This window comes from Phenylobacterium sp. (assembly GCF_004297125.1).
In the GTDB taxonomy this organism is placed as follows: Bacteria; Pseudomonadota; Alphaproteobacteria; order Caulobacterales; family Caulobacteraceae; genus Phenylobacterium.
The window spans coordinates 1-446,762 of the sequence record NZ_SCVD01000001.1 but is presented as its reverse complement, the minus strand read 5'-3'; the positions used below and the strand labels follow the sequence as shown (position 1 = coordinate 446,762).

At 69.5% G+C, this 446,762-nt stretch carries 419 protein-coding genes, 1 tRNA gene, 1 other RNA gene and 1 pseudogene (1 of these 422 running past the window's edge); 215 read left to right on the top strand and 207 right to left on the bottom strand.

Annotation, left to right across the window (positions count from 1 at the left end; all coding sequences use genetic code 11):
* Positions 1-440 carry the end of a M1 family metallopeptidase gene (locus EPO51_RS02110; RefSeq protein WP_293345462.1) on the top strand. The gene continues 2,155 nt to the left of window position 1, outside the view, so 440 of the gene's 2,595 nt are visible here — the last part of the coding sequence; its start codon lies off the left edge, out of view; it ends in the stop codon at positions 438-440.
* Between the two features lie 98 nt (positions 441-538).
* On the opposite strand, the gene EPO51_RS02105 is transcribed toward EPO51_RS02110, so the two are convergent.
* From EPO51_RS02105 to EPO51_RS02075, 7 genes are all read right to left on the bottom strand, one after another.
* Complete coding sequence (locus EPO51_RS02105; RefSeq protein WP_293345460.1) at positions 539-778, bottom strand: DUF5961 family protein; 240 nt, start codon at positions 776-778, stop codon at positions 539-541.
* Positions 779-810: 32 nt separating this feature from the next.
* Positions 811-1,854 (bottom strand): sulfate/molybdate ABC transporter ATP-binding protein, encoded by a 1,044-nt coding sequence (locus tag EPO51_RS02100; protein WP_293345458.1) that lies wholly within the window; start codon positions 1,852-1,854, stop codon positions 811-813.
* A gap of 7 nt (positions 1,855-1,861) precedes the next feature.
* A complete protein-coding gene (gene cysW, locus EPO51_RS02095) occupies positions 1,862-2,659 on the bottom strand; it encodes a sulfate ABC transporter permease subunit CysW (protein ID WP_293345514.1) in 798 nt (265 codons plus the stop codon).
* A 35-nt stretch (positions 2,660-2,694) separates the two neighbouring features.
* Complete coding sequence (gene cysT, locus EPO51_RS02090) at positions 2,695-3,564, bottom strand: sulfate ABC transporter permease subunit CysT (protein WP_293345456.1); 870 nt, start codon at positions 3,562-3,564, stop codon at positions 2,695-2,697.
* A gap of 7 nt (positions 3,565-3,571) precedes the next feature.
* A complete protein-coding gene (locus tag EPO51_RS02085; protein WP_293345454.1) occupies positions 3,572-4,606 on the bottom strand; it encodes a sulfate ABC transporter substrate-binding protein in 1,035 nt (344 codons plus the stop codon).
* 160 nt (positions 4,607-4,766) lie between these two features.
* Complete coding sequence (locus EPO51_RS02080) at positions 4,767-7,238, bottom strand: TonB-dependent receptor (protein WP_363199935.1); 2,472 nt, start codon at positions 7,236-7,238, stop codon at positions 4,767-4,769.
* A 96-nt stretch (positions 7,239-7,334) separates the two neighbouring features.
* On the bottom strand, positions 7,335-8,339 hold the full coding sequence (locus EPO51_RS02075) for an NAD(P)H-dependent flavin oxidoreductase (protein ID WP_293345452.1): 1,005 nt from the start codon (positions 8,337-8,339) through the stop codon (positions 7,335-7,337).
* Between the two features lie 187 nt (positions 8,340-8,526).
* Between EPO51_RS02075 and EPO51_RS02070 the strand changes: the two genes are divergently transcribed.
* The 3 genes from EPO51_RS02070 to scpA are packed head-to-tail and all read left to right on the top strand — an operon-like array spanning position 8,527 to position 13,175.
* Positions 8,527-9,564: an alpha/beta fold hydrolase gene (locus tag EPO51_RS02070; RefSeq protein ID WP_293345450.1), complete on the top strand. Its 1,038-nt coding sequence runs from the start codon at positions 8,527-8,529 to the stop codon at positions 9,562-9,564.
* 60 nt (positions 9,565-9,624) lie between these two features.
* Positions 9,625-11,019, top strand: a complete 1,395-nt coding sequence (locus tag EPO51_RS02065; RefSeq protein WP_293345448.1) for a methylmalonyl-CoA mutase family protein — start codon at positions 9,625-9,627, stop codon at positions 11,017-11,019.
* Complete coding sequence (scpA, locus tag EPO51_RS02060; protein WP_293345446.1) at positions 11,016-13,175, top strand: methylmalonyl-CoA mutase; 2,160 nt, start codon at positions 11,016-11,018, stop codon at positions 13,173-13,175. Before EPO51_RS02065 ends, scpA begins: the two co-directional genes overlap by 4 nt.
* A gap of 32 nt (positions 13,176-13,207) precedes the next feature.
* Here the strand turns inward: scpA and EPO51_RS02055 are convergent, their stop codons facing one another.
* The 4 genes from EPO51_RS02055 to EPO51_RS02040 all read right to left on the bottom strand — a co-directional run bounded on the left by EPO51_RS02055 (position 13,208) and on the right by EPO51_RS02040 (position 18,339).
* Complete coding sequence (locus EPO51_RS02055) at positions 13,208-14,068, bottom strand: hypothetical protein (RefSeq protein WP_293345444.1); 861 nt, start codon at positions 14,066-14,068, stop codon at positions 13,208-13,210.
* Positions 14,069-14,433: 365 nt separating this feature from the next.
* On the bottom strand, positions 14,434-16,440 hold the full coding sequence (locus tag EPO51_RS02050; protein ID WP_293345442.1) for a redoxin domain-containing protein: 2,007 nt from the start codon (positions 16,438-16,440) through the stop codon (positions 14,434-14,436).
* Between the two features lie 162 nt (positions 16,441-16,602).
* The gene (locus EPO51_RS02045; RefSeq protein WP_293345440.1) at positions 16,603-17,409 is read right to left on the bottom strand and encodes a transglutaminase-like domain-containing protein; all 807 of its coding nucleotides are present in this window, start codon (positions 17,407-17,409) and stop codon (positions 16,603-16,605) included.
* 15 nt (positions 17,410-17,424) lie between these two features.
* Positions 17,425-18,339, bottom strand: coding sequence for a transglutaminase family protein (locus EPO51_RS02040; protein ID WP_293345438.1), 915 nt, complete (start codon positions 18,337-18,339; stop codon positions 17,425-17,427).
* On the opposite strand from EPO51_RS02040, the gene EPO51_RS02035 reads away from it, so the two are divergent.
* Entirely contained in the window at positions 18,339-19,139 is an 801-nt protein-coding gene (locus EPO51_RS02035; protein WP_293345436.1) for an N-formylglutamate amidohydrolase, read from the top strand. The two genes, EPO51_RS02040 and EPO51_RS02035, sit on opposite strands and share 1 nt — an antisense overlap.
* Here EPO51_RS02035 and EPO51_RS02030 read toward each other — a convergent pair.
* Positions 19,120-19,485, bottom strand: a complete 366-nt coding sequence (locus EPO51_RS02030) for a VOC family protein (protein ID WP_293345434.1) — start codon at positions 19,483-19,485, stop codon at positions 19,120-19,122. The genes EPO51_RS02035 and EPO51_RS02030 overlap by 20 nt on opposite strands.
* Before the next feature lie 47 nt (positions 19,486-19,532).
* Complete coding sequence (locus EPO51_RS02025) at positions 19,533-20,558, bottom strand: hypothetical protein (protein WP_293345432.1); 1,026 nt, start codon at positions 20,556-20,558, stop codon at positions 19,533-19,535.
* Between the two features lie 199 nt (positions 20,559-20,757).
* Between EPO51_RS02025 and EPO51_RS02020 the strand changes: the two genes are divergently transcribed.
* The 3 genes from EPO51_RS02020 to EPO51_RS02010 all read left to right on the top strand — a co-directional run bounded on the left by EPO51_RS02020 (position 20,758) and on the right by EPO51_RS02010 (position 25,261).
* Positions 20,758-22,011 (top strand): acetyl-CoA C-acetyltransferase, encoded by a 1,254-nt coding sequence (locus EPO51_RS02020; RefSeq protein WP_293345430.1) that lies wholly within the window; start codon positions 20,758-20,760, stop codon positions 22,009-22,011.
* Between the two features lie 232 nt (positions 22,012-22,243).
* Positions 22,244-24,340 (top strand): catalase, encoded by a 2,097-nt coding sequence (locus EPO51_RS02015; protein ID WP_293345428.1) that lies wholly within the window; start codon positions 22,244-22,246, stop codon positions 24,338-24,340.
* 219 nt (positions 24,341-24,559) lie between these two features.
* Positions 24,560-25,261: a sensor histidine kinase gene (locus tag EPO51_RS02010; RefSeq protein WP_293345426.1), complete on the top strand. Its 702-nt coding sequence runs from the start codon at positions 24,560-24,562 to the stop codon at positions 25,259-25,261.
* Between the two features lie 96 nt (positions 25,262-25,357).
* Here EPO51_RS02010 and EPO51_RS02005 read toward each other — a convergent pair whose 3' ends face one another.
* Together EPO51_RS02005 and EPO51_RS02000 are read right to left on the bottom strand one after the other, a co-directional pair.
* The gene (locus EPO51_RS02005) at positions 25,358-25,951 is read right to left on the bottom strand and encodes a hypothetical protein (protein ID WP_293345424.1); all 594 of its coding nucleotides are present in this window, start codon (positions 25,949-25,951) and stop codon (positions 25,358-25,360) included.
* A gap of 81 nt (positions 25,952-26,032) precedes the next feature.
* On the bottom strand, positions 26,033-27,400 hold the full coding sequence (locus tag EPO51_RS02000; protein ID WP_293345422.1) for a S8 family serine peptidase: 1,368 nt from the start codon (positions 27,398-27,400) through the stop codon (positions 26,033-26,035).
* A gap of 111 nt (positions 27,401-27,511) precedes the next feature.
* On the opposite strand from EPO51_RS02000, the gene EPO51_RS01995 reads away from it, so the two are divergent.
* Positions 27,512-28,006 carry a sigma-70 family RNA polymerase sigma factor gene (locus EPO51_RS01995; protein ID WP_293345420.1) on the top strand — a complete coding sequence of 165 codons (495 nt, stop codon included), beginning with the start codon at positions 27,512-27,514 and terminating at the stop codon, positions 28,004-28,006.
* Positions 28,003-28,671, top strand: a complete 669-nt coding sequence (locus tag EPO51_RS01990) for an anti-sigma factor family protein (protein WP_293345418.1) — start codon at positions 28,003-28,005, stop codon at positions 28,669-28,671. Before EPO51_RS01995 ends, EPO51_RS01990 begins: the two co-directional genes overlap by 4 nt.
* On the opposite strand, the gene EPO51_RS01985 is transcribed toward EPO51_RS01990, so the two are convergent.
* From EPO51_RS01985 to EPO51_RS01970, 4 genes are read right to left on the bottom strand one after another with little or no spacing between them, the layout of a single operon-like run.
* Positions 28,668-29,534: an oxygenase MpaB family protein gene (locus tag EPO51_RS01985; protein WP_293345416.1), complete on the bottom strand. Its 867-nt coding sequence runs from the start codon at positions 29,532-29,534 to the stop codon at positions 28,668-28,670. The two genes, EPO51_RS01990 and EPO51_RS01985, sit on opposite strands and share 4 nt — an antisense overlap.
* A gap of 4 nt (positions 29,535-29,538) precedes the next feature.
* Complete coding sequence (locus tag EPO51_RS01980) at positions 29,539-29,958, bottom strand: MerR family transcriptional regulator (protein WP_293345414.1); 420 nt, start codon at positions 29,956-29,958, stop codon at positions 29,539-29,541.
* 14 nt (positions 29,959-29,972) lie between these two features.
* On the bottom strand, positions 29,973-31,154 hold the full coding sequence (locus tag EPO51_RS01975; protein WP_293345412.1) for an acyl-CoA dehydrogenase family protein: 1,182 nt from the start codon (positions 31,152-31,154) through the stop codon (positions 29,973-29,975).
* 14 nt (positions 31,155-31,168) lie between these two features.
* Positions 31,169-33,541 carry a TonB-dependent receptor gene (locus EPO51_RS01970; RefSeq protein WP_293345410.1) on the bottom strand — a complete coding sequence of 791 codons (2,373 nt, stop codon included), beginning with the start codon at positions 33,539-33,541 and terminating at the stop codon, positions 31,169-31,171.
* A 125-nt stretch (positions 33,542-33,666) separates the two neighbouring features.
* Here EPO51_RS01970 and EPO51_RS01965 point away from each other — a divergent pair, with 125 nt between their 5' ends.
* From EPO51_RS01965 to EPO51_RS01955, 3 genes are all read left to right on the top strand, one after another.
* Positions 33,667-34,452 (top strand): helix-turn-helix transcriptional regulator, encoded by a 786-nt coding sequence (locus EPO51_RS01965; RefSeq protein ID WP_293345408.1) that lies wholly within the window; start codon positions 33,667-33,669, stop codon positions 34,450-34,452.
* Between the two features lie 36 nt (positions 34,453-34,488).
* Positions 34,489-37,551, top strand: coding sequence for a CHAT domain-containing tetratricopeptide repeat protein (locus EPO51_RS01960; RefSeq protein ID WP_293345406.1), 3,063 nt, complete (start codon positions 34,489-34,491; stop codon positions 37,549-37,551).
* Positions 37,552-37,640: 89 nt separating this feature from the next.
* On the top strand, positions 37,641-38,108 hold the full coding sequence (locus EPO51_RS01955) for a hypothetical protein (RefSeq protein ID WP_293345404.1): 468 nt from the start codon (positions 37,641-37,643) through the stop codon (positions 38,106-38,108).
* A gap of 2 nt (positions 38,109-38,110) precedes the next feature.
* Here the strand turns inward: EPO51_RS01955 and EPO51_RS01950 are convergent, their stop codons facing one another.
* The 8 genes from EPO51_RS01950 to EPO51_RS01915 form a co-directional block, all read right to left on the bottom strand.
* Positions 38,111-39,103, bottom strand: coding sequence for an FAD:protein FMN transferase (locus EPO51_RS01950; RefSeq protein ID WP_293345402.1), 993 nt, complete (start codon positions 39,101-39,103; stop codon positions 38,111-38,113).
* Position 39,104: 1 nt separating this feature from the next.
* Positions 39,105-39,908 (bottom strand): DUF4198 domain-containing protein, encoded by an 804-nt coding sequence (locus tag EPO51_RS01945; protein WP_293345400.1) that lies wholly within the window; start codon positions 39,906-39,908, stop codon positions 39,105-39,107.
* A gap of 20 nt (positions 39,909-39,928) precedes the next feature.
* A complete protein-coding gene (locus tag EPO51_RS01940; protein WP_293345398.1) occupies positions 39,929-40,456 on the bottom strand; it encodes a DUF2271 domain-containing protein in 528 nt (175 codons plus the stop codon).
* Between the two features lie 10 nt (positions 40,457-40,466).
* On the bottom strand, positions 40,467-41,153 hold the full coding sequence (locus EPO51_RS01935) for a PepSY-associated TM helix domain-containing protein (RefSeq protein ID WP_293345512.1): 687 nt from the start codon (positions 41,151-41,153) through the stop codon (positions 40,467-40,469).
* 119 nt (positions 41,154-41,272) lie between these two features.
* A complete protein-coding gene (locus EPO51_RS01930; RefSeq protein ID WP_293345396.1) occupies positions 41,273-42,055 on the bottom strand; it encodes an SDR family NAD(P)-dependent oxidoreductase in 783 nt (260 codons plus the stop codon).
* A gap of 59 nt (positions 42,056-42,114) precedes the next feature.
* The gene (locus EPO51_RS01925; protein WP_293345394.1) at positions 42,115-45,366 is read right to left on the bottom strand and encodes an acetyl-CoA carboxylase family protein; all 3,252 of its coding nucleotides are present in this window, start codon (positions 45,364-45,366) and stop codon (positions 42,115-42,117) included.
* A gap of 106 nt (positions 45,367-45,472) precedes the next feature.
* The gene (gene hutC, locus EPO51_RS01920) at positions 45,473-46,192 is read right to left on the bottom strand and encodes a histidine utilization repressor (protein WP_293345392.1); all 720 of its coding nucleotides are present in this window, start codon (positions 46,190-46,192) and stop codon (positions 45,473-45,475) included.
* Positions 46,189-47,538: a formimidoylglutamate deiminase gene (locus tag EPO51_RS01915; protein WP_293345390.1), complete on the bottom strand. Its 1,350-nt coding sequence runs from the start codon at positions 47,536-47,538 to the stop codon at positions 46,189-46,191. The genes hutC and EPO51_RS01915 overlap by 4 nt, the downstream gene beginning before the upstream one ends.
* A 103-nt stretch (positions 47,539-47,641) precedes the next feature.
* Between EPO51_RS01915 and hutI the strand changes: the two genes are divergently transcribed.
* The 5 genes from hutI to EPO51_RS01890 are packed head-to-tail and all read left to right on the top strand — an operon-like array spanning position 47,642 to position 53,397.
* Positions 47,642-48,853: an imidazolonepropionase gene (gene hutI / locus EPO51_RS01910; RefSeq protein ID WP_293345388.1), complete on the top strand. Its 1,212-nt coding sequence runs from the start codon at positions 47,642-47,644 to the stop codon at positions 48,851-48,853.
* Positions 48,841-50,364, top strand: a complete 1,524-nt coding sequence (gene hutH, locus EPO51_RS01905; protein ID WP_293345386.1) for a histidine ammonia-lyase — start codon at positions 48,841-48,843, stop codon at positions 50,362-50,364. The genes hutI and hutH overlap by 13 nt, the downstream gene beginning before the upstream one ends.
* Complete coding sequence (gene hutG, locus EPO51_RS01900; RefSeq protein ID WP_293345384.1) at positions 50,361-51,173, top strand: N-formylglutamate deformylase; 813 nt, start codon at positions 50,361-50,363, stop codon at positions 51,171-51,173. Before hutH ends, hutG begins: the two co-directional genes overlap by 4 nt.
* On the top strand, positions 51,170-52,837 hold the full coding sequence (hutU, locus tag EPO51_RS01895; RefSeq protein ID WP_293345382.1) for a urocanate hydratase: 1,668 nt from the start codon (positions 51,170-51,172) through the stop codon (positions 52,835-52,837). Before hutG ends, hutU begins: the two co-directional genes overlap by 4 nt.
* Complete coding sequence (locus EPO51_RS01890; RefSeq protein WP_293345380.1) at positions 52,834-53,397, top strand: HutD/Ves family protein; 564 nt, start codon at positions 52,834-52,836, stop codon at positions 53,395-53,397. Before hutU ends, EPO51_RS01890 begins: the two co-directional genes overlap by 4 nt.
* Positions 53,398-53,399: 2 nt before the next feature.
* Here the strand turns inward: EPO51_RS01890 and EPO51_RS01885 are convergent.
* Positions 53,400-53,484: transfer RNA gene (locus EPO51_RS01885), tRNA-Leu, on the bottom strand.
* Between the two features lie 113 nt (positions 53,485-53,597).
* Here EPO51_RS01885 and EPO51_RS01880 point away from each other — a divergent pair.
* Positions 53,598-54,374 carry an SH3 domain-containing protein gene (locus EPO51_RS01880; RefSeq protein ID WP_293345378.1) on the top strand — a complete coding sequence of 259 codons (777 nt, stop codon included), beginning with the start codon at positions 53,598-53,600 and terminating at the stop codon, positions 54,372-54,374.
* 10 nt (positions 54,375-54,384) lie between these two features.
* Here EPO51_RS01880 and EPO51_RS01875 read toward each other — a convergent pair whose 3' ends face one another.
* From EPO51_RS01875 to EPO51_RS01865, 3 genes are read right to left on the bottom strand one after another with little or no spacing between them, the layout of a single operon-like run.
* Positions 54,385-57,504, bottom strand: coding sequence for a CHAT domain-containing protein (locus EPO51_RS01875; protein WP_293345377.1), 3,120 nt, complete (start codon positions 57,502-57,504; stop codon positions 54,385-54,387).
* Positions 57,501-60,056: a two-partner secretion domain-containing protein gene (locus EPO51_RS01870; protein WP_293345375.1), complete on the bottom strand. Its 2,556-nt coding sequence runs from the start codon at positions 60,054-60,056 to the stop codon at positions 57,501-57,503. Before EPO51_RS01870 ends, EPO51_RS01875 begins: the two co-directional genes overlap by 4 nt.
* 16 nt (positions 60,057-60,072) lie before the next feature.
* Positions 60,073-61,620, bottom strand: coding sequence for a ShlB/FhaC/HecB family hemolysin secretion/activation protein (locus EPO51_RS01865; RefSeq protein WP_293345373.1), 1,548 nt, complete (start codon positions 61,618-61,620; stop codon positions 60,073-60,075).
* 347 nt (positions 61,621-61,967) lie between these two features.
* Here EPO51_RS01865 and EPO51_RS01860 point away from each other — a divergent pair, with 347 nt between their 5' ends.
* Positions 61,968-62,648, top strand: coding sequence for a superoxide dismutase (locus tag EPO51_RS01860; protein WP_293345371.1), 681 nt, complete (start codon positions 61,968-61,970; stop codon positions 62,646-62,648).
* A gap of 4 nt (positions 62,649-62,652) precedes the next feature.
* Here EPO51_RS01860 and EPO51_RS01855 read toward each other — a convergent pair whose 3' ends face one another.
* The gene (locus EPO51_RS01855; RefSeq protein ID WP_293345369.1) at positions 62,653-63,198 is read right to left on the bottom strand and encodes a hypothetical protein; all 546 of its coding nucleotides are present in this window, start codon (positions 63,196-63,198) and stop codon (positions 62,653-62,655) included.
* 72 nt (positions 63,199-63,270) lie between these two features.
* Between EPO51_RS01855 and purU the strand changes: the two genes are divergently transcribed.
* Together purU and EPO51_RS01845 are read left to right on the top strand one after the other, a co-directional pair.
* Positions 63,271-64,113 (top strand): formyltetrahydrofolate deformylase, encoded by an 843-nt coding sequence (gene purU, locus EPO51_RS01850; protein ID WP_293345367.1) that lies wholly within the window; start codon positions 63,271-63,273, stop codon positions 64,111-64,113.
* A gap of 23 nt (positions 64,114-64,136) precedes the next feature.
* Entirely contained in the window at positions 64,137-65,195 is a 1,059-nt protein-coding gene (locus EPO51_RS01845) for a glycosyltransferase (protein WP_293345365.1), read from the top strand.
* On the opposite strand, the gene EPO51_RS01840 is transcribed toward EPO51_RS01845, so the two are convergent.
* Both EPO51_RS01840 and EPO51_RS01835 read right to left on the bottom strand, forming a co-directional pair.
* Positions 65,192-67,600: a TonB-dependent receptor plug domain-containing protein gene (locus EPO51_RS01840; protein WP_293345363.1), complete on the bottom strand. Its 2,409-nt coding sequence runs from the start codon at positions 67,598-67,600 to the stop codon at positions 65,192-65,194. The two genes, EPO51_RS01845 and EPO51_RS01840, sit on opposite strands and share 4 nt — an antisense overlap.
* Before the next feature lie 97 nt (positions 67,601-67,697).
* Positions 67,698-68,135, bottom strand: a complete 438-nt coding sequence (locus EPO51_RS01835; RefSeq protein ID WP_293345361.1) for a DUF2214 family protein — start codon at positions 68,133-68,135, stop codon at positions 67,698-67,700.
* Positions 68,136-68,311: 176 nt separating this feature from the next.
* Here EPO51_RS01835 and EPO51_RS01830 point away from each other — a divergent pair, with 176 nt between their 5' ends.
* The gene (locus tag EPO51_RS01830; RefSeq protein ID WP_293345359.1) at positions 68,312-68,665 is read left to right on the top strand and encodes a nuclear transport factor 2 family protein; all 354 of its coding nucleotides are present in this window, start codon (positions 68,312-68,314) and stop codon (positions 68,663-68,665) included.
* Here the strand turns inward: EPO51_RS01830 and EPO51_RS01825 are convergent.
* Positions 68,662-69,456: an enoyl-CoA hydratase/isomerase family protein gene (locus tag EPO51_RS01825; protein ID WP_293345357.1), complete on the bottom strand. Its 795-nt coding sequence runs from the start codon at positions 69,454-69,456 to the stop codon at positions 68,662-68,664. The genes EPO51_RS01830 and EPO51_RS01825 overlap by 4 nt on opposite strands.
* Positions 69,457-69,466: 10 nt before the next feature.
* The gene (locus tag EPO51_RS01820; RefSeq protein ID WP_293345355.1) at positions 69,467-70,246 is read right to left on the bottom strand and encodes an SDR family NAD(P)-dependent oxidoreductase; all 780 of its coding nucleotides are present in this window, start codon (positions 70,244-70,246) and stop codon (positions 69,467-69,469) included.
* A 141-nt stretch (positions 70,247-70,387) separates the two neighbouring features.
* On the opposite strand from EPO51_RS01820, the gene EPO51_RS01815 reads away from it, so the two are divergent.
* Positions 70,388-70,663, top strand: a complete 276-nt coding sequence (locus tag EPO51_RS01815; RefSeq protein WP_293345353.1) for a hypothetical protein — start codon at positions 70,388-70,390, stop codon at positions 70,661-70,663.
* On the top strand, positions 70,660-71,589 hold the full coding sequence (locus EPO51_RS01810; RefSeq protein ID WP_293345351.1) for a phytanoyl-CoA dioxygenase family protein: 930 nt from the start codon (positions 70,660-70,662) through the stop codon (positions 71,587-71,589). Before EPO51_RS01815 ends, EPO51_RS01810 begins: the two co-directional genes overlap by 4 nt.
* Positions 71,590-71,591: 2 nt before the next feature.
* On the opposite strand, the gene EPO51_RS01805 is transcribed toward EPO51_RS01810, so the two are convergent.
* From EPO51_RS01805 to EPO51_RS01785, 5 genes are all read right to left on the bottom strand, one after another.
* Complete coding sequence (locus EPO51_RS01805; protein ID WP_293345349.1) at positions 71,592-74,777, bottom strand: efflux RND transporter permease subunit; 3,186 nt, start codon at positions 74,775-74,777, stop codon at positions 71,592-71,594.
* 4 nt (positions 74,778-74,781) lie between these two features.
* Entirely contained in the window at positions 74,782-76,047 is a 1,266-nt protein-coding gene (locus EPO51_RS01800; RefSeq protein ID WP_293345347.1) for an efflux RND transporter periplasmic adaptor subunit, read from the bottom strand.
* 227 nt (positions 76,048-76,274) lie between these two features.
* Positions 76,275-76,535 (bottom strand): hypothetical protein, encoded by a 261-nt coding sequence (locus EPO51_RS01795; RefSeq protein ID WP_293345345.1) that lies wholly within the window; start codon positions 76,533-76,535, stop codon positions 76,275-76,277.
* A 54-nt stretch (positions 76,536-76,589) separates the two neighbouring features.
* Positions 76,590-76,862 (bottom strand): hypothetical protein, encoded by a 273-nt coding sequence (locus EPO51_RS01790; protein ID WP_293345343.1) that lies wholly within the window; start codon positions 76,860-76,862, stop codon positions 76,590-76,592.
* Positions 76,863-76,907: 45 nt separating this feature from the next.
* Positions 76,908-77,675 (bottom strand): competence/damage-inducible protein A, encoded by a 768-nt coding sequence (locus EPO51_RS01785; protein ID WP_293345341.1) that lies wholly within the window; start codon positions 77,673-77,675, stop codon positions 76,908-76,910.
* Positions 77,676-77,729: 54 nt separating this feature from the next.
* Here EPO51_RS01785 and sfsA point away from each other — a divergent pair, with 54 nt between their 5' ends.
* The 7 genes from sfsA to EPO51_RS01750 all read left to right on the top strand — a co-directional run bounded on the left by sfsA (position 77,730) and on the right by EPO51_RS01750 (position 88,389).
* Positions 77,730-78,449 carry a DNA/RNA nuclease SfsA gene (gene sfsA / locus EPO51_RS01780; protein ID WP_293345339.1) on the top strand — a complete coding sequence of 240 codons (720 nt, stop codon included), beginning with the start codon at positions 77,730-77,732 and terminating at the stop codon, positions 78,447-78,449.
* Positions 78,450-78,498: 49 nt separating this feature from the next.
* Positions 78,499-79,674, top strand: a complete 1,176-nt coding sequence (locus tag EPO51_RS01775; protein WP_293345337.1) for a sensor histidine kinase — start codon at positions 78,499-78,501, stop codon at positions 79,672-79,674.
* Between the two features lie 156 nt (positions 79,675-79,830).
* Positions 79,831-80,649 (top strand): type I methionyl aminopeptidase, encoded by an 819-nt coding sequence (gene map / locus EPO51_RS01770; RefSeq protein ID WP_293345335.1) that lies wholly within the window; start codon positions 79,831-79,833, stop codon positions 80,647-80,649.
* A gap of 32 nt (positions 80,650-80,681) precedes the next feature.
* A complete protein-coding gene (locus EPO51_RS01765) occupies positions 80,682-82,322 on the top strand; it encodes a hypothetical protein (RefSeq protein WP_293345333.1) in 1,641 nt (546 codons plus the stop codon).
* 203 nt (positions 82,323-82,525) lie between these two features.
* Positions 82,526-83,404: an ABC transporter ATP-binding protein gene (locus EPO51_RS01760; RefSeq protein ID WP_293345331.1), complete on the top strand. Its 879-nt coding sequence runs from the start codon at positions 82,526-82,528 to the stop codon at positions 83,402-83,404.
* A gap of 19 nt (positions 83,405-83,423) precedes the next feature.
* Positions 83,424-86,999 (top strand): ABC transporter permease/M1 family aminopeptidase, encoded by a 3,576-nt coding sequence (locus tag EPO51_RS01755; protein WP_293345329.1) that lies wholly within the window; start codon positions 83,424-83,426, stop codon positions 86,997-86,999.
* 61 nt (positions 87,000-87,060) lie between these two features.
* Positions 87,061-88,389 (top strand): alpha/beta hydrolase family protein, encoded by a 1,329-nt coding sequence (locus tag EPO51_RS01750; protein ID WP_293345327.1) that lies wholly within the window; start codon positions 87,061-87,063, stop codon positions 88,387-88,389.
* On the opposite strand, the gene EPO51_RS01745 is transcribed toward EPO51_RS01750, so the two are convergent.
* The gene (locus EPO51_RS01745) at positions 88,367-88,498 is read right to left on the bottom strand and encodes a hypothetical protein (protein WP_293345325.1); all 132 of its coding nucleotides are present in this window, start codon (positions 88,496-88,498) and stop codon (positions 88,367-88,369) included. The two genes, EPO51_RS01750 and EPO51_RS01745, sit on opposite strands and share 23 nt — an antisense overlap.
* A 116-nt stretch (positions 88,499-88,614) precedes the next feature.
* Here EPO51_RS01745 and radC point away from each other — a divergent pair, with 116 nt between their 5' ends.
* From radC to EPO51_RS01730, 3 genes are all read left to right on the top strand, one after another.
* Positions 88,615-89,355, top strand: coding sequence for a RadC family protein (radC, locus tag EPO51_RS01740; RefSeq protein ID WP_293345323.1), 741 nt, complete (start codon positions 88,615-88,617; stop codon positions 89,353-89,355).
* 110 nt (positions 89,356-89,465) lie between these two features.
* Positions 89,466-90,593: a patatin-like phospholipase family protein gene (locus EPO51_RS01735; RefSeq protein WP_293345321.1), complete on the top strand. Its 1,128-nt coding sequence runs from the start codon at positions 89,466-89,468 to the stop codon at positions 90,591-90,593.
* 42 nt (positions 90,594-90,635) lie between these two features.
* A complete protein-coding gene (locus tag EPO51_RS01730) occupies positions 90,636-91,421 on the top strand; it encodes a 3-hydroxybutyrate dehydrogenase (RefSeq protein WP_293345319.1) in 786 nt (261 codons plus the stop codon).
* A 2-nt stretch (positions 91,422-91,423) separates the two neighbouring features.
* On the opposite strand, the gene EPO51_RS01725 is transcribed toward EPO51_RS01730, so the two are convergent.
* Positions 91,424-92,578: a saccharopine dehydrogenase family protein gene (locus EPO51_RS01725; protein WP_293345317.1), complete on the bottom strand. Its 1,155-nt coding sequence runs from the start codon at positions 92,576-92,578 to the stop codon at positions 91,424-91,426.
* Between the two features lie 79 nt (positions 92,579-92,657).
* Here EPO51_RS01725 and EPO51_RS01720 point away from each other — a divergent pair, with 79 nt between their 5' ends.
* From EPO51_RS01720 to EPO51_RS01705, 4 genes are all read left to right on the top strand, one after another.
* Positions 92,658-93,725 (top strand): beta-N-acetylglucosaminidase domain-containing protein, encoded by a 1,068-nt coding sequence (locus tag EPO51_RS01720; RefSeq protein ID WP_293345315.1) that lies wholly within the window; start codon positions 92,658-92,660, stop codon positions 93,723-93,725.
* A complete protein-coding gene (locus EPO51_RS01715) occupies positions 93,722-94,705 on the top strand; it encodes a pepsin/retropepsin-like aspartic protease family protein (RefSeq protein WP_293345313.1) in 984 nt (327 codons plus the stop codon). The genes EPO51_RS01720 and EPO51_RS01715 overlap by 4 nt, the downstream gene beginning before the upstream one ends.
* A 42-nt stretch (positions 94,706-94,747) precedes the next feature.
* The gene (locus tag EPO51_RS01710) at positions 94,748-95,371 is read left to right on the top strand and encodes a DUF4142 domain-containing protein (RefSeq protein ID WP_293345311.1); all 624 of its coding nucleotides are present in this window, start codon (positions 94,748-94,750) and stop codon (positions 95,369-95,371) included.
* An 89-nt stretch (positions 95,372-95,460) separates the two neighbouring features.
* A complete protein-coding gene (locus EPO51_RS01705) occupies positions 95,461-96,555 on the top strand; it encodes a hypothetical protein (protein ID WP_293345309.1) in 1,095 nt (364 codons plus the stop codon).
* A gap of 7 nt (positions 96,556-96,562) precedes the next feature.
* Here EPO51_RS01705 and EPO51_RS01700 read toward each other — a convergent pair whose 3' ends face one another.
* The gene (locus tag EPO51_RS01700; protein WP_293345307.1) at positions 96,563-98,872 is read right to left on the bottom strand and encodes a heavy metal translocating P-type ATPase; all 2,310 of its coding nucleotides are present in this window, start codon (positions 98,870-98,872) and stop codon (positions 96,563-96,565) included.
* A 120-nt stretch (positions 98,873-98,992) separates the two neighbouring features.
* Between EPO51_RS01700 and EPO51_RS01695 the strand changes: the two genes are divergently transcribed.
* Complete coding sequence (locus EPO51_RS01695) at positions 98,993-99,265, top strand: metal-sensitive transcriptional regulator (protein ID WP_293345305.1); 273 nt, start codon at positions 98,993-98,995, stop codon at positions 99,263-99,265.
* Positions 99,266-99,353: 88 nt separating this feature from the next.
* Here the strand turns inward: EPO51_RS01695 and EPO51_RS01690 are convergent, their stop codons facing one another.
* The 4 genes from EPO51_RS01690 to EPO51_RS01675 all read right to left on the bottom strand — a co-directional run bounded on the left by EPO51_RS01690 (position 99,354) and on the right by EPO51_RS01675 (position 101,646).
* A complete protein-coding gene (locus EPO51_RS01690; protein ID WP_293345303.1) occupies positions 99,354-100,193 on the bottom strand; it encodes a DUF3618 domain-containing protein in 840 nt (279 codons plus the stop codon).
* Positions 100,190-100,591 carry a phage holin family protein gene (locus EPO51_RS01685; protein WP_293345301.1) on the bottom strand — a complete coding sequence of 134 codons (402 nt, stop codon included), beginning with the start codon at positions 100,589-100,591 and terminating at the stop codon, positions 100,190-100,192. Before EPO51_RS01685 ends, EPO51_RS01690 begins: the two co-directional genes overlap by 4 nt.
* A 3-nt stretch (positions 100,592-100,594) precedes the next feature.
* On the bottom strand, positions 100,595-101,248 hold the full coding sequence (locus tag EPO51_RS01680) for a hypothetical protein (RefSeq protein ID WP_293345299.1): 654 nt from the start codon (positions 101,246-101,248) through the stop codon (positions 100,595-100,597).
* Positions 101,249-101,382: 134 nt separating this feature from the next.
* Complete coding sequence (locus tag EPO51_RS01675) at positions 101,383-101,646, bottom strand: hypothetical protein (RefSeq protein ID WP_293345297.1); 264 nt, start codon at positions 101,644-101,646, stop codon at positions 101,383-101,385.
* A gap of 113 nt (positions 101,647-101,759) precedes the next feature.
* Between EPO51_RS01675 and EPO51_RS01670 the strand changes: the two genes are divergently transcribed.
* Together EPO51_RS01670 and EPO51_RS01665 are read left to right on the top strand one after the other, a co-directional pair.
* On the top strand, positions 101,760-103,415 hold the full coding sequence (locus EPO51_RS01670) for a M20/M25/M40 family metallo-hydrolase (protein WP_293345295.1): 1,656 nt from the start codon (positions 101,760-101,762) through the stop codon (positions 103,413-103,415).
* Positions 103,416-103,483: 68 nt separating this feature from the next.
* Entirely contained in the window at positions 103,484-103,888 is a 405-nt protein-coding gene (locus EPO51_RS01665; RefSeq protein ID WP_293345293.1) for a hypothetical protein, read from the top strand.
* Here the strand turns inward: EPO51_RS01665 and EPO51_RS01660 are convergent.
* Complete coding sequence (locus tag EPO51_RS01660; RefSeq protein WP_293345291.1) at positions 103,885-104,253, bottom strand: EthD domain-containing protein; 369 nt, start codon at positions 104,251-104,253, stop codon at positions 103,885-103,887. The genes EPO51_RS01665 and EPO51_RS01660 overlap by 4 nt on opposite strands.
* Positions 104,254-104,365: 112 nt before the next feature.
* Here EPO51_RS01660 and EPO51_RS01655 point away from each other — a divergent pair, with 112 nt between their 5' ends.
* Together EPO51_RS01655 and EPO51_RS01650 are read left to right on the top strand one after the other, a co-directional pair.
* A complete protein-coding gene (locus EPO51_RS01655; RefSeq protein ID WP_293345289.1) occupies positions 104,366-105,814 on the top strand; it encodes a sensor histidine kinase in 1,449 nt (482 codons plus the stop codon).
* A 558-nt stretch (positions 105,815-106,372) separates the two neighbouring features.
* On the top strand, positions 106,373-106,807 hold the full coding sequence (locus EPO51_RS01650; protein ID WP_293345287.1) for a response regulator: 435 nt from the start codon (positions 106,373-106,375) through the stop codon (positions 106,805-106,807).
* Here the strand turns inward: EPO51_RS01650 and EPO51_RS01645 are convergent.
* Positions 106,804-108,135 carry a dicarboxylate/amino acid:cation symporter gene (locus tag EPO51_RS01645; RefSeq protein ID WP_293345285.1) on the bottom strand — a complete coding sequence of 444 codons (1,332 nt, stop codon included), beginning with the start codon at positions 108,133-108,135 and terminating at the stop codon, positions 106,804-106,806. The two genes, EPO51_RS01650 and EPO51_RS01645, sit on opposite strands and share 4 nt — an antisense overlap.
* A 57-nt stretch (positions 108,136-108,192) precedes the next feature.
* Positions 108,193-109,452, bottom strand: coding sequence for an NAD(P)/FAD-dependent oxidoreductase (locus EPO51_RS01640; RefSeq protein WP_293345283.1), 1,260 nt, complete (start codon positions 109,450-109,452; stop codon positions 108,193-108,195).
* Between the two features lie 163 nt (positions 109,453-109,615).
* On the opposite strand from EPO51_RS01640, the gene EPO51_RS01635 reads away from it, so the two are divergent.
* Both EPO51_RS01635 and EPO51_RS01630 read left to right on the top strand, forming a co-directional pair.
* Complete coding sequence (locus EPO51_RS01635) at positions 109,616-110,866, top strand: serine hydrolase domain-containing protein (RefSeq protein ID WP_293345281.1); 1,251 nt, start codon at positions 109,616-109,618, stop codon at positions 110,864-110,866.
* A gap of 2 nt (positions 110,867-110,868) precedes the next feature.
* Positions 110,869-111,903, top strand: a complete 1,035-nt coding sequence (locus EPO51_RS01630; RefSeq protein ID WP_293345279.1) for a hypothetical protein — start codon at positions 110,869-110,871, stop codon at positions 111,901-111,903.
* Here EPO51_RS01630 and EPO51_RS01625 read toward each other — a convergent pair.
* Genes EPO51_RS01625 through EPO51_RS01615 form a run of 3 tightly spaced genes read right to left on the bottom strand, consistent with a single transcriptional unit; the run spans position 111,889 to position 114,752 of the window.
* A complete protein-coding gene (locus tag EPO51_RS01625; RefSeq protein WP_293345277.1) occupies positions 111,889-112,470 on the bottom strand; it encodes a GDYXXLXY domain-containing protein in 582 nt (193 codons plus the stop codon). The two genes, EPO51_RS01630 and EPO51_RS01625, sit on opposite strands and share 15 nt — an antisense overlap.
* Positions 112,467-113,531 carry a DUF2157 domain-containing protein gene (locus tag EPO51_RS01620; RefSeq protein WP_293345275.1) on the bottom strand — a complete coding sequence of 355 codons (1,065 nt, stop codon included), beginning with the start codon at positions 113,529-113,531 and terminating at the stop codon, positions 112,467-112,469. The genes EPO51_RS01625 and EPO51_RS01620 overlap by 4 nt, the downstream gene beginning before the upstream one ends.
* Positions 113,532-113,564: 33 nt before the next feature.
* On the bottom strand, positions 113,565-114,752 hold the full coding sequence (locus EPO51_RS01615) for a hypothetical protein (protein WP_293345273.1): 1,188 nt from the start codon (positions 114,750-114,752) through the stop codon (positions 113,565-113,567).
* Positions 114,753-115,055: 303 nt separating this feature from the next.
* On the opposite strand from EPO51_RS01615, the gene EPO51_RS01610 reads away from it, so the two are divergent.
* Positions 115,056-117,557 (top strand): TonB-dependent receptor, encoded by a 2,502-nt coding sequence (locus EPO51_RS01610; protein ID WP_293345271.1) that lies wholly within the window; start codon positions 115,056-115,058, stop codon positions 117,555-117,557.
* 161 nt (positions 117,558-117,718) lie between these two features.
* Entirely contained in the window at positions 117,719-118,609 is an 891-nt protein-coding gene (locus tag EPO51_RS01605; protein WP_293345269.1) for a peptidase associated/transthyretin-like domain-containing protein, read from the top strand.
* On the opposite strand, the gene EPO51_RS01600 is transcribed toward EPO51_RS01605, so the two are convergent.
* Together EPO51_RS01600 and EPO51_RS01595 are read right to left on the bottom strand one after the other, a co-directional pair.
* Positions 118,606-118,956, bottom strand: coding sequence for a hypothetical protein (locus tag EPO51_RS01600; protein WP_293345267.1), 351 nt, complete (start codon positions 118,954-118,956; stop codon positions 118,606-118,608). The genes EPO51_RS01605 and EPO51_RS01600 overlap by 4 nt on opposite strands.
* Before the next feature lie 5 nt (positions 118,957-118,961).
* Positions 118,962-119,330: a hypothetical protein gene (locus EPO51_RS01595; protein WP_293345265.1), complete on the bottom strand. Its 369-nt coding sequence runs from the start codon at positions 119,328-119,330 to the stop codon at positions 118,962-118,964.
* A gap of 212 nt (positions 119,331-119,542) precedes the next feature.
* On the opposite strand from EPO51_RS01595, the gene EPO51_RS01590 reads away from it, so the two are divergent.
* Complete coding sequence (locus tag EPO51_RS01590; RefSeq protein ID WP_293345263.1) at positions 119,543-119,680, top strand: hypothetical protein; 138 nt, start codon at positions 119,543-119,545, stop codon at positions 119,678-119,680.
* Between the two features lie 46 nt (positions 119,681-119,726).
* Here EPO51_RS01590 and EPO51_RS01585 read toward each other — a convergent pair whose 3' ends face one another.
* Positions 119,727-120,521, bottom strand: coding sequence for an SPOR domain-containing protein (locus tag EPO51_RS01585; protein WP_293345261.1), 795 nt, complete (start codon positions 120,519-120,521; stop codon positions 119,727-119,729).
* 341 nt (positions 120,522-120,862) lie between these two features.
* Here EPO51_RS01585 and EPO51_RS01580 point away from each other — a divergent pair, with 341 nt between their 5' ends.
* Positions 120,863-121,987: a hypothetical protein gene (locus EPO51_RS01580; protein ID WP_293345259.1), complete on the top strand. Its 1,125-nt coding sequence runs from the start codon at positions 120,863-120,865 to the stop codon at positions 121,985-121,987.
* A gap of 1 nt (position 121,988) precedes the next feature.
* Here EPO51_RS01580 and EPO51_RS01575 read toward each other — a convergent pair whose 3' ends face one another.
* Complete coding sequence (locus tag EPO51_RS01575; protein WP_293345257.1) at positions 121,989-123,320, bottom strand: sensor histidine kinase; 1,332 nt, start codon at positions 123,318-123,320, stop codon at positions 121,989-121,991.
* 189 nt (positions 123,321-123,509) lie between these two features.
* Between EPO51_RS01575 and EPO51_RS01570 the strand changes: the two genes are divergently transcribed.
* Complete coding sequence (locus EPO51_RS01570) at positions 123,510-125,198, top strand: sensor histidine kinase (RefSeq protein WP_293345255.1); 1,689 nt, start codon at positions 123,510-123,512, stop codon at positions 125,196-125,198.
* Between the two features lie 41 nt (positions 125,199-125,239).
* On the opposite strand, the gene EPO51_RS01565 is transcribed toward EPO51_RS01570, so the two are convergent.
* The 7 genes from EPO51_RS01565 to EPO51_RS01535 all read right to left on the bottom strand — a co-directional run bounded on the left by EPO51_RS01565 (position 125,240) and on the right by EPO51_RS01535 (position 133,289).
* Complete coding sequence (locus EPO51_RS01565; RefSeq protein WP_293345253.1) at positions 125,240-127,564, bottom strand: PAS domain-containing hybrid sensor histidine kinase/response regulator; 2,325 nt, start codon at positions 127,562-127,564, stop codon at positions 125,240-125,242.
* Between the two features lie 341 nt (positions 127,565-127,905).
* A complete protein-coding gene (locus EPO51_RS01560) occupies positions 127,906-129,063 on the bottom strand; it encodes a hypothetical protein (protein ID WP_293345252.1) in 1,158 nt (385 codons plus the stop codon).
* A gap of 167 nt (positions 129,064-129,230) precedes the next feature.
* Entirely contained in the window at positions 129,231-130,487 is a 1,257-nt protein-coding gene (locus EPO51_RS01555) for an RNA polymerase sigma factor (protein ID WP_293345250.1), read from the bottom strand.
* Between the two features lie 15 nt (positions 130,488-130,502).
* Positions 130,503-130,886, bottom strand: a complete 384-nt coding sequence (locus tag EPO51_RS01550; RefSeq protein WP_293345248.1) for a YciI family protein — start codon at positions 130,884-130,886, stop codon at positions 130,503-130,505.
* 250 nt (positions 130,887-131,136) lie between these two features.
* Positions 131,137-132,006, bottom strand: coding sequence for a DUF2189 domain-containing protein (locus tag EPO51_RS01545; RefSeq protein ID WP_293345246.1), 870 nt, complete (start codon positions 132,004-132,006; stop codon positions 131,137-131,139).
* A 123-nt stretch (positions 132,007-132,129) separates the two neighbouring features.
* Positions 132,130-132,672: a DUF1697 domain-containing protein gene (locus tag EPO51_RS01540; RefSeq protein WP_293345244.1), complete on the bottom strand. Its 543-nt coding sequence runs from the start codon at positions 132,670-132,672 to the stop codon at positions 132,130-132,132.
* Positions 132,669-133,289 carry a glutathione S-transferase family protein gene (locus EPO51_RS01535; RefSeq protein ID WP_293345242.1) on the bottom strand — a complete coding sequence of 207 codons (621 nt, stop codon included), beginning with the start codon at positions 133,287-133,289 and terminating at the stop codon, positions 132,669-132,671. Before EPO51_RS01535 ends, EPO51_RS01540 begins: the two co-directional genes overlap by 4 nt.
* A 108-nt stretch (positions 133,290-133,397) precedes the next feature.
* Here EPO51_RS01535 and EPO51_RS01530 point away from each other — a divergent pair, with 108 nt between their 5' ends.
* Positions 133,398-134,783, top strand: a complete 1,386-nt coding sequence (locus EPO51_RS01530) for a spinster family MFS transporter (RefSeq protein ID WP_293345240.1) — start codon at positions 133,398-133,400, stop codon at positions 134,781-134,783.
* Here EPO51_RS01530 and EPO51_RS01525 read toward each other — a convergent pair.
* The 6 genes from EPO51_RS01525 to EPO51_RS01500 are packed head-to-tail and all read right to left on the bottom strand — an operon-like array spanning position 134,776 to position 139,518.
* Positions 134,776-135,804 carry a hypothetical protein gene (locus tag EPO51_RS01525; protein WP_293345238.1) on the bottom strand — a complete coding sequence of 343 codons (1,029 nt, stop codon included), beginning with the start codon at positions 135,802-135,804 and terminating at the stop codon, positions 134,776-134,778. The genes EPO51_RS01530 and EPO51_RS01525 overlap by 8 nt on opposite strands.
* Positions 135,805-135,806: 2 nt before the next feature.
* Positions 135,807-136,523, bottom strand: coding sequence for a DUF2306 domain-containing protein (locus EPO51_RS01520; RefSeq protein ID WP_293345236.1), 717 nt, complete (start codon positions 136,521-136,523; stop codon positions 135,807-135,809).
* Positions 136,524-136,535: 12 nt separating this feature from the next.
* Positions 136,536-137,363, bottom strand: coding sequence for a DUF2306 domain-containing protein (locus EPO51_RS01515; protein ID WP_293345234.1), 828 nt, complete (start codon positions 137,361-137,363; stop codon positions 136,536-136,538).
* A 43-nt stretch (positions 137,364-137,406) separates the two neighbouring features.
* Positions 137,407-138,270: an ABC-2 transporter permease gene (locus EPO51_RS01510; protein WP_293345232.1), complete on the bottom strand. Its 864-nt coding sequence runs from the start codon at positions 138,268-138,270 to the stop codon at positions 137,407-137,409.
* On the bottom strand, positions 138,267-139,139 hold the full coding sequence (locus tag EPO51_RS01505; RefSeq protein ID WP_293345230.1) for an ABC transporter ATP-binding protein: 873 nt from the start codon (positions 139,137-139,139) through the stop codon (positions 138,267-138,269). The genes EPO51_RS01510 and EPO51_RS01505 overlap by 4 nt, the downstream gene beginning before the upstream one ends.
* A 4-nt stretch (positions 139,140-139,143) precedes the next feature.
* Positions 139,144-139,518 (bottom strand): GntR family transcriptional regulator, encoded by a 375-nt coding sequence (locus EPO51_RS01500; protein WP_293345228.1) that lies wholly within the window; start codon positions 139,516-139,518, stop codon positions 139,144-139,146.
* A gap of 247 nt (positions 139,519-139,765) precedes the next feature.
* On the opposite strand from EPO51_RS01500, the gene EPO51_RS01495 reads away from it, so the two are divergent.
* The 7 genes from EPO51_RS01495 to EPO51_RS01465 all read left to right on the top strand — a co-directional run bounded on the left by EPO51_RS01495 (position 139,766) and on the right by EPO51_RS01465 (position 148,243).
* Positions 139,766-140,356 (top strand): OmpA family protein, encoded by a 591-nt coding sequence (locus tag EPO51_RS01495; RefSeq protein WP_293345226.1) that lies wholly within the window; start codon positions 139,766-139,768, stop codon positions 140,354-140,356.
* Between the two features lie 17 nt (positions 140,357-140,373).
* Positions 140,374-141,111 (top strand): hypothetical protein, encoded by a 738-nt coding sequence (locus EPO51_RS01490; protein WP_293345224.1) that lies wholly within the window; start codon positions 140,374-140,376, stop codon positions 141,109-141,111.
* 123 nt (positions 141,112-141,234) lie between these two features.
* The gene (locus EPO51_RS01485; protein WP_293345222.1) at positions 141,235-142,758 is read left to right on the top strand and encodes a spinster family MFS transporter; all 1,524 of its coding nucleotides are present in this window, start codon (positions 141,235-141,237) and stop codon (positions 142,756-142,758) included.
* A gap of 140 nt (positions 142,759-142,898) precedes the next feature.
* Positions 142,899-143,546, top strand: coding sequence for a PEPxxWA-CTERM sorting domain-containing protein (locus EPO51_RS01480; RefSeq protein ID WP_293345220.1), 648 nt, complete (start codon positions 142,899-142,901; stop codon positions 143,544-143,546).
* Between the two features lie 106 nt (positions 143,547-143,652).
* Positions 143,653-146,487, top strand: coding sequence for a TonB-dependent receptor domain-containing protein (locus EPO51_RS01475; RefSeq protein WP_293345218.1), 2,835 nt, complete (start codon positions 143,653-143,655; stop codon positions 146,485-146,487).
* A gap of 95 nt (positions 146,488-146,582) precedes the next feature.
* A complete protein-coding gene (gene purB, locus EPO51_RS01470) occupies positions 146,583-147,926 on the top strand; it encodes an adenylosuccinate lyase (protein WP_293345216.1) in 1,344 nt (447 codons plus the stop codon).
* A complete protein-coding gene (locus EPO51_RS01465) occupies positions 147,896-148,243 on the top strand; it encodes an MmcQ/YjbR family DNA-binding protein (protein ID WP_293345510.1) in 348 nt (115 codons plus the stop codon). The genes purB and EPO51_RS01465 overlap by 31 nt, the downstream gene beginning before the upstream one ends.
* On the opposite strand, the gene EPO51_RS01460 is transcribed toward EPO51_RS01465, so the two are convergent.
* The gene (locus EPO51_RS01460; protein WP_293345214.1) at positions 148,233-148,526 is read right to left on the bottom strand and encodes a hypothetical protein; all 294 of its coding nucleotides are present in this window, start codon (positions 148,524-148,526) and stop codon (positions 148,233-148,235) included. The two genes, EPO51_RS01465 and EPO51_RS01460, sit on opposite strands and share 11 nt — an antisense overlap.
* Positions 148,527-148,742: 216 nt before the next feature.
* On the opposite strand from EPO51_RS01460, the gene EPO51_RS01455 reads away from it, so the two are divergent.
* Positions 148,743-150,161, top strand: a complete 1,419-nt coding sequence (locus tag EPO51_RS01455) for a coniferyl aldehyde dehydrogenase (RefSeq protein WP_293345212.1) — start codon at positions 148,743-148,745, stop codon at positions 150,159-150,161.
* A 69-nt stretch (positions 150,162-150,230) separates the two neighbouring features.
* On the opposite strand, the gene EPO51_RS01450 is transcribed toward EPO51_RS01455, so the two are convergent.
* Positions 150,231-150,554 carry a DUF1476 domain-containing protein gene (locus EPO51_RS01450; RefSeq protein WP_293345210.1) on the bottom strand — a complete coding sequence of 108 codons (324 nt, stop codon included), beginning with the start codon at positions 150,552-150,554 and terminating at the stop codon, positions 150,231-150,233.
* A 233-nt stretch (positions 150,555-150,787) separates the two neighbouring features.
* Between EPO51_RS01450 and purC the strand changes: the two genes are divergently transcribed.
* From purC to EPO51_RS01395, 11 genes are all read left to right on the top strand, one after another.
* A complete protein-coding gene (purC, locus tag EPO51_RS01445; RefSeq protein ID WP_293345208.1) occupies positions 150,788-151,543 on the top strand; it encodes a phosphoribosylaminoimidazolesuccinocarboxamide synthase in 756 nt (251 codons plus the stop codon).
* Positions 151,543-151,782 carry a phosphoribosylformylglycinamidine synthase subunit PurS gene (purS, locus tag EPO51_RS01440; protein WP_293345206.1) on the top strand — a complete coding sequence of 80 codons (240 nt, stop codon included), beginning with the start codon at positions 151,543-151,545 and terminating at the stop codon, positions 151,780-151,782. The genes purC and purS overlap by 1 nt, the downstream gene beginning before the upstream one ends.
* Positions 151,779-152,153 carry a hypothetical protein gene (locus EPO51_RS01435; RefSeq protein ID WP_293345204.1) on the top strand — a complete coding sequence of 125 codons (375 nt, stop codon included), beginning with the start codon at positions 151,779-151,781 and terminating at the stop codon, positions 152,151-152,153. The genes purS and EPO51_RS01435 overlap by 4 nt, the downstream gene beginning before the upstream one ends.
* Positions 152,150-152,635, top strand: coding sequence for a DUF3291 domain-containing protein (locus EPO51_RS01430; protein ID WP_293345202.1), 486 nt, complete (start codon positions 152,150-152,152; stop codon positions 152,633-152,635). The genes EPO51_RS01435 and EPO51_RS01430 overlap by 4 nt, the downstream gene beginning before the upstream one ends.
* A 10-nt stretch (positions 152,636-152,645) precedes the next feature.
* Positions 152,646-153,308, top strand: a complete 663-nt coding sequence (purQ, locus tag EPO51_RS01425) for a phosphoribosylformylglycinamidine synthase subunit PurQ (protein WP_293345200.1) — start codon at positions 152,646-152,648, stop codon at positions 153,306-153,308.
* A gap of 78 nt (positions 153,309-153,386) precedes the next feature.
* A complete protein-coding gene (locus EPO51_RS01420) occupies positions 153,387-155,315 on the top strand; it encodes a CocE/NonD family hydrolase (RefSeq protein WP_293345198.1) in 1,929 nt (642 codons plus the stop codon).
* Between the two features lie 114 nt (positions 155,316-155,429).
* On the top strand, positions 155,430-156,260 hold the full coding sequence (locus EPO51_RS01415; RefSeq protein ID WP_293345196.1) for a flagellin: 831 nt from the start codon (positions 155,430-155,432) through the stop codon (positions 156,258-156,260).
* A 52-nt stretch (positions 156,261-156,312) separates the two neighbouring features.
* Entirely contained in the window at positions 156,313-157,359 is a 1,047-nt protein-coding gene (locus tag EPO51_RS01410; RefSeq protein ID WP_293345194.1) for a phosphotransferase family protein, read from the top strand.
* Positions 157,360-157,368: 9 nt separating this feature from the next.
* The gene (locus EPO51_RS01405) at positions 157,369-158,142 is read left to right on the top strand and encodes an SDR family NAD(P)-dependent oxidoreductase (protein WP_293345192.1); all 774 of its coding nucleotides are present in this window, start codon (positions 157,369-157,371) and stop codon (positions 158,140-158,142) included.
* A 47-nt stretch (positions 158,143-158,189) separates the two neighbouring features.
* On the top strand, positions 158,190-160,391 hold the full coding sequence (purL, locus tag EPO51_RS01400; RefSeq protein WP_293345190.1) for a phosphoribosylformylglycinamidine synthase subunit PurL: 2,202 nt from the start codon (positions 158,190-158,192) through the stop codon (positions 160,389-160,391).
* The gene (locus EPO51_RS01395; protein WP_293345188.1) at positions 160,388-161,572 is read left to right on the top strand and encodes an alanine racemase; all 1,185 of its coding nucleotides are present in this window, start codon (positions 160,388-160,390) and stop codon (positions 161,570-161,572) included. Before purL ends, EPO51_RS01395 begins: the two co-directional genes overlap by 4 nt.
* A gap of 114 nt (positions 161,573-161,686) precedes the next feature.
* On the opposite strand, the gene EPO51_RS01390 is transcribed toward EPO51_RS01395, so the two are convergent.
* The 4 genes from EPO51_RS01390 to EPO51_RS01375 form a co-directional block, all read right to left on the bottom strand.
* Positions 161,687-162,328, bottom strand: a complete 642-nt coding sequence (locus EPO51_RS01390) for a PEPxxWA-CTERM sorting domain-containing protein (protein WP_293345186.1) — start codon at positions 162,326-162,328, stop codon at positions 161,687-161,689.
* A gap of 382 nt (positions 162,329-162,710) precedes the next feature.
* Positions 162,711-163,301: a sigma-70 family RNA polymerase sigma factor gene (locus EPO51_RS01385; RefSeq protein ID WP_293345184.1), complete on the bottom strand. Its 591-nt coding sequence runs from the start codon at positions 163,299-163,301 to the stop codon at positions 162,711-162,713.
* Positions 163,302-163,434: 133 nt separating this feature from the next.
* Entirely contained in the window at positions 163,435-164,418 is a 984-nt protein-coding gene (locus EPO51_RS01380; RefSeq protein WP_293345182.1) for a glycine zipper 2TM domain-containing protein, read from the bottom strand.
* 226 nt (positions 164,419-164,644) lie between these two features.
* Positions 164,645-165,127: a CinA family protein gene (locus EPO51_RS01375; protein ID WP_293345180.1), complete on the bottom strand. Its 483-nt coding sequence runs from the start codon at positions 165,125-165,127 to the stop codon at positions 164,645-164,647.
* A gap of 141 nt (positions 165,128-165,268) precedes the next feature.
* Between EPO51_RS01375 and EPO51_RS01370 the strand changes: the two genes are divergently transcribed.
* The 6 genes from EPO51_RS01370 to EPO51_RS01345 all read left to right on the top strand — a co-directional run bounded on the left by EPO51_RS01370 (position 165,269) and on the right by EPO51_RS01345 (position 168,757).
* Complete coding sequence (locus tag EPO51_RS01370) at positions 165,269-166,501, top strand: serine hydrolase domain-containing protein (RefSeq protein WP_293345178.1); 1,233 nt, start codon at positions 165,269-165,271, stop codon at positions 166,499-166,501.
* A gap of 71 nt (positions 166,502-166,572) precedes the next feature.
* Positions 166,573-167,052 carry a DUF1579 domain-containing protein gene (locus tag EPO51_RS01365; RefSeq protein ID WP_293345176.1) on the top strand — a complete coding sequence of 160 codons (480 nt, stop codon included), beginning with the start codon at positions 166,573-166,575 and terminating at the stop codon, positions 167,050-167,052.
* A 5-nt stretch (positions 167,053-167,057) separates the two neighbouring features.
* Complete coding sequence (locus tag EPO51_RS01360) at positions 167,058-167,675, top strand: LysE family translocator (protein WP_293345174.1); 618 nt, start codon at positions 167,058-167,060, stop codon at positions 167,673-167,675.
* 20 nt (positions 167,676-167,695) lie between these two features.
* Entirely contained in the window at positions 167,696-167,929 is a 234-nt protein-coding gene (locus EPO51_RS01355) for a BolA family protein (RefSeq protein ID WP_293345172.1), read from the top strand.
* Between the two features lie 67 nt (positions 167,930-167,996).
* Positions 167,997-168,341: a Grx4 family monothiol glutaredoxin gene (gene grxD / locus EPO51_RS01350; RefSeq protein ID WP_293345170.1), complete on the top strand. Its 345-nt coding sequence runs from the start codon at positions 167,997-167,999 to the stop codon at positions 168,339-168,341.
* Positions 168,338-168,757, top strand: coding sequence for an acyl-CoA thioesterase (locus EPO51_RS01345; RefSeq protein WP_293345168.1), 420 nt, complete (start codon positions 168,338-168,340; stop codon positions 168,755-168,757). Before grxD ends, EPO51_RS01345 begins: the two co-directional genes overlap by 4 nt.
* Here EPO51_RS01345 and EPO51_RS01340 read toward each other — a convergent pair.
* The gene (locus EPO51_RS01340) at positions 168,750-170,306 is read right to left on the bottom strand and encodes a tetratricopeptide repeat protein (RefSeq protein ID WP_293345166.1); all 1,557 of its coding nucleotides are present in this window, start codon (positions 170,304-170,306) and stop codon (positions 168,750-168,752) included. The genes EPO51_RS01345 and EPO51_RS01340 overlap by 8 nt on opposite strands.
* Positions 170,307-170,405: 99 nt before the next feature.
* Here EPO51_RS01340 and EPO51_RS01335 point away from each other — a divergent pair, with 99 nt between their 5' ends.
* The gene (locus EPO51_RS01335; RefSeq protein WP_293345164.1) at positions 170,406-171,533 is read left to right on the top strand and encodes a mechanosensitive ion channel family protein; all 1,128 of its coding nucleotides are present in this window, start codon (positions 170,406-170,408) and stop codon (positions 171,531-171,533) included.
* On the opposite strand, the gene EPO51_RS01330 is transcribed toward EPO51_RS01335, so the two are convergent.
* Positions 171,492-171,866 (bottom strand): hypothetical protein, encoded by a 375-nt coding sequence (locus EPO51_RS01330; RefSeq protein ID WP_293345162.1) that lies wholly within the window; start codon positions 171,864-171,866, stop codon positions 171,492-171,494. The two genes, EPO51_RS01335 and EPO51_RS01330, sit on opposite strands and share 42 nt — an antisense overlap.
* A gap of 86 nt (positions 171,867-171,952) precedes the next feature.
* Positions 171,953-172,570: a 30S ribosomal protein S4 gene (gene rpsD, locus EPO51_RS01325; RefSeq protein WP_293345160.1), complete on the bottom strand. Its 618-nt coding sequence runs from the start codon at positions 172,568-172,570 to the stop codon at positions 171,953-171,955.
* A 430-nt stretch (positions 172,571-173,000) separates the two neighbouring features.
* On the opposite strand from rpsD, the gene EPO51_RS01320 reads away from it, so the two are divergent.
* Positions 173,001-173,750: a hypothetical protein gene (locus EPO51_RS01320; protein WP_293345158.1), complete on the top strand. Its 750-nt coding sequence runs from the start codon at positions 173,001-173,003 to the stop codon at positions 173,748-173,750.
* A gap of 19 nt (positions 173,751-173,769) precedes the next feature.
* Here the strand turns inward: EPO51_RS01320 and EPO51_RS01315 are convergent, their stop codons facing one another.
* Genes EPO51_RS01315 through EPO51_RS01300 form a run of 4 tightly spaced genes read right to left on the bottom strand, consistent with a single transcriptional unit; the run spans position 173,770 to position 178,254 of the window.
* Positions 173,770-175,095 (bottom strand): DUF1254 domain-containing protein, encoded by a 1,326-nt coding sequence (locus tag EPO51_RS01315; protein ID WP_293345156.1) that lies wholly within the window; start codon positions 175,093-175,095, stop codon positions 173,770-173,772.
* 47 nt (positions 175,096-175,142) lie between these two features.
* Positions 175,143-176,384, bottom strand: a complete 1,242-nt coding sequence (locus EPO51_RS01310) for a DUF1254 domain-containing protein (RefSeq protein WP_293345154.1) — start codon at positions 176,382-176,384, stop codon at positions 175,143-175,145.
* On the bottom strand, positions 176,381-177,469 hold the full coding sequence (locus EPO51_RS01305) for an NAD(P)H-dependent flavin oxidoreductase (protein WP_293345153.1): 1,089 nt from the start codon (positions 177,467-177,469) through the stop codon (positions 176,381-176,383). Before EPO51_RS01305 ends, EPO51_RS01310 begins: the two co-directional genes overlap by 4 nt.
* Positions 177,466-178,254 carry an RNA methyltransferase gene (locus EPO51_RS01300; protein WP_293345151.1) on the bottom strand — a complete coding sequence of 263 codons (789 nt, stop codon included), beginning with the start codon at positions 178,252-178,254 and terminating at the stop codon, positions 177,466-177,468. Before EPO51_RS01300 ends, EPO51_RS01305 begins: the two co-directional genes overlap by 4 nt.
* A 28-nt stretch (positions 178,255-178,282) precedes the next feature.
* On the opposite strand from EPO51_RS01300, the gene bla reads away from it, so the two are divergent.
* Together bla and EPO51_RS01290 are read left to right on the top strand one after the other, a co-directional pair.
* Entirely contained in the window at positions 178,283-179,311 is a 1,029-nt protein-coding gene (gene bla, locus EPO51_RS01295) for a class A beta-lactamase (protein ID WP_293345149.1), read from the top strand.
* A 78-nt stretch (positions 179,312-179,389) separates the two neighbouring features.
* A complete protein-coding gene (locus EPO51_RS01290; RefSeq protein WP_293345147.1) occupies positions 179,390-180,604 on the top strand; it encodes an NADP-dependent isocitrate dehydrogenase in 1,215 nt (404 codons plus the stop codon).
* A 67-nt stretch (positions 180,605-180,671) separates the two neighbouring features.
* On the opposite strand, the gene EPO51_RS01285 is transcribed toward EPO51_RS01290, so the two are convergent.
* On the bottom strand, positions 180,672-180,929 hold the full coding sequence (locus tag EPO51_RS01285; protein ID WP_293345145.1) for a hypothetical protein: 258 nt from the start codon (positions 180,927-180,929) through the stop codon (positions 180,672-180,674).
* A gap of 124 nt (positions 180,930-181,053) precedes the next feature.
* On the opposite strand from EPO51_RS01285, the gene EPO51_RS01280 reads away from it, so the two are divergent.
* Positions 181,054-181,431, top strand: a complete 378-nt coding sequence (locus tag EPO51_RS01280; RefSeq protein ID WP_293345143.1) for a VOC family protein — start codon at positions 181,054-181,056, stop codon at positions 181,429-181,431.
* 63 nt (positions 181,432-181,494) lie between these two features.
* On the opposite strand, the gene EPO51_RS01275 is transcribed toward EPO51_RS01280, so the two are convergent.
* From EPO51_RS01275 to EPO51_RS01225, 11 genes are all read right to left on the bottom strand, one after another.
* On the bottom strand, positions 181,495-182,163 hold the full coding sequence (locus EPO51_RS01275) for a PEPxxWA-CTERM sorting domain-containing protein (RefSeq protein WP_293345141.1): 669 nt from the start codon (positions 182,161-182,163) through the stop codon (positions 181,495-181,497).
* 97 nt (positions 182,164-182,260) lie between these two features.
* The gene (gene alaS / locus EPO51_RS01270; protein ID WP_293345139.1) at positions 182,261-184,924 is read right to left on the bottom strand and encodes an alanine--tRNA ligase; all 2,664 of its coding nucleotides are present in this window, start codon (positions 184,922-184,924) and stop codon (positions 182,261-182,263) included.
* A 260-nt stretch (positions 184,925-185,184) separates the two neighbouring features.
* Complete coding sequence (recA, locus tag EPO51_RS01265) at positions 185,185-186,267, bottom strand: recombinase RecA (protein ID WP_293345137.1); 1,083 nt, start codon at positions 186,265-186,267, stop codon at positions 185,185-185,187.
* A gap of 139 nt (positions 186,268-186,406) precedes the next feature.
* Positions 186,407-186,706, bottom strand: coding sequence for an antibiotic biosynthesis monooxygenase family protein (locus tag EPO51_RS01260; protein WP_293345135.1), 300 nt, complete (start codon positions 186,704-186,706; stop codon positions 186,407-186,409).
* Positions 186,703-188,232 carry a class I adenylate-forming enzyme family protein gene (locus tag EPO51_RS01255; protein ID WP_293345133.1) on the bottom strand — a complete coding sequence of 510 codons (1,530 nt, stop codon included), beginning with the start codon at positions 188,230-188,232 and terminating at the stop codon, positions 186,703-186,705. Before EPO51_RS01255 ends, EPO51_RS01260 begins: the two co-directional genes overlap by 4 nt.
* The gene (locus EPO51_RS01250) at positions 188,229-188,771 is read right to left on the bottom strand and encodes a cupin domain-containing protein (protein WP_293345131.1); all 543 of its coding nucleotides are present in this window, start codon (positions 188,769-188,771) and stop codon (positions 188,229-188,231) included. The genes EPO51_RS01255 and EPO51_RS01250 overlap by 4 nt, the downstream gene beginning before the upstream one ends.
* A gap of 4 nt (positions 188,772-188,775) precedes the next feature.
* Positions 188,776-190,038, bottom strand: a complete 1,263-nt coding sequence (locus EPO51_RS01245; protein WP_293345129.1) for an MFS transporter — start codon at positions 190,036-190,038, stop codon at positions 188,776-188,778.
* A gap of 18 nt (positions 190,039-190,056) precedes the next feature.
* Positions 190,057-192,204 carry a TonB-dependent receptor gene (locus EPO51_RS01240; protein ID WP_293345127.1) on the bottom strand — a complete coding sequence of 716 codons (2,148 nt, stop codon included), beginning with the start codon at positions 192,202-192,204 and terminating at the stop codon, positions 190,057-190,059.
* Positions 192,205-192,341: 137 nt separating this feature from the next.
* Entirely contained in the window at positions 192,342-193,271 is a 930-nt protein-coding gene (locus EPO51_RS01235) for a fumarylacetoacetate hydrolase family protein (RefSeq protein ID WP_293345125.1), read from the bottom strand.
* Positions 193,272-193,318: 47 nt separating this feature from the next.
* Positions 193,319-194,326, bottom strand: coding sequence for an MBL fold metallo-hydrolase (locus EPO51_RS01230; protein WP_293345123.1), 1,008 nt, complete (start codon positions 194,324-194,326; stop codon positions 193,319-193,321).
* Positions 194,327-194,459: 133 nt separating this feature from the next.
* Positions 194,460-195,128, bottom strand: coding sequence for a TetR/AcrR family transcriptional regulator (locus EPO51_RS01225; protein WP_293345121.1), 669 nt, complete (start codon positions 195,126-195,128; stop codon positions 194,460-194,462).
* A gap of 243 nt (positions 195,129-195,371) precedes the next feature.
* Here EPO51_RS01225 and EPO51_RS01220 point away from each other — a divergent pair, with 243 nt between their 5' ends.
* Positions 195,372-196,706, top strand: a complete 1,335-nt coding sequence (locus EPO51_RS01220) for a dicarboxylate/amino acid:cation symporter (protein ID WP_293345119.1) — start codon at positions 195,372-195,374, stop codon at positions 196,704-196,706.
* A 198-nt stretch (positions 196,707-196,904) separates the two neighbouring features.
* Entirely contained in the window at positions 196,905-198,656 is a 1,752-nt protein-coding gene (locus EPO51_RS01215) for an adenylate/guanylate cyclase domain-containing protein (RefSeq protein WP_293345117.1), read from the top strand.
* Here the strand turns inward: EPO51_RS01215 and EPO51_RS01210 are convergent.
* Together EPO51_RS01210 and EPO51_RS01205 are read right to left on the bottom strand one after the other, a co-directional pair.
* Positions 198,653-200,614 (bottom strand): tetratricopeptide repeat protein, encoded by a 1,962-nt coding sequence (locus EPO51_RS01210; RefSeq protein WP_293345115.1) that lies wholly within the window; start codon positions 200,612-200,614, stop codon positions 198,653-198,655. The genes EPO51_RS01215 and EPO51_RS01210 overlap by 4 nt on opposite strands.
* A gap of 3 nt (positions 200,615-200,617) precedes the next feature.
* Entirely contained in the window at positions 200,618-201,712 is a 1,095-nt protein-coding gene (locus EPO51_RS01205; RefSeq protein WP_293345113.1) for a PEPxxWA-CTERM sorting domain-containing protein, read from the bottom strand.
* Positions 201,713-202,120: 408 nt separating this feature from the next.
* On the opposite strand from EPO51_RS01205, the gene EPO51_RS01200 reads away from it, so the two are divergent.
* The 13 genes from EPO51_RS01200 to EPO51_RS01140 all read left to right on the top strand — a co-directional run bounded on the left by EPO51_RS01200 (position 202,121) and on the right by EPO51_RS01140 (position 212,700).
* Positions 202,121-202,696, top strand: a complete 576-nt coding sequence (locus EPO51_RS01200; protein ID WP_293345111.1) for a helix-turn-helix domain-containing protein — start codon at positions 202,121-202,123, stop codon at positions 202,694-202,696.
* Between the two features lie 410 nt (positions 202,697-203,106).
* On the top strand, positions 203,107-205,026 hold the full coding sequence (locus EPO51_RS01195; RefSeq protein WP_293345109.1) for a methyl-accepting chemotaxis protein: 1,920 nt from the start codon (positions 203,107-203,109) through the stop codon (positions 205,024-205,026).
* Between the two features lie 2 nt (positions 205,027-205,028).
* On the top strand, positions 205,029-205,319 hold the full coding sequence (locus tag EPO51_RS01190; RefSeq protein ID WP_293345107.1) for an STAS domain-containing protein: 291 nt from the start codon (positions 205,029-205,031) through the stop codon (positions 205,317-205,319).
* 4 nt (positions 205,320-205,323) lie between these two features.
* Positions 205,324-205,689 (top strand): response regulator, encoded by a 366-nt coding sequence (locus EPO51_RS01185; RefSeq protein WP_293345105.1) that lies wholly within the window; start codon positions 205,324-205,326, stop codon positions 205,687-205,689.
* Positions 205,690-205,730: 41 nt separating this feature from the next.
* On the top strand, positions 205,731-207,929 hold the full coding sequence (locus tag EPO51_RS01180) for a chemotaxis protein CheA (RefSeq protein ID WP_293345103.1): 2,199 nt from the start codon (positions 205,731-205,733) through the stop codon (positions 207,927-207,929).
* A 2-nt stretch (positions 207,930-207,931) separates the two neighbouring features.
* Positions 207,932-208,408 (top strand): chemotaxis protein CheW, encoded by a 477-nt coding sequence (locus EPO51_RS01175; RefSeq protein WP_293345101.1) that lies wholly within the window; start codon positions 207,932-207,934, stop codon positions 208,406-208,408.
* Between the two features lie 41 nt (positions 208,409-208,449).
* Positions 208,450-209,292: a CheR family methyltransferase gene (locus EPO51_RS01170; RefSeq protein WP_293345099.1), complete on the top strand. Its 843-nt coding sequence runs from the start codon at positions 208,450-208,452 to the stop codon at positions 209,290-209,292.
* Positions 209,289-210,308 carry a protein-glutamate methylesterase/protein-glutamine glutaminase gene (locus tag EPO51_RS01165; protein ID WP_293345097.1) on the top strand — a complete coding sequence of 340 codons (1,020 nt, stop codon included), beginning with the start codon at positions 209,289-209,291 and terminating at the stop codon, positions 210,306-210,308. Before EPO51_RS01170 ends, EPO51_RS01165 begins: the two co-directional genes overlap by 4 nt.
* A 1-nt stretch (position 210,309) precedes the next feature.
* Complete coding sequence (locus EPO51_RS01160) at positions 210,310-210,699, top strand: response regulator (protein WP_293345095.1); 390 nt, start codon at positions 210,310-210,312, stop codon at positions 210,697-210,699.
* A gap of 8 nt (positions 210,700-210,707) precedes the next feature.
* Complete coding sequence (locus EPO51_RS01155) at positions 210,708-211,259, top strand: chemotaxis protein CheD (RefSeq protein WP_293345508.1); 552 nt, start codon at positions 210,708-210,710, stop codon at positions 211,257-211,259.
* Positions 211,259-211,621, top strand: coding sequence for a hypothetical protein (locus EPO51_RS01150; RefSeq protein WP_293345093.1), 363 nt, complete (start codon positions 211,259-211,261; stop codon positions 211,619-211,621). The genes EPO51_RS01155 and EPO51_RS01150 overlap by 1 nt, the downstream gene beginning before the upstream one ends.
* Positions 211,622-211,624: 3 nt before the next feature.
* The gene (locus EPO51_RS01145) at positions 211,625-212,227 is read left to right on the top strand and encodes a response regulator (protein ID WP_293345091.1); all 603 of its coding nucleotides are present in this window, start codon (positions 211,625-211,627) and stop codon (positions 212,225-212,227) included.
* A complete protein-coding gene (locus EPO51_RS01140; protein WP_293345089.1) occupies positions 212,224-212,700 on the top strand; it encodes a hypothetical protein in 477 nt (158 codons plus the stop codon). The genes EPO51_RS01145 and EPO51_RS01140 overlap by 4 nt, the downstream gene beginning before the upstream one ends.
* A gap of 29 nt (positions 212,701-212,729) precedes the next feature.
* On the opposite strand, the gene EPO51_RS01135 is transcribed toward EPO51_RS01140, so the two are convergent.
* Positions 212,730-213,092: a hypothetical protein gene (locus EPO51_RS01135; protein ID WP_293345087.1), complete on the bottom strand. Its 363-nt coding sequence runs from the start codon at positions 213,090-213,092 to the stop codon at positions 212,730-212,732.
* A 399-nt stretch (positions 213,093-213,491) separates the two neighbouring features.
* Positions 213,492-215,303 carry a methyl-accepting chemotaxis protein gene (locus EPO51_RS01130; protein WP_293345085.1) on the bottom strand — a complete coding sequence of 604 codons (1,812 nt, stop codon included), beginning with the start codon at positions 215,301-215,303 and terminating at the stop codon, positions 213,492-213,494.
* A 304-nt stretch (positions 215,304-215,607) separates the two neighbouring features.
* Between EPO51_RS01130 and EPO51_RS01125 the strand changes: the two genes are divergently transcribed.
* Both EPO51_RS01125 and EPO51_RS01120 read left to right on the top strand, forming a co-directional pair.
* Positions 215,608-216,798, top strand: coding sequence for a carbohydrate porin (locus tag EPO51_RS01125; protein WP_293345083.1), 1,191 nt, complete (start codon positions 215,608-215,610; stop codon positions 216,796-216,798).
* Positions 216,799-216,812: 14 nt separating this feature from the next.
* Positions 216,813-219,032 (top strand): ATP-binding protein, encoded by a 2,220-nt coding sequence (locus EPO51_RS01120; RefSeq protein ID WP_293345081.1) that lies wholly within the window; start codon positions 216,813-216,815, stop codon positions 219,030-219,032.
* Here EPO51_RS01120 and EPO51_RS01115 read toward each other — a convergent pair.
* The gene (locus EPO51_RS01115) at positions 219,029-220,264 is read right to left on the bottom strand and encodes an acyl-CoA dehydrogenase family protein (RefSeq protein WP_293345079.1); all 1,236 of its coding nucleotides are present in this window, start codon (positions 220,262-220,264) and stop codon (positions 219,029-219,031) included. The two genes, EPO51_RS01120 and EPO51_RS01115, sit on opposite strands and share 4 nt — an antisense overlap.
* 129 nt (positions 220,265-220,393) lie before the next feature.
* Here EPO51_RS01115 and tauD point away from each other — a divergent pair, with 129 nt between their 5' ends.
* Complete coding sequence (gene tauD, locus EPO51_RS01110; RefSeq protein ID WP_293345077.1) at positions 220,394-221,263, top strand: taurine dioxygenase; 870 nt, start codon at positions 220,394-220,396, stop codon at positions 221,261-221,263.
* Positions 221,264-221,267: 4 nt separating this feature from the next.
* Here the strand turns inward: tauD and EPO51_RS01105 are convergent, their stop codons facing one another.
* From EPO51_RS01105 to EPO51_RS01090, 4 genes are all read right to left on the bottom strand, one after another.
* Positions 221,268-221,753: a cytochrome P460 family protein gene (locus EPO51_RS01105; protein WP_293345075.1), complete on the bottom strand. Its 486-nt coding sequence runs from the start codon at positions 221,751-221,753 to the stop codon at positions 221,268-221,270.
* A gap of 75 nt (positions 221,754-221,828) precedes the next feature.
* Entirely contained in the window at positions 221,829-222,047 is a 219-nt protein-coding gene (locus tag EPO51_RS01100; RefSeq protein ID WP_293345073.1) for a hypothetical protein, read from the bottom strand.
* Positions 222,048-222,111: 64 nt separating this feature from the next.
* On the bottom strand, positions 222,112-222,546 hold the full coding sequence (locus EPO51_RS01095) for an ester cyclase (protein ID WP_293345071.1): 435 nt from the start codon (positions 222,544-222,546) through the stop codon (positions 222,112-222,114).
* Positions 222,547-222,614: 68 nt separating this feature from the next.
* Complete coding sequence (locus tag EPO51_RS01090; protein WP_293345069.1) at positions 222,615-223,928, bottom strand: amino acid permease; 1,314 nt, start codon at positions 223,926-223,928, stop codon at positions 222,615-222,617.
* 124 nt (positions 223,929-224,052) lie between these two features.
* Between EPO51_RS01090 and EPO51_RS01085 the strand changes: the two genes are divergently transcribed.
* The 6 genes from EPO51_RS01085 (at position 224,053) to EPO51_RS01060 (ending at position 229,950) form a co-directional block, all read left to right on the top strand.
* On the top strand, positions 224,053-224,427 hold the full coding sequence (locus tag EPO51_RS01085; RefSeq protein WP_293345067.1) for a BlaI/MecI/CopY family transcriptional regulator: 375 nt from the start codon (positions 224,053-224,055) through the stop codon (positions 224,425-224,427).
* Entirely contained in the window at positions 224,420-225,226 is an 807-nt protein-coding gene (locus tag EPO51_RS01080) for a M56 family metallopeptidase (RefSeq protein WP_293345065.1), read from the top strand. The genes EPO51_RS01085 and EPO51_RS01080 overlap by 8 nt, the downstream gene beginning before the upstream one ends.
* Before the next feature lie 160 nt (positions 225,227-225,386).
* Positions 225,387-226,310, top strand: a complete 924-nt coding sequence (locus EPO51_RS01075) for a M56 family metallopeptidase (RefSeq protein WP_293345063.1) — start codon at positions 225,387-225,389, stop codon at positions 226,308-226,310.
* Between the two features lie 27 nt (positions 226,311-226,337).
* A complete protein-coding gene (locus EPO51_RS01070; protein WP_293345061.1) occupies positions 226,338-226,871 on the top strand; it encodes a hypothetical protein in 534 nt (177 codons plus the stop codon).
* Positions 226,868-228,865 carry a TonB-dependent receptor plug domain-containing protein gene (locus tag EPO51_RS01065; protein WP_293345059.1) on the top strand — a complete coding sequence of 666 codons (1,998 nt, stop codon included), beginning with the start codon at positions 226,868-226,870 and terminating at the stop codon, positions 228,863-228,865. Before EPO51_RS01070 ends, EPO51_RS01065 begins: the two co-directional genes overlap by 4 nt.
* A 56-nt stretch (positions 228,866-228,921) precedes the next feature.
* The gene (locus EPO51_RS01060; protein WP_293345057.1) at positions 228,922-229,950 is read left to right on the top strand and encodes an amidohydrolase family protein; all 1,029 of its coding nucleotides are present in this window, start codon (positions 228,922-228,924) and stop codon (positions 229,948-229,950) included.
* 7 nt (positions 229,951-229,957) lie between these two features.
* Here the strand turns inward: EPO51_RS01060 and EPO51_RS01055 are convergent, their stop codons facing one another.
* Positions 229,958-230,533, bottom strand: coding sequence for an LOG family protein (locus tag EPO51_RS01055; protein WP_293345055.1), 576 nt, complete (start codon positions 230,531-230,533; stop codon positions 229,958-229,960).
* A gap of 183 nt (positions 230,534-230,716) precedes the next feature.
* On the opposite strand from EPO51_RS01055, the pseudogene EPO51_RS01050 reads away from it, so the two are divergent.
* The 3 genes and pseudogenes from EPO51_RS01050 to EPO51_RS01040 all read left to right on the top strand — a co-directional run.
* Positions 230,717-230,914, top strand: a pseudogene (locus EPO51_RS01050) (cold-shock protein); the annotation flags it as partial.
* Positions 230,915-231,118: 204 nt separating this feature from the next.
* Positions 231,119-231,340: a cold-shock protein gene (locus EPO51_RS01045; protein WP_231733312.1), complete on the top strand. Its 222-nt coding sequence runs from the start codon at positions 231,119-231,121 to the stop codon at positions 231,338-231,340.
* Positions 231,341-231,467: 127 nt separating this feature from the next.
* Complete coding sequence (locus tag EPO51_RS01040) at positions 231,468-232,025, top strand: hypothetical protein (RefSeq protein ID WP_293345053.1); 558 nt, start codon at positions 231,468-231,470, stop codon at positions 232,023-232,025.
* Here the strand turns inward: EPO51_RS01040 and EPO51_RS01035 are convergent, their stop codons facing one another.
* Positions 232,026-233,123 carry a phosphatidylinositol-specific phospholipase C1-like protein gene (locus EPO51_RS01035; protein ID WP_293345051.1) on the bottom strand — a complete coding sequence of 366 codons (1,098 nt, stop codon included), beginning with the start codon at positions 233,121-233,123 and terminating at the stop codon, positions 232,026-232,028.
* A gap of 41 nt (positions 233,124-233,164) precedes the next feature.
* Positions 233,165-233,665 carry an NUDIX hydrolase gene (locus EPO51_RS01030; RefSeq protein WP_293345049.1) on the bottom strand — a complete coding sequence of 167 codons (501 nt, stop codon included), beginning with the start codon at positions 233,663-233,665 and terminating at the stop codon, positions 233,165-233,167.
* 89 nt (positions 233,666-233,754) lie between these two features.
* Between EPO51_RS01030 and EPO51_RS01025 the strand changes: the two genes are divergently transcribed.
* The 4 genes from EPO51_RS01025 to EPO51_RS01010 all read left to right on the top strand — a co-directional run bounded on the left by EPO51_RS01025 (position 233,755) and on the right by EPO51_RS01010 (position 238,291).
* Positions 233,755-234,015 (top strand): hypothetical protein, encoded by a 261-nt coding sequence (locus tag EPO51_RS01025; protein WP_293345047.1) that lies wholly within the window; start codon positions 233,755-233,757, stop codon positions 234,013-234,015.
* A 61-nt stretch (positions 234,016-234,076) separates the two neighbouring features.
* On the top strand, positions 234,077-235,672 hold the full coding sequence (locus EPO51_RS01020) for an EAL domain-containing protein (protein WP_293345045.1): 1,596 nt from the start codon (positions 234,077-234,079) through the stop codon (positions 235,670-235,672).
* Positions 235,673-235,856: 184 nt separating this feature from the next.
* A complete protein-coding gene (locus tag EPO51_RS01015) occupies positions 235,857-237,872 on the top strand; it encodes an elongation factor G (protein WP_293345043.1) in 2,016 nt (671 codons plus the stop codon).
* A 23-nt stretch (positions 237,873-237,895) separates the two neighbouring features.
* Positions 237,896-238,291: a VOC family protein gene (locus tag EPO51_RS01010; RefSeq protein WP_293345041.1), complete on the top strand. Its 396-nt coding sequence runs from the start codon at positions 237,896-237,898 to the stop codon at positions 238,289-238,291.
* On the opposite strand, the gene EPO51_RS01005 is transcribed toward EPO51_RS01010, so the two are convergent.
* Positions 238,260-238,895, bottom strand: a complete 636-nt coding sequence (locus EPO51_RS01005; protein ID WP_293345039.1) for a glutathione S-transferase family protein — start codon at positions 238,893-238,895, stop codon at positions 238,260-238,262. The genes EPO51_RS01010 and EPO51_RS01005 overlap by 32 nt on opposite strands.
* Before the next feature lie 69 nt (positions 238,896-238,964).
* A complete protein-coding gene (locus EPO51_RS01000; RefSeq protein WP_293345037.1) occupies positions 238,965-239,576 on the bottom strand; it encodes a DUF2306 domain-containing protein in 612 nt (203 codons plus the stop codon).
* A 158-nt stretch (positions 239,577-239,734) separates the two neighbouring features.
* Between EPO51_RS01000 and EPO51_RS00995 the strand changes: the two genes are divergently transcribed.
* Positions 239,735-240,493, top strand: a complete 759-nt coding sequence (locus EPO51_RS00995) for a LytTR family DNA-binding domain-containing protein (RefSeq protein WP_293345035.1) — start codon at positions 239,735-239,737, stop codon at positions 240,491-240,493.
* Here EPO51_RS00995 and EPO51_RS00990 read toward each other — a convergent pair.
* The gene (locus EPO51_RS00990; RefSeq protein ID WP_293345033.1) at positions 240,490-242,190 is read right to left on the bottom strand and encodes a tetratricopeptide repeat protein; all 1,701 of its coding nucleotides are present in this window, start codon (positions 242,188-242,190) and stop codon (positions 240,490-240,492) included. The genes EPO51_RS00995 and EPO51_RS00990 overlap by 4 nt on opposite strands.
* Positions 242,191-242,381: 191 nt before the next feature.
* Here EPO51_RS00990 and EPO51_RS00985 point away from each other — a divergent pair, with 191 nt between their 5' ends.
* Positions 242,382-242,969 (top strand): hypothetical protein, encoded by a 588-nt coding sequence (locus EPO51_RS00985; RefSeq protein WP_293345031.1) that lies wholly within the window; start codon positions 242,382-242,384, stop codon positions 242,967-242,969.
* A gap of 4 nt (positions 242,970-242,973) precedes the next feature.
* On the opposite strand, the gene EPO51_RS00980 is transcribed toward EPO51_RS00985, so the two are convergent.
* The 3 genes from EPO51_RS00980 to EPO51_RS00970 are packed head-to-tail and all read right to left on the bottom strand — an operon-like array spanning position 242,974 to position 248,392.
* On the bottom strand, positions 242,974-244,800 hold the full coding sequence (locus EPO51_RS00980) for a DUF885 domain-containing protein (RefSeq protein ID WP_293345029.1): 1,827 nt from the start codon (positions 244,798-244,800) through the stop codon (positions 242,974-242,976).
* A gap of 8 nt (positions 244,801-244,808) precedes the next feature.
* Positions 244,809-246,611, bottom strand: a complete 1,803-nt coding sequence (locus EPO51_RS00975) for a DUF885 domain-containing protein (protein WP_293345027.1) — start codon at positions 246,609-246,611, stop codon at positions 244,809-244,811.
* Positions 246,611-248,392 (bottom strand): DUF885 domain-containing protein, encoded by a 1,782-nt coding sequence (locus EPO51_RS00970; protein WP_293345505.1) that lies wholly within the window; start codon positions 248,390-248,392, stop codon positions 246,611-246,613. Before EPO51_RS00970 ends, EPO51_RS00975 begins: the two co-directional genes overlap by 1 nt.
* Positions 248,393-248,603: 211 nt before the next feature.
* Between EPO51_RS00970 and EPO51_RS00965 the strand changes: the two genes are divergently transcribed.
* Together EPO51_RS00965 and EPO51_RS00960 are read left to right on the top strand one after the other, a co-directional pair.
* Positions 248,604-249,905: a M20/M25/M40 family metallo-hydrolase gene (locus EPO51_RS00965; RefSeq protein ID WP_293345025.1), complete on the top strand. Its 1,302-nt coding sequence runs from the start codon at positions 248,604-248,606 to the stop codon at positions 249,903-249,905.
* A gap of 3 nt (positions 249,906-249,908) precedes the next feature.
* The gene (locus EPO51_RS00960; protein WP_293345023.1) at positions 249,909-251,108 is read left to right on the top strand and encodes a TIGR03862 family flavoprotein; all 1,200 of its coding nucleotides are present in this window, start codon (positions 249,909-249,911) and stop codon (positions 251,106-251,108) included.
* Here EPO51_RS00960 and EPO51_RS00955 read toward each other — a convergent pair.
* Positions 251,092-251,958, bottom strand: a complete 867-nt coding sequence (locus tag EPO51_RS00955; protein WP_293345021.1) for a TauD/TfdA dioxygenase family protein — start codon at positions 251,956-251,958, stop codon at positions 251,092-251,094. The two genes, EPO51_RS00960 and EPO51_RS00955, sit on opposite strands and share 17 nt — an antisense overlap.
* A 53-nt stretch (positions 251,959-252,011) precedes the next feature.
* Here EPO51_RS00955 and EPO51_RS00950 point away from each other — a divergent pair, with 53 nt between their 5' ends.
* Positions 252,012-252,881, top strand: coding sequence for a phytanoyl-CoA dioxygenase family protein (locus EPO51_RS00950; protein WP_293345019.1), 870 nt, complete (start codon positions 252,012-252,014; stop codon positions 252,879-252,881).
* On the opposite strand, the gene EPO51_RS00945 is transcribed toward EPO51_RS00950, so the two are convergent.
* From EPO51_RS00945 to EPO51_RS00890, 12 genes are all read right to left on the bottom strand, one after another.
* Positions 252,858-253,595 (bottom strand): dienelactone hydrolase family protein, encoded by a 738-nt coding sequence (locus tag EPO51_RS00945; RefSeq protein WP_293345018.1) that lies wholly within the window; start codon positions 253,593-253,595, stop codon positions 252,858-252,860. The genes EPO51_RS00950 and EPO51_RS00945 overlap by 24 nt on opposite strands.
* Positions 253,596-253,600: 5 nt before the next feature.
* Positions 253,601-254,413 carry an SDR family NAD(P)-dependent oxidoreductase gene (locus EPO51_RS00940; protein ID WP_293345016.1) on the bottom strand — a complete coding sequence of 271 codons (813 nt, stop codon included), beginning with the start codon at positions 254,411-254,413 and terminating at the stop codon, positions 253,601-253,603.
* Positions 254,414-254,488: 75 nt separating this feature from the next.
* Positions 254,489-254,746, bottom strand: coding sequence for a hypothetical protein (locus tag EPO51_RS00935; RefSeq protein ID WP_293345015.1), 258 nt, complete (start codon positions 254,744-254,746; stop codon positions 254,489-254,491).
* 60 nt (positions 254,747-254,806) lie between these two features.
* Complete coding sequence (locus tag EPO51_RS00930) at positions 254,807-255,136, bottom strand: ArsR/SmtB family transcription factor (RefSeq protein WP_293345014.1); 330 nt, start codon at positions 255,134-255,136, stop codon at positions 254,807-254,809.
* A complete protein-coding gene (locus EPO51_RS00925; RefSeq protein WP_293345013.1) occupies positions 255,136-255,765 on the bottom strand; it encodes an SRPBCC family protein in 630 nt (209 codons plus the stop codon). The genes EPO51_RS00930 and EPO51_RS00925 overlap by 1 nt, the downstream gene beginning before the upstream one ends.
* A 60-nt stretch (positions 255,766-255,825) precedes the next feature.
* Positions 255,826-257,946, bottom strand: a complete 2,121-nt coding sequence (cckA, locus tag EPO51_RS00920; RefSeq protein ID WP_465246583.1) for a cell cycle histidine kinase CckA — start codon at positions 257,944-257,946, stop codon at positions 255,826-255,828.
* A gap of 49 nt (positions 257,947-257,995) precedes the next feature.
* A complete protein-coding gene (gene flhB, locus EPO51_RS00915) occupies positions 257,996-259,075 on the bottom strand; it encodes a flagellar biosynthesis protein FlhB (RefSeq protein ID WP_293345012.1) in 1,080 nt (359 codons plus the stop codon).
* Positions 259,072-259,833 carry a flagellar biosynthetic protein FliR gene (gene fliR, locus EPO51_RS00910; protein WP_293345010.1) on the bottom strand — a complete coding sequence of 254 codons (762 nt, stop codon included), beginning with the start codon at positions 259,831-259,833 and terminating at the stop codon, positions 259,072-259,074. Before fliR ends, flhB begins: the two co-directional genes overlap by 4 nt.
* Positions 259,834-259,846: 13 nt before the next feature.
* Positions 259,847-260,110 carry a flagellar biosynthesis protein FliQ gene (fliQ, locus tag EPO51_RS00905; RefSeq protein WP_293345008.1) on the bottom strand — a complete coding sequence of 88 codons (264 nt, stop codon included), beginning with the start codon at positions 260,108-260,110 and terminating at the stop codon, positions 259,847-259,849.
* Positions 260,111-260,263: 153 nt separating this feature from the next.
* Positions 260,264-261,151: a PEPxxWA-CTERM sorting domain-containing protein gene (locus tag EPO51_RS00900; RefSeq protein WP_293345006.1), complete on the bottom strand. Its 888-nt coding sequence runs from the start codon at positions 261,149-261,151 to the stop codon at positions 260,264-260,266.
* A gap of 117 nt (positions 261,152-261,268) precedes the next feature.
* Entirely contained in the window at positions 261,269-262,822 is a 1,554-nt protein-coding gene (locus EPO51_RS00895) for a glycine betaine ABC transporter substrate-binding protein (RefSeq protein WP_293345004.1), read from the bottom strand.
* Positions 262,819-263,583 carry an ATP-binding cassette domain-containing protein gene (locus EPO51_RS00890; RefSeq protein ID WP_293345002.1) on the bottom strand — a complete coding sequence of 255 codons (765 nt, stop codon included), beginning with the start codon at positions 263,581-263,583 and terminating at the stop codon, positions 262,819-262,821. Before EPO51_RS00890 ends, EPO51_RS00895 begins: the two co-directional genes overlap by 4 nt.
* Positions 263,584-263,669: 86 nt before the next feature.
* Here EPO51_RS00890 and EPO51_RS00885 point away from each other — a divergent pair, with 86 nt between their 5' ends.
* Positions 263,670-264,173, top strand: a complete 504-nt coding sequence (locus tag EPO51_RS00885; RefSeq protein ID WP_293345000.1) for a superoxide dismutase family protein — start codon at positions 263,670-263,672, stop codon at positions 264,171-264,173.
* Positions 264,174-264,185: 12 nt separating this feature from the next.
* Here the strand turns inward: EPO51_RS00885 and fliE are convergent, their stop codons facing one another.
* From fliE to flgB, 3 genes are all read right to left on the bottom strand, one after another.
* Positions 264,186-264,455, bottom strand: a complete 270-nt coding sequence (fliE, locus tag EPO51_RS00880; RefSeq protein ID WP_465246585.1) for a flagellar hook-basal body complex protein FliE — start codon at positions 264,453-264,455, stop codon at positions 264,186-264,188.
* Positions 264,456-264,516: 61 nt separating this feature from the next.
* Entirely contained in the window at positions 264,517-264,936 is a 420-nt protein-coding gene (flgC, locus tag EPO51_RS00875; protein ID WP_293344996.1) for a flagellar basal body rod protein FlgC, read from the bottom strand.
* A 10-nt stretch (positions 264,937-264,946) separates the two neighbouring features.
* Entirely contained in the window at positions 264,947-265,378 is a 432-nt protein-coding gene (gene flgB, locus EPO51_RS00870) for a flagellar basal body rod protein FlgB (RefSeq protein ID WP_293344994.1), read from the bottom strand.
* 89 nt (positions 265,379-265,467) lie between these two features.
* Here flgB and EPO51_RS00865 point away from each other — a divergent pair, with 89 nt between their 5' ends.
* Positions 265,468-265,740 carry a flagellar biosynthetic protein FliO gene (locus EPO51_RS00865; protein WP_293344992.1) on the top strand — a complete coding sequence of 91 codons (273 nt, stop codon included), beginning with the start codon at positions 265,468-265,470 and terminating at the stop codon, positions 265,738-265,740.
* Positions 265,740-266,537: a flagellar type III secretion system pore protein FliP gene (fliP, locus tag EPO51_RS00860; protein WP_465246582.1), complete on the top strand. Its 798-nt coding sequence runs from the start codon at positions 265,740-265,742 to the stop codon at positions 266,535-266,537. Before EPO51_RS00865 ends, fliP begins: the two co-directional genes overlap by 1 nt.
* On the opposite strand, the gene EPO51_RS00855 is transcribed toward fliP, so the two are convergent.
* The 6 genes from EPO51_RS00855 to EPO51_RS00830 all read right to left on the bottom strand — a co-directional run bounded on the left by EPO51_RS00855 (position 266,534) and on the right by EPO51_RS00830 (position 273,633).
* Complete coding sequence (locus EPO51_RS00855) at positions 266,534-267,433, bottom strand: gliding motility protein GldB-related protein (protein ID WP_293344988.1); 900 nt, start codon at positions 267,431-267,433, stop codon at positions 266,534-266,536. The two genes, fliP and EPO51_RS00855, sit on opposite strands and share 4 nt — an antisense overlap.
* 47 nt (positions 267,434-267,480) lie before the next feature.
* Positions 267,481-270,390, bottom strand: coding sequence for a tetratricopeptide repeat protein (locus EPO51_RS00850; protein WP_293344986.1), 2,910 nt, complete (start codon positions 270,388-270,390; stop codon positions 267,481-267,483).
* A gap of 3 nt (positions 270,391-270,393) precedes the next feature.
* Positions 270,394-271,326, bottom strand: coding sequence for a MotE family protein (locus tag EPO51_RS00845; protein WP_363199858.1), 933 nt, complete (start codon positions 271,324-271,326; stop codon positions 270,394-270,396).
* A gap of 5 nt (positions 271,327-271,331) precedes the next feature.
* Positions 271,332-271,916, bottom strand: a complete 585-nt coding sequence (locus EPO51_RS00840; protein WP_293344982.1) for a DUF6468 domain-containing protein — start codon at positions 271,914-271,916, stop codon at positions 271,332-271,334.
* Complete coding sequence (gene fliM, locus EPO51_RS00835) at positions 271,913-272,950, bottom strand: flagellar motor switch protein FliM (protein ID WP_293345501.1); 1,038 nt, start codon at positions 272,948-272,950, stop codon at positions 271,913-271,915. The genes EPO51_RS00840 and fliM overlap by 4 nt, the downstream gene beginning before the upstream one ends.
* A gap of 62 nt (positions 272,951-273,012) precedes the next feature.
* Positions 273,013-273,633, bottom strand: a complete 621-nt coding sequence (locus tag EPO51_RS00830; RefSeq protein ID WP_293344980.1) for a flagellar basal body-associated FliL family protein — start codon at positions 273,631-273,633, stop codon at positions 273,013-273,015.
* Between the two features lie 232 nt (positions 273,634-273,865).
* Here EPO51_RS00830 and flgF point away from each other — a divergent pair, with 232 nt between their 5' ends.
* The 4 genes from flgF to flgH are packed head-to-tail and all read left to right on the top strand — an operon-like array spanning position 273,866 to position 276,888.
* Positions 273,866-274,603 (top strand): flagellar basal-body rod protein FlgF, encoded by a 738-nt coding sequence (gene flgF, locus EPO51_RS00825; RefSeq protein ID WP_293344978.1) that lies wholly within the window; start codon positions 273,866-273,868, stop codon positions 274,601-274,603.
* A 14-nt stretch (positions 274,604-274,617) separates the two neighbouring features.
* Positions 274,618-275,406, top strand: a complete 789-nt coding sequence (gene flgG, locus EPO51_RS00820) for a flagellar basal-body rod protein FlgG (RefSeq protein WP_293344976.1) — start codon at positions 274,618-274,620, stop codon at positions 275,404-275,406.
* A 4-nt stretch (positions 275,407-275,410) separates the two neighbouring features.
* Entirely contained in the window at positions 275,411-276,148 is a 738-nt protein-coding gene (gene flgA, locus EPO51_RS00815; RefSeq protein ID WP_293344974.1) for a flagellar basal body P-ring formation chaperone FlgA, read from the top strand.
* 11 nt (positions 276,149-276,159) lie between these two features.
* Entirely contained in the window at positions 276,160-276,888 is a 729-nt protein-coding gene (flgH, locus tag EPO51_RS00810) for a flagellar basal body L-ring protein FlgH (protein WP_293344972.1), read from the top strand.
* 3 nt (positions 276,889-276,891) lie between these two features.
* Here the strand turns inward: flgH and EPO51_RS00805 are convergent, their stop codons facing one another.
* The 6 genes from EPO51_RS00805 to EPO51_RS00780 all read right to left on the bottom strand — a co-directional run bounded on the left by EPO51_RS00805 (position 276,892) and on the right by EPO51_RS00780 (position 282,395).
* Positions 276,892-277,596: a PEPxxWA-CTERM sorting domain-containing protein gene (locus EPO51_RS00805; protein WP_293344971.1), complete on the bottom strand. Its 705-nt coding sequence runs from the start codon at positions 277,594-277,596 to the stop codon at positions 276,892-276,894.
* Between the two features lie 147 nt (positions 277,597-277,743).
* On the bottom strand, positions 277,744-279,663 hold the full coding sequence (gene dxs, locus EPO51_RS00800; RefSeq protein WP_293344970.1) for a 1-deoxy-D-xylulose-5-phosphate synthase: 1,920 nt from the start codon (positions 279,661-279,663) through the stop codon (positions 277,744-277,746).
* Between the two features lie 15 nt (positions 279,664-279,678).
* Positions 279,679-280,560, bottom strand: a complete 882-nt coding sequence (locus tag EPO51_RS00795) for a polyprenyl synthetase family protein (protein ID WP_293345499.1) — start codon at positions 280,558-280,560, stop codon at positions 279,679-279,681.
* Positions 280,557-280,799, bottom strand: coding sequence for an exodeoxyribonuclease VII small subunit (locus tag EPO51_RS00790; protein WP_293344969.1), 243 nt, complete (start codon positions 280,797-280,799; stop codon positions 280,557-280,559). The genes EPO51_RS00795 and EPO51_RS00790 overlap by 4 nt, the downstream gene beginning before the upstream one ends.
* 46 nt (positions 280,800-280,845) lie before the next feature.
* Positions 280,846-281,442, bottom strand: a complete 597-nt coding sequence (locus tag EPO51_RS00785) for a histidine phosphatase family protein (RefSeq protein ID WP_363199853.1) — start codon at positions 281,440-281,442, stop codon at positions 280,846-280,848.
* 29 nt (positions 281,443-281,471) lie between these two features.
* Complete coding sequence (locus tag EPO51_RS00780; protein WP_293344966.1) at positions 281,472-282,395, bottom strand: histone deacetylase family protein; 924 nt, start codon at positions 282,393-282,395, stop codon at positions 281,472-281,474.
* 33 nt (positions 282,396-282,428) lie between these two features.
* Here EPO51_RS00780 and EPO51_RS00775 point away from each other — a divergent pair, with 33 nt between their 5' ends.
* Together EPO51_RS00775 and EPO51_RS00770 are read left to right on the top strand one after the other, a co-directional pair.
* Entirely contained in the window at positions 282,429-283,001 is a 573-nt protein-coding gene (locus EPO51_RS00775; RefSeq protein ID WP_293344964.1) for a GNAT family N-acetyltransferase, read from the top strand.
* A 121-nt stretch (positions 283,002-283,122) separates the two neighbouring features.
* Complete coding sequence (locus EPO51_RS00770) at positions 283,123-283,617, top strand: recombinase family protein (protein ID WP_293344962.1); 495 nt, start codon at positions 283,123-283,125, stop codon at positions 283,615-283,617.
* 155 nt (positions 283,618-283,772) lie between these two features.
* Here EPO51_RS00770 and EPO51_RS00765 read toward each other — a convergent pair whose 3' ends face one another.
* A complete protein-coding gene (locus EPO51_RS00765; protein WP_293344960.1) occupies positions 283,773-284,666 on the bottom strand; it encodes a LysR family transcriptional regulator in 894 nt (297 codons plus the stop codon).
* A gap of 94 nt (positions 284,667-284,760) precedes the next feature.
* Between EPO51_RS00765 and EPO51_RS00760 the strand changes: the two genes are divergently transcribed.
* From EPO51_RS00760 to EPO51_RS00740, 5 genes are all read left to right on the top strand, one after another.
* Positions 284,761-285,753, top strand: a complete 993-nt coding sequence (locus tag EPO51_RS00760; RefSeq protein ID WP_293344958.1) for an aldo/keto reductase — start codon at positions 284,761-284,763, stop codon at positions 285,751-285,753.
* Positions 285,754-285,826: 73 nt separating this feature from the next.
* Positions 285,827-285,997: a hypothetical protein gene (locus tag EPO51_RS00755; RefSeq protein ID WP_293344956.1), complete on the top strand. Its 171-nt coding sequence runs from the start codon at positions 285,827-285,829 to the stop codon at positions 285,995-285,997.
* A 610-nt stretch (positions 285,998-286,607) separates the two neighbouring features.
* Entirely contained in the window at positions 286,608-287,786 is a 1,179-nt protein-coding gene (locus EPO51_RS00750; protein WP_293344954.1) for a vWA domain-containing protein, read from the top strand.
* Positions 287,787-287,911: 125 nt separating this feature from the next.
* Positions 287,912-288,571, top strand: a complete 660-nt coding sequence (locus tag EPO51_RS00745; protein ID WP_293344952.1) for a TetR/AcrR family transcriptional regulator — start codon at positions 287,912-287,914, stop codon at positions 288,569-288,571.
* Positions 288,572-289,723 (top strand): MFS transporter, encoded by a 1,152-nt coding sequence (locus EPO51_RS00740; RefSeq protein ID WP_293344950.1) that lies wholly within the window; start codon positions 288,572-288,574, stop codon positions 289,721-289,723.
* Between the two features lie 2 nt (positions 289,724-289,725).
* Here the strand turns inward: EPO51_RS00740 and EPO51_RS00735 are convergent, their stop codons facing one another.
* Both EPO51_RS00735 and EPO51_RS00730 read right to left on the bottom strand, forming a co-directional pair.
* Complete coding sequence (locus tag EPO51_RS00735) at positions 289,726-291,153, bottom strand: UdgX family uracil-DNA binding protein (protein ID WP_293344948.1); 1,428 nt, start codon at positions 291,151-291,153, stop codon at positions 289,726-289,728.
* The gene (locus tag EPO51_RS00730) at positions 291,153-292,376 is read right to left on the bottom strand and encodes a putative DNA modification/repair radical SAM protein (RefSeq protein ID WP_293344946.1); all 1,224 of its coding nucleotides are present in this window, start codon (positions 292,374-292,376) and stop codon (positions 291,153-291,155) included. Before EPO51_RS00730 ends, EPO51_RS00735 begins: the two co-directional genes overlap by 1 nt.
* 113 nt (positions 292,377-292,489) lie before the next feature.
* Here EPO51_RS00730 and EPO51_RS00725 point away from each other — a divergent pair, with 113 nt between their 5' ends.
* From EPO51_RS00725 to EPO51_RS00715, 3 genes are all read left to right on the top strand, one after another.
* Positions 292,490-292,996: a hypothetical protein gene (locus EPO51_RS00725; RefSeq protein WP_293344944.1), complete on the top strand. Its 507-nt coding sequence runs from the start codon at positions 292,490-292,492 to the stop codon at positions 292,994-292,996.
* A 516-nt stretch (positions 292,997-293,512) separates the two neighbouring features.
* Positions 293,513-295,042, top strand: a complete 1,530-nt coding sequence (locus EPO51_RS00720; protein WP_293344942.1) for a M20/M25/M40 family metallo-hydrolase — start codon at positions 293,513-293,515, stop codon at positions 295,040-295,042.
* Between the two features lie 64 nt (positions 295,043-295,106).
* On the top strand, positions 295,107-296,228 hold the full coding sequence (locus EPO51_RS00715) for a hypothetical protein (RefSeq protein WP_293344940.1): 1,122 nt from the start codon (positions 295,107-295,109) through the stop codon (positions 296,226-296,228).
* Positions 296,229-296,235: 7 nt separating this feature from the next.
* Here the strand turns inward: EPO51_RS00715 and EPO51_RS00710 are convergent, their stop codons facing one another.
* A complete protein-coding gene (locus EPO51_RS00710) occupies positions 296,236-297,831 on the bottom strand; it encodes a phytoene desaturase family protein (protein WP_293344938.1) in 1,596 nt (531 codons plus the stop codon).
* Positions 297,832-297,890: 59 nt separating this feature from the next.
* Here EPO51_RS00710 and EPO51_RS00705 point away from each other — a divergent pair, with 59 nt between their 5' ends.
* From EPO51_RS00705 to EPO51_RS00690, 4 genes are all read left to right on the top strand, one after another.
* Positions 297,891-298,769 (top strand): transglutaminase family protein, encoded by an 879-nt coding sequence (locus EPO51_RS00705; protein ID WP_293344936.1) that lies wholly within the window; start codon positions 297,891-297,893, stop codon positions 298,767-298,769.
* A gap of 32 nt (positions 298,770-298,801) precedes the next feature.
* Positions 298,802-298,948 (top strand): hypothetical protein, encoded by a 147-nt coding sequence (locus EPO51_RS00700; RefSeq protein WP_293344934.1) that lies wholly within the window; start codon positions 298,802-298,804, stop codon positions 298,946-298,948.
* Between the two features lie 58 nt (positions 298,949-299,006).
* A complete protein-coding gene (locus tag EPO51_RS00695; RefSeq protein ID WP_293344932.1) occupies positions 299,007-299,609 on the top strand; it encodes a DUF6134 family protein in 603 nt (200 codons plus the stop codon).
* Between the two features lie 149 nt (positions 299,610-299,758).
* The gene (locus EPO51_RS00690; protein ID WP_293344930.1) at positions 299,759-300,919 is read left to right on the top strand and encodes an MFS transporter; all 1,161 of its coding nucleotides are present in this window, start codon (positions 299,759-299,761) and stop codon (positions 300,917-300,919) included.
* Here EPO51_RS00690 and EPO51_RS00685 read toward each other — a convergent pair.
* Positions 300,880-301,338 carry a hypothetical protein gene (locus EPO51_RS00685; protein WP_293344928.1) on the bottom strand — a complete coding sequence of 153 codons (459 nt, stop codon included), beginning with the start codon at positions 301,336-301,338 and terminating at the stop codon, positions 300,880-300,882. The two genes, EPO51_RS00690 and EPO51_RS00685, sit on opposite strands and share 40 nt — an antisense overlap.
* Positions 301,339-301,593: 255 nt before the next feature.
* Between EPO51_RS00685 and EPO51_RS00680 the strand changes: the two genes are divergently transcribed.
* The 9 genes from EPO51_RS00680 (at position 301,594) to EPO51_RS00640 (ending at position 310,687) form a co-directional block, all read left to right on the top strand.
* Positions 301,594-302,913, top strand: coding sequence for an MFS transporter (locus tag EPO51_RS00680; protein WP_293344926.1), 1,320 nt, complete (start codon positions 301,594-301,596; stop codon positions 302,911-302,913).
* Positions 302,914-302,991: 78 nt separating this feature from the next.
* Positions 302,992-304,494: an ATPase domain-containing protein gene (locus EPO51_RS00675; protein ID WP_293344924.1), complete on the top strand. Its 1,503-nt coding sequence runs from the start codon at positions 302,992-302,994 to the stop codon at positions 304,492-304,494.
* Positions 304,491-305,657, top strand: a complete 1,167-nt coding sequence (locus EPO51_RS00670; protein ID WP_293344922.1) for a sensor histidine kinase — start codon at positions 304,491-304,493, stop codon at positions 305,655-305,657. Before EPO51_RS00675 ends, EPO51_RS00670 begins: the two co-directional genes overlap by 4 nt.
* A gap of 222 nt (positions 305,658-305,879) precedes the next feature.
* A complete protein-coding gene (locus EPO51_RS00665; protein ID WP_293344920.1) occupies positions 305,880-306,446 on the top strand; it encodes a GNAT family N-acetyltransferase in 567 nt (188 codons plus the stop codon).
* A 34-nt stretch (positions 306,447-306,480) separates the two neighbouring features.
* The gene (locus tag EPO51_RS00660) at positions 306,481-307,248 is read left to right on the top strand and encodes a prolipoprotein diacylglyceryl transferase (RefSeq protein ID WP_293344918.1); all 768 of its coding nucleotides are present in this window, start codon (positions 306,481-306,483) and stop codon (positions 307,246-307,248) included.
* Positions 307,196-308,593, top strand: coding sequence for a radical SAM protein (locus tag EPO51_RS00655; RefSeq protein ID WP_293344916.1), 1,398 nt, complete (start codon positions 307,196-307,198; stop codon positions 308,591-308,593). Before EPO51_RS00660 ends, EPO51_RS00655 begins: the two co-directional genes overlap by 53 nt.
* Complete coding sequence (locus EPO51_RS00650) at positions 308,590-308,883, top strand: hypothetical protein (protein WP_293344914.1); 294 nt, start codon at positions 308,590-308,592, stop codon at positions 308,881-308,883. Before EPO51_RS00655 ends, EPO51_RS00650 begins: the two co-directional genes overlap by 4 nt.
* Positions 308,880-309,137: a hypothetical protein gene (locus tag EPO51_RS00645; RefSeq protein WP_293344912.1), complete on the top strand. Its 258-nt coding sequence runs from the start codon at positions 308,880-308,882 to the stop codon at positions 309,135-309,137. Before EPO51_RS00650 ends, EPO51_RS00645 begins: the two co-directional genes overlap by 4 nt.
* Positions 309,138-309,193: 56 nt before the next feature.
* A complete protein-coding gene (locus EPO51_RS00640) occupies positions 309,194-310,687 on the top strand; it encodes an MFS transporter (RefSeq protein WP_293344910.1) in 1,494 nt (497 codons plus the stop codon).
* Here EPO51_RS00640 and EPO51_RS00635 read toward each other — a convergent pair.
* The 5 genes from EPO51_RS00635 to EPO51_RS00615 are packed head-to-tail and all read right to left on the bottom strand — an operon-like array spanning position 310,684 to position 314,971.
* Entirely contained in the window at positions 310,684-311,760 is a 1,077-nt protein-coding gene (locus tag EPO51_RS00635) for a Glu/Leu/Phe/Val dehydrogenase dimerization domain-containing protein (protein WP_293344908.1), read from the bottom strand. The genes EPO51_RS00640 and EPO51_RS00635 overlap by 4 nt on opposite strands.
* A gap of 60 nt (positions 311,761-311,820) precedes the next feature.
* Positions 311,821-312,852, bottom strand: a complete 1,032-nt coding sequence (locus EPO51_RS00630) for an alpha/beta fold hydrolase (RefSeq protein WP_293344906.1) — start codon at positions 312,850-312,852, stop codon at positions 311,821-311,823.
* Positions 312,853-312,908: 56 nt separating this feature from the next.
* Positions 312,909-313,166, bottom strand: coding sequence for a DUF3253 domain-containing protein (locus EPO51_RS00625; RefSeq protein ID WP_293344904.1), 258 nt, complete (start codon positions 313,164-313,166; stop codon positions 312,909-312,911).
* Between the two features lie 4 nt (positions 313,167-313,170).
* A complete protein-coding gene (locus EPO51_RS00620) occupies positions 313,171-314,319 on the bottom strand; it encodes an acyl-CoA dehydrogenase family protein (protein WP_293344902.1) in 1,149 nt (382 codons plus the stop codon).
* Positions 314,320-314,332: 13 nt separating this feature from the next.
* Complete coding sequence (locus tag EPO51_RS00615; protein ID WP_293344900.1) at positions 314,333-314,971, bottom strand: hypothetical protein; 639 nt, start codon at positions 314,969-314,971, stop codon at positions 314,333-314,335.
* Between the two features lie 151 nt (positions 314,972-315,122).
* On the opposite strand from EPO51_RS00615, the gene EPO51_RS00610 reads away from it, so the two are divergent.
* Positions 315,123-315,587, top strand: coding sequence for a PaaI family thioesterase (locus EPO51_RS00610; protein WP_293344898.1), 465 nt, complete (start codon positions 315,123-315,125; stop codon positions 315,585-315,587).
* A 45-nt stretch (positions 315,588-315,632) separates the two neighbouring features.
* Here the strand turns inward: EPO51_RS00610 and EPO51_RS00605 are convergent, their stop codons facing one another.
* The gene (locus EPO51_RS00605; RefSeq protein ID WP_293344896.1) at positions 315,633-316,397 is read right to left on the bottom strand and encodes a PEPxxWA-CTERM sorting domain-containing protein; all 765 of its coding nucleotides are present in this window, start codon (positions 316,395-316,397) and stop codon (positions 315,633-315,635) included.
* 323 nt (positions 316,398-316,720) lie between these two features.
* On the opposite strand from EPO51_RS00605, the gene EPO51_RS00600 reads away from it, so the two are divergent.
* A complete protein-coding gene (locus EPO51_RS00600) occupies positions 316,721-317,149 on the top strand; it encodes a DUF2147 domain-containing protein (RefSeq protein WP_363199840.1) in 429 nt (142 codons plus the stop codon).
* A gap of 49 nt (positions 317,150-317,198) precedes the next feature.
* On the top strand, positions 317,199-317,654 hold the full coding sequence (locus tag EPO51_RS00595) for a GNAT family N-acetyltransferase (protein ID WP_293344894.1): 456 nt from the start codon (positions 317,199-317,201) through the stop codon (positions 317,652-317,654).
* Between the two features lie 43 nt (positions 317,655-317,697).
* Here EPO51_RS00595 and EPO51_RS00590 read toward each other — a convergent pair whose 3' ends face one another.
* Entirely contained in the window at positions 317,698-318,333 is a 636-nt protein-coding gene (locus EPO51_RS00590; RefSeq protein ID WP_293344892.1) for a glutathione S-transferase family protein, read from the bottom strand.
* A gap of 128 nt (positions 318,334-318,461) precedes the next feature.
* Here EPO51_RS00590 and EPO51_RS00585 point away from each other — a divergent pair, with 128 nt between their 5' ends.
* Entirely contained in the window at positions 318,462-319,226 is a 765-nt protein-coding gene (locus EPO51_RS00585; protein WP_293344890.1) for a class I SAM-dependent methyltransferase, read from the top strand.
* Here EPO51_RS00585 and EPO51_RS00580 read toward each other — a convergent pair.
* Complete coding sequence (locus tag EPO51_RS00580; protein WP_293344888.1) at positions 319,223-320,503, bottom strand: NupC/NupG family nucleoside CNT transporter; 1,281 nt, start codon at positions 320,501-320,503, stop codon at positions 319,223-319,225. The two genes, EPO51_RS00585 and EPO51_RS00580, sit on opposite strands and share 4 nt — an antisense overlap.
* A gap of 99 nt (positions 320,504-320,602) precedes the next feature.
* Positions 320,603-321,595 carry an aldo/keto reductase gene (locus tag EPO51_RS00575; RefSeq protein ID WP_293344886.1) on the bottom strand — a complete coding sequence of 331 codons (993 nt, stop codon included), beginning with the start codon at positions 321,593-321,595 and terminating at the stop codon, positions 320,603-320,605.
* A gap of 99 nt (positions 321,596-321,694) precedes the next feature.
* Here EPO51_RS00575 and EPO51_RS00570 point away from each other — a divergent pair, with 99 nt between their 5' ends.
* The 9 genes from EPO51_RS00570 to EPO51_RS00530 all read left to right on the top strand — a co-directional run bounded on the left by EPO51_RS00570 (position 321,695) and on the right by EPO51_RS00530 (position 332,998).
* Positions 321,695-322,609 carry a LysR family transcriptional regulator gene (locus EPO51_RS00570; protein WP_293344884.1) on the top strand — a complete coding sequence of 305 codons (915 nt, stop codon included), beginning with the start codon at positions 321,695-321,697 and terminating at the stop codon, positions 322,607-322,609.
* A gap of 156 nt (positions 322,610-322,765) precedes the next feature.
* Positions 322,766-323,908 carry an ABC transporter permease gene (locus EPO51_RS00565; protein ID WP_293344882.1) on the top strand — a complete coding sequence of 381 codons (1,143 nt, stop codon included), beginning with the start codon at positions 322,766-322,768 and terminating at the stop codon, positions 323,906-323,908.
* Positions 323,905-324,660 (top strand): ABC transporter ATP-binding protein, encoded by a 756-nt coding sequence (locus tag EPO51_RS00560; RefSeq protein WP_293344880.1) that lies wholly within the window; start codon positions 323,905-323,907, stop codon positions 324,658-324,660. Before EPO51_RS00565 ends, EPO51_RS00560 begins: the two co-directional genes overlap by 4 nt.
* A gap of 6 nt (positions 324,661-324,666) precedes the next feature.
* Positions 324,667-325,602, top strand: a complete 936-nt coding sequence (locus EPO51_RS00555; RefSeq protein ID WP_293344878.1) for an efflux RND transporter periplasmic adaptor subunit — start codon at positions 324,667-324,669, stop codon at positions 325,600-325,602.
* A 188-nt stretch (positions 325,603-325,790) separates the two neighbouring features.
* Positions 325,791-327,506 (top strand): ATP-binding protein, encoded by a 1,716-nt coding sequence (locus EPO51_RS00550; protein WP_293344876.1) that lies wholly within the window; start codon positions 325,791-325,793, stop codon positions 327,504-327,506.
* A gap of 87 nt (positions 327,507-327,593) precedes the next feature.
* Complete coding sequence (locus EPO51_RS00545) at positions 327,594-328,496, top strand: SDR family oxidoreductase (RefSeq protein WP_293344874.1); 903 nt, start codon at positions 327,594-327,596, stop codon at positions 328,494-328,496.
* A 154-nt stretch (positions 328,497-328,650) separates the two neighbouring features.
* A complete protein-coding gene (locus EPO51_RS00540; RefSeq protein ID WP_293344872.1) occupies positions 328,651-330,066 on the top strand; it encodes an MFS transporter in 1,416 nt (471 codons plus the stop codon).
* Positions 330,067-330,128: 62 nt separating this feature from the next.
* On the top strand, positions 330,129-331,553 hold the full coding sequence (locus tag EPO51_RS00535) for an MFS transporter (RefSeq protein WP_293344870.1): 1,425 nt from the start codon (positions 330,129-330,131) through the stop codon (positions 331,551-331,553).
* Positions 331,550-332,998: an MFS transporter gene (locus EPO51_RS00530; protein ID WP_293344868.1), complete on the top strand. Its 1,449-nt coding sequence runs from the start codon at positions 331,550-331,552 to the stop codon at positions 332,996-332,998. The genes EPO51_RS00535 and EPO51_RS00530 overlap by 4 nt, the downstream gene beginning before the upstream one ends.
* Here EPO51_RS00530 and EPO51_RS00525 read toward each other — a convergent pair.
* Positions 332,995-334,155 (bottom strand): Mrp/NBP35 family ATP-binding protein, encoded by a 1,161-nt coding sequence (locus tag EPO51_RS00525; protein WP_293344866.1) that lies wholly within the window; start codon positions 334,153-334,155, stop codon positions 332,995-332,997. The genes EPO51_RS00530 and EPO51_RS00525 overlap by 4 nt on opposite strands.
* A gap of 139 nt (positions 334,156-334,294) precedes the next feature.
* On the opposite strand from EPO51_RS00525, the gene hflK reads away from it, so the two are divergent.
* The 3 genes from hflK (at position 334,295) to EPO51_RS00510 (ending at position 336,865) form a co-directional block, all read left to right on the top strand.
* Positions 334,295-335,449 (top strand): FtsH protease activity modulator HflK, encoded by a 1,155-nt coding sequence (gene hflK / locus EPO51_RS00520; protein ID WP_293344864.1) that lies wholly within the window; start codon positions 334,295-334,297, stop codon positions 335,447-335,449.
* Positions 335,446-336,336, top strand: a complete 891-nt coding sequence (gene hflC, locus EPO51_RS00515) for a protease modulator HflC (RefSeq protein WP_293344862.1) — start codon at positions 335,446-335,448, stop codon at positions 336,334-336,336. The genes hflK and hflC overlap by 4 nt, the downstream gene beginning before the upstream one ends.
* A gap of 178 nt (positions 336,337-336,514) precedes the next feature.
* On the top strand, positions 336,515-336,865 hold the full coding sequence (locus EPO51_RS00510) for a UrcA family protein (RefSeq protein WP_293344860.1): 351 nt from the start codon (positions 336,515-336,517) through the stop codon (positions 336,863-336,865).
* Positions 336,866-336,912: 47 nt separating this feature from the next.
* On the opposite strand, the gene EPO51_RS00505 is transcribed toward EPO51_RS00510, so the two are convergent.
* Positions 336,913-337,581, bottom strand: a complete 669-nt coding sequence (locus EPO51_RS00505) for an HAD family hydrolase (RefSeq protein WP_293344858.1) — start codon at positions 337,579-337,581, stop codon at positions 336,913-336,915.
* Entirely contained in the window at positions 337,581-338,468 is an 888-nt protein-coding gene (serB, locus tag EPO51_RS00500) for a phosphoserine phosphatase SerB (protein ID WP_465246581.1), read from the bottom strand. The genes EPO51_RS00505 and serB overlap by 1 nt, the downstream gene beginning before the upstream one ends.
* Between serB and miaA the strand changes: the two genes are divergently transcribed.
* The 4 genes from miaA to ybaK all read left to right on the top strand — a co-directional run bounded on the left by miaA (position 338,467) and on the right by ybaK (position 342,697).
* The gene (gene miaA, locus EPO51_RS00495; RefSeq protein WP_293344856.1) at positions 338,467-339,396 is read left to right on the top strand and encodes a tRNA (adenosine(37)-N6)-dimethylallyltransferase MiaA; all 930 of its coding nucleotides are present in this window, start codon (positions 338,467-338,469) and stop codon (positions 339,394-339,396) included. The two genes, serB and miaA, sit on opposite strands and share 2 nt — an antisense overlap.
* Before the next feature lie 168 nt (positions 339,397-339,564).
* Positions 339,565-341,355, top strand: a complete 1,791-nt coding sequence (locus tag EPO51_RS00490) for an acetolactate synthase 3 large subunit (protein ID WP_293344854.1) — start codon at positions 339,565-339,567, stop codon at positions 341,353-341,355.
* A 57-nt stretch (positions 341,356-341,412) separates the two neighbouring features.
* A complete protein-coding gene (locus EPO51_RS00485; RefSeq protein WP_293344852.1) occupies positions 341,413-342,183 on the top strand; it encodes a VOC family protein in 771 nt (256 codons plus the stop codon).
* A gap of 43 nt (positions 342,184-342,226) precedes the next feature.
* Positions 342,227-342,697 carry a Cys-tRNA(Pro) deacylase gene (gene ybaK, locus EPO51_RS00480; protein ID WP_293344850.1) on the top strand — a complete coding sequence of 157 codons (471 nt, stop codon included), beginning with the start codon at positions 342,227-342,229 and terminating at the stop codon, positions 342,695-342,697.
* Here the strand turns inward: ybaK and EPO51_RS00475 are convergent.
* From EPO51_RS00475 to EPO51_RS00455, 5 genes are all read right to left on the bottom strand, one after another.
* Entirely contained in the window at positions 342,694-343,023 is a 330-nt protein-coding gene (locus tag EPO51_RS00475; RefSeq protein ID WP_293344848.1) for a DUF6665 family protein, read from the bottom strand. The genes ybaK and EPO51_RS00475 overlap by 4 nt on opposite strands.
* Before the next feature lie 88 nt (positions 343,024-343,111).
* Positions 343,112-343,633 carry a DUF1993 domain-containing protein gene (locus EPO51_RS00470; RefSeq protein ID WP_293344846.1) on the bottom strand — a complete coding sequence of 174 codons (522 nt, stop codon included), beginning with the start codon at positions 343,631-343,633 and terminating at the stop codon, positions 343,112-343,114.
* Between the two features lie 71 nt (positions 343,634-343,704).
* Entirely contained in the window at positions 343,705-344,019 is a 315-nt protein-coding gene (locus EPO51_RS00465) for a DUF6665 family protein (protein ID WP_293344844.1), read from the bottom strand.
* Between the two features lie 67 nt (positions 344,020-344,086).
* Entirely contained in the window at positions 344,087-345,106 is a 1,020-nt protein-coding gene (locus tag EPO51_RS00460; RefSeq protein ID WP_293344842.1) for a hypothetical protein, read from the bottom strand.
* Between the two features lie 264 nt (positions 345,107-345,370).
* Complete coding sequence (locus EPO51_RS00455) at positions 345,371-345,730, bottom strand: SnoaL-like domain-containing protein (RefSeq protein WP_293344840.1); 360 nt, start codon at positions 345,728-345,730, stop codon at positions 345,371-345,373.
* A gap of 129 nt (positions 345,731-345,859) precedes the next feature.
* Between EPO51_RS00455 and ilvN the strand changes: the two genes are divergently transcribed.
* Both ilvN and EPO51_RS00445 read left to right on the top strand, forming a co-directional pair.
* Positions 345,860-346,408, top strand: coding sequence for an acetolactate synthase small subunit (gene ilvN / locus EPO51_RS00450; protein ID WP_293344838.1), 549 nt, complete (start codon positions 345,860-345,862; stop codon positions 346,406-346,408).
* A gap of 44 nt (positions 346,409-346,452) precedes the next feature.
* Complete coding sequence (locus tag EPO51_RS00445) at positions 346,453-347,478, top strand: hypothetical protein (RefSeq protein ID WP_293344836.1); 1,026 nt, start codon at positions 346,453-346,455, stop codon at positions 347,476-347,478.
* Here the strand turns inward: EPO51_RS00445 and EPO51_RS00440 are convergent.
* Positions 347,372-347,986 carry an inner membrane-spanning protein YciB gene (locus EPO51_RS00440; RefSeq protein WP_293344834.1) on the bottom strand — a complete coding sequence of 205 codons (615 nt, stop codon included), beginning with the start codon at positions 347,984-347,986 and terminating at the stop codon, positions 347,372-347,374. The genes EPO51_RS00445 and EPO51_RS00440 overlap by 107 nt on opposite strands.
* 177 nt (positions 347,987-348,163) lie before the next feature.
* Between EPO51_RS00440 and ssrA the strand changes: the two genes are divergently transcribed.
* The 12 genes from ssrA (at position 348,164) to EPO51_RS00380 (ending at position 360,672) form a co-directional block, all read left to right on the top strand.
* Positions 348,164-348,540, top strand: a transfer-messenger RNA (tmRNA) gene (gene ssrA / locus EPO51_RS00435).
* A 241-nt stretch (positions 348,541-348,781) separates the two neighbouring features.
* Positions 348,782-349,249: an SspB family protein gene (locus tag EPO51_RS00430; RefSeq protein WP_465246584.1), complete on the top strand. Its 468-nt coding sequence runs from the start codon at positions 348,782-348,784 to the stop codon at positions 349,247-349,249.
* A 4-nt stretch (positions 349,250-349,253) separates the two neighbouring features.
* Positions 349,254-349,736, top strand: a complete 483-nt coding sequence (locus tag EPO51_RS00425) for a PaaI family thioesterase (RefSeq protein WP_293344830.1) — start codon at positions 349,254-349,256, stop codon at positions 349,734-349,736.
* 9 nt (positions 349,737-349,745) lie between these two features.
* The gene (locus tag EPO51_RS00420; RefSeq protein WP_293344828.1) at positions 349,746-350,510 is read left to right on the top strand and encodes a C13 family peptidase; all 765 of its coding nucleotides are present in this window, start codon (positions 349,746-349,748) and stop codon (positions 350,508-350,510) included.
* Between the two features lie 140 nt (positions 350,511-350,650).
* Positions 350,651-352,753 (top strand): serine hydrolase domain-containing protein, encoded by a 2,103-nt coding sequence (locus EPO51_RS00415; protein WP_293345493.1) that lies wholly within the window; start codon positions 350,651-350,653, stop codon positions 352,751-352,753.
* A gap of 173 nt (positions 352,754-352,926) precedes the next feature.
* Positions 352,927-354,567, top strand: coding sequence for a flagellar basal-body MS-ring/collar protein FliF (gene fliF / locus EPO51_RS00410; RefSeq protein ID WP_293344826.1), 1,641 nt, complete (start codon positions 352,927-352,929; stop codon positions 354,565-354,567).
* Positions 354,567-355,601, top strand: a complete 1,035-nt coding sequence (gene fliG, locus EPO51_RS00405; RefSeq protein WP_293344824.1) for a flagellar motor switch protein FliG — start codon at positions 354,567-354,569, stop codon at positions 355,599-355,601. Before fliF ends, fliG begins: the two co-directional genes overlap by 1 nt.
* Complete coding sequence (locus tag EPO51_RS00400; RefSeq protein WP_293344822.1) at positions 355,601-356,245, top strand: FliH/SctL family protein; 645 nt, start codon at positions 355,601-355,603, stop codon at positions 356,243-356,245. The genes fliG and EPO51_RS00400 overlap by 1 nt, the downstream gene beginning before the upstream one ends.
* A gap of 4 nt (positions 356,246-356,249) precedes the next feature.
* Entirely contained in the window at positions 356,250-356,591 is a 342-nt protein-coding gene (fliN, locus tag EPO51_RS00395) for a flagellar motor switch protein FliN (RefSeq protein ID WP_293344820.1), read from the top strand.
* A 28-nt stretch (positions 356,592-356,619) separates the two neighbouring features.
* Positions 356,620-357,987 carry a sigma-54-dependent transcriptional regulator FlbD gene (flbD, locus tag EPO51_RS00390; protein WP_293344818.1) on the top strand — a complete coding sequence of 456 codons (1,368 nt, stop codon included), beginning with the start codon at positions 356,620-356,622 and terminating at the stop codon, positions 357,985-357,987.
* Between the two features lie 156 nt (positions 357,988-358,143).
* The gene (gene flhA / locus EPO51_RS00385; protein WP_293344816.1) at positions 358,144-360,231 is read left to right on the top strand and encodes a flagellar biosynthesis protein FlhA; all 2,088 of its coding nucleotides are present in this window, start codon (positions 358,144-358,146) and stop codon (positions 360,229-360,231) included.
* 81 nt (positions 360,232-360,312) lie between these two features.
* Complete coding sequence (locus tag EPO51_RS00380) at positions 360,313-360,672, top strand: DUF4282 domain-containing protein (RefSeq protein WP_293344814.1); 360 nt, start codon at positions 360,313-360,315, stop codon at positions 360,670-360,672.
* A gap of 2 nt (positions 360,673-360,674) precedes the next feature.
* On the opposite strand, the gene EPO51_RS00375 is transcribed toward EPO51_RS00380, so the two are convergent.
* Positions 360,675-361,613 (bottom strand): MBL fold metallo-hydrolase, encoded by a 939-nt coding sequence (locus EPO51_RS00375; protein WP_293344812.1) that lies wholly within the window; start codon positions 361,611-361,613, stop codon positions 360,675-360,677.
* An 81-nt stretch (positions 361,614-361,694) separates the two neighbouring features.
* Here EPO51_RS00375 and EPO51_RS00370 point away from each other — a divergent pair, with 81 nt between their 5' ends.
* Positions 361,695-362,558, top strand: a complete 864-nt coding sequence (locus EPO51_RS00370; RefSeq protein ID WP_293344810.1) for a LysR family transcriptional regulator — start codon at positions 361,695-361,697, stop codon at positions 362,556-362,558.
* Here the strand turns inward: EPO51_RS00370 and EPO51_RS00365 are convergent.
* The 3 genes from EPO51_RS00365 to EPO51_RS00355 form a co-directional block, all read right to left on the bottom strand.
* Positions 362,555-362,962: a flagellar export protein FliJ gene (locus tag EPO51_RS00365; RefSeq protein ID WP_293344808.1), complete on the bottom strand. Its 408-nt coding sequence runs from the start codon at positions 362,960-362,962 to the stop codon at positions 362,555-362,557. The genes EPO51_RS00370 and EPO51_RS00365 overlap by 4 nt on opposite strands.
* A complete protein-coding gene (fliI, locus tag EPO51_RS00360; RefSeq protein ID WP_293344806.1) occupies positions 362,959-364,296 on the bottom strand; it encodes a flagellar protein export ATPase FliI in 1,338 nt (445 codons plus the stop codon). Before fliI ends, EPO51_RS00365 begins: the two co-directional genes overlap by 4 nt.
* 65 nt (positions 364,297-364,361) lie before the next feature.
* A complete protein-coding gene (locus EPO51_RS00355; RefSeq protein ID WP_293344804.1) occupies positions 364,362-364,724 on the bottom strand; it encodes a hypothetical protein in 363 nt (120 codons plus the stop codon).
* A 285-nt stretch (positions 364,725-365,009) separates the two neighbouring features.
* Between EPO51_RS00355 and ctrA the strand changes: the two genes are divergently transcribed.
* The 5 genes from ctrA (at position 365,010) to EPO51_RS00330 (ending at position 370,928) form a co-directional block, all read left to right on the top strand.
* Complete coding sequence (ctrA, locus tag EPO51_RS00350) at positions 365,010-365,711, top strand: response regulator transcription factor CtrA (protein ID WP_293344802.1); 702 nt, start codon at positions 365,010-365,012, stop codon at positions 365,709-365,711.
* 108 nt (positions 365,712-365,819) lie between these two features.
* Entirely contained in the window at positions 365,820-368,204 is a 2,385-nt protein-coding gene (locus EPO51_RS00345; protein ID WP_293344800.1) for a M20/M25/M40 family metallo-hydrolase, read from the top strand.
* A 28-nt stretch (positions 368,205-368,232) separates the two neighbouring features.
* Positions 368,233-368,583, top strand: coding sequence for an arsenate reductase (glutaredoxin) (gene arsC / locus EPO51_RS00340; protein ID WP_293344798.1), 351 nt, complete (start codon positions 368,233-368,235; stop codon positions 368,581-368,583).
* Positions 368,584-368,716: 133 nt separating this feature from the next.
* Positions 368,717-370,060 carry a M23 family metallopeptidase gene (locus EPO51_RS00335; protein ID WP_293344796.1) on the top strand — a complete coding sequence of 448 codons (1,344 nt, stop codon included), beginning with the start codon at positions 368,717-368,719 and terminating at the stop codon, positions 370,058-370,060.
* 64 nt (positions 370,061-370,124) lie between these two features.
* Positions 370,125-370,928, top strand: a complete 804-nt coding sequence (locus EPO51_RS00330) for a class I SAM-dependent methyltransferase (RefSeq protein ID WP_293344794.1) — start codon at positions 370,125-370,127, stop codon at positions 370,926-370,928.
* Between the two features lie 46 nt (positions 370,929-370,974).
* Here EPO51_RS00330 and EPO51_RS00325 read toward each other — a convergent pair whose 3' ends face one another.
* Positions 370,975-372,060 (bottom strand): Zn-dependent alcohol dehydrogenase, encoded by a 1,086-nt coding sequence (locus EPO51_RS00325; RefSeq protein WP_293344792.1) that lies wholly within the window; start codon positions 372,058-372,060, stop codon positions 370,975-370,977.
* Between the two features lie 128 nt (positions 372,061-372,188).
* Here EPO51_RS00325 and chrA point away from each other — a divergent pair, with 128 nt between their 5' ends.
* Entirely contained in the window at positions 372,189-373,394 is a 1,206-nt protein-coding gene (gene chrA / locus EPO51_RS00320; protein ID WP_293344790.1) for a chromate efflux transporter, read from the top strand.
* On the opposite strand, the gene EPO51_RS00315 is transcribed toward chrA, so the two are convergent.
* From EPO51_RS00315 to ubiG, 4 genes are all read right to left on the bottom strand, one after another.
* Entirely contained in the window at positions 373,391-374,320 is a 930-nt protein-coding gene (locus EPO51_RS00315; protein ID WP_293344788.1) for an alpha/beta fold hydrolase, read from the bottom strand. The two genes, chrA and EPO51_RS00315, sit on opposite strands and share 4 nt — an antisense overlap.
* An 80-nt stretch (positions 374,321-374,400) precedes the next feature.
* Positions 374,401-376,023 carry a long-chain fatty acid--CoA ligase gene (locus tag EPO51_RS00310; protein ID WP_293344786.1) on the bottom strand — a complete coding sequence of 541 codons (1,623 nt, stop codon included), beginning with the start codon at positions 376,021-376,023 and terminating at the stop codon, positions 374,401-374,403.
* Positions 376,024-376,144: 121 nt separating this feature from the next.
* On the bottom strand, positions 376,145-376,948 hold the full coding sequence (locus EPO51_RS00305) for an FkbM family methyltransferase (protein ID WP_293344784.1): 804 nt from the start codon (positions 376,946-376,948) through the stop codon (positions 376,145-376,147).
* Between the two features lie 41 nt (positions 376,949-376,989).
* The gene (gene ubiG, locus EPO51_RS00300; RefSeq protein ID WP_293344782.1) at positions 376,990-377,748 is read right to left on the bottom strand and encodes a bifunctional 2-polyprenyl-6-hydroxyphenol methylase/3-demethylubiquinol 3-O-methyltransferase UbiG; all 759 of its coding nucleotides are present in this window, start codon (positions 377,746-377,748) and stop codon (positions 376,990-376,992) included.
* A gap of 123 nt (positions 377,749-377,871) precedes the next feature.
* Between ubiG and EPO51_RS00295 the strand changes: the two genes are divergently transcribed.
* Positions 377,872-379,119, top strand: coding sequence for an aspartate kinase (locus EPO51_RS00295; protein ID WP_293344780.1), 1,248 nt, complete (start codon positions 377,872-377,874; stop codon positions 379,117-379,119).
* On the opposite strand, the gene EPO51_RS00290 is transcribed toward EPO51_RS00295, so the two are convergent.
* A complete protein-coding gene (locus EPO51_RS00290; protein ID WP_293344778.1) occupies positions 379,116-380,000 on the bottom strand; it encodes a hypothetical protein in 885 nt (294 codons plus the stop codon). The genes EPO51_RS00295 and EPO51_RS00290 overlap by 4 nt on opposite strands.
* 67 nt (positions 380,001-380,067) lie before the next feature.
* Positions 380,068-381,468, bottom strand: coding sequence for an MFS transporter (locus EPO51_RS00285; RefSeq protein WP_293344776.1), 1,401 nt, complete (start codon positions 381,466-381,468; stop codon positions 380,068-380,070).
* A gap of 70 nt (positions 381,469-381,538) precedes the next feature.
* Between EPO51_RS00285 and EPO51_RS00280 the strand changes: the two genes are divergently transcribed.
* On the top strand, positions 381,539-382,159 hold the full coding sequence (locus EPO51_RS00280) for a helix-turn-helix transcriptional regulator (protein ID WP_293344774.1): 621 nt from the start codon (positions 381,539-381,541) through the stop codon (positions 382,157-382,159).
* Here EPO51_RS00280 and EPO51_RS00275 read toward each other — a convergent pair.
* Positions 382,149-383,873, bottom strand: coding sequence for an alpha/beta hydrolase (locus EPO51_RS00275; RefSeq protein WP_293344772.1), 1,725 nt, complete (start codon positions 383,871-383,873; stop codon positions 382,149-382,151). The two genes, EPO51_RS00280 and EPO51_RS00275, sit on opposite strands and share 11 nt — an antisense overlap.
* 143 nt (positions 383,874-384,016) lie before the next feature.
* On the opposite strand from EPO51_RS00275, the gene EPO51_RS00270 reads away from it, so the two are divergent.
* Entirely contained in the window at positions 384,017-384,712 is a 696-nt protein-coding gene (locus tag EPO51_RS00270; protein ID WP_293344770.1) for a M24 family metallopeptidase, read from the top strand.
* On the opposite strand, the gene EPO51_RS00265 is transcribed toward EPO51_RS00270, so the two are convergent.
* Positions 384,709-384,999 carry a c-type cytochrome gene (locus tag EPO51_RS00265; protein ID WP_293344768.1) on the bottom strand — a complete coding sequence of 97 codons (291 nt, stop codon included), beginning with the start codon at positions 384,997-384,999 and terminating at the stop codon, positions 384,709-384,711. The genes EPO51_RS00270 and EPO51_RS00265 overlap by 4 nt on opposite strands.
* A 97-nt stretch (positions 385,000-385,096) precedes the next feature.
* Between EPO51_RS00265 and EPO51_RS00260 the strand changes: the two genes are divergently transcribed.
* Positions 385,097-386,335 (top strand): PQQ-dependent sugar dehydrogenase, encoded by a 1,239-nt coding sequence (locus tag EPO51_RS00260; protein ID WP_293344766.1) that lies wholly within the window; start codon positions 385,097-385,099, stop codon positions 386,333-386,335.
* On the opposite strand, the gene EPO51_RS00255 is transcribed toward EPO51_RS00260, so the two are convergent.
* A complete protein-coding gene (locus EPO51_RS00255; RefSeq protein WP_293344764.1) occupies positions 386,332-387,708 on the bottom strand; it encodes a cytochrome P450 in 1,377 nt (458 codons plus the stop codon). The two genes, EPO51_RS00260 and EPO51_RS00255, sit on opposite strands and share 4 nt — an antisense overlap.
* 151 nt (positions 387,709-387,859) lie before the next feature.
* On the opposite strand from EPO51_RS00255, the gene ptsP reads away from it, so the two are divergent.
* The 4 genes from ptsP (at position 387,860) to EPO51_RS00235 (ending at position 392,913) form a co-directional block, all read left to right on the top strand.
* Positions 387,860-390,121, top strand: a complete 2,262-nt coding sequence (gene ptsP / locus EPO51_RS00250; protein ID WP_293344762.1) for a phosphoenolpyruvate--protein phosphotransferase — start codon at positions 387,860-387,862, stop codon at positions 390,119-390,121.
* A gap of 58 nt (positions 390,122-390,179) precedes the next feature.
* Positions 390,180-391,346 (top strand): helix-turn-helix domain-containing protein, encoded by a 1,167-nt coding sequence (locus EPO51_RS00245; RefSeq protein ID WP_293344760.1) that lies wholly within the window; start codon positions 390,180-390,182, stop codon positions 391,344-391,346.
* Positions 391,347-391,391: 45 nt separating this feature from the next.
* Positions 391,392-392,534, top strand: a complete 1,143-nt coding sequence (gene ispG / locus EPO51_RS00240) for a flavodoxin-dependent (E)-4-hydroxy-3-methylbut-2-enyl-diphosphate synthase (RefSeq protein WP_293344758.1) — start codon at positions 391,392-391,394, stop codon at positions 392,532-392,534.
* Between the two features lie 85 nt (positions 392,535-392,619).
* Positions 392,620-392,913, top strand: coding sequence for a hypothetical protein (locus EPO51_RS00235; protein ID WP_293344756.1), 294 nt, complete (start codon positions 392,620-392,622; stop codon positions 392,911-392,913).
* 60 nt (positions 392,914-392,973) lie between these two features.
* On the opposite strand, the gene EPO51_RS00230 is transcribed toward EPO51_RS00235, so the two are convergent.
* Together EPO51_RS00230 and EPO51_RS00225 are read right to left on the bottom strand one after the other, a co-directional pair.
* Positions 392,974-393,288, bottom strand: a complete 315-nt coding sequence (locus tag EPO51_RS00230; protein WP_293344755.1) for a hypothetical protein — start codon at positions 393,286-393,288, stop codon at positions 392,974-392,976.
* 57 nt (positions 393,289-393,345) lie between these two features.
* A complete protein-coding gene (locus tag EPO51_RS00225) occupies positions 393,346-393,924 on the bottom strand; it encodes a pyridoxamine 5'-phosphate oxidase family protein (protein WP_293344753.1) in 579 nt (192 codons plus the stop codon).
* Positions 393,925-394,010: 86 nt separating this feature from the next.
* Here EPO51_RS00225 and prfA point away from each other — a divergent pair, with 86 nt between their 5' ends.
* Entirely contained in the window at positions 394,011-395,087 is a 1,077-nt protein-coding gene (prfA, locus tag EPO51_RS00220; protein WP_293344751.1) for a peptide chain release factor 1, read from the top strand.
* Here prfA and EPO51_RS00215 read toward each other — a convergent pair.
* Positions 395,023-396,357 carry a YihY/virulence factor BrkB family protein gene (locus tag EPO51_RS00215; RefSeq protein WP_293344749.1) on the bottom strand — a complete coding sequence of 445 codons (1,335 nt, stop codon included), beginning with the start codon at positions 396,355-396,357 and terminating at the stop codon, positions 395,023-395,025. The two genes, prfA and EPO51_RS00215, sit on opposite strands and share 65 nt — an antisense overlap.
* 98 nt (positions 396,358-396,455) lie before the next feature.
* Between EPO51_RS00215 and EPO51_RS00210 the strand changes: the two genes are divergently transcribed.
* Positions 396,456-397,226 carry an MOSC domain-containing protein gene (locus tag EPO51_RS00210; protein ID WP_293344747.1) on the top strand — a complete coding sequence of 257 codons (771 nt, stop codon included), beginning with the start codon at positions 396,456-396,458 and terminating at the stop codon, positions 397,224-397,226.
* 24 nt (positions 397,227-397,250) lie between these two features.
* Here the strand turns inward: EPO51_RS00210 and EPO51_RS00205 are convergent, their stop codons facing one another.
* Positions 397,251-398,000: a 2OG-Fe(II) oxygenase gene (locus tag EPO51_RS00205; RefSeq protein WP_293344745.1), complete on the bottom strand. Its 750-nt coding sequence runs from the start codon at positions 397,998-398,000 to the stop codon at positions 397,251-397,253.
* 196 nt (positions 398,001-398,196) lie between these two features.
* Here EPO51_RS00205 and prmC point away from each other — a divergent pair, with 196 nt between their 5' ends.
* Both prmC and EPO51_RS00195 read left to right on the top strand, forming a co-directional pair.
* The gene (prmC, locus tag EPO51_RS00200; protein ID WP_293344743.1) at positions 398,197-399,066 is read left to right on the top strand and encodes a peptide chain release factor N(5)-glutamine methyltransferase; all 870 of its coding nucleotides are present in this window, start codon (positions 398,197-398,199) and stop codon (positions 399,064-399,066) included.
* 261 nt (positions 399,067-399,327) lie between these two features.
* Positions 399,328-400,377, top strand: a complete 1,050-nt coding sequence (locus tag EPO51_RS00195) for a DUF4167 domain-containing protein (RefSeq protein ID WP_465246580.1) — start codon at positions 399,328-399,330, stop codon at positions 400,375-400,377.
* Here the strand turns inward: EPO51_RS00195 and EPO51_RS00190 are convergent.
* Both EPO51_RS00190 and EPO51_RS00185 read right to left on the bottom strand, forming a co-directional pair.
* A complete protein-coding gene (locus tag EPO51_RS00190) occupies positions 400,374-401,468 on the bottom strand; it encodes an alpha/beta fold hydrolase (RefSeq protein WP_293344739.1) in 1,095 nt (364 codons plus the stop codon). The two genes, EPO51_RS00195 and EPO51_RS00190, sit on opposite strands and share 4 nt — an antisense overlap.
* A gap of 45 nt (positions 401,469-401,513) precedes the next feature.
* Positions 401,514-403,508, bottom strand: a complete 1,995-nt coding sequence (locus EPO51_RS00185) for a TonB-dependent receptor (RefSeq protein WP_293344738.1) — start codon at positions 403,506-403,508, stop codon at positions 401,514-401,516.
* A gap of 111 nt (positions 403,509-403,619) precedes the next feature.
* Between EPO51_RS00185 and EPO51_RS00180 the strand changes: the two genes are divergently transcribed.
* On the top strand, positions 403,620-404,102 hold the full coding sequence (locus EPO51_RS00180; protein ID WP_293344736.1) for a Fur family transcriptional regulator: 483 nt from the start codon (positions 403,620-403,622) through the stop codon (positions 404,100-404,102).
* A gap of 15 nt (positions 404,103-404,117) precedes the next feature.
* Here EPO51_RS00180 and EPO51_RS00175 read toward each other — a convergent pair whose 3' ends face one another.
* Positions 404,118-404,930, bottom strand: a complete 813-nt coding sequence (locus tag EPO51_RS00175; RefSeq protein WP_293344734.1) for an RcnB family protein — start codon at positions 404,928-404,930, stop codon at positions 404,118-404,120.
* Positions 404,931-405,065: 135 nt separating this feature from the next.
* Between EPO51_RS00175 and EPO51_RS00170 the strand changes: the two genes are divergently transcribed.
* Positions 405,066-405,608 carry a DUF924 family protein gene (locus tag EPO51_RS00170; protein ID WP_293344732.1) on the top strand — a complete coding sequence of 181 codons (543 nt, stop codon included), beginning with the start codon at positions 405,066-405,068 and terminating at the stop codon, positions 405,606-405,608.
* Between the two features lie 6 nt (positions 405,609-405,614).
* Here the strand turns inward: EPO51_RS00170 and EPO51_RS00165 are convergent, their stop codons facing one another.
* Entirely contained in the window at positions 405,615-405,848 is a 234-nt protein-coding gene (locus EPO51_RS00165) for a hypothetical protein (protein WP_293344730.1), read from the bottom strand.
* A 167-nt stretch (positions 405,849-406,015) separates the two neighbouring features.
* Here EPO51_RS00165 and EPO51_RS00160 point away from each other — a divergent pair, with 167 nt between their 5' ends.
* Positions 406,016-406,861, top strand: coding sequence for a thymidylate synthase (locus EPO51_RS00160; RefSeq protein ID WP_293344728.1), 846 nt, complete (start codon positions 406,016-406,018; stop codon positions 406,859-406,861).
* Positions 406,862-406,863: 2 nt separating this feature from the next.
* The gene (locus tag EPO51_RS00155; RefSeq protein ID WP_293344726.1) at positions 406,864-407,175 is read left to right on the top strand and encodes a nucleoside triphosphate pyrophosphohydrolase family protein; all 312 of its coding nucleotides are present in this window, start codon (positions 406,864-406,866) and stop codon (positions 407,173-407,175) included.
* 7 nt (positions 407,176-407,182) lie between these two features.
* On the opposite strand, the gene EPO51_RS00150 is transcribed toward EPO51_RS00155, so the two are convergent.
* On the bottom strand, positions 407,183-407,560 hold the full coding sequence (locus EPO51_RS00150) for a VOC family protein (protein WP_293344724.1): 378 nt from the start codon (positions 407,558-407,560) through the stop codon (positions 407,183-407,185).
* Between the two features lie 56 nt (positions 407,561-407,616).
* Positions 407,617-408,558, bottom strand: coding sequence for a cation diffusion facilitator family transporter (locus tag EPO51_RS00145; protein WP_293344722.1), 942 nt, complete (start codon positions 408,556-408,558; stop codon positions 407,617-407,619).
* Positions 408,559-408,630: 72 nt separating this feature from the next.
* Between EPO51_RS00145 and EPO51_RS00140 the strand changes: the two genes are divergently transcribed.
* Together EPO51_RS00140 and EPO51_RS00135 are read left to right on the top strand one after the other, a co-directional pair.
* Positions 408,631-409,149 (top strand): dihydrofolate reductase, encoded by a 519-nt coding sequence (locus EPO51_RS00140; RefSeq protein ID WP_293344720.1) that lies wholly within the window; start codon positions 408,631-408,633, stop codon positions 409,147-409,149.
* Between the two features lie 75 nt (positions 409,150-409,224).
* Positions 409,225-410,136: an SMP-30/gluconolactonase/LRE family protein gene (locus tag EPO51_RS00135; RefSeq protein ID WP_293344718.1), complete on the top strand. Its 912-nt coding sequence runs from the start codon at positions 409,225-409,227 to the stop codon at positions 410,134-410,136.
* A gap of 160 nt (positions 410,137-410,296) precedes the next feature.
* Here EPO51_RS00135 and EPO51_RS00130 read toward each other — a convergent pair whose 3' ends face one another.
* Positions 410,297-411,397 (bottom strand): NADH:flavin oxidoreductase, encoded by a 1,101-nt coding sequence (locus EPO51_RS00130; RefSeq protein ID WP_293344716.1) that lies wholly within the window; start codon positions 411,395-411,397, stop codon positions 410,297-410,299.
* Positions 411,398-411,495: 98 nt separating this feature from the next.
* Positions 411,496-411,969, bottom strand: a complete 474-nt coding sequence (locus EPO51_RS00125) for a GFA family protein (protein ID WP_293344714.1) — start codon at positions 411,967-411,969, stop codon at positions 411,496-411,498.
* Between the two features lie 144 nt (positions 411,970-412,113).
* On the opposite strand from EPO51_RS00125, the gene EPO51_RS00120 reads away from it, so the two are divergent.
* Positions 412,114-413,391, top strand: a complete 1,278-nt coding sequence (locus tag EPO51_RS00120) for a cytochrome P450 (protein WP_293344712.1) — start codon at positions 412,114-412,116, stop codon at positions 413,389-413,391.
* Between the two features lie 96 nt (positions 413,392-413,487).
* Positions 413,488-413,898, top strand: coding sequence for a CHRD domain-containing protein (locus EPO51_RS00115; protein WP_293344710.1), 411 nt, complete (start codon positions 413,488-413,490; stop codon positions 413,896-413,898).
* A gap of 3 nt (positions 413,899-413,901) precedes the next feature.
* Here the strand turns inward: EPO51_RS00115 and EPO51_RS00110 are convergent, their stop codons facing one another.
* From EPO51_RS00110 to EPO51_RS00075, 8 genes are all read right to left on the bottom strand, one after another.
* Positions 413,902-414,495, bottom strand: coding sequence for a hypothetical protein (locus EPO51_RS00110; RefSeq protein ID WP_293344708.1), 594 nt, complete (start codon positions 414,493-414,495; stop codon positions 413,902-413,904).
* Between the two features lie 833 nt (positions 414,496-415,328).
* On the bottom strand, positions 415,329-416,942 hold the full coding sequence (locus EPO51_RS00105) for a carboxylesterase/lipase family protein (RefSeq protein WP_293344706.1): 1,614 nt from the start codon (positions 416,940-416,942) through the stop codon (positions 415,329-415,331).
* Between the two features lie 20 nt (positions 416,943-416,962).
* Entirely contained in the window at positions 416,963-418,576 is a 1,614-nt protein-coding gene (locus EPO51_RS00100) for a carboxylesterase/lipase family protein (protein WP_293344704.1), read from the bottom strand.
* Between the two features lie 26 nt (positions 418,577-418,602).
* Positions 418,603-421,524 (bottom strand): TonB-dependent receptor domain-containing protein, encoded by a 2,922-nt coding sequence (locus EPO51_RS00095; RefSeq protein ID WP_293344702.1) that lies wholly within the window; start codon positions 421,522-421,524, stop codon positions 418,603-418,605.
* Positions 421,525-421,661: 137 nt separating this feature from the next.
* A complete protein-coding gene (locus EPO51_RS00090) occupies positions 421,662-422,408 on the bottom strand; it encodes an IclR family transcriptional regulator (RefSeq protein ID WP_293344700.1) in 747 nt (248 codons plus the stop codon).
* The gene (locus EPO51_RS00085) at positions 422,408-423,880 is read right to left on the bottom strand and encodes an MmgE/PrpD family protein (protein WP_293344698.1); all 1,473 of its coding nucleotides are present in this window, start codon (positions 423,878-423,880) and stop codon (positions 422,408-422,410) included. Before EPO51_RS00085 ends, EPO51_RS00090 begins: the two co-directional genes overlap by 1 nt.
* A 5-nt stretch (positions 423,881-423,885) precedes the next feature.
* Positions 423,886-426,798 carry a TonB-dependent receptor plug domain-containing protein gene (locus EPO51_RS00080; RefSeq protein ID WP_293344696.1) on the bottom strand — a complete coding sequence of 971 codons (2,913 nt, stop codon included), beginning with the start codon at positions 426,796-426,798 and terminating at the stop codon, positions 423,886-423,888.
* A gap of 139 nt (positions 426,799-426,937) precedes the next feature.
* A complete protein-coding gene (locus tag EPO51_RS00075; RefSeq protein ID WP_293344694.1) occupies positions 426,938-427,672 on the bottom strand; it encodes an IclR family transcriptional regulator in 735 nt (244 codons plus the stop codon).
* A gap of 144 nt (positions 427,673-427,816) precedes the next feature.
* Here EPO51_RS00075 and EPO51_RS00070 point away from each other — a divergent pair, with 144 nt between their 5' ends.
* Together EPO51_RS00070 and EPO51_RS00065 are read left to right on the top strand one after the other, a co-directional pair.
* Positions 427,817-429,415, top strand: coding sequence for a carboxylesterase/lipase family protein (locus EPO51_RS00070; protein WP_293344692.1), 1,599 nt, complete (start codon positions 427,817-427,819; stop codon positions 429,413-429,415).
* Positions 429,412-430,521 carry a serine hydrolase domain-containing protein gene (locus EPO51_RS00065; RefSeq protein ID WP_293344690.1) on the top strand — a complete coding sequence of 370 codons (1,110 nt, stop codon included), beginning with the start codon at positions 429,412-429,414 and terminating at the stop codon, positions 430,519-430,521. Before EPO51_RS00070 ends, EPO51_RS00065 begins: the two co-directional genes overlap by 4 nt.
* A gap of 76 nt (positions 430,522-430,597) precedes the next feature.
* Here EPO51_RS00065 and EPO51_RS00060 read toward each other — a convergent pair whose 3' ends face one another.
* Genes EPO51_RS00060 through EPO51_RS00045 form a run of 4 tightly spaced genes read right to left on the bottom strand, consistent with a single transcriptional unit; the run spans position 430,598 to position 433,338 of the window.
* Entirely contained in the window at positions 430,598-431,056 is a 459-nt protein-coding gene (locus EPO51_RS00060) for a VOC family protein (RefSeq protein ID WP_293344688.1), read from the bottom strand.
* Positions 431,056-431,514, bottom strand: coding sequence for a c-type cytochrome (locus tag EPO51_RS00055; RefSeq protein WP_293344686.1), 459 nt, complete (start codon positions 431,512-431,514; stop codon positions 431,056-431,058). The genes EPO51_RS00060 and EPO51_RS00055 overlap by 1 nt, the downstream gene beginning before the upstream one ends.
* Positions 431,515-431,555: 41 nt before the next feature.
* Positions 431,556-432,905: a spinster family MFS transporter gene (locus EPO51_RS00050; RefSeq protein ID WP_293344684.1), complete on the bottom strand. Its 1,350-nt coding sequence runs from the start codon at positions 432,903-432,905 to the stop codon at positions 431,556-431,558.
* A gap of 46 nt (positions 432,906-432,951) precedes the next feature.
* Entirely contained in the window at positions 432,952-433,338 is a 387-nt protein-coding gene (locus tag EPO51_RS00045; protein WP_293344682.1) for a cupredoxin domain-containing protein, read from the bottom strand.
* Positions 433,339-433,568: 230 nt separating this feature from the next.
* Here EPO51_RS00045 and EPO51_RS00040 point away from each other — a divergent pair, with 230 nt between their 5' ends.
* Genes EPO51_RS00040 through EPO51_RS00025 form a run of 4 tightly spaced genes read left to right on the top strand, consistent with a single transcriptional unit; the run spans position 433,569 to position 438,248 of the window.
* Positions 433,569-434,729, top strand: a complete 1,161-nt coding sequence (locus EPO51_RS00040) for a hypothetical protein (RefSeq protein WP_293344680.1) — start codon at positions 433,569-433,571, stop codon at positions 434,727-434,729.
* An 8-nt stretch (positions 434,730-434,737) separates the two neighbouring features.
* Complete coding sequence (locus EPO51_RS00035; protein ID WP_293344679.1) at positions 434,738-436,444, top strand: DUF1592 domain-containing protein; 1,707 nt, start codon at positions 434,738-434,740, stop codon at positions 436,442-436,444.
* Positions 436,441-437,787 (top strand): DUF1552 domain-containing protein, encoded by a 1,347-nt coding sequence (locus EPO51_RS00030; RefSeq protein WP_293344677.1) that lies wholly within the window; start codon positions 436,441-436,443, stop codon positions 437,785-437,787. Before EPO51_RS00035 ends, EPO51_RS00030 begins: the two co-directional genes overlap by 4 nt.
* Positions 437,784-438,248 (top strand): DUF2059 domain-containing protein, encoded by a 465-nt coding sequence (locus EPO51_RS00025; RefSeq protein WP_293344675.1) that lies wholly within the window; start codon positions 437,784-437,786, stop codon positions 438,246-438,248. The genes EPO51_RS00030 and EPO51_RS00025 overlap by 4 nt, the downstream gene beginning before the upstream one ends.
* 117 nt (positions 438,249-438,365) lie before the next feature.
* Here EPO51_RS00025 and EPO51_RS00020 read toward each other — a convergent pair whose 3' ends face one another.
* From EPO51_RS00020 to EPO51_RS00005, 4 genes are all read right to left on the bottom strand, one after another.
* Entirely contained in the window at positions 438,366-441,308 is a 2,943-nt protein-coding gene (locus tag EPO51_RS00020) for a TonB-dependent receptor domain-containing protein (RefSeq protein WP_293344673.1), read from the bottom strand.
* Positions 441,309-441,512: 204 nt separating this feature from the next.
* Positions 441,513-442,193, bottom strand: coding sequence for a TetR/AcrR family transcriptional regulator (locus EPO51_RS00015; RefSeq protein ID WP_293344671.1), 681 nt, complete (start codon positions 442,191-442,193; stop codon positions 441,513-441,515).
* A 176-nt stretch (positions 442,194-442,369) separates the two neighbouring features.
* A complete protein-coding gene (locus tag EPO51_RS00010; RefSeq protein ID WP_293344669.1) occupies positions 442,370-443,332 on the bottom strand; it encodes a hypothetical protein in 963 nt (320 codons plus the stop codon).
* A gap of 95 nt (positions 443,333-443,427) precedes the next feature.
* The gene (locus tag EPO51_RS00005; protein ID WP_293344667.1) at positions 443,428-446,433 is read right to left on the bottom strand and encodes a TonB-dependent receptor domain-containing protein; all 3,006 of its coding nucleotides are present in this window, start codon (positions 446,431-446,433) and stop codon (positions 443,428-443,430) included.
* Between the last annotated feature and the right edge of the window lie 329 nt (positions 446,434-446,762).

Here is a 446,762-nt window from a genome sequence, read left to right as displayed (position 1 = left end):
ACGCCCAGGCCAAGGCGTCCAAGGACCCGACCGACCGCGCCCGGCTCTACGGCTATCTCGGCGCCAGCGAGAACCCGGCGCTGGCCGACAAGACCCTGGCGCTGGCGCTGAGCGGCGAGCCCAAGCCCACCGAGGTCCCCGGCCTGGTGGCCGCCGTCGCCTCGTCATTCCCGGACAAGGCGTACGACTTCGCCATGGCGAACCGCGCGAAGCTGGAGGAATTCCTCGAGCCCACCAGCCGAACCAGCTATTTCGCCGACCTGGCCACGGCGTCGCGCGATCCCGCGATGCTGGACAAGCTGGCGAAGCTGAAAGCGACCGTCCCTGCCTCGAGCCGTGGCGAGGTGGAGAAGGCCGAGGCGGCGGTGCGCTATCGCCTGGGCGTGATCCAGACCCGCGTGCCCGAGATGGACCGCTGGCTGGCGACCAACGGCGGCTAGAGCGCCATTCGCTCCGATTGAATCGGAGCTGCGCTCCAGGTCGTTGCTTTGTCGCGCTTTCTGGCGGCGAACCGGCATCCACTTCGCCGGAAAGCGCTCTAGTCGCAGGGCGCCGCTTCGCCCGACTCCATGTCGATCCGGAAGCACTGGCGCTCGCCGGTCTCAAGGTCCTCGACGTAGAGGCTGACCTCGTCATCGGCGTCGGCCACCGGGTGGTGGTCGCCGATGAAGTGCAGCGCTGCGTCCTCGAAGCTGACGCCCTCGACGACGTGTGCGCGCGAGGCCCGTTCGGCGACCCCGTGGACGCAGAAGCGGCGCTGGAGAGTGGGCTCGGTCATGCCCCCTCAACGCACGACTCAGGCGTTTGGATTCAGCCCGCGGCGTAAACCTGTGGACGGAGCGGCTTGATCCGCACCGACAGGCCGGTCGTGACACCCGGCGGCAGGGTGGGCCCATGCGCCTGGAGCTCCACCGTCTCGCCCTCGATCAGGCAGTCGATACGCACGTCCGGGCCGCGCTGGGCCACGCCACGCACCTGGGCGGCCAGGCCCGCGCCGTCGGCGGGCGCGAAGGTCACTTCGTCGGGGCGGAAGTACACGTCGACCGCCCCGTCCGGCGCCCCCGTGGGCGCATCCGACTCCCAATCGGCGACGCGCAGGCGGCCGCGCTCGACCACGCCCGGCATGCGGCAGGCCTGGCCCAGGAAGTCGAACACGAACGGCGTGGCCGGATGCTCGTAGACCTCGTTCGGCGTGCCCAGCTGGATCAGTTCCCCGTCCTTGAGGATCGCCACCCGGTCGGCGAGGTCCAGGGCCTCTTCCTGGTCGTGGGTCACGAAGACCGTGGTGACCCCGGCGCGGTCGTGCAGCTCGCGCAGCCAGCGGCGCAGCTCGCGGCGGACCTGGGCGTCCAGGGCGCCGAACGGTTCGTCCAGCAGCAGCATCTTGGGCTCGATGGCCAGCGCCCGCGCCAGGGCCACCCGCTGGCGTTGCCCGCCGGAGAGCTGCGAGGGGAAGCGCTTCTCAAGCCCTTCGAGCTGCACCAGCTGCAGCAGGTGGGCGACACGGTCGGCGATCTCGGACCTGGCCGGTTTTTCGGATCGTTTCCGCACCGTGAGGCCGAAGGCGATGTTCTGGGCCACCGTCATGTGGCGGAACAGGGCGTAATGCTGGAACACCATCCCCACCTTCCGCCGCCGCACGGGCAGGGCCAGGAAGTCCTCGCCGGCGAAGCGCACCTCGCCGGTGTCGGGCTGCTCCAGGCCGGCCAGGACGCGCAGCAGCGTGGTCTTGCCCGAGCCGGACGGCCCGAGCAGCGCCAGGAACTCCTTGTCCCTGGCCTGCAACGAGACGTCCTTCAGGGCCGGGAAGCGGCCGAAGGCCTTGGAGACGCCCTTGATCTCCAGGGCGTTCACGGAAGGGCTAGTGTCGTCGACCTGCCGAAAGTTCACCGGAATGACGCCACTCGAGGAGGGTCTTGATGACCAGGGTGACGAGTCCGAGGCAGGCCAGGATTGAGGCCGCCGCGAAGGCGCCGACGAATTCGTAGTCATTGTAGAGCACCTCGACGTGGAGCGGCAAAGTGGTGGTCAAGCCCCGCACGCTTCCAGAAACGACGGAGACCGCGCCGAATTCACCCATGGCGCGGGCGTTGCACAGAAGGACGCCATACAGCAGCGCCCACTTGATGTTGGGCAGGGTCACCCGCCAGAAGGTGGTGAAGCCGCCCGCCCCGAGGGTCAGGGCCGCCGCCTCCTCGTCCGCACCCTGGTCCTGCATCAGCGGAATGAGCTCGCGGGCGACGAACGGCAGCGTCACCAGCACGGTGGCCAGCACCAGGCCGGACGTGGCGAAGATGATCTTGACGTCGTGCTCCTGCAGCCAGGGGCCGAACCAGCCCTGGGCGCCGAACAGCAGCACCCAGACCAGGCCGGAGACCACCGGCGACATCGAGAACGGCAGGTCGATGAAGGTCACCAGCAGGCTCTTGCCCTTGAACTCGAACCTGGCGACCGCCCAGGCGGCGGCCACGCCGAACACGGCGTTCAGCGGAACCGAGATCGCGGCCACCGTCAGCGTCAGCCGGATCGCCGACAGGGCGTCGGGCTGGGTCAGCGGCTCGAGATAGGCGGCGAAACCCTTGGCGAAGGCCTGCTGGAAGACCACCCCCAAAGGCAGGACGATGAGCACGCCCAGGATCGCCAGGGTGGCGGCCAGCATCAGGGGCGCAAGGCCCGGGAGGCGGATGATCGGGGTCATGCGCGGCCCCGCCTCGCCAGGAAGAGTTGGACGCCGTTCACGGCCAGAAGGGCGCCGAACGAGATGAACAGCATGGCCAGCCCCACGACCGCCGCGCCGGCATAGTCGTACTGCTCCAGCTTGATGACGATCAGCAGCGGCGCGATCTCGGACTTCAGCGGCATGTTGCCGGCGATGAAGATCACGCTGCCGTACTCGCCGACCGCCCGGGCGAAGGCCAGGCTGAACCCCGAGATCAAGGCCGGCGCCACGGCGGGAAGCACCACCAGCCGGAAGCGCTGGAGGTTGGTCGCCCCTAGGGTCTGGGCCGCCTCCTCAACCTCGCGGTCCAGGTCCTGCAGCACCGGCTGCACGGTCCGCACCACGAACGGCAGGCCGATGAACAGCAGGGCGATGTAGACGCCGATGGGGGTGTAGGCGGTCTTGATCCCGATCTGCGCGAACAGCGACCCCAGCGGGCCGTTGGGCGCGTAGATGGCGGTGAGCGCGATGCCCGCCACCGCCGTGGGCAGGGCGAACGGCAGGTCGACGAAGGCGTCGATGATCCGACGGCCCGGGAACTCGTATCGGGTCAAGGTCCAGGCCACGAGCAGGCCCATCGGCACATTGGTCAGCGCGGCCAGGAACGCGGCCCCGAAGCTGAGCCTGAGCGACGCCAGCACCCGCTCCTCGGTCAGGGTCGCCCAGACGCCGGAGAGCCCCAGCTCCCACGGCCGCACGATCAGCGCGGTCAGCGGCAGGACGACCACCAGGCCCAGGTAGGTCAGCGTCCAGCCCATGGCGAGTGGGAAGCCCGGCAGGATGCTGGCCTGCTTCCAGGGCGTTCGGCGCTTCCCCGCCAGGGGCGCCACGGCGGCGGCCGTCATCTGGGACCTAGCTCCTGTAGATGCGGTCGAAGACGCCGCCGTCGGCGAAGTGCGTCGCCTGGGCCTTGGCCCATCCGCCGAACTGGCCGTCGATGGTCACCAACGGGAGCTTTTTGAACTTCGCGCCGTACTTCGCGACCGACTTCGGATCACGCGGCCGATAGTGGTTCTTGCCGATCAGGTCCTGGGCCAGCGGACTGTAGAGGAAGTTGAGATAGCCGGTCGCCGCCAGGCGCGTGCCGTGCCGGTCGACGTTCTTGTCCACCAGCGCCACGGTGGGCTCGGCCAGGATCGACAGGCTGGGATAGACGATATCGAACTTCGGGCCGAATTCCTCGAGCGACAGATAGGCCTCGTTCTCCCAGGCCAGCAGCACGTCGCCCAGGCCGCGCTCGGCGAAGGTGGTGGTGGAGCCCCGGGCGCCGGTGTCCAGCACCGGCACGTTCTTGAACAGAGCCGACAGATAGGCCTCGGCCCTGGCGGGTGTGCCGCCGGGCTGCTTCAGCGCCCAGGCATAGGCGGCCAGGTAGTTCCAGCGCGCGCCCCCCGACGTCTTCGGATTGGGGGTGATCACCTGCACGCCCGGCCTGATCAGGTCCGACCAGTCCCGGATCGCCTTCGGATTGCCCTTTCGCACCAGGAACACGATCGTCGAGGTGTAGGGCGCCGAGTTGTTGCGCAGGCGCGTCTGCCAGTTGGCGGGCAGCAGCTTGGCCCGCGCGGCGATCTCGTCGATGTCGTGAGCCAGCGCCAGGGTGACGACGTCAGCCTCCAGGCCATCGATCACTGCGCGGGCCTGCTTGCCCGACCCGCCGTGGCTCTGGTTGACGGTCAGCGTCTGGCCCGTCCGCGCCTTCCAGAAGGCGGCGAAGGCGGCGTTGATGTCCTTGTAGAGCTCGCGCGTCGGGTCGTAGCTCACGTTGAGGAGCGTCAGCGGCTTGCGCGCCTGGGCGTTCGCAAGGGCTGGCAGCGCGGCCGCGCCGGCGACCGCAGCCCCCGCAGCGATCAGGCGGCGGCGGCTCAAGATCTCATCGATCGTCATGGCGGAGTTCCTGGGATGGGCGAACCTAGAACGCAGACGGAGGCCCGAGGCGCCGCAGCGCCGGCCGAGCCAAGCCCGAACTAGCCAGATAAATCCCATCGGTGAAATGGGATTAACGTGAAGGCGACCGCAGTTTTTCTGCGACCGCCCGCCGGGGCCGTCAGAAGGCGGTCCTGAGGGTCACGCCCCAGGTTCGCGGATCGCCGGGCTGGCCGGCGATCAGGCCGGTGTTGCTGGGGCCGACGGCGAGCAGTTCGAAGTAGTCCTCGTCGAAGGCGTTGCGCACCCAGGCATAGAGGTTCAGGCCGTCGGGAGTCCGGAATCCGGCCCGGAAGTTCGACAGCGAGTAGCCGTCCACCCAGGTGTAGATCGACGGCGAGGGGTTGGACGAGAAGTTGGAGCGGTAGCTGCCGTCGTAGCCCAGATAGGCTTCACCCTCGGCGCCCAGGAAGGTGGCCGGGACATTGGCCTCCGCGCCGAACGAGAAGGCCCACTTCGAGACCCCCGGCAGGCGCTGGCCGGAGATGTCGCAATTGGCCGGGCTCAGGCCGCCAGGCGTACCGGGCGCACTGGGCGTCTGGCCGGCGGCGACGGTCGTGCCGCCCGACAGCTCCGGCGGGCACGGCGCATCGACGAACTTGCGATAGGTCGCGTCGGTGTAGGCGCCGTTGGCGTAGGCGGTGAACCGCTCGTTCGGCCGGACCTGGAAGTCGAACTCGAAGCCCTGGCTGCGGACCTTGCCGGCGTTGGCGAGGTAGCCGCGCAGCACACCGAGCTGACCGTTGGTCACCGTCGCCTGGTAGTCCTTGATGTCGGTGCGGAAGGCCGAGAGGTTGAGAGTCGCGCGGCGGTCCCAGAACTGGGTCTTGAGGCCCGCCTCGAAGTGATCGACATCCTCGGGCTTGATGGCGCCCGCCGCCAGGATCGGATTGCCGGCCGCATCGGTCGGCAGGCCGTTCTGGTTGATCCCGCCGCTCTTGAAGCTCTTGGCGTAGGTCGCGTAGCCGAGGATATCGGGCGCGATCCTGTAGCTGGCCGTCAGGTCGTAGCTGAAGTTCCAGTCGTCGAAGCTGGGCTCGCTGAGCTGCGGGGTGAAGACGGCGAGTTGGGCGGCCCGCCGGGCGCCGGTCTGGCCGAGCAGGACCGGAACGCCCTGACCGTCGAAGACCAGGCGCTGATAGTAGCCTTCCTTCTTGTCGTAGTTGAGCCGGACGCCCGGCTGGATCGTGAAGTCCTCGGTTACCTTCCAGCTCAGCTGCCCGAACAGGGCGAAGCTGATGTTCTTGAGATACTGGGTGTTCTTGGCCACGAGGCCGTCGAGAACGGTCGGATCGTTCGACAGGACGTTGCTGGGCGCGATGTTCCAGCGGCTGGACGCCGGGCCCTGCTGCTCGGTCCCCTGGGTGTCGATCCGTTGCTTGAAGGCGAAAGCGCCGACCACGAGGTCATAGCGCTCGGTCCCGTAGTTGTAGCGCAGCTCTTGGCTGTACTGGTCCTGCTGCGACGGATTCTGCGACTTGGAGACGATCGAGAGCCCAAGGAAGTCGCGGTCGTTCTCCGGCTTCCAGTCCCAGAAGCGCCAGGCCGTAATGGACGTCAGCGTCCCCGGCCCGACGCTCCAGACCACGCGGGCCGAGGCGCCGCCGATCTTGTTGCCCGCGTTGAGATTGGCGTCGACGTCGGTCAGCCGGTCGAAGGGATTGGTGCTGACCACCGTGTAGCCCTGCGCGGCGGCCAGGGCGGCGTACTGGCGGTTCAGCGGGCGCTGGGTCGCGCCCGTGCGCACGAAGATCTGGGCGCAGCACTCCGCATCCTGCCTGCTGTAGTCCGCTGCGAAGGTCACCGCGAGGTCGTCGCTGGGCTTGTAGAGAATCTGGCCGCGGACGCCGAGGTTGTCCTGCGCATTGACGTGCTGGCGGCTGGTCACGTTGTAGATCGCGCCGCGCCGGGTGGTGGTCGAGATCGCGAGGCGCGCCGCGATCGTGTCGGTCAGCGGGCCCGAGATGGCGGCCTTGGCCTGCTTGAAGGCGAGGCTACCGACCGACACCTCGGCCTTGGCCTCGAAGTCGAAGGTCGGCTGATTGGTGGTGATGTTGACCGCGCCGGCGGTGGTGTTCTTGCCGTAGAGCGTGCCCTGCGGGCCGCGCAGCACCTCGATCCGCGAGACGTCGAGGAAGTCGAACGTCGCGGTGGCGACCCGGGCGTTGTAGACGTCGTCGATATAGAAGCCGACGCCCTGCTCGAAGCCGTCGCTGGTCAGGCCGAACGGAACGCCCAGGCCGCGGATGTTGACCGCCGTGTTGCGCGGGTTCGAGGAGTAATACTGCAGGGTCGGCGTGAGCTGCTGAAGCCGGCCGACGTTGAACGCGCCCGTCGCATCCACCTTGTCCCCACTGACGACCGAGACGGCGAGCGGCACCGACTGCACGGTTTCCTCGCGCCGACGGGCGGTGACGGTCACCTCGCCGACCGTGGCGCCGGCGTTCGTATCGGCCTCCCCCGCCTCGGCGGCCGCGTCCACACCCCGCCCCGTCACGGCCGCGGTTTGCGCGACGGCCGCAGGCGCAACGCCGCAGAGCAGAAAACCCAGCAGGGCGGCGGATGCGGCTGGACGAAGCGCAGGCGTAGTCATCTGAAGTCCCCTCGTTCTGGTTGAGGAGACTCTAGACCCTCTAATCCCATCGGCTAAATGGGATTAAGCTGGAGTGCGGCGTAGATTTTCTGAACGCTACTCCGCCGCCATCAACACCCGGCCGCGGGTGAATGACGTCTTGGTGGCCAGTTCGGCTTTCGCGGCTTCGTACTCGTCGGAGAGGCGGTCCACGAGTTCACGCACGCTGGGCACGCCCTTCACGGCGCCGATGCCCTGGCCGCAGCCCCAGATGTCGCGCCAGGCCTTGGACTTCTGGTTGCCGCCCGAACCGAAGTTCATGGCCGACGGGTCCGACTTCGGCAGGTCGTCGGGGTCCATGCCGGCCGCCAGGATGGAGGGCTTCAGATAGTTGCCGTGCACCCCGGTGAAGAGGTTGGTGTAGACGATGTCGTCGCCGCTCGAGGCCACGATCATGTCCTTGTAGCTCTGGTCGGCGGCGGCCTCCTGGGTCGCGATGAAGGCCGAGCCCATGTAGGCCAAGTCCGCGCCCATGGCCTGGGCGCCCAGGATCGCGTGGCCGTTGGCGATGGAGCCGGACAGCGCGATCGGTCCGTCGAACCACTCACGCAGTTCCTGGACGAGGGCAAAGGGCGAGAGCTGGCCGGCATGGCCGCCGGCGCCCGCGGCCACGGCGATCAGGCCGTCCGCCCCCTTTTCCACCGCCTTGCGGCCGAACCGGTCGTTGATGATGTCGTGCAGCACCACGCCGCCATAGCTGTGGACCGCCGCGTTGACGTCCTCCCGCGCGCCCAGGGAGGTGATGACGATGGGGGCCTTCCAGCGGGTCGAGGCCTCCAGGTCATGCTCCAGCCGGTCATTGGTCTTGTGGACGATGTGGTTCACCGCGAACGGCGCGGACGGCTGGTCCGGGTGGTCGCGGTCCCACTCCGCCAGTTCCTCGGTGATCCGGTGCAGCCACTCGTCCAGCAGCGAGGCCGGCCGGGCATTCAGGGCCGGGAACGAGCCCACGATGCCCGCCTTGCACTGGGCGATCACCAGGTCGGGCACCGAGATGATGAACAGCGGGCTGCCGATCACCGGCAAGCGGAGACGGTCGCGGAGAATGGGCGGAAGGGCCATGAGCGGGTCCTCGAACGATTGTTAGGTTTACGTTGTACGCAAATGGGAGCCTTCGGGCAACACCCTGCCCTCGCCGCGATGTTGACGACCTGACCCCACGGCGGCCAAGCGCGCTCCGATAGAACAACGTTGCCGGTTCGACTGTGAGTTGGCCAAGATGGCGGTGCTTCACCCCTGGAGGCTCCGCATGGCCGATATCAAGGTCTACTTCGCCACCAACCGGAACTATCAGCCGGAGAACAAGCTGGTGGTCTTCGGAAAGCACTTCAATCCGGACGGCGTGGCCGCCCTGCGCTTCGGCTACGCCGAGTTCACGCGCGGAGACCAGGGTCCCAGCCTGAAGGGCGTCACCGTCTACGACGACATCACCGGCCCGAAGGACGAGGCCGGCGGCTCTCGCAACCTGCTGGGCGACCTGCACAAGGCGATGGCCGGCAAACGCACCGACACCCTGGTTTTCGTCCACGGCTTCAACGTCAGCTTCATGGGCGCCCTCGACGCCGCCGCGCAGCTGGCCGATCAGGTCAAGGTCGGCGGCGGTGAGATGAACGTCGTGGTGTTCAGCTGGCCGTCGGACGGCGAGAAGGTGCCGTGGATGTCCTACTACAGCGACCGGGAGGACGCCCGCGCCTCCGGCCCGGCGCTGGCCCGCGCCTATCTCAAGATGCTGGAGTTCGTGGCCGAGCTGGGCGAGGAGGAGCATTGCCAGCGCTGCCTGCACCTCATGGCCCACAGCATGGGCGCCTACGTCCTGAGAAACGGCCTGCAGGCGATCCTGGCCAAGGACGCCAAGAAGCTGACGCGCCTGTTCGACCAGATCATCCTGGCGGCGCCCGACGAGGACGACGACACCTTCGAGACCGACCAGAAGCTGCGCCTGCTGCCGCGCATGGGCCGGCGGGTGACGGTCTATTTCAACCGCAACGACCGCGCGCTGATCGTCTCGGACAAGACCAAGTCCAACCCCGACCGCCTGGGCTCGGACGGCCCGCGCCTGATCGACCTGATCCCGAAGAAGGTGGAGCTGGTCGATTGCCGCAACGTGGCCATGAGCGCCGACAAGCTGGTGGGCCACAGCTATTACATCAACAGCCCCGCCATGGCCGCGGACATCGCGGCGGTCCTGCTGGGCGGAGACAGCGAGGCGATCCCCAACCGCGAGTACATCCCACCCAAGCGCGTGTGGCGGATCGTCCGCGACGCGCTGGCGGTCATCCCCTCGTAAGGCCCCTCGCTCCCCTTGCGTGAACTTGACGCCCGCGCGTGCGGGGGCGCAATTCCCCGCATGGCTGACGCTGCCCTTCTGGACCCCGGAATCCCGCCTGCCGGAGAGGGCGCCTGGCGCGCCCTCGTGGCCAAGACGCTGGGCGACAAGCCCTTCGAAAGCCTGACGAAGTCCACGGTCGAAGGCCTGCAGATCGCGCCCCTCTACGCGGCGGCCGACAACCCGGCGGCCTTCCCGGCGCGGGCGTTCGACGGCGAGCGTCCCTGGGACATCCGCGTCGTCTCGGCCCACCCCGACGCGGCCCGGGTCAACGCCGAGCTGCTGGCCGACCTCGAGGGCGGCGCGGCCTCGGTCATCGTGAAGGGTCATGCCGCCGCCGAGGCGCTCGGCCGGGCGCTGAAGGACGTCATCGTCGAGCTGGCGCCCGTGGGTCTCGACGCCGGTTTCCTGGGCCCCAAGGCGGCCGACGCGCTGCACGCGGTGGCCAAGTCGTCGCCGGGGGCGAAGCTGAACTTCAACCTCGATCCGCTGAGCGCCTTCGCCGAAGCAGGCGCCAGCCCCGGTCCGATCGAGAGCCATCTGTTCAGCGCCGCCACCGTGGCCACGCGCCTGGCCCAGACCTATCCCCAGGCGCAGCTCTTCCTGGCCTCCGGCCGCGTCGCCCACGAGGCGGGCGGCGGCGAGGCGCTGGAGGTGGCGGTGGCCGCCGCCTCGGCCATCGCCTACGCCAAGGCCCTGGTGCGCGCCGGCCTGCCCGTCGCCGAGGCCTTCGCCCGGATCACGCTGGGCCTGAGCGCCGACGCCGACTATTTCCTGACCCTGGCCAAGCTGCGCGCCGCCCGCGCCGTCTTCGCCCGCGTCGCCACCGCGTCGGGCGCGGCGGCCCAGGCCCGGATCGAGGCGCGCTCGTCGCGGCGGATGATCACGGCCCAGGACCCCTGGACCAACATGATCCGCCTGACCGCCGCCGGCTTCGGCGCCGCGGCCGGGGGAGCCGACGCCGTGGTGCTGGGGACCTTCACCGACGCCGTGGGCCTGCCCACCGCCTTCGGCCGCCGCCAGAGCCGCAATACCCAGCTCGTTCTGATGGAAGAGGCCGCCGTGGGCCGCGTCGCCGATCCCGCCGCCGGCTCGGGCTACCTCGAGACGCTGACCGACCAGATCGCGCGCGCAGCCTGGGACCGCCTGCAGGCCATCGAGGCGGCCGGCGGCATCATCGCGGCGCTGGAGAACGGCCTCGTCGCCCGCGACGTGGAGGCCGCCGTCGCCGCCCGGGGCGATCCGAAGATCCTGGGCGTCACCGTCTTCCCACCGACCGACGCCGCGCCGGCGGATGTCGAGACGGCTGCGCCCGCGGCGCTCGACCCGTCCACTGCGAGGCTGCCGGGACCGGACGGCAAATGCGCCGCCCTGCCCCCCGTGCGGCTCTCCGAGAAGCATGAGGCCGCCGCGTGAGCCCGTTCCCCGACTTCTCCACCCTGCCCTTCGATGGCGACATCGGCGCGATCGCGAAGCCCACGGGCGAGCCCTGGTCTACGCCCGAAGGCATCGCCATCCGGCCGGCCTATGACGCGGCCGACATCGAGGGCCTGACAGCCCTGGCCGGCTTCCCGGGCCTGGCGCCGTTCGTGCGCGGCCCCTACCCGACCATGTACGCCACCAACCCGTGGACGATTCGCCAGTACGCGGGCTTCTCCACGGCGGAGGACTCCAACGCCTTCTACCGCCGCAACCTGGCGGCCGGTCAGATGGGCCTCTCCATCGCCTTCGACCTGGCGACCCACCGCGGCTACGACAGCGACCATCCGCGGGTGACCGGCGACGTGGGCATGGCCGGCGTCGCCATCGATTCCATCTACGACATGCGGACCCTGTTCGACGGCATCCCGCTCGACAAGATGACCGTGTCGATGACGATGAACGGCGCGGTGCTGCCGATCCTGGCGCTCTACATCGTGGCGGCGGAAGAACAGGGCGTGCCGCACGAGAAGCTGGCCGGCACGATCCAGAACGACATCCTGAAGGAGTTCCTGACCCGGAACACCTACATCTATCCGCCCGGGCCCTCGATGCGGATCATCGCGGACATCTTTGCTTACACGAGCAAGGAGATGCCGCGGTTCAACTCGATCTCGATCAGCGGCTACCACATGCAGGAAGCCGGGGCGACGCTGGACCTGGAGCTGGCCTACACCTTGGCCGACGGGATCGAGTACGTGCGCGCCGGCGTCGCGGCCGGCATGACGGTGGACCAGTTCGCGCCGCGCCTGTCGTTCTTCTGGTGCGCCGGCATGAACATGTTCATGGAGGTCGCCAAGCAGCGCGCGTCGCGCCTGCTCTGGGCCAAGCTGATGAAGGCCGAGTTCGACCCGAAGGACGCCCGCTCGCTGGCCCTGCGCGCCCACACCCAGACCAGCGGCTGGTCGCTGGCGGCCCAGGACGTGTTCAACAATGTGCCGCGAACGGCGATCGAGGCCATGGGCGCCACGGGCGGCCAGACCCAGAGCCTGCACACCAACTCGCTGGACGAGGCCCTGGCCCTGCCGACCGATTTCTCGGCCCGGATCGCGCGCAACACCCAGCTCTTCCTGCAGATCGAGAGCGGCCAGACCCGCGTCGTGGACCCCTGGGGCGGCAGCTACTACGTCGAGCGGCTGACCGCCGACCTCGCCGAGCGGGCCCTGACCCACATCGCCGAGGTGGAAGCCCTGGGCGGCATGGCCAAGGCGATCGAGGAGGGCCTGCCCAAGCGCCGGATCGAGGAGGCCTCGGCCCGCATCCAGGCGCGCATCGACTCAGGCAAGCAGAGCGTGGTGGGCGTGAACCGCTACCGTCCCGACGTGCCCGACGTGATCCCGATGCTGAAGGTCGACAACAGCGCCGTGCGCGCGGCCCAGCTCGAGAAGCTGCGCCGCCTGAAAGCCGAGCGCGACCCGGAGGCGGTGGCCGCCGCCCTCGACGCGCTGACCGCCGGCGCGTCCGGCAAGGCCAACCTGCTGGCGCTCGCGGTCGACGCCGCCCGCGCCAAGGCCACCGTCGGCGAGATCAGCTTCGCGCTGGAAAAGGTGTTCAACCGCCACAAGGCCCACGCCGACGCCGTGAAGGGTGTCTACCTGCGCGAGGCCGGCAGCACGCCCGCCTCGGACCGCGCCCGGGCCATGACCGAGGCCTTCCTGCAGGCCGACGGCAAGAAGCCCCGGATCATGGTCGCCAAGATGGGCCAGGACGGCCACGACCGCGGCCAGAAGGTGATCGCCTCCGGCTTCGCCGACCTGGGCTTCGAGGTCGAGATCGGCGACCTGTTCCAGACGCCGGCCGAGGCCGCCGCCGAGGCCGTGGAGACCGGCGTCCATGCGGTGGGCGCGAGCTCGCTCGCCGCGGGCCACCTGACCCTGGTGCCCGAGCTGAAGGCCGAGCTGAAGAAGCTGGGCCGACCCGACATCCTGGTGTTCGTGGGCGGCGTGATCCCGCCCGAGGACTTCAAGGCGCTGGAGGAGATGGGCGTCGCCGCGGTCTTCGCGCCGGGCACGGTGATTCCCGAGGCGGCGATCACGGTCCTGGACCGCCTCAACGAACAGCTCGGCTACGCCCAGGAACAGGCGGCGCAGTAGAGGGCAGGCGCTACATTGCGGCCGTCTTGGCCCTAGAACTTGACCTCGATCAGCGGGCCGACCTCGAACGCAATGTAGTCCTTTCCAGACCGACTTGAATCGTTCCAGCCGACAGCGGCCTTTGCTCCGACCTTAACCGGAGCATTCAGCGCGGAGGCTGTGACCTCCCTGGCCAGGGTGAATTCCGTCTTCGAGAAGACATCTTCCCGCGTCCTGTTGTCACCAGCGCGGTAGTCAAAGAGCGCCAACGTCTCCTCGAGGCCGAGCATCCAACCGGCCCACGGCGTCGCCACGTCTTTAGACAAGTAGAGCTGAAAGCGGCTGCGTCGCGAGTTCGGGTCCGGCGACGTCTGATACTCGACGGTCACCATGTAGCTGGGACCACCTGAGATTTCCCCCTCATAGTTCACGCTTGTCCGCTTTACGTGGGCGGTTCGGTCGTCGAAATCGCGGCTATAAGTATCCAGCACGCGATGCTTGATGCTCAGAACGCCTCCGCGCACGGACCGAAACGCCGCGATATTCCAGTCGAAGCGGCTCTCGTCATAGCCGTCCTTGTCGTAGAGGTCTCCGTCGAGCCCAGCCGCCGCTGACAAGCCCCAGTCCGCAAGAAGGTTCGCCTGCTTGTACTTTATGGCCAGGCCGGGCGTGGCATATGGCGAAGCGACCTCGTCCTCGTCCGTGGCGCCGGCGTTACTTGTGTAGGCTGCGCTGAAAGAAAACGTCGCCGTCAGTGGGCCGGCCGCCTTGCCGTCGGACGCCTTGAACTGACTCTCCCGCCCGACCCCGCGATCAGGGCGCTCGCGAAGGTCTTGCCGTTCGCCCGCGTTGATCTTCTGCGCATACGCTTGGCCCGTCGGCGCCAGCTGGCCGACGCACACAACCAGCAGCACTCCCCGCTTCATTTCCCGCCCCCAAAGCAAAGCTTCGCGCAACACTGCTCTGCTTAGGTTGCGTTGGCAAGAAACTCCCCTTTAACGCGATGTCAGCGCCAGGGCGTGGTCTGAACGACGGGTTGGTCTCCTTTGCGACAAGCCGACTGTCGCGCATGTCGGACCGTCCCTCGCGATTCACGCGCTCGGCAGCAAGGCTACCGCTCGCCACCGCCCAGGCAAGAAGGACCGCAGGAAGAACTCCAGGACGCATCCTCCCACTAGGCCTTCCACGGGTGGCGGGATTGAGGCGCCGCCCGCCACCCGCCGCGGCGCTGCCGCAGGGCGGGCGCGGTGGGGCGCACGGCCCCTCCGTTCCGTCCGCGTTACCGTCCGCCGGTCAGTTGCCGGGAGGCGTTGCTGGCTTCGGCCGCGCGGCCGCGACGGCCAGGCAGAAGGGCCTGAGCCGCTGCCAGTTCGGCCTTGTCCAGCGAGCCGTCCTTATTGGCGTCGATGCGGTCGAAATAGCCGGCGATCATCGTGCCCATCTGGCCCTTGGCTTCGGCCTTCTGCAGCTTGCCGTCCAGGTTGTCGTCCATCATCCCCATCAGGCGGGTCTTGGCGAAGCGGGCGTCAGAGTCGACCTGCTTGGCCGCCGTCTCGTCCAGCCAGCGGAACGACAGCGAGGTGAACAGCATCTCCTCGTGGCTCTGCTCGCCCCAGGTGACCTTGATCGTCGGGTCGGGGTTCGACGGGTTTCGCTTGGAATTATCGTAGGTGTAGTTCGCGATGATCCGCGAACCCGCCGGGATCTTGATCGGCTTCTCGAAGGTGTAGGCCCGCTGCCAGTTGAAATCGTAGCGGGGCATGCTGAGCAGCAGCGTCTTCTTGCCGTCCGGTGTCTGCAGCCACAGGTCGTTGGCATAGGCCCGGTAGTGGGCGTGCGGGAAGGCCGAGTACAGCAGCGCGTCGTTCGGGAATTCGACGTAGGCCACTTCCTTGTGGCGCGCCGTATTCGGGGCGATGGTGATCGTGGGGTCGATGACCACCACGTTGCGCATCATCAGCTCCGGCGGCTTGTCGTAGAAATAGACGCCGATCTGCGAGTTATCGACCGCCTCCTTGCCGTAGGGCGTGTAGTGCATCTGGAAGCCGATGGCGCCGCCCTTGGGCAGGTAGCTGCCGACGTTCGGCGCGTAGACGTTCGACTCGGCGCCCACCGCATAGCCGCCCACCGAACCCCGCCAGCGGGTCTCGGACGACTGGCCGTTGGCCGGCATCTCCGACATCCAGCCGGTCAGGATATGGTGAACCGACTGGCGGTCGCCCGGCTTCACGGTCGTGGCGCGGATCCAGCGGCCCTCGGTGGCCGGATTGGCGATGGCCGGGCGCTGGTAATCGACGATGCCGGAAGCCGGCACCTTGAAAGACGGGATGGTGAGGATCAGGTCGGGCTTGCCCAGCGGCCATTCCGCGGCGACGTGCTTGACCGAGCCGAGCGGGTCCTTGCCCTCCCCGCGCGGCGCGCCGGCCTCGATCCAGTGGACCAGGGTCTTGATCTCGGCCGGCGACAGGTTCTTGTCGTCCGAGAATTTCCCGACGTGCGGGTCGGCGTTGTAGGGCGGCATCCGGTCGGTGCGGATCACCTCGCGTATCATCGGCGAGAAGCCCTTGACCATGTCGTAGTTGCTCATGGCGAAAGGACCGATGCCGCCTTCCTGGTGGCAGGCCACGCACTTGGCCTCCAGGATCGGGGCCACGTCCTTCACGTAGGTGAGCTTGGCGCCGGCGCCGCGTTCGGGGAAGGCGATCGCCGCCCCGTTCAGGGCCACGGTGGAGGCTGGGACCGGCTGGCCGGCGGCCAGCGCGTCCAGCGCCGCGCCCACGCCCACGACCGGGCCGCGGTAGGCGACCGTCCAGGTCTTCGGATTGATCACGAACGCCTCGGCCGAGCGCGTCACGCCCAGGCTCTCGCCGATCAGCTGGTTGGAATCCATCAGGATGGGCAATTCGAGGCCCGCCTTGGCCGCTTCGGCCAGGATCGCCTCGCGGCTGTCCTTCAGGCTGGAGTTCAGCAGCAGGAATTCGACGCCCTTGGCGCCATAGCTCGACGCTAGGGCCTTGAGCTGGGGCGCCGCGCCGCGGATCGCGGCGTCGCCATTGGCCTGGGTGACGATCACCACCGCCGGCGCGCCGGTCAGGCGGTACAGCTCGTGCGCCTCGAGATTGGCGTCCACCAGCATGAAGTTGTCGACGCTGGCCGGCGTGGTCGCCGAGGCGTTGACGGCCGAGCCCTGCGCCATCGCGCTGGGGGCCGTGGTGTCGGTGGCGCAACTCGAAAGCAGGGCGGTGGAGGCCAGGAGGGCCAGGACGCCAAGACGGGCGGTGCTCATGAAATCTCCCCCAGAGGAATGCGCAGTTTCGGGTACGCCGAAATAGTTGAACGCGCCGTCATCTTCGCTTCGCTACATTACGCCAATATTTCGAAAATCGGGTGTCCCCATGGCATGGGTATGCCGTGTGGCTATGGCCCCTAGGGAGCTCCGCCCGAGAGCTCAGCCCGGCAGCTCGTCGGTGACGACCTGGAAGTCGGCGAGAGTGGCGGGGCCGAAATGGGTGGTGATCGCGACGTCCGTGGCGTCGCGGCCGAGGGCCATCATGACCCGGCCGATGCGCGGCTTGTTGTGCCGAGCGTCCATCGTGCGCCAGGCGCCGCCGAGGTAGACCTCCATCCAGGCGCTGAAATCCATGGGCCCATTCGCCGGCACGCCGATGTCGCCGAGGTAACCGGTGCAGTAGCGCGCCGGTATGTTCATGCAGCGGCAGAGCGCGATGGCCAGGTGCGCGTAGTCCCGGCAGACGCCAAGCTGCTCGTCATGCGCCTGGGTGGCGGTGCGGGTCGGGCGGGCGTGCTCGTAGCCGAAGACGATCCGCTGGTGGGCGTACTGCACGATCGCCTGGGCCCGCGGCCAGCCCGGCGCGATGTCGCCGAACAGCTTCCAGGCCAGGTCCCCCAGTTCCTGCGTCTCGACGTAGCGCGACCCCAGCAGATAGACGATCACGTCGTCGGGCAACCGATCGACCGGCGTCTGCTCGGCGTCGGGGAAGACTTCGTCCGGCTGGCCGGTGTCGCGGATCACGAAGTCCGCCGACAGGGTAAGGCGGCCGGCCGGCGCCAGGATCCGGCTGCACAGATTGCCGAACTGGTCCCGGTACTGGCTGAGGTGGATCGGAGGGTTGCTGCGGATGACGTCCGGCGTTTCGAGATCGGCCAGTCGCTCGGGCCTGACGTTGAGCATCAGCAGCATCGGCGTCGGCGCGGGGCATTCGTAGGTGATCTCGTAACCGCACCGGATGCGCATTCGTTCTCCCGAGGACTATCGCCCGTGCGCAACCCTCAACTCGGCGGCAGGTTGCGCCGCCTCGCAAACCTTGACGTCGACATCCACGTCCATGCCGAGGAAATCGGACCTCAGGCCCGACCATGCGCCGTGCAGAGGCACGGCCGCGCGCGGATTGACCACCTCCGCCACTCGGACCAGGTCGTGGCCGCCCACGATGCCGTTCGTCGGGTCGAAGTCCGTCCAACCGCAGCCGGGGACGTAGACCCGGACCCAGGCGTGGGTGTGGCCGCCGCCCGTCCGCCCCGCCTTCTGCGATCCGCTATAGACGTAGCCGGAGGTGAAACGCGCCGCGAGGCCGAGGCTGCGGGTCGCCTCGGCCATGAGAACCGCGAAGTCGCGGCAGCTCCCGGCGCGGCGCGCCAGGGTTTCGGCCGGAGTCTGGGGGGCGCCTTCCAGGCGTGTGGCGTAGGTGAACTCACCGCGCAGGCCGTGGGTCATGTCCGACAGCAGGGTCGACAGGCGGGTCCGCCCGACCGGCCGCACGAATCGGCGGGCCCAGGCCTCGACCTCGCCGGCGTCGGCATGCTGGCGGACCATGGCCCGGGCCAGGTCGGCGGCCTCCTCGGGATCGTAGGCGAAGGCCGACACCCCGATGGTCGCCGCCTCGCCTTCAAGCTCGAAGGCCGTCTCGGGCGCGTGGTCCAGGGTCACCTGGCTTTCGAAGCTGAGGCGATCGGCGCGAGCGTCGAACCGGGCGACCGCCACCGTGGCGCCGCTGGCCTCCTGGACGTGGCGCAGCATCGCCGGTTCCGGCCCGACCTGCAGGGAGGCCTCGACGATCCGCTGGTCGAAGCTTTCCAGCGGCCGATACATCACCCGGTGCTCGCCGAACCCCACCGGGTTGCGGTAGCGATAGGTGGTCCGATGACGGATGGAGACCAACGGCATTGCAGTATAGCTCCGTCGATTCCGAAGCGCGGTCCACGCGGCTCCTCGACGTGTCGGATGGTGAAGCTGCCGTTGTTACCAATTCGGGCGCCAGATCGCCCTTTCTGCTGCTGGGCGACCATGCCGGCCGCGGCATCCCGACGCGGCTCGCCGACCTGGGACTATCGGAGGCGGACCTGGGCCGTCACATCGCCTGGGACATTGGCGTCGCCGGACTGGGCGAACGGCTGAGCGCCATGCTGGACGCCACCTTCATCGGCCAGCGCTATTCGCGCCTGGTGATCGACTGCAACCGCGACCCCGCGCGGGCGGACTCGATCCCCGCCGAAAGCGACGCCACGACGATCGCCGCCAACCGCGATCTCTCCGCCGCGGACCGCGCCGCACGGGTGTCCGAGGTGTTCGCGCCCTATCACGCCCGCATCGCCCGGGAGCTCGACGCCCGGGCGGCCCGCGGCCTGCCGACCGTCGTGGTCGCCCTGCACTCCTTCACCCCGGTGTTGCGGGCGTTCCAGCGGCCCTGGCGCTTCGGCGTGCTGCACCTGGGGGACAGCGCCTTTTCCGCGGCGGTCCTGGCGGCCCTGCGCGCCGGCGAGGACGCCGCGGCGGTCGGCGACAACGAGCCCTACCGCATGGACGAGGTGGACTTCACCGTGCCCCACCACGCCATCGGGCGCGGCCTGGACTACGTCGAGCTGGAGGTTCGCCAGGACCTGCTGGCCGACGCCGCCGGACAACAGGCCGTGGCCGAGCGCCTGGCCCGCATCCTGCCGGACGCGCTCAGGAACTGCCCAGCATGACGAGATTGCCCTCGCTGTCGCGGAACAGGGCGTAGCGCTCGCCCGGCCGCCAGGGCGCCGCCGTCGGCGCCTGGGTGAACGTCACGCCCCGGCCCTTCAACTCGGCGAAGCTCTCGTCGACGTCGTCGCAGATCAGGATCAGGTCCGGCTGTTCCGATGGCGTCTCGTCCGGCCGGCGCACGAACACGATCTTCGTGCGGGCGCCCGGCAACTCGAGCTCGATCCAGCGAAGGTCGCCATCCGGCTCGTCGGCGGCGACCGCGAGGCCCAGCCGGTCGCGCCAGAAGGCCAGCGCCCGAGCCTGATCGGTCACCGGCAGGTTGGCGAACTTCACGTGGCGCAGCATGGGGCGATGCTAGACCTCCCGCCCCCGCCGGCCTAGGTCCCGCCAGCCTAGGTCCCGCCGGACTGGGCCTTGCCGCCCGGAGCGGCGACGATCTTCTTGATCAGCGCCTCGGTGACGTTCGGCTCCAGCCCCTCGGTATGGCCCTTGTCCATCCGCACAACGTCGGCGACCACGCGGCCGTCCCGGCACTTCGGATAGTCGTAGACCTCGGCGGTCCCGGGCCGGGCCTTCATGCCCCAGACCTTATAGCCGGCGCGGGCGTAGTCCCAGACATGGCCGGGCTTGGCGTCGACGATGTCCTTCGCGCGGATGCGCGGACCGCAGCGGTACTTGTCGGCCCAGGTCGAGGTGGCCGGCAGGCTTTCGATCTCCCACTGGCCCACCTCGAAGATATGGGAGAAATCGCAGGCGGGCGGCGTGTCGGCGCTCAGCGGGGTCGCGCCGGCCGGACGCGGATCCGGCGGCGAACCGTCGGGCTTCGGCGGGCCGAACTGCTTCACGAACGGCGCCTGGCCGATGCGGCCGCCGGACAGGCTGAGCCAGCCGTCCACCTTGCCCCTGAAATAGTCGCTGCAGACGATCCGGCGCGAGGTGAACCCGCCCTGGCTATGACCGGCCAGCCACATCGACCGGATGTTGGCCTTGCCGAACGCGTCGAAGACGAAGTCGCTGATGTTCTGCAGATAGGCGTCGTCCGCCGTCCCGTCCCAGCGGCGCACCGGCGAGGTGGTCGCCGCCGTCGGCGTCGCCACCACCAGCCGGTACTTCTGCACGTAGTCCGAGGCCGGGAAGTAGTGGCGCTGCCAGTTCCCCACCGAACCCGCGCCGTGCAGGTTCAGGATGAAGGTCACCTTCTCACCGGGCTTCAGGTCGCACGGATAGTCCAGGAAGAACTTCCGGCCCGTCTTCGCGTCGGTGGCGTTGCCCAGGTCGGCCAGCGCCGCAATACAGGCTTCACCGTCGCAGCGCACCGGCTGTGGCGTGGCGCAGGCCACCCCGCCCACCTCACGGGCCAGCGCCGGCCCGGCGATCAGCGCCCCGAAGGCCGCCAGCGCGAACAGCTTTGTCTTCATGATCGTCTCCCCTTGGCGGCGTCTCCGCGCCCCGCCTTCCCATCAGCCTGCAGGCCGAACCTTGCAGGCCTATTTCATACCCTGATTTCGAAATCCGGGGAGTCGTGCGGCTACGCGCGTCGCGCGCGATTGCCCCTAGACTGACCTTACGGACGGGGAAGAACCTGCGGACAACGAACGAAGCTCGCGAGGAAAGACCATGCCCGAAGCCCTGATCATCGACTCCGCCCGCACCCCCCGGGGCATCGGCAAGGTCGGCAAGGGCGCGCTCGCCGACGAGCATCCGCAGCACCTGGCCGCCACGGTCCTGGCTGCGCTCGCCAAGCGCAACGACCTCAACACCGCCGACGTCGACGACATCATCTGGGGCACGTCCTCCCAGCGCGGCAAGCAGGGCAACGACATGGGCCGCATGGCCGCCCTCGACGCCGGCTACGACACCAAGGCCAGCGGCGTCACCCTCGACCGCTTCTGCGGCTCCGGCATCACCGCCGTGAACCTCGCCGCGGCGCAGATCATGTCCGGGATGGAAGACCTGGTCATCGCGGGCGGCTGCGAGATGATGTCCTACACCGCCGCCAGCGCGCCGCAGCACGCGGCGTTCTTCGAGGGCCCGGCCCTGATGGACGCCGGCAACGCCCACCTGCGCAAGCTGCACCCCCAGTCGCACCAGGGCATCTGCGCCGACGCCATCGCGACGATGGAGGGCATCAGCCGCGAGGCGCTGGACGATCTGGCCCTGCTCAGCCAGCAGCGCGCCGACCACGCCATCCGGAACGGCCACTTCGACCGCGCCCTGGTGCCGGTCTACCACGAGGACGGTTCGCTGGCCCTCGACCGCGAGGAGTTCCCGCGCCCGCAGACGACGCGTGAGGGCCTGGCCAGCCTGAAGCCCTCGTTCGAGGCGATGGCGAACGTACCGCTCGACGCCAGCGGCATGACCTTCGCGGGCCTGATCAACCAGGTCTATCCGGACCTCAAGATCCAGCATTTCCACCACGCCGGGAACTCCTCGGGCGTGGTCGACGGCTCGGGCGCCGTGCTGCTGGCCTCGCCGGAGTACGCCGCCAAGCACGGCCTGAAGGCCCGCGCCCGCGTGGTCGCCATGGCCAATGTGGGCGACAGCCCGACCCTGATGCTCAACGCCCCCGTCCCGGCGGCGCTGAAGGTGCTCAAGAAGGCCGGCCTCACCGTCGACGACATCGACCTGTGGGAGATCAACGAGGCCTTCGCCGTCGTCGCCGAGAAGTTCATCCGCGACCTCAAGCTGGACCGCGAGAAGGTCAATGTGAACGGCGGCGCCATGGCGCTCGGTCACCCGATCGGCGCCACCGGCGCGATCCTGATCGGCACCATCATCGACGAGCTGGAGCGCCGCGACCTCAAGCGCGGCCTGGTCACCATGTGCGCCGCTGGCGGCATGGCGCCGGCGATCATCGTCGAGCGGGTCTAGCCTCTCCTCCCGGCGCGGGTTCGCCCCGCCGGGGCCGACGAGACGGCGGAGGCGCCCGTCCTGCGGGCCCTCCCCGGCCAGCCCCCGAGACCTCGATCGACCGCGAGACGGGGCATGGCCGGCGTCTGACGGAGCCCACGAAAATCTGAGGCCCGGGCCTGCGACGATCCCGCGGGTGGGGCGTTAGCGATGCCAGCGATCATCGCCACGCCAACTTCAGGGACCTTTCGCCATGCCCACGTCCAAGGGCGCGCCTCCGCGCGCCAACGCCTCGACCGCCGGCTCCGGCGGCGAGACGCACCAGACGGCCTCCACGCCGGACGCCCGACTGACCACAAACCACGGCGTTCCCCTCAGCGACAACCAGAACTCCCTGAAGGCCGGGGCGCGGGGCCCGTCGCTGCTCGAGGACTTCATTCTCCGCGAGAAGATCCAGCATTTCGACCATGAGCGGATCCCCGAGCGGATCGTCCACGCCCGTGGCTCGGCCGCGCATGGCTTCTTCGAGCTGACCAAATCGCTGTCGAAATACACCCGCGCCAGGATCCTCACCGAGGTGGGCGAGCGGACCGAGGTGTTCGTGCGCTTCTCGACGGTGGCCGGCGGCGCGGGCTCCGTGGACACGCCGCGCGACGTGCGCGGCTTCGCCACCAAGTTCTACACCAAGGAAGGCAACTGGGACCTGGTCGGCAACAACATCCCGGTCTTCTTCATCCAGGACGCCATCAAGTTCCCGGACCTGATCCATGCCGTGAAGATGGAGGCCGACCGCGGCTATCCGCAGGCCGCCAGCGCCCACGACACGTTCTGGGACTTCATCGGCCTCATGCCCGAGAGCACCCACATGATCATGTGGGCCATGTCGGACCGGACCATCCCGCGATCGCTGCGGATGATGGAGGGCTTCGGGGTCAACACCTTCCGGCTGCTGAACGACAAGGACGAGCCGACCTTCGTCAAGTTCCACTGGCGGCCGAAGCTGGGCACGCAGTCCACCTGCTGGGACGAGGCGGTGAAGATCGCAGGCGCCGATCCGGACTATCACCGCCGCGACCTGTTCGAGGCCATCGACATGGGCGCCTTCCCCGAGTGGGAGTTCGGCGTGCAGCTGCTGAGCCAGGCCGAGGCCGACGCCCTGCCCTTCGACATCCTGGACGCCACCAAGGTGATCCCGGAGGAGCTGGTCCCGATCCAGTTCATCGGTCGCATGGTCCTAGACCGGAACCCGGACAACTTCTTCGCCGAGACCGAGCAGGCCGCGTTCCTGCCGACCAACATCCCGCCGGGCATCGACGTCTCCGAGGACCCGCTGCTGCAGGGGCGGCTCTTCTCGTACCAGGACACCCAGCTTTCGCGGCTGGGCACGGTCAACTTCCACCAGATCCCCATCAACCAGCCGAAGGGCTGCCCCTTCCAGAACCTGCAGCGCGACGGCCACATGCAGACCCAGGTGTTCAAGGGCCGCGCCAACTACGAGCCCAACAGCCTGGCCGAAGCCGGCGAGATCGGCGGCCCGCGCGAGGACCCCAAGGGCGGCTTCCGCAGCACCGCCTTCCCGGTCGAGGGGACCAAGGTGCGGCTGCGCGCGGAGACCTTCGCCGACCACTACAGCCACGCGCGGCTGTTCTACCGCTCCCAGACCGAGATCGAGCAGGCCCACCTGGCCAGCGCCCTGGTCTTCGAGCTGTCGAAGTGCAGCTTTGCGCATGTGCGCAGCCGTATCCTGGCCAACCTGCAGAACGTCGACGCCGAGCTCGCGGCCCGCGTGGCCGCCGGGCTGAACATGCCGCTGCCGAAGGCCAGCGCCGCCGCGGCCCCGCCCCAGGACATGGCCCCCTCGCCCGCGCTGCGTATCGTCGGCAAGTATCCCGAGACCCTGCAGGGCCGGGCGGTCGGCATCCTCGTGACGGACGGCGCCGACGGCGCGATGGTCGAGGCTGTCCGCGCCGCTGCCACGGGCGCGGGCGCGAGCGTAAAGATCATCGCCCCCAAGGTCGGCGGCGTGACGCTGAAGGGCGGCAAGGCCCTGACGCCCGATGGCCAGCTCGCCGGAACGCCGTCGGTGCTGTTCGACGCCGTGGCGCTGGTGTTGTCCGAAGAAGGCTGCGCCGAGCTGCTGGGCGAGAGCGCCGCGATCGACTTCGTGTCGAACGCCTTCGTCCACCTCAAGGCCATTGGCCATACGCCGCAAGCCCAGCCGTTGCTCGACAAGGCCAACGTCCAGGCTGACGCGGGGATTGTCGATCTGTCCGGCGGTGCGGACGGGTTCCTGGCCCCTGCGGCCAGCCGCCAGTGGGACCGGGAGCCGAAGGTGCGAATGCTGGCTTAGCGCCTAGTTTTCAAGCGGAATCCGTCGCTCAATATTTAACAAGAAGTTAACGCGGCAGCCCTTTACCGATGAAAGTGAAGTGGCTGCCGTTGTTTTGCCTAATTTAGTCTTCAACCATAGGAACCGACAACCGCAACCGGATGTTGAACAGCTACGCGGCGCAAAAAGCGACGTCCCGCACTGGAACAAGCTCTACCGTAGACTTTTGGGACTAAGCCCATGTTCGCTAGCGCCGCGACCCACGACAACGGACTGGCCCGAGAACTCTCCAGCGCCCGCGCCCAACTGGCCAGCCAGGAACGGCAGATCCAGGAACTCAACCACCGCATCGCCAACAGCCTGCAGCTGGCGGCCGACATGCTGGTCTTCGAGCAGTTGCGCTCACGCGACCCGCTGGCCTCGGCCGCGCTGGAGGCCAGCCGGGCCCGGCTCGTGGCGGTGGGCGAGCTTCACCGCTACCTCTACGACCACGCCGGCCGCGCGACGGTGGAGCTCAGCCCCTTCCTGGCCGGCCTCTGCCAGGCGATCGCCGCCACCACCGGGCTCAACTGTTCCATCCAGGCCGACCTGACCAGCGTGCCCGGCGACATGGCCCAGCAGCTCGCCATCGCCATCAACGAGTTCGCGATCAACGCCGCCAAGCACGCCTATGACGGCAAGCCGGGCGGCCGGCTGGTGGTCACCTGCCGCCGGGACGGCCGCGAGCTGGTGCTGACCGTCGCCGACCAGGGCAAGGGCCTGACCGACGGCCTGGGCCGCAAGGGCGGACTCGGCATGTCGATCGTCGCCGCCATCGTCCGCGACCTGAAGGGCGTGCTCACCGTCCAGGGCGACGCTGGCGCCGCCTTCACCATCCGCGCGCCGCTCCGCGCCCAGCCGCCGGTCATCGACCGCTCGTTCCAGGCCTGGGCCTGCGAATAGGGCCGCCGGATTGCTCCGGCGGCCCCTTCGCGCTGGACGGATCCGGCGCCCTTTCGGGCCTCTCCAGCGGCCGGACGGTGATCCCAGCGCCGCGGGCTAGCGCGGAGGAGGAACCGACGCCGAGCCCGAAGTCTGTCCGTTGACGTTCGCGCCGAGCGAGAGGCCGATCGGGCCACTCGTCCCCGCATTGCCCGCGCCCGCGCCGCTGACGGCCGCGCCGCCGGAACCGGCCGACGCCGAACCCGAGCCGGAGCCGGAACCGGTGACCGAAGGCGCGCTGGGCAGTCCGCCCGCCGCCTGACCGGCAAGCGCTCCGCCGGCCTGACCCGCGGCGCTCGCCGCGCCGATCGCCTGGCCGGCCGCGCCCGAAGCGGTGTCCCGCGCCTGGTCGGCGGCCGATTGCGCGGTCTGGACGCCCGTGCGCGCGGTGTTGCGAGCCCTTTGCTTGACGCGCCCGGCGGTATCGCCGGCCCGCGAGGTCAGGTCGCTCGGGTCGATCCCGAGCCGTCCGGCGCCATTGGCCCGGGCGGAGCCGGTCAGGCCACCGGTGATGCCGCCCAGGCCGCCAGCGCCCGTCAGGCCCCCGGAACCGGTGAGGCCGCCCCCGAGACCGCCGCCCAGCAGCTGGGCGTTCGTTGCGCCAGCCATCGCGGTCACGGCGGCGGCGAGCAGGAGGGTCTTGGTATTCATCGTCGATCTCCTCTGGAAAACGGGCTTCCGGAAGGTCCAACGAGGCGCCCCTCCGGTTTCATCCCGGCCGAGGCGAAAAAATCAGCGGGGCCGCGATCCGGGTCCCTGCGCCGCCAGGGCGGAGGGGCGCACGGCAAGGTCCGCCGCCACGAGGCCGCGGCCATAGACCGGGTCGCGCCCGGGCGCGCCCAGGTCGGCCGCCTCGCGCCCCAGGGCTTCGATCGCCCGCGCCGCGCCGACCGGATCAGGGGCCGGCGACAGCTCCGCCAGCCGCGCGGCGGCCAAGGGCGCGGCGAAGGACGTGCCACGCACGCCCGTGAACCCGCCGCTGGCGCTCGCCGCCACCATGTCCGCGCCTGGAGCAGCGAAGGCGACGTGAGCGCCCCGGCCGGCCTCGGGCAGCACGCGGCGGCGCGCATCGACGCCCGTCACCGCCACCACGCCGGGATAGGCCGCCGGATAGAGCGGCGCGGCGCCCGGGCCGTCATTGCCCACCGCCGCGACCAGGATATAGCCCCGGGCCACGAGGGCCTCGACCGCCGCCTCAAGCACGGCGTTGCGGGGGCCTACCAGGCTGACGTTAATCACCGGCGTCCGCACCCGGGCCAGCCAGCCCAGGCCGCGGGCCAGCGCCATGGCCGAGCCGCCGGCCGCTGTCGGACCGTAGACGTCGGCGATATAGAGCGCCGCGCCGGGCGCCGCCCCCTGGAACCCCGCTGTAGAGCCCGCCAGCAACGAGGCCACGGCCGTGGCGTGCGCGGTCACCTTCGCGCCGCCGGGGGCGAAGGCCTGCTGGGTGATCTGCAGTCCTGCCAGCGCGGGCTCGCGCGTCGCCGCGGAGCCGTCCACGAGGCCGATGCGCAGGCCCCGGCCGGAACGGCCGCCGGCCGCCGGCTCCGGTGTCGCCGCGCCGCCGCCCCCGCCGCTCTCGAAATAGATGTGGTTCAGGTCGTAACGGCCGGCCGGGTCCAGGGCCCGCAACCGTCGCAGGGCTTCGCGCGCCGACATCCCGCGCGGCGGGGCCAGGACGACCGTGGCCAGTCCCAGGCTCTCGATGGCCTCCTGCGTCTGCAGCTGGAACCCCGCCGCCCGGGCCCGCGCCAGCGCCGCGGCCGTGACGCCCAGGCCCGCAACCTCGCCGCGCACCACCGGCTGGCCCAGGTCGTCGGGCTCCACGGCGTCGGGGCTGCGCCGCAGCAGGTTCCGCGCCTGCCGCCGATAGGGTTCGACCCTGTCCGACACCGCGCCGAGCACCCGGCTCGCGTCCGCTGGACTCCGGACCGCCCGCGTCCTCACGTCCTCGACCGTGGTCTCCAGTCCCCTCAGGGGCAGCCCAACCGGCAGGCCGCCCACGCTCGGCAAGCCGCCGCCGACGAGCTGCGCCGCCGCCGGCTGCGCGGCCAGCAGGCCGGCCAGCAAGGTCAACAGCGCGACCGGCCGTCTTCGCATGGGTCCTCCAGCGCCGATGGGCGTTTGATGCTCGAGCTTCGGCTTTTCTATGACGCTCAACGGATGAAACGCCCCGTGCGGTTCGTTTCATCCTCGAAGAAGGTCTGATCCTTGAACCGCCTCGAGCGCGAGATCGTCGATCTGCTGCCGCGACTGCGCCGCCTCGCGCGAGTGCTGGCGCGCGACGTGGCGGACGCCGACGACCTCGTCCAACTGACTGTGGAGCGGGCGCTGGTCCACCGCGGGCAGTGGCGGCCGGGGACGCAACTGCATAGCTGGATGTTTCGCATCATGAAGAACGCCTGGATCGACGAGAGCCGCGCCCGCACCCGCCGCGCCGCCGTCCTGTCGCCTGAGGAGGACGCCCTCCACGTCGGCTCGGACGGCGCCGGCGCCATGGAGGCGCGCCTGGAAGTCCGCGCGGTGGAGGACGCCATGGCCCGCCTGCCGGATGAGCAGCGCGTGGCGGTGGCGCTCGTGCTGGTCGAGGGGCTTTCCTACAAGGAGGCCGCCGAGGTGCTGGAGGTGCCGCAGGGAACCCTGACCAGCCGGCTGGGGCGCGGTCGCGCCGCGCTTCTCGCCGAATTGCAGGCGACGCCGTCATGACCGACCGCCTCGACCGTGTGATGGCCTATGTGGACGGCGAGCTGGACGACGGCGCGCGGCGCGCGTTCGAGGCCGAAATGACCGCCGATCCCACCCTGGCCGCCGAGGTGGCGGCGCACCGGGAGCTCGCCGAGCGCCTGTCCGAGGCTTACGGCCCCGTGGTGCGCGAAGCCGTCCCGCTGCGCCTGGACCTGGCCGCCCGGACGGCGAACGACCAGGCGCGCCCTCGTATCGGAACCTGGGCGGCCGTGGCCGCCTCCCTCGTGGTCGGGGTGGTGGCCGGCCGGTTCGCCCTGGCGCCGGAGCCTGCGATCGCCGTGGGGATCGAGCTCCCCGCGCGGACGGAACTCGCTCGGGCGCTGGACCGGCAGCTCGCCGCCGAGCCCGGCGTCGTCCGGATCGGGATCACCTTCCGCGACGCGCAGGGCCGCTATTGCCGGACCTTCCAGAGCGCCGCCGACCGGCTGGCCGGCCTCGCCTGCCGCGGCGACGGCCGCTGGCGGGTCACCACGGCCACCGCATGGACCCCAGCCGCCGGGCCCGACTACCGCACGGCCGCGAGCGGCACGCCTCCCGAGGTGCTGGCCGCAGTCGACCGCGCGCTCGAGGGCGAGACGTTGGACGCCTCCCAGGAGAAGGCGGCCCGCGACGCCGGTTGGCGCTAAACCGGCAACGGCCGGCGCATCCTGGCGTGGGCGTCGCGCACCACGTCGCTGGGCGCGCGGCCTGCCGTCCGGGCCAGGGTCCGCAGGACGGTCTTCGCCACGGCCAGGCGCAATGGCCGTGTCCGCAGGCCGAGCCGGCGCTGGATGTCGGCCGGCAGCAGGTCGATGGCGGCCTGAACGACCAGCGGCTGCAAGGCCCGGCCGGCCAGGCCCAGCGGGGAGGTCGTCGAAACGATATCCAGGAACTCGCCGACGATCGGGTGCGGGACCAGCTTCGGCCGCATCCGGTCGAACCAAGCCTCGACGCCCGCGGCGCTGTCGGGAGGCTCGGGAACCCCGAACAGCCGGCCCAGTCGCCCGCCCTCGGCGAAATAGCGGTCCCGATCGGCCAGGCCCAGAGGCGCCACGTAGCGGTCGTAGGCCGTGAGGAAGCCCCAGCTCGCGGTGACATGCACCCAGGTCATCAGCTCGGGGTCGAGGGCGGTATAGGCCTGGCCCTCGGGCGTCCTGCCGCCCACCCGCTCATGCATCCGCGTGACCATCGCCACCCGCGCCTCGGCCGCCCTGGTCGGACCGTAGGTGGTGATCAGCGTCGCCTCGCCGGTGCGCTGCATGCGCGCCAGCGGATCGGTCCGGAAGGTGGAATGGTCCCAGACGCCGGAGCGCACCCGCGGCTCCGCCAGCTCCAGGATCACCGCGGCGACCCCGCCGATGGCCAGCGCGACCGGGTTGGCGTGAACCCGCCAGGCCATGGAATCCGGCCCGAACAGGCCCGGATCGCCGGCCGGCTGGCGATAGTCGACCTTGCCGCCGCCGAGGACGTTCAGCCGCGGGCGCGGCGCGAAGTCCTCAAGGGCGCTCACCTGTTCAGGAGTCCAGTCCGGTCGCGATGCTCGGGTACTTGACCTTCAGGTGCTCGGCCGCCTTTTTCAGCTCGTCGATGGCCTCGTCGACGTGGCGGCGCTGTTCCTGCAGCTGTTCGACCCGCCGGTGATGGATGCGCAGGGCCTCGGCGTCCTGAGCCGCAGTCCCCTCCTCGTCGTAGGTGTCCAGGATGTCGCGGATCTCCGCGATCGACAGGCCCACCCGGCGGCCGCGCAGGATGAGCTGCAGGCGCGCGCGGTCCTTGTAGGAATAGACGCGGGACGTGTCGCGCCGACCCGGCGAGAGCAGGCCCTGTTCCTCGTAGAAGCGCAGCGCGCGCGGCGTGGCCCCGAATTCCCGGCAGAGCTGGGTGATCGAATAGGTCCGATAGGGCGGACGGCGCAGGTTCAGGAACGTCGACATCGGTCTTTCCTCCTTCACAGCCCCAGCACGAGCCGGGCGATGATATCCCTCTGGATCTCGTTGGAGCCGCCGTAGATCGAGGCGGCCCGGTTGTTCAGATAGCGCGGCATGGCCACAAGACCATCGTCGGGGCCGATCGCCTCGATGTTCGAGCCCGCCTCCCGCGCCGCCGGCTGGTCGACGGCGGCATAGAGGCCGAGCGCCGCCACCGAGATCTCGTCGATACGCTGCATGGCCTCCGTGCCATTGATCTTCAGCATGGACGAGGCCGGACCAGGGTTCTTGCCGCCGGCCAGGGCCGCCAGGATCATCCGTTCAGTCATGTCGATGGCGGTGACGGCGATCTCGGATTCGGCCAGCCACCGGCGATGCGCGGGATCATCGCCATGCGCCGCGACGGCGATCCGCCGGGCGCGCTCCAGGCCGACCTTGAGACCCGGCGCCGAGCCCCCGCCCCGCTCGAACTCCAGCAGGTACTTTGCCACCGTCCAGCCCTGGTTCTCCGGCCCGACCCGCCCTGACTTGGGCACGCGGACGCCGTCGAAGAACACCTGGTTCACCTCATGCTCACCCGCCAGGGTGATGATCGGCTTCACCGAAATGCCCGGCGTCGCCATGTCCAGCAGCAGGAAGGTGATCCCCTGCTGCGGCTTGCCCTCGGCGGAGGTGCGCACGAGGCAGAACATCCGGTTTGCGAACTGGGCGTGCGTCGTCCAGATTTTCGAACCATCCAGAACGTAATGATCTCCGTCGCTTATGGCCCGAAGCTGAAGCGATGCGAGATCTGAGCCGGAGCCCGGCTCGGAATAGCCCTGGCACCAGTAGTCCTCGCCGGCCAGCAGGCGCGGCAGGTAGTGCGCCTTCTGCTCGGGCGTGCCGTAGCCCATGATCACGGGCCCGACCATCTTGAGGCCCATGGGCGAGAGGCTGGGCGCGCCGGCCCGCGCGCATTCGGCCGCGAAGATCGCCCGCTGGACCTCGGTCCAGCCCGGCCCGCCATATTCCTTGGGCCAACTCGGCGCCGCCCACCCCTTGGCGTGCAGGATCCGCTGCCAGGGAAGGCTGTAGCGCGGTTCGCAGAAGACGCTGGTGAGGCGCTCACCGGCGCGCCTGAGCTCGGGCGTGAGGTTGGCGTCGATGAAGGCGCGCACCTCGTCGCGGAAGGCCAGGTCGGCGTCGGTGAGCTCCAGGTCCACTTCGGCAGGCTCCTCTAGAACTTCGACCGGAGCGTGACGCCCCAGGTGCGGGGCGCGCCGAGGAACGCGGCGTAGGTCCCCGACTGCAGGGGCTGGTCCACGACGACCTGGAAGTAGTCCTCGTCGGTCAGGTTCTGGGCGAAGATCTCGACCGTCCACCGCTCGTCCGCCGACCCCACGCCGATCCGGCCGTTCCAGAGGGTGAGCTCCTTCTGGTTCTTCAGCGGATCGAGGTTGGAGCCGGTGTTGTAGGGCGAGGTGTAGCGGCCCGAGAGGCTGGCCCGCAGCCGCATCTCCGAACCCAGGTCGCGCTCGTAGGCTGCCGACCACGACGCCGACCACAGCGGGGCGTACGACAGGCGCGAGCCGGGCAGGCGCGGCCCGACCCCGGCGGTGGGGGTGAAGTTGCCGAACTGGGTGACCGCATAGGTGACGCCCCCGGTGGCCGTGAGGCCCCGGATCGGCGTGCGCCAGACCATGTCCAGGTCGACGCCCTTGGAGGTGACCTTCGGGATCGAGGCCACCACGAAGCTGATGCCCGTGAAGGTGTTGAGCTGGAAGTTCTCGAACGTCTGGTCGAAGGCCGCGGCGTTCAGGATCAGCCGGTTCTCGAACAGATTGCTCTTGAAGCCCGCCTCGTAGCTCTCGACCGTCTCGGCGGCGAAGCTGGTGTCGGGGTTGATGACGCCCGCGCTCAGACGGGCGCGGTCCAGGTTGAAGCCGCCGCTCTTGTGGCTGTTGGCGTAGGAGACATAGGTCATCAGCTGCGGGCTGAACCGGTAGCTGGCCTTCACCGTGCCGCCGATCCGGTCCTCGCTGCGCTTCTGGCGGGTGTCGACGTCGTTGAAGGCTGGGTCGGCGCCCGGCGCGCAGATCGCGGCGCGGGCGGCGGCCGGGATCGGCCGGGCGATGGCCGCGGCGCAGGCCAGGCCGGGCGCGGTGTTGTTGTACTGCGCAAAGACCTTCTTGGTCTCGTCGGTGTAGCGGAGGCCGACCGTGAGCTCGAGGGCGTCGGTCACGTGCCAGGTGTTGTTGGTGAAGACCGCGAAGCCTTTGGTCGAGTGGTCGAACGTGTCGAGCGAGCCCTGACCGGGGATGAAGTTCTGGCCGGCCGGGATCCCGGTCAGGGCCGAGACCGCGTTCGGGTTCGCGCCGCCGGACAGCAGCAGGCCGAAGTAGGTCTCGTAGGCCGTGCCGAAGGGCGTGAAGGCGCTGGTGTCGAGCTGCTCGTCCGAATAGTAGCCGCCGACCATCCAGTCGATCGGCCCGGACCGGCCCGCCAGGCGCATTTCCTGGGAGAAGGTCTCGAACTTTCCGAAGGTGCGACCGTCGGACGGCCGGTACCAGATGTCCGCCGAGGAGAAGTCGATATCGGCGCCCTGGAGGTTCTCCCAATCCCGCCAGGCGGTGATCGAGGTCAGGGTGACGTCGGGATTGATCTCCCAGTCCGCCTGAAGGGAGACGCCCTTATCTTTGATATCCTGATTAGATTCACGATTGGCATAGGTCAGCCGGGCGAACGGATTTCCGGGGCGAACGGTGCCGGCGTCGGCCGCCACGGCGTCGATCAGGGCGCCCGTCGGACCGACGACCGTGGTCATGGTCAGGCAGCAGTGCTCGTTGCGCTCGGTGTAGTCGGCCATCGCCCGGACCGTCAGGGTGTCGGTCGGCAGCCACAGGAGCTGGCCGCGGACGGTGAAGACGTCCTGGTCTTCGTTGTCCTTCTGGGTGCTGGGACCGGCGCCGTTCCGGACGTCGTTGAAGCCGTCCCGCTTGCGGACGGCCACGAACAGGCGCCCCGCCACGGTCTCTCCGATCGGGCCGGTGACGCTGCCGGCGGCGCCGCGGGCGTCATGGTTGCCATAGGTGAGCTCGGCGTTGGCCCCGAAGTCGAATTCAGGCGCCTTGGTGATGACGTTGATGACGCCCGCCGAGGTGTTCTTGCCGAACACCGTGCCCTGCGGGCCCTTCAGCACCTCGATCCGCTCAAGCTCGCCCAGGTCGCCGAAGGCCACGCCGCTGCGGGCCCGGTAGACGCCGTCGATCACCGTGCCGACCGAGGACTCGAGGCCAGGGTTGTCGCCGATCGTGCCGACGCCGCGGATGCGAATCGATGTCTGGGCGCTGCCCGTGGACGAGGTGACGCTGAGGCCGGGGGTCAGGACCTGCAGGTCCTTCACGTCGCGCACGCCGGCGTCCTGGAGCTGCTGGCCCGAGACCACGTTCACCACGATCGGAACGTCCTGGAGGTTCTGTTCCCGCTTCTGGGCGGTGACGATCACCGCCTCGACCTCGGCCGGATCCGCCTCTGCGGCCTGAATCTGACCCGCCGCCACACACGCCATCGACAGCACGGCAGCCGACGGCGCCCACTTACGCAACTTCATCATTCCTCCCCTGCGCCCTCATGGGCGTTATCAACGTCGCTTCTTATCCGAGCGAGGCTCGGACCTTGCGGCTCGCGGCGCAAGCGAACAAGCTATTGGAAGTGATAGGGGGCGCGCGGACGCTGATGGTCGCCGCATCGACCTTGCTTGCCGACGCCGAGGTCCTGGCCCGCGAAATCGTGGCAATCGGGACGCGCGTCGGCCTGCCATTCGTCGCCGCGGCCACCGACATCTCGTCCACCGTCCCGCCGGCGGGCGCGGACGGGCGGCCCTTCGCGGAGACCACCTTTCGCTGGGTGGATCCGGACCTGCGCTATTGGGAGGACCACGGCTTCGCACTGAAGGCGGCTTTCGTCCACGCCTCGCGCGCGTGTTCGGAGCCGTATTACTTCACCGGCGGTCGGTTCGAGTCCTGGCGGCCGAATCGCGCACTGGACGCCATCACGGCCGAGGGAACGATCGAAACCTATGGCGTGGGCGCCTCGATCGTGGCGCCGACCTATCTGCCGGGCGGGGTGATCGGCACGGTCATCTGGGCCACGGCCGATCCTGGGTTCGACGTCGCCCGCGCGTTCGCGGCGCATGCGGCCGAGATGCACATCCTGGCCCTGAAGTTCGTGGCCACCTACGAGGAGGCGATCGCCGGCTCCGACAAGACGCCGGCTCGGCTGACCCGACGCGAGATCCAGTGCCTGAAATGGGCCGCCGCCGGCAAAACTGACGCAGAGATCGGCGAGCTTGTGGCCATCTCGCTTCCCACGGTCCGGTTCCATGTCACCAACGCCGCCCGCAAGCTTCGCGCAGGGGGCCGCTCCCAGGCGATCCAGCGTGCCGCCATTTTGGGCTATATCGGCTCAGGGGGTCCCGGCGCGGCGTCAGGTCCCATGCGGATTCGCCCGACAGGCGAGTAAGGTCAACGCGTGGGAGATTCGTGAGAGGACGGGAGTATGCGTCCCCGAGTTCGGCGCGCGGGCCTGACGGCTGTCGCGCTGCTCTGCATTATTGCTTGTCCAGGAGCCTCGGCGTTCGCCGCCGGCGCCCCTGCGAGCCCGCGCGCGCTGACCGCCAAGGAAACCGCCGCGTGGCAGACGCTGGTGGTCGAGGCCGAGGCCGCGCGCGCAGCCAGCCAATGGCGCAGGCTCGAGCAGGTCACCCGCAAGCGCGTCGCGATCGAACTTCGCGCCTACGGGCCGGACGCTCCCGTCACCGCCGTCTCCTGGTCGTGGATCGGTCAGGCCCTGGTCCGCCAGGGCCGTGACGCCGACGCCGAGCCGTTCTATCGCCGCGCGCTCGGGGTCGATCGCAAGGCGCTGGGCGATCGCGACCCGCAGACCCTGCTGGCGATCTCGAACCTGGCCGGCGTGCTGGAGCGGCGCGGCCGCTTCGCCGAGGCCGAGCCCCTTCGCCGCGACCTGCTGACCGCCAGCCGGGCCCTGTTCGGGCCGCGGAGCGCCGAGGCCGCCGCCGCCATCGTCGCCCTTGCCGATGTGATGCGCGCCCAGTCGAAGCCCCGCGAGGCGGAACCGCTGTACCGTCTGGCCGCCGAAATCGACCTTCGCCTGCTCGGCGACAAGGATCCGGGCGTGGCGGCCGATATGGGCGCGCTGGCCGCCACGCTCGACGAACTGGGCCGCCATGTGGAGGCCGAACCCCTGCACCGCCGCTCGCTCGCGATCCGTCGCGAGGTGTTCGGCGAGCGCGACGCGGCCACGGCCCAGGCCTATGCCCGGATGGGCTCGAACCTGGACGCCCAGGGCCGCCACGGGGAGGCCGAACCCCTGCTGCGCCTTGCCCTGGCGACCGACGAGGACGTGCGTGGGAGCGGCCATCCCGCGACGGCCGCCGACGCCGCGGCGCTCGGGGCCAATCTGGACGCTCAACGCCGCACCGACGAGGCCGGGCCCCTGCTGCGCCGGGCCCTGGAGGTCCGCCGCAAGGCTCTGGGCGAGAAGCACGCCGATACCGGCGCCAGCTATGGCGCCCTAGGCGACAACCTCGCTGCCCGTGGAAAGCACGCCGAAGCCGAGCGATTGCACCGGCGCGCGCTCGCCATCGTCCGCGCCGCCAAGGGCGAGGACAACCTGGCGACCGCCCAGGCGTATGCCGGGCTCGCCGCCGATCTCAGCGCACGGGGGCGCTATGCCGAGGCGGAGCCCATGCTGCGCAAGGCCCTGGAGGTCCGCCGCACGGAACTGGGCGAGCGCCACCCGACCACCGCCGCCGCCTACGACGCCCTGGCCGAGAACCAGCACCACTTGGCGGCCAACACCGGCGCCGAGCAGCTGTCGTCGCGCGCCGTGGCCATCGTGCGCGCTCGCCGTTCCGCCGACCTCAGCGCCGCCGGCTCGGACCCCGAAGCCGCCATCCGTCGCGCGCGCGCCGACGGCGAGACCGGCCAGGCCGCCGAGCCGGTATTCCGCCGCTACCTGCGCCTGGCCTGGCTGGCGTCCCGCGAGCAGCCGGCCGAGCTGCCCCGCCTGCAGGACCAGGCCTTCACCGCCGCCCAGGACCTGGAGGTTTCGCCCGCCGCCCGCGCCCTGGCCCAGACCGCCGCGCGCGCCGCCTTCACCCGCAAGGCCGCGGCCGGCGACGCCAGGGTCCGGCAGGCCCTCGCCGGCGAGGTGCGTCAGATCGAGGGGCAGCTGGCGCGCGCCCTGCCCCAGGACGATCCCGCCAAGGCCGCGCGCGTCGGCGCCGCCCTGGACGCCGTGGGACGCGAACTGGCCGGCCTCGACGCCCGGCTGCAGAAGGACAATCCGAAGTACGCCGAGACCATCGCGCCCCCCGCCCTAACCGTCATCCAGGCCCAGAAGCGCCTGCGGCCCGGCGAGGGCATGCTGTTCATCGTGCCGACCGGGCAGGACGTCCACGTCTTCGCGCTGTCGCGCACCAGGGTGCTGTGGAACCGCATCGAAGGCGGTCAGCCGGAGCTGGAAGCCCGCATCCGCGCCCTGCGCTGCCAGGTCGACGACGGGGCCTGCGGCGGCAAGGGTCGGCCGATCCTCGACGGCCACGTGGCCCCCTTCGACCTGCAGATCGCCTACAGCCTGTACCGCGACCTGATCGGGCCGGTGGAGAGCGCGCTGGGCGGCGTCGACCGGCTGTTCGTGACCACCTCGGGCGCGTTCGGCAGCCTGCCCCTGGGGCTATTGCCCACCACGGCGCCGCAAGGCGGCGGAACCGGCGCCCAGTCGCTGGCCGCCACGAGCTGGCTCGCCGACCGTTACGCGCTCACCACCCTGCCCTCGGTCGCGAGCCTGCGCACCACCGCCCCGTCGAAACGGCCCGCCTCCCAGCGCTGGGCCTTCGTCGGCTATGGCGATCCGACCATCGGCGGCATCTCCGCCTGGACCGCCCGCTCGGGCGAGACGAAGCCGGTCTTCGCGCCCTTGCCCGGCACGGCCGACGAGTTGCGCGCCATGGCCCGCACCCTGGGCGCGCCGCAGACCACCGTGCGGCTGGGCGGCAGGGCGACCGAGGCGGCGATCAAGACCTCGCCCGACATCGCCAAGGCCGGCGTCGTGGCCATCGCCACCCACGGCCTGCTCTCCCACGAGCTGGCGGGCCTGGACGAGCCCGGCCTGGTGCTGACCCCGCCGGGCAAGGCCACCGCCGAGGATGACGGCGTGCTGACCGCTTCGGAAGCCGCCGCCCTCGATCTTTCCGCCGACTGGGTGATCCTGTCGGCCTGCAACACCGCGGGCAGCGACGGCGCGCCGGGGGCCGACAGCCTCTCGGGCCTGGCCCGCGCCTTCCTGTACGCCGGGGCCCGCGCCCTGCTGGTCAGCCACTGGCGGGTGTTCGACGACGCCACGGCGGCGCTCACCGTGCAGACCCTGGCCATCCAGAAGGCGAATCCCAGGCTCTCCAAGGCCCAGGCCCTGCAGCAGGCCATGCGGACCGTCCGCACCGGCCGCCGGCCCGACGGTTCGGCCCTGCCCGGCTGGCGGCCCGAATGGGCGCACCCCGCCTACTGGGCGCCTTTCGTGGTCATCACCGCGGACGGCTAAGTCCGCGGTTCGCCCGGAGACGTTGGGTGTTCGTGTTGCGAATGCATCGCAGTCGCATCATAGTCGCCCTTCCTCCCCGAGGCGATGGAGTGCGACTGAAACCTGCGTCCCCCGCCCCTCACGGCGCTGACCTCACGCCCGGCGAGAACCTGCTGATCTGCGGTCTGAGGGCATGGGCGGCGGCGCGCTGCGCGGGGGAGGCGCCGCACCGGCCGGTCTCGCAGGCCCTGATCCAGCGGACCAATCCGCGGGTGGCGGCGCTGTTCCTGGCCTGGATCCAGGCCGTCGAGGCCTCGAGACTGCGTCCCATCTGCGCGGAATGCTGCGAATGCGGCGGCGCGGCGCCCGACCTGCAACGCCTGGTGGTCGCCTGCGGAGTCGCACCGGTGGCTTTCGAACTGGGCGAGAAACTGATCGCGCCCCTGGTCTCGGATCCGCAGCAGGTGATGATCCTGGCCCGGTCGCTGAACGCCGCCCTGGCCCGCGCCGGCTGGCCCCTGCCCGCCCGCCTGGGCGCGCCGTCAGAGCCGGGCGAGGCGCACCGGACCATTCACTAGGTTCAATCGAGTAGGCGTCCCAGGGCGGGCGAGACCCACTCTCGCAGCCCATCGGCCCCGCGCGACACGATATGCGCCGCGATGTCGTGGCGATCGGCGAAGTCGGGCGCCGCCGGCCCCAGCACGGTCAGGGCCGTGCAGAGGGCGTCCGCCCGCATGCAGTCGGGATGCAGGACGCTGACCGCCGCGATGGCGTCCTCCACGGGCGCGCGGGTGGCCGGATCCAGGGTGTGGCTGTAGCGGCGCCCACCGGCCGACCAGGCGCGCCGCCAGTCGCCCGAGGTGGCGATCGAAAGGCCGTGCAGGGCGACCAGGATCGGCACTTCGGCCAGTTCCCCCTCCGGCGGCGCCTCGATCTCCACCCACCAGGGTTCGCCGTCGCCCTTGACGCCGCCGCCCCGCAGCTCGCCGCCGATCTCCAGCAGGTAGTCGCGCACGCCCAGCCCCTCCAGCGCCCGCGCCGCAAGGTCGACGCCGAAGCCCTTGGCGATGCCCGCCAGATCAAGGCGCAGGCCGCCGGGCTGGAAGATCCGCCCGTTCTCCGTGTCGATGCGCAGGTCGCGCCAGCCCACCCTGGCCGCCCGCAGGCTGGCGACCGCAGGCTCGACGGTCGTCGCCCCCGCCGCGCCGAAGCCCCAGAGGTCGACGAGCGGCCCCACCGTGGGATCGAACGCGCCGCCGCTCAGCTCGGCCGTCTCGAGCGCCGCGCCCAGCACCGTCAGCAGATGCGCGGGCGCGGGCGCCCAGGTCCCCGGCGCGGCGTCGTTGTAGCAGCTAAGGTCGCTGGCCGGCTCCCAGGTGCTCATCTGCGCCACCACCGTGTCGCAGGCCGCCTGGACGGCAGCCGACAGGACGGCGTCGCTCAGCGTCCTCGGCGCCCAGGCCCGCAGGCTCCAGGTCACGCCCATGGTCGGGCCGCCCAGGGCCACGGGCCGTCCGTCCCGCGGCCTCGCCGCCTCGGGTGTCAGCGACAGCGGGACAGCGACGCGGCGCATGCTAGTCCGGCAGGACCTCGAACGTGGCAGCATAGCCCGAGTTGCGGGCGAGGCCGGACGGGTCCTGGCCCCGCACCGAGGCCTCGATCCAGTACATGCCCGGCTCCGGCCATTTGACCTCGAACACACCGTCCGCGCCGGTCTTCACCTTGAACTCCTGGCCCTTGGCCCGGTAGCGCGTGGCCCCCAGGACAACCTCGACCTCGACGTCCGAGGCGGGCTTGCCATCCGCCAGCAGCTTGAACCTCGCCTTCTCGCTGGCCACCAGGTCGTTCGGATGGGTGATCGGCTCCAGCTCCAGCCCCTTGCCGGTGACCTTCAGGGCGCCGGTGCTGGGCGCGCCGGAGGTCACGAAGGTCTCCACGCGGCGGGCGCTGCTGGACGCCTGCACCTCGGTGGCGTCCTTCGGGATCGCCGTGGCGAAGTCGGCCGCCGAACCCCGCCAGCGCTTGGTCTCGCCGCCCAGCTTGTAGGAGGCGCTCATGCCCTCGGAGGCATTGGAGATCTTGTAGGTCCCCGGCGTCTTCAGCTGCAGGTCGAAGGTCGAGCGGTACTTGCCCGTCGAGCCGTTCTGGATCGGGACCGGCGCGCCGTCCGGCCCGATCGCCTTCAGCCCGTCCAGGCGCATGGCGACGTGGTCCGGGTAGAACAGGGTGTTGGAGACGGCCCCGTCCACCGTCACCCACGGCTCGGCTCCGGAGAGCACGGTCGCCGAGGGCGCCAGCCACGAGCGGTGAGCCTGCGCCGCGGGGGCGATGGCCAGGGCGATGACCGCGGCGACGGCGGTACGGATAGCGATCGACATGGTGCGGGGCTCCGGAGGGTTCAGGGCTTGGTGGCGACGGTGATCGCGCCGAGTTCGGTGGTCCCCGCCACGGTGGCGGGCTTGGCGCCGGCCTTGGGCGGCCAGGAGAAGGGCACGCGGATCACCTCGCGGCCGCCGACTTCGCGGGCCGCTTCGACGACCAGGCTGTACTGACCCGGCGCGACGCCGGCCATCTGCTGGGCGGTGACGACGATCTGGTGCTTGCCGGGCGCCTTGGTAGGGCCGCTGACGCCGTCGGCGGGCAGTGTCAGGCCGCGGCCCGCCTTGCGCCACCACTGGCGCATGTCCTTCAGCCAGCTTGCGCCTTCGTTCTTGGCCAGCTTGCCGTTGTACCAGACCGCCAAGGTCTTCACGGCGGCCTCGTCCGGCCCCTCGATCCAGAGGGCCACGTAGGGTCGATGATACTCGGCGACGGACAGGCGCGGGATCTCGACGCTCACCGCCAGTTCGGCGGCGTCGGCCGCCGCCGGCAGTGCGGCGACCCCGGTCAAGGCGGCGAACAGGGTCGGTGACTTCACCGCGCGCATCGCGATCTCCTCAATGGATCAGGAACAGGGCCAGGAGCACGGGGATCAGGAATCCGAGCCCCACCAGCGGCCAGGTGGAAGGCCGCGCCTTGGAATGCAGTTGCAGCAGCAGCAGGCCGGTGACGCAGAACACGACGCAGGCCAGGGCAAAGACGTCGATGAACCAGCTCCAGGCCGGCCCGGTGTTGCGGCCCTTGTGCAGGTCGTTGAGGTAGGCGATCCAGCCGCGCTCGGTCTGCTCGTAGGCGACCGCCCCGCTCTCGGTGTCGAGGGTGACCCAGCCGTCCGAGCCGGGGCCCGGCAGCGCCACATAGGCCTCGCCCGCGGACCATTCGACGGGTCCCGCCGGCGCCCTGATCTTCATCTCCTTGTCCAGCCAGGCGCGGGTGGCCGGCGGCAGGTCGCCCTTGGCGGTCTCGGCGGCCCGAAGCCCGGCGCGCAGCGGGGCCGGCAGCTCGCCTTCCCGCGCGATGGTCTGCGGCTTGGCCATGATCGCGCCGGCGTGGTTGAGCGTGATGCCGGTGATCGCGAACAGCAGCATGCCGACCAGGCAGACAGCGGCGCTGATCCAGTGCCAGCGCAGGGTCTGGCGCAGGAATCCGGCGCGCGCGACCGCCCGCTTCTTGGCCTTGGCGCGTTCGGCCGCGGCCAGGTCTGGCGCAGGCGCTTGGACGGCGGCTTCGGACGGCGGCGGCATGCTCACGACGGGACTGGCGCGCCCCGATGACGTGGCGCTAAATAAGAATGCCTCGCATTAGCACGCCACGGCCCCAAGGCAAGCACCCAAGCTGCGCAGGGCGGAGATTGCCGCCCTCGTCAGCGCGGCTGCATCCGGATCGCGCCGTCCAGGCGCACGTCCTCGCCGTTGAAATAGCCATTGGTGATCATGGTTTCGGCGAGCTGAGCGTACTCCTCGGCCATGCCCAGGCGCTTAGGGAATGGCACGGAGGCTGAAAGGCCGGCCTTTACGTGCTCGGCGGCCCGCGCCAGCAGCGGCGTGTCGAAGATGCCGGGAAGGATGGTGTTGATGCGGATGGCCTCGCTGGAGAGGTCGCGCGCGATCGTCAGGGTCATACCGACGATGCCGGCCTTTGAGGCCGTGTAGGCCACCTGCCCGATCTGGCCGTCCTCCGCCGCCACCGACGCCGTGTTGACGATGGCGCCGCGGTCGCCGTCCGGCAGCAGGTCGAGGGTCAGCATCCCGGCCGCGCTCTTGGTGATGCAGCGGAAGGTGCCGATCAGGTTGATCTGGACGATACGCTCGAAGTTCTCGAGCGGATATTCCTTCACCTCGCCGGTCTGCTTGTCGCGCGACACCGTCTTGGCGCCGCCGCCGACGCCGGCGCAGTTGACCAGGATGCGCTCCTGGCCGTGGGCCGCGCGGGCCTTGGCGAAGGCGGCGTCGATCTCCTCGCTGGAGGTGACGTTCGCCTGGCAGAACACCCCGCCGATCTCCTTGGCCAGGGCCTCACCGAGGTCGGCGTTGAGGTCGAACAGCGCTACCTTCACGCCATGGCTCGCCAGGCGTCGGGCGGTCGCCGCGCCGAGGCCCGAGGCGCCGCCGGTGATCACGGCGGAGATGGTGTTGTCGAGTTTCATGGTCGCTCCCAGGGTCGGCTTTGGCCGGACCCTCCCACGCCGCACGCAACGTCAGGCAATCACCAGACGTCGACGAACGACCTCGCCTTGGCGCCGGGCGCGCGGGGCGGGCACGACTTGATGCCGCGGACGATCCAGTCGCGGGTCTCGGCGGGGTCGATGACGGCGTCGATCTCGCCCACCTGGGCCACCGAAATGGCCTTGCCGGTCTGGTACATGCGCCCGACCAGCTTCTGGAACAGGGCGTCGCGGGCGGCGAGGTCGGTCTCGGCCTCCAGCTCCTTGCGGTAGCCCAAGCGCACGGCGCCCTCCAGGCCCATGGGCCCGAACTCGGCGGTGGGCCAGGCGACCGTGAAGGCCGAGGCCGAGAAGTCCCCGCCGGTCATCGCCTGGGCGCCCAGGCCGTAGCCCTTGCGCAGCACCACGGCGAACAGCGGCACGCTCATGCTGGCGGCCACCACGAACAGGCGCGAGCCCCGGCGGATCGCCGCGGTGGCCTCGCTGTCCGGCCCGACCATGAACCCCGGCGTGTCGCACAGCGACACGACCGGCACGCCGTAGGCGTCGCAGAGCTGCAGGAACCGGCCGCCCTTCTCGGCGCCCTCGCTGTCGATGGCGCCGCCCAAGTGCCGCGGATCGTTGGCGATAAGGCCCAGCGGCCGCCCCTCGATCCGCAGGAAGCCGGTGATCATCCCCTTGCCATAGCCGCCGCGCAGCTCGATCCACGACCCCGTGTCCGCCAGGGTCTCGATCACCCGGCGCACGTCATAGGCCCGCACCCGGTTCTCGGGGATCAGGTGACGCAGGGTCCGCTGGTCGGCGCAGGTCCATTCGCCGACCTCGCCCTGGAAGATCCCCAGCAGTTGTCGCGCCGCCGCCGTCGCCGCGGCCTCGTCGGCCACCAGCAGGTCCAGCGCGCCGTTGGCGTACTGCACGTCCGAGGGCCCGATCTCGTCCGGCGTGAAGACGCCCAGGCCGCCGCCCTCGATCATCGCCGGGCCGCCCAGGCCGATGTTCGAATATTCGGTGGCGATGGTGATGTCGGCGCAGCCGAAGAACACCGCATTGCCCGCAAAGCAGCGGCCGGAATTGATGGAGATCCGCGGCGCCACCCCGGACAGCCGTGCGAAGGTCGTGAAACTGGTCGTGTCGAGCGACGAGGCCGACAGACCGCCGACGTCCACGTCGCCCGGCCGTCCCCCACCGCCTTCGGTGTACCAGACCACCGGCAGCTTCCAGTGCTCCGCGAACTCCAGGATCCGGTCGGTCTTCTTGTGGCTGAAGTGGCCCTGCGTGCCCGCCAGCACGGTGAAGTCGTAGGCCAAGGCGACGCAGCGGGCGCCGCCCACCTCGCCCACCCCGGTGACGATGCCGTCGGCCGGCGTGTTGACCTGCAGGTCCTCGATGGAGCGCCGACGCTTCTGGGCGGCGATGGCCAGCGCGCCGAACTCCTTGAAGGTTCCGGCGTCGAACAGGTCGTCCAGGTTCTCGCGCGCGGTCCTCTGGTGGGTCCGCCGGCGTCGTGCGACCGCGTCGGGCCGGTTCTCGTCCAGGGTCAGGGCGGTCCGGGCTCGCACCTCGGCCAGGTCGGGGCGGATCAGCTCCAGGTCGATCTCTTCGGCGGCGAAGGCGTGGTCCGAGGCCTCGCCCGGCTGGATGAAGGCCAGCGGCGCGCCCTCGTCCAGGGTCTCGCCGACCGCCGCGGCGAAGCTGTGCAGCAGGCCTGCGACCGGCGCGGCCACCACGTGCTGCATCTTCATCGCTTCCAGCACCGCAACCGGCTGCCCGGCTGCGATGGCGACGCCCTCGGCGACCTCCAGACTCACGACGGTGCCTCGGAGGGGCGCGGCGGCGGACTGCGTGCCCGGCGGGGTCGCAATCCGCGCGCCAGGCGCTGCCGCCGCGGCTTCGACGACGGGCGCCGGCGCCAGTTCGCCGGCCCTCGCCAGCAGTTCCGGCAGGTTGGCCTCGAGGAAGTTGGTGTCGGCCCGCCCATCGACGAACTCCGGCCGTTCCAGCACCGCCTGCAGCAGGGGCAGGGTGCTGGGCGCGCCCTCGATGCGGAACTCGGCGGCGGCGCGGGCGGCGCGGGCGGCGGCGGCGGCCAGGGTCGGCCCTTGCACGATGAGCTTGGCGATCAGGGAGTCGAAGGCCGGATTGGTCCGATAGCCGCCGTAGCCGAAGCCATCGACGCGGACGCCGGGACCGCTGGGCGCCTCATAGCGGCTGAGCACGCCACCCGCGCCGCTGCTGACCTGCCCATCAGCGCCCAGGGTCTCGAGATTCACGCGAAGCTGGATCGCGGCCCCTGATACCGGCGGCGGCCCTTCGCCCAGCCCGCAGGCCGCCAGGCTGGCGCCGTCGGCGAGCCGAAGCTGGATCTGCACCAGATCGAGGCCGGTGACCGCCTCGGTGACCGTGTGCTCCACCTGCAGGCGCGGATTGGTCTCGATGAAGGCCGCGGTTCGGCCGTCCCCCGCGTCGAGCAGGTATTCGAACGTCGCCAGGCCGCGCAGCCTGGCCGCCCGCGCCATCCGCACCGAGGCGTCCTGCAAGGCCGCGCGGACCTCCGGCGCCAGGCCGGTCGCAGGGGCCACCTCGATCAGCTTCTGCCGGCGGCGCTGGATCGAGCACTCGCGGTCGTGGATGGCGACGGCGTCGATCCCGTCGCCCGCGATCTGCACCTCGATATGCCGTGCGCGCGGGATCACCGCTTCCGCGTAGAGCCGTGCGTCGCCGAACGCGGCCTCCGCCTCGCGCGCGCAGGCGTCGTAGGCGGCCGCCGGATCCTCGCCGGCCGCGACCACGCGCATCCCGCGCCCGCCGCCGCCGGCCAGGGCCTTGATCATGATGGCGCCGCCGACGTCAGCCTGCAGCGCCCGGACCTCGTCCAGGCTCGCCGACGCCTCTGTCCCCCGGGCCAGCGGCACGCCATGCTCGGCCGCGAAGCTCCGCGCCCGCGCCTTGTCCCCGAAGAGGTCCAGGGCCTCCGGGCTGCCGCCGACGAAGGTCAGCCCTGCAAGCGCGCACGCCCGCGAGAACCCGGCGTTCTCCGAGAGGAAGCCGTAGCCCGGGTGGACCGCGTCGCACCCTGCGGCAACCGCGGCTTCGACCAGCGCGTCCGCGTCCAGATAGGCCCGCGGCCCCACGCCGCTCAGCGCCACCGCCTGATCGGCCAGGCGGACGTGCAGCGACGTCGCATCGTCCTGGGAATAGACCGCGACCGTCTCGACCCCCAGGTCGGCAGCCGCGCGGGCGATCCGGATGGCGATCTCGCCCCGGTTGGCGATCAACAGACGTTTCAGGCGCACATCCTCTCGCGGCTCACGCCCGCCGTCTCATGGGGCGGGCTTCGAACGGCATCGGGGACATCATAGGGCGAGCGCCGAGGGGCTCGGAACCCCTCAATTTGCGGATCTAGGCCGGCGCACCCTGCGGCGAGAACCGCGCGACCAGGTCGTAGGCCTCCCCCGGGAAGACCAGCCGCACGTGGGTGATCCGATCCTCGCCGCGCCAGGTCTGCCGCTCCAGCACCAGGCACGCCGCGGTGGGTTCCACCCCCAGGACGGCGGCCGTCGCCTTCGGGACATTGGCGGCGCTGATCCGGTGCTCGGCCTCGGTCCAGGGCACGTGACTGAGCAGCCAGCCGCCGGGGGCCGCCTTGGCGAAGTCCACGCCTCGCGCCTGCGGCACGGCCGCGAGGTTGATCAGCCGCTCCTCCAGGGCGAACGGCCGGCCGCTGGCCCGGTGCAGGCATCGCAGGGCCAGCACCTCCACCGGCCGATCCAGGCCCAGCTCGGCGACGTCGCGCGCGTTGGCCGTGCGGGCCCGGCCGGACAGCAGCTCATAGCCATAGGGCTCGCCCCGCGCCGTCACCTCGGCGGCGATGTCGGGGATGTCCAGCACGACGGAGTGGATGCGGGGCCGCGAGACGAACGAGCCCGCCTTGCGCCGGCGCACGATCAGTCCGGTCTCGGCGAGCGGCGCCAGCGCCTTGTTCACCGTCATCCGCGAGCAGCCGTATTCGACCATCAGCTCGTGCTCGGCCGGGATCTTGTGGCCCGGCGGCCACGCGCCCGACCGGATGCGCTCCGAGATGTCGGCGCGGATCCGCTTGTGCAGGGCCCTGTCGCTCATCTGCGGAGCAGGCGCTCCAGCACCCACCGATAGCGCGTCGTGATCGCTTCACGGGCATGGTGCCGGCCGTCGGCGACGACCCGGCGCCCCCGGCGCCAGACATGCTGCACCGGCGCGGCGGCGAAGATCCAGCTGTCCAGCCAGGCGTCACCGGCGCGGGCGACGAGCGCTTCATGGTCGCTCGGGAAGCTGACGATGTCGGCCGCCGCGCCCACCGCGAGGCCCGCGGCCTGGGGCGTCCCCAGCGCCTGGGCTCCGCCGGTCAAGGCTCCACGGTAGAGGGCCGCCCCGGTCGCCTCGCCTTGGCGGTTCGCCAGCACGTTGCGGGAGCGCTTCGCCAGCCGCTGGCCGTATTCCAGCAGCCGCAGTTCCTCCGCCGCGCCGATGCGCACATTGGAGTCCGAGCCGACGCCGAACGCGCCGCCCTCCGGAAGGTATCGCGCCGCCGGGAAGACGCCGTCGCCCAGATTGGCCTCGGTGATCGGGCAGAGGCCCACCACCGCGCCGCGGGTCGCCAGCCGTCGGCGCTCGGCCTCGTTGATGTGGGTGGCATGGACCAGGCACCAGCGGTCGTCCACGGCGAAGCGGGCCTGCAACCACTCCACGGGCCGCGCGCCGCTCCAGGCCAGGCAGTCGTCCACTTCCTTCACCTGCTCGGCGACGTGGATGTGGATAGGCCCCTGGGCCTCGCTGACGATCCGCAGCTCGTCCTCGGTGACCGCGCGCAGGCTGTGGGGCGCGACCCCCACCACGGCGTCGGGCAGGCCGCGGACCGCCGTGCGTGAGGCCTCCTGCAATCGGCCATAGCCGTCGAGGCTGTTCACGAACCGCCGCTGATCCGTGAGCGGGGCCGCGCCGCCGAAGCCCGAGTGCGCGTAGAACACCGGCAGGAGCGTCAGGCCGATACCGGTCTCCGCCGCCGCCGCCGCGATCCGTCCGGCCATCTCGCCCAGATCGGCGTAGGCGCTCCCGTCCGGAGCGTGGTGCAGATAATGGAACTCGCCCACCCGCGTGAAGCCGGCCTCCAGCATTTCCAGGAAGGCCTGGGCGGCGATGGCCTCGACGTCTTCGGGACCCAGGTCGCCCACGAAGCGGTACATCAGCTCGCGCCATGTCCAGAAACTGTCGCCCGAGGGGCCGCGCACCTCTGTCAGGCCCGCCATGGCGCGCTGGAAGGCGTGGCTATGCAGGTTGGGCAGGCCCGGGACCGCGACGCCGCCCCGTTCGTCACCGGGCAGCGGTTCCGCGCCGGCGTGGACAGCGTGGATCACGCCGCCGCTCGCCTCGACGCGCACCCGATCGGCCCAGCCACCGGCCAGCAGCGCATGTTCGAACCAGAGTCCCATGAGCCTTCCTCGACCGCGCCGCCCAGGCCCGCAAGCGCTCATTATGTCTATACAATAAGAATCCCGGTCGCTAGGTTGCCCGCAGGATTCAAGGGAGAGCCGCGTGCGCTGCGACCGGGTCTGGCGGAACGCCCGCCTCGCCACGCTGAGCTCCGGGTTGGGCGTGATCGAGCGCGGCCAAGTCGCGTCGCTCGGCGACCGCATCGCCTGGGTCGGCGACGAGGCCGAAGCGCCGGCCTTCGAGGCGACCGAGGAGATCGACTGCGAGGGGCGCTGGGTCACCCCGGGCCTGATCGACCCGCACACCCACCTGATCCATGGGGGCGACCGGGCCCACGAGTTCGAGCTGCGGCTGGCAGGAGCCTCCTACGAGGAGATCGCCCGGGCCGGCGGCGGGATCGTCTCCACGATGCAGGCGACACGGGCGGCCTCGGAGGCCGAACTGGTCCGGGCCGCCCTGCCCCGCCTCGACGCCCTGCTGGCCGAGGGCGTGACCACCGTCGAGGTGAAGTCCGGCTACGGCCTCTCGACCGCCCACGAGCTGAAGGCCCTGCGCGCCGCCCGCGCCCTGGCGGCGAGGCGGCCGGTGACCATCCGCACCACCTTCCTGGGCGCCCACGCCCTGCCGCCCGAGTTCGCCGGCGACCCGGACGGCTACATCGACCTGGTCTGCAGCGAGATGATCCCCGCCGTGGCGGCCGAAGGACTCGCCGATGCGGTGGACGCCTTCTGCGAGGGCATCGGCTTCACCATCGCCCAGACCCGCCGGGTGTTCGAGGCCGCGGCCTCGCACGGCCTGCCGGTGAAACTCCACGCCGAACAGCTGTCCAACCTGCACGGCGCCGCCCTGGCCGCCGAGTTCAGGGCGCTCTCGGCCGATCACCTGGAACACCTGGATGACGCCGGGATCGCGGCCATGGCCAAGGCCGGGACTGTCGCGACCCTGCTGCCCGGCGCCTACTATTTCGTGCGCGAGACCAAGGTCCCGCCGATCGCGGCGCTGCGGGCGGCCGGCGTGCCCATCGCGCTCGCCACCGACTGCAACCCCGGCACCTCGCCGCTGACCTCGCCGCTGCTGGTCATGAACATGGCGGCGACCCTCTTCCGGCTGACGGTCGACGAGTGCCTGGCGGGCGTCACCCGCGAGGCCGCGCGCGCCGTGGGCCTGCTGGGTGAGGCCGGCACGATCGAAGCCGGCAAGCGCTGCGACCTGGCGATCTGGGACATCGAGCGGCCGGCCGAGCTGGTCTACCGCATGGGCTTCAACCCGCTCCACGCCCGCGTATTCGGAGGCAAGACAACATGGACACGGTGACCCTGCGCCCCGGCGACGTCACCCTGGCGGAATGGCGCGCGATCTACCGCGGCGTCGACGTGCGCCTGGACCCGGCCTCGGCGCCCGCCATCGCCGCAAGCGCCGCCTCGGTCGGCCGGATCGTGGCCAAGGGCGAGCCCGCCTACGGCATCAACACCGGCTTCGGAAAGCTGGCCTCCGTGCGGATCGAGGCAGGCGACCTGGCGACCCTCCAGCGCAACATCGTGCTGTCGCACGCCGCCGGGGTCGGCGAGCCCTCGCCCATTCCCGTCGCCCGCCTGATGCTGGCGCTGAAGCTGGCCAGTCTGGCCCAGGGCGCCTCGGGCGTCGCGCCGGCCACCATCGCGCTCCTGGAAGCGCTGCTGGCCAAGGGCCTGACGCCGGTGATCCCCTGCCAGGGCTCGGTCGGCGCCTCGGGCGACCTGGCTCCCCTGGCGCACATGGCGACCGTGCTCATCGGCGTGGGCGAGGTGTTCGTCGGCGGCGAACGACGACCCGCAGCCGAAGCCCTGGCGGCGGCCGGCCTGACGCCCCTCGAACTCGGCCCCAAGGAAGGGCTGGCTCTGCTGAACGGCACCCAGTTCTCCACCGCCAATGCGCTCGCCGCGCTGTTCGAGGCTGAGCGGGTGTTCCAGGCGGCGCTGGTCACCGGCGCGCTCTCGACGGAGGCGGCCAAGGGCTCGGACACCCCCTTCGACCACCGCATCCACGTCCTGCGCCGCCAGCCCGGCCAGATCGAGACCGGCGACGCGCTGCGCAGGCTGATGGCTGGTTCCGCGATCCGCGCCTCGCACCTGAAGGACGACGAGCGGGTCCAGGACCCCTACTGCCTGCGCTGCCAGCCGCAGGTGATGGGCGCGGCCCTGGACGTGCTGCGCCAGGCGGCCACGACGCTGGGCTACGAGGCCAACGGCGTCTCAGACAACCCGCTGATCTTCTCCGACACCGACGAGGCCCTCTCCGGCGGCAACTTCCATGCCGAACCCGTTGCTTTCGCTGCGGATATGATAGCCCTCGCCATCTGCGAGATCGGCTCTCTGGCCGAACGGCGCGTCGCCATGCTGGTCGACCCGGCGCTCAGCGGCCTGCCCGCCTTCCTGACTCCCAAGCCCGGCCTGAACTCCGGGTTCATGATCCCGCAGGTCACCGCCGCGGCCCTCGTCTCCGAGAACAAGCAGATGGCCTATCCGGCCAGCGTCGATTCCATCCCCACCTCGGCCAACCAGGAGGATCACGTCTCCATGGCCGCCCACGGCGCGCGGCGGCTGCACGCCATGGCGCAGAACGCAGCCTCGGTGGTCGGCATCGAGCTGCTGGCCGCGGCCCAGGGCTGCGACTTCCACGCCCCGCTCCGTTCCAGCAACCCGCTGGAGGCCGCCCGCGCCCGGGTCCGCGCCGAGGTCCCGCACCTGTCGGACGACCGCCATTTCCACCCGGACCTGGTGGCGGCCATCGCCCTCGTCCGCTCCGGCGCGCTCACCGAGAACCTGGACCTGCCGGGGGTCGCATGAGCGACTGGCTGGAGATCCATCGCGGCGACGCACCCCTGGTTGTCAGCTTCCCGCATACCGGGATCGAGCTGCCGACCCAGGTGGCCGCCCGCCTGATCTCGCCTTGGCTCGCGCGCAAGGACGCCGACTGGTGGATCGAAAAGCTCTACGACTTCGCCCCGTCGCTGGGGGCCACGACCATCCGCACGGCGATGAGCCGCACGGTCATCGACGTGAACCGAGACCCGTCCGGCGCCTCGCTCTACCCCGGCCAGGCGACCACCGGCCTTTGCCCGACCACGACGTTCGACGGCGAGCCGATGTACCGCGCCGGCGAGCCGGACCGGGCCGAGATCGACAAGCGGCGCGCGGGGTATTTCAACCCCTATCACGCGGCCCTGCAGGCTGAGCTGGATCGCCTGCGCGCGCGCCACGGCAAGGTGGTGCTGTACGAAGCCCACTCTATCCGCTCGGCTATCCCGCGCCTGTTCGACGGCCTGCTGCCGAACTTCAACATCGGGACGAACGACGGCGCGACCTGCGACCCCGCGCTGACCGCCGCCGTCGAGGCGGCCTGCGACGCCAGCGAGTTCAGCCGGGTCACCAACGGCCGGTTCAAGGGCGGCTGGACCACCCGCCACTACGGCCGCCCCGCCGAGGGCGTCCACGCCATCCAGATGGAGCTGGCCTGCCGGGGCTACATGGACGAGCCGCCCGGCCTGTTGACCTCGCTGATCTGGCCCACGCCGTACGTGGAAGCCCGCGCCGCCCCGATGCGCGCAACCCTCACGACCGTACTCACCGCCTGCCTGGACTTCGCCAAAGCATGACCCGCCTCGACAAGACCCGCGTGATCCGCCCCGCCACCGGCCCGGAGCTCACCTGCAAGAGCTGGCTGACCGAGGCGCCGCTCAGGATGCTGATGAACAACCTGCACCCCGATGTGGCCGAGCGGCCCGAGGAGTTGGTGGTCTATGGCGGCATCGGCCGCGCCGCCCGCGACTGGGAGAGCTTCGACAAGATCGTCGAGACCCTGCGCCGGCTGGAGGACGACGAGACCCTGCTGGTCCAGTCGGGCAAGCCGGTGGGGGTGTTCAAGACCCACGCCGACGCCCCGCGCGTGCTGATCGCCAACTCCAACCTGGTGCCTCGCTGGGCTACCTGGGACCACTTCAACGAGCTCGATCGCAAGGGTCTGGCGATGTACGGCCAGATGACCGCCGGCTCGTGGATCTACATCGGCGCCCAGGGAATCGTGCAGGGCACCTACGAGACCTTCGTCGAGATGGGGCGCCAGCACTATGCGGGCGACCTGTCGGGCCGCTGGCTGCTGACCGCGGGGCTGGGCGGGATGGGCGGAGCCCAGCCGCTGGCGGCGGTGATGGCCGGCGCCTCGTGCCTGGCGATCGAATGCCAGCAGTCCAGCATCGATATGCGCCTGCGCACCGGCTATCTCGACCGCTCGACGACCGACGTCGACGAGGCCCTGGGCTGGATCGAACAGTCGTGCCGCGACAAGGCGCCGATCTCGGTGGGCCTGCTGGGCAACGCCGCCGAGCTGCTGCCAGAGCTGTTCTTGCGCGGGGTGCGGCCGGACCTGCTGACCGACCAGACCTCGGCCCACGACCCGATCAACGGCTACCTGCCCAAGGGCTGGACGCTGGAGCGCTGGGCGGCCATGCGCGACCAGGATCCCAAGCAGGTCGAGGAGGCCGCCAAGGCCTCGATGGCCGAGCACGTCCAGGCCATGCTGGCGTTCCAGGCGGCAGGTGTGCCCACCGTCGATTACGGCAACAATATCCGCCAGATGGCCAAGGAAGCTGGCGTGGCCAACGCGTTCGATTTCCCGGGCTTCGTGCCGGCCTACATCCGCCCGCTGTTCTGCCGGGGCATCGGCCCGTTCCGCTGGGCCGCGCTGTCCGGCGACCCCGAGGACATCGCCCGCACCGACGCCAAGGTGAAGGCGCTGATCCCGGACAATCCGCACCTGCACAACTGGCTCGACATGGCGGCCAAGAAGATCAGGTTCCAGGGGCTGCCGGCGCGCATCTGCTGGGTGGGCCTGGGCGACCGGCACCGGCTGGGCCTGGCGTTCAACGAGATGGTCGCCTCGGGCGAGCTGAAGGCGCCCGTCGTCATCGGCCGCGACCACCTCGATAGCGGGTCGGTCGCCTCCCCCAACCGCGAGACCGAGTCCATGCGGGACGGCTCCGACGCCGTCTCGGACTGGCCGCTGCTGAACGCCCTCCTGAACACCGCCTCGGGCGCCACCTGGGTGTCGCTGCACCACGGCGGCGGGGTCGGCATGGGTTTCTCCCAGCACGCCGGCATGGTCATCGTCTGCGACGGCACCGAAGCGGCCGCCAGGCGGATCGCCCGCGTGCTCTGGAACGACCCGGCCACCGGGGTCATGCGCCACGCCGACGCCGGCTACGACATCGCGCTCAAGGTGGCGCGCGAGAAGCAGCTCGACCTGCCGGGCATCCTCGGGTGACGCTCCGCCTGCTCAGCGCCGCGGACCGGGTCGCCGTCCCGTGGAAGAACGGGGGCGGCATCACCTACGAGGTCGCCGCGTGGCCGCCGGGAGCGGACTTCGACACCTTCGACTGGCGGGTGAGCATGGCCGAGGTCCGCAGCGACGGGCCCTTCTCGGTGTTCCCCGACATAGACCGGATCCTGGCGGTGCTGCAGGGCCGGATGCGGCTCTGCGTGGTGGGCCAGGGCCCCGTGCTGCTGTCGCACCGGACGCCGCACGCGGCGTTCCCGGGCGACACGCCGACCAACGCAAAGGTCGAGGCCGGCCCCGTCCTCGACCTCAACGTCATGGCCCGCCGGGGCCGCATCCGCCCGACGCTGGACCGCCTGGACGCGCCGGCCCTGCTGGCCGCCACCCGGGCCGATCGCCTGGTGGTCGCCATCGGCGGCGTGGTGCGGGTCGGCGCGTTGAAGCTGGGTCCGCTCGACGCCGTCCACGTCCCGCCGAACTCCGGCCCGCTGCCGACCGCGCCCGCCCCCGGCGCCTTCGCTTACGCGATCACCTTCGACAGGGTCTGACGTGGTGCGGGCGGTCGGACTCGAACCGACACTCCATACGGAAGCGGATTTTAAGTCCGCCGCGTCTACCAATTCCGCCACGCCCGCCGCCCCAAATCGGTACGAGTTTGCCGCCGCGTCGTCCACCCCGCGCGCCTGAAGCGTGGCCTTGCCGACGTTGGCGCGGCAGTATGGGCAAAACGACTCCCGGAGAACCCCCGATGCCCAGACTGAGCCTTGCCGCCGCTACGATCCTTGCCCTGGCCGCGCCGGGCGCGGCGAGCGCTCAGGGGCTGGGGTCGCTGTTCTCCTGTGACGCGCAGGGGTCGGCCAACACCAGCGGCGCGGTCATCGGCGGCCTGGTGGGCGCGCTGGCGGGCAGCCAGGTGAGCAAGAACGAACGGGCCCTGGGCGCGGTGATCGGCGGCGGGCTGGGCGCCGCGATCGGCAACAACATCGGCTGCCGGATGGACCGCAAGGCCAGGCTGGACGCGCAGCAGGCCTTCGAGCGCGCCCTGGAGACCGGCAAGACGCAGAGCTGGTCCGATCCGGAGACCGGCTCCAGCGGCCGGATCTCGGTGCTCGGCCCCGTGGGGTCCGGCGGAGGCGGCGGAACCAGCTATGCCGGCCGCTGGCGCTATGCCCAGGGCGTGACGGTGGCGAGTCGCGTCAGCAGCGTGGGCGGGACCTATGCGAGCAACGGCCGCATCAACATCCGCTCGGCGCCCAACACCTCCGCGCCGGTCGTCGATCGACTGCAGGCCGACGAGACGATCGAGATCGCCGGCGCCGTGGCTGGCGGCTGGCTCGCCGTCGTCGAGGACGGCTTCATCCAGGGCTACGTCTCGCGCTCCGTCGTGCGCTCCGTCGGCGGCGGCGAGGACGGCGGGTGCCGGCTGGTCGAGCAGACCGTCAGCGAGCGCGGCCAGCCCAGCTATCGCGAGCGCTTCAACGCCTGCCGCGACAGCTCCGGCGCCTGGCGGCTGACCGCCGCCTGACCTGCCCGTCTCAGCGAGAGGCCTGCGCCACGCGCCGGGTCATCGCCGGCAGTGGACGGGCGCCATCGCCCACCAGGGTGAAGGGCGCCCAGAAGTAGGGATGCGCGTGGTTCGGGTCGTTCTGCAGGACGGCCTGCGACCGCTGCAGCGCCTGGGCCATGGTGGGCGCGCCCGAGGCGAACAGGCCGGTCATCAGGCGGACCGAGGCCTCAGAATCCACCGACCAGTGAGACACCACCAGGGCGCGGGAGCCTGCGTAGACCATCGCCCGCGTCAGCCCGCCCAGGGCCTCGCCGCCGCCGGTCAGGCCGGTCCGGTCGACCGAGGCGCCGCCCCCGCCGGTGTCGCAGGCCGCCAGGACCACCAGGTCGGCGTCGATCTTCAGGTTGAGGATCTCACTGGTGTCGAGCAGGGCGTCGGAATCCCCGCCGCCCAACGAAGTGACCAGGGCCGGCTCCGGCACACAGGCGTCGGGCTGCGGCAGCAGGCCGTGGGTGGCGAAGTAGAGAACCTGATAGTCGGCCAGATCGACGCGGCTTCGCACGGCCTCGTCGCTGAACGCGGCGCCGGTCAGCACCGAACCGGGCGTCCCCAGGCTCTGGCCCACCTGGCGCACCTCTGCCGCCGTTTCCGGTAGGGCCTCAATCCGCATCAAGGCGTTGCGCGTCTCGCCGCACACCCGCTCCAGCACGGCGCTGCGCCGCAGGAACGAGCGGGTCACCGAGGTGAAGGCCCGGTCGTCGTTGCGCGGCAGCGAGGGGTCGGCGAAGCCCAGGTAGGGCCGCTTGGCCGCCGACGGCGCAAAGGCGCGCGACTGCAGGAAGCTGGCGCCCGAGACCACCAGGGACGAGGCCACCGTCTTGCCCAGCCACGCGGTGTGGACGTAATCCGTCTCGCCCTTCCTGTCGGTCCTGATCGACGTGGCGTCGGTGACGAACAGCGCGGCCGGCAGCGACACGAGCGGACCGTCGGCCTCGTAGATCAGGTGCCTGGCGGCCAGGACGTCGCCCTTCACCGGCCCGAACAGCCGGTCGAACAGGGCCGCCGAGCCCGCGGCGTCGAACGGGATCAGCGACTCGGTGGGCTCCAGCGACAGCCGCAGCCGGGTGACGGCGGCCTGCACCTCGCCCCGGCCCATGTCGACGGCGTAGGGCTTCACGGCGCCGGCGGTCAGCAACACGCCGTACGTGCGGCCGGCCAGGGGCAGCAGCTTCACATAGGCCTCGTCGGCCTTCAGCGCCGCCTGCACCTCGGCGGCCGGAGCCCCGGGCGAGACGAGCTGGTTGTAGCGCGGGTTGGCGACCAGCATCCGGGCCTCCAGGGCGTCGGCGTCGGCCTGCTCGGCCTTGAGGATGGCCTCCATGTCGGCACGGACCGCGTCGGTGTAGGCGCCGTCGGCCTGAAGGGCGGCGATCTGGCTTTCGGTGGCGCGCAGGCGCCGCCGGCTATCCTCGAACGCCCGCGAAAAGCCGGAGATCTGGCCGTCGCCGGCGGCCACGCGGGCGGCCAGACGGTTGACCGTCTCGGCGGTCGCGCTGGAGACCACCGTCTCGGAGGCGTCGAAGAACAGGGCGCCGTACTCGGCGGCCTTGCCCGGTTCCTGAGCCGTCAGTTTCAGGAGCAGGTCGAAATAGGGCCCGGCCGCATCGGCCGACCCGCCCAGTCCGCCGCGCTGTGTCCGGAATATGATCATCGCCTTGCCGAAGGTAGCCAGGGCATCGGCGTCGCGGCCCGCGACGGCCTGGGCGCGGCCCAGGTCCAGCAGCAGCGCACCCTCGGCCGAACTGCCGGAATGGCGGGTGCGCAGCAGGTTCAGCGCCTGGCCATAGCGGGCGACGGCCGGCGCGGCGCGGCCTTCCCTAAGGTCCAGGCCCGCAAGGTCGGCCTCGACGCGCGCCTGCAGCCAGGCGGTGAGCCGGCCAAGCGCGGCGCTGCGCACCAGGACGTCGCGCGCCCGCTCCAGCGAGGCCCGGGCGGCGACGGTGTCGCCCAGCGCCGCCTGGGAGGTTCCGATCACGTGCCAGGCCTGGGCGTCCTGGATGGCCAGTTGCTCGGCCACCGTGACCTTGGAGGCCTCGATCTGGCCCTGGGCCACGGAGGGCGTGTTCAGTTTGCGCGCCACGGCCGGCTCGATGACCAGCTGGCCGCCTGGCGCGGCCCCGCCCACCGACGAGGCGGTCGTGATCCGGGCCCCGGACTGCGGGGCGCCGGCGCGCAGGGTGAGCGCCGCCTGGGCGGCCGTGATCGCCTGCTCGAAATGGCGCCGGTTGCGTTCGTGCAGGGCGCGGTAGTTGAGCGCCCGGGCGCGGGTGACCGCGTCGTCCGGCGCGATCATCGCCTCGGCCTCGGCGAAGAAGGCCTCGGCCTCCTCGAAGCGGCCGTTGTTCGAGATGTTCATGGCCAGGTTCAGCAGGGCGTCGGCGCGCTGGGCCGGCGGGGCGTTGCGGACCTCGCCCTCTGTGGCGAGGGCGCGGAACGCCGTCTCCGCGTCGTCGAAGCGCCACTCGTTGTTCTGGACGTAGCCTCGGGTGCGCAGGCGCTCGGGATCGGCGGCCGCCGCGGCCTCGGCGGCGGCCAGGCCCATCATGTTGGGGAAGTCGGCGGCGATCTCGGCCTGGGCGGCGGAGGTCTGGATGTCGGTCGCCTTGGGTGGGGCCGCGCCCAGCGCCACCTTCAATCCGGTCTCGATCACGTCGGACAGGGGGGCCAGCCCCTCGACGACCGTCAGAATCCCGCCCTTGTCGGAGAGGTAGACGATGTAGGGCGCGCCGCCCTGCCCGCCGACGGTGCAGGTCGCCAAGGTGGCTGGCACACCGCCCGGCGCGGTCTCCGGCGCGGCGCACTGGGCCCGCGCGGCCAGCGCCGCCTGCCAGGCCGCCTTCTGGCCCGATGGGAGCTGATAGACCCGTCCCAGAACGGTGTTGTAGCCGCGGCAGCGCAGCCGCCAGGCCCTGGCGTCGGCCCCCTGCCCCAACGGGTCCTGGTAGTCGCGCACGGCTTCGCAGACCGCGCCGCTGGCGCCGCTCTGCCCCAGCGGGAACAGCTCCGGCAGCGGCGCCGCGACGGCGGCGGTTGTCGACAGCGCGCCAAGGGCGGCGGCGGTGAGCAGGCTACGCGTGAGGCCGGTCATCGGTCCCTCCTCCAGATCTCTTCGTTGCCCGCGCCGGTGATGACCGACTCGGCCTCGCGCTCGTCCTCGTCCACGGGCGGCGGCGGGGTGAGGACAGGCGGGTCGATCGCCGCCCGCGGCGCGGCCGGCCGGAACTGCTGGATGCGGAACTGGCTGGCCGGCGTGGACAGGGTGCAGCCGATCCCCACGGCGCAGCCGTTGATCCGGATGGCGCCCGCGCTCGTGTCGCCGTCGATCCGCCCGATGCGCCGGGACGACGAGGCCGCGCTGCCTGAAAGGACGATCCCGTCGCCCTCCTGCAGCGCCCCGAACATGTCGGCGATCACCGCGCCGCCCACGGTCAGCAGGGGATCGGCCGGATCGACCCCGACGCCGGTGAGGTAGAATCCCGCCTGCGAACCCACCAGGCCGGTGTTCTGCTGAACGATGCGGTCCTCGGCGAAGAGGCTGGCGCTGCCGCTCACCAGGAACAGCTTGCCGACCTCGTCCTCCACCGGCGCCACGCCCAGCGGAAGGCTGCGGTTGATGTCGATGCCTGTCGCTGGCACGTCGGCGATCAGGTCGATGAAGCGCTGCGAGCCGATCAGGATGTCATTGGTCGCGACCATCTCGACCCGGTCGAAGGCCTTCACCTCCGTGAAGCCAGCCAGGGCGTCGCCCTCGGCCGATCCCAGGGCGCCGGTGACGATGATCTGGTCCGGCTTCCAGACGCTGTCGACGTCGATGGCGTCGCCGATCTTCAGCACCACGCCCTCGCCGCTCGGCAGCACATTGCCGCGGATGATCACGTCGTTGGTCGCCTTGGCGTAGAGGCGCAGCTCCGGGATCTTCGCCGCATCCACGTCCAGGTCGTCGACGATCAGGTCGTTGGTGACCGGGAACTGGCCCTCGATGCCACCGTAGATGCTGAGCGAGTTGCGGACGGTGAAGCGCTGGAACTCGGCGTTGGTGAGCCGCCGGTCCGCGCCGGTTCCGCCCACGATCGCCTGGCTGGGCGTCAGGATGCGGAGCACCGCGTCGGTCGCGGTCACGGCGCCCGTAAGCGTCAGGTCTTCGAACGTGAGCCGGGTCAGGGCGCCCGCCGTCACCGTGCCCAGGGTCAGGTGGGTGCTGGCCGCCACCAGCACGTTATTGCTGCCGGTAAGCGTTCCGGCGGCCGTGGCGCCGGCGGTCGAGCTCGCGATGTTGGTCGCCGTCATCGCGGTGACATTCAACGTCTCGGCGACGGAGTTGATGTCACCGCCGACGTTGACCGTCCCAAACTGCAGAACCGGCAGGACGTCGGTCGGACCGCCGGCCTGGAACTGCCCCGTCCCGATCGAGAGATTGGTTCGCACCGTCAGGCTGGGGATCGTCACCGCGCCCAGGGTGTCGATGGCCATCCCGCCGGCGTTGACGTTGGAATCGCCCACCACGACCCCGCCGGATCCGATGGTTACGTCGCGTGCGGCGATGGAGAGGCCCTGGCCGGCGCGGATCCGGTTGGCGGTCAGGTCCGAAGTTCCAAAGCGGCCGGTGACGAAGACGTTGACGTTGCCCGAGGCGTTGATCTCGCCCAGTTGTACGCTGCCGGCGCGTGCGCCCACGACATTGGTGGACGTCTGGCCGACCTGGCCGCTGATGATGTTGCGGCCCGTGGTGATGGTCACCTGGCCGTAGTTGTCGATCGACGAGCGGCCGGTGAGCAGGCCGGGCGCGTTGATCAGCAGGCCCGTCACCGCCTGCCGGCTGATCGCCATCAGGTAGATGTTGGCCGCCGTGGTCGTGCCCGCGACGTTCAGCGGCGTGGGATGCGGCGAGCCCGCCGCCCCGCCGCCCGGCACCAGGAAGGTGAAGAAGGTCAGGTCCTGCTGCGCCGGCAGGAAGGTGATCTCGTAGCTGTCCACCGCGGCGTAGGCGGCGGTGCCGACATCGCCCGCGGTCACGCTGGCGCCGGCCGCCGTCGAGACCTGTGGCGCGACGAGCGCCAGATAGCCCAGGCCCTGGAGCTGGGCGCCGCTCGCAACCGTGACGGGGCCGCCGCTGCCCGAGCCCGTGAAGCCGATCTGCAGGTTGCCGGCGTTGAGGAACTGCGCCTCGTTGACCGCCGCGCTGGTGGCCAGCATCCCGCCGACGTCCACGCGGGCGCCGCCGCCGAACGCCACGCCCTGGGGCGAATAGAACCAGACGTTGCCGCTGGTCTGCGCCGGCAGCGCCGAGTTCAGGTTGGCGGCCTGGTAGCCGACCACCTGGCCATCGATGTTGATGGCCGAGTTCTGGACGCGGTTGAGGACGATCCAGTTACGCTGGTCGAAGCGAAATTCCGCCCGCTCGCCGCCACTCAGGTTGAAGCTGGTCCAGTCGATGATGGTGCGCGGGGCGTTCAGATCGACCCGGACGTCGGTCGAGCCGACCTGGATGATCGGCTGGGAGGTCCCGCCGCCGAGCGTGGCCGGCGCCGAACCCGGCACGGGAAGCGCAGCGACCTGGCCCGCAGCGAACAGAGCCGCGACGGCGGCGCCGGCCACGAGCGCGGTCCGGCGGACGATGGGTTTCTGGGCGTGATGACGCATGGGGATTCCTCCCGGCTCAGAAGAAGCGAGCGGTGAGATTGAGCAGCAGGCGGCCGGGCGGCTTCTTCCGGTCGATGGCGCGCTTGTCGAGCGGGCGGGCGTAGCTGAGGTCCAGCACCCAGCGCTCGCGCACCGGGACCTGGAAGCCCGCGCCCACCGACTTCAGCGTCTGCTGGACGCCGCCCCGGTCCTTGTCCTTGGTCTGGGCGATATCGAAGAAGGCATAGGGGCTGACGGCCCAGCCCGAGCGCGGCTGGAACGGCCCGCCACGGATCTCGAAGGTCGCCGCCAGCGCCTGGTCGCCCGAGATGTAGCCGGGGTCGTATCCCCGACCGATGGTCAGCGAGCCGACCGCGAACTCCTCATAGGCCGCCAGCGGCTGGTTGGCGTACTGGCCCTGGACCTCGACATAGGCCGAGATGCGCGGGGTGATGACCGCCTGGGCCGAGGCCTCGGCCGTGAACGTCCAGGCCGCAGGCCTGGCCTCGAAGCGGGAGAGCAACCGGTCGCCTTCGTCGGTCGCGCCGAAGCCCTCGATGCCGCGCCGCAGGCTGGCGGAGGCCTGCAGGACGATCGGACGATAGCCGTAGTAGGCGGTCTGGTCGCCCTCGACCCGGGCGTAGAAGATCCGCAGGTCGTCGTTGATCAGCTTGCCGCCGCCGCCGAGGCGGGTGTCCTGATCGATGTACTCGAAGCCAGCCGCCACCCAGAGATTTTCGCGGCGCTTGCGGACCAGCGGATAGGCGACCTCCAGATTGCCCACGACGCTGACGCTCTTCAGCCCCAGGCCCTTCAGCGTGTCGCCCGGCCGGCTCTCGCCATAGGCCACGCCGCCGCGGAGCACCGTTCCCTCGCCGCCCAGCCGGACCTCTTCCAGGCCCTGGACCACCCACTGCTCGTTCTTGATCGTCCGGTAGAAGACCATCGAGGTCCGCTCGCCGTACCGGGTGCGGGCGTTGAGGTCGTAGCGGGCCAGGAAGCCGAACCGGCCAGTCGCCTTGCCCTGCAGGTTCTGGGCGTTGACGATCAGGTCCTCGTCGTCGCGGACGACCGCCAGGTCCAGGTCGACAGCCCCGCGCGCACCCGACAGGTTCGGCCGCACCGACGCCCGCACCTTCAGGCCCGGGACGTCGGAGGCCAGCAGGATGTAGCGCTGGACCTCCTTGATATCGAAGGGCGCCATGCCCCGCAGCTTCCGGGCGTAGCGCTCCAGCAGCGGCGCCGTCGGGCCGGGATCGCCGCGGACGCTGACGTTGACGATGTGCGCCTCGATGACCTCCAGGGTCACCGCCCCGCCGTCGATGGTCTGCGCCGGGATCTCCACCCGCGCCAGTAGGCCGCGGTCGAACAGGGCGTCGGCCACCCGGTCGCGGATCTTGCAGAGGTCGGACGCGTCGCCCGGCCTGTTGAGCAGATCGGCATAGATCGGCGCCAGCTCCTCGGCCTTCACGGACTGGAGCCCGCGGAAGGTCACCGAGGTGACGGTCAACGCGGCCGGGTTCTCGGCCAGCGGACATTCGCCCGCCCCTGGCTGGCTGAACAGATCGGCCGGCGGCGGAGCCACCTGAGCCCGCGCGGCAGGATTTAGTTCCTGTCGGGTCGGCGCCGGCGATTGGGCATGTGAAATTCCTGGCGCGACGGCGACGAAAATCGTCGCCGCAGCGCAACGCGCTACGGTAGGCCCCATAACAATCCCCATGGGGCGCCCCGTGTCGACGCCGTCGGCCCTTTTTCGGCCAAACCGCCGGGGATCACATCCTGTGTGCTTGTGCCCCCCAGCTTGGCCATATCACACCGCTATCGGCCACTCGCGCAATGGTTAAATCGAACGAGCGACGTTCTGGAACGCCTTATGCGCCCGGCGGTTGAGCGTGGGACAGACGCACATCCCCTGCCACGCGAGGTTCCCCCATGTATGCCCTCCCCGACCTGCCTTACGGCTACGATTCGCTCGGCCCGTTCATGTCCGCCGACACGCTGCGGACCCACCACGACAAGCACCACAAGACCTATGTGGCGAAGACCAACGACCTGGCCGCCAAGGCCGGGCTCGCGGGCCGGTCGCTCGAGGATGTCGTGCGTGAGGCCCATAGGAGCGGCGACAAGAAGCTGTTCAACAACGCCGCCCAGGCCTGGAACCACGCCTTCTTCTGGGAATGCATGCGCCCACCTGGCGGCGACGGTCCGTCCGGCGACCTGCTGCGCGCCGTCGGCGAGGGCTTCGACGACCTGGAGGCGCTACGCGAGGCCTTCGTCGAGGAGGGCGCGAACCACTTCGCCTCCGGCTGGGTCTGGATCGTCACCGGCTCGGAAGGCCTGAAGGTGATCTCCACCCATGACGCCGAGGACACCCTGGTGCGCGAGGGGCTGTTCCCCCTGCTGGTCTGCGACCTGTGGGAGCACGCCTACTACCTGGACTACAAGAACGACCGGAAGGCGTTCCTGGAGCGCTGGTTCGACAACATCGCCAACTGGGAGTTCGCCGCGGCGCAGCTCGCCGCGTCCGATGGCGCGGGCGACGGCTTCCGCTATCCGCCGCCCGAGGCCGACGCCCCGGCCGGCAAGGGCGAGGCGCCGCGCCCCACCGCCTGACGGATCAGCGATAGAAGATCCGCTGCGTCCACTTCTCGGAATAGCGGCCGTGCTTGTAGCAGGACCGCTCCCGGGCGACGCAGCGGACGCCGTCGGCCGGGCTCCACACCTCGTGGTGGTTCCAGTCGTCGTCCCGATCCTTGTCCCTTGACCCGGCGACCAGGGCGCCGACCACGATGGCGCCCAGGACCAGGCCGGCGATGGCGGCGCTGTTGTCCTTGTTCTTGGGCGCGAGGTCGCTGACGTCGAGGTTCGAGGTCCGGCCGCTGCGGTAGTTGTAGCTGCAGCCGTAGCTGAACTTCGACACGCCGCCGTTGCGGTCGTCGAACTCGCCCTTGCCGGTCACCCGGGCCTCGTTGCGGCCGTCGCTCACGTTGGTCGAAATGATCCGGACGCCGCGCGCCTGCGGATAGCGATCCTGAACCTCGTAGCTGATATCGCGGCTGCAGACCTCCTCGGGACCGCGCCCTTGAGCGACCGCCGCCGAGGGCGCGAGCGCGGGGGCCGGCGCCAGGACGGCGGCAATGGCCAGGTACGTCGCCGATCGCATGATCCGAACTCCTTCGCGTTCCCCACGGCAGCCTTGACCTTACAGCCTGCGGGCGGCAAGCCCACCCCCGCGATGATCCTTACCCTCTCCTGCGACGACCGCCCCGGCATCGTGGCCCGCGTGTCCGCCCTGCTGTTCGAGCGCGGGGCGAACATCCTCGACGCCCAGCAATACGACGACCAGGAGACCGGCCGCTTCTTCATGCGGGTGGTGTTCGACCCTGGCGAGACGGCGGCTGAGACCTGGCGCGGAGCGTTCGCTCCGTTGGCGGCCGAATACGCCATGACCTGGACGCTGCGCGGCGCCAAGGAGCGCCGCAAGGTGATGATCCTGGCGTCGCAGACCGATCACTGCCTCGCCGACCTGATCTGGCGCTGGCGGCAGGGCGAGCTGCCGATGGACATCACCGCGGTGGTTTCGAACCATCCCGCCACGACCTTCCCGCACACCGACCTGCAGGGCATCGCCTTCCGGCACCTGCCGGTGACGGCGGACACCAAGGCGAACCAGGAGGCGGCGCTCTGGTCCCTGGTCCAGGAGACCGGAACCGAGCTGGTCGTCCTAGCCCGCTACATGCAGGTGCTTTCGGACGACCTGTCGGCCAAGCTCGCCGGCCGCTGCATCAACATCCACCACTCGTTCCTGCCAGGCTTCAAGGGCGCCCGGCCCTATCACCAGGCCCACGCGCGCGGCGTGAAGGTGATCGGGGCCACCGCCCACTACGTCACCGCCGACCTCGACGAAGGCCCGATCATCGAGCAGGACGTCGAGCGTATCAGCCACCGCGACACCCCGGCCAACCTGATCCGCAAGGGCCGCGACATCGAGCGCCGCGTCCTGGCCCGCGCCGTCCGCTGGCACGTGGAGGATCGCGTGCTGCTGAACGGTCGCAAGACCGTGGTGTTCACCGACTAGCGGGCGGCGCTAGGCTCGCGGCCATGACTCGCCTGGCCCTCGTGATGATCGTCCGCGACGAAGCCCAGTCGATCGCCCGCGCCCTGCGCAGCGCGCGCCCTCATGTGGACCGCATGATCGTGCTGGACACCGGCTCGGCGGATGGCACCCAGGCGCTTGCCGCCGCCGAGGGCGCGGAGGTCGCCGCCTTCGAGTGGATCGACGACTTCGCGGCGGCCCGCAACGCGTCGTTGGCGCTGTCGGACGCGGCCTGGAACCTGGTCCTGGACGCCGATGAGTGGATCGAGGACGGGACGGAGTGCCTCGGCCCAGAGACTCTGTCGCCGGCCGGAGGCGACTTCATGGGCGAGGTCCGGCGTGACAACCAGCTGGACCAGCCCGGCGGCGAAGGCGCGGCAGTCACCTGGATCCCGCGCATCCTGCCGCGCGGCGTTCGCTACGAGGGCCGGATCCACGAGCAGCCGGTCGGGGTCGGCCGGGGCGTCCGCCTCCCGCTGCGCCTGGGCCATGACGGCTTCACGACCGCCAACCTGGCGCGCAAGGGGGACCGCAACGAGACCCTGCTGATGCTGGAGCTGCAGGGCGCGCCGGAGGACCCCTACCTCTGGTTCCAGCTCGCCAAGGAGCATCAGGTCCGCGGCCGCCCCCCGCACGCGGCGCTCTGCTTCACCGAGGCCCTGCGGCTGGTCCCTCCGGACGCTCCCTATCGCCACGCGCTGGTCGTCCGCGCCCTCACCGCGCTCAAGACCGCGGGGCGCACCGCCGACGCGCTCCAGCTCGCCGACGCGGAGGTCGCAAACTGGCCGGAGTCGCCCGACTTCTGGTTCGCGCTGGGCGACCTCTACCTGGAATGCGCCAGCCAGGAGCCGGAGCGCGCGCTGAGCGACTTCCTGCCCATCGTCGAGTCGGCCTGGCAGCGATGCCTGGAGATCGGCGAACGGCCGCAACTGGATGGCGCGGTGGCCGGCCGGGGCAGCCACATGGCCGCCCACAACCTGGCGATTTTCTACGAGACCCTCGGCCAGACCGAGCCGGCGGCCCGCTATCACGCCCTGGCCGCCGAGCTCCGCCGCAAGACCTAGAAGCGTACGTCGACCCGCGCGTAGTACTGGCCGCCGTTGGTGTCGTAGGGCGAGTTCCGCGAATAGACGAGCCCGCGGCTGGCCTGGAACACCGCCTCGTCCGGATACTTGTCGAAGACGTTCTCCGCCCCGACCCGCACCGAGAGGTTGTCGTTGACCCGGTAGGTCGCCGACACGTCGAAGAAGGTGAGTGCGCCGAAGTCCTGAAAGATCTCCCCGGTCGCATTGCCGGTGCTGTCGGTCCATTTGCCGTAGTAGCGGATGCGGCCCAGCAGCTCGACCGGACCCCATTTATAGGTCGCGGAACCGGTCAGGTTGTTCTTCGGCCGCGACTGTTCGAACAGCAGTTGCTGGGTGGCGCTGCGGCCCAGGGCGCCCGAGGTGACCTCGGTCTTGTTGTAGTTGTAGGCGCCCGTGAGGTTGAGCCGGCCCGGCCCCACGTCCCGCGCATAGGTGACCACCACATCGACGCCGCGGGTGCGGGTGTCGAAATCGTTGGTGAACCAGCTGATCGAGGTGAAGGCCGAGGCGCCCTGGACGCCAAGGGCGATGAGCTGCGCCCGGATCGCCGGTGTCACCGTGACGGTGGGCGAGGTGCTGAACCGCTTGTCGACATCGATCTGGTAGGCGTCGATCGAGCCGGAGAAGCCGATGTCCGTGCGCCAGATCACCCCCGCCGTCAGGGTCTTGGACTCTTCGGGCTCCAGCGGCTTGGCGCCCAGGAACACCGCCACGGGATTGGTGGGCGACAGACGGCCCGACTGGAAGAGCTGCAGCGTCACGGTGTCCAACCCCTGGGAGGTGCTGGTGGAATTGAGCTGGCCAGGCGTCGGCGCGCGGAACCCCGTGGAATAGGACGCCCGCACCGCGATGCCGGTCGTCACCTCGAAGCGGCTGGCGAGCTTGAAGTTCAGGGTGTCGCCAAACTCCGAGAAGTCCTCATAGCGCAGCGCCCCGCCGACGCTCCAGCGGTCGGTGACCTGGGCCTCCAGGTCGACATAGCCGGCGTAGCTCTTCTGGTCCCAGTCGCCGGCCTGCTGCGGGCTGAAGCCCGGGAAGCCGTTGGAATTGGGCGCCAGGCCGAAGTTCGCGCCCGGCCCGACGGCGTAGGACGCCGGATCTCCGGTTTCGATCTTGTAGGTCTCGGTCCGTTGCTCGACCCCGAAGGCGATGTTCAGCGGCTGGGCCAGCCCCGTGATCGGCAGGCGGTAGACCCCGTCGGCGTTGAAGTTCACCTCCTCCTGGACCAGCCGGCCCAGGTCAAAGTCGAACGGGCTTTGCGGGCCCAGTGAGGCGTTGATCGAGTTGTTCAGGAAGAACCGGCTGGCGTTGCGGCCGTACGAGACGCTGAGGTCCCAGGTGAACCGCTCGTCCTCGGCGTGGCGCACGCCGCCGACCGCCTGGATGTCGCGCGCGTGGATGCCTTCGCGGGGCGTGAAGCCGCCCGGATAGATCGAGCGGAGATTGAAGCCCGGGAAGGCGGCCGTCACGTTGTAGATCGCCGGGTTCGCCGCCGGGTTGCGCCAGTTGATGTCGTTGATCCCGTCCGACTTCGTGTAGGTCGCGAAGGCGTAGGCCTCGGCCACCTCGCCCAGCGGGACGGCGGCGTTGGCCGCGCCCTGGTAGGTCTCCAGGTCCGGGTTTCCCCAGCGCTGGACGGGATTGTCCACCACGACCCCCGGGTTCGCCTGCTGGAAGGCGATGGCGTCGGGGCGCTGGCGGCTGCGCGAGGTGAGCTCGGCGTCGGACCACTCGAAGGTCGCATTGAGGTGGCCGCCGTCGCCGATGGCCACGCCGCCCTTCGCCCCCAGGCGATAGGTCGTCCCGTCGCCCTCGTAGAACTGCCCGGCCTGGCCGAAGCCCGCGAAGCCCGGCTTGTCGTCCAGCAGGATGTTGATCACCCCGGCGATGGCGTCGGAACCGTACTGGGCCGAGGCGCCGTCGCGCAGCACCTCCATCCGGCCGACCGCGAAGCTGGGGATCTGGGCCAGGTCCGGCCCCTGCGCGCCGCGCGAGCCCAGGAAGGCCGAGCGGTGGAAGCGCTTGCCGTTGACCAGCACCAGGGTCTGGTCGGGCGACAGGTTGCGGAGCGTCGCCGGCCGGATGAACTGCAAACCGTCCGAGGTCGGCAGCTTCTGCACGATGAACGAGGGAATCTGCTGGGCTAGGTTCTCGCCGAGCTGGCTGGTGGCCGAGGCCTGGATCGATTCCGCCGTCAGCACGTCCACCGGAACCAAGGTGGTGAAGGCGGTGCGGCCCACGTCGCGGGTGCCGGTGACCACCACCTCATCGACGGCGCTTTCGGCCTCGGCCGCCTCGGCGCTGCGCGCCGACCCGCCCGCCGCCGTCATCAGGCAAAACGCCGCCGTGGCGCAAAGCTGCGCCTTCAACCCGAACCGATGCATTGCTTATCCCCGCTTTTGGTTGGGGAGGGCTGTGGCGGAGTTCGGTGACGCGTTTCTGACGGTGACGTTAAATATTTCAGGCGCGCGGCGCGCCCGGCTAGAACTGTCCGCGGCCACGCGCCATGGCTGCGGCGAAGGCGGGCAGCAGGGCGAACAGCGCCACCTCCGCGTGGATGAAGCGGCGGACACCCGCGACCTGGACGTCGGTGGGCGCCGCGCCGGCCTTGCGCCAACGGATGAAGGCGATGGTCGGCGGCGCCGAGAGCAGCCCGATCAGCAGGAACACGCCGATCTTCGCCCAGAAGAACCCGTTGTGCGAATAGTAGGCCCAGCCCTTCGCGGCCATGCCGGCGCGGGCGAAGCCGACGACCAGGATCAGGCCGGCCAGGACCCCGAAGGCGATATCGATGCGCGAGACCCGCTGCACGGTCGCAGTGTCCATTCCGGGACGCACGAGCATGAATTCGGCGAAGAGGATGCCGAACAGGCCGAAGACCAACAGGTGATGGGCGATCGCCAGGACGAGGTCGAGCATGGGAGACTCCAGACTGGGCCAAGGCCTTACATGGTAAACTGCGCCGCCAACGGGTCCAACCGACACGAGCGCGGCCCGGGCGCGCAGCCCTTACCTCCCGCGTAATCGACCTCACGCCCGCGGCGCCCGATCGTTCGAGGGTGAGCCGGGACGGTCCCGGACTGAGGAGCGTAGCCATGCATGACCCCGACACGATCGCGCGGGATTATCTCGCCGTCTGGAATCAGCCCGACGCCACCCAGCGCCTGGGCCAGCTCAGCGCGAGCTGGAGCGACGCGGCGCAGTATGCCGACCCGCTGATGGCCGCGAGCGGCCGGGGCGCCATCTGCGACATGATCGAACTGGCCCGCACCCAGTTCCCGGGCCACGCCTTCAGCCTGCGCGGCAAGCCCGACAGCCACCGGCAGTTCGTCCGGTTCTCATGGGACCTGGCGGCTGACGGGGGACCGCGCGTCGCCGGCGGCACCGACATCGTCCGCATCGACGACCAGGGCCGCATCGCGGAGGTCGTGGGCTTCCTGGATGGCTAGACGAACTTCGGCCTGCGCTTCTCGCGGTGCGAGGCCAGCCCTTCGCGCGCCTCCGGCCCGGTGAAGCCCAGCATCTCCAGCGCGGCCGACGCGTCGAAGGTCGGACCCGCGCTGCGCAGCCAGTTGTTGAGCGACAGCTTCGTCCAGCGGATCGCCTGCTGGGCGCCGGAGGCGAGGCGCGAGGCCACGTCCAGCGCCTTGGCGTCCAAGTCCGCATCCGGCACGCAGAGCGAGACCAGGCCGATCCGCTCGGCCTCGGCGCCGCTCAGCGGGTCGCACGTCAGCAGGTAGTATTTGGCCTTGGCCATGCCGCACAGCAGCGGCCAGACGATGGCCGCGTGGTCGCCCGCCGCAACGCCGAGGCGGGTGTGGCCATCAATGATCTTCGCCTCGGGCGTGACGATGGAGATATCGGCCAGGAGGCCGCAGACCAGCCCCGCCCCCACCGCCGGCCCGCGGATGGCGCTGACCACCGGCTTGGAGCAGTTGATCAGGTTGTAGACGATGTCGCGGGCCTCTTTGAAGATCCTCACCCGCATCTCGAAATCATCGACGATCTTCTGGATCATCTCGAAGTCGCCGCCGGCCGAGAAGGCGTTCCCCTCCCCGGTCAGGATGGTGCAGCGGACCTCCGGGTCGTCGTCGATATCGCGCCAGATCTCGGCCAACTCCCAGTGCATCTGCTGGTCGGCGGCGTTCAGCTTGCCCGGATTGCTCATCACGATCCGAAGCACACCGTCGGCCGGCCGCTCGAACTTCAGGCGCTGGTAGGCGGCGTAGCGGTCGGCCATGCCTCGGCTCCTAGAAAATCGTGTAGCCGCCGTCGATGACGAAGCTGTCGCCGGTGTGGAACTTCGACGCGTCGGAGGCCAGGTAGACCGCGATTCCCGAGAAGTCCTCGCCCTCGCCCCAGCGCCGCATCGGGACCCGGCCGATCGCCTTTTCGTTGAACTTGTCGTTGGACTGCAGGCCGGAGGTCATATCGGTGGCGATCCAGCCCGGCAGGATCGAGTTCGCCCGGATGCCGTACCGGGCGTACTCCACCGCCAGGCCACGAACCATCGAAAGCACGGCGCCCTTGGTGGCGGCATACGCCTGGTTGCGCGGGGCCCCGTGGATGGCCGACGTCGAGGAGGTCGCCACCAGAGAGCCGCCGGGATCGCCGGCGTTGGCCCGCTCCAGCATATGTTTGGCAGCCTCGCGGAAGGTCCAGAAGACGGCGTCCAGGTTGACCGTGGTGACGCGCCGCCACTTCTCGGTGGTCATCTGGTCGAACGGCGCCCCGCCGCCGATGCCGGCGTTGGCGGCGACGAAATCCAGCCGGCCAAAGGTCTTCAGCACCTCTGCGACGCCGGCCACGACGCTGGCTTCGTCGGCCACGTCCACCGCCTGGACCAGCACCTCGCCTCCGTGCGCCTTCAGGGCCGCCTCGGCCTTGGCGTTCTTCTCGAGGTTCTGGCCCCAGATCGCCACCTTCGCCCCGGCCGCGGCCAGGCCCTCGGCCATGCCCAGGCCGATGCCGCCGTTGCCGCCGGTCACCAAGCCCACCTTGCCCGTCAGGTCGAAGGGTTTGAACGCCATTTCGCTAGTCCTCCCATTTTGCGGCCCCTTGTTGGCGGGCGCCCCGGCGTCGGTCAAGGCGATGTCGGTCAAGGCGGCGCGGCCCCTTCCCGCCGACAGTGACTTCATGCGACGCTCAAAGAAAAGCGGGGGAAACGGGAGATGCGGCGACAGACCGTGCTGGTTCTGTATCTGACCAACTCCGCGCTGGATTCGCCGGTGGTCGGCTGGAGCCGCTACGACGGCACGGGCCAGACGCGACACATGGCCGGCGACTCCGAAGAGCCGCCCTACCGCACCGGCCTCGACGCCCTGAAGGACGGCTGGCGGCTCTTCCAGGCCTCCCAACTGCTGCCCCACCAGCGTGGCGCCGAGTTCGACGTCAGCTACCTGAAGTACGAATTCTGGTTCGAACAGCTTTCGGAGGTCGCCGCATGAGCGAACTGCCCCTGCTGAGCGCTCACGACATGGCCCACTTCACCGCCCGTGGCTTCCTGCGGATGGACGCCGTGGTCCCGGACAAGATCAACACCCAGTTCCTCGCCGAGGTCGGCGAGATCGCCGAGCCCCGGCCCGGCCGCAAGCTGCGCGGCGCCTATGGCGAACTGCTGGCGCAGGCGGCCATTCCCGAGGTCGGCGCCGGCGTCCCGCTGGCCCACACCTATCCGCAGGGCTCGGCCCTGGCGCGGATGCTGGAACTGCCGGTAGTGGCGGGCGCCATCCGCAGCCTGGTGGGCGAGGATCCCACCTTCGACCACCACTTCCTGCACGTGACATTCCCGCCCGCCTATCACGAGGCCGGTGGCGGCGAGAACGTCAGCCAGCACACGCACCAGGACTCCACGATCGACCCGCGCCAGGCCTTCGACGTGCAGATCATGTACTACCCGCACGCCGTGACGCGGGAGATGGGCGGCACGCGCTTCATCCCGGGCACGCACCTGCGCAAGGTCAGCGAGGCGGCCCTGGGCCGCTATCAGAACATCCGCGGCCAGCAGCACATGGTCTGCGAGGCGGGAACCCTGCTCATCCTGCACTCGGGCATCTGGCACGGCGGCGGCGTGAACCTGTCCGACCGCACGCGCACCATGTTCAAGATCCGCATGAACCCGAGCCGCTCCCAGGTGCGGATGTTCGACACCTCGACCCTGGAGACGCCGGCCGGGCAACGAGCGATCTTCTATGTGAAGTCCGCCCCACCCATGACCGTCGAGAAGATCCTGATGACCCCCGAGCCGTGGTTCGAGGACGACACGGGCCGGCTGGAGATGGTCAACCGGGTGAAGCTGTGGCGCTACCTCACCGGCGACCCCACCTACGACGCCGACTACTGGCTGACGCGGCTGGAGAACTTGGCGGCGTGAGGCTACTCCGCCGGGTGCTCCGGGGATTTCAGAGCCTCGCATTCCTGCGGCTTCCACAGGCGGTCCGAGATGAAGCGGCACATCACGTAGAAGGCCGGCGTGAACAGCAGGCCGAAGCCGGTCACCCCGATCATCCCGAAGAACACCGCCGTCCCCAGGGCCTGGCGCATCTCCGCGCCCGGGCCGCTGGCGATCACCAGGGGCAGCACGCCCAGGATGAAGGCGAACGAGGTCATCAGGATCGGCCGCAGGCGGGTGTGGGCCGCCTCCACCGCCGCGTCCCAGCGGCTGAGCCCGCGTTCCTCGGCCTGCTTGGCGAACTCGACGATTAGGATGGCGTTCTTGGCGGCCAGCCCGATCAGCACCACCAACCCGATCTGGGTGAGGATGTTGTTGTCGAAGCCGCGCAGGTTCACTCCCAGGATCGCGGCCAGCAGGCACATCGGGACGATCAGGATGATCGCCAGCGGCAGGGTCACGCTCTCGTACTGCGCCGCCAGCAGCAGGAAGACGAACACCACCGCGAGGCCGAACGCGATGGCGCCGGTGTTGCCCGCCGTCTTCTGCTGGTAGGCCAGCTCGGTCCATTCGAAGCCGAAGCCCGCGGGCAGCCGCGCCTTGGCCAGTTCCTCGACCTTGTCGAGCGCCTGGCCGGATGAATAGCCCAGCTTGGTGTCGCCCTGCAGCTCGGCCGCCGGATAGAGGTTGTAGCGCACCACCCGATAGGGGCCGCTGTCGTCGCGGATCGTCGCCAGGGAGCCCAGCGGCACCATCGCGCCCGACAGCGATCGGGTCTGCAGCCGCGCGATGTCGGAGGACTCATCCCGATAGGGCGCGTCGGCCTGGGCGGTGACGCGGTAAGTGCGGCCCAGGTAGTTGAAGTCGTTGACGAAGGCCGAGCCCAGATAGACCGACAGGGCCTCGAACACCCGCTCCGGCGGAACGCCCGCCATCTGGGCCTTGTCCCGGTCGATGTCGGCGTAGAGCCTGGGCGTCGAGGTGTTGAACAGGGTGAAGACCGACGTCAGCTCTTCCTGCTGGTTGCCCTCCACCATCATGTCGACCGTCGCCTGCTCGAGGGCGCGGTAGCCCTTGCCCATGCGGTCCTCGACCATCAGCTTCCAGCCGCCGCCGGTGCCGATGCCGCTGACCGGGGGCGGCTGGATCACCAGCACGTTGGCGCCGGCGATCTGCCCCAGCTTCTGGCGCAGTTCGTCCAGCACCGCCTGGGCCTTCACCCCCTCCTTGCTGCGCTCGTGGAAGGGTGTCAGCGGCAGGAAGATGGTTCCTGCGTTCGGGGCGTTGGTGAAGGTGGTGCCATCCAGGCCCACGAAGGCGGCGGCGTGCTCGACGCCCTTCGTGTCCATGGCGGTGTCGACCACCTGCCTCACCAGCTTGTCGGTCCGCGCCAGCGACGAGCCGGGCGGCAGTTGCACGACGGCGATGAAGTAGCCTTGGTCCTGCGCCGGGATGAAGCCGGTCGGCGTGGCCGAGAAGCGCCACGCGGTGAGGCCCAGCAGCACGGCGTAGACCGCCAGCATGATGACGCCGCGCCGGACCGTCAGGGCCGTCAGCTTGCCGTAGCGGCTGCTCAGCACCTCGAACCCGTCGTTGAACTTCCAGGCGAACGCCTGGAACGGCCGCCGCCAGCCCTTGGCCGCAACCCGATGCTCGGGGTGGCGGCGCAGCACCAGCGCGGCCATGGCCGGCGACAGCGTCAGGGAGACCAGGCACGAGATCACCGTGGCGCTGGCGATGGTGAGCGCGAACTGCTTGTAGAACTGGCCGGAAATGCCGGTGATGAAGGCCGTGGGGACGAACACCGCCACCAGCACCAGGGCGATGGCGATCAGCGCGCCGCCCACCTCCTCCATGGTCTTGTAGGCCGCCTCCCTGGGGGTCATGCCGGCCGCGAGGTTCCGCTCGACGTTCTCGACCACCACGATGGCGTCGTCGACGACGATGCCGATGGCCAGCACCAGGCCGAACAGCGACAGGTTGTTCAGCGATGCCCCGAAGCCCGCCATCACCGCAAAGGCGCCGACCAGCGAGACCGGGATCGCCAGCACCGGAATGATCGCCGCGCGCCAGGTCTGCAGGAAGACGATGACCACCAGCACGACCAGCAGCACCGCCTCGAACAGGGTCTTGCGGACCTCCTTGATCGACTCGGCGACATACTCGGTCGGGTTGTAGATGACGGTGTACTTCAGGCCGGGCGGGAAGGCCGGGCCCAGCTCCTTCATGGTCTTCAGCACGCTGTCGGCGGTGGCGAGCGCGTTCGAGCCTGGCCTCTGGCTGATGCCGATGGCGACCGCCTTCTGGCCCCGGTCGAGGTAGGCGTTGACCCGGTAGTCCTGGGCGCCCAGTTCCACCCGTCCCACGTCGCTCACCCGCACGATGCGGCCGGTGGCGTCGTTCTTGAGGATGATGTTGGCGAACTGCGCCGGGTCGGTCAGCCGGCCCTGGGTGTTGATATTGAGCTCGAAGTCCGAGCCCGCCGCGCTGAACGGCGCCTGGCCGACGGCCCCCGCCGCGACCTGGACGTTCTGGGCCCTCAGGGTCGCGACGATCTCGCCGGCCGTGAGGTTGTGCGCGGCCGCCTTGTCCGGGTCGATCCAGACCCGCATGGCGTAATCGCGGGCCCCGAAGATGCGTGCGTCCCCCACCCCGTCCAGCCGGGCGAGCCGGTCGCGGACCTGCAGCAGGGCGTAGTTCGAGATGTAGTCCGGGCTGCGCGACCCGTCCGGCGAATAGAGGTGGATCACCATCAAGAGGTCTGGGGACGCTTTGCGGGTGACCACGCCCAGCCGGCGCACGTCCTCCGGCAGCCGGGGTTCTGCCGAGGCGACCCGGTTCTGCACCAGCACCTGGGCGTTGTTCAGGTCCGTGCCCAGCTTGAAGGTGAGTGTGATCGTGAGCAGGCCGTCCGAGGTGGACGACGAGGTCATGTAGAGCATGTCCTCGACGCCGTTGATCTCCTGCTCCAGCGGCTGGGCCACCGTGTCGGCGATCACCTCGGCCGACGCGCCCGGATAGGTCGCCGTCACCGTGATCGTCGGCGGCGCGATCTCCGGATATTGGGCGATCGGCAGCGACGGATAGGCGAACGCGCCCACCAGGATGATGATCACCGAGATGACGGCCGCAAAGACCGGCCGGTCGATGAAGAAGCGCGAGAACCGCATCGGACTACCGGCCGCTTTTGGCGGTAGTGGCCTGGGCGGCCGGCTGCTCCAGCACGCTGGGCTGCGGCGCAGTCGGGGCGGCGCTGACGATCCGGCCTGCCTTCGGCGCGACCTTCATGCCGGGACGCACGCGGGCCTGGCCCTCGATGATCACCCGGTCATTGGCCGAGAGTCCGCTGCGGACCACCCGCAGGCCATCGACGATGGGCCCCAGGATCACCTTGCGCGGCTGCACCGTGTCGTCCCTGGCCGCCACCAGAACCACCTTGTCCGACTGGTCGGCCAGCACCGAGGCGTCCGGAACCAACAAGGCGGTATAGGCGCCCGAACCGAGCAGCCGCATGCGGCCGTACATGCCCGGCGTCAGCAGGTTATTGGGATTGCGCACCACCGCGCGGCCGCGGATCGTGCCCGAGCCGGTGTCCAGCGCGTTGTCCACGAAATCCATCCGCCCGTGCCAGTTGTAGCCGGTCTCGTCCTGGAGCTGGATATCCACCGGGTTGGACGCATAGCGCGAGCTGGTGCGCGTCCCGGCCTCGTTGGCCCTTTGGTACTTCAGGTAGACCGCCTCGGAGCCTGTGAACGCGAAGTGCATCGGGTCCAGCGAAACGACGGTCGTCAGCAGGGTCGCCTCCGACCCGCTGGCGGCCACGAGGTTGCCCACATCGACCCGGTGATCCGAGACCCGGCCTGCGATCGGCGAGGTGATACGAGTGAACGAGACGTCCAGCTGCCGGGCCTGCACCTGCGCCCTGGCGGCCTCGACGGCGGCGTCGGCCGAGCGCTGGGTGGCCAGCCTCGCGTCGTAGACGGACTTCGAGACGAACCCCTTGTCGAGCAGGGTCTTGGCCCGTTCCAGCTCCACCTTGGCGTTGGCGGACTGGGCCTCCGCGCTGGCCTGGTCGGCGCGGGCCTGGGCGAGGGCCGCCTGGTAAGGGCGCGGGTCGATCACGAAGAGCAGTTGGCCCTTCCTGACGATGTCGCCGTCGCGGAAACCGACGGTCTGGACATAGCCCGACACCCGCGGCCTCACCTCGACCGATTGGATCGCCTCGAAGCGCCCGACAAACTCGTCCCAGTCGATGATCTGCCGCGCCAGGGGCGCGGACACCGTCACCGGCGGCGGCGGCGGCGGGCCATCGGCCTTCTTCGCCCCGCAGGAGACAAGTAGGGGAAGAATGAGGGCCCCCACGGCCCAGCGGACCGCTCCCGACATGGCGAGCTCCTTGTCGCAGGTCTCGGCGCACACGCCCGCGCCGGGCCGCCCCATCAGCGGCGCCGCTAGGTTAGCTGGTAACCCTGCGGCAATCTGTCCAGACTTTCGCATGAGCCGATCCTGTCGTTCCGCGTGTTGTCCACACGTTTGAATGGATTTCCGGCGCTGGGCGCCAGGCCGCCGCGCAGCTCATGGCTGGCGCTGGCCGTCGGCGCGGGCTCGGACATATAGAACGCACAGGTTATCCACAGGCGGAAGGCCGAGCCTGTGGATGGGCCAGGTCATTTGATCGGATTGTTCGTCTGCGCCTTTTCGATATCGGCACGGGCGTCGGCCCTGCGCTGCTCCCAGTCGGCCTGGGTCAGGCACACCCGTTCCTTCATCCGACTGCCGAGCACGGGCTCGCGCTTGCAGACCATCTCGTCGGCCCGCGGCTTGGGCGGGCTCCTGGCCGGCGCGGTGGCGACGGCGGGCTCGACCGTCGTGGGCGCCCCGGCCTGCGCCGGCGCCGCAGCGGCGGCGAGCAGGACGGCAGCGAACATCAAGGACACCATGGCTGAGAGACTCCCCGTGCGCGGCGCTCGCCGGCCGCCCGGCTAGAAGGTCAGCGGCTTGACGCTCTGACCCTTCTCCACATCGGCGCGGGAGTCGGCTTTGCGCTGATCCCAGTCGGCCTGACTCATGCAGACCCGTTCCTTCATTCGGCTGCCGAGCACGGCCTCGCGCTTGCAGACCATCTCGGTCTTGTCGGCCTTTGTCGCCTTGGTCGGCGTCGCGGACGGCGCGGCGGCCATCTTGGCGGTGGCGGCCTGGCCGGCCGGATCTGCGGCGCCGGCGAGCAGCGCGGCGGCAAACACCAGGGAAATCATCTGAGCGCTCCTTACCAAGGGCGAAAACCGGGTGACATATAGTTGTTACGCTACCTCTATCTCGCGGACGTTGTCGATGCCCGCTTGTCGCAACGCGGCGACGAGTTCCTCGACCACTTCCACCAGCTGCGCCGGGTCGCGACCCCGCACCACGAGGTTCGAGCCGTAGCCCTCGGGCCCGAAGAACGGATAGCTGCCCAGCGACATGTCGCCGTGCGCCCTGGCCACCGCCTCCAGCGGCGCGGCGATCTGGCCCTCGCCCGAGCCCTCCACCCGTACCGTCCGCGAGACCGTGGGCCGACCGCCCCGCATCCTCGGGCCCACGTCCTCCAGCATGCCGCGCATGATCTGCGGCACGCCGGCCAGGGTGAACACATTGCCGATGGTGAAGCCCGGCGGCCCCTGGACCGGATTCTTCACCAGCGCCCCGCCGACCGGCACCCGCGCCATCCGCCGGCGCGCAGCGTTCAGCTCGTCGCCCCAGCGCGCCGTCATCATGGCCATGATCTCGGGGTGCTCTTCCAGCTCGACGCCGAATGCGGCCGCGACGGCGTCGGCGGTGATGTCGTCGTGCGTCGGCCCGATCCCGCCGGTGGTGATGACGTAGTCGTAGCGGGCGCGCAGCGCGTTCAGCGCCTCGACGATCTCCTCCAGCACGTCGGGCACCGTGCGCGCCTCGGCCAGGTCGACGCCCAGCACGCCCAGGTACCGCGCGATGTCGCGCAGGTTGGTGTCCTGGGTGCGGCCCGAGAGGATCTCGTCGCCGATGATCAGCACCGCGGCGGTGACCCGTTCTTCTCCGTCGCTCGCCATCCGCCGATCCCTCGCCTACATCACGCTGCCTTCAGCTTCGGACTAAAGCCATCCATGGACTTCCCGCAACCACTGGAACGCGGCGTACTGGTGAGCCGCTACAAGCGCTTCTTCGCCGACGTGGTCATGGAGGACGGGCGCGAGATCACCGCACATTGCCCGAATCCCGGCGCCATGCTGGGTCTGAACACGCCCGGCCTGCCCGCCTGGCTCTCGAAGTCCGACGACCCCAAGCGCAAGCTGGCCCATACCCTGGAGCTGGTGGAGGCCGACGGCGGCCTGATCGGCATCAACACCATGCATCCCAACCGTATCGTGGCGGAGGCCCTGGCCGCCGACGCGATCCCCGAGCTCGCCGGCTACGCTAGTCACCGGCGCGAGGTGCGCTACGGCGAGAACAGCCGCGTCGACTTCCTGCTGGAGCATCCGGACCGCGCGCCGTGCTGGCTGGAGGTGAAGAACTGCCACCTGCGCCGCGCAGGGACGCTGGCCGAGTTCCCCGACTGTGTCGCCGCCCGCTCGCTGAAGCACCTGCGCGAGCTGACCGCCATGGTCGAGGCCGGCCAGCGGGCGGTGATGCTGTTCGTGATCCAGCGGGCGGACTGCGACGCCTTCGAGGCCTGTCACGACCTGGACCCGGCCTACGCGAAGGGCCTCACGGCCGCCGCCGCCGCCGGCGTGGAGGTCCTGGCCCACGCCTGCGCCATCACGCCGCATTCCGTGACGCTCGCTCGAAAGGTGCCTTGGCAAGATACGCAACCTTGGCTGCAATGAGGTCGTAACACCTCCCCGGATAGTGCTTCGGGGAGCGAGGAAGGGTCCGATGACGTCGCGTGCGGAGAGGTCTGAAGAGGGGGCCACGGTCAGCTGGCTGCCCCGGGCGCGGTTCGCGCGCCTGGCCAAGGCGGTGAAAGACCTCAGCGCCGCCCGGACCCACGAAGCGATCATCGACATCACCCGCCGCGCCGCGCGCGACATCACCGGCTCGCTCGGCGTGGCCATCGTCCTGCGCGACGGCGACCGCTGCCACTACATCGCCGAGGACAGCGAAGTCCCGCTGTGGACGGACCAGAAATTCCCGCTGACCGCCTGCATCTCGGGCTGGGCGATGCTGAACCGCCGGCAGGCGGTGATCCCCGACATCTATGTCGACGACCGGATCCCGCACGAGGCGTACCGGCCGACGGGCATCCATAGCCTGATCATGACCCCCGTCGGCGAACCCGACCCCTTCGGCGCGCTGGGGGCCTATTGGCGCGACGTCCGCGAGGCGTCCGAGGACGAGGTCTCGGCCATGGCGGCCCTGGCGAGCTGCATGGCCACCGCCCTGCAGAACATCGACCTGATGGAATCGCTGCGCGCCGAGCTCGACCACAAGCAGCTCCTGGTCAACGAGCTGAACCATCGGGTGAAGAACACGATGGCCATCGTCCAGAGCCTGTCGGCCCAGACCTTGCGCGCCGACCGCCCGACCGCCCTGGCCCGCGCGGACTTCGACAGCCGGCTGATGGCGCTGGCCGGCGCCCACGTGCTGATGACCGAGGCCGAATGGCGCTCCGTCTCGCTGCGCGAACTGGTCGTGCGGACCACACAGCCCTTCGCGCAGGGCTCGGGGGCCGCGCGGTTCCATCTCGACGGCCCCGACGCCACCCTGCCGCCGAAGTCGGCCGTCGCTTTCGCCCTGGCGGTGCATGAACTCTGCACCAACGCGGCCAAGTACGGCGCCCTGAGCACAGGGGCGGGGCGCGTGGCGATCGACTGGGGCCTGGCCGAATCGCCCGACGGGCCCCGCCTGCGGCTGAGCTGGCGCGAGAGCGGCGGCCCGCCGGTGGCCGAGCCCGCCCGGCGAGGCTTCGGCTCGCGCCTGCTGGAACGCGGCCTCGCCGCCGAGCTGAGGGGCCAGGTGCGCCTCGGGTTCCCGCCGGACGGCCTGGTCTGCGAGATCGACGCCCCGGCCCCGGTGGACGATCCCGAGGGGCTGTTCCCGCTGCCCAGCTAGGCTTCGTCCGCCGGTTGGCTCGTCAGTTAGGGGGAGCTTCCGAACGCGAGCTGCTCAGCGGCCGGCCATGCTCCGCTCCGCGCCGCGGCGTGGTGTCCACGCCGCCGCCATTGAACTTCCGTGCTAGGGTTGCGACATAGGCGCCGGAGCATATCGATGACAGACACCCTCGAGGGCGAATACCGGACCGGCCAGATCAAGCTGCATGACGCCGCGGCTTTCGAAGGCATGCGCAAGGCTGGCCGGCTGGCCGCCGAATGCCTCGACATGCTGACGCCGCACGTGGTCCCTGGCGTGGTCACCGGCCACCTCGACGACCTGGCGCGTGAGTTCATCCTGGACCATGGCGCCCTGCCCGCCTGCCTGGGCTACCGCGGCTACACCAAGACCGTCTGCATCAGTCCCAACCACATCGTCTGCCACGGCATCCCCGGCGAGCGGGTGCTGCGCGAGGGCGACATCGTCAACATCGACGTCACCGTCATCGTCGACGGCTGGCACGGCGACACCTCGCGGATGTACGGCGTCGGCCCGGTGGCCCCGCGCGCCAAGCGGCTGGTGGACGTGACTTATGAGGCGCTGGAGCGCGGCCTGGCGGCCGTGAAGCCCGGCGCCCGGACCGGCGACATCGGCCAGGCCATCCAGTCCTACGTCGAGAGCATGCGCTGCTCGGTGGTCCGCGACTTCTGCGGTCACGGCCTCGGCAAGGTGTTCCATGACGCGCCGAACATTCTGCACTTCGGGCAGCGCGGCACGGGCGAGCTGCTGCAGCCTGGCATGTTCTTCACCATCGAGCCGATGGTGAACCTCGGAAAGCATCCCGTGAAACTGTTGTCCGACGGCTGGACGGCGGTCACCCGCGACAAGTCACTGTCGGCCCAGTGCGAGCACTCCTGCGGCGTCACCGAGGAGGGGATCGAGGTCTTCACCGGCTCGCCGACCGGCCAATTCAAGCCGCCGATCCTGAGCGCCTAGACGCGCCTCGCCAGCCGGGCGATGCTTCGCTCATGAAGCTCGTCCTCGCCCTCAGCACGGCCATGCTGGCCGCCACGCCGTCCGCCATCGGCGCGGACCTCAGCCTCGTGGGGATCGGCTTCATCTGCGGCGCGGAAACGGCCACGGCGCCGACGGGCGGGGCCGCGAGCGGCGTGATGCTGCCGGGATTCGGCGACGTCGCATTCGCGGTCGACACCACCAGCAAGGAAGCCGAGGCCTGGTTCAACCACGGCCTGCGGCTCTATCACGCCTTCGCCCATGACGAGGCCAAGGCGGCGTTCGCACGCGCAGCGGCGGCCGACCCGTCGTGCAGCCTCTGCGCCGCCGGGGTCGCGCTCTCGCTGGGCCCGACGCTCAATACCGGCATCACGCCGCTGGAGACGATCGACGCGCTGAAGATGGCCAGGCGGGCCGGCGAGCTGGCCAAGCCCGGCGACGTCCGCGCCAAGGGCCTCGCCGAGGCCCTCCAGCTCCGCTACGGCGCCGAGACGCCGAAGGAAGGCCGCGAGCAGGCCTTCGGCCACGCCCTCGACGCGCTGGTCCGCGCCGACCCCGCCGACAACATGCTGGCCAACCTGGCCGCCCACGTGCTGATCATCCCGGCCCGGCAGGACGACTATTCCGGCGTGCCGCGCGCCATCGAGATTCTGGAGATGGTGCTGGCGCGCAGTCCCGACGACAGCGCGGCCATCCACTACTACATCCACGCCACCGAGTTCGCGGGCAAGGCGGGGCTGGCCCTGCCCTACGCCAATCGTCTGGCCGACCTGTCGCCGGGCGCGGGCCATCTCGTCCACATGGGCACCCACACCATGATGCGGGTCGGTCACTATGAGGACGTGGCGCTCAACAACGCGCGCGCCCTGAAGGTCGACGCCGAGAGCCAGGTCGGCCTGGCGCAGTCCGGCGCGCTCAGCCAGCGCTACTACCTTCACAACTACCTGTTCGGTCTGGGCGGGGCCCTGATGGCCGGTGACGGCGCCCTGGCGGTGAAGTACGCCGACCACGCGGAGCGCACGTTCCCGAAGGCCGCGCCCGAGCGGAGCAAGGTCCTCTCCCGCGCCCGCAGCCTGGTGGCCTTGGCCCGCTTCGATCCGGAGCGCGCCCTGGCCGTGCCGGCCGGAAAGGACGATCCGCGGATCCTCGCCATCTACCGCCACTATGCCCGCGGCGAAGCGCTGGCCGCCAAGCGTGACGCCAAGGGGGTCCGCCGCGAGGCCGCCGCCATCGCCGCGCTGCGGGCCCAGGGGCCGAAACCCGCCGACCTCGGCGGCGAGGTGGACGTCGCCACGATCTCCGAAGGCGTCCTGCTGGGCCGCGCCGCCATGATCGCGCGCAAGCCCAGGGAGGCGGTCGGGCATTTCGAGCGCGCGGCCCTGGCGCAGGAGAAGGCCTTCCCGGTCCCGAGGAACTTCGACCCGCCCCCGTGGTGGTACCCGGTCCGCCGCAGCCTGGCGGCCGCCTACCTCAAGGCCGGTAAGCCGACCGAGGCCGCCGCCGCCGCCCGCGCCAGCCTCGCGGAGTGGCCGCACGACGCGCTCGCGCTGCGCATCCTGGCCCAGGCCGACAAGGCGAAGGCGACTGAGTATCGCGCCGAGGCGCGCAAATCCTGGCAGGGCGACTTGGCGAAGGTCCCCCTCGACCTCACCTGACGACCATGATCCTGCGCAGGCGGACCGTGCGCATCCGCACGGGCGACGTCGCGGAACCGGTCAGGCTCCGTCGCCGAAGCGGCAAGACCGGGTTCGCTCCGTGACGTAACCCGGTCATTCGGCTTCGTTACACATCCCTCACTTGCCGCCTGGCTTGCCCCGTTGCAGCTTGGCCGAGGGCTGGGGGTGGAAGTTAGAGGGTCATGCTTTCCATCAAGGGTTTGACGCACGTCTATCCGAACGGGACGCGCGCGCTGGACGGCGTCGATCTGGAGATCGGCAAGGGCATGTTCGGCCTGCTGGGACCAAACGGGGCCGGCAAGTCCACGCTCATGCGGGCGATCGCCACGCTGCAGACGCCGAGCCAGGGCTCGATCCGGTTCGGCGACATCGACGTGATCGCCAACCCTGAGGCGCTGCGCCGGACCCTGGGCTACCTGCCGCAGGATTTCGGGGTTTATCCGCGCGTCTCCGCCATCGACCTCCTGGACCACATGGCCGTCCTGAAGGGCATCGCCGGCAAGGGCGAGCGCAAGGACACGGTCGAGACCCTGCTGCAGCAGGTGAACCTGTGGGACGTGCGCAAGAAGGCCGTCGCCGGCTACTCCGGCGGCATGCGCCAGCGCTTCGGCATCGCCCAGGCGCTGATCGGCCGGCCGACCTTGATCATCGTCGACGAACCCACCGCAGGCCTCGATCCCGAGGAGCGCAACCGCTTCCTCAACCTGCTGGCCGAGATCGGCGAGAACGTGGTGGTGATCCTGTCCACCCACATCGTGGACGACGTCTCCGACCTGTGCCCCCGCATGGCCGTGCTGGCCGGCGGTCGCATCCTGAGGGAAGGCGCGCCGTCCGACCTGGTTGAAGGCCTGTCCGGCAAGGTCTGGAAGAAGATCATCGACCGCGGCGAGTTGGACGCCGAGCGCGCGCAACACCAGGTGATCTCCACCCGCCTGGCCGGCGGCCGCACCGTGATCCACGTCCTGGCCGACACTGTTCCGGGATCCGGCTTCGAGCCCGTCCAGGGCGGATTGGAGGACGTCTACTTCTCCACCCTCTCCGCCTCGCGCCGCGCGGCCTAAGGCGAGCGAGGGTCCCCGCATGTTCGGCAAGATCGCGGCTTTCGAGCTGCGCTACCAGCTTCGCCAGCCCATCTTCTGGATCGCCGGCCTGATCTTCTTCCTGCTGGTGTTCGGCGCCGTCGGCATCGACCGGGTGCAGATCGGCGCGGGCGGCAACGTCCACAAGAACTCGCCCCAGGCCATCGGGCAGATCGTCATGGTGATGACGGTCTTCTTCATGTTCGTCTCCACCGCCTTCGTCGCCAATGTGATCGTGCGCGACGAGGAGACCGGGTTCGGCCCGATCATCCGATCCACGCGGATCCGCAAGTTCGACTACCTGTTCGGCCGGTTCGCCGGCGCGTTCGCCGCGGTGGCGCTGGCCTTCCTGTTCGTGCCCGCCGCGATCCTGGTGGGCTCGCTGATGCCGTGGGTCGACCCGGAGACCATGGGGCCGAACCGGCTGGCGGACTACGCCTTCGCCTATGTCTGGCTGGCCCTGCCCGGCCTGTTCCTGACGTCGGCGATCTTCTTCACCCTGGCCACCGTCACCCGTTCGATGATGGGCACCTACATGGGCGTGGCCGGGTTCATGGTCGCCTACCTGGCCATGAACGTGGCGCTGCAGGACCCCGAGAAGCTGCAGCTCGCATCGCTGGTCGAACCCTTCGGCCTGGCCGCCTGGGACCTGGCGACCCGCTATTTCACCGCCGCCGACTCCAACACGCGGATGCCCGACCTGGTCGGCCCGCTGCTGTACAACCGGCTGATCTGGATCCCGGTGGCGCTGGTGTTCCTGGGCCTCGCCTGGTTCACCTTCCGCTTCGAGACCCGGCCGGGGCGGGCGCGCAGGACCGCGCCGTCGGTCGAGGCCGCGCCGCCCCCGCCGTCGCGCCGCCTTCCGGCCCCGCGCCGGGGCCTGGACGTCGCCTGGGCGCAGCTCACCAAGCGCACCCGCTTCGAGATGGGCCAGGTGTTCAAGAGCCCGGCCTTCGTCGTGCTGTTGCTGCTGGGCCTGTTCAACAGCCTGGGCGGGCTGGTCCTCGGCGACGAGCTGAGCGGGGCCAAGCTCTACCCGGTGACCCGCTGGGTGATTGGCACGCTGACCGGCAGCTTCTCCATGCTGGTCGTCATCGTCGCCGTCTTCTACGCGGGCGAGCTGGTCTGGCGCGAACGCGAGCGAAAGACCCACGAGATCGTCGACGCCACCGCCGTGCCCGACTGGGCCTTCGTGGTCCCCAAGACCCTGGCCATCGCCCTGGTGCTGATCGCCATGCTGGTGGTCAGCGCCGCGACCGGCATCGCCGTGCAGCTTTCCAAGGGATTCTTCGACATCCAGCTGGGCAAGTACCTGTTCTGGTACGTCCTGCCCTACGCCGCCGACTGGACGCTGATCGCGGTCCTGGCGGTGTTCTTCCAGGCGGTCTCGCCCCACAAGTTCGTGGGCTGGGGCCTGATGGTGCTCTATCTAATCGCGGTGCTCGTTTTCCCGACGCTGGGTTTCGAGCACAACCTCTACCTCTACGGCGGACGCCCCTCGACACCGCTGTCGGACATGAACGGCCAGGGCGACTATGCGGTGTTCGCGGCCTGGTTCCGCGCCTACTGGTCGGCGTTCGCCGTGATCCTGCTGGTCCTGTCCTACGGCCTGTGGCGACGCGGGACCGAGACCCGGATGCTGCCGCGCCTGAAGCGCCTGCCCCGTCGGCTGCTCGGCCCGGCCGGCGTCATCGGCGGCGCGGCTCTCGTCGCCTGGATCGGGCTGGGCGCCTTCATCTACGACAACACCAACGTCCAGAACGAGTACCGGACTTCGGTCGGCGACGAGAAGTGGCTGGCCGACTACGAGAAGGCCTTCCTGCGCTACGAGAAGCTGCCGCAACCGTCGGTCACCGACGTCGACCTGGACCTCGACCTGCATCCCACGACGCCCAAGCTGGTGACCGAGGGCGTCTATCACCTGACCAACGACAGCGGCGTCCCGATCCGCGAACTGCACGTGCGCCTGGACCGCGACACCAAGGCCCTGCAGATGGCGGTGAACGGAGCGTCGCGGGTGAAGACCTTCGACCGCTTCAACTACCGCATCTTCACCTTCGACCGCCCCCTCCAGCCGGGCGAGCACACGGCCCTGTCGTTCCAGACCGTGATGCAGCAGCGGGGCTTCAAGAACTCCGGAAACACCACCCGGCTGGTCGACAACGGGACCTTCGTGAACAACTTCGAGTTCGGCCCGATCGTCGGCATGGACCGCTCGCAGCTGCTGCAGGACCGCGCCAAGCGCCGCAAGTACGGCCTCACGCCCCAGCTTCGCCCCCCGAAGCTGGAGGACCGCTCCGCCCAGGCCCGCAACTATCTGGCCAACGCCGATTGGGTGAACGCGGACATCAGCGTCACCACCGACGCCGAGCAGACGCCGGTCGCCCCCGGCTACCGCATCTCGGACGTCACCAAGGGCGGCCGGCGCACCATCCGCTTCCGCACGGACGCCCCGGTGCTGAACTTCTTCTCGGTGCAGTCGGCCCGCTACGCCATCAAGCGCGAGGTCTACAAGGGCGTCGAACTGGCCATCTATTACGACGCCCAGCACCCCTGGAATGTCGATCGGATGATCAAGGCGCTGAAGACCGGCCTCGACTACTACCAGGCCAATTTCAGCCCCTACCAGTTCCACCAGGCGCGGATCCTGGAGTTCCCGGACTACGCCAAGTTCGCCCAGGCGTTCGCGAACACCATGCCCTACTCCGAGGGCATCGGCTTCGTCACCGACAACACCCAGCCCGACAAGATCGACTACGTGACCTACGTCACCGCCCACGAGCTGGCGCACCAGTGGTGGGCCCACCAGATCATCGGCGCCGACATGCAGGGAGCGACCAGCCTCTCCGAGACCCTGGCCCAGTACTCGGCCCTGATCGTCATGGAGAAGACCTACGGCCAGGACGGCATCCGCAAGTTCCTAAAGTTCGAGCTGGACCGCTATCTCAGAAGCCGCGGCGGCGAGTTGGTCGAGGAACTGCCGCTGATCCGCGTCGAGAACCAGCCCTACATCCACTACCGCAAGGGCTCGCTGGTCATGTACCTGCTGCGCGAGCGGATGGGCGAGGCCAAGGTCAATGCGGCGCTGCGCCGGCTGCTGGCCCAGTACGCCTTCAAGGGCGCCCCCTATCCGCGCTCCCAGGACCTGGTCGATGCGCTCCGGGCCGAGGCCGGGGCCGACGCGGCCAGTCAGCAGCTGATCACCGACCTCTTCGAGAAGATCACCCTCTACGACCTGAAGACCAAGACGGCGGCGGTGAACAAGCGCGCCGATGGCCGCTACGACGTCACCCTGACCATTGAGGCCAAGAAGGCCTACGCCGACGGCAAGGGCCAGGAGACGCCGGCGCCGATCCCTGCCGGGGAGGTGTTCGACCTGGGCGTGTTCGACGCCGAGCCTGGCAAGCCCGGCTTCGGGCCCAAGAACGTCCTGGCCTTCCGGACGACGACCCTGAGGTCGGGGAGCCAGACGATCGTGGTGACCGTCGACAAGCCGCCGAAATTCGCCGGCGTCGATCCCTACAACAAGCAGATCGACCGCAACTCGGACGACAATGCGATCCGAGTGGGGAGCTAGCCGCCACCTACCTTACCGCGATTTAAATTGCCGGGCGGGTGGCCAGCCCCGACCGTCCGGCATGCGTTGGTTCCGTATCCTGGCCCTGGCGGCCTGTTCCGCCCTGTTCCTCTCGCAGCCCGCCGGCGCCGCGGCGCCGACCGACTGCCACGTCGGCGCCTACAGACTGGCCGACGGCCGGCTGGTGGACATTGCGCCGTCCGGCGAAGGCGCCTTGCGCTGGCGCCAGTTCGACGGAACAACCGGCGCGCTAGCCAAGACCCCTGAGGGCGGCTGGAGCAGCACCTTCGGCTGGACCGGACGGCCCGACGGCGTAACAGTCTCGTTCTCCGACTGCGCCGCAGGAGAGGTCCGGTTCGCCGGGGTCCGGGGTCGCCGGATCCCCCTCGACGTCAAGGAGACGAGGTTCGCCGGCCGCGACGTGTCCCTCGCCGGCCGGCTGGTGCTGCCCGAAGGCCGCAGCCGGGTCCCGATCGTGGTGCTGGTACACGGCGCAGAGAACGACTCCGCCCTCGACAGCTACGCCCTGCAACGCCTGCTTCCCGCCGCGGGGGTTGGCGCCTTCGTCTACGACAAGCGCGGCACGGGCGCCTCCAGCGGCAAGTACAGCCAGGACTTCGAGCTGCTGGCCGACGACGCGGTGGCCGCCATGCGCGAGGCGCGCCGCCTCGCCGGCCCGCGCGCCGGCCGGGTCGGCTACCAGGGGGCGAGCCAGGGCGGCTGGGTAGTTCCGATCGCCGCCACCCGCGCGCCGGTCGACTTCGCCATAGTCAGCTTCGGCCTCGCCGTCTCGGTGATCGACGAGGACCAGCAGCAGGTGGCGCTGGAGATGGGTCTCAAGGGCTACAGCGCCCGGGACACCGCCAAGGCCCTGGAAGTGGCCGACGCGGCCGAGACCGTGATCGCCAGCGGTTTCACCGAAGGGTTCGAGCGCTTGGACGCCCTGCGTGACAAGTACCGTGGCGAGCCCTGGTACAAGGACCTACACGGCAACTTCACCTGGCTGGTGCTGCCGCATAGCGAGACGCGGCTCAGGGCCATGGCCAAGGACTACGACTGGGGCACGCCCTGGCGCTACGACCCGATGCCGACCCTGCGCGCCGTGAAGACGCCACAGCTCTGGATCCTCGGCGAGAACGACCTGGAGGCCCCCAGCGCCGAGACCGGCCGGCGGCTCCGGACCCTGATCGACGCGGGCCTGCCGATCACGCTGGCCCTCTATCCGGGGGCGGAGCACGGCATGACCGAGTTCGAGACCAAGCCTGATGGCGAGCGGGTGTCGACCCGTTTCTCGCCCGGCTATTTCGCGATGATGCGCGACTTCGCCCGCGACGGGCGGCTCCGCGGCGCCTACGGGCGCAGCGTCATCACGCCGCCGAAGCGCAAATAGCCATCTGCAGATCGGCCGTCGCCTTGGCAGGCGCCGCCGCCATGATCGCCACAACTGCCGCCGCAGCGGCCAGCACCCCCAGTAGCGTGCCCACCTTCATCGTCGTCACCCCTACCCATCCATCGCCGCCAGGATGAGCCGCCGACGCCGGTTCGGCCTCCCCCAATTGGGGGCGCCAAGCTTGGCCCTTGCCAAACAGGAACGTTTGCGGAACATATCTATGCTATGAGCCGCCCCTTTTCCGTCGAGGACGCCTCCGCCCAGGGCCAGCTCTGGCGCCCCGCGCCCGAGCCGAAGCCGCATTATGCCGGCCACCGCGAGCGGCTGCGCGACCGCGCGACGGCCGGCGGCCTGCCCGCGGTGCCCGACTACGAGCTGCTGGAGCTGTTCCTGTTCCGCTCGATCCCCCGCGGCGACGTGAAGCCGCTGGCCAAGCAGCTCCTGGCCCGCTTCGGTTCGCTGGGCGGGGTGCTGGGCGCGACGGCGGAGGACCTGCGCACGGTGGCCGGCGTCGGCGAGGCCGTGGCCCTGGACCTGAAGCTGCTGCACGAGGCGACGCTGCGCACCGCGAAGGAACAGGTGGCCCGCCGGCCGCTGATCTCGTCGTGGAACGCCCTGCTGGCCTATGTGAAGACCGCCCTGGCTCACGAGGCCCGCGAGCAGTTCCGCGTGCTGTTCCTCGACAAGAAGAACCAGCTGATCGCCGACGAGATCATGAACCGCGGCACCGTCGACCACGCCCCGGTCTATCCGCGCGAAGTGGTCCGCCGCGCCCTTGAGCTCTCGGCCAGCGCGCTCATCCTGCTCCACAACCACCCATCCGGCGACCCGACTCCATCCTCGGCCGATGTCGACATGACCCGGCAGATCGTCGAGGCCGCGCGCCCCATGCGCATCGCCATCCACGACCACCTCGTCGTCGGTCGCGACGGCGTGGCCAGCTTCAAAGCGCTGGGTCTGATGTGAGCGGGCTCAAGATTTAGCCGCCTTGGCCAGGACATCGCCTTGCTCCCGCCGCCAAGCTTGCGCACTGGAGCGCGGCGGGCTGCCATGCGGCGTTCGCAGGAGCGCCGTCGATGCCGATCACAGCCGCCGAATGCGACCGGGTCCTGGTGCTGCAGGGCGGAGGCGCGCTGGGATCCTACCAAGCCGGCGTGGTCCAGGCCCTGGCCGAGGCCGATCTCGAGCCGGGTTGGGTTGCCGGGATTTCCATCGGCGCCATCAATGCCGCCCTGATCGCCGGCAACCCGCCGGACCAACGGCACGACAAGCTCGAGGCGTTCTGGCGCGTGGCCTCGTCGGCCGCCCCCGTCACACACGCTCCCGCCGACGAACAGATCCGCGCCTTCTGGAACGAGGTGAGCGCGGGATGGGTGGCCGCTTTCGGGGTTCCGGGCTTCTTCTCGCCCCGTATCCCGCCAGCGTTCCTCTATCCGCCCGGCGCGCCGCAGGCGATCAGCCTCTATGACACCGCGCCGCTGAAGGCGACGCTGGAAGAGCTCGTCGACTTCGACCGCATCAACTCGGGCGAGACCCGGCTCAGCGTCGGCGCCGTCAACGTGCGCACCGGCAACTTCACCTATTTCGACAGCACGAAGGACCGCATCCGTCCCGAGCACATCATGGCGTCCGGCGCCCTGCCGCCCGGCTTCCCGCCGATCGAGATCGACGGCGAGCACTACTGGGACGGCGGCATCGTCTCTAACACGCCGTTGCAGTACGTCCTGGACGAGGCGGGCCAGCGCAATCTGCTGATCTTCCAGGTGGATCTGTTCAGCGCTCGGGGCGACATGCCCAAGACCGTGCTGGAGGCCGCCGAACGCGAGAAGGACATCCGCTTCTCCAGCCGCACGCGCCTGAACACCGACATGCAGATGCAGCTGCACAACACCAAGGCGGCGCTCCAGAAGCTGATCGAGCAATTGCCATCCGGCTACGACGGCGGCGACGAATTGGCCCTGCTTAAGGCTTTCGCTCACGAGAGCTCGATCGCCATCGTGCAGCTCATCTACCGGGCCAAGCTCTACGAGGGGAATTCCAAGGACTACGAGTTCTCCCGCGTCACCATGCAGGAGCATTGGCGCGCTGGCGTCTCGGACGTGCGCCGCACGCTGCGCCGCGAGTGGCTGAACCTGCCGATGAAGCCCGGCACCACCACCTACGATCTGACAGGAGATGGACGATCGGACGTAAATCCGCCATGAGGCGTTGCTGCACTGCACAATAACGCCCGATAGGAGCCCCGCATGAGCCTGAAAGCCAAGACCGCCCTCATCACGGGCTCGACCAGCGGCATCGGCCTGGCCATCGCACGCGCCCTCGCCGCCGAGGGCGCCAACATCGTCATCAACGGCTTCGGCGACGCCGCGGCCATCGAGACCGAGCGGGCGAAGATCGAGGCCGACTTCGGGGTGAAGGCGCTCTACGACGGCGCCGACATGACCGACGGCGCCGCCATCGCCGCCATGGTCGCGAACGCAGAGAAGGTCTTCGGCTCGGTCGATATCCTGGTGAACAATGCCGGCATCCAGCATGTGGCGCCGATCGACGAGTTCCCGGTGGACAAGTGGAACCAGATCCTGGCCATCAACCTGTCATCGGCCTTCCACGGGATGCGCGCGGCGATCCCGGGCATGAAGGCGCGCAAGTGGGGCCGGATCATCTCCACCGCCTCGGCCCACAGCCTGGTCGCCTCGCCGTTCAAGTCGGCCTATGTCGCCGCCAAGCACGGGATCGCCGGCCTGACCAAGACCGCGGCGCTCGAGGTCGCGACCCACGGCATCACGGTCAACTGCATCAGCCCCGGCTACGTCTGGACGCCGCTGGTCGAGAAACAGATCCCCGACACCATGGCCGCCCGCGGCATGACCAAGGAACAGGTGATCAGCGACGTACTGCTGGAGGCCCAGCCCACCAAGCAGTTCGTGACCGTCGACCAGGTCGCCTCGCTGGCCGTCTATCTCTGCTCGGACGCCGCCAGCCAGATCACCGGCGCCAACCTCTCCATCGACGGCGGCTGGACGGCGGAGTAGCCCTACTCCACCGCGAACGTCAGCCCCGCGTGCTGCTGCAGCCGGTCGACCAGCCGGCCTTGCAGCGCCGCGCCAGGCGTCCAGATGCCGCCCGGAACGTCCGGAGCGCGGACCAGGGCGATGGCCGTCTCCGCCAGCATCTTCGAGGTGGAGCCATAGCCCGGGTCCTTGTCGCCCTTCACCGAAGTGCGGACCTTTCGGCCATCGGCGCCGATGCCGATGAACAGCACGTCGTAGAAGCCCGCCTCGCGCTCTTCCTTGGTGGGCCCTTCGCCCGGCTTGGGACCGCCGCCCGGCAGGCTGCCCAGGTCCGTGAAGCCCGGCCCGCCGGCGCCCGGAGCGCCCATCACCATCTCGTCGTAGGCGAAGTCGCGGCCGTACGGATGACCCATCAGCAGGTTCGAGCGGTGGACGTTCTTGGTGTTGATGATCGCCATCATGAACGGCGCCACCGGCCCGACGTCCGGATCCTCCTCGGCGACCTGGCCGGTCGGCTGGGCCGGGCCTTCGAAGCCGGGAGTCAGGCCGAACGGGCTCATCATGACCGCGAGCTGCGACGGATCCTTCTGGATCGCCGCCATGGTCGCGGCCCCGCTGGCGGCCGTGCCGCCGGATAGCCCGCCCTGCATTCCCCGCAGCCGTCCTTTCACCCGCGGAACCGGGCCGCCCAGCTTCGCCTTGGCGGTCTCCTGGTTGAAGTAGACGCCCAGCTCGAACGGGATCGAGTCGAAGCCGCAGGAGAACAGGATCCGCGCGCCCGACGCCTTCGCCGTCGCCTCGTGCGCGTCGATCATCCGCCGCATCCAGTTGGGCTCGCCCGACAGGTCCAGATAGTCGGTCCCGGCCGCGGCGCACGCCGCCACCAGGTCCGAGCCATAGAGCTGATAGGGCCCCACCGTGGTGATGATCGCCTTGGCCCGGCCCACCATGGCCTTCAGCTGGGCGGCGTCGCCTGCGTCGGCCACCACCAGCGGCGTGTCCGCAGGCGCTCCGATCTCGTCTCGCACCTGGGCCAGCTTGTCGGCGGAACGACCGGCCATGGCCCACTTCACCTCGCCAGACACGCCGTAGCGCTGCGCCAGGTGCTCGGCCACCAGCCGGCCCGTGTAGCCGGTGGCGCCATAGACGATGATGTCGAACTCGGCGTTGGGGTTCATCGGGCGCTTCCTCGATTTTGCTGCGGCGGACCTTACAAATTTACGTCGTTATCGCAACCGCCTCCGCTATCAGGAGACCATGACTCCGGAACTCGGCATCATCGAGGGCTTCTTCGGCCGGCCCTATTCCTGGGAGGACCGGGCCGACATGGTCCGCGCCCTGGCCCCCGCGGGCTACGGCTTCTACCTCTATGCGCCCAAGGCCGACGGCTACCTGCGCCGCCGCTGGCGCGAGCCCTATCCCGACACCGAGCTGGAAGCGCTGGCCGCTTTCGCCGAGGCGTGCCGCAACGCGGGGGTCCGCTTCGGCGTGGGCCTCAGCCCCTATGAACTGTTCCTGGGGTTCGACGGCCCGGCCAAGGGCGCGTTGGCCGCCAAGCTGGCCCAACTCGACGGATTGGGCCTTGCCGACCTGGGCGTGTTCTTCGACGACATGAAGGGCGACCTGCCGGAGCTGGCCGAGCGCCAGATCGAGATCCTCCACTGGATCGCCGAACGGACCAGGGCGTCGCGGATCATCGCCTGCCCCAGCTACTACACCGACGATCCGGTGCTGGACCGCGTGTTCGGCCAGCGCCCGGCGAACTACCTGGAGGACCTGGGCGCCGGCCTCGATCCGGCCATCCGGCTGATGTGGACCGGCGAGGAGGTTTGCAGCCGCGAGTTCTCGCCCGGACACCTCGAACGCGTTACCGGACAGATGCGGAGGAAGCCGTTTCTCTGGGACAACTACCCGGTCAACGACGGCCCGCGGATGAGCCGCCACCTGCACCTGCGCGCCTTCACCGGTCGGCCCGCGGCCATTGGCGCGCAGGTCGCCGCGCACGGGATCAACACCGCCTCCCAGGCCGTGCTCTCGCGCATCCCCGCGCTGACCCTGGCCGAGAGCTATGCTCGGGGTGAGGGCTATCAGTACCTCGCCGCCTTCCGCCGCGCGGCCGAGGCGGTGTTGGGCGCGGACCTCGCCGACGGCGTCGAGCGCACCCTGCTGCTGCTGGAGGACGCCGGCCTGGACGGAATGACCGCCGACCAGAAGACCCGGCTCACCGCCCGCTTCGCCGCCTTCGACCATCCGGCGGCCCGCGAGATCCTGGCGTGGCTGGACGGCGCCTTCGCGATCGGCGCCGAGGAACTGCAGACGCAATGAGGGCAAGGAGGGGGACCACGCGGCGCGGCCTGCTCGTCCGCATGGGCCTGCTGGCGACCGCCGGTGGAGCGCTGTTCATGGTGCGCGACCGCCTGCCCTGGCCGCCGCTGCAGCCCCGCTTCGCCAACGGCCGCGACACGCCCTGGCTGGCGTTGCCCGAACGCGGAGGCCTGATCGAGATCCCCGTGGCCGTGAACGGCACGCCGATCCGCGCGGTGGTGGACTCCGGCGCCCAGTTCTCCGCCATCGACCGCTCCCTGGCCGAGCGCCTCGACCTGCCGCGAACGGTCGCCGCGCCGATCCTGGCCTACGGCGTCAGCGGCGGCCCCAGCCTGACGCACACCGTTCGCCTGGACCTGGTCCTGCCCGGCCTGGCCATCCCGGGCCTTCGCGCCGCGGCCCTGGACCTCGCCGCCATCTCCGCCGCCACCGGCCGGAATTTCCACCTGCTGATCGGCCGCGACGTCCTGCGCCACCTGGTGGTCGAGGCCGACTTCCCGCGCGCCCGCGCGCGCTTCCTCACCCGCGAGGCGTTCCGTCCCGCGCGCGACGCCATCGCGGTCCCGCTCCGGACCAAGGGCGGCGCACCGGTCCTGGCCGTCCAGATCGAGGACGCTCCTGCCTTGGACGTGCTGGTGGACACTGGGGCCAGCGGCGTCCTGGCCCTCTCGGCCGCCGCCGCGGACCAGGCGGGGCTGCTTGTTCCCGGTCGCCAGGTCAGCTCTGCCCATTCCGTCAGCCTGGGCGGGCTCAGCCTCGATCGGCTGGTGACCGCGCGCACGATCCGCGTCGGGGACATGACCCTGCGCGACGCCGACATACAGATCTACACACCGACGACAGGCGCCCCCGCGCCCTCCGGACTGCTGGGCACGGGCCTGTTCCGTCGGTTCCGGATGGCCCTCGACCTGGGCGGCGACCGCCTGGTGCTGGTGCGGTCCGGCCTGATCGTCGTCCCGATGCCGGAACCCGGGCGCTAATCGATCGTTGGGCTCCCCACCGCCTCTAAGGGAGAGCCAACCATGAAACGCGTCATCATGTTCGCCGCGGCCGCCGCGACCGCCCTGTCGCTGGCCGCCTGCCAGAAGAAGGACGAGGCCGCGAACCCCGCCGATCCGGGCACGTCGAACGAAGCCGTGAACGCCGCCCAGGACGCCGCCTCGGCCGCAGTCGGCGCGACCAGCGCCGCCACGGTGGGCCAGGTGTCGACCGACGCCTTCGTCACCAACGCGGCCATCAGCGACATGTACGAGATCCAGGCCGGCCAGATCGCCCAGAAGAAGGGCCAGTCCGCCGGCGTGAAGGACTTCGGCAAGATGATGGTCACCGACCACACGGCCATGACGAATGAAATGAAGCCCCTGATCACGGCGGCCGGCAAGACGGCCCCGACCGGTCTCGACGAGCGCCGCAAGGGCCTGATCGACAACCTGAATGCTGCGCCGGCCGCCGACTTCGACAAGACCTACCTGGCCCAGCAGGAAGCGGCGCACAACGAAGCCCTGACTCTGATGCAGGGCTACGCCGACAACGGCGACGACGCCGGGCTGAAGGCCGCGGCCGGCAAGGCCGTACCCAAGATCCAGGCCCACCTGGACCGTGTGAAGCAGTTGCAGGCCGCCCCGGCCGCACCCGCCAAGAAGTAGCCTTATCGGGACTGGCGCCGGGCCTCGGCCCGGCGCTATCCTCCGCGTATGCCGGCGTTCGAAGAACCGGTTTGTTGGAGGAAGCTGAGATGCCCCGGACCCTCGCGGCCGCGTTGGCCTTCACCGCTCTGACGGCGCTTGGCGCCATCCCCGCCGTGGCCGCCGCCCAGACCGCCCCCGCCGCGATCACCAAGAGCTACAAGACGCCGCGCAACCATTGGGGCCAGCCTGATCTCTCGGGAAACTGGACCAACGCCACCATCACGCCGCTGGAGCGCGACCCGAAGCTGGGCGACCGGCTCGTCCTCACGGAGGAGGAGGCCCGGACGCTGGAAGGCGCCAACGCCAAGCTGAACGAGGACGGCGCCAAGCCGACCGATCCGAAGCTCAAGGTCACCGACCTGCCCTACGAGTGCGGACGCGGCTTCAAGGGCGTCGACTGCGGCTACAACAACTTCTGGGTCGACCCCGGCACGAAGATCATCCGCCTGAACGGCCAGCCCCGGTCGTCAGTGATCGTCGAGCCGAAGAACGGTCGTATGCCGCCGATGACCAAGGAGGCCATGGCCCGCGTCCAGGCCCGGCTCGGCAACGCGCGCGTGGGCAACTTCGACGGGCCCGAACGCCGGCCACTGGGCGAGCGTTGCATCATGTCGTTCGGCTCCTCGGCCGGGCCGCCGATGCTGCCGTCGCTGTACAACAACAACTATTCGATCATCCAGAACGGCGACGAGGTGATGATCCAGGTCGAGATGGTCCACGACAGCCGGATCATCCGGCTGAACGCCCAGCACGACCCGTCTGGAATCCGCAAGTGGATGGGCGATTCCGTTGGCCGTTGGGAGGGCGACACCCTGGTCGTCGACACCATCAACCTGCGCGCCGAACAGGGCCTGCGCGGCGCCGGCGGCGAGACCTTGAAGGTCACCGAGCGGTTCACGCGGATCTCGCCGACCCAGATCCTCTACCAGTTCGAGCTGAACGACCCGGGCGCCTATACCGCCCCGGTGAAGGGCGAGGTGGCGCTGAACGCCACCAAGGGCCCGATCTACGAGTATGCCTGTCACGAAGGGAACTACGCCCTCCCCGGGATCCTGGCCGGCGCCCGCGAGGAAGAGAAGAAGGGCCGCGAGATGGAAGGCAACCGCGGCGAGGTGAAGGAGGAAGGCGCCGGCGGGCGATAGAGGCCGGTTACAGCTTCACCGTCCGCAGCCGCAGGGCGTTGCCGATGACGCTGACCGAGGACAGGGCCATCGCCCCGGCCGCGATCGCCGGCGAGAGCAGCCATCCGAAGGCCGGATACAGCAGGCCCGCCGCGATCGGCACCCCGGCGGCGTTGTAGACGAAGGCGAAGAACAGGTTCTGGCGGATGTTGCGCATCACCGCGCGCGACAGCCGCCGGGCCTTCACCAGCCCCTGCAGGTCGCCGTTCAACAGGGTGACGCCGGCGCTCTCGATGGCCACGTCGGCGCCCGCCCCCATCGCCACGCCGACCTCGGCCGCCGCCAGCGCGGGGGCGTCGTTCACCCCGTCGCCCGCCATCGCGACCTTGCGGCCCTCGGCGCGCAGCTTCTCCACGACCGCGGCCTTGTCCTGCGGCAGGACCTCGGCCTCCACCTCATCGATGCCCAGGCGCGCGGCGATGGCCAGCGCCGTGGTGCGGTTGTCGCCGGTCATCATCACCAGTCGGACGCCCTCGGCCTTCAGGGCGCGCACCGCCTCGGCCGTCGTGGCCTTGATCGGATCGGCGATCGCCAGGATCGCCGCCGCACGCCCGTCCACGCCCATCAGGATCGCCGTGGCCCCGTCCGCCCGAAGGGCTTCCGCATCCGCCGACAGCGGCGCCGTGTCGATGCCCCGTTCGGACAGGAACGCGGCCGATCCCAGCACCAGGGCCCGTCCATCGACCCGGCCCTCGACGCCCTTGCCCACCGGAGAGTCGAACCCCTCCGGCTCGGACAGGGACATCCCACGCGCCTTCGCGGCCCGCAGGATCGCGTCGGCCAGGGGGTGCTCGCTGCCCCGCTCCAGGCTCGCCGCCAGGCGCAGGATCTCCGCCTCGTCGAACCCCGCCGTCGGCCGGATCGCCGTGACCGACGGGCGCCCCTCGGTGAGGGTGCCGGTCTTGTCGACCACCAGGGTGTCGATGGTCTCGAAACGCTCCAGCGCCTCGGCGTTCTTGATCAGCACGCCCGCCTGCGCGCCGCGCCCCACCCCCACCATAATCGAGATCGGAGTCGCCAGGCCCAGGGCGCAGGGACAGGCGATGATCAGGACCGAGACCGCGGCCACCAGCGCGTAGCTGAAGCGGGGCTCCGGACCGAGGATTCCCCACACCGCGAAGGCCACTGCAGCCGCCGCGATCACGGCCGGCACGAACCAGCCGGAGACCCGGTCGGCCATCCGCTGGATCGGCGCGCGGCTACGCTGCGCCTGGGCGACCATCTGGACGATCTGCGACAGCAGGGTGTCGGCGCCGACCTTCTCGGCGCGCATCACGAACGAACCTGTCTTGTTGATCGCGCCGCCGACGACCTTGTCGCCAGCCGTCTTCGTCACCGGCATGGACTCACCGGTAACCATGGATTCGTCGATCGAAACCCGGCCCTCCAGCACTTCCCCGTCCACCGGGACCTTCTCGCCGGGCCGCACGCGCAGCCGGTCGCCGGCGAGGATCGCATCCAGCGCCACCTCCTCGTCGGACCCGTCGTCGCGGACCCGGCGGCCGGTCTTCGGCGCCAGGTCCATCAACGCCCGGATCGCTCCGGAGGTCTGCTCGCGCGCCCGCAATTCCAGGACCTGGCCCAGCAGGACCAGCACGGTGATGACCGCGGCGGCCTCGAAGTAGATCGGCACACTGCCGTCATGGCGACGGAACGCGGGCGGGAAGGCCTGCGGAGCCAGGGTCGCCAGCACGCTGTAGGCGTAGGCGACGCCCACCCCCATGGCGATCAGGGTGAACATGTTCAGGCGCCGGGTGACCAGCGACCGGGCGCCGCGCTCGAAGAAGGGCCAGCCGGCCCAGAGCACCACGGGCGTGGCCAGCGCCAGTTGCACCCAGTTCGACGCCTGTGGGGCGATGAACCTGTGCAGGTCGACCAGGTGCCCGCCCATCTCGAGGCCGAAGACCGGCAGGGCCAGCGCCAGGCCGATCCAGAACCGCCGGTTCATGTCGGCCAGCTCGGGATTGGCGCCGGTCTCCGCCGTGACCGTCTCCGGCTCCAGCGCCATGCCGCAGATGGGGCAGCTGCCCGGCCCCACCTGGCGGATCTCCGGGTGCATGGGGCAGGTGTAGATGGCGCCCGCCGGCGCCGGCGCCGGGGCTCGGTCCTTTTCCAGGTAGCGTTTCGGGTCGCCGACGAATTTCGTCCGGCAGCCGGCCGAGCAGAAATGGAAGTTCCGCCCCTCGTGCTGGGCGTGATGCGGGCTCGTCGCCGGATCGACCGTCATCCCGCAAACCGGATCGAGAACGGTTCCGAGGTGATCGTGCGCATGGGCCATCTTCGACTCCCGGTTCACATACCCCCATGGGGTACTAGCATCGATGATGCAGATATACCCCTGACGGGCATCTTGCAATTACCCCTACCGGGTATATTGTCCCGATGCTCGGAGCGCCTGATGGAACGTGAAAACAAGCCCCGCCTGCTCAACCGCCTCAACCGTATCGAGGGGCAGGTGCGAGGGGTCGCGCGAATGGTCGAGGAAGACCGCTACTGCATCGACATTCTGACCCAGCTCCAGGCGGTGCGCGCCGCCCTGGCCAAGGTCGAGACCGAGATGCTGCGGGACCACCTGGGTCACTGCATCGAAGGCGCCATCGTCTCCGGCGACGCGGGCGAGCAGCGCAAAAAGGCGGCCGAACTCATCCAGCTTCTCGAACGGGTCCGCTGACCCGCGCCAGGACGTCACGCCGAAACGAAAAGGGATCGCCGCGGATGCCTCCGTGCGATCCCTATCCGGCAGCCGGAGACGACTTGTCCTAGTGCGCGCGGCCTTCCAGTTCGTCCTTCACCGTCCGGGCGCCCGCCTCCGCGATGGCCGAGGCCTTCTCGCGCAGGGTCGCGCCTTCGCCGGCGGGCCCGGTCTGGCGGTGCAGCTCGTCCTTCACCTGGCCGTAGGCGCGCTGGGCCACGTCCTTCACCTCGCCGATCGAGGCCTTGGCCCGGTCGGCCACCTTGTTGCGGGCCGGGCCGATGTAGCGCCGCTCCACCGGGGTCGAGGGCAGCGAGGCGCCGATGGCCGCGCCCACCGCCAGACCGATGGCGCCGATCACCAGGGGTTCGTGGTCGAGGGTCTCGTCGAAGCGCTGGCGCGCCGCCCGGCCGTATTCGCCCGCCTTCTCCTGCGCCAGATGAGCGTATTCGCCCGCCTTGCCGCGCGCGCTCGTCACGCCGTCGGCCGCGTGGTGCTGGGCGTCGGCCAGCCGCGCCTTGGCCTTTTCAGCGGTCTCGGCCAGCTTGGCCTTCGCCGCCTCGGCCTTGGCCTTCACCTTGGCGCGCAGGCCCTCGTCCTCATCGTAGCCCTCGTACGTCGGGTAATAGCCCGAGGCCTGGTAGTCGCCACCCGCGGAACGGCTCCGCGTCTGGCTGATCGCCAGCCAGGCCACGCCCAGGCCGATCAGGGCGATCGGAATGGGATTTTCCCGCAGTTGGTCCACCGCCGTCGTCAGCACCTTGTTGCTCGCGCCGCCCATCATCTTCGTCGCCTCGTCGAACATTTCCCGGGGTTGCATCTTGTCCTTCAGGGCTTCGACCGTCTGGTCGATACGCCCGCGCGCGTCTTCCACTTCGCGCTCCAGCTCTGCGGAGGTCTTGGTCATTTGGGGCTTCCCTTCATGAGTTCGGCGTCCTTCCTGAGCTGACGCGCCGTGCGGCTCGGCTTGAGCCCGTCCAGCGAAATCGCCTTCATTCCCGCCCGCACCAGGAGGGCGCCGACCCCGGCCACCGCCAGGCCCACGATCAGCGCCGCCCAGATCGGGTCCATCAGCTTCGACAGGGCCAGCACCAGGGCCTGCAGGAGCACCAGCAGCGCCGCGATCAGCAGCAACCCGCCAGCCGCGATGTCGCCCACCGCCTTGCCGGCGGCGTTCAGCTTCTCCGAGACCTCCGCCCGGACCAGTTCGGATTCCTTGCGGACGAGGGCTGCGAGGTCTCCGCCCAGCTGGGCGATGAGGTCGGTCAGGCCCCGCGCCTCCCGCGATGGAGAGGTCCCGTCCATGGGCTACCGGCCCCCGATGTGCGGGGAGGTCATGGCGTCGGTCTCGCCGATCCCGGAGGTCCCGTCGTCGACACCAACGGGCGAGGCCGTCGTCGCCGCGGTCGAGCCGTCCAGGGAGCCGAGGTTGCTGGCCAGCGGCGCATCCACGCCGGCGTCTGCGGCGACCGGGGCGGCCTCGGGGCCTTCCGTGAAGCCCAGGTCCTCGTCGCTCAGGCGCGTCGGGCTGGCGTCCGAGGCGCGCGCGAAGCGGCCCAGGGCCAGGCCCACCAGAACTGCGCCTCCGATGAAGGCGGCCGGATTTTTCCGACCGAAGTCGCGCACGGCGTTCAGCAGGTCGCCAGGATCCTTGTCGGCGAGGTTGCGCGACAGGCTCTCGAGACCGTCGGCGGCCTGCCGCACCAGCCGCGAGGCGGGGCTTTGGTCGGTCTGGGAAAGTTCGTCGCCCGCGCGGCGCACCGCGTTGGCGAAGTCGCCGAGGGTCTTGGCGCCGGCTTGGGTCCCCTTCTGGGCCTCCGCGCGCACCCGATCCTGGGCTGCGCTGGCGAAGCTCTGGGCCTCCGCCTTCAGGGCATGGCCGGCCTGGCCGACGATCTCCTTGGCCTTCTCCGTCCGGCTGGTCGCGCCTTCGCCGGCGGTTCCGATCTCGAGGTCAGTCATCGCACTCTCCGCGTCCGGGCAGGGTGCGGTCCGCCCGGACCGCCCGCTCAGGCGGCTAAACGCGGCAGAGTCCGTTCGGTCGCGTCCGAACGGGATAAAAGGTCACTTTTTCAACGGGAAGTCGGAATCCCGACTTAGCGGCGGCTACGACGCCACATGAGCGCCGCGCCGATGGCGACGCCCACCGCCAGGCCGGCCACGCCCATGGCCAGGGCCTCGCGATCCACGGCGGCCGCAAGCCTCAGGCGGGTGCGGCGCGACAGGCTGCGCAGGCGGCCGAGGCCGTCGTCGTCATAGCCTTCGTAGCTCTCATAGGGACCGGCCAGCCGCTCGGCCTTCACGGTCTTCGCCCGGAGGTCGCCCGCCAGCTTCCGCGTCGAGTTGTCGAACACACCCATCCGTCGCACCCTAATTCCTGCCGCGGCGTCTTAGGCGCCCCGTGCCCTCCTTGTCACCCGGCCTTCGTGTCAAAGGGAAGGCAGGCGCGCGATTTCCACACTATACGACAAGTATGACGCGCCCCTTTACCGGCCTTGTCCTGGCCCTCTCGATCTTCGCCCTCCCCGCCGCCGCCCAGGAGATCTCGGCCCAGCGGCTGTCGGACATCACCCGCGAGCTGGCCTCCGAATCCTACGCCGGTCGGGCGCCCGGCGGGCCCGGCGAGCAGAAGACGGTCGACTTCATCGTCGCCCAGTTCAAGGCGCTGGGGCTGACGCCCGCCGGCGACAAAGGCGGGTGGACGCAGGAGGTGCCGCTGTGGCGTTACCAGACCCAGCCCGGCGGGACCTACACCCTGGATGCAGGCGGCCAGTCCAAGCCGCTGCACGAGCAGACCGACCTGCGGATCGAGACCCAGCGGCCGGTGGAGCGCGTGGTGATCCGGGCCGCGCCGATGGTGTTCGTGGGCTATGGCGTCACGGCCCCGGAACGCGGCTGGGACGACTTCAAGGGTGTCGACCTGAAGGGCAAGATCGCCCTGGTCCTGATCAACGACCCCGACTTCGAAGCCATGCCCGGCGACGCAGTGGCCGGCAAGTTCGGCGGCAAGGCGGCCACCTTCTACGCCCGCTGGGTCTACAAGTACGAAGAGGCCGTGCGGCGCGGCGCCCTGGGCGTGCTGATCGTCCACGAGACCGCGGGCGCGGCCTATGGCTGGAACACGGTCGTGGCGTCGAACGGCGAGAGTTACGACGTCGTCCGCCCCGATCCGGCCAAGGACAAGCTGCTGCTTCAGGGCTGGATCCAGCGCGACCTGGCCGTTCAGCTCTTCAAGGACGCCGGTCTGGACTTCGAGGCCGAGAAGGCCCGCGCCAAGACGGCGGGCTTCCGTCCCGTGGAGCTGAAAGGCGCGACGTTCTCAGCCGACTATCAGAACACCTTCACCCGCATGAACAGCCAGAACGTGCTGGCCGCCATCCCCGGCGCCAAGCGGCCCGGCGAGACGATCCTCTATGCCGCCCACTGGGACGCCTATGGCGTCGATCCGGCCGATCCCACGGGCAAGGTCATCCGGCCGGGCGCGGTCGACGACGCCGTGGGCGTGGCCGGCGTGATCGAGACCGCGCGGGCGTTCAAGGCCGGCCCGCCGCCCGAGCGCACGATCCTCTTCGCCGCCTGGACCGGCGAGGAACGCGGTCTGCTGGGCAGCGAGTACTATGCCCAGCGCCACGAAGCCGACCTGGCGAAGATGGTCGCGAACTACACCTTCGACGTCCTGCAGACCGCCGGCCCGGCGCGCGACGTGGTGCTTGTCGGGTCGGGGCAAAACGAACTGGAACCCCACCTCGCGCAGGTCGCGGCGAAACATCGGCGGACCATCACGCCCGACCCGAAACCGGAGCGCGCTCTCTTCTACCGCGCCGATCACTTCTCGGTCGCCAAGCGGGGCGTGCCGACGATCCTGCTCATGGGCATGAGCGGGGGCGCCGACCTGATCTCCGGCGGCCGCGCCGCAGGTGAGACGTGGGTCGAGGACTACACCGCCCGCTGCTACCACCAGACCTGCGACGTCTGGGCCGCCGACCAGAACTACCAGGGCGCCGCGGATGACGTGATCCTGGCCTTCGAGGCCGGCCGCGACCTGGCGAACTCCACCCGCTGGCCCGACTGGAATCCGACGTCGGAGTTCAAGGCCGTTCGAGCGAAGACCGCCGCGGCCCGTAAATAGCTGAAAGCCCCGTTCAGGCACGGTTCAGGCGGCCAAGCGTTAATTGTCTCTAAATTCAGGAGGCAGTCATGCGCAAAGCCCTCACGACCACCCTCGCTGCGGTCACCGCCGTGGGCGCCGTCCTGGCGACCGCAGCGCCGGCCGAGGCGCAGCGTTATCGGTACTACGATCGCCATCACCACCACGGTGGGGGCGGCGACGCAACCGCCGCGGCCATCATCGGCGGTGTCGCCGGCCTGGCGCTTGGCGCGGCCATCGCGGGGAACAACGACGGTCGCCGGGATCGTGGCTACTATAGCAGCGGCTACGCCTACGATCCGAGATACGACAGCTATCGCGGCGGCTATTACCGCGACAGCTACTATCGCGAGTATCGCCCGCGTTACGCCTATCGCACCTGCATCAGCCGCGACCGTGTCTACGACCCCTATATCGGCCGTCGGGTGACGATCGAGCGCCGCTACGCCTGCTAGCCGACCACCAACCGCTCCTGACCCCACCACAGCGGTGAGCGGGACAAGTCGATGAACCGCTTCTCGTCTTCGAGCAGCAATGCGGCCGCCGCCTGGGCCTCCGGGCGGCGGCCGTTTTCGGCCAAGGCCTCCAGGCTGTCGAACCACAACTCGGCCACGCCGTCGAAGTCCTCCGGGCCTCCCCGGGTGGCCCGCATTCCGGCGCTGGCCTCCGGCGGCAGGCTGTGCATCTGCACATAGCGCCGGATCTGCAGCGTCTCGGCGAGGCTGGCCACCAGCGGCCCATGGGTCCCGGACCAATAGGCCTGGAACGCTTCGCGGCTCAGCGACGGCAGCCGCACGAGGCAGAACGTCAGTTTGATCATGGCGGTGGGCCTCCCGCCGCAACCCTAGCAGGTGAACGGCGCTCGCCAGAGCGCGGGGCTCACGTTAGGTTCGTCGTGCGTCGAGGAGATCGGGTTGGCAGGGGCGCGGACAATGTCCGAAGAGCTCAGGGACGAGAACGCGCGCCTCGCTGCGCGTGTCGCCGAGTTGGAGGCCCAGCTCGCGGCGAAGCCGGCCATCGACCGCGCCAGCCTCTTCCGCATGGCGAACAATGCCCCCTGGGGGGTGATCGCCCTCAACAGCGAAGGCGGCGTCGACTACGCCAACCCGGCGTTCCAGCGCTGGCTGACCAAGCCCGCGCCGGCCATGGGCGAGCCGCAGGCCGAGGCCATATGCGCGCCGCTGTTCGAGATCCTGGAAAGGCCGGTGGCCGAGGCCTTCGGCGGCGCGTCGTATGAGGCCGAGCTGACCGTCCGTGACGTGTCCGGCGAGGCCCGCGACGTGAGCCTTCACGTGGCGCCCCGCGGCGGCGGCGCGGTTCCGATCAACGGCGCCGTCATCAGCCTGTACGACGTCACCGAGACCCAGGCGCTGGACCGCAGCGTCCGCGAGAACGAGGCGCGGCTCAGCCACATCAACGCCGTTTCGCCTACCGCCAACTACATCTTCGACTTCGAGGCCGGCGCCCCGGCCTGGGTCGCCGGCCGCACCGAGCGGGTCTACGGCTATACTGCCGAGGAGTTGCGCGCAGGGGGCGGCGACCTGATCCGCTCGCTGATCCACCCCGAGGATTTCCAGAGGGTCGCCCAACGGCTGGTCCAGCTCACGACGGCGCCGGATGGCGAAGTCTTCGAGTTCGAACTGAGGATCCGGCGGCGCGATGGCGGCTACCGATGGGTCCTAGACCGCGCCGTCGCCTTCGAGCGCAACGCGAACGGCCGCGTCGTGAAGACCCTCAGCGCCGCCCTCGACATCGATGAGCGCAAGCGGGCAGAGGAACGCCGCACGCTGTTGATCAACGAACTGAACCACCGGGTGAAGAACACTCTGGCTTCGGTCCAATCGATCGCCCGGCAGACCCTGCGCTCGGCCCGAACCGCGGAGGAGATGAGCGACGTCTTCACGGGCCGCCTGATCGCCCTGGCCTCGGCGCACGACGTGTTGACCCGCGAGAACTGGGAGGGCGCGGGCCTGGCGAAGATCGTCGAGGTCGCGCTGGCGCCCTTCGACGAACGCCGCATCGGCCGGTCCGGTCCCGACGCGCGCCTGGACGCCCGGGCCGCGCTGGCCCTGGGCATGGCGTTGCACGAGCTGGCCACCAACGCCTCGAAGTACGGCGCGCTCTCGAACGAGGCGGGCGAAGTCCGGCTGACCTGGGTGATCCGGGAGGACGGCGCGGCGCCCATCCTGGCGCTGGAATGGCGCGAGACCGGCGGCCCGCTCGTGGTGGCGCCGAAGCGCCGGGGGTTCGGCTCGCGCCTGCTGACGCAGGGCGTACGCAGCGAGCTGAACGGCTCGGCCGAACTGGAGTTCGCACCGGGCGGCGTCATCTGCCGCATCGTGGCGCCGCTCGGGGCCGCCCCGTTGCTGGAGCTGGCCTAGGCTGGCGCCCAAAACTCGCCGCAGCGCTGCGCAAAACAAGGTTGACGACAGGGACTCCAGTATTTACTAAACACACAAGAACTGGATTCCGAGACCTCGCCACCCGGAGGGCCCAGCGGCCGCCCCAGCCGCTTCCGCCTCATCCGCGACCCAAACCCTCCCCCCTGAGTGCGGAGATCCGGGTGGCGAGCCCCCAAGCAGGAGGCCCCGATGCGTGTCCGCTATGTCATTCGTTGGTCCCGGCTGACCGAGACGGTCGCCCTGGCGGCCTCAGCGGCGGGCCTGATCGCGGTGATCGCACGCCTGGTTTGAGGGCGGTAAGAAGACGGCGCGAAATCACGCCCCGCTTAACTATCGAAACCTTGCAACCACAAAGCGATTGACGCGGCGGAAGCTTCGCATCGACTCCGGGGCGCTGCGCAAATTCAGGTCTCACCCGGGAATTCGTCGCGGTTAACGCAGATTCAGTACGTCTGTCAGTCTTACCTTAAAACCCATTCCGGCAGATTCGCGGCATAGGTGGGCGCACTCCCCAGGCGTCCCGCGGAGGCTCACACCGTGCCGGACAGCCCGGGCGATACCGACAGGCCCCTGAAGGTCCTGCACGTCGACGACGACCCGATGAACCTGCGCGTCGTGCAGGAGATCCTGGGCGCGTTCGGCCACAAGGCCGTGATGGCGTGCTCGGGCCAGGAGGCGCTGGAGCGCCTCGCGCTCGAAGCCTTCGACATCATGCTGCTCGATATCCACATGCCCGGCATGACGGGAGTTGAGGTCATCGAGCGCCTGCGCGCTTCGAATGGACCCGAGCGCAATATCCCGGTCATCGCGCTGACCGCCGACGTCTATTCCCGCCGGCCGGCCGAGTATGTCGCCCTGGGATTCACGGACTTCGTCTCCAAGCCGATCCTGGTTTCCGGGTTGATGGCGACCATCAAGCGCTGCACCGCCGCGCCGCTGGCCGCCGAAGTCCTCGATCGCCGCGTGGGCTAATCCGCATCGGCCTCCACGGGCCGCGCGGCGATCGCCGTCGGCTCGCCGTTCAGCGCCGCCGCCAGCTTCCCGCGGTCCAGCGCTCCTTCCCATCCGGCCACGACGATGGTCGCCACCGCATTGCCCACGAAGTTGGTCAGGGCCCGGCACTCGCTCATGAACCGGTCTACGCCCAGGATCAGGGCCATGCCCGCCACCGGTACGCTGGGCACCACCTGCAGCGTGGCCGCCAGCGTGATGAACCCGGCCCCCGTCACGCCCGCCGCACCCTTCGAGCTCAGCATCGCCACGCCCAGCAGCAGGAGCTGTTCCTCCAAGGATAGATGGATCCCCAGCGCCTGAGCGATGAACAGCGCCGCGAGCGTCATGTAGATGTTGGTGCCGTCGAGGTTGAAGCTGTAGCCGGTGGGCACCACCAGCCCGACCACCGACTTGGCCGCGCCGGCCCGCTCCAGCTTCTCGAGCAGCGACGGCAGGGCAGCCTCCGACGAGCTGGTCCCCAGCACGAGCAACAGCTCTTCCTTCAGGTACCGGATCAGCTTCAGGATCGAGAAGCCGTTCAGGGCCGCCACCGCCCCCAGCACCACCAGGACGAACAGGATCGACGTCCCGTAGAAGGTGGCCACCAGGGCCGCCAGGCTGGCGATGCTGGCGATCCCGTACTTGCCCACCGTGAAGGCGAAGGCCCCGAACGCCCCGATGGGCGCGGCGCGCATGAAGATCGCCACCAGCCGGAAGAACGCCTCGGCCGCCGAGTTCAGCACGGCCAGCACCGGCTCGCCCCGATCCCCGATCAGCGTCAGCGCCAGGCCGAACGGGATCGAGAAGAACAGCACCTGCAGGATGTTGCCCTCGGTGAACGCGCTGACCACCGTCGTGGGGATGATGTCCATCAGGAAGCCCACGACCGTCATGTCGTGCGACTTGGCCGCGTAGCCCTTCACCGCCTCGGCGTCGAGCGACGCCGGGTCGATGTGCATCCCGGCCCCCGGCTGCACCACGTTGGCGACGGTCAACCCGACCACCAGGGCGAAGCTGGACACCGTGAAGAAGTAGGCGAAGGCCTTCAGCGCCACCCCGCCCACCTTGCCGATGTCGCGCATCCCGGCGATGCCGGTGACCACGGTCAGGAAGATCACCGGGGCGATGATCATCTTCACCAGCTTGATGAAGGCGTCGCCGAGCGGCTTCAGCGCCTCGCCGGTCGCGGGCCAGAAGTGGCCGATTAAGGCGCCTAGCGCGATGGCGACCAGGACCTGCACATAGAGCTGCGTCCAGAGCGGCCGTCGCACCGCCGCCGCGGCCGGCTCCCGTCGGATTGTCGCCACCGATGTCCCCTCGCCCTCAACTGACCGACCGAAGCTAGTCGGATTTGCCGCCGGCCGTCATCCGGGTCCCGCGGGCGCCTGGGTGATCAGCCGCGAGCGCCGCCCGAACGTCACGTAGTCCCAGAGCCAGCTGAAGGCCACCGCGATGCGGTTGCGCAGGCCGATCAGGAAATAGACGTGGACCACGCCCCAGAACAGCCAGCCGACGAAGCCGGTGAGCTCGAGCCGCCCCAGCTTCACGATCGCCGCCTTGCGGCCGACCGTCGCCAGGTCGCCCTGGTGCTTGTACGCGAAGGCGCCAGGGGTCGGCGCGCCCCGGGCGCGGGCGGCGATCACCCTGCCGGCATACTGGCCCATCTGCTTGGCGGCCGGCGCGACACCCGGAACCGGTCGATCGCCGTCGCGCACCGAGGCGGTGTCGCCGACGACGAAGATCTCGGGCCGCCCCGGCAGCGTCAGGTCGGGCCCCACCTCCACCCGCCCGGCCCGGTCGTGCGAAGCGCCCAGCCACGCCGCCGCCGGCGAAGCCTGCACCCCCGCGGCCCAGATCACCGCGCCGGCCTCGATCCGGCCGTTGGCCGTCGTGACGCCGCGCACATCGACGCCGGTCACCGCGACGCCCGTCAGCACCTCCACGCCCATCCGCGTCAGCGCCCGTTCCGCATAGGCGCTCAGGCGCTCGGGGAAGACCGGCAGCAGGCGCGATCCCGCCTCGATCAGCAGCACGCGAGCCTGGGCGGGGTCCACCTTGCGGAAGTCGTCCGGGAGGGCGTTCCGCGCGACATCGGCGATGGAGCCGGCCATCTCCACGCCCGTGGGGCCGCCGCCCACCACGACGAAGGTGGTGAGCGCCCGCCGCTCGGCCTCGTCCTCCAGGAGCTCCGCGCGCTCGAAGGCGAGCAGCAACCGGCGGCGGATGTCGGTGGCGTCCTCGATGCGCTTCAGCCCCGGCGCCGCCGCGGCCCAGTCGTCGTGGCCGAAGTAGGCGTGGGTCGCGCCCGTGGCGACGACCAGGATGTCGTATGCGAAGCGCCCGCCGCCGGTGCGGACCTCTCGGGACTCGAGGTCCACCCCGTCGACCTCGGCCATCAGCACCCGCGCGTTGGCCTGGCCGCTCAGCACCCAGCGGATCGGCCAGGCGATGTCGGCCGGGGTCAAGGCCGCGGTCGCCACCTGGTAGAGCAGCGGCTGGAAGCAATGGTGGTTCTGGCGGTCGATCAGGGTCACGTCCACCGGCGCCTTCGCCAGGGCGTTCGCCACCTCCAGGCCGGCGAACCCGCCGCCCAGGATCACCACCCGCAGCCGCCCGTCCGCCATTGCCGTTCCTTGTGGCCCGGGCCGACCCTAACTCGCCGGCGGCGGCTCCCGCAAATGATGCGGCGGCGCAACCAAATACCGGTGGCCGAAAGTTCGAAGACAGGGAATGCTGACCTCCGAAGAGTCCGGACAGACGGACCACGAGGCCTTCGGGAGGATGACGATGACTTGCCTGGATCGGCGTGGCCTGTTGCTCGGCGGCGCGGGACTGACCGCCTTCGCGGCCCTGCCCGCCTTCGCCAGGATCACCGTACAGCCGCCGCCCGCGGCCGGATTCACCGTCGCCGGCGTCGCCGACCTGAACGCCCAGATGCATGCGCTGGTCGACCAGCAGAAGCTGGCGGGCGTCGTCACCCTGCTGGCCCGCAAGGGCAAGGTGGTGAACCTGGACGCCTACGGGAAGCAGGACGCCTCGGCGTCCGCGCCCATGGCCGTCGATTCCATCTTCCGCATCGCTTCGATGACCAAGCCGATCACGGGCGTGGCGATGATGCAGCTCTGGGAACAGGGAAAGTGGAAACTGGACGACCCGGTCTCCCGGCACATCCCCGAGTTCGCCGGCCTGAAGGTCAAGACCGCCGCGGGCCTCGTCGACCAGACCAGGCCCATGACCATGGCCCAGCTCATGAGCCACACCGCCGGTTTCGGGACGAACGCCAACTACGAGCCTGAAAAGCTGAACGCCACGGACCTCAGGGGCATGGTTGACAAGCTGGCCCGGCTGCCGCTCTACAGCCAGCCCGGCGCCGACTGGTCCTACGGCCCCTGCGTGAACATCCAGGGCTACCTGGTCGAGAAGCTGTCCGGCCAGTCGCTGGACGCCTATTTCCAGCAGCACATCTTCACACCGCTGAACATGCCGGACACGCAGTTCTGGGTGAGCCCGGGCAAGGAGGGGCGCGTGGTGCGCATCCACGCCTATGCCGACGGCAAGATCGTCCCGGCCGTAGGAGCGCCCCAGGCACAGACCAGCAAGCCTGGGTTCCTGTCGGGGTCCGGCGGGCTCTACTCCACGGCGCCGGACTATTACCGCTTCTGTCAGGCTTTGCTGCAGGGCGGCGAGCTGGAGGGCGCCCGCATCCTGAAGCCCGAGACCGTCAAGCTGATGCGCAGGAGCGTCCTCGAGCCCGGCGTAGGGGTCGACCTCTATGGTCCCGTGCAGAAGGGCCTGGGCTTCGGCATGGACTTCGCGGTCAACGAGCGCCCCGCGGAGAGCGGCCTGCCCCAGGGCAAGGACAGCTACTGGTGGGGCGGCGCCTTCGGCACCTGGTTCTGGATCGACCCGGCCAACGACATCGTCTTCGTGGGCATGATCCAGAACCTGAACGGCTCCATTCCGGGGGCCGGCACACCCGCCGTGCGCGACATCTCCCCCAGGGCGGTCTACGCCGCCCTCACCGACAAGAAGGCCTGAGCATGCGCCGCGTCCTGCTGGGCCTCGCCCTGGCCGCCCTCGCCACCACAGCCTGCGCCCAGGCCGTCTACAAGGCGCCCCGCAACGCCTTCGGGCAGGCCGACCTCGAGGGGGTCTGGACCAATGCGTCCCTGACCAGCCTGGAGCGCGGTCCTCAGTTCAAGACCCTGTCCATCACCGACGCCCAGGCGAAGACGGTGGAGCAGATGCGCGCCAGGATGATGGACGCGCAGAACAAGCCCTCCGATCCGAATGCGCCGGCGCCCAAGGCCGGCGACGACCCGGGCGGCTACAATTCCTTCTGGATCGACGCCGGCAGCCGCATGGGGCGCATCAAGGGCGAGGTGCGCACCTCGTGGCTGGTCGATCCCGCCGACGGCAAGCTGCCGTACCGGCCCGAGGGCTGGAAGCTCTATCAGGACGCCCTGAACAAGGCCCGCACCACCTTCGACGGACCCGAGGCCCGCCCCCTCGGCGAGCGCTGCATCCTGGGCTTCGGCTCCACGGCCGGCCCGCCGATGATGAACGTGCTCTACAACAACCACTACCAGTTCCAGCAGGCCAAGGATCACCTCGTCATCGTGGTCGAGATGAACCACGACGCGCGGATCATCCGCCTGGCCGACAAGCGCCGGCCGCCCGCCGACATGCGCACCTGGATGGGCGACTCCATCGGCTGGTGGGAGGGCGACACGCTGGTGGTCGAGACCGTCGGCTTCAATCCGGGCGAGTCCCTGCGGCCCTACTTCGGCGCCAGCCTGTTCCTGTCGCCGGACGCCAAGGTGACGGAGCGCTTCACCCGCGTCGCCAAGGACCAGATCCTCTATGCGTTCGAGGTGGACGACCCCGCGGTCTATTCGAGGATCTGGAAGGCGGAGATGGCCCTGAACGCCGCGCCCGGCCCGGTCTACGAATACGCCTGCCATGAGGGGAACTACTCGCTCCCCGGCATCCTGGCGGGCGCTCGCAAAGCCGAGAGCGAGGGCAAGGCGCCCGAGAGCGTGGACCTTTCCGAGTCCGCCTCAGAACCACGATAGGTCGACGCGCCGGCCGCCGGCGGTGAGGCCCTTCAGCCGGGCCTTGCCGTCGGTCCCGACCGAGACCACCGCATAGCCGTTCGCCGCGCCGTCGCGGGTGACCAGCAGCACCTTCTGGATCGCCTCGGCCTGCGCCTGGTCGGTGTGCAGCCGTTCCGGGCCCAGGTTGAGGATCACCCAGGTGGTTTCCGGCGCCGCGCGGGCCAGGCAGTCGATGTCGCCGCGGACGACCACGGGCCCCAGCTCCCGCGCCGCGGCCTCGCTGAGGGCGGCGCCCGCCGCCACGTGGTGGTCGCCCTGCGGCTTCAGCGCCACCCAGGCGTCCGGCCGCCGCGAATAGCCGCCATGGCCGGGCGGGCACGGCGTCCCGGTGGGGAATTCCGAGCGGAACTGGAAGCGGACGTAGTGGCCGGTCAGCAGCTCGCGCGGATCGTAGCCGGTGATCGCCAGCACCACTTCCTGGCCCTGCTGGCGCGCCATGCCCTCGCGTACGACCAGGCCGACCAGCGCCAACGCCAGCAAGACGGCGGCGGCCATGATCCGGACCGGCAGCGAAGGGACCTTCATGCCGCGCGCCGCCTGCGCATCGCCCAGGCGACCGCCAGCGCCGCCAGGGCCGCGCCGCCGAACACGGCCGCCGAAGTCATCAGCCCGACCCCCAGGTTGAACAGCAGGGTCGCGCCGGCCGCGAACAGGCCGACCACGCCGGCCGCCGTCACCGAAGCGTGCCGGTCAAGGCGACCCAGGGCCACGACGCCAGCCGACAGCGCCAGCCAGGCGATCGAATGGCCCACCCCCTTCAGGCTGTCGCCGAACCCCGATGCGCCGAACCAGCCCATCGCGCCCCAGACGAACCAACCGTAGAGCACGCCCGCCGGCCCCTCGAACCGATCCCGCAGCAACCGGGCCCCGACCGCGCCTGCCGCGAGGACGCCGGCTGCGCTGAGGAACAGAACTTCCGGCCGGCTCCGAAGCGTCTCGTCGAGGGTCATGACGGCGATGACGGAGGCGATCCCCGCCACGTGCGCCAGCGCCTGCGAGCGCCAGAAAAGCGCGGTGATAACGCCCAGCGGCGCCGCAACCACGAGCCAGCCGGGCCATGTCGCCTCACCCCCGCCCAAGCCAGACCGAACAGTGAAATCTGAAATGGCCAAGAGCGCCAGGCCCACCGCCGCAGCCCATGGGGAGCGTCCGGCCAGGGCCAGCAGCGCCGCCGCGAGGCCTGCCGCACGCAGGGCCGCCTGGGGGTCTCCGGCGATGTCGAAGATCTGGCCGGTCAGGCCGATGGCGGCGGCGAAGACCAAGGCGGCGACGCTCAGGAGCACATGGGCGGTCACCGTCCGCCCCCTGGCGCTGGCCCACGCCGCGCCCCCGGCCGCGCCCAGGAACATGGCCAGGACCAGGACGAAGCGCGCGATCCGCGGGATGTCCGACCAGTTCGCCGCCACGAAGGCGATCACCGCCACCCCGGCCAGCAACCCCCCGACGATCGCCAGCGCCGTGGAGGCGTCCAGGCGGCGCGCCTCGCCCACCGAGCCAAGGATGGCCGCCCGGCTGTCGGCGGGCACGAGGCCGCGGCCGATCCAGCCGTCCAGGTCCTGTTCCAGCCTACGCCGGTAGCTCGCCATCGGCCGACAGTGGGCCAAGCTTGGCGGTGGCGCCTAGTCTTTCTTGTCGTGGCCGCGGCCGGCGCCCGGGCCGCGCTCGCGTCCGGCGGCCGGCCGGCCCTGTTGCTCGGCCGAGCGGGCCTGAGCCTGTTGCTGGCGTTGCGGCGGTTGACGCTGCGCCTGCTGCCCGGCCTGTTGCTGCTCGGCCGGACGGCGCTGCCGCTGCTCGAACTGGCGACGCCCGACCTGGCGACGCTCGACCTGGCGTTGGCGATCGTCGCGGACCATCCGTAGCTCCCGCTCGGGCCGCTGGTCCCCCACCTGCTGCTGGCGTTGCCTCTCGGCTCGCGCGACCTGGCGACGCTCTTGCGCCGCCTGTCGCGCCTGTTCGCGGCGGTCGGCCTCGAAGCGCCGGCGGTCGGGCTGGCGCACCTCCGCGTCGTGGGGCCGGCCGTGGTCCTGGGCCCGGAGCGCGACGACCGCGCGGCGGCCGCTGTGTTCCCGCCACTGCCGCGCACGGACCGCACGCCGCTCGGCCTCAGGCTCGAAGCGCCGAAGCTCCCGGTCCTGGTCCCGGCCACGCCAGGCGCGCCAGTCGCGGTCGTTGCGCGCCGCCCGCAGCCAGGGATCGGCCGTGCGGATCACCCGCGGTGCGCGACGCGCCCATACCTCTTCCGTCACCCGGATCCGCCGCGCCCTGTCCCCGGCCGAGCGCAGGTCGTGGCCGCGGAGGTAGTAGCGGCCGGCCATCGGCGCCACGCGGTAGACCACGTCCGCCGGCAGGTAGCGGCCGCCGGCGTCGAACACCGCCACCAGCACGCCCCCCGCGCCGTAGCCGTAGCCATAGTCACCGTCGCGCACGAAGTAGGGGTAGGCCGCGCCGGGCTCGTAATAGTAGTAGCGGTACCCGTCATCCCACGGCTCGGCGTACATCACCCAGTCGTCCTCGGTCTCCCACGCCAGCGGCTCGACGCCGCCGTAGTCGAAGCCGTAATCCGGCGGGGTGTCGTAGACGGCGCGCTGCAGGCCGTAGGCGCGCTCGGCCCAGGCGTAGCCCTGCGCCGGCGCCTGGTATTCCACGCGCGCCGGCTCGGCGTAGGGCAGCGCATCCATCGCCGACAGGTCGGCCAGCGAAGCGGGTTCAGGCGCGTCCACCCGTCCGCTGCGATCGTCGCACGCCGCCAAGGCCAGCGCCATGGCGCCCGCGGCGGCCAGACGGACGTTCAATCCGAAACGGGTCATGATCGCACCTCACCGTTCGCTGACTCGCCAGCCTGTCCCTCGGCGGCTGAACGGGGCGATGAGCAGAAACGTCAGGCGGCGTTCAGGGTTGCGGCGCGAATGTGGCGCAGCGTCACCGCACCGACACTCGGATAACGCATTCTCCAAACCGTTGCTTCAGAAAGACAGCCGCTCGAATAGCGTCGGTATACGTGACTGCGCTTATTGACCTGACGTCCGCCATGCCGGACATTCGAATCTAAGCGCTGCAAAGGCGCTGTCAAAACAGGGCTTGGGGGAAACCAGATGTTATCCAGAAAGAGCATGCTGCTGTCTTGCGTTTACGCAGCGGCGGCCATCTGCGGCGGCGCCGCTTCAAGCGCGGCCTATGCGCAGACCATGGAAATTGAAGAGCTGGTCGTCACCGCGGAAAAGCGGGAACAGTCCCTGCAGGACGTGCCGGTCGCCATCTCCGCATTCACCGACGAACGCCGGGAGCTTGTGGGGATCAACTCGGTCCAGGACCTGACCAACTTCACGCCGGGCCTGGCCTATTCGACCAACAACGACCGCATCAACATGCGCGGCATCGGCCGCTTCACCAACAACCGCTCCTCCGAGGGCGGCGTGGCCATGTACTCGGACGGCGTCTACACCTCGTCGGTCACCCAATTCGCCAAATCGACGCTGTTCGTTGACCGGACGGAAGTCCTGCGGGGCCCACAGGGCACCCTCTACGGCCGCAACTCGATCGGCGGCGCGATGAACATCATCTCGAAGCGCCCGACCGACGAATTCTTCGCCGAGGTCCGCGGCAGCGTCGGCAACTACGACACCTGGGCCACCGAGGCCGCCATCTCCGGGCCGCTGTTCGGCAACATCCAAGGCCGCCTCGCCGGGACGTACAGCTCCCAGGGCGACGCCTACTTCAAGAACCTCAATCCGAACGGCAAGGACGAGGGCGGCGCCGGCGACCAGTGGCAGATCGAAGGCCAACTCCAGGGCGAGCTGGGCGACGGCAAGCTGGAGTGGTGGGCGAAGGCTGAAACCGTCGAATGGCACAACCTGGGCCGCGGGCCCGGCGGCCGCACGGTCGCCCAGTACGGCATCCGCGACAACACCTCACCCTTCCAGGCGACGCTGACGCCGAATGCGGCCGGCTTCGGCCTCCCGCTGGCTCTGCCGGGCAACACCTGCCAGTTCTGCTTCGACACGGACGACGGCAACTACATCGACCTCGAGAGCAATACCTACGCCGCCAACGTCACGCTGCACCTCGACAACTTCGACATCAAGTACATCACCGGCTTCACCTACTACGATTACAGACTCCAGACCGACCTGGACGGCACGTCTCGCCAGGCGCCGTTCCTGCTGCCGCTCCCGGCGAGCGCCGCCCCGCTGCCGCTGCCGGCGCAGAACCTGCTCTACTATCCGCGCCGTCATAACCAGTACCAGGAAGAGGTCTGGTGGTTCTCGAACGAGCTGAACTTCGCCTCGACCTGGGACGGGCCGCTGCAGGGCATCCTCGGCGTCTACCAGTTCCGCGAAGGCTCGAACTACACCCTGTCGGACGCGCGCTACGTTGATGACCCCCGCTTCGAAAGGCCGACCAATCAGTCCGGCGCGGCCATGGCGCCGAACCCATTGCGCCGTTACGGCTACGGCAGTTCGGAAAACGTCAGTGAATCCTATGCCGTCTTCGGCCAGGCGGACTACCAGCTCACCGAGGAGCTCAAGGTGACCGCCGGGCTGCGCTACACCTACGACCGCAAGCGGTCGTTCGAGAGCGCGCGACTGATGTGCCTCTACAGCGCCACGAGTTGCCCGATCAGCCGCATCACCGGCCGCCCGGTGGACATTACCGACGCCGCGGCGCCGGGCGTCAGCACCGACCCATCGGTCTACCTGCCGGCCTACACCGATCCCACGACGGGAATCCGCCACCGGGGCCTGAAGAACAACTGGAGCGGGGTCACCGGCGCGCTGGGCCTTGATTGGCAACCGGACCCCGACACCCTTGCCTATGCGAAGTACACCCGCGGCTACAAGGCGGGCGGCTTCAACTCGGGCACCACCACGCTGACGCCGAACGTCACGACGGAAGAAGAGACGATCGACGCCTACGAAGTCGGTCTGAAGAAGACCTTCGGCGGCAACTTCCAGGCGAACGCCTCGGCCTATTACTACGACTATCAGGACATCCAGATCCCGATCTCCGGCCGGAACCCGGACACGGGCCTGACCGTCACGCGCTTCTTCAACATGCCGAAGGCGCGGATCGTCGGCTTCGAGCTGGAGACCATCTGGCAGCCGGTTGAGAACCTGCAGATCCTGGCGAACTACTCGTACCTGAACGCCGAGCTGAAGGAAGCATGCTGCTTCATCGACCCGGACGACCCGCAGGGCGGCGCCGCGTCTCAAGCCCAGGACCTCAAGGGCGCCAAGCTGCCCTCGTCCACGCCGCACCGCTTCACGGTCAACGCCAACTACACGTGGAAGCTGGATCCGGGCGACGTATCGGCGTCGCTGACCTACGTCTGGAAGGACGCGACCTACTACTCGATCTTCAACGAGTACTACAATCGCGCCAAGGCCTGGGAGCAGGTCGACGCCCGGCTGCTCTTCAACGACGCCAACGACCGCTTCACGGTCATCGCCTTCGTGAAGAACGTCTTCAAGTCCGAGGGCGTCAGCGGCATCGACGGCGACCGCCTCGACACTGGCCCGAACGGCCTCCGCCCCACGGGCGACGCCTTCGTGAACCAGACCGTCTCCTACGTTCCCCCGCGCACCTATGGGCTGGAGCTGCAATACCGCTTCTAGTCGACCGTCCCGGTCGATCTGCGAACGCCCCGGCCGCAAGGTCGGGGCGTTTTGCGTTGCGCCGTCCCGTCACAGGAGCTGAAATTAACTTGTAACAAGCTGGCAACATGACGGCCCCGCCGGCTTCCTACCCCTTCGTGCATCGCAGCCGAGAGGGACGCATGCACGACGACAATCACGACCGGGGCCTCGCCTTCGACCTGGAGGCCCTGCAGCGCCAGATGATGGCGCGCCGGCGGATGCTGGGCCTACTAGGGGCGGGCGGCAGCGCGCTCTTGCTCGACGCCTGCGGCGGGTCGGGAGACTCGGGCACAACCTCCACCTCGACCTCCACCTCCACGGGGGCCACGACGACCACGACGGGGACCGGAGCCACCGGCACGGGCGCCACCAGCTCCAGCTGCGCCGCCACCCCGACCGAGACCAACGGCCCCTACCCGTCCGACGGCTCGAACATGGCCAACGGGGTGCTCTCCAATATCCTGACCACCAGCGGTGTGGTCCGCAGCGACATCCGCAGCAGCTTCGGCGGGCTGTCGGGAACAGCCGCAGGCGTCCAGCTGACGCTCACCGTCAACCTCACGAACATCAGCGCGTCCTGCGCGGCCCTGGCGGACTACGCCATCTACATCTGGCACTGCGACGCCAGCGGCCAGTATTCGCTCTACGATCTGCCGCAGCAGAACTACCTGCGCGGCGTGCAGGCGACGAATTCCGCCGGCCAGGCGACATTCACGACGATCTTCCCAGGCTGCTACGCCGGCCGGTATCCGCACATTCACTTCGAAGTCTACCGCTCGCTCGCAACGGCGACGAACTACTCCAATCGCCTGCTGGTCTCCCAGTTCGCGATGCCGGCGGACGCATGCGCCGCCGTCTATGCCGCGGGAGGCTACGGCCAGAGCGCCTCGCGCTTCGCCCAGACCAGCACCTCAGGCGATGGCATCTTCGGCGACAACAGCACGGCCCAGGTCGCCGCTATGACGCCCGGCCTGACGGGCAGCCCATCCGCCGGCTACGCGGGCTCGGTGACCGTGGGCCTGGCCGTCTAGCGGCAGGCCGCAATGACGCGTTCCAGGTCGTCGAGCCGCTCCTGGCGCAGGATCCGGCCGGCCGCCAGCAACTGATAGCGGTCGGCCGCGCCAGGGGCGGCCCGCAGCGCCGCATCGGTGTCCGGATAGCGTGGCGCAGGCGGCAGCGTGCGCGGCACGCAGCTCTTAGGCGGCGGCGGGGGTGGCGGCGGCGGCGGGGGTGGCGGTGGCGGCTTGGGCAGGACCAGCACGGGGGTCGGCGGTGGCGGCGGGGCGACCGGCGCGGGCTTCTCGCGGCGCAAGGTCTGGCAGCCGGCCAGGGTCAGGGCCGCCATCGCTGCGGCCAGGGCCGCCGCTGTTCGTCTCATGCGGCTCATTTCTTCAGGTTCGAAAGCACCGCCTGGTCGGCGCTCTCCATTCGGGCGCAGGCGTCAATGCCCTCGGGCTGTTGTTCCAGCAGGCGACGTGCGCCGGCAGGCGTTCCGCCCGCCGCCGCGACCCGCGGGGCCAGCGTTTCGCGCGCCTCGCCGACCGCCTGGCAGGAGGCCAGCTCCATCCGGAACCCGGCCTCGGCCTTCTCCGACGCGCGGGTCAGCTCCGCGATCCGCGCCTCGTAGTCCGCCTGTTGCGCCCGCCAGTTGGCGGAAGTGACGCCCAATCCCACGGCCAGGGCGACCGCAACGCCGATCGCCACCAACCCCGTTGCGGGGTTCACAAGGATCTGCCTCAGTCCTGCCAGCATGCTCCGTCCTCAAGCGCACTGCCCACCATTGACAGCAGCGCTGTGGCCATTTCACGGCTGATAGAACCCGAACCGCGTCCCCGCGTGGCCGGATCATGCGACACCATAGCACAATGGATGGTTTTCAATTCATGACTTGGAAGGCTTACCGGCCTTCGATTTTGGAACATCCGAGCGCTCCGTCCATTGTGCAGCTCATGGGAAAATGGGTTGTGATCCTGCTCGCCGCCATGGTCGGCCTCGCCGTCCTGGGCTTCCTGGTCGATGCGGCGCGCGCGATCGCCGGCGTCCTGTTCGTCGGCTGCCTGCTGGTGCTGGCCGCGAGGTTCTTCGTCCGCAAGCGAAGCTAGACTCCGCCTCGCGCGGACTGCCTCCCCCCGCGACGGACCGCCGCGATCAGCCGACTCGGACGAAACAGCCCCGGCCGGCGGCCTTCAGGCCCGCGCAGAAGCGGGCCGCCTCCGCGCCGTCGGCGAAACCGCCGACCACCGCGCGGCGCCAGGTCTTGCCGTTAACCTGCGCCGTCTCGACCCAGGTTTCCCGGCCGCCCAGGCTGGAGCCGAGGGCGGCGATCAGCGCACGGGCGTCCGCCTCCGATGGCGATGCCCCGATCTGCGCCACCATGCGGCGGCCGGGCTTCGGCGCGACGGGGCTCGGCTTGGCAGGAGCCGCCACCGCAGGGGTCGGCGGGGCCATCGACGCCTCGGCCGAGGCCGTGGCCGGCGCGTCCTGCCGGGCGACCTTCAGGGCGACCGCCTCGAAGGGGCCCTTGAAGCTCGGTTCGCAAACCGCGCGCAACGCCGCGTCGAGGGCGGCCCCGGCGTCGGGCTTCCGCCATTCGGTCTCCGGCGGCCGCAACGGCGCGCGATCGCCCAGCAGGTTCCGCCCCGGATAGCCCGTGGTCTCGCCGAGGCGCACCCGGCGTCCCTTGCAGTCCGCGCTCATCGACACGTGCCACGAGACCGCGCCGCTGCGAGTGACGGTGTCCGCGTTCAGCGCTTCCGCGCGCAGCACGACCCGCGGCTCCGAACCGGGCCCGGCCGGGAACGTCGAGACGATGGAGATCAGCGCCTGCGGCGTCACGGCCACGACGCGGTTCGGCTCGATGTCGGTCTCACGCTGCAGCCAGGCCAGCAGGGGCTCGCGCTCCAACGAAGACGGATAGGCGATGGCGGTCTGTGCGGCGGCCATGCCGGCGCAGCTCAGCCAAACGCCTGCCGCAGCCCACGCAACGCCCTTGCCCCGCATCTCGTCAAACCCCAGAGACTCGTACTCCGCGGCAACCTGTTCGCGAACCGTGGAGGACGCAAGCCGCACAGGGCCGGGCGCTATCGAATAACATCGTGATGCATTAACGCGCATCGCGGCGCCAGAACCCCCAAAATGGGTAGGCGAGACCCGCCGCTCGGCTCGCAGAGTGCGATCGGCGCTCGAATCGGCGGATTCTGGTTAACCGTTGGTCGGCACGATCCAACACTTGCAAGCGTGGAAGCGGTCCCTGGGTTGGGCCGTATCGGGATGGGACGTGAGCGGTGGGTAAGGGTTCGGACAGGACATTTCGCAGCCTTCGGGGTCTGGAAAAGACCGCGTCGACCAGCCGCGTCCTGAACCTGGCGGCGCTGTCGGCGCGCAACGCCGACAACCCCGAGCACGAGAAGAACCCGTTCTTCGTCGCTTCCAGCCTCAACGGCGCCGTGATCGTGCGCCACCGGCTCCGCGATCAGGAGCGCGAGTCCTTCGACCGGATCCGCTACACCGCCACCAAGCTGATCATCCCGTTCGAGCGGTCCGACCTGGGCCTTGGCGGCCGCTCGCTGTTCGTCTCGGAACGGGGCTGGCTGGACGCCTTCGAAGAGTTGCGCGGCGAGGCGCCGGACTTCGCCCGCGACGTCGCGGTTTTGGAGGCGATCGACGAGCTGCCCTCGCTGGACCCGTTCCTGCTGCGCGAGCACATGAAGCGCCGCGGCTTCGACATCAGCCCCAGCCACTTCGAGATCTCGGCGCCCGACCTCGCCAAGATGCAGCGCTTCGTCGGCACCGAGATCGCCAAGCTGATCGAGCTGGCCTATCGCGACGCCGAGGGCCAGGAGGGGAACATCACCCGCCTCGTCGAGGCCCTGCTTTCGGCCCGCACCGACGACCGGCTCGAGCCGCTGCGGCTGACACTGCGGCTGGAGAAGGAGAACTACAAGGAGGGCATCTTCGCCTGGAAGGGCTTCCTCTACTACAAGTGGGTGCTGAACACCCTGTGGGCGAACCTGCGCGATGTGTTCAGCGAGCTGGGTCGGGTCCGGGTGATCGGGCCGATCGACACGGAGACGGCCGCGGAGCTCGAGGCCCTCAAGAACCGCCTGCGCCAGAAGATGGAGCGGCAGGTGAAGTCGGTGATGAACCACCTGGGCGTCTACGACGAGGTGTTCTCCCAGTTGACGGTGGAAGGCAACGCGCTCGCCTTTCGCGACTTCCTGCTGAAGTCGCCCGAGATGTTCCTGTCGCTGGGCGACGGCTGCGGTCTGGTCAGCCACATCGCCACCTATTGGCGCTACCAGTTCCCCCGCGGAAGGCCGCTGGCCGCCAACGTGATACAGCTCGTCGACACCCTGCAGGACTTCGAGCTCAGCCTCGGCGCCGACACCCACGAGAGCCAGGCCGCCTGAGCTAGTCGCCGAGCCAGGCCTCAACCGCGCACAGCACGCCTTCCTGGCGGAACTCCAGCCGCACCGCGCCGCGCAATTCCTCGGCCAGGCCGTGTTCCAGAAGGCGCGCGCCGAAGCCGCGTCGGACAGGTGTCGAGACCGTCGGCCCGCCGCTCTCGCGCCAGGTCAGCCGCAGGAACCCCGCGTCCGCGGTCCACCGCACCTCGACCCGGCCGGTCGGCGTGGAGAGCGCGCCGTACTTCACCGCGTTGGTGGCGAGCTCATGCATGGCGAGACCGAGCGCCACCGCCGTCTTGGGCTCCAGGTCGACCGGAGGCCCCTCGGCCGTCAGCCGCCCGTCGCCGGCATGATGCGGCGCCACGGCCTCGGCCACGATGCTGCCGATCGAGGCGGCCTCCCAGCTCTGTCGGGTCAGCACGTCGTGGGCCGTCGACAGCGCCGCTAGCCGCCCCTCGAACGCCTCCACCGCGCTCTTGGCCATCCCGCTGGGCCGGAACGACTGCCAGGCGATGCCCTGGACGATGGCCAGGGTGTTCTTCACCCGATGGTTCAGCTCGTTGATCAGCAGCCGCTGGTGCTGCTCGGCCACCTTCCGGTCCGTAATGTCCATGTTGGTGCCGACCATCCGGTGCGGCGTCCCGTCGGGGGCGTAGAGGAAGCGCGCAGCGCCCTCGACCCAGCGGACGGCGCCGTCCGGGCGGCGGATGCGGAACTCGAAGGCCATGGTTTCCCGCTGCGCCGCCATGGCCTCGCCCAGCTCAGCCTCCATGCGCACGAGGTCCTCGGCCAGAAGCCGGTCGCGCCAGCCGCCGATGTCGCCGCTGAACCCGCCGGGCTCGAGCCCGAACAACGCCTCCTCCTCGCGGTTCCACACCACCTTCCCGCTCGGGATGTGCCAGTCGAAGATGCCGATGGCATGGGCCTCCACCGCGAGATCCAGCCGTTGCTGACTGCGCCGCAGGGCCCGCTCGGCGTCCGCCCGCTCGCTGATATCGTCGATGGCGACGCCGACGCCCTCGTTGGCCAGCGGTGCGATCCGCACCTCGACGGTGCGACCCTCACGCAGGGCCGAAGGCGCAGTCAGGCGGGAGGGCTTCCGCTCGTCCATCGCCGCCTGCATGAGGCGGCCGAACTCGCTATCGCGGCGGGGGAACAGCTCCCAGAAGTTGCGCCCCAGGATCGCGCCGCGCGGCATAGCGAAGAATTCCTCGGCCGAGCGGTTGAACAGCACCATCCGCCATTCGCGATCCACGGCGTAGTAGACGTCGCTGATGCTCTCCAGCACCGCGGCGAGCCGCGCCTCCGCCCCTTGATCCGGCTTCGCTTTCTTCAAGATTTTCCTGCACCTATCCGAGCCCGGAGATGAAGCCACACCCCGGGGTCCACGTCACGACCGAACGCCCGGCGGCCTTGTAGACCGCACCTCGGTCTGATCATGATCAACCGGCAATTGCGCGCACCGCTTGGGAGAGTTTCAATCAGGGAGTCGCTGGCCAGCGTCGAGGCGGCCCAGAACCGCCAGATGGCCGAGCTGCTGGACAGCATCGGCGACGGCTTCATGGCGTTCGACCTCGACTGGCGCGTCACCTACTGCAACCGCAACGCCGAGGCCCATTACGGGCTGCGCCGAGAGGACGCGGTCGGGAAGCTCGCGTGGGACCTCCCCGAGCTCGGCGCCGATTCCGACATGCGCGACTTCCTAGAGCGCGCCATGACCGGCCGGATCGAGGTCGAGGCCGAAGCCCAGTCCGAGCTGCGCCCCGGCATGTGGTTCCATCTCCGCGCCTTCCCCCTCGACGAGGGCCTGGGCGTCACCTTTCGCGATGTCACCGAGCGGCGCGAGCGGGCGCGCCGCGAACGGGAACAGGCGGCGCGGCTGGAATTGGCCCTGGCCACCTCCGGTTTCGGCGACTGGCGCTGGGACATGGCCACCGACGTCACCGACATGTCCGTCCGCGCCGCCGAGATCGTCGGCCTCGAGCCCGGGCCGACGATGACCTGGGTCCAGATGCTGGAGCACGTCCACCCGGATGACCGCGAGCCGGCCCGCCTGGCGGTCGTGCGGGCGCTGCGGGAGGACGTCCCCTACGAGATCGAGTATCGGATCACCCGGCCCACCGACGGCGCGCTTCGCTGGATACGAATCCGCGCCCGCGTCCAGCGCGACGACAACGGCCAGGTCGTCGGCATGCTGGGCGTGCTGATGGACATCACCGAGGCGAAGGTCGAGGACGCCCAGATCCGCGCCGACCGCGCCCGCCTGGCCGAGAGCGAGGCCCGGTTCCGGGACATGGCCGACAGCGCGCCGTCGCCCGTCTGGGTGACCAACGCCCGCGGCGCCCTGGAGTTCGCGAACCGCGCGCTCCAGGAACTGGCGGGCCTGCCGCTGTCCGAGCTGACGGGCGACGCCTGGATCCAGCTCATGCATCCCGATGATCGCGAGCGCGTCGCCCAGACCCGGATCGACGCCCGGGTGTCGGGCAATCTCAATGCCTGGGAGGCCCGGTTCCTCATCGGCGGCGAGTGGCGCTGGCTGCGCACCGCCTCGCGGCCCCGCTTCGACGAGGCGGGGGAGTTCCAGGGCTACGTCGGCCTCGCCATGGACATCACCGACGCCCGCCTCGCCGAGGAGCGTCAACGCCTGCTGATCAACGAGCTGAACCATCGGGTGAAGAACACCCTGGCCACGATCCAGTCGCTGGCCCGCCAGACCCTGCGCGAGGGGGTGTCCATGGTCGATGCGCGCGAACGGTTGACGGAACGCCTGCTGGCGCTGTCCACCGCGCACAATGTCCTGACCCGCGAGAACTGGGAGAGCGCCGACATCGCCAATATCGCCCGCGAGGCGGTACGGCCGTACGACGATCCCCCGGGCGCCCGCATCGCGATCGACGGACCGCCCGCGCGCCTGGCGCCCAACGTGGCCCTGGCGATCTCCATGGCCCTGCACGAGCTGGCCACCAACGCCCAGAAGTATGGCTCGCTGTCGGTGGTCGGCGGGCGGGTCAGCCTACGCTGGTCGCTGAATCCGCAGCACGACGCCCTCCGCCTCGAATGGCGAGAGACGGGCGGCCCGCCCGTCACGGCCCCCGTATCCACCGGCTTCGGCTCGCGCCTGCTGTCGGGCCTGACGGGGGAGCTGGGCGCGCCGGCGGCCGTCGACTACGCGCGCAGCGGCCTCGTCTGCCGCCTGCGCGCGCCCATCACCTGAACCGGACGCCCACCGTCGGTCGCGACAGCAAACGGGGACCCTCAACCGGCGACGTACCTCTCGTGCTCACCTTCGACCGGCGCCCACTGGATGGCGGCGGCGATCGCTCCGTACATGTCCAGCGGCTGGATCGGCTTGCGCACCAGCCCGTCGAAACCATCGAGATCGCCCTCGCCCTCCAGGTCGGCGTCGGCGGTGAACGCCAGCACCGGCACGTCCTGGTTCGGCCCCGGGGTTCCGCGCAGCGCCCGCAGCGCCGCGCGGCCGTCCAGCACCGGCATCCGCAGGTCCATCAGCACCACATCCACCGGAAGCTGCGCCAGCAGCGTGAGCGCCTCGGCCCCGTCCGGCGCATCCGATACCTCCACGCCGGCCGCTTCCAGGATCCGGCGGCTGAGTTCGCGATTCACCGGATTGTCGTCGACGACCAGCACGCGGATGCCGTCGATGGACATCGTCGCCTGCGCACCTTCCAGCTCCTCCGGCAGGTCGGCCGCGGGCGCGGGCAACTCCACGCGGAAGGTCGCGCCCTCGCCCGGAATGCTCGTCACCGAGACGGCGCCGCCCATGGCCTCGGCGATGCCGCGGCTGATCGCCAGGCCCAGGCCCGTACCACCGTGCTGGCGGGTCATGGAGCCGTCGATCTGGGTGAAGCGCTGGAACAGCTGCGCCTGCGCCTCGTCGTCCAGGCCGGGGCCGGTGTCCGCCACCTCGATCGCCACCCGGTCGGCCCCGGCCGGAGCGATCCGCAGGGTCACCGAGCCTTCTTCCGTGAACTTGATCGCGTTGCCGACCAGGTTGATCAGCATCTGCCGCAGCCGGTCGCCGTCCACCATCGCCGCGCGCGGCAGGCCGGGCGCCGCTTCGAAGCGGGTCGTCAGGCCTTTGACCTCCGCCTGGATCGAGAAGAGCTGCAGCGTCTCCTCGCAGACCTCGGCCAGCCGGATCGGCCGCGGCCGGATCTCGAACTTGCCGGCCTCCAGCTTCGAGAAGTCCAGGATGTCGTTGACGATGGCCAGCAGCGCGTTGCCGGCGCCGGCGATCCGGCGCACATAGCCCGCCGCCGATTCCGGCAGCTCCATCTCGCGCAGCAGGTTGGTGAAGCCCAGCACCGCGGTCAGCGGCGTGCGGATCTCGTGGCTCATATTGGCCAGGAACTGCGACTTGGCGACCGCGGCCGCCTCGGCCTCCGCGCGCGCGGAGGCGACGATCTCCTCCTGTTCGACCTGCAGGGCGATGTTGCGGATCACGTCCAGGAAGCCGGTCGGTTCGCCGGTCTCCGGGTCCCGGACCAGGCTGGCGTTTGATTCCAGCCAAAGCCAGCCACCGGTGTTGGCGTCATGCCCCCGCCAGCGGACGCGCTTGGTGCCGCCCTCGGCCAGCAAGGCGCGGAAGGCGCGGCGAACGTCGCGCTCATCGTCGGGGTGGATGCTATAGGCGAACGACCGCCCCTCCAGGTCCTCCGGCCGCACGCCCGCCTGCCGCACGCTGGGGCTGGCGTAGAGCGTCCGTCCGGTCAGGTCGGTCATGGTGATCATGTCCGAGGTGTTCTCGGCGATCAGACGATAGCGCGCCTCGCTCTCGCGCAGGGCGTGTTCGGCGGCGCGTCGTTCCGACTGGTCCTCGACCTGGGCCACGTAGTGCTTCGGGGCGCCGTCGGCTTCCCGCACCAGCGAAACCGCCAATCTCACCCACACCTGCTCGCCATCGGCGCGGACATAGCGCTTGTCCATCCGATAGCTGTTGATCTCGCCGGCGGAGAGCTGCCGCAGCAGGTCCAGGTCGGCGCCGAGGTCGTCGGGATGCGTGATCGCCTGGAAGTCCAGCGCCAGCATGTCCGACGTGGCGTAGCCCGTGATCCGGCAGAAGGCCTCGTTCACCCGCAGGAATCGGCCGTCGAGTCCCACCAGGGCCATGCCGACCGCCGCGTGGCGGAAGGCCGCCTCGAACACCTCCGCCTGCGCCAGGGCGTCGGCCTCCAGCGCCCGCCGGGCCGTCACGTCCCTAAAGATGTTGATGATCTCGACGACTTTCCCCCCCTCACCGAAGATGATCTTGGGGTTGCCCTCGAACCACACCCACTCGCCGCCCGCGTCGCAGAAGCGGTGTTCGCGCCGGGCGCCAGTGTCCGGCCTCCCCATCAGCAGAGCCAGGTTGTTTCTCGTCAGGTTGGCCAGGTCGTCGGGATGGGCCAGGGCCCCCGCGCACAGTCCGATCAACTGTTCGGGCTCGTAGCCGTATCGCCTCACGGCCGGGGAGACGTAGGTGACGACGCCCGCCGCGCTCGTGCGGACGATCACGTCGCTGGTCTGCTCGGCGATGAAGGCGAAAGCCCCTTCGACGTCCGACGTTACGCGGCTGGTCACGCTCACTCCATCTCACTGCGCTTGTGCGCTCGCGAAAGAGAGACGGTAAACGCGAGAGGGCTTTCAGGGCCGTGAACGCGAGGTCGATGCCGATCGCGAAGGTGACTGACCGGGGCGCGGCCGTTCGCCGCAGGGCGGATCTACTTCGGGTTCGGGGGTGCGGTGGCCGGAGGGGCCGCCGCCCGGCCACAACCGACCAATGCGAGTGCGGCGAAGGCCGCGGTGGCGAGGACGATCTTCGTGGCGCGCCACGCCTTGGAAGAGTCACGACCGTCAACCCATCGGGCCGGGGATCGCTCCCCGACCCGCGTGGATCGATCGTGTGAAGTGGGCGGCCCCTGCTACTCGCCGGAGCGCGCGGCCGCGCCCTTCTTGCCCGGGGACTTGGCGGTCGCGGCCTTGTCGGCCTCCGCCTTCTCGGCGGCGGCCTTCTGGGCGGCCTCGGCCTTCGCGGCCTCCTCCGCGCGCGCGCCGCCCAGGATGCCGGGCAGAGCGTAATTGCCCTCGTGGCAGGCGTATTCGTAGATCACGCCCTGAAGCGGGGAGAACTCGTACTCACCGCCCCATGGCTTGTCCCAGGTGTCCGGGTCTTCGACCGTGAACTGGTAGTGCAGCCGATGCTCGCCGACCCGGGTAAATTTCTCGGTGATCTTCAGGTTCTTCCACGAACCCATGAAGTTCTGATTCTGCGGCAGGTTGATCGTCTCGACGACCAGGGTGTCGCCTTCATACCAGCCGATCGAGTCGCCCATGTAGGTCCGAACGCCGTCCGGACGGTGCTTCGAGTTCAGCCGGATCTGCCGCAGGTCGTGGTTCATCTCGACCTGGATGACCACCGCGTCGGCCGTCTGAACGATCTGATAGTTGTTGTTGTAGAATCCATTGGGGAACATCGGCGGGCCGGCGTTGCGGCCGAACGACATGATGCAGCGCTCGCCGAGCGAGCGGACTTCGGGCCCGTCGAACGAGTTCATCCCGCCGCCGAAGCGTGGCGCGGGCGGCGCGCCCGCCTTGCGCGGCGGAACCTGGCCGTCCGGCGTGGTGATCAGCGAGGTGCGGGGCTCACCGTTCACCCGCATCACGTGGCTGCCGGGGTCCAGCCAGCCGCGATTGTAGCCGCCGACGTCGCCGCCGGCCGCGGCGAACTCGGGCCGGATGTTGGCGCCGGGCGGCGTCTTGGGCGCCTCGGCCGGAGCATTCGGATCCGTGTCCTCGTTGCCCTCCTCGACCTCCGCCGCGGCGTTGCTCTCCATCTCCTTGACCTGCTCGGGGGTGTAGTTGAGCTGGCTCTTGAACTGCGGCCGACGCGTCATCGGCGTCAGGGTCGCATTGCTCCACGTGCCGGCCAGGTCGGGCTGGCCGAAGGCGTTCTTGGTGGGCTTCCAGGCCGCGGCGGACTTGGCGGACGCCTTGGCCCCTTCGGCGGCGGCGTTCAGCGGCGCGGCGGCGACGCCGGCCAGCAGAAGGGTCCCCAGCGCTGCGATGACGACCTTTTGCATGGCCTTAACTCCCCATCTTCGCCCCGCTCTCGGCCGGGCGTTCATACCAATTTTACGAGCGCGCGGCCGATACGGCAATGCGCGCCGACCGGCGTTCGACCGGTTCCCTTCGCCGTATCGCGCCCGCATTGCACGCCTGTTTCAATCTAGAAGATTTGGTACGGCGCTCAGGCCAAGGCCGTCGCCCGTCCCTCCAGGAACGCCCGCTCGCGCTCGTTCCCGGCCAAGGCCGCGCCGCGCAGGAACTCGGCGCGAGCCTCCTCCAGCCGTCCCAGCCGGTACAGCAGATCGCCGCGCACGCTGGGCAACAGGTGATAGCGACGGAGGGCCGGGTCATCGCGGAGGGTCTCGACGATCGCCAGTCCGGCCGCCGGCCCTTCGGCGAACCCGACGGCGATGGCCCGGTTCAGCTCGACGACCGGCGACGGCCAGCGGGCCGCCAGCTGGCGGTACAGCTCTGAAATCCGCGCCCAGTCCGTCGCCTCCGGCCTGGCCGCGCGGGCGTGGCAGGCGACGATGGCGGCCTGCAGGGCGTAGAGGCCGGTGGAACCGCCCAGCGCCTGCGCCTTCGCGAGCGCCAGCAGTCCGCGCCGGATCTGCAGCAGGTCCCACCGCTGACGGTCCTGGTCCATCAGCAGGATCGGCCGGCCTTCCGCATCCTCGCGCGCCGCCGCCCGCGACGCGTTGAGCTCCATCAGCGCCAGCAGGCCATAGGCCTCCGGCTCGCGCGGCGCGATGGCGGTCAGGATCCGCCCCAGCCGCAGCGCCTCGTGGCACAGCTGCGGCCGCATCCAGTCACCGCCGCGGGTCGCGGCGTAGCCCTCGTTGAAGATGAGGTAGACGACCTCCAGCACCGAACCCATCCGTGCGGCCCGAGCCTCGCCATGAGGTGTCTCATAGCTCAACCCGGAGTCCGACAGCGTCCGCTTGGCGCGGGTGATCCGCTGACCCACGGCCATCTCGGTCTGCAGGAAGGCGCGCGCGATCTCCTCGGTGGTCAGGCCGCAGATCATGCGCAGCGTCAGCGCCGCCCGCGCCTCTCGGGACAGCACCGGATGGCAGGCCGTGAAGATCAGCCGCAGCCGCTCGTCACCGATATCGTCGTCCAGCGCCTCGTCGAAGTCGGGCATGGACTGCTCCTCGACCTCCAGCGTCCGGGCCAGGGCCCGGTGCTTGCGCGCCAGCATCCGGTCGCGCCGCAGGTGGTCGAGGGCCCGGCGTTTGGCGGTCGCCATCAGCCAGGCCCCCGGACGGTCCGGCGGGCCGGTGCGGGGCCAGGTCTCCAGGGCGGCCATCAAGGCCTCCTGGACCAGCTCCTCGGCCAGCGGCACGTCGCGCAGCATCCGCGCCAGATTGGCCAGCAGCCTGGGTTGCTCGATCCGCCAAGCGGCAAGGATCGTGCGCTCGACGCCGGGGTCGGTCACCGCCGACCGACGGCCTTACGACGAGCTCGCACAGGCCTCGTCCTCGACGCCGTGGACCGCCATCGGCCGCATCTCGCAGACGCCTTCCCAGCCCGGCATGTGCCGGCGATGCAGCTCCATGAACTGCCTGGCCGAGGCGATGGCCTCTTCCTTGCCGGGAAACTCGAAGATCGCGTAGCCGCCGATGATCTCCTTGGATTCCACGAATGGTCCGTCCACCACCGACACCTTGTCGCCCTTCAGGACGATCTCGGCGCCCATGGCCAGCGGCAGCAGACCGCCCTGGTCGATCATCCGACCGGACTGGATCTCCTCCTTGGCCTGCGCGTCCATGGCCTCCATCAGCGCCTCCGACGGCGGGCCCTGATGGCTGGACCGGACGATGTACATGTACCGCATGGGGGGACTCCTATCTGAGAACGGGGCGCATCCTGCCCCATCACCCAGTCGACGAACGACGCCTCCCCAGACAGACACGCCGCCGGGAAAAAGTTGAGAGCCATTCGTAGCTGACGCCAAATCGGCCGACGCACCTTTCCCCTCACGGGTCTCGCGAGGGACATCATGCACGACGCCCCGCTGACCGGCGCGAAGAAGGGCTGCGACCAGGGCCAGTGCGGAGCCTGCACGGTGCCGGCTGGGCGAAGGCCTAGTCGGACGCCACGAGCCGCCGGTACAGGTGCCAGGTGGCGTGGCCCAGCACCGGGACCACGACGATCAGGCCGACCAGCGCCGGGATGGAACCCAGCACCAGGCTGCCCGCCACGATCAGGCCCCACAGCGCCATCGTGCCTGGGTTGGCGGCGACCGCCTTCAGCGAGGTGCGGATCGCCACGTCCAGGTCCACATGCTTGTCGAGGAGCAGCGGGAAGGACACGACGCTGAGCGCCAGGGCGACCAGGGCGAACAGGAAACCCACGCCGATCCCGATGACGATCATCGCCTGCCCGCCGCCCGTCGCGAACACCCGGTTGACGAAGCTTTCCATCGTCACCGGCGGCCCGTCGGCGAACGCCAGCAGGCTGATCTCGTAGGCGGTGGCCAGCCACAGGGCGAACAGGCCGATGAGGATCAGCCCCATACCGACGATCGAACGGATCGCCGGCGAGCGGATCACGCCGGCGGCGTCCAGCCAGCTCACGCTTTCGCCGCGCTCGCGTCGGCGGCTGATCTCGTAGAGGCCAACGGCGGCCAGCGGCCCGACCAGCGCGAAGCCCGACAGCAGCGGAAACACCATCGGCAGCAGCTCGTAGCGCATGGCCAGCGCGGCCAGCACCAGGCCGGCCAGGGGATAGACGATCGCGATGAACACCACGTCGTCCCGCGCGGCGCCGAAGTCGCCGAACCCCTTCCTCAACGACGCGACAAGGTCGGCCGCTCCGATCCGGCGCACCTGCGGCTCGATCCGCGCCGCCGCCCGCGCCGCCGGATTCCGCCGGTGCGGAGGGCCCGAGAAGGCCCCGACCAGGTGCTTCAGCGCGTATTCGAAGGGATTCTCGACATGATTGCCGATCGCCATCTCACGACCTCCGCTTCTCGAGGGTCGGTGGCTCGCGCGCGGCTCCCGCCTGTCAGCGGGCGTCTGGCGCTGGCCGCCACCCGGAAACACGAGCGGGCAGACTAGCACGAACCGGCGCGGGCGCTAAGCCTCGGCCGCTTCCAGCAGTGCGGCCAGCTTGCCAACGGTGTTCCAGTTGCGGGCCGTCCCGCGCACCTTGAGCCGACGCTCGATCAGGCCGTTGGCCAGCTTGGAGGTCCCCGCACCGCCCGGGAACCAGACGTAGAGGCAGCCGGGACCGGACTTGACCTCCTCGCCGGCCACGCAGGCGCTGTCCAACAGGCTCAGCTCGCCCTGGGGCTCGCCGCTCAGGAACATGGCCATCAGGCGGTTGGGCTCTTCCTTCGCCTGGCGCGGGAAGGGATTGGCGGCGATCACGGCCTTCAGTTCCGCCAGGTCGCGGACCATGACGTCGGCGGCCAGGCCCAGATCCTTTTGGATCGCCGCCTCCAGCGTCTTCCCGGCGGCTTCGGACGACAGCCTGGTCCCGAACAGCAGGTTGCCGCTGGCCAGCAGGGTCGCCGGCGCGTCGAACCCCGCCTCGCCGGCGATCCGCTTCAGGTCGGCCATCAGCAGCTTGCGGCCACCGACATTGATGGCCCGAAGCAGCCCCGCGACGCGCTTCATCTGGACGCGGCTTCCCATTCCAGGAACTCCGGCGTCTGCAGCAGGCGCTGGCAGTACTCTCCCGCCAGCCCCGCGTCCCCGAAGTCCGACAGCTTCACGCCATAGGTCCGGAACCGGGTCGCCACGGGCGTGTAGAAGGCGTCGGCGATCGACCACTCGCCCGCGAGGAAAGGCCCGCCGAACCGTTCCAGCATCTCGTTCCACAGGGCGGTGATCCGGCGGATGTCCTTGTGGGTGGCCGGCGACAGCTCGGTCACCTTCGGTGGAACCTCCAGCGCCATCGGGCACTCGCCGCGCAGCGAGGCGAATCCGGAGTGCATTTCGGCCGCCGCGGCGCGCGCCAGGGCCCGCGCAGCAGGATCCTTCGGCCACAGGCCGGGAGCCTTCTCGGCCAGGTACTCGCTGATCGCCAGGCTGTCGCAGATCACCAGGCCGTCGGTCTTGAGCGCCGGCACCAGTCCGGACGGCGAGTGGGCGCGGATAGCCGCCTCGCTCATGTTGTTTTCCTGCCGAAGCTCCACCAGGACCTCGGTGAACGGCAGGCCCGAGCGCTTCAGCGCCAGCCACGGCCGCAACGACCAGGTCGACCACTTCTTGGTCCCGATCACCAGCTCCATCGTGCTCGCTCCATACTGCTGTTTTGAAACACTTGAACTATTGCGGCGGGCCGCATGGCGCCATCTAGTTCGGCCCAACCACAAAAGAAACCGAGGAACGCGCAACCCATGACCGAAGCCGTTTCCCCCGGCGGCCCCGTCGCCCCGCCCCACGCCGCCGGCGGGCTGCAGACGGCCCCGTTCACCAAGGCCTACGCGCGCTATGCGATGTGGCTGCTGCTCGGAATCTACGTCATCAACTTCCTCGACCGGCAGGTGATCAACATCTTGGCCGAGCCGATCAAGGAGGACCTGGGCCTCGCCGACTGGCAGCTCGGCCTGATGAGCGGCCTGGCCTTCGCCGTGTTCTACACCTTCCTCGGAATCCCGATCGCGCGCCTCGCGGAGCGCAAGAACCGCGCCTTCATCATCGGCTCGGCCACCGCGGTCTGGAGCGGCTTCACCGCCCTCTGCGCCACCGCCGGCAACTTCTGGCAGCTCATCGCCTACCGGATCGGCGTGGGCGTCGGCGAGGCCGGCTGCACGCCGCCGGCCCACTCGCTGATCGTCGACTACACCCCCAAGGACAAGCGCGCCTCGGCGCTGGCGTTCTACTCCATGGGCACCCCCATCGGCAGCCTGCTGGGCCTGATCATGGGCGGGCTGGTGGCCGACGCCTACGGCTGGCGCGCCGCCTTCCTGGTGGCCGGTGTCCCGGGCCTGCTCTTCGCCGCCCTGGCCTTCTTCACCCTCAAGGAGCCCCGCCGCCTGATCTCGGAACAGGCTCGCAAGCTCGCCGGGGCGTCCGCCACCTTCGGCGAGACCATGTCCTACCTCCTGAAGCGCCGGACGTTCTGGTTCATCGCCTTCGCCGCGGCCATCAAGGCCTTCATCGGCTATGGCCACGCTCCCTTCACCGCGTCCTTCTTCCTGCGCAACCACGGGCCGGAGGTGCAGAGCCTCGCCTCCTCGATCGGCCTCACCCTCGGCTACGACCTGAAGTCGGTGGGTTTCCTGGGCCTGGCGCTGGGCATCATGAGCGGCGTCGCCGGCGCCATCGGCTCGGTCACTGGGGGCTGGATCGCCGACAAGTACGGCGCCAAGGACCTGCGCGCCTACATGATCGCTCCAGCCATCGCCAGCCTGATCACCATCCCGGTCTACATCGCCGCCGTCTCGGTGGATTCCGCCCTGATCGCCCTGCTGATCCTGCCGGCCAACTACTTCCTGGGCACCCTCTGGTACGGCCCGGTCTACGGCACCGGCCAGTCGGTGGTGCCGCCGCACATGCGCGCCACGGCCGCGGCCATCCTGCTCTTCATCATCAACCTGATCGGTCTGGGCCTGGGCCCCTTGGCGGTGGGCCTGCTGTCCGACTACTTCAACAAGGGCCTCGGCATGGGTCCGGCCGAGGGCATCCGCTGGGCGCTGATCGTCTGCGCCCTGTCCGGCCTCGCCGCCTTCGTCTGCTTCTGGCTGGCGCGCCGCACGATCCGCGAGGACACCGTCAGCTAGGGGGCGCCTCGGCCTTGGGAGCCGGAGCCTCGGGCTTCGGCTCCTTCTCCTGCACGCGGGCGCCAGCCAGGATGTTGGGCAGGCTGTAGTTGCCCTCGTGGCAGGCATATTCGTAGATCGGTCCCTTGGCGGGCCGGAACGGCATCTCGGCGCGCCAGACCCTGGTGAAATACTCCGGGTCCTCCACCGCGAACTCGTACAGGATCAGGTCCTTGCCCTTGCGGGTGAACCGCTCGACCAGCTTGCCGCGCGGCGACCAGGCGAAGCCACCGGTCAGGGAGCCGATGTAGGTGCGTGGGTCGAAGTTGGTGGTCTCCACCACCAGGGTCTCGCCTTCCCACCAGCCGATGGAATCGCCCATCCACAGACGCACCGACGACGGCGGGTGGTTGCGGTCGCCGAGCCGGATGATCCGCACGTCGTGGTTCATCTCGACCTGGATCGCCACGTGATCCTTGGTCTGGACGATCTGGTAATGGCCGTTGAAGCCGCCGTTCATCATCGGCGGCCCCTCGGTCGAGCCAATGGAGACGAGGCACCGCTCCTCGGGCGGCCGAACCTCGGCCGCGTCGTAGCGGTCGCCCCGCGAGCCGGCTCGCGCCGCCGCCTTCCCGGCGTCGGTGAACGGCAACCGACCATCCGCCGGATCGACGATCCAGGACGAGCGCATCCGGCCGTCGATGCGGGCCAGGTTGAGGTCCATCTCGAGGGTGTCCGCCTGGGGCGCATCCTTCACGACCGGTGGCGCGGGCAGGCTCGGATCGACCGAGGTCGAGATCAGGTCGCCCGCCATCTTCTTGAACCCCGCCAGCATCATCGCCGCCTCCGCGTCGGTCGCGATCAGGCCCTTGAAGATGGGCGGCCGCTGCAGCCAGGTCAGCGAGGTGTTAGTCCAGAGGCCCTGCAGATCCGGTTGGCCGAATTTGGTGCGGGGGGCCTTGTAATCAGCGGCCTGGGCGGCGCTGGCCAGGAGGACGGCGGCCAGGACCAGGACCGCGGCGCGATGTGGCTTGCGGATCATGGCTAGGCCCTGGCGATGCGGAGCTTGAGGCCGCGGGGCAGCCGCGTGCGGATCCACCAGAAGGCCATCAGCACCAGGGGCGCGACGCCCAGGACGGCGGGGATCGGCGTGGCGAGGATCGCGGCCGGGATCCGGTCCTGCTGGCCGAAGAAGAACGAGCCCGCGGCGACGAACAGGGCCGCGCCCATCCGCCAGAGGTGGCGCACGGTGCGGTCGCGGCCGATGACCCCGCCACGGCGGATCATCCTGATGTCGGAGACCGCCGCCAGGCCGCAGACCAGGGCGAACATGTAGATGGTGGCGAAGCCGTCCATCCGCCCGGTCGCCGCGCCATAGGGGACGACGGCCACGCCCATGGCCGCGATGCCCAGGGGCACGGCCAGCGCCGCACGCTCGAACCAGCCCGCCTGCCCCGGCGGGCGACGCACGGCCGCCCAGGCGGTGGCGATCAGGTAGAGGGTGAAGACCGCCGCCGTCGTGTTGGTCCACCGACCGTCGTCCAGCATCGGCGCCACGATCGCCGCCACCCCGGCCATGCTCAGCATGGCGACGAAGAAGACCGTGCCGGACACCCGGTGCAGCCGCCCGCCCTTGGGGGCGAACATGGCGGTGAACCCGGAGAGAATGCCCACTGCACCGCCGCCGATGTGAAGGACCAGGGCGGCGGCGGCCATGACATGGAGGAACCAGGGCGCCTCGGGACCGAATTGCAGGATCATGGGAGGTCTCCCTCAGAGCTTCGCGAGGAGGGGGGCGAACATGCCGAACCAGGAGCCGGCGATGCCGACGCCCATCAGCAGGGTCGCGAGGGTGAGGCCGCCGGCCACGGCGAACCGGCCGGCGGAGCCGCCGCGGGCCTGAGCCAGGAAGTAGAGTTCGAGGATCGCCAGGGGCACGAGGTATGCCCCGAAGTTCCAAACCTCGAAGAACGCCCCCATGCGGGGCATTGCGTCGCCCACGACCGACCGGATCAGGCCGTAGACCACCATGCCCAACCGCAGGAACCAGACCCCGTTGGCGACGATGAACGTCCGCATGGCCCAGCGGCGATGGCCGGCGAAGTCCCGGGTCACCGCCGCCCGCCAGGCCAGGCCCGCGAACGCCAGGATCAGCACGGCGTCGAGGGTGATGCCGAGGGCGGGAATGCCTTCGCCCGTGCCGCGCACCCAGGTCATCCAGAGGCCCACGACGCTGGCCGCGATGGCGGTGGTCATGAACGCCCGGCCGGTCCAGCGATGCACCTGCGGCGCGCGCGCCCGAATCTGCGGCACGAGTTGGACCGTGCCGCCGAAGGTGACCACGGCCGCCATCAGCACATGCGCGCCGAACGCCAGGTTCCCGGCGGTGTCCCCCGGTACATAGCCGGTGATCAGGTTGGTGTTCTTGGCCCAGGCGGCGAAGTTCCCGCTGAGCGTCGAGGGGACGTAGAACGCCAGGATGTAGGTCAGGAACAGCGCCTGGCCGATGACGGCGACGCCGAACCAGAGCCGGGCGGAGGCGACCAGCGCCGTGGCGGCGGACCTCGTGTTGACGGCAGGCGTCAAGGCAGCAGTGCTCACGCGCACCTCCTGTGGCGACGGTTACGGTGGGTTGGGGGTCAGATCAGATCGGGTCGCGGGATCGTCGGAGCCGGACGACCACCGCCAGCAACAGCCCCGCCACGGCGAGGCCGCCCCAGACATGCGGGCTGGAAAACGTGTGGACCGGGTCGATGTCGGAGAACTTGTCGATCGCCGCCTTGCCCTCGCCCTTGACGCTGAACGCCTCGCCGAAGCCGCCCACGACCCGCTCGATCATGAAGCGGATCACGTGGGTGGAGTTGAAGGCCAGCCGCTCGAACAGGGCCAGGCCCAGCGGCGGGGCCAGCGCCCAGACGATGGCCATCCGCTTGGCCCAGCCTGAGATCAGCAGCAGCCAGGCGTAGACCGGCGCCATCCACAGCGCGTTCACCAGCAATCCGTACGGCAGCACCGTCCACATCAGGCGCAGATCCACCCGGGCCCACAGACGGCCGGGGTCGACCCCGTTCAGCAGCACCACGACGGTGCTGAACACCAGCATGACGAACTGCGCGCCCAGGATCACCGCCAGCACCACCATCGGCGCCGCCACCATCGGCACGGCCATCTTGGCCAGCACCGTCGTCCGATCCGACACCGGCAGCGACTTCCAGAACTGGATGCTGCGGTCCCGCCGCTCGCCGTTCAGCGCGCTGAGGCAGTAGAAGATCGAGACCAGGAAGCCGATCATCATCACCGCCAGGGCCGTGAAGACGTAGGGCATCATCAGGCCGTCGTTCTTCGGGACCGCGCCCGCCACCGAGCGCGCCAGCCACAGGGTGCTGACCAGGAAACCCAGCAGGCCCACGGCGCCGGCGGCGGCCGGCGCCAGATAGATCGCCGGATGCTCCCAGAGCTCGCGGCGCACCGACCAGTAGAACGGCCGAACCTTGCGTTCCGCGCTCATGCCGCCTGCTCCCGGCCAGGAAAGGTCGGCGTCATCTTGGCCACGAACACGTCGGCCAGGCCCGGCGTCCGCACCTCGCCCAGGCCCGCGAGCCGGGCGCGGTCGACGCCCTCGAAGACCAGGATGCTGCGGCCGAACAGCTGGCGCTCGTGGATCGGCCCCAGGCTGCGGGCCGCCGCCACGTGCTCCGGCGTCGCCAGCAGCTCGGCGAATCGGGCCTCGTAGGCCTCCATGCTGACGTCCAGCACGATGCGGCCCCGATCCAGGAACACCACGTCGGTCAGGATGTGCTCGATCTCATCGACCTGGTGGGTTGAGACCACGATCGTTCGGCTGTGGTCGAAATAGTCGTTCAGCAGGCTGTCGTAGAACTGCTTGCGATAGAGGATATCCAGGCCCAGCGTCGGCTCGTCCAGCACCAGCAGCCTGGCGTCCACCGCCATCACCAGCGCCAGGTGCAACTGGGCGGTCATGCCCTTCGACAGCTCGCGCACCTTGCTCGCGCGCTTGATGCTGGTCTTGGCGAGAAACCCCTCGGCCTTGGCCCGGTCGAACCGGGGATGGACGCCGTCCATGTAGTCCAGCGCCTGCCAGACCCGCATCCAGCGCGGCATCACCGCCACGTCGGCGATGAAGCAGACGTCGGACATCAGGGCTTCGCGAGCCGTCCACGGATTGCGGCCCAGCACCGTGAGTTCCCCTTCGTGGGGGATGAGGCCAAGGATCGCCTGCAGGGCGGTGCTCTTGCCCGCGCCGTTCGGGCCGATGAGGCCCAGGATGCGGCCCTCCTCGACGCGCAGATCGATTCCCTCGAGCGCGACGGTCTTGCCATAGCTCTTGTGCAGGCCGCGGGCGTCTATGCAGGCCATGCGCTCAGTCCTTCCCACGCGGCGGCGACTTGGCGCGCTCGCCCAGCAGGTCGTCGGCCAGCCCCAGGCGCTGGATCGTGGCGTGGATCTCGGGCCACTGTTCGCTCAGGAACCTCTCCCGCTCGGTCTGGAGCAGCCGGTCCCGCGCGCCCACCTTCACGAACATGCCGAGCCCCCGCCGCTTCTCGATCAGATCCTCGTCCGTGAGCTGCTGGTAGGCCTTCAGCACCGTCAGCGGATTCACCCGGCTTTCCGTCGCCACCGCGCGGACCGACGGCGCCGGATCGCCCTCCTTGAGCAAGCCGTCGAGGATCATCGCGACCACCCGGTCGCGGATCTGGCGGTAGATCGGCTGGCTGTCGTTCCACTCTGGATCCATCGTCCGTTCCGGATAGCCGCCGCGAACCGCGGTGGCGACCGCCGACGCTCATCCGAGCCTCGCCGGTCTAGTGTTATACTGAACTATAACACCTAGCGCCTGGCAAGCCGTTTTTCCGCAAGGCGCCGCCGCTTCGACGTCGCCATGGTCAAGCTACGCCCGAAAACGGCCCCTTTCCGACCTGATGGAATGGTCCGTTCAAAGCTTAACGACGGTCGGGGGGACCAACCGGAACGGAGAGAATTGAATGATCCACGCCACATCGAAGGCGATGATTACGGGGGCGGCGTTGCTGGCGGCGGTGAGCCTCGGAGGCTGCGCCACCAAGAAGTTTGTCAGGTCCGAAGTGGCCGTCGTCGGCGCCAAGACCGACGCGGTCAGCGGCCGGGTCGACTCGGCCGAGACCCACATTGCGGCGGTGGAAGGCACGGCCAAGGATGCGCTCGACCGCGCCACCGCGGCCGGAAAGCTGGCTGAAGGCAAGTTCCTCTATTCCGAGGTCCTGTCCGACGACAGCATGAAGTTCGGCGTCGCCAAGGCCGCGCTCTCGCCCGAGACCCAGGCCCGGCTGGACGCCTTCGCCGAGAAGCTGAAGACCGACAACCGCAACGTCTACGTCGAGGTCCAGGGTCATACCGACGCCACGGGCCCGAAGGACTTCAACTACAAGCTCGGCGAAGAGCGCGCGGAGGCGGTTCGCCGCTACCTCAATCAGCACGGCGTGCCGCTGAATAGAATCAGCACCATCTCGTATGGTCCGGATGCGCCGGCCGCGCCGAACAACGACCGGGCGGGCCGCCAGGCCAATCGTCGGGTCGTGCTGATCGTACTCAGCTAGGCGGACGCCTAGGCCCCGTGGCGCAGGCCCGTCGCCAATCGGCGAAGCGGAATCGCCTGCTCACGGCGGCCGCGAGCGTCGCCGGCCATCTGGTGATCCTGCTGGTGCTCGTTCGGGCCCAGCCGGATTCGCCGGTGGCCGAGCCGCCGCCCATGATCGTGCAGCTCATTCAGCTGCAGCCGGAGCCTCCGGCCCCGCCCGTGCCCAAGCCCGCGCCGGAACCTCCAGCTCCGACGCCTCCCAAGCCCAGGGCGGCCCCGGTCGAGAAGCCGTCGCCGCCCCGAAAGGCCATCGCGCGCCCCGCGCCCGCCCCGCCGGAGGTAGCCGTCCTGGTCGCGGAAACCGGCCAACAGACCAATCCGGACGCCGAAGTCAGCGACGCCGAGCTGGCCTCGGCGGCGACCGCCGACTCGGGCGGCGGCGGCGGCCGATCCTGCAACATGCTCAGTTGGCTGCAGGGCAAGCTGCGCAAGGATCGCCGCGTGCAGGCGGCCATGGCCGACGCCCACCGGGGCCGCGCGATTCGGGTGTGGAACGGCGACTGGGTCCGCCATCCCGGCCAGGACGGCAACGGCCTCGCCGCGGTGCGCGAGGCAATCATGTGGGAAGTCGCCTTCGCGCCCGAGGCCTGCCGCGCCGAGCGGGTCCGTGGCCTGGTCTCGCTGTCGCTCAACGACGGGCCGGGCTCGGCGCGCGTCGTCATGGGTTCGGGCGACTGGCGCTGGACGGACGTGGTGTCGCGCTCGCGGCGCTGAACCCGCGCGGACCTCACGTCAGCCCCCCTACCGCTCGCTCAAACGGCGCCCTAACCTCGCCCCCAACCACAACAGGCCTCCCGCGCTGTTCGCGTCGAGAGGGCCCAGGGGAGCCGCCAGACCATGCCGCCAGCCAACACGACCGGGGGCGGGTCCCCAAGCTTCACGCCCGCCTACCGCAATACCGTGCTGTGGCTGCTGGTGGTCGCCTACACGTTCAATTTCATCGACCGGACGATCATCTCGACCATCGGCCAGGCGATCAAAGTGGATCTCCAGCTCAGCGACCAGCAGCTCGGCTGGCTGGGCGGGCTGTCGTTCGCGCTGCTCTACACGACGCTAGGCATCCCGATCGCCCGCCTCGCCGAGCGCAAGAGCCGTGTGAACATCATCGCCATCGCCATCGTGGTGTGGTCGGCCTTCACCGCCCTGTGCGGAACGGCGACCTCGTTCGTGCAACTCCTGCTCTACCGGGTGGGCGTGGGCGTGGGCGAAGCCGGCCTGTCGCCGCCGGCGCACAGCCTGATCAGCGACTATTTCGAGCCCAAGAAACGCGCTTCGGCGCTGTCGATCTACGCCTTCGGCATCCCGCTGGGCACCATGTTCGGGGCGATCGCCGGCGGATGGATCGCCCAGAACGTCTCCTGGCAGGCGGCCTTCATGCTGGTGGGTCTGCCCGGCGTGCTGGTGGCGATCGCCATCAAGCTGATCGTCAAGGAGCCGCCGCGCGGTTGGAGCGACCGCCATTCCGGCCTCGTCGAGGCTGAGCCCGCCGCCGCCGTGGGCCGCGAGGCTTCGGAGTCCGGTGCGCCATCCGCGCCCGATCACGCCCAGGCCGGCCCCGCGCCGGCCCCCTCCATGGGCGCGGTGGCCAAGCGCCTGTTCGGCTCGTGGGGCATGTTCCACATGATCGCCGGCATCACCATGGCCAGCTTCGCCGGCTATGGCACCGGCCAATACGTGCCGCCGTACTTCGTGCGCCAGTTCGGGCTCGACCTGGCCACCGTGGGCCTGCTGGTTGGGCTGGTGGCGGGCGTCGCCAACGGGGCGGGCACGCTGCTGGGCGGCTTCCTCACGGACTGGGCGTCCAAGCGCAACACCCGCTGGTATGCGCTGGTGCCGGGGATCGGCCTGCTCATCGCCACGCCGCTCTACCTCATCGCCTTCTCGCGCGACGTCTGGCAGCTCGCGGTGCCGTTCTGGCTGCTGGCCGGCCTGCTGCACTACACCTACCTGGGCCCCACCTTCGGGGTGGTGCAGAACGCCATGGACGTGCGCATGCGCGCCACCGCCGTGGCCCTGCTGTTCTTCGTGCTGAACCTGATCGCCCTCGGCTTCGGCCCACCCTTCTGCGGCTGGTGCATCGACCAGTTCGCGCGCGCCGCCTTCACCGCCAAGGGCATGGCCGGCGACTTCCTCTCGGTGTGCAAGGGCGGCGTCGCGCCGGCTGGCTCGTCGGCGGAGCTGGCGGCCGCCTGCCCGGCCGCCATGGCCGAGGGCACGCGCACCGGCTTGCTCGCCAACCTGCTGATCTACGCCTGGGCCGGCGTCCACTACCTGCTGGCGGCGATCACCCTGCCGAAGGACATCGCCAGGGCCCGGGCCGCCGCCGACGCCGGCGACGCGGCGGCGCGTGCGGCGGGCTGAGGCCCGGCGCGCAGCAACTCGCGCGAAAGGTGTGGCCAAAAAACCCCTGCCGCGGGAATCCGGCTCGCCCTGAGGGGGCGACTGCTTGCAGCTCCACCATAGGGTGAGCATCCTGCCATCGATCATCGATGGGGAATCAGATGCGCGACCTCCTGACGACGGTATCCGCAGCCGCTGCGGCGGTGACGCTCGCCGCCGCCAGCGCGCCCGCCTACGCGGCCACCGTGCTGAACGCGAACTGGAACGAAAGCTGCGGCAAGGCCACCTGCTTCAACGACAAGGGCGTCTTCACCCAGACATGGAGCGCCAAGGACGCTGCAGGCCCGATGACCATCGGCAAGCTGCTGATGGACCGCGGGATCCTGGGCAGCCTGGACAGCTCCACCTTCCGCATCAGCTTCACCCTGAACGGCGCGGAGCTCGGCTCTTGGGGCAGCTACATGATGGCCGGAATCGGCGGCGACGAACTGAGCTTCTCGGGCGAGGCCTTCACCTGGAACCCCGAGGATGGCGACCTGACCCTGCTGCTCGAGATCTACGCTCCGAAAAAGGGCGGCGGCGGCGGCTTCAGCGCCTTCAGCGCGCCGGACTCCGGCTTCCAGGGCGAGGACGGCTTCGAGATGGAAGGCATCGCCGGCACGGACCTGCCCGGCAGGGGCGCGGACCTTGAAGCCTCCGCCGCCCCGGAACCGGCGAGCTGGGCCCTGATGATCACGGGCTTCGGCCTGGCCGGCCGGACCTTGCGACGCCGGGCGCGTGTTGTGGCCCGGCTGCAACCCATCCGATAAATGTTCCCCTCAAAGGCGTGTTGCAGGGTTGACATGAATCGTCGCTGAAATGGTCATCTCTCCTTCATGAACCCCCGGCGTGGGCCGGGTGTGGGGAGATCAGTTCATGCGAAACCAACTTGCGCAGGCCGCTTCATGGGCGGTCCTGCTTGCCCTGGGCGCTGGAATAGGCGCGGCATCGGCCCAGACGGGCTCCGCCGTGGAAGAGGTGGTCGTCACCGGCTCGCGGATCCGCACCAGTCCGCTCGACCAGGCCCAGCCCGTGGTCCAGATCGATGAGGCGCTGGTCGCCAAACAGGGCCTCACCTCGACGGTCGATGTCCTCCAGCGGATTCCGTCGGCCGGCGGCGGCCTGAACTCCAAGTTCAACAACTCCGGCAACCTGGGCAACCCGCCGGACGGCGGCGGCGTCGGCGCCGGCTCGGCGGAGGTCGACCTGCGCTACCTCTCCAGCCGCCGCGTGCTGGTGTTGGTCGACGGCCTGCGCTGGGTGCCGGGGGCCGCGGCCTCGGGCGTCCCGGGCTCGGTCGACCTGAACACCATCCCGACCGCGATGATCAGCCGGATGGAAGTGCTGCAGGAAGGCGCCTCGCCGATCTATGGCTCCGACGCCATCGCCGGCGTCGTGAACATCATCACCAAGGATCGCCAGGAAGGCTTCACCGCCACCGCCCAGCTCGGGACCACGGATCACAGCGACGGCTTCAACCAGCAATACGACGTCTCCTGGGGCGTCGCGTCGGGCTCGACCCACATCGTCGTGGGCGGCGGCTACTTCAAGCAGGATCCGGTGTTCGCCGGCGACCGCGCCATCAGCCGCTTCCCCGCGCCCTACGGCACGGTCTGCGACGGCGGCTGCTCCTCCGGCACCCCGCTCGGCCGCTTCATCGTCAGCGATCCCAACACCGGCCAGGACCTGAACCTGACCCTCAAGCAGGCGCTGCAGCCCGGCCAGCGGCCCGTCTACACCGCCGCCGATCCGACGGGCGCGGCGTCCAGCTTCAAGGGCTTCACCACCGCCGACCGCTTCAACTTCCAGCCGTTCAACTACATCACCATCCCGTCCGAGCGGGTCAGCCTGTTCGGCTCGGTGGTCCAGGACATCACCGACAAGGTCCAACTCCGCGTCCGCTCCAGCTACACCCAGCGCAAGTCGGCCAACCAGGCCGCCCCGTTGCCGCTGTTCGTGGGCCCGGACGCCGGCAACGGCAACCTGCTGGACACGGTCAGCATCGACGCGACCAACCCCTTCAACCCCTTCGGCTTCACGCTGCAGAACGGCACATACGCCTTCATCGGCCGCCGTCTGGTCGAGGCGGGGCCGCGCCACTACTCGCAGGAAGTCGACACCTGGAACGTCACCGGCACCCTGTCCGGCGCCTTCGACGTCGGCGAGAAGACCTGGAACTGGGACATCAACGGCGTCTATTCGCGCAACCACGCGGAGCAGACCTTCACCGGCAACGTGAACGCGCAGCGCGTGCAGCAGGCCCTGGGCCCGGTCGCGCTCTGCACCGGAGCCTGCACCCCGCTGAACATCTTCGGCGGGGCGGGCACGATCACCCCGGCCATGCTGGCCTTCATCGGCTTCACCCAGCACGACGTGTCGCAGCAGAAGCTGACCGACTTCTCGGCGAACCTGACCGGTGACCTCTTCGACCTGCCGGCCGGTCCCCTGGCCTTCGCCGCGGGCGTCGAGCGCCGCAAGAACGAAGGCTACTTCCGGCCGGACGCCATCGTCGCGGCGGGCCTCTCGTCCGATATTCCCGCTCAACCCGCGAGCGGCGAGATCACGGTCAAGGAAGCCTATGGCGAACTGCGCATCCCGCTGCTGGCGGACATGCCGTTCTTCAACCGCCTGGACGCCTCCGTCGCCGGCCGCTGGTTCGACTATTCGACGTCCGGAACCGGCTCGACCTACAAGGCGGGCCTGTCCTGGCGTCCGGTCGAGGACGTGGTGCTGCGCGGCTCGTACGGCGAGGGCTTCCGCAGCCCCTCGATCGGCGAACTGTTCGGCAGCGCCTCCCGCTTCGACCAGGTGGTCGTCGATCCCTGCTCGGGCTTCAGCGCCGCCACCCCGGCCAATGTCCGCGCCAACTGCATCGCCGCCGGCGTCCCGGCCAACGGCAGCTACACCCAGCTCAATGCGCAGATCGGCGTCATCACCAGCGGCAACACCAACCTCAAGCCGGAGACCAGCAAGAGCTGGAACTTCAGCGGCGTGTGGGCCCCGTCGTGGCTGAAGGACCAGAGCTGGGCCAGCGGCGGTTCGGTCGAGGTCGCCTACTCGCAGATCAAGCTGGACGACGCCATCCAGGCCCAGAACGGCCAGTCCCTGCTGGACCGCTGCGCCCAGACGGCCGACGCCCTGTCCTGCGCCACGATCACCCGCAGCGCCTCGGGCCAGGTCATCGGGATCGCCAACCCGCTGATCAACATCGGCGGCATCAAGACCCGGTCCCTCGACCTCAACCTCATCTGGACCTCGCCGGAGTGGAGCTTCGGTCAGTTCGGCGTCCACTGGTACACCAGCCGCCTGCTCGAGTTCACCGAGTACGTCCCGGCCTCCAGCGGCCTGATCCCGATCGAGCGTGAGGGCACGGAGCGCGGCAGCCCCGACCAGGCCTATCCGAAGTGGAAGTCGAACCTGATGCTCGACTGGGACAAGGGGGACTTCGGCGCCACCGTCAGCGGACGCTACATCGACTCCGTCCAGGAAGCCGGCGACCCCAACAAGCTGGAATCGCGGCTCTACGCCGACGCCCAGATCCGTTGGGCGCCCAGCTTCCTCGACGACGGCCTGTCGTTCGCGGTCGGGGTCAACAACCTGTTCGACAAGGACCCGCCGGGCTGCGTCACCTGCAGCCTGAACAACTACGACCCGAACGCCTATGACGCGCCGGGCCGCTTCATGTACTTCCGGCTGTCCTACCGGCACTAGTTGGGTTGACTTGGGCGGGGGCTCGGAAGACACCCCCGCCCCCCTCTTCCTAGGCCAAGGTTGACATGGGCGGGGTGTCGTCAGACACCCCGCCCATGATCCCCCGTTACGCCCGCAAGGAAGCCGCTGCGATCTGGGCCCCCCAGACGCGTTTCAAGATCATGTTCGAGATCGAGGCCCACGCCGCCGACGCCATGGCAGACCTGGGCGTGATCCCCAAGGAGGCCGCCCGGGTCATCTGGGAGAAGGGCCGCGACGCGGTCTGGGACGCCGACCGCATCGACGAGATCGAGCGCGAGGTGAAGCACGACGTCATCGCCTTCCTCACCCACGTGACCGAGATCGTGGGCCCCGAGGCCCGCTTCCTGCACCAGGGCATGACGTCCTCCGACGTCAACGACACCACCCTCGCCGTCCAGCTCGTCCGCGCCACCGACCTGCTGATCGAGGATACCGACATGGTGCTCGAAGCGCTGAAGAAGCGCGCTTACGAACACCGGATGACCCCCACCGTCGGCCGCAGCCACGGCATCCACGCCGAACCCACCACCTTCGGCCTGAAGCTCGCAGGCCACTATGCGGAGTTCCAGCGCGCGAAGGAGCGGCTGGCGATGGCCAAGTTCGAGATCGCCACCTGCGCGATCTCCGGCGCGGTCGGCACCTTCGCCAATGTGGCGCCCGAGGTGGAAGCCTACGTCGCCGACAAGATGGGCCTGGCCGTGGAGCCGGTCTCCACCCAGGTGATCCCGCGCGACCGCCACGCCGCCTATTTCGCGGCCCTGGCCGTCGTCGCCAGTTCCATCGAGCGCCTGGCGATCGAGATCCGGCATCTCCAGCGAACAGAAGTGCTGGAGGCGGAAGAGCCGTTCGACGTGGGCCAGAAGGGCTCGTCGGCCATGCCGCACAAGCGCAACCCGATCCTCACCGAGAACCTGACCGGCTTGGCCCGCCTGGTCCGCTCGGCCGTCGTGCCGGCGATGGAGAACGTGGCGCTGTGGCACGAGCGCGACATCAGCCACTCCTCGGTCGAGCGCGGCATCTGCCCCGACGCCACCGTACACCTGGATTTCGCGCTTCGCCGCCTGGCCAGCGTGGTCGAGCGGCTGGTGATCTACCCTGAGAACATGGCCCGGAACCTCGACCGCCTGGGCGGCCTGGTCCACTCGCAGCGCGTGCTGCTGGGCCTGACCCAGAAGGGGCTCAGCCGCGAGGACAGCTATGCCGCCGTCCAGCGCAACGCCATGAAGGTGTGGCGGGGCGAAGGGAACTTCCTCGACTTCCTGAAGGCCGATCCCGAGATCACCCTGGCGGACTCCGAGCTCGAACAGCTCTTCGACCTGGGCTATCATTTCAAGAACGTGGACCGCGTTTTCGCCCGGGTGTTCGGCGAGCACGAGGAGGCGAAAGCATCTCGGACCTTGGCGACCTCCGCCGCCTAGCGCTGAGCCTGCCCGGCGCCCACGAGGTGACCTACAAGGGCAATCCCTGGTTCAACGTCGGCAAGAAGACCTTCGCGCTCGCCCTCGACGGCCGCGCGATCCTGAAGCTCGACCGGGGCCACCAGGAGCTGCTGTTCGAGATCCGCCCCGAGACCTTCAGCAAGTGCCCGGTGGCGACAGTGTACTGGAGCTACGTCGAGCTCGCGCACCTCGATGAGGATGAACTCACCGACCTGGTCCTCGAAGCCTGGTCCCAGATCGTGCCCAAGAAGGTCAGCCGGCCGGTGCTGGAGGCGGCGGCTATGTCTAAGGATTGAAGCCGTCGGCGATCCAGGCCTCGTAGGCCGCAAGCCATTCGCTGGACCATGCGCCATCCGGCGGCATGCTGCCGTCCTGCAGCTTGGCGAACACCCGTCGCGCGTTGGCGTAGTCGGGATAGTCGGCGTCGCCGCCGGGATCCGTCATCCAGTTGGGATCGGCGAACCGAACGCCCATGGAGCGCATGCAGCCGATGTCTTCTGGGCGGAACTTCGGCAGGATGTCCTTGGTGAAGCTGGTCATGCTGGCGCTCCTGGACCTATCGCCGATCGTCGTCTTCATGGATCTGCTCCTTGGAGGAGGCCAAAGCTCGCCGCCTCGTCGCCGGAAGTTCATCCAAGTTGACGCCGAGGCCTATTGGCCAAGGGTCTAGTCGACACCATCCCCTGGTCGAAGGCGGACCAGGCGCGACACGGACCCATCGAACGCCCGGCCAGACGCGCCTTGACGCCCCCGGCGGAAAGCCCGTCACCTCCCGGGCGACGGGAGAACGACATCATGGACATGCAAGGCATCCTGGCGCGCCAGAAGGCGGCCCACCTGCGCGACCGCGCGCCCACGGCCCAGCAGCGAATCGAGCGGCTCGACCGCTGCATCGCCCTGCTGGTCGACCACCGCACGGCCATTGAGGACGCGCTCAACACCGACTTCGGTTCCCGCTCCCGCGAGGCCTCCGCCTTCGCCGACGTCGCCGCCTCGATCGGGCCGCTGAAGCACGCCAAGGCGCATCTCGCCAAGTGGATGCAGCCCGAAAAGCGCAAGACCACGCCCGCCATCCTGGGCCTGTTCGGCGCCAGGGCGGAGGTCCGGTTCCAACCCAAGGGGGTGGTGGGGATCATCAGCCCCTGGAACTTCCCGGTGAACCTGACCTTCGCGCCCCTGGCCGGCATACTGGCCGCGGGGAACCGGGCGATGATCAAGCCGTCCGAGTACACGCCCGCCACCTCCGAGCTGATGAAGACCATGTTGGGCAAGGTGTTCTCCGAGGAGGAGATCGCCGTGATCACCGGCGGGCCCGAGGTCGGCGAGGCCTTCGCCCACCTGGCCTTCGACCACCTGATCTTCACCGGCGCGACTTCCATCGCCCGGCACGTGATGCGTGCGGCGGCCGAGAACCTGGTGCCGGTGACACTGGAACTGGGGGGCAAGAGCCCGGTGATCCTGGGCAAGTCGGCCGACCTCACCGTGGCGGCCGCCCGGATCATGAACGGCAAGACCCTCAACGCCGGGCAGATCTGCCTGGCCCCCGACTATGTCCTGGCGCCGCACGACAAGATCGACGGCTTCGTCGCCGCCGCCCGGGCCTCGGTGGCGAAGATGTTCCCCACCATCAAGGACAACCCGGACTACACCGCCATCGTCGCTCAGCGGCATTACGACCGGATCACCGGCTACATCGACGACGCCCGGGCCAAGGGCGCTCGCATCGTCGAGCTGAAACCTGAGGGCGAGGACCTCTCCCAACAGGAGCACCGCAAGATCGCGCCGACCCTGATCCTTGAGCCCACCGACGACATGAAGGTGATGCAGGAGGAGATTTTCGGCCCGGTGCTGCCGGTGAAGAGCTACCGCAGCGTCGACGAGGCCATCGCCTTCGTGAACGGCCGCGACCGGCCCCTGGGGCTCTACTACTTCGGCGAGGACGCGGCCGAGCGCGAGAAAGTGCTCAACTCCACCACCCCGGGCGGCGTCACGATCAACGACGTGATCTTCCACGTGGCCCAGGAAGACCTGCCCTTCGGCGGCGTCGGCCCGTCGGGCATGGGCAGCTACCATGGGATCGACGGCTTCCGCGAGTTCAGCCACCGCAAGGCCATCTACACCCAGATCAAGAAGGACATCGGCCCGCTGCAGGCCATGCGCCCGCCCTATGGGCCGGGAATCCGGAAGTACCTGGACGGACAGCTCAAGCGATAGCGAGCCCACAAACGACAGAGCCTCCGCTTGCGCGGAGGCTCGAAGGCGGCGCGGCCGTGCGGTCGGGGATCAGTTCCCCGACTTCACGCTTTCGCGGGCCTGGGCCAGCAGTTCGGCCATCTTCATGCGGACTTCGCCCTCGGACACGGCCACGCCGGAGCCCTTGAGGTCCTCGAACACCTTGCGGAAGACATCCTCTTCACCCGGCAGCTCGAAGTCCGACTTCACGACCGCCTTGGCGTACTCGTCGATGTGCGGGCCCTCGAGGCCCATCAGACCAGCCGCCCACTGGCCGAGCGCGCGGTTGCGCCGGGCGTGGGCCTTGAACTCCTGCTCCTGGTCGAGGGCGAACTTGCGCTCGAAGGCTTGTTCGCGGTCGTCGAAGGTCGTCATCGGGTCCTGGGGGTCAGCGTCTTGGAGCGGGCGATCCCTTATCGTGCGCCGAACGGGCCCGCAATGGAAAGCGGCAAACCTTGCGCGTGTTTGCGCCGCAGCGTCGCACACGCTATTTTTGCCGCGCCTGAATGGGGCGAGAGGCCGAGTCGGACCCGCGCGCGAGGATCAGCCGCGCGCGTTTTTCGTTTCGCCGACCCGGACAAGTCCTCGCCCATGGAGAAGGCTCTGAAATGACCCGCCGTAAGAAGATCTACGAGGGCAAGGCCAAGATCCTCTACGAGGGTCCCGAGCCGGGCACGCTGATCCAGTACTTCAAGGACGACACCACGGCCTTCGACGCCACTAAGAAGGCGGTGCTCGAGGGCAAGGGAGTCATCAACAATCGCATCAGCGAATACATCATGACGAAACTGAACTCGATCGGGGTTCAGAACCACTTCATCAAGCGGCTGAACCTGCGGGAACAGCTCATCAAGGAGGTGGAGATCATCCCGTTGGAGGTGGTGTGCCGCAATGTCGCGGCCGGCTCGCTCTCCACGCGCTACGGCCTGCCCGAGGGCCAGGCCCTGCCGCGCTCGATCATCGAGTTCTACCTGAAGGACGACAAGCTCCACGACCCGATGGTCTCGGAGGAGCACATCACCGCCTTCAACTGGGCCTCGACCCAGGAGATTGACGACATGATGGCGCTCACCCTGCGGGTGAACGACTTCCTGACCGGCCTGTTCGGCGGCGTCGGCATCACCCTCGTGGACTTCAAGATCGAGTTCGGCCGGATCTACGAGAACGATTTCGCCCGGGTCATCCTGGCCGACGAGATCAGCCCGGACAGCTGCCGGCTCTGGGACTCGATCACCAACGAGAAGCTGGACAAGGACCGGTTCCGCCGCGACCTGGGCAACGTCATCGAGAGCTACACCGAGGTTGCGCGCCGGCTCGGGATCATGAAGGAGATGCCCACCGTGATTCAGGGGGGCCTCCACTAGTGCGAGCCAAAGTCCACGTCTTCCTCAAGCCCGGCGTCCTCGACGTTCAGGGCAAGGCGGTCGAGCAGGCGCTGCACGGCCTGGGCTGGAACGACGTCGAACACGTCCGGGTCGGCAAGACCATCGAGTTCGACCTGAAGTCCGGCGACGCCGCGGCGGCCGAGGCCGAGGTCAAGGCCATGTGCGAGAAGCTGCTCGCCAACACGGTGATCGAAAGCTACCGGGTGGAGCTGGCGTGAGGACCTGGGCGGCGCTCTCCGCCCTCCTCACGCTCTCGGCCTGCGCGGAAAAGGCCGAACCCACGGTCGCGTACCTCGACCTCGACTGCGCCAGGCCCTTCGAGGCGCAGGCCCAGGCGCTGGCCCGCCAGGCCCATCTCGTTCCTGCCCCCGAGGACCCGGCCGAGCCCTATCGGTTCTACAGTAGCGCCGACGGCAGGACCTCCTATCTGATCACCAAGGCGGGCGCGCCGGGTCATCCTGCGATCATGATGCAGAAGGCCCGGGGGTCCGACGTCGTCACCACCGGCTGTCCCTACGGCGACAAGAAGGGCTACGACCAGCTCCACGCCTACCTGGACGGCCTCAAGCACTGGACCCGCGGGAAATGACCGGTTTCCACCTCGCCCAGATCAACGTCGGCCGCCTCCTGCAGCCGGTGGACCATCCGCAAATCGCCGATTTCAAGAACAGCCTCGACCGGATCAACGCGCTCGCAGACGGCCTGCCCGGCTTCGTCTGGCGCCTGGTCGGCGAAGGCAACAACGCCACCGACCTGCAGCCCAAGCCCGAAGACCCGCTGTTCGCGATCAACATGTCGGTGTGGACGGACATGGACGCCCTGGCCGGCTTCGTCTACCGCAGCGCCCATCGCGACATCATGCGCCGGCGCAAGGAGTGGTTCGAGGTGATGGCGGTCTACCAGACCCTCTGGTGGGTTCCCTCCGGCCACACGCCCACCATCGCCGAGGGCATGGCGAAACTGGCCCAGTTCGAGCGCCTGGGCCCCACGGCCGCGGCGTTCAGTTTCAAGACCCCGTTCCCCGCGCCGGATGGCCAGCCCGCCATCCCCGTGCTGGACGAATGCGCATAAGGACCCCTCGATGAAAGCCGCCGTCATCGTCTTCCCCGGCTCCAACTGCGACCGCGACTGCAAGGTGGCGATCGAGCGCTCGACGGGCGCCAAGGTCGACATGGTGTGGCACGGCGAGGCCGCCCTGCCCGACGGCCTGGACCTGATCGTCCTGCCGGGCGGCTTCTCGTACGGCGACTATCTGCGCTGCGGCGCCATGGCCTCGCTCTCGCCGGTGATGACCGAGGTCAAGGCCGCCGCCGAGCGCGGCGTGGCGGTGGTCGGCATCTGCAACGGCTTCCAGGTGCTGTGCGAGGCGCACATGCTGCCGGGCGCCCTGCTGCGCAACGAGAAGCTCAAGTACGTGTGCAAGGCCGTCGACCTGGAGGTCACCAACAGCCAGACCCGCTTCACCGCCGGCTATGCAGGACGCCGCGAGGTGGCGATGACCGTGGGCAACGGCGAGGGCAATTTCTTCGCCGACGACGCCACCCTCGACCGGCTGGAGGGCGAAGGCCAGGTGGTCTTCCGCTATCGGAACAACCCCAACGGCTCGTCGCGAGACATCGCCGGCATCGTGAATCCCAAGGGCAATGTGCTGGGCCTCATGCCCCACCCCGACCGCGCCTTCGAGCCGGAGCTGGGTTCGGCCGACGGGGCGATCCTCTTCCAGAGCGCGCTCGCCAGCGCCTGAGCCTCGGGGCACATTTCTTCGCTGGCGGCCGCATTGCGGGTCGATCTATGGTCGCGCCTCGGCCTCCCGGGGAAAATCATGAGTTTCAAAGTGCTGCTTCGAAGCGCCGCCGCCTGCGCCGCGCTCGCCCTGTCCTTCGTGTCGGCCCAGGCCCAGACGCCGACCATGACGCCCGACGTCGCCAAGGACTTCCAGTGGCCGACGGCGTCCTACGACTACGTCAAGCGCGTCGAGATGGTCCCCATGCGCGACGGGGTGAAGCTCTACACCGTCATGATCATCCCAAAGGGGGCCAAGGACGCGCCGATCCTGCTGACGCGCACGCCCTACAACGCCAAGAAGTCCGCCCAGCGCGCCCTGTCGCCCCACGCCGCGGCCACCGGCGCCCAGATGGACGAGCCGTTCCTCGCGGACGGCTATATCCGCGTCTACCAGGACGTCCGCGGCAAGTACGGGTCGGAGGGCGACTACGTCCTGAACCGGCCTCTGCGCGGCCCGCTCAACTCCAGCGAGGTCGACCACGCGACCGACGCCTACGACACCATCGACTGGCTGGTGAAGAACACGCCACAGAGCAACGGCCGGGTCGGGATCATCGGCTCGTCCTATCCCGGCTTCACCGCCGCCATGGCCCTGATCAACCCGCACCCGGCGCTGAAGGCGTCCGTGCCGCAGAGCCCCATGGTCGATGGCTGGATGGGCGACGACTGGTTCCAGAACGGCGCGTTCCGGATGATCAACTTCGACTGGTTCACCAGCCAGATGACCGCGAAGGGCGAAGGCGACGACATCCCGCGCCAGGGCTACGACGACTACGACAACTTCCTGCGGGCGGGCTCGGCCGGCGACTACGCCAAGGCCGCCGGCCTCGACCAGATCCCGGCCTGGCGCAAGATCAGCGAGCACCCCGCCTACGACCAGTTCTGGCAGGAACAGGCCCTGGACAAGATCCTCGCCAAGCAGCCGCTGAAGGTGCCCACCCTCTGGGTCGGCGCCCTTTGGGACCAGGAGGACATCTACGGCGCCATCCACGCCTACGAGGCGACCGAGACCAAGGACACGAACAACGACATGAACTTCCTGGCGCTGGGTCCCTGGCGCCACTCGGGGGTGAACTACGAGCAACGCCAGCTCGGCCCGAACCTGAAACTGCCCGGCGACACCGCCACCGAGTTCCGCACCCAGGTGATGAAGCCGTTCCTGGACTCGCACCTGAAGACGGGCGCCCCCAAGGCCGACATCCCGCCGGTGTTCATCTTCGACAGCGGTTCCATGGAGTGGAACCGGCTGCAGAAATACCCGCAGGCCTGCGAGAGCGGCTGCGCGGCCGCGATGAAGCCGATCTACCTGACGCCGGGCCTAGGCCTCTCCTTCGACAAGGCCGCCCAGGGCGCCGCGTTCGAGGAGTACGTTTCCGACCCCGCCAAGCCTGTGCCCTATGTCCGCCGCCCTGTCCGCTGGGACGACCAGGACCAGTGGCGCTACTGGCTGTCCTCCGACCAGCGCCACGTGGACGGCCGTCCCGACGTGCTGACGTTCGTCACCGAGCCCCTGAAGGCGCCCCTGAAGATCTCGGGCGAGCCGGTGGTGAACCTCTTCGCCTCGACCAGCGGCACGGATTCGGACTGGGTGGTGAAGCTGATCGACGTCTATCCGGACGCCGTGCCGTCGGACGCGCCCATGGGCGGCTACGAGCTGGGCGTGGCCATGGAGATCTTCCGCGGCCGCTATCGCGAAAGCTTCGAGAAGCCCACCGCCATCCCGGCGGGCAAGGTCCAGAAGTACCGCTACGAGCTGCCGCCGACGAACCACGTGTTCAAGCCGGGACACCGGATCATGGTGCAGGTCCAGTCCAGCTGGTTCCCGCTCTACGATCGCAATCCGCAGACCTTCGTGCCGAACATCTTCTTCGCCAAGCCGTCCGACTACCGGAAGGCGACCCAGCGCATCTACCTGACCGGGGACACCGCTTCGTCCATCGAACTGCCGGTCGTCCCGCTCCAGTAAAAAGTTTCCCGCATAACAACGTGCAGTAACGCTTGCCTAAGCCTGTTCTGGCACTGTCGTCGTGGGACAGAACGTCCCACGGCCTCGGCCGTCCTGTAAAACCTGGGTCGCGTGGTGCCCTACAACAGCATCAATACGAACGTCGGCGCCATGGTGGCGATCCAGTCGTTCAACGCGATCAACGCCGAGATGGCCGTGGTGCAGATGCGCATCACCACCGGCAAGAAGATCAACAGCCCCAAGGACAATCCGGCGATCTGGGCCATCGCCCAGAACCAGCGCTCCGAGATTCGGGGGCTGGACGCCGTCACGAGCTCGCTCCAGCGCGGCATGTCGGTGGTCGATATCGCGATCGGCGCAGCCGAGACGATCTCGGATCTCCTGAACGAGATGAAGACGCTGGCGGTCTCCGCCGCCGACTACCCCGCCTCCGACCCAGCGCGCACGGCGATCAACGAGAACTACCTCGCGCTCAAGAAGCAGATCGACACCGCCGTCTCGAGCGCCAGCTTCAGCGGCCTCAACCTGCTGGCCGGCGGCGGCTCCACCGACAGGGTCCGGGCGCTCGCCAACACCAGCGCCACCTCCACCATAGACGTCGACCATCTGGACCTGTCGACGACCGGGTCGCTGCTATCGGGACTGCCGGCCGACCTGATGGGCGGCTTCACGCCGACGTCCGTCTCCGACATCGCAACGGCGACGTCGAACGTGAACAACGCCATCTCGCGCCTCGGGACAGGCTCGAAGCGGCTTGAGAGCCACCTGAAGTTCGTGGGCAAGCAGCAGGACGCGCTGGAGGCGGCGGTCGGCAACCTGGTCGACGCCGACCTCGCCAAGGAAAGCGCCCGCTGGCAGGCGCTGCAGGTGCGCCAGCAGCTCGCCATCTACGCCATGCAGATCGCCAATAAGCAGCCCTCCTACCTGCTGCAGCTCTTCCAGTAGGCGCCCTAACGGCACGATTGACCGGGCGGCCGGGCGCGTCAGTCTGCGCGCCATGACAACGACAGAGCCGCCCGTCCGAGAGGTCGTCCCCGCCCATCGTTTCGATGAGGCCCGCCTGCACGCCTGGCTGCGTCGCGCGCTGCCCGAGATCGGCGACACGCTGCAGGTCCGTCAGTTCCAGGGCGGCGCATCCAACCCGACCTTCCTGCTGACCCGCGCCGACGGTCGCCACTACGTCCTGCGGAAGAAGCCGCCGGGCCAGTTGCTGTCCAGCGCCCACCAGGTCGACCGCGAGTACCGCGCGATGAAGGCGCTGGAGGGCCAGATCCCCGTGCCGCGCATGCGCGCGCTCTGCGAAGATCCCGAGGTGATCGGCACCAGTTTCTACGTGATGGACTATCTGGAGGGCCGGATCTTTCGCGACGCGACCCTGCCCGACCAGACCCCCGCCGAGCGCGCCGCAATCTACGACGACCTGAACGCCACCCTGGCCAAGCTACACGGCGTGGACTTCGAGGCCGTCGGGCTGGGCGACTACGGCCGGCATGGCGCCTATTTCGAGCGTCAGGTCGCCCGCTGGACGCGCCAGTACCGCGACGCCGAATCCGAGAGCATCCCGGCCATGGACGCCCTGATCGAGAAACTCCCGGCCCGCATCCCCGCCGACCAGTCGGTCTCGATCGCCCACGGCGACTACCGCCTCGAGAACGTGATGTTCCATCCGACCGAGCCCCGGATCATCGCGGTGCTGGACTGGGAGCTCTCCACCATCGGCCACCCACTGGCCGATATCGCCTACAACGCCTTCATCTGGCGCTCGCACTCGCCGGGCTGGGGCAGCCTTGACGGCGTGGACTTCACGAACAGCGGCATCCCGACCGAGGCCGAATACGTCGACGCCTACCGGCGGCGCACCGGCCGCGCCGAGATCGCGGACTGGCCATTCTACATGGCCTTCGGGATCTTCCGGCTGGCGTCGATCTCCCAGGGGGTCTACCGCCGCATCCTGTCCGGCACGCTCGCCAGCGAGCGCGAGGCCATCAACGGCTGTCCGCCCCTGGCCGAACAGGCCCTGGCGATCCTCGAAGGCCGCGAGTAGGAGCGACGGATGCATCTCGGATTGGACGGCAAGGTCATCTTCGTCGCCGGCGCCAGCCGCGGCATCGGCCTGGGGATCGTGGAAGCCTGCCTGGCGGAGGGCGCCAAGGTCGCCATCACCGCCCGCGGCGCGGAGGCGCTGGAGGCCGAGCGGGCGCGGCTGGCCGACGCCTACGGCGCCGAGCGCCTGTTCGCCCTTTCCGGCGACATGCGCGACACCAAGGTCATCGAGAACGCCGTCGAACGCACCGAGGACGAGTTCGGACCGATCTTCGGCGCCGTGGCCAACGTGGGCCTCTATCCCTGCCCGCCGGGCTTCGAGGTCGATGACGAGACGTGGGACGCGGGCTTCACCCAGAACCTGGACTCGGCCTGGCGCCTCTCGCGCGCGGCGCTTCGTCGGATGACGCCGCGCGGCGACGGCTCGGTGCTGCTGATCAGCTCCATCGCCGGCCTGGGCGCCCTGGGCACGGCCCTCACCTACGGCACCTCCAAGGCGGCGATGAACCACCTGACCAAGGAGCTGGCGAGGATCGCCGGCGCCAGCGGCGTCCGCGTCAACGCCATCGCGCCCGGCAACATCATCTTCCCCGGTGGAACCTGGGAGACCAATTCCACCGGGCCGCGCGGCGACTCCTGGCTGCGGTGGGTGAAGCGCGAGGTGCCGCTCAACCGCTTCGGCCGCCCGGAAGAGATCGGCGCCGTCGCCGCGTTCCTGATGAGCCCCCAGGCCAGTTTCGTGACCGGCGCGATCGTGCCGGTGGACGGGGGACAGACGCGCTAGCGCCTCGCCTCTCGCCCCCGGCGGAGAGTCCCGCTAGAAGGCGCGCCATGAGCGCCGCGCCTGCAAAGACCATGGCCGAAAAGGCCGCCGAGTACGGCCTGAAGGCCGACGAATACGAGCTGATCGTCCGCCGCCTGAACCGCGAGCCGTTGGACGTCGAACTGGGCGTCTTTTCGGTGATGTGGTCCGAGCACTGCTCGTACAAGTCCTCGAAGAAGCACCTGGTGAAGTTCCCGACCAAGGGGCCCAAGGTGATCTGCGGCCCCGGCGAAAACGCCGGCGTCATCGACATCGGCGACGGCCAGGCCTGCATCTTCAAGATGGAGAGCCACAACCACCCGTCCTTCATCGAGCCCTACCAGGGCGCTGCGACGGGGGTCGGCGGGATCATGCGCGACGTCTTCACCATGGGCGCGCGGCCCATCGCGCTGCTGAACGCGCTCCGCTTCGGCGACCCCAGCCATCCGAAGACCAGGCGCCTGGTCTCCGGCGTGGTCAGCGGCATCGGCGGCTACGGCAACTGCGTCGGCGTGCCCACCGTGGCCGGCGAGACCAACTTCCACCGCGGGTACGACGGCAACATCCTGGTCAACGCCATGTGCGTGGGCCTGGCCGACGCGGACAAGATCTTCTACTCGGCCGCCCCCTCGCCCGGCCTGCCGGTGGTCTACTTCGGCTCCAAGACCGGCCGCGACGGCATCCACGGCGCCACCATGGCCAGCCAGGAGTTCGACGACGCCTCGGACGAGAAGCGCCCGACGGTCCAGGTCGGCGACCCCTTCGCCGAGAAACTGCTGATCGAAGCGACCCTGGAGCTCATGGCGTCCGGCGCCGTCGCCGCGATCCAGGACATGGGCGCGGCGGGCCTCACCTCCTCATCGGTGGAGATGGCCGGCAAGGGCGGCGTGGGCATCGAGCTCGACCTCGACGCCGTGCCCCAGCGCGAAGAGAACATGTCCGCCTACGAGATGATGCTCTCGGAGAGCCAGGAGCGGATGCTGGCGGTGCTGAAGCCGGGCCGCGAGGCCGACGGGCAGCGCATCTTCGAGAAATGGGGCCTGGACGCCGCCACCATCGGCCATACCACCGACACCGGCCACATGGTGCTGAAGCACAAGGGCGAGATCGTCTGCGACGTGCCGCTGGCGCCGTTGTTCGACGATGCGCCGCTGTACGACCGGCCGTGGGTCGCGCCCGCGCCGCAGCCCCGGCTGGCGATCGGCGACGTGCCGACGCCGGGCGACCTCAAGGCCGCCGTGCTCAAGCTGATGGCCGCACCGGACATGGCGTCCAAGCGCTGGCTCTGGGAGCAGTACGACCGCCATGTGATGGCCGACACGCTGGAGGACAGCGCCACCGGCGCCGACGCCGGGATCGTGCGCGTGCATGGCGGCCGCAAGGCCCTGGCCGTCACCTCCGACGTCACGCCCCGCTACGTGCTGAACGACCCCTACGAAGGTGGCAAGCAGGCGGTGGCCGAAGCCTGGCGCAATCTGACCGCCGTGGGCGCCCTGCCGATCGCCATCACCGACAACCTGAACTTCGGCAACCCCGAGCGCCCCGAGATCATGGGCCAGATCGTCCGCGCCATCGAGGGCATGGCGGAGGCCTGCCGCGAGCTCGACTTCCCGGTCGTGAGCGGCAACGTCAGCCTCTACAACGAGACCAATGGCGCCGCGATCCCGCCGACGCCGACCGTGGGCGGGGTGGGCCTGATCGCCGACTACTCCCACCGCGCCGACTTCAGCTCGCTCAAGACCGGTGACATCCTGGTCCTGATCGGGGCCACCAAGGGCGAACTGGGCGCCTCGATGTACCTGCGCGAGATCGGCGGCCGCGAAGACGGCGCGCCGCCGCCGGTGGACCTGGGCCTGGAGCGCAGGACCGGCGACCTCGTCCGCGGCCTCATCCAGGGCGGCCAGCTCAAGACCGTTCACGACCTCTCGGACGGCGGCCTGGCTGCGGCGCTCTGCGAGATGTGCCTGGCCTCCAACGTCGGGGCGGACCTGCGCCTGGAAGGCGAGCCCTGGGTCACCCTCTTCGCCGAGGACCAGGCCCGCTACCTGGTCGCCCTGAACGATCCGACCCCGGTGCTGCAGGCGGCCCGGGCGGCCGGGATCCCCGCCGCGATCCTGGGCGAGGCCGGCGGAGAGGCGATCCGCGTCGAAGGCGGCCTGGACCTGCCCCTTGCCGAACTCCGCACCGCCCACGAGGGCTGGATGCCGGCCTTCATGGGTGAGCCCGCGTGAGCCCGCTCCGCCCAGCCGCAGCCATCCGGCAGGAACTGGGCGCCGCGGCCGACAAGCCGCACGTCGCCTTCGCCCTCGCCCGCCTGGGCGGACCGGGCTCGGCGCAGCTGATCCCGACGCCGGCCTCGGTCCTCGACCTCGACGCCTTCGACCGCAACGTCGCCAAGATGGCGAGCCGCGCCGCCAAGGCCGGCCTGGCGCTGCGTCCCCATTCCAAGTCGCACAAGTGCGCGGCCCTCGTCCGCCGCCAGATCGAGGCGGGCGCCGTCGGCATATGCTGCGCCAAGCTGGCCGAGGCCGAGGCGATGGCCGCTGCCGGGATCGGCCGGATCCTGGTCACCTCCCCCATCGCCGGGCCCACGAACGCCCAGCGCGCCGCGCGACTGGCCGCGGAGCTGCCGGACTTCCGGATCGTCCTGGACCATCCCGACGCCGCCGCCGAGCTGGGCGAGGCCTCTCAAGGGCCGATCCAGGTGGTGATCGACATCGATGTCGGCATGGGCCGCACGGGCTGCCACGATCCGGACCAGGCGGCCGCCGTCGCGCGCGCCATCGCCGCCCAGCCGAACCTGAAGCTGCTCGGCGTCCAGGGCTACGGCGGCAGCTGGCAGCACATTGAAGGGGCGAACGCCCGCGCCGCGGCCGCGGCCGAAGGGATGGCCAAGCTCACGGCCGCTATCGCCGCGATCCGCGCCGTCGGCGGCAATGTCCAGGTGGTCACCGGCGGCGGCACCGGCACCTTCGAGGCCGACGCCGCCCAAGGCGTGCTGAACGAGGTCCAGCCCGGCTCCTACGCCTTCATGGACAAGGAATACCGCGACGCCCTGAAGTCCGACCCCGACGGCGCGTTCGAACAGGCGGCGATGATCGTCACCACGGTGATCAGCGCCAACCATCCCAAGTGGGTGACCCTGGACGCCGGCCTGAAGGCCTTCTCCACCGAGGGCCCGATGCCCCAGCCCCTGACGCCGAGGTTCGCCGCCGCGACCTATCGCTTCTTCGGCGACGAGCACGGCATGATCACCCGGCCGGCCGGCGCGCCCGTCGTCCGTGGCGAACGCCTGGCGCTGGCCCCCGGCCACATCGATCCCACCCTCGACCGCTACGACCTGATGCACCTGATCCAGGGCGACGTGTTGGTGGACATCGTGCGGCTGGAGGCGCGGGGCGCGTCGCAATAGCCCCGGCCGCCGGTCCGCCGACAAGATGCGACACCGGCGTGGGGAGCACCGGTGTCGCAAGCACGCAAGGTCTCTTGAAAGGCCGGGCGCGTGCGGGGAGCTATGGCGCTCCTTCTACCCGGCGAACGCGAACCGCCCACGCTTCCGGCGCATGAGCGCGCCCACGCCGCCGAAGCCGATGATCATCATGGCCCAGGTCGCCGGCTCAGGGACGGCGGTCAGCCCACCCAGGCGCAGTTGTCCGAGCGCGACTTCCTGACTGGTCCTGAAGTCGATGCTGGTGATCACTTGGCCGTTGGTCGCGACGAAGTTGAAGAACTGGTCGTTGGTGATCCCGCCGAAGAACTGGCTGAACGCCGTCCCGTCCGAGTCGACACCGCCCAGGGTGATGCTCCAGGCCTGCGGCGGCCCGCCGCCGTTCGGGACGTTGATGTTGATCTCGGCGGCCGTGAACGTCGATCCAGGTGTGGAGATGTTGAGGAAGGTCAGCCCCCCGTCATCCGTGCCGACCACCCAGGCCTGGCCCGGTCCGCCCGTCGCGATGATGTTCTCCTCGCCCGTCAGCAGTACATCCCAGCCCTCGTCGCTCTTCCCCAGCACCTCGAGGTCGCTGCCGTCGTCAGCGGCGTCGAACAGGATGGTGTCCAGGTTGCCGGGGACATTCCCCAGGAAGAACTGGATATCGGCGAGGGCTGGCCCCGCGACTGACAAGGAGGCGATGGCCGCGCCTGCGGCGAGGATGTGACGAAACGTCATGGCTGCACCCCTATGAATTCGGGGTCTGGAAGATCCCATCCCCCGCGCATCACGGAAGCGAAGACCTTCATTCAGCAATCAGGCAAGTTGCCTCGCTCGAATATTAAAACATGTTAAAAAACTATCTCGTGATCGAACAAGCTTTGCCATGTAATTATTAAGCGTCATCCACTCGACAATTAACACGCAACATCCATCTGCTCCCATTTCGCAGACCATTTCTAGTTGCGTAAGCATCAATTACTATCTCTCGACGGAGACGATAAAAAATCCGCCATCTCGCGATGCGGTTGTGCGGTTGTGGCAGCCAGGATGACCGGGACGAAGCGCGCGGCCTTCGCCGCGACGACGGGCGCCCAGGACGACCCGCCCGCCGGTCTTGTCAGGCGGCGAGCGGCAGGCCTCCGGCGCGCTCGCACTGCGAGAGGATGTCCGCCATGGCCGCGCTGGGTCGAATCGAGTCCTTGGGGACTGCCGCTTCGGCCATGATCCGGTCGATGTGCCGGCGCGCCCGGCTCACGCGGCTCTTCACGGTGCCGACGGGGCAGCCGCACATCTCGGCGGCCTCCTCGTAGGAGCAGCCGGCCGCGCCCACCAGGACCAGGGCCTCGCGTTGTTCGTCCGGCAGCAGCAGCATCGCGCGCCGCAGTTCGTCCAGCTCGAGCACGGCGGTGGGGTTGGCGACGGCGATCAGGGTCTGCTCGACCACCTGCTGGTCGAAGGCGACGTTCCGCCACGCCCGGCGCCGCTCCGAATAGAACTGGTTGCGCATGATCGTGAACACCCAGGCCTTCAGGTTGGTGCCCGGCTGGTACCTGCTCCGCGCGGTCCAGGCCCTCAGCAGGCCGTCCTGGGCCAGGTCTTCCGCCGCCGTCCTGTCGCCACACAGGCCGCGGGCGAACGCACGCATGTGGGGGACGAGCGCCGTGAGCTCCCTGGAGAACGTCGCGGCGGGGGTCTGATCGAGGGTCATCGGTCGAAGCTTTCGGGTCGTGGCGCTTCGAGGCGAGCGAAGCTGCGCCTCAGGCCACATGTCGTTCAACGCGGATCCGGGGGTCCCCGCGCCGCGGACGGCGCGAGGATCCTCTTCGCGAAGCCTTGCGGCCTCAGTACTGGCGGACCGGACCGCGCCGCATCTCACGGACGTCGTCGGACAGGGTGTCCAGCTTGGCCAGGATCATCGTCCGATCCCGCTCGCGCAGGTCGCCGCTGCGCCTGCGCAGGCTGCGCTCCTCCCGGCCGATGGCGGCCAGGGTGCGTAGCGCCCGGTCCCCCTCGGAACGGGTCAGGGTTCCGTCGTTCAAGCCGCGGCGGATGCGCTCGTCCAGCCAGGCCTGGCGGCCGGCGATGTCCGTGGGCGCGTTGGCGTGGCGGCCGTTGTTCGTGGCCTCGACCGTGATCCAGCGGCCACGGGCGTCGTAGTAGCCTGTGACCTCGCCGCGCCGCCATTGGCCGTTGTCGTAGTAGCCCGGCTGCAGGTCGGAGGCGCGGGCAGCACGGCCGGGCATCCAGCGGCCATTGGCGTCGTAGCTTCCGGTCGCAGGGCCCGCGATCCAGCGCCCCCGGGTGTCATAATGCCCGCTGGCCGCGCCTGCGACCCAGCGGCCGTCCGCGGCGTAGTAGCCATTCGCGGACGCCGGGACCCAGCGCCCGCGGCCGTCGTAGTAGCCGGCGGCCGAGGCGTCGGTGTTCGCCACGGTCCAGCGGCCGGAACTGTCGTAGTGGCCGTTCGGCGCGCCCTCGACCCATTCGCCCTGACGGTCGAAATAGCCCCGCGCGTCCTGTCGGCTGACCGTGCTGGCGTGCCAGGCGCCGGCGTTGTCGTAGTAGCCGTAGGCATGAGCGCAATCGACGCCGGGCTTGGCCAGCTGGTTGCCGATGACGCCGCCGCCCAGGCCGCCGACCACGGCGCCCGCCGTGCGGTCGCCCTTACCGGCGATGGCGCTGCCGAGCAGTGCGCCGATGCCGGCGCCGGCGATCGTGCCGACGGCCTGCTGGGACCGCCGCTGCTCGCAGCTTTGCTGGGCCAACGCGAACGAAGGGAGAAGGGCCGCGGCAGCAATGCCCGCGACGAGTAGATGTTTGTGCATTTTGGGATTCCTGAGTGGATTCAAATCCGCTCTCTGGAAACACCATAGCACAGCTAGACAATCTCCGATGTGATAATCGGAAGTCTAGCAGCATGTATATTATAACAAATTCATGGAACCTATTTCCACTTCACGCACTTGATCGACATTCCTATTCAAATTTGTCGCCTTATGAACTTCGCATGAACATCCGAAATCAAGAGGATGAGGCGGCATAAGACTTGCGTTATTTGACCAAGGCCCGCTTCAGCAGCTCCAGCGCCGCGGCGGCGAACGCCTCCATGTTGGCGGCGCGGTCGGCGGAGCCGGTCTCGATGGTCAGCACCGCCTCGACCGGACCGGACACCGCCACGCAGGTGTGCCCGGCCGCATCGCCGTACGGGTTCCCGGTCGGCCCCGCCGCGCCGGTCTCGGACAGGCCCCATGTCGCGCCATAGCGCTCCACCTGGTTGCGGGCCAGCAGCAACGCATAGGGCTCGCTGGCCGAGCGCACGCCCTCCAGCGCCTCGCGCGGGATATCGGTCAGCAGCACGCGGGCCTTGGCTGTGTAGACCACCGCCCCGCCCAGATAGTAGGCGCTGGCGCCCGGCACGCTCAGCAGCGCCGCCGAGATCAGGCCTCCGGACGAACTCTCCGCCACCGCGATCTTCTCGCCGCGGGCCTTCAACGTCTCGCCGATCTCGGCCGCCATGTCGTAGAGCGCTTTCATACCCGTCCTTCCACCGCCAAACCGAGAGGGTTGGCTTCTTGTTTCAAGGCGAGAGCGCAATCCTGCGCTCTTGGCCAAACAGCCGTTCGGCGTCCATGATGCCGTTATTCAAGAGAAGAACCATACTGCCGGAGGATTTCGATGGACGCCCAGTCGCAGTGGACAGGCCTGGACGCGGGCCGGCTGGAACGGGTCGCCGAGCACCTGGAACGCAACTACATCGGCCCGGGCAAAATTCCCGGCTGCCAGGTCAGCATCGCCCGCCACGGCCACCTGGCCTATTTCAAATCCTTCGGATCGATGGACCTGGAGCGCGGCAAGGCCACCCGCGACGACACGATCTACCGCATCTATTCCATGACCAAGCCGATCACGTCGGTGGCGCTGATGACGCTGTACGAGCAGGGTTATTTCCAGCTCAACGACCCCGTCAGCCGTTACGTGCCGTCGTGGAAGAACCACCGCGTCTGGATCTCCGGCGAGGGCGACGACATGCAGACCGAGCGGCCGACCCGCCCGGTCACATTCCGCGACGTGCTGTGCCACACCGCCGGCCTGACCTACGGCGGCGGCCTGCCCGGCGTCGGCATCCAGCACCCGATCGACAAGGTCTACCGCGCGCTCAAGATCCGCTCGCTGGACGGCGCCGACACGATGCTGGAATTCATGGACAAGCTCAGCCAGGTCCCGCTGCGCTACCAGCCCGGCACGGCCTGGATGTATTCGCTGGCCACCGACGTCTGTGGCGCGCTGGTCGAGATCATCTCGGGCAAGCCCCTGGCGCAATACTTCGACGAGGTGATCTTCCGGCCGCTGGGCATGAAGGACACCGCCTTCCGGGTGACCCCCGACAAGGTGGCCCGGTTCGCGGCCAACTATCAGCGAGGCCCGGACAAGAAGCTGAAGCTGCTGGACGATCCGGCCACCAGTCCCTTCACCCATGAGCCCGGCTTCAAGTCGGGCGGCGGCGGCCTGACCGGGACCAGCGCCGACTACCTGCGCTTCTGCGAGATGCTGCGCCGGGGCGGCGAACTGGACGGCCACCGGGTGCTGGGGCCTCGCACCCTCGCGCTGATGCACATGAACCACCTGCCCGGCGGCAAGCAGCTCACCGACGTGGCGCTCGGCGGCTTCTCCGAGACCGCCTACGACGGGGTCGGTTTCGGCCTCGGGTTCGCCTCCACCCTGGGCGAGGTGGAGTCCGGCGGCCTGGGCGCCGGCGACTACTACTGGGGCGGAGCGGCTTCGACGATCTTCTGGGTCGACCCGAAGGAAGACCTCTCGGTGATCTTCATGACCCAGCTCATGCCGTCGGGCACGTTCAACTTCCGCGGACAGCTCAAGAGCATCGTCTACTCGTCGATCATCGACTGATGAGCGCGCCTGCTGACACGCCGCTGTCAGCAGGCGCCCGCTACATCCCTCCCCAACAGAGGGATACGAACATGGCCTACGACGCCCACGACGACGGACGGCGCGACTTCCATTTCCTGTACGGGCGCTGGAGGGTCGAGCACCACCGGCTGACGACGCGCGGCGTCGGCGGCGACGACTGGGACGTGTTCCACAGCGACACCTACTGCCAGGGCCTGATGGGCGGGCTGTGCAATGTCGACGAGAACGACTTCCCCGAGCGCGGCTTCCAGGGCCTGTCGTTCCGCACCTTCAATGTGGAGACCGGCCAGTGGGCGATCTACTGGGTCAACAGCGCCTCCGGCGTGTTGCAGAATCCGGTGTTCGGACGCTTCGAGAACGGCATTGGCCTGTTCCACGGCGAGGATGTGGACGGCGACCGGCCGGTGAAGGTGGTCTACCGTTGGGAGGACATCACCGCGTCTTCGGCGTGCTGGAGCCAGGCCTTCTCGTACGACGGCGGCCAGACCTGGGAGACCAACTGGATCATGGATTTCACCCGGACCGCCTAGGGAAGATGACCGAACATATCCTGTCCCTCGCCGCCCTGTTCGGTCTGGCCCTCGCGACGTCGATCATCCCCGGGCCCTCGAACTTCCTGACGATGCGGGTCGCCATGCGCCGCGGCCGCGGACCCGCGCTGGCCACGGCGCTCGGAACGACCTTGGGCTGCGTGATCTGGTGCGGCGCGGCCGTCGTGGGCCTGGGCGCCCTGCTGGCCGCCGCGCCGTGGCTCTACAAGATCCTGCGGGTCGGGGGCGGCCTCTATCTGATCTGGTTCGCGATCGCGCTCTGGCGCGCCAAGCCCGAGCCGGAGACCGCCGAGCCGCCACCCGGCGCGGCGCGGGCCGCCTTCTGGCAGGGCCTGGCCATCTGTCTGACCAACCCCAAGTCGGTGCTGTTCTTCGCCAGCGTCTTCTCCGCCTACGTGGGCCCGGAGACCCCGGCCTGGGTCCACGGGGCCGCCGTCCTGGTGGTCACCGTCACCTGCCTGCTCTGGCAGGCGGGCCTGGCGTTGGCCTTCTCCGCCCTGCGCGCCGCGCAAGCCTATGCGCGGGCGCAGAAGCCGCTGGACCGCGGTGCGGCGGGACTGATGGGCGCGTTCGGGCTCTCGCTCCTCTGGACGGCCGGCTGAGGCGGGCCTAAGTCCGAGTCATGCCGATGTCCCAACCCGACCTGGAAGCCGTCCTGCGCGAAGGCTTCCCCGACGCCACCATCGAGATCGAGGACCTGGCGGGCGACGGCGACCACTACAAGGCCCGCATCGTCTCCAAGGCGTTCGCCGGCCTGCCGCGCGTCCGCCAGCACCAGCTCGTCTATGCCGCGCTCAAGGGCAAGATGGGCGGCGAACTCCATGCCCTGGCCCTCGAGACCTCCGCGCCAGCCTGACGCGCTTGACCCGGCGGACCTGCGTCCCTAGCTCTTGGTCGAAGATCTTGCGCCGAAAGGGCGACCCATGTCCGAAGCCGCCACCGCCAACCCTGTCCACGACTGGATCGCCAAGTCCGTGGCCGAACACAACGTCGTCCTGTTCATGAAGGGCGAGCCGGAACAGCCCCGCTGCGGCTTCTCGGCCGTGACGGTGCAGATCCTGGATCACCTGGGCGTGGACTTCGTGGGTGTCGACGTCCTGCAGTCCGAGCCGCTGCGCGAGGGCATCAAGACCTATTCCGACTGGCCGACGATCCCCCAGCTCTACGTGAAGGGCGAATTCGTCGGCGGCTGCGACATCGTCAAGGAGATGTTCCAGTCGGGCGAGCTGAAGGCCATGCTGGAAGAGCAAGGCCTCATTACCGCGTGACGAAACTGCTCGAACCGCCGGAAGGCCGGCAGGTCTTCTGCCGCACGTTCGAGCCCACGCCTGCCGACATCGACGAGAACGGCCACGTGAACAATGTGGTCTATCTGCGCTGGGCCCAGGACATGGGCGTCGCGCACTGGCAGAGCCGCGCGCCCGCCCAGGAACAGGCGACCTGGGCCTGGATCGCGCTGCGCCACGAGATCGACTACCGCCGCCCGCTCTTGCCCGGCGAGACCGCCCAGGCCCGAACCTGGGTCGCCGAGGCGCCGCAGGGCCCCCGCTTCGACCGCTTCATCCGCATCGACGGCCCCGACGGCCAGATGTGCGCCCAGGTCCACACCACCTGGGTGCTGATCGAACAGGCCACCGGCCGCCCGCGCCGGGTGCCCGACTGGATCACCCAGGTCTTTACCTAGTTGGTGTGGTCGGCGCGGCCGGCGCCCCGGCCGGCCCGGGCTGAGGCGCCTCGTCCTCCTCGTCGCCCAGCGCCTCGAGGTCCAGGGCGCCCAGGCGACCCTGGTTCAGCAGCGTCCGCGCCTGCTGGGCGGCGCGGCCGCCGTGGGGGTTGTTGATCACCGGCGCCAGCACCTTCGCCGCCTCGTCGCGGCGGCCTTTCTGCAGCAGGGCCATCCCCAGGCGGAACGAACTCTCCTGCACCGCGGGCGCCAAGTATCGCGCCTCCGTAAGCGCGGCCAGGTCGTTGTCTGTCGGAAACACGGGCTCGATCGACCGGCTCAGCGCATAGGCGAACAGGGTGCGGAAATCGCCCTTGTCCAGCTGGTAGGCCTTGGCCAGCAGCGGCCGCGCGGCGCGGTAGCGGGCTTCGCGCTTCTCGCTGTCCCGCATGCCCGCCATGACCTGGCCCGTGCCCGCCAGCAGGAGGTCTTCCACATCGTCGGGCGTGGCCTCCAGCCGCCGCTTCATGATCGCCTCGGCGGCGGCCACGTCGCCCATGACGAACTCGGCGCGGGCGAGGACCTGCTCGGCGAACCGGTCGCCCGGATACCGCGCCGCCTTGCGCCGCACGTTCGCCAGGAAGTCCGGATCGAGCCGGCCTGTCGGCCAGAGGACCAGGCGCATTTCGTCCAGCAGCAGGTCGTCGGCGCTCCGGGGCATGACCGTGACCGTCATTTGCGGTGTGAGCCCGGGGTTCCTGACCCCGACCAGCGGCAGCTTGCGGTATTTCTTCAGCGCCGCCGTCAGGTCCGCCAGGCTGCCGCCTGTCGCGCTCTCCATCGACTTCACCGGGTCCTTGCCGTCGGCGATCGCCTTGATCGCCACGTCGAGCTGTCGGGCCCGCGTGTCGTCGCTGCGCATGTAGTGGGTGAGCAGCCAGGCCTGGGCGTAATAGACGTTGGTTTTCGCCGGACGGGTTTCTCCCGTCGTCTTCGAAAGCAATTCCTCCATCGGCAGCCAGGTCTCGTTGAAGATTCCATAGGCCCGCGCCGGGTTGTACCCGCCGATCTTGATCTGGTCCTTGGTGATCTCCGTCGTCATGAAATACTCGGCCCAACCCTCGACGAACCAGGCGGGATAGGCGGACGGGAAGTTCTCCAGCATGAAGTGATGGGCGTACTCGTGGAACAGCACGGCGTCCGCCCCGACGAGGCCCTCGCTCTTCACCGCGAAGGCGAAGACGCCTTCGTTCATCGCGCTGTAGAAGCCCAGCGTGTACTTCTGCAGGTATGGGCGGACCCGCTTCAGGTCGCTCTGATCGGCCAGCAGGAACACCTGGACCTTGGTGGGGGCCTTCCGGTCCATCGTGGACGGATGGAACCTGCGCAGGACCCAGTCGTAGGTGGTGAGCTTGGTGGCGAAGTCGCGCACCGACTTCTCGCCGCCCTCGCCGTAGACGACGAACCTGTCGGTCTCGGCGCGGATCCAGGCCGCCTGCGCCGGCGCAGCCAGCAATAACACGGCTAGGACGCCCATGAGCGCCCGCGCCACCAACGCCCGAAACTCCATGCGCCCCTCGACCATCGATAGTTGCGTGAGGTTATGTCCGCGTCCGCAGCGTGTCGAGCGCATGTGAACCACCGGCTTGCTTCGCGGGTTTGAGGTCGGATGCCTCTGCACGCGTTCAAAATCCCCGCCTTCCTGTCCTGGATTCCCGCCTGGGCCGTCGGCCTGGCCCTGATCGCCGGCGCGCTCGCCGCCGCCCTTGTGGCGCACGAACTACTGGTGCGGGCCCTCAAACGCGGGCTGCAGCGCAGCAGCGAGTTCACCCGCTCGCTGTTGATCCGCACGCGCGCGCCCGGCCGCCTCGCCCTGATGGTGGCCGCCACGAGCTGGGCGCTGAAGGTCGCTCCGATCCCCGACCGGCTTGAGCGGCTGTTCCTGCACATCCTGCTGGTGGCCTTCATCGTCCTGGTCGGCTGGGCGGTGATGACGGCGGCCGACATCGGTATGGCGCTCTACCTGCGCAAACACCGGACCGACGTCGCGGACAACCTGCACGCCCGCAAGATGCTGACCCAGACGCGGATCCTGCGCCGGCTGCTCAATGTGCTGGTGTTCGTCGTCACGGCCGCGCTCGTGCTCATGACTATCCCCGGCGTGAAGCAGGTCGGCGTCAGCCTCCTGGCGGCCGGCGGCGCCGCCGGCATCATCGTGGGTCTCGCCCTGCAACCGGTGCTCTCGAATCTGCTGGCCGGCGTCCAGATCGCCTTCACGCAACCGATCCGGATCGACGACGCCGTCGTAATCCAGAACGAGTTCGGCCATGTGGAGGAGATCAAGTCGACCTATGTGGTCATCCGCCTGCGCGACGAGCGCCGCCTCATTGTGCCGCTCAAGTTCTTCCTCGATCAGCCCTTCCAGAACTGGACCCGCGAGTCCGCCGCCCTGATCGCCGAGGTCATGCTGCTGGTGGACCAGCGGGTGCCGATCGACTGCTTGCGCGCCACCGTGGAGGAGGTCGTCCACGCCTGGCCCGGCTGGGACGGCAAACTGCTGAAGGTCGAGGTCAACGACGTGCGCGAGCGTTCGCTGGAGATCCGCTGCCGCATCAGCGTGCGCAATTCGGCCGAGGCTGTGGCGCTCCGCTCGGAGGTGCGGGAGAAGGTCATCGGCTGGCTGCAGCGCGAGTATCCGGCCTCCCTGCCCCGCAACGGCGTGGAGTTCATGCCGCCCGAGGCCGAACCGACGCCGCTAGCCGCCCGGTCCAGTCCACGCGAGCAGCGGGTTCAGTAGGAACACCGGGGTGCGCGGCGCCACGCCCAGCTCCGCCCAGGTGAAGGTGAGCTCGGTCTTGCCCATGGCGAACGACTTGCAGGTGTCGAGGCGCTTGCGCCCGAACGCCAGGGTCACCGCCTCGCCCTGGCGCTCCATATAGAAGGCGAAGTCCGCCTTGGCGGTGCAGCCGCTGGACGCTACGCTGATGGTCAGGGCCTCGCGCCCTGCGTCGGCGCGATAGAGCGGCTCCAGTTCGGCGAGCCCCGAGGCGGCCGGGGCGAGCACCGGCGCCGGTGGCGTGGCGCAGCCGCAGAGCGCCAGCGCGGCGAAGACGAAAAGACGGCGGTTCATGCGCGGACTTCGCCACAGCGGCGGCCAAAGCAAAAGGCCCCGGATTTCTCCAGGGCCTTCGCAATCGCTTCGAGCTCGGCGGCGTCCTACGACGCGTAGAATTCGACCACGAGGTTCGGTTCCATCTTCACCGGGTACGGCACTTCCGAGAGTTCGGGGGCGCGGACGAAGGTGGCGGCCATCGCCTTGGCGTCGACCGTGATGTAGTCGGGCGTGTCACGCTCGCCGGACTGCAGGGCTTCCAGCACCAGGGCCATGTTGCGCGAACGCTCGCGCACCGAGACCACGTCGCCGGCCTTCACGCGGTAGGAGGCGATGTTCACGCGCTTGCCGTTCACCAGCACGTGGCCGTGGTTGACGAACTGGCGCGCGGCGAACGGGGTCGGGACGAACTTGGAGCGGTAGACGATCGCATCCAGGCGCGACTCGAGCAGCGAGATCAGGTTTTCCGAGGTGTTGCCCTTGCGGCGCGCAGCTTCCGTATAGATGCGGACGAACTGCTTCTCGGTGATGTTGCCGTAGTAGCCCTTCAGCTTCTGCTTGGCGCGCAGCTGCAGGCCGAAGTCCGAGACCTTGGACTTGCGGCGCTGGCCGTGCTGGCCGGGGCCGTAGGCGCGGGTGTTGATGGGGGACTTCGGGCGACCCCAGATGTTCTCGCCCATCCGGCGGTCGAGTTTGTACTTGGCGCTATGGCGCTTGGACATGAGTAGCTCTCTGTTCGACGCGGGCCGGCGTCCCCTCAGGAGGAACGCGATTTCAACGGCGGCCTTGCATCACCCGTCATAGGTCTCCGGCCACGCAGGTCGCCCTGGCGGCTGGAAGGCGCGGTGTATGGCGGCCGGAGGCTCGCGAGTCAAGAAACCCGCGTGCTTTGCGCCAAGTCAACGCGCCGGCCGCTGCAGGCGGCGATTCAGAAGAGCGAGGTCAAGTCAGCGGGCTGACCCTGGCCGGACAGCCCGCCGTGAGGCCGACCTCCCCTGTCGCCGGGGCGGTCGGCCGATCACGGTCTGTGGCGGCTCCCCCGTTTGCGTCAGAAGGGCTACCGAGCCGACACAGGTCGGGAAATCCACCAGTTGCGTTTCTACTGTACACGGCCGGCGGACGCGGTTGCAGGCGCAGCCGCCGGAGAGCCACGTGCAGAGCAACACACTCCATATCGTCGTCGCGACGCCCTGCTACGGCGGCGTCGTCACCCAGCGGTACATGCAGTCGGTCTGCGGCCTCATGCTGGCCGCGACGCACGACAACGTCGCGATCACGCTGCAGCTGCTCGGCAACGATTCCATGATCACCCGGGCGCGGAATTCGCTTGTGGCCACGACCCTCGACAATAGCGACGCGACCCACCTGATGTTCATCGACGCCGACATCGGCTTCACGCCCGACCAGGTCGGGCGGATGCTGAGGTTCGACCAGGACGTCGTGGCCGGCATGTATCCGCTGAAGGTCGTGGACGATAGCGAACAGGCGATGCGCCGCTTCGCCGAGGGCGAGCCGATGGAGACCGCCCAGCTTCGTTATCTCGGCGCGTTCCTGGCGCCCGACCTGCGCCGGGAGACGGACGGCTTCGTGACGGCCGAGTTCGCCGGCACGGGCTTCATGCTCATCAAGCGCCGCGCGCTCGAGCGCATGATCGACGCCTATCCCCAGCTCCGCTTCACTGCGGTCCACGATCGCGCCCGCCCAGTCGAGAGCCCGAACCAGTACGCCCTGTTCGACGGGATGATCGACCCGGAGAGCGGCCACTACCTCAGCGAGGACTACACCTTCTGCCGGCGCTGGCGCGACATCGGGGGCGACGTCTGGCTCGACACCCGCAGCCGGCTGACCCACGTGGGCTCGCGGGACTTCGCGGGCGACGCGGGTCGACGCTTCGGTCTCTGACGCTTCGGCCGGCCTCGACTCACACCTGCTCCAGCGCGGGCAGGCGGTAGCGGCCGTCCTGGAAGTCCGGGGTGGGCAGATAGGCGCGGAAGCTCAGGCTGAACGGACCGTCGGCCGGCGCCGGCAACCAGTTCGCGCTCCTTTCGCCGCCGGGGTCGCTGCGCGCGATCCAAAGGTCCAGCGAGCCGTCCGCATTCTTCCTGAGCCCCGGCGTGCGGTCGCCGATCGAGTAGCGCTTGATCGGGTTCTCCACGAGGAAGAACTGCCCGTCCTTCGTCGGCCGGTACATGGTCAGCGACCAGAACGCATTCACCTGCGGCATCTGGCCGGCCGGGAAGTGCATGCGGTAGGGGCCGGTCCCGTCGAAGATCCGGCCCTTGTCGGCGACCGGCTGCATGTACATCGCCTCGGCCGGCGGTAGCGCCGCCAGGCCGATCACCGCCACCGCCGCCCGGAACAGATAGTCCTGGTGGAAATAGCCGAGGGTGTGCCGCGGATAGGTCCAGCCTTGCACCGACGCTCCGGGCCGCATGCCTTCGATCGCCTTCCTGGCCTCGGCGACGCCCGCCTCGATCTCGGCCACGGCGGCCGCGTCGAACCGCTTGGCCTCGAATCCGCCGACGGCCGTCAGTCCGAGCGGCGCAGCGCGGCCGAAGAGGACGCCGTCCGTGGCGGGCGGCGGATCCGATTTCAGAAGCTCCGCCAGGGATGCGAAGTACTCCAGCGCCGGCGAGTGCCGGGTCGCATAGACCTTGGCCGGGCGCGCGCCCGCCGGACCCGACAGCCGCAGCTGGTCCTGGATCTTGTGGACCGCCGGCAGGTCCTGGGGCCCGTCGACCAGCGTCCGGGCCAGCAGCCAGCCATGCGCTGTGTTGAGGCGCACGGTGTTTGGCCCCGCCCCCGCCTGCCCCGGCCCGACGATGGTGTAACGCCCGCCGGCGCCGCCCGTGGTCCGCGTGCCCAGCACGAAGTCGTTGTCGGTGTACATGTTCATCCCGGCGAGCGAGATGTAGCGGTCGCCGGTCGGCGGGACGGTCAGCGTCAGCGGGCCCTGCGTCAGGTCCAGCCAGGCGCTGGAATAGATCGTGTCGTTGTTCGGCGAGGTGATGGTCAGGCCCTCGGGCCCGATCAGCTGCCGGCTATGCCCGAAGCCGTTGAGCCCCGCGGGCTGGCCGCCCTTGTTGCCGAGCATGCGGTCGCGGGCCGCCGCCATCTCGATCCAGGGCAGGCCGTAGAGCCACGCCTCGCGCGCGGCCGATCTCAGGTCGCCGGCGGCCGCGAACGCCCGCGCTCCCGGAATCATGCCCACCGCGGCCACGGCCGCCAGAAGCTCACGCCTGTTCACCTGCAACGCCTCCCTAAAGTGGGCGGAACCTGATGGGCGCGGCGGCCTCAGGCAACCGCGATCGGAGGCATACGGTAATAGCCCTGGAGCAACTCCGGCTTCGGCAGGTAGGCCCGCATGAAGAGCGCGAACGGCGCGGCGGGCGCGGGCAGCCAGTTCCCCTCGCGATCCGCCCCGGGGTGTTCGTGACCGATCCAGATGTCGAGCGAGCCGTCCGGGTTGGTCTGCAGCCCCGGCGTGCGATCGCCGATCGCATAGCGGTTCAAGGGGTTGTCCCAGAAGAAGAACTGTCCGTCGTCGGTCGCCTCGTAGAGGCTGAGCGACCAGAACGAGTTCACCGGCAGGTGCTGGCCGGCCGGGAAGTGCAGGCGCCAGGCCTGCGTCCCGTCGAACAGCTTTCGCGGCAGCGGCCCCTCGGCCTGCAGGTACATCGCCTCGGCGGGCGGCAGGGCGGCGAGGCCGCCCAGGGCCACGGCGCCGCGCAGCAGGTAGTCCTGCTCGAAGTCGCCCAGCCGCGAGCTTGGATAGGACCAGCCGTGCACGAACTCGGTGCCCGACAGGCCCCCGCCGCCCCGTACAGCCTTGCGGCCCTCCGCCATGCCGGCCTCGATCTCGGCGACTTCGGCGGGCGAGAAGCGGGCGGGATCGAAGCCGTCCAGCAGGCCAAGCGGCGCAATCATGCGCAGCAGGCCCAGGTCCGTCACCGGCGGCGGGTTCGCCGCCATCAGCGCCGCCGCGGCGGCGAAGTACTCCCGCCATCCGGCCGTGCGCGGCGCGTAGGGGCCCGGCATGTCCGACGGCGGGCCCTGCAGCGAAATCCCGGCCTGCGCCTCGCGCGCAGCCTCCAGGTCGTCGGGGCTCTCCACCAGGATCCGGGCCAGGGCCCAGACGTGGTCGGTGGGCGAACGGACCACGTTCCAGCCCTCCGCGGCGTCGCGCGGCCCCACCAGCCGGAAGGTCCCGCCGTCCGGTCCGGTCGTCCGCGTCCCCAGGATGGCGAAGTTGTTGGTGTAGGCGTCCATCAGCGCCAGCGAGAGGTAGCGGTCGCCCGCCGGCGGCAGGGTGATGGTCACCGGCCCCGCCGACAGGTCGATCTGGGCGGTGGAATAGAGGGTGTCGGTGTTGGGCGTGGTCACCGCCCGGTGCTTGTGGTTGGCCAGATGCCGGACGTGGGCGAACACGCCCATCTTGTGGCCCACGCCCTGGCCGCGTTGCCGCGTGGTGGCCACCTCGATCAGCGGCAGGGTATAGACGTAGGCGTCCCTCGCCGCGGTCTTCAGGTCGGTCACTCGCGCTCCAGTCCTCTCCGGGTCCGGGCGGCGACCGCGTCGGCGACCTCCGCCGCCTCGGCCCACCACGCCCGGATCATGTCGCCCGCCCGACCCGGCCGCGCGAGCCGCACCGCCTGGCCGGCCCAGAGCGACAGCAGCTCCGGGTCGTCGGCCTTCGCGGCGGCGGCGCGCATCGGCTGGGTCAGCCGGTTCTGCACAGGATAGGCGGGGACGTCGTCCTGCACCCCATGCATCAGACGCATGAACCTGTTCTCGATTCCGCGGGCGTGGCGGCCGGTGAAGGCCCTTGTCAGGCGCGTCGGGTCGTCGGTCGCGACCTCGGCGGCCCGCCGCCAGGGCCTGGAGGTCACCGCCTCGTCGGCCAGCAGGAAGGCCGTGCCCATCTGGACGGCGGCCGCCCCCAGGGCCAGGCCCGCGGCCACGCCGCGACCGTCCATGATCCCGCCCGCGGCGACCACCGGCAGGTCGACCGCCGCGCGGATGGTGGCCACGAGGGCCAGCGTCCCCACCAGGCTTTCCTCTATGTCGCCCAGGAAGTGGCCGCGATGGCCCCCGGCCTCGAAGCCCTGGGCGCAGATCCCGTCGGCGCCGACCTCGGCCCAGGCCCGCGCCTCGGCCACCGTGGTGGCCGTGCCGACCACATAGATCCCGGCGGCCTGCAGGCGCTTCACCTGCGCGGGCGTCAGGATGGAGAAGGTGAAGGAGGCCACCGGCGGCGCGGCGGCGACCAGCGCGTCGAACTGGGCCTCGAAGTCCGGCGCGAACTGGTTCGGCGTCTCCGGCGGCGGCGCGCCGAGCTCGGCGTACCAGGGGGCCAGCCGCGCCAGCGCCGCGTCGACCTCTCCGGGTGCGGGATCGGTCTTCGGCGCCATCAGCAGGTTGACGCCGAACGGGGCGGCGGTGCGGGCCCGGATCGCGTCGATCATCGGCCCGATCTCGGCGGGCGGCAGGGCGCCGGCGGCCAGCGTCCCCATCCCGCCCGCTTCGCTCACCACGACGGCCAGCTCGTCCAGCGACGCCCCCACCATCGGCGCCTGGAGGATGGGGATCGGCAGGCTGTCCAGCAGGGCCCCGAGGTTCATTCCAGGTCTCCCTGTTCGGCCTTCTGTTTCGCGAGCTTGGCCAGCACCCGGCCGCGCCCCTTGGAGAGCGCGGTCACCACGCCCCGGAACGTGCGCACCTCCTGCTCGGAGAAGCGCGCCTTGCCGAGGGCCGAGCGCAGGTTCTGGACCATCGACGGCCGCTTGTCCGGCGGATGGAAGAACCCGGCGGCGTCCAGTTCCCGCTCCAGGTGCTCGAAGAGGCCCAGCATGGCGGCGCCGTCCGCCCGCGGCGAATGTTCGCGGAAGATCGCGGGGGGTGCGTCCAGCACGGTCGTCCGCCACTCATAGGCGTTGATCGCCACCGCCTGGCCCAGGTTCAGAGATCGGAAGCGCGGGTCGATCGGGATGGTCACGACCGCTTGGCACAGCGCGATGTCGGCGGTCTCCAGCCCGGCGCGCTCGCCCCCGAACAGCAGGCCTGTGCGCTCGCCCCGCGCCGCGGCCTGCGCCAGCTCCACGGCGCCGGCCCGCGGCGTGAACACCGGAAGCTGCAGCTCCCGTGGCCGGGCGGTGGTCGCGAACACCAGGTTCAGGTCGGCGATGGCCTCGGCGACCGAGCCGTAGACCCGCGCCGCGTTCAGCGGCCACTCGGCGCCGGACGCCAGCGCCCAGGCGCGCTCCTGGGGCCATCCGTCTCGCGGATTGACCAGGCGCAAGTCGGCCAGGCCGAAATTGGCCATCACTCTCGCGACAGCGCCGATGTTCTCCGCCATCTGTGGCGCGTTCAGGATAACGACAGGTGCGAGAGGAGAGGCTTCGGCCATGCCGCGTTTAGAAGAGCCCGCTCGCAGAATGGCAACCCTCGACCGTCGCGCCTTGCTGTCCGCAGCGCCTGCGGGATTGCTCGCCGCCTGCGAACCCCGGATGCCCACCACCGTCTCCACCACGCCCAAGATGGACATCGACGGCCTGACCGAGGCCGTGAGCGCCATCTCCGTGGTCGCCCGGCCCGCGAACCTGGGCGTCGGCCTGATCAACCTGGAGAGCGGCGAGACCTTCGTCTTCAACGGCGACCGGCGCTTCCCCATGCAGAGCGTGTTCAAGCTGCCGCTGGCCGCCGCGGTCCTGGCCGAGATCGATGCGGGCCGCGCCGTCTTCACCGAACCGTTCGTCCTGCTGGAGACCCAGCTCTCGCCGGCCTTCTCGCCCATCGCCGCCGCCTGGCCCGGCCGGCGGGACTATTCGTTGCGGGAGCTGTTCGAGGCGATGGTGATCGACAGCGACAACACCGCCGCCGACGTCCTGATGAAGCGCATCGGCGGCCCCGGCGCGGTGACCGCGTGGCTCGCCGGCCGCCACGTGGCGGAGGTGCGCGTCGACCGCTACGAGCGCGAGTTGCAGCCCGAGGTCTACGGCATGCCGTCGTTCCGGCCGGACTGGCTGCGTGGGAACGCCTTCCAGGAGGCGCGCGCCGCCGTGCCGCCCGCGACCCGCCTTGCCGCCATGCGCGCCTACATGGCCGACCCCCGCGACACCGCCACCCCGCTCGGCATGCTGGACTTCCTGCAGATGCTGGACCGCCAGGAGCTGATCACGCCCGCCTCCACCCGGCTGCTGTTGCAGCTCATGGGCCGCACCAGCCGCGGGAACGCCCGCATCAAGGCCGGCCTGCCCGGGAACGCCTTCCTGGCGCACCGCCCCGGGACTTCGGGCGTCGACCAGGGAATCAGCACCGCCCACAACGACGTCGGGATCTTCACGCTCGCCGACCGGCGGTCTTACGCCCTGGCCGTCTTCCTCTCCGGGGCGACCCTGGACGATGCAGGCCGTGACCGGATCATCGCCGAAGTGGCGCGCGCCGCGGTCCGCGCGGCAGGGTAACCCTTAGGGAGCCTTTGCGTCCGCCGCTGTGGCGGCTATACGGCCCCAAACGCATTACGCCCGGAGCGCCTGCCCCTCATGGCCAAGATTAAAGTCGCCAACCCCGTCGTCGACATCGATGGGGACGAGATGACCCGCATCATCTGGCAGTGGATCAAGGACAAGTTGATCTTCCCCTTCCTGGACCTCGAGATCGACTACTACGACCTGGGGATGGAGAACCGCGACGCCACCGACGACCAGGTGACGATCGACGCGGCCATGGCGATCAAGAAGCACGGCGTCGGCATCAAGTGCGCCACCATCACCCCGGACGAAGCCCGGGTGAAGGAATTCAACCTCAAGAAGATGTGGAAGTCGCCGAACGGCACGATCCGCAACATCCTGGACGGCGTCGTCTTCCGCGAGCCGATCATCTGCAAGAACGTGCCGCGCCTGATCCCCGGCTGGACCAAGCCGATCATCATCGGCCGCCACGCCTTCGGCGACCAGTATCGCGCCACCGACTTCGTGGTCCCCGGTCCCGGCAAGCTGACCATCAAGTTCGAGGGCGCCGACGGCCAGGTGATCGAGCACGACGTCTACGACTTCAAGTCGGCCGGCGTCGCCATGGCCATGTATAATGTCGAGCCCTCGATCCGCGACTTCGCCACGGCGTGCTTCAACTACGCCCTGCAGCGGAAATACCCGCTGTACCTCTCGACCAAGAACACGATCCTCAAGGCCTACGACGGGCGCTTCAAGGACATCTTCGAAGAGATCTACCAGGCGCACTACGTCGAGAAGTTCAAGGCCGCCGGGCTGGTCTACGAGCACCGCCTGATCGACGACATGGTCGCCTCGGCGCTGAAGTGGAACGGCGACTTCATCTGGGCCTGCAAGAACTACGACGGGGACGTGCAGTCCGACCAGGTCGCCCAGGGCTTCGGCTCGCTGGGCCTGATGACCTCGGTGCTGATCACTCCGGACGGCAAGGTCATGGAGGCCGAGGCCGCCCACGGCACTGTCACCCGCCACTTCCGCCAGCACCAGAAGGGCGAGAGCACGTCGACGAACTCGATCGCCTCGATCTTCGCCTGGACCCAGGGCCTGAAGCACCGCGCCAAGCTCGACGGGAACGCCGAGCTGGAGCACTTCGCTTCGACCCTCGAGCGGGTCTGCGTCGAGACTGTCGAAAGCGGCTCGATGACCAAGGACCTGGCGCTGCTGGTCGGCGACACCCAGGGCTGGCTCACCACCGAGGGCTTCCTCGACAAGGTGGCGTCGAACCTTGAGAAGGCGCTCGCCGCTTAAGGCGCGACGCCCCGGACGATCCCAATTCAGCGCCGCATGCGGGAGACCGCGTGCGGCGCTCTTCGTTTCAGCGGCCTTCGACCCAGAGGTCGAGCGGCTGCTTCTCCTCGTGCCGGATGAGGAAGATGTAGCCCACCACGAAGACCGCGACGCCAACGACGGTGGCCCCCAGGAACCCCGCGGGCGAGGCGAACCACAGGCTGAGCCATAGGATAGCGTCGCCGATCACCAGCATCGACCATCGGATCAGGATGCTGAACGCATGGTAGGTCCGCTCGTGCTCGACGACGTAGGGGGTTTGGCTGAACTGACGACCGGTATCCATCTTTCGGGGTCCTCCACGAAAACCTGGTGTCCATGCAAGGGAACGCCTGACTGGCGAATAAGTCAATGTTCTTGATTTGTTCGGCACCCGCGCTAACCTCCTCCGACCTTCAGGGAGGACCAGCATGAGCATCGGCTATGTCACCATCGGCGCGCACGACGTGGAGGCGGCGCTGCCGTTCTTCGACCGGGTGTTCGGCGCCATCGGCTATGAGCGCGGCGATCCGGAGGGCGGCTGGGCGTTCTACGGGCCCAAGGGTTCGCCCTGCGTCGGGATCTGCAGGCCGCACGATGGCCAGGCGCCGCGGGCCGGCAACGGCATCATGATCGCCTTCAAGGCCGACAGTCCCGACCAGGTCGCCGCCGCCCACGCCGCGGCCCTGGCCGCCGGCGGCGCCGACGAGGGCGCGCCCGGCTATCGCCCGCCCGAAGGGACCAACTTCTACGGCGCCTACTTCCGCGATCCGGTCGGCAACAAGTTCTGCGTCTACGCCACCAGCTAGGGCGCAAACGAAAACGGCCGAGGCTCTCGCCTCGGCCGCTCGCGCTATTGGTGCGGGTGGCGCCTAGGCGGCGACCGCCCGGCGGCGACGCAGCGTCGCGCCGGCCATGCCGAAGCCGCCGATCATCAGCGCCCAGGTCGCCGGTTCCGGCACGGCGACCGGGTCGTTATCCCAATCAAACGTCGCCTTGACCTTCAGCGCGTCGCTGGGGCCTTCGTCGGTGCCCCACCACTGGCCGCCGTTGAACTCGCCGCCATTCACCGAGATGGTCATTAGGCCGGTCAGGCCATTGCCGTAGTGCAGTTGGGTGACCCCGCCGTTGGCCCAGGTCAGCTTGCCGCCCTGGAAGAAGCCGAACAGCTCGGAACTGGCATAGCCCGAGGTGGTGCCGTTGATCGGGTCGACCGAATTCGGCGTCGGCGCGGTGAAGTTGAACGTCAGCTTGATCGGCGAAATGGTCAGGTCGTCTTCCGGATTGACCGTGCCTTCGTTCGTATAGATCTTGAAGAGGTTGAGGTTCTTGATCTCCTCGTTCTGGGCCGTGTTCGGATCGTTCGGCGCCAGCGAGAAGTTGAAGTTCGTGTTGAGCGGCTGCACCTGCAGCACCAGACCCGGATCGGCGTTCAGGTACTCCAGGGTCCAGGAACCCGTGAACGTCGTCGCTTGCGCCTGCGATGCGGCGAGAGCCAGACCACCAGCAGCCGCCATTGCGGCCCACAGCTTGATACCCATGATGTATTCCCCGAGATGCCCGCGGTTGGGCTAAAACTTAAACAAAGCTTAACCGCTCGGGTAGCTCACGCCACCACTGACAACCCTCGGGGGAATCTTAACCCTGAAGCACACCCTTCACGGCGGCCAGCCCCTCGGCCGCCTTGGTCGCGTCCGGAGCGCCGCCCTGCGCGAAGTCGGGACGGCCGCCGGCCCCCTGCCCGCCCATGGCCAGCACGCCGGCCTTGGCGAGGTCGGCAGCGTTGAACGTCGCCTGCGCCGAGCCGGTCACGGCCACAGTGACCGCCGCCTTGCCGTCGGCCGTGCCGATCAGCACGATCACCCCGTCGGGGAGCTGCTTCTTGAACTCCTCGGCGATCGGCCGCAGGTCCTTGCCGCCGACGCCGTCCATGATCCGGGCCAGAACCTGGACGCCGCCGATCTCTTCAGGGCCGGCTGCCGCGCCCCCGCCGCCGCCACCCATGGCGAGCTGGCGCTTGGCGTCGCCCAGCTCCTTCTCCAGCTTGCGGGCCTGGAGCTGCAACGCCTCCACCCGGGCCGGGACTTCCGCCACCGGGACCTTGAACTGGTCGGCCAGGCCCTTGGCCACGCCGGCCTGGTCCAGGAGGTAGCGACGCGCCGCCTCGCCGGTCAGCGCCTCGATCCGGCGCACGCCCGCGGCGACGCCCTGCTCGGAGACCACCTTGAACAGCGCGATATCGCCGGTGCGGGCCACGTGGGTGCCGCCGCACAGCTCGACCGAATAGGCGCCGCCTTCCTCGCCTTCCGGGCCGCCCAGCGCCCGGCCCAGGGTCAGCACGCGCACGCTGTCGCCGTATTTCTCGCCGAACAGCGCCATGGCGCCGGCCTCGATGGCCTGCTGCGGGGCCATCAGCTGGGTGTCGGCCGCCAGGTTCTGGCGCACCACGGCGTTCACCTCGGCCTCGATCCGGTCGATCTCGTCCGGGGTCACCGGCTGGCCGTGGCTGAAGTCGAAGCGGATCCGCTCCCCGTCGACCATCTGGCCCTTCTGGGTGACATGGGGGCCGAGGACATTGCGTAGCGCCGCGTGCAGCAGGTGGGTGGCGGAATGGTTCGCGCGCGTCGAGGCGCGCCGCTCGGCGTCGACCGCCAGCCGCACCCGCGCGCCGGGCGCGAGCGTGCCTTCCAGGATTTCCAGGTCGTGGACATGCAGGTCGCCAGCGTGCTTCTGGACGTCGGTGACGCGGGCGCGGCCGCCGTCCCATTCCACCTCGCCCTGGTCGCCGGCCTGGCCGCCGCTCTCGGCGTAGAAGGGCGTGCGGTCGAACAGCGCCTGCACCTTGGCGCCGACCAGGGCGGCGTCGACCTCGTGGCCGTCCTCCATCAGGGCCAGCAGCTCGCCGGTGGCCTCGGTGTTGTCGTAGCCGACGAACACGGTGGGGCCGAGGCGGTCGCGGATGCCGAACCATTCGGCCGCCGCGGTCACCTGGCCCGAACCCACCCAGGCCTCGCGCGCCATGTCGCGCTGGCGGCCCATGGCGGCGTCGAACTCGTCGAGGTTGACGGTCAGGCCCTTGGCCCGGACCGCGTCCTGGGTGAGGTCCAGCGGGAAGCCATAGGTGTCGTAGAGCTTGAAGGCGGTCTCGCCCGACAGCACCTCGCCCGCCTTGAGGCCGGCGGTGGCCTCGTCCAGCAGGGACATGCCGCGGCCCAGGGTGCGGCGGAACCGCTCTTCCTCCTGGCGCAGGGTCTCGACGATCGCGGGCTCGGCGCGGCGCAGTTCGGGATAGGCGTCGCCCATCTCCTTCACCAGCGTCGGCGCCAGGCGGTGCATCAACGGCTCTTCGGCCCCCAGCAGGTGGGCGTGGCGCATGGCGCGCCGCATGATCCGGCGCAGGACGTAGCCGCGGCCCTCGTTCGAGGGCAGCACGCCGTCGGCGATCAGGAAGCTGGTGGAGCGCAGGTGGTCGGCGATGACGCGGTACGAGGCGCTGTCGGACGCCGCCCCGGCGCCGCCCACCAGTTCGCGGGAGGCCGCGATGATCGTGCGGAACAGGTCGACGTCATAGTTGTCGTGCACCCCCTGCAGGACGGCGGCGATCCGCTCCAAGCCCATGCCGGTGTCGATCGAGGGCTTGGGCAGGGGCGAACGCGTGCCATCCGCGAACTGCTCGAACTGCATGAAGACCAGGTTCCAGATCTCCACGAACCGGTCGCCGTCTTCGTCCGGGCTGCCGGGCGGGCCGCCGGCGATATGCTCGCCGTGGTCGAAGAAGATCTCGGAGCAGGGCCCGCAGGGACCGGTGTCGCCCATGGACCAGAAGTTGTCCGAGGTCGGAATGCGGATGATCTTGTGGTCCGGCAGGCCGGCGATCTTCTTCCAGAGCGCATGGGCCTCGTCGTCGGTGTGATAGACCGTGACCGTCAGCTTCTCGGGCGGAAGCTGGAACTCCTTGGTCAGCAGGTTCCAGGCGAGCGTGATCGCCTGTTCCTTGAAATAGTCGCCGAAGGAGAAGTTCCCCAGCATCTCGAAGAAGGTGTGGTGACGCGCGGTGTAGCCGACGTTGTCCAGGTCGTTGTGCTTGCCGCCGGCGCGGACCGACTTCTGCGAGGACGCCGCGCGCGGCCACGGCGGGGTCTCGGCGCCGGTGAAGTAGTTCTTGAACGGCACCATGCCGGCGTTGACGAACAGCAGGGTCGGATCGTTCTGCGGCACCAGCGGCGCCGAGGCGACCACGGCGTGTTCGTTCTGCTGGAAGAAGTCCAGGAAGTGGGTCCGGATCTCGTTCAGGCTCGGCATCGGGCTACAATCATCAAACGGTTGGACAGGATCGCCACCCCCCAGGTGGGGACCGCCGTCCCTTTACGAAACCTGGGCCGGACCGCCAAAGAAAAAGGGGCGCCGGCGAGCGCCGTGCCCCAAAGGAAAAGGACGCCCAGGGGCGCGCGCCCTGAGCGTCCAACCTCGTAAGGTCGCCGGCGGCCCCCGCATCGGGTGGCGCGGGGCAGGCCCGGATGGCGGAGGGAACCCGCCCCGGAGCGCGGACCGCCGAGGCGGCCCTAGAGGGAGCCGTCCTCGTCGTCGACCTCGCCCGCGGCGGGTCCGACCAGCAGCTGTTCCTCGACCACGTCCTTGGCGCCGCGGACCTGCTTCTCGATCTGGGCGGCGATGTCCGGGTTCTGCTTCAGGAATTCGCGGACGTTGTCGCGGCCCTGGCCGATGCGCTGGCTGTTCCAGGAGAACCAGGAGCCGGACTTTTCGACCACCCCGGCCTTCACGCCCAGGTCGATGATCTCTCCCAGCTTGGAGATCCCCTCGCCGTACATGATGTCGAACTCGACCTCGCGGAACGGCGGGGCGATCTTGTTCTTGACCACCTTCACCCGGACGTTGTTGCCGACGATCTCGTCGCGCAGCTTCACCGAGCCGGTGCGACGGATGTCGAGACGCACCGAGGCGTAGAACTTCAGCGCGTTGCCGCCCGTCGTGGTCTCGGGCGACCCGTACATCACCCCGATCTTCATGCGGATCTGGTTGATGAAGATCACCAGGGTCTTGGCCTTGGAGATCGAGGCGGTGAGCTTGCGCAGCGCCTGGCTCATCAGGCGGGCCTGCAGGCCGGGCAGGCTGTCGCCCATCTCGCCCTCGATCTCGGCCCGCGGCGTCAGGGCCGCCACCGAGTCGATCACGATCACGTCCACGGCGTTGGACCGCACCAGGGTGTCGGTGATTTCCAGCGCCTGCTCGCCGGTGTCCGGCTGGGCCACCAGCAGGTCGTCCAGGTTCACGCCCAGCTTGTGGGCGTAGCCCGGGTCCAGCGCGTGCTCGGCGTCGACGAAGGCGGCGGTCCCGCCGGCCTTCTGCACCTCGGCCACCACATGGAGCGCCAGCGTGGTCTTGCCCGACGACTCAGGCCCGTAGATCTCGACGATCCGCCCCTTGGGCAGCCCGCCGATGCCCAGCGCCAGGTCCAGGCCCAGCGAGCCGGTCGAGAACGACTCGATCTCGATGAGGCCCTTGTCGCCCAGCTTCATCACCGAGCCCTTGCCGAAGGCCCGGTCGATCTGCGCCAGCGCCGCCTCTAGGGCGCGCTGCTTTTCCGAATCGTCTTTGCCCACGAGCTTCAATGCCGACTGCGCCATGTCATGAACCCTCTATCCCACGATTCCGCCAACCGAATGGGCCCAACCGCCGGGCCACTTCGCAGGACTCAGAGGTACCGGGTTTGTTCTGGGTTCGCAAGATGTTCTCTTCCGGCTATACGACCGAAATTGTCGTAGGTCAGCCCGCCGGGAAGACCACGGCGGTATGCTCCACGGTCGGGGCTGCCGCGAAATGCGGCCCGGCCAGGGCGCGCCACTGCTGGAACGCCTCCGATTCCCGGAAGTGGACCGTGTGGTCCTCCAGGGTCGCCCAGCGGACCATCAGGATGTAGCGACGGGGAGCCTCGACCACGCGGTGGAGCTCCATGCCCTGGCAGCCCCGGGCGGCCGCGAACAGCGGCGCGGCCTGGGCGACGGCGGCCTCGAAGGCGGGCTCGGCCCCGGCCTTCACCTCGATATGCGCCATCTCCAGGATCATCGTCCGCCCTCGTCTTCCGCCGCCGCCAGGTCGCGCAGCTCGCGCTTCAGGATCTTGCCATAGGCGCTCTTCGGCAGGTCGGCCACGAAGCGATAGCCCTTGGGCCGCTTGTAGCGCGCGAGCTGGCTGAGGCAGAGGTCGTCCAGGTCCTCCGTCGCCGGCGCCGGGCCGCGGGCCACCACGAAGGCGAACGGGACCTCGCCCCACTCGGGGTCCGGCAGGCCGATGATCGCGCATTCGCTGACCGCGGGATGGGTCAGCAGCACCTCCTCGATCTCGCGCGGATAGATGTTGGAGCCGCCGGAGATGATCATGTCCTTCGAACGGTCGACGAGGGTCAGGTAGCCCCGGGCGTCCATCCAGCCCAGGTCTCCGGTGTGCAGCCAGCCGTCCTTCAGCGCGGCGGCGGTGGCCTCCGGCTGCCGCCAGTAGCCGCCCATCAGGGTGTCGCCCTGGCAGGCCACCTCCCCGATCTCGCCCGCCGGAGCCTCGGAGCCGTCCTCGCGGACCACCCGGACCAGCACGCCGCTGCGCGCCACGCCGACGCTGGCCAGCCGGGCCTCGTAGTCCGGGTCGTCGGGCGAGCCGAACAGCCGCGGCGGCAGGTGGGTGATGGTGTTGGGGCTCTCGCCCTGGCCGTAGAGATGCCAGAGGCGCTCAGGGCCGAAGACCTTGAGCGCCCGCTTCAGGTCCTCGACGTACATGGGCGCCCCGCCGAAGAAGATCCGGTGGATGCCCGGGATCAGCTTCGGGTCCAGCAGCGCCGGATCCATCAGCCGCCGCACCACCGTGGGCACGCCGAAGAACGACAGCGGCCCAAACGCCCCGAGAGCGCGGGCGAGCATCTCGCCGTCCATCGATCCGGTCGGCAGGATCACGTTGTTGCGGGCCCGGGCCAGGTAGCAGAAGCCCAGGAAGCCGCTGGCGTGGGACATGGGCGCCAAGTGCAGGATGTGGTCGTCCACGACCGCCCCGCTGTCGGCCAGGAAGCTGACGATCATGGCGACGAGCGTGCGGTTGGTCTGGATCGCGCCCTTGGGCTTGCCGGTGGTGCCCGAGGTGTAGAACAGCAGCGCCGGATCGGTGGCCTCGCGCGGCTCGATCGGGATCGTCCCGTGGCCGTGCAGGCGCGCGTAGCCGGAGCTGTCCACGTCGATCAGCACGCAGTCGGTTGGCAGGTGCTCGCGCAGCCGCTCGGTCAGGTCCGGCGTCGAGAAGCAGACCCGCGACTGGCAGTCGCCGGCCGCGTAGCCGATCTCGGCCGGGTGCAGGCGGCAGTTCTGCGGCGCGGGGACCAGGCCGGCGGTCCAGGCGCCCAGCAGCACCTCGTAGTAGCTGGGTGAGTTCGACATCGCGAGCGTCACCCGGTCGCCGGGCTTGAGGCCCATGGCCCGCAGGCCCGCGGCCAGCGAGCCGGCGCGGGCCATCAGCTCGCCATAGGTCCAGAGCGGCCGGTCGATCCACGAGATCGCGGTGGCGTCCGGGTCGCCCCGCGCCGCGGTCTCGATCAGAGCGGCGACGTTCATGTCCGGGCGGCGCGCTTCGCGTCCACCAGCACCGCGGCGATGATGCAGGGCTTGCCGCTGCGGTTGACCCAGGCGTGCTTTGTCCCGCGCTGGACGATGCAGTCGCCCTGCTTCAACAGGGTCTCGCCGTCCTCCATCAGCATATGCATCTCGCCGGAGATGACCACGAGGTAGTCGAGCGAGTCGGTGACGTGCATCGTGGCGTGCTTCGACTGATCTCCGGCGTCGGGTTTGTTGTGGCTGCCCATCTGGGCGAAGACCGCTTCGGTGTCCTGCAGGCCGCCTTCCGACTCCGGCGGGATCTCCACCACCCGGAAGATGGTGCCCAGGGGCTCGGGGTCGTGGCGGATCGGGCGCGCGCCGCGGTCGACCAGGCCGTCGTTGTCGACCGGCGCTTCGGAGGTCACCCACAGCTCGGTGATCCGCGCGCCCGGCCAGGCGGCCATCTCCATGATGTTGGGCGCGTCGCCCTCGAAGGTGATGTTCGACCGGCCTGAGGCGTCGTGGCCGGTGACGATGCGGCGGATGGACTGGGGCATTGGGTTACTCCGAAGCGGAAGGTTGCGCCTCGCCCTCGGGGAAACGGCGCAGGGTGAGGAAGAGGACGGCCGCCAGGGCCAGGACGCCCGCCGCGCCGAACAGCGCCAGGGCGTAGCCGCCGGTGAGGTCCGAGACCCGGCCATAGGCCAGGGGCGACATGGCGCTGCCCACCAGGACGGCGGCATAGAGCAGGCCGTAGATCCGGCCGTAGGCGCGCATGCCGAAGTAGCGGGCGGTGAGATAGCCGATCAGGTCCAGCTCGGCGCCGATCGAGAGGCCGATGGCGACGGCGCCCAGCCAGCCGGCCGGCGCGCCGAACAGGCCCATGGATCCGATGCAGGCGGCGCTGATCGCCATCATGCCGGCGGCGACGTGGGGGGCGAAGGCCCGGTCGATCAGCCAGCCGGTCAGCACCCGGCCGACGATCAGGGCGAACCCGCCCAGGCCGGCGATGGCGCCGGCGGTGGCCGGCGGCACGCCCTCGTCCGCCAGGAAGGCGAGCAGGTGCAGGTGGAGGCCCCCTGCCCCCAACGGGATCAGGGCGAAGGCCAGCGCCATGATCCAGAAGGTGCGGTCCTTGACGGCCCGGTCGAAGCTGACGCCCGGCGCATGGCCGGCGGCGGTGATCGCCACGGCCTGGGGCCGGCTGAGGCTCATCAGGAAAGCGACCGCGGGCGCGGCGAGGGCGACGAGGACGGCCAAGGCCAGGAAACCCTGCCGCCACCCGGCGCTGGCGGCATACGGGACCAGCAGCATGGGGAGGAGGATGCCGGTGAGCCCGTTGCCGACCATGGCCAGGCCCAGCGCCAGGCCGCGCCCGCGGACGAAGTTGGCGCTGACCACCCTGGCGTAGACCAGGGTCGCCGCGCCGCACGCCGTGACCGCCATCAAGGCGAACGTCGCGTAGTAGAGTCGGATGTCGGGGCCGAGCTGGCTGAAGACCACGAACGAGGCCGCCAGCGCGGTCAGCGCAACCGCGGTGATCCAGACAGCCGACACCCGGTCGGCCACCCAGCCCAGCAGCGGCGAGGCCAGAGCCAGGCCGCCGATCAGGATGGTGGGGCCCAGCGAGATCTCGGTGCGCGTCCAGCCGAACTCGGCCTGGAGCGCGCGCATGAACACGCCGATGGCCGGTGACGGCAGGGCGATGACGCCCACGCCGATCCCCAGGGTCGCCCCCAGCAGCACCGGCCAGCGGGTGGCGAACTCGCCGCCCGTCCCGCCGACCGGAGCCGCCTCGGCCAATCCTGTACGCACGACCGTCACGCCGCTCTCCTCGAGGCCCTAGCGAAGCCGCCAGTTGACCGACACGCCGTAGGTCAACGGGTCGCCCGGCGTGCCCAGGCCGGAGGGGCCGGAGATCGCCACGTTGCGGAAGTAGCGCTTGTCGCCGAGGTTTTTGCCCCACACGGCGAAGTCCCAGTCGCCCTTGGCCGGTCGGAAGATGATCCGGCCGCCGACCAGGCCGTAGCCCGGCTGGTAGGCGTTCATCGAGCTGGTGTTGGCCGCGTCGAAGAACACCTTGGACTGGTAGGCGTATTCGCCGTGCAGCAGGATGTCGCCGGCCTCGCCCACGGGCACGGTGTATTCGGCCACGATCGAGATCTGTCGGTCGGGCGAGCGGAGCTGGTGCTTGCCGGCGAAGCTGATGCCGTTCGACAGGTACTCGCGGAAGCGGGCGTGCTGGAAGGTGGCGTTGAAGTCCACCCGCAGCGCCGAGACCGGACGGGCCGTGAGGGCGATATCGACCCCCTTGGTGCGCGTCTTGCCGGCGTTGTCGATGATCGTCAGCCCGGCGCTGGGGATGCGCAGGATCTGCTGGTCGTCGATGTCGGCGCGGAACAGGGCGACATTGGCGGTGAGCCGGCCCTCCCACCACTGGCTCTTCGCGCCCAGTTCGTAGGCCCGGACGCGCTCGGGATCATAGACCGTGGACGCCAGGGCCAGACTGCCCGGCAGCGACTGGAAGCCGCCGCTCTTGAAGCCCTGGCGGGCCGAGGCATAGACCATGATGTCCGGGGTCGCCTTGTATTCCAGCGTCAGGGCCGGATCGAAGCTGTCCCACTCGGGCGTCAGCTTGACGAAGTAGGCGCCGACCGGACCGAACGGGTCGGTGGCCTGGTCCGAGACCTTCTTGTCCTTGGTGTAGCGGCCGCCCAGGGTGATCGCGAACTGGTCGGTGACGTCGTAGGTGGCCTGGCCGAAGATCGCGTAGCTCTTGGTGTCGATGTTCTGGCCGTAGGTGCCCAGCGAGTTGCGCAGGGCCGGCACGGCGAAGTCGGGACCGCTGTCGATGGTGTCCCGGCGGTCGGTCATGCCGTGGTAGAAATAGAGGCCGGCGATCCAGCGGACCGGCCCGCTGTCGCCCGACAGGCGCAGCTCCTGGCTGATCGTGATGTCGTTCTGGTCGGTGCCCAGCGCGTAGCCGTCGGCCAGCGAGCCGTCCTGGTCCTGCAGCCGTTTGAACTGGTTGTCCCGCCAACCGGTGATCGAGGTCAGGGTGGCGAACGGCAGCTCGTACTCGATCCGCGCGGTCAGGCTCTGGGTGTCCTGCTTCTCGAAGCCGTCGACGTTGTAGTAGCGGCGGAAGAAGCTCTGGTCGGTCGGCAGGCGCGCGCCGGCCTCGGGCGAAAGGAAGCCCGTGACCGCCGTCGTCGACAGGAAGTGGTTGGTCATCCCGTTGTCGGACGTGAAGACGTCGCCCGAAAGCCGGAACAGCAGCTTCTCGCCCTGGTACTCGATCTGGCCGCGGGCGGTGTAGTTGTCGATGTCGCCGGGATCCCGGCCGGCGGGATTGGTGGTGTAGGCGCCCCGTTCGCGATGTGCGCCGGCCAGGCGGAACCGCCAGGCGCCATCGGCGGTCAGCGGGCCGGTGACCCCGCCGCGGATCGCGAAGAAGTCGTAATTCCCGGCGTCCCCAGAAACGTAGGCGTCGAACTCGCTCGCGGGACGCTTGCTGATGATACTGATCGCCCCGGCGGCGGCGTTGCGGCCGAACAGGGTGCCCTGCGGCCCCTTCAGCACCTCGACGCGCTCCACGTCCAGCAGGTCGGACTGCAGGCCCGCCGTGCCCGACAGGTACACCTCGTCCATGAAGTAGGCGACGCTCGGGTCCGAACCGCTGTCGATGACGTTGGTGCCGGCGCCGCGGATGTAGGTGTAGCTGACGAAGCCGCTGCCGATGGCGGAGATGTTGAGGCCGGGCGCAAGGCGCTGCAGGCCGTCGATGGTCTGCACGCCGCCGCGGTCGAGCGCCGTGGCCGGGACTGCGGCGATCGAGATCGGCACGTCCTGCAGATTCTCGGCCCGCTTCTGGGCGGTGACGATCACCTCCTCGATGGCGTTGGAGGCTTCGGCGGTGGTCTGGGCCTGGGCGACCCCGGCGCAGAGCGCGAGCAGACTCGCGCTCGCAAGCAAAGGTAGAGCTTTCATGGCGTTCCCCCAGCGCGACTATGTTTTTTCCGATTGGTAGTGGCTCGGATCGCGCTTGTTTTCAGAATGATGGAGCGGTTCGGCGCCGCAAGCCGGAACTATGGACAACTGTCCAGGTCCTGGCCCGAAGCCCTGGGTCAGCTTTGGAAGACGATACGGTTACGCAGCCGCCCGAGCCCGGTTACTTCGAGTTCCAGGAGGTCGCCGTCCTCCAGCAGCCGGCCGGTCTCCAGGCCGCAGCCGCCGCCCACCGTGCCCGAGCCGAAGAATTCGCCGGCGTGGCGGGTCTCGTCCTGGGTGGAATGGGCGATGATCTGCGGAAAGCTCCACATCATGTCGGCGCTCGTCCCCGAGGAGACCCGCTCGCCGTTGATGTAGACCGACATGGTGAGGTTGGACGGATCGACCGCGTCGGCGGTGACCAGGTAGGGCCCCATGACGTTGCCGGTGTCGAAGTCCTTGCCCTTGGACGGGCCCAGCATGCCGCGCATCTCGCTCATCTGCTGGTCGCGGGCGCTGACGTCGTTGAAGATGCAGTAGCCGAAGATCGCCTTCTCGGCCTCCTCGACCGTGGCGTTCTTGACTGACTTCCCGAGGAAGACGCCGAACTCCATCTCGTAGTCCAGCTTGGTGGTGTAGCGCGGCCGGATCACGTCCTGGTCCGTGCCGATCACGCTGAACCGGTTGCATTTGTAGTAGACCGGCAGCTCCTTGTAGACGTCCGGGATCTTGTCGGTGACGGGGATCACCGGCGGACCGCCCCGCACCAGGTGGCCGTTCCGCGCCGATTGGACCAGGTGCTTCTCGAAGCACAGGCAGTCGAACATCTGCCGCGGCTCCGGCACCGGCGCGAGAAGCCGGACGGACGCCATCTCCACGACCGAGGCCGGCTTGGCCTCCAGCGCGCGGGCCGCGTCCAGCGCCGGCCCGCCGCCGTCGATCAGGGCCAGCATGTCCCGGAAATGCGCGGTGTCGCTGGCCGCGGTGAAGTCGCTGATGGTGGTGTCGCCCGGCAGCACCGCGCCGATGTGGCGCGCGCCTCCGGTCTCGAACGTGACGAGTTTCATGGCTCAGGCCCCCTAAAGCCCGCTGGAAATCCGCTGGTGCGGAAGGTTCAGTGCTTGTGGTTCGGATCGGTGCAGTCGCAGGCGACCGAGGCGGCGCTCGACTTTCGGCGGGCGTAGTAGCGGGCCATCCCGGCCCAGATCTCGCCGAACTCCACGTTCGGACGCTGGCCGCTGAACTCGCCATAGAGCGTCATCATGTTGGGCACCATGCGCTCGGAGTCGCCCCAGTGTGCGTACGGCCCCAGGTCGATGTCGTTGGCCGCCTCCTCGAAGCTCATGCCCGCGTCGTAACGCTGGCGGCCCTCGCGTTCGATCCACTCGAGGTAGCCGCGGAACTCGCGCACGGCGGCCTTGTCGCTGATCGGGCCGTGGCCGGGCACGACGGTCTCGACGTTGGAGGCCAGGATCAGGTCGCAGGCCTTCACCCAGTTCTTCACCGGGCCGGCCCAGATGGCCGGATGGCCGCCCACGAACAGGATATCGCCGGTGTAGACCACCTTGTCGTCCGGCACGAAGGCCAGGACGTCGGAGGCGGTATGGGCCGGCCCCACGTCCACGAGATGGACGGTCTTGGAGCCCACCTTGAGATCGAGGCTGCCCTCGAAGGTGTCGGTGGCTGGCGGCAGGTCGATGCCGCGGAATTCGAACGGCGCGAAGATCTCGCGCATGAACCGGCCGGCCTCGCCGTCGTAGGTCTCGGCCTCGGTCATCATCTCCAGAATGCGGTTGGCGTCCTCGTGCTCCATCGCCTCACCCACCGACTTGGTGGTGACGATCCGGGCGCCTTTCACCAGCTGGTTGCCGAAGGTGTGGTCCCCATTGGCGTGGGTGTTGACCACGGTCTCGATCTCGCGGGCCGCCGGGCTGGCGTCGCGCATGGCGTCCAGCATCTCGCGGGTCAATTTCAGGTCGAACAGGGTGTCGACGAGAAGGCTCTCGCCGCCGTCGGTGACCAGGCCCGCGTTGCTCCAGCCCCAGCCGCCGTCGGGCAGCAGATAGGCCCAGCAGCCGTTGCCCAGCTCGTGCAGACCCTTGGTGTATTGCCACTTGGCCATGCGTTTCCTCGCCTCGTGCGGATCTCTGTTGCTGGCCTGCGCAGTGGCAGGCCGGACCCGTCGATGAGAGGCTGGCAGGGGCGGCGGGATCGGTCGAGCCGATCCTATGGACGCGTGTCCAGCGATTGGAGCTTCAGGCCGCCGAGGTCTCCTGGGCGGCGAGGCGGCGGCGCTCGATCAGGGCGTGGATGCCCGCGCAGCCGAACGTCACGATGTCGCCGGTGATCCCATCCACCGTGCGCTGGATGTCCTGCCCGAGAAGCTGGTCGTAGCGGTGGTCGACGAGCTGCCACGAGTAGATCGCGCCGACCACGAAGGAGAACGCCCAGACGATGTCCTGCCGGACAAGCGACGGGCACGCGAGCTGGATGGCGTCGATCCAACGCACCACGGAGCGGTCGGCGACCTCCAGGAATGAGGGGCTTTCCTGCGCGCGGCGGTCGGAGACCCGGCCCCGGATGATGAAGATCCGCTCCTGGTCGTGCTCGGACGCGCCCAGCATGCGGCGCACCACCGGCCTGGCCAGGGCATGGATCAGGTCGGCCAGCTCGGGCGGCCGGGCGCCGGCCTTGGCCAGGGCCTCGGACAGCAGCGCGCTGCGCTCGTCGTCGATCTCACCCCAGGATTTTCGCTCGATGGCCGTATAGAGCTCGGCCTTGGAGCCGAAGTACATGTGGATGGTGCTGAGCGGCACGCCGGCGTTGGCCGCGATGTCTCGCAGCGAGGCGCCTTCGTAGCCATAGCGCGAGAAACAGTGGATCGCGCTTTCCATCAGCGCGTCGATCGTGTCGGCTTTCGACATCCGGCGCTGCCCTCCCTGTCCTAGGAATGAGACCAGGCGCGGCCGTTCGCAAGCCGTCGCCGGCGCGACACCGGCCGGCGACGACCAAGAGATATGCAGATTTCCTCTTAGCTCATCACGGGACCGGAAAGCGCTAAGCACCCCAGTTTCCCTGAAAGCGACCCCAGACTTTCGATCGGGCGGAAGGGGGCGCTCGTCACTACCTTATGCGTGGGCTCGCAGGCTGCGGGCGAAGGCGTTTCCATGGCTTCCCAGAAGAGCTCCCGCTTCATCAGCGCCTTCGGCGTGCAGGTGCTTGCGGCGATGGTCGTCGGCCTGGCGCTCGGGTTCGCCGCCCGCCAGCTTGGCGTCGAGGCCGGCCAGCCGGGCCACGGCCTGGCCGAGACCCTGCGGATCGTAGGCTCCTCGTTCGTCCAGCTGCTGAAGGCGCTGGTGCCGCCGCTGGTGTTCACCGCCATCGTGGCCAGCATCGCCAACCTGGCCCAGCTCCAGAACGCCGCCGGCCTGGTCTGGCGCACCCTGCTGTGGTTCGCCATCACGGCCCTCATCGCTGTTGCGATCGGTATCGCGCTGGGCCTCGGCCTGCAGCCCGGCCTGCATGCGGGAGCCATCGCCGAAGCCGCCAAGGCGCCCAGCGCCACGGGCTCGTGGCTCGACTTCCTGACCGGACTGATCCCGGCGAACTTCCTCGGACTGACCGCCTCCACCAAGCTGGCGGACGGTTCCGCCACGACCAGCGTCTCGTTCAACGTGCTGCAGATCCTCGTGATCTCGCTGGTCGTGGGCGCCGCGGCGCTGAAGGCCGGTGAGGCGGGCAAGCCGTTCCTGGCGTTCAACGCCTCGGCCCTGGTGGTGATCCGCAAGGTGCTGTGGTGGGTGATCCGGCTGACGCCCATCGGCACCATCGGGCTGCTGGGCACGGCCGTGGCCAAGTACGGCTGGGACGCCCTGGGCCAGCTCGGCCAGTTCGCGCTGGCCGTCTACATCGGTCTCTTCCTGGTGCTGCTGGTGGTCTATCCCGCGCTGCTGGCGGCGCATGGCCTGAGCCCGGCGCGGTTCTTCCGTTCGGCCTGGCCCGCGATCCAACTGGGCTTCGTCTCGCGCTCGTCCATCGGGACCCTGCCGGTGACCGAGCAGGTGACCGAGGTCGGGCTGGGGGTGCCGCGGGCCTATTCCGCCTTCGCCGTGCCCCTGGGCGCGACTACGAAGATGGACGGTTGCGCGGCGATCTATCCGGCGATCGCGGCGATCTTCGTGGCCCAGTTCTACGGCGTGCCCCTGCACCTGTCGGACTATCTCCTGATCGTCTTCGTCTCGGTGATCGGATCGGCCGCCACGGCGGGCCTCACGGGCGCCACCGTGATGCTGACCCTGACGCTGTCGACGCTGGGTCTGCCGCTGGAAGGCGTGGGCCTGCTGCTGGCCATCGACCCGATCCTGGACATGGGTCGCACGGCCGTGAACGTGGCGGGCCAGGCGCTGGTCCCCACCCTGGTCGCCAAGCAGCAGGGCATCCTGGACGAGGAGGTTTACGATGGGCGGCGCGCGCCCGACCTCGCGGAGGCGCAAGCGGCCTGAGGCCCGTGCAGGCCAACCCCAGATCGCGGCGGCGCCACCGTTCCGCGAGCCCTCCTGATGGACGGGGTCACAATGTCGCTATAGCGTCACCCGCGCAGGGAACGACGGGGGTTGCTCGCGGGTGCGGGGTTCTACGCTTGAAGGGCAGACGTTGAGCTGCGCGCCGGCCGGGTCGATCGCGGCCCCGGGCGGACCCGCGTGAGTTTGCCGCCCACCCCGGAGAAGCGGGCGGCCTCGGTCCGCGCCGCGCTGGCGCGGGGCGACCTGCTGGGGGCCTACGATGAGGTCGTGCGCCGCGGCGACATCGCCGACCCCGGCCTGAACTACCTCGAAGTGCTGACCCTGGCCCGGCTTGGCGACACCGATCGCGGCCTCAAGCTCTATGACGACTACCGGCTGGAGGAGATGGGCGGCGTCGATCCCCTGTCGCTCAAGGCGCGCCTGCTCAAGGATCAGGCCTTCGCGGGCCGCACGCCCAGCCGTGAGCGGCTGCTGGAAGCGTGCCTGCTGTACGCCAGGATCCACCGCACCACGAAGTCCAGCTACCCGGCCATCAATGCGGCGACCCTGGCCAGGATCGCGGGCCGTCCGCGCCTGGCCCGGTTCCTGGCCCGCCACGTGGTCGACGAGACCGCGCCCGAGCGCCGGTCCGGCTATTTCTCCCTGGCGACCCTGGCCGAGGCCCTGGCGGTTCTGGGCGACGTGGACGGCGCGCGCGACGCCCTGATCCGCGCCATGCAGGCGCCCGACGCCGACGTCGGCGCGCGCTCCACCACCGTGCTCCAGCTCCAGCGGCTGATCGCGGCCCAGGGCGACGACCACGGGATGGAGAGTCTGCTTGAGCTGATCCAGCCACCCAAGGTGGCCATGTTCTGCGGCAACATCTTCGTGGGCGATCCCGAGCTGGAAGCCGGGCTGGCGGACAAGATGCGCGAGGTGATCGCCCGGGAGGACGTGGGCTTCGCCTATGGCGCGCTCGCGGCCGGCAGCGACATCCTGATCGCCGAGCTGCTGCTGGAGAAGGGCGCGGAGGTCCACGTGGTGCTGCCCTTCGCCGAGCCCGACTTCCTGGAGCAGTCCGTCGCCCCGTCCGGAGAGTCCTGGGTCGCCCGCTACCACGCGATCAAGGCGCGGGCCGCCTCGATCACCTTCGCCAGCAACATGAGCTACATGGGCGAGATGGAGCAGTTCGCCTACGGCTCCAAAGTCACCATGGGCATGGCGCGGCTGCGCGCCCGCCAGCTCCACGCCGAGGCGATCCAGCTGGTGATCGTCGAGCAGCGCGGCGACCGCACGCTCAGCGGCTCGGATGTCACCGCCTGGCGCGCCACGGGCGGCCGGGCCGAGGTGGTGATCGCCCCGGCCCTCACCCGGCCGGTCATGCCCCCGCCGCCGCCCAAGTCGGATGTGGAGCGCGGGACCTACGGCCTGATGTTCACCGACTACCCCGGCTTCTCGAAGCTGGACGAGCGGGCCCTGCCGCTGTTCTGGGAGGACGTCATGGTCCGGGCGGCCCGGACGCTCGAAGGCCACGGCGACGTGATCCGGCAGGGCAACACCTGGGGCGACGCGATCTTCGCGGTCTTCCAGGACGCGCCCACCGCGGCGGCGGCCGCGCTGGACCTCTGCGAGGAGCTGAAGAAGGTCGACTGCAAGGCGCTGGGCGTGCGCGAAGGCACGGCCATGCGGATCGCCCTGCACTATGGCCCCACCTATTCCGGCTACGACCCGGTGACGAAGCGCACGACCTACTACGGCAGCGAGGTGTCGCGGGCGGCGCGGATCGAGCCGGTGACGCCCTCTGGCGCGGTGTACGTGACCGAGCCCTTCGCCGCCGTGCTGGAGATGCAAGGCGACCACCCCTTCGACTGCAACTATGTGGGCAAGATCGCCCTGCCCAAGAGCTACGGCGTCTATCCGCTCTACAGGCTCACTCGCCGCTCCGATTAGCGCCCCGCGGCGACCCGGGTCGGCCTGGCCGGGGCGATGGCGCGGCATTCGGCGGCCATCTGCCTGGTGAAGCTGGCGTCGGGGCCGAGCGTATCGACGAGGATGGTCATGCCGGCCGCGCAGTCCGAGCGCGCTTCGGCCATGCGGCCCGCCTTCGCCAGCACCTTGGCCCGGTTGACCAGCAGGTCCCCGTGGTTCGGATGGACCTTGCCGTAGCTGGCGTCGTAGTTGCGCTTGGCGTCGTCCAGGGTGGCCAGCGCCGCGCTGGTCGCGCCCCGCTGGGATTCGATCAGCCCCAGGTACACCTCGGCGATGCCGATCAGGTAGTGCGGCCCATCGAAGGCGTTGCGGTAGATGGCGACCGCCTCGCGCAGCGACCGCTCCGCTTCGGCGTACTGGCCCAGGCCCTGTTGGATCTGCCCCTGCATCGACAGCGTGTCGCCCAGGATCGGGTTGTCCGCGTCCAGCACCGCCCGCTCGATGCGCAGGGCATTGGCGATCCGCGCCCGCGCCTTCGGCAGGTCGCCGGCGTTGAACGAATTCTGGGCCAGGGCGAACCAGGCCTTGCCGGTGGAGAGGTGGCTCGGGCCCAGCTCCTTCTGGCAAAGCGCGAGCGCCTCGGACAGGGACGCTTCGGCGGCGGCGTACTGGCCGTCATCGGACAGCAGCAGGCCGCGGTTGTTCAAGACGGTGGCCAGCGCGCCCTCGGGCGCGTCGTCGGCGGCGCGGTAGTAGGCCAGGGCCCGGTCGAAGGCCGAGACCCCTTCCTTCACCTTGGAGGCCGACGTCAGGATGCGGCCTTCGGTGAGCGCCACCTTGGCCCGAAGGCTGGCGTTCGCGCGGGGATTGGTCCCCAGCAGGCTCTCGGCGTGGCGCACGGCGCCCAGCCCCTTCTCCAGCGAGCCCTGGTTGGCGTAGGTGGTCGCCAGCACCAGCATCGCCTCGGCGCCGTCCGGGCCGGCCTTGTTGATGTCGGGCATCGCGGATTCGAAGGCGCTCTGCGCCTCGCCCAGCAGGCCCAGGTTGTTGTAGGCCCTGCCCAGGGTGGCCAGCAGCCGCGCCTGGATCGCGGGCTGGTCGGCCAGTTCGCGCCGCGCCCGGTCGGCGCTGCGTCCGAGGATGGTGAGGGCGGTGATGGTGCGCGGGTTCTCGGTCGCCGGGTTCGACAGCTCGAAGGTGCCGACCAGGTAGTCGGATGCGGCGCGGGCGGCCGCGGCTTCGTGCTGGGCGATGGTCCGCTGCTTGTTGGCCTCGATGCGCAGCGAGTTGGCGTAGAAGGCCAGGCCGCCCGTGACCACCATGCCCACCATCGCCCCGGTGGCGATCGCGGTCATCTGGGCGATCCGGCGCTGGGTCTCGCGCTGGACCAGTTCGTCCAGTTTCAGGCCCGTCAGGCCTGCGATCAGCTTCTGGGTGGCCAGCCTGGGGCCGTCCGCCTCGCGGCGGACGTCGGCGGCGATCGGTTCGGCGGGCACGTCCGAGAGCTGGCCGTCGGCGCCGATGCGGAAGCGCAGCGCCACCGGGAAGCACTCGCGGTGGTCCATGCCCGGGATGTCGGAGGCATGCGGCTCGCCGTCGGCCACCAGCGCCAGCACCCGGCTGTCGCCATGCACTCGCTTGAACTGGAGGATCTCCTCGTTGACCCACCGCGACCGGGCTGCCGCCGGCGAGCAGATCACCACCAGGAACTGCGACTGGCGCAGGGCCGCGCTCAGCTCCGCGGTGAGGTCGCCCGAGGCGGGAAGTTCTTCGCGGTCGCGGAAGATGGGCCGCAGGCGGCGCGGGACCTTGCCCACGCCGGTGACCCGACCGACCAGCTTCGAGGGGATCCGATAGGATTCCACGTCGCGGTGCAGCCGCTGCGCGATATCCTTGTCCCTGTGGCTGTAGCTGATGAACGCCCGATACGCGAAGGCTCCGTCCTGTCGGTCGTGAGGTTCCGCGTTATCTGGCGTCATACCTTAGCTGTACGACAGCACCCGCCGGCGCCGCAACGCCGCTCCCAACATGCCGAAGCCGAGGATCATGCTGATCCAGGTGGCGGGCTCGGGCACCGCGCCGCCGCTGAAGGTCGCGTCGATCAGTTCGAAGCGGTCCACGTCCACCGGATCGAACACGATGCCGGTGATCGTGTTGGGCCCGACGTCGAACGTGGAGACGTCGCTCGCGGCAAAGCTGGCGAAGCTGATGCCGCCGCCGCGCCCGATGGGATCGCCGAAGCCCGAATAGGCGACCAGGCAGGTCACCTCGTCAAGGCAGTCCGCCGTGGTCCAGCTGGTGACGGTGGTGCGATAGTAGATCGTCTGCGATCCGCCTGGCCCGATGAGGGCGTTCAGGTCGAAATCGATGTCCGTCGAGTCCCACGCAAAGGCGTAGGCCACGTCGTTGTCGTAGGCCGACGTGAAACCGTTCAGGACGCTGGTGGGGTCGAGCACGGGGCCTAAGCCGTTGGTCAGGCCGTAGTCCCGGCTCAGGACGCCGCCCTCACCGAAGCTGAGGCTCATGTAGCCGCTCAGCGTGTAGAGGGTCTGATCATTGCTGACGACGGTGAAGTCGAAGCTGGAGTAGGCGAATATGCCCTCGCCGACGCTCGGCCACAGGTCCTGCAGCGTGGCGAAGTCGTTCTGGCCGTAGCCCGTGTAGATGTTGCTGCCCTCGGCGTTGCCGGTGCGGTCCTGCATGTAGAAGCCCATGCCCGCCGGGATGATGGTGGACCCGAACTGCTCGACCGACAGGATCTGGTTTGTACTGTTGTTGTTGATCGTGATGTCGAGGCCGGAGTTCGAGGTGGCGGAGGCAAGCGCCCCGGAGACCGCAACCCCGCTTTCGAAGCTGGCGTGGCCGGGGGTTATCTTGACCTTGGTCTCGGCGCTGCCGCCGTAACCGACCTCAAGGGCGTTCTCGGTATCGACGATATAGCCGTTGGGACCGCTGACATTCCAATCGGCGGACGTGATCGATCCCGATTTCACGCCGGTGATGTCCATGCTCTGGGCCTGAACGGACGTGCCCGCGAACAGGGCGCCACAGGCGATCGCATACGCTAGGCTGCGCATCAGCCCCCCCTAGATTGAGATTAACGACAGTCCGGCGAACGCAGAACCGCCTTAAGTCACCTTTTACCCTATCACACGGATGCAAGGGGGCGACCGGGTTCTTGTGTGAGTTGAAAAGCGGAATCGAAGTTGCTCGCCCGATGGGTCAGTACACTTGCCGGATCGCGGCCTTACTGGGCGTTTTCGATGCGCTGGGCATTGTGAAGTCTCGCAAACTGGCGATATTTCTGCCGGGCGGGCGCCGCCAATGGCGTTGACGGACGCCTCGCCTCGCTCGCCTCACAGGCGAATTCTCGCACGCCCCAATTTGGGCACGTCGGCCTCACGGCCGGCGTGCCGCCCTGTCGTGAATCACCCTAGACTCTTCACTTAGACGCAAGAGGGGAATGTCGAGTCATGCGCTCCCGCATGTCAGACCGGACCGGCGCGGCGATCCGCAAGCTCCGGCTTTCGCGCGGCTGGAGTCTGGCGGCGCTGAGCGAGGAGAGCGGGGTGCCGATCTCCACCCTGTCACGCGTGGAACTGGGCCAGAACGCACTGAACTACGAGAAACTGATGCGCCTTTGCCGGGCGCTCGAGGTCGACCTCGAGGGCCTCGTCACCCGCGAGGCCGAAACCACCCCGGCCGCATCGGGCCGCCGTTCGGTGATCCGGGCGGGCGAAGGTCCCCCGACCCGGGTCGCGGGTAACACCGGCCGCCGGACGGCTTCCGACCTGCTCTCCAAGAGTTTCTCGCCCATCGTGATCGACGTCACCGCCCGTGACCTCCAGGCCCACGGCCCGCTGGCCGTCCACGCGGGCGAAGCCTACGTCCTGGTCATGGACGGCCAGGTCGAATTCCACAGCCATTTGTACGCCCCCCTGCCCATGGGCGCCGGGGACGGCGTCTACTTCGACGCCTCCGCCGGCTATGCGCTCATCGCACCGGGCTTGCCGGCCAGGGTTCTGCTGGTGGCCGCCGGCGAAACCACCTTCGGCTCCTAGGCGAAGACCGGCTTCCGGCCGGGGTCCGCAGAGCATACGGCAGGTATTGCGACGTCTTGCCGCAGGGTTTTACCTGCGTCTCAATTCCCATTCCTGCGTGGGAATTCCCACAGTTTACCAATAATCAAACCGAACTTGGGATTGTCCGTTTCGGCGGGGCCAGATCGGCGTCGTCAGGCCCTCACGGCAACGGCGAGAATCCCATGCGGTCGTTTCAGTCCCCCTACTGCCGACACCCGCAATCTCGCCGGACGTCCGCGCACCCCCGGACGTCGTGAGGGCTGACCGCTACGCCGCCGCCCCGTGAGCGGCCGGCGGGACGCCTCCCGAGCCTCCCCAGGCTCCGGACGCGGCGCCCCGCCGGCCGCCTCATTCGCCCCTGCCCCGCCAGAACAGCACCCGAGACCCCGATGACCCTCCTGAACAATCTCAACATCTCCAAGAAGCTCATGGTGGGCTTCGCGGTCGTGGTGACCGTCGTCGCCATCATGTGCGCGGCGGTGTTCGCCAGCCTGATGAGCATCAAGTCGGCCGTCGCGGACAATGACTCGAGCGTCGCCCAACTCAAGCTCGCCGACGAGGTGCTGATGGCGCGCGTTGAACGCCAGAACGCCATCCGCGGCCTGGTCGCCAGCGGGGACCCCGAGTTCCTGAAGAAGATCAGCAGCGCCCAAGAGAAGTACAAGGTCGCGATCGGCGATCTGGAGAAGACCGCCTCCGAGGACGCCAAGCTGATCGACGCGATCAAGCAGGCCGTCGCCAAGGTCGAGGCCGAGGAAGCCCCGCTGATCGCGGCCGGCCAGGATCCGACCCAGCAGGCCGTGGCCATGATGCAGCTCGGCACCGCCGGCCGCCTAGAGGCCACGCGCGCCGCGCTGAAGACTTTCACCGACCAGGAGGCGGCGCTGTCGAAGCAGCGCTCCGCCGCCCAAGGTTCCGCCCAGGCCTTCGCCGTCACCCTGCTGGCCGTGGGCAGCCTGCTGGCCATCGCCCTGTCCGTCGTGATGGGGGCCCTGCTCACCGCCGCCATCGCCAAGCCGGTCGCTTCCATGACCGCCGCCATGGCCAAGCTGGCCTCGGGCGACCACAACGTCGACGTGCCGGCCCAGGGCCGCAAGGACGAGGTGGGCCGCATGGCCGACGCCGTCCAGCACTTCAAGGACGCCGCCCTCGAGAAAAGGCGGCTGGAAGGCGAAGCCGGCGAGCAGCGCCGGCTGACCGACCAGGAGCGGGCCGACCGCGAACGGGAGAAGGCCGCGGAGGCCGAGCAGGACGCCGTGGCGATCGGCGCCCTCGGCGAGGCGCTGGGCAAGCTGGCCGCCGGCGACCTGACCCACCGGATCACCGTCGCCTTCGCGCCCAAGGCCGAACAGCTGAAGACCGACTTCAACGCCGCGGCCGCCACGCTGCAGGACACCATGCGCGAAGTGGCCACCAACGCCACGGCCGTGCGGTCCGGCGCCGGTGAGATCAGCCAGGCGTCCGACGACCTGTCGCGCCGCACGGAGCAGCAGGCCGCCAGCCTGGAGGAAACCGCCGCCGCCCTGGACGAGATCACCGCCACGGTGCGCAAGACCGCCGAAGGCGCCGCCCAGAGCCGCGAGGCCGTGGGCTCCGCCAAGGCCGACGCCGAGCGTTCGGGCGTGGTCGTCCGCGACGCGGTCGCCGCCATGAGCGAGATCGAGAGCTCGGCCCAGCAGATCGGCAATATCATCGGCGTGATCGACGAGATCGCCTTCCAGACCAACCTGCTGGCCCTGAACGCCGGCGTCGAAGCGGCTCGGGCCGGGGACGCGGGCAAGGGCTTCGCGGTCGTCGCCTCGGAAGTTCGAGCCCTGGCGCAGCGCTCGGCCGAGGCCGCCAAGGAGATCAAGGCGCTCATCTCGGCGTCCTCGCAGCAGGTCGACCGCGGCGTCGGCCTGGTCGGCGAGACCGGCAAGGTGCTGGAGCGGATCCTGACCCAGGTGACGTCGATCAACGGCGCCGTCACTGAGATCGCCGCCTCGGCCCAGGAACAGGCCACCGGCCTGCAGCAGGTGAACACCGCCATCAACCAGATGGATCAGGTCACGCAGCAGAACGCGGCCATGGTCGAGCAGGCCACGGCCGCCAGCCACGCCCTGTCCGGTGAGAGCGAGGCCCTCTCGCGCCTGATCTCGCGCTTCGAACTGGGCGGGACCGCGGTCCAGGCCGCGCCGGCCCCGCGCCGCGCCGCGCCGGCCCCGCAACAACAACGCGCCCCGGTTCCGGCCATGAAGACCACCGGCCGCGGGGGCGCCGCTCCGAAGCCGGCCTTCGAGGCCGAAGAAGACGCATGGGACGAGTTCTGAACATGAGCGAACACACCCTCATCCTGGGCGACAGCCTGGAAATGACCGCCGCCGGCCCGCTGCACAAGGCGCTGCTGGCCCGGCGCGGCCAGCCCGTCACCCTCGATGGATCGCAGGTGCGTCGGATCGGTGGCCAGTGTCTCCAGGTGCTGCTGTCGGCCCAGGCGACCTGGGCGGCGGACGGCGCGGCGTTCCAGATCACCGACCCCTCCCCCGAGTTCGCTGACGGCCTTGCCCTGATGGGAGCTTCCCACCTGGCGCCGACCGCCGCCCTTTCCCTCGTTCAGGACTGAACCCATGAGCATGACTGTCCTCACCGTCGATGACTCCCGGACAATGCGCGAAATGCTGCGTCTGGCTCTCGCCGACGCCGGCTTCCGCGTCGTCCAGGCCGAAGACGGCATCCACGGGCTGGAGGTTCTCCAGGCGGAGAGCCCGCAGGTCATCGTCACCGACATCAACATGCCGCGCATGGATGGTTTCGGCTTCATCGAAGAGGTCCGCGGCGACCAGCGCTACCGGGGGATCCCGATCCTGGTGCTGACCACCGAGAGCGACGCCGAGAAGAAGAACCGGGCGCGCATGGCCGGCGCCACGGGCTGGATCGTGAAGCCGTTCAACCCGGTCAAGCTGGTGGACGCCATCCGCCGCGTCGCCGCCTGATCCATCCGAACCCCTCGAACCAAGAATAGGAAACCACGCCAGTGGACGCCCTAGCCGCCATCCGGGACGTGTTCTTCCAAGAGTGCGAGGAACAGCTCGCGGAGCTCGAATCCGGACTCCTCGCCATGGAAGGCGGAGATACGGATCCCGAGACCATCAACGCCGTCTTCCGGGCGGTGCATTCGATCAAGGGCGGCGCCGGGGCTTTCAGCCTGGAGGCGCTGATCCGGTTCGCGCACGTCTTCGAGACGGCGCTGGACGAGATGCGCTCCGGGCGTCTGGCTCCGTCCAGCGACGTGCTCAAGACCATGCTGCGGGCGGCCGACGTGCTTGCCGACCTGGTGCGCGCGGCGCGCGTCGACGAGGACGGCCAGCACCCCCACGCCGCCACCCTGGCCGAAGAGCTGAAGGCGATGAGCGGCGCGGCGGGGGAAGCCGACGAGACGGAGGAAGACTGGGGCGATTTCGAGTTCCAGCCGATGGCCGCCGCCATGGATGCGCCCGAGGCGCCCGCCGGCCCGACCGGCTTCGTGGTGACCTTCAAGCCTCGCGCCGACCTCTACGCCAAGGCCAACGAGGCCGCGCTGCTGCTGCGCGAGCTTGGCCGCCTGGGCGCCGTCGAGGTGGAGCTGGACGCCCATGACGTGCCGCCCCTCCACGAGATGGATCCGGAAGCGGCCTACCTCGCCTGGACCATCACCGTCACCGGCGACGCCGACGAGGCCGCCATCCGTGAGGTCTTCGAATGGGTGGACGGCGACTGTGAGCTGAACATCCAGGCCATCGGCGGCGAGGCCGAGGGCGACGACGGCGCCGAAGCCGCGTTCGACCTGTCGGCGCTCCTGGCCCGCGTCCAGGGCGACGCCCCGGCCGAGGCCGCGCCGGAGCCCGAAGCGCCGATCGCCGCCGCCTTCGAGCCGATCCCCGAACCGCCTGTCGTCGCAGCCCCGGTCGTCGCTGCCGCCCCCGCCCCCCTCGCCCCTCCGGCCGCGGCCAACGAGCCCTCGCCCGATGGCCAGGCCGGCGGCGGCGCGCGCAAGGCCGAGGCCGCGGCGGGCGCCACGATCCGCGTGGACCTGGACCGCGTCGACCGCCTGATCGACCTGGTCGGCGAGTTGGTCATCAACCAGGCCGTGCTGGCCCAGCGCGTGATGGAAGCCGGCCTGGCCCGCGCTTCCGCCGTCGCCATGGGCCTGGACGAGCTTGAGCAGCTGACCCGCGAGATCCAGGACAGCGTCATGGCGATCCGGGCCCAGCCCGTGAAGTCGGTCTTCCAGCGGATGCCGCGCCTGGTGCGCGAAGTCGCCGCCATGACCGGCAAGCCCGTGCGCCTGGTCACCGAAGGCGAAGGCACCGAGGTCGACAAGACCGTCATCGAGCGCCTGGCCGACCCGCTGACCCACATGATCCGCAATGCGATCGACCACGGGCTGGAAAGCCCCGAGAAGCGCGCCGCGGCGGGCAAGCCGGCCGAGGGCGTCGTGCGCCTGTCGGCGGCCCACCGCTCCGGCCGGATCGTCATCGAGGTCGCCGACGACGGCGGCGGCATCAACCGCGAGCGGGTGAAGTCGATCGCCATCGAGAAGGGCCTGATCTCGGCCGAGGCCACGCTCTCGGACGAGGAGATCGACAACCTGATCTTCATGCCCGGCTTCTCCACCGCCAGCGAGGTCAGCGACATCTCCGGTCGCGGCGTCGGCATGGACGTGGTCCGCCGCTCCATCCAGGCGCTGGGCGGCCGCATCACCATCACCTCGCGCCCCGGCAAGGGCTCGATCTTCACCATGAGCCTGCCGCTGACCCTGGCGGTGCTCGACGGCATGGTGGTGTCGGTCCAGGGCCAGACCCTGGTCGCCCCGATCACCGCGATCGTCGAGACGCTGCAGCCCAAGGCCAGCGACGTCCACAGCCTGGGCGGCCACGCCCGGGTGATCTCGATCCGCGGCGGCTTCGTGCCGCTGATCGACGTGGGCATGGCGCTGGGCTACCGCCGCGAGCCGCTGCCTGCGACCCAGGGCGTCGCCCTGCTGATCGAAGGCGAAGGCGGGGCGCGCGCCGCGCTGCTGTGCGACGCCATCCAGGGCCAGCGCCAGGTGGTCATCAAGTCGCTCGAAGCCAACTACCGGCAAGTCCCCGGCGTCGCCGCCGCGACCATCCTCGGCGACGGTCGCGTGGCTCTCATCCTCGACATCGACACGATCGTCGCCGTTTCCCGCGGCGAAATGCGCAAGGCAGGCTGAACATGAACCAGATCGTTAGTCAGAGCGGCCAGCACGCTGGCGGCATGAAGGAGCTGATCTCCTTCCGGATCGGCGCCCAGGAGTTCTGCGTCGACATCATGGCCATCCGCGAGATCCGCGGCTGGACCGCAGCCACCGCGCTGCCGCAGTCCCCTTCGTTCGTGAAGGGCGTGATCAACCTTCGCGGCGCCGTGCTGCCGATCGTCGACCTGGCCTCGCGCCTGGGCTTCGAGAGCACCGAGGCCAGCGACCGCAACGTCATCATCGTCGCCCAGATCGGCGAGCAGGTCGTGGGCCTGCTGGTCGATGCGGTCAGCGACATCCTGACGATCACCGACGACATGATCCAGCCGACCCCGGACGTCGCGTCCGAGACGGCCAAGACCTTCGTCCGCGGCCTGATCCCCATGGAAGGCCGGATGATCAGCCTCATCGGGCTCGAGCGCGTGCTGCCCGACATGGAGCTCGAAGCCGCCTAATGAACGCCAGCGCGCCGACATCTACGCGCCAGGGCGCAAACATGGTCGATGGCGAATTCGCCTTCACCGAAGCCGATTTCCGCAGGATCTCGGCGATGGTGCATGGCGACGCCGGCATCCACCTGCCCGACGCCAAGGCGACGCTGGTCTATTCCCGGCTGGCGAAGCGCCTGCGCGCGCTGGGCCTCACCAGCTTCAAGGACTACTGCGCCCTGGTCTCGGCGGCCGAAGGCGTGGACGAACGGCAGAAGATGCTGGCGGCGCTGACCACCAACGTCACCCGCTTCTTCCGCGAACCGCACCATTTCGAGCACCTGAAGGACAAGGTCCTGCCGCCCCTGCTGGACGCCGCGCGTCGCGGCGGCAAGGTGCGCATCTGGTCGGCCGCCTGCTCCAGCGGCCAGGAGCCCTTCTCGATCGCCATGACGATCCTGTCGCTGATGCCGGAGGCTCCGGACCGCGACGTGAAGGTGCTGGCCACCGACATCGATCCGAACATGGTGGCGGAGGGCCGTTCGGGGACCTACGCCGACCACCTACTGGACGGGGTCCCGGAGAATTGCCGCAAGCGCTGGACCAGCCCGTCCGCCGACGGCCGGGTGAAGATGGCCGACGAGCTTCGCGCGCTGATCACCTTCAACGAACTGAACCTGATCGGCGACTGGCCGATGAAGGGCGCGTTCGACGCGATCTTCTGCCGCAACGTGGCGATCTACTTCGAGGACGACACCCAGGCCCGCCTGTGGAGCCGCTTTGCGCCCCTGAACAAGGTGGGCGGCGCCCTCTACATCGGCCACTCCGAACGGATCCAGGGCCCGGCGACCAGCCTCTACAAGCCCGATGGCGTGACCACCTATCGACGCATCGCCGAGGTCGCCCGATGATCCGCGTCCTCGTCGTCGACGATTCAAGCACCATGCGCCGGCTGATCAGTGCTTCGCTGTCGGCCGATCCGGACCTGGAGGTCGTCGGCGAAGCCGGCGATCCGCTGGAGGCCCGAGAGGCGATCAAGACGCTGAACCCCGATGTCATCACCCTGGACGTCGAGATGCCGAACATGAACGGCCTCGATTTCCTGGAACGCCTCATGCGGCTGCGGCCCATGCCGGTGGTGATGGTCTCCACCCTCACCGCCCGCGGGACGGAAGCCACGCTGACGGCGCTGGAACTGGGCGCGATCGACTGCGTCGAGAAGCCCGGCGGCTCCGATCCGGCTGGCTTCAGCCGCCTGGCCGAGAAGGTGAAGATCGCCGCCCGCGCCCGTGTGCGCCAGCGCGCCGTCCGCGCCGAGCCTCTCGCCGTGGACATCTTCACGCCCTCCGAGCGGATCGTGGCCATCGGTTCGTCCACCGGCGGCGTCGAGGCCCTGCTGACCATCGTCGAACGCCTGCCGGCCAACTGCGCGCCGACGGTGATCGCCCAGCACATGCCGGCGAGTTTCACCAAGAGCTTCGCCGAACGGCTGAACCGCACCTCCGCCGCCACGGTCTCGGAAGCCCGCGACGGCGACCCCCTGGTCCCCGGCCGGGTCTACGTGGCCCCGGGCGGCGATTTCCACCTGGAAGTCGAGGGCACGCGGCACCTGCGGTGCCGGGTCTCCCAGGGCGACCCCGTGAGCGGCCATTGCCCCTCGGTGGATGTACTGTTCTCGTCCGTGGCCCGCGCCGCGAAGGACCATGCCGTCGGCGTGATCCTGACCGGCATGGGTCGCGACGGTGCGCGTGGCCTGCTTTCCATGCGGGAAGCGGGCGCCCGGACGCTGGGCCAGGACGAGGCGACCTGCGTCGTCTACGGCATGCCCCGCGCCGCTTTCGAACTTGGCGCGGTCGAACGCCAGCTCCCCCTGGAAAAGCTGGGACCCGCCATCCGCAACCTCACGAACAAAGAAACGGAACGCTGACATGCCGGCGGCCTCCTCCATCCCCTGCCTCGTCGTCGACGACCAACAGACCATCCGTTCGCTGGTCCGCACGGGCCTGCAACAGCTTGGCTTCCGGACGATCCACGAAGCCGCCGACGGCGAGGACGGACTGCGTCACATGCTGTCGCGCCCGGTCCAGCTCGTGATCTCGGACTACAACATGCCGAAGCTGGACGGCCTGGGCCTGCTGCGCGCGATCCGCTCGCATCCGCCGATCCAGAAGACCGCCTTCATCATGCTAACGGGCCGGGCCGACAAGGAGCTGGTCCAGCGCGCGGTGCAGTTCGGGGTCAACAACTACCTCGTGAAGCCCTTCACCGTCGGCACCCTCAAGGAAAAGATCGAAGCGATCTTCGGCGCCCTCACGTGAATCTGGGCTTGGGCGGACACGACCACGCCTACGACGCGGAACCCCGCAAGATCCATGTGATCCAGGGGGAGTTCCATGTCGCCGAAGGCGACGACGTGGTGCTGACCACCATCCTGGGGTCGTGCGTCGCCGCGTGCATCCGTGATCCGATCACCGGCATCGGCGGGATGAACCACTTCCTGCTGCCCGGCGAGGCCGGCGACGAAGGCCTGCGCTACGGCGTCCAGTCGATGGAACTGCTGCTCAACGCCCTGCTTCGCAAGGGCTGCCGGCGCGACCGCCTGGAAGTGAAGCTGTTCGGCGGCGCGCACCTGTTCGACGGCCTGTCGGACGTCGGCGGCCAGAACTCCGCCTTCGCCGAGCGGTTCATCCGCGACGAGGGCCTGCGTCACGTCGGCGGCTCGCTGCGCGGCGACCGCGCCCGGCGCATCCAGTACTGGCCTTCGAGCGGCCGGGCCCGGCAGATCCTGCTGGCCCCCACCGAGGCCCGCGTCTTCGCGACCGAGCGCCGTCAACCGGCCGCGCCCGCCCAAGATTCCGGCGCCCTGGAGCTGTTCTGATGAGCTTACCCGCGGCGCACCGGCCCCTGGCCCAATCCCTGGACCTGGTGGCCCAGGAGGTCACCGACCTGGTCGCCATCGGCGACCAGCTCCAGGACCTCATCTCGCGCCTGGTGGTGACCGCGGCCGCCTCGGACCCGAACGCGATGATGGAGGCCCAGGCCGCCGACCTGCTCAGCCAGCGCCTCTCGGGCCTGGCGTCGTTCGTCCGCGCCCTGGCCGATGCGGCCCCGGCCGACGTCGGCGCCGACGTCGACAGCGCGCTCCGCCTCCTGACGCTCACCGAACAGGCGCGCCGCCTGTCCAGCCCCGGTTCTCCCCCCGCGGTCGACGCCGGGGAGGTCCTTACCTTCTGGGATTGAGCCGTGAGCCAGCCGCCCAGCAGATCCGAACGGGTCAACCTGTCGATGGCCGACGTCCTGCTGGCGTGCGGCGACCTCCAGGGGCTGAACATCATGTGCGAGATGTTCGCCGGCTTCGGCGTCCACTCGCCCCGCCGTTGCCAGACCCTCGTGGAATGCAAGGCCGTGGCCCAGGAACGGCCGATCAACCTGATCGTCATCGACAGCGCGCTGGCCGACGCCGAGGGCTATGAGTTCATCAGCTGGCTGCGGCGCGCGGAGCTCGACCCCAACAGTTTCGCGCCGGTGATCCTGGTGACCGGCCACACCAAGCCGTCGCAGGTCTTCCGCGGCCGCGACGCCGGCGCCAGCTTCGTGGTCGCCAAGCCGGCCGCGCCGATGGTGATGATGCAGCGGATCGTCTGGCTGATGAACGACCAGAGGAAGTTCGTCAGCTCCCCAGGATACTGTGGCCCGGACCGCCGCGTGAAAGCGCTCGGCCCGCCGGTCGGCATGAAGGGCCGTCGGCACGACGACCTTTCGGCCGATGTCGGCATCGCCAAGACCCCCAACCTCGAGCAGGACGAAATCGACGCCCTGTTCAGTCCGAAAGCTGTCTCCCTATGACCAGCAAAGCCCGCGTCTTCGCCGTCGAGAACAAGCTCGCCCAGATCACCCGCGAGCCCGGCGGCCGGACCATCGAGAACGCCGTGCGCGCCGCGGAGACCCGGGTCGAATCCACGCGCGGCGCCTCGATCTCGTCGCTCGTCGAGAAGGCCGAGCAGATGACGGTCCTTGCGGCCGAGGGACGGGCCAGCGGCGATCTCTCGGCGTTCGGCGCCATCTACGACGTCAGCAACGCCATCTTTGGCCTCGCCGGTTCGTTCGGCCTGAAGGCCCTGGCCGAGGCGGCGTTCAGCCTCTGCGACCTGGCCGACTGGTTCCGCGGCGGCGAGCCCGCGAACTGGCCGGCGATCGATGTGCATGTGGATGGGATCCGCCTGCTGGCGACCCTTGGCGACAAGGCCGGGGCGGCGGGCGCGGACTCGATCCTGGAGGGCCTGCGGCGCGTGCGGGCCCGGGTGCTGCCGGCGGCCTGAGCCGGCCGGCGTCCTTCAGGGATCCCGGTTCAGCCGCGCGCGAGGCTGGCGGTTTCGGCGGCTTCCAGGTCGCAGATGTCCGGCAGGGCGTCGGCCGCGGCGATCAACGCGAATTCCAGCGCGCCCATCATCTCGACCTGGTCCGGCGCATCCTGCATCCGGTCGCGGGCGCCCTCGATCAGTTCGACGACGCGCTCGGGCGCCGACTGCTGCAGCGCCTGCTCGATCTCGTGCTCAAGCGCCCGCTCGGCCGCCGCATTGAGGCTCGGAGACAAGGCCGCAAGGGTCTGCAGCAGCGTCCGGTTGAGCGCCAGCGACGCCTGCACGTCGGCGCTTAACGCCTTCAGGGCGCGGCGGGTGTCTTCGTCGGCGAAGGCGGCGATCTGGCTCAACACTGGGTCCCCTGCAGGTCGATGTCCAAGCGTTAGGGTTCCACAGTTAATGGCGCGATACCGTTGTGCGCTCGCGCTCTGCAGCCCCTCTCGGCACGCCGCCGCCGCCCCGGCGGCGTGCGCCGCCCCCTCCTCTACGCCGCGCTCCCGAGGAGGAATCGGACACCGCGATACACCATTGTTCTGGTTATGGAATTTCGTCGAACGTGTCCGCATCAACCCACCCGCTCGCGACCTGCGCAACGCCGGCCGCCGGCCTCGGCGGCCTGGCTCGCGCAGGCTTGCGGTAATTCGACGCACCGAGACTTCGTCGATGCTGCAGGGGCCCATTCGGCGCCCCAAAGTCGGCCCCGGCCGGAACCCGCGGGCTCCGGCCGGGAACGCGCGCGCCCGTGGGGCTCAGGCGGCGCGCGCCGACAGGACCTCTTCCGCCGGGGTGAGACGGAAGCGGCCGATCAGGCCCGCGAGGCTCTCGGCCTCGCGCGCCAGGCTGTGGCTTGCCGCGGTGGTCTCTTCGACCATGGCGGCGTTCTGCTGGGTCACCTGGTCCATCTGGTTGATGGCGGTGTTGACTTCGGAAAGGGCGACCGCCTGCTCGCGAGCCGAGGCGGCGATCTCGCTGACCAGGCCGTGCATCTCGGAAACCGTCGCGCGGATGGTCTCCAGCGCCTCACCCGTCTGGGTGACCAGTTCGACCCCGTCGCCCACCTGGCGGCCGGAGGCCAGGATCAGGCCCTTGATCTCCTTGGCCGCCTCGGCGGTCCTCTGCGCGAGCGCGCGGACTTCGGAGGCCACGACGGCGAATCCCTTGCCCGCCTCGCCGGCCCGGGCCGCCTCGACGCCGGCGTTCAGCGCCAGCAGATTGGTCTGGAAGGCGATCTCCTCGATCAGGCCGACGATATTGGAGATCTGGGCCGAGGACTTCTCGATCGCGCTCATGGCCTCGGTGGCCTTGCCGACCACGTCGCCCGAACGCTGCGCCTCGCCCCGGGCGGCATCGGCCACCTGGCGGGCCTTGCCGGCGCCCTCGGCCGAGCGGCGGACCGTGGCGGTGACCTCGTCGAGCGCCGCGGCGGTCTCCTCCAGGCTGGCGGCCTGCTGCTCGGTACGGCGCGACAGGTCGTCGGCCGCCTGGCTGATCTCGTCGGAGCCGGTGCGCATGCCGCGCGCCGAGGCGATGACCGACGACATCGTCTGGCCAAGCTTGTCGACGGCGGAATTGTAGTTGGCGCGCAGCTCCTCGTACTGGTCTGGGAAACGGGCGTCGAGGCGAGCGGCCAGGTCACCCTGGCTCAGCCTGGCGAGGGCCTGGGCCAGTGAGCTGACGACCCGCTCGCGGGCCGCCTCCTCCTTGGCGCGCCGCGCTTCGTTCAGGGTGCGCTCCTCGTCCATGGCGGCGCGGTTGTCGGCGGCCTCCAGCTCGGCCTGGCGTTCCGCCACCGCCTGCTTGAACGCGAACAGCGCTCGGGTCATCAGCCCGATCTCGTCCTTGCGGCCCGTGTGGGGCGGATCGACGGTCAGGTCGCCCTTGGACAGCCGGTCGAGTGCGCTGGTCACGTCGATCAGCGGCTTCACCAGGACGCGGCGGGCGGCCAGGACGATGACGCCGGTCACCGCGACGCCGACCAGGATCAGCACGCCCATCAGGATCTGCGCGGCGAGGGCGGCCGACTTGGCGGCGTCGGCCTCGGCCTTGGCGCTGGCTTCGATCTTGCCGGTGGCTTCCTCCATCGCGCCCTCGAGGGTCGTGAACTGCTGGAGGAAGGCGGGCATGGCGACGTTGGCCGCGGCGAGGTCGCGCTCGGCCAGGCCCACGATGTTCTCGGCGCCCGCAATGTAGTCGCCCAGCGGCGCCTCGACGGCCGCCAGGGCGGCGCGCGAGGCCGGGTCCGTGGCCAGGGCCTTGTTGCGCCGGATGTCGTCCCGGAAGCCCTTGGCATGTTCGTCCAGGTCGGCCTTGACCTCGGTGAAGGTCACGCCGCTGGCCGGGTCGGCGGCGCGCAGCGCCATCAGCACGTCGGCCCGCAGGGCGTCATGCATCATGTCGGAGTCCATGTGCAGCCGCACGACCTCGCTCGAGCGCATCGCGCGCGTCAGCGCGCCGCTGAGATGTGTCGCGGCCCAGAGGCCGGCCGCCGCGGTGGCGGAGGCCAGGACCAGCACGATAGCGCCGGCCGCGATGACCTTGCCGTTGATGGAGTCGAACTTCATGCGTCACCCGATTGTCGGGGGTGACAGTACGGGCAATGTATTTCGGCCCCGTAAATCATACCCCAGGTCGGAAGATCGCCCTCAAGACCTTGGCTCACTTGTTCGATACCTCCACATCCCGAATTTCCCCGTAATTCCCACATGCGACATAAGGTACCACAGGCATTGCTGGAGACTTGATATGATTTACGAGCGGTAAAGACTTCATCTTCACCTCAGCCATCGAATCAATTCCCATTTTTAACCGTGAATTAGTGGCCTTACGGCAGGTTCCCATCGTGAAACCCGTCGAGAGACCGCCTAGATGTCCTTCCCACCCAGGCCCGCGTGGCTGGCCGGCGCCTCCGCTGTGGCCTTCCTGGCCGTCGGTCCCGCCGCCGCCGGTGAGCCTGAACCCGCCCTCAGCGTCGCGGCCGTGTACACGGCCGACGTCAGTGGCGTGACCCGCGGCGTCCGCCCCCGGGCCGGCCGCTATCTGGACAACCTGGACCTGACCGCGGACCTCGACCTGGAGAAGGCGGTCGGCTGGCGCGGCGCGATGCTGCACGCCTATGCGCTGAACAATTCCGGCGGCGCGCCCAACGACGTCGCGGGGACCCTGCAGGGCGTCGACAACATCGAGGTCACGACCCCCCGCCTGCGGCTGTTCGAACTCTGGTTGGAGCAGGGTCTCGGCCCGGCGTCGGTCCGCACGGGTCTCTACAACCTGAACAGCGAGTTCTACGCCAACGAGTCGGCCGGCCTGCTGCTCAATCCGTCGTTCGGCATCGGCTCCGAGCTCGCGGCCACCGGTCCGAACGGACCGTCGATCTTCCCCTCCACCGCGCTCGGCCTCCGGGTGAACGTCGACCTGGGCGAAGGCCGCTACGCGCGCGCCGCCGTGCTTAACGCCAGGTCGGGCGTGCTCGGCGATCCCGGCGGCGTTGACTGGGAATTCGGCGACGGCGTGCTGACCGTCGCCGAAGCGGGCACGGAAGGACCGACCCGGGTCTCGGCCGGCGCCTGGCGCTACAGCCACCGGCAGGAGGATATCCGCGGCGTCGGGCCATCCGGCGAACCCGTCCGCCGGCGCGCCCAGGGCGCCTATGTGCTGGGCGAGCAGCGGATGTTCGGGTCCGAGGATGGGCCCGAGGGCCGCATCTTCCTGCGCGTCGGCGTCTCGGACGGCGCGACCACGCCCTTCCGCGGCGGCTGGCAGGCCGGCGTCCTGATCCGACGCCCCGTGGCGAGCCGGCCCGACAGCCAGCTTTCGTTCGGCCTGCAGCAAGGCGTGCTCGGCCGCAAGTTCCGCGACAACCTGCGCGACGCGGGCGGCCGTCCGGCCCGGGCGGAGTCCGGCGTCGAGCTGACCTATTCCGACAAGCTGACCCGACGCATCACCCTTCAACCCGACCTGCAGTGGATCCACCACGCGGGCGGCGATCGCCTGGCGAAGGACCGGGTCGTCGCAGCTCTGCGCCTCAAGATCGACCTGAGTCCCTCCCCCGCCGAATGATCGGACCCCCGCCCATGCGCGAAGCGCAGGACGACGAAAACAATCGGTTCGCCCGGGTCATCCGGGGTCGCGCAAAAGCGCGTCGCAGCCGAACCGCCGAAGCCGGGCTGATCGCAGTCCTGGTCTGGTTGAGCACGCACAGCCCGCTGGTGGCCGTGTGGCTGGCGGTGACCCTGGCGGCCGGCATGCTGGAGGGCGCGCTGGGCCGCCGCGTGCTGGCGGCGCCGGACGCCCCGGGCCCCCGCGCCTGCGCCGCCTTCGGGCTGGCGTTCAGCGCCGCGACCTATGCCGCGATCGCCGCGGTGGTGATCGCGGACCCCAATCCCCTTGGCTTGGCGGGGGCGGCGGTGCTGCTCTGCGCCGTGGCGCTCAACAACGCCATCCGCGCGTCAGGGTCACGCCTGGCCATGGCCAGCATGGTCACGCCGCCAGCGGCCCTCCTCGTCCTGGCCCCCCTCTACGCGGCGCTCGTCGGCCCGGACTTCGGCTTGACCGACACCCTGCTGCTCGCCCTCGGCGGAATCGCCTTCACGGCGTTCATCGTTCGCCTCTCGACCTCGATGGGAGCCGAGCGCGACGCCCTGCGGCAGATGGGCCGGGAGGCCAAGGCCAGCATCGAGCGCTGGGGGATGGTGTTCGACAACAGCCCGGTCGCCCTGATCTGCTTCGACGCCACCGCCCTGTACGAACGGCTTCATCCGCCGTTCCGCTCGCGAGGTCGGCCGGGGGACCTGGCCCGGGCGGAATACGCGACCGCCGAGGCGCTCTACCAGGACTGTGTGCTGATCGAGGCCAACGCCGCCGCGCGCAACCTTTTCAGCCGCTACGGCGGCCTGGGCGGGTTTGGTCCCGACTTCCTGCACGCGCTCTGCGAAGGCCTGAACGCGATCGACGCCGATGGCAACGTCCCGCCTTTCGACGCCGAGCTGGGCGTCGACGACGGCCCGGCCAGGGTGGTCCGCGCCCAGTTCCGCCTGACCTCCGACGTGGGCGGCCCCTGGAGCCTGTGCCTGGCCAGCTACCTCGACGTGACCGAGACCCACCGCGTGGCGCGCGTCCAGCACGAGGCGCGCAAGTCCGCCGAGGAAGCCAACCGGGCCAAGAGCGACTTCCTGGCCGTCATGAGCCACGAGATCCGCACCCCGCTGAACGGCGTGCTCGGCATGGCCCAGGCCATGGCCATGGACCCGCTAGCGCCCCTGCAACGCGACCGCCTGCGGGTGATCCGCGAAAGCGGCGGCGCCCTGATGGAACTGCTGGACGATCTGCTGGACATCTCGCGGATCGAAGCGGGCCGCCTCTCGCTGGAGATGCAGGACTTCGACCTCCGCGAGGTCGTCGAGGGCGCACATGCGGCCTTCGCGGTCCACGCCCACGCAAAGTCCCTGGCCTTCACCCTCGATGTCGATCCGGCCGTCGGCGGGCTCTGGCGGGGAGACTCCGCCCGAGTTCGGCAGGTGCTGTCCAACCTCCTTTCCAATGCCATCAAATTCACCCGCAAGGGTGAGGTTTCCGTCCGCATCGCCCGCAGCGCCGCCGGGGTGCGGTTCGAAGTGGCCGACACCGGCATCGGCATCGCCCCGGATCGCGTCGCCCGGCTGTTCGAGAAGTTCGTCCAGGCCGACGCCTCGGCGACCCGCGAGCACGGTGGAACGGGCCTTGGTCTCGCCATCTGCCAGGAGCTGTGCCACGCCATGGGCGGGGCGATCACCGTGGGCAGCGCCCCCGGCCAGGGCAGCACCTTCGCCGTCGAACTGCCGCTGCGCCAGGTGGAGCGCGCCCCGCCGTCGCATGAGGCGCCGCACCTGCCCAGCCGTCTCGCGGAAGGGGCGATACGCGTGCTGGCGGCGGAGGACAACCCGGTCAACCGCATGGTGCTGAAAGCGCTGCTGGCCCAGTTCGACGTGGATCCCACCCTCGTGGAGAACGGCGCCGAGGCGGTTCGCGCCTGGGAGTCGTCCCATTGGGACCTGATCCTCATGGACGTGCAGATGCCGATGATGGACGGCCCGACCGCCACCATGACCATCCGCGCCCGGGAAGCGGTGCTGGGCCGGCCGCGCACGCCGATCCTGGCGGTGACCGCCAACACCATGCCCCACCAGCTGGCCAGCTATCGCGCCGCGGGCATGGACGACGTGATCCCCAAGCCCTTGAGCGTCACCGAGCTCCTCGCCGCCATGGTCGCCGCCTTGACGCCGGCGGACCGGCAGGCCGAGGCTCGTCGAGCCTAGAGCAGGTCGCCGCCGCAGGCGCCGGCGGTTGTGCCGCTGGCCTTGAACGCCTTGATCACGTTGCGGCCCACCGTCCAGCGGTGCACCTCGTCCGGCCCGTCCACCAGCCGCTGCGAGCGGATGTGCGTGTACCAGGCCGCCAGCGGCGTATCGCGGCTGTAGCCCAGGGCGCCGTGCAGCTGGATCGCCGTGTCCACCACGTGGTGGACCATGTGGGCGAGGTAGACCTTGGCGATGGAGTTCTCCTGCCGCATGTCCATGCCCTTCTCGGCCTTGTAGGCGATGTGCAGCAACATGAGGCGGGCGATGTAGAGCTGGCTCGCGCACTCGGCCATCATGAACTGGACCGCCTGGCGCTCGTCCAGCTTCTTGCCGAATGTCTCCCGGGTGGTGATGTGGGCCGCGGCCAGGTCGAGAGCCCGCTGGGCCATGGCGATGTTGTGCATGCCGTGGCGCAGGCGGCCGTAGGCCAGGCGGTGCTGGCCCATGTCGAAGCCACGGCCCTCCCCGCCCACCAGGTTCTCGGCCGGGACCACCAGGTCCTTGATCTCGATCTCGGAGTGGCCGCCGCCCATGATGTGCGACAGCTCGCTCTCGGCGGCCATGGTCGGGATGTCGCGCTTGATCCTGTAGCCGGGGCTCGGCAGCTCGACGATGAAGGTCGAGAACTGCTGGTGGCGCGGGGCGTCGGGATCGGTGCGGGCCATGACCAGGGCCAGGTCGGCGGCGCTGGCGGCGGACGAGAACCACTTCTCGCCGTTCAGGACGTAGTTCTCGTTGCCGTCCTTGACCGCGGTGGTGCGCATGCCGGTGGCGTCGGCGCCTGCGGCTTTCTCCGTCATCGAGTAGCAGACGCGCTTCTCGCCGTTCAGCAGCGGCTTGAGGAACTTCTCCTTCTGAAACTCCGTCCCGTGGGCGATCAGCGTCAGGATGGTGGCGTCGTCCGGCCCCTGGCTGTTCATGCTGAGCGCGCCCAGGTGGCTCATGCCCAACTCCATCTGGACCAGGGCGTTGGCCAGCGGGCCCAGCCCCATACCGCCGTATTCCTTCGGCGCGAAGGGCAGCCACAGGCCCTGGGCGCGGGCCTTGGCGCGCAGCTCGGCCAGCACCGTCTTGTAGCTTTCCTTGTCGGTCAACCGGGCTTCCGCGGGGATGCACTCGTCCTGCACCCACTGACGCACGCGCTCGCGGACGGCCTTGGCCTCGGCGGGGATCTCGAAGTCGATGGACATGGCGGCGCGCTCCCAACAGTTGTTTGAATTCACCGTGCGGCGGGGGCAGCGGGCAGGCAAGCGGAAAGCGCCGGCCTTTGACGTGGCGTCGGAGTTGGCGTTCCCTCTTCGGCCGCGAAGGAGGCCGCCATGCAGATCAGACCGCTCACCCCAACGATCGGCGCCGTCGTCGAGGGCGTGGACCTGGGCCAGGGCGTGTCCGCCGACCTGGCCGAGACGCTGCGCCAGGCGCTGCTCAAGCATCAGGTGATCTTCTTCGAGGACCAGCGCATGACCCCGGTCCAGCACCGGGACTTCGCCGCCCGGTTCGGCGCGCTGCACACCCATCCGCTCTATCCCGGCGTGCCCGAGGCGCCCGAGCTGTTCATCCTGGACAACCACGCCGGCAACCCGACCGACAATGACGCCTGGCACACCGACGTCACCTTCATCGAGACCCCGCCGATGGGCTCGATCCTCTACGCCAGGAGCCTGCCGCCGAACGGAGGCGACACCATCTGGGCCAACATGAGGGCGGCCTATGAGGCGCTGTCGCCCACCTTCCGCCAGTTCCTGAGCGAGCTGGATGCGGTCCACGACTTCGCCCGCGGCTTTCCCCAGCGCGGGATCGTCGCCAACGCCGCCGGCGCAGAGAAGCACGCCAGGGCCTTGGCCGAGCATCCGCCGGTGCTGCATCCCGTGGTCCGCACCCATCCCGAGACCGGCGAGGACGGCCTGTTCGTCAACTTCGGCTTCACCGAGCGGATCAAGGGCCTGCGGCGCAAGGAGAGCGACGCGATCCTGGCCATGCTGTTCGAGCATGTGACCAAGCCGGAGTTCCAGGTCCGCTGGCGCTGGAGCGACAACGCGGTCGCCTTCTGGGACAACCGGGTCACCCAGCACTATGCGGTCAACGACTACCTGCCCGCGCGCCGCGTGATGAACCGGGCGACGATCCTGGGCGAGCGGCCCTACCACCGCTCGCGGATGCCGGCCGAGGCGCGGGCGGCGGCGGAGTAGACCCTCAGTCCTTGAAGGTGCTGAACACGTGGTCGCCGCCGGGGGCCTTCGCGGCGTGGCAGCCGCCGCAGGCCTTGGCCGCGTTGTCCTCGATCGCCGTCACCCGATCCCGGCCCGGCCAGGCGAACTCGGTATAGCCCCAGCCGCCGGTGGCGGCGTACCGGCGGCTGTCCCGGACCATGACGTCGATGAACTTCCGCTGGCCCTGGCCCAGGGCGTCGGCGCCCGGCTTGTCGGCCGTCCACTGATCGAAGACGATCACCGCACCGTCGGGCCACTTTCCGGTCCGGTAGCCCTCGAGGGCCGCCGGGTTGGCGTAGATCGCGTGCAGTCCCTCGTACTTCGGCGCGGCCGGATTGGCCGGGCCGAACAGCCCGCTCGACACATGGGCCCAGGTCCGGAAACCCTCGGGGAAGGCGATGGGCGCCTCGCCCGCGGCGGCGAGGCCGACGGCGGCGATGGCGATGGCGAGCAGGACGAGGCGGCGCATGCGGAAGGCTCCCGACGATCTCGTCGGAAGCTCCGCCACGGGACCGGCCGCGTCGCGCCTGAACCGATAGCCGCGTCAGGCCTCGAGCGCCGCCTCGGTGGCTTCCATCTCGTCGCGGATCCAGTCGTGGCCGCTGGTCACCATCACGCCTTCCAGCGCGCTGATGTGGCCTCGCAGGCGGTCGCGAATGTCCTTGGGAACGTCGTCGCGGGTCGCGATCCAGCGGGCGATCTGATGCACCGCGAAGGCGCTGTGCAGGGCGAGGCGGTCGCGGTGCTCGTCGGAGAGCTTCATCGGCAGGCTCCGTGGTTGTGCCGGGAGCATAACACGCGAGGCGCGGCCTGGATCACTGAAGCTTTCAGGCCAGACCCAGCGCCCGCACCACCGCGCCCTGGTCGAAGTACGGCCGCTCGCAGACGATCTTGTCCGAGCCCGGCGCGAACTCGAAGCTCGCGGCCATGCGCACGCGGAACGCCTTGCCGGTCGGCTCGACCGTGCGGCCGGGCAGCTTCAGCGGCCCTAGGTGCGTGCCCGTCAGCCAGAACTCCACCAGGACGGTGTCGCCGGCGTGGGCGATGGCGATGATCTCGTTGCCCTGGTCGGGGAACGGCGTCCGTGAGGCGGCGAAATAGCCGCGCACCGCGACCTCGCCGTCGAACACCTGCCCGCCGCCGTGCATTTCGTAGCGGGGGTGCTGGAACGTGGCGATGACGCCGTCCCAGTCGTGGGTGACCTCCAGGGCCATGTGCTCGCGCACGACGGCGATACGGCGCTCCGCCAGGTCGACGGTCATCCGACCTCCGCGAGCTTCGGACAGGTTTCGACGGGCGGCATGCGGCCTCCATTGCTGTGCGCCAAGTCCTAGCGCCGCCGGAGCCACAGGTGAAGCAGCGCCGCCACCGGCATGGGCACGAGCGAAAGCGCGAGTTCGAGCGGCTTGCCGCCGGAGATCAGCAAGGCGGCGAAGGCGATCGCGACCGCCGCCGTGACCAGCGCCCCCACGCGGCGAACGCCGGCGAACCGCCCCCCGATGCGCGCCAGCGACAGGGCGGCCAGCACGTAGGTGTAGAGGGACAGCAACGACACCGCGTTGATGATCGTCGAGAACTGCTTGGCGAGGCTGGGGTTCGCGGTGGCCAGCGCGAACGCGGTCATCAGCACCCCGGCGGTGACCAAGTTGATCGGCGACGCCCGCTCACCAGGGCGGGTGCGGAACACCTTCGGGAAGACGCCCTGATCCGCCGCGCCCCGCGAGGTCTCCGCGATGACCAGCGTCCAGCCGGTCACGCAACCGCCGGTCCGCAGGAAGGCGCAGACCGCGATGGCGGCCCCAACGGCCGCCCCCAGCGCCGCCCGGGCCGCATCGGCGAAGGGGGCGTTGGACTTCGCCAGAACGTCCGCGGGGAGGATCCCCATGATCGCGGATGTCGCGGCGATGTAGAGCGCCGCCGCGCCCAGGACGCCCAGCATGGTGGCGCGGGGCACGTTGCGGGTGGGATCGCGCACCACGCCCGCGGCGGCGGCGGCGCATTCCATGCCCAGGAAGGCCCAGAACGCGTTCAGCGCCGACCCGCCGACGGCTTGGCCCAGGGACAGGTTGGTGGGGTTCCACGAGGCCAGGAAGACATCCGACCTGAAGAAGAACCACCCGACGGTCGCGGCCAGGATCACCGGCAGCAACCCGATCCCCAGGGTGAAGCCTTCGGTGCGGGCGACGGCGCGGGGGCCGATCCAGCTCAGTCCCACGGCGGTCCAGATGATCGCGATCGTCACGGCGAGGCGTGCGGCGGGTTCGGCCAGGGCGGGGATGAGGAACCCCGCCGCGCCCGCCGCGGCCAGGGCCACGGCCACCGTGCCGGCCCAGCAGGAGGTCCAGAAGAGCACCGCCGTCTGGGCGCCAAAGAAGGGTCCGAGGCCCGCCTGGACGTAGCCTGGGATTCCTTCCGAGCCGGCGACTTCCGACGATAGCCAGACGAACACGCCGGCGATGGACACCGCCGCCAGGGTGGCGACCAGCCAGCCCAGGATCGAGATCGATCCGATGGCCCCCATGGTCGCAGGCAGCAGATAGACGCCCGAGCCGATCATCGAGCCGGCGACCAGGGCGGCGGCGCCCAGCACACCGACCTTCTTGTGCCGGGACGACGCCTCTGCGCCGACCATCGCGTCCGCCATCAAATCGCCCCCGGGACTCACGCGACTATGGGTGCTCGCGGACGGCGCGCATAGTTCCGTTGGGCGAGGACCCTTGACAGGCGATTTTACATGCGTAACGTCCGCCATAAGCTACGGGTGTAAGATGTCGAAGATCTCGGGCGCGGAAAGCCACATCATGGAGGCCCTCTGGACACGGGGGGCGCTCACCGCCGAGGAGATCGTGCAGACGGTCGGCCCGGCGCAGGAATGGGGCGAAGCCACCGTCAAGACGCTGATCAACCGCCTCCTGAAGAAGAAGGCGCTGAAATCCGAGCGCGCCGGCGGCCGGGCGATCTACAAGGCGTTGGTCAGCCGCGAGGACTATGTCACCGGCGAGAGCCAGGGCCTGCTGGACCGGCTGTTCGGCGGCCAGCTCGCGCCGCTGGTGGCCCACTATGCCCGTCACCGCGACCTGTCGGCCACGGACATCGCGCGCCTCAAGAAGCTGATCGCGGAGATCGAGAGCGACGATGACTGATCCGCTGTACGTGGTCCTCGGCGGCTATCCGGCCGCCACGCTCGCGGCGGCGTTCTTCAAAGCCAACCTGGTCGCCGCGATCGCCGTACTCGCCGTCGCCCCGATCCGCATCGTCGCCCGCCGGGCGTTCGGCCCCGCGGCGGCCTATCACCTGTGGACCCTGCCGCCGGCCGCGGGCTTCCTGATGTTCGTGATCGGCGTCGCGGAACGGCACGACGATCCCGCGATCTTCGCCTTCAACCCGATGATCGTCGCGGCCTGGGCCCTGGGCGCGCTGGCCCTGGCGAGCGTGTTCACCGTGGCGCAGCTCCGCTTCCTCGCCCAGGTGCGGGCCGGACGCGGCGGGCCGGCCGTCGTGGGCTTCATCTCACCGGTGATCGTGATGCCGCCGGACGACGGCCAGTACACGGCCGGGGAGCGCGACCTGATCCGCGCCCACGAGCGCGAACATGTGGCCCGCAAGGACCCCCGCGCCGCCGCCTTCGCCGCCTTCTTCCAGTGCCTCTGCTGGTTCAATCCCGTCGTTCACTTCGCCGCCTACCTCCTGCGGCTGGACCAGGAACTGGCCTGCGACGCCGCCGTGATCCGCACGCGGCCGACCGCGCGGACGCTGTACGCGCGCACCCTGCTCAAGACCCAGCTCGCCGGGTCGGCCCTACCGCTCGGCTGCTACTGGTCGCCCCTTGGCCAGCACCCGCTTGAGGTGCGGATCGCCTCGCTGAAGCGCACCTCGAAGACCCAGTCCAAGTCGCAGGGCGGAACCTTCGCCGCGGCCAGCGTCAACGCGATCCGTCCCTGACCGGGCCGGCCCGCCGCCAACCTCCGCCATAAATTCGCCGCCGCCAACCCGCCGACTGACCGCGTAACAAAGCCCGCTTGACAGTAAAAATTACGGACGTAATGTGGCACCCAAGCTACGGGTGTAAGATGTTCAAGACCTCCAGCGCCGAGCCATGCCGATGACCAGTGAAGTCCTGGCTGCCCTGCTCCGCTCCAACCTGGTGCTGGCCCTGGCCATCGTGGCCGTACTGGCCCTCCGCATCCCCGTCCGTCGCCTCTTCGGCCCCGAGATCGCCTATGGCCTCTGGGCCATCCCCCCGGTTGCGGCCCTGGCAAGCGTGCTGCCGGCCCGGGTCGACGACGGCGCGCCGCAGGTCCACGCCCTGGCCGCCGCGGTCGCCGACATCTCCGCGCCGGCCTTGCTCGGCTGGGCCGCGGGCGCTGCGCTGGTCGTCGCCGGCCTCGCCCGGGCCCAGGCGCTGTTCATGCGGTCCGCCGCCAAGGGCGGCGCCGGTCCGGCGGTGGTGGGCGTGATCACGCCCCGTGTCCTGATGCCTGCCGACGACGGGACCTACAGCGCCGACGAACGCGCCCTGATCCGGGCCCACGAGCGCGAACACGTGGCCCGCTGCGATCCGCGCGCCGGCGCCCTGGCCGCCGCGCTGCAGGCGCTGTGCTGGTTCAATCCGCTGGTCCATCTGGGCGCGCACCTGATGCGGCTGGACCAGGAGCTGGCCTGCGACGCCGCCGTGCTCCGCCGCAGGCCCCGCGACCGGGCGCTCTACGCCAGGACCCTGCTGAAGACCCAGCTCGCCGCCCAGCCCCTGCCCTTCGGCTGCTACTGGCCCTCCCGCGGCCAGCACCCGCTGGAGGTGCGGATCGGCGCGCTTCGCGCGGCGCCCCGCCTCGACGGCCTGGTCGGCTCCTCCCTCGTCGGAACGGCCCTCGTCGGCGCCGCCGTCGCCGCCTGGAACCTGCAGCCGCCAGCCCCCAGGCCCGGCCCGCTGGTCGAACTCTGGGAACGCCAGCAACGCCAACCGGTCACCTCGGTCATGCTGGTGAGCCTGCCCAGCAGGACCCCGCCCCAGGCGCCCAAGCCCTAGCCGCCCCTCACACGCTCGGAGACACCGATGTCGAACCCGATTTCCCGGGCGCGATGGCTCGCGCCTGCGCTCCTGCTCGCCCTGGCCGGCTGCGGCGCCCGGCACACCGAAAGCCGGCTGGCGGCCCACCAGGCCCAGGTCGACCCGCCCGCCCTGTGGCGCGTCGAGGCCCTGGACGGCGCCGGCCGGCCGATGGCCGCGCTTCAGGTCTGCGCCGACCGGACCATGCGCGAGGGTTTCGCCCGCGCTACCGCCGAGGTCGCAGGGCGGCCCTGCCTGCTGATGAAGGACCGGGTCGAACAGGACGGGCTGTTCGCCGTGCGCTGCGAGCTGGACGGACGGCGGTTCGGCCTGACCGTGAACCGCAGCGGCGATCCGGAACGTGATTTCCAGGTCGCCTTCGCCCTGAAGGCGCTGGACGGCACGGCGGCCGGCGCACGGCAGGTCCGGCGCTTCCGCCGGGTCGGCCCCTGTCCGGGAGGATGGGGCATCGGCGACCAGGCCCGGGTGGGCGAGCGCCGCGGCGTCAACGCGCTTGCCGGCGTCTGGAGCGGTGAATGATCGGGCTCCTGCTGACCCAAGCCGTGGCGGCCGCGCCGTTGGTGGAAGGCGTCATCAGCTATCCCCCCGCCTTCTTCGCCGCCCAGCGCCCCGCCAACGCCAAGGAGATGCTGGACCGGTTGCCCGGCTTCACGCTCGACGACGGCAGCACGGTGCGCGGGTTCGAGGGCGCGGCCGGCAATGTACTGGTCGACGGCCGCCGCCCGTCATCCAAGAGCGACAACCTTGAAGGCCTGCTGGAGCGGATCCCCACAACCAGGATCGAACGGATCGACGTCATCCGCGGCGGCGCGCCCGGCGTCGACATGCAGGGCAAGTCGATCATCGCCAATATCGTGCTCCGCAAGGACAGCGTGATGCGAGGCAAGGTCGAGGCCGAGGGATTCCATGTCCCGGACGGCCGCAACTTCGGCGCCCTCAAGTTCGAGGCGTCCGGTGGCGGCGATCGATCGTGGGACGTGTCCGGCCTCTACGGCCGAGGCTTCTCCGGCCTGTATGGCCAAGGCGTCGGCCGGACAGGCGCCTCGGACGGTCGGCCCGGCCAGCGGACCCGCATCGACACCGAGAGCGACGGGCCGCTGCGGCAGTTCACCGGCGCCTACGAGTCGCCGCTGGCGGGTGGACGGCTGCGGATCAACGGATTGATCTACAACGACAAGGCCAAGTTCGAGGAGGATACCGTCGACGTGGTCTCGGGCGCGATCGAATCCTATGACGAGATCAATCCCAACCGCACCCGCGAGATCGGCGCGAACTACACCCGGGCGCTGTCGGCGCGAACGACCCTGGAGCTGGTCGGCCTGAGGCAGGTGAACGGCTTCGGCCTGGTCGCCGTCTCCACGACCCCCGGCGGCCGCGAGACCTTCGACGTCGATCGCACGACCCGCGAGACCATCGCGCGCGCCGTCCTGAAGCAGACATGGAGCGCGACGCTGTCCGGCGAGCTCGGCGCCGAGGCTGCGGACAACCGTCTGCGCAGCGCCAGCGCCCTGGAGGCCGACGGCGTGACGATCCCCCTGCCCGGAGCGGACACCCGCGTGCGCGAACACCGCGCGGAGGCCTTCGCCAAGGCGAGCTGGCGAATCTCCGCGGCCTGGAGCCTGGACGGCCAGGTCCGCTACGAGCGTTCGACCATCCGCGCCGAGGGCGACGTCCGGCTCGGCAAGACGCTGAGCTACGTGAAGCCCCGCCTTCTCGCCACCTGGTCGCCGCGGCCCTCGACACAGCTGCGCCTGCGGGCCGAGCGCGAAGTCGGCCAGCTCGACTTCGATTCCTTCGTGGCAGAGGGCAGCCTCAACAACGCCACCGGCGTGACCGCCGGCAATCCCGACCTGGAGCCGGAGCGCGCCTGGGTGGCGGAGGCGGCGGTGGAGCAGCGGTTCTGGGGCCGGGGCGCGCTGGTCCTCACCGCCACCCACGTCGAGGTCCAGGGCGTGGAGGACCGCGGCCCGGTGTTCACGCCCACCGGCATCTTCGACCGCCCGGCCAATATCGGCGACGGCTCCCGCGACATCCTGCGGGCCGACCTGACCCTGCCGCTGGAGCGCCTGGGCCTGAACGGCGCCCAGCTCAAGGGCTTCGTCACCCGGCGCTGGTCGCAGGTGGACGATCCGACCACCCTGACCGCCCGCCGCATCTCGGGCCAGCGGCCGGTGGAGTGGGAGGTGAAAATCACCCAGGACCTGCCGAGACAGAACCTGACCTGGGGCGTCGAACTCTACGGTGGCTACCAGCAGGTGCTCTACCGCTTCAACGCCGTCGACTCCTACAAGCTGGATCCGTTCCTGATGACCTATGTGGAGTGGCGACCGCGGCCGGACATCAACATCCGCGCGGAGCTGGAGAACATCACCAGGCGCGGCTACCGTCAGACCAACGTGACCTACGTGGGCGTCCGCGATGCGGACCAGGCCGGGGCCGCCCGACTGTTCGACCGCAACTTCCACTTCGGCCGCATCGTCTATCTGCGCGTCCGCAAGACGTTCGGCGGTTGAGGCTCGCGGGCGCGCCCTCTAGCTTGCCGTCCCATCAGAAAGCGGGAGCGCACGTCATGCCGGAAGCCATCCTCGAACCCGAGCTGCCGATCGTCGATCCGCACCACCACCTGTGGGACCGGCGTGCCTACATCGCCCAGGGGCCGGAACATCCGTTCATGACCGCGATCCAGCCGGCGGCCCGCTATCTGCTGGACGAACTGATGGCCGATACGGGCAGCGGCCACAACGTGGTGGCCACCGTGTTCGTCGAGTGCGGCGCCTTCTACAAGGCCGGCGCCTCCCCGGCGATGGCCCCGGTGGGCGAGACCGAGTTCGTTAACGGCGTGGCGGCCATGAGCGCCAGCGGCCTCTATGGCGACATGCGCGCCTGCGCCGGCATCGTCGGACGCGCCGACCTGCTGCTGGGCGACGGCGTCGCCCCCGTGCTGGAAACCCACATCAAGTCGGGGGGCGGCCGGTTCCGCGGCATCCGCAACAGCGCCTCGTTCGACGCCGACAAGGACGTGCTGGGCCCGCTGAACCGCGTCGAAGCGGGGCTCTATAGGGATACGACGTTCCGCGAGGGCTTCCGCCGCCTGGCGCCGCTGGGCCTGTCGTTCGACGCCTGGCTGCTGGAGCCGCAGCTTCCGGACCTGATCGATCTGGCCCGCGCCTTCCCCGACACGACGATCATCCTGGATCACGTCGGCACGCCGCTGGGCCGGGCCAGCTACACGGGCAGGCTGCCCGAGCGGTTCTCGGGCTGGAAGGCCAACATCCAGGAGCTGGCGAAATCGCCGAACGTGGTGGTGAAGTTGGGCGGCCTGGCCATGGCCTTCTGCAACTTCCCCTCGTTCCTGGCCGAGCCCCGCGCACCGTCGACGCAACTCGCCAAGGAATGGGGTCCCTACATCGAAACCTGCATCGAGGCCTTCGGGGCCGAGCGCTGCATGTTCGAGAGCAACTTCCCGGTCGACATGGGCAGTTGCAGCTACGCCACCCTCTGGAACGCCTTCAAGCACGTCGCCGGGGGGGCCTCGGCCGCCGAGAAGACCGCGCTGTTCTCGGGCACGGCGACCAAGGTCTACCGGCTGGAGATCTGACCAGCGTCTAAGGCTTGTTCGTGCTCCACTTCGGCGGGGGCGCGACGTAGGTCCGGAACGCTTCGATCACCTCCGGCGTCGTGCCGGCGTAGACCAGCATGTCCACATAGGTCTGGCCGATGAAGCCGGCGTCGGCCATCTGCTGGATCGTCTGGCGCATCAGGTCGTAGTATCCGGCGACGTTCACGAAGCCGCACGGCTTGGCGTGGATGCCCAGCAGGGCCCAGGTCCACTGCTCGAAGATCTCCTCGAAGGTGCCGGGGCCGCCCGGCAGGCAGAGAAAGCCGTCCGACAGGTCGGCCATGGCCAGCTTGCGCTCGTGCATGGACTTCACGACGTGCAGTTCGGTCAGGCCTTTATGGGCGATCTCCTGGTTGACCAGGTCCTCGGGCATCACGCCCACCACCTTGCCCCCGGCGGCCAGCGCCGCGTCGGCCACGGCGCCCATCAGGCCCACCTTGCCCCCGCCGTAGACCAGGGTCAGGCCCGCCTTGGCGATCTCGGTTCCGGCGCGGATCGCCTCGTCCAGGAAGCGGGGATCGTTCCCCGGCGACGAGCCGCAATAGACGCAGATGCTCTTCAAGACGGGCCTCGGCAGCGCTGTGGCGAAAGGGTCGCTGCCATAGTCCGAATACCGGTGTGTGTCACGACGGCTGGTCTTGCGGAAAATCCACCGCTACAACTTGTCTCACGGCTTGTCAGAGCGATTAGCCGGGCGCCGCTCCATGGGCGGCGTGGGACTTATCTCTCTGTAGGTTGCGACGATATGGCGAGCGGCACGGTAAAGTGGTTCAACACGGCTAAAGGTTTTGGCTTCGTTCAACCGGACGACGGCGGATCTGACGTCTTCATTCACATCTCGGCCCTGAATCAGGCCGGCCTGGACAGCCTCGATGAAGGCGACAAGGTCGATTACGAACTCGAGCAGGACCGTCGGTCCGGCAAGCTGGCGGCGACCCAGATCGTCGTGACGGAAAAGGGCGCGCCCCAACCCCGTCGCGCCGGCGGCGGCGGCTTCGGCGGCGGCGGTGATCGCGGCGGCTACGGCGGCGGCGGCTACGGCGACCGCGGCGGCGGCGGCGGCGGTTACGGCGGTGGCCGTGATCGCGGCGGCGGCTTCGGCGGCGGCGGCGGCTTCGGCGGCGGCGGCGATCGTCCGCGCGGCGTCGTGTCGGGCTCCGGCACCGGCGAGGTGAAGTGGTTCAACCCCACCAAGGGCTTCGGTTTCATCAAGCCCGAAGGCGGCGGTCAGGACATCTTCGTCCACATCTCGGCGGTCGAACAGGCCGGCCTCTCCGGCCTGAATGAAGGCCAGAGGGTCAATTTCGACCTCGAACAGGACCGTCGCAGCGGCAAGACCTCTGCGACCAACCTGAAGGTCAGCGGCTAAGACTTGAGGCGGGCCCGTCTTCGCGGACGGGTCCTCCAAACCGGGCTGAGCTGAACCGGCCAGCCTCCGGCGCGTTGATGGCGCTCAGATCGAGGGATTCCTCGTGGAGCAGCCAATGCGCGTCCTATTGAGCCTCGCCATCGGTAGCGCTGTCGCCCTTCCGGGCGCCGCGCTTGCGCAGGTCACCCCCACTCTCGCTGTTCCGCCGCAATCCACGGCTGCCTCGGCGACCGTCGCCCCGGTCGACGTGACCGCCGCGCCGACGCTTGCTCCGCTGCCCACCGTGGAGCCCACGGTCGAAGCGCCGCCACCAGCCAGCGCGCCGCCGCCGCCGCCGCCCGTCAACGACGCCGTCGTCGCCACGCCGCCGACCGAACCGACCACCGTCGCCCCGGTCCTCGTTCAAAAGGAGGACAAGGACAACGGCATGGCCGGCAAGCTCGGCATGATCGCCGGCGGCGTGGCAGGCGGGGCCGCCGGCGCCGCGGTCGGCGGTCCGGTGGGCAAGTTCGCGGGCGGATTCCTCGGGAAGAAGGTCATCGGCGGCATCTTCGGCGTCGGCAAGGACAAGACGCCCGAGGTCACCGTCGCGGAAGTCCCGCCCAACGCGGAGACCTCCGCAACGTCCGCGGTCGCCGAACCGGCGACCGCGCCGCCGCTCGGGGAGAAACTGGCGAACCGTTAGCTAGTCGGCCGCCCGCAGCGGCGAGAGCCGCGCCTTCCCTCCGCCCGGCAGCTTGGCGACGTAGGGACCGAACCGAACGTCGGGCCGCATGTAATCCGTGGAGACATACTGCGCGCCCGAGGCGAAGGCGGCCGTCTGGCGGGTCGTGTCGTTGGCGCGGGCTTCGCGGGTGTCGGCGTCGGCCCTCGTGCGCACGATCAGCCCGGCCTTCACCGCCGCGGCGATGCGGGCGGCCTGCTCCTGGGGCTCGTTCAAGGTGATATAGCCGGCGGCGGGTGAGCTCTCGTCGGTGTTCACGAAGGCCACGCGGCCTTCCAGCACCTTGCGACCCTCGCGGTAGCGCGCGACCTGCTCGGGCGGGCAGTCCAGCGCGAACATCACCTTGCCGCGGGCCGCCTCCAGCGTCGGCCAGCCGCCGGCGGCCACCGCCTCGCGCAGGGTGGCGCGCTTGCCCTGGACCTTGTCGGGCGTGATTAGCGCGGCCTCCGGGAAGGCGGCGCGGATCTCCGCGTCGATGGCGTTCATCGCCTTGGCGTCGAACAGCGGCGCCTTGGTCGCGCCAGGTATCGAGATGCCCCCCTCCTTCAGGTTCATGATCACCAGCAGCGGCACGTGGTCCGGGTGGGCCTTCGACCATTCCGCGATGTCCTTCAGGCAACCGGCGAACAGCGGGCAGACCGACCGGTAGTCCACCGAGGGCTCGTGCAGCACCTTCAGCCCCGGCTGCCTCAGCGGCGCGAAGTCGTAGGGGACGGCGTTCTTGCCTGCCATCTTGAAGCCCAACGGGGCGGCGTAGAGACCGGTGTCCGGGTCGTAGACCATGTCGATCTCGAGCTGCCGGGCCCCGGCGTCGAGCTGTTCCCTGAGCGGCGGGTGGCTGTAGTCGATGCCGTCCGCCTCCTTGGGATTGGCGGCGCGGATCATCGCCAGCTCGTTCGGCGCGATGGCCATCTTGTAGCTGTTGTGGGTGCCGATGGCCTGGATGGCGTTCATGGGTAGGGCGTCGACGGCGGCGCGGGTGCAACCGGCCTCCCCCGATGGCTTCTCCAGGTCACAGGCGGCGGAAACGGCTGCGGCGGCGAGCATGGCGGCGATCATGGCTTGGTCCTATTGGGCGGCCGCGACAGTAGCGTGACCGTTCACTTCCACGGAATGCGCTCGGGGTCCTTCGGCAGCCGGCCCGCCAGCAGCGGCGGCAGCCGGCCGACCAGCCCCGGCGGAAATACCCGATCGGCCGTGGTCATCAGCTCTGGCAGACTCCACCACCGGATATCGTCGATCAGGTCCAGCTCCAGCGCCGTCCACGCCTCGCGCACCGGGTTGCCGCCGGCGCAGCGCGCCACGAAATAGCATTCCTTGAACAGCGTCGGCTCGGGCATCAGCATGACGCCCTCGCGCAGCCAGACCACGGGCCCCAGGATGAAGTCCTGGATGCCGGTCTCTTCCCGGATCTCCCGCGCCGCCGCCTGGGCATAGGTCTCGCCCGGCTCCACGCCGCCGCCGACCGTGAACCACACGCCCGGCCGCTGCCGGGCCGCGGGAAGGCGGCCCTTCATCAGTAGAATGCGGTTATCGGGATCGAACAGCAGGACCCGCGCGGTGGGGCGCTCAGGTTGTGCGCGACTCAACTTTTCCGTCATGCTCGGCCAGCCACTATCGAACGCTTAATCACTACCTCCCCATCCTGAACGTGGCGGCTCCCCCGGCCGCGAAGCCTTGGAACCATCGCATGTCGGACGATGTCTCCACCAGCAAGCGGGATCTCATTGCCCGCGTTGCAACGCTCGAGCTCCTCGTGGCGGACCTGATCCACGCCCTTTGGCGGGTCGATCCCCAGGGCATGGATCGTCTCGCCGACGAAGCCAGCCACGACCTCGAAATTCAGCACAATCGCATCTCCTTGCCCGTCGGCGAGCACCAGCGCGAGCGCCTATACACCGTGTTGGAGACCCGCCGCAGGATGCTGAGGCGCAAGAAGGCCGACGCCTAGCGGCGAACACGCGATCTTAAGGCCGGCACGCGTAACTCCATGACAGGGGAACGATCCAGCCTTGTCGACACCGCACCGCTTCCTGGGATTCGGCTTCGCCGCCGCCGACCTTCTTCTGGAGATCCGGACGGACGGGCGCGTGAGTTTCGCCCTGGGGGCCGGCGAGGCGGTGCTGGGCGTGGTCGACCGCGCGCTCGCACAGCGCTCCTGGCAGAGCCTGATCGATCCCGACGATCATCCGATGGTCGAGGCCCTGTTCGGTGGTCTCGACGGCGGGACGCGTGCGGGGCCGGTGGTGCTGCGGGTCGCCGGCAAGGCGGATGCCTACGCCACCCTGACCGCCATCCGCCTGCCGCAGAATGACGGCGCGATCTCGTGCGCGCTGTCTCGCGCCAGCGGCCGCGGCCCGGCCGGCCTGCAGAGCCGGGAGGGTTTCGAAACCCGCGCCACCGAACTGCTCGCCGGCGCGTCGCAGGAACTGGAACTTGCCTTCGTGGAACTGTCGGGCCTTTCGGCCTCGGCGGCTGCCGCCCGGGACCCCACCCGCATCGAAGCGCTCCTGGCCGGCGTCCTGCGCGCCCAGGCCTATCGCGGCGAGGCGGCGACCGAGGTCGGCCCAGACCGCTACGCCCTGGTCCGCGGCCGCGACGAGCCGACCGAGGTGGTCACCCGGCGGATCGCCCGCGTCCTGACCGACGCCGGCGTGGACAACATCGCCGCCACCGCCGCCTCCATTCCGATGACCGGCGTCGAGGGCCGCAAGCCGACCGTCCAGGCGCTGCGCTACGCCCTCAACCTGGTGCTCAAGGATGGGCTGTCGGGCGCCCTGCCCTGCGACCTCGCCCAGGCGCTGGACGAGGCGATGCGCACGACGCTCGACAACGCCGGCGCCCTGGGCGCGGCGATCAAGCACCGCCGTTTCACCCTCGCCTACCAGCCCGTCGTGTCGCTCCACAGCGGCGGCCTGCACCATCACGAGGTGCTGGTGCGCTTCGGTTCCGAAGGCAGCCCCTTTCCGACCATCCGCATGGCCGAGGAGATGGACCTGATCGAGCCGCTGGACATGGCCATCCTGGAAGAGACCCTCCGATCCCTCCAGGCCGATCCCTCCCTGGTGCTGGCGGTCAACGTCTCCGGGCGCAGCCTGATGCGCGAAAGCTACGTGAACGGCGCCCTCGCCCTGCTGAAGGCTCGGCCGTGGGCCCAGGGCCGGCTGATGTTCGAATTGACCGAGAGCGCCGCCGTAGAGGACCTTGCCGTGGCCGACCGCCACCTGCAGGCGTTGCGCGCAGCGGGCTGCGAGGTTTGCCTGGACGACTTCGGGGCCGGCGCCGCCTCGCTGGCCTACCTCCAGCAGCTCACCCTGGACCTGGTGAAGATCGACGGCCGCTATATCCGCGACCTCGCCCACGGCGGACGCGAGGCCACCTTCGTGAAGCACCTGGTGAACATGTGCGCCGAACTGAACGTCCGCACCCTGGCCGAGATGGTCGAGACGCCCGGGGCCGAGGACGCTGTCCGCCGCGCCGGGGTCCACTATGCCCAGGGCTGGCTCTACGGCCGGGCGCACGAGACGCCCGCCAACGACGCCGCGGTCGGCGCGCGGGGCCGGGCCCGCGCCGGCGCCTTGGCGATCCGCTCGGCGCTGGACCGCTAAGCTGCTCTCACTCACGACTTCTTGAGGCGCATCCCGCAAAACTCCGGGCGTAGGGTTTTCCGGTAAGGGCGGCGTCGGCTGGCTCTGTACCGGTCCGCGACCGCTCACAATCCGTGCGCAAGGGCGCCACGACCTCCCGCAAGGCGGGCGCCCTCGGCGCCATCGGTGATGGGAGAACGCGACCATGGCAATCCGAGACATGGGGTCGGTTCGGGCGCTCGCGCTCGTCGGCCCCACGAGCGCCGGCAAGACCACCCTGATGGAGGCCCTGCTGGAAGCCGCCACCGGCCAGGCGGTGCGTCCGGGCGAGGTGGGCGACAGCAGCCCCGAGGCCAAGGCTCGCGGCCATTCGGTGGAGCTCAACCTGGCCGGCTTCGACTTCATGGGCGACCGCTACGCCGTCGTCGATTGCCCGGGATCCCTGGAATTCTGCGCCGAGATCGATCCGGCGCTCGCCGCCGTCGACCTGGCCATCGTGGTGGCCGAGCCCGATCCCGCCAAGGCCGTCCTGCTGCAGCCGACGCTGCGCGAACTGGAACGGCTGGGCGTGCCCCATGCCCTCTTCATCAACAAGATGGACATCGCCCGCGGCACGCTGGGCGAACTGTTGGAGGCCCTGGCCCCGGTCTCCACGGCGCCGCTGGTGGCCCGGCAGATCCCGATGTGGGACGGCGACAAGGTCTCGGGCTTCATCGACCTGGCCCTCGAGCGATGCTTCGTCTACCAGCCCGGCAAGCCCAGCGAGCGGGTCGATATGCCCGCGGACCTGCAGCAGGAGGAGGCGGACGCCCGCTTCCACATGCTGGAACAGCTCGCCGACTTCGACGACGAACTGCTGGAACAGCTCCTGTCCGACGCGGTCCCGAGCCGCGACGCGGTGTTCGCCGACCTGGTGCGCGAGCTGAACGATGGGCTGATCGTGCCGGTCTTCTTCGGCTCGGCCCAGAACGGTTTCGGCATCCGCCGGCTGCTCAAGGCGCTGCGCCACGAGACCCCGCCGACCGAGCGGGCCGCTGAGCGGCTGGGCGTCACCAACGGCGCCTATGTGATGAAGACCGCCTATGCCGGCCAGTCCGGCAAGCTGGCCTACGCCCGCGTGTTCGGGACGAAATTGACGGACGGCGCGGACTTCGTGATGCCCGACGGGCAGAAGAGCCGCGCCGGCGGGCTCAGCCAGGTCCAAGGCTCGGCGCTCCGCAAGATCACCGAGGCGGCGGTCGGAGAAGTCTGCGCCATCGGCAAGGTGGAACAGGCGGGCGCGGGCCAGATGCTGTCGACCACCGGCCAGCCGCAGACGGTGCGGGCGGCGGCGCGGTCGCGCCGACCCCTGTTCTCCGTGGCCCTGATGGCCAAGAACCGCAACGACGACGTCAGGCTCTCCGGCGCCCTGGGCAAACTGGTCGAGGAGGATCCCGGCCTGTCGCTGACCCACGACGCCGAGCAGCGGCAGGTGCTGCTGGCCGGCCAGGGCGAGGGGCACGTGCGCCTGGCGCTGGAACGCCTGAAACGCCGGTACGGCGTGGAGATCGACACCATCCAGCCCAAGACCCCGTACCGCGAGACCATCGCCAAGGCGGCCACCCAGCGCGCCCGGCACAAGAAGCAGTCGGGCGGCCACGGCCAGTTCGCCGATATCACCATTGAGGTCCGGCCCCTGCCTCGCGGCTCCGGCTTCGTCTTCCAGTCCAAGGTGGTCGGCGGCGCGGTGCCCAGGCAGTGGATTCCCGCGGTGGAGACCGGCGTCCGCGACGGACTCGCTAAGGGCCCGCTGGGCTTTCCGGTCACCGACCTGGAGGTGACGCTCACCGACGGCATGACCCACGCCGTCGACAGCTCCGAAATGGCGTTCCGCACCGTCGGGCGCCTGGCGATCGAGGAAGCCCTGAAGGTGGCCGGCTCCACCCTCCTGGAGCCGATCGAGAAGCTCACGGTCTATTCCCCATCCAACAGCGCCAGCCACGTCACCTCGGCCCTGACCGCCCGCCGCGGCCAGATCCTGGGCCTGGGCCCCCGCGAGGACTGGCGCGGCTGGGAGCGGATCGAGGCCTACCTGCCGCAGAGCGAGCGCCAGGACCTGATCGCCGAGCTGCGCGGCCTGACCCAGGGCCTGGGCGCCTTTGAGGCCGACTTCGACCACATGAGCGAGCTCCACGGCCGCCTGGCCGAGGAGGCGGCCCAGGGCGCGCGGGCCAATGCGTAGGTGAATCGGGCTAGGCCTGCGCCATGCAGCGCCTGGCCCTCACCGCCCTCCTCGTCCGCGACTACGACGAGGCGATCGCCTTCTATGTCGGCAAGGCCGGGTTCGAGCTGGTCGAGGATACCGACATGGGCGCGGGCAAGCGCTGGGTCGTGGTGCGGCCGCGGGGATCGCAGGGCGGGCTGCTGCTGGCGCGGGCCGTGGGGGACCAGGTCCGCGCGGTGGGCGACCAGGCCGGCGGGCGCGTGTTCCTGTTCCTGGAAACCGACGACTTCGCGGCCGACCACGCGCGGATGAGCGCCGCCGGCGTGAAGTTCCTCGAAGAACCCCGCCACGAGCCCTATGGCAGCGTGGCGGTGTTCGAGGACCTCTACGGCACGAAGTTCGACCTCATTCAGCGGGCTGCTGCTGGGCCGCGATGATCCCGTCGTCGATTTCGACGGCTCGCTTGGACGCCGGCCGGCCGTCGTGCAGCGCCACGTAGCGTTCGAAGTTGGGGCGCTTCTCGATCGTGCCAAACTGCATGCCCCAGCCCAGGTGCGAGGCGACATAGAGGTCGGCGGCGGTGAAGCTGTCGCCCGCCAGGTGGTCCCGGCCGTCCAGCGCGCCTTCCAGGGCGTCCAGCACATGGTCCATCGATCCGCAGCCCAGCATCCTCTCCCGCTCGGCTGGAACCTCGGCGCCCAGGGCCTTCAGGCCCACCGCCTGCTCGATGGGCCCGGCGGCGAAGAACAGCCAGCGATAGTAGGGTCCGCGCAGCTTGCTGCCATGCGCGGGCGCCAGGCCCGCCTGAGGGAAGGCGTCGGCCAGGTAGGCGCAGATCGCGCCGCACTCGGTCACGACGGTGTCGCCATGCTTGATCGCCGGCACCTTGCCCATGGGATTCACGGACAGATAGGCGGGGCTCTTCATCGCGTTCTCGAAATCGAGGATCTGGGTGTCGTAGGGCTGGCCCACTTCCTCCAGCATCCAGCGGATGATCCGGCCGCGCGACATGGGATGGGTGTAGAAGGTCAGGTCGGTCATGGGGGCTTCCTCCGGTTCACCGCCATTAGACGCCCGGCCTGCTGACAGCGGAATGTCAGCAGTGTGGCGTCAGGCCGGCTGAAGGCCGCGCATCGTCCGGCGCCGCAGGTAGATTTCCGCCAGCAGCAGGTTCGGGATCCACGAGATCCAGGCGTTGAGCCGATAGATCTCGGCGAACTCCAGGCCCGCCATCGCCCCGATGGGCAGGTAGAGGCGCAGGGTCACGGCGGCGAAGGTCAGGGCGAACGAGCGGATCATCCACCGGCGGTGCGCGTCGATGCGCCGGGCGCGGGCCGCCAGCCAGCCCTGGCCGGTAACATAGACCCAGATCACGGCCAGGATGCCGAAGCCCCATCCGGCCACCGGACCGGCCGTCGTCCCGAAGGCCATGGCGAACCCCGCGACGCCGCCCACGAAGCAGCCCGCGACATATGTCAGCCCCAGACCGCGATGCAGCGCGGGGCGCCGACGCACGGCCGGCAGGGCCTGGAAGCCGCCGACCAGGAGCGCCGTCGACGCGGCGCCGGCGTGCAGCATGAGCCAGGGCCGCGCGAAGAGGTTCGCCATGACCTCGGGCGACAGCGGGCCGATCTGCGGCACGTAGCGGTAGGACAAGATCGCCACGCCGACGCTGAGAACGATAGCGAGGCCCCACAGACCCATGGAAAGTCTGGCGTTCATCGGCGGCAGGCTCCTGCGTTGACCGCCGTCGGAATGGCCGGTCCGGACGCCGCCCGCCAAGGGGCCGTTGCGCGGACGGCGCCTAGCCTGCGCGAATGGATGCATGGAAATCGTCAGTCGTGGCAGTCTCGCGCGAACGAATCCCAGCGCGAGCGCCGATGCCCGAGTTTTCCGTCCGGCCCTGGATGCGCCGCCTCGCGGCCGACTTCGCCCTGTGGATCGCGATCGGCGTGGTGATGGCGTTCCTGGGCCCGTTCGAAACGGCCCGCCAGCCGCTCAGCCTGCGGTTCGCCTACTGGCTCCTCTGCATGGTCGGCGGCGGTCTGATCGGCGTGGCGATCGACGAGCCGCTGCGCCGCCGGGTCAGCCACTTCTGGAGCCGTCTCGTCGCCGCCAGCGTCCTGATGACGCCGCCCGTGACGATCCTGGTCGGGCTGGTGAACCACTTCATGTTCGGCGATCGCCTGGGCTGGGCGAACCTGGCGGAGCCGGCGTTCCAGGTCTTCGTGGTCTGCATCGCCACCATGTGCCTGCGCCAGTTGGCCTGGGCGCAGGCGGTGCGGCCCCCGCTCCTCGCGGAGCCCGAGGCGCCCCGCGATCCCACCCACACCTTCCGCCAGCGGCTCTCGGCCAAGCGGCGCGGCGCGGAACTGATCGCCGTGGAGGCCGAGGACCACTATCTGCGGGTCCACACGGACGCCGGCCAGGAACTGATCACCGCGCGGTTCGGCGATGCGCTGAAGGAACTGGACGCCGCGCCGGGCTTTCGCACCCACCGGTCCTGGTGGGTGGCCACCGGCGCCATCGACGAGGTGAAGTGGCTGCGCGGTCGAGGCGAGGCGAAACTGAAGTGCGGCCTGGTCGTCCCCATCAGCCGCAGCAACGCCGCCCCGCTGAAGGCCGCGGGCTGGTTCTAGAGCCGCGAGGTCTGGATCTGGGTGTCCGCCCGCCGCCAGGATTCCCCGAATTCGCCGCCCACCTGCTGCGCCTCCGCGGTCTTGCCCTGGGCCTTCAGCGCCGCCGCCAGGCCCATCAGCGCCCAGCCGTCGCGGCGATAGTGGTGCAGGCTCTCGCGATAGACCGCCTCCGCCTCGGCGGGCTTTCCCGCCTCCAGCAGCGCCGCACCCAGCAGGTGCGCCACGGGACGATGCCAGTAGGCCGGCTCCGTGTAGGGGAGCGCCCGCTCCAGTGTCTGGGCCTTCTGGAACTGCGCGACCGCGCCGGGCAGATCGCCGGACTTGCGCGCGATCTCGCCGTCCACGCTGGCCAGGGCGACCGCGATCATCCCGGCCGCCGGAACGCCGAAGGCGTCGTAGCGATCGAACTTCGCCTTCTGCAGCGCGGCCAGCTTCGCCCGGTCCGCCGCCGCGGCCTTCAGGTCGCCCGTGTTGGCGTGGGCGAAGGCCTGGGCGTAGAGCCACATGGCGTTGTCCAGGGTCAGCATCTTGTCCGGCGCCGGCTCGGCCAGCACCTCCCGGTACTTGCCGAACCGAAGCAGGGTCATCACCGGGGTGAAGTTGTAGAGCTCGGCGACGGAAAGCTGCTTCGAAAGGTTCGGCGCATCCACGGCCTTCACCAGCCGCCGCGAGGCGTCGAGGGCGGCCTGGTAGCGGCCCTCCATCTCGGCCGACGTCCACAGGAAGTGGATGTTGTGGCCGTAGTAGCCGGCGGGATAGAAGCCCTGCGCCTTGCAGGCGGTGATGTAGTCCTCGTCCACCAGGGCGGCGGCCTCGTTGGCGGCCGCCGCGTCGGCATAGCGTCCCACCCGATAGTAGATGTGGCTGGGCATGTGGACCACGTGACCCGCGCCCGGCATCAGCTTCAGCAGCCGGTCGGCGGCGGGCTCGGCCCGTTCGGGCGTGGTCGAGGCCTCGACCGCGTGGATGTAGAGGTGCAGCGCGCCGGGATGGTCGGGCGCCTTGGCCATCACCTTCTCCAGCGTCGCGACGATCTCGGCGCCGTGGCCCTTGGGCGTCTTGCCGTCGGCTTCCCAATAGTCCCACGGCTGGGTGTCCATCATGGCTTCGGCCCAGAAGGTCTGGGCGTCCAGGTCGTCGGGATATTTCGCGGCCAGATCGCCCATGGCGGCGGCGAAGGCGGCGTTGAGCGCCGCGCGGTCGGCGCCCTTCTTCTCGGCATAGCGCTTCGAGAGCGCCGCGATCCACGCCTGTTCGCGCTCGCTGGCCTTGGGCGCGAGGGCCTCGGCGTTCTTCAGCGCCATCCAGGCCGCCGGGACCGCGTCGTCGGGCATCGGCAGGTTGATGTTGGAGCCCAGCGCCAAGGCCACGCCCCACCAGCACATGGCGCAGTTCGGATCCAGGCGCGCGGCCTCGCGGAACGAGCGGATCGCCTCGGCGTGGTTGAAGCCGAACACCAGGTTCACGCCCTGGTCGAAGAAGGCCTGCGCCTCGGGCGTCGCCGTGACCGCCATCCTGTGCGCGCCCAGCCCCTTGAACACCGGCGCCCCCGGCTTGTCGGCCTGTCCGCCATAAATCGACGGCATGGGCGGCAGGCCCATGCTCATGCCGGTCATCTTCGACATGTCGTGCTGCTGGGCGTTGGCGACCCCCGCCCAGAGGACCGCCGCAGCGGTCAAGGCCGTACGCAACGTCATGCGGATCCCTCCCCAGGGTCTAGCTTGTGGAAGTTGGCGCCGAATGTCGCAAAGCGCGAGTCCGTCGTGACGGCGCTGCCTCTTCAAGCCGCCGCCGGGCCGCATCGAAAGCGCCTTGCGGCATGGTGTCGAGCCCGCCGGGTCACGCGCAGTTGAGGTGCGGGATGCCCGCAGCCATCTAGAGTTGATCCATGCTGCGTCACATCTGCGTCGCCGCCGCCTTTTGCGCGACGGTCTCGGGCCCGGCTGGCGCTCAAGGATCAGGTCCCGCGGCGTCCCGGGATAGTCCGCCGTTCGGGGCGCTGATCGACAGTGTCGAAGCCGGCGAGATCGTGCTGCGCGACGTATGCCTGCCGGGCATCCTGAATCGCCGGCCGATCGAGGAACTGGCCCTGTACGAACGGCTCGTGGCCATGCCCTCCCGCGCGGCCGGCGCCGGCGCCGACGACAAGGTCTGGCGGCTCGGTTCGCTCAGCCCCGTCTACGCCGTGGCCTGGGCGGACGGATCCTGCTCGACCTATGTGGATCGCGGGCCGTCGGAGAAGCTGCGGGCCATGGCCGCCGCCACGATCCTGGCCAGGCCGGAAGGCTTCGCCATGACCCAGACGGGACTGGTGGACGCCGGCCGGGTCGAGCGCACGGTTTATTGCGCCTGGAATGGCGAAGAACGGCTGGTGGCGACGATCACCACGCCCGCCAACGCGAAGGCGCGCACCCGCGCCCTGTCCTCCACCGTCTACCGCGCCCGCGGCCCAAGCTCACTATGCCCCGCCCGATGATCCGCTAGGCCTGGCTCGCCGCCCACTCCTGGACGTGGCGTTCCAGCACCGTCAGCGGCATGGCGCCCGAGAGCAGGACCGCGTCGTGGTAGGCCTTCAGGTCGAACTTCGGCCCAAGCTTGGTCTTGGCGTCCTCGCGGACCTTGGCCCAGACGGTGTGGCCGACCTTGTAGCTGTTGGCCTGGCCGGGCGAGGAGAAGTAACGCTCCACTTCGCGCTGGGCGCGGCTCTCGGTGTTGCCGATGGTGTCGACCATGTACTGCGTCGCCTTGGCCCGACCCCAGCGCTTGTAGTGGATACCGGTGTCGGTCACGAGGCGCGCGGCGCGGAACAGCAGCGACTGCAGGTAGCCCGCCTGGCCCAGGGGATCTCCCTCGTAAGCGCCCATCTCGTCGGCGAGCTGCTCGGCATAGAGCGCCCAGCCTTCCGAGAAGGCCGAGAAGCCGAAGCCGGCGCGGCGCAGCATCGGGATGCGGCTGCTCTCCTGCGCCAGGGCGATCTGCAGGTGGTGGCCGGGGATCGTCTCGTGGACCGCCAGGGTCTTGAGGTTGTAGCGCGGCCAGTCGCTGGTCTCTTTGAGGTTGATGTAGAAGGCCGCCGGCCGCGAGCCGTCCAGGGCCGCCGACTGGTAGTAGCCGTTGGCCGCCCCGTCCTGGATGAACACCGGCACCCGGCGCACCTCCACCTTGGCCTTGGGCAGGGTGTTGAACACCCGCGGCAGCAGGCCGTAGAGGTCGGCCACGTCCTTGTTGAGGTCGGCCAGCATCTGATCGCGGCCGGCGTCGGTGGCCGGGTAGACCTGCTTGGGGTCCTCGTTCAGCTTCATCAACCGCTGCCCGATCGTGCCCTGGGTCATGCCCTGGGCCTTCAGGATCGCGTCCAGCCGGGCCGAGATCTCGGCCACCTGGGTCAGGCCCAGTTGGTGGACCTCCTCCGGCGAATAGTTCGTGGTGGTCGAGGCCTTCACCGCGTCGGCGTAGTAGGCGTCGCCGCCGGGCAGCGCCCAGGCGCCGGTGTCCGGCTTGGCCTTGGCGCGCACCGCCTGCATGGCGGCGATCTGCCGGTCCAGCGCCGGATAGACCTCGGTTTCGACGATCTTCTGCGCCCGGGCCGCCCAGTCGCCCTCCAGCTTCGCGGCGGCCGTCTTCTTGGCCAACGAGGTGGTCAGGATCACCTTGTCGGCCGGTTGGTCGCGCAATGCCCTCATCTGGCCCAGCGACAGGTCGCAGACGAAGTCCGGCGGGATCACCCCCATGGCCACGTCCGCCTTCTGGCGGGCCACGTCGTTGTCCATGGCCTTGGCGAAGGCCGACAGGCGCGAGAGGTAGGCCTGGGCGTCGTCGGCGTTGGCGACCCGATGCTGGCTGTCCAGGAAGTCGGGCACGTTGGCATAGGCCCCGCCCCGCTGGCTGATCACATAGGGGCTGAAGTTCCCGCCCACGTCGCCGAACCGGTACTTGTCGCCGTTCCGAACGGCCTGGTCGTTGGCGTAGAGCACCACGTCCAAGTCGACCTTCGGGCCTGCCGAGAGCTTCGAGCGATCGATCGCCTTCAGCGCCTTCACCCAGGTCCGCGCCCGCTCCAGGCGCTTCTGCTTGCCGGCGGCGGAGTTGTCGTCGAGCTGGCTCTTCAGCGCCGCCCGCGCCCCCTTGTCGAGGCCCAGCGAGGTGGCGAACCGGGGGCTGTCGTCCACGGTCTGCTCGAACATGCTGTCGAGTTGGGCGCGGAGCTTGGCGTCCTCCGACCCGGCCTGGGCGAAGGCGGGCGCGGCGGTGGCCAGGGCGGCCCCCGCGGTGGTGACGAGGAAGCTGCGGCGGTCGATCTGGTTCATCGGGTCTCTCAAGCCTTGTTCGCGGCGATCCAGCGGTCGACCACGCCCTCGACCACGGTCAGGGGCATGGCGCCGCCGAGCAGCACGGCGTCGTGGTACTTGCGGATGTCGAAGCGGGGCCCGAGCGCCTTCTGCGCCTTGGCGCGCAGGCGCAGCCAGGTGAGCTTGCCCACCATGTAGGCGCAGGCCTGGCCCGGGCGGATGCAGTAGCGCTCGATCTCGGTGGTGGCCGACGACGCCGGGCTGCCGTCGATCGAGGTCATGGTCTCGATGGCCTTCTCACGGCTCCAGCGCATGGAATGCAGGCCGGTGTCGACCACCAGGCGCGCGGCGCGGAACAGCGAGGCCTGGATCTGGCCCAGCTCGCCCAGCGGGTCATCCTTGTACTCGCCCATCTCCAGCGCGACCTGCTCGGCGTAGAGCGCCCAGCCCTCGGCGAAGGCCGGGAAGCCCGCCATCTTGCGCAGCATCGGCAGGTCGGCCTCCTGCTGCAGCGAGCGCTGCAGGTGATGGCCCGGGATCGCCTCGTGATAGGTCAGGGTCTTCAGCGTCCACGAGGGGTTCTCGGCGCTGTCCCGCAGGTTGATCCAGTAGATGCCCGGCCGCGAGCCATCCAGGGCGGGGCGGTTGTAGTAGCCGCCCGGCGCGCCGGCCTCGATGAACTTCGGCACCCGGCGGATCTCGACGTTGGCCTTGGGCACGGTTCCGAACATGGTCGGCAGCCGCGGCCGGATCTCGGCGACCATGCCGTTCAAGTCGGCGATCAGCTTCTCCTTGGCCTCGTCGGTATTGGCGTAGTGGTACTTGGCGTCCTTGAAGAGCGCGGCGATCCGCTCGCCCACCGTGCCCTGGGTCATGCCCTGTTTGGCCAGGATCGCCTCGGCCCGCGCGCCCAGCTCCTTGGCCGTATCGAGGCCCATCTGGTGGACCTCCTTCGGCGTGAGCGTCGTGGTGGTGAAGTTGCGCAGCGCGTCGCGGTAGTAGGCCTCGCCGTCGGGCAGCTTCCAGACCCCGGCGTCGGAGTTGGCCTTGGGCTGCAGCGATTGCAGCAGCGCGATCTGGCGATCCAGCGCGGGATAGACGTCCGAGGCGACGATGTTCTCGGCCTGCCCGGCCCAGTCGCCCGCGACGCCCTTGGCCTTGGCGCGATCCGTGAGCTGGGTGGTCAGCGGCGAGGCGGCCGGCGCCGAGCTGCGCAGCCCGTGCATCTGGTGCAGCGCGCGCTCAAGGATGAAGGTCGGCGGGACCACGCCCAGCCCCACGTCGTGGCGGACGCGCGCCACCTCCTCGTCCATCACCGTCCCGAAGGCCGAGAGCCGGGCGAGGTAGGCGTCGCAGTCCGCCTTGGTCTCGATGGCGTGCTGCGAGCCCAGGAAGTCGGGGATGTCCTGATAGGCGCCCGTGAGTTGCGACAGGACATAGGGTTCCCCCGCCCCCTCGGAGCCATAGGCATAGCGCTTGCCCGCCGCCGCATCACCCTCCAGCGTGAACAGCACGGCGTCATAGTTGGGCTGGTCCGCCGGGCTCAGCTTGGAGCGATCGATCGTCTTCAGCTCGGCCAGGTGGCGTACTGTGCGCGCCTTGGACTCCGCCATGTTCTGCAGCGAGGCGCTGTCCAGTTTCGACTTGGCGGCGGCCCGCGGCCCCTTGTCCAGGCCCAGCCGCGTCACCGCTTCCGGCGAATCCGCCAGGTTGTCCTCGAAGAACCGGTCGAAGATGGCGCGGAGCTTGGCGTCTTCCGGCGTCGCGGCCTGCGCGGCGGGTGCGAGGGCGGCCGCCGCAGCGGTCCCCAGGAACGTGCGGCGGTCCATCACCCCTTGGCTCCGGCGATGTACTGGTCGACGACGTTCTCCAGCGCCGTGAGCGGCATGGAGCCGGAGAGCAGTATGGCGTCGTGGAACTTGCGCGGGTCGTACTTGGCCCCCAGCGCCGTCTTCGCTTTCTCGCGCAGGCGCAAGATCGTCACCTTGCCCACCATGTAGCTGCACGCCTGGCCCGGCCAGACCGAATAGCGTTCGATCTCCTGGGCGGCCAGCGGCTCGGGATCGCCCTCGATGGCGCGCATCTCGGCGATCGCCTTCTCGCGGCTCCACTTCAGGTTATGGAGGCCGCTGTCGGTCACCAGGCGGGCCGAGCGCAGCAGGGCGTCGTGGATGTAGCCCAGCTCGTTCAGCGGCTCGCCCTTGTAGACGCCCATCTCCTGGACGACCTGCTCGGAGTAGAGCGCCCAGCCCTCGGCATAGGCCCCGAAGCCCATGACCCGGCGGATCATCGGCAGGTCGGCCTCGCGCTGTAGGGTGATCTGCATGTGATGGCCCGGGTTGCCCTCATGGTAGGTCGTGGTGGGCAGGAACCAGTACGGGCTCTCCGCCGTGTCTCGCAGGTTCAGCCAGTAGACCCCGGGGCGAGAGCCATCGAGGCTGGCCGCCTCGTAGTGCGTCGAGGCCCCGCCCTCGGTGGCCGGCGGGATGCGGCGGATCTCCAGCGGCGCCTTGGGCAGCGTGCCGAACTGTTCCGGCAGGCGGTTCTGCATGTCCTGAACCACCTTGTTCAGGTCGGCGATGACCTCCGCCTTGCCGGCGTCCGTGTTGGGATAGACGCCCTTCTTGCTCTCGTAGAGGGCGATATAGCGCTCGCCCACCGAGCCCTTGGTGAAGCCAAGCTGCTTGAACAGCACGTCGGCGCGCGCCGACAGCTCGGCCGTCACGTCGCGGCCCAGCTTGTGGACCTCGGCCGGTGTAATCCTGCTGGTCGTCTGGGCGTGCAGGACGTGGGCGTAATAGGCCTCGCCGTCGGGGAGCCGCCAGCAGCCGGCGTCGTGGACGGCCTTGGGCTTCAGGCTCTCCATCAGCGCCATTTGGCGGTCCAGGGCGGGGACCACCTTGCCGTCGTAGAGCGCGGTCGCCTGGGCGGTCCAGTCGCCGGCGATGCCCTTGGCCTTGGCGCGATTGGCGAGCGAGGTGACCAGCGTCGACTTGTCGGCCGGCTGACGCAGCACCTTCATGCCACTGATCGCCCCGGCCAGCGCGAAGTCCGGCGGGACCACCCCCAGACCGACGTCGTGGCGCACGCGCTCGACCTCGGCGTCCATCATCGTGGCGAAGGCTTCCAGGCGGGCGAGGTAGGCCTGGGCGTCTTCGCGCGTCTCGATGGTGTGCTGGCTGTCGAGGAAGTCCGGGACCTCCTGCCAGGCGCCGCAGATCTGGGCCAGGACATAGGGGCTGCCGCCGGAGGGACAGGCGAACCGCTTGTTCCCGTCCTCGGTGGTCTGCAGCTCGAACAGCAGGGTGTCGTAGTTGACCGCCGCCATGCCGGTGAGTTGGCGCCGGTCGATCGCCTTCAGGCGGCGCAACTGGTCGGAGTTGCGCGCCTTGCGCTTCTCCACGCCCGCCAGCGAACCGTCGTGCAGCTGGGACTTGGCCGCGGCGCGCTCGCCCTTGTCGAGACCCAGCGACGTCACCAGTTCGGGACTGTCGTCGAGGGTCTCCTTGAAGACCTGGTCCAGGAAGGCGGTGAGCTGCGCGTCGGCGCCGGTGGGCTGGGCGGTGGACCGCGTCGCCGCCAAGGTGGCCAGCGCCCCAGCGGCGATCATCAACTGCCGACGGCTCTGCACGAACACGCCTCCCCAGTTACCGATTATGTGACGCGAAGGCTTAGAGGCGGCGGTACGGACCCGGCAAGCCCGCCGGGGACAGATTGGCGCATTAATTCCCGGTAATGCGAAACAACCTGCCCTTCCGCCCTAGCGAAGGCCGGTCGGATCGGTTGATATGCCCCCGCTCGCAAGCAAGGATTCCATCACGATGTTACGCGTTTCGCGGCATGGGCTGGCCGCTGTCCTCTCGCTCACCCTGGCCACCGGCTCGACCGCGGCCAGCCAGCCCGCGCAGGCCGACAGGACCATCGGCGCCATCCGCGGCAGCGCCGGCTTCAAGGCCGCCATGGCCGCCCTGGACCGCGACCACGACCGCATCGTCGAGGACACCGTCACCCTGACCGAGATCCCCGCCCCGCCCTTCAAGGAGCAGAAGCGCGCCGAGGCGTACATGGCCATGCTGAAGGCCCACGGCCTGACCGACGTGGAGATGGACGCCGAGGGCAACGTCATGGGCCTGCGCCGCGGGACCGGCCCGGCCGGCGCCCCGCTGGTGGTGATCGCCGCCCACCTGGACACCGTCTTCCCGGAGGGGACCGCCGTGAAGGTCCGCCGGGAGGGGACCAAGCTGCACGCCCCCGGCGTCGGCGACGACACCCATTCCCTGGCCGTCCTTCTGGGCTACATCCGCGCGCTCGACGCCGGCAAGGTGAAGACGAAGAAGGACATCCTGTTCGTCGGCAACGTGGGCGAAGAGGGCCCCGGCGACCTGCGCGGGGTCCGCTACATCTTCACCAAGGGCAAGTACAAGGACCGCGTCGCGGCCTTCTTCTCGATGGATGGGACCTCGGCCGAGCGGGTGACCTTCGGCGCCGTCGGCTCCAAGCGCTACCGCGTCACCTTCAAGGGCCCGGGCGGCCACAGCTACGGCGCCTATGGCCTGGTGAACCCGATGGCCGCCATGGGGACCACGGTGGTCGAGATGAACAAGATCGTCACGCCCAGCCAGCCCAAGACCACCTACGCCACGAGCGTTGTCGGGGGCGGCACATCGGTGAACTCGATCCCCGACGCCATCTGGCTCGAGGTCGACATGCGCTCCGAGAGCAAGGAGGAGCTGGCCAAGGTCGATGCGAAGTTCCTGCAGATCGTCGACAACGCTGTGAAGGCCGAGAACAGCGTCCGCTCGACCCATGCCGGCCAGATCAGCGCCGAGGTGAAACAGATCGGCGAGCGGCCCACCGGCGCCACCAAGGAAGACGCCGAGATCGTCCAGATCACCGCCGCCGCCGTGCGCGCCGCTGGCTACCCCAACGCGGTGCTGGGCGCGAGCTCGACGGACTCCAACATCCCCATCAGCCTGGGCATCCCCGCGGTGACCATCGGCTCGGGCGGCACGGGCGGCCGGGCGCACGCCGTGGACGAATGGATCGACGTGGCCAAGCCTGAGAGCGTGAAGGGCATGGGCGTCGGCCTGTCGGCGCTGCTGGCGATGGCCGGGCACGACTAGGCCGTGGCCGCCGTCGCGGTGATCGGCGGCGGGCCCGCGGGCCTGTTCGCGGCCGAGACCCTGGCGGCGGCCGGCCACGCGGTCACGGTCCACGACCGCATGCCGTCGGTGGGCCGCAAGTTCCTGATGGCGGGCCGCGGCGGCCTGAACCTGACCCACTCCGAGCCCTTCGAGGCCTTCGCCGCCCGCTACGGCGCCGCGGCGGAGCCTCTGCGGCCGATGCTGGAAGCCTTCCCCCCGGCCGCCCTCGTCGCCTGGGCCGAGGGCCTGGGCCAGCCGACCTTCGTCGGCTCCTCCGGGCGCGTTTTCCCCAAGGCCCTCAAGGCCTCGCCCCTGCTGCGCGCCTGGCTGGCGCGGCTGGCCGGGCTGGGCGTGACGATCCGGCCCCGCAGCGAATGGCGCGGCTGGACCGACGACGGCGCGCTGCGTTTCCACACCCCGGACGGCGAAACCACCGAGCGGCCGGAGGCCACCGTCCTCGCGCTGGGCGGGGCGAGCTGGCCGAGGCTGGGCTCCGACGGCGCCTGGGCCGCGTGGCTGGAGGGGGCGGTCCCCTTCCGGCCGGCGAACATGGGCTTCGACGTCGCCTGGAGTCCGGTGATGCAGGGCTTCGCCGGCCGGCCGCTGAAAGGGATCGCGCTTTCCTTCGGCGACCGGACGGTGCGGGGCGAGGCCATGGTCGCCCGCTACGGCCTGGAGGGCGGCGCGCTCTATGCCCTGTCGGCCCCGCTGCGGGACGCCATCGCGGCCGCGGGCTCGGCGACCATCGCCTTCGACCTGCGCCCCGACATGAGCGCCGGCGCGCTCACGGCGCGGCTGAGCCACCCCAAGGCCGGGCAGTCCCTGTCGAACCACCTGAGGAAGGCGCTGAAGCTCTCGCCCGTCGAGATCAACCTGCTGCGCGAGGCCCACGGCAGGCGCCTGCCTGTCCAGCCCGCCGCCCTGGCCGCCGCGATCAAGGCCGCGCCGATCCGCCTCACCGGCGTCCAGCCCCTGGCCCGCGCCATCTCCTCGGCGGGCGGCGTGGCCCTCGAGGCCGTGGACGACGACCTCATGCTCCGCACCCGCCCCGGCGTGTTCGTCGCCGGCGAGATGCTGGACTGGGAAGCCCCCACCGGCGGCTACCTGCTGCAGGCGAGCTTCGCCACCGGCCGCGCGGCCGCGCAGGGCGTACTGAAACGCCTGGCTATTCCGCCGCGATAGAGGCCTTGCCCGTCGTCGGCCACGGATCCACCGTCACCCGGCGCATGTGGCGGCGCTGACCCGGATAGTCGTTGAGCGCGAAATGCCAGACCGACCGGTTGTCCCAGAAGGCCACCGAACCCTTCCGCCAGGCAAAGCGGCAGGTGAAGGCCTCATAGCGGCAGTGCTCGAAAAGATAGTCCAGCAAGGCCTTGGATTCGCGCGTCTTCCAGCCTTCGATCCGCAGCGTGAAGGCCGGGTTGACGTACAGGGCTTTGCGGCCGGTCTCCGGGTGGACCAGCACCATCGGGTGGACGTACTCGCCCACATAGCCGTCGGCCTCGGCCACCTTCATGGCGCCGCGCTTCTGGGCCGAGTGGCCCTGGGCGGAGTATTCGCGGCTGGCGGAGTGGACCGCGTTCAGGCCCTCCAGCGTCTTCTGCAGGCCGGGCGACAGGGCCTCGAAGGCGGCGGCCTGGCTGGCGAACAGGGTGTCGCCGCCCCACTCCGGCAGCTCGACCGCATAGAGGATCGAGCCGATGGCGGGGGTCTCCAGGAAGCTCATGTCCGAGTGCCAGCCGCCGCCGAAATTGATCTTGTCGGACGGCTCCTTGATGATCTCCATCACCTCGGGCTGCCCCGCCATGCCGGCGACGTAGGGATGGATGTTCAGGGGCCCGAACCGCGCGCCGAACGCCGTCTGCTGGGCCGGCGTCAGCGCCTGGTCGCGGAAGAAGATAACCTGGTGCTCGACCAGCGCCTGGCGGATCGCCGCGACGGTCTCGTCCGGCAGGGCGGCCGACAGGTCCACGCCGGAGAGCTCCGCCCCAAGCGCGCCGGCCACGCGGCGGATGTTCAGGATCTGGCTCATCGGGCGTCCTCCGGGCGGCGTGCTATCCTGCCAGAATAGGGAGGCCAAGCGAGATGGACAAACCCACCGCACAGTTCGACGCCGACGCCCACGCCGCGGAGATCCGCGAGCAGGGCTTCACGGTGATCCGGGACTTCATGGATGCGGCGACCCTGCAGGCGGTTCGCGACGGCCTCGCGCCCTACATGGGCGCGCACCATGGCCGCAACGCCTTCGAGGGCTTCAACACCGAGCGTGTCTACACCCTGGTCGCCCGGGCCAAGGTGTTCGAGGACCTCACGGAGGAGCCCCGGGTCCTGGCCCTGCTCGATCGCTTCCTGCAGCCCGGCTACCTGCTGACCGCCAGCCAGTCGATCCGCATCAATCCCGGCGAGGCGGCGCAGGATCTGCACACCGACGACGGCTTCTATCGCCAGCCCCGTCCGCGGCCCGCGATCAGCTACACGGTCATCGCCGCCATCGACCCGTTCACGGCCGAGAATGGCGCCACCGAGGTGATCCCCGGAAGCCACCTCTGGGGCGACCACGGCGCCGGGGGCCGCCCGAATTCACCGGAAGAGATGGCCGCGATGCTGGTCCCGATGGAGATTCCGGCCGGCGCCTGCTTCGTCATGGCCGGAACGGTCGTCCACCGCGGCGGCGCCAACCGCAGCGACAAGCCCCGCCTGGCCTTCACCAACCAGTACTGCGAACCCTGGGGCCGCACCCAGGAGAACTTCTTCCTCGGCATCCCGCCCGAGCGCGCGCGGGCCATGTCGCCCCGCCTGCAGGGCCTGCTGGGCTACGACATCTGGCCGCCCTTCATGGGCATGGTCAGCTCGCTGCATCCGAAGAAGGCCCTGCAGCCCGGCTGGGTCCCGCCGGTGGTGGCGCAGTCTCCGGGGCCCACGCGCAGTCGCCTACCCCAGGTTCCGCCTGAATAGGGCGAACAGGCGCTCCCAATGCCGTTCGGCGGCGGGCTTGTCGTAGACGGGCCGCTGCGGGAAGGCGAAGCCGTGGTGGACGCCCGGATAGAGTTCGACCTCGGCGTTGGAGGCCGACTCCTTCAGCGACGCATCCAGCGCCTCGACCATCTCCAGCGGCGCATAGGTATCGTGCTCGGCGCAGGCGAAGTAGAGCTCGGCCGGGCTCCTGTGCGCCGCGAGGTGCGGGCTATCCGGCCGGTCGGTGACCAGCTGCACGCCGTAGATCGAGGCGGCGCAGGCGATCCGCTCGGGATGGCGGGCGGCGGCGTTGATGGCGTACTGGCCGCTCATGCAATAGCCGATTGCGCCCGCCGGGCCGGGGCTGGCGGCGGGGTCGCGGCCGGCGAACTCCAGCAGGCAATCGGTGTCGTCCATCACCATGGCGATGTTGATCGAGCCCATGAGCTCGAACATCCGCGCCCGCGCCTCGGCCTCGGGCAGCGGCGGGAGGTCCTTCAGTTCCAGCACCCCTTTCCGATAGTAGAGGTTGGGCAGCATCACATAGTAGCCCGCCGTGGCGATCCGCCGGGCCATGTCGCGCAGTTCCTCGCGGATGGCCGGGGCGTCCATGAAGAACAGGATCACCGGGTGCGGCCCCTCGCGCTCGGGGTGGACGATGAAGGTGGTGATCTTGCCGTCCTTGGTGGCGATCTCGACGGTTTGCTCGATCATCGGATTCAGACCAGTTCGGTGGGGGCGATGCCCAATTCTTTCAGCAAAGGCTCGGCGTAGTCGATACGTCCCGTCATGGTCTTCGGGTCGCCCTTGGCCAACTGGTAGACTGCCTCGGCGATGAACTCGATCGGCTGGACCCGGTCCCGGGTCTGCTCGTTGATCAGGCCATGCACCGCCACACCGGGAGTGTCGACCAGGCCGGGCGAGACCACGTTCACCGCGATACCGTCGTCATAGACTTCCGACGCCAGGCCGGTGGTGAGCCGCTCCAGCGCCGCCTTGCACATGCCATAGACCGTGCCGCCGCCACGCCGTGTGTAAGGCTGTTTCGGATGGATTCCGGCGCCGGACGAGATGTTGACGATCCAGCCTGCCTTGCGCTCCCGCATCGAGGGCAGGACCAGTTGGGCCAGGTGCATCGGCGCCCAGACCTGGACCTCCATCATCAGGTCGAAGCGCTTCTTGGGGAACGTCTCGACGGGGATGAAGAAGGTGACCGCCGCGTCGTTCACCAGGATGTCGATCGGGCCGTAGGCGGCCGTCGCCGCCGCCACCAGCCGCACGCGGTCGGCTTCGTCGGACAGGTCGGCCTTAATCGCCGTGGCCTCGCCACCCGCGGCGCGGATGCGGTCCACCGTGGCGTGCAACGTGCCGGGCAGCTTGCTCTCGCCCGCCTCCGCCGTCCGGGCCGAGACCACCACCCTGGCGCCCTCCATGGCCAGCCGCACGGCGATGGCTTCGCCGATGCCACGGCTGGCGCCGGTGACCAGCGCCGTCCTGCCCTTCAGGGTTCCGTTGGGATTCACACCCGCCATCGCCGACCTCCCGTACCGTACTTTCTGCTTGCCGGTACGGTCGCGCGGCGGGGGCCGGCGCGCAAGCGCCTGCGTCTAGTCCTGTTTGCGGACGGTGAGCCGGCCAACGGTCAGTTCGTCGATCTCGAGCTTACGGATCCGCAATCGGCCGACCGACATGCGCCGCACCACGAGGCGCCCGATGGCGATGGCGCCCACGGCGAGCGCGCCCAACGCCATCGCGCCCGCGGCCGTGGCGAACAAGGCGGTAGCCCCGGCGGCGCTGACGCCGACGGCCGTGGCGCCGACGGCCGTGGCGCCCGTGCGTTGGGTTGGGAGGGTATTGTCGCTCATGCCGGGGCTCCGGTTGGCCGAAGCCCGATCCATCGCGCCGCGCGGCGGTGGGCGCAAGGGCTACTCCTGCCGCTTGCGCTTGCCGCGGGCCACCTCCGTCGCCAGCGCTTCCAGCTTGGGCGTCCAGAACATCCGGAAGCGGTCGAGCCAGGCGTCGACTTCGCGCATCGGGCCGGCGTCCACCGAATAGATGCGGCGCGGGCCGTCGATCCGGACGCTGGCGAAGCCCGCGTCCCGCAGAACCTTCAGGTGCTGGGACACCGCAGGCTGGCTGATCCCGAATTCGGCCTGGACGACTGCGGTCATGTCGCCGGACGAGTGCTCGCCCTCGGCCAGCAACTCCAGCAGCCGGCGGCGGACGGGATCGCCCAGGACATCGAACGCGTGCATCAGCCGCCGGTGTAGAACTTGGCGGTCGCGCCCGCCATCCGCCGCGCGGTCTCCGGATGCTCGCCCGAGGCGATATGGGCCCCCGCCCAGGCTTCAGCGGACGCCCGCATGAACGCCTTGGCTTCATCCGAAGCCATCCAGGCTGGGTCTGTCTCGGTGAGCCTGTCGCCGCCGGACACGAGATGCAGGCCAAGGCCGAGGAAGCTCAGGTCCCAGCCGACGCCGACCGCGCCCGGTCCGAACTTCCGCCAGTGCTCGCCGTCGAGGTCCGCGGCCGGGAAGACATGCTCCAGCGTCAGCCGCGTGCCCTGGCCCTCGGGCGCCAGCCGCAGGGTGACCCAGCTCGTCGCGCCGGCGAACTCCCAGGTGAGGTCCAGCGCCCGGCCCGGCTCGCAGCGCAGGATCGTCCCGCCGGCGTTGCCCTGCACCTGGTAGCGGCCGCCCAGCCTCAGGTCGCCGGTCACGGCTGAGAACCACCGCGGGATGCGCTCGGCGTTGGTCAGCGCGTCCCACAGATCGTCGGGGTCGGTGTCATAGACGCGGGCGGCCACTACGGCCTTGGCGGCCTTGCCCTCCCACTCCCGGTCGGCGACTTCGCGGAACTCGGCTCCTATAGCGTTCGACAGCATGCAGGGTCCTCCGTCTCGAGGACCTCATATCACCTCATACTTATATAAGTCGAATCTAAATCAAGCCGCCTTCTGAAGCTCCAGCTTCACCCGCTCGGCCAGGGTCTTGATGTCGATCGGCTTGGGCAGGAACGAGACGTTCTTCTCGCCCTCCAGCAGGTCCGAGAACTCGCTCTCCGCGTAGCCCGAGATGAACATCACCGGCGCGCTGCCCAGATACTGCCTGGCCTGCTTCAGCAGGTCGGGCCCCTGCATGCCGGGCATGACCACGTCGGAGATCATGAGGTCGATCTCGCCGGCGTGGCTCTGGGCATATTCCAGGGCCTCCTCGCCGCTGGCCGCCTCGATCACCTCGTAACCCCGGGCGCGCAGCAGCTTGGCCGCCACGCCACGGACGGCGTCCTCGTCCTCCACGAACAGGATGCGGCCGGCGCCGGACAGGTCGCGGGCCGCCGGGCGCTTCGGCGCGGCGGGCTCGGCCACAGGCTCGGCGCCCGGCGCCGCGACCGGGGCGATGTGGACCGGCAGGAAGATGCGGAACGCCGCACCCTCGCCCGGCTTCGACGCCACCGCGATCCAGCCGTCGGACTGCTTGACGATGCCGTAGACGGTCGCGAGGCCAAGGCCCGTGCCCTCGCCCACCGGCTTGGTGGTGAAGAACGGGTCGAAGATCTTGTCCATCACGTCGGCCGCAATGCCGGGGCCGTCGTCGCTGACCTCGATCAGGGCTTGGTCGCCGGCGGCGGTGGGATAGCCCAGCGAGCGGGCCTCCTCCTGGGTCACGCGGGCCGTGCGGATACGGATCACCCCGCCGCCGTGGCTGCGGATGGCGTCGCGGGCGTTGACCACCAGGTTCATCACCGCGGTGTCGAGCTGGCCGCGGTCGGCGCGCACGTGCGGCAGGTTGCGGCCGTAGTCGGTGACCAGCTTCACGTCCTCGTACAGCAGCCGGCGCAGCAGGACCTCGGACTCCGAGACCATCTCGCCCACGTCCAGGATCTCGCGCTGGACGGTCTGCTTGCGCGAGAACGCCAGGAGCTTGCGGACGAGGTCGGCGGCCCGCATCGACGTCTGCTTGATCTCGTTCAGGCCCTCGTACGAGGGATCGCCCACGGGGTGGCGCGAGGCCAGCACGTCCAGCTGCATCAGGATGGCGGTCAGCAGGTTGTTGAAGTCGTGCGCCACGCCGCCGGCGAGCTGGCCGATGGCCTGCATCTTCTGGCTCTGCGAGAGCTGCAGTTCGACCTGCTTCTGGTCGGAGACGTCCACGAGGTAGGCCACCCAGCGGCCCGGGCTCTGCGACAGGTAGAGGTGGGCGATCCGGCTGGGATCGTGGGCCAGGCGCACCTCCAGCGGCGCGTGGCCGTCCCGGGCCTCCGCCAGCCGCAGGGCCGCGTCCAGGCGGCTGGTGGGCTCGATCAGGTCGCCGAACACCTGCCCGGCCTCGCCGCCCTTGGCCACGGCGGCGAGCGCCGGATTGGCCTCGATGATGCGGGCCTCGAACGGATCCTCCCCCTCCAGCAGCGCCGCGCCGAACGGCGAGGCGGCGGCGAAGGCGTCGAGCACCTTGGGCGGCGGGGCCTTGGCGCCGGCGACGGCGTTCAGCACGTCCATCGCCGACGACGGCAGGGCCAGCGGGCCGGATCCACGTCCCGTGAGGCGCACCAGGAAGCGGCGCGGGCCGATGGGCGAGACCAGCGCCTCGCGCTCCTGGCCGCCCGACTTGACCGTAGCGCGGCCCAGGTCTCCGCGGCGGGCCGCGGCCAGGGCGGCGAACAGGCTGGAGGCGGCGGCTCCGCTCTTGGGCAGGCGCGCGGCCGTGCCCATCGCCCCGCGCCAGGCGGCGTTGGTGGTGAGCAGCCGCCCATCGGGCGCCGCCACGGCGGAAGGCTCGTCCAGGGCCGCCAGGAAAGCGTCGGCGCCGGCCTCGGTTTCGGCGGGCGCCTCGGGCGGACCGCGCAGCACGAAGAGCCCCAGGCAGCAGACGCCGGCCAGCCCCACCAGCAGCATGGTGCCGGCCAGGGTCTCCAGCCCCGCGTTCAGCGCCGGCGCGACGGCGAAGGCGGCGGCGAGCAGGAAGAAGAACACCGCCAGCCCTGTGAAGGGGTCCACCTTGCGGGTCTTGGACGGCGGCTCAGCCATGGCGAGCGTCGGCCCCTGCGGCGAATCGTTGGTCTGCATTGTGTCACAACGGTTTAGGGCGTGAGGGAGCAAAGTCGGCAAGCCGTCTCTACCGGTGTGCGGCGCGGCGGCGGCCGGCGCCCAGGATGAATCCGATGATCTTCGCCACGGCTTCGAAGTGGGCCGGCGGGATCATCTCCTCGATGTCGACGGCGGCGTAGAGCGCCCGGGCCAGCGGCGGATCCTCGATCACCGGCACCCCGGCTTCCTCGGCGATCGCGCGGATCCTCAGCGCGACCGCGTCCATGCCCTTGGCCACACACATGGGCGCGGCGTTCTCGCCCTGCTCGTACTTCAGGGCGACGGCGTAGTGGGTCGGGTTCATGACCACCACCGTGGCCTCCGGCACGGCCTGCATCATGCGGCGGCGCGCCTTCTCCATGCGGATCTGGCGTTGGCGCGCCTTGATGTGCGGATCGCCTTCGCTGTTCTTGTAGTCTTCCTTCACCTCTTCCTTGGTCATCCGCATGCGGATGTGGAAGCGGTGGCGCTGCCAGAACCAGTCGGCGGCGGCGACCACAAGGCTCAAGCCCACCACCGAATAGACCAGCCGCTTCAGGATCTCGACGGAGAAGGGCAGGATCGCGCCCACGTCCAGCGCCGACAGCGAGGGGAACTGGGGCACGTAGGGCTTGAGCACCCACCAGACCAGGAGGGCGATCACCGACACCTTCACCAGGGATTTCACGAACTGCACCAGCCCGTCGGGCCCGAACATCCGCTCCAGGCCCTTCTTGGGGGAGAGCTTGGAGAAGTCGGGCTTCAGCTTCTCGGGATTGAGGCTCAGCCCGGTCTGCATCACGCTCGCCGCCGAGCCGGCGAACGCGGCGCTCAGCATGACGATCAGCAGCGCCGGCGCGCTGGCCATCAAGGTGTAGCGAAGGACCGTCATCCCGCCATGCCCCTCCAGCGAGATGGTGTCGGGGTGGGCGAAGAAGGGCAGCAGCTTGTGGGCCAGGTCGCGCGCCATCCATCCGCCCAGCATGATCAGCACCGAGCAGACCGCCGCCAGCACCGCGAACGGGCCCAGGTCCATGGTCTTGACGACATCGCCCTTCTCCGCCGCCTTCGCGAGCTTCTGGGGTGTCGCCTCTTCTGTTTTTGACTCGCGTTCGGGCGCGTCGCTCATGTCGGCACGAAGTTGCCGAGCAACTCCCGGAAGTGATCCAGCCAGACGATGCCGATCGTCCCAAGGCTGAGGGCGAAGATCGACAGGCCCAGCACGATCGCCAGCGGGCTGGCCACGAAGAACACCTGGAACTGCGGCATCACCCGGCCGACCAGGCCGGTGGCGACGTTGAAGATGAGCGAGAAGACCACCACCGGCGCCGCCAGTTGAAGCCCGAGCGCGAACGAGCGGCTCACCGTCTGCACGGCGAGCTGGCCGGCGTCGGCGACCGGCACGTCGCGGGTGAAGGGGAAGAGGTCGAAGGAGTTGACGATCGCGCCCAGGAACAGGTGGTGCAGGTTGGTGGCGAAGATCAGGACTAGGCCCATCGTCCCGAGGAGCGAACCCAGCGTCGTCGAGGGCGTCGCCTGCATGGGGTTGGCGGTCTGGGCGAAGGACAGTGTCGTCGCCATCGAGACGATCTCTCCGGCCGCCGCCAGCGAGGACATGAAGAGGCGCAGGATGCCGCCGACCAGCATGCCGATCAGCAGCTCGCGGATGATCTCGCCCGCCAGGCCGGTCGCCGTGCCGGGCAGCGCGGGCGCGCGGCCCTCGAACAGCGGGAACAGCATCAGCGAGAGGGCGAGCGCGAAGGACAGGCGCACGCGTGGCGGGATGAAGGTCTCCCCGAAGCCGGGCAGCAGCATGACGATCGCGGCCACCCGTGTGAACACGAGGCCGGCGGCGAAGACCTGCTGGGCTGTGGCGTAGGACTCCACGGCGCCGGGGCTCCTACATGCCCGCGATGCGGGCCGCGATGTTGCGCATGAACTCGCTCATCAGCGCGCCCATCATCGGCAGGAAGACGAGCAGCGAGATGAAGATGGCGACGATCTTGGGCGCGTAGACCAGGGTCTGTTCCTGGATCTGGGTCAGGGCCTGGAACAGGCCGATGCTCACGCCGACCACCAGGCCCACGAGCAGGACCGGGGCGCAGATCTGAATGGTGAGCCAGATGGCGTCACGCCCGACGTCCAGAACCTCGGCGCCGCTCATGGAAGACCTCATGAAAAAGCTGGTCCGGCGGAACCTCCCACCGACGCCCCAATCTGCCCCGGCATGGTTAACAAAGGGCTAGGAGCCATTAACGAATGAACCCCCGGCGCAGGCCGCCGGGGGTTCGGGTCGTCGCGGTCCTGAGGCTTGGGGTCAGGCCAGCGCGGTCCGGCGGCGGCGGAGCGTGGCGCCGAGGCCGAAGAAGCCCAGGATCATCATGGCCCAGGTGGCCGGCTCCGGCACGGCGACCACGGACACGCCCATGGCGGCGGCGGCGGAAGCGCCTTCGTTCGCCACCATCACGACGTCGCTCGCGCCAGCGGCCTTCAACTGGTCGGCGATGCCGCCGTCGCCCAGGCCGTAGTAGTAGGTGAAGGAACGCGTCTGGCCCGCGGCCATCGTGCCGAGGTTCAACCGGAACCCAGCGCCATAGTTGAAGGGATCGCTGGTGCAGCAGGGGAAGAACCAATCCTGCGACACGCGCTGCTCCTCGAAGCCGACCGTCGTGGTCTGGATGCCGGTGCTGAACGGGTTGGTCGCATACTCCACGTTCTCGTCGATGTGGAACTCGGCGAGGCGCTGGAAGATGGCGTCGATCGCGTCGCCGGACGTGTTCGTCAGGTCGACCTTGATCGCCAGGACATCGTCGCCGACGAAGCTGAACGATTGGACGACCTTGAAGCTGTCGGTGAGCACGGTCGTCACGGCGCTGTTGGCCGTCGAGCTGGACTCGCCGGGGACGGCGGCTACGCCGAAGCTGGATCCGCTGACATCATCCGCATAGGCGTCGGCGTCCGGGCCATTGGCGCTGTTCACGCCCCAGGAATCTCGCGGCGCATTCTGGTAGAGCACCTCGGCCCCACCGTTACGCTTCAGGCCGACCTCGGCGCCGCTCACGTCGTTCGACAGCAGCTGGCCGTACTCGTTGACGCCCACGCTGATCGTGCCGTTGGTGATCACCACGGCGCCCGCCGCGCCGCCCATGGCGACCGACGCCAGCACCGCGGCCGCGGCGCCGGCCGCCAAACTCTTGAACTTCATCACATTCCCCCAACGGCGGGCGCTGGCCCGCATAAACACTTTCTTTACCCTACAACGGGGTCGTGACCGTTCGACAACAGGGTTCAACCCTCAGGCGTGTATGCCGCAGCCGGCGCCTCAATTCGCGGCGATGGCGCGCTCCAGCGCCCTGGCCGCCTCGCCTGGGGTCGCCTTGCCGGCGTCGCGATCGACGCTGTAGTTGGCCGCGCGCATGGCCTCGACGGGGATCGCGCCCACCAGCGGGCGCAGCGCCTCGACCAGCCGGGGGTCGGCGGCCGCCTTGGGCGAGACCAGGACCACTGCGTCGTAGGGCGGGATCGCCCCTTTCGGGTCGGTGAGCACCACGAGCTTGTCGGCGGCGATGCGCCCGTCGGAGGAGAAGGCGCTGATGACGTCGGCGTCGCCGGCGGCCAGCGCGCGGTACATGAAGGTGGGCTGGTAGGCGCGTTCCGACCGGAAGGTGAGGCCATAGGCGGCGTCGACCGCCTCCCATTCCGGCCGCGAGAGGAATTCGAGATCGGAGCCCAGTTTGAGGCGCGGCGCCTCGCGCGCCAGGTCGGCAAGGCTGGCGACGCCCAGCGCGGCCGCGCGGTCGGGCCGCATGACGAAGGCGTAGGCGTTCTCGAACCCCAGCGAACCCAGCACCAGCACCCCGTCGCGGCGCTTCAGCTCGGCGGTGAGCTGGTCCAGGACCGCCTTGCGCCCGGGATTGTCGGTGCGGCCCAGGACGTTGGTCCACAGCGTGCCGGAATAGTCCACGTAGACGTCGATCTCGCCGGCGGCCAGCGCGCGGTAGGCGACCGCCGAGCCCAGGTCTTCCTTGCGGGAGACCCTGGCGCCCGCCCGCTCCAGGCGCGAGGCCATGAGTTCCGCCAGGATGTACTGCTCGGAGAAGTTCTTGGCGCCCACCGTGTAGGCGGCGTGCTGTCCGAACGTCGCCAGGGGCGCGAGGGCCGCGCCTGCGCCGATGACGATGCCCGCGAGGCCGGCGATCACCAGGCCGCGCCGGCGCGTGCGGGCGCCGGTCTCCACGAGGCCCAGCAGCTGGTCGGCGGCGAGCGCCAGGACGGCCGAGGCCGCGCAGCCGAACAGCACGAACACCCAGTTCTCGGTCTGCAGGCCCGCGAAGATGTAGTTGCCCAGGCTGGTCTGGCCGACGGGTGTGGACAGGGTCGCCGCGCCGATGGTCCAGACGGCGGCAGTGCGGACGCCCGCCATGATCACCGGGGCGGCCAGGGGCAGCTCGACCTGGGTCAGCTTCTGACGCGAGGTCATGCCGACGCCGTCGGCGGCCTCCGATATGGCCGGATCGACGCCGGTGATCCCGGCCACGCCGTTCCGCAGGATCGGCAGGATGGAGTACAGCGTCAGCGCCAGCAGGGAGGGCAGGAAGCCCAGGGCCGAGAAGCCCCTTCCCGTCATCGCGGCGCTCAGCGCCGAAAGGGCCAGGAGCAGCGGATAGAACAGGGCCAGCAGCGCCAGGCTCGGGATGGTCTGGATCAGGCTGGCCAGCGCCAGCACCGGCCAGCGCAGGCGCGGGCTGCGCGAGGCGGCCACCGCCAGCGGCAGGCTGATCGTCAGGCCGAGCGCCAGGGCGCTGAGGCTGAGTAGCACGTGCCAACCCAGGTATTCGGGAAGCAGCTCGAAGGCCGCGTGCAGGCGCGGGTTCATGCGCCCAGCCTCTGGCGCAGGCGCTCGGCCTGCCGCTTCGGGGCTTCCAGCAGCGCGCGGACGTCAGGGTCCCGGGACTGGGCCAGCAGGTCGGCGGGCGCGCCGTCGGCGAGGATGCGGCCGGCCTTCAGCACCACGATCCGGTCGGCCAGCAGCACCGCCTCGGCCATGTCATGGGTGACCATGACCGTGGTCAGGCCCAGCCGCTCGTGCAGGGCGCGGTAGTCGGCGCCCAGCGCGTCGCGGGTCACGGGGTCCAGGGCGCCGAACGGCTCGTCCATCAGCATCAGCCGCGGCTCGGCCGCCAGCGCCCGGGCGACGCCGACCCGCTGGCGCTGCCCGCCCGACAGCGCCGCGGGCGGGCGATCTCCCACTTCGCGCGGCAGGGCCACGAGTTCCAGGAGGTCGGAAACGCGGGCGGCGATCCTGGGCTTGTCCCAGCCGAGCAGGCGCGGCGTCACTCCGATGTTCTCTGCCACGGTGAGGTGGGGGAAGAGGCCCACCTCCTGAAAGACGTAGCCGATGCGGCGGCGCAGCAGGTGGGGCGCGGACGCTGAGACATCCTCGCCCGCCACCGCGACTTCGCCCGCGTCCGGCCGAATCAACCGGTTGATGGTCTTGAGCAGGGTCGTCTTGCCCGAACCGGAACCGCCGACCAGGGCCACGAACTGGCCCTCGCCCACCGAGAGGCCGATGCCGTCAAGGGCCGCCTGGTCGCCGTAGCGCTTCGACACTCCGGTCAATTCGATGAAGGCCGCCATGGCCGAGGCGTAGCATCTCGTTCCGGCTTGGGGGAGCCGGCAGGCGGCGCTAGACGTTACCGGCGTAGCTGAACCGGAGTTCCTCCATGCCCCCTCGCCTCCTCGCAACCGCCGCCGCCCTCGCGCTCTGCGCCTCGTCCGCGACCGCCCAGTCGCCCCAGACCACCGCGGATTTGAAGAACGGGACCGGCCAGGTCATCGGCAAGGCGACCCTGGTCGAAGCGCCCAAGGGCGTGTTGCTGAAGGTGGAGGTCAAGGGCTTGGCGCCGGGCTGGCACGGGCTGCACTTCCACGAGAAGGCCGACTGCTCGAAGGCCGACTTCACCTCGGCGGGCGGCCACACCCATGGGGGCGGCGACCGGGTGCATGGCCTTCTGAACCCCAAGGCCAACGAGACCGGCGACCTGCCGAACCTCTATGTGGCGGCGGACGGCACGGGCGCGACCGAGGTGTTCTCGTCGCTCACCACGCTCGCGGCGCTGAAGGATGCGGACGGTTCGGCGGTGCTGATCCACGCCGGGGCCGACGACCACCAGACCCAGCCGATCGGCGGCGCGGGCGCTCGGGTGGCGTGCGCGGAAGTCAAATGAGCGCGTAAGCGCTCAGATCGGCATCCGCATGATTTCCTGATAGGCCGAGATCACCTGGTCGCGGACGGCCATCACGGTCTCCAGGCTGGCCTCGGCGGCCGAGATGGCGGTGACCACGTCGACCAGTTCGGTCTTGCCCGCGACCTGGGCGGCCATCTGGTGCTCGGCGGTCTTCGAGGCGTGGACCGCGTCGGACATCGCCGACTTCAGGATGTCGGCGAAGCCCCCGCCCGGCGCGGCGCCCTGGGTTCCCGAGGTTCCCATGGCGTCGCCGACGCCCATCCCCTTCTGGGTGGCGGCGTAGGCCTTGGCGGCGGCGAGCGGAGTCATCATCGGTCAGCCCCTATCTCTTCAGGAGATCCAGCGTGCGCATTTCCATGCTGCGCGCGGTCTCGATGACGTTGAGGTTGGCTTCGTAGGCGCGCTGGGCCTCGCGCATGTCCATGGCCTCGACGAGGCTGTTCACATTGGGCAGCTTCACGTAGCCCTTGGCGTTGGCCGACGGATGACCCGGATCGTATTCCTCGCGGAAGGCGGTCTGGTCGGGCTCGATCTTGCTCATCCGCACCCCCTTGGCGCCGGCCACCTTGGTAGGCTCGAACACCGGCGCCTGGCGGCGGTAGGGGTCGCCGCCGGGAGTCTTGGACGTGGAGTCGGCGTTCGCCAGGTTCTCGGCGATGATCCTCATGCGCGCCTGCTGGGCGCGTAGCGCCGAGGCCGCGACGGCCTGGGCGACTCCGGAAACGGGTTTGATCTCGGGCATCTAGCTGGTCCTAGCCGCCGGGCCGGCGGGCGGCCATGCGCAGGAGGCCCATGGATTTCTGGTAGAAGCTAATGGCGGCGTCGTAGTTCATGCGCGCCTCGGTCATCTTGATCATCTCGTCCTCGAGGACCACGGCGTTGCCGTTGAGGGTCATCTCGGAGTCGGGGGACTTCTGGGTCTTGAACTGGGAGCCTAGGCCCCGGCGTTCGTTCTTGGGCGCCATGTGGCCGGCCTGGGTCGCGGCCATCATCGAGGCGCCTCCCGTCTGGGCCATCTTCTGGGCCTGCACCTTGGCGTCGAAGCTGAAGGGCTTCAGGTCGTTGGGCACGAACTTCGCGGTGTCGGCATTGGCCACGTTCTCGGCGATCACCTTCTGGCGTTCGCTGAGGTAGCCCAAGCGACCCTTGAGCATCGAGAAGAGCGGAATCTGGGCCAGGTCCATGAAGGCCTATCCTTAATCAACACGGTTAATTCGCGCTTAAGGGACTCAGCGGCGAATGGCGTCGGTATCCGCCCGCAGAAGCGCCCCCGATGGACATCGCCTCATTCCTCAGAGCCGTCTTCGCGCTCGCCCTGACCCTGGGGCTGATCGGTCTCGCCGCCGTGGCCCTGCGCAAGTACGGGCCCGACTACATCGCGCGGCTCTCGGCGCAGAAGAAGGATCGCCGGCTGAGGGTGGTGGAGAGCCTGGTGCTCGACCCCGCGCGGCGCCTGCTGATCGTGGACTGCGACGGCCGCGAGCAACTCATCCTGCTGGGCGAAGGCCAGGTCCTGGCCGAGCTGCCGCCCCGGGAGGCCAAGTGATGCTGGGTCTCTGGAAGGCGCTGCGCACCCTGCCCGCCGAGGACTGGCGCCGCGCGGCGATCCTGGCGGCGATGACCACCGTCGTGGCGATGATGTTCCCCGCCGCCGCCATCGCCCAGACCCTGAACGTCAACCTGGGGACGGGCGCGGGGCTCACCGAGCGGGTGGTCCAGCTCGTTGGGCTGCTGACGGTGCTGTCGCTGGCGCCGTCAATCGTGATCATGACCACGTCCTTCGTCCGGATCGTGGTGGTGCTGACGCTGCTGCGCACGGCGCTGGGCCTGCAGCAGGCGCCGCCCAACCCGGTGATCATCTCGCTGGCCCTGTTCCTGACCGCCATCATCATGGGCCCCACCTTCGAGCGATCCTACAACGAAGGGGTCAAGCCCCTGCTCGAACAGCAGATGGAGCTGCCGGCGGCCTTCGACGCCGCGGGCGCCCCGGTGAAGCAGTTCATGCTGACCCAGGTGGACCGCGAGGACCTGGCGCTCTTCATCCGGCTGTCGAAGATCCCGCGGCCCACGAACCTCCAGGAGACACCCCTGCGGGTGGTGACGCCGGCCTTCATGATCTCGGAGCTCAAGCGGGCGTTCGAGATCGGCTTCCTGCTGTTCATCCCCTTCCTGGTCATCGACCTGGTGGTGGCCAGCGTGCTGATGAGCATGGGCATGATGATGCTGCCGCCCGTGGTCGTCAGCCTGCCGTTCAAGCTGATCTTCTTCGTCCTGGTGGACGGTTGGCGGCTGGTCTGCGGCTCCCTCGTCGAGAGCTTCCAGCGGGGCGCGGGCGGGGGCTAGCCGCCGGGCGTCCAGCCGCTGGCGGCCAGAATCCCCGCCGGGTCCTTCAGCGCGATCAGCTCGGCCAGGGCCTTCCTCTTGTCCTTGGCCCGGTCGTAGTAGGCCCGGGCGATCGTCCAGCCCTGCCAGTAGCCCAGGTCGCCAGGCGCTTCGGCCGTGCCGATCCCGTTGTAGAGCCAGGCCGACAGGTCGGTCTTGTCCGCGTCGCGCAGGAAGGCCTCGCCCAGCGCCTTCTCGCGGCCCTTGGTCCAGGCGACGAGGTGGTGATTAAGGATCCGGCCCGTACTGAGCTGCGCCACCAGTTCCGCGGTCCCCTCGATCAGCGACGCCTCGAGAACAGTGGGCTTGGGGAAGTTTTCCTCGTGCTGCTGCACATGGCCATACTCGTGGGCGATCACATGGACGAAGCGGTCGGCGACCGTCTCATCGGGACGCATGGTGGCGCAGATGACTTCCAGCCCGATCAGCGCACCGCTCGGGCCCGCGGTGCCGCCCGAGCTGTTGCGGCCGATCAGGACGGTGATCGGCGGGAACTTTGCCTCCGGGTATAGCTGCGCGAGCCTGTGGAACGCCGGCTTCAGGCGTTGGCGCACCTCCGGCAAGGCCGTGGCGCAACTGCGGGCGTGGTCGTAGACCTCGGGCTTCTCACCGATCCGTTTGGCCAGCCGCTCCGCGGAAAGGATGCGCTCCGGAATGAACTCGCGCACGCCGGGCGAGCCGGCGTCCAGATAGTCCCGCTGCAAGACCTCGGCGGTGGGGCGGCGATCCGCCGCCTCGTAGACACGATAGAACAGGTCGACGTCCGACGTGCGGATATCGGGCTCTCCCTTGCCGGCGGCCAGGGCGGGGGCGGAAGCGAGCGCGGCGAGCACCACGAGGATCGCGAGTCGGGACATGCGAGACGATGTACGGCGAAAGCCGGGCCGCGCAATCCGCGCAGGCGTCAGCCCTTGGCATCGGGTGTTGCCGGCCCCGCCTGCGCCTGCTTGGCCGGGGCGACAGGCTTGCCCACCGGCGGCGGACGGGTCTTGAAGCGGCCCTTCATCTTGTCGACCCAGCCGGCGAAGGCCTCGTTGTCGGCGGAGACACGCCCGAAGTCGGCGACGCTGAGCCGGCCCGTGGGCACACCGGACAGCGCGATGCGCAGGGCGTCGGGGTTGTTGGCCTTCTCGTAGAAGCCCTGGTAGCGCTGCTGCAGCCGAGCAAGCGAACCCTCGTCCCCCGCCAGGCTGTAGGCGACGCCGGCGCGCAGCAGGCGGCCTTCCTCTTCGCTGGAGAGCTGGGTCGGGGTCTTCCAGCGGTCGCCGAGGGACTTCTCGAACAGCGGGCCGGCCGCCGCCCAGTTCTTCTGCTTCCAGGTGATCTCGCCGCGCAGCTCGCCGGCGTCCCTGGACGCGTCGTTCCCCAGAATCTCCAGGGCGCTGTCGTACTTGCCGACGCCCGTCCAGGCGCGGGCCTCGATCAGCCGGCGCTCGGCGGCGAGCGCGGTGGGCAGCACGGTGGTGCGCGAGCCGTTGATCGCCTCCAGCGCCTGCTCGGGCTTGCGGTCCATCAGATAGATGACCGCCAGGTCGGTGGACACCTGGGCGCGCGGCACGCCGTCGAGGCGGTTCTCGGCCTGGTACTTCAGCAGGTCCGCGGCCTGCGGCAGCAGGTCGACGTCGACCAGGCGCCGCACGATCTTGCGCACCATCAGGTCGCCGTCGGCGCCGATCGGGGCCAGCTCCTTGAAGTCGAAGAACAGGGCCAGCGCCTGCAGCGGCTCCAGCCCGTCGGCGAGGCCGTCGAGGAACAGCCCGCGGAAGGCGGCGTTCAGGTCCGCCTGGAGCTGCTGGGCTTCCGGCAGCGACGGCAGGCGCACGCCGGCCGACCGCAGCGCCTCCAGCGCCTCGCGGTAGCGGCCCTGGGCGAGGTAGAGCTGGCCCAGCGCGCGGATGGTCTCGAGCTCGGTGGCGTCGCCGCGCCAGCGGTAGCGCAGCCCGTCGAAGACCCCGGCCGCCTGGACGGGGGTGATCTGGTTGAGCTGCAGCCGGATCTGCGTCGCGCGCAGGGTGGCCGGCGCCGAGATGGAGTCGATCGGCGCGGTGGCGATGGCCTTGTAGATCCTGAGCGCGCGGTCCTGGAGGCCCTGCAGCTCGACGATCCGCGCCTGGACCAGGCGGGTCCGGAGCTGTTCCTCGGACGAGACCTTCTCCTCCAGCGCCATGCGGACCCGGGCCTCGGCGCCGACCAGGTCGCCCTGGGCCAGGGCCGCCTGGGCGTCGGCGCGCGCGAAGCGCGACTTCCACAGCGGCGACATCAGCCCGTAGGCCTCGGCGCCCTTCACGAACTGGGCCCGCGCCTCGGGATACTGCGCGATCTGGGTGTTGACGTAGGCGCGCCACAGGGCGGTCGAGGGATCGTCGGCCAGCGACGGCGACGAGAAGTCGGCGTCGGCCTCGGCGTAGCGGCGGGCCAGGGTGCGGGCCACGCCGCGCAGGGCGCGGAACTCGGGATCGTCGAGCATCTCCCGATGCTCGCGGGCCAGGCTGTTGAGGACGCCGATGGCCTCGAAGCTGAGTTCGGAGCCCACCAGGAAGCGGGCCAGGCCCATGCGCGCGGCGACCGGCGCCTCGCGGTCCTTGTTGCCGCCCTCGCTCGCGGCGGCCGCCAGCAGAGTCTCGTAGCGGCGCAGGAAGCCGCTCGAACCCACCTCGGCCCACGCGGTCGGGATGATGGCCGGCATGATCGCCGGCTGCGGCGCGCCCAGCTGGGCTTCCTCGCGGTCGCGGGTGGCCCAGACCGGCGACAGGGTCAGGCCCGCCGCGCGGCTGATGCGGACGAGCTCGCCATCGCGCTCGACGGTGACGTTGTCGGCCAGGCGTTCCACGGCCAGGCCCTGGATCGAGGGCAGCAGCACGGCGTCGACGAAGTCGCGGCGGCTGGGGACGCCCTTGGGCGGGCCCAGGGCGGTGACGACGGTCAGGGTGTCGCCCACCACGGGGTCGGGCAGGTTGATGACCCGGGTGGCGCCGGCCACCGGGGCCTTGAGCGCCGCCGGGCCGCCGCCGGCGTCGCGGGCGACGCGCACGATGGTCGGCTGAGATTGCGGGCCCGGACCCAGCGAGATGGTCCACGAAGCGCCCTGCGAAGCCACGAAGACCGGGGCGTCGGGATCGATGTCGATGCGCAGGGCGGCGTGGTCGGCGCCCTTGAACGTCCGGATGCCGCGCAGCGGCCGCACGTTCTTCGGCGCGCTGGAGACGTCGAGCGTGGCCGGGGCGTCGAACACCAGCCAGACCGCGTCGCCCCGGCGGAAGACCGCGGCGCCGGCGGGATTGGCCCAGTCGAAGGTCAGCTGCGTCTGGCCGTTCGCCACCTTGGACGCCATCTTCACGACGCCGCCGGCCGGCAGCGGATTGGGCCGGGGGGGCTCGGGCTCGGCCACCGCCACCTCGGCGGCGGGCTGGGCGACCGGGGCGGGCTTCTCGAAGAAGTTCGCGAAGACGGCGCCATCGGCCTGGCCGATCATGGCGTCGGCGTTTTCGGCCAGGGTAATGACGATCTGCGGCTTGCCGGCGACCGGCAGCCGGACGGCGCTCTTCACCCACTTCGGCGGCGAGGTGAGCAGGCGGCCGATATCGGCGTCGCCGTCGCGCTCGACGGTCAGGACGATCGTCTGGCCCTCGCGACGCAGCGCGCCGCCGCGGCCCACTTCGATGCGGGAAAAGGTCTCCGCGGTCGCCACGCGCACGTCCGTGCCGCCGCGCTGGGCGACGGCCTGGACCGCGGGAGCGGCGATGCCCGCGGGGGCGGCGACGCTGGCGATGCAGGCCGCGGCGACCCCGGAGCGGAGGACCCTCTTCAGCGCCATCGGCTATCCGGCGGGCGGCGCTGTGGCGGCGGCGGGCGGCGGCGCGGCCGCGGGAACGGCGGCCGGTGGCGCGGCGGCGGGCTTGGCGGCGGCGGTCTGGGCGGCGGGAGCCTTCTTGCGAGGCGGCGCTTTCCGGGGCGCGGCGGCCTGCTTCTTGGGCGCGGCCGCGGTCGGGTCCGGGGTCGGCGCGGCGGAGGTCTGCTCGGCCACGGTGTTCGCCTTGGACGCGGCGTCCTTGGCCTCGGAGTAACGGCGGGCCAGGGACTCGGTCAGCTTCTTGGCGTCGGCGGCCGACATCTGGGCGATGATCGCCGAGAGCGAGCGCTCCTTCATCTTGGCGGCGATCGGGATGCGGACGTTGTCGTCCAGCGCGGCCAGGCGCGGCGCGGCGTCCTTGGCCTTCATCCCTTCGAACACCTTCACCAGGCGGTCGATCTCGGCGGCTTCCTTGGCGTTGGACTGGTTGAGCAGGCCGTTGACCTCGGCCTTGAGGCCGTTCAGCGCCCTGATCTTGGCGTCCACCTTCGCCTCGGCCGCGGCCATCAGGGCGAGCTGGGTGTTCATGTCGTTTTCGCGCGCGTCCAGCTGGCCGCGGCGGGCCCCCAGGCTCTGCAGCACCTGCAGCTCGGCGGGCGACAGGCCCGCCTGCTTGGCGAGCTCGGCGGCGGTGGGCGCGCAGACGGCCTTGGGCGCGATGGTGGGCGCGGGCAGCGCGGCGGCGGTGTCGGCCGCGGCGCCGGTGGCGGCCTGGGCGTCCTTGCCGGCTTCCGACTTGTCGGCCTTGGCGGGCTTCTCAGCCTTGCCGCCCTTGGTGGTCTCCTCGGCGAACGCCTGGGCGCCCGACAGCAGGCTGGGCAGGTCGCGCGCGCCGGAGAGCGCGTTCACCGCCAGGACGCCGCCGATGGCGACGCCGACCAGCGGGAGGATGCGGGGCATGGATTTCAACGGCGGGCTCCCCCAAAGCGATCTTGAACGCCGCGGTCGAACGCGGAGGGCGCGTCCTCGAACAGGTCCTCATCCAGCGCCGAGACGATGCGGCGGCCCGGCAGCGGGGCGCGGCCGACCAGGGGCTCGGGGGCGGGCGCGGGTTGCTCGTCGGCGATCATGCCCTCGGCCTGCAGGCGCGAGCGGGCCATGGCCAGCAGCTTGCCCAGGCGGTCTTCGGTGGCCGTCTCCCGGGCGGCGGGGACCACGGACGGCATCGGCCGCGGCGCGCGATCGGCGGCCATGCCGCGCGGCAGCTCCGGGGCGGCGCCGACCAGCTTCTCCAGCTTGACGGCCAGGGCGCGGCCCTTCTCGATCCGGTCGGACAGCATGTCCGTGGCTTCGTCGGTGGCGGCGCGCAGGTCGGCCAGGCCCTGTTCGGCGCGGACCGCCGCCAGGTTCAGGTCGCGCACCGCGACCTCGAAGCCGGCGTGGCTGTCCTTGAGCGCCTTCAGGCGGCGGTTCAGGCGGATGCCCACGACCATGGCGGCGACCAGAAGGCCGGCCAGCAGCAGGTTCATCCCGATGGCGATCAGGCTCATGATATCCTCTGCACGGCTTGCCGGGCGGCGGGGGAAAGCGGGGCTTCCACGCGCACGGCGATGTGGGTGTTGCGGCGGCCCATGCGGCCGCGCGTGAGGGGGATCGTGCCGGCGCGCAGCTCGATCAGGCTGTCGGGGCCGGCGTTCAGCATGATGGTGTCGCCGACCTTGAGGTCCAGCACCCGCTTCAGGCTGATCTGCTGTTCGTCCAGGACGGCGCGGACCTCCATCTGGGTGGTCCAGAGCTCGGTGGCCAGGTGGCTTTCCCAGATGTTGTCGCGGCCGAACTTCTCACCCATGAACTGCTGCAGCAGCATCTTCCGGATGGGCTCGAGCGTGGCGTAGGGCAGCAGCAGTTCGATCCGGCCGCCGCGGTCTTCCATGTCGATGCGCAGCTTCACCAGGATCGCGGCGTTGGCCGGCCGGGCGATGGCGGCGAAGCGCGGATTGGTCTCCAGGCGGTCGAGGGTGAAGTGGACGGGCGTCAGCGGCTCGAACGCCTCCCGGGCGTCGGCCAGGACCACCTCGACCATCCGCTGCACCAGCACGCGCTCGATGGTGGTGTAGGGCCGGCCCTCGATGCGCATGGCCGCGGTGCCGCGGCGGCCGCCCAGCAGCACGTCCACGATCGAATAGATCAGGTTCGAGTCGACCGTCAGCAGGCCGTAGTTGTTCAATTCTTCGGCGCGGAACACCGAGAGGATGGCCGGCAGCGGGATCGAGTTCAGGTAGTCGCCGAAGCGGATCGACGAGATGTTGTCGAGGCTGACCTCGACGTTGTCCGACGTGAAGTTCCGCAAGGAGGTGGTCATCAACCGCACCAGGCGGTCGAAGACGATCTCCAGCATCGGCAGGCGCTCGTACGAGACCAGCGCCGAGTTGATGATCGCCCGGATGCCCGTGCGCTCGGAGATCTCGTCGTCGGAGAGGTCGAAGCCCAGCAGGCTGTCGATCTCGTCCTGGTTCAGGATCCGCTCGGCCGAGTTCGCCTCGGCTGCGGCCGCGGCGGCCCAGTCGGTCTCGCCGGTGGGCATTTCCGTCTCGGAGGTGTTTTCGGTTTCGTCGGCCATGGCTTTGGGATGCAACTGCGCGAACGCTAGTTGATCAGCATCTCCTCGATCAGGACGGCGTTGGCCTTGCCCGGCGCGATCACCAGGTTCACGCGGCGCAGGATCTCCATGCGCAGCTGGTACGAGCCCTGGCTGCCCGACAGGTCCTCGGGGCGCAGCTCGCGCAGGAAGGTCTGGAACATGTCCTGGAGCCTGGGCATGTTGGGGTCGAGTTCCTCGACCATGGTCTCGTCCGGCAGTTCCAGGGTGAGCTTCAGCTTGAGGAAGGTCGGGCGGCCGTCGGCGGTCTGCATGTTCACGACCACGTCGGGCAGGGTGTAGAAGACGACGCCGTCAGGCCCCTCGCGGACCACGGCCGCGCCCTTCTCGCCTTCCTTGCCTTCCTTCTTCTCTTCCTTCTTCTTGTCTTTCTTCTTGTCCTTGGCGTGGTCGCCGCCCTTCTCGGCGGCGGCGTCCGGCGCGGGCTTGAGGAAGATGAAGGCCGCCGTGCCGCCGCCGCCCAGCACCACGAGGGCGCCGACGCCGGCGATGATCAGCATCTTCAGCGGCAGCTTCTTCTTGGCGGGGGCTTCGCCCTCCACGCCTTCGGCGCCTTCGGGGGCCTCGGCCTCCTTGGCTTCCTTCGGCTTTTTTTCCTTCTTCGCCACGCGCCCGGTTCCTCAGAGAAGACGGTCTTGGAATATCAGCGTCACGAGGAATGGCGGTCTTTGGTTAAGAAGCGGTTTTTAACGCTTATTAACGGGCCCAATTCCTGCCCGGCATTTTCCGCCGCTCGGCCGTCGTTAACTTTCTTATTTGTTGATTTTGCTGGCCTTTTGAACTGGCCCGAAGCTTGCAGACCTGGGAGGCGATAAAGTCGCACTCCAAGGTCGCCTGCTAATGGACAACGCAATCTACGTCGGGGTCTCCCGCCAGATGGTTCTCCGTCGCGAGATGGACATCATCGCCAACAACATCGCGAACCTCGACACCAACGGCTTCAAGGTGGAGTCGTTGATGCAGAAGACCGACCCCGGCGCCCCGGCGGTCACCCTGGGCGGTCCGCGCCCGGTGAAGTTCGTCGCCGCCGACATGGTGGCCCGCGACTTCGGCCAGGGCGCGATGAACAAGACCGGCGCCCCGCTGGACATGGCCATCGAGGGCGAGGGCTTCTTCCAGATCCAGACTGCGAACGGCCCCCGCTTCACCCGCGACGGGCGCTTCACCACCGACCAGACCGGCCGGGTCGTCACCCAGAGCGGCCAGCCCGTGCTGGACGACGGCGGCGGCGAGATCCTCATCGACGCCGAGAAGGGCCAGGTCTCGATCGGCGCCGACGGCACGATGAGCCAGGGGAACGAGCGGGTCGGCAAGATCGGCATGTACGCCTTCGCCAACCAGAGCGCCCTCGAGAAGGCCGGCGACAACACCTTCCGCAACAGCTCCAACCTTCAGCCCCAGGCGGCCACGACCGCCAAGCTGCGCCAGGGGTACCTGGAGACCTCCAACGTCAAACCGGTCCTGGAGATCACCCGCATGGTCGAGGTGAGCCGGGCCTACGAATCCACCGCCAAGATGATTGACGCCGAAGCCGACCTGTCGCGCCGCTCCGTCGAGCGCCTGGGCCGGGTTCAGTAAGAGGATAACGACCGATGCAAGCTCTTCGCACCGCCGCGACCGGCATGGCCGCCCAGCAGATGAACGTCGAGGTGATCTCGAACAACATCGCCAACATGAACACCGTGGCGTTCAAGCGCCAGCGGGCCGAGTTCCAGGACCTGCTCTACCAGACCTTCCAGGCGGCCGGGACCCAGTCCTCCGACCAGGGCACCATCGTGCCGACGGGCGTGCAGGTCGGCGGCGGCGTGAAGGCCAGCGCGGTCTACCGCATCGGCACCCAGGGCTCGCTGACCCGCACCGACAACCAGTACGACGTCGCGATCAACGGCCGCGGCTACCTCCAGGTGCTGACCCCCTCCGGCGACAATGCCTACACCCGCGCCGGCAACCTCTCGGTCAACGACCAGGGCCAGCTCGTCACCCAGGACGGCTACCAGATCCAGCCCGCGATCACGGTCCCGGCCGACGCCGTCTCGGTGTCGATCTCCAAGACGGGCCAGGTCGAGGTGATCCAGGCCGGCCAGACCAACCCCAGCGTGGTGGGCGTCCTCGAGCTCGCCACCTTCATGAACGACGGCGGCCTGGAAGCCATCGGCGACAACCTCCTGAAGGAAACCGCCGCCTCGGGCGCGCCCACCACGGGCACGCCGGGCTCGGTCGGCATCGGCACCCTGGTGCAGGGCTACACCGAAGCCTCGAACGTCGACGCCGTGGCCGAGATCACCGCCCTGATCGTGGCCCAGCGAGCCTACGAGATGAACTCCAAGGTCATCTCCACGGCCGACAACATGCTGGCGACGGCCAACCAGGTGAAGGCGTAAGCTCATGAAGGCGCTCGTGTTCCTGGCGGCCCTGGCGGTCGCGACGCCGGCCCTGGCCGCGACGCCCGTGACGCTGAAGGCCGACGCGGTCGACGCCGACGGCGTGGTCACCCTGGGCGACATCTTCGACGGAGCCGGCCCCGCCGGCGTCACGCCGGTGGCGTCGCGGACCGGGAACAGCGTCATGCTGAGCGCCGCGGCCGTGCGCGGCGCGGCGGCGCGAGCCGGCCTCGATTGGGCCAACGCCGAGGGCCTGCGCCAGATCGTGGTGCGCAGCGGCGCGATCGCGAACCCGGCGAATGTCGCCGCCCGCGGCAACGTGGACGTCCTGACCTGGGCCCGCTCGATCGCCGCCGGCGAAATGGTGCAGCCGCAGGATCTCGTCTGGGGCAAGGCGGCGATGGCGCCGGCCGACGCCCCCAACGACCCCGACGCCGTGGTCGGCATGGCCGCCCGCCGGGCCCTGCGCGCAGGCGCCGCGGTCGCCGCCCGCGACGTTTCCGCCCCGATGGTCGTCAAGGCCAACGAGATCGTAACCCTCACCTACGACAACCAAGGCGTCTCGCTCGCGCTCCAGGCCAAGGCCCTTTCCGGCGGCGCGGTCGGCGAGACCATCAACGTGCAGAACGTCACGTCGAAGAAGACCGTCGCGGCCGTGGTCACAGGACCTGGCCAGGCGGCGGTCGGCCCCGGTGCGGAGCAGCTGAAGCTGGGCCGCTCTTCCCGTTACGCGCTCCGTTGAAGGAAGCCCCGATGCGTCTCCGCCTGCTGGCTCTCGTCGCCCTTAGCCCCCTCGCCGCCTGCTCCACGGTCTCCGAGGCCGTGAGGGGTCCGGAACTCGCCCCCGTGGGCTATCCCGCCGCCCTCGCGCCGATCACGCAGCCGATGGTCTCGGTCCGTGAGCCCGCGCCGCAGTCCGCCAGCGCCAACTCGCTCTGGCGCACGGGCGCGCGCGCCTTCTTCAACGACCAGCGCGCCGGCCGCGTCGGCGACATCCTGACGGTGCAGATCGACATCGACGACAGCGCCAAGACCAACAACGCGACATCCAGCTCGCGCACCGCGGGCACGACCATGGGCGTCCCGCACTTCTTCGGCCTCGAGACCAGCCTTGGTAAGATCATGCCGGGCAACTTCGACGCCGCGAGCATGATCGAGACCAACTCCGCGAACAACAACGCCGGGGCCGGCTCGGTGAACCGCCAGGAGAAGATCAACCTGACCATCGCCGCGGTCGTCACCGGGATCCTGCCGAACGGCAACATGGTGATCCAGGGCACCCAGGAGGTCCGCACCAACGCCGAGGTGCGCCAGCTGACGGTCGCCGGCATCGTGCGGCCGGAAGACATTTCCTCGGCCAACACCATCCGCCACACCCAGATCGCCGAAGCCCGCATCAGCTACGGCGGCCGCGGCGACATCAGCCGCGTCCAGAAGACCCCGGCCGGCCAGTCCCTGGTGGAACGCTTCTCGCCGTTCTGATCGTCAGGCCAGACGAACCTGGCGGCGGAGGCTGCTCCCCGCCAGGCCGAAACCCAGGATCATCAGCACCCAGGCGCCGGGCTCGGGAACGCTGCCCGGCGAGCCCGACGGCTGGCCCGGCAGGGCGTCGAACGTCACATTGTCCAGCCCGGCGCCCAGGTAACTCGACGTCAGCGCCGTGCTGGCCAGGAAGGTCAGCCGCATGGACGGGCCGCTCGCCACCACGTCGTAGCTGAACCGCTGCCAGTCCGAGCCCGCCGTGCTGAGGCCGAGCGCGTTGGTGAAGCTGCCGGCCAGGACATCGTCGACCAGCAGGTCCAGGGTCACGTCGCCATAGCTGCCCTGTCCCCCGACGAAGAAGGCGCCGACGTCAAACCCGACGCGGTACGTCGTCCCTGCGACGGTGTCGATCGCGTCCGACTTCACGCCCTTGCCCCGGCCGGTGACGCCGGTGAGCTCCAGGAAATGGGAGCCGTGCGAGGCGACCACGCCCAGCCCGCCGAACGCGGCGCTGTTGGTGTATGCGATCTCGTTGTCGCCGCCAGGCGTGGAGTCCACCACCGTCCAGCCCGGCAGCGCCGTGCTGCCCGCCGTCAGGTAGACGAGACTGGACGTTCCAGGCTGCTCGAAGCTGCCATTCACGAGGGACGCGGCCGAAGCCGACCCCGCGGCAGCGAACGCCAGCAGGAGGGACGCAAGAAACCTCATTTTAGATCTCCCCGGTACTCCGGCGCAGCTCATCGCGCCGGTCCGCCTCGGCGGCGGCCCTCGCGAGCTAGACCATAAGCTTGGGTGTGCTCCTCCCCCGATTGGGGGTCTCGGCGGCCGTGGCGCTGCGTTTTCCAGCGACCCCGGCTAGGCCCGCCGCCCCTTGGCCGAGGCGTTGTCGACGCCCAGCGCCGACAGCGCGGTCCGCACGATGCCGTCGGCGTCGAGGCCGGCCAGGGCGTACATGGCGTCCGGCTTGTCGTGGTCCTGGAAGATATCCGGCAGGGTCAGGGTGCGGACCTTGAGGCCGCGGTCCAGGGCGCCGTGTCCGGCCAGGGCGTGCAGGACGAAGGCGCCGAAGCCGCCGACCGAACCCTCTTCCACCGTGATCAGGGCCTCGTGCTCGCGGGCCAGCCGCAGCAGCAGCTCGATATCCAGCGGCTTGGCGAAGCGCGCGTCGGCGACAGTGGCCGAGAGGCCCCGGGCGGCGAGCTGGTCGGCGGCCTTCAGCGCCTCGCCCAGGCGCGTGCCGAACGACAGGATGGCGACGGCGGAGCCCTCGCGGACGATGCGGCCCTTGCCGATCTCGAACGGCGCGGCCAGCAGCGGGATCTGCACGCCCGTGCCCTCCCCGCGCGGATAGCGGAACGCCGAGGGGCGGTCGTCGATGGCGACGGCGGTAGCGACGGCCTGGGCCAGCTCGGCCTCGTCGGACGGGCCCATGACCACCATGCCCGGCAGCGCGCCCAGGAAACCGACGTCGAAAGAACCCGCGTGCGTCGCGCCATCCGCGCCCACCAGGCCCGCGCGATCGATGGCGAACCGGACCGGCAGGCCCTGAATCGCCACGTCGTGGACCACTTGGTCGTAGCCGCGCTGCAGGAAGGTCGAATAGATCGTGCAGAAGGGCTTCATCCCGTCTGCGGCCAGGCCCGCGGCGAAGGTCACGGCGTGCTGCTCGGCGATGCCGACGTCGAAGGTCCGCTCCGGGAACTTCGCCCCGAACATGTCGAGCCCGGTGCCGGAGGGCATGGCCGCGGTGATGGCCACGATCTTGGGATCGACCTCGGCGTGCTTGATCAGCTCCTGGGCGTAGACCTTGGTGTACTGCGGCGCGCTGGCCTGGGCAGGTTTTGCCTGGAGGCCGGTGACCACGTCGAACTTGACCACCCCGTGATACTTGTCGGCGGCGCTCTCGGCCGGGCCATAGCCCTTGCCCTTCTGGGTCACCACGTGGACCAGGACCGGCTTGTCGTCGATCTTGCGCGCGTTCTGCAGGACGTGGACCAGGGCGTCCATGTCGTGACCGTCGATCGGGCCGACGTAGTAGAAGCCCAGCTCCTCGAACAGCGTGCCGCCGGTGACCATGCCGCGGGCGTATTCCTCGGCCTTGCGCGCGGCTTCCTGCAGCGGCTTCGGGAAGGCCTTGGAGACCGCCTTGCCCAGGTTGCGGATCGACTGGTAGCCGCCGCCCGAGACCAGCCGGGCGAAATAGGCGCTCATCCCGCCCACCGGCGGCGCGATCGACATGTCGTTGTCGTTGAGGATGACGGTGAGCTGCTTCGTCGTCTCGCAGGCGTTGTTCATGGCCTCGTAGGCCATGCCCGCGCTCATCGACCCGTCGCCGATGACGGCCACCACCTTGTTGTCCTGCCCCTTGGCGTCGCGGGCGGCGGCGAAGCCGAGGGCGGCGCTGATCGAGGTGGCGGCGTGGGCCGCGCCGAAGGGGTCGTATTCGCTCTCGGAGCGCTTGGTGAAGCCCGACAGGCCGCCGCCCTGGCGCAGGGTGCGGATGCGGTCGCGGCGGCCGGTGAGGATCTTGTGCGGATAGGCCTGGTGGCCGACATCCCAGATGAGAATGTCCTTCGGCGTCTCGTAGACGTGGTGCAGCGCGATGGTCAGCTCGACCACGCCCAGGCCTGCGCCCAGGTGTCCGCCGGTCTGGGACACCGCGTCGATCGTCTCGGCGCGCAGCTCGTCGGCGAGCTGGCGAAGCTGCGGGATCGTCAGGTCGCGGGTGTCGGCTGGCGAGGAGACCGTGTCGAGCAAGGGTGTGACGGGGGGCAACGCGGCAGTCCTCAACTATTGGCGGCGCTCTAGCACGAAATCGACACTGGACCGTAGCAATTCAGCCCGCGAGCCGAACGGGTCCAGGTGGGATTTCGTCTGGGTTTTGAGCAGACCCAGGCGCTCGCGGGCGGCGTCGACGCCCAGCAAGGTGACGAAGGTGGTCTTGCCGGCGGACGCATCCTTGCCCGCCGCCTTGCCCATGGTTTCGGCGTCGCCCTCGGCGTCCAGCAGGTCGTCGACGATCTGGTAGGCCAGCCCCAGGTCATGGGCGAAGGCCATCAGCGCCGAGCGCTCGGCGTCCATCGCGCGCGCCAGCACCAGCGGCAGTTCGAAGGCGCAGGCGATGAGGGCGCCGGTCTTCAGCCGCTGCATCCGGGCCACCCCGCCCAGGTCCTCGCGCACGCCCAGCATGTCGATCATCTGGCCGCCCACCATGCCCCGCGCGCCGGCAGCCAGGGCCAGCCGGGCGACCAGCTCGGCGCGGACGTTGCCGTCGGGATGGGTGTCCGGGTGGGCCAGGATCTCGAACGCCGCGGCCTGTAGCGCGTCGCCCGCCAGCACCGCGGTCATCTCGTCATAGGCCACATGCACGGTGGGCTGTCCCCGCCGCATCTTGTCGTCGTCCATGCACGGCAGGTCGTCGTGGACCAGGCTGTAGGCGTGGATGCATTCCAGCGCGCAGGCGGCCCGGAGGACGTAGGTCTCGTCCAGGTCGAACATCCGGCCGGTTTCCAGCGCAAAGAAGGTGCGCAGCCGCTTGCCCGGACCCAGCGCCGCATAGCGCATCGCCTCGGTCAGCCGGCTCTCCGGGCCGTCGGCGCGGGGCAGCAGCTCGTCCAGGGCCACGGTGACGAGGTCCGCGGCCTCGGCCACACGCTGGGCCAGTTCCATCAGCTGAACTCGGCCGGTTCTACGCCCGGCGCGCCGCCCGCGCCCATCACGATCTTCTCGACCCTGAGGCGGGCCGCTTCCAGCCGCGTCTCGCAATGCGCCTTCAGCGCCGCGCCCCGCTCGTACATGCGGATGGAATCCTCGAGCGGCGCCTGCCCCGATTCCAGCCGCGCGACGATCTGTTCGAGCTCCGACAGCGCGGTCTCGAAGGTCATGGCGGAGATGTCGGCGGGTTCGGACATGGTTCGATGTTTAGTGGCGCGGAAAGTCGGGGTCCACTCCCATCCCTCACCCCCGCTCGAACCGCCGCATGGACCAGTATTTGTAGCCCTCGCTCTCGACCAGCTTCCAGCCGAGCTTCTTCAGCGAGCGGCCGATCAGGTGGTTGAAGAAGCCGTGGGCCAGGACCACGACGTTGTCACCGCCGGCGGCCAGTCCGATCAGCAGGGCGGCGGCGCGGTCGGCGCGGGCCTCGGCTTCCGCGCGGGTCTCCTGCCCCTCGTGATGGTTGAAGTACCACCACCAGACCCGGGCGATGAACCCCCAGAGCTTGGGCGAGAGTCTGATCCAGGACGGGAACCTCGGCGGCGGCAGCGGCGCCTCGATCAGCATGTCGTGATGTTCGAACACCCGCTCGCCCACCATGGTGCGGGCGCTCTCGATGGCGCGCAGGCGGGTCGAGGAGACCAGGGCGCCGCATTCCGCCACGAACTTGCGCAAGCGCTCCGGCGGCGCCTGGCCGGGTAGGATGCCGCCGATTTCGTAGGCGCCCCAGAACTCTCGGTACTCGTCGGCCGACAGCAGCACCTTGCGCGACAGCGCGGGTTCGCCGTGACGCGCGAGGATGATCGCGCCATGGCGCAAGGGCGCGGAGTGGTCGCTCACGTCGCTAGCCATGGTCCCGGAGACGCACCCTACCCCTCGCCAAGGGCCCTCACGTGCGCGAGCGCCGAGCGGCCCAGAGCTTCGAGGTCGTACCCGCCCTCAAGCGACGACACAACCCGACCCTTGGCGCGCCGGTTGGCGACCGAGGCGATGGCGCGGGTGGCCCAGGCGAAGTCGGCCTCCTCCAGGTTCTGGCCCGCGCCGCCGATGGGGTCGCGCCGGTGGGCGTCGAAACCGGCCGAGATCAGGATCAGGTCGGGGGCGAAGGCGTCCACCTTGTCCATCAGCCCCTCGAAGGCCCGTCGCCAGACTTCCACCGGCGCGCCTTCCGGCGAGACGGCGTTGGCGATGTTGGCCGGGACCGGTTCGTCGGGGTGGCCGCTGCCGGGCCACATGGGCCACTGCTGGATCGAGGCCAGGAAGGTCCCCGGCCGCCCCGCGAGCGCGGCCTGGGTGCCGTTGCCGTGGTGGACGTCGAAGTCCACCACCGCCACCCGGGCCAGCCCGGCGGCCTGGGCCGCCAGCGCCGCGATCGCCACGTTCGAGAAGATGCAGAAGCCCATGGGCAGGCCCGGTTCGGCGTGGTGCCCCGGCGGGCGCACCGCGCAGAAGGCCCGCTGCGTCCGACCCGCGGCCACGTCGCGCGCGGCCTGGACCACCGCGCCGGCCGCGCGCCGGGCGGCGGTCAGGCTGCCGGCCGACATGTACGTGTCGGCGTCCAGCACCTTTCGTCCGCTGATCGGCGCGACCCGCTCGATCATCGCCACATAGGACGGGTCGTGGGCCAGCAGCAGGTCCGCGGGCTCCACGACCGGGGCGTCCTGCGGCGCGAGGTCCAGGGTCGCATCGTCGAGCGCGTCAAGGACGGCCCGCAGCCGCTCGGGCCGCTCCGGGTGGCCCTCGCCCGGACGGTGGTCGAACATGTCCTGATGGGTGTAAAGCGCGATCGTCATGCCCCGATCCTATCCCAACTTCGCGCGACGCCCATGAGCGAACCCGTCATCCGCCGCGCGGGGCCCGCCGACGCCGAGACCCTGGCCGCCCTGGGCGAGCGCACCTTCCGCGAGACCTTCGAGCATCTCTACGCCCCCGCGGACCTGGAGGCGTTCCTGGCTGAGGCCTACGGGCTGGACCGCACCCGCGCCGACCTGGCCGACCCGGCGAAGGCCTCGTGGCTGGTGGAGGCCGACGGCGAGGCCATCGGCTATGCGCTGGCGGGCCCCTGCGCCCTGCCCCACCAGGCGGTCACGCCCGCGTGCGGCGAACTGAAGCGCATCTACTTCCGCAAAGATCGCCAGGGCGGCGGCCTGGGCAAGGCGCTGTTCGCCGAGGTCATGGCCTGGCTCCAGTCGTCCGGGCCGCGCGACGTCTGGATCGGGGTCTGGTCCGAGAACCACGGCGCCCTGCGCTTCTACGAGCGGCACGGCTTCGCCAGGGTCGGCGAGTACGGATTCCAGGTCGGGGAGACCGTGGACCGCGAATTCATCCTTCGCCGGTCGGGGGAGAGTTTTTCCAAGCAGGCGTCGCAACTGGCCGAAGATCGACACAATTTCGCCTAAGTTGACCCCGTTCGACCGCCTTTCATTGCTTCGATTTAACCTCAAGCCGTCTTGGCGCGGGCGCCGCCATTTGGGACCTTAGCCGTCGAAGGTTGAGCTCTTGAAATATCGGCGGGTGGGGATGCTGAGGATCGGCTACGTTCGGTTGCGCGACGCGACCGCGAACGACGACACCGCGGCCCTGAAGGCGGCGGGCTGCCAGGTCGTCCGGGCCGAGGAGCCCGGGGCCGGCGGCCATGCCCTCGGCTCGATCCTGGATTTCATCGGCGCCGGCGATCAGCTGGTCGTCACGCGGCTGGACCGGCTCGCGCTCAGCGGACGTGGCCTGCTGGATGCGCTGGACCGGCTCGAGGCGCGCGGCGCCAGCCTGTCGGTGCTGGAACCCGCGCTCACCAGCCAGGGCGACCGCGGCCAGGCCTTGCGCGCGGTAGTCGAGGCGGTGGCCGAGCTGGAGCCCGCCGGCCCCGGCCGCCGGCGCCGCCAGGCCGCCGCGACCCACGAGATCTTCGCCCTCCAGCGCGCCGGCGTCGGCCCGGTGGAGATCGCCCGCCGCCTGGGCGTCTCCCGCATGACCGTCTGGCGCAAGCTGAAGGCGGTGGAGGCGGCCGAGGCCTGAGGGCCGCCACGGCGCGCCAGCGCCAAGGGGATTCGTCCACGAACCACACGAACAGTGATCGGGAAGCCACCGCGCTTGATCCAGGCGAGGCCTGTTCGTGTGGTTCGTGTGGTTCGTGTGGTTCGTGGACAAACTAGACGGCGCCTTCAGCGCCCCTACCCCCGCCACGCCTGCACGAAATCCACGAACGCCCGCAGCGGCGACGGCATGGTCCGGCGGCTGGGGTAGTAGAGGAACGGCCCGGGGAACACCTCGGACCAGTCGGCCAGCACCTCCACCAGCCGCCCCGCCGCAATGTGCGGCCGCGCCGCCTCTTCGAACGGCGTCCCGAACCCCGCCCCGTCCAGCATCGCCTGCATCAGCAGCGCCGGGCTGGTCGAGACGATCCGCGCCGGCGGCGAAATTCGCAACTCCTCGCCGTCCTTCTCGAACTCCCACGCCGGCTCCGCGCCGCTCGGGAAACGGACCCGAACGCACGGCAGCTCCAGCAGATCGCGCGGATGCTGCGGCGTCCCCACCCGCGCGATCAGCGCCGGCGCGGCTGCCAGGACGAACCGCTGCGGCGGCCCCAGCGACACCGCCACCATGTCCTGCGCCAGGCTCTCGCCCCAGCGCACGCCCGCGTCGAAGCCGCCGGCCACGATGTCCACCAGCGCCGTCTCGCCCGTCACCTCCAGCCGCACCTGGGGATAGGCCGCCAGGAACGCCCCCATCATCGGCGCCAGCACGTGCTCGATGGCCGGCTCCGGCGCGTTGATCCGCAAGGCCCCCTGCGGCTGAGCCTGGGCCGAGCGCGCCTCGGCCACCGCCTCCCCGATCTCCATCAGCGCCGGCTGCAGCCGCTCCAGCAGCGCCGCCCCGGCGTCGGTCAGGGCGACGCTGCGGGTGGTGCGGTTCAACAGCCGCACGCCCATCCGCGCCTCCAGCTCGCGCACCGTCTGGCTCAGCGTCGAGGCCGAGACCCCGCGCTCGACGGCGGCCCGCCGGAAGTTGCGGTGGCGCGCCACCGCCGCGAAGCCGTCCAGCGCATAGAGGTCGGGCCGGTCCATTGTTCGATTTTCCGTACAGTTCGTGCGGAACAATGCCGATTATCGCGACGAATGCCCAGGCGTAGATGTCTCGCACCACGAAGGAGACGACCCCATGCAGACCCGCAGACTTGGAACCACCGGCCCCGAAGTATCCGCCATCGGCCTGGGCGCCATGGGGATGTCGGGCATGTACGGCCCCTCCGACCGCGCCGAGAGCCTGGCGACGATCCACGCGGCCATCGAGGCCGGCGTCACCCTGATCGACACCGGCGACTTCTACGGCATGGGCCACAACGAGATGCTGATCGGCGAGGCCCTGAAGGACCACCGCCGCGACGAGGTCGTCCTCAGCGTTAAGTTCGGCGCCCAGCGCACCCCCACCGGAGCCTGGATCGGCTTCGACGCCAGCCCCAACGCGCTCAAGACCGCGCTCTGCTACAGCCTGCAGCGCCTGGGCGTGGATCACATCGACATCTACCGCCCGGCCCGCCTCGACCCGAACACCCCGATCGAGGACACCGTCGGCGCCATCGCCGAGATGGTCCAGGCCGGCTACGTCCGCCACATCGGCCTGTCCGAAGTGGGCTCGGACACGATCCGGCGCGCCGCCGCCGTCCATCCCATCGCCGACCTCCAGATCGAATACAGCCTGATGTCCCGCGGCATCGAGGGCGGGGTCCTCAATACCTGCCGCGAGCTGGGCATCGGCGTCACCGCCTATGGCGTGCTGAGCCGGGGCCTGATCGGCGGCAACACCACCGACTTCAGCGCCCAGGGCGACTTCCGCGCCCACAGCCCCCGCTTCCAGGGCGAGAACCTCCAGAAGAACCTGGCCCTCGCCGACGCCCTTCGCCCCATCGCCGAAGCCGCCGGCCTCACCCCCGCCCAGGCCGCCATCGCCTGGGTCGCCGCCCAGGGCGACGACATCGTCCCCCTCATCGGCGCGCGCCGGCGCGACCGCCTGGCCGAGGCCCTGGGCGCCCTGGACCGGCCCCTATCTTCGGAGACCCTCGCCGCCCTGGAAGCCGCCGCCCCCCAGGAGGCCGTCGCGGGCATGCGCTACGCCGAGGCCCAGATGGCGCACCTCGACAGCGAGAAGGGCTGAGCGCCGGCGCTCGGAATATGCCAAGGAGGTCGCCGATCCGGGCCGCCCGGCGCATCGCGAGAGGCGACCTCCCATGAAACCCCCGATCAAGCGCCTCTCCGACCTCAAGGGCGGCTCGCCGAAGTCGGGCGTCTACGCCCCGCCCACGCCCAAGGTCTCCCGCCAGAAGAAGGCCAAGGTGCTGACGGCGTCGGAACGCGCGGCGTTCCTGGCGTCGAGGCCGGACCTGAAGCCGAAGGGGTAGCGGCGGGGTCGCATCTCGCGTCGTCCGGTGTCGGCGCCCTCAGCCACCGACCGCAGGCCTGCAAGCGGCTCTTGCCGCGGCTTCGGCCAAGTTTGGCGACGCCGCGGTTGGGCGAGCGACCGGCTTGCCTAGATCGACCGTCGCCAAGCTGAAGACCGGGAAGGTGCAATTCCCGCGTCGCCAGTCTCCGGGAATTTCCGATCGGCTTAGGGCGATGCAGGCGGCTGAGGAGGAAATCATGGCCCGCGAAGGCACGGTGATTAAGGGGTATCGAGAAGCAATTCGAGAGCATGGCAGCCTGCGAATGGCGGCACATGCGCTGGGGATCGACCCATCAAACCTGAGCCGGCGCCTACGTCGTCGCCCGGGAATTTGAACCCAACTCGCAGGGTTGTGGTCCCGACGTGCTCCGCGTCGGGACTTCGCTATACCCCAGACGACCGCAAGTAAAGAACAAAATGTGAACATATGTCGAGCAGCCAGCGGCGCAGGTCAACCGCCACTCGCCGTCCACGCCCGCCCGAACGCCGCACCGCCCCCACCGCACTGGACATCCGATCCCCCCCGCCCCATCCTCAGCGTTCAAACAGACGTTCGACGCGGGCCGCCCATGTTCATGCGCTTCTTCACCGAGCTTCGCGGGGCCAAGGTGCCCGTGACGCTGAAGGAATACCTCATCCTCATGGAGGCGATGGACAAGCAGGTCATCGACCGCTCGGTCGACGACTTCTACTACCTGTCGCGCTCGGCCCTGGTGAAGGACGAGAAGAACATCGACAAGTTCGACCGGGTCTTCAGCCACGTCTTCAAGGGCCTGGAGAAGATGGACAGCCCGGACCTGGCGGCCGACATCCCGGCCGAATGGCTGCGGAAGATCTCCGAGAAGTTCCTGACCGAGGAAGAGAAGGCGCAGATCGAGGCCATGGGCGGCTTCGACAAGCTGATGGAAGCGCTGGCCGAGCGCATGCGCGAGCAGAAGGAACGCCACGAGGGCGGCAACAAGGCCATCGGCACCGGCGGCACCTCGCCCTTCGGCGCCAACGGCTATCACCCCGAGGGCATCCGGATCGGCCAGGACAAGGGCCGCCACGGCCGGGCGATCAAGGTCTGGGACAAGCGCGAGTACAAGAACCTCGACGACAGCGTCGAGTTGGGCACCCGCAACATCAAGATGGCGCTGCGCCGCCTGCGCAAATGGGTCCGCGACGGGTCGGCCGAAGAGCTCGACATGGGCGCGACCATCAAGGGCACGGCCGAGAAGGGCTATCTGGACATCAACCTGCGGCCCGAGCGCCGCAACAAGATCAGCGTGCTGATCTTCTTCGACATCGGCGGCTCGATGGACGGGCACATCAAGGTCTGCGAGGAGCTGTTCTCGGCCGCGCGTTCCGAGTTCAAGAACATGGAGTTCTACTACTTCCACAACTGCCTCTATGAGAGCGTGTGGAAGGACAATCGGCGCCGTCACGCCGAGAAGCTGAACACCTGGGACATCCTCCACAAGTTCCCCCACGACTACAAAGTCATCTTCGTGGGCGACGCCACCATGAGCCCCTACGAGATCACCTATCCGGGTGGTTCGGTGGAGCACTGGAACGAGGAAGCCGGCGCGATCTGGATGGACCGTGTCTCGCAGATCTACGAACGCATGGTCTGGCTGAACCCGACCGCCGAGCGCCATTGGGACTACACGCCCTCGATCGGGGTGATGAAGCAGCTGATGGGCGACCGGATGTACCCGCTGACCATCGACGGGCTGGAAAAGGCGATGAAGGAGCTGTCGCGCTAAGCGCGCTCAGCGAAAGTGGAGACCGGTTTTGCGTCCGAGTGCGCTTCACTTTTCTTGGTCGCCGCGATGAATGTCGCGCTGACCGCCCGAAAGGCCTAGGCTGTAGTAACGCTTATGGGATTCGCATGACCGATCCCCTTACCCAGGATCCGCCCGAGACCGAAGAGGCCCAGGCCGCCACCAAGCAGGCGGTCTTCAACGCGGCTGAACGGCTGTTCGCGCTTCACGGCTTCCAGAACGTCTCGGTGCGCGACATCACCGCAGAGGCCGGGGTCAACCTCGCCTCGGTGAACTATCACTTCGGCTCCAAGGACGCCCTGCTGTTCGAGATCTTCCGGCGTCGCACGTCGGAGCTGAACCGCGAGCGGGCCCGGATGCTGCACGAGGCGACCGCGCGCCACAACGGCAGGCCGCCGGTGCGCGACATACTGGAAGCCTATTTCGCCCCGCCCCTGCGCTGGGGCTCGCCCGACCACGACCGGCGCATCTCGGTGCAGTTCATCATCCGCGCCCGGTCCGAGGGCACGGCGGAGATGCGCGAGGTGCTGCGCAACGACGTCAGCCACCTGGAGCGGTTCGCGGGCGCCCTGACGGCGGCCCGCCCCGACCTTCCGAAGGAAGACATCTACTGGCGCCTGCACTTCGTGCTGGGCATGGTCCACAACAACCGCTTCGCCGAGTTCGACCGGCTGCACCACCTGTCCGGCGGCCTCACCCGCGAGGCCGACGTGGACGCGCTGCTGAAGCGGATGCTGGACTTCGCCGAAGCCGGGTTCTCAGCCTAGGTGCGTAGACTTGTCCTCAGCGCCTGCGCGCTGAGGTTCCTGGACACCTTCCTGCTCATCGTCCCGTTCTACACGGTGATGTTCGCCGAGAAGGGCCTGTCGCCGGCCCAGATCGGCTTCGCCCTGGGCGCATGGTCGGCGACCGGCCTGCTCCTCGAGATCCCCTGCGGCGTGCTGGCCGACCGCATGTCGCGGCGCTGGCTGCTGGCGATCTCGCAGCTGCTGCGCGTGGGCGGCTTCCTGATCTGGCTGGCCTTCCCCGGCTTCTGGGGCTTCCTGCTCGGCCTGACGCTCTGGGGCATGAAGAGCGCCACCATGAACGGGGCGTTCGAGGCGGTGGTCTATGACGAGTTGAAGGCGCTGGGGCGCGAGGCCGAGTACGCCAAGGTGTTCGGCCGGGCCAAGGCGGCGCGCGGCGTGGGCCTGGTCGCCGCCTCCCTGATCGCCGCGGTCGCCGCGCCGCTCGGCTACGGCCCGCTGATCGTCGCCAGCGCTCTCTCCGGCGTCGCCGCGGCCGGCGCCGCCCTGCTGCTGCCGTCCGCCCCGCGCGCCGTCGCCGTCGCCGACTGGAGCTATCTCTCCCACCTGGCCCGCGGCGCGCGCGAGGCGATCAGCCTGCCGGGCATCCCGGCCCTGATCGCCTTCATCGCCGGCGTCCAGGCCGTCGCCTACGCCACTGCCGACTACTGGCAACTGTTCGGCCGCGACGTCGGCCTGCCGAAGTCGGCCATCGCCCTGTTCATCGCCGCCATGGCCACGGCCGAGGCGGTCGGCAGCGTGCTGTCGCATCGCATCCGCCATCTCGACCCGCGCTGGCTGTATGGCCTGACCTGCCTGGGCGGCCTGAGCATCGTGGCCGCCGCCGCGACATTCCAGGCGTGGTCGGTGGCGCTGCCTCTGGTCTATGTCGGCCTCTACAGCCTGGTGGACGTCAGCGCCGACGCCCGCTTCCACCACGCCCTGCACGGCGAGACCCGCGCCACCGTCGCCTCGTTGAAGGGCTTCACCACCCAGTGCGCGAACGGCGTCCTCATCCTGGGCTTCGGCCTCGTGGCCCAGGCGTCGGCCTATCGCATGTCGTTCCTGACCTACGGCGCCGGACTGACCCTGCTGGGCGCGGTCTACGCGACCGCCAGCCTGCGGCGGCGCTAAGGTCACGCAGCCAACTTCCACGCCAACTTCAGGTCCTCGACGAACATCGCATAGGCCTTGGCCTTCGCATCCTCGTCGGGCACGCGAAGCAGGTAGGAGGGATGGTATGTGACGACCCCCTGGGCCTGGTCGGATAGCTGGATCGGCCGGCCGCGGAACTTGCCGATCGGCGTGGGCTTGCCGAACACTGCGAGGCCCGCCGTGGCGCCCAGAGTGACGATGACGCGAGGGCGGATGATCCGGCGCTCGGCGTCCAGCCACCAGCGGCAGGCGGTGACCTCGCCGGGGTTCGGGGTCTGGTGGATCCGCCGCTTGCCCCGCAGTTCGTGCTTGAAGTGCTTCACCGCATTGGTGACGTAGGTCTCGGTGCGGGGCACGCCGGCCTCCGCCAGGGCCTTGTCGAAGACCTGACCCGCGGGACCCACGAACGGCTTGCCAGCCAGGTCTTCCTGGTCGCCAGGTTGCTCGCCCACGAACAGCAGCTTCGCCCGGCCCGGCCCCTCGCCCGCGACGCCCTGGGTCGCGTCGCGCCAGAGGTCGCAGCGGCGGCAATGGTCCACACCGGTGGCTACTTCGTCGAGCGAGGTCGGAGCCTGCCCGTCCCAAGGCGCGTCGCGGCTGTTGCGGATGGCGGCCTTGACCACCCGGCGGCTGGGTTCGGTGGGAGCTTGGCGGACCATGGTGCTGGTGCGGCCTTCGGCCTGGGCGATCAGCTCGGGAATGAGCGCCGCCTCCGGCAGGTTCCGCCAGTAGCGTTTGGGCATCTCCTTTTGCATCGCCCCCACCTTCAGCCGGGCGGGGTTGAAGATCGAGGCGTAGTAGGTCCGCCAATAGTCCTCCAGCGCGTCTGCGGCCGGCGCGTCGGCAGGATCGGCGCCCGGAGTGAGCGTCAACTGCGCCTTGTCCCAGTGCGCGCAGACGTCGGGGGTCAGGATCGAGAAGCGCATGTTGGCGAACCGGCGCACGAAGAACGGCGCCGTCGCCTCGGCCACCCTATGGGCCGGCTCGAACCACGCCACATAGGCCTCGCCGTCCTCGTCGGAGGTTTCGCGGAAGCGCACGAACGCCTTCATCTTGTGGGCGGCGCGGCCGACTTCGCGGCCGAAGCCCTGGGCGCGGGCCACGTCGGGGTCAGAGGCGATGTGCATCAGGCTGGGCTCGTCCTGCAGGCGCCACAGCAGTCGGTAGAGCAGCGCGAACCGCTCGTCGGAACGGTGCAGGATCACCTTCGCCGACAGGTCGACGAACTCGCGCGGGACGGTGAACCGCTCGCCGCCGCCTGCCCCCGGCGGGCGAGGCGCAAAGAGCGAGCCGTCGCCGTCCACGGTCCAGAGCACGTCGTGCGGCGCGACGTCGCGCGCGCGCAGCGCTCGGGCGGCCTCGCGCCAGCCGTCGAAGTCGGTCTCGTGGGCGAGGCGGACGACCTCCATCAGAAAAGGTCCAGTTGCTGGGGCTCGATCCGCCGGCGCAGGTCGGCGCGGTCGATAAGGGCGCCGGGGCTCCAGTCGGCGCAGACCAAGAACGGCTTCAGCTTCTCGATCCCGCGGCTCAGACGCTTCACGTCCGCCAGCTCCAGCTGCTTGAAACGACGGATCTCCAGGATGCGCTCGACGGTGCGGACGCCCAGACCGGGCACGCGGAGCAGCCGCTCGCGATCGGCCACATTCACATCCACCGGGAAGTCGCCGCGGTTCTTCAACGCCCAGGCCAGCTTGGGGTCGATCGCGAGGTCCAGGTCCTCGGCTTCGCCGACGATCTCGGCGCGGGCGAAGCCATAGAAGCGCATCAGCCAGTCGGCCTGGTAGAGCCTGTGCTCACGCACCAGGGGCGCACGCGCGAGTGGCAGGCGGGCGGTGGAGTCCGGGATCGGCGAGAAACCCGAGTAGTACACCCGCCGCAGCCGATAGGCCCCGTAGAGGCTCTCGCTGCGCTTCAGGATCGCTCCGTCGGTGGCGTCGTCGGCGCCGACGATCATCTGGGTCGACTGGCCGGCGGGCGCGAACCTGGGTGGGCGGGCCTTGCGCCCCTTCTCCCTCGAGGCGTCCTCGGAGACACGAACCGCGCCCATGGCTTTCTTGATGCCGGCCGCGTCCTTCTCCGGCGCCAGGTCCGCCAGGCTCTCGTCCTTCGGCAGTTCGATGTTGATGGAGACGCGATCGGCATAGAGCCCGGCCTGCTCGACCAGCGCCGGCGCCGCCTCGGGGATCACCTTCAGGTGGATATAGCCGCGGAAGTCGTGGACCTCGCGCAGGGTCCGCGCCACCCGGACGATCGCCTCCATCGTATAGTCGGCCGACCGGATGATGCCGGACGAAAGGAACAGGCCCTCGATATAGTTCCGCCTGTAGAACCCCAGGGTCAGGTCGACCACCTCGTCCACGGAAAACCTCGCCCGGGCCACGTTGGACGAGACGCGGTTCACGCAGTAGGCGCAGTCGTAGACGCAGAAGTTGGTCAGCAGGATCTTCAGCAGGCTGATGCAGCGGCCGTCCGGCGCGTAGGCGTGGCAGATGCCCATCCCGCCGTCGGTGGATCCCATCCCCTTCCCGCCCAGCGAGTCCCGCTTGACGCTGCCCGACGAGGCGCAGGACGCATCGTACTTGGCGGCGTCGGACAGGATCGCGAGCTTGCGCTTGAGGGTGAGGATGGCCATCGCCCAAGAGTATTGTTCTCTTTTTGTTCGTGCAAGCTGCGCCTTGGAGGAAGCCGCCCCTTGACGACCACCCTTCCTTCCGCGTCGAACTACACATGTAAATCGGAGTCGGCATGGATACGGCGTCAGGCAGGTTCGGTCGGCGGCGGCGGGCGCGCGAAGGCGTGCCGCGGCGGGTGTGGATCGTCGCAGTGCTCATCGCCGCGGGGTTCGGGGCCTGGGGGCTGACCGGCCGCTACCTGGCGATCCAGCGGACCCGGATCGCGGACGCCAAGGCCTGGGCGATCACGGGGCCGGCCTGTCCGCTGATCACCGAGGCCGAGTTCCTGGAGGGAAGTCGCAAGCCGATCCGGAAGTTCGACTACGAGGAGGTCGCCTTCCTGCGCCGTGAGGGCCACGTGGACTGCGCGCCGATCTACGCCGACGGCGGCCGGAGCACGCGCTTCCATGCGGTGTGCCAGTTCACCGATCCCGAGAGCCTGCTGGTGCGGACGAGTAAGGGCGACTGGGCGTTCCGGCCGGGGCCGGGCCAGCCGGCCACCGTCTTCACGGCCGATGGCCAAGCGCGCTGCGTGATGGCGGCCAGGATCACGCGGGCGGAGATGGAAGCGAAGCGCTGATTCAATATATCTCGATATATGGAACTACGTTGTCGCCATCGCATTGTGGAGCTGCGGCTTCGGCTGGTCACCCCAACGGTGGCGAACGATGGCCGCAGGCCCCTGCCCCGTCCCTCGATGCAGGGGCCTTTCTCGTAGGGCCTGCAAAAAGTTGGACCGCCGGCATCCCCGTCCCGCCGACCGGTTCGCCCGGGAGCCTCAGGACAACGTCACCACACCTGGGGCTCCCGTTGGGCCTTCCGCCTCAGTGCTCTGGGGAGTTGCGGCTCCCCCTTATGGGGGCATTTCGGGGGAGCCGCGTTCAGGTGCGCTTCGGAACTGCCGGTTCTGGGGGAGGGATGAACCGGTGTCCCTCAAGCCCGGACAACATCACCCACGCCCTTGGCCGCAGTAGGGCGGGTTCGTGTCAGGCCTGCATTGCGCAAGGGCGATTGCGGCGAATCCCGGCGAAGCTGGCCCCGGGCCGTGCAATGCACGCCGGGGGCGCTAAGGTCGCGCCAGCAAGGGAGTGGCGTGATGGGGTTCAGCAGGATCTTGGCCGGCGCGGCGGCGGCGCTGGCGCTGGCGGCGGGGGCTGCCGAGGCGGCTTCGCCGGCGCCGCAGGTGCGGGCGTGGCGGCAATCGAACGAAAAGGCGATCGTCGCCGATTTCGTGAAGCTGCTGTCGCTGCCCAATGTCGCGACCAACGTGTCTGACGTCGAGAAGAACGCCGCCTACCTGCAGGAGCTTCTCAAGGGCCGCGGCTTCGCCACCCAGCTCTTGACGGCCGAGCCGGGCACGCCGCCGTCGGTTTTCGGCGAGCTGAAGACGCCCGGGGCCAGGCGGACCGTGGTGTTCTACGCTCATTTCGACGGCCAGCCGGTCGGCCAGAAGGGATGGGTGACCCCGCCGTTCCAGCCGTCGATGCGCACGGCGCTGCCGGAGGCGACCCCGGTGGACTGGCAGGGCGCCGCCGGCCCGCTGGACCCCGCGTGGCGGCTCTATGCGCGCTCGACGGGCGACGATAAGGGCTCGATCCAGAGCCTGCTGAGCGCGCTCGACGCGCTGAAGGCCACGGGCCGCAAGCCTTCGGTGAACATCAAGGTCCTTTGGGAGGGCGAAGAAGAGCAGGGTTCGCCGCATTTCGAGGCCCTGGTGCGGAAGCACAAGGCGCTGCTGAAAGGCGATCTGCTGATCATGGGCGACGGGCCAATGCACCAGTCGGGCCGCCAGCAGATCAACTTCGGCAACCGCGGCATCGCGGGCTTCAAGGCCACCGTCTATGGCCCGACGCGGCCGCTGCACGACGGCCACTACGGGAGCTGGGCGCCGAGCCCGACGGTGATGATCGCCAGCCTGGTGATGAGCCTGCGCGAGGACAATGGCCGCATCCCGATCCCGGGCTTCGCGGACGACGTGACGCCGGTGTCGGCCGCGGACAAGGCTGCGCTGGCCGCCCTGCCGGATGTGGAGACCGACCTGAAGACCTCCCTCGGCCTGGGCCGCAACATCGGGGAAGGCCGGCTGGCCGACGGCTATCTGGCGCCGACCTTCAACGTCCGCGCGATCCACGCGGGCGACACCGGCCCCGACGCGGCCAACGCCATCGCCACCGAGGCCGAGGCCTCATTCGACATCCGGCTCGCGCCCGGCATGACGCCGGAGCGGGCGCGCGAGAAGACCGAGGCCTACCTCGCCGCTCAGGGCTGGAAGATCGTTCGCGACACCCCCGACATGCCGACCCGGCTGCAGAACCCGAAGGTGGTGCGGATCAACTGGGACGACGGCGAGAGCGTCGCCACCAAGACTCCCATGGACGGTCCCGCGGCCGCGGCCGTCGCAGCCTCGATCGGACGCACGGTGGGCTACCCGGTCCTGAAGCTGCCGATCGTCGGCGCCAGCTCGGGCATGGCCAAGATCGTGGACGCGCTGGAGGTCCCGATGGTGGGGGTCAGCATCGCCAACTACGACAACAACCAGCATTCCGTGAACGAGAACATCACCCTGCAGGCGCTTTGGGGCGGCATCGAGGTTTACGCCGGCCTGATCTCCGATCTGAGCTGGTAGCGGACGGCGCGGCCGAGAGCGGCTATGGTCAAGCTTCCCGTCGTGGACGACCCGTGAGGCCCTGATGACGCCAGCCGATCCGACCGAGGCCGACGAGCGCCACGGGCTTTTCCACGATGCGCTGGCCGACTGGACCAACGACGACGTGCTCCAGACCAAGGAGGCGCGGGCGGCGCTGGGTTCGAAGCATCCGACGGGCCTGCGCGTCCTGGACTGGCCGGAGCTACGGGCGCTGTTCGCCAGGTACGACCCGCCCGCCACCCGCCACGGCCGGCGCGACCGGCGCTTCGGCCTGCTGTCGGTGGGGCTGGCCACGCTGGGCCTGATCCTGGCGGTGCTGTCGCCGCTGGCCATCGGGGCGGAGCGCTACGTGGAGATGGTTGCGGCCGCCCTCGTCATCGCGGGGCTGGGACTGATGGCGTTCCACGAGCTCGGCGCGGCGTCCAAGGCCCGATGGCTCGGCCAGCGCTTCGGCGCCGAGCGGGTGCGGGCGCTGTACTTCCAGGCGGTCGTGAACAACCTGGATCTGGTGGCGCGCGCCATGGCCAACGACGCGGCGCTGGGCGAGTGGAAGGTGGCGCGCGGCCGGATGCTCTCCTACTTGCCCAAGCCCGAGGAGCTTCCGGGCCAGGCGCCGCTGCTGGCGCGGCCGGTCCGCGACGACGGCGAGACCTGGGTCCTGCCCGAGTGGTCCACGCCGCCGAAGCCGCCCGAACCGTCGCAGGAGCTGGACCTGCTGCTATCCCTGCTGCGCGGCCAGCGGCTCGACGCCCAGGTCGATTATGTGCAGCGCAAGCTGAGCGATTCCCTCGGGGCTCCGGGACGACGGGCGGCGGTGGTGCGGGGCTTGAGCAAGCTGTTGCTCGCCGCGGCCGTGATGACGGGCGTCGTCGCGGGAGTGCTGCTGGCCACGGGCCAAACCCCGGAGGACACCGACGTGAAGCTCGCCCTGGAGGTGACGGTGGGGGCCGTCGTCGCGGCGCTGGCGCTGCGCGTGGTCAACGACGACCGGCTGCTGGCCGGAGACGCGGGCCGATATGCAGGGTACTTCGCGGCGGTTTCGGAGGCGCGAACCCGGTTCGACCGGGGGGACCTGGCCGAGAAACTGGCCGCTCTGCGCGAGATGGAGACCGTGGCCTACCGCGACCTGCGCGAGTTCGTGGCCGCCCACTGGCGGGCGCGGTAAGGGCTCCTCACACCCGCCGGCGCCTCACGTCCTTGAGGATCTCGCGGGCGGCGTTGTGGCCCGGCGCGCCGGTGACGCCGCCGCCCGGGTGCGTGCCCGCGCCGCATTGGTAGAGGCCCTTGATCGGCGTCCGGTAGTCGCCCGCGCCCAGCACCGGGCGGGCCGAGAACAGCTGATCGAAGCTGAGGCGGCCGTGCATGATGTCGCCGTTCACGAGACCGAAGGTGCGCTCCAGGTCCAGCGGGCTGAGCACCTGGCGGCCAAGGACGGACTTGGCGAAGCCCGGCGCGTGTTTGTCCACCGTGGCGATCATCAGGTCGGCGACCTCGTCGCGATGGTCGTCCCAGGACCGGCCGTCGGGGAGTTCGGGGGCGACGTGCTGGCAGAACAGGCTGGCCACGTGCTGGCCGGCGGGCGCCAGGCTGTCGTCCAGGGTGGACGGGATCAGCACCTCGACGATCGGCTCCTTCGACCAGCCATGCGCGCGGGCGTCGTCGTAGGCGCGCTCCATATAGGCCAGGCTCGGGGCGATGATGATCCCGCCGGTCATGTGGTCGCCGGGCCCGGGGGCGACGGTGAAGCGCGGCAGTTCGGACAGGGCCACGTTCATGCGGAACGTGCCGGAGCCGGAGCGGTAGCGGGCGATCCGCTCCACGAAATCGGCGGGCTGGACGCCCGGATCGACCAGTGTCTGGAAAAGGAGCTGGGGATGCAGGTTGGAAACCACGGCGCGCGCCTTCAGCACGTCCCCGGAGGCGGTGACGACGCCGGTGGCGCGCCCCTTCTCGGTCAGCACCTCGGCCACGGCGGCGCCGGTGCGGATCTCGACGCCGCGCTCGCGGCAGCAGGCGGCCATGGCCTGGCTGATCGCGCCCATGCCGCCGATGGCGTGGCCCCAGGCGCCCTTCTTGCCGTTCACCTCGCCGAACACGTGGTGCAGCAGGACGTAGGCCGAGCCCGGCGTGTAGGGGCTGGCGTAGTTGCCGACCACGCCGTCGAAACCATAGGCCGCCTTGATGGGCGCGCCCTCGAACCAGCCATCCAGCCAATCGCCCGCCGATTGCGAGAACAGCGCCAGCAGGTCGCGCTTGGCCGTCAGGTTCAGACGGGAGAGCTTGCGGCCGAGGACGGCGCTCTTCAGCAGCTCGGGGATCGCTTCCCCGAGGCCGCCCTCCACCAGGTTGGGCGGGGTCTGCAGGACCAGCTCGCGCAAGACATCGGCGATGGCGTCCAGGCGGTTTCCGTAGTCGTCGAACCGCTCGGCGTCGCGGGCGGAGAAGCGGGCCACCTCGGACTTGGTGCGGCCCTCGCCCACGAAGAAGTGGTCGCCGTCCAGGGGCAGGAAGTTGGCCATCTTCCGCTCGACCACCTTCAGGCCGTGGCGGGCGAGTTCGAGGTCGGCGACCACCTTCGGGTTCAACAGCGAGACCGTGTAGCTGGCCACGGAGTTGCGGAAGCCGGGGTGGAACTCCTCGGTCAACGCGGCCCCGCCGACGACGCCGCGGCGCTCCAGCACGGTCACCTTCAGACCCGTGGCGGCCAGGTAGGCGGCGCAGGTCAGGCCGTTGTGCCCGCCGCCGACGATGATCACATCCCTATGCATGCCCTTGCAGTGGCATGCGGAGGGGCGGAACCGCAACCGCTCCAGGTTGTTCCGCCCGCATGGCCCGCCTGCGCATCCGACACGAGACCTTCTACAGCTACGAGCGGCCGGTCACCTTCGCCACGCATCGGCTGCTCCTGCGGCCGCGCGACAGCCATGCGATCCGGGTGATGGACGCCGTGCTCACGGTGTCGCCGCCCGGGGAGACCCGCTGGATCTACGACGCCCTGGGCAATTCGGTGTGCTGCTTCACGCCGCAGGGGGAGTCCACGGGGCTGTCCATCACCAGCGAACTGGTGATCGAGCGCTATCCGGCCGACCTGGCGGACCTGCAGGTCGAGGACCCGCAGACCGCGACGCCCATCGTCTACGCGCCGGCGGACCGGGCGGTGCTGGCGCCGTTCCTGGAGCCCGCGACCGAGGATGCCGACGGCGACCTGCTGAGGTGGCTCCGCGAGCACATGGGCGGCGCGCACGAACCGGCGCTGGAGTTCCTGCTGCGGCTCAACCAGACCATCCACGACACCTTCGAATACCAGGGCCGGGACCTGGGCGCGGCGCAGGAGCCGTCGCACACGGTGAAGCTGGGGGCCGGCACCTGCCGCGACTTCGCCTGGCTGATGGTGGAGGCCCTGCGGCGGCTGGGCTACGCGGCGCGGTTCGTCACGGGCTACCTCTACTCCCCCGCGCACGGCGAGATCCGCGGCGCGGGTGCGACCCATGCCTGGTGCGAGGTGTTCCTGCCCGACCTGGGCTGGACCGAGTTCGACCCCACCAACGCCCTGGCGGAGAGCGGCGACCTGATCCCGGTGGCGGTGGCCCGCACGCCGCAGGAGGCGACGCCGATATCCGGCTCGATCTATGGCGACCCCGGGGCCACGAACCTGAGCGTTCACGTGGATGTGCGCCCGGCCGATTCGCTACAGGCGGCCGCGTAAGTCATGACTCGCAGCGTAAGGAGAAACGTCCGATGACGCACGGCCTCCAGCAGCAGGGCCAGGCCCTGGGCTACCCTTTCATGAAGTCCTGCGCGACGCCGCAGCACGGCCAGAAGCCGCCCGAGAAGCCCCTGCCCGTCCGCGAGCCCCGCAGCTATAAGCCGCGGCCGGCGCACTAGCGTGGACCGTGCAGGTCGCTAGTTTGGCGCCATCGGTGGGGCGCCAGGGAAATCCAATATGAGCCTTGTGATTGGGCGGCGGGAGTTGATGGCCGCCGGTATTGGACTGCTGGTCCCGGGGACCGCCTTCGCCGCGCCGGCCCGTCTCGCGTTCCAGGTCTTCCGCAACGGGACCAGGGTGGGCGAGCACCAGATGAGCTTCGCTGGCGACGAGGACAACCGCACGGTCACCACCAACGTCGACATGGTGGTCAAGATCGGGCCGGTCCCGGTCTACAAGTACAAGCACGACGCCATCGAGCGCTGGGCCGGCGGCAAATGGGTCAGCATCGACGCCACCACCAATGGCAACGGCAAGATCCAGAAGACCAGCGCGCGCGCCATGCCGGGCTATGTGCAGATCACTGGCCCCAAGGGTGCGGTGCGCGGGCCGGCCGACGCCGTGCCGCTCAGCCACTGGAACCAGGCCAGCTTCGGCAAGCCGCTGTTCAACCAGCAGGAAGCCAAGATGCTGAAGGTCACCTGCGCCAAGGTGAAATCCGGTCACTGGCAGGTGCGCGGCGAGGCCGAGATCGACGACTTCTACGATGCTTCGGGGAACTGGCTGGCGCTCCAGGGCAAGCTGGAGGATGGCTCGAAGATGGAATATCGGCGGGTCTAGCTCCGCCGTTGCGCACCGACGGAGGGCGTGCGTAACTCCCGCCATGTGTACGGAGCGCCTTCGCGTCTGACTTAAGTCCGCCGAGCCGGGCTTCGCCGCCGTGTGCGGCCGAACCCTCCTGCGCACCCGTCACCCAGGCGTCTTCCTCGATGAGCTTCTTCGGCAACGACGCGGTCAACCGCGTCAATCTGCATTCCGGCGTCCAGGCGCTGGCCCAGGGCGCGGGCGGCGTCTTCGTGCTGGTGTTCCTGCTGCGGGCCGGCGTGTCCGCGCCGTTGGTGCTTTGCGCCATGGCGGCGATGAACGCCGGCCGGTTCGTTTTGCGGCCGCTCGTCCTGCGGTTCGCCCGCCGCTTCGGCCTGCGCGCGACCCTGATCCTGGGCACGGTGCTGGAGGCGACGACCTTCCCGATCCTGCCGCTGGTGCATGGCGTGGACCTGGCCTTCGCCGCGGTCGTGCTCGTGGGGCCGGTCGGCAGCGTCCTCTACTGGACCTCGTACCACGCCTATTTCGCCAGCATCGGCGACGACGAGCACCGTGGAGGCCAGGTCGGCGCCCGCGAAGCCCTGACCGCGGTCGTCGGGATCGCCGCGCCACTGCTCGGCGCCTGGGCGCTGGCCGCAGGCGGCCCGTGGTCCGCCTTCCTCGGGGTGGCGGTGGTCCAGGTCCTGGCCGCAGGCCCTCTGATCGGCGCGCCGCAGGTGGCGGTGGCGCCCGAGGGATCGGGCGGGCTGCGCGGCGCGTGGATGGGCGTCGGCCTGATGGCCTGCGACGGCATCTTCGCCGGCGGTTACTACTACATCTGGCAGATCGCGCTCTTCGTCTCGCTGGGCGAGAGCTTCACCGCCTATGGCGGGGCGATGGCGCTGGCCGCCCTGGTCGGCGCGGTGTTCAGCCTGGCGATCGGCCGGCATATCGACGCGGGTGGCGGTCGAACCGCCGCCGTGGTGGCCTTCGCCGTCATGGTGGCGGTCCTGACGCTGCGCGCGATCAGCGTGGGGTCGCCTTGGCTGGCGGTCACGGCCAATGCCCTGGGCGCGCTGGTTGAGGCCTTGTGGATCCCGGCGCTGATGACCCCCATCTACAACCTGGCCAAGGCTTCGCCCTGCCCGGTTCGATTCAGCGTGGCGACGGAGGCCGGCTGGGACCTAGGCTGCGCCGGATCGTGCCTCGTTGGCGCTGCGATCGTCGCGGCAGGCCACTCCTTCGCCGCGCCGATCCTGGTCGGCCTGGTCGGCGCGGTCCTGGCGTTCGGCCTGCTCTGGCGGAACTACGCGGCCGGTTCCGGGCCGGCGGCGCGCTCGACATAGGCTTCGAAGGCGTCGCGGGCGCGGCTGAGGCAGCCGTCCACCGGGGCGACCGTGAGGATGCCGTCGAAGGTCTTGAGGTCGGCCTCGGGGCAGACCTTGTCGAAGTTGGGCGCGGCGCGGCGCACGCGGGGTGGGGCGACCAGCAGCTTCACCACCGCCATGCGCTGCTCGTCGACGCTGGCGATCTGTCGCCGCGGCAGGGCCTGGGCGGCCGCGCCGCCCGCCAATCGCTTCACATTCCCCGCGGGATCGACCAGCACCACCGACTTGCCGGGCGCGATCTGCAACGCCTGGCCGCTGGCGTATTCGGAACCGCGGACGATCGCCGGATCCGTGGACGAGACGACGACGAAGTCGCCGGCCTGGGCGACGCCGGCCAGCCCCGCCGCCAGCAACAGCCCCAACAGAACCCTGCGCATCCGCCCCTCCGATCTCAACCGCGGCGACGGTGGGGATACGTCGGGCTTGCCGTCAAGTTGACGCGCCCCTCAGGCGAGGGCCGGCCAGCGCCAAGCCCGCGCACCCTGCCGCCAGGGTTAGCCGTTGCGCCCCCCGCAAATCCCCCTAGCATTGGGCCAGGACGGCCCGAATTCGGACCGGACCTTCGAAAATTCATTGGGCGAGGGAGCCGTGGGAGACGGGGCGCGAAGCCCCGTTCCGACGCGGGCTGGGGTTTGGACGCCAAGCTGGACGAAAGCGAGGACGGCGCGCTCGTCGCGGCAGACGACCTGGCCGCGCGCGAGGCCGCCTACGAGAAGTTCGTCTGGGACAACCTGAAACGCAACTACCTCGGCAACTACCTTCACGGCATGCTCGGGATGACCGGCTTCCGGCTGGTGAACGCGCCCACCTTCCTGCCGGCCTACCTGCTGTCGGTCTCGGGCTCGAACGTCATCGTCGGCTTGGGCCTGGCGCTGCAGCAGCTCGGCGGGGTGATCTCCCCGATCTTCGGCGCCACCAAAGTCGAACACCGCACCAAGGTCATGCCGGCCGCCATCTGGATGGGCAGCCTGGGGCGGCTGGCGATCCTGGGCATGGCCCTGGCGGGCTGGTTCCTGTCGGGCCAGCCGCTGGTCTGGGCGCTGCTGTTCTTCATCCTGATGTTCGGCGTGTTCATGGGCGCCCAGCGCGTCGTGTTCAGCCTCTTGATGTCCAAGGTGATCCCGATCAGCCGGCGGGGACGGCTGCAAGCCTGGCGCAACGCCACCGGCGGCCTGATCGCCGCCATCCTGGCCTGGGTGGCGGGCAAGTACTTCATCGGCGAGAACCTGTTCGGGAACGGCTATTCGACCACCTTCGTCTTCGCCTTCCTGCTGACCAGCGCCGGCCTCTGGGCGCTGCAGCTCCTCCTGAAGGAGCCCGAGCCACCGACGACCCGGCCGCAGGCGCGATTCCGCGACCGGCTGCGCGAGTTCCCGGCGCTGATCGCCCAGGACCGGGCCTACGGCTTCTTCCTGCTGGTGCAGATGCTGGCCACCTCGGCGCGGATCGCGACGCCGTTCTACATCCTCTATGTGGGCAAGGTGGTGGGCGCGGACGGCGCGACCCTGGGCCTGCTGTCGTTCGCGTTCCTGGGCGCCGACACGGTCTCGAACCTGCTCTGGGGCTACATGGGCGACAAGACCGGCTTCCGCGCGGTGCTGGTGGTGTCGATCGTCGGCTGGGTGGGCGCCACGATCATGCTTTTGAACCTGCATACCGCGGTCCCGATCTTCGGGGCCTTCGCCCTGCTGGGCGCTTCGCTCAGCGGCTATATGATGGCCTCCCAGACCATGGTCCTGGAGTTCGGCAGCCGCGACGACCTGCCGATGCGCATCGCGATCTCGGCCACGGCCGAGAGCATCACCGCCACCGCCGGGCCGCTGATCGGCGGCGTGGTGGCCGAGATCTACGGATACGACGTGGTGTTCCTGGCTTCGCTGGGATTCCTGGCCGCCGCCTTCGTGATCCTGGTGCTCGCGGTGAAGGATCCACGGCGCCGCTTGCGCGCCTGACGGAACCGCAGCCCCGGACGCGCATTTTCGCTCGGGGTGGAGGCGCCAGCTTCACGGCAAGATCACAAACGAGGGGAGATGACGAATATCCCGGCGGCGGTCCATGCCGACGACGCGCGCACCGGCATCGCCGGGCTCGACGACATCCTGGCCGGCGGCCTCAAGCGAAGCCGCGTGTTCCTGTTCGAGGGCAGCCCCGGCACGGGCAAGACCACCGCGGCGCTGAGCTTTCTTATGGCCGGCCGCGAGGCTGGCGAACCCACCCTCTACATCACGCTCTCCGAGACCGAAACCGAGCTGCGCGACACCGCCGCGTCGCACGGCTGGACATTGGACGGCATCGATATCTTCGAGCTGGTCCCCCCGGAGAATTTGCTGGACGAGCACCAGCAGCAGAGCCTGCTCTATTCCTCCGACCTCGAACTTGGCGAGACGACCCGCCTGATCCTCGACGCCGTCGAGCGCGCCAAGCCGAGCCGCGTGGTGATCGACAGCCTGTCGGAAATCCGCCTTCTGGCGCAGGGCTCGCTCCGCTATCGCCGTCAAGTCCTCGCGCTGAAGCACTACTTCTCGCGGCATGGGGCGACCGTCGTCCTGCTGGACGACCTGACCGCCGAGGCGTCGGACAAGACGGTGCACAGCGTGGCCCACGGCGTGATCCGGCTCGAAGAACTGGCGCCGGAGTACGGCGCAGAGCGACGCCGGGTGCGGGTGACGAAGTACCGGGGCCGTCGGTTCCGCGGCGGCCATCATGACTTCGCCATCCGGACAGGTGGGCTCGAGGTTTTTCCACGGCTGGTCTCGGCCGAGCACCGGACCAGCTTCGACCGCAGCCCCCAACCCTGCAACATCCCAGGGCTCGACGACCTGCTGGGCGGCGGGATCGAACGCGGCTCGAGCTGCCTGATCCTGGGACCGGCCGGGACCGGCAAGTCCCTGCTGACCCTGCTGTTCGCGATCGCCGCGATCGAACGCGGAGAACGTGTGGCGCTGTTCGTGTTCGACGAGGAGCTCGGCCTTCTGTTCCAGCGCACCAAGGCGTTCGGCCTTGACCTGGAGGGCCTGCGCGCGCGCGGCGACATGATCATCGAACAGGTCGATGCGGCCGAACTGTCGCCGGGAGAATTCGCGGCGCGAGTTCGCGAATGCGTCTCAACCGTCAACGTGAGCACGGTGATCATGGACAGCCTGAACGGCTACCAGGCCTCCATGCCGGAGGAGCACTACCTGCTCCTGCACATGCACGAACTGCTCCAGTACCTGAACCGCCAGGGCGCCACGACCTACCTGACCGTTGCACAGCATGGGCTCGTCGGCGAGATGAGGTCGCCCGTGGATGTCACCTACTTGGCAGACACCGTCCTTTTGCTTCGATATTTCGAGGCCATGGGCCAAGTCCGCCGGGCGATCTCCGTAGTGAAGAAGCGTGCGGGCCATCACGAACGCACCATCCGTGAATACGCCATCGACCAGAGCGGCGTCAGCCTCGGCGAGCCCCTGACCCAGTTCCAGGGCGTGCTGCGCGGCGTGCCGGATTTCGTCGGCCAGGTGTCCGGCCTGCTGGGGCCGAAAGTCGAATGATCGCCGGCCAGCACTCGGCGTCGGAACGGGCGCTCATCCTCGCGCCGTTCGGCCGGGACGCCGCGGTCGCGGCCGCCGTGTTGCGGGAGGCCGGGCTCATGGCCGAGATCTGCCCCGACCTGGCGTCGGTGCAGCGCGAGTGCGAGCGTGGCGCAGGCGTCGCGCTCATCGTCGAGGAGATCCTGCAGGAAGACGACTACAGCGGGCTGGCGCGCTGGGTCGACGCCCAGCCATCGTGGTCCGACTTCCCGATCATCGTGCTGGCTCAGCGCGGCGGCGGACTGGAGCGCAACCCGGCGGCCGGGCGCTACAGCCGCGCCCTGGGCAACATCAGCTTCCTGGAGCGTCCCTTCCACCCAACCACGCTGGTCAGCCACGTACAGACGGCGCTGCGGGGGCGTCGGCGGCAGTACGAAGCGCGCGAGCGCCTGGAAAACCTGCGCGCGGCGATCACCCGCCAGCAACAGGACCAGTCGCACCTGCGGCTGCTGATCAACGAGTTGAACCACCGGGTGAAGAACACCCTGGCCACCGTGCAGTCGATTGTCGCACAGACCCTGCGCGCCGCCGGCGCGCCGCTTGGAACGCGCGACACCCTGACCGCGCGGATCGTGGCGCTGAGCAAGGCGCACGACGTGCTGACCAACGAGCAGTGGTCCGGCGCCGATCTGGACGAGATCGTCGGCCAGGCGCTGCAGCCGTTTCGCCTGGGCCTGGGCGAAGCCCGGATTCGGACGAAGGGGCCCAAGGTTCGCCTGGAGCCGAAGACCGCCATCGCCATCGCGTTGGCCCTGCACGAACTGGCCACCAACGCGGTGAAGTACGGTGCGCTGTCGACCTCCGAGGGCTGGATCGATTTCACGTGGAACCTGTCCCGAGGCGGCGGCCCCCGCGAGCTGACGGCGACCTGGCGCGAGGTCGACGGGCCGCGGGTGAACCCGCCCACGCGCGCCGGGTTCGGCACCCGGCTGATCGAGCGCGGCCTGGCGGCGGACCTCAACGGCGAAGTGCGGATCGCCTATCCCATCGACGGCGTGGTCTGCACCATCCGCGCCCGGCTGGACTCCGAGGACGACAGGCCGTCCGCGGTGGAGCCGAAACGCTCGCGGCCAGCGGCCGCGGCGTCCGAGGAACCGATGCGCGAGGCCGCGCCGCCGACCTGAGCGTTGGGGCGTCCGGCCAGGCCGTGCTATGAGGCCGCCATGGTTCGCAAGTCCGCCAACCCGTCGGGTTGCAACGGCGCCGCCCTCGCGGGGCGTCGGGACGGTCTTGCGCGCGCCAAAGCGGCCTAGCCTTCCCAGACGAGCCCCGCCGGACCGGCCGAGGCTCACGATATCTGAAGGAAGGCGCGCCCCGGCCTCCGGCAAGTCCAAGAGAGACCGGAGATGACTGATCCCTTGCCCCCAACCCCAGTGCTGGAGACGGCGCGACTGATCCTGCGTCCGATCGAAGCGCGCGACATACCCGCCGTCCAGCGGATCTTCCCGCAGTGGGAGGTCGTGCGCTGGCTGCACGCCGGCGTCCCGTGGCCTTACCCCGACGACGGGGCGGCGACGAACATGACCCAGTGCCTGGAGCAGCGGGCCAAGGGCGAAAGGGCGTTCTGGGCGCTCACCCTGAAGGGCGGCGACGACACGCTGGCGGGCCGCATCGACCTCTGGCCATTCGATGGCGAAAAGCGCGACATGCGCGGCTTCTGGCTGGACCCGGCGTTGCACGGCCGGGGCCTGATGACGGAGGCGGCCGAAGCGGTCACCGCCTACGCCTTCGAGGTGCTGGGCTGGCCCTTCCTCTACCTGACCAATGCCGTCGCCAACCGGGCCTCCGGCCGGGTGAAGGAGAAGCAGGGCGCCGAACTGGTCGCCATCGAGGCGCGCGACTACGTCGGCGGCCCGGCCGAGGGGCAGGTCTGGCGGCTGGATCGCGACGCATGGCGGGCGCGGCAGGGTTGAGCGGCGCCGAATCCGCGCGCTTGATCGGCGCCGCATGATCCAGATCCCCACCGCGACCTGGGCGCACGCCGCCTTCGACCTCGCGGCGTGGGCCGCGGGGATCGGCCTGAGCGTCGCGCTCTACCGCTGGCGGCTGAAAGGACTGACCGAGCAGGTCGCCGGTAAGGTCGGCGGCGGCTACTTCGCGGCCCTGGTGGCTGGGGCGATCCCCGGCGCCTGGCTGGCGGGATCGCTGAACAGCCTGCGGAACGCCGACCCGGCCCTGTCGCACAGCGTGGTCGGCGCCCTGGTCGGCGCGATCGTCGGCGTGGAGATCTACAAGGCGTTGCGCGGGGTGCGTGGCTCGACGGGCGGGGTGTTCGTGGGGCCGTTCGCCCTGGGCGTGGTGATCGGCCGCTGGGGTTGCCTGTTCGCCGGCCTGCCGGACGGCACCTACGGTGCGCCGACGACCCTGCCCTGGGCCGTGGAGCTGGGCGACGGGATCGGCCGTCACCCCGTGCAGGCCTACGAGAGCCTGGCGATGGCGGCGTTCCTGGCCGTCTATCTGGAAGGCCTGGCCCGGCGCAGGCCGTGGGCGATGCGGCGCGGCTTCTACGCCCTGTGCTTATGGTACGGGCTCACCCGCTTCGGTTGGGAGTTCCTGAAGCCCTATCCCCCTTTGATCGGGCCGCTTAACCTGTTCCATCTGCTGTGTGGGGGGCTGGTCGCCTATGGATGGGTCTACTATCGCGGAAGCCTCCGCCGCGACCGTGCGGAAGGCCGCGCCCTACCTGTTCCTGGGCCAGACCACGAGCCTGTGTGAGACCTGCCTGGAGCTGGTCCCGGCCAAGGTGATCGGCGAGGACGACGCGGTCTATTACCTCAAGCGCTGCCGCGAGCACGGGGTGCAGAAGACGCTGATCGCCGACGATATCGCCTATTGGAAATCCCAGCGCGACTGGCTGAAGCCCGGCGACCGGCCGCTGTCGGTGGCTACCCGCACCGACCACGGCTGCCCCTACGACTGCGGCCTCTGCCCGGACCACGAGCAGCACTCGTGCCTGGCGATCCTCGAGATCAACGAGGCCTGCAACCTCTCGTGCCCGGTCTGTTTCGCCGACAGTTCGGTGAAGCGCGAGGCGCACCGGCCGCTGGCCGAGGTCGAGGCCATGCTGGACGTGATCGTCGCGGCCGAGGGCGAGCCCGACCTGGTGCAGCTCTCGGGGGGCGAGCCCACACTCCATCCGCAGTTCTGGGAGATCCTGGACGCGGCCAAGGGCCGGCCGATCCGCCACCTGATGATCAACACCAATGGCCTCAGGATCGCCCGCGAGGCCGGCTTCGCCGAGCGGCTGGCGGGTTATATGCCGGGCTTCGAAGTCTATCTGCAGTTCGACAGCCTGAAGCGAGAGGCGCTGATGAACCTGCGCGGCGCCGACCTGACCCGCGTGCGGATCGAGGCGCTGGAGGCCCTGGAGCGCAACGACATCTCCACCACCCTGGTGGTCACCCTGAAGAAGGGCGTCAACGACGACGAGATCGCCGACATCGTCCGCTTCGCCCTGGACTGGCGCTGCGTCCGCGGGGTGACCTTCCAGCCGATCCAGGACGCCGGCCGCAACGACGGCTTCGACGCCAAGCGCCACCGCATGGTCCTGACCGAGGTGCGCCGCCGCATCGCCGAGGCCGGAGTCTTCGCGCTGGAAGACCTGATCCCCCTGCCCTGCAATCCGGATCAGATCTGCATCGGATACGGCCTGCGCAACGGTCGCCAGGTGCAGCCGGTCACCGCCATGCTGCCGCGCGAGCTGTTCGTGGCCGCCGCGCCCAACACCGTGACCTTCGAGAGCTATCCGGAACTCCGCAAGCAGGTGTTCGAGCTGCTGTCGCTGTCCACGGCCCAGGGCAATACGTCGGAGAAGCTGGCCAGTCTGCTGTGCTGCCTGCCCGAGGCGGCCGTGCCGCAGGAGGTGGCCTATGAGAACACCTTCCGCGTCGTGGTCAGCCAGTTCCTGGACCGCTTCAACTTCGATCTGGGCACGGTAAAGCGTTCCTGCGTCCACTTCGTGCAGCCGGACGGGACGATCATCCCCTTCGACACCTTCAACACCTTCTATCGGCCGGGCGCGGCGGGAGCGGACGCCTTGAAGCGGGGGCAGGTGCGATGAGCGAAACGCGATCTCCCGGAGCACAGAGCCCCGTCCGCGCCTTCTTCGGCGCGGCGCTGATCGCAGTCGGCGCGCTGATCATGCTGTTGTGCGGCGGCTGCGGCGCCCTGTTCTTCGTGGCCTTCCTCGTCGATACCTTCGCCCACCCGAACGACGCGGGCATGCTGCTGATGCCCCTGGTGTTGGGCGGTCTGCCGGCGGCAGTCGGCTTCGGACTGTTCGTCTGGGGCCGAGCGCTGCGCCGGGCGCCTGCCGCCGGGATCGAGCGCGCCGGCGGAGACGCCCCGTGAGCGACAGGACCACCCGTTTCGTGGCCGGAGGCCTCGTTGCGGTGGGTGGGCTCATGGTCCTGCTGTGCGGATCATGCACCCTCATCTTCGGTGGCGGCGGGCTGATCGGCCTCCTGCGCGGCGAGGACGCCGGCCTCAGCGGCTTCATCCTCGGGACCGCGCTGATCGTCGGCGGCTTGCCGACCGGCGCGGGCTTGCTGCTGCTGGTGAACGGCTTGCGGAGCTGGAAGGCGAACCGCCCGCCGTCGCCGTGATATGTCGGATCGCTGGACGGCCGCTCGTCCTTGACCATGAGGACGAGGAGTAAGCCATGACGGCCATAGCCGCCACCCCGCCCGCCCGAGCCACGCGCCGCGAATGGATCGGGCTCGGCCTCGTGGTGCTGCCGTGCCTGCTCTATTCGATGGACCTTACGGTCCTGAACCTGGCCGTTCCCTCGCTTTCCGCCGACCTGGAGCCCAGCGCCGTCCAGCTCCTGTGGATCGTCGACATCTATGGCTTCATGGTCGCCGGCTGGCTGATCACCATGGGCACGCTGGGCGACCGGATCGGCCGGCGGCGCCTGCTGATGTTCGGAGCCGCGGCCTTCGGCCTGGCGTCCCTCCTCGCGGCCTTCGCTCCTACGGCCGAGGCCCTGATCGCCGCGCGGGCCCTGCTGGGCGTGGCGGGGGCCACCATCGCGCCGTCCACCCTCTCGCTGATCCGCCACATGTTCCAGGACGAGGGCCAGCGCACCTTCGCCATCGGGGCGTGGGGCACGGGCTATGCGGCCGGCGGCCTCATCGGGCCGGTCCTGGGCGGCGTGATGCTGCAGTGGTTCTCGTGGGGCTCGGTCTTCCTGCTGGCGCTGCCGGTGATGGCGCTGGTGCTGATCGCCGCCCCGCTGCTGCTGCCGGAATACAAGGATCCCAACGCCGGCAAGTCCGATGTCGTCAGCGCCGGCCTCTCGCTGAGCGCCGTCCTGGCGGTCGTCTACGGACTGAAGCGGACCGCCGAGGCCGGGCCCTCGGTCCTGGCCGGCGCCTCGGTCGTCGTGGGCCTGCTGCTGGCCTGGGCGTTCGTCGAGCGACAGAGGCGGTTGACCGATCCGCTGATCGACCTGTCGCTGTTCGGTTCGAAGACCTTCTCCACGGCGCTCTCCATCAATCTGCTGGGCTGCCTGGTGATCTTCGGGACGTTCCTGTTCATCGCCCAGTACCTGCAGCTGGTGCTGGGCCTGTCCCCGCTGGAGGCGGGCCTCTGGCAGCTCCCGTCGGCCGCCGCGACCACGGCGGGCTCGATGCTCTCGCCGTGGTTCGTGCAGCATGGGCGTCCCTCGCGGGTGGTGGCCGGCGGCATGGGCCTGCTGGCGCTGGGCCTGGCGATGCTGACCCAGGTTTCCTGGGGCGGGCTGCCGCTTCTGGTCACGGCGTGCGTGGTGATGTCGCTGGGGCTCGGACCGACCTTCGTGCTCACGTCGGACCTGATCCTCAACGCCGCCCCGCCCGAGCGGGCCGGCGGCGCGGGCGCGATCTCCGAGACCGGCTCGGAGTTCGGCGGCGTCATGGGCATCGCCCTGCTGGGCAGCCTGGGCGTCGCCATCTACCAGGCGTTGGCCCCAAACACGGACCACGCCTCGCTGGGGTTGGCCGTGGCGGAAGCCGAGCGGATCGGCGGCGCGGCTGGCGCGGCCCTGTTGTCCGAGAGCCGAAGCGCCTTCGTGCAGGCCCTGCAGATCGTCGCCGGTCTCTCCGCGGCGATCTCGGCGGCCGGCGGCGCGGCCGCCCTGGTGCTGCTCAGCGACCGGCGGCGATCGGCGGCTTAAGCCGCCGCGCGCTTCTCCGCGGCGCCGACGATGCGGGAGCGGGCGATCTCGTTGGCGACCTCGTGGGTCGGGCGGCGTTCGACCAGGGCCTGTTCCAGCACTTCCTCGAGGGTCAGGGCCAGGCGGTCCAGCTTGGCGTCGACCCAGGCAGGATCGAAGGCCTCGCCAAGCTCCAGGGCCCGGATCTCACCGGCCACGTTGATGATGCCGCCGCCGTTGATGACGTAGTCCGGGGCATAGAGGATGCCGCGGTTGAACAGCTCGCGGCCCGTCTCGGCGTCGGCCAGCTGGTTGTTGGCGCCGCCGGCGATGATCCTGGCGCGGATGCGCGGCAGGGTGTCGAGACTGACCGCGCCCCCCAGGGCGCAAGGCGCGAAGACGTCCACGTCGGCGTCGAAGATGGCGCTGGGGGCCACGATCTCCGCGTCGGTGGCGGCGGCGACGCGGCGCAGGGCCTCGACGTTGACGTCGGTCAGCACCAGCTTGGCGCCGGCGGCGTGGAGCTTCTGCGCCAGATGGCCGCCGACGTTGCCGATGCCCTGGATCGCTACCCGCACCCCGTCCAGGTCGCGCTTCAGACCGCGCCGGACGCAGAGGCGCACGCCGCGGAACACGCCCTCGGCGGTCACCGGGCTGGGGTCGCCGGAGGCTGCGGCGTGGCCTTCGAGGCCGGCGACGTATCGCGTGTTCCTGCGGGCGTAGGTGAGGTCCGCCACCGACACGCCGACGTCCTCGGCGGTCCAGTACTTGCCGCCCAGGCCCTCGACCGCGCGGCCGAACGCCTCGAACAAGGCCGGCGTCTTCTGGGTGCGGGCGTCGCCGATGATCACCGACTTGCCCCCGCCCAGCTCCAGGTCGGCCATGGCATTCTTGTAGGACATGGCCCGCGAGAGCTTCAGGGCGTCGGTGAGCGCGTCCTCCGCGCTGGCGTAGGGCCACATGCGGCAGCCGCCGGCGGCCGGCCCGCGGGCGGTGGAATGTACGGCGATGATCGCCTTCAGGCCGGACTTCTCGTCCGAGAAGGCATGCACACCTTCATGACCCTCGAAGGCCGGAGAATCGAACAAGGTCATGCCGTGAACTCTGCGTCATGAGGGAAGAATTTGGCGGGAGATACGCGTGTGCGGGGCATATCACAACCCCGCGGCGCGACGAGATGGGTCGGCGGCGCCTGCGTGCTTGGCGCCTGCTCCCGGGATCGGCGGCGCGCCTGACGGCAGCGGCGCGTCCGGATCGCGGATGAAGGCCAGCACGTCGGCGATCACCGCCGCCCGCTGCTTGTCGCGGGTCAGCAGGTGGTGGCCCGCGGCGTAGTAGGCCGAACGATCGGTGGGGCGCAGCCGCTTCACGGCCTTGAAGGCCGCGTTCTTGGGGATGATCTGGTCGTTCGCGCCGTAGAGGTAGAACGTCGGCAGGCGGTCCTCACCCACGTCCTTGGCGGCGCGGTCCATCAGGCGGACCAGGCCGTAGAGGGTGTCGGAGCGCGCCCCCCAGATCATCAGCCGGTCGCGCCCCATGGCCATCAGTTCGTCGCGGTTGTCGGTCGGATAGATGCGGTCGGTGACCCACCGGGGTGGCGTATAGACCTTGGCCGCGGTGAAGTTGGCGGCCAGCCACAGCAGGGTCTTGTTGGGCAGGGGCTGGGCCTTGAAGCCCCAGACGCCCGGCGACAGCAGGACCAGCCGGTCCGCTGCGGGCGGGCGGTCGCCGGCGAAGGCCGCGGCGGCCACCGAACCGCCCATGCTCTCGCCCACCACGGTGACGATGGCGCCGGGATATCGGGCCCGCGCCAGCGCCGTGACCGTGCGCAGGTCCTCGATCAGCAGCTCGTCGCCGGCCCAGATGCCGCGCCCCGGCGACCGGCCAAATCCGCGCTGGTCGTAGGCGTAGGTGGTGACGCCCTGCTCGGCCCAGGCCTCGGCGGCGAAGTGGAAGGCGTTGGCGTAGTCGTTCATGCCGTGCGCCGCCACGACCACGGCCCAGGGCTGGGCGGTCTTGGCTTCCCAGGTGGTAAGCCCCAGCCGCGCCCCGTCGAAACTGACCACCGCATCGGTCTCGAAGTGGGCGCCCTGGAAGCCGGCCGGCGGCGTTCCCGCCTGCTGGATCATCAGCGGCGTGCAGGCCGAGAGGGCGAACAGCAGGAAGGCGAGGGCGAGGCGCTTCATGTCGAGGGCAGACTATAAGGCCTCGTCGTTAACCCTGGGAAAAGGCGGTCACGTGACTAGCCCGCGTCCTCTGCGACGGGCAGCCGCAGCCGGTAGACGCCCTTGAAGTCGTCCGGATCGGCCGGCTTGTTGTGGCGAAGAATCACCAACCTGCCCTGGCGCGCCAGGCCGCGGGCGACCGCGCGGACGTGACCGAGGGTACGGCGCCAGCTCTCCGGGTCGATCGAGCGCGCCACGTCCTCCGGCGAGACGGACTTGCCGGGCGGGACCTTGGCCAGGAGGTCGAGGATGGCGGTTTCGACGGGATCGGACATCGCCCTAGCCCCCCCGCTTCATCGTTTCGCGGGCGATGATCACCTGCTGGATCTGGCTGGTGCCCTCGTAGATCCGGAAGATGCGGACGTCGCGGTAGAAGCGCTCGATGCCGTATTCGGCGATGTAGCCGGCGCCGCCGAATATCTGCACCGCCTTGTCGGCCACCCGGCCCACCATCTCGGAGGCGAAGTACTTGGCCGCCGCGCCCTCCATGGTGACGTTCTGGCCCAGGTCGCGCTTGCGGGCCGTCTCCATGGTCAACGCCCGCGCGGCCAGCGCCTCCGTCTTGCAGTCGGCGATCATGCCCTGGACCAGCTGGAAGCCGCTCAGCGGCTGGCCGAACTGCCTGCGCTCGGCGGCATAGGCCACGCTGTCGGCGATCAGGCGTTCGGCCACCCCGACGCACAGGGCCGAGATGTGCAGGCGGCCCTTGTCGAGCACTTGCATGGCCACCTTGAAGCCTTCGCCCTCCTGGCCGATCCGGTTCTCGGCCGGCACGCGGACGTTGTCGAAGATCACGTCGCAGACGTGGGCTCCCTGCTGGCCCATCTTCTTCTCGGGCTTGCCGACGCTGAGACCCGGCAGGTCGCGCGGAACCAGGAAGGCCGAGACGCCGCCCGCGCCGGGCTTCGACGGGTCGCTGCGGGCCATGACCGTGAAGAGGTCGGCCTTGTTGGCGTTGGTGATGTAGCGCTTCGCGCCGTTCAGCACATAGTGGTCGCCGTCGCGGATCGCGCGGGTCTGCACCGCGGCGCTGTCGGAGCCCGCCTCAGGCTCGGTGAGCGCGAACGAGGTGATGATCTCGCCCGACGCGATGCCGGGCAGGTACTTCCGCTTCTGGGCCTCGGTCCCGAACATCACCAGCGCCTGGCTGCCGATGCCGACATTGGTGCCGAAGGTGGAGCGGAACGCCGGGCTGGTGCGGCCCAGCTCGATCACCACCAGGCACTCCTCCTCCATGGTCAGTTCCAGGCCGCCATAGGCCTCCGGGATCGAGAGGCCGAACAGGCCCAGCCCCTTCATCTCCTCGACCACATCCTCGGGCATCGCGTCGTCCTCGGCCACCTGGGCCTCCAGCGGGCGCAGGCGTTCGGTGACGAAGCGGCGGACGGTGTCGATGAGCTGGTCGCGGGTCTCGGCGTCGAGCGCCATGTGGCAGTTTCCTCTATTTGCAGGCTTTGGTCGTCGCGGATGACTTGAAGCGCAACAGGCCCACCGCCACGACGGGCCGCGGCCAGGTTTCCGTCCGCACGGATTTCGGGGCCACGGCGCAGATGGGCGCCGGCTCCGGCGTCACCTTGCCGCGCCGCATGATCAGGGCGATGGCGCCGTAGTCCAGGGCCTGTTCCGTCTCGTTCCAGACCTTCAGGATCGTGGCGCGGGCCTCCGCCGAGCCGTCCAGGGCGGCCGCGATCTGGCCCGCCGGCGGCGGCTCGAACGTCTCGGTGACGACGCCGGGGGGATGGGCGGCGGCGAGCTGGCCCTCCTCCACCTTGTCCAGCACCGGCCGGCCCTTGGCGTCGAGGTGGAACAGGGCGCGCTGGCCCAGCACCACCTGCAGGGTCTCGCCCTGGACGATGGTCTTCTGCTCGACGGTCAGCGACCTGGCGGCGGCGGCGGCGGGCGCGGTCTTCTTCTCGTCCGTCGGCTTGGCGGCGGGCGGGATCTCGACCGTCTTCTCGTCCAGGCCGGGCAGCGCGTCCTGATCGACGGTTCGTTCCTTGGGCGCCGTCTCCACCGGACCGTCGTCGGACGTCGCCGGCTGACCGGCGAGCGCGACAAGGACCAGAAGGGATGCGATCATGGGGACGTAGGCCTCCGTCAGAAGCGGGCCGGCAAACTAGGGTTTGAGCGAGCGGTCGGCAAACCCTTAGCCGCCCTGCCGTCGGGGCGCCCTTCCCCATTCTGCGAGCGCGTGCTTAGACGCCCGCCAGGCTTGGCGAGGGCTTCAACGCATGGACGGCGGCGACAGCGAGGAGGGCTATACCTCGAAACTGACCAGGGTCACCGAGGGTGAATGGGCCGGTTGGTCCTACTACCCGGGCGGCGATCCCTTCGAGGATCTCGCGGGGCCGTTCTACTTCCGCGTCGACGACACCGGGCCGGTCTGCGCCTTCCGGGTGGAGAAGAAGCACCTGAACGGCGGGGCATTCCTGCATGGAGGCTGCTTCATGACCTTCGCCGACTTCAGCCTGTTCGTGATCGCCCGCGACGCGCTGACCGAGCAGCATGCAGTGACCGCCACCTTCAACTGCGAGCTGGTGGGCGCGGCCTACGAGGGCCAGCTCATCGAGTGCCGTGGCGACGTGGTCAAGAACGCCCGCAGCATGGTCTTCGTCCGCGGTCTGATGAAGGTCGACGGCGAGACGGTCATGAGTTTCTCGTCCACGCTGAAGAAGCGCGGGCAGCGGCGCACCTAGGCCTGCAGGGCGCCCGGAATCTCCGGACGCCCCGAAAGCCGTCGTCTAGGCTGCGACCGCCCGGCGGCGACGCAGGAGCGAGCCCGCGGCGCCGAAGCCCAGGATCATCAGACCCCAGGTCTGCGGCTCGGGAACCGCCGTGCCGAAGGCGTCCCAATGCACCGTGAAGTCCGAGCCGGTGTTGTGCGCCTGCAGGATCACGTTGCCGATCGACGAGGTGCCGAAGGCGCTGGTCGTGGCGCTGGCGCCGCCGGCCGTATATTTGAAGTTCGCGCCGCTGAGCTCGATCTTCATCGTCTGCCAGGTGCCGACATCGCCCGCCGTGAGGGTCGCGAGGTCGAAGAACACCCCGTTGTTGTCCCAGCCGCGGAAGACGAGGTCGCCGCCCACCCGATCCAGTTCGATGATCGGATAGGCCGGCGCGTCCGGACCACCGAACGTGGTGCCCCAGAAGCCCGCGATGCGACGGTCGTCGCCGGTCGTGAAGGCCTGGTCGATGAAGAGGTCGATGGTCATCGAGGTCACGCCGGCCTCGAGGTCGTACTTGCGACCTTGCGTATTGTAGAAGCTGCCCGCGCCCTGGAAGTCGTCGCCGTCGATGCCGACCTCGAGCACGCCCGTGCGGCCGCCGTAGTTGACGCCGCCCGTGAAACTATCGGGCGCCGCGCGGTCGACGTACCAGGCTCCGGCCGTCTGAGTCGCCGCAGTGGCGACTGGTCCATCGAAACTGATGGTCGTGGCGAATGCCGGCGCAGCAGCCGAGAAGCTCGCCACCGCCGCGGCAAGCGCAATCGTTCTTGTGATCTTCACGATGAATTCCCCCGATGAATTGTTTTACGCAGAACCAACGCCTCAGAGTCGACTTCCCGACGCCGAAATACATTCACACGACCGTCGGAATTCCTCAGGTGGCCCGTGTTCCACCCGACGACAACTTGGCGTTAACCATTAGTGCTTGTCGCGGCTCGGGCGAGTCAAGCAACCTTGGCGACAGTATGCGGCGCATATTTCCCCTGCCGGGGATTGTGACGCGACAAGCCCTGCCGCTCGCCGCCGCTGAACCCCCGCCCGCCCTAGCTTCGCCGCACATTCCGTGTAGACGGACGGACCAAGGGACACTCCCAAGGATACGCATGACGAAGCTCTCCGCCCTCGCCGGTCTGGCGATCGCCGCCGGCCTGGCCCTAGCCCCGAACGCCTACGCGCAACCCGCGTCGGGCGTCGAAGGCGTCTGGCGCAATCCCAAGAATTCGGTCCACGTGAATATCAAGCCCTGCGGCCAGAAGCTGTGCGGCTTCGTGATCTGGGCCAGCGCCGACGCCCAGGAGGACGCGCGCAGGGGGGGCACCGACAACCTGGTGGGCCTGCAGCTGCTCCGCGACTTCGGGCCGGAGAAGCCGGGTGTGTGGAAGGGCAAGGTGTTCGTACCGGACCTGCGGGCGACGTTCGCCGGCCGGGCCGAGCTGATCGACGCCAATACCCTGAAGGCGCGCGGCTGTCTGGTCGCAGGCGTGTTCTGCAAGGCCCAGACCTGGCGCAGGATCCCCGGCGCGGCCGACTGATCGCGCCGGCTCTTGCCTTGCGGGCGCGAGGATACGAAGTGATCGGTCGATGGATCTCGCAGCCCTCACCCCCGCCGACATCCCCGAGGTGATGCGGATCGAACGCATGCCGGGCTACGACGCGGTGGTCGGCCGCTTCACGGCCGAGGAACACCTGGAACAGTTCGCCTCGCCCGACGCCTGCTACTTCGGCCTCCGCGACGGCGACCGCCTGGCCGGGTTCGTGATCATGCAGGAGATCCGCGCGCCCACGGTGCTGCTGCGCCGGATCGCTGTGGGCGAGCCCGAGCGCGGTGTCGGCACGCGGCTGGTGCGCGGCGTCATGGAGTGGACCTTCGAGACCACGGCGGCCGAGGCCCTGAAACTGGACGTCCACGTGGACAATGCGCGGGCCAGGCACGTCTACGAACGCGAGGGCTTCGCGCAATACGACGAGGACGAGGTCCATTACTTCCTGCGCATCCCGCGGGCGCGGTGGGCCGAGATGCGCGATCGCCGCAGATAGTCGGCCGCCCGGGGGCGGCCGCCATGTCACCCCTGCCGATCGGTCACGTCGGCGACTTCTGGGGCATGCCGGCCTTGGCGGCGGGACGGGCGCGCATGGCCTCGGCCCAGCGGCCGACATGGACCAGCTCCTCGGGCGGGCGGAACTTGATCATGCGGCCGAAATCGACACCCACGAAGGCCACGATGTCGGCGATGGTCAGGCGGTCGGCGGCCAGCCATTCCTGGTCGGCCAGCCGCCGGTCCAGCACCTTCAGCGCACGCGTCGCGCCCTGGATGTTGTGTTCGCCGACGGCTGGCGCCTGCTGCTCCAGCGCGGCCATGGCAGGGTGGGTGTGGCGGACGCCGACCATCACCGGCGTGGCGACCATCATCTCGGCCCGGCGCATCCACATCTCGATGACCGCCACCTCCTCCGGCGTCCGGCCGAACAGGTTGGGCTCGGGATAGCGGCTCTCGAGATAGCGGCAGATGGCGACGCTCTCGGTGATGCACGTCCCGTCGTCCATCTCCAGCATGGGCACATTGGCGAGTCCCGCCTTGGCGAGATAGTCCGGGGTCTTGTGCTGGCCCTCCATCAGGTTGAGCGTGATCACCTCGACGTCGGTGATCTCCTTCTCGGCCATGAACCAGCGCACCCGGCGCGGATTGGGCGCGAGCGGGGTATCGTAGACTTTCATGGCGTGGCCCTCCTGACTTCCGGCCAAGCCTAGCGCCGTTCCCCTGCCGTGAGGCAAGTACGGAGGCTGGACAGGCCGTGGCGGCTCCGCTTAACCACCGGTTGAGGCTGACGAAGGGGCGCACTGCAATGGCGAGTTTGGCGGGCGCGGTTCGCAGGAGCCGCCGATTCCTGGACCGTGTGCGCAACCGGTTGCTGCCGGTCAACCAGACCGACCTCAAGGCGACCAACATCCGCTTCGTGGACGCCCTCAAGGGCCAGATGCCTCATGACAAGGCGATGGAGCTGGCCATCGGCGGCGGCTTCGAACTGATCGGGCCGATCGAAGTGGCCCTGCTGCGCCACTACGGCCTGCCGGAAGACGGCTACCTGGTGGACGTGGGCTGCGGATCGGGCCGGCTGGCCAAGCCGCTGTCGGCCTGGCTGAGGGGCCGCTACCTGGGGATAGACCTGGTGCCGGCGCTAGTGGCCCACGCCCGCAAGATCGCGGCGCGCCCGGACTGGCGCTTCGAGGTGATCCAGCACATCGGCATCCCCGAGCGGGACGACCAGGCCGACATGGTCTGCTTCTTCTCGGTCCTCACGCACCTGACCCACGAGCAGAGCTACTGGTACCTGGAGGAAGCGCGGCGCGTGCTGAAGCCGGGCGGCCGGATCGTGTTCTCGTTCCTCGAATTGCGCGAGCCGGTCCACCTGAAGATCTTCCTCGACACCGTGGCCGCGATGAAGCGCAAGGTCGCCATGCCGATGAACACCTGCATCGACCGTGAGACCATCGGCCACTGGGCCGGAGCGCTGGGCATGGAGGTCGTGGAGATCCGCGACGGCGCCGACACCATCGTGGCCGAGGGCAGCCTCGGCCAGTCCACCTGCGTGCTGCGGAAGCCGCTTTAGCCGAACAGGTTCGCCGGCAGCAGCCCCACGATCGACGCGGTCAGGCAGGTGGCGAGGAAGCCCGCCATCATCGCCTTCCAGACCATGCCGACGATCTCGTTGCGGCGTTCGGGCACCAGGACCGAGAAGCCGGCCAGGTTGATACCCACCGAGGCGATGTTGGCGAAGCCGCAGAGCGCATAGGTCATGAGGACGCGCGTGCGCGGGTCCATCGCATCGACCGGGATCGCACCCATCCGGATGAAGGCGGTGAACTCGGTGAGCACCAGCTTCACGCCCAGCAGGGAGCCGGCGGCGGCGGCGTCATGCCACGGCACCCCGATGGCCCAGGCCAGGGGCGAGAACAGGATACCCAGGCCGGCCTCGACCGAGAGCACATAGCCCACCTGGTCGCCGACGGCGCCCAGGATCTTGTTGACCATCGCCGTCAGGGCCACGAACACGATCAGCGTCGCGCCGACGTTGAGCATGATCTGCAGGCCGTCGGTCGTGCCCTTGATCAGGGCGTCGATGGAGCTGTCGTAGCGCTTGGCGGCCAGGGGGTCGTAGGTCTGGGCCTGCTCCACCGCGGCGTCGCGCGGCACGATGATCCTGGCCAGCAGCACACCGGCGGGCGCCGAGACGATCGAAGCCGTCAGCACGTGGGCGGCCGCCCCCGGCAGCACGCCCGCCAGGATGGTCGCATAGGCCACCATGGTGGAGCCCGAGACGCAGGCCATGCCGACGGCGATCAGCATGAAAAGCTCGGACCGCGACAGGCTGGGCAGGTAGCTGCGGATGAAGATCGGGCCCTCGACCTGGCCCATGAAGACGGTGGCGGCGGTGGCCAGAGCCGGCGGGCCGCGCAGGCCCATGGTCTTCTCGAAGACGACGCCGAACGCCTGGGTGATCCAGACCAGGATCTTCCAGTGCCAGAGCAGCGCGGCGAGGGCGCAGACCACCAGGATCACCGGCAGCACCCGGAAGGCGAAGACGAACAGCGAGCCGGGGTCGGTGAGGGTGTAGGGCTGGTTGGGCGTGCCGGCCAGGAAGCCGAACACGAAGGCCACGCCCGCCTGGGTCGAGGATCCCAGGCCGTCCACCACCACGCTCACGCCCTGCAGGCCCGAGCGCAAGGCCGGCAGGCCGAACAGGGCCAGGACCAGGAGCCCCTGGACCGTGATGGCCCCGATGGCCAGCTTCCAGGGGAACTTGCCGCGGTTCTCTGACACCGCCCAGCAGACCAACAGGATGACCGCCACGCCGACGAGGCTCTGGGCGTTTTCCGGACCGAACATGCATCCCCCGATGCGCCGCCGATTCAGCGGCCTAGCCGGTCAATCCACGCCGAAAGCGCGCCGGGCGCAAGCGCGGCGTGGCGCCTGCACCCTTGCGGCCTACAGGTTGACCATCGACAGCCCGCGCTCGTCGTACCGGGCGCCTTCGACGGCGGTCTCGGGCACCGCCGCCTCGATGGCGGCCAGGTCGTCCGCCGAAAGCACGATGCCGGCGGCCGCCACGTTCTCTTCCAGGCGGGCGATCTTCGTCGTGCCGGGGATCGGCGCGATGTCGTCGCTGCGGCTGAGCAGCCAGGCGAGCGCGAGCTGGGCGGGCGTGCGACCCTTCTCTGCGGCCAGGCCGGTCAGGGTCTCTACGAGCCCCAGGTTCTTCTGCAGCGCCTCGCCCTGGAAGCGCGGCATGAAGCGGCGGAAGTCGCTGTCGTCCGGCTGGCCCTTGAAGCCCCCGGCGAGGAAGCCGCGGCCCAGCGGGCTGTAGGGCACGAAGCCGATGCCCAGTTCGCGGCAGACCGGCAGGACGGCGCGTTCGGGATCGCGGGACCACAGCGAATACTCGCTCTGCACGGCGCTGACCGGATGGACGGCGTGGGCGCGGCGGATTGTGTCGGCCCCGGCCTCCGACAGGCCGAAGTACTTCACCTTGCCCGCATTCACGAGTTCGCCGACGGCGCCGGCCACGTCCTCGATCGGCACGTTGGGGTCGACGCGGTGCTGGTAGAAGAGGTCGATCACGTCGACGCCCAAGCGCTTCAGCGAGGCGTCGGCCACCTCCTTGATATGCGCCGGCCGGCTGTCGGTGCCGGCGGGGCGGCCCGACTTGCGCGCGTCGTCCAGGTCGAAGCCGAACTTGGTGGCGATCACCACGCGGTCGAGGAAGGGCTTCAGGCCCTTGCCCACCAGCACCTCGTTGGTCTGCATCCCATAGATCTCGGCCGTGTCGAAGAAGGTGACGCCAAGCTCCACGGCGCGGGCCAGGACGGCGTGCGCCTGGGCTTCCTCGGCCGCCGGCTGGTAGACGCCCGAGAGCCCCATGCAGCCGAAGCCGATCGCGGAGACCTCGAGGCCCTGGGTTCCAAGTTTGCGCGTCTGCATGGCGATCTCCTGAGTTGTGGGGTCGGCTAACAGGTGGACCTTGCGACGGCCGGCGATAACCGCTTGCTGGCTCAACGGTGCAATGAGCAAAATTCAGTAATGGACCGCCGCTCGATCCCAGACCTAGCCGCCTTCGCCCTGCTGGCCGAGCTGCGCAGCTTCCGCCGGGCCGGCGAGGTGCTGGGCGTCTCGGCCTCGGCGCTGAGCCATCGGCTGCGGCGGATGGAGACGGCGCTGGGCGTGCGCCTGCTGAACCGCTCAACCCGCGCTGTGGCGCCGACCGAGGCCGGCGAGCGCCTGCTGGCGCGCCTGTCGCCGGCGCTGGCCGACATCGAGGCCGGGCTGATGGAGGTGGCGGCGTTCCGCGAGCGGCCGGCGGGGCGGCTGCGGCTCAGCGTGCCGCGCTCGGCGGCCCGGCTGGCCATCGCTCCCAGGCTGGGCGGGTTCCTCAAGGCCTATCCCGACATCCGCGTCGAAGTGGTGAGCGACAACGCCCTGATCGACATCGTGGCGGGCGGCTTCGACGCCGGTGTCCGCTTCGACGAGAACCTGCCGGCGGAAATGGTCGCGGTCCGGATCGGCAAGCCCTTGCGGATGGCCGCCGTGGCTTCGCCCGAATACCTCGCCGAGCGCGGCACGCCCATGACACCGGAAGACCTGGCCGGGCACGCCTGCTTCCGGCTGCGCTGGCCCTCCGGCGCCTTCTACGACTGGGAGCTGGAGAAGGGGGACGACGTGCGGCGTCTGGCGGTCGATGGCCCGCTGATCGTCGACGACGCCCAGCTCCTGAAGGATGCGGCGGTCGACGGCGCCGGCATCGCTTTCGTGGCCGAGCCCTCCGTGCGCGAGGAACTGGCGTCGGGCGCCCTGGTCTCGTTCCTGGAGGACTGGTGCCCGCCCTTTCCCGGCTACAGCATCTACTACCCCAGCCGCCGCCAGGTCTCGCCGGCGCTCCGGGCCTTCATCGACTGGATGCGCAGTCCGCCGGCCGAGCCCCGGATTACGAAGGTTTAATCGGCCGCTCCGCATCCGCCCGCGCCCCCTCGCGCCTCCTAGGCAATGAGCGCATCAAACGCGTCCGACGGCGGCCGGCCTTACCGCGATTTAACTGGCTTGGCAGTCCACGCGGCGGCGACATCCGCGCTCGAGGGTTGAGGGCTGTTCGTCACGATGTCTCTGGCGCTTGCAACATTGCTCTACGAGTGGCGCCGTTACACGGCCGCTGTTGTCGCGCTGGCGTTCTCCGGCCTGCTGATCCTGGCCCAGGTGGGCATGTTCACCGGCATCGTGAAAGGCGCCACCGCCACCATCGACCGCAGCCGCGCCGACATCATGATCCTGCCGGCCAAGATGGAGAGCCTGATCAACTCCGGCGGCGGCTCGCTGCCGGCCCGCCTGCAGCCGCAGATCTACATGAACCCGGAGGTCGTCGAGGTGGCCGCCTTCGACGGCGACGGCGGCCGCTGGGTCAACCAGCCCAAGGACGGCAAGAAGGCCGTCACCACCTACATCAACATCAACATGGTGGACACGCGCCCGGGCGCGGTGAACCTGCCCACCGACTTCACCGAAGAGATCCGCACGGCGCTGCTCGAGCCCTACTCCGTCGCGATCGACGAGAGCCAGCTGGGTCGCCTGGGCGTGAAGCTGGGCGACGAGGCGTCGATCAGCGGCAAGACCGTCCGCGTGCGCGCCATCCTCCACGGGTACCCGGACATCAACAACGCCTCCGTGACCATGTCGCGCGACACGATGCGGATGATGGGCATGCTGACCAAGAACGGGAAGACGGGCCCGCTCATGGTGCGCATCAAGGACCCCGCCCGCGCCGAGGCCGTCCGCGACCAGCTGAACAAGGACTCTAAGGGCGCCTACAAGGCCTGGACCCGCCAGCAGCTCGCCGAAGCTAATGAAGGGGCGATCATGGGCGAGCAGATCATCGGCATCTTCCTGGGCTTCTCGGTCTTCCTGGGCTTCCTGATCGGCGTGGGCATCACCTCGCAGACCCTGCGCGGGGCGATCCTCTCGAGCATCAAGGAGTTCGCCTCGCTGCGGGCGCTGGGCGTCGGCATGGGGTCGCTCCGGTTGATCGTGCTGGAACTGTCGTTCTGGGTGGGGATCGTCGGCCTGATGGCCACGGCGCTGTTCACCGGCGGCGTCTACCTGCTGGCCACCCGCGGCGGCCTGCCGATGGGCTTCCCCCCAGCCTGGGTGATCGGCGTCTCCATCCTCCTGCTCGTGATCTCGGGTTTCTCGGGGCTGCTGGCCCTGGGCATCCTGAAGAAGAGCCAACCTGCGGACCTGCTGCGATGAGCTCGAACAAGCCGGCCATCGTGGCCCACGGGATCTACAAGCGCTTCAAGACCGGGCGCAGCCACATCGAGGTGCTCAAGCGCGTCGATTTCGACGCCAACCACGGCGAAGTGACGATGGTCATGGGTCCCTCGGGGTCCGGCAAATCGACCCTGGTGGCGGCGCTCTCGGGCCTGCTGAAGCCCGACGAGGGCAAGGTCTCCGCGCTGGACCAGGACATCTGGAGCCTGCGCTCCGGCAAGCTGGACAGGTTCCGCCTGGACCACTGCGGCTTCATCTTCCAGGGCTTCAACCTGTTCTCGGCCCTGACCGCCCTGCAGCAGGTCGAGATCATCCTGAAGTATCAGGGCCATCCCAAGAGCGTCGCTCGCGAGAAGGCCGCCAACGCGCTGATGGAAGTGGGCCTCGAGACCCGCATGAACCAGCGCCCGTCCGAGCTGTCCGGCGGCGAGAAGCAGCGGGTGGCCATCGCCCGCGCCCTCGCCAAGGACCCGAACCTGCTGTTCGCCGACGAGCCCACCAGCGCGCTCGACGGCGAGAACGGTCAGATCGTGATCAAGCTGCTTCAGCGGGCGGCCAAGCAGCACGGCGCCGCCGTGATCTGCGTCACCCACGATCCGCGCCTGGAAGCCTACGCCGACCGCGTCATCCACCTGGAGGACGGCCGCATCCTGGACGACCGGCGCGTGACGCACGCCCCGGCCGGGACGGCCGCCCAACCCCATCGACAACCCGAGCTCATCGAGGCCTGACCCAAGATGCCCGCCCTCCTCCGCAATCGCTTCCTCTGGATCGTCGTGGTCCTCCTCCTCCTTGGCGGCGGCGGCGCGATGTTCATGTCGGGTCAGGCCAAGGCCAAGAAGGCCGAGGAGGCCAAAGCCGCCGCCAGCGTGAAGCCCAGTCCCTACGCCGCCATCGCCAACGGCAAGGCCGATGTGGAAGGCGGCATCATCCAGGTCGCCGCGCGCCGGGCCGGGGTGATCCGCGATGTGCTGGTCCAGGAGGGCGACGACGTGGCCAAGGGCCAGGTGCTGGCCCGCCTGGAGGACGAGGAGCCCCGCCTGGCCTCGGAGCGCGCCGACGCGGAGGTCCGCCAGGCCCGCGCGGCGCTGGCCCTGCTGCAGGTCCAGCTCTCGGCCGCCCAGCGCGAGCATCGCCGCCTCGAAGGTCTCGCCCCCAACAACTTCGTGGCGGCCCAGAAGCTGGACCAGGCCCGCGACGCGGTCCGCGAGGCCGAGGCCCGCATCATGGCGCAGCAGGCGGTGGTCGCCACCAGCCAGGCCCGCCTCAACGAGGCCCGTTACGACCAGGAACTGTCGTTCATCCGCGCCCCCGCCGACGGCCGCATCGTCCGCCGCTACGCCAACCCGGGGGCGGGCGCCTCGACCCTCAACGTCTCCAACATGTTCGACGTGGAGCCCCGCGCCGGGCGGATCGTGCGCGCCGAGATCGCGGAGGGCTCGCTGCCCTTCGTGGCCATCGGCCAGAATGTCCAGATGTCGCCCGAGAGCGACCCGACCAAGGTCTATCCGGGCAAGGTGCTGCGCCGGGCGGCGGTGTTCGGGGCCCGCAAGCTGCAGTCGGACGACCCCACCGAACGCACCGACGACCGCGTGGTCGAGGTGGTCGTGGACTCCACGGGCGCCCCGTTCCTGATCGGCCAGCGGGTGCTGGTGAAGTTCGTCCGCGGCTAGCAGCAGGCGCAAGCGCCCGTCGCTCCGCGCAGCTGAGTTTTCCCAAGCCTGGCCCGAGGCTTAGGTCTCGGGCTTATTTTGAACCGCAACCGACGCGCGTAAAACTCTCCTTAAGCTAGGTGGCCGCCTAGTTCTCTTCAGGGAGGCGGCCCATGCGTTCGAGTTCAAGCGGCCCGAGCCCGGCGACGATGCGTTCAGACCTCGCGCCGGAACAGCTCTTGGCCCAGCCGGCGCTCTGGCGGCGGCTGACGATGACCCTGCTGATCGGGGTCGTCGCGATCCCGGTGGTTCCACCGTGGGCGCTGCTGGTCGGCCTCGTCCTCTACGCCCTGATCACGGTGGCCGAACGGGTGATCATCCGCCGGCGCGGCTACATCGGCAGCGACGTCTCCGGCCTCGCCGTGACCTTCGCGCTCTCGGCCCTGCATGCCTTTGCGGCGGCCCTCCTGATCCACCTGGGCGACGGCGGCGCCCGGTTCTTCGCAGTGGCCCTCATCGGCTTCTCGGCCGTCAACATCCTGCTCCGGCTCTATTCCTCGCCACGCATGTTCCTGGCCGCGCTCGCACCGCACGCCGCGGTGCTCGGCTGGGTGAGTTGGGGCCTCTTCGCGCGGTACATGGCGGACGGGGATTATCTCAGGGCCCTGACCCCGCCGGCGGTCCTGCTGACCTACGTCCTTCTGCTGGCCCCTACCCGTCGGCAGCTGGCCGAGGCCTGGGACAAGCTGGTGGCCGCCAAGACGGCCGCCGAGGCCGCCAGCCGCGCCAAGTCCGACTTCCTGGCGGTGATGAGCCACGAGATCCGCACCCCCCTCAACGGCATCCTGGGCATGGCCCAGGCGATGCAGCGCGACGGCCTGCCCGAGGCCCAGAAGGAGCGCCTGCGGGTGATCCGCCGGTCGGGCGAGGGGCTGCTCAGCCTGCTGAACGACGCCCTGGACTTCTCGCAGATCGAAGCCGGCAAGCTCAGCCTGGACAGCGCCGAGTTCGACATGGAGCACCTGACGCGCGGCGCCATGGCCACCTTCACGCCGTTGGCGGAGCACAAGGGCCTCGGCTTCGAGTTCTCCATCGACGACGCGGCGAAGGGCCGGTTCCGGGGCGACCCCGTCCGGCTGCGCCAGATCCTCTACAACCTGACCGCCAATGCGGTGAAGTTCACGGACAAGGGCGGCGTGGCCGTCTGCGTCTCGGACACCGGCGGCCTGCTGACCGTCGAAGTGGCCGACAGCGGCGTCGGCATCGCCGCTGAGCGGATCGACGGCCTGTTCGAAAAGTTCGTGCAGGGCGACGCCTCGGCGACGCGCCGGCACGGCGGCGTGGGCCTGGGCCTCACGATCTGTCGCTCGCTGGTCGAGATGATGGACGGGAAGATCGAGGTCAGCAGCGTCGAGGGCAAGGGCTCCATCTTCACCGTCCTGCTGCCCCTGGAGCGCGTCGCCGAGACCGCGCCTATCGCCGTCGCCGCGCCGGCGCCGAGCGCCGGGCCGGACGCCCAGCCGATCCGAATCCTGGCCGCCGAGGACAACCACGTTAACCAGCTGGTGCTGCGCACCCTGCTCAGCCAGGCGGGCCTGGAGCCGACCATGGTGGAGAACGGCGCCGAGGCCATCGAAGCCTGGAAGACCGGGCCCTGGGACGTGATCCTGATGGACATCCAGATGCCGGTGATGGACGGCGTCACCGCCACCCGTGAAATCCGTTCGTTCGAGGTCACGGACGCGCGGCGCCGCACCCCGATCATCGCGGTGACGGCCAACGCCATGAGCCACCAGGTCGCCGACTACGAGGCCGCCGGCATGGACATGGTGGTGCCCAAGCCCCTCGACGCCGCCAGGCTGTTCGAAGCCATCGAGCGGGCCCTGGACGCCCGGGCGGCGCAGCCCGCAGCGGCCGCGGCCTGAGGCCCTTACCCGACGTCGCCTTGACGGCATCCCTCCCGCGCCGCACAACGCGCGCCGATTTCGAACACCTGTTCAACGAGGGATCTCATGGCGGACATCCGCTTCGACGGCAAAGTGGCGATCGTGACGGGCGCCGGCGGCGGCCTGGGCCGGGCTCACGCCCTGGAGCTCGCCAAGCGCGGCGCCAAGGTGGTGGTCAACGACCTGGGCGGCGCGATGGATGGCTCGGGCGGCCACTCGGAAAACGCGCTGAAGGTCGTGGAAGAGATCAAGGCGGCCGGCGGCGAAGCCATCGCCAACGGCTCCTCGGTGACCGACGACGCCGGCGTCGCCCGGATGGTCAAGGACGCCATGGACGCCTGGGGCCGCATCGACATCCTGATCGCGAACGCCGGCATCCTGCGCGACAAGACCTTCGCCAAGATGGAGTTCGGCGACTTCCAGGTGGTGGTCGACGTCCACCTGTTCGGCACCGTGAAGCCGGCCAAGGCGGTCTGGGAGATCATGCGCACGCAAGGCTACGGCCGGATCGTGGTGACCACCTCGTCTTCGGGCCTCTACGGCAACTTCGGCCAGTCGAACTACGGCGCCGCCAAGCTGGGCCTGATCGGCTTCATGAACACGCTGAAGCTCGAAGGCCAGAAGAACAACATCCACGTCAACGCCATCGCCCCGGTGGCGGCAACGCGGATGACCGAGAACCTGATGCCCCCCGCGGTGCTGGAGCAGCTGAAGCCCGAGTACGTGACCCCGGGCGTGGTGTTCCTCTGCTCGGAAGAGGCGCCGACCGGCCACATCCTGACCGCCGGCGCGGGCGCGTTCGCCCTGTCCCGCATCGTCGAGACCGAGGGCGTCTACCTGGGCGCCGACGCCACGGTGGAGAGCGTCCGCGACAACTGGGCCAAGATCACCGACGAGGCTGGCCAGAAGGCCTACTTCAACGGCGGCGAACAGACCCAGAAGTTCTTCCGGAAGATGCAGGGCGGCTGACCCCCGGCCTCCCGATACCGAAACTTCGACGGGCGGCCACACGGCCGCCCGTTTCTTGTTTGTAATCGAAATCCGCTTGCGCGCGTATTGGTGAACGCGCGTAACCTACGGTCCAGCGTCCGGTAGAGACGGGTCTTCGAGGAGCGGTTCAAAGGTGTCACAGGCCACGTCGTCGACCGCGCCCAACATGAGCATGCCGGCCGTCCTGGCCTTCGCGAGCGCCAGTATCCCGATCCAGGCGCTGGTCCTGGCCGTCGCTGTCCACCTGCCGCGCTATTTCGCCAGCCACATCGGGCTCGAGCTTGCGGTGGTCGGCGCTGCGTTCGCCATGGTGCGCCTGATCGACATCCCGATCGATGTGGGTATCGGCATGGCCATGGACCGCACGCGCAGCCGGTTCGGCCGGTATCGCGTGTGGATGACCCTCGGAGCGCCCGTCCTGATGCTGGGCCTCTACGGCATGCTCCTGGCGAATTCGTCCACCTCCCAGCTCGGGCTGAGCGGCATCCTGCTGTTCCTCTACATCGGCTATTCGATGGTCTACCTCTCCCACCTGGCGTGGGGCGGAGTTCTGGGCCCCACTTACGAGCAGCGATCCAAGGTGTTCGGCGCGGTGATCGGCCTCGGTGTCGCGGGCGCCATGGCGGTGCTGATCATCCCGATCATCATGCAGCGAACCGGCGCCTCCGAGGGCGAGGGCGTGCGCGCCATGGTCTGGTTCATCATCGCGGCGATCCCCGTGACGGTGCTGCTGGTGCTGGCGACCACGCGCGAACCGATCACGCGGGAGACAGGTCACGTCTTCCGCTTCCGCGACTACGGAACGCTCCTCAAGCGCGGGAACGTCATCCGCCTGTTGGCGGCCGACCTCTGCGCCACGCTCGGACCGGGCTGGATGGCGGCGCTCTACCTCTTCTATTTCAAGGACAGTCGCGGCTTCGACACCACGGCCGCGAACCTGCTGCTGATGATCTACATCGCCGCGGGTTTCGCCGGCGCGCCGTTCGCGGCCTGGCTCGCCAACCGGATCGGCAAGCACCGGGCGATGATGGTCACCACGACGATCTACTCCCTCGGGCTGATGGTGATCCCGTTCCTGCCCTCGGGAGCCTTTCTGATCTTCGCCCCCGGCATGTTCGTCGTGGGCGCCATGGCGGCGGGCTTCACGGTCATGATCCGGGCTCTGACCGGCGACATCGCCGACGAGATCCGCCTCGACACCGGCCGCGAGTGGATGGGCCTGATGTACGCGCTCACCATCGGCACGACCAAGATCGCCTCCGGCCTTTCCGCCCTGACCTTCGTGCTGCTGGCCTACATCGGCTACCAGGCGAGAGAGGGCGCCGTGAACACGCCCGAAGCTATCCAGAGCCTGCAGCTGATCTACATCGTCGGACCCATCTTCTTCGTGATGCTCGCCGGCGCCTGCTTCATCGGCTACCGGCTGACGCCCGAGCGGCACGCCGAGATCCGTCGCCAGCTGGACGAGCGGGACGCGATGGACGATCCCGCCGCAGCGCTGGAAAGCCTGACCGGTGAGGAGCTGGCCCCGGTGGGACGACCGACGTGACCTGATTAGTGTACCGCGCCATCCACCCGTCAGAGGCGAGAGGCGCGTTGGGAGGAGATTGATTGACCGCCACCGCTGGACGTGACGCGCGCCTTCCCCTGACCCTCGCCCTCGCGTTCGCCGCGACCAGCCTGCCGCTGCAGGCGCTGCAGATCGCCGTGGCCGTCCATCTGCCCGCCTATTTCGCCGCCAGCATCGGGGTCGAACTGACCGTGGTGGCGGCGGCCTTCGCCGCCGTTCGCCTGATCGACGTGCCGATCGAGCCGGCGCTGGGCATCGCCATGGACCGCACCCGCAGCCGCTTCGGCCGCTACCGGCTCTGGATGGTGCTCGGCACGCCCCTGCTGATGCTCGGCCTCTACATGCTGCTGATCGCCCAGGGTGGCGTGGGGACCGCCTACCTGATCGGCTGGCTGCTGGTGATGTACCTGGGGACCTCGATCCTGATGCTCGCGCACCAGGCCTGGGCCGCAACCCTCGCCAAGACCTACGACGACCGGGCGCGCCTGTTCGGGGTGATGGTGGCGGTCGGGGTGACGGGGGCGGTCATGGTGCTGCTGATCCCCATCGTCATGGAGCGGATGGGCTACGCGGAAGCCCAGGGGGTCCAGGCCATGGTCTGGTACCTGATCGTGCTCGCGCCCATTGCCGTGGGGGTGGTGATCTGGCGCACGCCGGAGACCGTGGCGCCGGACGCACCGGGCCTTCGCTTTCGCGTCCGCGACTATCTGCAGCTGGTCACCGACCCTAGCATGGCCCGTATCCTGCTGGCCGACCTGGCGTTGTCGCTGGGCCCTGCCTGGATGGCGGCCCTGTACCTGTTCTACAGCCGCGATCGGATGGGCTTCACCCCGGGCGAGGCCAATATCCTGCTGGCGGTCTACATCCTGGCCGGCGTGGCGGGCGCGCCAGCGCTGGCGTGGATGGCCACCCGGATTAGCAAGCACCGCACGGTGATGCTGTCCGCGGCAGCCTACTCGCTGCTGCTCGTCACCTTGGCCTTCCTGCCGAAGGGCAATGTGCTGGCATCGATCCCGACCCTGTTCTTCACGGGCTTCATGGCGGCCGGCTTCAACGTCCTGACGCGGGCCATGACCGCCGACGTCGCCGACGAGATGCGGCTGAAGCAGGGCAAGGAACGCAGCGGCCTGCTCTTCGCCATGACCACCCTGACCACGAAGATCGCCGCCGGCGGCTCGATCTTCCTGACCTTCAACGTGCTCGACCGGGTGGGCTACGACCCCAAGCTGGGCCAGGCCAACTCGCCCGAGGCCATCGACGCCCTGCTGCTGTCGTTCCTGGTCGGGCCGATCGTGTTCGTCATGCTGGGCGGCGTCTGCCTGATCGGCTACCGCCTGACCGCCGAGCGCGCCGCGGAGGTGCGCCGCCAGCTCGAAGCCCGCGATCACGCCATCCTCTACGACCCCGCCGCGGCCCTGGAAGGCCTGACCGGCGAGGAGATCCCCGCGCCAGGAGCCACCCCATGACCCCCACGACCGCAACGCCGGCGGGACCCGCCGCGCCGACGCCCGACCCGTCGCTGTCGTTCGGGCGCACGCTCGCCTTCTCCGCCACCAGCCTTCCTCTTGTCGCCGTGGTGGTGGCGATCACCGTGCATATGCCGGCCTATTTCGCCGCCAGCATCGGCGTGCCCCTGGTGGCCGTGGCGGCCGCCTTCGCCATCTGCCGCACCATAGACATCCCTATCGAACCCGCCCTCGGCCTGCTGATGGACCGGACCCGCAGCCGCTTCGGTCGCTACCGGCTCTGGACGGTGATCGGGGCGCCGCTGCTGATGCTGGGCCTGTTCATGCTGCTGAGCGCCAGCGAGGGGGTGGGCACGGGCTATCTGATCGCCTGGCTGCTGGTCATGTACCTCGGCATCTCGACCCTGCTGCTCTCGCACGTCGCCTGGGGGGCGACGCTGGCCACGACCTACAACGACCGCGCGCGGATCTTCGGGATCATGGGCGGGGTGGGGGTCGTCGGCGCCCTGGGGGTCCTGGCGATCCCGATCTTCATGGAACGCGCCGGCTACTCCGACGCCGAGGGCGTGCGGGCGATGCTCTGGTACATCATCCTGCTGACGCCGATCACCGTGGGCATCGTGATCTGGCGCACGCCCGAGACCATCGCCCCGGAGGTTCCCGGCCAGCGCTTCCGGCTGCGGGACTACGTCGAGCTCGTCACCCACTCGTGCATGTGGCGCATCCTGCTCGCCGACCTCTGTCTGGTGCTCGGGCCGGGCTGGATGGCGGCGATGTTCCTGTTCTTCAACCGCGACCGCATGGGCTTCACGACGGGCGAGGCCAACATCCTGCTCGCCTTCTACATCGCCGCCGGCCTGTTCGGGGCGCCGACTGCCGGCTGGGTCGCCACCAAGATCGGCAAGCACCGCGCCGCGATGCTGTCGAGCGTGATCTATTCGCTGGCGCTGGTGAGCCTGCTGTTCCTGCCCAAGGGCGACGTCCTGGCGTCGATCCCGACCAACTTCATCACCGGCTTCGTGGCGGCGGGCTTCCAGGCCCTGATCCGCGCGATGGTCGCCGACGTCGCGGACGACATCCGGCTGAGCCAGGGCAAGGAGCGCGCCGGCGTGCTCTATTCGCTCACCACCTCGACCAGCAAGATCGCGCTCGCCGCCTCGATCGTCATCACCTACCCGCTGCTGGCGCAGATCGGCTACGACCCCAAACTGGGCTCCGGCAACACGCCGGAGGCGATCCACGGCCTGACCATCGCCTTCACCACCGGGCCGATCGTCTTCCTGGCGCTGGGGGCTGCTTGCTTCCTCGGCTACAGGCTGACGGCCGAGCGGGCGACGGAGATCCGCCGGCGGCTGGCGGAGCGCGACGCGCAGCTCAGCGAGACCTCGGCGGCGGCCGGCCTGGGCGCGGACCCGGGTCCGATACTGGCGCCAAAGGCGACCTAAGCCAGCTTCCGCGCCAGCTCCAGGAACGCCTGGGCCGCCGCGCTCTCGGTATTGGTCGCGACCAGCGGCCGGCCGGCGTCGCAGGCCTCGCGCAGCGGCACCTCGATGGGGATTTCGGCCAGCAGCGGCACACCCAGCCGCTCGGCCTCTCGCCGGGCGCCGCCGTCGCCGAAGATCGGCACGCGGACGCCCGAGCTGTCGGCGAAATAGGCCATGTTCTCGACCACGCCCAGGATCGGGGCGCCGGTCTTCTCGAACATCTGCGCCGCGCGCCGGGCGTCGATCAGGGCGATCTCCTGCGGGGTCGAGACGATGACCACGCCGTCCATCTTCAGCTTCTGGACCAGGGTGAGCTGGATGTCGCCGGTGCCGGGCGGCAGATCGATGACCAGTACGTCCAGGGGTTCCTGTTCCGTGCCCCAGTTGGAGTTCATCAGACTGCGCAGGGCAGACGACGCCATCGGACCGCGCCAGATGTTGGCCGTGCCCGGCTCGACGATGAAGCCGATGGACATGACCTTCACGCCCCAGGCCTCCATCGGATTGAGGCGTTTCTCCGCGTCGAAGGTGGGATCGCCGTCGACCCCCAGCATGGTCGGCGCGGAGGGGCCGTAGATGTCGGCGTCCAGCAGACCCACGCGCTTGCCCAGCACGGCCAAGGCGGCCGCCAGGTTGACCGAGACGGTGGACTTGCCGACCCCGCCCTTGCCGCTCGCGATGGCGATGACCTTCTTCACGTGCGGAGGCCGCACGGCGTCGACCATCGGATGGAGCTGGGCCTGGGGGTCCTCGGCGATGCGGGCGCGGCGGGCCGCCGGGGGCTCCGGCAGCGCGCCCCGGTGCTCCAGGGGACCCGGGCGGCGGGGGGCGACCTTGAACTGGGCGGTGCTGGGCGCCTGGAGTTCGGAGGTCAGCACGACCTGGGCGACCTCGACCCCGTCGGCCTCGGCCAGGACCTCTTCGGCGCGGTCGCGGACCAGGCGATAGGCGTCGATATCGGCGGGAGCCACCTCCAGCATGAAGGCCGCGCGGCCGCCGCGAAGCACCAGTCCGCGGACGAGGCCCGCGCTGGTCAGGCCCTTGCCGGACTTGGGATCGATCACCGAATCCAGAGCCTGGAGGATCGCCGTCCGGTCGGGACCTGCCGGTTCGCTCATGGCCGCTTTATCTTGCTTTGCGTGTACGGGGGTCTCATATCCGGCTGACAGCGTCGGTTTACAAGCCCGTCGGGGGCTTTAAGCAGCGGTGCTGAAGGACTGCGTAAAGGTCCCGCTTGAGAACGACGCGAACCGCCTGATGCCCTGGAACGACAACGCCAACCCTGGACCCTGGGGTTCACCGTCCGGCGGCGACGACAAGCGCGACCAGCCTCGACGACCTTCCGGCGGCGGCGGGCCTCGGCGGCCCGGCGGACCCGACTTCGGCGGCAGCTTCGACCGGATCGCCCAGCGCCTGCGCGACCTGATGGGCGGCGGCGGCGGGCGACCCCGGCGCGGGCTGGTCCCGATCGTGGCCGGCGGCGCGTTCGCGGCCTGGGCGCTTTCCGGCTTCTACGTGGTCCAGCCCAACGAGCAGGCCATCGTCCTGACCTTCGGGGCCTATTCGCGCTCCGAGACCCCCGGCCTGCGCTATCACCTGCCGACCCCGATCGAGCACGTGGAGAAGGTGCCCGTCACCAGCCTGAAGCGGACGGACGTCGGCGGCAGCGGCCCCGACGCGGACTCTCCCGCCGAGAGCCAGATGCTGACCAGCGACGAGCAGATCGTCGACGTGGATTTCAGCGTCACGTGGCGTGTGGCCGACGCCAGCCGCTACCTGTTCGCGACCCGCGACCCGGAGGGCGCGGTGAAGGCCGTGGCCGAGAGCGCCATGCGCGAGGTGGTGGGCAAGACCCAACTCCAGCCGATCATCTCCACCGGCCGCGGCCTGGTGCAGCAGCAGACCGCCGACCTGATGCAGCGGACGCTGGACGCCTGGGGCGCCGGCATCAGCGTGGTCGAGGTGCAGATCCGTTCGGCCGGCCCGCCGCCTGAAGTTGTGGCGGCCTTCCGCGAAGTGAACAACGCCGAGCAGGACGCCGACAGCGCTGAGAACGAGGCCAACACCTACCGCAACCGCGTGATCAACGAGGCCAAGGGCGACGCGTCGCGAATCACCAACGCCGCCCAGGCCTATCGCGAGCAGGCCGTGCGCGAGGCCACCGGCGAGGCGGCCCGGTTCAACCAGATCTACACCGAGTATCGCCGCGCCCCGGGCGTGACGCGGGACCGGCTCTACATCGAGACCATGCAGCGCATCCTGCAGAATTCGAACAAGGTGGTGGTCGACTCCAAGGGCGCGAGCGCCCCGATCATCCTGCCGCCCGACGTGTTCCGCCCGAAAACCCAGCTGGCGCCACCGCCGCAGGTCGAGGCCGCTCCGGCCCAACCTCAGCCGAAGGGTGGCCAATGACCTCGCGCAGCCTGATGCTCGGCCTCCTGGGCCTGTTCCTCGTCGCCCTGGTCTTCCAGACTTTCTACATCGTCGACCAGCGCCAGCAGGCGATCGTGGTCCAGTTCGGCGACCCCGTGCGGGTGGTGAACCCGCCCGGGCGGAGCCAGGCCGGCCTGAACCTGAAGATCCCCTTCATCGAGCAGGTCATCAAGTTGGACCGGCGAAACATCGCGCTCGAGGCCGAGAAGGAAGAGATCATCACCGCGGGCCAGCAGCGGCTGGTCGTGGACGCCTTCATCCGCTACCGCATCTCCGACCCCCTGCAGTTCTACCGGACGCTTCGCGACGAGGCGACGGCCGCCGACCGGATCGAGCGGCTGGTGAACTCTTCGCTGCGCCAGGTCCTGGGCGCGGCCAGTTCCTCTGACATCATCTCCGGCCGCCGCTCGCAGCTCATGATGCAGGCCCGGCTCGACGTGGACCGCCGCGCCAAGGCCTCGCGCCTGGGCATCGAGGTTATCGACCTTCGCATCCGCCGGGCCGACCTGCCGACCAACAACCGCGAGGCGGTGTTCCGCCGCATGGCGACGTCGCGCCAGCAGGTCGCCGCCCAACTGCGCGCGCAAGGCGAGCAGAAGAAGCGCGAGATCATCGCCGGGGCCGACAAGGAGGTGTCGATCACCTTGGCCACCGCCCGCGAGCAAGCCGGTCAGATCACCGGCGAAGGCGACGCCGTGCGCACGCGGATCTTCGCGCAGAGCTTCGGCAAGGACCCGTCGTTCGCCGCCTTCTTCCGCTCCATGCAGGCCTATGAGGCCAGCCTGGCGAACGGCGACACCACCCTGGTCCTGTCCCCCGACAGCGCCTTCTTCCGCTACTTCGAACGCGGGCCGACGGGGCGATAGGGCCGAAGGTCATCCCGGATTCCGTGCGGCGGAAGACCGGGCCCCTACCGGCGCCTGACTTCCATGGATCGACGGTCCCTGCCTTGGCGTGCCGCGAAGCCGGGATGACGAGCTGAGCGGGCTTGACTTCAGTTATTACGCCTGTAGTAATTTACAGACGTAACGAATGAGGTCGCCCATGCGCCGCATGTCCCTGTTTCTCCTTGCCGCGAGCCTGATCGCCGCGCCGGCCGCCGCCGAGCCCCGGCGAAACCTGACCATGACCCGGGTCGCGGTCGGCGACCTGGACCTCGAAACCGAGGCCGGCGCGGCCGCAATGCTGCGGCGGATCAAGAGCGCGTCGCGGGAACTGTGCGCCCTGCCCCGCTCCGAGATGTTCCCGAACCGCTCGGGCCTCGAGTGGAAGTGCCGGCGCCAGGCGATGGACGCCGCGGTGGAACGCCTGCAGGCGCCGAAGCTGGCCCTCGCCTATGCCGAATGGATCTCCGCAGAACCGGCCGTCGAGCCCCCAAGCCCGCGGTATCGGTGACTGACGCCCCTCCTCCCTCCCCCGGTCGGGAGGAGGGGATTTTTTCGTCAGGCGGCCTGACGTTCGATCCAGGTGCGGACCTCATGCAGATCCTGGGCGATGCGGACGCAGAGCGTCTCCATCTCCTCGGTGGGGTCCAGCATGTCGGGCACCATCACGGTCATCATCCCGGCGGCCGAGGCGGAACGGACGCCGTTGTGGCTGTCCTCCAGCGCCAGGCAGTCGGCCGGGTCGACGCCCAGGGCCCCGGCGGCCAGGAGGAAGGGTTCAGGGTGCGGCTTGCCGCGGGTCTGGACGTCGCGGGTGATCAGGGCGTGGAAGCGGTCGACCAGGCTGTGCGGCCCCAGGCTGAGGCGCACGCTTTCCAGGCTGGACGAGGTGGCGATGGCGCGGGGCAGACCCAGCGCATCCAGTTGGTCGAGGATCTCCACGACCCCGGCCTTCAAGGCGATGCCGGCGCCCAGCTCCTCGCGGAAGTGGGCGCTGACGGCGGCCGACCAGGACTGGAGATCGAAACCGTCGCCGAAGTGCTCGATGAGGATGAGGTCGCTGTGCGCATGCTGTAGCCCGACCATCCGCTGGAAGGTGGCGAACGGCATCTCCCCGCCGAACCCGCCGGCGGCGCGCTGCATGGCGCGGTAGACGACGGTCTCGGTGTCGACGAGCAGGCCGTCCATGTCGAACACGACGGCTTTGATGGGACGGGGAAGCGGCATCAGTCGGTCACGAACTCGGCTTGGGCGTAGCCCTGGAAATAGAGCAGCGCGGTGAGGTCGGCGTGGTCGACCTTGGCGTCGGCCTGGGCCGCCACGATCGGCTTGGCGCGGTAGGCCACGCCCAGGCCCGAGGCCTCGATCATCGCCAGATCGTTGGCGCCGTCCCCCACGGCCAGGGTCGCCGAAAGCGGAATGCCCAGCTTGGCCGCTTCCTCGTTCAGCGCGGCGAGCTTGGCCGCCTTGCCGAGGATCGGTTCGCCCACCGTACCGGCCAGGACGTCGCCGGCCTCGACCAGGGTGTTGGCGCGGTTGGCGTCGAAGCCCGCGGCCTGCGCCACCCGGCTCGTGAAGAAGCTGAAACCGCCGGAGATCAGGAAGGCTTTGGCGCCGTTCGCCGTCATGGTCCGCACCAGCGTCCGGGCGCCGGGGTTCAGCCGCACCCGCTCGTCGTAGGCCCGCTGCAGGTCGGCCAGCGGCAGGCCCTTCAGCATGGCGACGCGCTCGCGCAGGGCGGCCTCGAAGTCCAGTTCGCCGCGCATGGCCCGTTCGGTGATCTCCGAGACGCGGTCCTTCACGCCGGCGAAGTCGGCCAGTTCGTCGATGCACTCGACGTTGATGATCGTGGAGTCCATGTCGGCGATCAGCAGGCGCTTCTTGCGGCCGGCGGCGGGTTGGACGCACCAATCGACGGGCACACCCTCCAAATCGGCTTCGATCCTCGCCCGGAACGAGTCGACATGATCGACCTCAAGCACGTAGTCCTGCGCAAAGACTGGTCCGTTGGCGAGGGACTGCTCGGAGAGGAACTCGGCGCTGCGTAGCGCGTGAAGCTCCATGCCAAAGCCGGACAAACTTGGCGGCACGACGAGGGTGAGGGCAACTTCCATGACGGGCCGCATCTGGCTGATCGCCGGACCGACCGCAAGCGGCAAGTCCGCGCTGGGGCAGAAGCTGGCCCGGGCAACCGGCGGCGAGATCGTCAACGCCGATTCCATGCAGCTCTACGCCGGCCTGCGGACGATCACCGCCGGCCCGGGGCCGGACGAGCTGGCGGTCGCACCGCACCACCTGTTCGGGACCGTCGATCCCGCCGACGGCTGGTCGGTGGGGCGCTGGCTGCGGGCGGCCACGGAGGTGATCGCGGACATCCGGTCCCGTGGTCGCGACGCGGTGGTGGTGGGCGGCACCGGCCTCTATTTCCGCGCCTTGACCCACGGGCTGGCGGACGTCCCGGAGATCCCGGCTGGCGTCCGCGAGGCCGCGGCGGCGGAGTTCGAGACCATGGGCGAGGAGGATTTCCGGGCGCGGCTGGCGGCGGCGGATCCGGCGGCGGCGGCCCGGATCGCTCCCGGCGACCGCCAGCGGCTGGCGCGGGCCTGGGAGGTCTTCGCCGCCACGGGGACCTCGCTCACCGACCACCAGGCCTCGGCGGCCGGCGCCCTGCCCGCCGGATCGTGGACCGCCGCGGCGCTGGAGCCGCCCCGCGAGGCCCTCTACGCGCGCTGCGATGCAAGGCTCGAGAGGATGATTGCAGAGGGCGCCCTGGGCGAGGTGGCGGCGCTGATGGCCCGCGGCCTCGATCCCGCCCTGCCGGCCATGAAGGCGGTGGGCGTGCGCGAACTGGCGGCCCACCTGCGGGGCGAGACCGATCTGCCGACGGCGGTCGCCGCCGCCCAGCAGGAAACCCGGCGCTATGCAAAGCGGCAGATGACGTGGATGCGTGGGCAGATGGGGTCCTGGCCGCGGATCGACGCCGCCGACGCCCGCGACCAATGGCGGCAACTTCTTGCCCTGGAACCCGCCTTGACGGCCTGAGCCCGGCATGCGACATCCCATTTCCTATCTTTCGCGGGAAATCTCGTGCGCAGCATTCTTGTACTCGTAGGGCGACCGTAGCGGACTGACCTAGATGTCAGGACCGATCGGTCGCTTGCACCAGGCCCCCCGCGGGCCTTTTTTATTGCCCAAACCAGAGCCGCCCCCATGACCGCCCATCAGACCATCGAAGCTCAAGCAGACACCATCTCCGGCGCCGAGATGGTCGTGCGCGCCCTCATTGACCAAGGGGTCGAGGTGCTGTTCGGCTATCCGGGCGGCGCGGTGCTGCCGATCTACGACGCCCTGTTCGCCGAGCCGCGGCTGCAGCACGTGCTGGTCCGCCACGAGCAGGGCGCGACCCATGCGGCGGAGGGCTATGCGCGCTCGACCGGCAAGTGCGGCGTGGTGCTGGTCACCTCGGGACCCGGGGCGACCAATGCGGTGACCGGCATCGTCGACGCGCTGATGGACTCGATCCCGATGATCGTGATCACCGGCCAGGTCGCCACCCACCTGATCGGCACCGACGCCTTCCAGGAATGCGACACGATCGGGATCACCCGGCCCTGCACCAAGCACAACTACCTGGTGAAGGACGTCGCCGACCTGCCGCGGATCATCCACGAGGCTTTCCACATCGCCACGTCCGGCCGGCCCGGCCCGGTGGTCATCGACATTCCCAAGGACGTCCAGTTCGGCAAGGGCCTCTACCAGGGCCCGGGCGAGGTGAAGCACGCCCACAACTACGCCCCGCGCGTGAAAGGCGACGCCGGCAAGATCGCCGAGGCGGTGGCGATGATCGCCAAGGCCAAGAAGCCGATCCTCTACACCGGCGGCGGCGTCATCAACGCCGGCCCGCGCGCCTCGGAACTGCTGCGCGAGTTCGCGGCGCTCACCGGCGCGCCGGTCACCTCGACGCTGATGGGCCTGGGCGCCTTCCCTGCGGCGGATCCCAAGTGGCTGGGCATGCTGGGGATGCACGGCTCGTTCGAGGCCAACAACGCCATGCACGACTGCGACGTGATGGTGGCCATCGGCGCGCGCTTCGACGACCGGGTGACCGGCCGCCTGGACGCCTTCGCGCCGACCTCGAAGAAGATCCACATCGACATCGACGCCAGTTCGATTGGCAAGAACGTCCGCGCCGACATCGGCATCGTCGGCGACGCGGGCAACGTCCTGGCGGACATGATCGCCGTCTGGAAGCAGCGGAACCTCGCCACCGACAAGGCCGCCCTGAAGACCTGGTGGACCCAGATCGACGGCTGGCGCGCCCGCAACTCGTTCGGCTATGCGCCGGATACGAAGCTGATCAAGCCGCAGCACGCCATCCAGCGCCTGTACGAACTGACCAAGGACCGCGACACCTACATCACCACCGAGGTCGGCCAGCACCAGATGTGGGCGGCCCAGTTCTACCGCTTCGAGGAGCCGAACCGCTGGATGACCTCCGGCGGCCTGGGCACCATGGGCTATGGGCTGCCGGCGGCGGTGGGCGTGCAGATGGCGCACCCGAACAGCCTGGTCATCGACATCGCCGGCGACGCCTCGGTTCAGATGACCATGCAGGAGATCTCGACCGCCGTGCAGTACGACCTGCCAATCAAGATCTTCATCCTCAACAACGAGTGGATGGGCATGGTCCGCCAATGGCAGCAGCTGCTGCACGGCGAGCGCTACTCGCACTCCTACTCGTCCAGCCTGCCCGACTTCGTGAAGCTGGCCGAGGCCTACGGCGGCGTCGGCTTCCGCGCCGAACACCCCGACGAACTGGACGACAAGATCCTGCAGATGATCGAGGTGAAGAAGCCGGTGCTGTTCGACTGCCGGGTCACCAAGGAAGAAAACTGCTTCCCGATGATCCCCTCCGGCAAGGCCCACAACGAGATGATCATGGCCGAGGAGACCCGCGACCTCGGCACGATCATCGACGACGCCGGCAAGCGGCTGGTCTAGCCATTCATCTGACGCCTTTCCGGGCCTAGGATGGGCGCCTCTCGACAGGAGGCGCCCATGTCCGACCACGGCCGTTTCATCTGGTACGAACTGATGACCCCCGACATTGCCGGGGCGAAGGCGTTCTACGGCGACGTCGTCGGTTGGACCGCCACGAAGATGCCCGGCGACATGGAATATTGGGTCCTGGAGGCCGACGGCCTCGGCGTCGGCGGCGTCATGCTGCTGGGTGAGGAGCACAAGGCCCAGGGGATTCCGCCGAACTGGACCGGCTACGTCGCGGTCGACGACTGTGACGCCGCCGCGCAGAAGGCGACGTCGCTGGGCGGGTCGGTGATGCGCGAGCCCCAGGACATCCCGGGCATCGGCCGCTTCGCCATCGTCGCCGATCCGACGGGCGCGGTGTTCGCCATCATGAAGCCGGTCCCGCCGGAGAATTCTCGGCCCAAGCCAGCCGAGGGCGCCTTGGGCCATACCGGGTGGCGCGAACTGTACAGCGGGCCTCCCGACACGACCTTCCTCTTCTATGCGGGCCTGTTCGGCTGGACGCGGGACGAGGCCCACGACATGGGCCCGATGGGCGTCTACCAGCTCTTCAGCAACCAGGACGGGCAGGTCGGCGGCATGATGAAACGGCCCGACAACGTCCCGGCCGCCTGCTGGCTCTACTACTTCAAGATCGGCGACATCGACGCGGCCGCTGGCCGCGTGAAGGCCGGAGGCGGACAGGTGCTGAACGGTCCGATGGAGACGCCCGGCGGCGACTGGGTGCTGCAGGGCATGGATCCCCAGGGCGCCATGTTCTGCCTGATGGGCAAGAAGGGCTGAGGCCTGCTCGGCGGGAAGCCTCGAAGAGCCTAGAACGTCGCCGATGAGTCGAACGACACCCGCCACCCTCGCCCTCGACAGAGCCGGCGTCGCCTATCGGCTCGCGACCTACGACTACGACCCGGGCGCCGAGCGCGTGGGATTGCAGGCGGCCGAGGCCCTGGGCGTCGCGCCGGGCGAGGTGCTGAAGACCCTCATGGTCAAGGCCGACGGCAAGCCCGCCTGCGTCGTCCTGGCCTCGGACCGCGAGGTCTCCATGAAGAAGCTGGCCGCCGCCCTGGGCGCGAAGACGGCGGAAATGATGAAGCCGGCCGACGCCGAGCGGCTGACCGGCTACCGCGTGGGTGGCGTCAGCCCGTTCGGCCAGAAGCGCGCCGCGCCAACGGTGGTCGACGCGGACGCCGCCGCCCTGCCGGAAGCCTTCGTCAACGCCGGCCAGCGCGGCCTGCAGGCGCGGCTTGTCCCCGCCGACCTGGTGCGCGTGCTGGGCGCGAAGGTGGCGGCGATCAGCTAGCGGGACGCCCCTATGCGGGACATCACCTCGGCCGGGATCCGATAGCGCTCGATCAACTCGCGGTGGTCCGTCAGGTCGCCGGCCTCGTGCTGCACAACCAGTCGCCAGACGGCTTCGACCGCGGCGTCCAGCAGGGCCTGGCGTTCCTCCGGATCGCGCTGGTCGCCGTCGTGGGCGCGCAACGCCCGCAATGTTCGCTCGACATCCCGTTCGGTGTGCCCGACGGCGCTGTCGATCTCTTCCAGCAGGTCGAACCTCAAGTTGGCCTCGCCGGTGTCCACGTGGGCCGGCTCGGCGAGGTGTTGAGGCAATCTGAGTGCGGACATGCCGCCTCCCGGGTTCTCGATGACCCCCAAGACCTCCACCTTAACACCAATGCCGCGGGCCGGCGCCCCGTTCCCGGAGTTGTGACCGCTAAGCCTTCAGCCGCAGCTGGCCCATGTAGTCGCGCTTGCCCAGCGGCGCGCCGGCCTGGCGCAGGATGTCGTAGGCCGTGGTGGCGTGGAAATGCAGGTTCGGGATCGAGAACGACATCAGGAAGTTCTCCACCGTGAACGGCATCTCGCGCGAGCCGATCCGGAAAAGCACCTCGCCGCCCTCCAGCGAATTGACCTCGTCACGGGTCAGGGTCTGGAGCTGGGCCCGGGCGTCGGCCACCAGGGCCTGCAGCCCGGCGTAGTCCAGCTCGCCGACGGCCCCGGGCGGCGCGAAATGGCCGGCCTTCGCGCCTTCCAGCGCCCCGCGGGAGTGGTGCGCCACCGAGGCGATCTGGAAGCGGAACGGCAGCATGTCGTCGTGCAGCCGGGCGCCGACGATGCTCTCCGGATCGAGGCCCGTCTCCCTGCAGTGGGCGAGGCCTTTTCCAAGGAACCCCTGCACGGCGCCCAGCACCTGCAGGAACGATGCGACGCTGACGTCGTAGAGTGAAATCGCCATGGTCCGGGCCCCTTCGTCCGACGGCCGTGACCATGCGCGGGCGCCCCTACGGAGGCCAATCGAAATCGGAGTCAGCGCGCGCCCAGCCGGACCAGGACCTCGCGTGGGATGCCGTACTGGGCGATGACGTCGGCCCGGTTGCGCAGGCCCATCACCTCACGCTGGACGAAGTAGCCCCACACGGCGTCTGCCGCCGCCCTCAGGGCTTCGGCCCGCCCCTCCCCGCCGGGGTGGTCGCGCAGCGCGGCCAGCGCCGCCTCGACCTTGCGGCCGGCCCGCCCCAGCGCGTGGGCCTGTTCCTCCATCAGCTCGTAGTGGAGCACGCCCTCGGCGGTCTCGAACTTGAGCCGTGCGGACAGATTCTGCGGCGGGCGGAACGAGGACATCGGCAACCATCTTGGCTCCCGATGTCCTCGGCGCAAGGGCCCTACCCGGCGCGGGGGCGCGGTCCGATCAGACGCCAAACACCTCGACGAGGTCTTCGGCGACGGAAGGGAGCCGCCAGCCTCGCCCCACGTCGCGGCAAAGCGCGCGCTCGAGCTGCCAGCCGCTGCGGCCGACATGGACCCCCATCGCGGCGAGTTCCGCGATCAGCGACGCCCGCGAGTCCTTGTCGATGGCGGCGTTGTTAGGCCCCTTCGCCTCCTCCAGCCGCCAGCCGAAGATGGCGTCGCGTCCGATCTCCACGATGGCGCCGGGGTTGCCGGTCCACTCGTAGTAGGCCGAGAAGCCGCTCACGGCGTGGGCCACCCGCGTCGCCAGGCAGTTGTCGTAGCGGCGGGCCGCGTCGCGCATGGCCGCCTTGGTGGTCAAGGGCCGCAGCCTCGGCGTGCCCTCGAACGGCGGCGGCGGCGGCTCGGGATAGAGGTCCTCGCGAACCGCCTCGAACAGCGCGGCTTCGGTCTCGGCCCCGGCCCAACGGGTCGCGGCGGCCTCCGCGGCGTCCGCGCCCGAGCGGCAGGCGATGGCCGCGGCGGCCTCGGCGACCGCAGCCGCCGCGTCGTCGGTGATCAGGGCGGCCAGCGCCAGCGACCGGCGCAGGGGGCCGGGCAGCCGGCCCAGGCGCGCGACCGCGCCCGCGTCGATGGCCTCGGCGTGGCGCAGCAGCTTCGCCGCCTTCGGGTCGGCCAGCAGTTCGACCAGCCTGCGGTAGGCCTCGGCCGTCCAGGCGGTTTCGCCCAGCCGGCCCAGCGCCCGCTCCAGCCCCGGCGGCGAACGGTCCAGCGCAATGCAGATAGCCTCACGCAGCCGGCCGCGCAGGACCGTCTCGGCCACAGCGGCCAGATCCCGCTCGACGGCGAGGGCCAGGCACACGAGATGGCGCCGCGCCGAGGGCGCGGTCAGGAACGCGGTGTGAGGATCGGGCCACAGCCGGGCCACGTCCGGGGCGAAATCGCCCGCCACCAGTTTGAGGAGGGCGGTAGGTTCGGTCCGCGCCGGGACCGGGACCACGCCCGAGAACAGCTTGAACATCTTAGGCTCCGAGGGATGCGCCGTGATCCCAGGGAGCACAGCGCGGTCAGCGTCGTTGGATCGGCGCGTCCGGCTCAGAGCCGACGCGCACGCGCAGGTCCGCCCAGGGGCGTCCCGTTCCTTGCGTGTGATTGTGCGTCGTCATGCGTGGCTCTCGTTCGAGAAGGCGCGTCGTGTCCCACGGGAACCCGGCGCGCCGCAAGGCATAGGTTAACGCGTTATGCGAGACGGCGGCCGGCTGTGGCCGCCGCGCAACGCCAATAGTCATCCGCCGTAGAAGAACCGCTCTTCGGCGATCTTGCCGTCCTTGATCGTGTAGACGCCGACCTCGTCGAAGGTCGTGCGCTCACCGCCCTTGGGCGTCAGGTCCATCTTGAACCGCACCACGAACTGGTCGCCGTTGACGTATGGGCCCTCGACCACGCTTTCGTGGACCTCGTGGTTGGCGGCCCACCACTCGCCCTTGGCGCGAACGCCGGCCTTGCCCTGGATCCGGGCCATGTCGCCCTCCATCGCCTCCAGGCTGACGACGTCGTCAGCCCAGTACTTCTCGCCGGAAGCGTCGAACTCTCCCCGCTTCAGCATGGCGACCAGGTCCTGTGCGACCTCTTGGGTGGTGGGCATGGGGTGTCTCCTTGCGATGCCAGGCGAGAACCCTAGGCTTCGATGGTGACAGCGTGCTGGCAACAGCCGTGCGAGTTGCGGGCGGGCGCGTCCTGTGACACCTCCTGCGCACCGCTCAGGAACCGCCCGATGACCGACACCCAGCCCGCCTCTGTCTACGACCTTGCGCACGCCGAGCAGGAGGAGAGCCGCGCCACGTTCGCCGTGCTGGTGGATAACGAGCCTGGGGTGCTGCACCGGGTGGTCGGCCTCTTCGCGGCGCGCGGCTACAACATCGACAGCCTGACGGTCGCCGAGACCGACGGCAGCAACCACACCAGCCGGATCACCATCGTCACGCGCGGCACGCCCCAGGTGCTGAGCCAGATCGAGGCCCAGCTCCAGAAGATGGTCTCCACCCGGCATGTGCAGGACGTGACCAGGGATCCCAACGGCATCGAGCGCGAACTGGCCCTGGTCAAGGTGCGCGGCACGGGCGCCGAGCGGGTCGAGGCGCTGAGGGTCTCGGACATCTTCCGCGCGAAGGTGGTCGACACCACCCATGAGAGCTTCGTGTTCGAACTGACCGGCGCCTCGTCCAAGATCGACAAGTACGTGGACCTGATGCGCGGCCTGGGCCTGGTCGAGGTGTCCCGCACCGGCGTGCTCTCGCTACAGCGGGGCGTCGAAGTCTTCTAAGGCGGGCGGGAACAACCGCGCCGCCCGGCCTCTTTCATGGCGTGTTGTCGATACGCGCCACCCTCGCCGTCCTGATCGCGCTCGGCCTGGCCGCGCCTGCGTCCGCGCAGTTGCCGCTGATCATCCCGATCCCCGGCAAGAAGGCGAAGCCCACGGTGATCGGGCCGCCGCCCGGCACGCCCCCCGCCGAGGCCGAGATATGGCCGTTCCCGCCGCCCGAGCCGAAAAGCTGGTGGGACGACAAGCGGCCGAAGGCGTCCGAGGCCGCCGACCCGCTGGGAGGCCGCCGTATGCGCCGGGGCGAGAAGCTGGCGTCCCCGGATAATGGCGTGGCGCCGTCCACGTACCGACTCTGGGGCCTGATGCCGCTGCAATGGCAGCTGCTGCGGGGCGACGAGATGATCCTGGAGCTGTGGACCCGGCCCGCCAACAGCGTGCGCCAGAGCGTGACCCGAATCACGGTCCGCGGCGACGGCGAGGTGTTCGTGCAGGGCCGCGCCGGCCTGGCCTGCTGCGAAGCGGTGATCGGCCGGCGGATGGGGTTCGACGACAAGCTGCCGGCGGGGTCTGCGCCGCGGTTCCTGGGCCTGCGCGACCTGCCGCTGTGGAGGTCGCCGCGCGATGTCCGCGTGGTGGAGCCGGACGCCGCCGACGCCCTCTGCCTAGAAGGCACCTTCTACGACCTGACCCTGGCGACGCCCGGGCGGACAATCACCCTGCACCGGGCCTGCGACCCCGCCGAGGTGGGCGAGGCCGCCGAGGTGCTGGAGGCGGTGCTGGGCGCGGCCCTGGGCCACGACGCCCGCTTCGACGTGATCTTCCCCGGCGGCGCGAACTTCGCCAACGCCAGGGGCGCCTATCGAGACCTGATGGCGGGCGGCGGGCGCCTGAAGGTCAATCCGGACGCCCGCGCACCGCCGCCGGGGGCCGAGGCCGCACCCCGCCCCGAAGTTGAACCCGAGGCTACGCCGCCCGACTCCCGGCCGCCATCTGCGCCATCCGCGCCCGGATCTGCTCGTCCGTCGCCCCCGACGCCCGCGCTGACCGGATCGCCAGGTGGCGGACGGTGACGAACTGGATCGCGAACAGCGCGATCTTCGAGACCAGCGGGAAGATCGCCAGGAACGCTGGCCAGACCGCCGGCGCCAGGATCGCGACGGCCAGATTGGCCGCGCCGGTCACGAACATCAGGCCAGCCCAGACATAGCCGAACGCGATCATCGGTCCCTCGCCATGGCCCTCGGCCGCCGGCGGCATGTAGCGAAGCATCCAGCCCCTCTGGAGCATCACCACGCCGACGATGGCGTAGACGATCGTGGGCTTGGCCATCAGGAACCGCGCGTCGTGCGCCAGGATGCTGGCCGTCCCGAACACCAGCACCAGGGCCAGGCTGGCCCACTGCAGCCGCGAGATGTCTCGCTTGGTCACCTTCATGAACGCGATCTGCGCCACGCCCAGCGCGATCGACGCCGCCGTGGCCATGACCACGTCGACCTTCAGGGCCACCAGGACGGCGAAGACGAGGGTGGGAAGAAGGTCCGTGCCCAGCGCGCGGCCGGCGTAGATCAGGTTGCCCATGGGAATACTCCTTGGCGTGAAATCCGATGTCGCCGAGGCTAGCGGGACGCCCGCCAAACCCGTGAGTCCGCTCACGAAACCCAGGTGGCCGTCCGCGAAAACCCGCCCGCCGTCGGCGCTTCGCGAATGGAATCTCTCGAAAACGCCCCGCGCCGAAGTCCTGCGGCATTGCGCGCAGTTCTTTGATTCTCGACCCGGACCGCCTATATGTGAACCGTCGGGTTCGCCCGACTATGGAGATAAACGCGCGTGTAATAAGCGGACTGGACCCGGGTGCGATTCCCGGCGGCTCCACCAAATTTCCTTCCGGGTTCTCGCCGGGCCACTCTTGAGGGGAATTTGGGGGGCCGATCAGCATCGACAGACGTCTAAAGGCGTTGCTTTCTCTCGGCCTGACCCACCGTTCCGGGTTTTAAACTAAATGCGAACGATAACTTCGCTGAGGAAATCCGCCTCGCCGCGTAATGCGGTTCGGTAGAATTCCGACCTAAGTCCTAGGGGTTCAGATCCTTAGGCGGGGCCCGGGAGGCGCCTGCCAACAGAAGCCTCCCACCTTCTTTCATGACCAAGACGCCGCCGCTTGCGGGGGCCGGAGAGCCGGCCAGCAAAGGCCGCACTTTACCCTGGGTTGAAGAACTCTCCCGCGACTTCGCCGAGACTCCGAGGCATCTGCCGACAGAAGCTTCCCACTTTCCCCATCCGACCTTGCGCGCAGGCCGGCAAACGTTACCTTCCAGGGGAACTTTTCGCTTCGGAGTATTGCGTGTGGCCCAGGATCCGCCGGTCCAGGATCTGATGAACTACGAGGCCCTGGCGCAGGATGCGCTCCGGGGCGTGGCCAAGGCTGCGCTGAAGCGGGCGGCGGCGCCCGACGGGTTGCCCGGGTCGCACCACTTCTACATCACCTTCAAGACGGATGCGGCGGGGGTCTCCGGGCCCGTCGACCTGTTGTCGAAATACCCGGACGAGATGACCATCGTCCTGCAGCACCAGTACTGGGACCTGGCGCCCGGCGAGACCTTCTTCTCGGTGACCCTGCAATTCGGCGGCCAGCCCAAGCGGCTGTCGATCCCCTATGCGGCGATCACCCGCTTCTACGACCCCTCAGTGCAGTTCCTGCTGCAGTTCGAGCCGCCGCCCGCAGCGCCGGCCGAGGCGAAGGCCGCGCCCGAGGCGAAGACGCCCAGCGCCAAGGCGGACGAACCGCCGCCGAAGCCGGCCGAGGCCACCATCGTCTCGCTCGACCAGTTCCGGAAGAAATGACCGCATGACCGACGTGGCGGCCGCAGAGGCCAAGGCTGAACCGGAAGCCCTGACCGACGAGGCCATCCTCGACCGGTTCCTGCGCACCAAGAACCAGCCCACCGGCTCCCAGACCCTGGGGTTCCGGATGGTTGGCGTGAACCAGGCGACCAAGTCGGTCGAGGTGGAGTTCGACGCCAAGGCCGAACTGCTGCTGAACCCGATGAAGCAGATCCAGGGCGGCTATCTCTGCGCCATGCTGGACGAGTGCATGAGCGTGGCCTGCATGGTGGCCTCGGGCATGACCGCCGTGGCGCCGACCCTGGAGATGAAGACCAGCTTCTTCCGTCCCGGGGCTCCGGGCAAGATCAAGGGCGTCGGCAAGGTGGTGAAGTGGGGCCGCCAGGTCGCGTTCACCGAGGGCGAGCTCTACGATCCCGAGGGCCGGCTGCTGGCCAAGGCCACGGGAACGGCCATTCCCACACCTTTCACCAACTACAAGAAGTAGGCGGCGCGGATGGCCCGGCTCCTCGCTTTCATCGCGGCCATCTGGCTGGCGGCGGCGGGTGGAGCGCAGGCGGGCTCGGCGTTCTCAGATTGGTCGGCCGTCGTGGTGGCCGGCGACTGGCACGCCCACGATGGCGGCCCATCGGAAGGGTTCGACAACGCCCGGCGCGATGTGAGCGCGGCCCTGACCCGCCTCGGCTTCCAGGCGCAGAATATCCGCCAGTTCTCGGTCCGCCCGGAACGCTACAACGACACCAAGCCCGAGAAGAGCGAACTGCGCGGGATCTTCAACGCGCTCTCGGACCTCTCAGGCCGCGCCGGCGGCGGCTGCATGTTCTACATCACCTCGCACGGCGCTCCGGAAGGCGCGCAGCTCGACCAGGGCCTGTTGCGCCCCGGCGTGCTGGCCAACATGCTGGACCGCACCTGTGGCAAGCGGCCGACGGTGGTGGTGATCTCGGCCTGCTTCTCCGGCGTTTTCGTGCCCACGTTGGCGCAGCCCAACCGCATGGTCCTGACCGCGGCGCGGCCCGACCGCACCTCGTTCGGCTGCGGCCAGGACATCAAGTACCCCTATTTCGACGACTGCTTCCTGTCGTCGATCCCGGGCGCGAAGGATTTCGGGAGCCTGGCCGGGGCGGTGCGGGAATGTGTCCGCGCCCGCGAGGTGGCCGAGAAGTTGACCCCGCCGTCCGAGCCGCAGGTCTGGGTCGGCGCCCAGCTCCGCCCGATGCTGCCGTTCTACGTGTTCGAGGGTCCGCCAAGGGCCAACTAGCCGGCCGGCGAGCGGCGCCAGAGGCCCCTCTCAAATCAACGACATAGCCTGACGACCTGCGACGCCGCCCGGGGGGCAAGACGGGCTCCGCGACTCAACCAAGATGCTATGGTTGGTCTCAGGGTGGAGTTGGGTTGACGATGCGAAGCCTCGGCAAGATCGTGCTGGCGGCGTTGGCGCTCCTCATGGGGCCGCCCGCGGCGATCGCGCAGGACAGCACGCCGGCGGCCCTGCCGAAGGCGCCGGTTCCCTATGTGAAGATCCGCCCGCCGCGGCCCGCCGCGCCGGCCCCGCGCGCAGCGGAGCCGGCCGCCGCGACGCCGGCTCCGGCGCCGATCCGGCATCCAAGAGGGGCGCGCCTCACGTCCGGCCAGCCGGTCGATCCCGTCCAACTGGAAGCCTTCGTGGACGGCTGGGTCGCCGACGCCATGGCCCGCGAGCACGTGGCCGGGACCTCGGTCTCGGTCGTGCAGAACGGCCAGGTGGTGCTGAAGAAGGGCTACGGCTTCGCGGACCTCGCATCGCGACGGCCCGTCGACCCGGACAGGACGCTGTTCCGCATCGGATCGATCTCGAAGACCTTCACCTGGATCCTGCTGATGAAGGAGGTTGAAGCCGGCCGCATACGCCTGGACCGCCCGATCAACCTCTACCTGCCGGAGAAGGTGCGCCTGACGGGCAAGGCGCGCGAGGTCACCGTCGGCCAGCTCCTGAACCACACCCCCGGTTTCGAGGACCGGGCCCTGGGCCAGCTCTTCGAGAACGACCCGCGCCGCGTTCGCCCGCTGGACCTCTACCTGCGCCAGGAGCGGCCCAGCCGGGTGCGCACCCCCGGCCTGATCTCCAGCTACTCCAACTATGGCGCGGCGCTGGCCGGCGAGGCGACCGCGTTCGGGGCGGGCAAGACCTTCGAGCGGCGGGTCGAGGACGAGATCGCCCTGCCGCTGGGCATGAACAGCACGACCTTCCGCGAGCCCCGACCGGAACGCCGTGGCCTGCCCGCCGCCATGCCCGAGCGACTGCGGGGCGACGTGGCGGTCGGCTACGGCTGGCGGCAGGCGGGATTCTTCCCCAACGACTACGAGTACATCGGCCAGATCGCGCCGGCCGGCTCGGCCTCGTCCACCGCCGGCGACATGTCGCGCTACATGCTGATGCTGCTGAACAACGGCAGCTTGAACGGGACCACGGTGTTCGGCCCCCGCGCCGCGCGCGCCTTCCGGTCGCCGATGCGGCTGACCCCGCCGGGCATCAACGGCTGGGCCCATGGCTTCATGACCTTCGACCTGCCGGGCGGCTACCGCGGCTACGGCCATCTCGGCGACACCCTGGCGTTCCATTCCGGCATGATCGTGATCCCCGAGCTGGGGCTGGGCGTCTTCGTCACGACCAACAGCGAGACGGGTGCGGGGCTGGCCGATCGGCTGCCGGCCGCCCTGGTCCGGCAGTTCTACGCGCCCCCCGCCACCTTCCCACGGGCCGGCTCGGCCGACCTGCTGGAGGCGGCGGACGCCTTCACCGGCGACTATCTCTCCACGCGGCGCGCCTATGGCGGGCTCGAAGGCTTCGTGGGCCTGATCATTGGCGGCGCCGAGGTCGGCGTCACCCCGGGCGGGCGATTGCTCACCCATCGGATGGGCGCGGCCCGCGCCTGGGTTCCGGAAGGCCCGGTCAGCGAAGGCCGTTTCATCTCGACCACAGGTGACGAGCGCCTCGCGTTCCATATGGTCGATGGCCGCGCCGTGAGCTTCCGGCCGGACAACAACGCCGAAACCCTGCAGCGCGCGCCGTTTTCGGAACGGCAGAGCACCTTGGCCTTCATGGCGGGCCTGACCGCGTTCACGGCCGTGATGACCCTCGCCGGCCTGGGGCTGCGCAACCGACGCGAACTACGGCAGAACCAGATCCAGGCCCGCGCGGCCCTGGTCCAGAACATCCAGGCCGGCCTGTGGCTCGCGTCCTTCGGGCTGTTCGGAGCCTGGGCGGCTGGCGCATCGGACCTGCCGTCGATCATGTACGGCTGGCCCGGCCCGCTGGTGATCACCGCCTCGGCCTGCGCGCTCGTGGCCGCCGCGCTCAGCCTGATCACCATCGCCGCGATCCCCGCCATCTGGCAGGGCGGCCGCCGGGTCGATTCCTGGACGGCGATGCGAAAGGTGTTCTTCACGACGACCGTGCTGATCTACACGGCGTTCTCGGTGCTCCTGGCCATGAACGGCGCGCTCGAGCCCTGGGGCCGCTAGGGTCCTCGCCCTGACCGGTCACTAGGCAAAAAAGGACCACCTGCGACAGCCTGTCCCGTCAACTACGGCTCCGCTTAAACGGCCCCTTAACCAAGGACTGGGTAAATCCTGCCTACCTGAGGGGGAGAACCGCTTTTCAAGCGCCCCTTCGTGTTGGGAAGGGACGATCGGCGTTGAACCAGTTCATGGGCATGCTGCAGAGGTTCGGGATCGGCCGCCTGGCCGCCATCCTGGGTATCGGCGCCGGCCTGGCCGCGGTTCTCGCGGCCGTCTTCATGAACCTGGGCCAGCCGAAATCCCTGCTCTACTCCAACCTGGACCTCAAGGAAGCCGGCTCGATCACCGCCGCCCTGGACCAGGCCGGCGTGAAGTACGAGGTCAAGGGCGACGGCTCGACCATCATGGTGGCGCGCGACGCCGTCGCCTCCACCCGCCTGATGCTGTCCTCCAAGGGCCTGCCGACCGCGGGGTCGGTCGGGTATGAGATCTTCGACGAAGCCAACGCCCTGGGACAGACCGACTTCGTCCAGCAACTGAACCGCCAGCGAGCCCTGGAAGGCGAGCTGTCGCGCACCATCCTGGCCCTGGACGGCATCACCTCCGCCCGGGTTCACCTGGTCCTGCCCAAGCGCCAGCTGTTCGAGGAAGAGGCCGAGCAGCCTTCCGCCTCGGTCTCCATCGGCGTTGGCGGCCGCGAGCCCAGCCCCGAACAGGTCCGCGCCATGCAGAACCTGGTGGCCGGCGCCGTGCCGAACATGCGCCCCGACCGCGTCACCGTCGTCGACCAGCACGCCAAGACCTTGTCCGGCGGCGAAACCGGGATGGCCGCCGAGGCAGACAGCCGCAAGTCGGAAGTCGAGCAACGCATCGCCAAGCAGGTAAAGACGATGATCGAAGGCGTCGTCGGCGCCGGCAAGGCCCGCGTCAACGTCACCGCCGACCTGGACCTGGCCCGCGTGACCACCCAGGAGGAACGCTTCGACCCGGACGGCCAGGTCATCCGCTCGGAGTCGACGACGGAAGAGAACGCCCGCGAGGCCGACAGCTCGGGCTCCGGCCAGGCCTCGGTCACGGCGAACATCCCCGGCGCGCCCGGCGCCGACCAGAACACCAACACCAACACCAGCGGCCGCGCCGACTCGACCACGAACTACGAGATCTCCAAGACCGTCACGACGAAGGTCGAGGAACCCGGGACCGTGAAGCGCCTGTCCGTGGCGGTCGCCGTGGACGGCGCCACCGCGCCCGGCAAGGACGGGAAGCCCGGCGCCTACACTCCCCGGTCCGCCGAGGAGATGCAGCGCATCGAGCAGCTTGTCCGCACCGCCGTAGGCTTCAACCAGGAGCGCGGCGACCAGGTCAGCGTGATCAACGTGAAGTTTCCGACCGTCGAGGACGGAGAGGGTGTGGTGGCCTCCAATCCGCTGATGGGCTTCGACAAGAACGACATCATGCGCGCCATCGAACTGGGCGTGCTGGCGCTGGTCGGCGTCCTGATGATCTTCTTCGTCGCCCGCCCCCTGCTCGGCGGGGGCAAGAAGGGGGGCGGCGCGATGGGTGGCGGCTCGCTGATCGGCCCGGCCCAGATGCAGCGCGTCATGGTCTCGCCCGACGGCCAGCCGATGCAGATCGGCGCCGACGGCCAGCTGGCCCTGCCCGGCCCCGGCGGCGACGACGCGAACGCCCGTATCGACATGGCGCGCGTGGACGGCCAGGTCCGGGTCAGCGCCGTGAAGAAGGTGTCCGAATTCGTGGATCGCCACCCCGACGAGTCGGTCGCGATCCTCCGCTCCTGGCTGCATGAGACGAACTGATGGCCGCCGCCCGAGCCAGCTCGAAGAACATCGTCGACGCCTCCCGCCTGAACGGGGCGGAGAAGTGCGCCGTCATCCTGCTGGCGCTCGGCGAAGAGCACGCCTCTGTGTGGCAGGCCCTCGACGAGGAGGAGATCAAGGAGATCTCGCAGGCGATGGCCAGCCTCGGCAACGTCGCCGCGGTCGTGGTCGAGGACCTGCTGGTGGAATTCGTGTCCGGCGCCACCGGCACGGGCGCGATCATGGGCTCGTTCGAACAGACTCAGAAGCTGCTCGCTTCCATGCTGCCGAGCGAAAAAGTCGACGCGCTGATGGAGGAGATCCGCGGGCCCGCCGGCCGGACGATGTGGGACAAGCTTGGCAACGTGAACGAGGCCGTGCTCGCGAACTACCTGAAGAACGAATACCCGCAGACCGTCGCGGTGGTGCTGTCCAAGATCAAGTCCGAGCACGCCGCCCGGGTGCTGGCCTCGCTGCCCGAGGACTTCGCCTTGGAATGTGTGATGCGCATGCTGCGCATGGAGCCGGTGCAGCGCGAGATCCTCGACAAGATCGAGCAGACCCTGCGCAACGAATTCATGTCGAACCTGGCGCGCACCTCGAAGCGCGACAGCCACGAGATGATGGCCGACATCTTCAACGCCTTCGACCGCCAGACCGAGACCCGCTTCATCACCGCCCTGGAAGAACGCAACCGCGAGGCGGCCGAGCGCATCCGGGCGCTGATGTTCGTCTTCGAGGACCTGTCCAAGCTGGACCCGGGCGGCGTGCAGACCCTGCTGCGCGGTGTCGAGAAGGACCAGCTGGCGCTGGGCATGAAGGGCGCCTCGGACAGCCTGCGCGAGATGTTCTTCTCCAACATGTCGGAACGCGCCGCCAAGATCATGCGCGAGGATATGGAGAGCATGGGTCCCGTGCGCCTGCGCGACGTGGACCAGGCCCAGATGGCCATCGTCCAGGTCGCCAAGGACCTGGCCAACAAGGGCGAGATCATGCTCGCCGGCTCCGGCACCGACGATGAGTTGATCTACTGATGTCCGAAGCCCTCGAGAGATTCAGCTTCGATACGGTGTTCGACGCCGGCGGCGCGGCCCACGCGACGCCGCGGCCGAAGCGGCTGTTCCCGGCCGAGGAGGTCGAGCAGATCCGGGCCCTCGCCCGCGCCGAGGGCGAGCGCGCCGCGATGGCCAGTATCGCGGCCCAGCAGGCGAACGCGCTCTCGCAGATCGCCGCGGCCTGCAACCAGGCCCTGCCGCGCCTGGCCGAGGTGGCCCACGAACACCGCCAGGGCTCGGCCGCGCTAGCCCTGGCCTGCGCGCGGGGCATCGCCGATTCCGCCCTGGAGAAGTTCCCCCAGGCGCCGGTCCTGGCCGCGCTGGAAGCGCTGGCCAGGGAGATCGACGCCCAGCCGCGGCTGGTGCTGTCGGCGGACCCGGCGCTGGCCGAAGGCCTGCAATCGATCCTTGAAGAGACCGCCCGGGGCCTCGGCTTCGAGGGCGCGATCGTCGTAAAGCCCGACGGCGCCTTCGGGAGCCATGCCTTCACCCTCGATTTCGGCGACGGCCAGGCGGCGTTCGATCCCGCCCAGGCCGCCAGCCGAGTCACCCAGGCCCTGGAGGCGGCCCTCGCCGCCGAGGGGCTGCACGCCGAACCCTTGATCCCCGGCAGCGAAAGCTAGACCCATGGCCGAAGACGACCTGAAACTCGACGAATTCGCGCCCGACAGCGACGCCGACAACATGCTGGCGGGATTGCTGGGCGAAGAACGCACCGCCGGCGACCTGGCGCCCGTCTTCGACGTGCCCGTGGCGATCTCCGCCGTCCTCGGCCGCTCGTCCATGTCGGTGGCCCAGCTGCTGCAGCTCACCCAGGGCTCGGTCCTGGAGCTCGACCGCAAGGTCGGCGAGGCGATCGACATCTATGTGAACAACCGCCTGGTGGCGCGCGGCGAGGTCGTGATCGTCGATGAGCGCCTGGGCGTGACCATGACCGAAATCATCAAGGACGGCGACGCGCAGGCCTAGGGCCGGCTGCGTCTGAAGGAGCAGGAATATGAGACTTCTGGTCGTCGGGAAACTGAGCGGACAGCTCTCCACCGCCGTGAAGATGGCGATGAGCGCCGGCGCGAAGGTCAGCCACGTCGAGACCATCGACGCCGCCACCCACGCCCTGCGCGCGGGCCAGGGCGCGGACCTGTTGATGGTCGACTATGACCTCGACATCGCCGGGCTGATCGCCGCCAACCAGCTGGAGCGGATCCACGTGCCGGTGGTGGCCTGCGGCATCGCCGCCGACCCCAAGCGGGCAGCCGACGCGATCCGCGCCGGAGCCAAGGAATTCATCCCGCTGCCGCCGGACGCGACGCTGATCGCCGCTGTGCTGGCTGCGGTCAGCGACGACAATCGCCCGATGGTGGTGCGCGACCCCTCGATGCAGGCGGTGATCTCGCTGGCCGACCAGGTGGCGCCTTCGGAAGCCTCCATCCTGCTCACCGGCGAAAGCGGGGTCGGTAAGGAAGTCATCGCCCGCTACGTCCATCAGAAGTCGCGCCGGGCCAACCGGACCTTCATCTCGGTCAACTGCGCCGCGATCCCCGAGAACCTGCTCGAGAGCGAGCTGTTCGGCCACGAGAAGGGCGCCTTCACCGGCGCCGTCGCGCGCCGCATCGGCAAGTTCGAGGAAGCCAACGGCGGCACCCTGTTGCTGGACGAAATCTCGGAGATGGACGCCCGCCTGCAGGCCAAGCTGCTGCGCGCCATCCAGGAGCGCGAGATCGACCGCGTCGGCGGCTCGAAGCCGGTCAAGGTGGACATCCGCATCCTGGCGACCTCCAACCGCGACCTGGTCCAGGCGGTGAAGGACGGCACGTTCCGCGAAGACCTGCTCTACCGCCTGAACGTCGTGAACCTTCGCATCCCGCCGCTGCGCGAGCGCCCCGGCGACGTGCTGGTGATGGCCGAGTTCTTCATCAGGAAGTACGCCGCCGCCAACGGCGTGGCCGAGAAGCCGCTGTCGAGCGAGGCTAAGCGCCGCCTGGCCGCCCACCGCTGGCCGGGCAACGTCCGGGAGTTGGAGAACGCCATGCACCGCGCGGTGCTGCTGGCGGTCGGGCCCGAGATCGACGAGCAGGCCATCCGCCTGCCCGACGGCCAGCCGCTGGGCCCCGCCGACGCCCATGCCCGCACCGCCCAAGCGGCCGCTTCCGCCGCCGAGGTCGCCACCCGTTCCTTCGTCGGCCAGACGGTCGCCGAGATGGAACAGCACCTGATCATCGACACCCTGGAACACTGCTTCGGCAACCGCACCCATGCGGCCAACATCCTGGGCATCTCGATCCGGACGCTGCGCAACAAGCTGAAGGAATACAACGAGGCCGGCGTCTCGGTGCCGGCCCCGCAGATGGGCGCGAGCGCGGCCTGACATGACGCCGATGCGGCCCCGGGTGCGACGTCATGCCGGGGCCCGCCGGAACGCCCGCTCAGACTTGTTAACCATATCGCCAACCGCCACCGCCGATAACGCTGCCGTGGGCTTCTTCATGAGCCGCACGGACGCCCCTTCGGAGACCCGAGCCTGATGGCCGACACCGGCACGCGCTTTTCCAACGCCCCCTCCGGCAAGGAGATGATGGGCTGGGTGCTGCGCGGCGAAGTCGGGCTCGCCCTGGGCGTCATCGGCGTCGTCCTCCTCATGATCGTGCCGATCCCGGCGTTCATGCTGGACGTGTTCCTTTCGATCTCGATCGCCATGTCGATCCTGATCCTGATGACCGCGATCCTGATGAAGCGGATCCTGGACTTCACGGCCTTTCCGACCGTCCTGCTGGTGGCGACGCTCTACCGGCTGGCGCTGAACATCACGACGACCCGCCTGATCCTCAGCCACGGCCACGAGGGCGCCCACGGGGCCGGCCACGTCATCGAGACGTTCGGCAAGCTGATGATGGGCGGCAACTTCATCATCGGGGTTATCGTCTTCGCGATCCTGGTGGTCGTGAACTTCGTCGTCATCACCAAGGGTTCGGGCCGCATCGCCGAGGTGGCGGCCCGCTTCACCCTGGACTCGATGCCCGGCAAGCAGATGGCCATCGACGCCGACCTGTCGAGCGGCCTGATCGAGCAGGACGAAGCCAAGAAGCGCCGCAAGGAGCTGGAGCAGGAATCGACCTTCTTCGGCGCCATGGACGGCGCGTCGAAGTTCGTGCGCGGCGACGCGGTCGCCGGCCTGGTCATCCTGGCCATCAACGTCATCGGCGGCATCCTGATCGGGGTGATTCAGCACAAGGTGCCGATCGGCCAGGCGTTCTCGACCTACACCATCATGTCGATCGGCGACGGCCTGGTCAGCCAGATCCCGGCCCTGATCATCTCGATCGCCGCCGGCTTCCTGGTGTCCAAGGCGGGCGTCGAGGGCGCCGCCGACAAGGCCCTGGTCACCCAGCTCGCCACCAATCCGGTCAGCCTGGGCATGGTCGCGGCCGCCGCCGGCGGGCTGGCCATCATCCCCGGCATGCCGATCCTGCCGTTCGCCGCGCTGTCCATCGGCGCCGGGGTGCTGGCCTGGCGGCGATCGCACGCCAAGCCCGTGGCGGAGGTCGTCGACATCGCGCCGGCGAGCGCCGAGGAATCCGAGGAGCCGATCTCCCAGACCCTGGCCATCGACGAGATCAAGATCGAGCTGGGCTACGGCCTGCTGCCGCTGATCAACGACCTGGAGGGCCGCCGGCTCACCGACCAGATCAAGGCCCTGCGCCGCACCCTGGCGACCGACTTCGGCTTCGTCATGCCCAGCGTCCGCATCCTGGACAACATGCGCCTGCCCTCACAGGGCTACTGCCTGCGCATCAAGGAGATGGAGGCGGGCTCGGGCGAGGTGCGCATCGGCCAGCTCATGGCCATGGACCCGCGCGGCGCCCAGGTCGAGCTGCCCGGCGAACACATGAAGGAACCGGCGTTCGGCCTGCCGGCCACCTGGATCGACGACGGCCTGCGCGAGGAAGCCACCTTCCGCGGCTACACCATCGTCGACCCGGCCACGGTGCTGACGACGCACCTGACCGAGATCCTCAAGGAAAACATGCCGGACCTGCTGACCTACGCCGAGGTCCAGAAGCTGATCAAGGACCTGCCGGCCGAGCAGAAGAAGCTGGCCGACGACCTGATCCCCAGCGTCGTCACCGCGACGACGGTCCAGCGCGTGCTGCAGGCCCTGCTGCGCGAGCGGATCTCGATCCGCGACCTGGGCGCCATCCTGGAAGGCATCGGCGAGGCCGCGCCGCACACCAGCTCCATCACCCTGCTGGTCGAGCAGGTCCGCGGCCGCCTGGCCCGCCAGCTCTGCTACGCGTATCGGGGCGACGACGGCGCCCTGCCCATCGTCACCCTGTCGGCCGACTGGGAGAACGCCTTCGCCGACGCGCTGGTTGGCTCCGGCGAGGAGAAGCAGCTGGCCCTGGCCCCATCGCGCCTGCAGGAATTCATCCGCGGCATCCGCGAAACCTTCGAGCAGGCGGCCCTGGCCGGCGACTCGCCGGTGCTGCTGACCAGCCCGACCATCCGCCCCTATGTCCGTTCGATCATCGAGCGGTTCCGCGGCCAGACGCCGGTCATGAGCCAGAACGAAATCCACCCGCGCGCCCGCCTGAAGACCGTCGGGGCGATCTGACGCCGTTGCAGGCTGCGCCCGCGGCTGATAGCGGTTCGGGCCTGACCGGCGCTTCGCCCGGCCTTGAGTCTCGGATTTCGGATGCGGCGACCTCTACAGCGACCCCAGGGTGCGAACGGGCAATTCCTGTGGGACCTGCTGACTTTTGAGCGGCTGATCACCGGCACGCTCACGCACCTGGTCTACTGGGCCGGCCTCGGCATCATCGGGATCATGGCGTTCGGGGTGCTGGGCGCCTCGGTCGGCGTGGCCGTCCGCGAAGGCGGCTGGGGCATCCTGCTGGCGATCGGCGTGCTGGGCATAGGCATGCTGGGCGTGTTCGTGGCCGTGCTGCTGTGGCGCGCCTTCTGCGAATTCTACGTCACGATCTTCAAGATCAGCGAGGACCTCCACGTCCTGCGCCAGGACGTGGAAGCCGAGCGCGCCCGCCAGGGCAAGTAGCCCTACTTCGCGGCTGAGCCGCTCCCGAACCGCGGGATCTTCGCCCAGACGCGCGCATCGTGGGCCGGGACCACGATCAATCCGGGCACGGCGCGTTTCGCCGCATGCAGACGCTGCAGCATGGCTAGCGTCGCCGCGGGATCCTCGTCGACGAAGCGGGTGAGCATCGGCTTCTGCGCCGGCAAGTCGACGCCTTCCACCTGCCAGGCCGTGTCGCCGATCAGGGCGTAATGGCGGCCATCGGGCGTATTGACGAAAGCCACGATGGACCCCGGCGTATGGCCCGGCGCCGGAACCAGCACCACGCTGCCGTCGTCGAAAACATCCCAGCTCCTGGCGAAGCCCAGGTAGGCGCCGTCCGGGAAATCATAGGTCCGGTAAGTCCTGGTCCCAAGGTCCCGCGCCAACCTGGCCCCGTCGTCGCCGCTCTTGATGAAATCCATCTCCGCGCGGGTCACCCAAACCGGCGTCGCGGGCATGTCGCCCAAGCCGCTCACGTGATCCCAGTGGGCGTGGGTGAGGACGATGGCCTTCAGGCTGGACAGCGGGACGCCTCCCGCCTCGAGCTGTTCGGCGACCGGCCGGTCGAGCTGCGGCTTCACCGACATCTGCATGATCTTGGGCGCGGTCTTGAAGTGCTGGACGAGGTCGCGGCCATACCCGGCATCGAACAGCAGCCGCCCCTTGGGATGGTCGACGAGGATGGCGCCCGCCACGAAGGTCCGCTTGTCGTCGCCGCGCCCGCCCTCATAGGCCATGGCGGCCGAGGACTGGGTGGAGCCCGACGGCAGGGCGGAGACGGTCATGGTCGCCGGCGGATGGGCGGCCGCCGGAGGCGATGGAGCCGGCAGTTCGGCAGCGGCCGGAGGCGCCGAGCAGGCGGCGATCGAGACGCCGGCCGCCAGGGCGGCGAGGGAAAGGGCGAAGCTGTGGAAGGGCATCAGGGGTTCTCCAGGACGCCGACACCCTTGCGTTCGCTAGGTCATATGTAAAATATAGACATCCGACCATGATCATAGGCCATGACTATGGAACTGCGTGAGCTCCGCTATTTCCTCGCGGTCTACGAGACGGGGAGCGTCACCGCGGCGGCGCGGCGGTGCTTCATCTCCCAGCCCTCGATCTCCGCGGCGCTGGCCGCGCTCGAGCGAGAGTTGGAGACCATCCTCTTCGTCCGGCACCGCAAGGGGGTCGCGGCGACTGCGGCCGCCGACGCGCTCTACGGCCGAGCCCGGCGGCTGGTGGACGACGCCCTGTCGCTCAAGGCGCTCTTCGAGCCGCCGCCCTTGGCGCGCATGACGCTGGGCCTGATGCGCAGCCTGGACATTCCCCGGGCGCTGGCGATCCTGAAGCCGCTGGCCGCAAACCCCGACGTGCAGCTCTCGCTGGTCGAGGCGCACGAAGCCTGCGACGCCCGCATCGTCTCACGCGCCATGGCCGGCGAAGCCGAGGCGTTCGTCCCCCTTTGGTCGGAGGCCTATGTCGTGGCCCTGCCCCCGCGCCATGAGTTACGCTTCAAGGCGTCGCTTGCCCTGGCCGATCTAGAAGGTCTGCGGCTGGTGGCCCGCTGCAACTGCGAGAACGCCGCGGCCACGGCCGACCTCGGGTTCAGGCCGGAAGTCGTCGCGGTCGCCACGACCGAGGAATGGGCCATCGCCCTGGTGGAGGCCGGGATCGGCGCAACCGTCCTGCCGGAAGGTGTCGCGCCCGCCGACACGACGGCCGTGATCCGGCCGATCTCGGACCTCGGCCTGCGCCGCGAAGTTGGGATAGCCTATCGGCAGACCGATGCGGCCTCGCCGGCGGTGGCGCGGATCCTGGCCGTTCTGGGCGATGGAACCGACGAGCGGCGCAAGCGCGCGCGGGTCGGCGCCCGGGCCGCCTAGCTGGCCTTCTTGCGCAGGCCCAGTTCATCGAGGGCGGCGGAGTCGCGGCGACCCTGCACCTTGCGCGCCTCGATCTTCAGGTTCTGGGCGATGTGCTCATACTTCTTCTGGGTCTCGAAAGCCTCGGCCAGCGCCTCGCGGGCTCCCGTTTCCTCGATGAGGATCACGTCGATCTCGGACTGGATCTTGGCCTTGCGGAGCTTCAGGCCCTCGAAGAACCCGGCGCGGTAGATGCCGGCCGCCGCTTCCTGGGCCATGAACGCGGTCTCAGCCTCCCCCTCGGCTTCCAGCATCAGCAGCCGCATCTCGACGGCGGTGCGGCGGTCCACGATCTCGGCCAGACGCTTCTGTAGAACCTCCGCCTCATAGGTGGAGAGCTTGATTAGCGACTCTGCCCAACTCACGCGGCGGCTCCGTTCAGGATATCGGCGAGGCCGGCGAAGGAGTCTTCGAGGCCTGTAGCGTCGTTGGGATCCTGGGACAGGAACGCTTCGACGGAAGGATTGAGGGCGATGGCCCGGTCGATCAGCGGATCGGCGCCGGCGCGGTAGGCGCCGATGCGGATCAGTTCTTCCATGTTCGAATAGGCCGAGAGCGCCTCGCGCGCCTGGCGCACGATCAGGCGCTCGTCGGGGGTCTGGCAGCCCGGCATGGTCCGGCTGATCGACTTCAGCACATTGATCGCCGGGAAGCGGCCGCGCTCGGCGATGGCACGCTCCATGACGATGTGGCCATCCAGGATACCTCGAACGGCGTCGGCGATCGGTTCGTTGTGGTCGTCGCCGTCCACCAGCACCGTGAAGAGGCCGGTGATTGGGCCGGCCTTGGTGCCATCCGGGCGAATGGGGCCGGGGCCGGCCCGCTCGAGAAGCTTCGGCAGCTCGGTGAAGACGGTGGGGGTATAGCCCTTGGTGGTCGGCGGCTCGCCGGCTGCCAGGCCGATCTCGCGCTGGGCCATGGCGAAGCGGGTGACCGAGTCCATCAGGCAGAGGACTTCCATGTCCTGGTCGCGCAGGAACTCGGCGATGGCCATGGTCATGTAGGCGGCCTGGCGGCGCTTCAGCGCCGGCTCGTCCGAGGTGGCGACCACGACGATGGCGCGGCGCAGGCCTTCCTCGCCCAGAGTCTCCTCGATGAACTCGCGGACCTCACGGCCCCGCTCCCCGATCAGGCCCACCACGACGGCGTCGCAGTCGGCGTTCTTGGCCAGCATGGAGAGCAGCACCGACTTGCCGACGCCCGAGCCGGCGAAGACGCCGAGGCGCTGGCCGCGGCAGCAGGTGGTGAAGACGTTCATGGCGCGAACGCCCAGGTCCAGCCGCTCGCCGACGCGGGCGCGGGAATGGGCGGAAGGGGGCGCGGCGCGAAGCGGATAGCCGACGATGCCCTGGGGCAGCGGTCCCTTGCCGTCGATGGGCTCTCCGAAGCTGTCGACGATGCGGCCGAGCCACGCCTTGGTGGGGCGGACGGCGGAGCCCAGGGGTTGGATCCGGATCTCCGCGCCGGGGGCGACGCCCTCGACCGGCCCGAAAGGCATCAGCAGGGCGCGGTTCTCGCGGAAGCCCACGACCTCGGCGGCCACGGGTTTGTCGGCGAAGCGGGTGATCTCGGCGCGGGCGCCGACGGCCAGGCGGGACAGTCCGCCGCGAGCCTCGATCAGAAGGCCGTTCACGGCGGCGACCCGCCCGGAAACCGTCAAAGGATCAAGCCGCTCGACCGCGGCCACCAGGTTCTTCACGAACGCCCCTCAGCTACGCTGGGGACAATGCTCCGACAGGCTTAAGGCGACGTGAAGAACAGGCTTCAGTGTAGGTCCGGCGTGGTCGTCTTGGCTGCGGCGGGTCGACGCGCCCGGGCCTTGGCGACGACGGCTTCTCCGGTCGTCTTGGCCTGTTCGATCAGTTCCTCGCCCTTGATCTTGGCGTCCTCGATCAGCGCCTGGCCCTTGGTTCGGGCGTCGTCGATCATCGGACTGGCCGCGCTGGCGATCTTCTCGCGGTTGCGCCACGCCAGCACGCCGGCCACGCCGACCGCGGCAGCGCCGATCAGGAACAGCGGATTCCTGGGAACATACCTAAGGAAGGGGGTTACCGCGGCCCACTGCTTCATCTGGTCGCGGCGCCACGGCATGCGGTAGGGAGCGAGCGTTTCGGGATGGTCGGTCATGATGTTCTCCGGCCTCTTCTGTCCGCTCACAACCCCTTGTGGCGCAAGGCGTTCCACCCCTCGCTTCGGAGGGCGCGTCCAATCACAAAAGATTCAACGGAGGCGCGGCGCGCCGCGAGGCCAGCTCAGCTTGAGTCGGATTCCAAAATCAGATTAACGATTCGGGTCGTAGGGCCAGCTCGCCATTAACCTGTCTTAAAGGACGGTAGGGCAGGTTAACGGCGAGGCATAACGCGGATTCACCAGAATTCGTGGGGGAATGCGGGGACGCGGCAGGAGAGGCCAATGCGCGTATTGTTGATCGAAGACGACAGCGCCACCGCTCAAAGCATCGAGCTGATGCTGAAGTCGGAAGGGTTCAACGTCTATACGACGGACTTGGGCGAGGAAGGCGTGGATCTCGGGAAGATCTACGACTACGACTTGATCCTCCTTGACCTGAATCTGCCCGACATGAGCGGCATGGATGTTCTGCGGACGCTTCGCGTCGGCAAGATCAACACGCCGATCATGATCCTGTCGGGCACGGCCGAGATCGAGACGAAGGTGAAGACCTTCTCCGGCGGCGCCGACGACTACATGACCAAGCCGTTCCACAAGGACGAACTGGTCGCCCGGATCCACGCGGTCGTGCGTCGTTCCAAGGGCCACGCCCAGTCGGTCATCAAGACCGGCGACATCGTGGTCAACCTGGACGCCAAGACGGTGGAAGTGAACGGCATCCGCGTTCACCTGACCGGCAAGGAATACCAGATGCTGGAGCTGCTCTCGCTCCGCAAGGGCACGACGCTCACCAAGGAAATGTTCCTGAACCACCTTTATGGCGGCATGGACGAGCCCGAGCTGAAGATCATCGACGTGTTCATCTGCAAGCTTCGCAAGAAGCTGGCGGCGGCCGCCGAGGGCAAGCATCACATCGAGACGGTCTGGGGCCGCGGCTACGTGCTCCGCGATCCGCAGGAGATGGGTCAGACCATCGCCGCCTGATCCGGCCCTACAGCATGAATTCGGAACGCCCGGCCTCACCGCCGGGCGTTTTCGTTTCCGGCGACACACTCTAGCGTACCTCCAACGAGACTCAGGGGGAGCACGCGCATGGGCCGCTACCTGGCGCTTTTGATCGCGCTGATGCTCGGATCCTGGATCGCCTTCAACGACCAGCTCCTGCCGGAATCCCAGCCCGTCGGCGCGCCGGCCACCGAGTTCTCCGCCGAGCGGGCCTTCGCCGACGTGACCCTGATGGCGGCCGCCCCTCACCCCATGGGCTCGCCCGAGAACGCCCGCGTGCGCGACGCCCTGGTCAGCCGCCTGACCGAGTTGGGCCTGTCGCCCCAGGTTCGGCCGGGGATCGGCCTCCAGGAGCCTAAGGACGCCGCCGGCCGTGTCATCGCCGGCCCGGTCGAGAATATCGTGGCCGTCCTGCCCGGCCGCGACCGCAACGCCCCGGCCCTGGCCCTGATGGCCCACTACGACAGCGTGCCCGGCTCGCCCGGGGCGGCCGACGACGCCATCGGCGTGGCGACCGCCATCGAGACCGTGCGCGCGCTGAAAACTCGCGGGACTCCCGCCCGCGACGTGATGCTCGTGATCACCGACGGCGAGGAGGCGGGCCTGCTGGGCGCCAACCACTTCTTCCGCCGCGACCCGCTGGCCAAGCGGATCGGCCTCGTGATCAACGCCGAGGCCCGCGGCTCGACCGGCCGGGTCAACATGTTCCAGACCAGCGCCGAAAACGGTCGGATCGTCGACCTCTTCGCCCGGACCGCCCAGCGGCCCGCCTCCTCGTCGCTGTCGGTGCTGCTCTACGAGAAGATGCCGAACGACACCGACCTGACCGAAACCCTGCGGGCCGGGATCGCGGGCCTGAACTACGCCATCATCGGCCGCCAGTTCGACTACCACAGCGCTACCTCGACGCCGGCCAACCTGGATCGCGGCTCGCTGCAGGACATGGGGACCCAGGTGCTGGCCCTGGCCGGCGAGGCGGCGTTCGCGTCGCAGCTCCCGGGCCGCGCGCCCAACGTCGTCTACTCGAACCTCTTCGGGAACACGGTGATCGCCTATCCGATCTGGTTCGGCTGGGTGGTGATCGCGGTCATCGTGGTCCTGCTGGCCCTTGCCGTGCGCTGGGCCCGTCACTCGGGCGAGTTCCCGGCGGTGGACATCCTGCGCGGCATGGGCGCCCTCGCCTTCGCGGGCGTCGGCACCGTGGCCGTGCTGCAGTTCGCCCGGCGGCTGACCGGGGCCGAGTTCGGCTTCATTGAGCAGCGGTTCCTGATGGCCCAGGCCGCGCCTTGGGAATGGGCCATCATGCTGCTGTCGCTGGGCTTCCTGATGCTGGCGGCCGGCGACGTGGCGCGAGGCCGGCGCTGGATGGCCGCTGTTCCCCTGGTCTTCGGCCTCGCCTGCTCCGCCTTCGGGACCTTCGACATCATCGGCGCGGTCAGCGGCGTGCTGGCGGGTGTGCTCGGGTTCTTCGTCTACAATCGCCCGGCCAGCCGCAAGGGCGCGTGGGCGGGGGCGCTGGCGCTGGGCCTGGTGCTCACGGTGATCCTGCAGGTGGCGGCGCCGGGCGCGGCCTATGTGATCGCGTGGCCGCTACTGGCCGCCGCAGTCGGCGCCGCCGCCACGGCGCTCAGCGCCAAGCGGGGCGTCCTGCCGATCGGCCTGCTCGTGATCCTGGCCGCGGCCGCGCTGGGCTGGCAGGGGGGTATTTCGCACTTCGCCTACGAGGGCATGGACCTGATGCCCCTGTTCGCGGTGCAGATGATCACCGCGGGCCTGGTGCTGTGGCCTCTGGCCCAGCCGGACACGGGCGCCCAGAAGGGCCTGGTGATCGGCGGCGTGCTGCTGGGCGCGGGCCTGGCGATGACCCTCATCATCCGGGCCGAGGATCCGTGGACCCCGCGCTATCCCCAGGTGAGCTACGTCGGCTACCAGGTCGATCAGGACACCGGGCGGGCCTGGCGCTTCAGCCCCGAAGCGATGAGCGGCGCCTGGACCAACGCGGTGCTGCGCGCCGAAGGCGGGCCGGTGGAGAAGCTTTCGCACTGGGCCTGGCGCCGGCCGATGCTGGCCGCCGCCGCCCCGCCGGTGGCCGAGCCCACGCCAACGATAGCGCTGGCCAAGGCGCGGGATGGGACACTGCGCCTCTCGGCCGCGCCTCCGGCCGGTGCACGGACGCTGGACCTGCGGCTGCGGGCGGCGACGGGCGGCGAGGTGACCCGCATCGCCGGGGTCCCCCTCGAACTCGCCCTGCCGAAGGGCGAGTGGGTGCGGATCCTGTGGCAAGCGCCGGGGAACGGCCTGGAGATCGCCCTGCGCCCCAGCGGGCCCGGGCGGCTGGACGTGCGTTACGTCGCGGGCTTCGACCGCTGGCCATCCGGCGTGGCGCCCCTGCCCGGGCGGCCGGCCGACCTGATCGCCTGGGACAATTCGGACTCGACCTTCGTCTCGGGAACCCGCGCCTTCTCTTGGTGATCGCGGCGCGAGGGTTTATCGGGGCCACATGAGTAGCGTCACGATCTACCACAACCCGAATTGTGGAACCTCGCGCAACACCCTGGCGCTGCTGCGCGAGAAGGGCGTCGAACCGACCGTCGTCGAGTATCTGAAGGTGGGCTGGACCAAGGCCCAGCTCGAAGACATCCTGAAGCGGATGGACGCCGGCGCGCACGACATCCTGCGCACCAACGGCACCAGGGCCGACGAACTGGGCCTGACCGATCCTACCGCCTCGGACGAGGCGCTGATCGCCGCGATGATCATCGACCCGATCCTGGTGAATCGGCCTATCGTCGTAACCTCCAAGGGCGCGGCGCTCTGCCGGCCTGCGGAACTGGTGCTCGGCCTGATCTGAGGCTGAGGCAAATCGACCGGATGGGCGGCTCGCCACGTTCCGGTCATCTTGAACCTCGACTGCTGGGGCGCCGGGGGGCGCTTTCCCGGTCCTGTGCGTCCAGGGCCGCGCACGGTTGGTATCCGGGGGTGCGATGCAGATCTTCAAACCGGGCAAGTTTCCCATTCGCCTCGCCTCGGGACTGACCGCCGGCGCCGTTGCGGTCTGCGCCGGCCTGGTCGGCTGGCAGGTCGCCGCGCGGCTGTCCAAGCCCGAGACCCTTGCCTTGGCGCCCGACGCTGCGGCGGCCCTGCAGCATGCGGCCTTCACCCAGGCCGAGGCCCAGCCAGGCTACGCGCGGCCGCAAAACATCGCCGTCAAGGTGCGCCCCGGCGAAACGCTGGAGCGCGCGGTGGAACGTGCAGGCGTCACCGCGGCGGAGGCGCGGCAGGCGGTGAACGCCCTGGGCGACGCCATGGACACCATCCACATCAGGGCCGGCATGGCCTTCGACGCCGCCATCGCCCAGCCCCACGACGGCGACCGGCCGGCGCGGCTGGTCGGCCTCGCGTTGCGCACCGGCCCGGCCACGGCCCTGACCCTCTCGCGCACCTTCGACGGCGCGCTTCGCCTGCGCGCGCTGGAGGAGAAGGTCACGGACGAGACCAAGGTCGCCGACGGCGAGATCCACGGTTCGCTCTACGAGAGCGCGGCGCGCCTGGGGGCCACGCCCGCCATCACCGCCCAGGTGGCCAAGCTGTTCGCCCACAAGCTGGACTTCCAGCGCGACATCCAGCCGGGCGACGACTTCCGCCTGGTGTTCGACCGCAAGGTCACCGAGAGCGGCCGCACCATCGAGACCGGAGAGCTGGAATACGCCGAACTGCACGGGGTGAAATTCTTCCGCTTCGAACGCGACGGCGGCGAGGCCGAATACTTCGACGAGGACGGCAAGAATATCCGCGGCTTCCTGCTGCGCACGCCGGTGGACGGGGCCCGCCTCACCTCCGGCTTCGGCAAGCGGCGCCATCCGATCCTGGGCTACGCCCGCGCCCACCAAGGCGTGGACTTCGGGGCGGGCGGCGGCACGCCGGTGCTGGCGGCCGGCGACGGCGTGGTGGTGAAGGCCGGGCGCTGGGGTGGCTATGGCAACTGGCTGCAGATCCGCCATTCGGGCGGCTGGGACACCGGCTACGCGCACCTGTCGCGCTACGCGAAGGGCCTGCGACCGGGGATGAAGGTGCGCCAGGGCCAGGTGGTGGCCTATGTGGGCTCGACCGGCATGTCGACCGGCCCGCACCTGCACTACGAGGTCTGGCAGCGGGGCCGCCGGGTCAACCCGGTTGGCGCCAAGGTCCCGCAGGGGACCGTCCTGGCCGGCGCCGAACTCACCCGTTTCCGGGCTGAGAAGGGTCGGCTGGAACGCCTGCTGGCGGAGGGCGGGACGAAGAGCCAGGCGCTCGCCATGGCCGCCGCGGGCGACCGCGCCGGGCGCTGAGGGCGATGGCTTGCCCCGGCTAAGACTTCCCGTCTAAGTCGGACCTGGGTCGCGCGGGGTAACGATGGGCGTAACGGAAGCTGCGGTCGGCTATGTGCGCCAGATCGTCGGTGGGTGGCCGAAGACGGCCGCGCAGAAGGAGCTCTTCGACCTGCTGGCCCTGCTGGGCCGCTGGCGCTCGCACATGCTGGCCAACACCTTCGTCGCCCGGGAAGGCCGCCGGATCTGGAGCGGGCCGTTCGCCGGCATGGACTATGTGGACCACGCGACCGAGGGCGCGCTGATCCCGCGCCTGCTGGGGACCTACGAGTGCGAGTTGCACCCTCACCTGATCGCCCTCGCGGCCGAAGGGCTGGACTGCGTCATCGATATCGGATGCGCCGAGGGCTACTACGCCGTGGGACTGGCTCGGATGATGCCCGAGGTCACCGTCCACGCCCACGACATCGCCGAGGCCGCGCGCAGCGCCTGCGCCGAACTGGCGGCGCGCAACGGCGTCTCGGACCGGGTCGTGATCGGCGGCGAGTTCAAGCCGGACGGCTTCGAGGCCTTCGCTGGCCGGCGCGTGCTGGTGATGGTGGACGCCGAGGGTGCGGAACTGGACATCCTGCGCCCCGACCTCAGCCCGGCGCTGGCCGGCATGAACCTGATCGTCGAGACCCACGACGTCTATCGCCCTGGCGCCCTGGCCACGATCACGGCGCGCTTTGCGCCCACGCACGATGTCGTGCGGGTGGACGCACAGCCCAAGACCCAGGCGCTGCCACCCTGGCTGGGCGGACTGAGCCAGCTGGATCAATTGCTGGCGGTGTGGGAATGGCGGCGGCAGGCCACGCCATGGCTGGTCATGAGGCCGAAGCCCGCGTGACCGGAGCGGGCGGCCCGCGCCTGGGAGGCGCGGGCCGTCTCCAATCTTACGCGTCGAAGACGATCACGGAGCGGGCCAGCTCGCCCTTCTTCATCTCGTCGAAGCCTTCGTTGACCTGCTCCAGCTTGATACGCTGGGAGATCATGTGGTCCAGCTTCAGCTTGCCCGACATGTAGAAGTCCACGAAGCGCGGCATGTCGACCGGGAAACGGTTGGAGCCCATCAGCGAACCCTGCAGCTTCTTCTCGCCCAGGAACGCCGCGCCCATGACGCTGACCATCTGGCCGACCGGGATCATGCCGATGATGTTGGCGGTGCCGCCCCGGCGAAGCATGTTGAAGCACTGCTCGGCGGTCTTCGCGAGGCCGATGGCCTCGAACGAGTGATGGACGCCGCCGCTGGTCATCTCCAGCACTTCCTTGACCGCGTCGGTCTTTGAGGCGTCGATGAAGTCGGTGGCGCCGAACTCCATGGCCAGGTTGCCCTTGGACGCAACCATGTCGATGGCGATGATCCGGCTGGCGCCGGCGATCGCCGCGCCGTTGACCGCCGCCAGGCCCACGCCGCCGCAACCGATGACCGCCACGGTCTCGCCCGGCCGCACGTTGGAAGTGTGGATCGCCGCGCCGACCCCCGTGGTCACCGAACAGCCGATCAGGGCGGCCACGTCCAGCGGCATGTCCTTGCGGATCGCCACGCAGGCATGCTCGTGGATCAGCATGTGCTCAGCGAACGAGGACAGGTTCAGGTACTGCATCATCGGACCGTTGGCGGCCGACAGGCGCGGCTCGTCGTCCTTGCCGCGCTTGGTCTCCGGCGAGACGCACAAGCTCATCGAGCCGGTGAGGCAGAACTCGCAGTGACCGCAATAGGCCGAGAGGCAGGTGATGACGTGGTCGCCCGGCTTCACCGTGCGCACTTCCGAACCGACCTGTTCCACGATGCCCGAGCTCTCGTGGCCCAGGACCGCCGGCAGCGGGTGCGGATACGAGCCCTGCATGAAGTGCAGGTCCGAGTGGCAGAGGCCAGCGGCCGCGGTGCGGATCAGCACCTCGTGCGGGCCGGGCTTGGAGATCTGAACGTCCTCGATCTGAAGCGGCTTGCCCACTTCACGCAGCACGGCGGCCTTCATGGTTCTTCCCTCTTCCTCGGTAATTTCCAGAAGCCTTATCGCCGTTCAGATGGGGCTGGGAAGTCCCTAAGCGTGCTCATCGCTCGAAACGGGTCGACAGGACGCCCGCGTCCAACCATCTAGGCTCCATGGACGACGCCCAGCCGATACGGACCGTCTCCGCCTTCGACGTCTTCCTGGCTTTCCTGAAGCAGGGTCTGACGGCGTTCGGCGGGCCGGTCGCGCACCTGGGCTATTTCCGGCGCGAGTTCGTGGAGAAGCGGGGCTGGCTGTCGGAGGCGGCTTTCGCCGACCTGCTGGCGCTCTGCCATTTCCTGCCTGGCCCGGCGTCCAGCCAGATGGGCATGGCGATCGGTCTACGGCAGGCGGGCCTGGCGGGCGCGCTCGCCGCGTTCGTGGGCTTCACCTTGCCGGCCGGCGCCGCGATGATCGCCCTGGCCCTGGTCGCGCCCGACCTGACGCTGAGGTACGGCGACGGCTGGATCCACGGCCTGAAGATCGCCGCCGCGGCCGTGGTGCTGCAAGCGGTGGTGCAGATGGCCCGGACCCTGGCCGTGGGACCTGTGCGCGCCGGCATGGCCATCGGCGCCGGTATCGGCCTGATCATCGCGCAGAGCCCGATGGCCCAGATCGCGGCCCTGGTCGCCGGCGGTCTCTTCGGCCTGGCCATGCTGCGTGACGCGCCCGTCGAGACCGCGCCGGACGACGCCTTCGAGATGGTCGACCGCGCCAGCGCGGTGATGGCGCTGGGCCTCTTCGTCCTGCTGCTGGTCGGCCTGCCGGTGTTGGCCAGCCTGCTGCAGAACCCGGGCCTGGGCCTGGCGTCGGTCTTCTATCGCACCGGCTCGCTGGTGTTCGGCGGCGGCCACGTCGTGCTGCCGCTGCTGGAGCGCGAGATCGTCGATCGCCGCTGGCTGGACCAGGAGACGTTCCTGATGGGCTATGGCGTGGTCCAGGCGCTGCCCGGCCCGTTGTTCAGCTTCGCGGGCTTCGTGGGCGCCGCCCAGCGCTATGGCCCGGGTGGCGTGACGGGCGGCCTCATCGCGCTGTTCTCGATCTTCCTGCCCAGCCTGCTGCTGGTCACCGGGGTGCTGCCGTTCTGGGATCGGTTGAAGCGCGAGGGCTGGGCGCGCGGCGTACTGGCCGGCGTGGGCGCCACGGTGGTCGGGCTGCTGGCCGCCGCGCTTTGGGACCCGGTGCTGATGACCACCGTGCGCAGGCCGGCCGACTGGGCGCTGGTGGCGGCCGCGTTCGTGTTCCTCCAGGTCGCCAGGCTGCCGCCGTGGCTGGTGGTGATCGGCTTCGCCGTGGCGACCGGCGTCTTCCTGCGCTAACCCAACTGCACGGGCGCGGCCTTGCCCAGCTTGAGGGGCCACAGGGCCGGCAGCTTGGGCCACCGGAAGGTCCAGCCGCCCGAGCTCTTCTCGGGAATGCAGCCTTCGATGGCGGCGATCAGGATTTCGGCCGGGCCATCGTTCAGGAAGTGGTTTGCGCCCTCGGTGCGGACCACCCGGATCGGGCGGCGCGTCACCGTCTCGGCGGCCAGGCGCTCGGCCACTTCGACCGGCGCGAAGTCGTCCTTGTCGCCGTGGATCATGTGGACCGGGATATTCAGCCGGGCGAGCGCGCGCTTGGCGTGGCGCAGTTGGGGCTTCTGGCCCGTCACCTCGATGACGGCGTGGCGCAGGTCGCGCGGAATCATCTTCAGCGCCTTGCCGCCCAGGTCCAGCAGCCAGCGCGCCGTGGGGCCCGCCTCGCCGAAGAAGCCCGACAGCAGCACCAGGCCCGCGACCTTGCCGGGGTTCTGCTCGGCCATGATCGAGGCGATGGCCGCGCCGTAGCTCTGGCCGACCAGCAGCACCTTCTGGCCGGGCGCGGGCTTCAGCACCGGCGCCAGGGCCTCGGCCTGGACGCGGATATCGGTCACCGGATGCAGCGGCTCGGAGGCCGCATAGCCCGGCCGGTCGACCACGATCATCTCGCGGTCCTGCGGCAGCTCGGCCAGGGTCTCAGCCCAGTACTCGGCCCATGACGGGGCGCCGGTGATCACCACGATCTTCCACGGCGCCGGAATGGCGCGCGGAGTCTCGAGCGCCGAAATGCGCCAACCATGGCCGCCACCGGACATGAAGCTGGTCCGTCGGACCACATCCTCGGGATAGTCGGCCGACGTCGGCGCATGCTCCGTCCGGCCCTTGGCGGCCGCCTCGACCGCCGCCCAGCCCATGGCGAGCAGCCCTTTAGGACGCTTCCGTTGCACGCCCGACCTCCAACCTGGCTCTACAGTGTCACCTGGAGAGGCTAACGCACCGTTCAAGGCGGAGTTCTGTTAGCTTTTCGTCATGGCGGTGACGAAGCCGGCGCCTGTGTCGCCAGCGCATCACGCAGCTCGCGTTTCAGCACTTTCCCAGTCGGGCCGATCGGCAGGGAATCGACAATCCGCACCTCGTCCGGCGTCCACCATTTGGCGACTCGCTCGGCCACATGGGCCTTCAGGACCTCGGGGTCCACGGTCTGGCCGGGCCGAAGCGTGACCAGCAGCAGCGGGCGTTCGTCCCACTTCGGGTGGGGCACGCCGACGGCGGCGGCCATGGCCACGGCCGGGTGCGAGCAGACCGCGTCCTCGAGATCGAGGGTCGAGATCCATTCGCCGCCGGACTTGATCACGTCCTTGGCCCGGTCGGTGAGGCGCAGATAGCCCTCGGGGTCGAGGGTGGCGATGTCGCCGGTGTCGAACCATCCGTCGTCGGTGAAGGCCGCGGCCCCCTCCTGCTTGAAGTAGGCCGACGAGACCCAGGGACCCCGCACCTGCAGGGCGCCGGGGCTCTTGCCGTCGCGAGGCAGCAGGCCGCCATCCTCGCCGACGATCCGCAACTCGACGCCCCAGAGGCCTCGACCCTGTTTCAACTTGCGCTGCAGCCTCGCCTCCTCCCCCTCGCCCGCATGGGTCGGCAGCGGCGTATTGATGACGCCCAGCGGCGAGGTCTCGGTCATGCCCCAGATCTGACGGACCTTGCCGCCCAGCCGATTCTCGATCCGCGAGATCAGGGCCGCGGTGGGCGCCGAACCGCCGATGGCGATGGTGCGAACCGAGGTCAGCGACTGGCCGGTCTGGTCGAGATGGTCGGCGACGCCCACCCAGATCGTCGGCACGCCCAGAAGGAAGGTCACCCCCTCCTCCGCGATCAATTGGGCGATGCTGGCGCCATCCAGCGCCCGGCCCGGCAGCACCAGCTTGGCCCCCACCAGCGGGGCTGCATACGGCGTACACCAGGCATTGGCGTGGTACATCTGGGCGCAGGGCATCACGACGTCCCGGGCCGACAGGTCGAAGGCGTCGGGCAGAGCCAGCGCCAGCGCATGCAGCACCGTCGAGCGATGGCCGTAGAGCACGCCCTTCGGGTTGCCGGTCGTGCCGGAGGTGTAGCAGAGGCCCGAGGCCTGTCGCTCGTCCACCTTCGGCCATTCGAAATCGTCGGTCTCGGAGGCGATCAGGTCCTCGTAGACCAGGGCGTCGGCGGGGGCGTGCGCCCGGTCGGTCATGGCGACGAGCGTTCGGACCGACCCGATCCGAGGCGCGAGTTGGGCCACCTGCTCGGAGAAGGTGATGTCGAAGAACAGGACGCTGTCTTCGGCGTGGCGGGCCACCCACACGATCTGGTCGTCGTGCAGCCGCGGGTTGATGGTGTGGAGCACCGCCCCGATGCCGGTGACCGCGAAATAGAGCTCGAAATGGCGATGGGTGCTCCACGCCAGGGTCGCCACGCGGTCGCCGGGCTTTACGCCCAGGGCCAGCAGGGCCTTGGCCATCCGCTTGGCGCGGGAGAGCGCGTCGCGATAGCCGTAGCGGTGGATCGGCCCCTCGACCGTCCGCGTCACCACCTCGCGGTCGCCATGGTAGAGCGCCGCGTGTTCCAGGATCGACGGCAGCGTCAGCGGCCGGTCCATCATCAGCGCCAGCATATGTGCGTCCTCCCCGTCGGCGGCGCACAAACTAGGGCGCCTGGGCCGCCCAGCGAACCCCCCTCCGAAGGGCATCCGAGAACCGCGGGCTCAAGGGACCGATCGAAAGGGCCGGCGGCGCCTAAGCCGCCATCCGCGCCTTGAACACGCCGTCGGGCAGGCGGGCCGCGCGGGTGGGGTGGATGAAGAAGTAATCCTTCCAGGGCAGGCCATCGACCAGGGTCGTGCGCTCCTCCAGGCGATCGCCGTTGAGGGCGAACATCCGGTAGCCCAGCTTCTCGAAGACCTGCAGCACCGCCTCGCCGGAAGCGCCGAAGCGGGCCTGCAGCATGATCGGGTGGATCTCCAGCAGCACGTGCGGCAGGTCGCGGTCGAGGATCTTCAGCGCGCCTTCCAGGGCCTTCAGCTCGGCGCCCTCGATGTCCATGCGGATGAAGTCGACGCGGTCGATGCCGTGCTCGGCGCAGAAGCCGTCCAGGGTGACCACCGGGGTCGGCTGGACGTCCATGCCGGTGTCGTCGAGGTCGGGGCGGGCCTGGCCGTTCGGCCGGGTCTCGGCGACGTAGGCGTAGGCGCGGCCCATGCGACCAGAGGTCTTCTTCGGCGTCACCAGCAACAGCTCGCCCGGCTTGTCGGCCACGGCGGCATGGATGGCCGTCACCTGCTTGCCGATCCGATGCCAGGCGATGCTGACTTTCAGAACCTCGAAGGCGAAGGCCGACGGCTCGAAGGCGTAGATCCGCGCCTTCGGGGCCACCTGGGTCATCACATAGGAATGGCGACCGTCGCTGGCCCCCACGTGCAGGCACACGGGCGCGCCCGACAGCAGGTCGGCAAGGTAGGGGGTCTCAGGCTCGTGCTTGGCCCATGTCCGATTCCGCCGCCAGGCGCGGAAGGCGTGCCCGAGCACGCGAAGCGATGGCATGGATACTCCTTAGGCCGCCCCCGGTCCCGAGCCGCGCCCCATCACGCCGCGTCGCGGACCACCGTCATCATATAGTTCACGTCCGTGTCGGCCGATTCCGTCCATCGGCCGGTGAGCGGGTTGAACACCACCCCGTACGGCCCGTCCACAACTACCGGCTCCGCGGACAGGAAGTCGCGGATTTCGCTCGGTTTCAGGAACTTCGACCAGTCGTGGGCGCCCACCGGCAGCCAGCGCAGCACATACTCCGCCCCGATCTTGGCCAGGGCCAGCGCCTTCAGCGTGCGGTTGAGGGTGGCGACGATCATCAACCCGCCGGGCTTCAGCAGCCGCGCGCAGTCCTGCAGGTAGGCCGCCGGGTCGGCCACGTGCTCGATGACCTCCATGTTGAGGATCACGTCGAACGGCGGCTCGCCCGCGGCGAGGAGGCCCTCGGCGGTGGAGGCGCGGTAGTCGATCGCCAGCCCCTGCTCCGCGGCATGCGCCGAGGCGGTGCCGATGTTACGCTCCGAGGCGTCGACGCCGGTGACCTGGAAGCCGAGGCGGGTCATGGGCTCGGAGAGCAGGCCGCCGCCGCAGCCGATATCGAGCAGGCGCAGACCCTCGAACGGGCGCCGCGACTTGGGGTCGCGCTGAAAGCGATAGAGCGCCTGGTCCCGGATGAAGCCCAGCCTCACGGGATTGAACTTGTGGAGAGGTGCGAACTTGCCCCGCGGGTTCCACCACTCGGCCGCGATCCGCGAGAACGTCTCGACTTCGGCTGGATCGATGCTGGAACGGGCGGGCGCAGGGGAAGTCATGCCCCCCTTCTAGCCCCTCAGGCGCCGAAAACGAAAGATTCCGGACGTTGCCGTGGCGGCCGCGCATGGCTAGAAGGCTCCGCCCTTCGGCGGCGCAGCAACGGCGGTCCTCGATCTAGATCCATGTCACGTCTGGTGATGAAATTCGGCGGCACTTCGGTGGCCGACCTGGAGCGGATCCGGCGCGTGGCCCGGCTGGTGAACGCCGAGGTGCAGGCGGGTCACCAGGTGGCCGTCGTCGTCTCGGCCATGGCGGGCAAGACCAACGAGCTGGTGGCCTGGACAGACGGCGCCGGCGCGGCCGCCCAGGGCCTGCCGCCCTCGGACGATGAGTATGACGTGGTGGTGGCCTCCGGCGAGCAGGTGACCGCCGGCCTGCTGGCCATGACCCTGCGCAACATGGGCGTGCCGGCTCGCTCCTGGATGGGATGGCAGATCCCGATCATCGCCGACGACGCCCACGGCCGGGCGCGGATCGACGACATCCCGCCCGAGAAGCTGGGCGCTGCGATGGACGCCGGCGAGGTCGCCGTGATCGCCGGCTTCCAGGGCGTGACCCGCGACGGCCGCATCGCCACCCTGGGCCGGGGCGGTTCGGACACCAGCGCGGTCGCCATCGCCGCCGCCGTGGGCGCGCCCTGCGACATCTACACCGACGTGGACGGCGTCTACACGACCGACCCGCGGATCGAATCCAAGGCCCGCAAGCTGGCCAAGATCTCCTACGAGGAGATGCTGGAAATGGCGTCCTTGGGGGCCAAGGTGCTGCAAACTCGCTCGGTCGAGCTGGCCATGGCCTACAATGTGCCCGTCCGGGTGCTGTCGAGTTTTGTCGAGCCCGGCGAAGCGCCCGGCCAGGGCACCATCGTGTGCGACGAGGAGGAGATCGTGGAGAAGCGGATCGTGAGCGGCGTGGCCTACAGCCGCGACGAGGCGAAGATCAGCCTCTTCGGCCTGCCCGACCATCCGGGCGTGTCGTCCATGATCTTCGGCGCGCTGGCCGATGCGAACGTGAACGTGGACATGATCGTCCAGAGCCACGCCCGCGTCGCCGACACCGCCAACATGGAGTTCACCGTCGGCAAGCGAGACGCCCAGCGGGCGGTCGAGATCTTGCGCGGGGTCCAGGCCGAGATCGGCTTCGAAGACGTCCAGGTGAACGAGGACGTGGCCAAGGTCTCGGTGATCGGCGTCGGCATGCGCAGCCACACCGGCGTCGCCAAGTCGATGTTCGAGGCCCTGGCCTCCAAGGGCGTGAACATCCAGGTGATCTCGACGTCCGAGATCAAGATCAGCGTGCTGATCGACGCGGCCTATACCGAACTGGCCGTGCGCGCCCTGCACGCCGCCTACGGCCTGGACCAGCTCTAGGCCTCCGCGGCCTCCCAGGCCCGGATCACCCCGCGCTCGGCCAGGCCCGCCAGCAGGCGCTGCACGTTCGCCGCGTTCTCCGCGATCAGCGCGCGCACCCCGGGCCGCGCCAGCACCGCCTCGGTCAGCAGCAGGCCGGCGGACGTGCGGGCGCAGAGACCCTCCTCGACCAACTCGGCCACATGGCGGCGGACGGTCTCGGCGGACAGCTGCAGCCGTAGCGCCACAGCGCGCACGGACAGGCCGCGCGTCCGGCCCTCTTCGGCCAGGGCCGCGGCCAGGAGCGCCACCAGGGTCAGCACCGAGATCACATTGCCCGCCTCACGCATGAGCCCCTCGGAGGCGCGCAGCACATAGTCGGCCAGCAGCCGGGCGGCGGCGCGGACGGGCACGCCATCCGTCTCGAAGGCCGCCGGGGGCAGCGCCTCGACCAGGCCGGCGTCGCGCAGTTCGAGGTAGAAGCGGCGCAGGCGCTCGTGACCCAGCATCACGGACTGGAGATAGACCGGCGAGGCAAGGAAGCTGGCCGGCACGACCACGCCCTCCGGGGACAGGGCGCAGACCTGTCCGGCGGCCAGACGGCGGATCCGCCGGCGGACGGTCTCGAACGGCAGGCCCAGCGAGGCCGCCACGGCGTTGATGCTGACGGGCCGCCGCGCCTCGTCCGGCGCCGGCGCGTCGAGATCGCCGTAGCGGGCGCGCGCCTCGTGATCGCGGGTCAGCGGGGCGATGTTGGCCTGGTTGATGGCCAGGACCAGCAGGGCGTCCAGCGGCTCCAGGCCGCCCATGCCGTTGGCCATCTCGTCCAGCAGGAACGCGAACGAAAGGCCCGCCAGCAGCCGGTCCCGCCCCGCCATCGGTTCGACAGAAGTTTCGCCCACGAGACTCACGCGGCGGATCAAAGCGGGAGAGCCGGCGGATTTCAATCCAAGCGCGACCGTCGAACGCCTAAAAGGCGACGGCCTTCGCCGAACCGGTCATCCGGAAGGTGGCCCAGGTTCCGATCAGCGCCAGCGGGATCACGGCGGCGAACACCCAGAAGCCGGCCCCGCGCGCGCTGGCGTCGGTGAGGCCGTCCGAGAAGCCGACCAGGTTGGCGGCCACGCCCGAGATCGCCGCGCCCACCGCTCCGCCGGTCTGGCGCACGGCCATGATCGCGGAGGACCCGATGGCACGGTCCTCGTCCGACAGCGCGCCCAGCAGCCGCGTGCTCATGAAGGCCCATGAGAAGCCGAAGGCCGCGCCCAGCAAGGAGCCCCCCAGCAGAACCCAGGCGATGTGCCCATCGGCCAGGGTCAGCGCCAGGATCACCAGGCTGGCCGCCAGCAGCAGCACCCCGAACCGGGTCCAGCGCTTGACCCAGACCCCCGTAACCCCGGCGACCGCCATGCCGGCCACGGTCCACGCCATCGACTCCGCACCGATGGCGTAGCCGGCCGCCAGAGGCGAGAAGCCGCGCAGGTGCTGCAGGATGGGCGGGCCATAGATCGCGAAGCCCATGGAGGCGGCGGTCAGGGCGAACATGGCCAGATAGCCCGAGCCGCAGATGGTCGAGAGGTCGCCGGCCCGGCGCGGCAGCAGGCGGATGCGCGCCCGCGCGTCGATCCAGACCACCAGAGCCAGGACGCCCAGGCCCACCGCGACCAGGCCGATGGAGCCGGCCGCCGTCCTCATCAGGTCGGCCAGGGCGATGGCGGCGACCGCGACGCCCAGCACGCCCAGTTGCAGCCAGGGGATGCCCGGCCCGCCGGGCGCCTTGGAGGCTCCGCCCAGCAGCCACAGGGCGGCGACGCTGAACACCACCGCCTGGGCGGCGAACAACCAGAAGACGTCGCGCCAGTGGCCGGCCTCGACCACCGCTCCGCCGAACAGCGGCCCCAGAACCGTGGCGATCCCCCAGATGAAGGTCACCGAGGCGAAGACCCGGGCCAGGTGCCGCTCGGGGAACAGCATGGCGATGGCCACCATGGCGAAGCCGGAGATCCAGCCGCTGCCCAGGCCCTGGACCAGGCGCCCAGCCAGGAAGGTCCCGACGTCGGGCGCGGCGGCGCTCATCACGCAGCCGAGGATCATCACCACCCCGGCGAGCGCCGTGGCCGAGCGAAGGCCAAAGATCTCGGAGAGCCGGCCCGAACTGGCCCCGGCCAGGATCGCGCCCACAAAGAAGCCCGCGGTCGCCCACGAGAAATAGGCGTAGCCCCCCAGGTCGGCGCCCACGCTGGGCAGTATGGTCGCGGTGACCAGGCTGTCGGCCGCGTTCAGCCAGACGCCGAGGCAGATCAGCGCGAACCGCGGCAATCGCCCCTCGGCCATCAGGTCGGCCCAGGTGTTGCCGGCCGCTTCGCTCATTTTGACAACCTCGGACATGTCGAATTCAGGTAGACGGGCGTCGCCAATTTTGCAATCTATCGATTGTCAAATGAACGCGCCCGCCGACCGCATCCTGTTCCAGCTCAAGACCCGGGGTCCGGCCGAGACCCTGGCGCTGGCGGGCGCACTGGATATCAGCCGTCAGGCCGTCCTGCAGCATCTGGAGCGCCTGGTGGCCGGCGGGCTGGTGGATCACCTGGACGAGCGGCGCGGCGTCGGTCGGCCCCGGCGCATCTGGGCGCTGACGCCGGCCGCCCAGGCGCGGTTCCCCGACACCCACGCCCAGCTCACCCTGGAGATGCTGGACGCCGTGCGCGCCGAGTTCGGCGAGGCTGGCGTCCAGCGGATGATCGTGCGCCGCGAGCAGGCGACGGCGAAGGCCTATGTCCAGGCGATGGCGAGCGCGGAGAGCCTCGAGGCCCGCGTCGCCCGCCTGGCCGAAATTCGGACGGCGGAAGGCTATATGGCCGACTGGACGCCCGACCCTGGCGGCGGCTTCCTCTTCGTGGAGAACCACTGCCCGATCTGCGCGGCGGCAGCCGCCTGCCAGGGATTCTGCCGCGCCGAGCTCCAGGTGTTCCGCGAGGCCCTGGGGCCGGGAGTCAGCGTCGAGCGAACCGACCACATCCTGGCCGGGGCGCGGCGCTGCGCCTATCGCATCACTTCTTAGCCGGGGCGCCCGGTAGCTGCGGCTCGAAGCCCGGCTGCCAGTGGTTGGCGGTGCCGGAGGTGACGTACCAGCTGATCAGCAGGGCGCAGATCAAGGCGCCAGGCACGTAGGAGTTGGTGCGCCGGTAGGTCCAGGCGCCGATGATCCCGACCACGCCCAGCAGCGGCACGAACTGGATGGCGACAATCACGTTCAGCGGCTCGGTGGGCGTCGCCAGCAGGCCGGTGGCGAACAGGGTCGCGTACTCCCAGATCACCAGCACGCCAAAGCCCAGGGCCATAGCGATCTTGCCCCAGGAGATGGCGGCGAACAGGCCCTCGCCCCGCACCGGGATGCTGGCCGCGAACGAGCGCATCGCCACCAGGAAGAACAGGCTCCAGAGGATCAGGTAGCCGGGAAGCTGCATGGCCCGCGTAGCGTCGAGAGGCTTCAGGCCCAGGACCCAGAACCGGTAGTCCACCTTGAACTGCGCATCGACGAGCGCGAGGGAACCGTAGGCCACCGCCATCGTCACCACCGCCGCCGCGATGGAGAGTCCCCAGCGGTTGGTGAAGGCCGCCTTGCGGCGAACGACCAGGCCGATCAGCAGGGTGAGGATCGCCGTGCCCAGGGCCCAGACCAGGAGCTGGTTCTGGACCCATTGCGGGAACGCGGCCATCGGAAAGAAGAGCTGCCCGTACTTCATCAGCGGGAAGTAGGTCAGCGCCGGCAGGGCCGCGGTGATGGCCAGCGACAGCCACCAGCGCCGGTCGCGGCGCTCGGCCAGCGGCTCGGCGGGCTGCGCCAGGCGGGCGAAGGCCGGCAGGCCCAGCAACAGGTCGAAGGTCGCCAGGATCAGGCCCACCATGCCGACGAAGGCGATCAGGGTCCCGACCTCCTTCCACAGCCACACCTGGTCGCGCGACGCCTTGGCCGCCAGCGCCGGCAGGGTGCGCTGGAGCCAGTCGACGGCGTCGCCGACGCCGGCGCTGGAGAAGTGCTCCCAGGGGTGGGTGATAGGCGGATTGGCCAGAATGCGGCCCGTACCGTCTTCGATCGAACCGTAGAGGCGACCCTCCTGCACCGGACCGCTCACGCCGAAGATCGCCTGCAGCTTCTTCGAGCTCGCGACCTCCGATCCCTTGGGCACGCCCCACATCAGGCCGGCGAATTCGTCGTACTGGCCGAAGACGACGGCGAGGTTCTTCGGGTTCGCGGGCGCCTTGGCGCCCAGCAGGCCGGGGGTGGAGCCCTCCAGCACGATGGAGCGGTAGCCCGCCGGGTCCTCGGCTGCGGCGGCCAGGATCGGCCCGCCGCCCATGGAGTGGCCCTCCAGCCCGATGTTCGCCTTGTCCACGAACGGCAGGCTCTTGAGGTAGCGCAGCGCCGCCGGACCGCCGAAGCCGGCCGTGCCGACGATGCCGCCGGAGTAGCCATGGCCCGTCATGTCCATGGCCAGCACCACGAAGCCCCGCCGGCTGAGCTCGATGGCGAACGGGCTCTGCATCTCGCGGGTGTTGATGTAGCCGTGGCTGGCCAGCACCGCAGGGGCGGGTTTCGCGGCGGTGGCGGTCGCGGGCGTATAGAGCAACCCCGCGACGATCACGCCCTTTTCGGCCGGGATGCGCACCTCGGTGACCGTCACGGTCCCGCCGGAGGTCTGCACCCAGTGCGCCAGGAACGATCCGCCCAGGATCAAGGCCCAGGCGAGCGCGAAGGCCAGCCACTTGCGCATCTCGACTCCCCGTCCCTTGTCGTTGGTTGCGACGATGGGCTGCGGCTGCCGAAAGCTCAAGCGGGCCGCGCCCTGCGCCCCTGGCGCGCTACTCGAATATGATATAAGGATATCTTTATATCACTCTTCAACCTGAGCTTCCGATGTCCGACCCCAACCCGCGCCGCGAAGCCGTCGGCGAAACGTTCTCCCTGCCCGCCATGGTCAAGGCCCGCGACCTGACCTTCGAAGCCGTCCGCCGCATCGCCGCCGAGATCCGGCCGGGCGTCTCCGAGGGCCGCGGGAACGAGATCGCCCAGGAGGTCCTCGAGGCGATGGGCATGGACCGCCTCTGGCACAAGAACGTCGTCCGCTTCGGCGCCGGCACGACCCTGACCTTCCACGCCAACTTCCAGCCCGACTATGTCCTGCAGCGGGACGACATCTTCTACGTCGACCTGGGGGCGGTCTGGGACGGCCACGAGGGCGATGCGGGCGACACCTTCGTGGTGGGCGACGACGCCGAGATGCATGCCTGCGCCCAGGCGGCGCGGACCCTGTGGGACGAGGTCGCGGCCCGGTGGCGCGACGACGGAGTCACCGGCGAGGCGCTCTACAAGTTCGCCAAGGGCCGGGCAGAAGCGATGGGCTGGACCCTGAACTGGGACGTGAAGGGCCACCGCGTCTCGGACTTCCCGCACGCGATCTACAAGGCCGGCGCCCTGGGCGACTTCGAGGGCGTGCCTGCCGCCGGCCTGTGGATCCTGGAGATCCAGATCGCCCACCCCACCCGCCCGATCGGCGCCTTCTACGAGGACCTGCTGATCCGGACGGCGGACGTGAAGGCGGCCGCCGCCTAGTGGGCCGTCAGATAGGCGGCGACGGCCTGCTTGTCCTCCGGAGCCAGGCCCTCGGCCATCGGAGCCATGGGGCCAGTCGTGAGCGCCGCGACGATCTCGGCCGCGGGCTTGGCCGCCAGGGCCGCGCGCTGCGGCGCCCGTTCGTCGCCGGACTCGTGGCACTCCTTGCAGCGTTCGACGTAGATCGCCTCGCCGCGCGGGGCGGCCGGGGCCTGACCCGCGGAGGGCGAGCCCGGGGCCAAGGCGGCGAGAGCGGCGATCGCGGCGCCGGTCGATCTCAAACGCATCTCTCTTCCCCGTCAGCCGATGAGGCACTAGGCAGACGGTCTACATAACGCCCGGGACGGCGGCGCCAATGGGGTGCGCCGCCAACAGGAGATGCCGATGTCCGTGAGCCTGAAGCTGGCCGTCACCGCCGCGGTCGCGGCCTTCGCCACCAGCGCATGCGCGCAGCCGGCAGGCGTCGAGACCCGGCCGCCGATCACCAGCTACAAGCCGGCCTTCGCGGGCCAGACCCGCGCACCGGAGCAGAAGCTGGGCGTGGCGTTCCAGACCAGCGTCGTGACCCAGGGCCTGCAGTACCCCTGGTCCCTGGCCTTCCTTCCCGACGGCCGGATGCTGGTGACCGAGCGCCGGGCGGGCAAGCTGCGCGTCGTGGCCAAGGACGGGACGCTGACTGGGGCCGCGGTAGAGGGCGTGCCGGCAGTGAGCTCCGGCGGCCAGGGGGGCCTGCTGGATGTCGCGCTCGACCCCAATTTCAAGGCCAACGGCCTGATCTACCTGAGCTACGCCGAGCCGCAGGCCGACGGGACCAACAACACCGCCGTGGCGCGCGGCAAGCTGGTGGCTGGACCCACGCCGAGGATCGAAGGCCTCGCGGTAATCTACCGCCAGACGCCGTCCCTGGCCTCGCCCCTTCACTTCGGCTCGCGGCTGGTGTTCGCGCGGGACGGGAAGCTGTTCGTCACCCAGGGCGAGCGCTCGATCCCCGCCGGCCAGAAGCAGGCGCAGGACCTGGCCAGCGGCCTGGGCAAGATCGTGCGGATCAATCCCGACGGTTCCGTCCCCAAGGACAATCCGTTCGTCGGCAAGGCGGGCGCGCAGCCGGTGATCTGGAGCTACGGCAACCGCAACGTCCAGGCCGCGGCCCTGCATCCGCAGACCGGCGAACTCTGGGAGGTCGAGTTCGGGCCGCAGGGCGGCGACGAGCTCAACGTGATCCGCAAGGGCAGGGACTACGGCTGGCCCACCATCAGCTACGGCGTGAATTACGGCCCGGCCAAGACCCCGATCACCGGCGGCGAGACCCAGCGGCCGGGCATGGAGCAGCCGCTCTATTATTGGGACCCGGTGATCGCCCCGTCCGGCATGATCTTCTACACGGGCAACCTGTTCCCGAAGTGGAAGGGCAGCATCCTGATCTCGGGCAAGCAGCCTCAGGGCCTGCCGGGCGGTTTCATCACCCGGCTGACGCTCAAGGGCGAGAAGGTGGTGGGCGAAGAGCGGCTGGAGGTCCCCGGGCCGCTGAACCTCCGCGACATCCGCCAGGGTCCGGACGGGGCGGTGTACGTCCTGAAGGACGGCCCCGCCGGCGCGATCATCAAGCTGACGCCGAAGGGCTAACGCAGCCGCAAGGTCATCGGCATCCCGCCCTGGGGCCGCATCGAGACCCGCATGACGGGACGGATGCGGTGGCCCGGATCGGGCTCCAGGGTCGCGCCGCGCACCAGGGTCGCCAGGATCGCCACCGCCTCGATCAGGGCGAAGGTCTGGCCGATGCAGACCCGGGGGCCCCCGCCGAACGGCAGGTAGGCGAAGCGGTGGCGCCCCGCGCTCTCGTCGGGCGCGAACCGGTCGGGGTCGAAGGCGTCCGGGTCTCGCCATAGGCGCCGGTGGCGGTGGAGGGCGTAGATCGGGATGAAGACGAACGTCCCCTTCCTGACCGGATGGCCACCCGCCTCGGTGTCCTCCGCGCACATTCGGCTCATCAGCGGCAGGGACGGGTAGAGGCGCATGGCCTCCTGGATCACCTGGCGGGTGAAGGTGAGTTGCTCCACCTGCTGGTGGGTCAGGCTAGCGTCGCCGGCCACGCGAGCGATCTCCGCCCGGACCCGCGCCGCCGTGCCCGGATCGCGGCCCAGCAGGTAGAGCGACCAGGTGAGCGCGAGCGCCGTGGTCTCGTGACCGGCGCCGATGAAGGTCAGGAGGTTGTCGCGCAGCAGGACGTCGTTCATCCGCCGGCCGGTCTCCGGATCCTGGGCCCGCATCAGCAGGTCCACGAGGTCGTCGCGCTGGGCTTCGACCCGACGGCGCGCGACCATGCGGTCGACCATGGCCTTGAGGTAGACCATGGCCCGGTGCCCACGCGGGGCCAGGGCCACCCGCGTCCAGGTGGGCCACTGCAGCAGGTCGGCGGGAGTGATCTTGCCCAGGGTCTCCAGGTAGTCGGTGATCTTCTGCGCCGCGACCGGTACGTCGATCCCCTCCCCGCCCGACAGCATGGTGTCGAGGATCACCTGGAAGGTGATGCCCGTCATCTCGGTGGCGATGTCCAGCCGGGCGCCCTCGCCCCGGTCGCGCCAGCGGGCCAGGGCCGCCTCGGCGGCCTGGACCATGGCCGATGTCATGGCCGCCACGTTGTCGGGCCGGAAGCCCGGAGCCGCCGCGCGGCGCTGCCAGCGCCAGTGTTCGCCCTGTGCGGTCAGCAGGCCCTCGCCCAGCGCCGGCTTGGTCACCCGGTCGAACATCCAGTCCTTGGGAAAGGCCTCGACCTTGTCGAGCAGGATGTCCTTCAGCATGGCCGGGTCGGCCGCGTAGAGGAACGTCTGCCGCTCGTCGCCCCGCTGGTAGAACGGCTCTTCGTAGACCGCCCTGGGCCAGGCCTCGATGGGGTTGTCGAGCAGTTTCCACAAGGCGTGGAAATAGGGCAGCGGCGCCTCCGGCGGCTCGACGGCCGGCGGGATCAGCAGGGTCCTGGGAAGATCGTCGAGGGGCACCTATCTAAGCTAGTCCGCCGCGGCGGCCATCGCCATGCCTGCAGGCTGTGCAGTTGCATCCGGAGGGGCAAAACCGGCCTTTAGGTCTCGGTTCTGAAAGATAAAACTGTTAGGGACTCGGCAAAGGGTAAGGGAGGAAATTCACCCAAGGATGGCCGCGCCTGTCGCCATACGCGGACAGCGGAGCCTGCTTCGGCAGATCCGCGAAGCGCTCGCCGGGGGAGGCCCCGCGCAGCAGCGTCTCGACATGGTGGTGCGCATCATCGCGCTCTCCATGGTGGCCGAGGTGTGCTCGATCTATCTGCGGCGCGCCAGCGGCGAGATGGAGCTGTTCGCCACCGAGGGCCTCGACGTCAGCGCCGTCCACGTGACCCGCATGAAGCCGGGCGAAGGCCTGGTGGGCGAGATCATCCGCCTGGGCCGGCCGCTGAACCTGGCCGACGCGCCCGAGCATCCGGCGTTCTCCTACCGGCCGGAAACCCGCGAAGACCCCTACCACGCGTTCCTCGGCGTGCCGCTGCTGCGCGGCGGCCGCGTGATCGGGGTGCTGGTGGTCCAGAACCGCACCGAGCGGGTCTATTCCGAGGACGAGGTCGAGGACATCCAGATCGTCGCCATGGTCCTGGCCGAGATGGTGGCCTCCGGCGAGCTGATCAGCGTCGGCGAACTGGAAGGCGTCGAGCTGGCGCCGCGGCGGCCGGAGTGGGTGAAGGGCTCGAAGTTCGCGGACGGCCTGGCCTATGGCGTGGCCGTGCTGCACGAGCCGCCGGTCGCCTCCTCCCAACTCCTCTCGGACGACGTGGTGGCCGAGGAGGCGCGGCTGGCCGCGGCGCTGGACGGCCTGAAAGCCCAGATCGACAAGATGCTGGAGGGCCAGCACGGCCTGGTCGATGCGTCCTACGACGTCCTCGACACCTACCGGATGTTCGCCCACGACCGGGGCTGGAACCGCAGCCTAGAGGACGCGGTGAAGAACGGCCTGACCGCCGAGGCCGCGGTCGAGCGCGTGCGCTCCGAGCACCGCGCCCGGCTGGGCCAGGCCCGCGACCCCTATCTGCGCGAGCGGCTGCACGACCTGGAAGACCTCAACGACCGGCTGCTGCGACACCTCTCCGGCGCCGGCAGCGTGGCGCGCGACCTGCCGGACAACGCCATCTTGATCGCCCGGAACCTGGGTCCCGCCGACCTGCTGGAATACGACCGCACCAAGCTGCGCGGTCTGCTGCTGGAGGAAGGCTCTTCGGCGTCTCACGCCGCCATCGTCGCGCGCGCCCTGGACATTCCCTGCGTCGGCCGTCTGCAGGGCTTGCGCGACAAGGTCTCGGAGGGCGACCCGGTCATCGTCGACGCCGAGACGGGCGAGGCCTATCTGCGTCCCCGCCCCGACGTGGCCACGGCGATCAAGGCGCGTATGGACGTGCGCCGGCAGCGGCAGGCCGAGTTCGCCAAGCTGAAGGACACACCCGCGTTCACCCGCGACGGGGTGAAGATCACGCTCCTGATGAACGCGGGCCTGGACGTCGACCTGGAGAGCCTGGCCGACACCGGCGCCGAGGGCATCGGCCTGTTCCGCACCGAGTTCCAGTTCATGGTCTCGGAGGAGATGCCGCGGTTCAACGCCCAGACCGCGCTGTATTCCCGGGTGATGGACGCCGCGGGCGACCTGCCGGTGACGTTCCGGACCTTGGACCTCGGCGGCGACAAGGTGCTGCCCTACATGGAGGCCGAGCGCGAGGAGAACCCCGCCCTGGGCTGGCGGGCGATCCGCATGGGCCTGGACCGCCCGGCCCTGCTGCGCCTGCAACTGCGCGCCCTGATCGCCGCGGCCCGCGGCCGGCCGCTCCGGATCATGTTCCCGCTGGTGGCCAATGTGGACGAGTTCCGCGCCGGCCGCGCCCTGGTGGAGACCGAGGTGGCGTGGGCCCAGCGGCGCGGCCGCCCGGCGCCCTCGCGCCTGGACGTCGGCGCGATGATCGAAGCGCCGTCGCTGATCTGGCACCTGGACGCCCTGCTGCCGATGACGGACTTCGTCAGCGTCGGCACCAACGACCTGATGCAGTACCTGTTCGCTGCCGACCGGGGGAACCCGCGCGTGGCCGACCGCTACGACTCGCTGTCCCCGCCAGCGCTGCGGGCCCTGGAGGCGATCCAGCGCGCCTGCGCCGAGACCGGCACGCCGGTCAGCGTGTGCGGCGAGATGGCCGGGCGGCCGCTGGAAGCCTTCACCCTGACGGCCCTGGGCTTCGAACGGCTGTCAATGCCGCCGGCCGGGATCGGGCCGGTAAAGCAGATGGTGCTGTCGTGCGACCGGGAGGCGGCGCGGCGCGGGGTCTCGGCCCTGCTGAAGTCCTCGGCCGGCTCCGTGCGGAACGAGATTGAAACCCTGGCGCGCAAACTCTACCTCGCCGTCTGATCCTCGCCCGAATCCCTAGACACTGTATGCGGCGACGGCAGGAGCGCCCAAGACCCGCGTGTTACGCAAACGCACATCCAAGAAGGGCGAACTGAGCGGCCGCGACCGCATGCGGGCGATGCTGAACCTGCGCGCTCAGCCGGGCGCCGCCCCCGAGGCGGCCGCCGCGGAGCCCGAAGACCCGCCGCCGCCCGTGGATCCGCTCATGGCGTACGAGACCCTGGGCGAGGCGCTAAAGGCCGTGCGCCACGACCGGGGCCTGACGCTGATCGATGTGGCCGAGCGGACGCGCGTGCGGCGCGCCTACCTCGAAGCCATCGAGGAGATGCGGCTGGACGCCCTGCCGTCGCGGCCCTTCACCATCGGCTATATCCGCGCCTACGCCACCGCGCTGGGCCTCGACCCGGATCTGGCCATCGAACGGTTCAAGTCCGACGAGCCGGTGCTGGAGGAAGCCCTGCGCGCCCCGGTGGGCATGATCGAGGAAAAAGACCCGCGCGTGGCGGCCTTCCTGATCGGCGCCCTGGTGATCATCGCCGCCATCGTGCTGTGGAACGTGGCCCAGCGGGCCATGATGGCCGCCGCGCCGCCGCCGCCCCTCGCACCCGCCGCCCAGACGGCCAAGGCCCTCGCCCAGCTCAAGGGAGGGACAATGGAGCTGGGCTATCCTCTGCCCGCCCCGGTGGAATCCACCACGCCACCGCCCTACGAGACGCCCGGCCTGGCCGCGGCCACCGGGCTGAAGGCCGATCCCAACGCCCCGCCCGCGGTCGCCGCGCCGCCCACCCGGGTTGGCGAGCCGCCGCCGGTCGACCTGGCCTCGCTGCCGGCGACGTTCACGCCCAAGGGCCGGGTCTACGACTCCGGCAATCCTCGGCAGGTCTCGGTGGTCACCGTCCAGGCGATCAAGGCGGGCGCCCTGATCGTCCGCGGCCCCGACGGCTCGGTCTACTTCGCCCGGCAGCTGGCCAAGGGCGAGGCCTATCGCGTGCCCCAGCTCGCCGGCCTGACCCTCGACGTCTCGGCCCCGCACGATTTCCAGGTGTTCGTCGCCGGCCAGTCCAAGGGCGTGCTGCCCGCCCAGCAGGTGCTGGCCTCCAAGCTCGGCGCCGCCTCGGCGGGGCCGCCCCCCGCGCCTCGCCCGGCCACCGCAGCGCCGGCCGCGCCGCCAGCCGCCCCGACCATCATCCGCCCGCCGCCGGCGTCGCGTCCGCCCGCGCCGTAGGCCGCAGTTGGGTTTCCCCTACAGACGGACTATTTTCCCCACGCCATGACCGCCGAAGCCCACACCAGCGTCCGCCCCTGGCGCGCCATCGACCGCCGCAAGAGCCGCAAGATCCGCGTCGGGAACGTCGAGGTGGGCGGCGACGCGCCGATCACCGTCCAGTCGATGACCAACACGCTGACGGCCGACGCGAACGCGACCATCGCGCAGATCCGCCAGCTGGAGGAGGCTGGCGCCGACATCGTCCGCGTCTCCTGCCCCGACGAGGAGTCCACCGCGGCGTTCCGTGAGATCGCCCGGGCGGCCAAGGTCCCGCTCGTGGCCGACATCCACTTCCACTACAAGCGCGGCATCGAGGCGGCCGAGGCCGGCGCGGCCTGCCTGCGGATCAATCCCGGCAACATCGGCAACGCGCAGCGGGTGCGCGACGTCATCCAGGCCGCCCGCGACCACGGCTGCTCCATGCGCATCGGCGTCAACGCCGGCTCGCTGGAGCGCGACCTGCTGGAGAAGTATGGCGAGCCCTGCCCCGACGCGATGGTCGAGAGCGCGCTGCGCCACGCCGCGATCCTGCAGGACCACGACTTCCATGAGTTCAAGATCAGCGTGAAGGCGTCCGACCCCTTCATGACCGTGGCCGCCTACCAGCAGCTCGCCGAGGCCATCGACTGCCCGCTGCACCTCGGGGTCACGGAGGCGGGGGCGCTGCGCACCGGGACGGTGAAGTCGTCGATCGGCATCGGTTCGATGCTGTGGGCCGGGATCGGCGACACCATCCGCGTCAGCCTGGCGGCCGATCCGGTGGAGGAGATCAAGGTCGGCTTCGACATCCTGAAGTCGCTGGGCCTGCGTCACCGCGGCGTGAACATCATCGCCTGCCCGTCCTGCGCCCGTCAGGGCTTCAACGTGATCAAGACCGTCGAGGCGCTCGAGGCGCGGCTCGCCCACATCTCCCAGCCGATGAGCCTGTCGATCATCGGCTGCGTCGTGAACGGCCCGGGCGAGGCGCTGATGACCGACCTCGGCTTCACCGGCGGCGGCAAGGGCGCGGGCATGGTCTATGTCGCCGGCAAGCCGGACCACAAGCAGGACAACGACGGTATGGTCGACCACATCGTCGCCCTCGTCGAAGCCCGCGCCGCCGAGATCCAGGCTGCGACAACCGCCGCCTTCGAAGCTGCGGAATAGTTTGTTACAAAGATGACGCCTGCGTCACTCTTGCACAGACGGCCCTTCCGCGCTTAGGTGCCGGTCCAATTCTTGGGAGGGACGAATGTCCGCGGACGGCAACTGGAAAGTCACCATCAACACGCCCATGGGCGCCCGCACCATGGCGGTCTCCATCGCCACCAGCGGCGACACCTTCACGGGCAAGGTCGATTCTGAAATGGGCGCGCAGGAAGTCACCGGCAAGGTCGACGGCGACACGCTCACCTGGAGCACCGACATCACCAATCCGATGCCGATGAAGCTCGAATTCTCGGCCAAGGTCGAAGGCGACAAGATGACCGGCAACTGCAAACTGGGCATGTTCGGCAACGCCGCCCTGACCGGCGAGCGCGCCTAAGCGATCCACGCCGCCCTGGCGTAGAAGAGGCCCTCTCCGGCGACGGAGAGGGCCTTTTTGCTATTGTTTCGGGGTCACCGCGTCGGCGGCGCGGTTGGCCGCGGATCCGACGCTGTCGGCCGCCGTGGCCGCGCTGTCCGCCACGCTGGAGGCGGTGCTGGTCACCGCGTCGGTGCGGATCGCGTCGTTGCGGTTCGACTGCAGCAGGAAGAAGGCCACGATCGCCACCATCGCCAGGACGGCTATGCCGATCAGCACGCCGCCGAGGCCTGAGCCGCTCCCTGAGTCCACATAGGTCGTGCCGCCAGCGTCGCGCTCGACCACGCGCTCGTGGGTCAGGCCGTCGCTGCGTTCTGTCACGCGTTCGGTCGCCATTTGGAATCTCCGTATGTCACCGGGGGCCGTAACACCCTCGGCGGCGGAGCGTTCCACCTACCGCCGGCGCGGCGGGACCACGTCGGCGAAGTCCGAGAACGCCTTCCACTTCGGCTCCAACGGCTCGGCGCCGGCGGCCGGCGCGTAGGCGGACGGCTCCTCGATCGCCATGCGCGGGATGTAGCGCGGGCAGTTCGGGAAGATATCGATCGGCGTCACCTTGACCAGAAGCTGGGCGCCGGGGATGTCCGCCATCGCCGGGTCGTCCGCGACGACCTCGGCCCGGCCGTTCACCCTCAGCCGGCCGGCGCGTTCGCCCATGGCGATGAACAGCAGGCCCACGTGCGGATTGGCGGCGACGTTGCCCAGGCTCTTGAACATGCCGTTGCCGTCGTAGTCGGGGAACACCAGCAGATCCGGAGCCACCACGCGGGCGAACCCCGGCGGCCCACCCTTGAACGAGCAGTCCGGGCGGCCCTCGGCGTCGGCGGTGGCGAGGAAGAAGAAGCTCTGGCCCGCGATGAGGGCGGCGTCGCCGTCGGTGAAGCGGTCGTGGCGCAACTTCTCCTCCAATCGATCGGCCAGCGCGCGGCTGCCGAAGGCGTCCTGAAGCTGCCGGTTGCCTTCGTGGTACATGGCGGTCCTCCCACACAGACCATAGCGCGGATTTGGCGCCCGGGCCGGTTCCAGCTACAGACAGCGCCCTTCGAAGGACTGAACCCGTGCGACTTCCCCAGGCCAGGCTCGACCAGGTGCTCGACCGCTTCCGCGAGATCGAGGCGCGCATGGGCGCGGCCGCCGACGGGGCCGAGATCGTCCGCCTCTCCAAGGAGCACGCCGAGCTGAAGCCGGTGGCCGACGCTGTCATGGCGCTGGAGCGGGTCAAGGCCGAGGGTCCTGAACTGGAGGAGATGGCCGCCTCCGGCGACGCCGAAATGGCGCAGATGGCCCGCGACGAGCTTGAGGCGCTGAAGGACAAGCTGCCGGCGCTCGAGCACGAGGTGGCCCTGCTGCTCGCGCCCAAGGATCGCGACGAGAACGCCTCCGCCATCCTCGAAGTCCGCGCCGGCACCGGCGGCGACGAGGCCGCGCTGTTCGCCGGCGACCTGTTCCGCATGTACCAGCGCTACGCCCAGATCCACGGCTGGCGGGTCGAGATCGACTCGGTCACCGAGGGTGAGATGGGCGGCTACAAGGAGATCGTGGCCGCGATCACCGGCGAGGGGGTGTTCGGCCGGCTGAAGTTCGAGAGCGGCGTGCATCGGGTCCAGCGCGTGCCGGCCACCGAAGCCCAGGGGCGGATCCACACCTCGGCCGCGACGGTGGCGATCCTGCCCGAACCCGAGGACGTGGAGATCGAGATCCGCGACCAGGACCTGCGCATCGACACCTATCGCTCGTCCGGCGCCGGCGGACAGCACGTGAACAAGACCGACTCCGCGGTCCGCATCACCCACCTGCCCACCGGCATCGTGGTGACCAGCTCCGAGAAGTCGCAGCACCAGAACCGGGCCCGGGCCATGAAGGCCCTGAAGGTCAAGCTGTACGACCAGCAACGCGAAGCCCTGGACACCGCCCGCGCCGACGCGCGCAAGAGCCAGGTGGGATCGGGCGACCGCTCGGAGCGCATCCGCACCTACAACTACCCCCAGGGCCGGGTCACCGACCACCGCATCAACCTGACCCTCTACAACCTGCCCAAGGTGATGGAGGGTGAAGCCCTGGACGACGTGATCAATCCGCTGATCGCCGAAGACCAGGCCGCGCGCCTGGCGGCGCTGGAGGATGAATTCGGCTAGGCGCCCCATCCTCGACGACCGTCGCCAACGGCGGCGTCTCGGGCGGCGGCTTTCGGCGCAGGTTCCGCATCTGCCGGCGCGCGATGTCCAGAAGCAGGCTCGTCCCCTTGCGGAAGCCCACGAAGCGCAGGCCCACCGTGTCGGCCATGGCCGCGCCGCGCTCGCCCATCGGCTTGGGCGGGCCGGTGGTGGAGTCGATGGCGGTCTGGTGCTCGATCTCGGCGTTCAGCTCGGCGCCCATGAGGACCACCATCACCGAGAACCAGATCCAGAGCATGAAGCCGATCACCGTGCCCAGGGATCCGTAGGTGACATCCAGCCGCGCCACATTGTTGAGATACCAGGAGAACGCCGCCGAGCCGGTCATCCAGAGGAAGGCGGCCGTGGCGCTGCCCGGGACAAGCCAGCGCCACCGCGCCAGCCTGCGGCTCGGCCCATAGCGGTAGGCGACGCCAAAGGCGGTGGCCGCGACGACGTAGACCAGCGGCCAGCGCGCCGCGATCAACCAGGCCCCGCGGACATGAAGGGCCTCCAGGACGAGCGGCAGGGCCACCAGGATGCCGCTGATCATGGCCAGGAACACCAGCAGGGCCAGGGTGAAACCGTAGGTCAGGGCGGTGCGCAGGACGTAGTTCCGTTTCTCGGTTTCGTCGTAGGCGATGTTCAGGCCGTCGAAGAGTGACTTCATCCCGGCGCTGGCGCTCCAGAGCGACAGCAGCAGGCTGACGACGAACGCCAAGGACAGCCCCGCCGCCTTGCCGTTCGCTAGCCTGAGCATCTGTTCGCCCAGCAGCCGCACCGCCTCGGGCGGGAAGATGGTCGAGAGCTGGGCCAGCTGCTGCTCGACCAGCCGTACGTCGGCGATCAGGCCGTAGAGCGAGACGAAGACGCCCAGCGCCGGGAAGATCGCCAGCAGGGTGTAGTAGGTGACACTGCCGGCCACGACCGTCAGCCGGTCCTGGCTGATCTCCCGCCAGGTGCGCCACAGGATGTCCTTCCAGCCCCGCCAGGGGATGTGGTGCGGCCGCTCGGCCACCCGGCCCCGCCCCGGCTCCTGCTGCTCGAAATGCGCCGGCTCGGCCACGGTCTGGCGGCTCAGGCCCGGCTGCGGCTTGGGCTCCACGCGCAGCGGCTGCGGGACCGGCCTCGCGCGCGTCGCATTCCACCACGCCGCCGCGAGCGCCGCCGTGAGCGCCCAGGGCGCCAGGGCGGCCACCGACGGCGCGCGCCGACCCCGGCGTGGCGGCGAAGATGGCTGGGCTGCGGTCACGCGAGCGCTCCCCTGGCGACGCTCGGGCTAACCCTTCGGCGTGGCGGTCCGTTCCGTCCGACCTTGAGCATCGGCGGCGTTTCGGTCAGAAGCCGCCCATGAGTGGCCATGTCGCAGCCATCTATCGGCACCCGGTGAAGGGCTTCACGCCCGAGCCGTTGGCGCATGTCGACCTCGCTCCGGGCGAAGGTTTTCCGCATGACCGGATCTGGGCGGTCGAGAACGGTCCGTCCGGCTACGACCCCGACGCGCCGGCCTTCACGCCGAAGCAGAAGTTCACCGTGCTGGCGGCGATCCCCAAGGTGGCCGCGGCCCGGACCCGCTACGACGAGGCGACCGGCGTGATGACCGCCGAGGCGCCGGGCGCGGCCGCCTTCACCGGCCGGCTGGACGAGGCGGCTTCGCGCGATGCGTTCGCCGCCTGGCTCACCGCCTTCCTGGACGTCGGCGACGTCCGCGGGCCGCTGAAGGTCGTCGACGCCCGGGGCGCCTTCCGCTTCACCGACCATCCGCTGGGCCAGGTCTCGGTGGTCAACATGGCCAGCGTCCGAGACCTGTCGCAGAAGATGGGCGTCGAACTGGATCCCCTCCGCTTCCGCGCCAATCTCTACGTCGAGGGCTGGCCCGCCTGGGCCGAGAACGAGTGGTCGGACCGCGAGGTGATGGTCGGCTGGGCGCGAGCCAAGGTATTCAAGCCCATCGTCCGCTGCGCGGCGACCGAAGTGGACCCCACCACCGCGATCCGCGACCTCGAGGTGGTGAAGGCGCTGTTCGACAACTACGGCCACATGTTCTGCGGCATCTACATCCAGGTCACATCAGCGGGCCGGGTAGGCCTCGGAGACGCGATAACAGCGGGCGCGGCGTAGCTTCCTTCCGCGATCCGACCCGGACTATTTGCGTCCCCAGAACCCATCCATGGCCATCTGGACCTGGCCGCCGTCCTGCGGACGGTCGCGCCAGAGCGTGGAGTGCGGATCCTCGGTCAGCCGCTCGTAGGTATAGTAGTAGAGCGCCAGGGAGCGCCGCACCCGATCCGGCGGGCAGGTCATCGGCTCGGGATGACCGTGGAACGAGACGTCCGTCGTGCTGAACACCACCATCCGGTTGAACAGTGGCTCCACACGCCGCACGCAGGCGTTCATCTCCGCGTCCCACAGCTCCAGGTCCCCGCCCCACGCCGTGTCCCAGCCTTCGTTGAGGTAGAGCAGCAGATTCAGTCGCCGGTAGAGCTGGGTGACCGGATGCAGGTTGAAGTCGGCATGGACGGCCAGCTTGCCCCCGGCCACGATCTGATGGAATCCGGCGCCCCACATGTGCGGATCAGGCAACAGGCCGCGGATTCCGGTGAGCGCCGTCAGGAAGTCCAGGAAAGGCTTGCCGGACAGGAACGCGATCAGTCGTGTGCTCTCCGGTCCGAGGGACGGCACGTCGCGCCAGGCGAACTTGCGCTCCTGGAGATGCTGGACGTCCGCCGTGAACAGGGAGTTCGGCTCGAGCGGAGACGGGATCTCCGCGCCTACCCGGCGCAGCAGGCCTTCGTCGAACAGGCGATCCAGGACGATGTGGGGAAAGGGCTGAGCCCGCGCGTAGTCCTCGCTCCAGGCCGTGACCTCCTGCCCGAATTCCTCTCCCGCGGCCATGACCGCATAGTATGGAGAGGGCTGCGGAGCCGCGGGCCGACTCTTGACGAGATGGGGCAGCAGATTTCTAAGCATACGCTCGGGTCAGGTCACTTCGGCGCTCTTGCCGGAGATCGGACAATCTCCAGTTTCATTCTTCCGCGGGTTATATGACGGTTCGAACCGCGTCCAGCCGCCAGCCTCGGAGAAGCCGGCCATGAGCCTGAACCTGGTCCAGGCCTGGAAGGGCGCTCGAGCGCGGCTGGAAGCCGCCGGGCTGTCCGGCCCCGTCATCGACGCGCGCCTGCTGGTCGAGGCCGCCGCCGACGCCACTCGGGTCGATATCGTGACCGATCCTCACCGAGCCCTGACGCCCGAGCAGGAGGCGCGGCTGGAAGACTACCTGTCCCGCCGCGAGCGCCGCGAGCCGGTGAGCCACATCCTGGGCCGCAAGGGCTTCTGGAAGATCATGCTGGGGGTCACCAAGGACGTCCTGACGCCCCGGCCCGACACAGAGACCGTCGTGGAATACGCCCTGCGCGATTTCCCCGAACACGCGGCCTGGTCGGTGCTGGACCTGGGCGTCGGCTCGGGCGCCATCCTGTTGGCCCTGCTGGCCGAGCGGCCGGCGGCCAAGGGCCTGGGGGTAGACGTCTCGGAGGAGGCCCTGGCCGTGGCGCGCGACAACGCCGCGGCGCTGGACCTCGCCGGCCGAGTCGCCCTGTTGCGCGGGGACTGGACGGCGGGCCTCGACGGCGACCGGTTCGACCTGGTGGTCTCCAATCCGCCCTACATCGCCAGCCATGTCATCGAGACCCTGGAGCCCGAGGTGCGCGATCATGAGCCGCGCCTGGCGCTGGAGGGCGGGGCCGACGGCCTGGACCACTATCGGGTGCTGGCGCCCGAGATCCTGCGGGTGCTGAAGCCCGGCGGACGCTTCGCCGTGGAGATCGGCTACGACCAGAAAGACGCGGTCGAAGCGCTGTTCAAGGAGGCCGGCGCGGTGTTCGTTCAGACCATCCGCGACCTCGGCGACCGCGACCGCGTTGTCGCTGGCGAGAAAAAGACCTTGGAAACGGCGGGCTGACTCGCTACATCAGATCACGTCTCCACCCAAATTCGTCGGTGTTGCAGGTAGATGCGTCCCCATGAAGGACGCCCGCCCCGCCCCGACAGGCGCGACGCTTCCATAGCCTCTCGCTGATGAGCTTCCGGGCGGAAGACGGGGAAAACACACGTCTTCACATGACTGACCGGGCCACGGCCCGACCACGCTGAAGACCAAGGCGTCGATAGGGGCGCTAGGGAAAGACCGAACGGTTTCCAAATTATGAGAGATTTCAAGGGTATGAAGCGCCAGCGCGGGCGCAATCGGGGCGGCGGCGGCTCAAGTGGCGGCGGTGGCGGCGGCAAGCCCCAGCCCCACAACGCCAATCGCGCCTTCGACTCGAACGGCCCCGACGGGGTGAAGGTGCGCGGCAACGCCCAGCACGTCTTCGAGAAGTACCAGCAGTTGGCCCGCGACGCGGGCTCCGCCGGGGACCGGGTCCTCGCCGAGAACTATCTTCAGCACGCCGAGCACTATTTCCGCCTGCTGCGGGCCCTGCAGCCCACCCGTCCCGCCAGCGAGATCATCGGCCGCGACCAGTTCGCGTCCGGCTATGACATCGATTTCGAGGACGAGACGGGCCAGGCCCAGTCGATCGCCGCCGACGAGGCGGCCGCAGCGGCCGCGGCGGCGGGCGAGGCAAGCGGCGAGACCCGCGAGGACGGCGAGGCCCGCGACCAGAACCGCGACCAGGCCCAGAACCGGCCGCGCGAACGTGAGTGGCAGGCCCGCGATCGCGACGACCGTCCGCGCGACGGCGCCAATCGCGATCGTCCGCGAGATCGCGCGGAATGGCAGCCCCGCGAAAACCGCGACCGCAACCGGGACCGGCCGCGCGACGACCGCCCCAGGGATGACCGTCCTCGTGACGATCGTCCCCGCGAGGACCGCCCGCGCGACGAACAGCCCCGTGATGATCGTTCGCGTGATGATCGTCCGCGTGACGAACAACCCCGCACCGAGGATCGTCCCCGCGCCGAGGGCGAAGGCCGCCGCGAGCGCTCGGACCGACGGGACCGCGACCGAGACCGTGGCGAACGCCCGACCCGCGATCCGCTGGCTGTGGTCCAGCCGCAAGGCGATCCTGCGCCCGAGGAACGTGGCCACATGCTGCGCGACGCCGAGGGCGGCGCCAGCCATGCTCCGGCCTTCCTGCAGGCCGCCGCGCCGCGCCCGGCCCCCGCGGCCGACTCGGCCGACGAGAAGCCCAAGCCCCGCCGTCGCCGCGCTCCGCGCAGCTTCGAAGGCGGCGAAGGCGCCCCGGCCCCCGCCGAGTCCGCGGAAGATTAGTCGGACGAAGACGGGTTGGCGGACCGCTTCAACAGCGCCGCCAGCTCGTCCTTCCACAGCGCCGCCCACGTATGCGTGCCATGGCCGCGAGTCTGGGCGCTGGCCGGGATCAGGACGAACCGCGTGGTCTTCAGCCGCGCCGCCGCCGTTTCGGCGATGCCCAACTCCGGCGGGTTGATGAAGTCGTCCGCCGAATTCACCCAGGTCATGGGCGCGGTGATGGTCTCGAGGCCTTTCGAAGGGTCGTAGGTCCGCGACGCGTCCAGCTGGTAGATCAGGTCGTTGGCGTCCAGCGGACGCATTCGCCGCGGCAGTTCCGTGGCCAGCCAGTCGTCTGCCGCCTGGCGGGTCGGAAGCTGGTTCTGCATCGGCAGCGGCGAGGCCCCTACCAGCATCAGCAGGTCCTGTGCGGTCCTCAGGCCCTGCGCCGGCTGGGCCGTGTAGGCGCCGCCGTTCCACGCCGGATCGGCCTTCACCGCGTCGATCGCCATCTTGCGCCAGAGCCGGTTGCGGCCCGCGATCTCCACCGGCAGGCAGGCCAGCGGCATCAGCGCCCGCGACGCCTGCGGCCACGCCTCCGCCCACATGAAGCCGTGCATGCAGCCCATGGACGTGCCCATCAGCAGGCGCAGCTTCTCGACCTTCAGGCCCTTGGTCACCAGCCCGTGCTGGGCCTCGACCATGTCGGCGTAGTCGTACTTCGGGAACTTCGCGCGCAGGCCGTCGGACGGCTTGGACGAGCCGCCGTGGCCGATGCCGTCGGGCAGGACGATGAAGTGCGTCGCCGGATCCAGCAGGCCGCCCGGCGCGAACAGCACGTCGGCGAACTGCGGCGAGAGGAACTGGCGCCCCGTGCCGCCGGTGCCGTGCAGGATCAACACCGCGTTGGTGACCTTGCCGGCCGCGTCGGTCTTTGGCGTCCCCAGGGTGTAGTAGTGGATCTTCAGCTCGGGCAGGGTCTCGCCCGACCGGAACCTGAAGTCCTTGACGACATAGTCGTGGGCCGCCGGCTCCGGCGCGGCCAGCGCGCTGCCGAACGACACCGCCGCCGCGGCGACGCCCGCGAGCCCCCTGCCCCAGACTTTCCGCATGCTCACGCTCCCCATGTCACGGGGTGCACTGTAGAGCGCTGAAGCCTAGAACCGATACCCCACGCCCATACGGAAGCTGCGGCCCGGCAGCGGGGCGACGTCCTTCAGGAACGAGGCGTGCTCGCGGGCTTCGACATTGGTCAGGTTGTGGGCGTCGAGGAACAGCTTGAGGTCCGGCTGGCTCTCGAACGGCCGCACGACCAGCGAGGCGTTGAGCATGGTGTAGCCGTCGGTTGGCAGCTCGAAGTCGGCCACCCTGTTCTGGTCGCCTACGGTGTGGACTTCCAGCGTGCCGGTCCAGGCGGCGTCCTGGAACACGGCGCGGCCGGTCAGCGACCACGGCGGGATGCGCACCGCCGGGCCGGCGTCGGTCTCGCCGTGGACGTAGTCGCCCGTGCCTTCGAACCGCAGGCTCTTGTCGCCCGACTGCCAGGCCTTGAAGCCGATCTCGGCCTCGGTCCCGTAGAATTTCGCCCCGCCCTGCACGAAGTTGAAGATCGGGAAGCCGCTGTCGGCGTCGACCGCGCCGGTGGGGATCAGGTCGATGAAGTTGTCGTAGTCCGCGTAGAAGCCGTGGAGGTCCAGGGTCCACGCAGCGTTGCTGTAGTGGGCGGTGGCGTCGACGGAGTACGAGACCTCCTTGTCCAGGGTGGGATCGCCCACTTCGAACGCTCCCGTGGCCGGGTGAGCGCCGAAGGACGACAGCTCCTCCTCGGTCAGGCCGCGGCTGGTGCGCGACAGCGACAGGCCGAAGAACCAGCCCTCGGCGGGCCGGGCGAACAGGCCCACCGAGGCCGAGAGATTCGTGAAGTCGCGGTCGGCGCGGATGTTCTTGATCGAGCGGGTGTCGATGCGGAGGCCGCCCTCGATCCCCCAACTGTCCTTGTCCAGGCGCTGAAGGGTGAAGACGCCCGCCTCGTCGATCTTGGTGGCGGGGATCAAGGCCTCCTCGCCGATGGCGTCGAAGTCGCGGTGCAGGCCCTGGAAGCCTACCGCCCCCTGCCAGCCATCGCGATTGGGCTGCACCAGCTCGACACGACCCTCGTAGCCCTTGGACAGGAAAGTCGTGCCGACCTCGTCGCCCTCGAACTCCGTGTGCTTGTAGTCGGAGTATCCGCCGGCGAACTTGATGCTGTCGAAGGGGCCGAAGCCGAAGTTCAGGCCGCCCCGGGCATCGACGCGGGTCTGCTTCAGCCCGATATGGACCGTGTCCTCGGCCGCGCTGCCGTACTCGCTGTCGGTGCGCTTGACCGCCACGCCGCCCCAGCCCTGGTCGCCCGCGTACGACAGCCCCGCGCCATAGGCGTCGAGGTCGACGTAGGTGTTCGGCACCTTGGTGTCCTTGCGCGACGGCGCGGGCAGGCCCAGTTCCGCGGCCAGTTCGCGCGACATCGGATCGACCGGGACCTCATAGTCCCCGCTGCGGCGGTGCGCGCCGTCCAGGGTCACGGAGAAGCCGTTCCCGACGCCAGCCGACAGCGCGCCGGAGACCGCCCGGCCATCGTCGCCGGTGGAATAGGAGCCCAGCACCCGGCCATGGACGCCGTCGACGTATTTGGACGGAATCCGGTTGTCGATGATGTTGACGATGCCGCCGATCGCCGAGCCGCCGTAGGCCAGCGCCGAGGGGCCGCGCAGCACTTCGATCCGCTCGGCCTCCTGCGGGTCGCTGGCCACCTGGTGGTCGGGAGACAGCCCGGAAGCGTCGATCAGGCCGATGCCGTTGGTCAGCACCAGCACCCGCGGCCCGGACAGGCCCCGGATCACCGGCCGGCTGGCGCCCGGCCCGAAGAACGAAGACCGCACGCCCGGCAGATTGGCCAGGACGTCGCCCAGCCCGGCCGACGGCGCCAGGTCGAGATCCTCGCGCTTCACCACGTTGACGCTGGTGGTGGTCGAGTCGATCGACACGACATAGGGCGCGGCCGTGACCACCACCTCCGCCAGGTCCTTGCCGCCGCCGGAGTCGTCGGCTGCGTACGCGGGGGGAGCGAGCAGCGCCAGGACGCCGGCGGCGGCAAAGAATGTGACACGGGACATGGAACGCCTTCGGGGAGGTCGGACTTGAACAATGGCGTGAGTGTTATGAAATAACATAACCATTCGTCAAGCGCGTTGCCGCGCGACGGTGAACTGGGTTAGCTGGAGGCCATGGCGGACGCCTGTCATCACCACGAAGAGCATGACCACCACGGCCTGCACGGCGCGTCCCTGGCGCGCGCGCTGGCGGCGGCCGAGGAGCGTTGCGTGGAGACGCAGGAGCGACTCACCGCGCCGCGTCGTCGGGTGCTCGAGCTCCTGCTGGCGGCCGACGCACCGCTGAAAGCCTACGACCTGATCGCAGCCTATGGCGAGGCCGGAGAGCCGGCCAAGCCGCCGACCGTCTATCGGGCGCTCGAATTCCTGGAACGCCTAGGCTTTGCGCATCGGATCGAGAGCCTGAACGCCTACGTGCCCTGTCGCATCCAGGGCGGGCATGTGGCGGCCTTCCTGATCTGCGACTGCTGTGGCGAGGCGGCCGAGTTCGAACCGGACTTCACGCCGCAGATGGCCGCGGCCGCGGCCGCCGGCTACGAGGTTCGCCAGGTCACGCTCGAAGCCCGCGGGCTGTGCTCAGGGTGCCGGGAGCACTGAGGCCCCGGCGATCTCCTAGTACCAGAACACGTCGCGGACGACCTGGACGATCCGGCCACTGAACTCGTCGATCAGCAGGGCGTCGGGACCAGAGCGGACCCACTCGTATCCTGGCGGCGGCAGCGGAAGGTCGTATTGCCAGGGATCGATGATGAAATACCCCGGACCGAACCAGCTCCGCGGGTAGAACTCGCCGAAGCCCCAGCTGCGCAGGTAGAAGCCGCTCGGCGGACGCCAGGAGTAGCGATACCGGTGCGAGCTGAAATAGGCTGGCGGATAACGTCCCCGCTCCCAGCGGCGGTGGTCGTCGCGGCGGTCCCAGTCGCGGCGATCGTTGTCGCCCCGGCCATTCCAATCACGGCGGTCTCCGTCCCGGCGGTCGTTGTCGCCACGTCCGTTCCAGTCGCGGCGGTCGTTGTCGCGGCGGCCATCGCCCCGGCCCCCATCGTCCCGGCGGCCATCGCCCCGGCCGTTCCAATCGCGGCGCCCGTCCCCGCGTTGACCCGCGCCACGCGGAGCGTCGCCGCCCCGCACGCTCGGTTGGTCATAGCGGCCGTCGCCGCGGAAGCGGGCGCGGTCCCCCGCCTGGGGCGCCTGGGGCGGCGCCTGGGCCTGGGGCGCCTGCGGAGCTTCGGCCGGGCGCGCGCCGCGGCCCTGGCTCCAGTCGCGCTGCGGGCGGTCGCCACCCGACCCGTCGCGTTGCGGCCGGTCGCGCTGTTCGAGACGTTCCTGCCGGTCGCCACGGTCCCCGCGCTCGGCGCGTTGCGCCATCGCGGGCGCCGCCTGGGCCAGGAGCACGACGGTCAGGGCCGCCATCGCAATCTTCATCACCATCGATCCATGCTGGGCGCCGGAAGGCGGCCCGATAGTCCCTTGATATGATCATGCGCATGGCGCGCGTGAACCGCGCTTGAACGGCCCGGTCCCGCGCGGTTAGTCAGGACAAGCGATGGAGGATCCCGCTTGGCCGCGACGCCCAACGACATCCTGGGGTTCTGGAGGAACGCCGGCGCCCGGCAGTGGTATGCCGCCAAGCCCGCCTTCGACGCCGTCATCCGCCTGAAGTTCGAACCGGTGCATCACGCCGCCGCGCGGGGCGAGTACGACAAATGGGTCGGGACGCCGGATGGCGTATTGGCGCTCTTGATCCTGCTCGATCAGTTCCCGCGCAACATGTACCGCAAGTCCGGCCACGCCTTCGCCACCGACCCAAAGGCGCGCGCCATCGCCCGTGCGGCGGCCGAACGCGGCTGGCACCTCGAGGTGGAACCGGAGATGCGGCAGTTCATGCTGCTGCCGTTCGAGCACTCCGAGGACATGGCCGACCAAGACTACGGCCTGATCCTGGCCGAAGAGGTCGGCGACCCGGAGGTGCTGAAGTGGATCCACGTCCACCGCGACATCATCGTCCGCTTCGGCCGCTTCCCGCACCGCAACCCCGCGCTGGGGCGCACGACGACGGCCGAGGAACAGGCGTTCCTCGACGAGGGCGGCTTCGGCGGCTGAAAGACCCTACTCGGGCTTGGGCTCGGCCTTGAGGTCCTTCTCGGCCTTCTCGCCCTTGGCGGCGTTGGTCACGCAGACCTTGCGCGGCATGCGCGAGCCGCTGGGCGTGGCGGTGTAGCAGGTCTTGCCCGGCGCCTTGGCCTCGGCCGACTTGCCCGGCTTGGCGTCGGTCGTCGCGGCGGCCTGGGTGGTCTCGGGCGCGGCGAACATGGCCAGCGCCGCGAAGGCGGAAATCAGCATGCGGAAATCCATCTTACGTAAGAACTGTAGAGGCCCCTTAACCTTACGTACACCGTACGCCAAGTCCGGAATCGACAAACGGTCGTGTGGGTCGTTTACAGTGCTTGTGGATGAGGCAGCCCACGCCGCTGTTCTGTGACCCGCGAATCACCCAGGCTCGCCTGACGATGAACGCCCATGTCGCCATCGCCGCGCCGCACCAGGCCGCTCCCGATCATCCGGAGCGCCAGTACCTCGATCTGCTCGCCGATATCCTGGCGAACGGCGTGGAGCGCGGCGACCGCACGGGCACCGGCACCCTGGGCGTCTTCGGTCGCCAGATGCGGTTCGACCTGGCCAAGGGCTTCCCGCTCCTCACCACCAAGAAGCTGCACCGCAAGTCGATCATCCTGGAGCTGCTCTGGTTCCTGAGGGGCGACACCAACGTCCGCTGGCTGCAGGAACGCGGCGTCAGCATCTGGAACGAATGGGCCGACGCCGAGGGCGAACTCGGCCCGGTCTACGGCAAGCAGTGGCGCTCCTGGGCCGCCCCGGACGGCCGGGTAATCGACCAGATCGCCGCCGTGGTGGAGAACCTGAAGGCCAACCCGAACAGCCGCCGCCACATCGTCTCGGCCTGGAACCCGGCCGAGGTGGACGACATGGCGCTTCCGCCCTGCCACTGCCTGTTCCAGTTCTTCGTCGCCGACGGGAAGCTGAGCTGCCAGCTCTACCAGCGCTCGGCCGACGTGTTCCTGGGCGTGCCGTTCAACATCGCCAGCTACGCCCTGCTGACCTTGATGGTCGCCAAGGTCTGCGGCCTTGAACCCGGCGAGTTCGTCCACACCCTGGGCGACGCGCACCTCTATCTGAACCACCTCGACCAGGCACGGTTACAACTGTCACGTGACCCGCTTCCACTTCCCGTGATGCACATCGCCGACAAGACCGACCTGTTCGCCTTCGACTTCGAGGACTTCAAGCTCGAGGGCTATTCTGCCCATCCGTCCATCGCGGCCCCGATCGCGGTCTAGCGATGAAGCCGCCGCTGACGCTCAGGGAAGTCACCGAGTCCGCGGCGCAGATCTCGGACATCTACGCCGGCAAGTACGCCATCGCCCGCGACGACGACTGGTACCTGCTGAAGCTCCAGGAGGAGCTGGGCGAACTGGCCCAGGCGCACCTGCGGCTCTCCAGCCGCGGCCGGGGCGAGGCCTGCGAGCATGATCGGGCCGACGAGGCCGCCGACGTCCTGTGCATGCTGCTGCTCTACTGCCGCCGCTTCGGCATCGACCCCGACGCCGCGGTCCGCCGCAAGTGGCTGCAGTGGCTGGAGCCGGCGGCTTAGGCGCGCCTCACTTCCGCACGAACGCGCACAGCTTGGCGCCGTCCGGGTCTCGGACGTAGGCGGCGTAGAACACCGGCTCCATGCCTTCGCGAACGCCTGGCGGTCCCTCGCAGGACCCGCCGTGCGCGAGGGCCGCGGCGTGGAAGGCGTCAACGGCGGCGCGGTCGCGGACCCGGAACGCCAGCATCGTCCCGTTCCCGCCGGTGGCGTCGCGCCGGTCGAAGGGCCGCGTCAGGAAGAACGGCGCCGGATCTCCGTCACGGGCGTAGCCGGTCCAGGTCGGGCTGGTGGTGGTGCGCCGGGCGTCCAGCGGCGCGAAGACGGCGTCGTAGAACCGGATGGCGCGGTCCATGTCGTTCACGCCGACGGTCGAATAGGCGATCATTCGCGGACTCCACTGGTCCCGGTATCGAAGGCCCGGAGCCCGGCCGGCGCAAGGCCTCAGGCGACCGCCGGCGCCACCTTCCGCCCCTCTCCCACCTTTTCGCCCGGCCGCAGGAACAGGCGGGTGATGGCGGGCTGGGCGGCCTGGATGCGGGCGCTGAGCTCGCTGGCGGCGTCCTCGACGCCCCCGCCCGGCAGGTTGTCGTCGAAGTCGATGGTGACGCCGACCAGGATCTCCTCCGGCCCCAGGTGCAGGCTCAGCACCTCGATCACCTGCACCACGCGGGGGTCGCCTTCCAGGATCGTGCGGACGTCCGCGACGATCTCGGCAGAAGCGGCCTCGCCGGTCAGCAGGCTGCGGGTCTCGTTGGCCATGAACGTCGCGATCAGGATCAGCAGCAGGCCGATGCCGATGGAGGCGATCCCGTCCGCCGCGTGGAAGCCCAGCAGCGACGAGGCCGCCACGCCGGCGAAGGCCATCAGCAGGCCGACGAGCGCGCCGGCGTCCTCCAGCAGCACGGCGAACAGGCTGGGGTCCTTGCTGGACTTGATGGAGCTCAGGAACCTGCCGCGGCCGCCGTGCCGCCGGCGATGCTCGCGGAAGGCCACCAGGAACGAGGTTCCCTCGAAGCCGATGGCCAGGCCCAGGACCAGGAAGTTGATCCAGGGGCTCACCATGGGCTCAGGCCGGAAGACTCGCAGGAACCCCTCGTAGATCGAGAACGCCCCGCCAAGGGCGAAGATCATCAGGGCGACCACGAAGGACCAGAAATAGAGCTCCATCCCGTGGCCGAACGGATGGCCCGGATCCGGCGGCCGCGCGGCGCGCTTCAGCCCCAGCAGCAGCAGGCCCTGGTTGCCGGTGTCCACCAGCGAGTGGACCGCCTCGGTCAGCATGGCCGAGGAGCCCGTGAACAGGAACGCCACGAACTTGCTGACCGCGATGGCCATGTTGCCCGCCGCCGCCGCGTAGATCGCGAACTTGGAATCGCCTGCCATTCGCACTCATCCGCCGCGGAGAACGGTCACGTCGCGGATTGGTGACATGGGGCCAACACGCTAGGAAGCCTCATGTCCCAGGTCATCCTCGCCGCCGGTCCCATCGCCCGAGCCAAGAACGGCGTCATCGGCCGCGACGGGGCCCTGCCCTGGCGCCTGAAATCCGACCTGGCGATCTTCCGCGCGGTGACCATGGGCAAGCCGGTGATCATGGGCCGCAAGACCTGGGAGAGCCTGCCGAAGAAGCCCCTCATCGGCCGCATGAACATCGTGCTCAGCCGGGACGGCTCGTTCGAACCCCAGGGCGCGGTGGTCTGCGAGGACTTCGCCGAGGCGGTCTCGATCGCCAAGGAGCAGGCCGAGGAGGACGGCGCGAGCGAGGTCTGCGTGATCGGCGGCGCCTCGCTCTTCGAACTGGCGCTGCAGAAGGCCCGGCGGCTCTACCTCACGGAGGTCGACGCCGAGGTCGAGGGCGACGTGGTCCTCAGCCCGATCGACGAGAGCCGCTGGACCGAGGTCCGCTCCGAACGCCACGAGGCCTCCGACGTGGACGAATACCCCTTCACCGTGCGGGTGCTGGAGCGGCGCTGAGCTGACGTTGGGTCATCGCTGGCGCGTCATCGAAGCCGCGCTATGGTCCCCCCAACGAGAAGACGGGAGGGCAGGATGGACATCGAACTGATCTGCGAGGGCCTCGAGTTTCCGGAGGGCCCGATCGCCATGGCCGACGGCTCGGTGATGCTCACCGAGATCAAGGGCCAGCGGCTGACCCGGGTGAAGCCCGACGGCGGCAAGGAGACGGTGGTCGAGACCGGCGGTGGCCCCAACGGGGCGGCGATCGGGCCGGACGGCGCTATCTGGATCACCAACAACGGCGGCTCGTTCGAGTGGCTGGACACCGGCGGCCTGACCATCCCCGGCCCCACGCCGCCGTCGCACACCGGCGGCATGATCCAGCGCTACGACCTGAAGTCGGGGAAGCTCACCACCGTCTACGACAGCTGCGACGGCAAGCGCCTCGTCGGCCCCAACGACCTGGTCTTCGACAAGTCGGGCGGCCTCTGGTTCACCGACCACGGCTGCTCGACCCCCGACGGCCGCAAGAACGGCGCGGTCTACTACGCCCGCACCGACGGCAGCCACATCAGCCAGCAGCGCGGCCACCTGATCTCGCCCAACGGCATCGGCCTCTCGCCGGACGAGACGGTGGTCTATGTCGCCGACACCATGCTGGGCCGTCTGTGGGGCTTCGACGTGGCCGAGACCGGCGTGCTGGCGCCAGGCCTGGGCTTCGCGCCCGGCCGGGTGATCTGCAACCTCCCGGACTACCAGCTGCTCGACAGCCTGGCCGTCGAGGCCGGCGGCAAGGTCTGCGTGGCCACCATCATCAACGGTGGGATCACCGCCTTCGACCCCAGCGGGACCACCGAGCATTATCCGGTGCCGGACCTGGTGGTGACCAATATCTGCTTCGGCGGGGCCGATATGCGCACGGCCTGGATCACGGCGTCCTCGACCGGAAAGCTCTATCGGGCGAAGTGGCCGCGGCCCGGGCTGAAGCTGAACTTCAACGCGTAACCTGCGCTCCTCCCCCGTCGCGCAGACGGCGGGGGAGGTGGCGGCGAAGCCGACGGAGGGGGCGCAAGGCCTCAAGCTCGGAGCATGGGGCTTAGTGCCCCCTCCACCACTTCGTGGTCCCCCTCCCCCGAACTCTTCGGTTCAGGGGAGGAGCGATCGCTTAGTACAGCTTCGCCATCACGCTGCGGTCGAAGGGCGACAGCTCGTCGTGGCGGCCTTCGCGGATCTTCACGACCCATTCGGGGTCCTGGAGCAGGGCGCGGCCGACGGCGACCATGTCGAAGTCGCCGCGGTCCAGCATCCGCTCCAGGCCTTCGATCGAAGCAGGTTCGGAGCGTTCGCCGGCGAACCCGGCGATGAACTCGCCCGAAAGACCCACCGAGCCCACGGTGATCGTGGGGACGCCGGTGACCTTCTTGGCCCAGCCGGCGAAGTTGAGGTCGGACCCTTCGAACTCCGGCTCCCAGAAGCGCCGCTGCGAGCAGTGCAGCACGTCGGCGCCGGCCTCGACCAGGGCGCCCAGCCAGGCTTCCAGCGCCTTGGGCGTCTGGGCCAGCTTCACCTCGTAGTCCTGCTGCTTCCACTGGCTGATGCGGATGATCACCGGATAGTCCGGCCCCACCGCCTTGCGGACGGCCTTCAGGATGTCGGCGGCGAAACGGGCCCGGCCGGGCAGGTCGGCGGATCCATAAGCGTCCTCGCGAACGTTGGTCCCCTCCCAGAAGAACTGGTCGATCAGGTAGCCGTGGGCGCCGTGCAGTTCGACGGCGTCGAAGCCCAGACGCTTGGCCTCAGCGGCCGCGTCGGCGAAGGCGCGGATGGCGTCGGCGACCTCGGCGTCGGTCATCGGCTCGCCGAACTTCTTGTCCGGCCGCGAAAGGCCGGAGGGGCTGTCGTACGGGCCCGGCGGCGTCCAATCCTCGCTGCGGGACTTCACGGCGCCCACGTGCCAGAGCTGCGGCGCGATGAGGCCGCCGCCCGCATGGACCTCTCCGGCGACCTTGCCCCAGGCCGCCAGCTCGGCGTCGCCGTGGAAGCGCGGGATGTTGGGGTCGTTGAGCGAGGCCGGCCGGTTCACGCCCGTACCCTCGGTGACGATCAGGCCCACCTGGTTCTCGGCGCGGCGGCGGTAGTAGGCCGCCACATCGTCCGTCGCGATGCCGCCGGGCGAGAAGGACCGCGTCATCGGCGCCATGACGATGCGGTTCGGAAGGGTCAGGCCCTTGAAGGTGAAGGGTGTGAAGAGGACGTCGGACGCCATGGGATCCCCTGAGGCAGCGATTTAAACGCTTGTTTAGCCGAACGCGGGGGTCGCGCCATGGAGAAAACCTGAAGGCCGCTTTTCCGGAAGCTCATCCGTCACCGCCCCGGCCCCAGCAGCGCCTCGCGCCGCGCCAGGCTTTCGGCCGGCCATTCCTTCTGCATGTCATAGTAGACGTCGTAGGCGCGGACGCCGTCCGGCAGCTCGACCCAGGGCAGCTTGCTGCGGGTGAAGATGTGCACGTCCGGGCTCAAGGCCGCGCGGTCGTCCAGCGTCGTGGCGCGCAGGAAGCTCATCACCTTGCGATCGCCGTAGTCGGACCAGATCGTGGTCCCGCACCCCGTGCAGCGGTAGACCAGATGCGGACGGCCGCTGTCGGTGGGCATGGCCGTCGGCGCGATCTCGCCGGCCAGGACCTCGATCCGATCGGTTTCGATCAGCGCGTTGATGACGAAGGCGCTGCCCACCTGCCGCTGGCAGTCGCTGCAATGGCAGCAATGGACGAACATCGGCCCCGACTTCAGCCGGTAGCGCACTGCGCCGCACGCACATCCACCCTCAAGCTGGCTCATGCTTCCTCCTCCGTCAGGCCTCCGATTTTTCCAGCCCTGAAAAGTTGACGCCAGCGTCACCTTTCTTGACTCGCCGGCTGCAGGGGATCATCGTTCACTTGACTGAATGCGGGCGCTGCAGACCCGTAACCCAGGAGGTGACTCATGGACGACGCTTCGATCGACGTGAAGCGGGCGGCGCGCGACGCAGCCTATTCGATGCCCCTCGAACAGATCAACGTGGCCGACCCGGAGCTCTTCCGGACCGACACCATGTGGCCCTACTTCGAGCGGTTGCGGAAGGAAGATCCGGTCCACTGGGCGGAGTCGGGTTTCGAAGATGTGGGCGGCTACTGGTCGGTCACCAAGTACAATGACATCATGGCGGTCGATACCGACCACGGGCGCTTCTCGTCGGAGCCGACGATCGTGCTGCCCGACCCGGCGGAAGACTTCACCCTGCCGATGTTCATCGCCATGGACCAGCCGAAGCACGACGTGCAGCGCAAGACGGTGAGCCCCATCGTCTCGCCGGCGAACCTGATGCGGATGGAGCCGATCATCCGCGAGCGGGCCGGCGCGATCCTCGACGGCCTGCCGATCGGCGAGCAGTTCGATTGGGTGGACAAGGTCTCCATCGAGCTGACCACCATGACCTTGGCGACCCTGTTCGACTTTCCCTGGGAGGACCGCCGCAAGCTGACCCGCTGGTCGGACGTGGCGACCGCGGCGCCGGACAGCGGCCTGTTCAGCTCCACCGATCCCGAGATCGCCGAGCAAGAGCGCCGCCAGGAGCTGTTCGAGTGCGTGGACTACTTCATGCGGCTCTGGAACGAGCGGGTGAACGCCCCGCCGCAACCCGACCTGATCTCGATGCTGGCCCACGGCGAGTCCACGCGGAACATGGACCGCATGGAATACCTCGGGAACCTGATCCTGCTGATCGTCGGCGGCAACGACACCACCCGCAACTCGATCTCGGGGTCGATCCTGGCGCTGAGCCAGAACCCGGACCAGGAGAAGCTGCTGCGCTCCGACCATAGCCTGATCCCGGCCATGGTCTCCGAGACCATCCGCTGGCAGACGCCGCTGGCCTACATGCGCCGCACCGCGCTGGAGGACGTCGAACTGGGCGGCAAGACCATCAAGAAGGGCGACAAGGTCGCCATGTGGTACGTCTCGGGCAACCGCGACGAGGAAGTGATCGAGCGGCCCAACGACTACTGGATCGAGCGGCCGCGGGTGCGCCAGCACCTGTCGTTCGGCTTCGGCATCCACCGCTGCGTGGGCAACCGCCTGGCCGAGCTCCAGCTCAAGATCATCTGGGAAGAAATCCTCAAGCGCTTCCCGCGGATCGATGTCGTGGGTCCGCCGCGCCGGGTCTTCTCGTCCTTCGTGAAGGGCTACGAATACCTGCCGGTGATCATCCCGACCCGGAACTGAGATCGGCGGACGCCAGCGGGCGCGGCCGGTTGACGGCCCGCGCCCGCTGGGCTTCCTATCCGCCCGGAAGCCGGGGGGCTTGGGAGGAATACGCCTATGAACAAATCCGCCTTCATCGCCGCGCTCGCCGTGGCCGCCCTGGCCGCCAGCCCCGCCCTGGCCGAGGATCTGTCGGCCCACCTGGGCGGCGCGGGCTCGCCCGACACCGACGGGGCCGGCCACGCGACCTTCAAGGTCGATACGGCGAAGAACGAGGTCTGCTACACCCTGATGGTCGAGAAGATCGGCGCGGCCACCGCGGCCCACGTCCACAAGGGCGCGGCCGGCGCGTCCGGTCCCCCCGTCGTCCCCCTGACCAAGCCCGACGCGGCCGGCAAGAGTTCGGGTTGCGCGACCGTGGATGCGGCGGTGGTGAAGGACATCCTGGCCAATCCGGCCGGCTACTACGTCAACGTCCACAACGCCGAGTTCCCCGGCGGCGCGATCCGCGGCCAGCTCGCGAAGTAGACCCTAACGCTTGGACGCCGGCTTCGCGGCCGGCTTCGCGGCCTTGGGAGGCGCCGCCTTGGCGGGCGGCGTCTTCGAGGCCGGCGTCGGCGGCGGCGCGATCGGAGCGAACACACCCGCCGGCGGGTCCCAGGACCCCATCAGGTTGATGACGATCTTCGCCACGCTGTCGGCCGAGACCACCGAGCCACCGCCGATGCCCTCGCAGATGATGCGATAGCCCACATAGGTGTCATAGGCGTCGATGGCCGAGCCCCAGTCGGGCCGCGGATTGACCTTGTTGACCAGCAGGCCGCCGGCCCTGGAGAAGGCCGAGAACTCGCGCCAGCGCGTGCGCTCGGTGTCGCAGTCGTACTCCGTCAGCGTGCGCACATAGCCGGGCTGGGGCGGGTCGCCGCTCAGGATGTTGCGCTGGACGCGCACCGACCAAGCCTTGCGTATCGGCGATCCGGGCGTCTTTTCAATGGCGTCGGGGTCCATCACGGTCCAGGCGTCGGGGCCGGACTGGAGGACATAGAACATCTTCGCTTCGGCGGCGGCCGGGGCAAGCAGGACCGCTGCGGCCAGGGCTGCGGTTGCAAGGCGGAGGCTGTTCAACGGCTTTCCCACGACGCCCACAGCTATAACCCGTGTCTTAAGAACGGCCTACAGGCCCCGGATCATCTTCGCCATGATGTTGTGCCGAGCCGCCCACCCCGCATAACTTATTGTATCTATATGGCACTTTCCGATGGACGCGAAGCATTGCTATTGCCAGGTCCCAAAAAGGTCCCGGCAGCGATAGGTTTTTCATCGGATCGCACCCGATCGCTCGCTGTTTCCCAGCGCAGGGAGGCCTCGACGCTCCCATTGCGGTCTTTCGAGACAAACCAATACGAGCCGTCGGGCCCGAGGTAGAAAGCCTCGACGTCGCGCGGGCCATTGGACCACACGAACTCGAGCTTGGCGCTGGCGGCGGTCTGTCCGGCTCAGCAACGGTATCCTGTCGGTCAGCCTTCGGGTGCAAACGGCTTGGCGCGGCAGGCGCAAGCCTTGCTTGAGCAGTTCGGCAGCCGTGCGCAACGCACGATCGCGCCGCTCTCCGAAGTGCAGGACTTCAAGCGGCACAGACGGTCAGGCCGGACGCCGCGACCGCGTGGTCGGCTTGACCACGCCATAGGAAATTGCAGCAGCGGCCCAGTGAGCTCCAACCCGCTGCTCGGAAGCGCGATGGTCCAACGATAGCCCACCTGTATTGCCGTCGTCGCCACCGCGAACTTCGTCGCCAACGAAGACGGCGCCGGGTATGACGCACCATCGAAGCCAATTCGGCTCCATGGCGACCAGGTTGCGTCGCGACGGCGTCGAGCTTGCATAGATCGGCGGCCGCGTCACAAAGGCTCGGGCGCAGCCGTCAGGGCGGATACGTCTCTACTCGATCTGGTCTCACGCTAGCGCCCGTTGGCGTTCTGCTGAGAGCCGTACGACAGCATCAGTCGCCGCTGCTCGCGTCGCGGATCGTCCTCCATCCGACTACGGTCATCTATGATCAGGGTAGGACGCGATGTGCTGTCGTAGGGCCTCCAGTCCGGCATGCCCGGCGCGGAGGGCACGCCATTGCGGGCGAAGTTGGCCCAAAGCGCCGAGACCCGATCGGCCAGCGCCTGGGACCCCGGCGTCACCGGACCGGCGATGATCTCCGCCTTCGCCAGGGTGTCGAAGTGGTACGGAATCTCCAAGGCGTGGGGCGAGAAATAGCGGCCTCCGAAGGCCGGGGTCTCCCGGTAGAAACTGTACATGTAGGTAGGCGCCCCGCCCCCGCCGGCCCGCAGCGCCGCGAGGATGGTCGAGTCCAGAAAATAGCTGCGGTCTGTGGCCGCCATGTAGAGCCGCTCGGCGTTCGAGCTCTTGGGATAGAGGCGGTTGTAGGTCTCGAACAGGCGCTCGCCCTGACCGCTCTGCACGGTGTTCAACCGCGCCTTCAGACCCTCGTCCGACAGGCTGTCGATGGCCGGGTCGCGGCCAAGGAAGCCGGACTGCTCGGTGCGCGTGGTCCCCACCATCACCGGGACGCCGCGGGACATGGTCGGCGCGGCGCCGTCGAACGGCTGCGCCGGCAGGCTGGGCGTACCGGCCACCGGCATCCATTGCGCGCCGCCGGTGGCCTTGATCTGGGCCGCCTGCAGCGTTTCGAGCGGGACGGTCTGCAGCTTGGCCGCGTCGGCGGGCGCGATGCCCAGGATGTCCAGCAGCCGCCGCGTCTTGGCCGCGCCGGTCTCGGGAGAATCCACGCGCAACTGCGACCCACTCTGGATGATGGCGCGATGATAGAGCCCCTGCGCCGGGGTCGTCGTCATCACCATGGTGGTCTTGCGGCCGCCGCCGCTCTGGCCATGGACCAGGACCCGGCCCGGGTCGCCGCCGAACCGCCCGATGTTCTCCCGCACCCACTTGAGCGCGGCGACGCAGTCCAGTGTGCCGCAATTGGAGCTGTCGGCGAAGCGAGGGTCGAAGGCCCCCAGATGGGCGTAGCCAAAGACGTTCAGTCGATGGTTGATGGTCACCACCACGACGTCCTGCTTCCGCGCGACATTGGTCCCGTCGTACCAGGGCGAGGCGCCGGAGCCGCTGGTGAAGCCGCCGCCGTGGATCCAGAACATCACCGGGCGCTTGCGGTCGTCCAGCGCCGGCGTCCAGATGTTGAGGACCAGGCAGTCCTCGCTCTGCGGCTCGCCGCGCTCGCCGTACAGATTGGGCAGCAGCTGCGGCGCGCTCTCCGCGCGGCCGTTCTGCGGCGCCTTGGGGCCGTACTGGAGGCAGTCGCGCACCCCCGCCCAGGGCTTAGGCGGCTTCGGCGGCATGAAGCGGTTCGCGCCCGAGGTGTCATCGCCATAGGGGATGGCCTTGAAGACCTTCACGCCGCCGGAGTCAGCGCCACGCACCTTGCCCGCGGTCGTTTCGACCACCGGGCTGGCGCCGGCGCCGAAGGCCGACGTGGCGGACGCCGCCAGCCAGACACCGCCGGCGCCCAAGACGAAGCGGCGGGTCAGGTCCGTTTGGCTCATGGTCGGTTCCTTTGAACGGTTCAGGCTTCGTCGGGCTTCGACTTGGCGGCGTAACGATCCCACATCTCGCGGAACCGGCCGCGCGGATCGTCCACCGCCTTCGAGGTCTCGCCGAACACCATCGTGGTGCGCTTGGCGGTGTCGTACGCGGGCCAGCGCGGCGTCTTCGGATTGTTCGGATCGCCCTTGGCGGCCAGCGCGATCCAGGCCGAGGCCAGCTCGTCGGCCAGCCGGCGGTTGTCCGCTGTCGGTCCGGCCAGCGGCATGCGGATGTCATGCATCGAGGCCGGCACATCGACCGCATGCGGCGCGCCGTAGCGGCCGCCGTAGGCCGGGCTGGGCGCCTCCCAAAGATAGCTCCAGACCGGCGCGCCGCCGGCCTGCGCCTTTCGACTGGCGAGGATGGTCGCGTTTCGCCGGAACGTCTGATCGGTGATGAAGCGCGCCTGGATAAGATAGGGCGTCGCCTTGGGATCGTCGTCGCGATACGCGGCCAGCACAGCGGCCGCGTCGTTGCCGACGCTCGCCTTGAGCCGCGCCTCGACGCCGGCCCATGTCTGGTCGAAGTTGGATTCCCGATAGGTCCGCTCGTCCAGGGTCGTGCTGACGATGATGGGGATCGATTTCGATTCAGGCGGCGCGCCCGGCGTGAACGGGTGGTGCGGGATCGTGGCGCCCAGGACCGGCGAGAACGAACGCGGGGCTTCGCCCTTGGCCCTGTCACCGGCTTCCAGATCGGCCTGGGCGGACAGAAGGGTCGAGAACGGCACGGCCTGCAGCTCGCGGATCTGATCCTTGCGAAGCCCCAAACGCTTGAGCAGCTTGCCCGAAATCTCGGCCGCCTCGTCGCGCGTCTGCGCGACCAGGCGCGAGCCGCTCATCACGCCGGCGCTGGTGTAGAGCCCGGTGGCGGTAGGCATGGCCAGCATGTGGCTGACCTTCGCGCCGCCGCCGGACTGGCCGAAGATCAGCACCCGTTTCGGATCGCCGCCAAACGCCTCGGCGTTGCGCGACACCCACCTCAGCGCCGCGACCAGGTCCTGCATTCCGGCCGCGCCGGAGTCGGCGAACGGTCCCGTGTCGCCCAGGTGCAGATAGCCAAAGGCGCTCAGCCGGTGGTTCACCGTCACCACCACGCAGTCGCCGAAGCGCGACAGCATTTCCCCATCGCTGCCGGGCGAATTGCTGGAGCCCGCATAGAAGCCGCCGCCATGGAAGCGCACCAGCACCGGCCGCTTGCCGCGGTCCGTGGGCGACGGCGTCCAGAGGTTCAGGACAAGACAGTCCTCGCCCATGCCGCCGGGCTGCACGTCGTTGAAGATCAGATCGGCATAGTCGCGGCGTCGGTCGCCCGGCACCTGCGGCGCGATGTTGCCGTAGTCCAGTGCGTCGCGAACGCCCTTCCAGGGAACCACCGGCTGGGGCGGCCGGAAGCGGTTGGGCCCCGCCGTGCTGGCGCCATAGCGCAGGCCCTTGAAGACGGCGATGCCACCCGACATCAGGCCCCGGACCTTGCCCTCCGTCGTCTCCACGATCGGAAACAGGTCACGCTCGGTCGCCCGGCCGGGTCCCGCCAGCGCCGCTCCGAGCAGGGTCCCGCCGCCCATCGCCATCAAACCGCGTCGGTGGATCATGTCCTTGTTCTCCAGCCGTGCCGTGATCAGAACCTCAGGTTCACGCCGGCGTAGAACCGGCGGCCCAGCACATCGTAGATCGCGAAATCGGTAGCCCCTTCGCCCGTCCATTCGGGCGGCGCCTTGTCGGTCAGGTTGAGGACGCCGGCGCGGAACTCCACCGCCTCGCTCAGCCGGTAGCGGCCGGTGAGGTCGAAGTAGTTGCGGGCCTTCACCCCAGGCGCCGTGGCGTTGGTGGCGCCGACGTTTCCGGAATTGCCCATGGAGTCGATCCAGCGCCACCGCAGCGCCACCCGCGCGTCGGCCACCCGATAGTCCAGCGTGGTCGCCGCCTTCCATCGGGGATGGGAGATCGCGTCGGCGCTGATCTGCGCATTGCCGATCGTGCCGGCGTAGTCGAAGAACGCCGCGCCCGCGAGGCTCTGGATCTTGTAGCTGTCGACATAGGACAGCACGAAGTTGATGCTGAGCTCGCCGAAGCGATCGTCGAGGCCGTAGTCCTCGGCGCGTGTCGAGGCGTCCAGCTGAAAGTCGATGCCGGACGTCTTGTAGCCGGCCAGGTTCAGTAGCGGCGTAGTCATCGTCGCAAAGGCGCCCGAGGCGCTGCGGTTGATCAAGCCGCAGTAGTAGTTGCTAGGATCGTAGTTCGGGTTCGAGCCGTCGCCGTTGAAGCAGCGCCGGACGATGACGTCGCCGGTGATCAGTCCGATCGCATTGCTGATGCTGATATTGTAGTAGTCCGCCGACGCCGACAGCCCGTGGATGAAGGGGATCTGCGCGCTGGGGCGGAAGACAAGGCCGGCCGTGTAGGTGTCGGCGACCTCCTCCTTCAGATTGAGGTTTCCGGAGACGAACGCCGACACGGCGCTGCCGGTGAACCGATGGTTGTCGATCACCGTCGCCGGCACGCCGTTGGCGATGCAGAGCGCGCGGATGCGGGCGGCGTTGGGGCCGGTGCGGTAGACGCTGGTGATGTCGCAGGGATCTCCCTGCCCCGCCGCGGTGCGTCCGACGGTGGCCGAGGCCTGCTCGCTGGGCTGGTACAGTTCGCCCACCGACGGCGCGCGGATCGCGCGCTGGTAGCCGCCGCGGGCCCGGAGCCACTCGGTGAGCTCCCAGTCGCCACTGGCCTTGTAGGTCTGCACGCCGCCGACCGTGTCGTAGTCGGAATAGCGGTAGGCTAGGTCCAGGTTCAGGCTGCGGACGAGGGGCAGATCGCGGAGCACCGGGATCAGAACCTCGCCGAAAAGCTCCTTGGTCGTCACCGAGCCGTTGGTCGGACGGGTCAGTGCGACGCCCAGGACCGTCGCGTTGACCCGCTGGGCGTCGGGATTGAAGTCGTAGCTGTTCTTCCGGTAGCTCGCCCCCGCGGCGAAGCGCACGTCGCCGGCCGGCAGCTGGAACAGGCGGCCCTGCAGGGAGCCTTCCACCACCTTCTGCTGGAAGGTGCTGGTCTCGTGGATCTCGCGGACCAGATAGTTGAGACAAGCCTCCGACGGCGGCGCGAGAGCCAGGGGATTGAGGCCGCCCTGGCAGATGCTGGCCCCGCCATCCGCGGCGTTCACCAGTGAGAGGTAGGCCGCACGATCCACATAGCCCGAGCGCGTCTGGTTCTGCTCCGTCCGGCCGAACGACGCATAGACGTCCCAGCTGCCGTCGATGGCGGCCAGCTTGCCCGTGAAGCCGCCCAGCACCTGGCCGACGTTGTAGGTCTGCTCATACTCCTCGCGGGCGAAGCGCCCCTGGTTGAAGTAGATCAGCAGCGGCTCGTTGGGGCGCGGCCGCGAGGCGATGATAGTCCGCAGGTCGGCGGGTAGGAACGGGTTGGTGACCGGCAGATAGACGTCGCGCACCGTGGCCGAGTTGACGCCGAACCGCTGAACGTTGGCGGTGTAGTGGGTGTAGTTGAACTGGCCGTAGGCCTCGATGTCGTCGGTTAGCTCGTAAGAGCCGCGGCTGAACACCACCATCCGCTTCAGCGGCTGTTGCAGGGGCGAGAACTCGCCGGTCGGATTTCCGACCTGTCCATTGATGATGATGTAGGGCTCGCTGTCCGGCCACCGGAAGTTCACGATCGGCGTCGTGGTGGTGAAGAGCGTGCCGTCGGGATTGACGCTGTAGCGGCTGTTGGTGGGGACCGTGGCGGTGATCCCGTAGCCGCGGAAGACCGAACTGATCGCCGCCTGGCTCGGCAGGTTGGCCGCGTCGGAGATGATTGCGCCGCTAGGCAGGACGGCCGCGATGCCGCCGTCCCGGAAGAACGGCCGGCCGCCGCGCTCCACATGCTTTCGGTCCATGTAGGACACCGAGAGCACGCCGCTGCCCCGCCCCTCGGCGAAGACTCCGCCCATCGTCGCGGCCAGTTCCAGCGTCTCGCCGTCCCCGCGCTCGGTCTGGCCGTACTGGGCGTCCAGCTCCAGCCCGCTGAAGTTCTTCTTGAGCTTGAAGTTGACCACGCCGGCGATGGCGTCGGAGCCATAGATCGCGGAGGCGCCGCCGGTGATGACTTCGACGCCGGACACCAGGGCGGAGGAGATGGTGTTGAGGTCGATGGCGCCCAGGGGGTCGGAGGGCTGCATGCGCCGCCCATCCAACAGCACCAGCGTTCGCGTGATGCCCAGGCCTCGGAGGTTCGCATTGGCCCGTCCGCCCAGGCCGGTGTTCGCGCTGCTGGCGCCCGAGGTTGCGGCGAACTGGGGAAGCGTGTTGAGGGTCTGCTCGATCGAGGCCGGTCCCGCGGCCTGGATGACCTCATTGCTCACTGTGACGATGGGGCTCTCGGCGACGTAGTCCTTGCGTGCGATCCGCGAACCGGTGACCATGACCTGTTCGACTTCCTGGACGTCGGTCGCCGATGGCCCCGCGGCCTGGGCCGAGGCGACGCCGGGCGGCGTCAGGATGACCATGGCCGTGGTGGCGCAAAGCAGCGCCCTGCCCGCTTGAATCACGGCGTCTCTCCCCTGGATGGCGCGGCGCGGTCGTGCGCGCCGCAGCTCGTTGACGCGACCATGGCCGCAAAATAACAAGCCAGCAAGCTTGCTTGTTTTTCGACTTTGCGATGCGTTGGGCTGGAGGATCGGGCTGCTCATTGGCGCGCGAGGCCCAGACTGATGCGCCGGGCGGCGTCCATGAGCAGCTCGCCCAGCTCCAGGCACTTGCTCTCGTTGACCCGCTCGACCGGCGCCGAGATGGAGATCGCCGCGAACGGCCCGCCCCGGCTGTCCCGAATGGCGGCGCCCACGCCATTCTCGCCCGGCCAGTTGGTCTGGAACGTGACCGCGAAGCCGCGCTGTCGGGTGGCCTTCAGTTCCTCCCGCAGCCGGGTGGGATCGGTCTCGGTCCGATTGGTGACCTGCCGCAGCGGGTGGGACAGGTAGTCGTCCACCTCGGGTTCGCTCAGCATGGCGAGGATCGCCTTGCCCAAGGACGTGGCGTGCATCGGCCCGGCCTGCCAGAGCGGCCATGCGTGGACGGCGGGATTGAGCCCGTCCAGGCGCTCGACCAGGGCGATCTTCCGCTGGTGGCGAACGGCGAGATAGATGGACTCGCTGGTGCGGCGGCGCAGCTCCTCCATCACCGGCATCGCGGCCGTGCGCAGCTTGCGGGTGGCGAAGTCGGCGCGGCCGACGGCCAGGCCGGCCTGCAGCGACAGGGCCCAGACGCCGCGCTCGCCCGCCACCGCCTGGATCCAGCCGGCCTGCTCCAGCGCGCGCAAAGTCCGCTGCACGGTGGACTTCGGAAGATCCAGCGCGCGCGCCAGCTCGGAAACGCCCGCGGGTTGTCTTCGTCCGATCGCCTCGATCACCGCCAGCGCGGTCTGTACGGGACGCATCAGGTGGCGATCAGCGACGCCAGGCGGCCGCCGTCGGCTAGGTGGTCGATATCCCAGACCCGCGCCACGACCTCTTGCGCCCTCGCCTTGCCCAGGCGCGGCGTCATCAGCTCCAGGGCCTTGGCCTCGACATCGGCCTTGGACATCGGGTGCGACGGGAAGCCCACCACGTAGGGGACGAAGATTTCGACCCGTCGACCGTCGATGTGCGTCACCTCCACCCGAGCCGATTCGGTGCGAGCGGCTCCCGGTTCGTGCTCCTGCGCGGGGTCATGGACCACGTCGACCCGGGTCATCAGCGCCTTGGCGGCGGCGTCACCGTGCATCCGCGCCAGCGACTGGGCCGACACGAAGTCCAGGCGGCCGTCGATCAGGATGATGGCCGTGAGGTAGCGCAAGTTGAGCGCCGGCATCTCGGCGTCGCGGAACGCCTGCCAGCGGCCGGGCATGGCGATCTTCACGCTGGCGACCGCGTTCCGGTCGATCTTTGGCAGCAGCTGCAGCAGGCCGTGAACGGCGGGCTGCGTGGGCCCGCCGACCGGATAGCGCTTGTAGGCGGTCTCGTGCATCTCCCAGCGCTGGCCGAGCTGCTCGATGAGGTAGGCGCGGTTGGCGTCCCGACCGGTGAAGATGGCCGAGTTCATCCAGCCCGCCGGGTTGTCGAAGCTGTCGCGCACCCCGCGAAATCCCTGCTCCACGAACAAGGCCGCCTGCAGGCCGGCGCGCGCGCCCATGCCGGCGAACACGAACGACTTCTCGATGTGCTCGACGTCCAGCATCCACTGCCAGGAGCCGGACGCCTGTTGCGCGCAATAGGTCAGCAGGTCGCTGATCCGGTCCTGCGGCAAGCCGAGGATCGAGGCGGCGGCGGCGGCGGTCCCGAACACGGGACCGATCCCATGATTGGCGATGTTGGCGCGGCGAAGGTTCTCGTTGCCGAGCGCCTTCGGCACCCGGCCCGCCAGTTCGTAGCCGGTGAGGACCGCCCGCAGCACGGCCGCGCCGGACTTGCGCCTCTGCTCCGCAAGGGCGACGGCGGCGCTGACGATCGAGGGGCCAGGCTGCACGAAGGCCGAAGGAATGAAGTCGTTGATCTCGGCGCCGTGGGCGGTCATCGCGCTGGCGAACACCGCGTCGACCAGGGCGGCGCGCTGACGGGTCCCCAGAATGGTCGCGGCGGATCGGCGGGCGTCGCCGCTCTGCGCAAGGGCGTAGTTCCGGGCCAGGGTCGAGGGCTCCAGGTCCCTGCAGGCCACCACCGAGGCCAGGGTGTCCAGGATATGCCGCCGGCCGAGATCGAGGATCTCTTCGGGGATCGGCATCGACTGGGACCCGGCGATGAAGGCGCTGAGCGGGGCCGTCACCTTGGGCGACACCCCCGGCGCGCGGTCCTGGGCGGCCCCGGGAAGGCCGGGCGCCCAGGCCGCGCCCCCCGCCGCCAACGCGGCAAGGAGGGCTTGGCGGCGATCCATCATCGTCAGAAGCTCCGCTTCACGCCGACGAAGTAGCGGCGCTGCAGCAGGTCGTAGAGGCCTAGGTCGGTCGCCCCCGCCCCCGTCCATACTGGCGGCGCCACGTCGAACAGGTTCAGGACGCCGGCGCGGAATATGGTTTTCTTGTCGAGACGCCACGTGCCGGTCAGGTCGACGTACTGCCGATCCTTCACGCCCGGCTGGGTCCCGTTGGCGATGCCGACGTCCGACGCGTGGGTCATGGAGTCGTACCAGCGGTAGCTCAGGGTCGCCGTCGCCGGGCCGTAGGCGTAGGTCGCGCTGGCCGCGACCTTCCAGTCGGGAAAGCCGATGGCGCCCGCGTCGATCTGGGCGTTGCCGATCGTGCCGGCGTAGTCGAGGAACGGCGCGCCTTCCAGGTTCTGGATCTTGTAGTGCAGCAGACGCGAGACCACGAGGTTGAAGCTCAGGGCGCCCCGGTAGCCCAGGCCCACGTCCTCAAGGTCGAAACCCCAGTCGGTCTGGAAATCGAGCCCCGAGACCTCATAGGCGGCCAGGTTCAGGGTCGGCTGGACCTGGGTCTCGATGCCGCCGTTCGTGTTGCGCGTGGTCAGCTGGCAGAAGTCGTTGGTCGGGTCGTAGTTGGGGTTGGACCGGCCGTCGGCGTTGAAGCAGCGGGTCAGGCCGACGCTGGAGGTGATCACCCCAATCGCGTCCTTCACCTTGATATCGTAGAAGTCCAGCGAGGCCGAAAGCCGCCGAAGCAAGGGCTGTTCGAACCGGCTCTGCCACACCAGCCCGGCCGTCCAGGTGTCGGCGGTCTCTTCCTTCAGGTCCAGGTTGCCAGAGGCCACCCCGCTCACCGAGCTGCCGGCGAAACGGTAGATGTCGATGATCGACGGCGACACCCCCTGGGCGATGCAGAGCGCCCGCACCCGCGCCGCGTTCGGATTGAGCGCCGGATTGCGCAGGCGCCCGCCGACGTCGCACGGGTCGCCGGCCCCGCTGACCGTGGACCCCAAGGCGGCCGACGCCCGTTCGGGTGGCGCATATAGCTCGCCCAGGCTCGGCGCGCGGATGGCGCGCTGATAGCCGCCGCGGAAGCGGACGCCCTTGGCGAGCGCCCAGTCGGCGCTGGCCTTGTAGGTGTGGACCGAACCCACGAGGTTGTAGTCGGAGAAGCGGTAGGCGACGTCGAAGTTCAACTCGTCGACCAGCGGCAGGTCGCGCAGCAGCGGCAGATACAGCTCCGCGAACCCCTCCTTGACGTTGTACGAGCCGTCCGACGGACCCGTGGCCTGCACCGGCCAGACCTCGCCGCGCACGCGCGCGTCCGGCGGGGCATAGTCGTAGGTCGCGCGGCGATAGCTGGCGCCCACGGCGAACCGCGCGCGACCGGCCGGCAGGTCGAACAGGCTGCCCTGCAGCGACCCTTCCACGATCTGCTGCGTGAACTTCGTCTCCTCGTGCAGTGTGCGGTTCAGGTGGTTGAAGCAGGCCTCCTGGCCGGGCGTCGTCTCCAGCGCCTGGGCCAGGAACGGGTTGAATCCGCCGGGGCAGATCGAGGCCCCGCCGTCCGCGGCGTTGACCAAGCTGTTCCACGCCTGGACATTGACCCAGCCCGACGTCGTCTCGCTGGCGTCGGTTTCGCCATACGATCCGTAGATGTCCCAGGTCCAATCGCGGCCGGGGACCTTGCCCTTCAGCCCGACCAGCGCCTCCATCAGGTCGTAGTTGAACTGATAGGCCGTGCGTCCGATGCGGCTGGTGCTGAAGGTGAAGTTGACCGGCGCGCCGGGGTTTGGCCGCGACGCCAGGATCGGCCGCAGGTCGGCCGGGATGAACGGATTGGTGACCGGGATAAGCGCGAGCGGCGCGGTCGAGCCGGCGGACCAGCCGGGGCGGCTGTAGGCCGAGTCATAGGTCATGTAGTTGAACTGGAGGTAGGCCTCCATGTTCTCGGTCAGGTCGTAGGATCCGCGCACGAAGGCCGTGTAGCGCTCGATCGGCGTCTGCAGCGGCAAGGTGTTGCCCAGCGGAAATCCAACCCGGCCTTCCTCTGTGATGTAGGGCTCGCCCTCCGGGTAGCGCAGGTTCAAGATCGGCGCGGCCGTGGTGAAGATCGTACCGTCTGCGTTGACGCCGAACGACGCGTTCCGCGCGGCCGACGCCGTCGATCCATATCGCGAGAAGACGCTGTTCAGGGCGGCCTGAGTCGGCAGGTTCGACGCGTTCGAGACGATAGCCCCGCCCTGTAGCGCGCTGGCGATCCCGGAACGCTCGAAGAACGGCCGGCTGGCGCGGAAGGTCGGGTTGCGGTCGTAATAGGTGAGCGACGCCACCATGTTCCCGCGGCCTTCGTCGAAGTTGCCGCCCATCGTCGCGGATATCGACACCGCGCCGGCGTCGTCGCGGTCGGTCACGCCGTACTGGGCGTCGAGCTCCAGGCCAGAGAAGTTTTTCCGCAGCTTGAAGTTCACCACGCCGGCGATGGCGTCGGACCCGTAGACGGCCGAGGCGCCCCCGGTGATCACCTCGACGTTCTCGATCAGCGCCGGGGTGATTGAGTTCAGGTCGATCGCGCCCAACGCGTCCGACGGCTGCATCCGGCGTCCGTCCAGCAGGACCAGGGTGCGCTGGATGCCCAGGCCGCGGAGGTTGGCGTTGTTGCGGCCCTGGCGCGCCGGGCTCGATCCGCTGTTGGCGTTGCTGGCCGCGAACTGCGGCATCTGGTTGAAGGTGCTTTCGAGCGTCGCCGGCCCGCGGGCTTCGACCGCCGCGGCGCCCACGGTCACGATCGGGCTCTCGGCGACGTAATCGGTCCGCGCGATGCGCGAGCCGGTGACCACGACCTCCTGCACGTCCGCCGCTTCCTGCGCCGATGCCGCGCCGGCCAGCAAGGCCACAACCGACGCTCCGCCCATGATCCAAGCGCGCATTCCGTCCCCCGTTTTTGGCTGCGCCGTCAGGCGGCACGCTATGCCCACTAGGGTTCTATAGGACGGAACGTCGTGTCAACTGACGAAACGCAAAGCCGCTCCGCGCGTGGTCGACGCGGGATTTCCGGACTATCGGGAGTCAGAGGCGGCCGAGCGTCTCGGCCATGCGCGTGCAGGTGACCCGCACCGATTCGATGATCAGGGCCTGCTTGTCGGCGTCGGTCCGCTCGATCGGGGCCGAGACCGAGAGGGCGCCGGCCGCCCGGCCGCCCTGCCCCAGGATCGCGCCGCCGATGCTGACCACCGCAGGGTTGTTGCGGGACATGGCATAGCCACGCATACGCACCGTCTCGAGCGCGGCCAGCAGCAGTTCGACGTCCATCTCCCGCTCGCCACGCAAGCGCTCGGCGACCCGCTCGAGGATGGCGCGCGCGTCGGGCTCCAGCGCCAGCATCGCCTGGCCCCCGGCGGTGAGGGGAGCCGCCACCCGGCTGCCGGCGCGCGTGGTGAACCGCACGGGCCGAGGCGAGATGATCTTGTCGAGGTAAAGCACGTCGTCACCGGCCATCACCATGACGCTCACGGTCTCGCCGGTGAGCCGGTGCAATTCCTCCAGGAACGGCGCGGCGGCGCGTTTGACAGGGTGTTCGTTGAGGACGCCCGATCCCAGTTCCCAGGTCTTCAGCGTCGCTCGATAGCGGCCGGTCTCCGGCTCCTGGCTGACGTAGCCCATCGCCGCCAGCGTCTGCAGGAGGCGGTGGACGGTGCTCTTCTGGAGGTCCAGGTCGGTGGCGATCGACGAGAGCCGGACCGGGTCCCGGGCGCGCGACACCGCCTCCAGGATCTGGAACGCCCTCAATACCGCTCGATCCAATCCAGGCTCCCTCGTCCGTCCCGCAGCAACCTAGGCGGCGCGGCCTCGGCGAGCAATTGATCGCCGGCCGTTGACAACGATCCCTCCAGGGCCAGACAATAAACGGAATAACGTTCCGTCACACGGAACACCAGGGAGGCGGGTATGGATCGGCGTAGCGTGCTGGCAGCGGGCGCAGGCTTGCTGGGGACCCTGGTCGGGAACCGTGCCCTGGCGCAGACGGAGCCCCTGGTGGAAACCGCCCAGGGGCGGGTACGCGGTCGGACGGTCGACGGGATTCAGGTCTTCAAGGGCCTGCGCTATGGCGCGACCACAGCCGGCGAGAGCCGATTCCTCCCGTCTCGACCGCCAGAGCGCTGGGCGGGGGTGCGCGACGCCCTCGACTACGGCGACCAGGCGCCCCAGGTGCGCAGCGCGCTCGCCGACCCGGGGCCGATGAGCGAGGACTGCCTGCGGATCAATGTGTGGACGCCGGGCCTCGACGGCGCGAAGCGGCCGGTGATGCTCTGGTTCCACGGCGGCGGGTTCGAGGCCGGGTCCGGCTCCCATGCGCTTTACGACGGCGGCCGGCTGGCCCGGCGAGGGGACGTCGTGGTCGCGACCATCAACCACCGCCTGAACGTCTTCGGCCACTGCCACCTGGACGCCGCCTACGGCGAGCGTTTCGCGCGATCGGGCAACGTGGGCTACCTGGACCTGGTCGCGGCCATGACCTGGGTGCGCGAGAACATCGCCGCGTTCGGGGGAGACCCTGGCAACGTCATGATCTTCGGCCAGTCGGGCGGTGGCCGGAAGGTCAGCCTCTGCTACGCGGGCCAGGACGCCAAGGGCCTGTTCCACAAGGGCGTGGTGCAGAGCGGATCGCACCTGATGATCCAGACGCCGGAGCAGGCCGACGCCTTGACCGCGGCGCTGCTGAAGACCCTGGACGTGCCCAAGGGCGACATCCGCAGGCTGCAGGCGGTCCCGATCGCGGCGCTGACGGCGGCGGCGCGACAAGTCAGCACCGCCAACAACTACCGCTTCTCCCCCGTGCTGGACGGGGTGACGTTTCAGGCCCACCCGTTCCTGCCCCGAGCCCCGGCGATCTCGAACCACCTGCCGATGATGATGGGGATGAACCGGACCGAGCTGACCAACCAGTTGGGCCGCGAGCCGGGGATCTTCGACCTTGACGAGGCTGGCATGGTCTCGCGCCTGAAGACCTTTATCCCCGAGGCGGATATCCCGGCCGCGGTGGCCATCTTCCGCAAGTCGCGACCGCAGGCCAGCCCCTCGGAGACCTTCTTCACGATCAGCTCGGCGCGAGGCTATGGGCGCGACCAGACGATCATGGCCGAGCAGCGCGTCAAGGCCGGCGCCGCCCCGACCTATGTGTACCGCCTGATGTGGCGCTCGCCGGTGGAAGGCGGCCGGCGGATCACCCAGCACTCCCTCGACCTGCCGTTCGTGTTCGACACCGCCGGCAGCGAGCGCGGCGTCGCGATGGCGGGGCCGGAGACCGAAGCGACCCGCGCCATGGTCCGGGCGATGTCCGAGAGCTGGATCGCGTTCGCCCGGCGCGGCGACCCGAACAACCCGGCCATTCCGACCTGGCGGCCCTATGACCTGACCCGACGCGCCACGATGATGTTCGACACGCCGCCCACCGCAGTCGATGACCCGTTCCGCGAGGAGCGGCTGTTCATGGCCCGCTACGAGACCCAGCAGAAGGGGCGGACCCTGCATCGGATCGACCTTTGAGCGCCCCGTCGAGCCTCGACCGCCGCACCCTCTTGATCGCCGGTGCGCTGGCCCCCGCCCTGGGCGGCGCGAGGGCCGTGGCGGCCCCCGGCCCAGGCCGCGGCCCCTGGCGCACCGCCCCGGCGCAGGCCCATGGATTGAGCATCCCGGCGCTGCGCCGCGCCGCTGACGCCCTGGGCGCCAGGGGCGAGCGCCAGGGCCTCGTGGTCGTGCGCCATGGCGTGCTGGTGTTCGAAACCTACTGGAAGAACGCCTACCACCTCGGCCGGCCCGACTGGCCGAACGTGTCGTTCTCCTCGGGCAAGTCCTGGGGCTCGGCCATGGTCGGCCGCGCCGTCACCGAGGGGCTACTGAAGACCAGCGATCTGGTCGCGAAATACCACGACCCGATGGTCTCCGGCCTGCGCCCGGACACCACGATCGAGCACCTGCTGACCATGACCTCGGGGGGCACGCTCAACGTCAAGCCGAGTTCGCGGCGGCCGCCCCGTCTCGACGAGCCGGCCACCGCCGGTCCTGGCGTCGAGTATGCCAGGCAGGCGGAAGGGGAACGAGGGTCACCGCCCGGCTACGGCGTCTCGATCGCGCCGGGCTCGACCTTCTACTACGATGGCGCGCCGGCGGATCACCTGGCCAATGTCGTGGCGGCGGCCAGCGGCGTGACCAGTCTCCGCTACATGATGGAGCACGTCGTCCGACCGCTGGGCTGCGAGACCTTCCGCTATCAGCCAGAGGGCGTCGACAAGGCGGGGAACATCCGTATCGGCGGCTCGATCCTGCTGTCGTGCCGCGACATGGCGCGGCTGGGGCAGCTCTATCTCAATCGTGGGCGATGGGCGGACGGCCAGCTCGTCTCAGCGGACTACATCGCGCGGGCGCTGACCCCGTCGCGGCTGAACCCGAGCTACGGCTATCTGTGGTGGCTGAACGGGGCGGGACGCGTGCCGGCCGCCCCGGGGGACATGGTGTTCGCCGCGGGCGCCCGCGGGCAGTTCTGCTTCGTCCTGCCCCGCCACGACATGGTCATCGCGACCATGGGGTTCGGCGCGGAGCAGTTGTCGCCGCAGGAGGCGTGGCTCGCCCTAGCTCCAGCCTTGCCGGCGTAACGGATTGGCGGCGGGTCGAAAAGCCCTCAAAACGGAGACCGCTCACTGAGCTGCCTGCCAGGCGTCCGTACGGCCGCTAGGGTCGCATCAGCAGTTCGACGCGATTGCCGGCGGGATCGCGGACCATCGCGATGACGTTACCGCTGGTCGCCGAGCGCGCGGGCGGCTTTTCGATCGTGCCGCCGTGCGCCGTCACCCGGGCCACAACCGCATCCATGTCGCCGACGTTGAGCACCATGTTGGACACGCCCTCCGCCTTCTGCTCGGCGCGCCGCGTGATCAGGGCGATGCGGGTCGAGGCGGCGGCCTTGGCCTCGTCGACGCTGCGTCCGAAGTTGAGGATGATCTCCAGGAAGCCCGGGCGCTCGTAGCGCTGGATCTCCTGCATCCCGAAGGCGGCCTTGTAGAAATCCGCGGCGCCCGCGACGTCGTCGGCGGCCACCCGCACGTTACGGACGTTGACCCAGTCGGCAGCGAGCGCCGGGCTTACGGCGGTCAACGCCAGGGCGGCGGCGGCGATCAGGGCTCTCATCATCACTTCTCGCGATACTTGGTGTGGCAGGTCCCGCAAGTCTGGGCGACCGTCTTGGCCTGGGCGCGCAGGTCGTCGGCGTCGTCACCCGCAGCCAGGGTCTGAAGCTTAGCGGCCTCGGCGGCGAAGTCCTTCGCGGCCTGGGCGAAGCCGGGCGTGTCGCTCCAGACTGACGGCAGGACCTTGGTCTTCACGCCCGCCTCGGCCCCGCTGCCGCGTGGAAACCACTTGGGGATCTCAAGGGAGGCCTTGCGGACCACGGCCGCCGACGCGCGGATCTTCTTCATGTCGGGATCACCTTTGCGGATCTCGTCGTTGAGCGCCTTGAAGCTGGCGCCCAGCGTCTTGAACTGCGCCTGACGACTGGTCACCGCGTCGGCCATGCCGGCGGCGAAGGCCGAGCCGGCCGCCAGCAGGACGGCGGCGCTGAGGGCGGACGGGATGACGACGCGGCGTCGCATGGGGCCTCCATTCTTTCGATGAACCAGCGGCGCTTGTCCGCTCAACTCTCCATTTCCTGGGCGATGGTCTTGCGGGCCATCCAGAACAGCGCCGCCGACAGCACGCCGAAGCACGAGGCGATGATCAGCGCCCAGCGGATCCCCTCGGCGGGGCCGAGGCCCATACCGACCGCCACGTAGTCGCTCAACAGCCCCACAGCCAGCGGCCCCAGGCCCAGGCCGATCAGGTTGATCACGAACAGCAGGATCGCGGCGGCGGTGGCGCGCATGTTCGGCGGCACGATGCCCTGGGTCGTCCCGTAGACCGGTCCGTACCAGAAGTAGTTCAGCAGGTAAGGGACGATCAGGATGGCCAGGCCGGCCCGTGCGTCGTCCATCTGCAGAGCGAGGATGAACACCGGGACCGAGACCAGCACCGCCAGCGCCGGCGCGAGCAGGCTGTTGCGGACGTCCCCGGCAGAGGTCTTGTCGGCGATCCAGCCGCCCAGGACCGACGAGATCGCCCCGCAGATCCCGGAGATGATCCCGAGCGCTAGCCCCAGGAAGCCGACGGACTGCAGGTTGAAGCTGGCGGCCAGGGCGGCGACCTGCTCGGCGTGGTTGCGCAGGAAGAACGAGGCGACGAACGGCGCCTGGCCATAGCTGATGAACGACTTCAGCGCCGCGGCGAAGGCCAGCAGCCAGAAGGTGCGCTTGCTGGCGAGCAGCTTCATCGCCTGACCGAAGCGCGGCTGGGCCGCCGAGGCGGCCGCCACGTCGGCCTTCAGCCGCGAGCGGGTCTCTCTGAGCGTGAAGAAGGTCACCAGCGCGAAGAGCACCCCCGGCAAACCCGCGACCAGGAAGGCGACGCGCCAGCCGAAGGCGTCCGCGACGACCCCGCCCATGGCCATGCCCAGCAGCGACCCGAGCGGCACGCCCATGGAATAGAACGCCAGCGCCGAGGCGCGCTTCGACTTTGGCACATAGTCGGTGATCAGCGAATGGGCTGGCGGCGTGCAGCCCGCCTCCCCGATCCCGACGCCGATCCGGAAGAGACAGAGTTGGACGAAGTTCTGCGCCACACCGCAGAGCGCCGTGAACCCGCTCCAGATGGTCAAGGCGCCGGCGATGATGAAGGGGCGGTTCCGGGTCTCCGCAAACCGGGCGATCGGAACGCCGAGCACCGTGTAGAACAGGGCGAAGGCCAGGCCGGACATCATGCCGATCTGCCAGTCGGCCAGGTTCAGGTCCTGCTTGATCGGCTCGGCCAGGATGTTGATCACCTGCCGGTCCAGGAAGTTCAGGATATAGATCCCGAGCATCAGCGACAGGGCGTAGCGCCGGTAGGACGGCGTCACCGCCGCCGGCTCGGGCGCAACGGTGCGCGACGGCGCCAGGGTGGCGTCGACCATCAGATGTTCTCCTGAGCGCGCGATCGGACGGCGGCGGCGCGGCCGCTCACTTCACGATGACCGTGCCGACCATTTTCATGTTCTCGTGGTACTTGCAGATGTACCGGTAGGTCCCCGGCGCGTCGAAGACATGGGCGAACTTCGCCTCACGCCGCATCGCCCCGGAATCGAACGGCGCGACCCCGGCCGGCAGCACCACATTGCCCGCGACCTTCGACTTCGCGGGATCGAAGGTGACGCTGTGGAGGACGCTGGTGGTGTTCTCCCACTCCACCGTGTCGTTGCGCCGGATGGTGATTGTATCAGGCGCGAACTTGGAACCAGCCGGATCCATGGTCACCAAGTGAGTCTTGGCCGCGGCCCGGCCGGCCACGCCCGAAAGCAACGCCAAGGTTCCAGCGCCGATCACAACCCTGCGCCCGACGGTCGCCATCCCGATCTCCACCCTTTGCCACGTACTTCTGCGTCGTCGCTTCTCCTCAGCTAAAGGCGGCCGCGGCCCAGGGTCAAGGTACAAACAAGCTTGATTGCATTTTTCTGCGGAGACGCGGAAATGTGATAGCGCGGGCTGATCGAAGCACATACAATCATGAATGCACGCAAATGCATTGCACCCTCTGAGGATCGGCCATCGAAGCCGGCGCGGAGGCGGAGGAGACCGCGATGAGGACACTGGCCTTGGCCGCAATGGCGGTCATCCTACCCACGGCCGCGACGGCCGAGCCCTGGTCCCGGGCCTATGTGGTCGACTGGATGGAGCCCGCGTTCTTCCACGGCGGACCCAAGGACGAGAACCCCGCTCCCGGAACCGACTGTCCGAAAGGCACCGCGCCGCCGCACGGTTGGAAGAAGGTCCTCAAGACCCGTTGGCGCAAGGACGCCGATATTGCCTACTACATGGACGCTGAGAACCGGCCTGATCTCCAGCGCGTGCTGCGGTTCCGCGGCCCCAACTATGAGAACGTCTGGGAGCAACCCACGCTTGCTCCGGACCTGGGCCTGCCGCCCGTCACCGGCAAGATCGCCTACGGCTTCAACCTGGACGACAACGTCAAGACCGGTGGGTTCAGCACGCCGGAAGGCGTGCCGGGCATCGACAACGGCTACTATCGGGCGGGCGGCTGCTGGGCGTCGTATCGCGGCCAGCCGTACAAGTCGCAGCGCGGCGTCGGCATCAACGGCTACATGCGCGACGGCCTCTACACCGTGCTGATCGTCATGTCGGGGAACAAGGACCCGATGAACGACGACGACGTGACCTTCGCCTTCTACCAGGCGCAGGAACGCATCATGAAGGACGCCCTGGGCCAGGTGGCCCGCGACGTCAGCTTCTCGGTGAGACCGGACCTGCGCACGCAGAGCATCGTCAAGGCGAAGATTGTCGATGGCGTCGTGGAGACCCGCGCACCCGCCGAGATCCGATTCCGCGACGAAGCCTGGAACCTGCGCATGCCCGACCAGGTCCAGCTGATCGGCGGCCGGCTCCGCTTCCAGATGAAGCCCGAAGGCGGGCTGGAGGGCTATGTCGGCGGCTATCGCGACTGGAAGGTCATCTATCGCAAGCAGGCGGTGAACGGCCGAGACGGCGAGATGAACCAGGGCATCGATATGCCCAGCTTCTACTACGCGCTGGAGCGCCATGCCGACGCCGACCCGGATCCCAAGACCGGAAAGAACCGCCGCATCTCGATGGCCTATCGGCTGCGGGCCGTACCGGCCTTCGTGCTGACCCCGGATTCCAAGGAGGTCGTCTCGGTCCCCCGCGTTTTCGACGGCAAGCCGGCGTCCCAACTCGCCGCCGCGACGGCGACCCCCGCACAATGAGGTCCGAGATGAGTATGCGTGCGTTGGCTCTCTGCGGCGTGTTCGCGGTTGCGCCGTTGGCCCTGGCGGGCTGCGCCTCGGACACCAGCCTCCAGGCGAATGCGTCCGCGGCCAAGCCGGGTGAAGTCGTCGGCATGCGGCGGCTGACCGCCGCCCAGTATCGCCAGTCCGTGGCGGACATCTTCGGCGCGGACATCAAGGTGCAGGGCCGCTTCGAGCCTGAGGTGCGACGCGAAGGCCTGCTGGCCGTCGGGGCCGCGGGCGCCGCCGTCTCGGCTGCAGGCATGGAGCAGTACTACGCCATGGCCGCCAGCATCGCCGAACAGGCGACGGCCGAGGGGCGGCGCGCGAAGCTCATGCCGTGCCAGCCGGCCTCGGCGAAGGCGGCCGATGACGTCTGCGCGACGCAGACCCTGCAGAAGTACGGCCGCCTGCTCTACCGTCGGCCGCTCCTGCCGAACGAACTCGCCGCGCGGGTCAAGCTGGCCCACGCCGTCAGCACCCAGTCCGGGGACTTCTACGCCGGACTTCGCGAGGGCTTCACCAGCCTGCTGACCGCCCCTGACTTCCTGTTCCGCATCGAGCGCGCCGGCTCGGGAAGGCCGGTGGACGGGGCGATGCCGGTCGACGCCTATGCACGCGCCTCGCGGCTCAGCTACATGCTCTGGAACACCACGCCGGACGACCAGTTGCTGCGCGCCGCCGAGACCGGCGACCTGCTGACGCCCGCCGGCCTGCAGGCGCAGATCGACCGCCTGACCGCCTCGCCGCGCCTGGAAGAGGGCGTCGAGGCGTTCTTCGACGACATGCTGCAGCTGGAGCTGTTCGACCATCAGTCGAAGGATCCGGCCCACTTCCCGAAATACAGCCAGGTCGTGGCGACCCAGGCGCGCGAGCAGACCCTGCGCACCGTCGTCGACCTGCTGGTCCGCCGGAACGGAGACTACCGGGACATCTTCACGTCGCGCGACACCTTCATGACCCGCGGTCTGGCGATGGTCTACAAAGTCCCATACGCCTCGAAGGCGGACTGGGCGCCGTACACCTTCCCCGCCGGGTCCGGGCGTTCGGGTCTGCTGACGCAGATCAGCTTCCTGTCGCTGTTCTCCCATCCTGCGCGGAGCTCGCCCACCAAGCGCGGCGTGGCGCTCAACGAGATCTTCCTGTGCGAAGTCACTCCCGCTCCGCCGGGCGACGTGGACTTCAGCCAGGTGAACGGTGATGCGGCGACCGTGAAGAAGACGGTCCGGCTGAGGCTGGAAGCCCACGCCACCGACGAAACCTGCGCAAGCTGCCACTCGATGGTCGACCCTCCGGGCCTCGCCCTGGAGCGTTTCGACAGTCTGGGCGAGTATCGCGAGTTCGAGAACGGCGAGCGGATCGACGTGAAGGCCGAGATGGACGGCCAGATCTTCGAAGGCGCAGCCGGCCTGGGCATGCTCCTGCATGAGAACCCGCGGGCTCCGGCCTGCCTGGTGCGCAACCTGTTCGCCTCCGGCGCCGGCCGCCCGGCCGTCGGTCCGGACAAGCCGACCGCGCAGGCCCTCGCCAAGACCTTCACCGAGGGCGGTTACAGGCTGCCCGCGTTCCTCAAGCAGCTGGCCGCCAATCCGGCCCTTTACACCGCCCGCCTCGCCCCTGCGCCCGCCTTGCCCGGCGCGACCACCAAGGTCGCCGCCCGCAGCCCGTCCAGCCTGAAGGAGACCGGCCGATGAGATCCTCGCGCTTCAACCGACGCTCGATCCTGCGCGGCGTTCTGGGCGGCGCAACCGTGGGCATGGGCCTGCCGCTGCTCGACCTCTTCCTCGACGGGAACGGCGCGGCCCTCGCCAGCGGCGCGCCCCTGCCGACCCGCTTCGCCAGCTTCTTCTGGGGCCTGGGCCTCACCCCCACGCGATGGGAGCCCAAGAAGGTCGGCTTCGACTATGACATCCCGCCCCAGCTCGCGTTTCTCGAGGGTGGGCTGAACAAGAAGACCAGCGTCTTCACCGGCTTCACGGTCGGGCTCGACGGTCGGCCGTCGCATCCCCACTGGACCGGCATGGCCGCGATCATGACCGGCCAGTGCCCGGTGAAGGACAAGTCGTTCGACCGCCTGAACAGTTTCGACACCGTCATCTCCGACGCGGTCGGCGGCGGCACCCGGTTCCGGTCGATCGAGGCCACGCCGTTCCGCGGCGCCACGTCCAGCTACAGCTCGCGCGGCGAAGACGCGTTCAAGATGGCCGACGACTCGCCGTTGGCGCTCTACACGCGACTGTTCGGCCAGGGATTCCACGACCCGAATTCCGGCGACTGGGCTCCGGACCCGCGCGTCCTGGTCAAGAAGAGCGTGCTGTCCACTGTGAAGGAACAACGCGACGTGCTGTGGCAGCAGACGGGCGCCTCCGACCGGGCGCGGCTGGAGCAGTATTACACCTCGGTCCGTGAGCTGGAGCAGAAGCTGGACGCCGAACTGCGGCAGCCGGCGCCAGCCCAGGCCTGCCGGGTGCCCGAAGCGCCCGTGGATCTTCCCCGCAAGGGAGATGTCCCCACCGTCGCCTATAACAACAAGCACATGTGCGAACTGATCGCGATGGCGCTGGCCTGCAACCAGACCAATGTCGTGAACTATGTCTTCACCCCGGCGACGTCTGAGATGTACCGGCCGGGTGACACGCCGGTCTATCACGCCCACACCCACGAGGAGCCCATCGACGGCAAGCTGGGCTACCAGCCGATCTCGTCCGAGCTCGCCGACATCAGCGTGGGCGGCTTCGGCCACTTCCTGAAGACCCTGGACAACATCAAGGAGGGCGACGGCACCCTGCTCGATCACGCCCTGGTGCTGGGCTACAGCGACACCGGCTGGGCCAAGATCCACTCCATCGACAACATCCCCATGCTGCTCGTGGGTGGCGCCAACGGCCGGCACAAGGGCGGCCAGCACATCAAGGTCGGCGCCGACCCGGTCACCCGAGTGTCGCTCACCGCCCAGCAACTTGCCGGCGTGCCGGTGGGCAGCTTCGGGACGGGCTCGATGGCGACCTCCAAGCCGATCACGGAGGTGATGGCTTGAGCGGTCGGATCCTTTGCGCGGCGGGGCTGTCGCTGGCGGTCGGCGCGCCCGCCTTCGCCGCCGACCCGCCGGACATGGTCGAGGCCGCCAGGACCTATGCACTGCAGGCCCCCAACACCTTGGGCGTCGCGCGGCAGGGCCAGACCCAGATCCCCAACTACGCCGAGGCCCAGTTCCGCGGCGTCCGGGCCAACTACAAGCGCTTCGAGCTGGTGAACGACCGCATCGTCTTTTGCGGCGAGGTCAATGTGAAGGACCCGAAGAGCGGCGCCTATACGGGCTGGACCAAGTTCGCCTACCTGCCGGGCGACCCGCCGATCCTGGTGACGCCGCGTCCGGGCCTCGGCCTGCGCGAGGTCGGCCCCCACGTGCTGCACAACGTTTGCGAGACCGGCCAGGAGAACTGGCTGGACGGCGACTACTCCGCGCCCTTCCAGAAGAAGCCCGGCCCGCCGGTCTGACCGGCCACGCTCCACCATGATCAACGCCGGCGCGCCCGTGGGGCGGCCGGCGCTTTGCCTTGCCTTGACCCATCGATGGCGTGGGCGGCCCGGCCGGGTCGGGCCGCCCTGGCGTTGTCAGAAGCGGAAGCGCACGCCCGCGACGTAGTATCGGCCGATGGTCTCGTAGAGCTCGTAGTTGGTCTGGATGAAGTTGGCCGAGTTGGTGCCCGGCGCGATCGGCGGATCCTTGTCGAACAGGTTGTTGATCACCGCAAAGGCCTCGAACTGGTCGTTCGCGCCGAACTTGTAACGGCCGCTAAGGTCGAAGGTGGTGACCGCCGGCACGTGATTGTCGACGATGGTGTTCGGGCCGCTCGGCGCTTCCACCAGCTGCTTGTTCTGATAACCGGCGCCGATGAAGTTGGCCTCCAGCGTGAGCGCCAGCGGTCCGTTGTCCCAGGTCACGGTCCCCTGCGCGCGATAGCGCGGGTTAGACACGCCGGAGCCGACCTGGCCGGTGCTGTCGATCTCGGCCGATCCCGGCGCCGTGGTCGAATACTCCGCCAGATAGCCCACCAACACCCGGGTTGAGAACGCACCGGGGACGCTGGGGATTTCGGCGCGATAGCTGAGCTCGACATCGACGCCGCTGGTCTTCAGCTTCTGCAGGTTCAGATAGGGCTGCAGGACCGAGATGATCACGCCGTTTCCATCGCGCACGATGTTGCCGCACAGCGCCGTATTCCCCCGGAAGCAGGAATCGACGGTGACCTGGGTGGTCAGGGTGCCGATCGCCCCCTTCACCGCGATGTTGTAGTAATCCACCGAGGCCACGAACCCCGGCAGGAAGCTGGGGCGGTAGACCACGCCGGCCGCATAGGTGTCGGCCTTTTCCGGATCCAGGTCCTTGTTGCCGCGCACGCTGCCCAGGATGTTGAAGGTCTGATTGCCGTTGAACGGATCGATGACCGTCTGCGAGCCCTGGCCGTTGCCCTGGAAGAGCTCGATCGGGCTGGGCGCGCGGATGTCGCGGGAATAGGTGGCGCGGAAGCGCAGATCCTCGAACGGGCTATAGACGCCGCCCACCTTGTAGGTCGTGACGCCGCCGCTGGTGCTGTAGTCGGTGTAGCGACCCGCGGCGTTCAGCTCGAGCTGATGGATCAGCGGCTGGTCCTTGATCAGCGGAACATTGACCTCGGCGTAGGCCTCCTTGACGTTGACCACGCCCTCGAAGACCGAGACGTTCCCGAAGTTGTAGGCGCCCGGCAGGCCGGTCAGCGACGACGGGAAACCACGGATGCCCGTGCCATCCTTGATCTCGGTGTTGCCCGGGTCGGCGGTCTGATCGACCTTGAACCGGCGATACTCGGCGCCCACCGCGACGGCCAGCGGACCGGCCGGCAGCTGGAAGGGCTCGCCGGCGAAGTCCAGCGCCGCCACGTCCTGGACGATCTCGGTGCGGAAGGAGCTGGTCACGAAGGCGTAGTTGAGCGCCTCGGTCGAGGGCGAGCCGGCGCCGAACAGATTGATCGGCACGCAGCCAGGATAGAGACCAGGGTTGGTGAGCGTCGTACGGCAGACGGTCTGGCCGCTGACCGGGTCGCGAACTGCGTCGGCCGCAGCGAAGAAGTTCTCCCACTTCGCGTTGTCCTGGGTCTTGGTCTTGTAGTCGTTGTAGCCGTGCTCGTAGTAGCCACTGAGGCGGTAGTCGCCGAGCACCTTGGCGTTGAAGCCGACCACCACGTCGATGGTCTCGTTCCGCGCGATGTTGGTGATCCGATTGTAGCCGCCGACGTCCTCCTGGTGGATTCTCGACATCTTGAAGCAGCGCAGCGCGACAGTCGGCGTGCCGGCCGCGCGGCCGCAGGCCGTCCCCGTCGTGGTCGTTGGCGCAGACGCCGCCAGGGCCGCGGCGATCTGGGCGGGGATGAACGGGTTGCCCTCGAAGATCGTGATCTGGGTGGCGGTCTGGTTCTGGTTCGTGGACGGCTGGTAGATGTTGCGCGCCTTGGCCGCCATCACCTGGCCGTAGATCTCGAAGGTGTCCGATACATCGTAGGTGGCGCGGCCGAAGACGCTGGTCTGCTTCAGTCCGCCGGCCAGGCTGGTGGTGTTGCGCGAGCCGTCGCCGCCCACGGCGTTGTTGGCGGTGATGAACGCGCCGCGGTCATATGGGGACGGCGCCCCGCCGGGCAGGAACTTGACCCCGGTCGGGAACAACCCATTGGGGCCGACCAGGTTCGCCGGCCCATTGGCCGTGCCGGCCAGGATCACGCCGCCGCCGTAGTTGTTCTGGTTCACATTGCTGAAGATGGCGCTGTATTGGCTGGCGCCCGTCCCGATGATCAGCCGGCCATCGCCGTCCGAGGCCCAGTCGCGGGCGCCCAACGCGCTCAGCACCTCGTCGGTGCGGTTGTAGAACAGGCTGCCAACCACGTGCAGGCGCCCGTCCATCAGGGCACGGCCCGCCGTCAGGCTGACCTTCTGCGAGCCGACATCCTCGTGGCTGGAAAGGCCGCCCTGGATGGAGCCCTTGAAGCCCTCGAAGTCGGTCTGCAGCACCACGTTCACGACGCCCGCGACGGCGTCCGAGCCATAGGCCGCGGACGCCCCGCCGGTCACCACGTCGACGCGGCTGATCAGGGACTGTGGCAGCAGGTTGAAGTTGGTCGCGCCGTTGTTGGCGGCCGGGGCCACGCGGCGGCCGTCCAGCAGCACCAGGGTCCGTTGCGCGCCCAGGCCCCGCAGGTTCAAGAAGCTGCCGGTGTTGTTGCTGGCGGTGCTGAGCGCCGGCGTGTTGGTGCTGGTCGAGCCCCGGAAAGCCGGCAGCGAAGTGAGGCCCTCGACGATGTTCCGCGGCGCCGAGCGCTCGAGTTCGTCGGCCCCAACCACGGTCACCGGGGTCGGGGCCTGGGCGCCGTCGCGGACCGTCCGCGAGCCGGTGACGACGACCTCAAGGAGGTCCTCGTCTTCCGCGAGGGCGGGAGACGCGCTCAGCAGTCCGGCTGCGAGCAGCCCCCCGATGCTGACAGTTTGCAGCCAGCAGATCTTACGAACGGCGCTGTGCGGCCGTGCCATGGCGTTTCCCCGGATCAGTTGTTCTTTTTGTCTGGTGAAGCCCCCACCCCGGCGCGCCGAAGCGAAGCCCTCACCGTGATCCGAGGCTGCGGACACCCCCTGCCGCTGTCAAGCTACATTCCTGCATGCTTGTATGTTTATTCATGCTTGCATGTCGGCAAGCGCGTGGATCGCGTGGCGTGAGCCGGCAGATCGGGTGGGACGTCAGGCCTTCTCGGCCTTCGCCTTGGCCAGCAGGTGCTCTGTGAGAAAGGCGCGATACATCTTCAGCAGCTCGATGGGCGGTTCGAGCTGGCTGCGGTCGTTCGTGTGCATCAGCCGGATCGAGAGCCCCTGCATCGCCGCGAGGTGCAGACTCACCATGGCGCGGATGGTCGCCTGATCGGTGATCCCGGCATCAGTGGCGATCTCCCAGACGCCTTCCTGGTGCTTGCGCTCGATCGCCGCCATGAGCGGCGGAAGCCGCTCCGCCAGCGCCGCATCGCTGCGGCTGCCGACCAGGATCTCCAGGAGAGCGATCGCGGGCGGCTCGATGCTCGACTGCCAGGTGATCTCCGTCAGCGCCATGAACCGTTCGTAGCCGCGCTCGTACTGCATGAGCTTGCGGCGCCTATCGCGGAACTGGTTGTCGGCCACGTGCTGGGCCACCGCGAGGACGAGGTCCAGCTTGGTCGGGAAGTGATGGAGGATCGCGCCTCGGGTCACGTTCGCCCGCTCGGCCACCAGCATGGTCGTGGTGGCCGAGTACCCGTACTCGTGGAGACAGGCGATGGTCGTGTCGATGACATTGGCCCGGGTCGAGGCGCTGCGCTCCGCGTTCGACCGGCGGGTGCGCGCGGTCCGCGGCGGTTTGTCAACGGCGGCGTTTGTCCGCGATGGCCTCAAGCTCCACGACCTCTTCCACTTGCCGATAATCACGCTGAACCGGAGCCGTGATGGCGGCGCGCAGAAACGCTCGCCCACGACGCCCGACCGCCCTCGCACAACTAGAAGGCTTCGCAGGTGGCGGCAAGTGAATGAGATTCAGTCAGGCTTGCATGTAAACATCGGCCGGCGGATGGCTAAGAGCCGCCGAACAGGTCCGAGTGCTCCGCCTCATAGGGCGCATAGGAGTCCTTCAGGACCGCGTGGTTGAGCAGCATGACCGCCACCGGCGCGGTCTCGCCGGCGCGAAACACCGTCGTCTTCAGCCAATAGCTCTCGGTGCGGCGGCTGCCGCTCAGGGCCACCACCTCGCGCTCGATGTCGTAGGGCTCGTCCACGAACAGCGGGCCGTCCAGCAGGTGGATCTCCTGGTCGGCGAACAGCCCGACCGATGGTCCTCGCACCCGCAGGCGGTCTTCGCGAGCCCGGTACTGCAGCAGCACGCTGATCATTTCGAGCGGGATGATCGCCCTCCCCCACGGCGACGCCGCCGCGGTGGCCGGATCGTACCAAGGCGAAGGCTCCGTGATCGCGGTGAGCTTGCGCTCGAGAGTGAACGGATAGAGCTCGCCCATGTGCTGGTCGTAAGCCATGCGCACGGTCTGGCGCGACGTGCGGTCACTGACCTTCAGGTCCCGCAGGATCACCGCCTGCTCCAGATGAGGCAGACCCGCGAGCCGCGCCTCCAGGGCGGACGGCGTGCGGTCGTCACCGACCGAAGCGGTGCCGCGAAGCACCTCCGTGCCGTCACGCTTCTCCATGCGGATGCCGGCGTGGGTGGACATCACGCCGGCCGGCGTCAGGATCGCGCGCACCTCTTCGCCCTCATAGACCGGCGCGCGATAGTGCGCCGAGATGCGGCCGGTCTCGAAGAAGCGGTCGCCCCAGAGGCGGTGCGCCAGCGGCGCAAACTGGCTGAAGTGGGTCGGCCCCTCGATCGTGCCGCCCCGGAAGCCCAGCCGCTGGGCCGTAGCGTCGTCGTGGATCGAGGCATGGGCGTCGTACGACTGGTCGGCCAGCAGTTGCCGCGGCGCGCGCCAGGGGCCCACGAGACCCTCCTGATCCGTGTCGAGTTCCGTCGCGAAGGCTGAGCGATCCATCACACCATTCCATGAGCTTGGAGACAAAAGGCCGGCCCGCACGACGCTGCGCGAGCCGGCCAGTCAACGCAACCGGGGAGGACCGTCGCCGAAAGCTAAAAGGTCTTGCCGAAACCGATCCGGAACACGCGGCCGAGGGGGTTCGCCGTATAAGTGTTGTAGGCGAAGTCCTGACGCATGGGCGGCGGGTCGCGGTCGAAGACGTTGAGGATGCTGAAGGTCACGGTCGCATCCCACGGCAACAGGCGGCGGTAGACCACGTCGACGGGGATCCAGGCCTCCATGTGCTCGGCGAACCGGTTCGTGGCGGTCGGCGGGAAGATCGACGGCGAGTCGTTGGTCATGCCGTCGATATAGTGGACGGTGACCCGCAGGTTGTCGGGGCCGCGCGTATACTCGGCGAACGCGTTGGCCTTCCAGCGCGGGATGGCGTTGAAGTTCGTGGTGCCGGCGTAGTCGCGGCCCGCAGTGATCACGATGCCCTCGGTCGAGCTGCCGGAGCCGCGGTACTCGAAGACGTAGTTCAGGTCGGCGCCCAGGCGGACGTCGCCGTCGAACAGGATGCCGGGCAGCCGGTAGTCGACGACCACGTCCAGCCCCGAGACGGTGTAGTCCTGCTTGTTATCGTAGGTGAGCCGGGTGCGTTGCAGGTTCTGCAGGCCGCAGGTGGCCGGGTCGCCCACGCCGCCGGTGAAGGTGAAGCGCTGCTGCAGAGCATAGTAGGGATTGTTCGGGTCCGCCGTGCAGCGGTTGGGGCTGGACACCGAGGAGCCGAAAAAGGCGCTGATCATGTTGGCGGCGGAGTCGCCCTCGATCACCCCCTTCAGCTTGATCAGGTAGTAGTCGACCGTTGCGCTGAAGCCACCCAGGGTGACGATGCCGCCAACGCTATAGTTGTCGGCCTTCTCCGGCGCGAGATCCTCGTTGCCGTAGGTGTCGGTGGCTTTGAAGACGCCGAGCTGGGCTACGACGCCGCCGCTGGTGACCAGGCCGGTCGTCCGCGTCGGATACGGCGCCTTGAAAGTCGTCCCCGCCGAGCCGCGCAGCGCAAGCCAGTCGGTCGCCTGCCAGCGGATCGAAGCCTTGGGATTGGTCGTCGTGCCGATGTCGCCCAGGTCCTCGTGCCGCAGCGCCAGCTGCGCCTCGAGGCTGTCGGCGATCGGGACGAACAGCTCGCCGAAGACCGCCCAGCGGGAGGTCTTCAGGTCGTAGGGCGGAATGGCGCCGAAGAAGGTCAGCGGGCCGGTCTTGGCGATGCAGGTAGTCACCCCGGTGAAGGGGCACGGCGCGGTGTTGAAGTTGGTCTCCTTGGGAACCTCCTTCACGTCCTGGGTCCAGATGTACTGGGCGCCCGCGGCCCACGCGATATTGCGGCCGGCCCAAAGCTGGACGGGCAGCTCGCCGCTGACGGTGGAGTCCACCGCGATGGTGCGGTTGATGTCGCGGAAATTGTAGCCGTAGGGCTCCATGAACCGCGCCACGTCCAGCGAGTTGGCCGCCTGGGGGTTCAGGGCGACGGCCTGGGCGTACTGCGGATTGATCTGGCCGGTCTGGGCGTTGCGCGCGATGCCGGTGGAGAACGGGTTGAACCACAGGCACGGCCCCTGCCCCGGCGTGCTGGTGGCGGCGTTGGTCCCGCCGGGCGTACAGCCCGCGCCCCCCAGGCCCATCAGCGCCCATTGCAGGTTCTCGACCGACATCTCGGAGGTGGTGCGGTCGAAGATGTACTGCCCGTAGGTCACGGCGGTGTCGTACTTCATGCCCATGGGCAGGGCGCCGGAGAACCCGCCCGAGACGCGGAACGCCCGGCCGGTCCGGTTGGAGCGGAAGCTGTCGCCAGTCAGTGGATTGCCGCCGTAGCCGTAGGGCCGCCAGGCTCCGGCGGCGCTATTGGTCAGCACGCCGTTGGCCCGGATGTTGGCGAGCTGCGCGGCCGTGAACGCGCCGGGATTGAGAGCGATCAGCGTCTGCAGGCCGGGGTTGTTCGCCGGGATGAAGTAGCCGCGGATCCCGTCCGTCCCCGTCGGTGCGGGGAACGGGTTGTTGCCGCCATTCTGGACCGACAGCGGGAAGTTGCTGGGCGCATAGCTGGGGTTCTGCACGTCGTGCGGCACCGTGTGCCCCGACACCAGCAACTCGCCGTGGAATTTCTGCTCCGCGGGCAGGTCGAAGTTCACCGAGCCGTAGAGTTGGTAGCCGTCGGTGTCGTCGACCAGGTTGTTGAAGCGGGCGTTGTGATACTGGCAGCGCGCCGCGTTGCCGGTTCCGGTGACGAGGCCGCCCAGCGGCGTGCAGCCCGGGTCCAGGAACGCTGAGTTGAACCCGGCCTGCGTGCGGGCGGAGCCCGTCAGGTAGGAGCCCGGGTTGCCGCTGGCCGCCCAGCCGTTCTGCGGGTCGAGGGTGAACGGGCGGATCGCCCAGCCCCGCTGGTCCTGCCCAAGTTCGGAGCGGTGATAGTAGCTGCCGGCCAGCAGCACATTGCCCCATTCGCCGGACCGCCCCCAGGAGAGGCTCGTGGCGTAGTCGCCTTCGGAGCCACGGATGTAACTGTAGTTGGCGTCGAGCTGGAAGCCGTTCTGGTTGGTCTTGGTGATGAAGTTCACCACCCCGCCCATGGCGTCCGAGCCATAGGTGGCCGCCGCGCCGTCGGTCAGCACCTCCACCCGGCTGATGGCCGCCGTCGGCATCAGCGACGCGTCGACCGCGCCGCCGTCGATCAACTGGGTCGTGGGCATCCGCCGACCGTTTAGCAGCACCAGCGTCTTGTCGGCGCCCAGGCCCCGCAGGTTGATGCTGTAGCCGCCGGCGTTCTGCCCGTTCAGGCGGTTGGTCTCGCCGATCGTGGCCCCGACCGCGGGAATGCTCTTGATCAGTTCAAGGGTCGACGGGTCCCCGCGCTTCTTCAGCTCCTCCGACCCGAGCACTTGCACCGGCAGCGCGCCCGTCTTCATCGCGCCCTGGATGAGCGAGCCCGTGACCACCACCTCATCCACCTCGCTGGCGGCGGCGTCGACGTCGGCGGACGCGGGAGTCGCGGACCCGGCAAGCGCCGCGGCGATAGCGAGCGCGGACGCGCCCATGGCGTGGCGATGAATCGACATGTCCCCTCCGTTCGTCTCCCGCCGCCACCTGCGGTGGTCGGCTATTCCCCTGATCGCGGCTCGCTCTGACGGCAGCCTTGATCCTCCTTCGATGGCCCCGATCGGGGCCCGAGAGAGAACTCGGAACTAGGGTGGCACTCTCATACAGTCAAGACTGTACGTGCATGCTTGATTGTATTTATACGCCGACCGTCATCTAGTGCCGGCGCGAATGTGTGGGAGTGGTGAAGGTGGATCGGCGGCGGGGACGGACGCACCAGACGCACGAGGAGCGCAGCGCCGCGACCCAGGAGCGGCTGATCGAGGCGGCGATCTTCTGCCTGCACAAG

What these genes read in the sequence shown, in the direction of transcription:
- EPO51_RS02105 (WP_293345460.1), bottom strand. Translation starts at nt 778, where the DNA reads ATGACCGAGCCCACTCTCCAGCGCCGCTTCTGCGTCCACGGGGTCGCC.
- cysW (WP_293345514.1), bottom strand. Translation starts at nt 2,659, where the DNA reads ATGCTGGCCGCCACCCTGGCGATCCTGGGCGTGCTCATCGTCCTGCCT.
- cysT (WP_293345456.1), bottom strand. Translation starts at nt 3,564, where the DNA reads ATGACGGCCGCCGCCGTGGCGCCCCTGGCGGGGAAGCGCCGAACGCCC.
- EPO51_RS02085 (WP_293345454.1), bottom strand. Translation starts at nt 4,606, where the DNA reads ATGACGATCGATGAGATCTTGAGCCGCCGCCGCCTGATCGCTGCGGGG.
- EPO51_RS02080 (WP_363199935.1), bottom strand. Translation starts at nt 7,238, where the DNA reads ATGACTACGCCTGCGCTTCGTCCAGCCGCATCCGCCGCCCTGCTGGGT.
- EPO51_RS02075 (WP_293345452.1), bottom strand. Translation starts at nt 8,339, where the DNA reads ATGGCCCTTCCGCCCATTCTCCGCGACCGTCTCCGCTTGCCGGTGATC.
- EPO51_RS02070 (WP_293345450.1), top strand. Translation starts at nt 8,527, where the DNA reads ATGGCCGATATCAAGGTCTACTTCGCCACCAACCGGAACTATCAGCCG.
- EPO51_RS02065 (WP_293345448.1), top strand. Translation starts at nt 9,625, where the DNA reads ATGGCTGACGCTGCCCTTCTGGACCCCGGAATCCCGCCTGCCGGAGAG.
- EPO51_RS02050 (WP_293345442.1), bottom strand. Translation starts at nt 16,440, where the DNA reads ATGAGCACCGCCCGTCTTGGCGTCCTGGCCCTCCTGGCCTCCACCGCC.
- EPO51_RS02045 (WP_293345440.1), bottom strand. Translation starts at nt 17,409, where the DNA reads ATGCGCATCCGGTGCGGTTACGAGATCACCTACGAATGCCCCGCGCCG.
- EPO51_RS02040 (WP_293345438.1), bottom strand. Translation starts at nt 18,339, where the DNA reads ATGCCGTTGGTCTCCATCCGTCATCGGACCACCTATCGCTACCGCAAC.
- EPO51_RS02030 (WP_293345434.1), bottom strand. Translation starts at nt 19,485, where the DNA reads ATGCTGCGCCACGTGAAGTTCGCCAACCTGCCGGTGACCGATCAGGCT.
- EPO51_RS02025 (WP_293345432.1), bottom strand. Translation starts at nt 20,558, where the DNA reads ATGAAGACAAAGCTGTTCGCGCTGGCGGCCTTCGGGGCGCTGATCGCC.
- EPO51_RS02020 (WP_293345430.1), top strand. Translation starts at nt 20,758, where the DNA reads ATGCCCGAAGCCCTGATCATCGACTCCGCCCGCACCCCCCGGGGCATC.
- EPO51_RS02015 (WP_293345428.1), top strand. Translation starts at nt 22,244, where the DNA reads ATGCCCACGTCCAAGGGCGCGCCTCCGCGCGCCAACGCCTCGACCGCC.
- EPO51_RS02010 (WP_293345426.1), top strand. Translation starts at nt 24,560, where the DNA reads ATGTTCGCTAGCGCCGCGACCCACGACAACGGACTGGCCCGAGAACTC.
- EPO51_RS02005 (WP_293345424.1), bottom strand. Translation starts at nt 25,951, where the DNA reads ATGAATACCAAGACCCTCCTGCTCGCCGCCGCCGTGACCGCGATGGCT.
- EPO51_RS02000 (WP_293345422.1), bottom strand. Translation starts at nt 27,400, where the DNA reads ATGCGAAGACGGCCGGTCGCGCTGTTGACCTTGCTGGCCGGCCTGCTG.
- EPO51_RS01990 (WP_293345418.1), top strand. Translation starts at nt 28,003, where the DNA reads ATGACCGACCGCCTCGACCGTGTGATGGCCTATGTGGACGGCGAGCTG.
- EPO51_RS01980 (WP_293345414.1), bottom strand. Translation starts at nt 29,958, where the DNA reads ATGTCGACGTTCCTGAACCTGCGCCGTCCGCCCTATCGGACCTATTCG.
- EPO51_RS01970 (WP_293345410.1), bottom strand. Translation starts at nt 33,541, where the DNA reads ATGAAGTTGCGTAAGTGGGCGCCGTCGGCTGCCGTGCTGTCGATGGCG.
- EPO51_RS01965 (WP_293345408.1), top strand. Translation starts at nt 33,667, where the DNA reads ATGGTCGCCGCATCGACCTTGCTTGCCGACGCCGAGGTCCTGGCCCGC.
- EPO51_RS01960 (WP_293345406.1), top strand. Translation starts at nt 34,489, where the DNA reads ATGCGTCCCCGAGTTCGGCGCGCGGGCCTGACGGCTGTCGCGCTGCTC.
- EPO51_RS01950 (WP_293345402.1), bottom strand. Translation starts at nt 39,103, where the DNA reads ATGCGCCGCGTCGCTGTCCCGCTGTCGCTGACACCCGAGGCGGCGAGG.
- EPO51_RS01945 (WP_293345400.1), bottom strand. Translation starts at nt 39,908, where the DNA reads ATGTCGATCGCTATCCGTACCGCCGTCGCCGCGGTCATCGCCCTGGCC.
- EPO51_RS01940 (WP_293345398.1), bottom strand. Translation starts at nt 40,456, where the DNA reads ATGCGCGCGGTGAAGTCACCGACCCTGTTCGCCGCCTTGACCGGGGTC.
- EPO51_RS01935 (WP_293345512.1), bottom strand. Translation starts at nt 41,153, where the DNA reads ATGCCGCCGCCGTCCGAAGCCGCCGTCCAAGCGCCTGCGCCAGACCTG.
- EPO51_RS01930 (WP_293345396.1), bottom strand. Translation starts at nt 42,055, where the DNA reads ATGAAACTCGACAACACCATCTCCGCCGTGATCACCGGCGGCGCCTCG.
- hutC (WP_293345392.1), bottom strand. Translation starts at nt 46,192, where the DNA reads ATGAGCGACAGGGCCCTGCACAAGCGGATCCGCGCCGACATCTCGGAG.
- EPO51_RS01915 (WP_293345390.1), bottom strand. Translation starts at nt 47,538, where the DNA reads ATGGGACTCTGGTTCGAACATGCGCTGCTGGCCGGTGGCTGGGCCGAT.
- hutH (WP_293345386.1), top strand. Translation starts at nt 48,841, where the DNA reads ATGGACACGGTGACCCTGCGCCCCGGCGACGTCACCCTGGCGGAATGG.
- hutG (WP_293345384.1), top strand. Translation starts at nt 50,361, where the DNA reads ATGAGCGACTGGCTGGAGATCCATCGCGGCGACGCACCCCTGGTTGTC.
- hutU (WP_293345382.1), top strand. Translation starts at nt 51,170, where the DNA reads ATGACCCGCCTCGACAAGACCCGCGTGATCCGCCCCGCCACCGGCCCG.
- EPO51_RS01880 (WP_293345378.1), top strand. Translation starts at nt 53,598, where the DNA reads ATGCCCAGACTGAGCCTTGCCGCCGCTACGATCCTTGCCCTGGCCGCG.
- EPO51_RS01875 (WP_293345377.1), bottom strand. Translation starts at nt 57,504, where the DNA reads ATGACCGGCCTCACGCGTAGCCTGCTCACCGCCGCCGCCCTTGGCGCG.
- EPO51_RS01870 (WP_293345375.1), bottom strand. Translation starts at nt 60,056, where the DNA reads ATGCGTCATCACGCCCAGAAACCCATCGTCCGCCGGACCGCGCTCGTG.
- EPO51_RS01860 (WP_293345371.1), top strand. Translation starts at nt 61,968, where the DNA reads ATGTATGCCCTCCCCGACCTGCCTTACGGCTACGATTCGCTCGGCCCG.
- EPO51_RS01855 (WP_293345369.1), bottom strand. Translation starts at nt 63,198, where the DNA reads ATGCGATCGGCGACGTACCTGGCCATTGCCGCCGTCCTGGCGCCGGCC.
- purU (WP_293345367.1), top strand. Translation starts at nt 63,271, where the DNA reads ATGATCCTTACCCTCTCCTGCGACGACCGCCCCGGCATCGTGGCCCGC.
- EPO51_RS01845 (WP_293345365.1), top strand. Translation starts at nt 64,137, where the DNA reads ATGACTCGCCTGGCCCTCGTGATGATCGTCCGCGACGAAGCCCAGTCG.
- EPO51_RS01840 (WP_293345363.1), bottom strand. Translation starts at nt 67,600, where the DNA reads ATGCATCGGTTCGGGTTGAAGGCGCAGCTTTGCGCCACGGCGGCGTTT.
- EPO51_RS01835 (WP_293345361.1), bottom strand. Translation starts at nt 68,135, where the DNA reads ATGCTCGACCTCGTCCTGGCGATCGCCCATCACCTGTTGGTCTTCGGC.
- EPO51_RS01830 (WP_293345359.1), top strand. Translation starts at nt 68,312, where the DNA reads ATGCATGACCCCGACACGATCGCGCGGGATTATCTCGCCGTCTGGAAT.
- EPO51_RS01825 (WP_293345357.1), bottom strand. Translation starts at nt 69,456, where the DNA reads ATGGCCGACCGCTACGCCGCCTACCAGCGCCTGAAGTTCGAGCGGCCG.
- EPO51_RS01820 (WP_293345355.1), bottom strand. Translation starts at nt 70,246, where the DNA reads ATGGCGTTCAAACCCTTCGACCTGACGGGCAAGGTGGGCTTGGTGACC.
- EPO51_RS01815 (WP_293345353.1), top strand. Translation starts at nt 70,388, where the DNA reads ATGCGGCGACAGACCGTGCTGGTTCTGTATCTGACCAACTCCGCGCTG.
- EPO51_RS01810 (WP_293345351.1), top strand. Translation starts at nt 70,660, where the DNA reads ATGAGCGAACTGCCCCTGCTGAGCGCTCACGACATGGCCCACTTCACC.
- EPO51_RS01805 (WP_293345349.1), bottom strand. Translation starts at nt 74,777, where the DNA reads ATGCGGTTCTCGCGCTTCTTCATCGACCGGCCGGTCTTTGCGGCCGTC.
- EPO51_RS01800 (WP_293345347.1), bottom strand. Translation starts at nt 76,047, where the DNA reads ATGGGGCGGCCCGGCGCGGGCGTGTGCGCCGAGACCTGCGACAAGGAG.
- EPO51_RS01795 (WP_293345345.1), bottom strand. Translation starts at nt 76,535, where the DNA reads ATGTTCGCTGCCGTCCTGCTCGCCGCCGCTGCGGCGCCGGCGCAGGCC.
- EPO51_RS01790 (WP_293345343.1), bottom strand. Translation starts at nt 76,862, where the DNA reads ATGATTTCCCTGGTGTTTGCCGCCGCGCTGCTCGCCGGCGCCGCAGAT.
- EPO51_RS01785 (WP_293345341.1), bottom strand. Translation starts at nt 77,675, where the DNA reads ATGGCGAGCGACGGAGAAGAACGGGTCACCGCCGCGGTGCTGATCATC.
- sfsA (WP_293345339.1), top strand. Translation starts at nt 77,730, where the DNA reads ATGGACTTCCCGCAACCACTGGAACGCGGCGTACTGGTGAGCCGCTAC.
- EPO51_RS01775 (WP_293345337.1), top strand. Translation starts at nt 78,499, where the DNA reads ATGACGTCGCGTGCGGAGAGGTCTGAAGAGGGGGCCACGGTCAGCTGG.
- map (WP_293345335.1), top strand. Translation starts at nt 79,831, where the DNA reads ATGACAGACACCCTCGAGGGCGAATACCGGACCGGCCAGATCAAGCTG.
- EPO51_RS01765 (WP_293345333.1), top strand. Translation starts at nt 80,682, where the DNA reads ATGAAGCTCGTCCTCGCCCTCAGCACGGCCATGCTGGCCGCCACGCCG.
- EPO51_RS01760 (WP_293345331.1), top strand. Translation starts at nt 82,526, where the DNA reads ATGCTTTCCATCAAGGGTTTGACGCACGTCTATCCGAACGGGACGCGC.
- EPO51_RS01755 (WP_293345329.1), top strand. Translation starts at nt 83,424, where the DNA reads ATGTTCGGCAAGATCGCGGCTTTCGAGCTGCGCTACCAGCTTCGCCAG.
- EPO51_RS01750 (WP_293345327.1), top strand. Translation starts at nt 87,061, where the DNA reads ATGCGTTGGTTCCGTATCCTGGCCCTGGCGGCCTGTTCCGCCCTGTTC.
- radC (WP_293345323.1), top strand. Translation starts at nt 88,615, where the DNA reads ATGAGCCGCCCCTTTTCCGTCGAGGACGCCTCCGCCCAGGGCCAGCTC.
- EPO51_RS01735 (WP_293345321.1), top strand. Translation starts at nt 89,466, where the DNA reads ATGCCGATCACAGCCGCCGAATGCGACCGGGTCCTGGTGCTGCAGGGC.
- EPO51_RS01730 (WP_293345319.1), top strand. Translation starts at nt 90,636, where the DNA reads ATGAGCCTGAAAGCCAAGACCGCCCTCATCACGGGCTCGACCAGCGGC.
- EPO51_RS01725 (WP_293345317.1), bottom strand. Translation starts at nt 92,578, where the DNA reads ATGAACCCCAACGCCGAGTTCGACATCATCGTCTATGGCGCCACCGGC.
- EPO51_RS01720 (WP_293345315.1), top strand. Translation starts at nt 92,658, where the DNA reads ATGACTCCGGAACTCGGCATCATCGAGGGCTTCTTCGGCCGGCCCTAT.
- EPO51_RS01715 (WP_293345313.1), top strand. Translation starts at nt 93,722, where the DNA reads ATGAGGGCAAGGAGGGGGACCACGCGGCGCGGCCTGCTCGTCCGCATG.
- EPO51_RS01710 (WP_293345311.1), top strand. Translation starts at nt 94,748, where the DNA reads ATGAAACGCGTCATCATGTTCGCCGCGGCCGCCGCGACCGCCCTGTCG.
- EPO51_RS01705 (WP_293345309.1), top strand. Translation starts at nt 95,461, where the DNA reads ATGCCCCGGACCCTCGCGGCCGCGTTGGCCTTCACCGCTCTGACGGCG.
- EPO51_RS01700 (WP_293345307.1), bottom strand. Translation starts at nt 98,872, where the DNA reads ATGGCCCATGCGCACGATCACCTCGGAACCGTTCTCGATCCGGTTTGC.
- EPO51_RS01695 (WP_293345305.1), top strand. Translation starts at nt 98,993, where the DNA reads ATGGAACGTGAAAACAAGCCCCGCCTGCTCAACCGCCTCAACCGTATC.
- EPO51_RS01690 (WP_293345303.1), bottom strand. Translation starts at nt 100,193, where the DNA reads ATGACCAAGACCTCCGCAGAGCTGGAGCGCGAAGTGGAAGACGCGCGC.
- EPO51_RS01685 (WP_293345301.1), bottom strand. Translation starts at nt 100,591, where the DNA reads ATGGACGGGACCTCTCCATCGCGGGAGGCGCGGGGCCTGACCGACCTC.
- EPO51_RS01680 (WP_293345299.1), bottom strand. Translation starts at nt 101,248, where the DNA reads ATGACTGACCTCGAGATCGGAACCGCCGGCGAAGGCGCGACCAGCCGG.
- EPO51_RS01675 (WP_293345297.1), bottom strand. Translation starts at nt 101,646, where the DNA reads ATGGGTGTGTTCGACAACTCGACGCGGAAGCTGGCGGGCGACCTCCGG.
- EPO51_RS01670 (WP_293345295.1), top strand. Translation starts at nt 101,760, where the DNA reads ATGACGCGCCCCTTTACCGGCCTTGTCCTGGCCCTCTCGATCTTCGCC.
- EPO51_RS01665 (WP_293345293.1), top strand. Translation starts at nt 103,484, where the DNA reads ATGCGCAAAGCCCTCACGACCACCCTCGCTGCGGTCACCGCCGTGGGC.
- EPO51_RS01660 (WP_293345291.1), bottom strand. Translation starts at nt 104,253, where the DNA reads ATGATCAAACTGACGTTCTGCCTCGTGCGGCTGCCGTCGCTGAGCCGC.
- EPO51_RS01655 (WP_293345289.1), top strand. Translation starts at nt 104,366, where the DNA reads ATGTCCGAAGAGCTCAGGGACGAGAACGCGCGCCTCGCTGCGCGTGTC.
- EPO51_RS01640 (WP_293345283.1), bottom strand. Translation starts at nt 109,452, where the DNA reads ATGGCGGACGGGCGGCTGCGGGTGGTGATCCTGGGCGGCGGGTTCGCC.
- EPO51_RS01635 (WP_293345281.1), top strand. Translation starts at nt 109,616, where the DNA reads ATGACTTGCCTGGATCGGCGTGGCCTGTTGCTCGGCGGCGCGGGACTG.
- EPO51_RS01630 (WP_293345279.1), top strand. Translation starts at nt 110,869, where the DNA reads ATGCGCCGCGTCCTGCTGGGCCTCGCCCTGGCCGCCCTCGCCACCACA.
- EPO51_RS01625 (WP_293345277.1), bottom strand. Translation starts at nt 112,470, where the DNA reads ATGAAGGTCCCTTCGCTGCCGGTCCGGATCATGGCCGCCGCCGTCTTG.
- EPO51_RS01620 (WP_293345275.1), bottom strand. Translation starts at nt 113,531, where the DNA reads ATGGCGAGCTACCGGCGTAGGCTGGAACAGGACCTGGACGGCTGGATC.
- EPO51_RS01615 (WP_293345273.1), bottom strand. Translation starts at nt 114,752, where the DNA reads ATGACCCGTTTCGGATTGAACGTCCGTCTGGCCGCCGCGGGCGCCATG.
- EPO51_RS01610 (WP_293345271.1), top strand. Translation starts at nt 115,056, where the DNA reads ATGCTGCTGTCTTGCGTTTACGCAGCGGCGGCCATCTGCGGCGGCGCC.
- EPO51_RS01605 (WP_293345269.1), top strand. Translation starts at nt 117,719, where the DNA reads ATGCACGACGACAATCACGACCGGGGCCTCGCCTTCGACCTGGAGGCC.
- EPO51_RS01600 (WP_293345267.1), bottom strand. Translation starts at nt 118,956, where the DNA reads ATGAGACGAACAGCGGCGGCCCTGGCCGCAGCGATGGCGGCCCTGACC.
- EPO51_RS01595 (WP_293345265.1), bottom strand. Translation starts at nt 119,330, where the DNA reads ATGCTGGCAGGACTGAGGCAGATCCTTGTGAACCCCGCAACGGGGTTG.
- EPO51_RS01585 (WP_293345261.1), bottom strand. Translation starts at nt 120,521, where the DNA reads ATGGCCGCCGCACAGACCGCCATCGCCTATCCGTCTTCGTTGGAGCGC.
- EPO51_RS01570 (WP_293345255.1), top strand. Translation starts at nt 123,510, where the DNA reads ATGGCCGAGCTGCTGGACAGCATCGGCGACGGCTTCATGGCGTTCGAC.
- EPO51_RS01560 (WP_293345252.1), bottom strand. Translation starts at nt 129,063, where the DNA reads ATGCAAAAGGTCGTCATCGCAGCGCTGGGGACCCTTCTGCTGGCCGGC.
- EPO51_RS01550 (WP_293345248.1), bottom strand. Translation starts at nt 130,886, where the DNA reads ATGCGGTACATGTACATCGTCCGGTCCAGCCATCAGGGCCCGCCGTCG.
- EPO51_RS01545 (WP_293345246.1), bottom strand. Translation starts at nt 132,006, where the DNA reads ATGGCGATCGGCAATCATGTCGAGAATCCCTTCGAATACGCGCTGAAG.
- EPO51_RS01540 (WP_293345244.1), bottom strand. Translation starts at nt 132,672, where the DNA reads ATGAAGCGCGTCGCGGGGCTGCTTCGGGCCATCAATGTCGGTGGCCGC.
- EPO51_RS01535 (WP_293345242.1), bottom strand. Translation starts at nt 133,289, where the DNA reads ATGGAGCTGGTGATCGGGACCAAGAAGTGGTCGACCTGGTCGTTGCGG.
- EPO51_RS01530 (WP_293345240.1), top strand. Translation starts at nt 133,398, where the DNA reads ATGACCGAAGCCGTTTCCCCCGGCGGCCCCGTCGCCCCGCCCCACGCC.
- EPO51_RS01525 (WP_293345238.1), bottom strand. Translation starts at nt 135,804, where the DNA reads ATGATCCGCAAGCCACATCGCGCCGCGGTCCTGGTCCTGGCCGCCGTC.
- EPO51_RS01520 (WP_293345236.1), bottom strand. Translation starts at nt 136,523, where the DNA reads ATGATCCTGCAATTCGGTCCCGAGGCGCCCTGGTTCCTCCATGTCATG.
- EPO51_RS01510 (WP_293345232.1), bottom strand. Translation starts at nt 138,270, where the DNA reads ATGAGCGCGGAACGCAAGGTTCGGCCGTTCTACTGGTCGGTGCGCCGC.
- EPO51_RS01505 (WP_293345230.1), bottom strand. Translation starts at nt 139,139, where the DNA reads ATGGCCTGCATAGACGCCCGCGGCCTGCACAAGAGCTATGGCAAGACC.
- EPO51_RS01500 (WP_293345228.1), bottom strand. Translation starts at nt 139,518, where the DNA reads ATGGATCCAGAGTGGAACGACAGCCAGCCGATCTACCGCCAGATCCGC.
- EPO51_RS01495 (WP_293345226.1), top strand. Translation starts at nt 139,766, where the DNA reads ATGATCCACGCCACATCGAAGGCGATGATTACGGGGGCGGCGTTGCTG.
- EPO51_RS01485 (WP_293345222.1), top strand. Translation starts at nt 141,235, where the DNA reads ATGCCGCCAGCCAACACGACCGGGGGCGGGTCCCCAAGCTTCACGCCC.
- EPO51_RS01480 (WP_293345220.1), top strand. Translation starts at nt 142,899, where the DNA reads ATGCGCGACCTCCTGACGACGGTATCCGCAGCCGCTGCGGCGGTGACG.
- EPO51_RS01475 (WP_293345218.1), top strand. Translation starts at nt 143,653, where the DNA reads ATGCGAAACCAACTTGCGCAGGCCGCTTCATGGGCGGTCCTGCTTGCC.
- purB (WP_293345216.1), top strand. Translation starts at nt 146,583, where the DNA reads ATGATCCCCCGTTACGCCCGCAAGGAAGCCGCTGCGATCTGGGCCCCC.
- EPO51_RS01460 (WP_293345214.1), bottom strand. Translation starts at nt 148,526, where the DNA reads ATGAAGACGACGATCGGCGATAGGTCCAGGAGCGCCAGCATGACCAGC.
- EPO51_RS01455 (WP_293345212.1), top strand. Translation starts at nt 148,743, where the DNA reads ATGGACATGCAAGGCATCCTGGCGCGCCAGAAGGCGGCCCACCTGCGC.
- EPO51_RS01450 (WP_293345210.1), bottom strand. Translation starts at nt 150,554, where the DNA reads ATGACGACCTTCGACGACCGCGAACAAGCCTTCGAGCGCAAGTTCGCC.
- purC (WP_293345208.1), top strand. Translation starts at nt 150,788, where the DNA reads ATGACCCGCCGTAAGAAGATCTACGAGGGCAAGGCCAAGATCCTCTAC.
- EPO51_RS01430 (WP_293345202.1), top strand. Translation starts at nt 152,150, where the DNA reads ATGACCGGTTTCCACCTCGCCCAGATCAACGTCGGCCGCCTCCTGCAG.
- purQ (WP_293345200.1), top strand. Translation starts at nt 152,646, where the DNA reads ATGAAAGCCGCCGTCATCGTCTTCCCCGGCTCCAACTGCGACCGCGAC.
- EPO51_RS01420 (WP_293345198.1), top strand. Translation starts at nt 153,387, where the DNA reads ATGAGTTTCAAAGTGCTGCTTCGAAGCGCCGCCGCCTGCGCCGCGCTC.
- EPO51_RS01410 (WP_293345194.1), top strand. Translation starts at nt 156,313, where the DNA reads ATGACAACGACAGAGCCGCCCGTCCGAGAGGTCGTCCCCGCCCATCGT.
- EPO51_RS01405 (WP_293345192.1), top strand. Translation starts at nt 157,369, where the DNA reads ATGCATCTCGGATTGGACGGCAAGGTCATCTTCGTCGCCGGCGCCAGC.
- purL (WP_293345190.1), top strand. Translation starts at nt 158,190, where the DNA reads ATGAGCGCCGCGCCTGCAAAGACCATGGCCGAAAAGGCCGCCGAGTAC.
- EPO51_RS01390 (WP_293345186.1), bottom strand. Translation starts at nt 162,328, where the DNA reads ATGACGTTTCGTCACATCCTCGCCGCAGGCGCGGCCATCGCCTCCTTG.
- EPO51_RS01385 (WP_293345184.1), bottom strand. Translation starts at nt 163,301, where the DNA reads ATGACCCTCGATCAGACCCCCGCCGCGACGTTCTCCAGGGAGCTCACG.
- EPO51_RS01380 (WP_293345182.1), bottom strand. Translation starts at nt 164,418, where the DNA reads ATGCACAAACATCTACTCGTCGCGGGCATTGCTGCCGCGGCCCTTCTC.
- EPO51_RS01375 (WP_293345180.1), bottom strand. Translation starts at nt 165,127, where the DNA reads ATGAAAGCGCTCTACGACATGGCGGCCGAGATCGGCGAGACGTTGAAG.
- EPO51_RS01370 (WP_293345178.1), top strand. Translation starts at nt 165,269, where the DNA reads ATGGACGCCCAGTCGCAGTGGACAGGCCTGGACGCGGGCCGGCTGGAA.
- EPO51_RS01365 (WP_293345176.1), top strand. Translation starts at nt 166,573, where the DNA reads ATGGCCTACGACGCCCACGACGACGGACGGCGCGACTTCCATTTCCTG.
- EPO51_RS01360 (WP_293345174.1), top strand. Translation starts at nt 167,058, where the DNA reads ATGACCGAACATATCCTGTCCCTCGCCGCCCTGTTCGGTCTGGCCCTC.
- EPO51_RS01355 (WP_293345172.1), top strand. Translation starts at nt 167,696, where the DNA reads ATGCCGATGTCCCAACCCGACCTGGAAGCCGTCCTGCGCGAAGGCTTC.
- grxD (WP_293345170.1), top strand. Translation starts at nt 167,997, where the DNA reads ATGTCCGAAGCCGCCACCGCCAACCCTGTCCACGACTGGATCGCCAAG.
- EPO51_RS01340 (WP_293345166.1), bottom strand. Translation starts at nt 170,306, where the DNA reads ATGGAGTTTCGGGCGTTGGTGGCGCGGGCGCTCATGGGCGTCCTAGCC.
- EPO51_RS01335 (WP_293345164.1), top strand. Translation starts at nt 170,406, where the DNA reads ATGCCTCTGCACGCGTTCAAAATCCCCGCCTTCCTGTCCTGGATTCCC.
- EPO51_RS01330 (WP_293345162.1), bottom strand. Translation starts at nt 171,866, where the DNA reads ATGAACCGCCGTCTTTTCGTCTTCGCCGCGCTGGCGCTCTGCGGCTGC.
- rpsD (WP_293345160.1), bottom strand. Translation starts at nt 172,570, where the DNA reads ATGTCCAAGCGCCATAGCGCCAAGTACAAACTCGACCGCCGGATGGGC.
- EPO51_RS01305 (WP_293345153.1), bottom strand. Translation starts at nt 177,469, where the DNA reads ATGAACCTCGGGGCCCTGCTGGACAGCCTGCCGATCCCCATCCTCCAG.
- EPO51_RS01300 (WP_293345151.1), bottom strand. Translation starts at nt 178,254, where the DNA reads ATGGCCGAAGCCTCTCCTCTCGCACCTGTCGTTATCCTGAACGCGCCA.
- bla (WP_293345149.1), top strand. Translation starts at nt 178,283, where the DNA reads ATGGCAACCCTCGACCGTCGCGCCTTGCTGTCCGCAGCGCCTGCGGGA.
- EPO51_RS01290 (WP_293345147.1), top strand. Translation starts at nt 179,390, where the DNA reads ATGGCCAAGATTAAAGTCGCCAACCCCGTCGTCGACATCGATGGGGAC.
- EPO51_RS01285 (WP_293345145.1), bottom strand. Translation starts at nt 180,929, where the DNA reads ATGGATACCGGTCGTCAGTTCAGCCAAACCCCCTACGTCGTCGAGCAC.
- EPO51_RS01280 (WP_293345143.1), top strand. Translation starts at nt 181,054, where the DNA reads ATGAGCATCGGCTATGTCACCATCGGCGCGCACGACGTGGAGGCGGCG.
- EPO51_RS01275 (WP_293345141.1), bottom strand. Translation starts at nt 182,163, where the DNA reads ATGGGTATCAAGCTGTGGGCCGCAATGGCGGCTGCTGGTGGTCTGGCT.
- alaS (WP_293345139.1), bottom strand. Translation starts at nt 184,924, where the DNA reads ATGCCGAGCCTGAACGAGATCCGGACCCACTTCCTGGACTTCTTCCAG.
- recA (WP_293345137.1), bottom strand. Translation starts at nt 186,267, where the DNA reads ATGGCGCAGTCGGCATTGAAGCTCGTGGGCAAAGACGATTCGGAAAAG.
- EPO51_RS01260 (WP_293345135.1), bottom strand. Translation starts at nt 186,706, where the DNA reads ATGATCCTGGAGATGGCGCATATCGAGGTGAAGGCCGGGGCCGAGCCC.
- EPO51_RS01255 (WP_293345133.1), bottom strand. Translation starts at nt 188,232, where the DNA reads ATGAACGTCGCCGCTCTGATCGAGACCGCGGCGCGGGGCGACCCGGAC.
- EPO51_RS01250 (WP_293345131.1), bottom strand. Translation starts at nt 188,771, where the DNA reads ATGCCCCAGTCCATCCGCCGCATCGTCACCGGCCACGACGCCTCAGGC.
- EPO51_RS01240 (WP_293345127.1), bottom strand. Translation starts at nt 192,204, where the DNA reads ATGAAAGCTCTACCTTTGCTTGCGAGCGCGAGTCTGCTCGCGCTCTGC.
- EPO51_RS01235 (WP_293345125.1), bottom strand. Translation starts at nt 193,271, where the DNA reads ATGAAACTCGTCACGTTCGAGACCGGAGGCGCGCGCCACATCGGCGCG.
- EPO51_RS01230 (WP_293345123.1), bottom strand. Translation starts at nt 194,326, where the DNA reads ATGGCCAAGTGGCAATACACCAAGGGTCTGCACGAGCTGGGCAACGGC.
- EPO51_RS01225 (WP_293345121.1), bottom strand. Translation starts at nt 195,128, where the DNA reads ATGTCGAAAGCCGACACGATCGACGCGCTGATGGAAAGCGCGATCCAC.
- EPO51_RS01220 (WP_293345119.1), top strand. Translation starts at nt 195,372, where the DNA reads ATGGCTTCCCAGAAGAGCTCCCGCTTCATCAGCGCCTTCGGCGTGCAG.
- EPO51_RS01210 (WP_293345115.1), bottom strand. Translation starts at nt 200,614, where the DNA reads ATGACGCCAGATAACGCGGAACCTCACGACCGACAGGACGGAGCCTTC.
- EPO51_RS01205 (WP_293345113.1), bottom strand. Translation starts at nt 201,712, where the DNA reads ATGCGCAGCCTAGCGTATGCGATCGCCTGTGGCGCCCTGTTCGCGGGC.
- EPO51_RS01200 (WP_293345111.1), top strand. Translation starts at nt 202,121, where the DNA reads ATGTCAGACCGGACCGGCGCGGCGATCCGCAAGCTCCGGCTTTCGCGC.
- EPO51_RS01195 (WP_293345109.1), top strand. Translation starts at nt 203,107, where the DNA reads ATGACCCTCCTGAACAATCTCAACATCTCCAAGAAGCTCATGGTGGGC.
- EPO51_RS01190 (WP_293345107.1), top strand. Translation starts at nt 205,029, where the DNA reads ATGAGCGAACACACCCTCATCCTGGGCGACAGCCTGGAAATGACCGCC.
- EPO51_RS01185 (WP_293345105.1), top strand. Translation starts at nt 205,324, where the DNA reads ATGAGCATGACTGTCCTCACCGTCGATGACTCCCGGACAATGCGCGAA.
- EPO51_RS01175 (WP_293345101.1), top strand. Translation starts at nt 207,932, where the DNA reads ATGAACCAGATCGTTAGTCAGAGCGGCCAGCACGCTGGCGGCATGAAG.
- EPO51_RS01170 (WP_293345099.1), top strand. Translation starts at nt 208,450, where the DNA reads ATGGTCGATGGCGAATTCGCCTTCACCGAAGCCGATTTCCGCAGGATC.
- EPO51_RS01165 (WP_293345097.1), top strand. Translation starts at nt 209,289, where the DNA reads ATGATCCGCGTCCTCGTCGTCGACGATTCAAGCACCATGCGCCGGCTG.
- EPO51_RS01160 (WP_293345095.1), top strand. Translation starts at nt 210,310, where the DNA reads ATGCCGGCGGCCTCCTCCATCCCCTGCCTCGTCGTCGACGACCAACAG.
- EPO51_RS01150 (WP_293345093.1), top strand. Translation starts at nt 211,259, where the DNA reads ATGAGCTTACCCGCGGCGCACCGGCCCCTGGCCCAATCCCTGGACCTG.
- EPO51_RS01140 (WP_293345089.1), top strand. Translation starts at nt 212,224, where the DNA reads ATGACCAGCAAAGCCCGCGTCTTCGCCGTCGAGAACAAGCTCGCCCAG.
- EPO51_RS01130 (WP_293345085.1), bottom strand. Translation starts at nt 215,303, where the DNA reads ATGAAGTTCGACTCCATCAACGGCAAGGTCATCGCGGCCGGCGCTATC.
- EPO51_RS01125 (WP_293345083.1), top strand. Translation starts at nt 215,608, where the DNA reads ATGTCCTTCCCACCCAGGCCCGCGTGGCTGGCCGGCGCCTCCGCTGTG.
- EPO51_RS01120 (WP_293345081.1), top strand. Translation starts at nt 216,813, where the DNA reads ATGCGCGAAGCGCAGGACGACGAAAACAATCGGTTCGCCCGGGTCATC.
- EPO51_RS01115 (WP_293345079.1), bottom strand. Translation starts at nt 220,264, where the DNA reads ATGTCCATCGACTTCGAGATCCCCGCCGAGGCCAAGGCCGTCCGCGAG.
- tauD (WP_293345077.1), top strand. Translation starts at nt 220,394, where the DNA reads ATGCAGATCAGACCGCTCACCCCAACGATCGGCGCCGTCGTCGAGGGC.
- EPO51_RS01105 (WP_293345075.1), bottom strand. Translation starts at nt 221,753, where the DNA reads ATGCGCCGCCTCGTCCTGCTCGCCATCGCCATCGCCGCCGTCGGCCTC.
- EPO51_RS01100 (WP_293345073.1), bottom strand. Translation starts at nt 222,047, where the DNA reads ATGAAGCTCTCCGACGAGCACCGCGACCGCCTCGCCCTGCACAGCGCC.
- EPO51_RS01095 (WP_293345071.1), bottom strand. Translation starts at nt 222,546, where the DNA reads ATGACCGTCGACCTGGCGGAGCGCCGTATCGCCGTCGTGCGCGAGCAC.
- EPO51_RS01090 (WP_293345069.1), bottom strand. Translation starts at nt 223,928, where the DNA reads ATGGCGGACGCGATGGTCGGCGCAGAGGCGTCGTCCCGGCACAAGAAG.
- EPO51_RS01085 (WP_293345067.1), top strand. Translation starts at nt 224,053, where the DNA reads ATGTCGAAGATCTCGGGCGCGGAAAGCCACATCATGGAGGCCCTCTGG.
- EPO51_RS01080 (WP_293345065.1), top strand. Translation starts at nt 224,420, where the DNA reads ATGACTGATCCGCTGTACGTGGTCCTCGGCGGCTATCCGGCCGCCACG.
- EPO51_RS01075 (WP_293345063.1), top strand. Translation starts at nt 225,387, where the DNA reads ATGACCAGTGAAGTCCTGGCTGCCCTGCTCCGCTCCAACCTGGTGCTG.
- EPO51_RS01070 (WP_293345061.1), top strand. Translation starts at nt 226,338, where the DNA reads ATGTCGAACCCGATTTCCCGGGCGCGATGGCTCGCGCCTGCGCTCCTG.
- EPO51_RS01065 (WP_293345059.1), top strand. Translation starts at nt 226,868, where the DNA reads ATGATCGGGCTCCTGCTGACCCAAGCCGTGGCGGCCGCGCCGTTGGTG.
- EPO51_RS01060 (WP_293345057.1), top strand. Translation starts at nt 228,922, where the DNA reads ATGCCGGAAGCCATCCTCGAACCCGAGCTGCCGATCGTCGATCCGCAC.
- EPO51_RS01035 (WP_293345051.1), bottom strand. Translation starts at nt 233,123, where the DNA reads ATGATCGCCGCCATGCTCGCCGCCGCAGCCGTTTCCGCCGCCTGTGAC.
- EPO51_RS01030 (WP_293345049.1), bottom strand. Translation starts at nt 233,665, where the DNA reads ATGACGGAAAAGTTGAGTCGCGCACAACCTGAGCGCCCCACCGCGCGG.
- EPO51_RS01025 (WP_293345047.1), top strand. Translation starts at nt 233,755, where the DNA reads ATGTCGGACGATGTCTCCACCAGCAAGCGGGATCTCATTGCCCGCGTT.
- EPO51_RS01015 (WP_293345043.1), top strand. Translation starts at nt 235,857, where the DNA reads ATGGCAATCCGAGACATGGGGTCGGTTCGGGCGCTCGCGCTCGTCGGC.
- EPO51_RS01010 (WP_293345041.1), top strand. Translation starts at nt 237,896, where the DNA reads ATGCAGCGCCTGGCCCTCACCGCCCTCCTCGTCCGCGACTACGACGAG.
- EPO51_RS01005 (WP_293345039.1), bottom strand. Translation starts at nt 238,895, where the DNA reads ATGACCGACCTGACCTTCTACACCCATCCCATGTCGCGCGGCCGGATC.
- EPO51_RS01000 (WP_293345037.1), bottom strand. Translation starts at nt 239,576, where the DNA reads ATGAACGCCAGACTTTCCATGGGTCTGTGGGGCCTCGCTATCGTTCTC.
- EPO51_RS00995 (WP_293345035.1), top strand. Translation starts at nt 239,735, where the DNA reads ATGCCCGAGTTTTCCGTCCGGCCCTGGATGCGCCGCCTCGCGGCCGAC.
- EPO51_RS00990 (WP_293345033.1), bottom strand. Translation starts at nt 242,190, where the DNA reads ATGACGTTGCGTACGGCCTTGACCGCTGCGGCGGTCCTCTGGGCGGGG.
- EPO51_RS00985 (WP_293345031.1), top strand. Translation starts at nt 242,382, where the DNA reads ATGCTGCGTCACATCTGCGTCGCCGCCGCCTTTTGCGCGACGGTCTCG.
- EPO51_RS00980 (WP_293345029.1), bottom strand. Translation starts at nt 244,800, where the DNA reads ATGAACCAGATCGACCGCCGCAGCTTCCTCGTCACCACCGCGGGGGCC.
- EPO51_RS00975 (WP_293345027.1), bottom strand. Translation starts at nt 246,611, where the DNA reads ATGGACCGCCGCACGTTCCTGGGGACCGCTGCGGCGGCCGCCCTCGCA.
- EPO51_RS00970 (WP_293345505.1), bottom strand. Translation starts at nt 248,392, where the DNA reads ATGATCGCCGCTGGGGCGCTGGCCACCTTGGCGGCGACGCGGTCCACC.
- EPO51_RS00965 (WP_293345025.1), top strand. Translation starts at nt 248,604, where the DNA reads ATGTTACGCGTTTCGCGGCATGGGCTGGCCGCTGTCCTCTCGCTCACC.
- EPO51_RS00955 (WP_293345021.1), bottom strand. Translation starts at nt 251,958, where the DNA reads ATGAGCCAGATCCTGAACATCCGCCGCGTGGCCGGCGCGCTTGGGGCG.
- EPO51_RS00950 (WP_293345019.1), top strand. Translation starts at nt 252,012, where the DNA reads ATGGACAAACCCACCGCACAGTTCGACGCCGACGCCCACGCCGCGGAG.
- EPO51_RS00945 (WP_293345018.1), bottom strand. Translation starts at nt 253,595, where the DNA reads ATGATCGAGCAAACCGTCGAGATCGCCACCAAGGACGGCAAGATCACC.
- EPO51_RS00940 (WP_293345016.1), bottom strand. Translation starts at nt 254,413, where the DNA reads ATGGCGGGTGTGAATCCCAACGGAACCCTGAAGGGCAGGACGGCGCTG.
- EPO51_RS00935 (WP_293345015.1), bottom strand. Translation starts at nt 254,746, where the DNA reads ATGAGCGACAATACCCTCCCAACCCAACGCACGGGCGCCACGGCCGTC.
- EPO51_RS00930 (WP_293345014.1), bottom strand. Translation starts at nt 255,136, where the DNA reads ATGCACGCGTTCGATGTCCTGGGCGATCCCGTCCGCCGCCGGCTGCTG.
- EPO51_RS00925 (WP_293345013.1), bottom strand. Translation starts at nt 255,765, where the DNA reads ATGCTGTCGAACGCTATAGGAGCCGAGTTCCGCGAAGTCGCCGACCGG.
- cckA (WP_465246583.1), bottom strand. Translation starts at nt 257,946, where the DNA reads ATGCAGACCAACGATTCGCCGCAGGGGCCGACGCTCGCCATGGCTGAG.
- flhB (WP_293345012.1), bottom strand. Translation starts at nt 259,075, where the DNA reads ATGAGCGACGCGCCCGAACGCGAGTCAAAAACAGAAGAGGCGACACCC.
- fliQ (WP_293345008.1), bottom strand. Translation starts at nt 260,110, where the DNA reads ATGAGCGGCGCCGAGGTTCTGGACGTCGGGCGTGACGCCATCTGGCTC.
- EPO51_RS00900 (WP_293345006.1), bottom strand. Translation starts at nt 261,151, where the DNA reads ATGAAGTTCAAGAGTTTGGCGGCCGGCGCCGCGGCCGCGGTGCTGGCG.
- EPO51_RS00895 (WP_293345004.1), bottom strand. Translation starts at nt 262,822, where the DNA reads ATGAACCCGCGCCTGCACGCGGCCTTCGAGCTGCTTCCCGAATACCTG.
- EPO51_RS00890 (WP_293345002.1), bottom strand. Translation starts at nt 263,583, where the DNA reads ATGGCGGCCTTCATCGAATTGACCGGAGTGTCGAAGCGCTACGGCGAC.
- EPO51_RS00885 (WP_293345000.1), top strand. Translation starts at nt 263,670, where the DNA reads ATGCCCCCTCGCCTCCTCGCAACCGCCGCCGCCCTCGCGCTCTGCGCC.
- fliE (WP_465246585.1), bottom strand. Translation starts at nt 264,455, where the DNA reads ATGGGCGTCGGCGACGCCATGGGAACCTCGGGAACCCAGGGCGCCGCG.
- flgC (WP_293344996.1), bottom strand. Translation starts at nt 264,936, where the DNA reads ATGCCCGAGATCAAACCCGTTTCCGGAGTCGCCCAGGCCGTCGCGGCC.
- flgB (WP_293344994.1), bottom strand. Translation starts at nt 265,378, where the DNA reads ATGGACCTGGCCCAGATTCCGCTCTTCTCGATGCTCAAGGGTCGCTTG.
- EPO51_RS00865 (WP_293344992.1), top strand. Translation starts at nt 265,468, where the DNA reads ATGGACATCGCCTCATTCCTCAGAGCCGTCTTCGCGCTCGCCCTGACC.
- fliP (WP_465246582.1), top strand. Translation starts at nt 265,740, where the DNA reads ATGCTGGGTCTCTGGAAGGCGCTGCGCACCCTGCCCGCCGAGGACTGG.
- EPO51_RS00855 (WP_293344988.1), bottom strand. Translation starts at nt 267,433, where the DNA reads ATGTCCCGACTCGCGATCCTCGTGGTGCTCGCCGCGCTCGCTTCCGCC.
- EPO51_RS00850 (WP_293344986.1), bottom strand. Translation starts at nt 270,390, where the DNA reads ATGGCGCTGAAGAGGGTCCTCCGCTCCGGGGTCGCCGCGGCCTGCATC.
- EPO51_RS00845 (WP_363199858.1), bottom strand. Translation starts at nt 271,326, where the DNA reads ATGCCCCGCATCCTCCCGCTGGTCGGCGTCGCCATCGGCGGCGTCCTG.
- EPO51_RS00840 (WP_293344982.1), bottom strand. Translation starts at nt 271,916, where the DNA reads ATGAGCCTGATCGCCATCGGGATGAACCTGCTGCTGGCCGGCCTTCTG.
- fliM (WP_293345501.1), bottom strand. Translation starts at nt 272,950, where the DNA reads ATGCCCACCGGCGAGACCGACTGGGCCGCCGCGGCCGCAGCCGAGGCG.
- flgF (WP_293344978.1), top strand. Translation starts at nt 273,866, where the DNA reads ATGGACAACGCAATCTACGTCGGGGTCTCCCGCCAGATGGTTCTCCGT.
- flgG (WP_293344976.1), top strand. Translation starts at nt 274,618, where the DNA reads ATGCAAGCTCTTCGCACCGCCGCGACCGGCATGGCCGCCCAGCAGATG.
- flgA (WP_293344974.1), top strand. Translation starts at nt 275,411, where the DNA reads ATGAAGGCGCTCGTGTTCCTGGCGGCCCTGGCGGTCGCGACGCCGGCC.
- flgH (WP_293344972.1), top strand. Translation starts at nt 276,160, where the DNA reads ATGCGTCTCCGCCTGCTGGCTCTCGTCGCCCTTAGCCCCCTCGCCGCC.
- EPO51_RS00805 (WP_293344971.1), bottom strand. Translation starts at nt 277,596, where the DNA reads ATGAGGTTTCTTGCGTCCCTCCTGCTGGCGTTCGCTGCCGCGGGGTCG.
- EPO51_RS00790 (WP_293344969.1), bottom strand. Translation starts at nt 280,799, where the DNA reads ATGTCCGAACCCGCCGACATCTCCGCCATGACCTTCGAGACCGCGCTG.
- EPO51_RS00780 (WP_293344966.1), bottom strand. Translation starts at nt 282,395, where the DNA reads ATGACGATCGCGCTTTACACCCATCAGGACATGTTCGACCACCGTCCG.
- EPO51_RS00775 (WP_293344964.1), top strand. Translation starts at nt 282,429, where the DNA reads ATGAGCGAACCCGTCATCCGCCGCGCGGGGCCCGCCGACGCCGAGACC.
- EPO51_RS00770 (WP_293344962.1), top strand. Translation starts at nt 283,123, where the DNA reads ATGCTGAGGATCGGCTACGTTCGGTTGCGCGACGCGACCGCGAACGAC.
- EPO51_RS00765 (WP_293344960.1), bottom strand. Translation starts at nt 284,666, where the DNA reads ATGGACCGGCCCGACCTCTATGCGCTGGACGGCTTCGCGGCGGTGGCG.
- EPO51_RS00760 (WP_293344958.1), top strand. Translation starts at nt 284,761, where the DNA reads ATGCAGACCCGCAGACTTGGAACCACCGGCCCCGAAGTATCCGCCATC.
- EPO51_RS00755 (WP_293344956.1), top strand. Translation starts at nt 285,827, where the DNA reads ATGAAACCCCCGATCAAGCGCCTCTCCGACCTCAAGGGCGGCTCGCCG.
- EPO51_RS00750 (WP_293344954.1), top strand. Translation starts at nt 286,608, where the DNA reads ATGTTCATGCGCTTCTTCACCGAGCTTCGCGGGGCCAAGGTGCCCGTG.
- EPO51_RS00745 (WP_293344952.1), top strand. Translation starts at nt 287,912, where the DNA reads ATGACCGATCCCCTTACCCAGGATCCGCCCGAGACCGAAGAGGCCCAG.
- EPO51_RS00735 (WP_293344948.1), bottom strand. Translation starts at nt 291,153, where the DNA reads ATGGAGGTCGTCCGCCTCGCCCACGAGACCGACTTCGACGGCTGGCGC.
- EPO51_RS00730 (WP_293344946.1), bottom strand. Translation starts at nt 292,376, where the DNA reads ATGGCCATCCTCACCCTCAAGCGCAAGCTCGCGATCCTGTCCGACGCC.
- EPO51_RS00725 (WP_293344944.1), top strand. Translation starts at nt 292,490, where the DNA reads ATGGATACGGCGTCAGGCAGGTTCGGTCGGCGGCGGCGGGCGCGCGAA.
- EPO51_RS00720 (WP_293344942.1), top strand. Translation starts at nt 293,513, where the DNA reads ATGGGGTTCAGCAGGATCTTGGCCGGCGCGGCGGCGGCGCTGGCGCTG.
- EPO51_RS00715 (WP_293344940.1), top strand. Translation starts at nt 295,107, where the DNA reads ATGACGCCAGCCGATCCGACCGAGGCCGACGAGCGCCACGGGCTTTTC.
- EPO51_RS00710 (WP_293344938.1), bottom strand. Translation starts at nt 297,831, where the DNA reads ATGCATAGGGATGTGATCATCGTCGGCGGCGGGCACAACGGCCTGACC.
- EPO51_RS00705 (WP_293344936.1), top strand. Translation starts at nt 297,891, where the DNA reads ATGGCCCGCCTGCGCATCCGACACGAGACCTTCTACAGCTACGAGCGG.
- EPO51_RS00700 (WP_293344934.1), top strand. Translation starts at nt 298,802, where the DNA reads ATGACGCACGGCCTCCAGCAGCAGGGCCAGGCCCTGGGCTACCCTTTC.
- EPO51_RS00695 (WP_293344932.1), top strand. Translation starts at nt 299,007, where the DNA reads ATGAGCCTTGTGATTGGGCGGCGGGAGTTGATGGCCGCCGGTATTGGA.
- EPO51_RS00690 (WP_293344930.1), top strand. Translation starts at nt 299,759, where the DNA reads ATGAGCTTCTTCGGCAACGACGCGGTCAACCGCGTCAATCTGCATTCC.
- EPO51_RS00685 (WP_293344928.1), bottom strand. Translation starts at nt 301,338, where the DNA reads ATGCGCAGGGTTCTGTTGGGGCTGTTGCTGGCGGCGGGGCTGGCCGGC.
- EPO51_RS00675 (WP_293344924.1), top strand. Translation starts at nt 302,992, where the DNA reads ATGACGAATATCCCGGCGGCGGTCCATGCCGACGACGCGCGCACCGGC.
- EPO51_RS00670 (WP_293344922.1), top strand. Translation starts at nt 304,491, where the DNA reads ATGATCGCCGGCCAGCACTCGGCGTCGGAACGGGCGCTCATCCTCGCG.
- EPO51_RS00665 (WP_293344920.1), top strand. Translation starts at nt 305,880, where the DNA reads ATGACTGATCCCTTGCCCCCAACCCCAGTGCTGGAGACGGCGCGACTG.
- EPO51_RS00660 (WP_293344918.1), top strand. Translation starts at nt 306,481, where the DNA reads ATGATCCAGATCCCCACCGCGACCTGGGCGCACGCCGCCTTCGACCTC.
- EPO51_RS00650 (WP_293344914.1), top strand. Translation starts at nt 308,590, where the DNA reads ATGAGCGAAACGCGATCTCCCGGAGCACAGAGCCCCGTCCGCGCCTTC.
- EPO51_RS00640 (WP_293344910.1), top strand. Translation starts at nt 309,194, where the DNA reads ATGACGGCCATAGCCGCCACCCCGCCCGCCCGAGCCACGCGCCGCGAA.
- EPO51_RS00635 (WP_293344908.1), bottom strand. Translation starts at nt 311,760, where the DNA reads ATGACCTTGTTCGATTCTCCGGCCTTCGAGGGTCATGAAGGTGTGCAT.
- EPO51_RS00630 (WP_293344906.1), bottom strand. Translation starts at nt 312,852, where the DNA reads ATGAAGCGCCTCGCCCTCGCCTTCCTGCTGTTCGCCCTCTCGGCCTGC.
- EPO51_RS00625 (WP_293344904.1), bottom strand. Translation starts at nt 313,166, where the DNA reads ATGTCCGATCCCGTCGAAACCGCCATCCTCGACCTCCTGGCCAAGGTC.
- EPO51_RS00620 (WP_293344902.1), bottom strand. Translation starts at nt 314,319, where the DNA reads ATGGCGCTCGACGCCGAGACCCGCGACCAGCTCATCGACACCGTCCGC.
- EPO51_RS00615 (WP_293344900.1), bottom strand. Translation starts at nt 314,971, where the DNA reads ATGATCGCATCCCTTCTGGTCCTTGTCGCGCTCGCCGGTCAGCCGGCG.
- EPO51_RS00610 (WP_293344898.1), top strand. Translation starts at nt 315,123, where the DNA reads ATGGACGGCGGCGACAGCGAGGAGGGCTATACCTCGAAACTGACCAGG.
- EPO51_RS00600 (WP_363199840.1), top strand. Translation starts at nt 316,721, where the DNA reads ATGACGAAGCTCTCCGCCCTCGCCGGTCTGGCGATCGCCGCCGGCCTG.
- EPO51_RS00595 (WP_293344894.1), top strand. Translation starts at nt 317,199, where the DNA reads ATGGATCTCGCAGCCCTCACCCCCGCCGACATCCCCGAGGTGATGCGG.
- EPO51_RS00590 (WP_293344892.1), bottom strand. Translation starts at nt 318,333, where the DNA reads ATGAAAGTCTACGATACCCCGCTCGCGCCCAATCCGCGCCGGGTGCGC.
- EPO51_RS00585 (WP_293344890.1), top strand. Translation starts at nt 318,462, where the DNA reads ATGGCGAGTTTGGCGGGCGCGGTTCGCAGGAGCCGCCGATTCCTGGAC.
- EPO51_RS00580 (WP_293344888.1), bottom strand. Translation starts at nt 320,503, where the DNA reads ATGTTCGGTCCGGAAAACGCCCAGAGCCTCGTCGGCGTGGCGGTCATC.
- EPO51_RS00575 (WP_293344886.1), bottom strand. Translation starts at nt 321,595, where the DNA reads ATGCAGACGCGCAAACTTGGAACCCAGGGCCTCGAGGTCTCCGCGATC.
- EPO51_RS00570 (WP_293344884.1), top strand. Translation starts at nt 321,695, where the DNA reads ATGGACCGCCGCTCGATCCCAGACCTAGCCGCCTTCGCCCTGCTGGCC.
- EPO51_RS00565 (WP_293344882.1), top strand. Translation starts at nt 322,766, where the DNA reads ATGTCTCTGGCGCTTGCAACATTGCTCTACGAGTGGCGCCGTTACACG.
- EPO51_RS00560 (WP_293344880.1), top strand. Translation starts at nt 323,905, where the DNA reads ATGAGCTCGAACAAGCCGGCCATCGTGGCCCACGGGATCTACAAGCGC.
- EPO51_RS00555 (WP_293344878.1), top strand. Translation starts at nt 324,667, where the DNA reads ATGCCCGCCCTCCTCCGCAATCGCTTCCTCTGGATCGTCGTGGTCCTC.
- EPO51_RS00550 (WP_293344876.1), top strand. Translation starts at nt 325,791, where the DNA reads ATGCGTTCAGACCTCGCGCCGGAACAGCTCTTGGCCCAGCCGGCGCTC.
- EPO51_RS00545 (WP_293344874.1), top strand. Translation starts at nt 327,594, where the DNA reads ATGGCGGACATCCGCTTCGACGGCAAAGTGGCGATCGTGACGGGCGCC.
- EPO51_RS00530 (WP_293344868.1), top strand. Translation starts at nt 331,550, where the DNA reads ATGACCCCCACGACCGCAACGCCGGCGGGACCCGCCGCGCCGACGCCC.
- EPO51_RS00525 (WP_293344866.1), bottom strand. Translation starts at nt 334,155, where the DNA reads ATGAGCGAACCGGCAGGTCCCGACCGGACGGCGATCCTCCAGGCTCTG.
- hflK (WP_293344864.1), top strand. Translation starts at nt 334,295, where the DNA reads ATGCCCTGGAACGACAACGCCAACCCTGGACCCTGGGGTTCACCGTCC.
- hflC (WP_293344862.1), top strand. Translation starts at nt 335,446, where the DNA reads ATGACCTCGCGCAGCCTGATGCTCGGCCTCCTGGGCCTGTTCCTCGTC.
- EPO51_RS00510 (WP_293344860.1), top strand. Translation starts at nt 336,515, where the DNA reads ATGCGCCGCATGTCCCTGTTTCTCCTTGCCGCGAGCCTGATCGCCGCG.
- EPO51_RS00505 (WP_293344858.1), bottom strand. Translation starts at nt 337,581, where the DNA reads ATGCCGCTTCCCCGTCCCATCAAAGCCGTCGTGTTCGACATGGACGGC.
- miaA (WP_293344856.1), top strand. Translation starts at nt 338,467, where the DNA reads ATGACGGGCCGCATCTGGCTGATCGCCGGACCGACCGCAAGCGGCAAG.
- serB (WP_465246581.1), bottom strand. Translation starts at nt 338,468, where the DNA reads ATGGAAGTTGCCCTCACCCTCGTCGTGCCGCCAAGTTTGTCCGGCTTT.
- EPO51_RS00490 (WP_293344854.1), top strand. Translation starts at nt 339,565, where the DNA reads ATGACCGCCCATCAGACCATCGAAGCTCAAGCAGACACCATCTCCGGC.
- EPO51_RS00485 (WP_293344852.1), top strand. Translation starts at nt 341,413, where the DNA reads ATGTCCGACCACGGCCGTTTCATCTGGTACGAACTGATGACCCCCGAC.
- ybaK (WP_293344850.1), top strand. Translation starts at nt 342,227, where the DNA reads ATGAGTCGAACGACACCCGCCACCCTCGCCCTCGACAGAGCCGGCGTC.
- EPO51_RS00475 (WP_293344848.1), bottom strand. Translation starts at nt 343,023, where the DNA reads ATGTCCGCACTCAGATTGCCTCAACACCTCGCCGAGCCGGCCCACGTG.
- EPO51_RS00470 (WP_293344846.1), bottom strand. Translation starts at nt 343,633, where the DNA reads ATGGCGATTTCACTCTACGACGTCAGCGTCGCATCGTTCCTGCAGGTG.
- EPO51_RS00465 (WP_293344844.1), bottom strand. Translation starts at nt 344,019, where the DNA reads ATGTCCTCGTTCCGCCCGCCGCAGAATCTGTCCGCACGGCTCAAGTTC.
- EPO51_RS00460 (WP_293344842.1), bottom strand. Translation starts at nt 345,106, where the DNA reads ATGTTCAAGCTGTTCTCGGGCGTGGTCCCGGTCCCGGCGCGGACCGAA.
- EPO51_RS00455 (WP_293344840.1), bottom strand. Translation starts at nt 345,730, where the DNA reads ATGCCCACCACCCAAGAGGTCGCACAGGACCTGGTCGCCATGCTGAAG.
- ilvN (WP_293344838.1), top strand. Translation starts at nt 345,860, where the DNA reads ATGACCGACACCCAGCCCGCCTCTGTCTACGACCTTGCGCACGCCGAG.
- EPO51_RS00440 (WP_293344834.1), bottom strand. Translation starts at nt 347,986, where the DNA reads ATGGGCAACCTGATCTACGCCGGCCGCGCGCTGGGCACGGACCTTCTT.
- EPO51_RS00430 (WP_465246584.1), top strand. Translation starts at nt 348,782, where the DNA reads ATGAACTACGAGGCCCTGGCGCAGGATGCGCTCCGGGGCGTGGCCAAG.
- EPO51_RS00425 (WP_293344830.1), top strand. Translation starts at nt 349,254, where the DNA reads ATGACCGACGTGGCGGCCGCAGAGGCCAAGGCTGAACCGGAAGCCCTG.
- EPO51_RS00420 (WP_293344828.1), top strand. Translation starts at nt 349,746, where the DNA reads ATGGCCCGGCTCCTCGCTTTCATCGCGGCCATCTGGCTGGCGGCGGCG.
- EPO51_RS00415 (WP_293345493.1), top strand. Translation starts at nt 350,651, where the DNA reads ATGCGAAGCCTCGGCAAGATCGTGCTGGCGGCGTTGGCGCTCCTCATG.
- fliG (WP_293344824.1), top strand. Translation starts at nt 354,567, where the DNA reads ATGGCCGCCGCCCGAGCCAGCTCGAAGAACATCGTCGACGCCTCCCGC.
- EPO51_RS00400 (WP_293344822.1), top strand. Translation starts at nt 355,601, where the DNA reads ATGTCCGAAGCCCTCGAGAGATTCAGCTTCGATACGGTGTTCGACGCC.
- fliN (WP_293344820.1), top strand. Translation starts at nt 356,250, where the DNA reads ATGGCCGAAGACGACCTGAAACTCGACGAATTCGCGCCCGACAGCGAC.
- flbD (WP_293344818.1), top strand. Translation starts at nt 356,620, where the DNA reads ATGAGACTTCTGGTCGTCGGGAAACTGAGCGGACAGCTCTCCACCGCC.
- flhA (WP_293344816.1), top strand. Translation starts at nt 358,144, where the DNA reads ATGGCCGACACCGGCACGCGCTTTTCCAACGCCCCCTCCGGCAAGGAG.
- EPO51_RS00380 (WP_293344814.1), top strand. Translation starts at nt 360,313, where the DNA reads ATGCGGCGACCTCTACAGCGACCCCAGGGTGCGAACGGGCAATTCCTG.
- EPO51_RS00375 (WP_293344812.1), bottom strand. Translation starts at nt 361,613, where the DNA reads ATGCCCTTCCACAGCTTCGCCCTTTCCCTCGCCGCCCTGGCGGCCGGC.
- EPO51_RS00370 (WP_293344810.1), top strand. Translation starts at nt 361,695, where the DNA reads ATGACTATGGAACTGCGTGAGCTCCGCTATTTCCTCGCGGTCTACGAG.
- EPO51_RS00355 (WP_293344804.1), bottom strand. Translation starts at nt 364,724, where the DNA reads ATGACCGACCATCCCGAAACGCTCGCTCCCTACCGCATGCCGTGGCGC.
- ctrA (WP_293344802.1), top strand. Translation starts at nt 365,010, where the DNA reads ATGCGCGTATTGTTGATCGAAGACGACAGCGCCACCGCTCAAAGCATC.
- EPO51_RS00345 (WP_293344800.1), top strand. Translation starts at nt 365,820, where the DNA reads ATGGGCCGCTACCTGGCGCTTTTGATCGCGCTGATGCTCGGATCCTGG.
- arsC (WP_293344798.1), top strand. Translation starts at nt 368,233, where the DNA reads ATGAGTAGCGTCACGATCTACCACAACCCGAATTGTGGAACCTCGCGC.
- EPO51_RS00335 (WP_293344796.1), top strand. Translation starts at nt 368,717, where the DNA reads ATGCAGATCTTCAAACCGGGCAAGTTTCCCATTCGCCTCGCCTCGGGA.
- EPO51_RS00330 (WP_293344794.1), top strand. Translation starts at nt 370,125, where the DNA reads ATGGGCGTAACGGAAGCTGCGGTCGGCTATGTGCGCCAGATCGTCGGT.
- EPO51_RS00325 (WP_293344792.1), bottom strand. Translation starts at nt 372,060, where the DNA reads ATGAAGGCCGCCGTGCTGCGTGAAGTGGGCAAGCCGCTTCAGATCGAG.
- chrA (WP_293344790.1), top strand. Translation starts at nt 372,189, where the DNA reads ATGGACGACGCCCAGCCGATACGGACCGTCTCCGCCTTCGACGTCTTC.
- EPO51_RS00310 (WP_293344786.1), bottom strand. Translation starts at nt 376,023, where the DNA reads ATGCTGGCGCTGATGATGGACCGGCCGCTGACGCTGCCGTCGATCCTG.
- EPO51_RS00305 (WP_293344784.1), bottom strand. Translation starts at nt 376,948, where the DNA reads ATGCCATCGCTTCGCGTGCTCGGGCACGCCTTCCGCGCCTGGCGGCGG.
- ubiG (WP_293344782.1), bottom strand. Translation starts at nt 377,748, where the DNA reads ATGACTTCCCCTGCGCCCGCCCGTTCCAGCATCGATCCAGCCGAAGTC.
- EPO51_RS00295 (WP_293344780.1), top strand. Translation starts at nt 377,872, where the DNA reads ATGTCACGTCTGGTGATGAAATTCGGCGGCACTTCGGTGGCCGACCTG.
- EPO51_RS00285 (WP_293344776.1), bottom strand. Translation starts at nt 381,468, where the DNA reads ATGAGCGAAGCGGCCGGCAACACCTGGGCCGACCTGATGGCCGAGGGG.
- EPO51_RS00280 (WP_293344774.1), top strand. Translation starts at nt 381,539, where the DNA reads ATGAACGCGCCCGCCGACCGCATCCTGTTCCAGCTCAAGACCCGGGGT.
- EPO51_RS00275 (WP_293344772.1), bottom strand. Translation starts at nt 383,873, where the DNA reads ATGCGCAAGTGGCTGGCCTTCGCGCTCGCCTGGGCCTTGATCCTGGGC.
- EPO51_RS00270 (WP_293344770.1), top strand. Translation starts at nt 384,017, where the DNA reads ATGTCCGACCCCAACCCGCGCCGCGAAGCCGTCGGCGAAACGTTCTCC.
- EPO51_RS00265 (WP_293344768.1), bottom strand. Translation starts at nt 384,999, where the DNA reads ATGCGTTTGAGATCGACCGGCGCCGCGATCGCCGCTCTCGCCGCCTTG.
- EPO51_RS00260 (WP_293344766.1), top strand. Translation starts at nt 385,097, where the DNA reads ATGTCCGTGAGCCTGAAGCTGGCCGTCACCGCCGCGGTCGCGGCCTTC.
- ptsP (WP_293344762.1), top strand. Translation starts at nt 387,860, where the DNA reads ATGGCCGCGCCTGTCGCCATACGCGGACAGCGGAGCCTGCTTCGGCAG.
- ispG (WP_293344758.1), top strand. Translation starts at nt 391,392, where the DNA reads ATGACCGCCGAAGCCCACACCAGCGTCCGCCCCTGGCGCGCCATCGAC.
- EPO51_RS00235 (WP_293344756.1), top strand. Translation starts at nt 392,620, where the DNA reads ATGTCCGCGGACGGCAACTGGAAAGTCACCATCAACACGCCCATGGGC.
- EPO51_RS00230 (WP_293344755.1), bottom strand. Translation starts at nt 393,288, where the DNA reads ATGGCGACCGAACGCGTGACAGAACGCAGCGACGGCCTGACCCACGAG.
- EPO51_RS00225 (WP_293344753.1), bottom strand. Translation starts at nt 393,924, where the DNA reads ATGTACCACGAAGGCAACCGGCAGCTTCAGGACGCCTTCGGCAGCCGC.
- EPO51_RS00210 (WP_293344747.1), top strand. Translation starts at nt 396,456, where the DNA reads ATGAGTGGCCATGTCGCAGCCATCTATCGGCACCCGGTGAAGGGCTTC.
- EPO51_RS00205 (WP_293344745.1), bottom strand. Translation starts at nt 398,000, where the DNA reads ATGGCCGCGGGAGAGGAATTCGGGCAGGAGGTCACGGCCTGGAGCGAG.
- prmC (WP_293344743.1), top strand. Translation starts at nt 398,197, where the DNA reads ATGAGCCTGAACCTGGTCCAGGCCTGGAAGGGCGCTCGAGCGCGGCTG.
- EPO51_RS00195 (WP_465246580.1), top strand. Translation starts at nt 399,328, where the DNA reads ATGAAGCGCCAGCGCGGGCGCAATCGGGGCGGCGGCGGCTCAAGTGGC.
- EPO51_RS00190 (WP_293344739.1), bottom strand. Translation starts at nt 401,468, where the DNA reads ATGCGGAAAGTCTGGGGCAGGGGGCTCGCGGGCGTCGCCGCGGCGGCG.
- EPO51_RS00185 (WP_293344738.1), bottom strand. Translation starts at nt 403,508, where the DNA reads ATGTCCCGTGTCACATTCTTTGCCGCCGCCGGCGTCCTGGCGCTGCTC.
- EPO51_RS00180 (WP_293344736.1), top strand. Translation starts at nt 403,620, where the DNA reads ATGGCGGACGCCTGTCATCACCACGAAGAGCATGACCACCACGGCCTG.
- EPO51_RS00175 (WP_293344734.1), bottom strand. Translation starts at nt 404,930, where the DNA reads ATGAAGATTGCGATGGCGGCCCTGACCGTCGTGCTCCTGGCCCAGGCG.
- EPO51_RS00165 (WP_293344730.1), bottom strand. Translation starts at nt 405,848, where the DNA reads ATGCTGATTTCCGCCTTCGCGGCGCTGGCCATGTTCGCCGCGCCCGAG.
- EPO51_RS00160 (WP_293344728.1), top strand. Translation starts at nt 406,016, where the DNA reads ATGAACGCCCATGTCGCCATCGCCGCGCCGCACCAGGCCGCTCCCGAT.
- EPO51_RS00155 (WP_293344726.1), top strand. Translation starts at nt 406,864, where the DNA reads ATGAAGCCGCCGCTGACGCTCAGGGAAGTCACCGAGTCCGCGGCGCAG.
- EPO51_RS00150 (WP_293344724.1), bottom strand. Translation starts at nt 407,560, where the DNA reads ATGATCGCCTATTCGACCGTCGGCGTGAACGACATGGACCGCGCCATC.
- EPO51_RS00145 (WP_293344722.1), bottom strand. Translation starts at nt 408,558, where the DNA reads ATGGCAGGCGATTCCAAGTTCGCGATCTACGCGGCGGCGGCGGGCAAC.
- EPO51_RS00140 (WP_293344720.1), top strand. Translation starts at nt 408,631, where the DNA reads ATGTCCCAGGTCATCCTCGCCGCCGGTCCCATCGCCCGAGCCAAGAAC.
- EPO51_RS00135 (WP_293344718.1), top strand. Translation starts at nt 409,225, where the DNA reads ATGGACATCGAACTGATCTGCGAGGGCCTCGAGTTTCCGGAGGGCCCG.
- EPO51_RS00130 (WP_293344716.1), bottom strand. Translation starts at nt 411,397, where the DNA reads ATGGCGTCCGACGTCCTCTTCACACCCTTCACCTTCAAGGGCCTGACC.
- EPO51_RS00125 (WP_293344714.1), bottom strand. Translation starts at nt 411,969, where the DNA reads ATGAGCCAGCTTGAGGGTGGATGTGCGTGCGGCGCAGTGCGCTACCGG.
- EPO51_RS00120 (WP_293344712.1), top strand. Translation starts at nt 412,114, where the DNA reads ATGGACGACGCTTCGATCGACGTGAAGCGGGCGGCGCGCGACGCAGCC.
- EPO51_RS00115 (WP_293344710.1), top strand. Translation starts at nt 413,488, where the DNA reads ATGAACAAATCCGCCTTCATCGCCGCGCTCGCCGTGGCCGCCCTGGCC.
- EPO51_RS00105 (WP_293344706.1), bottom strand. Translation starts at nt 416,942, where the DNA reads ATGAGCCAAACGGACCTGACCCGCCGCTTCGTCTTGGGCGCCGGCGGT.
- EPO51_RS00100 (WP_293344704.1), bottom strand. Translation starts at nt 418,576, where the DNA reads ATGATCCACCGACGCGGTTTGATGGCGATGGGCGGCGGGACCCTGCTC.
- EPO51_RS00090 (WP_293344700.1), bottom strand. Translation starts at nt 422,408, where the DNA reads ATGCGTCCCGTACAGACCGCGCTGGCGGTGATCGAGGCGATCGGACGA.
- EPO51_RS00085 (WP_293344698.1), bottom strand. Translation starts at nt 423,880, where the DNA reads ATGGATCGCCGCCAAGCCCTCCTTGCCGCGTTGGCGGCGGGGGGCGCG.
- EPO51_RS00080 (WP_293344696.1), bottom strand. Translation starts at nt 426,798, where the DNA reads ATGCGCGCTTGGATCATGGGCGGAGCGTCGGTTGTGGCCTTGCTGGCC.
- EPO51_RS00070 (WP_293344692.1), top strand. Translation starts at nt 427,817, where the DNA reads ATGGATCGGCGTAGCGTGCTGGCAGCGGGCGCAGGCTTGCTGGGGACC.
- EPO51_RS00060 (WP_293344688.1), bottom strand. Translation starts at nt 431,056, where the DNA reads ATGATGAGAGCCCTGATCGCCGCCGCCGCCCTGGCGTTGACCGCCGTA.
- EPO51_RS00055 (WP_293344686.1), bottom strand. Translation starts at nt 431,514, where the DNA reads ATGCGACGCCGCGTCGTCATCCCGTCCGCCCTCAGCGCCGCCGTCCTG.
- EPO51_RS00050 (WP_293344684.1), bottom strand. Translation starts at nt 432,905, where the DNA reads ATGGTCGACGCCACCCTGGCGCCGTCGCGCACCGTTGCGCCCGAGCCG.
- EPO51_RS00045 (WP_293344682.1), bottom strand. Translation starts at nt 433,338, where the DNA reads ATGGCGACCGTCGGGCGCAGGGTTGTGATCGGCGCTGGAACCTTGGCG.
- EPO51_RS00040 (WP_293344680.1), top strand. Translation starts at nt 433,569, where the DNA reads ATGAGGACACTGGCCTTGGCCGCAATGGCGGTCATCCTACCCACGGCC.
- EPO51_RS00035 (WP_293344679.1), top strand. Translation starts at nt 434,738, where the DNA reads ATGAGTATGCGTGCGTTGGCTCTCTGCGGCGTGTTCGCGGTTGCGCCG.
- EPO51_RS00030 (WP_293344677.1), top strand. Translation starts at nt 436,441, where the DNA reads ATGAGATCCTCGCGCTTCAACCGACGCTCGATCCTGCGCGGCGTTCTG.
- EPO51_RS00020 (WP_293344673.1), bottom strand. Translation starts at nt 441,308, where the DNA reads ATGGCACGGCCGCACAGCGCCGTTCGTAAGATCTGCTGGCTGCAAACT.
- EPO51_RS00010 (WP_293344669.1), bottom strand. Translation starts at nt 443,332, where the DNA reads ATGGATCGCTCAGCCTTCGCGACGGAACTCGACACGGATCAGGAGGGT.
- EPO51_RS00005 (WP_293344667.1), bottom strand. Translation starts at nt 446,433, where the DNA reads ATGTCGATTCATCGCCACGCCATGGGCGCGTCCGCGCTCGCTATCGCC.